This is a genomic window from Metallumcola ferriviriculae, from assembly GCF_035573695.1.
GTDB lineage: Bacteria > Bacillota > JADQBR01 > JADQBR01 > JADQBR01 > Metallumcola > Metallumcola ferriviriculae.
Genome location: NZ_CP121694.1, coordinates 3,343,014 through 3,720,236 on the forward strand (window position 1 = coordinate 3,343,014; position 377,223 = coordinate 3,720,236).

Annotated in this window: 373 protein-coding genes, 11 pseudogenes and 4 riboswitches; of the genes and pseudogenes, 74 read left to right on the forward strand and 310 right to left on the reverse strand. The window is 42.5% G+C overall.

What is annotated here, in order from left to right:
• Positions 1-29: 29 nt before the first annotated feature.
• Positions 30-1,463, forward strand: a complete 1,434-nt coding sequence (locus tag MFMK1_RS16545) for a transposase (protein WP_428846297.1) — start codon at positions 30-32, stop codon at positions 1,461-1,463.
• A gap of 233 nt (positions 1,464-1,696) precedes the next feature.
• Here MFMK1_RS16545 and MFMK1_RS16550 read toward each other — a convergent pair whose 3' ends face one another.
• The 8 genes and pseudogenes from MFMK1_RS16550 to MFMK1_RS16585 form a co-directional block, all read right to left on the reverse strand.
• On the reverse strand, positions 1,697-2,806 hold the full coding sequence (locus MFMK1_RS16550) for a HigA family addiction module antitoxin (RefSeq protein WP_366922787.1): 1,110 nt from the start codon (positions 2,804-2,806) through the stop codon (positions 1,697-1,699).
• Positions 2,775-3,122 carry a hypothetical protein gene (locus MFMK1_RS16555; protein WP_366922788.1) on the reverse strand — a complete coding sequence of 116 codons (348 nt, stop codon included), beginning with the start codon at positions 3,120-3,122 and terminating at the stop codon, positions 2,775-2,777. Before MFMK1_RS16555 ends, MFMK1_RS16550 begins: the two co-directional genes overlap by 32 nt.
• A gap of 168 nt (positions 3,123-3,290) precedes the next feature.
• Positions 3,291-3,806 (reverse strand): annotated as a pseudogene (locus MFMK1_RS16560) (recombinase family protein); the annotation flags it as partial.
• 377 nt (positions 3,807-4,183) lie between these two features.
• Positions 4,184-4,435: a hypothetical protein gene (locus MFMK1_RS16565; RefSeq protein WP_366922789.1), complete on the reverse strand. Its 252-nt coding sequence runs from the start codon at positions 4,433-4,435 to the stop codon at positions 4,184-4,186.
• Complete coding sequence (locus MFMK1_RS16570) at positions 4,420-5,889, reverse strand: RHS repeat domain-containing protein (protein WP_366922790.1); 1,470 nt, start codon at positions 5,887-5,889, stop codon at positions 4,420-4,422. The genes MFMK1_RS16565 and MFMK1_RS16570 overlap by 16 nt, the downstream gene beginning before the upstream one ends.
• A gap of 818 nt (positions 5,890-6,707) precedes the next feature.
• Positions 6,708-6,968, reverse strand: coding sequence for a hypothetical protein (locus MFMK1_RS16575; RefSeq protein ID WP_366922791.1), 261 nt, complete (start codon positions 6,966-6,968; stop codon positions 6,708-6,710).
• Positions 6,965-12,790 (reverse strand): DUF6531 domain-containing protein, encoded by a 5,826-nt coding sequence (locus tag MFMK1_RS16580; RefSeq protein WP_366922792.1) that lies wholly within the window; start codon positions 12,788-12,790, stop codon positions 6,965-6,967. The genes MFMK1_RS16575 and MFMK1_RS16580 overlap by 4 nt, the downstream gene beginning before the upstream one ends.
• A gap of 13 nt (positions 12,791-12,803) precedes the next feature.
• Complete coding sequence (locus MFMK1_RS16585) at positions 12,804-14,741, reverse strand: S-layer homology domain-containing protein (protein WP_366922793.1); 1,938 nt, start codon at positions 14,739-14,741, stop codon at positions 12,804-12,806.
• 90 nt (positions 14,742-14,831) lie between these two features.
• Positions 14,832-14,921, reverse strand: a riboswitch (cyclic di-GMP riboswitch).
• 672 nt (positions 14,922-15,593) lie between these two features.
• On the opposite strand from MFMK1_RS16585, the pseudogene MFMK1_RS16590 reads away from it, so the two are divergent.
• A pseudogene (locus MFMK1_RS16590) lies at positions 15,594-15,908 on the forward strand (recombinase family protein); the annotation flags it as partial.
• Positions 15,909-15,995: 87 nt separating this feature from the next.
• On the opposite strand, the gene MFMK1_RS16595 reads toward MFMK1_RS16590, so the two are convergent.
• The 6 genes and pseudogenes from MFMK1_RS16595 to MFMK1_RS16620 all read right to left on the reverse strand — a co-directional run bounded on the left by MFMK1_RS16595 (position 15,996) and on the right by MFMK1_RS16620 (position 19,875).
• Complete coding sequence (locus MFMK1_RS16595) at positions 15,996-16,910, reverse strand: bacteriophage abortive infection AbiH family protein (RefSeq protein WP_366922794.1); 915 nt, start codon at positions 16,908-16,910, stop codon at positions 15,996-15,998.
• 82 nt (positions 16,911-16,992) lie between these two features.
• Positions 16,993-17,426 (reverse strand): annotated as a pseudogene (gene arr / locus MFMK1_RS16600) (NAD(+)--rifampin ADP-ribosyltransferase).
• A 243-nt stretch (positions 17,427-17,669) separates the two neighbouring features.
• The gene (locus MFMK1_RS16605) at positions 17,670-17,852 is read right to left on the reverse strand and encodes a hypothetical protein (RefSeq protein WP_366922795.1); all 183 of its coding nucleotides are present in this window, start codon (positions 17,850-17,852) and stop codon (positions 17,670-17,672) included.
• Between the two features lie 55 nt (positions 17,853-17,907).
• Positions 17,908-18,435 (reverse strand): putative immunity protein, encoded by a 528-nt coding sequence (locus MFMK1_RS16610; protein WP_366924968.1) that lies wholly within the window; start codon positions 18,433-18,435, stop codon positions 17,908-17,910.
• Positions 18,436-18,550: 115 nt separating this feature from the next.
• On the reverse strand, positions 18,551-19,222 hold the full coding sequence (locus tag MFMK1_RS16615; protein WP_366922796.1) for an RCC1 domain-containing protein: 672 nt from the start codon (positions 19,220-19,222) through the stop codon (positions 18,551-18,553).
• 317 nt (positions 19,223-19,539) lie between these two features.
• Positions 19,540-19,875 carry an MBL fold metallo-hydrolase gene (locus MFMK1_RS16620; RefSeq protein WP_366922797.1) on the reverse strand — a complete coding sequence of 112 codons (336 nt, stop codon included), beginning with the start codon at positions 19,873-19,875 and terminating at the stop codon, positions 19,540-19,542.
• A 463-nt stretch (positions 19,876-20,338) separates the two neighbouring features.
• Between MFMK1_RS16620 and MFMK1_RS16625 the strand changes: the two genes are divergently transcribed.
• A protein-coding gene (locus tag MFMK1_RS16625) for an IS3 family transposase (RefSeq protein ID WP_366922798.1) occupies positions 20,339-21,482 on the forward strand; the annotation gives its coding sequence in 2 pieces (ribosomal slippage) (positions 20,339-20,613 and positions 20,612-21,482; 1,146 coding nt in all).
• 293 nt (positions 21,483-21,775) lie between these two features.
• On the opposite strand, the gene MFMK1_RS16630 is transcribed toward MFMK1_RS16625, so the two are convergent.
• The 11 genes from MFMK1_RS16630 to MFMK1_RS16680 all read right to left on the reverse strand — a co-directional run bounded on the left by MFMK1_RS16630 (position 21,776) and on the right by MFMK1_RS16680 (position 33,203).
• Complete coding sequence (locus MFMK1_RS16630; RefSeq protein ID WP_366922799.1) at positions 21,776-26,473, reverse strand: ATP-binding protein; 4,698 nt, start codon at positions 26,471-26,473, stop codon at positions 21,776-21,778.
• 43 nt (positions 26,474-26,516) lie between these two features.
• Complete coding sequence (locus MFMK1_RS16635; RefSeq protein WP_366922800.1) at positions 26,517-27,092, reverse strand: iron-sulfur cluster loop; 576 nt, start codon at positions 27,090-27,092, stop codon at positions 26,517-26,519.
• Positions 27,093-27,112: 20 nt separating this feature from the next.
• A complete protein-coding gene (locus tag MFMK1_RS16640) occupies positions 27,113-27,241 on the reverse strand; it encodes a hypothetical protein (RefSeq protein ID WP_366922801.1) in 129 nt (42 codons plus the stop codon).
• Positions 27,242-27,271: 30 nt separating this feature from the next.
• Complete coding sequence (locus MFMK1_RS16645; protein ID WP_366922802.1) at positions 27,272-27,577, reverse strand: hypothetical protein; 306 nt, start codon at positions 27,575-27,577, stop codon at positions 27,272-27,274.
• Between the two features lie 36 nt (positions 27,578-27,613).
• On the reverse strand, positions 27,614-28,018 hold the full coding sequence (locus MFMK1_RS16650; protein WP_366922803.1) for a hypothetical protein: 405 nt from the start codon (positions 28,016-28,018) through the stop codon (positions 27,614-27,616).
• Between the two features lie 143 nt (positions 28,019-28,161).
• Entirely contained in the window at positions 28,162-28,461 is a 300-nt protein-coding gene (locus MFMK1_RS16655; protein ID WP_366922804.1) for a hypothetical protein, read from the reverse strand.
• Between the two features lie 42 nt (positions 28,462-28,503).
• Positions 28,504-28,914 (reverse strand): recombinase zinc ribbon domain-containing protein, encoded by a 411-nt coding sequence (locus MFMK1_RS16660; RefSeq protein ID WP_366922805.1) that lies wholly within the window; start codon positions 28,912-28,914, stop codon positions 28,504-28,506.
• A 28-nt stretch (positions 28,915-28,942) separates the two neighbouring features.
• Positions 28,943-29,074, reverse strand: a complete 132-nt coding sequence (locus tag MFMK1_RS16665; RefSeq protein WP_366922806.1) for a hypothetical protein — start codon at positions 29,072-29,074, stop codon at positions 28,943-28,945.
• A gap of 981 nt (positions 29,075-30,055) precedes the next feature.
• On the reverse strand, positions 30,056-31,345 hold the full coding sequence (gene rlmD, locus MFMK1_RS16670) for a 23S rRNA (uracil(1939)-C(5))-methyltransferase RlmD (protein ID WP_366922807.1): 1,290 nt from the start codon (positions 31,343-31,345) through the stop codon (positions 30,056-30,058).
• On the reverse strand, positions 31,338-32,138 hold the full coding sequence (locus tag MFMK1_RS16675) for a mechanosensitive ion channel family protein (protein WP_366922808.1): 801 nt from the start codon (positions 32,136-32,138) through the stop codon (positions 31,338-31,340). The genes rlmD and MFMK1_RS16675 overlap by 8 nt, the downstream gene beginning before the upstream one ends.
• Positions 32,139-32,150: 12 nt before the next feature.
• Positions 32,151-33,203 (reverse strand): hypothetical protein, encoded by a 1,053-nt coding sequence (locus MFMK1_RS16680; RefSeq protein WP_366922809.1) that lies wholly within the window; start codon positions 33,201-33,203, stop codon positions 32,151-32,153.
• A gap of 101 nt (positions 33,204-33,304) precedes the next feature.
• Between MFMK1_RS16680 and MFMK1_RS16685 the strand changes: the two genes are divergently transcribed.
• A complete protein-coding gene (locus MFMK1_RS16685) occupies positions 33,305-33,916 on the forward strand; it encodes a hypothetical protein (RefSeq protein ID WP_366922810.1) in 612 nt (203 codons plus the stop codon).
• A gap of 9 nt (positions 33,917-33,925) precedes the next feature.
• A complete protein-coding gene (locus MFMK1_RS16690) occupies positions 33,926-35,041 on the forward strand; it encodes a hypothetical protein (RefSeq protein WP_366922811.1) in 1,116 nt (371 codons plus the stop codon).
• Position 35,042: 1 nt separating this feature from the next.
• Here MFMK1_RS16690 and MFMK1_RS16695 read toward each other — a convergent pair whose 3' ends face one another.
• The 3 genes from MFMK1_RS16695 to MFMK1_RS16705 form a co-directional block, all read right to left on the reverse strand.
• Positions 35,043-35,522: a CPBP family intramembrane glutamic endopeptidase gene (locus MFMK1_RS16695; protein ID WP_366922812.1), complete on the reverse strand. Its 480-nt coding sequence runs from the start codon at positions 35,520-35,522 to the stop codon at positions 35,043-35,045.
• Between the two features lie 216 nt (positions 35,523-35,738).
• Complete coding sequence (locus MFMK1_RS16700) at positions 35,739-36,428, reverse strand: CPBP family intramembrane glutamic endopeptidase (RefSeq protein ID WP_366922813.1); 690 nt, start codon at positions 36,426-36,428, stop codon at positions 35,739-35,741.
• 242 nt (positions 36,429-36,670) lie between these two features.
• Positions 36,671-38,641 (reverse strand): glycoside hydrolase family 15 protein, encoded by a 1,971-nt coding sequence (locus tag MFMK1_RS16705; protein ID WP_366922814.1) that lies wholly within the window; start codon positions 38,639-38,641, stop codon positions 36,671-36,673.
• A 143-nt stretch (positions 38,642-38,784) separates the two neighbouring features.
• On the opposite strand from MFMK1_RS16705, the gene MFMK1_RS16710 reads away from it, so the two are divergent.
• Both MFMK1_RS16710 and MFMK1_RS16715 read left to right on the forward strand, forming a co-directional pair.
• Entirely contained in the window at positions 38,785-39,312 is a 528-nt protein-coding gene (locus tag MFMK1_RS16710) for a DUF4912 domain-containing protein (RefSeq protein WP_366922815.1), read from the forward strand.
• On the forward strand, positions 39,313-40,887 hold the full coding sequence (locus MFMK1_RS16715; protein ID WP_366922816.1) for a glycoside hydrolase family 57 protein: 1,575 nt from the start codon (positions 39,313-39,315) through the stop codon (positions 40,885-40,887). It begins immediately after the preceding gene.
• Between the two features lie 108 nt (positions 40,888-40,995).
• Here MFMK1_RS16715 and MFMK1_RS16720 read toward each other — a convergent pair whose 3' ends face one another.
• The 3 genes from MFMK1_RS16720 to MFMK1_RS16730 all read right to left on the reverse strand — a co-directional run bounded on the left by MFMK1_RS16720 (position 40,996) and on the right by MFMK1_RS16730 (position 45,111).
• On the reverse strand, positions 40,996-43,380 hold the full coding sequence (locus tag MFMK1_RS16720; protein ID WP_366922817.1) for a sugar phosphate nucleotidyltransferase: 2,385 nt from the start codon (positions 43,378-43,380) through the stop codon (positions 40,996-40,998).
• A complete protein-coding gene (locus MFMK1_RS16725) occupies positions 43,381-44,655 on the reverse strand; it encodes a glycosyltransferase family 4 protein (protein ID WP_366922818.1) in 1,275 nt (424 codons plus the stop codon).
• An 81-nt stretch (positions 44,656-44,736) separates the two neighbouring features.
• Positions 44,737-45,111: a carbohydrate-binding protein gene (locus MFMK1_RS16730; RefSeq protein WP_366922819.1), complete on the reverse strand. Its 375-nt coding sequence runs from the start codon at positions 45,109-45,111 to the stop codon at positions 44,737-44,739.
• A 123-nt stretch (positions 45,112-45,234) separates the two neighbouring features.
• Here MFMK1_RS16730 and MFMK1_RS16735 point away from each other — a divergent pair, with 123 nt between their 5' ends.
• Positions 45,235-45,360 (forward strand): hypothetical protein, encoded by a 126-nt coding sequence (locus MFMK1_RS16735; RefSeq protein WP_366922820.1) that lies wholly within the window; start codon positions 45,235-45,237, stop codon positions 45,358-45,360.
• 132 nt (positions 45,361-45,492) lie between these two features.
• On the opposite strand, the gene nifV is transcribed toward MFMK1_RS16735, so the two are convergent.
• The 28 genes from nifV to MFMK1_RS16875 form a co-directional block, all read right to left on the reverse strand.
• Positions 45,493-46,638 (reverse strand): homocitrate synthase, encoded by a 1,146-nt coding sequence (nifV, locus tag MFMK1_RS16740; protein WP_366922821.1) that lies wholly within the window; start codon positions 46,636-46,638, stop codon positions 45,493-45,495.
• Positions 46,639-47,140: 502 nt separating this feature from the next.
• On the reverse strand, positions 47,141-48,583 hold the full coding sequence (gene gatB, locus MFMK1_RS16745; RefSeq protein WP_366922822.1) for an Asp-tRNA(Asn)/Glu-tRNA(Gln) amidotransferase subunit GatB: 1,443 nt from the start codon (positions 48,581-48,583) through the stop codon (positions 47,141-47,143).
• Positions 48,584-50,050 carry an Asp-tRNA(Asn)/Glu-tRNA(Gln) amidotransferase subunit GatA gene (gene gatA / locus MFMK1_RS16750; RefSeq protein WP_366922823.1) on the reverse strand — a complete coding sequence of 489 codons (1,467 nt, stop codon included), beginning with the start codon at positions 50,048-50,050 and terminating at the stop codon, positions 48,584-48,586.
• Positions 50,051-50,127: 77 nt separating this feature from the next.
• Positions 50,128-50,415 carry an Asp-tRNA(Asn)/Glu-tRNA(Gln) amidotransferase subunit GatC gene (gene gatC, locus MFMK1_RS16755; RefSeq protein WP_366922824.1) on the reverse strand — a complete coding sequence of 96 codons (288 nt, stop codon included), beginning with the start codon at positions 50,413-50,415 and terminating at the stop codon, positions 50,128-50,130.
• Between the two features lie 146 nt (positions 50,416-50,561).
• A complete protein-coding gene (gene ligA / locus MFMK1_RS16760; protein WP_428846277.1) occupies positions 50,562-52,562 on the reverse strand; it encodes an NAD-dependent DNA ligase LigA in 2,001 nt (666 codons plus the stop codon).
• Positions 52,563-52,614: 52 nt separating this feature from the next.
• The gene (gene pcrA, locus MFMK1_RS16765; protein ID WP_366922826.1) at positions 52,615-54,765 is read right to left on the reverse strand and encodes a DNA helicase PcrA; all 2,151 of its coding nucleotides are present in this window, start codon (positions 54,763-54,765) and stop codon (positions 52,615-52,617) included.
• Between the two features lie 219 nt (positions 54,766-54,984).
• Positions 54,985-55,602: a response regulator gene (locus tag MFMK1_RS16770; RefSeq protein ID WP_366922827.1), complete on the reverse strand. Its 618-nt coding sequence runs from the start codon at positions 55,600-55,602 to the stop codon at positions 54,985-54,987.
• Positions 55,595-56,950 carry a sensor histidine kinase gene (locus tag MFMK1_RS16775; protein WP_366922828.1) on the reverse strand — a complete coding sequence of 452 codons (1,356 nt, stop codon included), beginning with the start codon at positions 56,948-56,950 and terminating at the stop codon, positions 55,595-55,597. The genes MFMK1_RS16770 and MFMK1_RS16775 overlap by 8 nt, the downstream gene beginning before the upstream one ends.
• Positions 56,951-56,965: 15 nt before the next feature.
• On the reverse strand, positions 56,966-57,544 hold the full coding sequence (locus MFMK1_RS16780; protein WP_366922829.1) for a DUF6305 family protein: 579 nt from the start codon (positions 57,542-57,544) through the stop codon (positions 56,966-56,968).
• Between the two features lie 276 nt (positions 57,545-57,820).
• Positions 57,821-58,450 (reverse strand): cyclodeaminase/cyclohydrolase family protein, encoded by a 630-nt coding sequence (locus MFMK1_RS16785; RefSeq protein ID WP_366922830.1) that lies wholly within the window; start codon positions 58,448-58,450, stop codon positions 57,821-57,823.
• A 16-nt stretch (positions 58,451-58,466) separates the two neighbouring features.
• A complete protein-coding gene (locus tag MFMK1_RS16790; protein ID WP_366922831.1) occupies positions 58,467-59,315 on the reverse strand; it encodes a bifunctional 5,10-methylenetetrahydrofolate dehydrogenase/5,10-methenyltetrahydrofolate cyclohydrolase in 849 nt (282 codons plus the stop codon).
• 121 nt (positions 59,316-59,436) lie between these two features.
• Entirely contained in the window at positions 59,437-59,844 is a 408-nt protein-coding gene (locus tag MFMK1_RS16795) for an acyl-CoA thioesterase (protein WP_366922832.1), read from the reverse strand.
• A gap of 3 nt (positions 59,845-59,847) precedes the next feature.
• Positions 59,848-60,744: a YegS/Rv2252/BmrU family lipid kinase gene (locus MFMK1_RS16800; RefSeq protein WP_366922833.1), complete on the reverse strand. Its 897-nt coding sequence runs from the start codon at positions 60,742-60,744 to the stop codon at positions 59,848-59,850.
• Positions 60,745-60,927: 183 nt separating this feature from the next.
• Complete coding sequence (gene nikC, locus MFMK1_RS16805; RefSeq protein WP_428846278.1) at positions 60,928-61,818, reverse strand: nickel transporter permease; 891 nt, start codon at positions 61,816-61,818, stop codon at positions 60,928-60,930.
• 11 nt (positions 61,819-61,829) lie between these two features.
• Positions 61,830-62,834, reverse strand: coding sequence for an ABC transporter permease (locus MFMK1_RS16810; protein WP_366922835.1), 1,005 nt, complete (start codon positions 62,832-62,834; stop codon positions 61,830-61,832).
• A 183-nt stretch (positions 62,835-63,017) separates the two neighbouring features.
• The gene (locus tag MFMK1_RS16815) at positions 63,018-64,652 is read right to left on the reverse strand and encodes an ABC transporter substrate-binding protein (RefSeq protein ID WP_366922836.1); all 1,635 of its coding nucleotides are present in this window, start codon (positions 64,650-64,652) and stop codon (positions 63,018-63,020) included.
• An 82-nt stretch (positions 64,653-64,734) separates the two neighbouring features.
• The gene (locus MFMK1_RS16820; protein WP_366922837.1) at positions 64,735-65,718 is read right to left on the reverse strand and encodes an ABC transporter ATP-binding protein; all 984 of its coding nucleotides are present in this window, start codon (positions 65,716-65,718) and stop codon (positions 64,735-64,737) included.
• 65 nt (positions 65,719-65,783) lie between these two features.
• Positions 65,784-66,752: an ABC transporter ATP-binding protein gene (locus MFMK1_RS16825; RefSeq protein ID WP_366922838.1), complete on the reverse strand. Its 969-nt coding sequence runs from the start codon at positions 66,750-66,752 to the stop codon at positions 65,784-65,786.
• Positions 66,753-66,980: 228 nt separating this feature from the next.
• A complete protein-coding gene (locus MFMK1_RS16830; protein WP_366922839.1) occupies positions 66,981-67,274 on the reverse strand; it encodes a hypothetical protein in 294 nt (97 codons plus the stop codon).
• Between the two features lie 71 nt (positions 67,275-67,345).
• Entirely contained in the window at positions 67,346-67,981 is a 636-nt protein-coding gene (gene hisIE, locus MFMK1_RS16835) for a bifunctional phosphoribosyl-AMP cyclohydrolase/phosphoribosyl-ATP diphosphatase HisIE (protein ID WP_366922840.1), read from the reverse strand.
• Positions 67,978-68,736, reverse strand: coding sequence for an imidazole glycerol phosphate synthase subunit HisF (hisF, locus tag MFMK1_RS16840; protein WP_366922841.1), 759 nt, complete (start codon positions 68,734-68,736; stop codon positions 67,978-67,980). Before hisF ends, hisIE begins: the two co-directional genes overlap by 4 nt.
• Before the next feature lie 2 nt (positions 68,737-68,738).
• Positions 68,739-69,464: a 1-(5-phosphoribosyl)-5-[(5-phosphoribosylamino)methylideneamino]imidazole-4-carboxamide isomerase gene (gene hisA / locus MFMK1_RS16845; RefSeq protein ID WP_366922842.1), complete on the reverse strand. Its 726-nt coding sequence runs from the start codon at positions 69,462-69,464 to the stop codon at positions 68,739-68,741.
• Complete coding sequence (gene hisH / locus MFMK1_RS16850; protein WP_366924969.1) at positions 69,458-70,045, reverse strand: imidazole glycerol phosphate synthase subunit HisH; 588 nt, start codon at positions 70,043-70,045, stop codon at positions 69,458-69,460. The genes hisA and hisH overlap by 7 nt, the downstream gene beginning before the upstream one ends.
• A gap of 31 nt (positions 70,046-70,076) precedes the next feature.
• On the reverse strand, positions 70,077-70,661 hold the full coding sequence (gene hisB, locus MFMK1_RS16855) for an imidazoleglycerol-phosphate dehydratase HisB (protein ID WP_366922843.1): 585 nt from the start codon (positions 70,659-70,661) through the stop codon (positions 70,077-70,079).
• The gene (gene hisD / locus MFMK1_RS16860; protein WP_366922844.1) at positions 70,662-71,942 is read right to left on the reverse strand and encodes a histidinol dehydrogenase; all 1,281 of its coding nucleotides are present in this window, start codon (positions 71,940-71,942) and stop codon (positions 70,662-70,664) included.
• The gene (hisG, locus tag MFMK1_RS16865) at positions 71,935-72,609 is read right to left on the reverse strand and encodes an ATP phosphoribosyltransferase (protein ID WP_366922845.1); all 675 of its coding nucleotides are present in this window, start codon (positions 72,607-72,609) and stop codon (positions 71,935-71,937) included. Before hisG ends, hisD begins: the two co-directional genes overlap by 8 nt.
• Complete coding sequence (gene hisZ / locus MFMK1_RS16870; protein ID WP_366922846.1) at positions 72,609-73,760, reverse strand: ATP phosphoribosyltransferase regulatory subunit; 1,152 nt, start codon at positions 73,758-73,760, stop codon at positions 72,609-72,611. Before hisZ ends, hisG begins: the two co-directional genes overlap by 1 nt.
• A gap of 133 nt (positions 73,761-73,893) precedes the next feature.
• Positions 73,894-74,202 carry a YerC/YecD family TrpR-related protein gene (locus tag MFMK1_RS16875; protein ID WP_366922847.1) on the reverse strand — a complete coding sequence of 103 codons (309 nt, stop codon included), beginning with the start codon at positions 74,200-74,202 and terminating at the stop codon, positions 73,894-73,896.
• A 154-nt stretch (positions 74,203-74,356) separates the two neighbouring features.
• Positions 74,357-74,466, forward strand: a riboswitch (SAM riboswitch).
• Positions 74,467-74,532: 66 nt separating this feature from the next.
• On the opposite strand from MFMK1_RS16875, the gene MFMK1_RS16880 reads away from it, so the two are divergent.
• The 3 genes from MFMK1_RS16880 to MFMK1_RS16890 are packed head-to-tail and all read left to right on the forward strand — an operon-like array spanning position 74,533 to position 77,104.
• Positions 74,533-75,567, forward strand: a complete 1,035-nt coding sequence (locus MFMK1_RS16880) for a methionine ABC transporter ATP-binding protein (protein WP_366922848.1) — start codon at positions 74,533-74,535, stop codon at positions 75,565-75,567.
• Entirely contained in the window at positions 75,560-76,228 is a 669-nt protein-coding gene (locus MFMK1_RS16885; RefSeq protein ID WP_366922849.1) for a methionine ABC transporter permease, read from the forward strand. The genes MFMK1_RS16880 and MFMK1_RS16885 overlap by 8 nt, the downstream gene beginning before the upstream one ends.
• Positions 76,229-76,249: 21 nt before the next feature.
• Positions 76,250-77,104: a MetQ/NlpA family ABC transporter substrate-binding protein gene (locus MFMK1_RS16890; protein ID WP_487250593.1), complete on the forward strand. Its 855-nt coding sequence runs from the start codon at positions 76,250-76,252 to the stop codon at positions 77,102-77,104.
• 51 nt (positions 77,105-77,155) lie between these two features.
• Here MFMK1_RS16890 and MFMK1_RS16895 read toward each other — a convergent pair whose 3' ends face one another.
• From MFMK1_RS16895 to MFMK1_RS16980, 18 genes are all read right to left on the reverse strand, one after another.
• Positions 77,156-77,392 carry a hypothetical protein gene (locus MFMK1_RS16895; protein WP_366922851.1) on the reverse strand — a complete coding sequence of 79 codons (237 nt, stop codon included), beginning with the start codon at positions 77,390-77,392 and terminating at the stop codon, positions 77,156-77,158.
• A 12-nt stretch (positions 77,393-77,404) separates the two neighbouring features.
• Positions 77,405-78,586: a Ger(x)C family spore germination protein gene (locus MFMK1_RS16900; protein ID WP_366922852.1), complete on the reverse strand. Its 1,182-nt coding sequence runs from the start codon at positions 78,584-78,586 to the stop codon at positions 77,405-77,407.
• On the reverse strand, positions 78,573-79,682 hold the full coding sequence (locus MFMK1_RS16905; protein WP_366922853.1) for a GerAB/ArcD/ProY family transporter: 1,110 nt from the start codon (positions 79,680-79,682) through the stop codon (positions 78,573-78,575). Before MFMK1_RS16905 ends, MFMK1_RS16900 begins: the two co-directional genes overlap by 14 nt.
• A complete protein-coding gene (locus MFMK1_RS16910) occupies positions 79,675-81,282 on the reverse strand; it encodes a spore germination protein (protein ID WP_428846313.1) in 1,608 nt (535 codons plus the stop codon). Before MFMK1_RS16910 ends, MFMK1_RS16905 begins: the two co-directional genes overlap by 8 nt.
• A gap of 231 nt (positions 81,283-81,513) precedes the next feature.
• On the reverse strand, positions 81,514-82,785 hold the full coding sequence (purD, locus tag MFMK1_RS16915; protein ID WP_366922855.1) for a phosphoribosylamine--glycine ligase: 1,272 nt from the start codon (positions 82,783-82,785) through the stop codon (positions 81,514-81,516).
• A 13-nt stretch (positions 82,786-82,798) separates the two neighbouring features.
• A complete protein-coding gene (gene purH / locus MFMK1_RS16920; protein ID WP_366922856.1) occupies positions 82,799-84,328 on the reverse strand; it encodes a bifunctional phosphoribosylaminoimidazolecarboxamide formyltransferase/IMP cyclohydrolase in 1,530 nt (509 codons plus the stop codon).
• A gap of 14 nt (positions 84,329-84,342) precedes the next feature.
• A complete protein-coding gene (gene purN / locus MFMK1_RS16925; protein WP_366922857.1) occupies positions 84,343-84,948 on the reverse strand; it encodes a phosphoribosylglycinamide formyltransferase in 606 nt (201 codons plus the stop codon).
• 26 nt (positions 84,949-84,974) lie between these two features.
• The gene (gene purM, locus MFMK1_RS16930) at positions 84,975-85,976 is read right to left on the reverse strand and encodes a phosphoribosylformylglycinamidine cyclo-ligase (RefSeq protein WP_366922858.1); all 1,002 of its coding nucleotides are present in this window, start codon (positions 85,974-85,976) and stop codon (positions 84,975-84,977) included.
• Positions 85,969-87,393: an amidophosphoribosyltransferase gene (gene purF / locus MFMK1_RS16935; RefSeq protein ID WP_366922859.1), complete on the reverse strand. Its 1,425-nt coding sequence runs from the start codon at positions 87,391-87,393 to the stop codon at positions 85,969-85,971. Before purF ends, purM begins: the two co-directional genes overlap by 8 nt.
• Positions 87,378-89,576: a phosphoribosylformylglycinamidine synthase subunit PurL gene (purL, locus tag MFMK1_RS16940; protein WP_366922860.1), complete on the reverse strand. Its 2,199-nt coding sequence runs from the start codon at positions 89,574-89,576 to the stop codon at positions 87,378-87,380. The genes purF and purL overlap by 16 nt, the downstream gene beginning before the upstream one ends.
• Positions 89,569-90,276: a phosphoribosylformylglycinamidine synthase subunit PurQ gene (gene purQ / locus MFMK1_RS16945; RefSeq protein ID WP_366922861.1), complete on the reverse strand. Its 708-nt coding sequence runs from the start codon at positions 90,274-90,276 to the stop codon at positions 89,569-89,571. Before purQ ends, purL begins: the two co-directional genes overlap by 8 nt.
• Entirely contained in the window at positions 90,273-90,527 is a 255-nt protein-coding gene (purS, locus tag MFMK1_RS16950; RefSeq protein WP_366922862.1) for a phosphoribosylformylglycinamidine synthase subunit PurS, read from the reverse strand. Before purS ends, purQ begins: the two co-directional genes overlap by 4 nt.
• Complete coding sequence (gene purC, locus MFMK1_RS16955) at positions 90,527-91,240, reverse strand: phosphoribosylaminoimidazolesuccinocarboxamide synthase (protein WP_366922863.1); 714 nt, start codon at positions 91,238-91,240, stop codon at positions 90,527-90,529. Before purC ends, purS begins: the two co-directional genes overlap by 1 nt.
• 65 nt (positions 91,241-91,305) lie before the next feature.
• Complete coding sequence (gene purB, locus MFMK1_RS16960; RefSeq protein ID WP_366922864.1) at positions 91,306-92,601, reverse strand: adenylosuccinate lyase; 1,296 nt, start codon at positions 92,599-92,601, stop codon at positions 91,306-91,308.
• A gap of 109 nt (positions 92,602-92,710) precedes the next feature.
• A complete protein-coding gene (gene purE / locus MFMK1_RS16965; RefSeq protein WP_366924970.1) occupies positions 92,711-93,208 on the reverse strand; it encodes a 5-(carboxyamino)imidazole ribonucleotide mutase in 498 nt (165 codons plus the stop codon).
• 68 nt (positions 93,209-93,276) lie between these two features.
• Positions 93,277-94,566: an NCS2 family permease gene (locus MFMK1_RS16970; RefSeq protein WP_366924971.1), complete on the reverse strand. Its 1,290-nt coding sequence runs from the start codon at positions 94,564-94,566 to the stop codon at positions 93,277-93,279.
• Positions 94,567-94,835: 269 nt separating this feature from the next.
• Positions 94,836-94,938, reverse strand: a riboswitch (purine riboswitch).
• A gap of 118 nt (positions 94,939-95,056) precedes the next feature.
• Positions 95,057-96,268, reverse strand: a complete 1,212-nt coding sequence (locus tag MFMK1_RS16975) for a transposase (RefSeq protein WP_366922865.1) — start codon at positions 96,266-96,268, stop codon at positions 95,057-95,059.
• 348 nt (positions 96,269-96,616) lie between these two features.
• Positions 96,617-97,384 (reverse strand): type II toxin-antitoxin system prevent-host-death family antitoxin, encoded by a 768-nt coding sequence (locus MFMK1_RS16980; RefSeq protein ID WP_366922866.1) that lies wholly within the window; start codon positions 97,382-97,384, stop codon positions 96,617-96,619.
• Positions 97,385-97,520: 136 nt separating this feature from the next.
• Here MFMK1_RS16980 and MFMK1_RS16985 point away from each other — a divergent pair, with 136 nt between their 5' ends.
• A complete protein-coding gene (locus MFMK1_RS16985; protein ID WP_366922867.1) occupies positions 97,521-97,688 on the forward strand; it encodes a hypothetical protein in 168 nt (55 codons plus the stop codon).
• 132 nt (positions 97,689-97,820) lie between these two features.
• On the opposite strand, the gene MFMK1_RS16990 is transcribed toward MFMK1_RS16985, so the two are convergent.
• The 7 genes and pseudogenes from MFMK1_RS16990 to MFMK1_RS17020 form a co-directional block, all read right to left on the reverse strand.
• Positions 97,821-97,952 (reverse strand): hypothetical protein, encoded by a 132-nt coding sequence (locus MFMK1_RS16990; RefSeq protein ID WP_366922868.1) that lies wholly within the window; start codon positions 97,950-97,952, stop codon positions 97,821-97,823.
• 51 nt (positions 97,953-98,003) lie between these two features.
• Entirely contained in the window at positions 98,004-99,041 is a 1,038-nt protein-coding gene (locus tag MFMK1_RS16995) for a virulence RhuM family protein (RefSeq protein WP_366922869.1), read from the reverse strand.
• Complete coding sequence (locus MFMK1_RS17000; RefSeq protein ID WP_366922870.1) at positions 99,042-99,143, reverse strand: helix-turn-helix domain-containing protein; 102 nt, start codon at positions 99,141-99,143, stop codon at positions 99,042-99,044.
• Positions 99,118-99,261, reverse strand: a pseudogene (locus MFMK1_RS17005) (DNA damage-inducible protein D); the annotation flags it as partial. The gene MFMK1_RS17000 and the pseudogene MFMK1_RS17005, both read right to left, overlap by 26 nt.
• A gap of 141 nt (positions 99,262-99,402) precedes the next feature.
• A complete protein-coding gene (locus MFMK1_RS17010; protein WP_366922871.1) occupies positions 99,403-99,756 on the reverse strand; it encodes a hypothetical protein in 354 nt (117 codons plus the stop codon).
• A 1,302-nt stretch (positions 99,757-101,058) separates the two neighbouring features.
• Positions 101,059-101,436, reverse strand: a complete 378-nt coding sequence (locus tag MFMK1_RS17015) for a hypothetical protein (protein WP_366922872.1) — start codon at positions 101,434-101,436, stop codon at positions 101,059-101,061.
• A gap of 223 nt (positions 101,437-101,659) precedes the next feature.
• Positions 101,660-102,664: a hypothetical protein gene (locus tag MFMK1_RS17020; protein WP_366922873.1), complete on the reverse strand. Its 1,005-nt coding sequence runs from the start codon at positions 102,662-102,664 to the stop codon at positions 101,660-101,662.
• Between the two features lie 161 nt (positions 102,665-102,825).
• Here MFMK1_RS17020 and MFMK1_RS17025 point away from each other — a divergent pair, with 161 nt between their 5' ends.
• The 4 genes from MFMK1_RS17025 to MFMK1_RS17040 all read left to right on the forward strand — a co-directional run bounded on the left by MFMK1_RS17025 (position 102,826) and on the right by MFMK1_RS17040 (position 106,093).
• Positions 102,826-104,259, forward strand: coding sequence for a transposase (locus MFMK1_RS17025; protein ID WP_428846297.1), 1,434 nt, complete (start codon positions 102,826-102,828; stop codon positions 104,257-104,259).
• Between the two features lie 719 nt (positions 104,260-104,978).
• Positions 104,979-105,389, forward strand: a complete 411-nt coding sequence (locus MFMK1_RS17030) for an RNA polymerase sigma factor (RefSeq protein ID WP_366922874.1) — start codon at positions 104,979-104,981, stop codon at positions 105,387-105,389.
• Positions 105,390-105,450: 61 nt separating this feature from the next.
• Positions 105,451-105,588: a DUF4367 domain-containing protein gene (locus MFMK1_RS17035; RefSeq protein WP_366922875.1), complete on the forward strand. Its 138-nt coding sequence runs from the start codon at positions 105,451-105,453 to the stop codon at positions 105,586-105,588.
• Positions 105,589-105,643: 55 nt separating this feature from the next.
• A complete protein-coding gene (locus tag MFMK1_RS17040; RefSeq protein WP_366922876.1) occupies positions 105,644-106,093 on the forward strand; it encodes a hypothetical protein in 450 nt (149 codons plus the stop codon).
• Positions 106,094-106,302: 209 nt separating this feature from the next.
• Here the strand turns inward: MFMK1_RS17040 and MFMK1_RS17045 are convergent.
• Positions 106,303-106,530: pseudogene (locus tag MFMK1_RS17045) on the reverse strand (GMP synthase (glutamine-hydrolyzing)); the annotation flags it as partial.
• A gap of 318 nt (positions 106,531-106,848) precedes the next feature.
• On the opposite strand from MFMK1_RS17045, the pseudogene MFMK1_RS17050 reads away from it, so the two are divergent.
• A pseudogene (locus MFMK1_RS17050) lies at positions 106,849-107,313 on the forward strand (IS4 family transposase); the annotation flags it as partial.
• A gap of 155 nt (positions 107,314-107,468) precedes the next feature.
• On the opposite strand, the gene MFMK1_RS17055 reads toward MFMK1_RS17050, so the two are convergent.
• Complete coding sequence (locus MFMK1_RS17055) at positions 107,469-108,026, reverse strand: hypothetical protein (RefSeq protein WP_366922877.1); 558 nt, start codon at positions 108,024-108,026, stop codon at positions 107,469-107,471.
• Between the two features lie 19 nt (positions 108,027-108,045).
• Positions 108,046-108,804, reverse strand: a complete 759-nt coding sequence (locus MFMK1_RS17060) for a hypothetical protein (protein WP_366922878.1) — start codon at positions 108,802-108,804, stop codon at positions 108,046-108,048.
• Between the two features lie 543 nt (positions 108,805-109,347).
• On the opposite strand from MFMK1_RS17060, the pseudogene MFMK1_RS17065 reads away from it, so the two are divergent.
• A pseudogene (locus MFMK1_RS17065) lies at positions 109,348-110,383 on the forward strand (IS1634 family transposase); the annotation flags it as partial.
• Positions 110,384-111,135: 752 nt separating this feature from the next.
• Here MFMK1_RS17065 and guaA read toward each other — a convergent pair.
• The 20 genes from guaA to MFMK1_RS17165 all read right to left on the reverse strand — a co-directional run bounded on the left by guaA (position 111,136) and on the right by MFMK1_RS17165 (position 131,394).
• The gene (guaA, locus tag MFMK1_RS17070) at positions 111,136-112,683 is read right to left on the reverse strand and encodes a glutamine-hydrolyzing GMP synthase (protein WP_366922880.1); all 1,548 of its coding nucleotides are present in this window, start codon (positions 112,681-112,683) and stop codon (positions 111,136-111,138) included.
• A 14-nt stretch (positions 112,684-112,697) separates the two neighbouring features.
• Positions 112,698-113,246 carry a hypoxanthine phosphoribosyltransferase gene (gene hpt, locus MFMK1_RS17075; protein WP_428846314.1) on the reverse strand — a complete coding sequence of 183 codons (549 nt, stop codon included), beginning with the start codon at positions 113,244-113,246 and terminating at the stop codon, positions 112,698-112,700.
• Between the two features lie 99 nt (positions 113,247-113,345).
• Complete coding sequence (locus tag MFMK1_RS17080) at positions 113,346-115,145, reverse strand: transglutaminase TgpA family protein (protein WP_366922882.1); 1,800 nt, start codon at positions 115,143-115,145, stop codon at positions 113,346-113,348.
• Positions 115,132-116,070, reverse strand: coding sequence for a DUF58 domain-containing protein (locus tag MFMK1_RS17085; protein WP_366922883.1), 939 nt, complete (start codon positions 116,068-116,070; stop codon positions 115,132-115,134). Before MFMK1_RS17085 ends, MFMK1_RS17080 begins: the two co-directional genes overlap by 14 nt.
• 2 nt (positions 116,071-116,072) lie before the next feature.
• Entirely contained in the window at positions 116,073-117,014 is a 942-nt protein-coding gene (locus MFMK1_RS17090) for an AAA family ATPase (RefSeq protein ID WP_366922884.1), read from the reverse strand.
• A gap of 172 nt (positions 117,015-117,186) precedes the next feature.
• Positions 117,187-117,840: a hypothetical protein gene (locus MFMK1_RS17095; protein ID WP_366922885.1), complete on the reverse strand. Its 654-nt coding sequence runs from the start codon at positions 117,838-117,840 to the stop codon at positions 117,187-117,189.
• Positions 117,841-118,051: 211 nt separating this feature from the next.
• Positions 118,052-119,863, reverse strand: a complete 1,812-nt coding sequence (locus MFMK1_RS17100; protein ID WP_366922886.1) for a sigma-54 interaction domain-containing protein — start codon at positions 119,861-119,863, stop codon at positions 118,052-118,054.
• Positions 119,864-120,004: 141 nt separating this feature from the next.
• On the reverse strand, positions 120,005-120,580 hold the full coding sequence (locus MFMK1_RS17105; protein ID WP_366922887.1) for a 2-oxoacid:acceptor oxidoreductase family protein: 576 nt from the start codon (positions 120,578-120,580) through the stop codon (positions 120,005-120,007).
• Between the two features lie 49 nt (positions 120,581-120,629).
• Entirely contained in the window at positions 120,630-121,448 is an 819-nt protein-coding gene (locus tag MFMK1_RS17110; protein WP_366922888.1) for a 2-oxoacid:ferredoxin oxidoreductase subunit beta, read from the reverse strand.
• A 1-nt stretch (position 121,449) separates the two neighbouring features.
• On the reverse strand, positions 121,450-122,592 hold the full coding sequence (locus MFMK1_RS17115) for a 2-oxoacid:acceptor oxidoreductase subunit alpha (protein ID WP_366922889.1): 1,143 nt from the start codon (positions 122,590-122,592) through the stop codon (positions 121,450-121,452).
• Entirely contained in the window at positions 122,585-122,809 is a 225-nt protein-coding gene (locus MFMK1_RS17120; protein ID WP_366922890.1) for a 4Fe-4S binding protein, read from the reverse strand. Before MFMK1_RS17120 ends, MFMK1_RS17115 begins: the two co-directional genes overlap by 8 nt.
• A 542-nt stretch (positions 122,810-123,351) precedes the next feature.
• On the reverse strand, positions 123,352-124,977 hold the full coding sequence (groL, locus tag MFMK1_RS17125) for a chaperonin GroEL (RefSeq protein WP_366922891.1): 1,626 nt from the start codon (positions 124,975-124,977) through the stop codon (positions 123,352-123,354).
• 34 nt (positions 124,978-125,011) lie between these two features.
• The gene (groES, locus tag MFMK1_RS17130) at positions 125,012-125,299 is read right to left on the reverse strand and encodes a co-chaperone GroES (protein WP_366922892.1); all 288 of its coding nucleotides are present in this window, start codon (positions 125,297-125,299) and stop codon (positions 125,012-125,014) included.
• A gap of 357 nt (positions 125,300-125,656) precedes the next feature.
• Positions 125,657-126,151 (reverse strand): MogA/MoaB family molybdenum cofactor biosynthesis protein, encoded by a 495-nt coding sequence (locus MFMK1_RS17135; RefSeq protein ID WP_366922893.1) that lies wholly within the window; start codon positions 126,149-126,151, stop codon positions 125,657-125,659.
• Positions 126,144-126,584, reverse strand: a complete 441-nt coding sequence (locus MFMK1_RS17140; protein WP_366922894.1) for an MOSC domain-containing protein — start codon at positions 126,582-126,584, stop codon at positions 126,144-126,146. Before MFMK1_RS17140 ends, MFMK1_RS17135 begins: the two co-directional genes overlap by 8 nt.
• Positions 126,572-127,066, reverse strand: coding sequence for a cyclic pyranopterin monophosphate synthase MoaC (moaC, locus tag MFMK1_RS17145; RefSeq protein ID WP_366922895.1), 495 nt, complete (start codon positions 127,064-127,066; stop codon positions 126,572-126,574). Before moaC ends, MFMK1_RS17140 begins: the two co-directional genes overlap by 13 nt.
• Positions 127,067-127,069: 3 nt before the next feature.
• A complete protein-coding gene (gene moaA, locus MFMK1_RS17150; protein ID WP_366922896.1) occupies positions 127,070-128,035 on the reverse strand; it encodes a GTP 3',8-cyclase MoaA in 966 nt (321 codons plus the stop codon).
• The gene (locus MFMK1_RS17155) at positions 128,028-129,965 is read right to left on the reverse strand and encodes a molybdopterin biosynthesis protein (RefSeq protein ID WP_366922897.1); all 1,938 of its coding nucleotides are present in this window, start codon (positions 129,963-129,965) and stop codon (positions 128,028-128,030) included. The genes moaA and MFMK1_RS17155 overlap by 8 nt, the downstream gene beginning before the upstream one ends.
• A gap of 3 nt (positions 129,966-129,968) precedes the next feature.
• Positions 129,969-131,219: a molybdopterin molybdotransferase MoeA gene (locus tag MFMK1_RS17160; protein ID WP_366922898.1), complete on the reverse strand. Its 1,251-nt coding sequence runs from the start codon at positions 131,217-131,219 to the stop codon at positions 129,969-129,971.
• Position 131,220: 1 nt separating this feature from the next.
• Complete coding sequence (locus tag MFMK1_RS17165) at positions 131,221-131,394, reverse strand: hypothetical protein (RefSeq protein ID WP_366922899.1); 174 nt, start codon at positions 131,392-131,394, stop codon at positions 131,221-131,223.
• A gap of 39 nt (positions 131,395-131,433) precedes the next feature.
• Positions 131,434-131,563, reverse strand: a riboswitch (molybdenum cofactor riboswitch).
• Positions 131,564-131,699: 136 nt separating this feature from the next.
• On the opposite strand from MFMK1_RS17165, the gene MFMK1_RS17170 reads away from it, so the two are divergent.
• Positions 131,700-132,566: a patatin-like phospholipase family protein gene (locus MFMK1_RS17170; protein WP_366922900.1), complete on the forward strand. Its 867-nt coding sequence runs from the start codon at positions 131,700-131,702 to the stop codon at positions 132,564-132,566.
• A 94-nt stretch (positions 132,567-132,660) separates the two neighbouring features.
• Here MFMK1_RS17170 and MFMK1_RS17175 read toward each other — a convergent pair whose 3' ends face one another.
• The 3 genes from MFMK1_RS17175 to MFMK1_RS17185 all read right to left on the reverse strand — a co-directional run bounded on the left by MFMK1_RS17175 (position 132,661) and on the right by MFMK1_RS17185 (position 135,232).
• Entirely contained in the window at positions 132,661-133,182 is a 522-nt protein-coding gene (locus MFMK1_RS17175) for a ferredoxin domain-containing protein (RefSeq protein WP_366922901.1), read from the reverse strand.
• Positions 133,183-133,347: 165 nt separating this feature from the next.
• The gene (locus MFMK1_RS17180; RefSeq protein ID WP_366922902.1) at positions 133,348-133,785 is read right to left on the reverse strand and encodes a MarR family winged helix-turn-helix transcriptional regulator; all 438 of its coding nucleotides are present in this window, start codon (positions 133,783-133,785) and stop codon (positions 133,348-133,350) included.
• 67 nt (positions 133,786-133,852) lie between these two features.
• Complete coding sequence (locus MFMK1_RS17185; RefSeq protein WP_366922903.1) at positions 133,853-135,232, reverse strand: MATE family efflux transporter; 1,380 nt, start codon at positions 135,230-135,232, stop codon at positions 133,853-133,855.
• Positions 135,233-135,376: 144 nt separating this feature from the next.
• Here MFMK1_RS17185 and MFMK1_RS17190 point away from each other — a divergent pair, with 144 nt between their 5' ends.
• Positions 135,377-136,849, forward strand: a complete 1,473-nt coding sequence (locus MFMK1_RS17190) for an MFS transporter (protein ID WP_366922904.1) — start codon at positions 135,377-135,379, stop codon at positions 136,847-136,849.
• Positions 136,850-136,987: 138 nt separating this feature from the next.
• Entirely contained in the window at positions 136,988-137,179 is a 192-nt protein-coding gene (locus MFMK1_RS17195; RefSeq protein WP_366922905.1) for a hypothetical protein, read from the forward strand.
• Between the two features lie 442 nt (positions 137,180-137,621).
• Here the strand turns inward: MFMK1_RS17195 and fdhF are convergent, their stop codons facing one another.
• The 17 genes from fdhF to MFMK1_RS17280 form a co-directional block, all read right to left on the reverse strand.
• The gene (gene fdhF / locus MFMK1_RS17200) at positions 137,622-140,309 is read right to left on the reverse strand and encodes a formate dehydrogenase subunit alpha (protein ID WP_366922906.1); all 2,688 of its coding nucleotides are present in this window, start codon (positions 140,307-140,309) and stop codon (positions 137,622-137,624) included.
• A gap of 18 nt (positions 140,310-140,327) precedes the next feature.
• Entirely contained in the window at positions 140,328-142,277 is a 1,950-nt protein-coding gene (gene nuoF, locus MFMK1_RS17205; protein ID WP_366922907.1) for an NADH-quinone oxidoreductase subunit NuoF, read from the reverse strand.
• Between the two features lie 15 nt (positions 142,278-142,292).
• Positions 142,293-142,784, reverse strand: coding sequence for an NADH-quinone oxidoreductase subunit NuoE (gene nuoE / locus MFMK1_RS17210; RefSeq protein ID WP_366922908.1), 492 nt, complete (start codon positions 142,782-142,784; stop codon positions 142,293-142,295).
• Positions 142,785-142,811: 27 nt separating this feature from the next.
• A complete protein-coding gene (locus tag MFMK1_RS17215) occupies positions 142,812-143,381 on the reverse strand; it encodes a 5-formyltetrahydrofolate cyclo-ligase (protein ID WP_366922909.1) in 570 nt (189 codons plus the stop codon).
• A gap of 90 nt (positions 143,382-143,471) precedes the next feature.
• Positions 143,472-144,782 carry a DUF512 domain-containing protein gene (locus MFMK1_RS17220; protein ID WP_366922910.1) on the reverse strand — a complete coding sequence of 437 codons (1,311 nt, stop codon included), beginning with the start codon at positions 144,780-144,782 and terminating at the stop codon, positions 143,472-143,474.
• 9 nt (positions 144,783-144,791) lie between these two features.
• A complete protein-coding gene (locus MFMK1_RS17225; protein ID WP_366922911.1) occupies positions 144,792-145,001 on the reverse strand; it encodes a TlpA family protein disulfide reductase in 210 nt (69 codons plus the stop codon).
• A gap of 30 nt (positions 145,002-145,031) precedes the next feature.
• A complete protein-coding gene (locus MFMK1_RS17230) occupies positions 145,032-145,220 on the reverse strand; it encodes a hypothetical protein (RefSeq protein ID WP_366922912.1) in 189 nt (62 codons plus the stop codon).
• Between the two features lie 349 nt (positions 145,221-145,569).
• Positions 145,570-146,589 carry a tRNA (adenosine(37)-N6)-threonylcarbamoyltransferase complex transferase subunit TsaD gene (gene tsaD / locus MFMK1_RS17235; protein ID WP_366922913.1) on the reverse strand — a complete coding sequence of 340 codons (1,020 nt, stop codon included), beginning with the start codon at positions 146,587-146,589 and terminating at the stop codon, positions 145,570-145,572.
• Entirely contained in the window at positions 146,586-147,071 is a 486-nt protein-coding gene (gene rimI / locus MFMK1_RS17240; protein WP_366922914.1) for a ribosomal protein S18-alanine N-acetyltransferase, read from the reverse strand. The genes tsaD and rimI overlap by 4 nt, the downstream gene beginning before the upstream one ends.
• Before the next feature lie 4 nt (positions 147,072-147,075).
• A complete protein-coding gene (gene tsaB / locus MFMK1_RS17245) occupies positions 147,076-147,780 on the reverse strand; it encodes a tRNA (adenosine(37)-N6)-threonylcarbamoyltransferase complex dimerization subunit type 1 TsaB (RefSeq protein WP_366922915.1) in 705 nt (234 codons plus the stop codon).
• Complete coding sequence (gene tsaE, locus MFMK1_RS17250) at positions 147,777-148,235, reverse strand: tRNA (adenosine(37)-N6)-threonylcarbamoyltransferase complex ATPase subunit type 1 TsaE (protein ID WP_366922916.1); 459 nt, start codon at positions 148,233-148,235, stop codon at positions 147,777-147,779. The genes tsaB and tsaE overlap by 4 nt, the downstream gene beginning before the upstream one ends.
• A gap of 382 nt (positions 148,236-148,617) precedes the next feature.
• On the reverse strand, positions 148,618-149,001 hold the full coding sequence (locus tag MFMK1_RS17255; protein ID WP_366922917.1) for a response regulator: 384 nt from the start codon (positions 148,999-149,001) through the stop codon (positions 148,618-148,620).
• A gap of 114 nt (positions 149,002-149,115) precedes the next feature.
• A complete protein-coding gene (locus MFMK1_RS17260) occupies positions 149,116-149,814 on the reverse strand; it encodes a gamma-glutamyl-gamma-aminobutyrate hydrolase family protein (protein WP_366922918.1) in 699 nt (232 codons plus the stop codon).
• Between the two features lie 174 nt (positions 149,815-149,988).
• Positions 149,989-150,339, reverse strand: coding sequence for a type II toxin-antitoxin system PemK/MazF family toxin (locus MFMK1_RS17265; RefSeq protein ID WP_366922919.1), 351 nt, complete (start codon positions 150,337-150,339; stop codon positions 149,989-149,991).
• A gap of 2 nt (positions 150,340-150,341) precedes the next feature.
• The gene (locus MFMK1_RS17270; protein ID WP_366922920.1) at positions 150,342-150,617 is read right to left on the reverse strand and encodes a CopG family ribbon-helix-helix protein; all 276 of its coding nucleotides are present in this window, start codon (positions 150,615-150,617) and stop codon (positions 150,342-150,344) included.
• 133 nt (positions 150,618-150,750) lie between these two features.
• Positions 150,751-151,872 (reverse strand): alanine racemase, encoded by a 1,122-nt coding sequence (gene alr, locus MFMK1_RS17275; RefSeq protein ID WP_366922921.1) that lies wholly within the window; start codon positions 151,870-151,872, stop codon positions 150,751-150,753.
• Between the two features lie 51 nt (positions 151,873-151,923).
• On the reverse strand, positions 151,924-153,471 hold the full coding sequence (locus MFMK1_RS17280; protein ID WP_366922922.1) for an NAD(P)H-hydrate dehydratase: 1,548 nt from the start codon (positions 153,469-153,471) through the stop codon (positions 151,924-151,926).
• A gap of 613 nt (positions 153,472-154,084) precedes the next feature.
• Between MFMK1_RS17280 and MFMK1_RS17285 the strand changes: the two are divergent.
• A pseudogene (locus MFMK1_RS17285) lies at positions 154,085-155,262 on the forward strand (IS110 family RNA-guided transposase).
• A gap of 184 nt (positions 155,263-155,446) precedes the next feature.
• On the opposite strand, the gene acpS reads toward MFMK1_RS17285, so the two are convergent.
• On the reverse strand, positions 155,447-155,821 hold the full coding sequence (gene acpS / locus MFMK1_RS17290) for a holo-ACP synthase (protein WP_366922923.1): 375 nt from the start codon (positions 155,819-155,821) through the stop codon (positions 155,447-155,449).
• A 416-nt stretch (positions 155,822-156,237) separates the two neighbouring features.
• Here acpS and MFMK1_RS17295 point away from each other — a divergent pair, with 416 nt between their 5' ends.
• The 8 genes from MFMK1_RS17295 (at position 156,238) to MFMK1_RS17330 (ending at position 166,349) form a co-directional block, all read left to right on the forward strand.
• On the forward strand, positions 156,238-156,969 hold the full coding sequence (locus MFMK1_RS17295; protein WP_366922924.1) for a 3'-5' exonuclease: 732 nt from the start codon (positions 156,238-156,240) through the stop codon (positions 156,967-156,969).
• Positions 156,970-157,064: 95 nt separating this feature from the next.
• The gene (locus MFMK1_RS17300; protein ID WP_366922925.1) at positions 157,065-157,367 is read left to right on the forward strand and encodes a DUF4212 domain-containing protein; all 303 of its coding nucleotides are present in this window, start codon (positions 157,065-157,067) and stop codon (positions 157,365-157,367) included.
• Positions 157,364-159,052, forward strand: coding sequence for a sodium:solute symporter family protein (locus tag MFMK1_RS17305; RefSeq protein ID WP_366922926.1), 1,689 nt, complete (start codon positions 157,364-157,366; stop codon positions 159,050-159,052). The genes MFMK1_RS17300 and MFMK1_RS17305 overlap by 4 nt, the downstream gene beginning before the upstream one ends.
• Before the next feature lie 240 nt (positions 159,053-159,292).
• Positions 159,293-159,712, forward strand: a complete 420-nt coding sequence (locus MFMK1_RS17310) for a hypothetical protein (protein ID WP_366922927.1) — start codon at positions 159,293-159,295, stop codon at positions 159,710-159,712.
• A 124-nt stretch (positions 159,713-159,836) separates the two neighbouring features.
• A complete protein-coding gene (locus MFMK1_RS17315) occupies positions 159,837-161,765 on the forward strand; it encodes a DUF294 nucleotidyltransferase-like domain-containing protein (RefSeq protein WP_366922928.1) in 1,929 nt (642 codons plus the stop codon).
• A gap of 246 nt (positions 161,766-162,011) precedes the next feature.
• The gene (gene acs, locus MFMK1_RS17320) at positions 162,012-163,955 is read left to right on the forward strand and encodes an acetate--CoA ligase (RefSeq protein ID WP_366922929.1); all 1,944 of its coding nucleotides are present in this window, start codon (positions 162,012-162,014) and stop codon (positions 163,953-163,955) included.
• A 320-nt stretch (positions 163,956-164,275) separates the two neighbouring features.
• Positions 164,276-165,622: a histidine kinase gene (locus MFMK1_RS17325; protein WP_366922930.1), complete on the forward strand. Its 1,347-nt coding sequence runs from the start codon at positions 164,276-164,278 to the stop codon at positions 165,620-165,622.
• Entirely contained in the window at positions 165,597-166,349 is a 753-nt protein-coding gene (locus MFMK1_RS17330) for a LytR/AlgR family response regulator transcription factor (protein ID WP_366922931.1), read from the forward strand. Before MFMK1_RS17325 ends, MFMK1_RS17330 begins: the two co-directional genes overlap by 26 nt.
• 58 nt (positions 166,350-166,407) lie before the next feature.
• Here the strand turns inward: MFMK1_RS17330 and MFMK1_RS17335 are convergent, their stop codons facing one another.
• A complete protein-coding gene (locus MFMK1_RS17335; RefSeq protein WP_366922932.1) occupies positions 166,408-167,595 on the reverse strand; it encodes an FprA family A-type flavoprotein in 1,188 nt (395 codons plus the stop codon).
• A 275-nt stretch (positions 167,596-167,870) separates the two neighbouring features.
• On the opposite strand from MFMK1_RS17335, the gene dmpI reads away from it, so the two are divergent.
• Positions 167,871-168,062, forward strand: coding sequence for a 4-oxalocrotonate tautomerase DmpI (gene dmpI / locus MFMK1_RS17340; protein ID WP_366922933.1), 192 nt, complete (start codon positions 167,871-167,873; stop codon positions 168,060-168,062).
• A 163-nt stretch (positions 168,063-168,225) separates the two neighbouring features.
• Positions 168,226-169,029 (forward strand): protease complex subunit PrcB family protein, encoded by an 804-nt coding sequence (locus tag MFMK1_RS17345; RefSeq protein ID WP_366922934.1) that lies wholly within the window; start codon positions 168,226-168,228, stop codon positions 169,027-169,029.
• 81 nt (positions 169,030-169,110) lie between these two features.
• On the opposite strand, the gene MFMK1_RS17350 is transcribed toward MFMK1_RS17345, so the two are convergent.
• The 5 genes and pseudogenes from MFMK1_RS17350 to MFMK1_RS17370 form a co-directional block, all read right to left on the reverse strand.
• Positions 169,111-170,628, reverse strand: coding sequence for a site-specific DNA-methyltransferase (locus MFMK1_RS17350; RefSeq protein WP_366922935.1), 1,518 nt, complete (start codon positions 170,626-170,628; stop codon positions 169,111-169,113).
• A 126-nt stretch (positions 170,629-170,754) separates the two neighbouring features.
• Positions 170,755-171,267, reverse strand: coding sequence for a hypothetical protein (locus MFMK1_RS17355; RefSeq protein WP_366922936.1), 513 nt, complete (start codon positions 171,265-171,267; stop codon positions 170,755-170,757).
• 119 nt (positions 171,268-171,386) lie between these two features.
• Positions 171,387-172,967 carry a phosphoenolpyruvate carboxykinase (ATP) gene (pckA, locus tag MFMK1_RS17360; RefSeq protein ID WP_366922937.1) on the reverse strand — a complete coding sequence of 527 codons (1,581 nt, stop codon included), beginning with the start codon at positions 172,965-172,967 and terminating at the stop codon, positions 171,387-171,389.
• Between the two features lie 538 nt (positions 172,968-173,505).
• Positions 173,506-174,201, reverse strand: coding sequence for a phosphatase PAP2 family protein (locus MFMK1_RS17365; RefSeq protein WP_366922938.1), 696 nt, complete (start codon positions 174,199-174,201; stop codon positions 173,506-173,508).
• A 93-nt stretch (positions 174,202-174,294) separates the two neighbouring features.
• A pseudogene (locus MFMK1_RS17370) lies at positions 174,295-174,935 on the reverse strand (FMN-dependent NADH-azoreductase).
• A 144-nt stretch (positions 174,936-175,079) separates the two neighbouring features.
• Here MFMK1_RS17370 and MFMK1_RS17375 point away from each other — a divergent pair.
• Complete coding sequence (locus MFMK1_RS17375; RefSeq protein ID WP_366922939.1) at positions 175,080-175,427, forward strand: cupin domain-containing protein; 348 nt, start codon at positions 175,080-175,082, stop codon at positions 175,425-175,427.
• Between the two features lie 114 nt (positions 175,428-175,541).
• On the opposite strand, the gene MFMK1_RS17380 is transcribed toward MFMK1_RS17375, so the two are convergent.
• The 5 genes from MFMK1_RS17380 to MFMK1_RS17400 all read right to left on the reverse strand — a co-directional run bounded on the left by MFMK1_RS17380 (position 175,542) and on the right by MFMK1_RS17400 (position 181,568).
• Positions 175,542-176,267 (reverse strand): 3'-5' exonuclease, encoded by a 726-nt coding sequence (locus MFMK1_RS17380; protein WP_366922940.1) that lies wholly within the window; start codon positions 176,265-176,267, stop codon positions 175,542-175,544.
• A gap of 12 nt (positions 176,268-176,279) precedes the next feature.
• Positions 176,280-178,181, reverse strand: a complete 1,902-nt coding sequence (locus MFMK1_RS17385; protein WP_366922941.1) for a DUF294 nucleotidyltransferase-like domain-containing protein — start codon at positions 178,179-178,181, stop codon at positions 176,280-176,282.
• A 184-nt stretch (positions 178,182-178,365) separates the two neighbouring features.
• Positions 178,366-180,636, reverse strand: coding sequence for a tetratricopeptide repeat protein (locus MFMK1_RS17390; RefSeq protein WP_366922942.1), 2,271 nt, complete (start codon positions 180,634-180,636; stop codon positions 178,366-178,368).
• A 1-nt stretch (position 180,637) separates the two neighbouring features.
• Positions 180,638-181,012: a hypothetical protein gene (locus MFMK1_RS17395; protein ID WP_366922943.1), complete on the reverse strand. Its 375-nt coding sequence runs from the start codon at positions 181,010-181,012 to the stop codon at positions 180,638-180,640.
• Entirely contained in the window at positions 181,005-181,568 is a 564-nt protein-coding gene (locus MFMK1_RS17400; RefSeq protein WP_366922944.1) for an RNA polymerase sigma factor, read from the reverse strand. The genes MFMK1_RS17395 and MFMK1_RS17400 overlap by 8 nt, the downstream gene beginning before the upstream one ends.
• 232 nt (positions 181,569-181,800) lie before the next feature.
• Between MFMK1_RS17400 and MFMK1_RS17405 the strand changes: the two genes are divergently transcribed.
• From MFMK1_RS17405 to MFMK1_RS17420, 4 genes are all read left to right on the forward strand, one after another.
• Positions 181,801-182,727 carry an ABC transporter ATP-binding protein gene (locus MFMK1_RS17405; protein WP_366922945.1) on the forward strand — a complete coding sequence of 309 codons (927 nt, stop codon included), beginning with the start codon at positions 181,801-181,803 and terminating at the stop codon, positions 182,725-182,727.
• Positions 182,720-183,490, forward strand: coding sequence for an ABC transporter permease (locus tag MFMK1_RS17410; RefSeq protein WP_366922946.1), 771 nt, complete (start codon positions 182,720-182,722; stop codon positions 183,488-183,490). The genes MFMK1_RS17405 and MFMK1_RS17410 overlap by 8 nt, the downstream gene beginning before the upstream one ends.
• A gap of 77 nt (positions 183,491-183,567) precedes the next feature.
• The gene (locus tag MFMK1_RS17415; protein WP_366922947.1) at positions 183,568-184,269 is read left to right on the forward strand and encodes a response regulator transcription factor; all 702 of its coding nucleotides are present in this window, start codon (positions 183,568-183,570) and stop codon (positions 184,267-184,269) included.
• Positions 184,266-185,738, forward strand: a complete 1,473-nt coding sequence (locus tag MFMK1_RS17420) for a sensor histidine kinase (RefSeq protein ID WP_366922948.1) — start codon at positions 184,266-184,268, stop codon at positions 185,736-185,738. The genes MFMK1_RS17415 and MFMK1_RS17420 overlap by 4 nt, the downstream gene beginning before the upstream one ends.
• Positions 185,739-186,332: 594 nt before the next feature.
• Here MFMK1_RS17420 and MFMK1_RS17425 read toward each other — a convergent pair.
• Entirely contained in the window at positions 186,333-187,595 is a 1,263-nt protein-coding gene (locus tag MFMK1_RS17425) for a hemolysin family protein (RefSeq protein WP_366924972.1), read from the reverse strand.
• A 244-nt stretch (positions 187,596-187,839) separates the two neighbouring features.
• Here MFMK1_RS17425 and MFMK1_RS17430 point away from each other — a divergent pair, with 244 nt between their 5' ends.
• Both MFMK1_RS17430 and MFMK1_RS17435 read left to right on the forward strand, forming a co-directional pair.
• The gene (locus MFMK1_RS17430; protein WP_366922949.1) at positions 187,840-188,352 is read left to right on the forward strand and encodes a DUF6125 family protein; all 513 of its coding nucleotides are present in this window, start codon (positions 187,840-187,842) and stop codon (positions 188,350-188,352) included.
• Positions 188,353-189,123: 771 nt separating this feature from the next.
• Complete coding sequence (locus MFMK1_RS17435; RefSeq protein ID WP_366922950.1) at positions 189,124-189,435, forward strand: hypothetical protein; 312 nt, start codon at positions 189,124-189,126, stop codon at positions 189,433-189,435.
• 164 nt (positions 189,436-189,599) lie between these two features.
• On the opposite strand, the gene gbsB is transcribed toward MFMK1_RS17435, so the two are convergent.
• The 3 genes from gbsB to MFMK1_RS17450 are packed head-to-tail and all read right to left on the reverse strand — an operon-like array spanning position 189,600 to position 193,025.
• Complete coding sequence (gbsB, locus tag MFMK1_RS17440) at positions 189,600-190,775, reverse strand: choline dehydrogenase (RefSeq protein ID WP_366922951.1); 1,176 nt, start codon at positions 190,773-190,775, stop codon at positions 189,600-189,602.
• Positions 190,775-192,616, reverse strand: coding sequence for an aldehyde ferredoxin oxidoreductase family protein (locus MFMK1_RS17445; RefSeq protein WP_366922952.1), 1,842 nt, complete (start codon positions 192,614-192,616; stop codon positions 190,775-190,777). The genes gbsB and MFMK1_RS17445 overlap by 1 nt, the downstream gene beginning before the upstream one ends.
• Complete coding sequence (locus tag MFMK1_RS17450) at positions 192,609-193,025, reverse strand: 4Fe-4S dicluster domain-containing protein (protein WP_366922953.1); 417 nt, start codon at positions 193,023-193,025, stop codon at positions 192,609-192,611. Before MFMK1_RS17450 ends, MFMK1_RS17445 begins: the two co-directional genes overlap by 8 nt.
• Positions 193,026-193,157: 132 nt before the next feature.
• On the opposite strand from MFMK1_RS17450, the gene MFMK1_RS17455 reads away from it, so the two are divergent.
• The 3 genes from MFMK1_RS17455 to MFMK1_RS17465 all read left to right on the forward strand — a co-directional run bounded on the left by MFMK1_RS17455 (position 193,158) and on the right by MFMK1_RS17465 (position 195,714).
• Positions 193,158-193,712, forward strand: coding sequence for a GbsR/MarR family transcriptional regulator (locus tag MFMK1_RS17455; protein ID WP_366922954.1), 555 nt, complete (start codon positions 193,158-193,160; stop codon positions 193,710-193,712).
• 93 nt (positions 193,713-193,805) lie between these two features.
• The gene (locus MFMK1_RS17460) at positions 193,806-194,807 is read left to right on the forward strand and encodes an ABC transporter substrate-binding protein (protein WP_366922955.1); all 1,002 of its coding nucleotides are present in this window, start codon (positions 193,806-193,808) and stop codon (positions 194,805-194,807) included.
• Positions 194,808-194,886: 79 nt separating this feature from the next.
• Positions 194,887-195,714, forward strand: a complete 828-nt coding sequence (locus MFMK1_RS17465) for an ABC transporter permease (RefSeq protein WP_366922956.1) — start codon at positions 194,887-194,889, stop codon at positions 195,712-195,714.
• Positions 195,715-195,789: 75 nt separating this feature from the next.
• Here the strand turns inward: MFMK1_RS17465 and MFMK1_RS17470 are convergent, their stop codons facing one another.
• Entirely contained in the window at positions 195,790-196,149 is a 360-nt protein-coding gene (locus tag MFMK1_RS17470) for an ArsR/SmtB family transcription factor (RefSeq protein ID WP_366922957.1), read from the reverse strand.
• A gap of 320 nt (positions 196,150-196,469) precedes the next feature.
• Here MFMK1_RS17470 and MFMK1_RS17475 point away from each other — a divergent pair, with 320 nt between their 5' ends.
• Positions 196,470-196,688, forward strand: coding sequence for a hypothetical protein (locus MFMK1_RS17475; protein WP_366922958.1), 219 nt, complete (start codon positions 196,470-196,472; stop codon positions 196,686-196,688).
• Positions 196,689-196,854: 166 nt separating this feature from the next.
• Here the strand turns inward: MFMK1_RS17475 and MFMK1_RS17480 are convergent, their stop codons facing one another.
• From MFMK1_RS17480 to MFMK1_RS17540, 13 genes are all read right to left on the reverse strand, one after another.
• Positions 196,855-197,574: a YetF domain-containing protein gene (locus MFMK1_RS17480; RefSeq protein ID WP_366922959.1), complete on the reverse strand. Its 720-nt coding sequence runs from the start codon at positions 197,572-197,574 to the stop codon at positions 196,855-196,857.
• A gap of 329 nt (positions 197,575-197,903) precedes the next feature.
• Positions 197,904-200,006, reverse strand: a complete 2,103-nt coding sequence (locus MFMK1_RS17485; RefSeq protein WP_366922960.1) for a stalk domain-containing protein — start codon at positions 200,004-200,006, stop codon at positions 197,904-197,906.
• 297 nt (positions 200,007-200,303) lie between these two features.
• Entirely contained in the window at positions 200,304-201,926 is a 1,623-nt protein-coding gene (locus MFMK1_RS17490; protein ID WP_366922961.1) for a methyl-accepting chemotaxis protein, read from the reverse strand.
• A 125-nt stretch (positions 201,927-202,051) separates the two neighbouring features.
• Positions 202,052-204,037: a methyl-accepting chemotaxis protein gene (locus MFMK1_RS17495; protein ID WP_366924973.1), complete on the reverse strand. Its 1,986-nt coding sequence runs from the start codon at positions 204,035-204,037 to the stop codon at positions 202,052-202,054.
• Complete coding sequence (locus tag MFMK1_RS17500; protein WP_366922962.1) at positions 204,037-205,107, reverse strand: ammonia-forming cytochrome c nitrite reductase subunit c552; 1,071 nt, start codon at positions 205,105-205,107, stop codon at positions 204,037-204,039. Before MFMK1_RS17500 ends, MFMK1_RS17495 begins: the two co-directional genes overlap by 1 nt.
• 198 nt (positions 205,108-205,305) lie before the next feature.
• Positions 205,306-206,571: a group II intron reverse transcriptase/maturase gene (gene ltrA, locus MFMK1_RS17505; RefSeq protein ID WP_366922498.1), complete on the reverse strand. Its 1,266-nt coding sequence runs from the start codon at positions 206,569-206,571 to the stop codon at positions 205,306-205,308.
• A gap of 820 nt (positions 206,572-207,391) precedes the next feature.
• Positions 207,392-208,693 carry a methyl-accepting chemotaxis protein gene (locus MFMK1_RS17510; RefSeq protein WP_366922963.1) on the reverse strand — a complete coding sequence of 434 codons (1,302 nt, stop codon included), beginning with the start codon at positions 208,691-208,693 and terminating at the stop codon, positions 207,392-207,394.
• 24 nt (positions 208,694-208,717) lie between these two features.
• Positions 208,718-209,797 (reverse strand): flagellar motor switch phosphatase FliY, encoded by a 1,080-nt coding sequence (gene fliY, locus MFMK1_RS17515; protein ID WP_366922964.1) that lies wholly within the window; start codon positions 209,795-209,797, stop codon positions 208,718-208,720.
• Positions 209,790-210,785: a flagellar motor switch protein FliM gene (gene fliM / locus MFMK1_RS17520; protein ID WP_366922965.1), complete on the reverse strand. Its 996-nt coding sequence runs from the start codon at positions 210,783-210,785 to the stop codon at positions 209,790-209,792. Before fliM ends, fliY begins: the two co-directional genes overlap by 8 nt.
• Positions 210,786-210,813: 28 nt before the next feature.
• Positions 210,814-211,176, reverse strand: coding sequence for a response regulator (locus tag MFMK1_RS17525; RefSeq protein ID WP_366922966.1), 363 nt, complete (start codon positions 211,174-211,176; stop codon positions 210,814-210,816).
• 28 nt (positions 211,177-211,204) lie between these two features.
• On the reverse strand, positions 211,205-211,792 hold the full coding sequence (locus tag MFMK1_RS17530; protein WP_366922967.1) for a chemotaxis protein CheC: 588 nt from the start codon (positions 211,790-211,792) through the stop codon (positions 211,205-211,207).
• 68 nt (positions 211,793-211,860) lie between these two features.
• On the reverse strand, positions 211,861-212,625 hold the full coding sequence (locus MFMK1_RS17535; protein WP_366922968.1) for a CheR family methyltransferase: 765 nt from the start codon (positions 212,623-212,625) through the stop codon (positions 211,861-211,863).
• On the reverse strand, positions 212,595-213,134 hold the full coding sequence (locus MFMK1_RS17540; protein ID WP_366922969.1) for a chemotaxis protein CheD: 540 nt from the start codon (positions 213,132-213,134) through the stop codon (positions 212,595-212,597). Before MFMK1_RS17540 ends, MFMK1_RS17535 begins: the two co-directional genes overlap by 31 nt.
• A 185-nt stretch (positions 213,135-213,319) precedes the next feature.
• Here MFMK1_RS17540 and MFMK1_RS17545 point away from each other — a divergent pair, with 185 nt between their 5' ends.
• Positions 213,320-213,700 carry a tetratricopeptide repeat protein gene (locus tag MFMK1_RS17545; protein WP_366922970.1) on the forward strand — a complete coding sequence of 127 codons (381 nt, stop codon included), beginning with the start codon at positions 213,320-213,322 and terminating at the stop codon, positions 213,698-213,700.
• Here the strand turns inward: MFMK1_RS17545 and flgG are convergent.
• The 64 genes from flgG to MFMK1_RS17865 all read right to left on the reverse strand — a co-directional run bounded on the left by flgG (position 213,697) and on the right by MFMK1_RS17865 (position 272,538).
• Positions 213,697-214,470, reverse strand: coding sequence for a flagellar basal-body rod protein FlgG (gene flgG, locus MFMK1_RS17550; protein ID WP_366922971.1), 774 nt, complete (start codon positions 214,468-214,470; stop codon positions 213,697-213,699). The genes MFMK1_RS17545 and flgG overlap by 4 nt on opposite strands.
• A 15-nt stretch (positions 214,471-214,485) precedes the next feature.
• A complete protein-coding gene (gene flgF, locus MFMK1_RS17555) occupies positions 214,486-215,232 on the reverse strand; it encodes a flagellar basal-body rod protein FlgF (protein WP_366922972.1) in 747 nt (248 codons plus the stop codon).
• Between the two features lie 12 nt (positions 215,233-215,244).
• On the reverse strand, positions 215,245-215,775 hold the full coding sequence (locus MFMK1_RS17560) for a hypothetical protein (RefSeq protein ID WP_366922973.1): 531 nt from the start codon (positions 215,773-215,775) through the stop codon (positions 215,245-215,247).
• A 2-nt stretch (positions 215,776-215,777) separates the two neighbouring features.
• The gene (locus MFMK1_RS17565) at positions 215,778-216,221 is read right to left on the reverse strand and encodes a hypothetical protein (RefSeq protein ID WP_366922974.1); all 444 of its coding nucleotides are present in this window, start codon (positions 216,219-216,221) and stop codon (positions 215,778-215,780) included.
• A complete protein-coding gene (locus MFMK1_RS17570) occupies positions 216,218-216,964 on the reverse strand; it encodes a sigma-70 family RNA polymerase sigma factor (protein WP_366922975.1) in 747 nt (248 codons plus the stop codon). Before MFMK1_RS17570 ends, MFMK1_RS17565 begins: the two co-directional genes overlap by 4 nt.
• Positions 216,965-216,966: 2 nt before the next feature.
• The gene (locus MFMK1_RS17575) at positions 216,967-217,653 is read right to left on the reverse strand and encodes a flagellar brake protein (RefSeq protein ID WP_366922976.1); all 687 of its coding nucleotides are present in this window, start codon (positions 217,651-217,653) and stop codon (positions 216,967-216,969) included.
• Positions 217,654-217,682: 29 nt separating this feature from the next.
• A complete protein-coding gene (locus tag MFMK1_RS17580; protein WP_366922977.1) occupies positions 217,683-218,567 on the reverse strand; it encodes a MinD/ParA family protein in 885 nt (294 codons plus the stop codon).
• Entirely contained in the window at positions 218,560-219,627 is a 1,068-nt protein-coding gene (gene flhF / locus MFMK1_RS17585; protein ID WP_366922978.1) for a flagellar biosynthesis GTPase FlhF, read from the reverse strand. The genes MFMK1_RS17580 and flhF overlap by 8 nt, the downstream gene beginning before the upstream one ends.
• On the reverse strand, positions 219,617-221,701 hold the full coding sequence (flhA, locus tag MFMK1_RS17590) for a flagellar biosynthesis protein FlhA (RefSeq protein ID WP_366922979.1): 2,085 nt from the start codon (positions 221,699-221,701) through the stop codon (positions 219,617-219,619). Before flhA ends, flhF begins: the two co-directional genes overlap by 11 nt.
• 26 nt (positions 221,702-221,727) lie before the next feature.
• Positions 221,728-222,831: a flagellar biosynthesis protein FlhB gene (gene flhB, locus MFMK1_RS17595; RefSeq protein WP_366922980.1), complete on the reverse strand. Its 1,104-nt coding sequence runs from the start codon at positions 222,829-222,831 to the stop codon at positions 221,728-221,730.
• Complete coding sequence (gene fliR / locus MFMK1_RS17600) at positions 222,828-223,589, reverse strand: flagellar biosynthetic protein FliR (protein WP_366922981.1); 762 nt, start codon at positions 223,587-223,589, stop codon at positions 222,828-222,830. Before fliR ends, flhB begins: the two co-directional genes overlap by 4 nt.
• An 11-nt stretch (positions 223,590-223,600) precedes the next feature.
• Entirely contained in the window at positions 223,601-223,870 is a 270-nt protein-coding gene (fliQ, locus tag MFMK1_RS17605) for a flagellar biosynthesis protein FliQ (RefSeq protein WP_366922982.1), read from the reverse strand.
• Between the two features lie 16 nt (positions 223,871-223,886).
• On the reverse strand, positions 223,887-224,642 hold the full coding sequence (fliP, locus tag MFMK1_RS17610; RefSeq protein ID WP_366922983.1) for a flagellar type III secretion system pore protein FliP: 756 nt from the start codon (positions 224,640-224,642) through the stop codon (positions 223,887-223,889).
• Positions 224,632-224,979 (reverse strand): FliO/MopB family protein, encoded by a 348-nt coding sequence (locus MFMK1_RS17615; RefSeq protein WP_366922984.1) that lies wholly within the window; start codon positions 224,977-224,979, stop codon positions 224,632-224,634. Before MFMK1_RS17615 ends, fliP begins: the two co-directional genes overlap by 11 nt.
• Entirely contained in the window at positions 224,972-225,343 is a 372-nt protein-coding gene (locus MFMK1_RS17620) for a FliM/FliN family flagellar motor switch protein (RefSeq protein WP_366922985.1), read from the reverse strand. Before MFMK1_RS17620 ends, MFMK1_RS17615 begins: the two co-directional genes overlap by 8 nt.
• 33 nt (positions 225,344-225,376) lie before the next feature.
• Entirely contained in the window at positions 225,377-225,853 is a 477-nt protein-coding gene (locus MFMK1_RS17625) for a flagellar basal body-associated FliL family protein (RefSeq protein WP_366922986.1), read from the reverse strand.
• Positions 225,850-226,587 carry a flagellar motor protein MotB gene (locus MFMK1_RS17630; RefSeq protein WP_366922987.1) on the reverse strand — a complete coding sequence of 246 codons (738 nt, stop codon included), beginning with the start codon at positions 226,585-226,587 and terminating at the stop codon, positions 225,850-225,852. Before MFMK1_RS17630 ends, MFMK1_RS17625 begins: the two co-directional genes overlap by 4 nt.
• Positions 226,574-227,377, reverse strand: a complete 804-nt coding sequence (locus tag MFMK1_RS17635; protein ID WP_366922988.1) for a motility protein A — start codon at positions 227,375-227,377, stop codon at positions 226,574-226,576. Before MFMK1_RS17635 ends, MFMK1_RS17630 begins: the two co-directional genes overlap by 14 nt.
• Positions 227,378-227,490: 113 nt before the next feature.
• Complete coding sequence (locus MFMK1_RS17640; protein WP_366922989.1) at positions 227,491-229,818, reverse strand: flagellar hook-basal body complex protein; 2,328 nt, start codon at positions 229,816-229,818, stop codon at positions 227,491-227,493.
• 96 nt (positions 229,819-229,914) lie between these two features.
• A complete protein-coding gene (locus tag MFMK1_RS17645; RefSeq protein ID WP_366922990.1) occupies positions 229,915-230,307 on the reverse strand; it encodes a TIGR02530 family flagellar biosynthesis protein in 393 nt (130 codons plus the stop codon).
• Positions 230,234-230,809: a flagellar hook capping FlgD N-terminal domain-containing protein gene (locus tag MFMK1_RS17650; protein ID WP_366922991.1), complete on the reverse strand. Its 576-nt coding sequence runs from the start codon at positions 230,807-230,809 to the stop codon at positions 230,234-230,236. The genes MFMK1_RS17645 and MFMK1_RS17650 overlap by 74 nt, the downstream gene beginning before the upstream one ends.
• A 15-nt stretch (positions 230,810-230,824) precedes the next feature.
• Positions 230,825-232,312 (reverse strand): flagellar hook-length control protein FliK, encoded by a 1,488-nt coding sequence (locus MFMK1_RS17655; RefSeq protein WP_366922992.1) that lies wholly within the window; start codon positions 232,310-232,312, stop codon positions 230,825-230,827.
• A gap of 29 nt (positions 232,313-232,341) precedes the next feature.
• Entirely contained in the window at positions 232,342-232,770 is a 429-nt protein-coding gene (gene fliJ / locus MFMK1_RS17660) for a flagellar export protein FliJ (RefSeq protein ID WP_366922993.1), read from the reverse strand.
• A gap of 13 nt (positions 232,771-232,783) precedes the next feature.
• Positions 232,784-234,103: a flagellar protein export ATPase FliI gene (fliI, locus tag MFMK1_RS17665; RefSeq protein ID WP_366922994.1), complete on the reverse strand. Its 1,320-nt coding sequence runs from the start codon at positions 234,101-234,103 to the stop codon at positions 232,784-232,786.
• Positions 234,093-234,800 carry a FliH/SctL family protein gene (locus MFMK1_RS17670; RefSeq protein ID WP_366924974.1) on the reverse strand — a complete coding sequence of 236 codons (708 nt, stop codon included), beginning with the start codon at positions 234,798-234,800 and terminating at the stop codon, positions 234,093-234,095. The genes fliI and MFMK1_RS17670 overlap by 11 nt, the downstream gene beginning before the upstream one ends.
• 1 nt (position 234,801) lies before the next feature.
• Positions 234,802-235,764: a flagellar motor switch protein FliG gene (fliG, locus tag MFMK1_RS17675; RefSeq protein WP_366924975.1), complete on the reverse strand. Its 963-nt coding sequence runs from the start codon at positions 235,762-235,764 to the stop codon at positions 234,802-234,804.
• Positions 235,765-235,826: 62 nt separating this feature from the next.
• On the reverse strand, positions 235,827-237,377 hold the full coding sequence (fliF, locus tag MFMK1_RS17680) for a flagellar basal-body MS-ring/collar protein FliF (RefSeq protein ID WP_366922995.1): 1,551 nt from the start codon (positions 237,375-237,377) through the stop codon (positions 235,827-235,829).
• 22 nt (positions 237,378-237,399) lie between these two features.
• Entirely contained in the window at positions 237,400-237,705 is a 306-nt protein-coding gene (gene fliE / locus MFMK1_RS17685; RefSeq protein WP_366922996.1) for a flagellar hook-basal body complex protein FliE, read from the reverse strand.
• A 12-nt stretch (positions 237,706-237,717) separates the two neighbouring features.
• Positions 237,718-238,134: a flagellar basal body rod protein FlgC gene (gene flgC, locus MFMK1_RS17690; RefSeq protein ID WP_366922997.1), complete on the reverse strand. Its 417-nt coding sequence runs from the start codon at positions 238,132-238,134 to the stop codon at positions 237,718-237,720.
• Positions 238,135-238,138: 4 nt separating this feature from the next.
• Positions 238,139-238,516 (reverse strand): flagellar basal body rod protein FlgB, encoded by a 378-nt coding sequence (gene flgB / locus MFMK1_RS17695; protein WP_366922998.1) that lies wholly within the window; start codon positions 238,514-238,516, stop codon positions 238,139-238,141.
• Between the two features lie 326 nt (positions 238,517-238,842).
• A complete protein-coding gene (locus MFMK1_RS17700; protein WP_366922999.1) occupies positions 238,843-239,931 on the reverse strand; it encodes a methyltransferase domain-containing protein in 1,089 nt (362 codons plus the stop codon).
• Positions 239,932-239,956: 25 nt separating this feature from the next.
• Positions 239,957-240,496: an acyltransferase gene (locus MFMK1_RS17705; RefSeq protein ID WP_366923000.1), complete on the reverse strand. Its 540-nt coding sequence runs from the start codon at positions 240,494-240,496 to the stop codon at positions 239,957-239,959.
• A gap of 70 nt (positions 240,497-240,566) precedes the next feature.
• Positions 240,567-241,667: a DegT/DnrJ/EryC1/StrS family aminotransferase gene (locus tag MFMK1_RS17710; RefSeq protein ID WP_366923001.1), complete on the reverse strand. Its 1,101-nt coding sequence runs from the start codon at positions 241,665-241,667 to the stop codon at positions 240,567-240,569.
• Positions 241,664-245,719 (reverse strand): glycosyltransferase, encoded by a 4,056-nt coding sequence (locus MFMK1_RS17715; RefSeq protein WP_366923002.1) that lies wholly within the window; start codon positions 245,717-245,719, stop codon positions 241,664-241,666. Before MFMK1_RS17715 ends, MFMK1_RS17710 begins: the two co-directional genes overlap by 4 nt.
• Positions 245,720-245,750: 31 nt before the next feature.
• On the reverse strand, positions 245,751-247,697 hold the full coding sequence (locus MFMK1_RS17720) for a tetratricopeptide repeat-containing glycosyltransferase family 2 protein (protein WP_366923003.1): 1,947 nt from the start codon (positions 247,695-247,697) through the stop codon (positions 245,751-245,753).
• 83 nt (positions 247,698-247,780) lie between these two features.
• The gene (locus MFMK1_RS17725) at positions 247,781-249,382 is read right to left on the reverse strand and encodes a flagellin N-terminal helical domain-containing protein (protein ID WP_366923004.1); all 1,602 of its coding nucleotides are present in this window, start codon (positions 249,380-249,382) and stop codon (positions 247,781-247,783) included.
• A 163-nt stretch (positions 249,383-249,545) separates the two neighbouring features.
• Entirely contained in the window at positions 249,546-249,962 is a 417-nt protein-coding gene (gene fliS / locus MFMK1_RS17730) for a flagellar export chaperone FliS (protein ID WP_366923005.1), read from the reverse strand.
• 23 nt (positions 249,963-249,985) lie between these two features.
• Positions 249,986-250,369, reverse strand: coding sequence for a flagellar protein FlaG (locus MFMK1_RS17735; RefSeq protein ID WP_366923006.1), 384 nt, complete (start codon positions 250,367-250,369; stop codon positions 249,986-249,988).
• A 21-nt stretch (positions 250,370-250,390) separates the two neighbouring features.
• Positions 250,391-250,801 (reverse strand): hypothetical protein, encoded by a 411-nt coding sequence (locus MFMK1_RS17740; RefSeq protein WP_366923007.1) that lies wholly within the window; start codon positions 250,799-250,801, stop codon positions 250,391-250,393.
• A gap of 14 nt (positions 250,802-250,815) precedes the next feature.
• A complete protein-coding gene (gene fliD, locus MFMK1_RS17745) occupies positions 250,816-252,345 on the reverse strand; it encodes a flagellar filament capping protein FliD (RefSeq protein WP_366923008.1) in 1,530 nt (509 codons plus the stop codon).
• A 12-nt stretch (positions 252,346-252,357) separates the two neighbouring features.
• A complete protein-coding gene (locus tag MFMK1_RS17750; RefSeq protein ID WP_366923009.1) occupies positions 252,358-252,732 on the reverse strand; it encodes a flagellar protein FlaG in 375 nt (124 codons plus the stop codon).
• A gap of 14 nt (positions 252,733-252,746) precedes the next feature.
• On the reverse strand, positions 252,747-252,977 hold the full coding sequence (locus tag MFMK1_RS17755; protein WP_366923010.1) for a carbon storage regulator: 231 nt from the start codon (positions 252,975-252,977) through the stop codon (positions 252,747-252,749).
• Between the two features lie 3 nt (positions 252,978-252,980).
• On the reverse strand, positions 252,981-253,451 hold the full coding sequence (gene fliW / locus MFMK1_RS17760; RefSeq protein WP_366923011.1) for a flagellar assembly protein FliW: 471 nt from the start codon (positions 253,449-253,451) through the stop codon (positions 252,981-252,983).
• Positions 253,452-253,485: 34 nt separating this feature from the next.
• Positions 253,486-254,373: a flagellar hook-associated protein FlgL gene (flgL, locus tag MFMK1_RS17765; RefSeq protein WP_366923012.1), complete on the reverse strand. Its 888-nt coding sequence runs from the start codon at positions 254,371-254,373 to the stop codon at positions 253,486-253,488.
• 15 nt (positions 254,374-254,388) lie between these two features.
• Positions 254,389-255,795: a flagellar hook-associated protein FlgK gene (flgK, locus tag MFMK1_RS17770; protein WP_366923013.1), complete on the reverse strand. Its 1,407-nt coding sequence runs from the start codon at positions 255,793-255,795 to the stop codon at positions 254,389-254,391.
• Between the two features lie 11 nt (positions 255,796-255,806).
• Entirely contained in the window at positions 255,807-256,298 is a 492-nt protein-coding gene (locus tag MFMK1_RS17775) for a flagellar protein FlgN (RefSeq protein ID WP_366923014.1), read from the reverse strand.
• On the reverse strand, positions 256,298-256,591 hold the full coding sequence (gene flgM, locus MFMK1_RS17780; protein ID WP_366923015.1) for a flagellar biosynthesis anti-sigma factor FlgM: 294 nt from the start codon (positions 256,589-256,591) through the stop codon (positions 256,298-256,300). Before flgM ends, MFMK1_RS17775 begins: the two co-directional genes overlap by 1 nt.
• A gap of 70 nt (positions 256,592-256,661) precedes the next feature.
• Complete coding sequence (locus MFMK1_RS17785) at positions 256,662-257,705, reverse strand: protein-glutamate methylesterase/protein-glutamine glutaminase (protein ID WP_366923016.1); 1,044 nt, start codon at positions 257,703-257,705, stop codon at positions 256,662-256,664.
• Positions 257,689-259,767 carry a chemotaxis protein CheA gene (locus MFMK1_RS17790; protein WP_366923017.1) on the reverse strand — a complete coding sequence of 693 codons (2,079 nt, stop codon included), beginning with the start codon at positions 259,765-259,767 and terminating at the stop codon, positions 257,689-257,691. Before MFMK1_RS17790 ends, MFMK1_RS17785 begins: the two co-directional genes overlap by 17 nt.
• 45 nt (positions 259,768-259,812) lie before the next feature.
• On the reverse strand, positions 259,813-260,310 hold the full coding sequence (locus tag MFMK1_RS17795; protein WP_366923018.1) for a chemotaxis protein CheW: 498 nt from the start codon (positions 260,308-260,310) through the stop codon (positions 259,813-259,815).
• A 159-nt stretch (positions 260,311-260,469) separates the two neighbouring features.
• Positions 260,470-261,855, reverse strand: coding sequence for a M1 family aminopeptidase (locus MFMK1_RS17800; RefSeq protein ID WP_366923019.1), 1,386 nt, complete (start codon positions 261,853-261,855; stop codon positions 260,470-260,472).
• 204 nt (positions 261,856-262,059) lie between these two features.
• Positions 262,060-263,004 (reverse strand): methyl-accepting chemotaxis protein, encoded by a 945-nt coding sequence (locus MFMK1_RS17805; RefSeq protein WP_366923020.1) that lies wholly within the window; start codon positions 263,002-263,004, stop codon positions 262,060-262,062.
• A gap of 46 nt (positions 263,005-263,050) precedes the next feature.
• Positions 263,051-263,407 (reverse strand): DUF192 domain-containing protein, encoded by a 357-nt coding sequence (locus MFMK1_RS17810; protein ID WP_366923021.1) that lies wholly within the window; start codon positions 263,405-263,407, stop codon positions 263,051-263,053.
• Positions 263,404-264,294: a type II secretion system F family protein gene (locus MFMK1_RS17815; protein ID WP_366923022.1), complete on the reverse strand. Its 891-nt coding sequence runs from the start codon at positions 264,292-264,294 to the stop codon at positions 263,404-263,406. Before MFMK1_RS17815 ends, MFMK1_RS17810 begins: the two co-directional genes overlap by 4 nt.
• A gap of 15 nt (positions 264,295-264,309) precedes the next feature.
• Positions 264,310-265,233: a type II secretion system F family protein gene (locus MFMK1_RS17820; protein ID WP_366923023.1), complete on the reverse strand. Its 924-nt coding sequence runs from the start codon at positions 265,231-265,233 to the stop codon at positions 264,310-264,312.
• 5 nt (positions 265,234-265,238) lie between these two features.
• Positions 265,239-266,546, reverse strand: coding sequence for a TadA family conjugal transfer-associated ATPase (locus MFMK1_RS17825; RefSeq protein WP_366923024.1), 1,308 nt, complete (start codon positions 266,544-266,546; stop codon positions 265,239-265,241).
• A gap of 11 nt (positions 266,547-266,557) precedes the next feature.
• Positions 266,558-267,748, reverse strand: coding sequence for a CpaE/TadZ family protein (locus tag MFMK1_RS17830; protein WP_366923025.1), 1,191 nt, complete (start codon positions 267,746-267,748; stop codon positions 266,558-266,560).
• Positions 267,720-268,472, reverse strand: a complete 753-nt coding sequence (gene cpaB / locus MFMK1_RS17835) for a Flp pilus assembly protein CpaB (protein WP_366923026.1) — start codon at positions 268,470-268,472, stop codon at positions 267,720-267,722. The genes MFMK1_RS17830 and cpaB overlap by 29 nt, the downstream gene beginning before the upstream one ends.
• Positions 268,472-269,428, reverse strand: a complete 957-nt coding sequence (locus MFMK1_RS17840; protein WP_366923027.1) for a TadE/TadG family type IV pilus assembly protein — start codon at positions 269,426-269,428, stop codon at positions 268,472-268,474. The genes cpaB and MFMK1_RS17840 overlap by 1 nt, the downstream gene beginning before the upstream one ends.
• Before the next feature lie 10 nt (positions 269,429-269,438).
• Positions 269,439-269,834: a TadE family protein gene (locus tag MFMK1_RS17845; RefSeq protein ID WP_366923028.1), complete on the reverse strand. Its 396-nt coding sequence runs from the start codon at positions 269,832-269,834 to the stop codon at positions 269,439-269,441.
• 2 nt (positions 269,835-269,836) lie between these two features.
• Positions 269,837-270,349: an A24 family peptidase gene (locus MFMK1_RS17850; protein WP_366923029.1), complete on the reverse strand. Its 513-nt coding sequence runs from the start codon at positions 270,347-270,349 to the stop codon at positions 269,837-269,839.
• A 66-nt stretch (positions 270,350-270,415) separates the two neighbouring features.
• Positions 270,416-270,598 carry a Flp family type IVb pilin gene (locus MFMK1_RS17855; protein ID WP_366923030.1) on the reverse strand — a complete coding sequence of 61 codons (183 nt, stop codon included), beginning with the start codon at positions 270,596-270,598 and terminating at the stop codon, positions 270,416-270,418.
• A gap of 153 nt (positions 270,599-270,751) precedes the next feature.
• Positions 270,752-271,399: a response regulator gene (locus MFMK1_RS17860; RefSeq protein WP_366923031.1), complete on the reverse strand. Its 648-nt coding sequence runs from the start codon at positions 271,397-271,399 to the stop codon at positions 270,752-270,754.
• Between the two features lie 5 nt (positions 271,400-271,404).
• Positions 271,405-272,538 (reverse strand): sensor histidine kinase, encoded by a 1,134-nt coding sequence (locus MFMK1_RS17865; protein ID WP_366923032.1) that lies wholly within the window; start codon positions 272,536-272,538, stop codon positions 271,405-271,407.
• A 269-nt stretch (positions 272,539-272,807) separates the two neighbouring features.
• Between MFMK1_RS17865 and MFMK1_RS17870 the strand changes: the two genes are divergently transcribed.
• Positions 272,808-273,632 carry a methyl-accepting chemotaxis protein gene (locus tag MFMK1_RS17870; protein ID WP_366923033.1) on the forward strand — a complete coding sequence of 275 codons (825 nt, stop codon included), beginning with the start codon at positions 272,808-272,810 and terminating at the stop codon, positions 273,630-273,632.
• Positions 273,633-273,706: 74 nt separating this feature from the next.
• Here the strand turns inward: MFMK1_RS17870 and MFMK1_RS17875 are convergent, their stop codons facing one another.
• The 3 genes from MFMK1_RS17875 to MFMK1_RS17885 all read right to left on the reverse strand — a co-directional run bounded on the left by MFMK1_RS17875 (position 273,707) and on the right by MFMK1_RS17885 (position 278,049).
• Positions 273,707-273,973, reverse strand: coding sequence for a GIY-YIG nuclease family protein (locus tag MFMK1_RS17875; protein ID WP_366923034.1), 267 nt, complete (start codon positions 273,971-273,973; stop codon positions 273,707-273,709).
• A gap of 69 nt (positions 273,974-274,042) precedes the next feature.
• Complete coding sequence (locus MFMK1_RS17880; RefSeq protein ID WP_366923035.1) at positions 274,043-275,335, reverse strand: uracil-xanthine permease family protein; 1,293 nt, start codon at positions 275,333-275,335, stop codon at positions 274,043-274,045.
• 104 nt (positions 275,336-275,439) lie between these two features.
• Entirely contained in the window at positions 275,440-278,049 is a 2,610-nt protein-coding gene (locus MFMK1_RS17885; RefSeq protein WP_366923036.1) for an RCC1 domain-containing protein, read from the reverse strand.
• A gap of 294 nt (positions 278,050-278,343) precedes the next feature.
• Between MFMK1_RS17885 and MFMK1_RS17890 the strand changes: the two genes are divergently transcribed.
• From MFMK1_RS17890 to MFMK1_RS17905, 4 genes are all read left to right on the forward strand, one after another.
• Positions 278,344-278,964, forward strand: coding sequence for a hypothetical protein (locus MFMK1_RS17890; protein WP_366923037.1), 621 nt, complete (start codon positions 278,344-278,346; stop codon positions 278,962-278,964).
• Between the two features lie 169 nt (positions 278,965-279,133).
• Entirely contained in the window at positions 279,134-280,186 is a 1,053-nt protein-coding gene (locus MFMK1_RS17895) for a KamA family radical SAM protein (RefSeq protein WP_366924976.1), read from the forward strand.
• 236 nt (positions 280,187-280,422) lie between these two features.
• Positions 280,423-281,142, forward strand: a complete 720-nt coding sequence (gene pxpB / locus MFMK1_RS17900; protein WP_366923038.1) for a 5-oxoprolinase subunit PxpB — start codon at positions 280,423-280,425, stop codon at positions 281,140-281,142.
• Positions 281,143-281,157: 15 nt separating this feature from the next.
• Positions 281,158-282,186 carry a 5-oxoprolinase subunit C family protein gene (locus MFMK1_RS17905; RefSeq protein WP_366923039.1) on the forward strand — a complete coding sequence of 343 codons (1,029 nt, stop codon included), beginning with the start codon at positions 281,158-281,160 and terminating at the stop codon, positions 282,184-282,186.
• 58 nt (positions 282,187-282,244) lie between these two features.
• Here MFMK1_RS17905 and MFMK1_RS17910 read toward each other — a convergent pair whose 3' ends face one another.
• The 6 genes from MFMK1_RS17910 to MFMK1_RS17935 all read right to left on the reverse strand — a co-directional run bounded on the left by MFMK1_RS17910 (position 282,245) and on the right by MFMK1_RS17935 (position 289,678).
• Positions 282,245-283,009 carry a LamB/YcsF family protein gene (locus MFMK1_RS17910; protein WP_366923040.1) on the reverse strand — a complete coding sequence of 255 codons (765 nt, stop codon included), beginning with the start codon at positions 283,007-283,009 and terminating at the stop codon, positions 282,245-282,247.
• A gap of 66 nt (positions 283,010-283,075) precedes the next feature.
• Positions 283,076-284,377, reverse strand: a complete 1,302-nt coding sequence (locus MFMK1_RS17915; protein ID WP_366923041.1) for a TRAP transporter large permease — start codon at positions 284,375-284,377, stop codon at positions 283,076-283,078.
• 38 nt (positions 284,378-284,415) lie between these two features.
• The gene (locus tag MFMK1_RS17920) at positions 284,416-284,949 is read right to left on the reverse strand and encodes a TRAP transporter small permease subunit (protein WP_366923042.1); all 534 of its coding nucleotides are present in this window, start codon (positions 284,947-284,949) and stop codon (positions 284,416-284,418) included.
• 97 nt (positions 284,950-285,046) lie between these two features.
• A complete protein-coding gene (locus tag MFMK1_RS17925; protein ID WP_366923043.1) occupies positions 285,047-286,096 on the reverse strand; it encodes a TRAP transporter substrate-binding protein in 1,050 nt (349 codons plus the stop codon).
• A 421-nt stretch (positions 286,097-286,517) separates the two neighbouring features.
• Positions 286,518-287,951: a transposase gene (locus MFMK1_RS17930; protein WP_428846297.1), complete on the reverse strand. Its 1,434-nt coding sequence runs from the start codon at positions 287,949-287,951 to the stop codon at positions 286,518-286,520.
• 293 nt (positions 287,952-288,244) lie between these two features.
• Positions 288,245-289,678: a transposase gene (locus MFMK1_RS17935; protein ID WP_428846297.1), complete on the reverse strand. Its 1,434-nt coding sequence runs from the start codon at positions 289,676-289,678 to the stop codon at positions 288,245-288,247.
• 162 nt (positions 289,679-289,840) lie between these two features.
• Between MFMK1_RS17935 and MFMK1_RS17940 the strand changes: the two genes are divergently transcribed.
• The gene (locus MFMK1_RS17940; protein WP_366923044.1) at positions 289,841-290,305 is read left to right on the forward strand and encodes a pyruvoyl-dependent arginine decarboxylase; all 465 of its coding nucleotides are present in this window, start codon (positions 289,841-289,843) and stop codon (positions 290,303-290,305) included.
• Positions 290,306-290,308: 3 nt separating this feature from the next.
• Here the strand turns inward: MFMK1_RS17940 and MFMK1_RS17945 are convergent, their stop codons facing one another.
• On the reverse strand, positions 290,309-290,686 hold the full coding sequence (locus MFMK1_RS17945) for an EamA family transporter (protein WP_366923045.1): 378 nt from the start codon (positions 290,684-290,686) through the stop codon (positions 290,309-290,311).
• 75 nt (positions 290,687-290,761) lie between these two features.
• Positions 290,762-291,661, reverse strand: coding sequence for a VanW family protein (locus MFMK1_RS17950; RefSeq protein ID WP_366923046.1), 900 nt, complete (start codon positions 291,659-291,661; stop codon positions 290,762-290,764).
• Between the two features lie 133 nt (positions 291,662-291,794).
• Between MFMK1_RS17950 and MFMK1_RS17955 the strand changes: the two genes are divergently transcribed.
• Together MFMK1_RS17955 and MFMK1_RS17960 are read left to right on the forward strand one after the other, a co-directional pair.
• Entirely contained in the window at positions 291,795-292,370 is a 576-nt protein-coding gene (locus MFMK1_RS17955; RefSeq protein ID WP_366923047.1) for a L,D-transpeptidase, read from the forward strand.
• 138 nt (positions 292,371-292,508) lie between these two features.
• Entirely contained in the window at positions 292,509-292,742 is a 234-nt protein-coding gene (locus tag MFMK1_RS17960) for a hypothetical protein (protein WP_366923048.1), read from the forward strand.
• A gap of 164 nt (positions 292,743-292,906) precedes the next feature.
• Here MFMK1_RS17960 and MFMK1_RS17965 read toward each other — a convergent pair whose 3' ends face one another.
• The 8 genes from MFMK1_RS17965 to MFMK1_RS18000 form a co-directional block, all read right to left on the reverse strand.
• Positions 292,907-295,048, reverse strand: a complete 2,142-nt coding sequence (locus MFMK1_RS17965; protein WP_366923049.1) for an acetate--CoA ligase family protein — start codon at positions 295,046-295,048, stop codon at positions 292,907-292,909.
• Between the two features lie 140 nt (positions 295,049-295,188).
• Positions 295,189-296,712 carry a diguanylate cyclase domain-containing protein gene (locus MFMK1_RS17970; protein WP_366923050.1) on the reverse strand — a complete coding sequence of 508 codons (1,524 nt, stop codon included), beginning with the start codon at positions 296,710-296,712 and terminating at the stop codon, positions 295,189-295,191.
• Positions 296,713-297,096: 384 nt separating this feature from the next.
• On the reverse strand, positions 297,097-297,801 hold the full coding sequence (locus MFMK1_RS17975; protein WP_366923051.1) for an ABC transporter ATP-binding protein: 705 nt from the start codon (positions 297,799-297,801) through the stop codon (positions 297,097-297,099).
• Positions 297,794-298,513 (reverse strand): ABC transporter ATP-binding protein, encoded by a 720-nt coding sequence (locus tag MFMK1_RS17980; RefSeq protein WP_366923052.1) that lies wholly within the window; start codon positions 298,511-298,513, stop codon positions 297,794-297,796. The genes MFMK1_RS17975 and MFMK1_RS17980 overlap by 8 nt, the downstream gene beginning before the upstream one ends.
• Positions 298,494-299,471 (reverse strand): branched-chain amino acid ABC transporter permease, encoded by a 978-nt coding sequence (locus MFMK1_RS17985; RefSeq protein ID WP_366923053.1) that lies wholly within the window; start codon positions 299,469-299,471, stop codon positions 298,494-298,496. Before MFMK1_RS17985 ends, MFMK1_RS17980 begins: the two co-directional genes overlap by 20 nt.
• Positions 299,468-300,352, reverse strand: coding sequence for a branched-chain amino acid ABC transporter permease (locus MFMK1_RS17990; protein WP_366923054.1), 885 nt, complete (start codon positions 300,350-300,352; stop codon positions 299,468-299,470). The genes MFMK1_RS17985 and MFMK1_RS17990 overlap by 4 nt, the downstream gene beginning before the upstream one ends.
• Before the next feature lie 59 nt (positions 300,353-300,411).
• Positions 300,412-301,701, reverse strand: a complete 1,290-nt coding sequence (locus MFMK1_RS17995) for an ABC transporter substrate-binding protein (RefSeq protein WP_366923055.1) — start codon at positions 301,699-301,701, stop codon at positions 300,412-300,414.
• Between the two features lie 405 nt (positions 301,702-302,106).
• Positions 302,107-303,159 carry a cytochrome c3 family protein gene (locus MFMK1_RS18000; RefSeq protein ID WP_366923056.1) on the reverse strand — a complete coding sequence of 351 codons (1,053 nt, stop codon included), beginning with the start codon at positions 303,157-303,159 and terminating at the stop codon, positions 302,107-302,109.
• Between the two features lie 276 nt (positions 303,160-303,435).
• On the opposite strand from MFMK1_RS18000, the gene MFMK1_RS18005 reads away from it, so the two are divergent.
• The 6 genes from MFMK1_RS18005 to MFMK1_RS18030 all read left to right on the forward strand — a co-directional run bounded on the left by MFMK1_RS18005 (position 303,436) and on the right by MFMK1_RS18030 (position 309,623).
• Positions 303,436-304,872, forward strand: a complete 1,437-nt coding sequence (locus tag MFMK1_RS18005) for a sensor histidine kinase (RefSeq protein WP_366923057.1) — start codon at positions 303,436-303,438, stop codon at positions 304,870-304,872.
• Positions 304,865-305,521, forward strand: a complete 657-nt coding sequence (locus MFMK1_RS18010; RefSeq protein ID WP_366923058.1) for a response regulator — start codon at positions 304,865-304,867, stop codon at positions 305,519-305,521. Before MFMK1_RS18005 ends, MFMK1_RS18010 begins: the two co-directional genes overlap by 8 nt.
• A gap of 60 nt (positions 305,522-305,581) precedes the next feature.
• Positions 305,582-306,445, forward strand: coding sequence for an amidohydrolase family protein (locus MFMK1_RS18015; RefSeq protein WP_366923059.1), 864 nt, complete (start codon positions 305,582-305,584; stop codon positions 306,443-306,445).
• Positions 306,446-306,633: 188 nt separating this feature from the next.
• Positions 306,634-307,614: a DUF3231 family protein gene (locus tag MFMK1_RS18020; protein WP_366923060.1), complete on the forward strand. Its 981-nt coding sequence runs from the start codon at positions 306,634-306,636 to the stop codon at positions 307,612-307,614.
• A 73-nt stretch (positions 307,615-307,687) separates the two neighbouring features.
• Positions 307,688-308,143 (forward strand): ferritin-like domain-containing protein, encoded by a 456-nt coding sequence (locus tag MFMK1_RS18025; protein ID WP_366923061.1) that lies wholly within the window; start codon positions 307,688-307,690, stop codon positions 308,141-308,143.
• A gap of 256 nt (positions 308,144-308,399) precedes the next feature.
• Positions 308,400-309,623 carry a D-alanyl-D-alanine carboxypeptidase family protein gene (locus MFMK1_RS18030; RefSeq protein WP_428846279.1) on the forward strand — a complete coding sequence of 408 codons (1,224 nt, stop codon included), beginning with the start codon at positions 308,400-308,402 and terminating at the stop codon, positions 309,621-309,623.
• Positions 309,624-309,803: 180 nt separating this feature from the next.
• On the opposite strand, the gene MFMK1_RS18035 is transcribed toward MFMK1_RS18030, so the two are convergent.
• The gene (locus MFMK1_RS18035) at positions 309,804-311,792 is read right to left on the reverse strand and encodes an HD domain-containing phosphohydrolase (protein ID WP_366923063.1); all 1,989 of its coding nucleotides are present in this window, start codon (positions 311,790-311,792) and stop codon (positions 309,804-309,806) included.
• A gap of 1,005 nt (positions 311,793-312,797) precedes the next feature.
• Between MFMK1_RS18035 and MFMK1_RS18040 the strand changes: the two genes are divergently transcribed.
• Together MFMK1_RS18040 and MFMK1_RS18045 are read left to right on the forward strand one after the other, a co-directional pair.
• Complete coding sequence (locus MFMK1_RS18040) at positions 312,798-314,015, forward strand: MFS transporter (protein WP_366923064.1); 1,218 nt, start codon at positions 312,798-312,800, stop codon at positions 314,013-314,015.
• 105 nt (positions 314,016-314,120) lie between these two features.
• A complete protein-coding gene (locus MFMK1_RS18045) occupies positions 314,121-314,792 on the forward strand; it encodes a GGDEF domain-containing protein (protein WP_366923065.1) in 672 nt (223 codons plus the stop codon).
• A gap of 241 nt (positions 314,793-315,033) precedes the next feature.
• Here the strand turns inward: MFMK1_RS18045 and MFMK1_RS18050 are convergent, their stop codons facing one another.
• The 5 genes and pseudogenes from MFMK1_RS18050 to MFMK1_RS18070 all read right to left on the reverse strand — a co-directional run bounded on the left by MFMK1_RS18050 (position 315,034) and on the right by MFMK1_RS18070 (position 319,315).
• Entirely contained in the window at positions 315,034-316,050 is a 1,017-nt protein-coding gene (locus MFMK1_RS18050; RefSeq protein WP_366923066.1) for a glycosyltransferase family 4 protein, read from the reverse strand.
• 507 nt (positions 316,051-316,557) lie between these two features.
• Positions 316,558-316,782 carry a hypothetical protein gene (locus tag MFMK1_RS18055; protein ID WP_366923067.1) on the reverse strand — a complete coding sequence of 75 codons (225 nt, stop codon included), beginning with the start codon at positions 316,780-316,782 and terminating at the stop codon, positions 316,558-316,560.
• 59 nt (positions 316,783-316,841) lie between these two features.
• Positions 316,842-317,466 (reverse strand): annotated as a pseudogene (locus MFMK1_RS18060) (fumarylacetoacetate hydrolase family protein).
• Between the two features lie 188 nt (positions 317,467-317,654).
• Positions 317,655-318,564, reverse strand: a pseudogene (locus MFMK1_RS18065) (TIGR01777 family oxidoreductase).
• A gap of 583 nt (positions 318,565-319,147) precedes the next feature.
• On the reverse strand, positions 319,148-319,315 hold the full coding sequence (locus MFMK1_RS18070) for a hypothetical protein (protein ID WP_366923068.1): 168 nt from the start codon (positions 319,313-319,315) through the stop codon (positions 319,148-319,150).
• A gap of 1,216 nt (positions 319,316-320,531) precedes the next feature.
• Between MFMK1_RS18070 and MFMK1_RS18075 the strand changes: the two genes are divergently transcribed.
• The 4 genes from MFMK1_RS18075 to MFMK1_RS18090 all read left to right on the forward strand — a co-directional run bounded on the left by MFMK1_RS18075 (position 320,532) and on the right by MFMK1_RS18090 (position 323,904).
• Positions 320,532-321,218 (forward strand): tyrosine-type recombinase/integrase, encoded by a 687-nt coding sequence (locus MFMK1_RS18075; RefSeq protein WP_366923069.1) that lies wholly within the window; start codon positions 320,532-320,534, stop codon positions 321,216-321,218.
• Positions 321,219-321,362: 144 nt separating this feature from the next.
• The gene (locus MFMK1_RS18080; RefSeq protein ID WP_366923070.1) at positions 321,363-321,842 is read left to right on the forward strand and encodes a hypothetical protein; all 480 of its coding nucleotides are present in this window, start codon (positions 321,363-321,365) and stop codon (positions 321,840-321,842) included.
• Between the two features lie 46 nt (positions 321,843-321,888).
• Positions 321,889-322,866, forward strand: a complete 978-nt coding sequence (locus MFMK1_RS18085; RefSeq protein ID WP_366923071.1) for a DUF3231 family protein — start codon at positions 321,889-321,891, stop codon at positions 322,864-322,866.
• A gap of 144 nt (positions 322,867-323,010) precedes the next feature.
• Complete coding sequence (locus tag MFMK1_RS18090; protein WP_366923072.1) at positions 323,011-323,904, forward strand: DUF3231 family protein; 894 nt, start codon at positions 323,011-323,013, stop codon at positions 323,902-323,904.
• A gap of 108 nt (positions 323,905-324,012) precedes the next feature.
• Here MFMK1_RS18090 and MFMK1_RS18095 read toward each other — a convergent pair whose 3' ends face one another.
• The 4 genes from MFMK1_RS18095 to MFMK1_RS18110 form a co-directional block, all read right to left on the reverse strand.
• The gene (locus tag MFMK1_RS18095; RefSeq protein WP_366923073.1) at positions 324,013-324,999 is read right to left on the reverse strand and encodes a DUF3231 family protein; all 987 of its coding nucleotides are present in this window, start codon (positions 324,997-324,999) and stop codon (positions 324,013-324,015) included.
• 26 nt (positions 325,000-325,025) lie between these two features.
• Positions 325,026-325,526, reverse strand: coding sequence for a hypothetical protein (locus MFMK1_RS18100; RefSeq protein WP_366923074.1), 501 nt, complete (start codon positions 325,524-325,526; stop codon positions 325,026-325,028).
• A 250-nt stretch (positions 325,527-325,776) separates the two neighbouring features.
• The gene (locus tag MFMK1_RS18105; protein WP_366923075.1) at positions 325,777-325,923 is read right to left on the reverse strand and encodes a Spo0E family sporulation regulatory protein-aspartic acid phosphatase; all 147 of its coding nucleotides are present in this window, start codon (positions 325,921-325,923) and stop codon (positions 325,777-325,779) included.
• A gap of 429 nt (positions 325,924-326,352) precedes the next feature.
• The gene (locus tag MFMK1_RS18110; RefSeq protein ID WP_366923076.1) at positions 326,353-326,553 is read right to left on the reverse strand and encodes a hypothetical protein; all 201 of its coding nucleotides are present in this window, start codon (positions 326,551-326,553) and stop codon (positions 326,353-326,355) included.
• A 337-nt stretch (positions 326,554-326,890) separates the two neighbouring features.
• On the opposite strand from MFMK1_RS18110, the gene MFMK1_RS18115 reads away from it, so the two are divergent.
• Together MFMK1_RS18115 and MFMK1_RS18120 are read left to right on the forward strand one after the other, a co-directional pair.
• Positions 326,891-327,169, forward strand: a complete 279-nt coding sequence (locus MFMK1_RS18115; RefSeq protein ID WP_366923077.1) for a hypothetical protein — start codon at positions 326,891-326,893, stop codon at positions 327,167-327,169.
• Positions 327,170-327,478: 309 nt separating this feature from the next.
• Entirely contained in the window at positions 327,479-327,616 is a 138-nt protein-coding gene (locus MFMK1_RS18120; RefSeq protein WP_366923079.1) for a hypothetical protein, read from the forward strand.
• A gap of 197 nt (positions 327,617-327,813) precedes the next feature.
• Here the strand turns inward: MFMK1_RS18120 and MFMK1_RS18125 are convergent, their stop codons facing one another.
• From MFMK1_RS18125 to MFMK1_RS18170, 10 genes are all read right to left on the reverse strand, one after another.
• Positions 327,814-328,092 (reverse strand): VOC family protein, encoded by a 279-nt coding sequence (locus MFMK1_RS18125; RefSeq protein ID WP_366923080.1) that lies wholly within the window; start codon positions 328,090-328,092, stop codon positions 327,814-327,816.
• A gap of 12 nt (positions 328,093-328,104) precedes the next feature.
• Positions 328,105-328,431: a cupin domain-containing protein gene (locus MFMK1_RS18130; RefSeq protein ID WP_366923081.1), complete on the reverse strand. Its 327-nt coding sequence runs from the start codon at positions 328,429-328,431 to the stop codon at positions 328,105-328,107.
• A 362-nt stretch (positions 328,432-328,793) separates the two neighbouring features.
• Positions 328,794-330,731, reverse strand: coding sequence for a PAS domain-containing protein (locus MFMK1_RS18135; RefSeq protein WP_366923082.1), 1,938 nt, complete (start codon positions 330,729-330,731; stop codon positions 328,794-328,796).
• A gap of 48 nt (positions 330,732-330,779) precedes the next feature.
• A complete protein-coding gene (locus MFMK1_RS18140) occupies positions 330,780-331,097 on the reverse strand; it encodes a hypothetical protein (protein WP_366923083.1) in 318 nt (105 codons plus the stop codon).
• A 314-nt stretch (positions 331,098-331,411) separates the two neighbouring features.
• Positions 331,412-331,900 carry a pyridoxamine 5'-phosphate oxidase family protein gene (locus MFMK1_RS18145; protein WP_366923084.1) on the reverse strand — a complete coding sequence of 163 codons (489 nt, stop codon included), beginning with the start codon at positions 331,898-331,900 and terminating at the stop codon, positions 331,412-331,414.
• 1,223 nt (positions 331,901-333,123) lie between these two features.
• On the reverse strand, positions 333,124-333,321 hold the full coding sequence (locus MFMK1_RS18150; RefSeq protein ID WP_366923085.1) for a hypothetical protein: 198 nt from the start codon (positions 333,319-333,321) through the stop codon (positions 333,124-333,126).
• A gap of 54 nt (positions 333,322-333,375) precedes the next feature.
• Positions 333,376-333,954: a VanZ family protein gene (locus MFMK1_RS18155; RefSeq protein WP_366923086.1), complete on the reverse strand. Its 579-nt coding sequence runs from the start codon at positions 333,952-333,954 to the stop codon at positions 333,376-333,378.
• A 26-nt stretch (positions 333,955-333,980) separates the two neighbouring features.
• A complete protein-coding gene (locus MFMK1_RS18160) occupies positions 333,981-334,511 on the reverse strand; it encodes a hypothetical protein (RefSeq protein WP_366923087.1) in 531 nt (176 codons plus the stop codon).
• Complete coding sequence (locus MFMK1_RS18165) at positions 334,504-335,211, reverse strand: permease prefix domain 1-containing protein (RefSeq protein WP_366923088.1); 708 nt, start codon at positions 335,209-335,211, stop codon at positions 334,504-334,506. Before MFMK1_RS18165 ends, MFMK1_RS18160 begins: the two co-directional genes overlap by 8 nt.
• Positions 335,198-335,542 carry a PadR family transcriptional regulator gene (locus MFMK1_RS18170; protein ID WP_366923089.1) on the reverse strand — a complete coding sequence of 115 codons (345 nt, stop codon included), beginning with the start codon at positions 335,540-335,542 and terminating at the stop codon, positions 335,198-335,200. The genes MFMK1_RS18165 and MFMK1_RS18170 overlap by 14 nt, the downstream gene beginning before the upstream one ends.
• Positions 335,543-335,837: 295 nt before the next feature.
• Between MFMK1_RS18170 and MFMK1_RS18175 the strand changes: the two genes are divergently transcribed.
• The 3 genes from MFMK1_RS18175 (at position 335,838) to MFMK1_RS18185 (ending at position 337,609) form a co-directional block, all read left to right on the forward strand.
• Positions 335,838-335,984, forward strand: coding sequence for a hypothetical protein (locus tag MFMK1_RS18175; protein ID WP_366923090.1), 147 nt, complete (start codon positions 335,838-335,840; stop codon positions 335,982-335,984).
• A gap of 274 nt (positions 335,985-336,258) precedes the next feature.
• Positions 336,259-336,615, forward strand: a complete 357-nt coding sequence (locus MFMK1_RS18180; RefSeq protein WP_366923091.1) for a ferritin family protein — start codon at positions 336,259-336,261, stop codon at positions 336,613-336,615.
• Between the two features lie 520 nt (positions 336,616-337,135).
• Entirely contained in the window at positions 337,136-337,609 is a 474-nt protein-coding gene (locus tag MFMK1_RS18185) for a GNAT family N-acetyltransferase (protein ID WP_366923092.1), read from the forward strand.
• Between the two features lie 49 nt (positions 337,610-337,658).
• Here the strand turns inward: MFMK1_RS18185 and MFMK1_RS18190 are convergent, their stop codons facing one another.
• The 14 genes from MFMK1_RS18190 to MFMK1_RS18255 form a co-directional block, all read right to left on the reverse strand.
• Positions 337,659-338,111, reverse strand: a complete 453-nt coding sequence (locus MFMK1_RS18190) for a hypothetical protein (protein WP_366923093.1) — start codon at positions 338,109-338,111, stop codon at positions 337,659-337,661.
• A 773-nt stretch (positions 338,112-338,884) separates the two neighbouring features.
• A complete protein-coding gene (locus MFMK1_RS18195) occupies positions 338,885-339,106 on the reverse strand; it encodes a hypothetical protein (protein ID WP_366923094.1) in 222 nt (73 codons plus the stop codon).
• 22 nt (positions 339,107-339,128) lie between these two features.
• On the reverse strand, positions 339,129-339,290 hold the full coding sequence (locus MFMK1_RS18200; protein WP_366923095.1) for a hypothetical protein: 162 nt from the start codon (positions 339,288-339,290) through the stop codon (positions 339,129-339,131).
• 12 nt (positions 339,291-339,302) lie between these two features.
• Complete coding sequence (locus tag MFMK1_RS18205; RefSeq protein ID WP_366923096.1) at positions 339,303-340,274, reverse strand: hypothetical protein; 972 nt, start codon at positions 340,272-340,274, stop codon at positions 339,303-339,305.
• Between the two features lie 180 nt (positions 340,275-340,454).
• Positions 340,455-340,877: a hypothetical protein gene (locus tag MFMK1_RS18210; protein WP_366923097.1), complete on the reverse strand. Its 423-nt coding sequence runs from the start codon at positions 340,875-340,877 to the stop codon at positions 340,455-340,457.
• A gap of 123 nt (positions 340,878-341,000) precedes the next feature.
• A complete protein-coding gene (locus MFMK1_RS18215; protein WP_366923098.1) occupies positions 341,001-341,891 on the reverse strand; it encodes a hypothetical protein in 891 nt (296 codons plus the stop codon).
• Positions 341,892-341,980: 89 nt separating this feature from the next.
• Complete coding sequence (locus MFMK1_RS18220) at positions 341,981-342,295, reverse strand: hypothetical protein (RefSeq protein ID WP_366923099.1); 315 nt, start codon at positions 342,293-342,295, stop codon at positions 341,981-341,983.
• An 80-nt stretch (positions 342,296-342,375) separates the two neighbouring features.
• The gene (locus MFMK1_RS18225) at positions 342,376-342,702 is read right to left on the reverse strand and encodes a hypothetical protein (RefSeq protein WP_366923100.1); all 327 of its coding nucleotides are present in this window, start codon (positions 342,700-342,702) and stop codon (positions 342,376-342,378) included.
• 3 nt (positions 342,703-342,705) lie between these two features.
• Complete coding sequence (locus MFMK1_RS18230) at positions 342,706-343,248, reverse strand: hypothetical protein (RefSeq protein WP_366923101.1); 543 nt, start codon at positions 343,246-343,248, stop codon at positions 342,706-342,708.
• A 145-nt stretch (positions 343,249-343,393) separates the two neighbouring features.
• The gene (locus MFMK1_RS18235) at positions 343,394-343,822 is read right to left on the reverse strand and encodes a CGGC domain-containing protein (RefSeq protein WP_366923102.1); all 429 of its coding nucleotides are present in this window, start codon (positions 343,820-343,822) and stop codon (positions 343,394-343,396) included.
• A 12-nt stretch (positions 343,823-343,834) separates the two neighbouring features.
• Positions 343,835-344,419: an RNA polymerase sigma factor gene (locus MFMK1_RS18240; protein ID WP_366923103.1), complete on the reverse strand. Its 585-nt coding sequence runs from the start codon at positions 344,417-344,419 to the stop codon at positions 343,835-343,837.
• A 156-nt stretch (positions 344,420-344,575) separates the two neighbouring features.
• A complete protein-coding gene (locus MFMK1_RS18245; RefSeq protein WP_366923104.1) occupies positions 344,576-344,806 on the reverse strand; it encodes a hypothetical protein in 231 nt (76 codons plus the stop codon).
• Positions 344,807-344,907: 101 nt separating this feature from the next.
• A complete protein-coding gene (locus MFMK1_RS18250; protein ID WP_366923105.1) occupies positions 344,908-345,669 on the reverse strand; it encodes a VanZ family protein in 762 nt (253 codons plus the stop codon).
• Between the two features lies 1 nt (position 345,670).
• Entirely contained in the window at positions 345,671-345,997 is a 327-nt protein-coding gene (locus MFMK1_RS18255) for a PadR family transcriptional regulator (protein WP_366923106.1), read from the reverse strand.
• A 209-nt stretch (positions 345,998-346,206) separates the two neighbouring features.
• Here MFMK1_RS18255 and MFMK1_RS18260 point away from each other — a divergent pair, with 209 nt between their 5' ends.
• Positions 346,207-347,022 (forward strand): VanW family protein, encoded by an 816-nt coding sequence (locus tag MFMK1_RS18260; protein WP_366923107.1) that lies wholly within the window; start codon positions 346,207-346,209, stop codon positions 347,020-347,022.
• A gap of 949 nt (positions 347,023-347,971) precedes the next feature.
• On the opposite strand, the gene MFMK1_RS18265 is transcribed toward MFMK1_RS18260, so the two are convergent.
• From MFMK1_RS18265 to MFMK1_RS18325, 13 genes are all read right to left on the reverse strand, one after another.
• The gene (locus MFMK1_RS18265) at positions 347,972-348,376 is read right to left on the reverse strand and encodes a hypothetical protein (protein WP_366923108.1); all 405 of its coding nucleotides are present in this window, start codon (positions 348,374-348,376) and stop codon (positions 347,972-347,974) included.
• 82 nt (positions 348,377-348,458) lie between these two features.
• The gene (locus MFMK1_RS18270) at positions 348,459-348,944 is read right to left on the reverse strand and encodes a hypothetical protein (protein WP_366923109.1); all 486 of its coding nucleotides are present in this window, start codon (positions 348,942-348,944) and stop codon (positions 348,459-348,461) included.
• Positions 348,945-349,253: 309 nt separating this feature from the next.
• Positions 349,254-350,363, reverse strand: coding sequence for a copper amine oxidase N-terminal domain-containing protein (locus MFMK1_RS18275; protein ID WP_366923110.1), 1,110 nt, complete (start codon positions 350,361-350,363; stop codon positions 349,254-349,256).
• A 126-nt stretch (positions 350,364-350,489) separates the two neighbouring features.
• Positions 350,490-350,858: a hypothetical protein gene (locus tag MFMK1_RS18280; protein WP_366923111.1), complete on the reverse strand. Its 369-nt coding sequence runs from the start codon at positions 350,856-350,858 to the stop codon at positions 350,490-350,492.
• Positions 350,859-350,874: 16 nt separating this feature from the next.
• Positions 350,875-351,621 (reverse strand): copper amine oxidase N-terminal domain-containing protein, encoded by a 747-nt coding sequence (locus MFMK1_RS18285; protein WP_366923112.1) that lies wholly within the window; start codon positions 351,619-351,621, stop codon positions 350,875-350,877.
• Positions 351,622-351,718: 97 nt separating this feature from the next.
• Positions 351,719-351,895, reverse strand: a complete 177-nt coding sequence (locus tag MFMK1_RS18290) for a hypothetical protein (RefSeq protein WP_366923113.1) — start codon at positions 351,893-351,895, stop codon at positions 351,719-351,721.
• Positions 351,896-352,105: 210 nt separating this feature from the next.
• A complete protein-coding gene (locus MFMK1_RS18295; RefSeq protein ID WP_366923114.1) occupies positions 352,106-352,537 on the reverse strand; it encodes a hypothetical protein in 432 nt (143 codons plus the stop codon).
• A gap of 34 nt (positions 352,538-352,571) precedes the next feature.
• Entirely contained in the window at positions 352,572-352,715 is a 144-nt protein-coding gene (locus MFMK1_RS18300) for a hypothetical protein (RefSeq protein WP_366923115.1), read from the reverse strand.
• Positions 352,716-352,744: 29 nt separating this feature from the next.
• Positions 352,745-353,140, reverse strand: a complete 396-nt coding sequence (locus MFMK1_RS18305) for a MerR family transcriptional regulator (protein ID WP_366923116.1) — start codon at positions 353,138-353,140, stop codon at positions 352,745-352,747.
• Between the two features lie 140 nt (positions 353,141-353,280).
• On the reverse strand, positions 353,281-353,598 hold the full coding sequence (locus tag MFMK1_RS18310) for a hypothetical protein (RefSeq protein WP_366923117.1): 318 nt from the start codon (positions 353,596-353,598) through the stop codon (positions 353,281-353,283).
• Positions 353,576-353,740, reverse strand: coding sequence for a hypothetical protein (locus tag MFMK1_RS18315; RefSeq protein WP_366923118.1), 165 nt, complete (start codon positions 353,738-353,740; stop codon positions 353,576-353,578). The genes MFMK1_RS18310 and MFMK1_RS18315 overlap by 23 nt, the downstream gene beginning before the upstream one ends.
• Entirely contained in the window at positions 353,737-354,240 is a 504-nt protein-coding gene (locus MFMK1_RS18320; RefSeq protein WP_366923119.1) for a hypothetical protein, read from the reverse strand. Before MFMK1_RS18320 ends, MFMK1_RS18315 begins: the two co-directional genes overlap by 4 nt.
• Positions 354,241-354,259: 19 nt before the next feature.
• Positions 354,260-354,547, reverse strand: a complete 288-nt coding sequence (locus MFMK1_RS18325; RefSeq protein ID WP_366923120.1) for a DUF5316 domain-containing protein — start codon at positions 354,545-354,547, stop codon at positions 354,260-354,262.
• A gap of 356 nt (positions 354,548-354,903) precedes the next feature.
• Between MFMK1_RS18325 and MFMK1_RS18330 the strand changes: the two genes are divergently transcribed.
• Complete coding sequence (locus MFMK1_RS18330; RefSeq protein WP_366923121.1) at positions 354,904-355,269, forward strand: hypothetical protein; 366 nt, start codon at positions 354,904-354,906, stop codon at positions 355,267-355,269.
• Positions 355,270-355,362: 93 nt separating this feature from the next.
• On the opposite strand, the gene MFMK1_RS18335 is transcribed toward MFMK1_RS18330, so the two are convergent.
• The 12 genes from MFMK1_RS18335 to MFMK1_RS18390 all read right to left on the reverse strand — a co-directional run bounded on the left by MFMK1_RS18335 (position 355,363) and on the right by MFMK1_RS18390 (position 364,715).
• Positions 355,363-355,866 carry a hypothetical protein gene (locus tag MFMK1_RS18335; protein WP_366923122.1) on the reverse strand — a complete coding sequence of 168 codons (504 nt, stop codon included), beginning with the start codon at positions 355,864-355,866 and terminating at the stop codon, positions 355,363-355,365.
• Between the two features lie 495 nt (positions 355,867-356,361).
• Positions 356,362-356,742, reverse strand: coding sequence for a hypothetical protein (locus MFMK1_RS18340; RefSeq protein ID WP_366923123.1), 381 nt, complete (start codon positions 356,740-356,742; stop codon positions 356,362-356,364).
• Positions 356,743-356,767: 25 nt separating this feature from the next.
• Positions 356,768-357,199 carry a hypothetical protein gene (locus MFMK1_RS18345; protein ID WP_366923124.1) on the reverse strand — a complete coding sequence of 144 codons (432 nt, stop codon included), beginning with the start codon at positions 357,197-357,199 and terminating at the stop codon, positions 356,768-356,770.
• Positions 357,200-357,303: 104 nt separating this feature from the next.
• Positions 357,304-358,017, reverse strand: a complete 714-nt coding sequence (locus tag MFMK1_RS18350) for a SurA N-terminal domain-containing protein (RefSeq protein ID WP_366923125.1) — start codon at positions 358,015-358,017, stop codon at positions 357,304-357,306.
• A 52-nt stretch (positions 358,018-358,069) separates the two neighbouring features.
• Positions 358,070-360,916, reverse strand: coding sequence for a TolB-like translocation protein (locus tag MFMK1_RS18355; RefSeq protein ID WP_366923126.1), 2,847 nt, complete (start codon positions 360,914-360,916; stop codon positions 358,070-358,072).
• 214 nt (positions 360,917-361,130) lie between these two features.
• Positions 361,131-361,466 (reverse strand): hypothetical protein, encoded by a 336-nt coding sequence (locus MFMK1_RS18360; RefSeq protein WP_366923127.1) that lies wholly within the window; start codon positions 361,464-361,466, stop codon positions 361,131-361,133.
• A gap of 39 nt (positions 361,467-361,505) precedes the next feature.
• Entirely contained in the window at positions 361,506-361,820 is a 315-nt protein-coding gene (locus MFMK1_RS18365) for a hypothetical protein (RefSeq protein ID WP_366923128.1), read from the reverse strand.
• A 17-nt stretch (positions 361,821-361,837) separates the two neighbouring features.
• Positions 361,838-362,194 carry a DUF4870 domain-containing protein gene (locus MFMK1_RS18370; protein WP_366923129.1) on the reverse strand — a complete coding sequence of 119 codons (357 nt, stop codon included), beginning with the start codon at positions 362,192-362,194 and terminating at the stop codon, positions 361,838-361,840.
• Positions 362,195-362,256: 62 nt separating this feature from the next.
• Positions 362,257-362,661, reverse strand: coding sequence for a hypothetical protein (locus MFMK1_RS18375; RefSeq protein WP_366923130.1), 405 nt, complete (start codon positions 362,659-362,661; stop codon positions 362,257-362,259).
• Positions 362,662-363,051: 390 nt separating this feature from the next.
• Complete coding sequence (locus MFMK1_RS18380; RefSeq protein WP_366923131.1) at positions 363,052-363,621, reverse strand: RNA polymerase sigma factor; 570 nt, start codon at positions 363,619-363,621, stop codon at positions 363,052-363,054.
• A 263-nt stretch (positions 363,622-363,884) separates the two neighbouring features.
• The gene (locus tag MFMK1_RS18385) at positions 363,885-364,346 is read right to left on the reverse strand and encodes a hypothetical protein (protein WP_366923132.1); all 462 of its coding nucleotides are present in this window, start codon (positions 364,344-364,346) and stop codon (positions 363,885-363,887) included.
• Positions 364,347-364,580: 234 nt separating this feature from the next.
• Positions 364,581-364,715: a hypothetical protein gene (locus tag MFMK1_RS18390; protein ID WP_366923133.1), complete on the reverse strand. Its 135-nt coding sequence runs from the start codon at positions 364,713-364,715 to the stop codon at positions 364,581-364,583.
• Positions 364,716-365,025: 310 nt separating this feature from the next.
• Between MFMK1_RS18390 and MFMK1_RS18395 the strand changes: the two genes are divergently transcribed.
• The 3 genes from MFMK1_RS18395 to MFMK1_RS18405 all read left to right on the forward strand — a co-directional run bounded on the left by MFMK1_RS18395 (position 365,026) and on the right by MFMK1_RS18405 (position 365,781).
• Positions 365,026-365,223: a helix-turn-helix transcriptional regulator gene (locus tag MFMK1_RS18395; protein WP_366923134.1), complete on the forward strand. Its 198-nt coding sequence runs from the start codon at positions 365,026-365,028 to the stop codon at positions 365,221-365,223.
• Positions 365,224-365,225: 2 nt separating this feature from the next.
• A complete protein-coding gene (locus MFMK1_RS18400; protein ID WP_366923135.1) occupies positions 365,226-365,543 on the forward strand; it encodes a hypothetical protein in 318 nt (105 codons plus the stop codon).
• Positions 365,544-365,655: 112 nt separating this feature from the next.
• Positions 365,656-365,781, forward strand: a complete 126-nt coding sequence (locus MFMK1_RS18405) for a hypothetical protein (RefSeq protein WP_366923136.1) — start codon at positions 365,656-365,658, stop codon at positions 365,779-365,781.
• Here MFMK1_RS18405 and MFMK1_RS18410 read toward each other — a convergent pair.
• From MFMK1_RS18410 to MFMK1_RS18460, 11 genes are all read right to left on the reverse strand, one after another.
• Positions 365,778-366,302: a DUF4190 domain-containing protein gene (locus tag MFMK1_RS18410; protein ID WP_366923137.1), complete on the reverse strand. Its 525-nt coding sequence runs from the start codon at positions 366,300-366,302 to the stop codon at positions 365,778-365,780. The genes MFMK1_RS18405 and MFMK1_RS18410 overlap by 4 nt on opposite strands.
• On the reverse strand, positions 366,286-366,639 hold the full coding sequence (locus tag MFMK1_RS18415) for a PadR family transcriptional regulator (RefSeq protein ID WP_366923138.1): 354 nt from the start codon (positions 366,637-366,639) through the stop codon (positions 366,286-366,288). Before MFMK1_RS18415 ends, MFMK1_RS18410 begins: the two co-directional genes overlap by 17 nt.
• 528 nt (positions 366,640-367,167) lie before the next feature.
• The gene (locus MFMK1_RS18420; RefSeq protein WP_366923139.1) at positions 367,168-367,395 is read right to left on the reverse strand and encodes a hypothetical protein; all 228 of its coding nucleotides are present in this window, start codon (positions 367,393-367,395) and stop codon (positions 367,168-367,170) included.
• A 28-nt stretch (positions 367,396-367,423) separates the two neighbouring features.
• Positions 367,424-368,245, reverse strand: a complete 822-nt coding sequence (locus MFMK1_RS18425; protein WP_366923140.1) for a metallophosphoesterase — start codon at positions 368,243-368,245, stop codon at positions 367,424-367,426.
• A gap of 501 nt (positions 368,246-368,746) precedes the next feature.
• Positions 368,747-369,604 (reverse strand): DUF6544 family protein, encoded by an 858-nt coding sequence (locus MFMK1_RS18430; protein WP_366923141.1) that lies wholly within the window; start codon positions 369,602-369,604, stop codon positions 368,747-368,749.
• A 341-nt stretch (positions 369,605-369,945) separates the two neighbouring features.
• Complete coding sequence (locus MFMK1_RS18435) at positions 369,946-370,344, reverse strand: hypothetical protein (RefSeq protein ID WP_366923142.1); 399 nt, start codon at positions 370,342-370,344, stop codon at positions 369,946-369,948.
• A 181-nt stretch (positions 370,345-370,525) separates the two neighbouring features.
• Entirely contained in the window at positions 370,526-372,118 is a 1,593-nt protein-coding gene (locus tag MFMK1_RS18440) for a ParB N-terminal domain-containing protein (RefSeq protein ID WP_366923143.1), read from the reverse strand.
• 1 nt (position 372,119) lies between these two features.
• A complete protein-coding gene (locus tag MFMK1_RS18445) occupies positions 372,120-373,484 on the reverse strand; it encodes a restriction endonuclease subunit S (RefSeq protein WP_366923144.1) in 1,365 nt (454 codons plus the stop codon).
• Positions 373,484-375,682, reverse strand: coding sequence for a type I restriction-modification system subunit M (locus MFMK1_RS18450; protein ID WP_366923145.1), 2,199 nt, complete (start codon positions 375,680-375,682; stop codon positions 373,484-373,486). Before MFMK1_RS18450 ends, MFMK1_RS18445 begins: the two co-directional genes overlap by 1 nt.
• 461 nt (positions 375,683-376,143) lie before the next feature.
• On the reverse strand, positions 376,144-376,617 hold the full coding sequence (locus MFMK1_RS18455) for a tyrosine-type recombinase/integrase (RefSeq protein ID WP_366923146.1): 474 nt from the start codon (positions 376,615-376,617) through the stop codon (positions 376,144-376,146).
• A gap of 149 nt (positions 376,618-376,766) precedes the next feature.
• Positions 376,767-377,204 carry an ATP-binding protein gene (locus tag MFMK1_RS18460; protein ID WP_366924977.1) on the reverse strand — a complete coding sequence of 146 codons (438 nt, stop codon included), beginning with the start codon at positions 377,202-377,204 and terminating at the stop codon, positions 376,767-376,769.
• Between the last annotated feature and the right edge of the window lie 19 nt (positions 377,205-377,223).

The following is a 377,223-nucleotide window of genomic DNA, read 5'->3' on the forward strand; positions in this document are numbered from 1 at the left end:
GGCAATATCTACATTCAACAAGAAAGGAGATCTATTCTGTGAAATTTAAACAATTATCCCTATCTGATATTTATGACGGTTGTCTTGATTTCGTTGATAAGGATAAACCTCGGTTTCTAGCGCTTCTTGAAGAGCATATTCAACTTTCAGAGTATATTTCGCTGAGTTTCTATCAGGCTTTTTACAAGCACTTTGGTCGCAAACGAAAATTTAAGCTTGAGTCTTTTCTTTATGCACTCATCATTCAGAGAATCTTTTCTATTCCTACAGATGCGCTTCTGATTATTTTTTTGAATTTTTCCAAGGAAATCCGTGAATTCTGTGGTTTTTCTAAAGTACCTGATGCATCAAAATTTACACGATTTAAGCAAGATTTTTCTAAACATCTTCAAACACTTTTTGATAACCTTGTTGATCAAACTGAACCTATTTGTGAGCAAATTAACTCAGAACTTGCTTCATATCTCGTCTTTGATACCTCTGGCGTTGAAGCTTACGTTACTGAGAATAATCCTAAGTTTATCAATCGCTTAATCAAGCAGCTTAAGTCTCAATACAAAGGCAACTCTTCTGTTGACCCATACAAAATGGCATACGGCATTATGCCTTCCTGCGCATCATCAAATCCAAATGTCAAACAGCTTTACATCAATGGCCATTTTTGCTATGTCTATAAATTTGGTATGCTCACAAATGGCCTTGGTATAGTCAGAAATATTTCCTTTTTTGATGAAGACTTTATAAATGCACACCCTGAAATCCCAATAGAGAAAAAGTCTGATTCCCCTGATGAAGATAAATCCTTATCCGATTCTAAAGCACTTAAACCTGTTCTGCGCGACTTTTTTAAAACACATACTCATTTTAAACCCAGCACGTTTATTGGCGATGCTGCTTTTGATACAAACGATTCCTATAACTTTTTATTGAAGGATTGTCACTTTTTAAAAACAGTCATTCCTCTGAACGAACGAGGTTCTAAGAACCTCCCTGAACCCGGGTTCAACGAATCTGGACAACCTCTGTGTCCGTTAGATTCTTCTTTACCCATGAAATATGAAGGTAAAGCGCCCTTAAGGAGTGGCGTTGTTAGAGATAAATGGGTTTGCCCAAAAATGAAGTGGAAAGGTTCTAAACGCATTACTTTATGTGAACATCCTTGCTCCGACTCTCCTTCTGGTAGAATGTTTTATACCTATCCTGAAAAAGACTTAAGACTTTATCCTGGCATTATTAGAGACACCCCTGAATGGATTGATATCTACAAAAATCGTTGCGTTATTGAGCAAACCATTCAACACTTTAAATCCAATTTTGGCGTCGCCAACAGAAAAACTACAAATGCTTTAACCATTAAGGCTGACTTACTCCTTGCAGGAATTACTCAACTGCTTACCGTTATTCTTGCAGACAAACTCCATAAACACGAACTCATCAGAAGCCTTAAACCTCTTTTGGCTTAGCAAATCCTTTATACTTGCTCTTTCAACCCGCAAAATACTTGCGGTTATTTGTGCCGAATTTTTTCTGTCCAACCTCTGCTTAAAATTTTCTGTCCTCTTTATTAAACTTTCTGATTAGCTGCCTACGTTAAATTTTGAATTTCGCAATTACCTAGTTCATTTATATTGGTGTGAAAAGTCAAGCACTTTATCTTTTTAGTTTTTGGGCAAATTATTTATTAAACCACTTTGGGTTACTGCATTACCCTCTCAGCTTCGTCCAACTCATACCTGATTTTCTCCCTTGAATAATCATGATATTTAAGGTGTTCGTCTTTCTGTAATCTTCCGATTAAAATAAAGCTGGGAATATTCTGCTCAGCACAAAACTGACTAATATGCATTAATGAGAAATCCCCGGATTCTACAAATGAGTTATATCGGTCTGAATTAATCAAAACATTTGCAGCAAACTCATCGGCTCTATTCTCTGCTTCATTTTTTGTAAACTCATAATCAATCAATTTATCTTCAATATCTTCGTTAAGAATATGCCCAATTTCGTGAAAAAGAGTAAACCAAAAGACATCTGCAAACTTGTACCTTACGGTCATGATCAAACTAAGGCTTCCATCATTGTTTCTTTTAATAACACCTTGAACAGGTGCCCCAGTGAAATGCTTGACAATAGTAAATTTAATTCCACATTCAGCAAAGTAATCTTTAAGTTTTAAACGTATAGTTTCAACATCTTCTTCAAAGGTAAGCTTTCGAATTAAAGGTAATTTTTTTTTCAGTTTATTAATATTAAGCTCTTGATTTAGTTGTTGATTATTTGTTATCAAATCGCAAATTCTAAGCCAAGTAAAAAGAATATAAGGATCTACATTATCCGTTACGGCTAAGCGATAAGCCCCGGCCTGTGATATTTCAGGTATTCGCGACAAGCTGCTGACGTTTAACCGCTTTCGCCACTCAATGACAAGCATCGAACCTTGGGCATCAGGGTTGAGTAGACGGATATCCTGAGCGTACTCGGTGATGCTTTTTAATTTTTGAAGAATCGCCAATTCTTCACTTGAAATCTGGTTAATCTCTTCAAAATCAGCAAGTTCCTTTTCGTAGTTTGCCTGGAGATTGATCCAAAAGCTTGCATCTACCCCCAACGCATACTCCAATTTCTTAGCAAAAGAAACAGAGATTGGTTTTTGACAATTCACGATACCACTAATGTGTGGCTCTTTCACATCTGTTCTCATTGCTAATTCACGTTGTTTCATATCCCTATCTTGCAGCATTTCTTTTAAAGTTTCTCCCGGATGAATAATAAACTCACGGGATAAGCCATTCATTTTTTCTGCCATGATAATCCATCACCCCCTTAATAATCACAGTATCGCATTCTTTCAAAGCTTCTGGTTCCAAGCTTACGGCATCAGGCTTCACAATAAGTCTCACGTTTCCAGTAATGGTTATTCCATAATAACCCTTTAGGTTTTTATACAATGGGTGCGGTTTTCCAAGCCCTGTCGTCAAATAGATGCTAAAATTTATCGCTGCCTTCAATTGATCGAGTCTCTTCTTTGTTGCTCTAGCTCTATCCTTTCCAATCTCTTTCTTCATCAAGTCAAAGTCATTGAAAATTTCACGAACTAAATCTTTTTCGTATTCAATAAGCACCTTTTGCGACCACCACCCACTTAACCTTTTAGTTAACTTAACTTATTGGTTAAGTTTATTATAGCCCAAATATCGTTTTTTTACAAGCTGATTTAAAAAAATGATGGATACTTTGCACTAATCTCGAACGGCGTTAAGGACCCTTTGGATACATTGGAGATTACAAGTCTTATAACCGAAGGCAACACCACCAGCATAACCGCCTTGCTCGGCTTTTTTGCGTCTGCCTCTTCCCAGCCCCAATGCAATTTCCAAGCGTTGATACTGGTCGAGCAATTCCAGAGCATGCCGTTGACAAGGAAATCATTCCGATCATGTGCAAATATGTCGTAATTGGGTTGCTCGATGGGCTTTACATCCACTTGATTTCGCTTCAATTCCCTTTGAATCAAGACTTTCGCCCATCTGATCGCCATAGTCGTGAAGTATTGAGGACAACAACGGACTGAATATCCGATTGTGATATGACAGCAAGCGTATTCTGCAAAACCTTCACGTTCAACGGTTAATCCTTTCCTCATCAACTTTGGCTCCACTAATTCCCCGATCTTCATAGATTTGGACAAGATTAATGCTGCTTTCTTGGCTGAATCCCTGTATTTCATCCACTTGGTGTTACAAGCTGTATCCGTCTCTTGCTTGTCCTTGTGTGGATACTCGGGCATAACCAACGACATTTTGCATGGTTCTCCCCCTCTCGGTTACAGCATTTGGAGTTGCTGTAACCACAGATTCTTTTCCAATGATCTGCTTCCGTCAGATTCTAAGAGATCTTGCTGATGGCTGACAAGAGGGGCTTCCAAATTACTTGCATTAAGTCTGTTTTTGAGAAACGCCAAAATACTTACATGAGGAGTCTGAATTTGAAATCCAATAAACGTACATGAGGTAGCGTTTTTGAATCTCGATACTTGCTTGAGGAGTAAATTCTTAGATCGTGTTTTAGCGCATGAGTTTCGATTTTAGGACGTTCTAACAGCATTTGAATAGGAGAATATAGGGGAAAGAAAAACCTTGATTGAGCGACGAGCACTCAAGCAACGTTTTCTGATGTTAATTTGCTATTTCACTTTATTCCATAATCCCTTAAAAGGGAAATCCGGATGTACCAATCTCCAAATCTGATGGCATTCCTTACATTGATACCATTGTTCTGGAAATCCAGCATATGGCTTTCGGACATTCACCTCAGTTAGGTCACCCGCTGATACCAAATCATCAATATATTTTTGAAATCGTTCAAACTCTGAGATAGAACGAAAGTCCTCAATTTCTTCCAATACATCACATACACATTTTACTTTACTAACCAAGATGGATCCACCTTCTCAATAAAAATTTGATTACCTCCACCAACCAAGCCCCGCTGTTCGGCTGCTGCACCCTCAAATATTGTTGTGCCTTTTGGAACTTTGATTGTCGAAACTTGTGTTGCTATATTTCCCCAATTTTGATCTAATGCACTATCAATCGTTGTCTGTAATGGTCCCTGCGGCTTTGTCTTTGTCCAGTAACTTCCAAGCTCCCCTGCTTTACCCCCATATGCTCGGTAAAGAGTTATTTCTTCTTGGGTTACTATCTTGGTATAGGTTGCGCTTCTAAAAGTTTTCGCAATATTTTCAGGCAATGGCCCAGGATTCATAGAGCCGTATTTGATATTACTCGAACCCTTAGAGCGAAATAACTGTTTCAGTTTCTGTAACAAGCTTTTACCAGCTTTTTTAATTACGTTCTTACTTAAATTTTCTACACCAAGGACAGGAATCATGTTGAGCATTTTGTTAAATTCTTCTTCAGTATACCTTGATTCTCCATTCTCATTTACAACTAGTTGTGGGTGTTGATTTAAACGCCATCTCAAATATTTTTCAAATAGGTTATGGTTATCCTTAACCACTAATTCTATTGGTGTTACTGTAGGTCCATTTTGGTTTGGAGTACTAATTCCTGCTGTTTCACCCTGCCATTGGGCTTTTGCCGCTGCTTTTCCTAGTCCACTGGTTGACCCTGAATTTGACTGCATGAATTGAGGCCAGTCTAATGGCCTTAACCCTAACGGATCTACATATTTCATCGGGTTGTTAAGTACATACGGATACTTATTTAACGTATTAGGATTAAACAGGCTGCCGTTCCACGGGTCTTCTGAAATAAACCGGCCTATTTCCGGCATGTAGTACCTGGCATTGGCGTAATACAGCCCGGCGTAATGGTCATAGTCATAGCCGGTGTAGCCTAAGGTATTATCCGGTCCGGGCCAGTTGGGATCAAATTTTACTGCTCCCAGGGGTCTGCCGAATTCGTCGTAATTGTAATGGGCGCTCTTTTTGCCGTTTGCTCCCACTACTTTCATGATGCTGCCCAGTTCATCCTGGAGGTAGTAGAGTGTCTCCCATTCGCCGGAATAGGTTGTTTCGTCGCCTTCGGGTACCCAGCCGTTGTCGTGGTCATCCAAGCTCTGGAAATGCATGCTTAGTACTTCTAGGCTGTAGGTAAAGCGCTGGGTTTGTACTTGATCGCCGTAGCTCAGCAGGATATTCTGAGTTGGGGACAGCATATCCAGAGCATAGGTTGTCTCCATCCTATCCCGATAACCGCCTGCGACTGTTCCGGCTGCCGATCCTACACACCGGGCATGGTAGTGAGTTTGATAATCAAAAGATTTCAGCATTTTCTCGATCTCAGTATCAATTTGAGCTAATTCCACTGCCTGATGCTCTAAATCTCGGACAAGGCTTTGAGTGATAAAATCTCTTGATTCCTGCATCCACTTCAAGCTCCCGGCACCGGCAACCTCAGATGATAGCGTTAGTCTTTTCAGACCCGCAAGGGCGCGACAGCCTATCTACCGCAAGACTTACAGTTTCAAACAGGTTATTTTCACTATTGCTGTGTGATGTTAACTCTGTTTGAAATGGATTACAAGTCATTTCTACATTTGTATTAGAACTGTCATATGCAGAAAAAGGAAAAGGAAGGGCTTGAGTTACCCCCTTAAACCCCCTCCTGGCGCAAATTTTACCACAGAAAGATTTCCTGTAAATCCATGGTTCACTATGAACCATGGGGTACATCCGATTTATATGTTCGTTACCGGTAATTCACAGAAGCTAATCGTTACATTTTCATAAATATACTCGTTATCCGACTTCAAATACTTAACCCCGTGAGCCACTGTGTGCCCCTGTGTTGCGTTTTAGTTACTTCCATAAGGTGTTTGCCCCTTCGGCAATAATGAAACCGGATTTGGCGGCTTCTGCGAAAAAACCTTTCCCTTCAAAATGCAGCCCCAAAATGTGCCTTCATCCCCTCAATCACAGGGTGAACCATGGGGTCGAAAATGATGCAGGTTAAAGGCGGGTGCACCTTTGGGCGCACCTGCCGGTTCACAGCGGTCGGCAATGCCGACCGCTAAGAGGTTTTTGCAACCGATCAAAGGTTCTTTTAGGTGGCTGTGAATTGGTCAAGGTACATCTTTCAGGTGGCTGTGAACACGGTAAAACGGCCAAATCCCAAACTTTTGAAGATGCCTGTAAATGTTCATAGATGCCAAGGATTTCATAGGGGTCATTGCTGACCTCTCAATTATTCAATATAGAAAATGTCAATTAATTCTTCCAACATTTTACCGTATTTTGTCAATTTATAATGTTCATCAAATCCGATTATTTGAAGCATCTCCGAGCATAAATCTCGCATCTCATCTGCTACACTATTGGAGATATCGACTTGCCATTTACCCTGAATAAGCCATCCTTTCATAATTTCATTTATCAATTCCATTCTATCTTGTAATACCTTCTTTGTTAAAAAATCTTTCTGTATCTGAGTGATTTTTATAATCATTTCAATCCCTCCAATTCTCTAAGAAGTTTTGCTGCTTTACTTGAAGATGTAGGGTTTACCGAAATGATTTTACCTGTATCAGGATTTATAACTACTTCTGCTGTTTTCCCTATAAACCTTTGGCTATTACGTCCTAAACTATCTGTAACGACATTATTAGTCTTTAGGGGATTTTTTAATGCATCTAAAATGCTATCTGGCTTTACACCTGCACGTTTAAATCCATCTCCTATTGCTCTATCTACGCCATGACCTGTGAAGCCTTCAATTTTTATTCCGTTCTTTGTTACTATTCCTCCGGAGTTGCCCGCGCCCTTAGAGCTAAATAACTGTTTCAGTTTCTGTAATAACCCTTTACCAGCTTTTTTAATTACGTTCTTACTTAAATTTTCTACACCAAGGACAGGAATCATGTTAAGCATTTTGTCAAATTCTTCTTCAGTATACCTTAATTCTCCATTCTCATTTACAACTAGTTGTGGGTGTTGATTTAAACGCCATCTTAAATATTTTTCAAATAGGTTATGGTTATCCTTAACCACTAATTCTATTGGTGTTACTGTAGGTCCATTTTGGTTTGGAGTACTAATTCCTGCTGTTTCACCCTGCCATTGGGCTTTTGCCGCTGCTTTTCCTAGTCCACTGGTTGACCCTGAATTTGACTGCATGAATTGAGGCCAGTCTAATGGCCTTAACCCTAACGGATCTACATATTTCATCGGGTTGTTAAGTACATACGGATACTTATTTAACGTATTAGGATTAAACAGGCTGCCGTTCCACGGGTCTTCTGAAATAAACCGGCCTATTTCCGGCATGTAGTACCTGGCATTGGCGTAGTACAGCCCTGCATAATGGTCATAGTCATAGCCGGTGTAGCCTAAGGTATTATCCGGTCCGGGCCAGTTGGGATCAAATTTTACTGCTCCCAGGGGTCTGCCGAATTCGTCGTAATTGTAATGGGCGCTCTTTTTGCCGTTTGCTCCCACTACTTTCATGATGCTGCCCAGTTCATCCTGGAGGTAGTAGAGTGTCTCCCATTCGCCGGAATAGGTTGTTTCGTCGCCTTCGGGTACCCAGCCGTTATCGTGGTCATTCAAGCTCTGGAAATGCATACTCAGTACTTCTAGGCCGTAGGTAAAGCGCTGGGTTTGTACTTGATCGCCGTAGCTCAGCAGGATATTCTGAGTTGGGGACAGCATATCCAGAGCATAGGTTGTCTCCATCCTATCCCGTTTGTGCTGCTGGTCAAAGCCAGGCTTGGCCTGCTGCTGAGCATCTGTTATTTCCTTATCCTTAGATAATCTGCCGCCTTTATTTTTATCTAATTCTATTAATGTCTTTACTCTTTGCCCTAAGCCGTTATAGGTGTAGCTGGTCTTTTCTTTATGCTTGTTTACTACTTGTGCCAGGCGGTTTGTGCTGTCAAAGATGTATTCATTAAATACGTTACCACCGCTTTGTATTTTGTTAAGATTGCCTCGCTTATCATAGCTTAAATCCTTGGTATCTCCGTCTTCATCTGTTATCTGGGTTAATTGGTTTAGCTGGTTGTAGCGGTAGAATACTGAGTCCTGTGTTTCTCCGCTGCTGCTTTCCAGCATTGCCGTACGGTTCCCTATGGAGTCGTATAGGTATTCTCTTCTGCTGCCGTTGGCATCGGTAACGGTACGCAGTTGATCCAGGGCATCGTAGGTAAAGCTTAAGCTTTCGTCTTCTTCCGGGTCTGCCGTTGCTTCCTCAAAGTGTTGTTTCGTTATCTTTTTCTTATTACCTGCTTTGTCATACTCGATTTGGTACATATCGGTAATTTTTCCCTCTGGGTCTAAATGACTGAGCTGTTTTACCTGGCTTAAGGGAACATAGTCTATTATTGTTTTGGTGCCGTTGGGTAATATTCTTTCAGTGATGTTTCCAACTGCATCGTAACCATATGTGGTTTTCTTGCCAAGCCCGTCGGTTACTCCTGTTAATTGGCCTAGTCTGTTATATTCGTAATCAACCTCACTGCCATCGGGATAAATGATCTTATCCCGTTGACCCAGTGGTGTATATAAATACCTGGTGGTATGGTTTAGAGCATCAATGACCTTATTTATTCTCCCCACGGGGTCATATTCAAAGGTGTAGCTGCCCAGCCAGTCGGTCATATTGTTCATCTGACCCAGGTTATTATAGCTGAAAGATACCTTTCGACCATCGGCATACTCTATTCCGGTGGGCCTATTGGCCAGGTCATAACTGTAGCTGGTGCTGTAGCCGTCACGATCTGTAATTACCTCCACGTTGCCATTGGCATCATAATCATAGTAGGTGATATTCCCCAAAGCGTCTTCTATCTCTCTTAACTGGTAGCGTTTGTCATAGCGGTATTCGGTTTTCTGAATCTTTTCTGAATCAAACCAACTATAGACTTCATTTAGAAAGCTATTATCCAGGTCACCAGCCAACGGATCCGAATCACCCGACGTATCATAGGCACTTTCATAAACACTTTCATAGACAGTTTCTATAATGTTCTGAGTATCCTCTCCTTGGCTGACCGTACCGACACCCAGGTCCAGGGTTAATCGCGCATAAACAGCTTCTTTTACCGTTTCAGGCTGTTCCTGAACTTTAGACACTTCCTTTAGATTGCCAACCTTGTCATACTGGTAGCTGGTGGTATATCCCAATGCATCGGTTACTTTCTTCAGCCGTCCTAAAGCGTCATAGCTGTACCAGGTGCTATTATCCTTTTCATTTATCACTCTCTCCAGCAACCCGGTGGCGGAATAATGAAACTGCCGCACGTTGTCCTTGGCATCTGTGATGGTTTTAACTCTGTTTAACGAATCATAATCATACTCGGTAGCATTGCCCAGTTCGTCAACTGCCTTTTTCACGTTGCCATTGGCATCATACTGCCAACTGATTTGATTGCCTGCCGGGTCAATGACACTTTCTAAATTACCCAAGAGGTTGTAATTATATTGGTATTCGGCTCCATTAGGCTGGATAACCTTCTCAACCTGATTAAGGTCATTATATTCGTATTTTGTAGCATTGCCCAAAGAATCCGCAACGGATTTCAGCCTGCCTATTTCATCATATTCATAAACGGTTTTGTTACCTGCTACATCTTGTACTTGTTTCAACTGACCCATTTCATTATAGCTATAGTGGGTTACCACTCCTTCAGGATCTACTTGCTTTATCATTTGGTTGGCTGCATCGTACTCATATACGGTGGTCCCGCCTCTGGGGTTGATCACCTGCTTAACGTTACCGTTAGCGTCATATTTAAATTCTGTTAGGTACCCTGCCGCATCCTCTATATTTTTTACCCTGCTTAGTCCGTCATAAGTGTAGTTTATAGTGTTGCCTTCAGCATCGGTAACAGCCGTAATATTGCCAAGCAGGTCATACTCAAAGGTCGTTGTGCCATTTAGCGGATCAACTTCCTCTTTCAAGCGGTCAGCAGTGTCATAATAGTAGCGCGTAACATCATTTTCTTGATCAATATATTTTATTGGTTTGCCGTTGGCGTTATATTCAATGGTAATGGTGTTACCTAACGGGTCCGTGCTGGTCACCAGCCGTCCGTTATCATCATAAGTAAATGAATATTCATTTCCTTTAGGGTCAATAAAAGCTTTTAGGCGGTTCGCCGCATCATAATTTAGCTGGGTGATGTGGCCCAGTGCATCCTCGATGGTATCAAGGTTACCGTTATCTTGATAGTTAAATTTGCTGATACCACCGTTTGGCTGCACCATATTTTCCACTAAGCCGGTGATATTATAGTTCAGGCTTACCTGCTTACCGTAAGGGTTAAGTATTTCTGTAAGGTTACCCTGGCCGTCATAATTAAAGTTGTAGGTCTGGTTGTTGGCAAGATAGACTGCCTTTAAGTTGTTATCAGCATCATATTCGTACGTGGTCACCTGGCCCAGGGCATTAACCACCTTTTTTAAGTTTCCATTTCCGTCATACTCAAAGCTGGTACTATTACCTTTCTTATCCATATACAGCTTAATCTCATCATTTTCCGTATATTGATAAGACTCTTCATAACCAAAAGGGTCAATTTTCTTTACTAACCGCAGCCGGCCATCATGCCGGTAGGTTGTTACGTAGCCTTTGGCATCTGTAACAGTAGTTGTCCCCCCTTGGTAATTAAAATAGGTAATGCCGCCGTTAGGAGCCACCTGTCTTATTACCTGTCCTTGGTCATTGTATATATTCTCAATAGTTCCTTTTTTGTTTGGGCTGATTACTTTCCTCATCCGATGATCGCGGTCATACTGATACTGAATAGTATTACCTTCCGGGTCCGTAAAGTCGGTAAGATTATAGTCACTATCATAATCATAGCTTACACTTCGCCCAGCCTGGTCTACAACCTGTCTTAACCGGCCCAGGCGGTCGTATTGGAACAGCATATGCCCGCTGTCATTGCGGACTTCGCGAAGCAGTAGATTGTCATAAAGCAAATCAGTCTTATTGCCGTTGGGATCCTGAATAGCTGCTAATCGTCCTCCCTGACTGAAATGGTACTTCCATTTATTGCGGTAAGATAAAGTAAAAGTTTCATCACCGTTTTTCCGCAGTTTCTTGTGGGACCCTGCAGGCGGCTTGTAGTTTGGACTGTCATCAAGGGTAAAAACTTCTCTATGCCCGTCTGCAAAAACTGCTTCTACGCTGCTGTCAGATAAAATGTTTAAATGAATGTCAAAACTGTTATGCCAATTAATACCCAAAATTCCATGATGATTACCCTGAGATAGATAAATGCGAGAAAACTTTATCGGGAAAGTGCCGGAAATAGCTAAGTCCTGATGTTGGTAAAAATAATTACCCGTAGCTAGGTTTACAGGGTCTGCAGATTGACCTGCCTGGGTATTGGCGCCCCCCAGCTGCGCCTGCAATGGTTCCTGCGGGTTTTCCGGCCGGATCAGATCCCCTTCCTGTTCCGGGTCTAGAATAATCAACTTCTGGCCTGGAAAAATGTTATTTGGATCAGGGATGTTATTCAATTCAGCAATTTGCGGGTAAAGACGGCTGTTATTATAAAAGTGTCCGGCGATGGCGCCTAAAGTATCATCCTTCTTAACTTGATACTCTAAGGCAACCAGTTCGCCAACATATTTTTCCTCTTCTTCAATTTCGATATATGTGTTGCCTTCTGCATCGGTTTTCTCTACTTCTTTCTCAATTGTTTTTGTCACGCGAAATCGGCGTGTTTCATTTTCGTAAAGCTCAACGGTAGTCATCCACATGCTGTCGTCAGTATCCGCACTCCTATTGTACTTTCCATCAATTTCTATCTCTACTGCCACTTCATCATCTTCAGGATAAAAAGACCCATACAGTATGTAACTGCCCTCTCCATCAGGAGCAATATTGATATCCTGCTCCGGAGAAGAAGTTACTATCAAACTGGCTTCCCTGGCAAACATGTTCCATTCTTCTTCCAAGGGACGGGCTGCCACCCGGTAAATCCCATTTGGCACCGCATCTCCATTGTCATCTTTCCCGTCCCATTCGAGGGTGTTCTCCACATACCCACCTGAAAAAAACTCATTTTCCGCTAAAACCCGGATAGGATCAGCCTCATTACCGTTAATTGGATAAATGACCACCCTCGTTTGGTGATCCTTCTCAAAGGTCCATTTAATGGTAACCTTTCCTTCATTAGGGTTGTACACTGCCGGGTCAAACCGCATGTACAGCTCCTGCCCGCCGGCGTTTCCGGCTGCAGCTACCAACCCCGATGGAACTAGGGAAAATAGAAAGGTAAAAATCAACAAAACTGATAAAGTTCTTTTAAAACGCTTCATATTACATAACCTCCTAAAAACGCCCGGTCATATCCAAATACCGGTAGAATAACGCAGCTGCCTCTGCCCTAGTTGTTGCTCCATGGGGATCAAGTAATTTGTTATAACCACTTATCAAATCTTGTTCGACTGCTCTGGCAAAATAGGGTTTAGCCCATTGGCTAATCTGATTATGGTCCTTATATTGGGCCAGCTTATCTGTAATTTCACTTTCGCTATCCGCAGCACGCATCAGCATGGTTACCATTTCCTCTCTACTAATTGAGGCCGCGGGGCTAAACTTGTTATTATAACCCTTAACCCAGCCTCTCTGGGCAGCAGTTTCTATAAACAAGTAAGCCCAATGTTTTTTAGAGACATCCTGGAAATTTCCTGCTTGATTGCCAACAACCTCTACACCCATAATTGTTACCAACAGTTTGGTAAATTCCGCTCTGGTAATTGGTTTATTCGGTGCAAAGCCACCATTGGGATAACCGTTTATTGCCTTGTGGGCAGCAACAACTTCAATAGCGTCTTGGCCCCAATGCCCGTTTAAATCATTGAATGTCTGTTGATAGCTCATTAGTGCAATTGGCGCAAGGCTGTTAATTTCTGCTTTGATGGTCTTTTCCTCCACGTTATGCGTCATAGGAATATAGACCCAAGCACCTTCTGTGTTTCGCTGGTAAAGGCCAATTTTTTGCATATCGGTGTGGATATTATTAAGAGAATAATTCAGCGTCACATTAATGGCGGTAGAAGGTTCTATAGCCCCTGCCACTACTTCAAACTGATATTGCGGCCCGATAGTGGTATACATTCCCCCAGTGGGATTGTTTGTTTCTTTAATCTGCATGGCAAAATTGCTGCTTAATCTGTTTTTCCCAATTGTAAGGCTGAGTTTGTTATCAGGTGACTCTAGCTTAATTACGCTGGGCGTTTGTTGATCCTGAGACTTGAGGGAGCCGCTAGTGTCTGAGTGGTCATCCGCCCCATCTTCCGGCGTTTCTTTACGCTCTAAGGCATCACTAACAGGCTCTTGGTCTAGATTGCTGCCGGTAATGTATGTAACCTGACCGTTTTCAAGAATTATTTGATTTGCTGAACCGGTTTTTAAACCAACGGGCTGCTGTACTGAAACAGTAGGATTCTGATTCAAGAAAAGTTTGCCGTCTTCTTCAAGCAAAAGTTTTTCTCCATCAAAGGCAATCGGTTGATGGTCTTCATCTCCGGCCGTCACCCGGCGATAAATATCGTCATCAGGATTGTAGCTGTAAATCTGATTAGTGTTATTATGTTCTTCCGTCCAAACAACTGTACCGCCACCGACCAGCGGCGACATTTCATCCTTGTCTGAATATGTTAATCTGATTTCCTCCTGTTCTATTAAGTCATAGGCATAAATATCTGCGTCTCCGTTGCGAAAATCAGTCCAGGCAATAATTTGCCCGTCAAATTTTACTCCAAAAGCGGTTGTCCCCTGATAAATTGTTTTTTGACTATTGGTTTCCAAGTCATATAAGACAATGTCCGTCCTGCCATCCTTATGATTAGTCCATACGATGTTATTTTCAGCAATGATAGGATGCTGGTGGTTACCCTCCGTTTGGGAAACCTGTTTGGTTTCACCGGTTTGGAAATTATACAGGTAAATAGCATAAACTCCGCTAGGATCATCTGCATGATTCCTGTTGTCCTGCCAGACAACATAATCAGACCAAACATCCGGGTAAGCCTGGTGTGCAGGATGGTCCGTCAAATTACCCGTTGTACCCGTATCCAGGTTAAGGTAATAAACATCCCAGTTATCATCTAGGAATGACATCCAAGTAACATAATCCCCGTCTTTTTTCACCTCTCCTCCCGGTGCGGGTTTTAGTGCTGTCTGTCCAAAGGCTAATACGGTCACTGATAAAACTAAAACACCGGTTAAAAAAAGCACTTTCCTCCAAAACCTAACCACCATCATCCTCATCCCCAATCTTCATTATTTTCATTGCTGCCAAAGTAAATAAAAAAACTTGCCCATGGAAGGAGCAAGCTACACAATTAAATCTCCTTCGGTAGCCCGGCGATCATAGCTGCATGGTTCAGCTTTAGACCCGTGGCTTTGCGTCCACCGTTTTCACGGAGTTTGCCATTTCGGTAGATTGAAATATCTCACTTTTTTGACTTTAGTTTTATAATTTGAGATAATTTGACAATTTCCTTCTTTTTACATGGGTTTTTTTGTAAATATCTTAAGAAAACCTTCCTTTCTTCTGTTACTTAGTTTTAGTCCCGCTATCCGTAAACCTTGGGGCAGCATGTCCGGTGATAAAACAGCATAAAAATAACAGCCAGCTTCCCTTGCTGGGAAACCCGCTGTGCGTTTATTATCGAACTGATATTTTACCTTTTTGCGCTATTCCCTTTAGGGCTATCCCCTAGTGTTATAATTGCACTTTCTAAACAATCATAATTATCGATAAGTATTGCCTGGTCAAATTTATTTTTATACCAGTTCAACGCAGACAGCCAATTTTCGGTTTGCATATAAAATAGAATTGCTAACGGGTTACATGTCACGTCATAATTTTGCCGTAGCGCTTTGTAGCAATCGAGTTCGCGTATCACTTTGTAGTATGTTGATGCAAATGTTCTATAAGCATATAAGAAAAAAGTGTATTTATTAAGGGTTATAGCGCGTTAGTCAATTGGATAAAACATTTTGTCGTGAGTCTGACAAAAGCAATAGAATTTAGTTGCCTTTACCTCAATGCCCATTCGTTCCATTTTAAATTTATTTGTTGCTCCATGAACAACAGGCATCAGTTTAACCGACATTCATAACCGGCTGGAGGAACTGCAAACACAGCTTTTAAAGCTGGCCAGCTCCAAGGCAGACTACGATGATGTCGCCGATGAGATTTACCACCTGCGCGAATAGAAGCAGAAGGCTCAGGTGGAAAATGCAGGCCGCGATGAGATTCGAAAACGGATAGCTGATATGAGCGCGTTTCTGAAGGAACAGCCCACCGCTATTACTGAATATGACGAGCAACTGGTCAGGCGGCTGATTGAAAAGGTCACTGTCTACGAGGACAGGTTCACCGTGGAATTTAAGTCCGGCGTAACGGTGGATTTGGAAGGATAGCGATAAAAATAAGTAAGGCACTCTACGAGCTTATTAAGCGTAGGGTGCCTTTTTTATTGCTCTACCAACCATTATGAATGCTTGTAATTATAAATCATAAAATTTGTCTGACGGTTGTAATTCAATTCTCTTACTATCTATTCCACAAGAAACCAAACTGTCAAACATTATCTGTCGCTCTTTATCTCTATGATAATAAACCTTCCATATAGCCTGTTGATGCGTGAATAAATCAATATTCTTGAAGTATGGAATGTCCACCCCGGCAAGCGAATGGCCTATAACCATTATTTCATTTACATCTTTTTTAATCAAATCAAATAATTTATACATATATCTATTTATGTCCTTATATGTTTGCGAATAGTAATCTTCCACAACTTTACATATACTGACTCTTTTTTCATCGAATTCTCTTTCGGCATCCTGAAGTTTTTCTTTGATTTTTTCAATCCTAGCTTTGTTTCCATGTCCTAAAATAGGTGCACCATCTCGTTGTCGCAAGGAACCATGAATATGAATAATTTTTCCTTCGCTTATCTTGTAAACTGTTTCTAAAACTGCGGTATAATTAAATGTTATGTATATTGCATCCTCAATTTCGTTTATTAACGTAGTACGTCTTTCTACATCACGTATTCGTATTGTTCTTGCCCACTGTTTTAGGCATTTTGCCAAAAATTGTATGTATTTGTATTTATCGGCTAAATACTCATACAATGTATCTTCTATACCAACATCTCCACTTTCCAAGCCCATATCTATACTGACAGCTTGCTCAATAATCACATCTTCATCGATGTTTGCAAGGTTGGTCTCTAATTCATTCCATAACAATTCCTTCTTAGTATTTTCTTCCATTGATGGATAAATACAATAATGTTCCTCGAAAGTATATAAAAAATCAGAATACAGGTTTTTTAAATATGTTCTGAAATCCCAATATGTAGTTGCTAATCCATGTCCTTTATCAAAGCCATTTCCGATTATGAATAATTTCACTTTTTCCTCCTTTACATATCAGATATCAACATTAATGTCATTGCAAAATTTTAGCGCTTTGGAATTTGCAAACTGTATGCATTCAGTCGTTAATTGCCTCGATGCCAAGCCGTTTAAGCTCTTCAAGGTGATCCCGCATTTTCTGAAGATCGTCTGGGGAGTGCCCCCCCAGTCCAAGACTTCGCCAACTACTCGCATTGAGTGTTGAGTTCGGTAGGACCTCGTTGGGTTCCCCGGAAACTTCTTGTCCGTCAGATTGGGGTCATCCTCGATGATGCCGGTGGGCTCCACACGATAGATCCGACCAGGTTCGTCGCCCACCGCAAGTTCAGCTCCCCATATAGCCGCATCTAGTGTCGCGGTGAGATAGACATAATTGGCCTTCTTTCGCTCGCTATAATTAGAGCCATGGCCGGGTTCCAACAAGTCCCCTTGCTTCAACTCGGCTTTAGTGCCGTGGTAGAAAGGCCCGGGGTCCAATAATCTAGATGGTGTCTGTTCGTTCTTAATATTCAATTCTAATCCCTTCCCTTCATGAGGAACTTGCTGTTCCAACATTCCTTCCATGGGGTTTGATAATAATATTTTAGCGGAAGGGAACAAAAATAAACAGTCTAAATCTTCCATTAAATGTATGCTATAATTAAAGTAGGGAGAGAGTTCTGCTTAGTCGTTAATTGGGCTTCTCTTTTATTTGATAACCTTTTCATGTACTTTTTTGACCGTAAAGCATAATTTAGCAAATGCGTTGGAATTTATCTATTCTTCCAATGCCTTTTTTATCAATGACGATGCTATATGGAGCGCTTTTATCCTGCGTATGAGCAGCGTGTGCTGAGAAGTACCTTGTTTTAGTTTTGGCAATACTTTCTCACACTTGCTAATCGTTGAAGCTATAGCTCGAAGCGCTTCTTCCAATTCCTCCTTTGTGTAACTGTCCATTAACCTCACCCCTGATCATTCAAAGTTATATGTCCCGCCCTCCGATGGGTCATAATCAGCATTTCCAGTCAATTTTCGCCGGATTTGGCTCATCCTCCACGGCAACAGCGCGAAGTGCGGCTTCCATACGTCCGCACTCTTCGGCGGCACATTGCTCGATTTGTTCCCATGGTGCGTCAGTCCCGAGCCGGTCATAAGCGACCGCCAGTGCTCCATAAAAGGCAAGCCCGATGCAATGCCGTGCCGAATGGATGGTCGATGTGCATTGACCAATTGCCCTCGCCGCCGCCTGCGCAACAGGATTTCCGTTTGCTTCGCGGGCGGCCGCATGACACTCGAGGATTTTCGATTTTGCCTGCGGCAATTTAATTATACCTGACAGCCACTCGCGGGCGGCATTTAAAGCATTTTGCGGGCGCACATCATTCAGATAGTACTTGCGCCACAGAGGTAATATTACCTGCTCGGAATAATCAACTGCCCAAATCGCAAGGGTTGCCTTGCTCTGCGTTTCAATTAATTTCATAAGCGATTGAATATACGGTGTATTCCAGTCACTTAACATCTTTCTTGCTTTTGGCATAATCACTCTCCTGTTTTTCATCATTAATTCCACGCCACTTTTGACTATCATTTGTTCACAGTATAATAATAATTAGACTCAATCCCATGAAATTATATGTATTTTATATTGAAAACTAATTGTCGGGTAGTTGGATGCCACACCAACCGCCTACATCGCATTGACCAGATTCATTATCACCTACAGCTACCACCGTGCCGTCCAATTTAAGGCCGATAGTATGAGCGCACCCCGCCGCTACTGCTACAATATCGTACCAGTCACTTACATTGCATTGACCATACTCATTCCAGCCAACAGCCATCACAGTACCATCCGATTTAAGGCCGATTGTATGACTACTACCCACCGCTATCGCCACAATATCACGCCAGCGACTCACGTCGCATTGCCCTGCCTTATTTTCGCTTACATTGCATTGGTTTTCATTATTTCGCCCAACAGCAACCACCGTGCCATCAGATTTAGCGCCAATGGTACGACGCCAACCCGCCGCAACCGCAACAATATCGTGCCAGTCGTTTACATCGCATTGGCCATGCTTATTCCAACCCATAGCCACTACAGTACCGTCAGATTTAAGTCCGATTGTATGAGCATTACCCGTGTTCGTCGCCATATGAACCTTCCCAGCCGCGACTGCCACAATATCGCACCACCCGCTTACATCACATTGGCCATAATTATTATCACCCACAACCGTCACCGTTCCGTCAGTTTTAAGACCAACGGTATGACGACGGCCTGCCGCTAATGTACCATAATGTACTCTTGTATATTTGCCCATAGTATTTCACCCCAAATCCTGATTTGTTGCTGGACACGGACGTTAGTCAATCTTCCGGTTATGCTCTCATTAATTATACATCCAACCTATACGCGTCCCCGTGAGCGGGGTATATTACTTTCGCACCTTTCTGCTTTAAATCATACCAGCTTTGCTTGCTTTTACAGTCGTCTTCCATTACTAAATCCGGGGAATATAAGTCGCCGATAAAAGCAACACCATCTTGAAATACCACTGAAATACTATCATCAGAATGGCCGGTCGTTTTTATCACCTGTGCGGGAACGTGATGTTCTTTAAAAAATAGCTCTGATTCATCAATGCTCAGGACAAGATTTGAATTCATGTCTAAGTTGATAGGATCGGTACTTCCTGATCATTTTTTCCATAACCTGAATATAAGGTATTTGATGCTTAAACAAAATTAAACGAGTTCCGGATTTTTTAATATTTTCTACCAGGCCTGCATGATCAGGGTGAAAGTGTGTTACGATTAGATATTTTATTTTCTGCGGGTTAATATTAAGAGTTTTTAATTTTCCCACATATTCATGGATGCAGCCTGGCCAACCTGCATCTATTGCAAGGTAAAAATCATCTATTTTTACCAAAAAACATTTTGTATGTTTAATAGGAATATTATAAGTCCGCATAGGCTGTACCCTCTATTTATAATAATCAATTCCAAATGATCGCAGAAATTCCTGTGCCTAATACTTATTTCTAGATAGTCATAAATTAAGATCGGTTTATTGCTTAAAAAGTAGCCTTTATTATGCCAACATCCAATCTGACCACACGCAAGCGACTGACATCTAATCTGCTCTGTCACCAAGCACTGGCATCTAACCTGACCACTTAACTTCAAATCCACTTTCTTGGACATATTCCCACAGAGCAACAAAATCACGATTTTAAAGCTCAGGCTTTCAATCTTGAAATCCCACAAATGGCTTATTTGCTGGGCTTTTCGCACACTCACTTCTCCACCCTTGACATCAACACCACACACTCAACGTATAATGTACCCATGAATTCAGACAAAATTTTCGACAAACTAAGTGAACCTGATATAATAAACGGCAGGAAAACTGTCAGAAAGAAGGTTCATACAAAATGGGAAGACGAAAATTTACAGCCGAATTCAAAACTAAAATCGTACTGGAGCTACTCAAAGAAGAAAAACAGATAGGCGAACTTGCAGCCGAACATGAGTTAAGCCCCAATCAACTGCGCAACTGGAAAAAAGAGTTTTTAGAGAATGCACCACAGGTGTTCTCACAAAGCAAACAAGAAAAAGAGCTTCGTGCCCAAGAAAAAGCACTGGACGAAGAAAGAACCGAATTAATGGCAAAAGTCGGTCAACTCACTATTGAGAATGACTGGCTCAAAAAAAAATCTAAAGAAGTTCTTGGGGTCGACTGGGAGACTAAGTCTGGTTTCAAAAAATAACAAACTGCCGGTTAATCGGCAATGCCAGTTACTTGAGATCAATAGAACCAGTTTTTATTACACACCTAAAGAACCTGACAGAGAGCGCGAAAATATGATTAAAAACAGGCTTGATTACTGGCATACCAAGATGCCATATCTAGGGGTTAGGAAGCTTCGCAAAAAGCTACAGAATGAAGACCACATTAAGGTTGGCCGTAAGTTAATTAAACGCTATATGGACGAAATGGGAATATATGCGGTCTATCCTAAACCCAACCTGTCAAAGCGTAATAAGCAGCACAAAATCTATCCTTACCTGTTAAGAAACCTAGATATTAATCGGGCAAACCAGGTTTGGGCCATTGACATTACCTACATTAAGATGGGCAGAAGTCATATGTATCTAACAGCCGTCATCGACTGGTATAGTCGTTACATAGTAGGCTGGGAACTATCAGATACTTTGGACACCGCACCGGTGTTAGCAGCAGTTAAAGAAGCTATCAACAGATACGGCACGCCGGAAATTATCAACAGCGATCAGGGGTCTCAGTTCACAAGCGCTGATTACACAGAATATTTAAAGAGCGTGAACATCAGACAAAGCATGGACGGCAAGGCCCGTTGGATTGATAATGTTATCATAGAGCGATGGTTTAGAAGTCTAAAAACCGAACAAATCTACACACATGAATATCTAACACCTAGAGACCTAAGGATCGGTATTAGAGAATATATCCAGGAATATAATACAGAACGGCCGCATCAAACCCATGACTACCTAACCCCTCAAGAAGTCTATCAGGGGATAAGCAAAGCAGCCTAATAATAGCAAGACATATATCAAAGTCAAGTAGTCTGATGGATAGTGCCGCCATGTGGACAACCCTCCGCTACGCTCCAGGTTGACGCACAAGGCTTGGACAACAAAAACCGTGTTGTCCACACTCTCCACAGCCTCGGCGACTGGTCTAAAGTTTACGATGACGATAAAATCATTTAAATGGGAATATCTGGTTCACTTAGAAAATTAAAATTTCTGTCTTGACAAGGGGGACACTTTAACGTGCCTTGGAGTATCTGTATCACTTGATAGAAAACACATGGCACGGACAGCTTTTATAGTTGTTCATTAATCCTAGCAATAAATTTTATACAAAAATCTTTCCACGTAAAATTTTCACTTTCCTCATTCATTTTAATATACGTTATTGGGAATTTAATATTGCCGTATCCTGTGATCCAGTTTGAGTGCATCTCTAATATTCTATTTAAGCCTTCAACTTTCTCTTCCTGTGATAATTTACTGTAAAAATTAAAAGAGAAATGATTCAAATCATTATGTAAAGCATACAATTTTGAGTCCTCACTATATATGTTATTTTCAAAATAATGATCAATAATATCATTCAGTAAAGCTTTAGTCTGGTCTTGCGTTAAATAAGGAAATATAATTTCGAAAAGTCTATCAGCACCATCATATTCCCAGTCAGGAGCTTTTCTTTCATGAACTAAAAGATCAATTATCTCTTGAACATAATCAAGTATATTTTCCGTAGATGTCAGTTCTACCTTTTTAATTAATCCAATTGCGAAATCCCATCTAAATGTGTTCTTTTCATTAACGCACTTCCATTTTAGTAATTCAAGAGCTTCACTACACGTTTTTTCTCCTACTTCATCGATAAATTTTGCTGCGGTAGTATTTACATCAGACTTACTATACCATCTCTCTGGAATAATAAGTGCAGTATAAGATATATCACTTCTTTCTTGTGAATACTCTAGTTCTGCTATTTCTTTCATTTTCTCCCCAATATCTACATAACCTAGTCTACTAGCAGCTAATTCGATTGTCCTCCTTACATCAGAAATATACGCACATCTTATTTCATTCTCGGAATCATAAGGCTTAGGGCTCTTAGAAACGTAAAATACATCAGTTGCAATTGACCATAAAGACAGGAGTTCCTCTTCTGAGAAGTTATCATGCTCAAGGCTAGCTATTATTCCATCAAAAACCGTTTGTACCCAACCCCTATCCCAATACTGATTCGAAAGAGCAAATTCCCAAAGGGATTTTGCACCAAAATGTCCAGCAGAAGCTGCTACCGCTGCATAAATATATACCGCTGCTCTATTATCACCGGTTTTCGATGCATAATCAGAAATATTTAAAAGTTTTAAGCCTATCGTTTCCCAGTATGGTTTATTTGCAACGTCAAGGCCGTTATACCATTTTAAAGGTGTGTACAAAGAGTATTCTTTTCGACCAACATATCCAACCAATTTTGTTTCAAGCATACTCTTTATAACATTTGCTTCTTCGGTCCACCCCATGTCTAATGCCTTCGGTATAAATATTGAAGAAATCCAATGCAATTCATATAATTCTTGATTCCATATTAAACCTTGTTCGCCCATCCAGTGATTAAAAACGTCCTTCAAAGCCTCTTCTTGATTATTAACTTTTAGATAATTCCACCAGATATCAATGTTTTTTAGTGTTTCAATGACTCTAACATTTCGTATGATCAAATTTACTAACTCTTTTTTTAATGAACTGGTTAATAGATGGTCAATAGAAATAATACCCTTTAGTAGAAACTCCTGAGCAGCGGGTCCACCTATTTCGATGTTGCCTACTGGCTCCTTTCTATCAAATATTTGATCTACAAATGCTCTAAAATCATCCTGACCAATAATTCCTTCCTTATTATCAAAAATTGTAGATACCAAAAATCCAAAGAATCTGCTTGATTCTAATAAGTTAAATGCAGAATAGTATCCTCTATCTTTGTAGGTTAATTTACCTTCACGGAACGATATAATCCCCTCATTAACAGTTTTATGCTCTGCCTGTCCATAATAACTTAAAATAAAAGTTATTCTTGCGAAGCTCTCAAATATTTTTTCATTATAACGTTCACTTTCTTCTATTACTAAGAATTTGAATCTTTGCTCTAATACTTTTCTAATACATTTCTCCGCCATTTTTTCTTTTTTATGTAAAATGGCCCACGAAGAAAGCTTTACCTGAACATGGCACGACATTTTTTCAATTGGATGCTTTTCCAATATGTTTTCAATGGCCTCAATCTTGTCATTCTCAATCAATTCAATGAAAAATTCATCAAAGTCTGCTTTAAAATAAACCTCTATATTTTTAAGAGTGTACTCAATTTGGTCATCCGATAAGTATTTTCTACCTTCGTTAAGCCATCCGCTTGTAAATATAGCTCTGTATTTCCCCGAATTCTCTGTTGCTTCACTTTTGTCAAGTCCAGCAAAATTAATACCAGTTACTCTTGATATCTCACCCCACATCTTCAATATTTGTTCAATATCCTTATTTCGTTGTGCCTGAATTGGCACACCATCTTCTGGTTTTTCAGTATTATTGTTATTCAATAGCAGAACTAGCTCATCTGGCGTAAGGTTACCAAACCAGCGAAACAACATACTTTTAGCTCTTTCAACTTCTTTAAATTGAATTAGTGTCTTAGCCTCCAAAAGCACATTGGTAACGATACTTGTATTAAATAACTTCCTATTTAATACTTTCTTTTCATTTCGTAAAGCGACTGGTAACTCCGAATCGTCCTCATGTATCTTGTCTTCCCACTGAAGTGAGGCTTGATATTGAAATAAAGTATCTACAGCACAACTTAACGAAAGTACAGTTTTAAAGTCCCTCAATTCTCTCATCGATAACAGCGTAATTTTAAGCTGTTCAAATAATTCAGTCATAGGCCTTTTATATTTTATTGCCTCAACAATATAATTTTCGTCGTAGAATTTAATGAAATCACTTTCTCTTTTTGCGTACTGCAAAAGTTGAAACCCAATCTCATGTTTCAACTTAATATCGTCACCCCGGGTTAGAAAATAGTCTGCCAGACGGCTAGAAATAGTTACAAAATTATCAGGATCTCTTTTAATATAATTATCGAGATATATCCTTACATCGTTATGAAATACTCTATATTCATTATTTTCTCTTATAACAATAGGGTAAAGACGATTTAAAACTGCTTTCCAAGCTAACTCAGGAATATTTTCATCTTTAAATATATCTGTTAATAATATTGGAGTTATCTTCTTATTTATAAGAGCAAGTGTTCCTGCTAATAGGGTATCAATATAAAAAATTTCTCCTGGTAACTGTGTTTTAGTTTCTTTCCAAATGTACTCATAATAAGATTGTATGCCACTGGATATTCCTGATTCATTAAGTTTAGTTTCTAACTCATCTAAATTTGAGCAATGTGCTACTTCATAAACTGCAAATACCGCCGATAGCGTATTGCCAGATACAGCCTTATTAATGATTTTGACTGCAAAATCTATTCCTTCTGGTGGGAAGTTTTGGTTAACGTTTAGGAAGAGTTGTTTTATATCATTTTCATTAATTGGAGGCACTTCTATATGTAAAACTGTGTCTTTATTTGAAAGCCAATCAGGGTAGGCATCATATTGCATAATAGGTTGTCCAGATATCAAAAAGGTTACGTTTTCAGGAACTCCATTTGGCGGAACCAGCGTCGTTAAAAATGTATTCGTATTGCCTGAACGGGCAGCATGGTCGATGCCATCAATAGCAATTACAGTGGTATTACCAGTTTCATCTGCAAGAATTTGAGAAAGCCTTAAGACTTCATTTCTTAAGTCGTCAATACTTTCTAAAAGCTCGTTCGTAACAGGTACATTGTACTTTGAGAGTTTACCGGTGAATAAATTTCTAAGTTCAACTAAAAAATTGCCCCATAAAGCTCTTGGATCACTTATTCCTTTATCAGCTGATAAATATAAATCATCTGCAGATAATGGTTTGAAGGCATGAAACCTTAAGGTGATTACAGAATCACTTTTATTGGCCAAGTGACTTACTATATTTGTTTTTCCTGAACCAGGATCACCATACAAAAAAATAACCGGGGCTTCTCTATCAACTAACTTGCGCTCTAATTCATTCGTAAAATCAATTCTTGAAGAAAAAAATGGTTCACAAGTCTTTAAGTCATGTTCACCTTGTATTTTATCACCATATAGCGACAACGCTTCAAATAAATCTTCTCGTGTTATCTCTTGTTTGTCGCGAACAGTTGTCGTCCACTTACGCAAGGCGGCACAAAGTTTTTGATCTAACTGTTTTGCAACCCTTATATGTACCTTAAAATATTTAGATAATTTGTCTGAAATCTTATCTATAATTTCATCAAGCTCATCTTGGTTAGTCTTGATATCGAGCGTCCTTAAAAAATTTAATTTTTTGTCATCAGTATTAAGCGAGTTTATTTCTTCTTTCCAAATTTTCCACGCCGTCTCCCATCTAGCTGGAACTTCTATTTCTGACAAAGTGGTTATATCTGTCAACTGAGTATTAATTAATTCCAAGAACCCTTTTAATGGTGGTCTCTCATACTTTACGTTTTCATTATCAACTCCGCTACTCTTATATACTCCTATTTTTCTATTAGTATATAAAATCGCTTTGCAGCTAACATACCCTTTTTCTTGTGCATTTTGCCAATCACTACACATTGAATTTAAGAGAGACTTTTTGCTTTCAGTTTTATAAACCATATCTCCAAATGTGATCGAATCTGATTCTCGTGTATGTTTAATTTGTATGCAACTTGCATCATCGTTGTTGTAGACCACAACAACATCATCTAATCCTTGCAGATCATTTGCTTGGAGAATTACATGTTTAATATTATTATCAGGATTTAACATGTCAAGTGCATGTAATAATCCAATAGACCATTCGTACCAATACGGATCTCCGATACCTGCAGTTGAGTTAGTAGCCATATATGATCCCTCCTCCTTAATTATAGGATTCATCTTACTTGCTCTATAAAATCTTTTTACAGTCATTACAAATAATACATTCTTCACAATTTGAATGATTAGGCCTACACCACGTTCTTCCAATTTCCCAACAGGAGAAATCGATAATCCCTGGAAACTCCGGATTCAGCTCCCTTGCCCTATAAATAACTGAATCAAGATCAGCATCGTAACTCACCAGGCCTGTCCGCCTCATTACCCTTAAAATATGTACATCGGGAGATATGTCTATTGAATAGTAATCAGAAAAAGGGACCTTAAACTGCCGGGCCAGAATATTTGCAGCCATAGTAGCAATTTTCTTCCCGCTACCTTTAAACTGTAGAAAATCGTAGGCGACCTTTGCACTACTTGAATTGTTGCTCCAAATACGGGATGCATCCCCATTATACTTTGCTTTTATATCATGAACAGCCTCGTAAAAGACAGAGGCCATTGTGTCATTGAATCTATGCAGCGTATTGTTATTAAATATTTCTTTATAACTATCCAAAGAAACGGATGCTAAATCATCTATATCAAAGCTACCAATTATGCTTTTTATTCTATATGGGATTGACCATGCACGTTCCGCTTTCATCTGTCTGTCCATTAAGCAGGCTAAAACATATGCATGTGGAATACATTAAGAAAATCATTTTGTACTTTATCATCCACCAAATGGACTGAATGCCTTTCCGGGTCTTTAAAACGCTCTTTTCCAATGGTCACCAGTAGATGTTCTCCCACCATATCCCTCCTCTCAATAAAACTACACCATCAAATTTCATAGCCGAATTCTCTAAGTCTCTTTATACAAATATCCCTCTCAGCATTTGTAAACAGCTCTGCAAACTCATCCTTTAAAACAAGAGCTTCCACGGATAAGTCCAATCTTTTATTTTCCCACAAAACCTCAAAACCGTATGTTCCACCTTCTTTTGAAATCAGTTGTTTTGCAGCTAGAAGTCCACCCTTTTGTGCTACCAGTTGCATAAATCTTGCCGCATTATACCCGAGTTCCTTCTTGGCGGTAAAATATATGTTTTTCATTTCTTCATTGAATTTGTTCTCCAAAAGTGTCATGACTAGCCCTCCCCTTTTTTGAAATCTAACTTAACTCTAAACCATTTTCAATTTAATCATGTTCCCCGGCAAGGCTTCAAACATCTCCGGATAATGACCGCATCTTGCCCGGATCTGGTTATATTGTGCTTTTCCTCCATTTTTCTGTCTGTATAGCCCTCTATTAAAAATCTCATCTGCCAGGGCAGCAGCATGCATTGTACTATCCACCGCTTCTAAAAGCACAATTTTCATCGCTTCTTGCAATGTATATTTTGGTGTCTCTATATTAGCTTCTTGTTCAATCGCGCCCATATTAGCATCGTATTTCAGGATAATGTAAACCGGTTGGTTGTCCTTAAGTAGAACCACCTTCCCGTTCTTTTCAACTGTCTGAAATACAGAATCAGCATCCACTTTGATTCGGTCAAAAGCTACAAGGCTATCTAGCTTAATTTCCATAATTTATCACCTCGAATAAAGAGTATCAATTGTAAAACAATTTGTCAATACAATTGTATGAACAAAATAGTTATTTGTATGAACAAAAGCACCGATGAGTCTTACTTCAAGGCTCTACCGGTGCTTTAATGTTCTTATATTGCTCACCCTAATATCTCTTTCAGCTCAATTCCACTTCTAAAAATAAAGGTTGCTTCAACCAATGAATGAATCACTACCTTTTCAACCAGTCGTCTAAATAAAGCTGCATCAAATTTTGTGATCGGAGTTTCGCCCGAGTTTAGGAATTCCTCCATCTCATCAATTCTTTTCTGTCTCATGACTTCTGAAAGCTCTGCTTCCTCTATCGCAGCCTTACGCTCTCGGATTTTATCCATTTCTTCTGATACCCTTATATATTCAGCTTCATAAGCTGCAGTCCCGGTTCCAGCTCGTGCATTCAACCTTACTAGTCACCTCCTGCCCCAATTCTTCTAGCCGGTCATTTAACTCCCAATCGTAAACTCCTGCTCCACCTGCTCTATCCCAGTTTTAATATTTTCAAGCAATTGCTGCAGGAATGCCCGCTCCCCACCAATAGCTCTGTTCATGGCTCGAATAAAAGCCTTTTCAAGGTCTTTTTCCTTTACATCCTTTGCCGAGCAAGCATCCAATCCGTTCAAAGCCTTATTGGTGCATTTCCAAATGTAGCTTTTAGTTTTACCAGTTCCCCAGCAAGAACGCTGGAGTTTTGCACCGCAGTTGTAGCAAAATAGCATCCCGGAAAAAGGATACTTGCAGCCATATTGATTTTTACCAGTGCTAGAATAGCCTCGAATGAAAGACCTTCTTCTAAACTCAGCCTGGACAGCCGCAAAATCATCGCTTGATGATCGGTTCATGGCTTTCAGATACATAATAGTTTTGAACAATCCCGTTTATTTCTTACACGCTTTTTGGTAAGGAAATCAACAGTATAGTCTTTTGAAGCCTTGCATCTCCCTTATATTTTTCATTTTTAAGAATCTTTATGATGTTACTTTCATGCCATTTGGTATCCCCTGCACCATTTCCCAAACCATCAAGGGTCAGCCCTTTAGCGATTTACCTGGTGCTTTTCCCCTCTAAAAACTCCCTGTATATTCGCTTCACAATTTCAGCCTGCTCCGGAACAATAACAAGATCTCCATTTTCATTCTTTGTATATCCCAAAAATCTCTTGTGATTCACAAACACTTTTCCACTCTGAAATCTATGCACTATGCCCACCTAGTATTATGACTGAGGGCGAAAGACTCCTCTTGAATAATATTTTAGGATAGAGCCACTAGTGTACTCAAACAGAGCCACCTTGGTCATGGTGGGAGCCATCGTCTCAACCAATGGTTTTGCACTTTGGAGCCGCATTTATTCCACGGTCCTCTTGACAACGAGCCTCTGCCGGCATGGCGTGAGGCATCAACGGCATCACCCCTTTGGGGTCGGGCTACGGGGGCGGGTGATGCCTGGCCTTCAGCCTAGCATGCCGGCCCTCATTATCAAGAGGCTTTCGCGGCATAAACGCTCAAGTTCATCGGGTGCGTATGCATCGGGCACGGAACAATAATGTTTGAGTGGCTCTCATAGAAGAACAGACTGGCTCTGTTAGATGCACATGGTGGCTCTAAAACATCGCACTGCTGGCTCTATCGGATGGCAATAAACACCTCTTGGGTGAGTGATGAAATGATTACTAAAAGGACTTCCCCTTTTGCATCCAGAGTATTAATATTCTCCTTCTCAAAGATAACACCAATACTAAACGAGTCCCCAGGATTAATTTAGATAATCTTGTAAACGTTTCTAGGCTGGTAGTTCATACACTTCTGCAAAGTGGGTCTCCTTCCCTTACTTACTTCCTAAACCTTTGCGCGGAACTCTATTTATTTGCGCATATTTGTATATTTCCGCGTAAAGGTACAACCCCCTAAATAGCAATATTCCCCAAACCATCAGTCTGAGGGAACATAGCTATACTTATCAAATTAGTCCCAAGCGCTTAAACCCTTTACCGCCAACCTATTTCTTCTCTATCAACACGACGCACTCCACGTGCCCCGTCTGCGGAAACATATCCACCGGCTGGACCTTTTTTATCTGATATGCATCGGATAGTGTCTTCAAGTCACGGGCCAGGGTTGCTGGGTTACAGGATATGTAGATAATTTTTTCTGGTCCCAGTTCTAGTAGCTGGTGCAGCAGTCTTTGGTCACAGCCCTGACGGGGCGGGTCTAGGATAACCACGTTGGCGTCATCGGCCTGCCAAAGATCCTTTAATCTTTCTTCCGCTTTACCGTGGCGGAAGCTGGCATTTTTAACACCGTTTAAGCGGGCATTTAGTTTGGCGTCCTGCACCGCTGCCTTGTTCAGTTCGATACCCACCAGTCTACGGCACTTTTCTGACATAAAGATGCCGACGGTTCCGGTACCACAGTATAAATCCCAGAGGGTCTCTTGCCCCGTAAGATTGGCCCAGTTTCGGGCAGTTTCATAAAGCACCTCGGCCTGGACAGTGTTTACCTGAAAAAAGGCCCGGGGCGAGAGAACAAAATCATATTTGCCAATCTGTTCTTTTAACCTCGGCTTACCCACTACGGACATTTTAGCGTTGCTATCATTAATGACCGCGACAGTTACTAATGGATCATGATGCTTAAGTAAAGCTTCTGCTTCGGTAAAGGGTTCCCCATTAGTAAACACCACTGCCATTATTTCGCCGTTAGCAAAACTCTTTCTGAGCCATACCTGTTTCATGGGAATACCTTTATCCAACAATAGATTAAAATTCTTCACCAGCCCGGAAAATTCTTCCGGCAAAAGGTGGCATGTCTCCACGGGCACCAATTGATGGCTGCCCGGGGCGTATAGGCCCAGTCTCTTATTGCCGTCTACCAAGCCGACCTGAAACTGTACCTTATTCCGATACTGCCATGGTTGTTGCATACCCAGCACCGGCAAGACCTCAGTCTCTATTTTACCAATGCGGCTTAGTGCATTTTCAACCACCGATTGCTTCCAGGCTAACTGCTGAGGATACTGAAAATGCTGCAAGGTGCAGCCGCCGCAATATTCAAAATGGTTACAGCGTGGAGCGATACGCTGCTCTGAAGCGGTTAGTACTTCCAACAGCTTTGCCCGACTGTATTTCTTTTTCACCTCTGTTATTTGCGCAATAACTTCTTCGCCTGGCAGTGCATCACCGACAAAAACCGCCAGTCCATGATACCGACCGACGCCGTTACCTTCTGAAGTAAGGTCCTCAATGTTTAATTGTACTGTTTGACCCTGTCTAACAGGAAAATCAGCCATTATTATCCCCCCAAAGTACCGGGTAATCTGGGTAAATCCCTTGGTAATTTTGTAGTTCTTTTTTTGCGTTGGTTGTGACGTCCGCTCTGAACTGTTGGCCTCTCCGCACATCAGCAGTGTATGCCTTGACAGAGAAATGCGTCAGCCACCTTTCCTCTTCCACAAGAATTACCACTCTTTCCCCAGGGTAAAAATATTTGGAGGTTACTGTTGCTTCCCACAACACCTTCCTCGCCAACTCCAAGTCTACCTTATGGTGGAAGTAAAAGTCAATTACTACCATCGCGGGCACTTTGCCGGCGTTTTCACTACGTACCCCTTCCCGAATCATGGTACTATTGGGTACGGTAATGAAGCTGTCTTCCAAGGTTTTTAACCGAGTGCTGCGTAAATTAATACCCACTACATCGCCGTAGTAATGCCCTACTTTGATACGGTCGCCTACATAAATTGGTCTTTCAAACAGCAGAATAATTCCTGCAATAATATTCTCCAGGAAATTCTTGGCCCCAAAACCGATAGCAACCGCAGTACCGCCAGCCATTGCCAGTACTGCTTCTCGGGACGGACTAAAGATCACAACTACTATAATATAAAGAGTTACCGCATAAATAAAAAATTTGGCCAGCACTGCGGTTTTTTCCCAAAAATGACCGCGCCTGCCCCAATGTTCTGCCGCGTAATCACGTAAAAGGCCCACAAACTTTGCCAAGATGCTAGCAACAACAAGGGCCACCGCGCTATAAGCAAAATTACTAACTGTAAGTATATCCAATAAGAACTTGCCGTCCACTGATAATCACCTCTAAATAGGTAGATATAAAAAACGCTGCTGTTCCAAAAAGTTAAGCATTTGGGGTAACAGCGCGGCATTTAATTGGTAAATTCGATCCTGATTTAGACATAACCCCAGACGGTTAAGCTTAGCCAATACCTGCTCGCTAATAATCTCGCTCTCATTGATAACCAGCGCCATCTGCGATGCTGTGAGACAGTCGTTTTGTAGCAATCCGGCCAAGGCATATATTTCTCGTTCATTGAGTTTCGTTAAACCTTCTACCTGAAAATCAGGCAGCTCTAAGGTTATTTCATTTTGTCCGGATAAAAATGCGCCCTCCAATAACCAGTAGCCGGCGGCGGTTATCAAACCACGTGTTTCCTTGATAAGTTGGGGGAAATATTCATCGGCAAATTGTATGTCATAAGCGTTATCCTCCCCAAAAGAAATGAGCATGTCTCGCATTTCTTTTGACTCAACCGGTTTTAAGTATACTATTGAGGTAAAAAACTTTCCTAATTTCATAATTTGGTCTAAATATAACCACGAGGTCCTTTCCCAAGCGGTAACCCAAAATATCCTGTCCCAGGTCTTACTCATCAGTCTTAAAAAGGAGTTGAGAGCAGTAAAGCCATCAACATTACGCAAGAAAAGATTCTGACAGTCATCCACCACAACTATCCGTCGCCCGACTTCCAACCTGTCAACCTTTAATTCAGGATAAAGTTGGGCGAACATTTGATTTAAATCTTGTTCGCTGGTAATTTTAGGCCAACAGCGAACAGATAGTACATCTCTGTCAGCTATCAGCCGCTCTAGCGCCAAGCTTTTACCCTGTCCTTTGAAGGCAACAAGGGCGAGGCTGCTTTGTCTTGCTGACTGCCAGTTATTGAAAGCGACATCATATGCCTTGATAACATCCTTAATATGCATATCCACCCAGATGCTTTTAAGCTCTGATATATCCATGCCTCGAATCACTTGCTGCGGAAGGCTTTTTCTGATATCTTCCCTTTCCTCCAATTTTTCCTGGGGTTGGGGCTGCCCCATTATTTTCTGTAATAAATTAAGAAAGTTCATAATCATACACCTGCCTAACATTATCATGCCTTAGATTAATGCTGGGTATAACTTACGCTTGAGCAGGAAAACTAAAAACTGTTACATAGGAAGGTGATATAATGACTCCTTTGGCTGAATTGATACTGCAAATAAGGTCCATCATGGACCTTGATCCGGACAATCTGACCGACCCCTATGATAAATATCTGGACCTGGGTAAAATTGAAAGGGTTGATAGGGAGACCTTGGAAACGCATCGCCAACTCCCCGAACACGACCCTTTTCTTGAACTGTCCTCATTGCTCCAACAGTATATACGTCTTCACCGTTTAGAGCACCTGTATGTAGGATTAAATGAGTTATTTAAAATCTATCTTCTTTTAATAACTCCGCGCAATCAGGAGTACCTGACCCGACAGGTCTGGCAGGTTATTGAAACTTTAGTCCATTATTCATTAAAGACGGAATATCCTTATACCGCCAGGTTTTGGAATTACTTAAGCAACTGTGCGGAACCGGTGCTGGTATTCATCATAGACCAATCTTACCTCAAGGCTGCAAAAAACACTTTAAAGTGTCTCATGGAACTCAGCCACATGGCAGTTCGGGCAGGATTACACACCAGTAAACTACAGCACACACTGCGGGTGGTAGAATTAAAATGCAGCGAGTATTCCCATTCTGAGCTGCTGGCAATCGCTGAAGAATATAGACAGAATATGGAGGTCTGACAATCAAAAATGTTTACTCATACTTCTTATATTTTTATCCTCTTAAGCATAACGGCCGGTCTGCTGACACTCCTGAGTTCAGTGGGTATTTTTGTTTCTTTAATCATTCAAAGAAGGGTGGAAAGGCTGCAGGATATTTTAGAGGAACTCACTGACCAATCCTACCAGGAAGACTTAAACCTTTCCGGTAAAATATACAACCTGATCGAAAAATATCAAATGCAGTACCTTCTACCAGACAAGCCAAGTAAAACTATAGTTAACTATATGGATTTAACTATCAGCGTCGTCATCACTTTCTGGGCAGCCACATTAGTATTATCTTACCAACCGCCCTGGCACTGGCAATCGCTGGTCTCTCTATTTCCTATGATTGTCGCGTTTGTGTTAATGTTTTTCTTTCGCCAGCTGCTAAAGAATGCCATAAATCCGCTAAATAATCAGCTGTTAAACGCTATCATTCCGCCCCCGGTCAAGCTGCGCAGCGTTTCGTTCTTGTCCCATTATGTCAATGTTTCGGTAAAATCCATTCTCAAGCAGGCACGGCTAAATTTAGTGGTACGAAAACAATCATCTCTGAAAGCGGATTGTGATACCTTAGGAGCAGTGGTACTAAAAGAAGAGCTGTCCTTTGACGATTTTCTATACTACTGCCGCCTTCATACCGGTAACCACAATCTCTTCCTTGGCTTTGGGCAGATAGCAATTACCTTTCCCAAAGATGACATCACCAATAAACCGGTACCAATCCAAAGAAATGTTAATATCCCTTTGGGAAGAACCTACTGGCATATACTGCCGCATAAAGATTTTCTTTCGGTACAATTACTAGTTTTTCCGCGGGGTGAAAAATACCCAATTGAATATAATTTTGACCTACGGGAAGAGAATGACTACTTTGTATCGTGGGAAGAGCCTATGGCCCGGATAAACCGCAGTATAATTTACCAGGTCACGGAACAGGGAAAGGTTATTCTTCGGGATGGACTAGATGAAGCTCCATATTTGAAACACATTCAAGATAGTCTCGCTTTTGATGGGAAACGCCGTTTTGTGGTTAATCCGGGGGCAGAGTTGGAGCCCGATGAAGTAAAACACTGTGACGAAACTGTTTTTGTCCATTAAGCTAATAGCTAAAATAGACCATTAGTAATCTCATTCCGTTTACCACGGCGTGTGCAATCACACCCGGTATCAATGAGCCGGTAAATTCATAAATTAGCGCCAAAGCTACGGCGACTAAGACGATCTCCGTCACCCAGACGGCATTAAAATGAAAAACAGCAAAAAATAGCCCATGTATTATTAATCCTACAATTAGACCCCAGTGTTTCTTGAATACCGGGTAAGCCAAACCGCGGTAGTAAAGTTCTTCAGATACCGGAACAAGTACAGCACCAATAAAGAATGGGACTAAGAATTCCCGAAAAGACTTTGCCTGGGCTGTAAGACTCACCAATGGGTGCGTAGAACTGTCTGATGCAAAAAAGAAACCGAGCAACCTTTCAAGTCCCTGCGAAAACGCAAACAATGCCGCTCCTGCTGCCAAACCAATCACAGAAAGACGCAGCAGCCTGCTAAAATTTAATTTTATAGGATAGGACATAAATGAACCGCTTACTACCACAACTAAAAATATTAACCAGAGCCGGTCAAAAATATTTACCCAGTTTGAAGAAATCCCCAAGCTTCCGGACAACTTGTTGAAAATGAAAACCCCGGCAAACCTGGCAATCAATACGCCAAAAACGGTGCCTAATGTCCAGGACGGAATTTTTACTTTAATAAAAGATCCCTCCGTTCCAAGTAAATAATATCAATGTCAAGCGCTGTTGGCAGTTGCAAAGAGCATCATCACCATCACGCCGTTCCACAGTCCATGAGCCAAAATTGGCGCATAAATAGTCTCAGCCTTTTCATATAACCAAATCAAACCCATCCCCCCCAAAGCAAGCGGTAGAAACCTCACTATATCAAAGTGCATTAAGCCGAAGATTGACCCCGCGACTATAACTCCGGGCAAGAGACCGATTTTTTGTTTAAGCGCCGGATATAAAAACCCCCGGAAAAACGCTTCTTCACCCAACGGCGCCACTATCACTGCCAAAAAAAGAGGCAGCAACAAATCCCAGCCATTATCCGCTTCCAACACCAACTTGGCAAATGGCTGCAGCTGAGGCTGCCCCGGCAGAAAATGGTCTATCACTGTACCTGACACTATAACAACCAAAAAGATTCCAATCCCCCAACTCATAGCTCTCAATATAGTGCTAAAGAATGGCCTGGTGCGAAAACCAATATTTTGAAAGGTTACACGGTGTTTTAGGTTTAAATAGTAGTACAACACCACAAAAATAAACACCGTCTGTAAAGTGCCGGCAAGCAAAAACTGGGTCCCAGTGTCAGTTAAAAATGGCAGAACTAAGCTGCCAACTAAAAAACTCAACACTGATATTATCATCAAGGCCAGCAGTGCCTCCCCTACAGACCAAGGTACATTTGTCTCCTTCATAATAAACAGCCTCCCCCCATCAGTATATCCTATTGCGAGGCAAGAACAAAAGCATTTCATGCCTTCCGGCACTTAAAGGTAATGCTTTTGTTCTTACCCAGGGAACCCCTGGTTCCCTAGGTCGCTTCGCTATGACCCTCCTAAAATTAATATAAGGGGGCACACCCCCTTAATAACCCCCATGTATAGGAAATTATCCACAACCCATAATTTCCTATACATTAAAAAAGATTACGAAGCAATCAACAGCGTTTCGTAAATTCATTGAATTTCTCTAAATAGCGATTCACCGTGAGTATATATGTAGAGTGAGACCATGTTAGTGGTGCCACGGATTGTGGGTCACCTTTAAAGGGGTGCAATTGTTCCGACAGCATTCCAGCTTTCATAGAATAATCCACCGCCCATGATATCAGAGTTTTCGCCGGTTCCAAATCTTCCATCGATCCCGCCTTGGAAATATACCACTCCGCTAACCATAATGTGCAGATAAACCACGGATTACCGGGAACTTTATCAATATCATCACTGTTGCGAAAATAGTAGTCATTACGATAACGCGCAATACCGCCCACATCTGTTTTCACCCAGAGATGCTCCCGTATTTGCTCCATGGTGCTAATTACTCGTGTATCATCGGCTGGTAATACTCCAAAGGCATAGACCCCATAGACACTGCTTTCAGGCGTATCATCAGGTCTATAATTGTTATCTTGGTCGACATAAACCCCGCGGAGAAAGCGCCCCAAGTCTTCACTGTAAAGGTGTTTGATGATGCCTGCCTTTACTTCATCGGCAGCCTTCTGGTAGCGTTCCACTAGGTATTGGTCCCCATAAAGATTGGCGATAGAGGCCGCGGCCATCAAACCGCCATAAACAGAGGAAGCGGTAAAGGTAAAGACACCCCTTCGTTCCTCCCATAAGTCATAACTTGGCAGGGGAAGTCCGGTTGCCTCATCCCTATATTCGACCATAAAATTCGCAGCTTTTCTGATTAGTGGTTTATATAAGGATTCAACAAATTCAAAGTCTTTTTCCTTCAAATAATGATGCCAAAGTGCAAAGAGTACCAAGGCAGTTTCATCTTCCTGAATAGGCAGCTGAGTTACCCCGTTAGCAACCCATGGGTGCCAACTAGAACCTACAGACCCATCAGGGTTGTATTTATGCAGTAAATATCCCGATTTAGTAAGCACCCGTTCACACAGTTTGAAAAAATTCCGGGTCAGTTCGGGGTAACCTGCCTCATCTAAGCTCAATGCCACTAAAGCCCCATCCCGGGGCCACATATAACTATAATGATCTCTCGCATAATGCAGAATATCGGTGTCGTTTGCCGCGATAATGGCTCCACCGTCATCCACTTGAGTGCGGGTCACCAATAAGCTTAACTTATAAATTTTTTGTACTGCTTCCGATAAATCGCCAAAATCTCGCTGATGTTTATTAACCCATGTGTGCCAATAACTCCCTGTCTTTCTCAGCAGTAACTGTGGTGTATTCTTCAATACATACTGATTACCACTGCGAACCGTCTCATAGCTATGACCGACTGCAATCCAATAGTACAAATCTTCCTCTTGACGAGGTGCCAATATAACCCGAAAACTCACGGTGCTGTCCACAGACCCCTGGGCGATAGGGTTTTGTTCCAGTACACCGTCTTCTGCGTCACGCCAAGTCCCTTCAGCACCTCCAAAACGCTTTGTGCCGATAGCAAATTGATATAAACCCTGCTGGCCCACCTGCCCGTTAACCAGGAAATAGCGATTGCGTTTATAGTGGTAGACAGCCTGTAGTGTAGGGTCATATAGCGCCGTATCACCCACTTCACTTCCATCAATGGAAAAATCATGTGTATAAAATACTCTCACCTCTTTTTCCTTATCAGTGGGATTTATTAGACGCATACGCTGTAAGAAAATATTGTTACGGAAATGCACTGCGGAATTTAGGCTAAACTTTAGACCCAGTCTTTCATTGACTCCGTGGCAGTCCGTAACCAAAGTTTCCGGCAGATAACCTAAGGTAAGGTTCCAGCCATCATCGTCAATCCAAGAAAACTTCCCATCTACCCAAAAACCAATGGCATTTTTATGGCCAGATATATGATTTTCCCAGCCAACATGAGGATAATACAGATCACGCATAATTAAATCTTTATCGAAATTTACCAGCATACCGCCGTTTCCCAAGACTATTTCTCGTGGCAATAGTTTCACTCCCATATCTAATAATTGTTTTTTGGAAATGCTGTCAGAAATCATATATCGGCTCAATCTGGTTATAATAAACATTAGACATTATTCCATAAAGCAGTCGGTTTTATTAAAAGTAAAAGGAGAGTTGAACGATAATGATATTGTTTTGGACTATAGTCGGCGTCTTGTTTTTGATATTACTTTTTGGCTATTTAGCTTATTATGTAAGGACCCAGCCTCAGCTAAAACCCGGCTTAGGAAAAGAAGCATCCCGCGAACACCTGACCGTCATGGCCAGAGACCCACATTGGCTTTATGCCTACTGGGATTTACCCGAAAATGTTTTGGAGCAAAGCGTGGAACAATTGATTCTTCGGGTTTATCATCTTACTGATACTTCCCAGTTTGACCCGAAACACACCTCTTTCGACGACATCAGGTTGAGACGGGAAACGGATAACTATCATATCAAAGATCTTCAGGCAGGCGAAAGTTACGTATTAGAAATTGGTACACTTAGTCCTGATGGTACATTCCAAGCTTTGGCTCGTTCAAGACGAGTCTCCACTCCCCATGCAGGGAAAGGATATATGGACCCTCAATGGCAGCCCATTGACGAAGCTTGGCAGACTGACGGATCTTTTGGAAAAGCCTCAGAGTATATGCAGGAAAGGAATGATTAAATGCCCGCTGGTTACTTAAGCCTGGTGCTTCATGCTCATTTACCCTTTTTGAGGCATCGGGAGAAAAAATACTTTTTGCAGGAGCGCTGGTTTTTTGAGGCCCTTACCGAATGCTACATCCCGTTGATCAAGATGATGGATCAGTTGGACGGTGACGGGCTCTTTTTCCGTTTCACCTTATCCATCAGTCCCCCGTTGCTCCATATGTTTAAGGACCCCTTATTGAGCGAAAGATACTTAGGCTATTTGCTGAATCTGCAGAAGCTTGCCGAAGAAGAAGTTAAACGTACTAAAGGCGACCAAACCTTTAATCGGTTGGCCCGGATGTACCGTGATCGTTTTCAGGAAACGGAAATAATTTATGAATACTATGACCGGGACCCGGCAATGGCCTTTAAGAGGTTTAAGGATGCCGGCAAGCTAGAGTTAATTACCTCGGGCGCGACCCATGGTTATCTACCCCTTTTGGCCGAGCAGCCCCAAGCCGTTAAAGCACAAATAAAGTACGCCGTGGAATGTTACCGAGAAGCCTTTGGCGAAACCCCGCCTGGGTTTTGGCTGCCGGAGTGTGGCTATTACCCTGGTGTGGACCAATACCTGGCGGATGAAGGGATAAAATATTTCTTTGTAGACAGTCATGGTCTGTTATTCGCTCGTCCCCAACCCCGCTTCGGTACTTATGCGCCAATAACCACGTCTCGAGGGGTAAATGCTTTTGCCCGTGATGAGGAAACATCCAAACAGGTTTGGAGCGCCGAGGAAGGGTATCCGGGAGACTTTGATTACCGAGAGTATTATCGGGACATTGGTTATGATCTAGAATGGAATTATATTAAAAATTACATCCCACATCATGATAAGACCCATACGGGTATTAAATATTATCGAATTACCGGGAAAGGCCAATATAAAGAACCCTATAATCCTGACTGGGCGCGGGAAAAAGCCGCAATTCACGCCGGCAACTTTATCTTTAACCGCTCGCTCCAAGCCAAGCACCTTATCGGTCATATGGAGCGGCCGCCAATGATGATAGCGCCGTATGATGCCGAGCTGTTCGGGCACTGGTGGTATGAAGGCCCCCAATGGTTGGAATACCTGCTGCGAAAAGTGGCCTGTGACCAGGAAGATTTAGCAATGATTACCCCCAGTGACTACCTTGATTTATTTGCCGACAATCAGCCCGCAGAACCCTGTCAATCAAGCTGGGGAAATGAGGGATACAGTGCTGTCTGGTTGGAAAGCAGCAATGATTGGATATACCGGCATCTTCACCGAGCAGCGAGAATGATGTCAGAGATGGCCAATGCCCTTCCCAACGCCCGGGGAATAAAAAAACGGGCTCTGGAACAAGCAGCACGGGAACTGCTGTTAGCCCAAAGCAGCGATTGGGCTTTCATAATGAAAACAGGCACCCTGGTAGATTACGCACGGGAGCGTACTAATAAGCATCTGGAGCGCTTTAACCGCATCTATCAAAGCCTGGCATCGGGAAAAATCGATAAGCGCTGGCTCTTTGAAATAGCTGCAGAGGATAATATTTTCCCTCGCATCGATTACCGAGTTTATCAGTGAAGTAGGCTAAAATGCGCCAGAGGCTATCAACCTGGCGGTTACGGTGTCGGCTCGGTTATGCTGAACGCCGGAAAATTATAAAGACCGTGTGCCCGATGCACACGGTCTTTAACTACCCTGAGATAGTATGTAGCTAATTTTTTCTTTTAATTCCCCGGTAAGTGTACGTGCTGCTTCCATATCGTCCCCTTCACCCACTATTCTGTATTCCGCCCGGGTAACATGAGGAATGGCCAATGCCCAGCCTTGGGGATAATTCACCTTGACTCCGTCAGTAGTATCAGTCACGTGAGAAGGATACAGCTCCAAAAGGCGCCGAAACACCTGTCCCCTAGCCTCCCATGGACATGGTAACATCTTCTCGTCCACAGGTCTTGCCGGAAGCTGTCTGATGAGCTCCACCGCAGTCATTCCCGTTTTACTAAGATAATCACAGATATATAACAGTTGAGTATATGCGTCCTCCCAAAGATAGTACTGTTTCAAATTGGGCTGCCTGTCAGTAATATCCTGCGCCATCAGACGATGCCAATATGATGCTGGGCTGGCCTTTGTCTGGACCACCTCGGCACCTCGCCTTGCAGCCATCTTTTCCGTGTTATTAGCGATCTCTACCGGCACCGCTACGACACCGCCATCATTATATTCAATCATGATTTTACTGAGCAGCAGCTGCAGTAGGCGCATTTTTATCGGCTCCGCATTATCACTGATAAATAACGTAATGTTCTCCCCATTAAGAGAAACTTCAGCCCCAATTTCTGCGTCCCCTGCTGCCAGTGCCTCATTTGCTCCTGCCACAGTCTCCCGAAAAACTATTCGATGTCCTAACTCGCTAAAGCGCTGCTGCCAATAGGGAAGCTGCAAACCTGCCACTGCTATAGTTTTACCCTCTTTATAAATTCCACAAAAATCGCTAACTTTTTCCAGATAAGAATTCACCCCCGGGGCCTTAATTTCTATTGCGGGCCACATATTAACCGGGAAAAGGACAAACTCTTGGCGTTGGAGCAATTGATTTAATTTGCGCTGCCTATTGTTGCCCATTAGTGCACCATCAGCTTCAAAATAAATTGGTTCCGGCTCTGCATTGCTTCCTAAAGCCAGATGGCATCCCGGTATACCTTGCTGCTTAATATTAAAACGTGCCAGAGGTACAGTGATATTATCGGTCTTGAATACCATAATTCCCGAAGCTTGCAGTCCTGCCGCCACAGCATTTGCTAACATCTGAAAGTAAGGGAGATCTGAGCCGGTAGACAAATACAGCGCATCAGTATCCGAGTGCCACAAACCAGCTAAGGCCCTTCCCAGGGCCACGCCCTGCTCCGGTGTCCCCAAGTCACTCCTGGTCACGGGATTCCCCCACACCATATTTACACTTATCGTTTGTTCTTCCATCACTTCCTTGCCCGGCCAAATCAGCACCCCGGGTTTCACTGTGCTTCTAGCACCCACCCGGGCCTCATTACCTACCGCAGCTCCTTCAAAAACCCTGGCACCGGGCATTATTTCCGCGCCCCTGCCTATAACTGCCCCACGAATGGCAGCCCCCCCCTTGACCACTGTTTCCGGCCAGATTATTGAGTGTTTCACGGATGCGCTGCCATCGATGTTGGTGCGGCTGCCAATCACCGTCAAAGGTCCGATCTCAGCACCGGCGGAGATAAACACATCATCACCAATAACCACTGGGGGTATTAATTTGGCTTGGGGGTCAATGCGGCTATTTCTTCCCATAATTACCCCAGGAGACTGCTGGCTACCCTTGCCTATTGCCCACTTGGTATCGCCTGATAATAAGCGATATTGGGCTTCCCGATACTGATTTAAATCGCCAATATCACACCAATAGCCGTCTAGGCTAAAGCCGTACATACCCAAACCGTTTTCCAACAACATGGGAAACAAGTCCTTACTAAAATCAAAGAATTTTTCTTTTGGTATGTAACTCAATACTTCCGGTTCTAAAATATAAATACCTGTATTGATATTATCACTAAAGACATCACTCCAGCCGGGCTTTTCATAAAATTTTCTTACACGCCCTTTATTATCCGTAATTACGACCCCATACTCCAGGGGAACTGATACTCGAGTTAATACAAGTGTGGCCAATGCTTTCTTCTCTCGGTGAAATCTTATGGCCGGCCGCAGGTCAAAGTCTGTCAGAGCGTCACCACTGATTACAACAAATGTATCCTGCAAAAAATCTTCAGCGTTTTTCACACTTCCTGCCGTACCAAGGGGAGTTTCCTCAACAAAATAATGCATGTTTAATCCTAGTCCATCACCGCTGCCATAATAGTATCTAATCTTATCGGGCAGGTATTGTAAAGTCACTCCCACGTCTTTAATACCCAGCTCCCTCAACAAATCCAGCGCGTAACTCATTACCGGCCGGTTGACCAGGGGGACCAAAGGCTTGGGTAAGTCACAGGTCAGCGGTCTTAATCGGCTGCCCGCCCCTCCGGCCATAACTATTCCCTGCAATTATCCTTCCCCCTTTCGAAAATTTAGACGTTGTGCCATCAAGGAACTGCGCAATTGATAAGCACCTGCTTTATCAGTATCTCCGTCCGGAAGATGTGCTGCTATCTTTGATGGAAGTCTATCATTCTGGACACTCAAAATCTGCCGGTAGACAGCCGCTGTATCTCGGGCAATTACCCGCCAATCATATCTTTCCCGGATTAGTCGGGATGCATTGTCAACTAATTTTTCGGCCAAGTCCCGATTATTTAGCAGCATAACTATATTTGCGGCCAAAGAATCTGGATTACCCGGCAGCGCCTTGAGGCCATTGACGCCGTGGATGACAATCTCGCCAAGCCCGCCTGTATCACTTACCACCACCGGAGTCTCCCCAGCCATTCCTTCCAAAGCGACGATGCCAAAAGGCTCGTAAAGACTGGGAAAGACCGCAGCTGCCGCTTGACGGTAAAAACGGTTACGGGTTTCGTCATCAATAAAACCGGGAAAATCCACTTTATCTGCTAGGCCCATTTGATAAGCACGAGACACCAATTCATCCCGCATGGGCCCTTTACCAGCTATAACCAGCCGTGCACCAGGAACTTCCGTTAATATTTGGGGCATAGCCTCCAACAAAATTTGCGAGCCCTTCTCTCGTACTAGACGCCCCACAAAAAAGATTAAGGCTTCGTCAGTATTTGTCACATCTCCCTGTGCGGTAAGTTGAAATCCCGTCGCGTCAATACCGTTAGGAATAATATTAATCTTATCCTCGGGCAGCTGGAATTGGTTTTTCACTTCATGGAACATATGATTACTGCAGACAATTACCCGCCATGCTTCATAAGTCAGCCACCATTCCACGCTATTGATGTAATGCTGCAAATCATTATGTAATCCCTGATTTCTACCCGCTTCAGTGGCATGAATCGTTGCCACCAACGGTAAACTTTTGACCACTTTAACCATTCTTGCGGCATAGGCTACCAGCCAGTCATGCGCATGAATAATGGAGTAACTTCGCTGGCCCGCTAAGTCAATAGCTTTCTCAGCCAGCGCCATATTTAACTGCATCACCCAGGTGGCAAAATCCGGCATCCGAATCGGATATTCAGTTGCTCTATAGATGGTAACGCGGCCGTCCTGTTCTTTAGCAGGTGCTTTTCCGTTTCCGATAGTAACTATGTCAATATCTATATCTTGGCTAAGGAATTTACTTAGGCAGTAGACATGGTTGCCCAAGCCTCCCACACTCACCGGCGGATATTCCCAAGTCAGCATCAATACTCTCACGCATTCTCAGCCCCTAGTCAGAATTACTCCCTTACAGTTAAAAAAAGGCCCCTCATGTGAAATAAAGGGCCCTTACCAGCCCTACGGCAGGTCACCGCGATGTATCTCAACACTCCAATCCAGTCCCTTGTTATTATCCCAGTTATTATTTTCGTCACGAAAGCAAAAATTAAGACGGCTGGGATCACTTAGTTGTAAATTTTTAACCCAGCCACGGTCAGTTCGCTCCATCCTCATATCAGTGACCTTCTGCCAGGAGTCACTTTTACCATAACCACAGTGCAAAAACATTTGGTTGGCTCTGTCTGACATGGTGCCGTAGTATAATACCGTCACCTCATCCCCAGAAGTAACCGGGATTGGGTCAACCGCCACACCATCAGGGTTATTTGCCTGCCGCATTGATTTAAGTTTCATTTCCTTGTCGCCATAGCGCGAATCCTTATTACCGCTCATTATTTGCCCTCCTTGCATTTTTGTCTTTAATATTATGAGGCAATAGCGGTATTTCTATGTAAATAAAAAACATCACGCTGGGAAAAATGATAATGATAACTAACCAAAATGAGGTGACTAGCTTTGGAATCTAAAACTACTGATTGGAGTACTGCCTTTAAATACGGCGCGTACATCATCGGTTTGATTGCTGTGCTCTATTTCCTGGCAAAGTATATTGTACCTTTGATGTGGCATTTGGCAGGATGAGGAATAACTTGACAAAAAGGTGCCTGACACCATTTTGTCAAGTTATTGAAAATAATGAAAGGACAGGATCTAAACCCTGCCCTAACCCTTATGTTCTTATTTAGTGTGTCTGGATTTTTCTGTTGGTATTACCTATAGGGCTTTTTTCTCTAGATGTGCTACATAATCCTCATAAATATAGACCACTTCTTTGTCAAACAAGGAACGCTTCAGGTCCACAGCGGCCGCCCGCACCCGTGCCAATATCTCGGCAGCCTCTTGTTCATCCAACTGAATGCCATATTCGCGGAACTTAGCGATAATGGACTTACCTCCGGAGTGTTTGCCAATGACAATCTGGCGCTCCAGACCTACTTCTTCGGGAGTGAATACCTCGTAGGTGAGCGGATTTTTCATAGCACCGTCGACATGAATTCCGGATTCATGGGCAAACATATTGGTGCCTACAATGGCTTTCCAAGCAGGTAATTCCCGACCGGAAGCCCTAGATACATACTCAGCCAGCTCCCGGAAACGATGGGTGTTAAATTCTAAATCTGTGTCATCAAGATATTTTAGAGCCATCACTACTTCCTCCATTGCCGCATTACCTGCACGCTCACCCAAACCAACAACCGTCACGCCTGCATGAGTAGCACCGGCCTGGATGCCGGCAAAAGTGTTTGCGGTAGCCATACCGAAGTCGTTATGCATGTGCATCTCCAGGTCTATTTGTACTTGCTCAATAATATGCTTAACTCGCTGATAAGTTTCAAACGGTGTCATGATACCTACTGTATCACAATAGCGCAGTCTATCAGCACCGGCTTCTTTTGCCTCCCTAGCGAAACGCAGCAAAAAATCCATGTTGCTTCGAGAAGCATCTTCAGCGTTCACTGACACATATAATCCCTTTTTCTTGGCAAATTCCGTCGCTGCCACCATGCTTTTTAGTACAGCTTCTTTGGTGCTTTGTAGTTTATGCTGAATATGAATGTCTGATGTAGAGATAGATACGGCGACAGCATCTACACCACAATCCACCGAATGTTTAACATCAGTAACTACAGCCCGATTCCAGCCCATGATACTTGCATCGAGACCCAACCCAACTATCTTTTTAATAACGTCCTTTTCATCGCCGCCCATCACCGGAATACCGGCCTCAATCTGATGTACTCCAATTTCATCCATCAGCTTGGCAATGCGCAGTTTTTCTTTGTTGGCAAACACCACTCCTGCAGTCTGTTCCCCATCACGAAGCGTTGTATCAACTATTACAACATGTTTACGTTCCATTATTTTCTACCTCCTTAATTATTTTTATATTTATACACAGATAACTTGTGCCTGCAAATCGTAAAAGCTCTCTTTTAAGTAATCGCTAATTTGGAAAAACATAAAAAAACACCTCCGCACGGAAAGGAAGTCTCCTTTAACCGGCAGCAATGTCTTCACTGGACAAAACCTGGATAAAATTTTCCGGCTTAACCGCGGATTGCCTCCTAAAAGGTGGAACTTCCTCCTGCTCTATTTTAATACTATTCAGCATGCCTTTTAAAAATTCCTGCTAATTAGGCCAAATTTAATTAAATTTTTCTACCTGCCATAATTCCAAATAAACTATCCTTGGAATCTTGTCACATCGTTGTATATCTCACTTTTTCTTATCATATCTAAAAAAACTTATAACCAGGTTGCATCATTTTAACATAATTTTACATATTTTCTTTAAGCGAAGTACCGTTTTTAGCCATTAAAAAACGCCGGTTTTCACCGGCGTTACCATCAGTTTATCTTTTTAAAGTTTCTTTTGCAGTAGTTCATTAACCAATTTGGGATTTGCCTTACCTCTGGTGGCCTTCATTACCTGCCCCACCATAAAACCTGCTGCCTGTTTCTTTCCACCACGATAATCCGCCACACTTTGGGGGTTATCTGTTATGACCTTTTCAACTATTTTCTCCAGTTCACTCTGGTCACTGATTTGTTCTAAACCCTTTGCCGCTACGATTTCCGCTGCACTCTTACCGGTGTTAAACATTTCTTCAAATACCTGTTTGGCTATTGTACCGCTGATTGTGCCTTTATCCATTAATTTCAACAGTTCAGCCATTTCTTTAGGCTCAACGGGCGCCTCGGCTGGTTCCATATTACTGTTATTTAGTAAGCGCAATAGCTCACCCATAATCCAATTACTCACCTTTTTGGCATCAGGGTAGTATTCCAAGCAGCGGTCTAAGTAATCAGCCAAGTCCTTTGAACCGGTTATTACCGCTGCGTCATACTCAGGCAGCCCCAATTCGTTCACTAGGCGTTGCTTCCGGTCGTCGGGAAGTTCCGGTAGTGTGGCACGGATGCGCTCTACCCATTGTTTATCGATTACCAGCGGTACAAGGTCCGGCTCAGGGAAGTAACGGTAGTCATGGGCTTCCTCTTTACTGCGCAAGCTGACAGAAATACCTTTATTTTCATCCCAGGAGCGAGTCTCCTGCACCACTTTTTCACCATCTTCAATCAGTTCAATTTGTCTGGCTATCTCATATTCAATTGCTTTTTGCAATGCCTTGAAAGAGTTCATGTTTTTTAATTCTGCTTTTGTGCCCAGCTTCTCAGTACCTTTGGGCCGAACAGAAATATTTGCGTCGCAGCGTAAAGACCCCTCCTGCATCTTACAGTCGGATACTTCTGTATACTGCAAGATGGCTTTTACCTTTTCCAAATAAGCTTTTGCCTCTTCGGCGGAACGCATATCCGGCTCTGATACAATCTCCACTAGTGGTACGCCGGTACGATTATAGTCAACTAGAGAAGAATTGGACTCCACAATAGCGGTTCCCTGATGCACCAGCTTTCCGGCATCTTCTTCCATATGTAGACGGGTAATACCAATACGTTTAGTCTTCCCATCCACCTCTATATCCAGGTAACCATGTTCGCAGATAGGTAAATCGTATTGGCTTACCTGATAAGCTTTCGGTAGATCAGGATAGAAATAGTTTTTACGGTCAAATTTGCTATACTCTGCTATCTGGCAATTTAAAGCCAGTCCCGCTTTGAGAGCATAATCTACTACTTCTTTATTCAATACCGGCAGCACCCCGGGTAAGCCAAGACACACCGGGCAAACATGGGTGTTAGGATCACCACCAAATTCAGTGGAACAAGCGCAGAATATCTTAGAATTGGTTTTAAGCTCAGCATGTACCTCCAAACCGATTACTGCTTCATACTCTATAATCATTTATTCCACCTCCAGCTGTGGCCGCTGCTGATGATAAGGCGTACTTTGTTCGTAGTTATACGCTAGCTTTAATACTGTGGACTCATCAAATGGCTTGCCGATAATCTGCATCCCTACCGGCATCCCTTGGTCAAATCCGCAGGGAATGGAAATGGCCGGCAGTCCTGCCATATTCACCGGAATGGTAAACAAGTCAGATAGGTACATGGAAAGCGGATCATCGGATTTCTCACCAATTTTAAAAGCAACCGTAGGCGATGTAGGTGCCACAATGGCATCATACCGTTCGAATGCCCGGTCAAAATCATGGCGAATTAAGGTGCGCACCCTTAACGCCTTTAGATAATACGCGTCATAATATCCAGAACTCAATGCATAGGTTCCCAGCATTATTCTGCGTTTTACTTCGGTACCAAATCCTTCACTACGTGTCTTCTTAAACATTGAGATGACGTCTTCAGCTTCCTCCGCCCGATAACCATAGCGCACTCCGTCGTACCTGGCAAGATTCGAGCTCGCTTCCGCCGTCGCCACCAGATAGTAGGCAGGTAAAGCATACTCCGTATGGGGTAAAGACATCTCCTCGCAAACCGCACCCAAGCTTTCCAATTGCTTGATGGCTGCATCCACAGCCGCTTTAACTCCTTGCTCCAAACCCGAAGCAAAATATTCTTTCGGGATACCCAAACGCATCCCTTTAATGTCTTGTTTAAGCGACTGTCTATAATCGGGAACTTCAACAGCCGCCGAAGTAGAGTCTTTCTCATCATGTCCGGCAATCGCTTGCAGTACCATGGCAGAGTCCTCTACATTCTTTGTTACGGGACCAATTTGGTCTAAGGATGACGCAAAGGCAATAAGCCCATAGCGGGATACCCTTCCATAAGTGGGTTTCAATCCTACAACTCCGCAGAAGGAAGCCGGTTGGCGGATGGAGCCACCTGTATCACTTCCTAAGGTAAATAATGCTTCGTCTGCCGCAACGGAAGCTGTAGCCCCACCGCTGGAACCACCTGGTGCCCGAGCCAAATCCCAGGGATTACGCACCGGGTAGTAAGCTGAGTTTTCGTTGGAAGAGCCCATAGCGAATTCATCCATGTTCAGTTTTCCGAGCAGCACAGTCCCTTCCCGGTCTAACTTTTCGGCAACTGTGGCACTGTACGGTGGTATAAAGTTATGCAAAATCTTTGATGCACAGGTAGTTTTTATCCCTTCGGTACACATATTATCCTTAAGCGCCATGGGGATTCCGGTCAGCGGCTTTAATTCCTCGCCGGCGGCAATTCTCTTATCTACCTCATTAGCTTTTTCCAAGGCTTCCTCACCGGTGACAGTTAGAAAGGCCTGAACTTTAGGATCTACCTTCTTAACATTGGCCAACATAGCTTCAGTCAGTTCCAAGGCGCTGATTTCTTTTGCTTTCAGTTTATCATGCAGTTGATGTATAGTTAGTGTATGAATTGACATTGTTACCCCCCCTTATCAACAAACCAAGATAGTGCCGGATTGCGTCGTTGCCCGACGCCTACAGACGCTTAGAAACATTAAACTATCTTAGGAACCTTGAACATACCGTCTTCTTTATCCGGGGCATTTTTCAAGGCCGTCTTGTTATCAAAATACTTCCGGGTAATATCTTCACGCATAACATTATCTATCCCCAGCACATGGGCAGTAGGTTCTACACCACTGATGTCAAGCTGATTTAACTTGTCCATATAGCCTAAGATATCATTTAACTGTTTAGTGAATTCCTCTACTTCCTCGGCAGAAAACTCTAACCGAGCCAGCATGGCCACGTGTTCTACATCTTTCCCGCTAACATTACTCACTGTTACACCTCCAATAATATGTATCTTTTACTCTTAAAAGAAATTATTAGAACTCTCATTTAAAACTGAGCTAATTATAGCAAATATTGTCTTAATATGGCAAACTGCGCCAATAACTTGACAAAAAGGTGCCTGGCACCATTTTGTCAAGTTATTCCGTTCAGTGTTTTTAGCAAATCTTCAACTTGCAATACCGGCACGCCCAAAGTTCGGGCTTTTTCTGCTTTTAAACCTGGATCTTCGCCGGCTAGTACATAATCGGTTTTGCGGCTAACTGCGGCGGCAGCTTTTCCGCCACGGGATTCTATTAGGTCCTGGACGTCTTTTCGGCTGTAGCCGGGAATGCTGCCTGTGATAACGAAGGTCAATCCTTCAAGCTCTCCCCCTTGTGTACCTTGGTCAGCCTGGGTATTTACCCCGGCGGTTTTTAGTCGTCCAATAACGTCTTGGTTTCTCTCTTCTTGGAAAAAATCGACAATGCTTTCTGCCATTTTCGGGCCGATATCGCTAACGGCGGTGAGTTCCTCTACCCCGGCCTGAGCCAAATTGTCCAGCGAATGGAATTGTTTGGACAATACCTTTGCAGCACCCAGTCCCACATGCCGGATGCCCAAAGCAAATATTAATTGATGTAGTGGGTTATCCTTACTTTTTTCAATAGCATCAAGGAGGTTTTGGGCTGATTTGTTTCCTACGCGTTGAAGCTCCAGCAGTTCTTCCAGCCTAAGATAATATAGGTCGGCAATGTTCTTTATCAGACCGGCATCAAGGAGCTGTTCCACCATCTTCGATCCTAACCCTTCAATGTCCATGGCATTACGAGAGGTGAAGTGAATTATTCCTTCCCTGACCTGAGCACCACAGGCCAAACCTCCCTGACAGCGAATCGCCGCTTCATTATCCGCCCGTTTTAAGTGCGCGCCACATTCAGGGCAGTACTGGGGAAACTTAAATTCACCCTCACTTCCTTTTCGCCTCTCAGGTAATACCTGTACTACTTCGGGAATTATATCCCCGGCTTTCCTCACTATTACCGCGTCACCAATGCGAATATCCTTATCACGAATAAAGTCTTCATTATGAAGGGTTGCCTTGGTAACGGTAGTGCCTGCCAATTGTACCGGCGCCAGTAAGGCAGTGGGTGTCACCACCCCGGTGCGGCCTATTCTCAGAAAAACATCCTGTACCATACTTTCCTTCTGTTCAGCAGGGAACTTGTAGGCAATTGCCCAACGTGGATTTTTAGCGGTACGCCCTATTGCTTCATGAAGCTCTAACTGATTAACCTTTACCACCAAACCATCAATATCATATGGAAGCTGCTCCCGCTTCTCTGTCCATTCCAGACAGTAACGGTAGACCTCTTCAATAGTGTGACAGAGTTTATGATGGGAATTAACAACAAAACCTAATTCCTGCAAGAGAGCAAGTGCCTGGTCATGGGTAGTCAGTTCTTCCCCGTCCACTGCTAAAATGTCGTAGACAAATACCTGCAGATTTCGCTGAGCAGCCACCTTGGGGTCCAGCTGCCTTAAGGACCCGGCGGCTGCATTACGGGGATTGGCGAATAACGCCTCATCTGCCTCCTGCCGCTTTTTGTTAAGCTTGATAAATGCCGGTCTGGGCATATATGCTTCGCCACGAACCAATAAGCGCTGCACCTGCCGTCGCAATTTCAGCGGTACAGACTGTATTGTCTTGATGTTGGCCGTAATATCTTCCCCTATTTCGCCATCGCCTCTGGTAGCACCGACAACTAATCTGCCATCATCATAAGTGAGGGCCACAGAGAGACCGTCAATTTTAAGCTCTACTATATACGTAACAGCTTCTCCGGCTAACTTCTCTACTCGCCGGTGCCATTGGTACAATTCCTCTTCCCCAAAGGCATTGTCTAAGCTAAGCAAAGGTATTGGATGATTTACCGTGGTAAATCCTTCCCTAGGAGCGCCCCCAACTCGCTGGGTGGGCGAATGCGGGTCCTGGGACTCGGGATGTTCTTCCTCTAATTGCTGCAGTTCCCTCAGTTTGTCATCATATTCTCGGTCCGTAATTGTCGGTTGGTCCAATACATAGTATTGGTAATTATGATCCTCCAACTCATCACGTAATTGCTTAATTTTATTTTCTATGCTTGCACTACTCAAAGTGACAACCCCTTTCATGCATTCGATACCTAGAAAAAGGCATCCCTTCCATTCACTTACTGACCTTACGTAGCGGTGCATAGGCCAGAGCCAGTACTTTAATGCCCTGGTCAGGAAAAGCAACCGTAACCTTGACATCACTGCCGCTGCCTACCACCTTTACCACCGAACCCTCACCAAACTTGACGTGGTAAACTTTATCACCCAGGTTGAATATCTGTCGGCCCTCACTGTCAGCTTCACTTTGTGTCACATTATTATTTGCCGCCGCAATCTTTGGAGCTGCATCGCCACCGAAAAACTGATGTGGTATTTCATTTAGAAACCGCGATGGGCTGTTATATTGGGTATTGCCATACATATGGCGTCTCCAGGCGTAGGTTAGGTAAAGCTGCTGCTGGGCCCGGGTCATACCCACATAGCAAATGCGTCTTTCTTCTTCCATCTGCTCCGCTTCAAGCAGCGACCGATTACTGGGAAACACTCCATCTTCCAGCCCAACTAAAAATACCACCGGAAACTCCAAACCCTTGGCAGTGTGTAAAGTCATCATGGGCACCTTATCCTCGCCCTCATAATTATCTATATCGCTCACCAAAGAAACCTCCGCTAAAAATCCTTCCAAGTCTTTTTCTTCGCTGTTACGGTCATATTCCTGGGTAACAGTGATAAATTCACGGATGTTCTCCCGCCGGGTCTGCCCTTCAGGGGTCTTGTCCTGTTCCATCTGTTCCCAATAGCCGCTTTCCTGAAGTATCGTTTCTACTAGTTGGGTAACGGGAAGCTTCACCTTGGCATCCATCAGCTTCTTTAGCAAAACGGCAAAACCATTTACGGCGTTTTGGGCTCGCCCCCCCAGATCAACAGTTTTAATGTCCGTCAATATCAACTGGGCCACAGACTGATTCTGGTTAGCTGCAGCTGCAGCTAACTTTTCCCAAGTAGCCTGCCCAACACCTCGCCGTGGTTCATTGATTGCCCGGGCCAGGCTGATATCATCCGCCGGGTTAGCCAGCACCCGCAGGTAAGCTAAAATATTTTTTATCTCTTTGCGATCATAAAATCGCACCCCCCCCAGTACCTCGTAAGGAATATTACCCTTAAGGAGCCAATCTTCTAAAGCCCTCGACTGCGCGTGTACCCGATAGAGGATGGCACAATCCCCCAATTTAAAACCCTCTTGGTGTAGACGAAAAATTTCTTCCGCCACAAACCGTGCTTCAGCCCGCTCGTCCTCACCCTGGTACTTGATGATTTTCCGGCCCTCTTCATTTTCTGTCCAAAGATTCTTAGGCTTCCGGCCCATATTTTGCTTAATAACTTCGTTCGCAGCCCCGAGAATATTGCGGGTGGACCGATAGTTTTGTTCCAAACGAATTACCTTTGCACTGCTATAATCATGTTCAAAATCAAGGATATTCTGGATATCCGCACCCCGCCAGCCGTAGATTGACTGGTCCGGGTCTCCCACAACACAGATATTTTCGTGTTGCTGAGCCAGGAGTTTAACCAGTATGTACTGGGCATGGTTTGTATCCTGATACTCATCTACTAAAATGTATTGAAACCGATTTTGATAATATGCAAGTACTTCCGGCTTACGGCTAAACATCAGTACAGTCTGCATAATTAAATCATCAAAATCCATGGCATTATACTTAAATAACTTTTCCTGGTATAAAGTATAAACCTTGGCCACCTGCTCATCAAAAAAGTCATCAGCCTTCTGCCTAAACTTCTCCGGAGTATATAGCTGGTTTTTGGCATTAGATATTTTAGCCGCTATTACTCGAGGAGTATAACGTTTTTCATCCAGCCCCAGTTCCTTGACACAGCTTCCAAGTAATGTCCGCTGATCCGCAGCATCATAGATGACAAAGTTTCGGCCATAAGGCAGGTGGTCCGTTTCCCGGCGTAAAATACGCACGCAAGCCGAATGGAAGGTACTGACCCACATACCGGACACCGGATAAGAGAGCAGTTTTTCCAAACGCTCTTTCATCTCATTTGCCGCCTTATTGGTAAAGGTGATTGCCAATATCCTCCCGGGGTCTACATCCATTTCGTCTAATAAATACGCAATACGGTGCGTGATAACCCGAGTCTTACCCGAACCAGCACCGGCAATTATCAAAAGCGGACCTGATACTGAGGTTACCGCTTCTTTTTGTTCAGTGTTTAAATGCTCTAATAAACGGCTCAAAACTTTTCCCCCTTATTTACTACTATTCCCCTATTATTTCGAAACAGTCACAATCGTTTCCTGCCGCTTAAAGAAGAAAAGCTGCTTCATTTCTTAAAATCCAGACGGGGCTAAATACCCCCACCCTCGTAAAGGGTCAAATTCTTAACTAAACCCTTATTACAACAGGAGCTCCGTTTACTTGACTAAGAAAAAGTATTCCCCGGAATGGGGAATACTTCACTTATTATAGTATCGGTTTTTCGGCCTTCCTACCTTCCCATAATCTGCTTGGACCAATATATCCCCCCGGTCCACAAGATACATTAAATATCTGTGCACCGTAGGATACGCCAAACAAACCCCATCAGTTATTTCCTCAATTGAGGCACCGTTACTGCAGGTCTTAAGATAATCCACAACCAGCTTCAATGTAGCTTTACTAATTCCCTTAACAGTATAAACATCATCATCTTCCACTTGTCCCTGGGTACTTTTAAGGATACTTAGATGCACCTTTAACCTGCTGATAAGATCAGGCGCCTTGATCGGCTTTAAAGCAAAATCGCTGGCCCCGGCATCGAGGAATGTATCGGCAACCTGCTGCCGTTCATCCACAGTTAAGACAATTATAGGCACCTCCGTGGATAATTTGCGCAGCGCCTTAACGGTAGCCAGTCCGTCTAATTCAGGCATATGGTAATCCACTAATACCAAATCCGGCCGTTCTTTTTTAAACAGCTTCAGGCCCATGTTGCCGTTAACCGCCTCACAAGTATTCCAACCGGAAAGAGAACATATCTCCTTAAGGGTATAGCGAATGTCTTCCTCGTCATCGATAATCAAAATCTTAGTCATGCCCATCACCCCTGCCATCGGGAATTGTAATCCGTACCACAGTGCCCTTATCCGGTTGACTGTCAATCTCTATACTACCGCCATGGTTCTCTACCACTTTACGAACAAATGTCAGCCCCAGACCGGATGAATTTCGCGAACTGTAGCCGGGCTGCCAAATCATATCAAGCTCTTTCTCCGACATGCCATCACCGTTATCCTTGATGCTGAATTCCACCCCACCGTTATTTCTTACCGCTAAGATATCCACTCTGCCGGCAACATTCTGACGGGTGGCCCTGACGGCATTATCAATCACGTTAACCAATGCCCTAGCCAATCGTACTTTATTAACGCTAATTTTAGGCATATCCTGCCCCACATCAAAGTGAAAGCGCTGCTCCAATTCTTCAGGGATAATCTGTGCCCGGACATAGTTTATCAATGAATGTATAGTAATGGGTTCCCGTACATCCTCATATAATATTTCCGAAATCATTCCATTCATGTTTTCGGCAGCTATTTCAATCCTACCGGCATATTCTGCCTGTTTATCATTGGCTGCGGTCATTTCTATCAATGAATTCAGCCCCCTGATAGTGGTTAGGGGCGTTTTTAAATCATGTACCAAGGCATGCATTTCTTGGAGTACCCTCGCTTCAGCAGCAGCCAGCTGTACCCGCTGCATTTGATTTTCCCTCTTTTTACGTTCATTAATCTGTTGAATTATTTTTTGATAATTGTCAATCAGTCCTGTAGTTACTATGGCGATAGTTATCAGCGGTAGAAAGAAGGCAACACTGACAAAGTTCAACGTACTCTCAGCATTTAAAAACTGTCCCGCCAACTTAATCCCTGTCGACAATTCCCCCGCTCCAAAGCCAACGGGCGTTAGCACCGGGGCAATAGCTAACCAATAAGAACCCAATAAAAGCTGACCAATGATAATCACCTTATGCCAAAATTTTAGCACTCCACGGCCCCATAGCAGAAATAGACCTGAAGCACCAAGAAAAACTGCCAGAGGCACACCCCATTCCCACTGCCCCTGCTCCAGCAAATACAGTAAAGTAAAGGTTAGAGAAATAATGCTCCCGGCTACCAGTATGGCCATTGGTTTCTGCTTGCTGTCTACGCCTTCAACAGCCCTAAAAGCACCTACATACACAGGCAGAGCACGCAGAGCATTAAGCCCCACCATGAAAGATGCAGCTATAATTAGACGTCCGCTGTCTCCCCTAGTGATGCTTTCATCTAGTTTGGTAAGTACCTGCCAATAGGGCTGCTCCAGGAAGCGCTGCAGCAGGATGGCAAACCCCGCAATCAAAATACCTTGAATTAGTTTGTCCCTATCCACCAATGTGGTCACAATAATCACGCCCCGCTAACGGAAAATAGAGTTTATCGGGGTTTTGGCCCTGTCAAAGTCCTTCACCACGGTAATGGGCACTCCCCCAGCGGCAGCTAACCTGCTAAAAAAATTATCATGGTTTGCATCGCCAATAATTAAATAGTAGTCTATGAATGGGGCAATGGCCTTGGCTATTTCATCCGTCCCCTGATACCGCCGCTGCCTGCTCATGCTTACTACCACAACCGCCATGCCCCTTTTTTGAGCATCAGCGGCCAAAGAAACCAGCCGTTCTTTTTCTTCCGGCAGAGTGACACCCAATCGGTCCATACCACGGTGGGACATTCCTAAGCTAATGATAATGCAGTCATAGCGGTCACTTAAGTCCTGACCTCGCACCTTACGCCAAAATCGGTTGCTAATATAAAGTTTTGAAGCCAGTTCGGAAATGATTAAACCTTCGGATCCCTGCCCCGCCGGGGTAATAATTGCCCTCTCGTGTGCAATTGGCTGGGGCAAATGCGGCATCAAAAAAGGCTTTTCGACAGATTTACCGCAACCGCTTATGAGCAGAGCCATAATAAGTAGTATCATAAAAGTAGTTTTTCTCATTTTTATCCCTCGCACTTGTACCACTTATTCGCCATTAAATCACTAAAGTCCTACAAATATTTATACCCAGCTTCCTTTTCTTTAACAAGGCACCTCGTAAAACACGAAAAGCGATTTCGTTGCCACCCATAATTTCCAGTCCTGAAAATACCCATTTTCATTTAATTGATGGTGCCGCACCAGCGGCATGGAAGTCTATACATTAAAAAAGCTAACGCCGGTGGTGTAAGACATCACCGGCGTTAACTTATTGGCGCACTTCTTATATTTTAAAGATTACATTCTCTCTTGGACTACTTTGATTGTTTTTTCCCTTAACGTCTCCGCCTCAGAGATAAGCATTTCCTTCTCTTTCACGGCCTTAGCAGTATAATCCTGGTCTTTTATACCAGGGAGATTAATATCCACACTTAACAATACACTTTTCAATGCTGCCTCACCTACATAGGCAGCTACCCCGACATCACTGATAGCGCCCTTATTGCCAATGGGGGAAAGTTTGTCAGCCAGTTTTAGTGCTTCCAGGCAGGTCTTAGCGATTTCCAATGGCGTATCCGTGGCATAAATATATGCCTTTTGCATTTCTGCAGAGCGAATTTTTTTCTCTTCATCGTTTCCCTTAGGCATTTTCAAGACCCGCATGAATTCGCCGAAGGCGGCAATGTCCTTGGTAACAAGTTCTTCAAGTTTTTCCAGCAATTGATAGGTTTCATCCTTGATTTCCTTAACCTCATCTTGAACGTCGGCGTACTTTTCTTTTCCCACTGTTAAATTACTAACCATAGCTACCATAGCTGTTCCGAGACTAGCCACCAGGGCGGAGACACTGCCGCCGCCTGGGGTTGGCGCATCTGATGCTGATTCGTCAATTAGCTTACGAAAGGTCCACTGATAAACTTCACTCATTTTTACCCCTCCCTTTTTATCCCTGCTGCTTTTTTATAGCTTTCAGCACATTCTTTAAAATCAGTGCGGTGGTCATCGAACCTACTCCGCCGGGAACAGGTGTAATCTTACCTGCCACTTCTTTAGCACTGTCAAAATCCACATCGCCGCAAAGGCCGCCGTCTTCAGCTTGATTAATTCCCGCATCAATCACAACAGCGCCGGGCTTAAGCATATCGCCGGTAATCATCTTGGCACGTCCCACTGCAGCAATAACTATGTCAGCTTGCTTGGTAAAACTTGCTAGATCTTTGGTTCTTGAATGGCAGACAGTCATGGTAGGGTTATGCTTGAGCAGCATGAAGAACAAAGGCTTGCCCACTGTTTCACCACGCCCGACAAGTACAGCATGTTTGCCCTGCAGCTCTACACCGCTTCTTAACAGTATCTCAACACAGGATTGAGGCGTAGCCGGGAAAAGACCTTCCTGTCCACTCATTATGTACCCACGGTTGATAGGATGCACACCGTCAACATCCTTATTGGGGTCAACTGCTTCCATAACCTTTTCTTTATCGATATGCTTCGGCAGGGGTAATTCTACCAAGATACCATGTACCGTTTCATCCCCGTTAAGGCGTTCTATTAGCTGCAATACATCCGCTTCAGGAGTGTCCGTCGGCAATGTGTGTAGTTCATAGGCCACCCCTAACTTATCGCTTACTTTACCCTTTGAGCGAGCGTAAGATATTGAAGCAGGGTCATCCCCAACCAAGACAACATCAAGTTTAGGGGTTATTCCCTGCTGTTTATACTGTTCAACCTCGGCTTTAACCTCTTCCTTAATTTCGTTAGCGATCGCTCTGCCATCAATAATTTCACCCATGCATAGTCACTCCTTATTATTTTTAAATATTTTGTTCCCTTTAACATATTCATGATACCAAATATTTACCAAAATGTCTTGACTTACCTGTTAATTTTCCCCGAAGAGGGACGGCCGCTGCTCAGATTTCCAGTTTTTGCAGGCGTTCCCACCATTGAGGCGCCTTTTTCTTGATGTTTAGTGGACTACCCCCTTCATTGGCAAAGGCATGATATGTTGCGGCCTCAGCCAGCAGAGAACCATCCTCTTTTCTGATAATCTGGTAGTGGAAGTCTAACCTAACCCCGGTAATCCTCACAATCGATGCTTTGACAATGACTTCATCATCATAGACTGCAGGAAATTTATAACGGCAGTTTGCCTCCACAACAGGCAGATAAATTCCGTCTTCTTCCATGGCCCTGTAGGTCATGCCGGTACCGCGCAGCAGCTCGGTTCTGGCCATTTCACACCATATCAGGTAATTGGTGTGATATACCACTCCCATTTGGTCCGTCTCTTGATAACGGACTCTTAATTCTACTGTCATAAGTCACCTCCCTTTTGGAACAAAAATCTGCAATGCTTTTGGCATACTCTTCACCGACAAAGGTAAGCTTGGCCCCAATTCCCCGTCTAAATCAGTATGCACAGTCTGGCTGCTTTCTATGGTTAATTCCTTTGTTTGGAAGAAGACCACATGCGGACTATTAAGATGCTGCCCGCGCAGGATGCGTAAAAAAAGCGGCAGCAGCTCAGCAAACGGGCACTCTTTAATTAACAAAACGTCCAACAGCCCGTCCTGAATAGATGCTTTTGGCGCCAGACGCTTAAAACCCCCGGCAGAAGTACTGTTTAGCACTAAAAAGAGCAGAAACTTGTCATCCCATCTGCCGTGTTGTGCCATAACTCGAAGAGGTATTGGGCGAAACTTGGGCAGGCTTTCCAAACCCTTGGCATAATAAGCTAAACGACCCAGCATATTCTTTAAGCGTGCCGGTGTATTATGCGGTACATCGGTCAATAATCCACCGCTGGCCACATTAAGAAAGTATCTATCGTTTATGTGCCCGGCATCAATATCCGTCAGGTTTTCTTGAAGAATAACCCGACAGCACTCGCCAATACCATCGGGAATACCTAGAAAAGTAGCTAAATCATTAACCGTCCCTACCGGAAGTATCCCTAAAGGTAAGTTTATATTATGCTTAAGCATCGCGTTTACCGTCTGATGCAGCGTTCCATCTCCACCGGCCGCAAAAATGGCATCAAACTTATCTTCGTCAGCCCCAGTAAACATCGCTTCCACAGGTACATCCGGCAGCGTACGCAAAAGCGACAGCTGCCAACCACCTGTCTGAAATTCTCTTATGACATTATCCAAATTACGAGCAAAGCTGCCCTCCCCGGAAACAGGATTGTACACCAACTTGGCATATTTCTTCCCCACAACTCTCCTACCCCCCTGAATGAACAACTAACCGCCTTAATAAAAAAAACCCTACAAAGAATGTTATACCCGGACAAGGAATTTTCCTTCTTTAAGTACAAAAAACACGCTGTTTCATACAGCGTGCTCAACCACAAGTCTTAAATTGGAAATTCTCTCTCTGATGTTTTAAAAATACCTTCATTATTCTTTCAGGCGTGGATCTAAAGCATCCCTAAGTCCATCACCTAACAGGTTAAAGCCCAACACTACCAAAAGAATAGCCAATCCCGGAAACATCACAGTCCACGGAGCGGTCTGCAACGAATCTTTTCCCTGATTGAGCATCAGGCCCCATTCCGGCTTAGGCGGTTTTGCTCCTAAACCCAAAAAGCTTAGGCCGGCAGCGTCTAGGATTGCAGTCCCTACGCCCAGTGTGGCCTGCACAATTATAGGCGCAATACAATTGGGCAGTACGTGCCGCCAAATTATCCGCCCATCAGAACACCCGGCTGCTCTAGCTGCTTCCACATACTCTTGTTCCTTCACTGACAAAACAGCACCTCTGACCACCCTGGCATAAATAGGTATGCCTACAATACCAATAGCAATCATTGCATTGACCAGACTAGGCCCAAGCACTGCGGTAATGGCGATTGCCAACAAAATATATGGGAAAGCCATCATCATGTCTATAAAGCGCATTACCAACATATCTAAAACACCGCCATAATAACCGGAAACAGCCCCCAAAAAAGTACCTATTACCAGAGAAATACCCACAGTAATCATTCCTACTTGAATAGAAATGCGTGAACCGAAAATAACTCTGCTGAGAATATCCCTTCCTTGAGCATCAGTACCCAGCCAGTTTGCCCCCGATGGTGCTTGCAGCCGCTGTACCAGTTCGCCCTTTTCCGGATTATACGGCGCAATGGCAGGCGCAAAAAGTGCTGCTAAAATCAATACCAAAACGATAATCAACCCTACCACGGCGGACTTCTGTCGGAGGAGCCGAGCAAAAGCGTCTCCCCAAATGCCTCGGGACTGACGTTCTTCAAGTTCTACTTCCTTTGCTGCTAATTGAGTGCTCATCATATCCCTCCCTAATCGAAGCGTATCCTGGGGTCGACTAACGTGTATAACACGTCCACCAGTAGGTTAACAATCACAAATACTGTCGCTATCAGCAAGATTCCTCCCTGTACGATGGGGAAGTCCCGTGCGCCAATAGCCAAGAAAATCCAACGCCCAATCCCCGGCCAGGAGAAAATCCATTCAGTCATTACCGCACCACCGAGGAGATAGCCGAATTGAAGCCCTATTACCGTCAGTACAGGTAAAAATGCATTTTTCAGGGCATGCCTTAGAATGATTATTTTTTCAGCCAAACCTTTGGCTCGGGCAGTACGGATATAATCCTGCCGCATAACTTCCAGCATACTGGATCTGGTCATCCTGGCGATCATAGCCATGGGAATAGTACCTAATGCCACAGCCGGCATTACCAAGTGCAGCAGAGCGTCTTTAAAAGCTACCCAGTTACCAGTAATGATAGCGTCCAGTACATAAAAATTCGTGACCCGTTCCAAGGTAATGGCTACGTCCAACCGCCCTGACGGCGGCAGTATCTTCAATTGCACTCCAAATAAATAAATCATCATCAATCCTAGCCAAAATATGGGCATGGAAACGCCTACCAACGCCGTTCCCATGGAAATATGGTCGAAAATAGAATTGGGTTTTACGGCGGAAATGATACCCGCTCCCATACCCACCACTACAGCAACAAACATGGCCGCCATAGTTAATTCTATAGTAGCGGGAAAACGTACTCCCATCTCCCATAGCACTGAGCTATTGGAATGTATAGAACGCCCGAAGTCACCATGTAATATTCGCCCCATGAATCGACCGTACTGAACATAAATAGGATCATTTAACCCTAATGCTTCTTCCAGGTGTGCGATTTGCTCCGGCGTTGCTCGTTCGCCCAACATAGCTACAGCCGGGTTGCCGGGGATAAGATGAATTAATAAAAAGGCCAGGATAGACACACCCACCAGTACGGGGATAATCATAACCAGTCTTCTGATAATGTATTTAATCATTTACTGTCACCTCAAGTTTAAGGGGCTAGTCATTTAGAAAAACTTGGCTTGCGCCATGCCTTTGACGCAGCCGGAAGGCTACTTGCACTTATACAGTCAGAAAGTTATACTTTCTGACGTAGATAAATAAAGGGCAGCGCAGTATCTCAAACACTGCCCTTTACAACTAGTAACTATTCCTTATTAATTCTTATCAACAGTAACAAGACTCTCTACACCGGTAGGATGAGGTACATAACCGGAAACACCTTTTTTGGCCGCGATAGGCGGTGTTGAGTGGCTCATGGGAACCCATGGAGCGTCATCGTGAATGATCTCTTGTGCCTGCTTATAGAGATCAGCACGTACTTCCTGATCCATTTCCTGCTGAGCTTTAATTAACAGATCATGGACTTCGTCGTTCTTATAAAAAGCAATATTTCCTGCACTGCCTTTTACAGCATTGTCTTTGTCTAACAGGACATACAGGAAGTTATCCGGGTCACCGTTATCACCTGTCCAACCCAGCATAGCCATATCATGTTCGCCACTCTCGGTCTTTTTGAGGTAGGTAGTCCAGTCGTGGCTCACGATTTCTGCATCAATACCCACTTCTATCAGGTCTGCCTGCATAGCCTCAGCAATTTTCTGGGGCTGCGGGAAGTAAGGGCGCGGCACAGGCATAGCCCAAAGGGTTGTCTTGAAACCGTTTGGATATCCTGCTTCAGCTAATAAAGCTTTTGCCTGCTCGGCATTATATTCATAGTCTTCAACTGCATCATTGTAGCCCCACAGAGAAGGCGGCAGTGGGTTTTTAGCCGGTTTAGCCAGCCCGGCAAAGAAGGCATCAATAATGGGCTTCTTGTTGATAGCCATATTTACTGCCCGGCGTACTTTCACATCATCAAAGGGTTCTTTCTCTACATTCATAGCCAAGTAGCCAACATTCATACTTGGTCTCAGTATCAACTGAAATTGGTCATCGCTCTTAATAGTTGCTACATCATCAGGTGTAATTCCGTCCATTATATCAATGCTTCCTGCCTGTAATTCCATCAAACGAGCGGAGTTATCCGGGATAGAACGGAAAACAAGCTTGTCAACCTTAGCTGAATCTCCCCAATAACCATCAAATTTCTTCAGTACAATCTTACTATCGGGTACCCATTCAACGAATTCAAACGGACCGGTACCTACCGGATTTTTGAAGTAATCTTCGCCGAATTCTTTAACGGCCTCAGGGCTGGCAATACCAAACGGGAACATAGCCACATTAGCCAAGAAAGTAGCCATGGGCTTGTTCAGAGTAAACTCAACAGTATATTGGTCTGTTGCTTTTACTGATTCAACAACCCCGGGATAACCGCCAAACATATATCCCCAATATTCAAATTCTCCACCGATATGATACTCGTGACCTTCATTCATCCAACGTTCAAAATTAAATACTACGTCCTCGGCATCGAAATCAGTGCCGTCGTGGAATTTAACGCCTTCACGCAGGAAGAAGCTCCAAGTCTTACCGTCTTCGGAAACTTTCCAATCTTTTGCTAACGCAGGAATAACTTCAGTGCTGTCCTGCTTATAAGCAACCAGACCTTCATACATATTGATAGTTACCTTTGCCGACTCACCGTCAGTAACATTAGACGGATCAAGTCCGGAAGCATCTCCACCGCGACCCCATACCAATACCTTTTCTTTGGCAGCTTGCGGTTGGTCGTTTCCTGCTTGGTCTTGGTCAGGAGCGGCACCATTGCCACCACAACCGGCAACCGCTAGACTCATGGCCAGCAGCAGCGCTAGTAAAAGAATAAGCTTGCTATTAATTTTTTTCATTTCTAAAAACCTCCTTATATTTTCTTTGGTCAAACTTCCCTAATTATACCGACTGGTGCACCACCTCCTTGGGAACCAATAGTTAGGCACTTTTAACTGCACTGGTCAAATGACAGGCCGAAAAATGTCCATTCTCGCAATCTCTTAGCACAGGTATCTCTTGACGGCATTTTTCCTTAGCATGACAGCACCGGTTATGAAAATGGCACCCCCTAGGCGGGTTGCCCGGACTGGGTACATCGCCGCTTAAAATGATACGCTCCTTCTTGTGCTTAGGATCAGGTACAGGAATTGCTGATAGTAATGCTTGCGTATACGGGTGCATGGGCATTTTATAGAGTTTCTCCCATTCCGCCAGCTCAACTATTCTACCTAAATACATCACTGCCACACGATCACTGATGTGTTTCACAACACTTAAATCGTGAGCGATAAAGATAAAAGTCAAGCCGAATTCCTTTTGCAAATCTTCCATCAGATTAATAACCTGCGCCTGAATCGATACATCAAGCGCGGAGACAGGTTCGTCAAAAATAATCATACGGGGATTAACAGCCAGAGCTCTAGCAATACCAATCCTTTGACGCTGCCCGCCGCTGAACTCGTGAGGATATCGACGAGCATGGTACCCTGCTAACCCCACCACGTCTAATAATTCATGAATCTTTTTGCTGCGGCTTTTCTTGTTACCAAGTCCATGTACCAGCATCGGTTCGGAAATAATCTCTTCAACGGTCATTCGCGGGTTTAACGATGCATAAGGATCTTGGAATACCATTTGTATTTCCCGGCGAATGGGTCGAAGTTCTTTTGCATTCAAATGAGTAATGTCTTTACCTTGAAAAATAATTTTTCCCGCAGTCGGCTCAAGCAGCCGAAGAATGGTACGGCCGGTGGTAGACTTGCCGCAGCCACTTTCTCCTACCAACCCTAGTGTTTCCCCTTCCCTGACAGTAAAAGAAACACCGTCAACGGCTTTTATTGCTCCTACCTGCCGAGACACAATACCGGCGTGAATGGGAAAGTATTTTTTTAAATAATGAACTTCCAAGATATTTCCTGCCATGATAACACTCCTTGAAATGCGTGTTCTATAAGCTCTTAAAATAAGTGTTCGAATAACCTTTAATCTTATAAACAGTGACAACTAACCCAATGACCCGGTTCCACCTCTTTTACCCGGGGCTCAGATTTAAGACAAATCTCCTCCGCCCGATCACACCTCGGTGCGAAGTTACAGCCATCGGGCAGGGAACTTAAGTTAGGTGGGTTTCCTTCAATAGGCCTTAACCTTTCCCTTTGTTCTTCACCCAACTTCGGTAAAGAATGTAATAATCCCAAAGTATATGGATGCCTAGGCTTTTCAAAGATACTTTCCACATCCGCTTTCTCTACCGGATTACCGGCGTACATTACCAGCACTTGGTGACAGCTTTCCGCTACTACACCTAAGTCGTGGGTAATCAGCAAAATTGAAGTACCTAAATCCGACTGCAGCTTTTGCATCAGTTCCAATATCTGCGCCTGGATGGTAACATCCAGAGCCGTTGTCGGTTCATCAGCGATTAGCAGTTCGGGATTGCAGGCCAAGGCCATAGCAATCATAGCGCGCTGTCGCATACCGCCGCTAAATTGGTGTGGGTAGTCATCCACCCGTTGGCTTGGTTCCGGTATCCCCACTAGGCCTAACGCCTCAATAGCCTTTTTCCGGGCCTTTTTCTTAGTAACCTTTTGATGATAGGTCACGGCCTCGATAATCTGTTGACCCACTGTCATCACAGGGTTTAAGGAAGTCATCGGGTCTTGGAAAATCATTGATATTTCATTTCCTCGAATTTTCCGCATCTGTTTCTCTGTCTTTTTTAGCAAATCCTCCCCTTTAAACAGCACTTCCCCGTCAACAATCTTACCCGGAGGCTGCGGGATTAACCTTAATAAAGACATTACCGTAATTGTCTTGCCCGAACCGGATTCCCCAACAATACCAAGGGTCTGACCTTTTTCCACATCGAAGTCTACTCCGTCTACAGCCTTGACTACGCCCTCTTTCGTAAAGAAATGCGTTTTTAAGTTCTTAACCTGCAGTAATTTTTCTGCCAAAACCAAACCCTCCAGGGAAAAAATATAATATTCTGTGAAATATGCCGTGTGAAACATTCTCTCATCGATACAAATTACCCACATAACTTGGGGTATTCCCCTAAGGTTACGACAACCATACCTTGCTCACCTATTTATTCTCTTTTTTATCTGAAATTTATCTAAAAAAACAATTTGCCGGCTTAAAAAAGGTCAAAAAAAATTCCCTTGCGGGAATGATTAAAGTGCTTATTTCTTTTTACCTTGATAATCCACATCGATATCTGCCAGTCTTTTCAAGTTCGGGACAAAATCTTGGTCTTTTTCAGTGAGCAATGTCTTTTGCCGGTCATGTTTCGGCTTTAATTCTTTCGCGGTTTCCATATCATGCTTTTTGTCCAGAGGACGGTTATCGGGCCCGAAGATCTTCACTTCTTGGTCTTTGCCGCTTTTATCTTGACGGCTGCCGCTAGATTCCTCATGGAGTTTGCTGGGAAAACTTTCTGCAGTATCCCGCAGACTTTTGTTGGATTTTTCCGTCATATTTGCACCTCCGTATTATTAGTATTAAATTTACGGAGATTTATATGCGCTTTGGCTTTCCCATAATTTTTTTACCTTCTTGAAGCCAATTCTTGTTGTATGCTGCTCAATTTAACCTTTTTTTCTTCGAGCAGAACAAGCAAATGATAGATCAAGTCCGATGTTTCGTAAATAATTTCGTCATTGTTCGGGTTCTTAGCGGCTATAATGACTTCTGCCGTTTCCTCACCGACTTTTTTTAAAATTTTGTCAAGCCCTTTATCAAATAAATACGTCGTATAAGAACCTTCCGGCCGTTCTTTTTTACGCTGCTTAATTACTGCCGCCAGTTCATCCAGTATTCCACCGCCTGCTGATTGCTCATCACCATCAATAGTGCGGTAAAAGCAGCTCATCTTACCAGTATGACACGCAGGTCCCCGGGGCACCACCTGCAACAGCAGCGTATCCCCATCACAATCATAAAATATTTCTTTCACTTCCTGGGTATTTCCTGAGGTTTCCCCCTTATGCCACAGACTGCGGCGACTGCGACTGTAAAAGTGAGCCTCGCCTTTATTGATAGTAAGTTTTAATGCCTCCCGATTCATATATGCTACCATCAGTACCTGTCCGGAATTAAAATCTTGGACAACTGCCGGAATTAAACCCTGATCGTCAAATTTAAGAAGATTGTCAGTTTCTCGAGATATGGCCGTCTTTGTCATATCCTTACCGCCACTCCTTCCCGCCGAAGATATTCCTTGGCCTCATTGATAGAGTATTGTTTAAAATGAAAGATGGACGCAGCCAGGACGGCATCTGCCTTCCCTTTTAATGCTCCCTCTGCTAAATGTTCTAAATTACCGGCACCACCGGAAGCAATCACCGGAATAGCCACCGCTTCACTGACCGCCCGGGTCAATGCTAGATCATAGCCGTCCTTGGTACCATCCCGATCCATACTGGTAAGCAGTATCTCTCCCGCGCCTAATTCCTCCACCTGCTTCACCCAGGTCAATACATCCTTCCCCGTGGATGTCCTACCGCCATGAACGTATACTTCCCACTGCCCCGGGCCCGTCTGGCGTGCATCTATCGCTACCACTGTACATTGACTGCCGAAACGCCGGGCACTTTGAAATACCAATTCAGGGTTTTGCACCGCTGCGGTGTTAAGTGATATTTTATCGGCTCCCGCCGCCAGCATCCTGCGAATATCCTCCAGCGAACGCAAACCACCGCCCACTGTAAAAGGAATAAATACCTCTTCGGCGGTACGCCGGGCCACATCAAGCATGATATCTCTTTTTTCATGAGACGCGGTTATATCTAAGAAAATAAGTTCATCAGCGCCGGCCTTATCGTATAAACTGGCAAGTTCCACCGGGTCACCGGCATCTCTCAGGTTTATAAAATTAGTCCCCTTTACCACTCTACCCCCGTCTACATCCAGACAAGGTATAATACGTTTGCAAAGCACCCTTATCCCTCCGCTTCCGCCAGCGCTTCCGGCAAAGTTATCGCCCCGCTGTAAAGAGCTTTACCCAGAATAACACCTTCAATATCCACGCCGGTGTTTTTTAGATTTTTGATATCAGCGGCTGAGGCAACTCCCCCTGAAGCAATCACTTTTAAGCCTGTTTTCTGCGCTAGGTCAGCGGTGGCCTTTACGTCAACACCGGACAAAGTCCCATCCAAGCTGGTATTGGTATAAACCACCCTGGTGATGCCTTTCTTTTGGATTTCATGAGCCAAAGTTAATGCTTCCTTCTCCACAGTAGTGGCCCATCCTTCCACCGCAACCAGCCCATCTTTACTATCAATACCCACTACGATTCTTTCGCTGCCGAATTGACGACACGCATCCGCAACCATGTCAGGGTTATTAATGGCCGCAGTACCAAAGATCACCCGGTCAACTCCCAGCTTTAGCAGCCGTTCCACGGTTGACAGCGTTCGAATACCGCCGCCCAATTGTACGGGGATGTTTATCGCTTCAATAATTCTTTGAACAGTTTCCATGTTTTTTGGTTCGCCGGCAAAAGCGCCATCCAAATCTACCAGGTGAAGGTATTTAGCCCCTTGTTCCTGCCAGGTCAATGCCACTTCAGCAGGATCGTGGGAATATGTAGTTTCCTGGTCCAGTTTCCCTTGAAATAATCGAACACAGCGGCCTTCCCGTAAATCAATCGCCGGTATCACTAACATTGATTCACCATCTCCCCAAAATTCTTTAATATTTGTAAACCCAGGTTGCTGCTCTTTTCCGGATGAAACTGGATGCCCATGAGATTGTCCCGCCCAACCAGCGCGGGGAATTCAAAACCATAATCACTGGCAGCTATAATCACATCATCGTCTTCCGGTTGAACATAATAGGAATGTACAAAGTAAAAATAATCACCGTCGTTAACACCTTTTAGCATCGGTTCTTCCTTACGAATAACCAATTGATTCCAGCCCATATGCGGCACCTTTAACCCTGGGGGCAGTCGTTTGACAGTACCGGGCAGCAAGTTCAAACCCTGATGCAAACCATTTTCCTCGCTTGTGCTAAAAAGAAGCTGCATGCCCAGGCAAATCCCCAAGAACGGGGTGCCCTTAGCTACCACTTCTCTGATAATAGGTATAAGCCCGGTCCTGGTAAGGTTAGCCATCGCATCCTCAAAGGCACCAACACCCGGTAATATTACTGCCGGTGCCGTGGAAATTATCTTTTCATTGCTGGTGACTTCCCCCGCTAGTCCAACGCTTTCCAACGCTTTTTGCACACTGCGCAAGTTACCCATGCCATAATCAATTATAGCCAATGTCTTCACGCTAAAGCACCCCTTTGGATGAAGGTATCCCACCTTCTCTTGGGTCCGCAGCCACTGCTTCAGCAAGAGCACGAGCACAGGCCTTAAACATCGCTTCAACCTTATGATGATTGTTGCCGCCATAACAAAGCTTTAGATGTAAGGTTAACCGCGCTTCCTGGGTAAATGCACGAAAGAATTCCGATACAAGCTCTAGATCAAATTCGCCCAATCTGCTGCCGGTAAGTAAGGCATCATAAAGAAAATAGGCCCGTCCACTGATATCCGCTACTGCCCGGGCTAAAGATTCATCCATAGGCACAAACGCACTGCCGAAACGATAAATACCTCTCTTGTCTCCTAATGCCTCGAAAAATGCTTGGCCCAAACAAAGACCCACATCCTCCACTGTATGGTGCCCATCCACTTCTAAATCGCCGTGTACGTTTAAATCCACATCGAACTTACTGTGTCTGCACCATGCGGTCAGCATATGGTCGAAAAAACCAATACCGCTGGTTCCCCGGAAATTTCCCATTCCATCCAATATTAATGTCAGGGTTATATCGGTCTCTGCGGTTTTACGCTTGATTACAGCGGTACGCATCTAATCTTCCTCCAAACGCGCCTGTACCGCTCGGGCATGTGCATCTAAACCTTCCACCCGAGCCAGGCTAATAATATTCTCCGCCTCTTTGACAAGGTCTTTCTTTGAAAAAGAAATAACACTGCTCTTTTTGATAAAAGTATCAACATTTAAAGGGGAATAAAATCTTGCTGTGCCTCCCGTAGGCAATACATGATTAGGACCGGCCACATAATCGCCCACCGGTTCCGGTGAATATGGCCCTAAAAACACCGCCCCGGCATGGCGAACTCTGCCAAGCATCTTCATTGGATTAACTACAAGAAGTTCTAGGTGTTCCGGCGCAATAGCATTTACCAGCTGCCAAATATTTTCCCAATCATTTTCAACAAAAATCACACCATGGTTATCAATGGACTGACGGGCAATATCCTGTCGTGAAAGTCTCTTCAGCTGCCGCTCTATTTCTTCTCGAACCGCCGCCGCTAAAATAGCACTATCAGTAACCATTAAAGGTCTCGCTAATACATCGTGCTCTGCCTGAGAAAGTAAATCTGCAGCAGCAAAGCGAGCATTAGCATTACCGTCAGCCACCACCAATATTTCACTGGGCCCTGCCAGCATGTCGATACCCACCTGACCATAAACCTGCTTTTTGGCTAAAGTAACATAAGCATTTCCGGGGCCGGTAATTTTGTCCACCGGTTTTATGCTTCTGGTCCCGTATGCCAAAGCCGCTATAGCATGAGCACCACCAACACGGTAAATTTCTGTGATCCCTACTTCAGCAGCAGCCACCAAAGTTGGAGCCGGAACATTACCATCCCTATCCGGTGGAGTAACCATGGCAATTTCTTTGACACCCGCTACCCGGGCGGGAATTGCATTCATCAGCACCGAGGAAGGATAAGTCGCTGTACCTCCGGGCACATATATTCCTACCCGGTCAATAGGGCGGATTAATTGACCTAGGGACGGGCCTGATTCTTCGGTTGAAAACCAGGTTTTCCTCTCCTGCTTACGATGAAAACGATAGATGTTTTCCTTAGCCTGCTGTAAAGCTCGCCGAAAGGAGTCATCGACCATTTGATATGCCTGATTGATTTCCTCCGCCTGTACCCTCAATGGCCGAGCAGATGGTACTCCATCAAATCTCTGCCTTAATTCCAGCAGTCCATCTTCTCCTTCTTCACGAACTTTATTTATAATGGAACGAACAGCTCTTTCCACTTCAACTAAACCTGTTTGTGAAGATTGAATATACTTATTAAAGTCACTGGAATTGGTAACAATTTTAATCATTTACTACACCTCTCTTTTCAAGCACTCGGCGTAGTTCTTCCATAATATCTTTTACCCGTTGATACTGCATCCGATAGCTGACCCTATTGGCAATCAGCCGTGCTGTGGCGTAAAAGATATCTCCTACCGCTGCCAACTGGTTTTCCTTTAAAGTGCGCCCGGTAGAAACAATATCAACAATGGCATCTGCCAAGCCAACTCTGGGCGCCAATTCAATATTCCCATGGAGCTTAATGACCTCTACCTGTAGGCCCTGGCGGTGAAAATATTGTTGAGCCACATTGGGAAATTTACTTGCCACTCTGCCGTGATTTAGTGAGCTCAGGTCAAAATTACCTTGGGCATCTAATTTTTCCTCCGGTACGGCAACTACAAATTTGCAGCCGCCAAAGCGCAAATCCACAAGTTCAAATACATTGGCACCCGCCTCTACCAAAGTATCCTTTCCCACAATACCCATATCGGCAGCACCGTAATCCACATATACGGGGATATCCGTCGGTCTAGAGATAATGAAGCGAATGCGCTGGTCCGGGAATTCCCAAAGCAATTTGCGGGAATCCAACTTGATATCATTGGTAGGTAGCCCGGTATCGTTTGTCAATGCCAATGCTTCTTCACCCAGCTTACCCTTAGGCAGGGCGACTGTCAGCCAATTTTCCTTCACTATTCCCCACCCCCGTATATCAAAGTTAAGCCCTTTTCTTTGGCCATTGTTTCAGCTTCCTTCCTGGACAGTTCCTCAAATGCAGTTACCACTCTTTTCCCTTCCGCCCGCAGTTCCCGAGCCCGGGTCAACACTTGGGGGTATGGCGCCACCAGCAAGTAGCCAGCGACCTCTTTGGTGTCATTATTGTTTAATGCTAGCATTATTCTTTCTAAACCCAACGCAAAACCGGTAGCGGCAGCTGGATGACCAAAGTTACCCAACAGATTGTCGTAACGACCACCGCCGCATACCGGAAAACCTAACTGGGGTACATAACCTTCAAAAACTATCCCAGTGTAGTAATCAAAATCACGGAAAATACCTAAGTCAAAAAATATCTTATCGGCAAAACCTTGATACTCCAACAGGCGAAATACTTCTACCAGTTCCGTTAAGGCATTGTGCGCCGTTTCCTCTTCAATCAGCTCCAATAATCTTTCCATATCTTTTAGGCCGCCTTGAGACATGGTCACCTCAAGCAGCACATCTCGTTGGCGACCTGGAATGTTATGACCCTTTAGCAGAGACTCCAACTCCACCATATCTTTCCTGGCCATGGCCTGTCGCACACTAGCTGCAGCTTCAGGATTTAGCTGACCCAATAATGCTTTCGTTACTTCCACCTGACCGATGCCTATGCGAAAATTATCCAGCTGCATCGCCTCCAGCGCAGAAATTGCCAAGCTCAATACCTCAACATCAGCCTTTGCACCTGTTGCGCCGATTAGTTCCACCCCTGCTTGGAAAAATTCCCGCTGCCTGCCGGCATGGGTTTTCTCGTAGCGAAAGACATTTGCTGTATAAAACAATCTTAGAGGCTGCAGGTAATCGGTCATTCTGCCCGATACCAGCCGGGCAATCGGCGTTGTCATATCCGGGCGCAAAACAAGGATTTTGCCCTCGCGGTCAATGAATTTATATAACAGATCTTCATCAAGACCTTCACCCTGGGTGGTTAGCGCCTGATAATATTCAAAGGTGGGCGTAACCACCTCATCATAACCCCAATAAGAAAAAATGTGCGCTAGCTTCTCTTCTGTCTCCCTTTTCCAGCGTGATTGCCGAGGCAGCAAATCCTTCACCCCAGGCGGTATTCTAAAAACAGACACTGGTTTCACCTCTTTTACTTTAATACGTTAATGCGTTACCGTAATATTAACATAAAGTGTATTGTTGGTCAATAAGTTTTTAAAAATGGAAAAACCCTCGCCACCAGTTTCTCTGGGCGGGGCTTCTTAAACTTTATTTTTCCCGTTCCCGACCATCCATACGGTCTAAGACTATTTTGTAACCGTCCGCTCCGTAGTTAAGGCTTCGCTTCACTCTGCTGATGGTAGCCGTGCTGGCACCGGTTTGCTCTGCGATATCGGTATAAGTTCGGTTACCCTGCAGCATCTTTGCCACTGCTAACCGCTGGGCAATAGCTTTTAATTCGGCGATAGTGCAGATATCCTCAAAAAAGCGGTAGCAGTCTTCTTCAGTTTTTAATGTAAGAATAGCTCGAAAAAGCTCGTCTACAAATGGGTCTTTCAGCTTGCTATCATATGCCATATTATCCCACCTCCACTCATAAGCAATTTCGCCATATATCTAAACAATCCTTTTTTTGCGGCCTGATAATCCCTCCGGCTGCAGGCGGGTTTAAAAAATCCTTGACCAAACATTTAGCGTTATGTTAGTATTATTGCAAATCAATCGAATATTACTCTTATCCAGAGCAGGTGGAGGGACTGGCCCGATGAAACCCGGCAACCGGCCTTATTTTTTAGGTAGCGGTGCCAATTCCTGTAGATGTACGCATCTTACAGATGAGAGTCTAGGCCTTATTCTCTCTGTCTGTGCGTGGAGAGAATTTTTTATTGCAGAAAGGAACCTGCTATTATGATTACACTTAAGAACATCCATAAAGTCTTTGACACCGGGAAAGCCAAAATTGAGGCATTAAAAGGTGTCGACCTCACTATAGATGCCGGTGAAGTATACGGCATTATCGGTCTCAGCGGCGCCGGTAAGAGTACCTTGGTTCGCTGCATCAATATGCTGGAACAACCTACCACCGGAGAGGTCATTGTAGACGAGCAGGATTTCACTAAACTAGACGCTAAAGAACTGCGTATGGCCCGTCGAAAAATCGGTATGATTTTTCAACACTTTAACTTGCTCTGGTCCAGGACGGTGTATGGTAACATCGCTTTCCCGCTGGAAATAGCCGGTGTACCCAATGACAAGATTAGACCTAAAGTTCTGGAACTGCTGCGTTTAGTCGCTCTTGAAGATAAGGTAGACAGCTATCCCGCCCAACTGAGCGGCGGTCAAAAACAGCGGGTAGGAATAGCCCGGGCTCTAGCAAATGACCCCACGGTGCTGCTGTGTGATGAAGCCACCTCTGCCTTGGATCCGGATACCACCGCTGCCATTCTTCGGCTGTTGCAGGACATTAATCAGAAATTAAACCTTACTATCGTTGTCATCACCCACGAGATGCATGTAATTAAGCAAATCTGCGACCGGGTGGCGGTGATCGATGATGGCAAGGTGATAGAGGAAGGCCCGGTCATTGATATTTTTACCAATCCCGTTTCGGCTGTTACTAGGCGTTTCATCAACAGTGTCGTCAAAACAGAGGTACCTCAAGTTATCAAAGACCGCCAAATAGAACTACAATCTTCCGGCGACCCAGCAAAAATAATACGTATCTCCTTTATCGGTCAGGCGGCGGGAGAGCCGGTAATTTCCCAGCTCGTTAAAGACTTTCACGTTAGAGCAAACGTCCTTTATGGTAATATTGACCACATTAAAGAAACCATTTACGGAACTCTGACCCTTGAATTAACGGGGGAAAGCGAAGCTTTGGAACAGGCCCTTAGCTTTCTCCAGCAGCAAAACTTACAAACCGAGGTGCTGCATCATGTTTAGCGGAGAAGAACTACAACAAACAATCAAGCTGCTTTCTGAGGGACTCCTGGACACCACTTACATGGTGGGCCTGTCGGTATTTTTGTCCCACTTTCTTGGTATTCCTTTGGGCATAATTCTGGTTACCACCGAAGAGGGGCATGTCTGGGAAAATCACCTAATCAACATGGTGCTTGGGGCGATAGTGAATGCCACCCGTTCGATACCTTTTATCATTTTATTGGTGTTTATTATGCCTTTTACCGATAAAGTAGCGGGAACCACCATTGGCCCTACAGCAGCTGCAGTACCGCTGACAGTGGGGGCCATCCCGTTTGTAGCGCGGATGGTAGAAACAGCCTTTAAGGAAATTGAATGGGGAATTATTGAAGCGGCGCTGGCTATGGGCGCTAGTCCCGGGCAGATAGTACGCAAGGTACTGATACGTGAAGCGCTTCCCTCCATAATTCTAGGCGCGGCTATTACTACCATCACCTTGGTCAGTTTCTCAGCTATGGCCGGTGTTGTGGGGGGAGGTGGTCTGGGCGACTTGGCCGTTCGCTACGGATACTATCGGTACGAAAAGCCACTGATGTTTATCATAGTCGTACTGTTAATCATCATCGTTCAATTAATACAAATGACGGGAGATGTTGTCTCAGCCCGGCTCAACAAAAAATAAGGAGGAATTTTTAAAATGCAAATTAAAAAAGTACTTATCTTATTGTTAGTTTTAGGCTTGACTACAGGTCTTGCCGTCGGTTGTGGCGGACAGGACAACGAAAAAACTCCAGGAGAGGACCAGCAGGGCGCTGCCAAAGAAGAAGTGACAAAATTACTAGTAGGCGCCACCCCTGTACCCCATGCGGAAATACTTCAGGAAGCTAAAAAACTGCTGGTAGATAAGGGTATCGAGCTGGAAATCATTGAATTCACCGATTATGTCACGCCCAACAAGGCTTTGGCCAACGGAGACCTGGATGCAAACTACTTCCAGCATGTACCATACCTGGATGATTTCAAGGAGAAGAATAATTTAGACCTGACACATACCGTAGCAGTGCATTTTGAACCCATGGGAATATATTCGCAAAGCATTGATAGCCTTGACAACTTGAAAGACGGTGATAAGGTGGCAGTACCCAATGACCCCACTAATGAAGCTAGGGCATTACTATTGCTGCAGGATAACGGCCTCATTACCCTGAAAGAAGGCGTCGGGATGGAAGCGACCAAACAAGATATCGAGAGTAAGAAAATAGATGTGGAGATAGTCGAACTGGAAGCGGCACAAATCCCCCGTTCCTTAGGCGATGTAGGTGCTGCAGTGATTAACGGTAACTACGCCATTGATGCCGGCCTTAACCCCGCCACTGATGCCATTACCGCTGAAACCAAAGATTCTCTCGCAGCCCAGACCTATGGTAACGTGGTAGCGATTCGTACCGGTGAAGAAAACCGGGAAGAAATCAAAGCATTAGATGAAGTGCTCACTTCACCGGAAATTAAGCAGTTCATTGAAGATAAATATCGAGGCGCCGTAGTACCGATGTTCTAATGACGGATAGCTGAAAATTATAAGAAGCCCGTAAACTTTATCACGGGCTTCTTACTTTAACATAGTTTGCATAATTTTCACTACCGGTTCGAATATCAAGCCAATCACATGAGTAGGGTTGGGCACCGGCAAATCAAAAATTTGAATCAAAGACACAGCCATTCCCAGCATGGTAATCAGGCCAACCACTGTTAGCTCGCGATACATTTGAAAGCGGAAAAGCGGCATGCCCACCAGTAGAGCTATCACCCCCACTACCACAAAAATGGCCATGATTGCCAATATCATCAATATCCCTCCCTAATGCTTCTTTAAACTGTTGGTAGTCAGACCCGTGCGCCGCAGATTAATTTCAGTGACTATTTTTAGCGGCACTTCAGGAAAAACTTGCGTACTCCATTTATCCTTCACATCATCCCAATAATCCGGCAGTTGATTCTTTACCACCATACCAAAGTTAAAGGGGTCCACTTGTAAATCTTTTGCTTCCTTCAAAGCCCGACGGGCACGCAGGGTAACTTTATCTGCCACCTGTTTTTCAACGTCTTTTATAAAATTTGAATTCGCTAATTGTGTGGGACAGTCTGCCTCTTCCAAATCCACATCGCCAATGAGTTTAACTTCAATTTGTAACCGCTCCTCCCCCACCAGCACTTTTACTTCCCGGCTGTTATCCCTCACTCTCATGGAAATAAAACTACCCGGATGCCCGGGACACTCAAAGGTTATCACGCCGCTGCTAACATCCTCACCCCGCAGCCACATCAAGCCCCGGGTTGCACTTTCCTCCATCCAGCCTACCAGCTTGCTTTGTTCATTGAACAGCGCCGCACCATTGAGACGCAGCTTTTTTTGCTTACCCTTTTGTGCCATCGGATCGGTAAAAGACTCGATTCTGGGCAGTACCACAGGTGTTACACCTTTAGCGGCCAGCATATCCAGAAAAGTAAACAACTTTACTTCCAGGGATATTCTATTGCGGTTCATCGCGGCTAGCTGCTCGCTAATTGTTTTTTCTAGCTCCGATTCTACACTGAGCAGGTCCTGGGCCCGGCCGCCGGTAACCATCACCCAGCTGGTTAACCGAGTTTGACGCTCCCGAGACAAAAAATCAAGCATAACTACACCGGATTTGGCCAGATCTTCACCGATAAGTATCAAGCGGTTGTGGGACCAAAAAATTCTCCGGGATAAGGTTTTGGTAATATTACGGGTTGCCTCGGAAATTGTCTTCCCTGTTGCTGTGACCAGAATGGTTGGATTTTCTTCACCACCGCCGCCACCGGATTGGCCGCCGGCCAAAGCCGACGGTTTTATAATCAATACGCTCAATTGAATATCGTTATTGGGCGTAGTATCCAATGCCGCAGCGGTAACTATAGCCAGTTCCTCAATTTCCTGACGTGACCAACAGCCGCCATTAAACAAGAGCGCTGCCGTCAGCAGTACCAGTATGCCGATTTTTAACTTACGCTTGAGCATTATCTCCCCTCACCTTCCGTCTCACTAATGCTATTAGCAGTACGATAACAGGAATACCCAATTCAAAAATACCAATGGAATATACCGGCCAGGTAGTACCGATAAAGGAAATAAACTCCATAAAGTTATTAAACAACCAAAAAGACAATGCTATCTGAACAAATCCATAAGGAATTATCAGCGGTTTATAGGACCTGAGTGCAAAAGTCTCTCCGGTTACCAACACCAGCATGTAAAACCAAATAGCAATCTTTAAAAATACTCCCGCCACCCAAATGGCCATCACCAGTGACTCCACCCGCTCAATAATATTGCCGATAGAGATAATGCGGGCAAGACTATAGGTGGGAAAAAGCAGGTGACGGGTATTTTGAAAACCAAATACCATGGTGGCGTTCATGGTAATCACAGCCAAAAAAAGCCCCACCACTATTACACCAGCCACCACCCACAGAATACTTCTCCGCTGTTGGTAAACATACGGAGTGATGAGGGCAACCAGCACAACCTCGCCCATCCAACTGGCGGGCACCATTGAGCCGGCTAATATCCCCTTCACATTTTGGTGGGCCACCGGCAGCAGCCTCATGGGCTCGGCATCGCGGAACACCAACACCACCACCACTAATGTGGCAGGCATGACTAGGGGAAAAATAAATTCCGCCATTCTTCCTATCGGTTCCAGACCCTGGTAGACTGCCCAGGCCGCCAAGATAACTACAGAAATGTTAAATACTGATAAAGGTGTCCGCGGCATCACCGCAGTGGTTAGAAATTCCCCGAATTCCCTGATAATGATGGAGTTGGCATGAAGAATAAACCAAATGTAGCCAATGCCTACCAATTTACCCAGCCATCGGCCCAAGGCAATTTCCCCGACGCCAACCAAGCTTTGTTGTGGAAAATATTTGTAATACATCCCAATTACTACCGCCATGGTTGTCCCCGCCGCCGTTGCCAATAATACGGCAATCCAACCGTCCTGCTTTGCCAATACCGTGGTCACGCCGGGAACGGATAAAATCGCAGTGGGGAGGATAATAAAAAGCACTATTAAGAACAACTGCCAATTACCAATCCGGCCCTTTTCAATCATCTGCCTGTTCCTCCTCATCCTTATTCTGGCTGGGTTCAGGCATCAGTCCTTCGGCCTGACGCTTCAAATCCCTGGCCTCAATGGATCGAGGGCGGTAGTCCATGGCCCACCAAGGCGCCCTAACCAGGACATCCCGCCATTCGCTGAATCTGAACGGTGCCACCGGTGCCAAATATGGAACCCCAAAAGAACGCAGACCGGTTAGGTGAATTAATATCGCCAGTAGTGCCACCATAATACCGTAAAATCCCAATGTACCGGCTAAAATAATAATGGGAAAACGCAGCATTCTCAAAGTGATTGCCATGTTAAACGCGGGCAGCGAAAATGAAGCTAAAGCAGTTACTGCTACCACTATCACCATCGCCGGTGAAACAATGCCGGCAGTTACCGCGGCATCACCAATAACCAGGGCGCCGACGATACTTACCGCTTGGCCCACTGCTCTAGGCAGTCGTACCCCGGCTTCCCGTAGCAGCTCAAAGGTCAGTTCCATTATCAACGCCTCCACCAAAGCCGGAAAGGGCACACCCTCCCGTTGACTGGCGATACTTATTAACAGCGGTGTGGGTATCATTTCCTGGTGAAATGTAGTGGACGCCACATAAACAGATGGCAGCAGCAGCGCAATATTCAGTGCCAAAAAGCGACCAATACGAAAAAAAGAAGAGAGAAAAAAGCGCTGATAATAATCTTCCGGTGATTGAATAAATTGAGAGAACACGGTGGGAACCATCAAGACAAAAGGAGTTCCATCTACCATGATGGCCACCCGCCCTTCCAACAAATTGGCAGCTACCACATCAGGGCGTTCCGTGTACTCCATCTGCGGGAAAGGAGACCACGGTTCATCTTCAATCAATTCTTCAATATAAGAACTTTCTAAAATACCGTCAATGTCAATCCGCTCCAGCCGCTGAAACACCTCATGGATTACCCCTTGATTGGCAAGACCGGAAATATAGCATACCGCTACATCAGTTTTGGTGAATTTCCCTTTAACCTTTACTTCAATCTTGAGGTCCGGACTTTTAATCTTGCGCCTTAGCATCGCCGTATTAAACCGTAATGTCTCAGTTAAACCCTCCCGCGGCCCCCGTACCACTGTTTCAGTAGTGGGTTCGGTTATGCCCCGGCTCTGCCAGCCGCGCACAGAAAGAGAGAGCCCTTCCGTATGCCCGTCCACCATAAAAATACATTCTCCCACTAGCACTTTGTCCACTGCCTCTTCGATTGTTTTTACCACAGATACCTCACCGATACTAATGACAGAGTCTTTCAGCAGTTGAAAGGCATTCTTTTTGGTCAATTCATCTGCCTTATCACCCATCATCAGCATTACCGAGCGCATAAGAAAATTATTGATTGTATCTTTATCAATTAGTCCATCGGTATAAACCAGCATCGCATCTAAGCCATCCTTACCGCCAACAGTGAACGGCCTGTTTACAATGTCACTGCATTTGCGAAAGATAGTCTCGAAATTTTGTTGATTTTTCTTAATGTCCTGCTCAAGAAAAAACTGCCCTAAATCCACGGCAATTTCCACCGGCTTGACAGCCTTTTCCTGGCGTTTTTCCTTCCACTGATTCATATCCATTGGTCTGATGAAACGACGCAAGCAGCACCACTCCATAATATTCCTTAAAGTCTAGCTTAGCTTTACCTGTAAACAACCAATATATACAAAGATTGGGGGCAGCATCTAAGCTGCCCCCAATTCGTTTTCAATTATTAATTTAACCAAGTGAAGCATGGGGACGGTTCGAGCGTCCCCGTAGCGAAGCGAAAGAATGAAGGGAAGACGATGGAACCGTCCCCGTGCTTCGCGCTAATCTCTCTTTTTTGCCAAGGCCTTTTGCCCAATATCCTTTCGATACTGCATTCCGGTAAAATCAATTTTTTCAACCGCTGCGTAAGCCGTTCGAATAGCTTCACCGATACTTTTCCCCAAAGCGGTGACACCTAACACCCTGCCCCCATTAGTGGTAATTTCCCCGCCATCAAACCGAGTACCGGCATGAAAAACTTCCGCTTCGGTAACTTGATCAATTCCCATGATTACCTCACCCTTTTCATAGTTTCCAGGATATCCGCCGGAAGCAATTACAATACAGACACTGGCATTATTCGACCAAACAATCTCCTGCTCATGGAGTCGCCTGTCAACCACCGCTTCCATAATTTCCACCAAATCGCTCTCCAATCTCATTAAAACCGGCTGGGTCTCGGGGTCGCCAAAACGGCAATTGAACTCCAACACTTTAGGACCGTCCCTTGTAATCATCATTCCTGCATAAATAACACCCTGATAAGCAATACCTGCATCGGCCAAACCATTTATTACTGCATCTAAAACCTGCTTCTCTACCTGTTCCTGCACCTTTGCGGTATACACCGGCGCCGGTGAATAGGCACCCATTCCACCGGTGTTAGGCCCCTGGTCATCGTCGAATATACGCTTGTGGTCCTGGGAAGATACCATGGGAACTACCGTCTTACCGTCAGTAAAAGCAAGAACACTTACTTCTTCTCCCTCAAGAAATTCTTCCACAATCAACTTATTCCCCGCTGTTCCAAATGCTTTTTCTGTCATAATTGTATCCACAGCAGCCAACGCCTCGGCCAAACTGATAGCAATAATAACGCCCTTGCCTGCGGCCAAGCCGTCAGCTTTAATGACGCAGGGCACGCCATGCTCTTGAATATAGTCTTTTGCCGCCTGCGCTTCTTCAAACTCAGCATACTTAGCTGTGGGCACTTGACATCTTACCATCACTTCCTTGGCAAAAGCCTTGCTTCCCTCTAACTGGGCGGCGGCTTTTCGCGGACCAAATATCCTTAAATCGTGGTTTTGAAAGACATCCACAATACCCTCCACCAGAGGTGCTTCCGGACCCACCACGGTCAAGTCAATCTTATGCTCATGGGCAAAGGTGAGCAGGCCAGTAATGTCCTCGGCCTTTATATCCAAGCATTCTGCGTACTGGGAAATTCCGGCATTCCCCGGTGCGCAGTAAATTTTATCTACCTTGGGACTTTGGGCAAGTTTCCAGACCAAGGCATGTTCTCTGCCGCCCCCGCCGATCACCAAAATCTTCATTACTGACTACCTCCTAGTGTTTGAAGTGCCGTGCGCCGGTAAATACCATGGCTATACCATGTTTATCCGCTTCCTCAATAGACTCTTCATCCCGCATTGAGCCACCGGGTTGGATAATGGCGGTAACACCGGCTTTGACAGCCATGGCTACAGTATCCTTAAACGGAAAAAATGCATCTGAAGCCAGCACTGCCCCCCGAGCCTTTTCTCCTGCCTGACGTAAAGCAATATTGGCCGCGCCTACCCTGTTCATCTGCCCGGCACCCACTCCCAAGGTAGTTTTATCCTTAGTCACCACTATGGCATTAGATTTAACATGCTTCACCACTTTCCAGGCAAACAAAAGCTCTGCTAATTCTTTATCAGTAGGCTTAACCTTAGTAACAACATTTAATTGCTGCGATTCTACCATCGCCAAATCAATATCCTGCACCAAAAAACCACCGTTAACCGTCTTCACCTGCTCACCGGCCGTCCGCGAACTTATTTCTCCTACGGCCAATACCCGCAGGTTTGGTTTTTCCGCTAAAATTTTCAATGCTTCATCACTATAAGCAGGCGCAATTACCGCTTCCAGAAAAGTCTCTACCATTGCCCGAGCGGTTTTTTCATCAACTTGCCGATTTAAGCCGACTATTCCCCCAAAAGCTGAGACAGGGTCTGCCTCATAAGCGCTTAAGTACGCATCAACCTGCTGTGCTGCTTGAGCAGTTCCGCAAGGATTGGTATGCTTAATCACCACCGCCGCTGTATCCTTAAATTCCCTGACCAATTCCAATGCCGCGTCTACATCAATAATATTGTTATACGAAAGTTCTTTCCCCTGGAGTTGACGGGCAGAAGCCACACAATCCCCGCCGGCTTCTTCCATGCGGTAAAAGGCTGCTTTTTGATGAGGGTTTTCCCCATAACGCAGCTGCTGCATCTTCTGTCCGGCAAGTACGTAATTAATGGGAAAGCCGCTGTTGTCCTCTTTGTTAGTTAGATAACCGCTGATAGTCTGATCATAATCTGCCGTATGAGCAAAAGCCTCCACAGCCAATTCCAGACGAAACTCCCTTTCCACGTTATCGGTCTCCAACTGCTGCAGCACTTCTTCATATCGGCCGGGATTTACCACTATTAGTACACTATCATAATTTTTTGCCGCCGCTCTAACCATGGTGGGGCCGCCGATATCTATGTTTTCGATGGCCTCTGCCAAAGTAACGTTAGGCTTCTTAATTGTCTCCTTAAAAGGATAAAGATTAACTGCCACCACATCAATGGGTACAATACCGTGTTCACCAAGCTGGGCCAAATGTTCGGGATTACGCTTAGCAAGAATTCCGCCGTGAACATAGGGATGCAGCGTCTTAACCCTGCCCTGTAGAATTTCCGGAAATCCGGTAATATCACTGACATTCGTTACCGGGATGCCTGCTTCACGCAGTACTTTTGCTGTCCCACCCGTGGACACCACCTCATAACCTAACGCCACCAAACCTTTGGCAAACTCCTTCACACCTGTCTTATCCGACACACTCACCAACGCTCGTTTCATCTGGTTCACCTTCCTTAACTTCTTTTTATCGTAACTTTTCGTCCGTCCGTCTCAATCAATCCTTTACCCAAAAGCGCTAACACCGCCGCGTAAAGCCTATGTTCTTCCTGCAATATTCTTGCACTGAGGGTCTCTGTCGTATCACCTTCAATTACCGGTACGCACTTTTGGGCAATTATCGGTCCGGTATCCATCCCTTCATCCACAAAGTGTACCGTACATCCTGACACCTTAGCCCCGTATTCCACTGCCTGTTTTTGGGCATCAAGACCGGGAAAAGCCGGCAGCAAAGAAGGGTGAATATTAATAATACGGTTAGGGAATTTGCTAATAAAGTCATTTCCCAGTAAACGCATAAAGCCGGCCAACACCACCAAATCAGCATTTAACCCGGTTATTAACTGCGCCAAAGCCCGGTCATACTCTGCCCTGGTTGTATAATTCTCAGCAGGAAGTATTCTGGTGGGAATGTTATTTTTCACCGCCCGTTCCAGCGCCTGGGCACTGCCTTTGTCACTAACCACTGCCCCTATCTCTACCTCCAGTGCGCCTTTTTTTACAGAATCTATTATGGCCTGCAGGTTAGAACCCCTTCCGGAAGCCAACACAACTATCCTCATAATACCCTCCATGTCTTTATCCGCATCTATTCTACCACAGTACCGATTTTGTAGGATTCTCCGCTTACAGCGTTCATCACCGCTTCCGCCTCTTTCGGCGAAACCACTAAAACAAAACCGATGCCCATGTTAAATGTCCTGTACATTTCCGTTTCAGCAACATTTCCCCGCTCCTGAATAAGTTTAAAAACAGGATGCACCGGCCAGCTGTTGTAGTTAAATTCAGCCTGAAGACCTATAGGCAGTGTACGTGGTACATTTTCCAGCAGGCCGCCGCCGGTAATATGGGCCATCCCTTTAATATCAAACTGCTCCAAAAGCGGCATCACCTGGGAAACATAAATGCGGGTAGGCTCAAGTAATTCATCGGCGAGAGTACGTCCCAAGCCTTCTTCGTTATCGGTCAATCTGCTTATATCGTCATCCAGCAGCACCTTACGAGCAAGGGAATAGCCATTACTGTGTAAGCCAGAACTGGGCAGTCCAATTAAAATGTCGCCCGCTTTAATTCTCTTACCATCCACTATCTGCTCCCGGTCCACCATCCCTACAGCGAAGCCGGCAATGTCATACTCTCCATCACCATAGAAACCGGGCATTTCTGCAGTTTCACCACCAATTAGAGCACATCCTGCCAGACGGCACCCTTCCGCTACACCGGTAACAATCTCGTTCACTTTATCTGGCAGCAGCTTGCCTACAGCCAAATAATCCAAAAAGAATAAAGGTTCAGCACCTTGCACCAAAATATCATTGACACACATGGCCACTGCATCTATGCCGATAGTATCATGTCTGTCTGCACCAAAGGCTACCCGTAATTTGGTACCCACACCGTCCGTACCGGAAACCAACACCGGTTGTTTGTACTTTTTCATGTTAGGAGCAAACAGTCCGCCAAAACCGCCCAAATCAGTAAGCACCTCGGGTCGCCAGGTCTTCTTTACCACACTTTTTATCAGCTCCACAGAACGGTTACCGGCGTCAATGTCCACTCCCGCATCTTTATAAGAAACACCTTTAGGCATAATTACCACCCGTTTCCATGACATACTTACTCATATGTTCAAAATCCGGTATTTCAATTGGATACTTGCCGCTAAAGCATGCATTGCAAAAGAATCCCGGCTCCTGCCCGGCTGACTTGAGCATTCCTTCCAGGCTGAGATAATGTAAGCTGTCGGCACCGATATGCTCTCTTATTTCATCTAAATCATATTGGGCAGCAATTAATTCTGCCCTGGCAGAGGTATCAATCCCATAGTAGCAGGGATGAAGAATGGGTGAGGAACTGACCAGCATGTGTACTTCTTTAACCCCTGCCTTGCGAAGCATTTGTACAATTTTTCTGCTGGTTGTACCACGCACGATGGAATCATCTACCATTATCACCCGTTTTCCCTCGAGGACACTTCTAACGGGATTTAATTTAAGGCGAACAGCCAGGTCCCGCATTTCCTGGGACGGCTGGATAAAGGTTCTGCCTACATAACGGTTCTTCATTAGTCCTTCTTCAAAAGGTATGCCGGATTCCTCTGCATAACCTACCGCTGCGGCCGTACCGGAATCCGGTACCGGAATGACAATGTCCGCATCAATTTTACATTCTTTGGCCAACTGACGACCAAATTGCCGCCGGGTCACTACCACATTTTGACCGTCAATATTGCTGTCCGGCCGTGCTAGATAAACAAACTCAAATATGCACAATGCCCGGCGGGCACCCCGTAAATTATTTATGGAATTAATGCCGTTTTTATCGATAATTACTATTTCGCCAGGCTCTACATCCCGCAAAAAATCAGCTCCGACAGTATCAAGAGCACATGTCTCCGATGCCAGTACATATCCCCCATCAACTTTACCAATGCATAAAGGTCGTACCCCATAAGGGTCTCTAACACCAATCAGCTTATCCTCTGTCATTACCAACAGGGAGTATGCTCCTTTAATATCAATCATGCATTTCATCAGTGCTTCTTCGATGGGGTTTTGCCCATAACGAGCTATCAAGTTTACAATTACTTCACTGTCGGTAGTAGACTGGAATACCGACCCGGTAGCCCCCAGGCTGTTTCGCAATTCATTGGCATTGGTCAAATTACCATTGTGGGCCAATGCTACCTTGCCGCGGCTGTACCGAAAGGAGAGCGGCTGAGCATTAATGAGCAGGCTGGAACCGGTAGTGGAATAGCGAACATGACCAATGGCAATATCGCCATGCAGTTTACTCAGACTATCCTCAGTAAAAACCTCTGTCACCAAGCCCATGTTTTTATGCAGCTGGATGTCGCTGCCATTGGTGGTGGCAATACCGGCACTTTCCTGACCCCGGTGCTGTAAGGCATACAAACCATAATAGGTCAGTTTGGCTACATCTTGGTGTGGGGCGAAAATGCCAAATACGCCGCATTCATCTTTAACCTTATCTAGTTCAGCATACATTCAATCGCCTCCCGCCAGGTATTAGCTGCCTTTTCCAAGGGCATAGCAATAACAGACTTTCCACTAATGGCAATACGCAGTTTATCTCCCCGCACCTGTCCTAATTTGTTGCAGGATACACCATGTTTTTCTGCCGAAGCCAGCAGTTGTTTTTCCTGTTCGGGAGAGACAGATATTATGATTCTCGACTGACTTTCGGAAAACAGTACCGCCCTGACTGGCATATCCGCCGCTGCTACATCGGCGTCAAGTCCTTTGCCTCCACTGATACAACTTTCGGCGAGAGTAACCGCAAGGCCACCTTCAGCACAGTCATGGGCCGAACGCACAATGCCTGCGTTAATGGCCTCTAGACAACATCTCTGAACCCGGCCCTCTAAATCCAGGTCCAACTCCGGAACCCGACCGGTATCCAGACTATGAATAATGGATAGGTATTGGGACCCGCCCAGTTCCGCCTTAGTCTCGCCTAATAAATATACCACATCACCATCGTCCTTAAATCCTATCGTACATCGTTTATCAATATCATCCAACAGCCCGACCATTCCCACTACCGGCGTGGGATAGACAGCCTGACCATTAGTCTCATTGTAAAAGCTGACGTTACCGCTCACTACCGGGGTAGATAAGGCCTCACAGGCCTTACCCATCCCATCTACCGCTTGTTTGAACTGCCAAAATATTTCCGGCTTTTCCGGGTTGCCGAAGTTCAAACAATCGGTAACAGCTAACGGTTTTGCACCGGTACATACCAGGTTTCTTGCCGCTTCTGCTACCGCAATTGCGCCACCGGCAAATGGATCTAAATAGCAGTAAAGTGAATTACAATCAGTGGTCACTGCCACACCTTTACTCGTTCCCTTAATACGCAGCACCGCGGCGTCCGATCCCGGCCCCACCACCGTATTAGTACGCACCATATAATCATATTGACGAAATACCCATTCTTTGCTGGCTATGGTAGGACTACCCAGCAGCCTCAAAAGTACTTGGTTGTAATCTGCCGCTTCCGGCAGGCTTTCTACAGCAAACTGTTTTACACGACTCAGGTATTCCGGTTCCTTGCTTTCCGGTTGATAAACGGGACATGCTTCAGTCAACGCCGCGGCAGGAACTACCGCAACCGTTTCTTCACCATCCATTACCGTTAAATTTCCATCGTCCGTAACCTGTCCGATTATGGCTGCTTCCAAGCCCCATTTGGCGAAAATTTCTTCAACCACCTTTTCCTTACCTTTTTGGGGGATAACCAACATTCGCTCCTGGGATTCTGAAAGCAATACCTCGTAGGGCTGCATTCCTTCCTCGCGGCGGGGAACCTTAGCCACATCAAAAACCATACCGCTGCCTCCGCGGGTGGCCATCTCACAGGAAGAACTAGTGAGGCCGGCTGCCCCCATATCCTGCATACCGACCACGGCGCCGGACTTTATTAACTCCAAGCAGGCCTCCAACAACAGTTTTTCCATAAATGGGTCACCAACCTGAACGGAAGGTCGTTTATCTTCAGATTTATCACCCAATTCCTCCGAGGCAAAAGTCGCGCCGTGAATTCCATCCCTGCCGGTTCGAGTACCTACAGCCATCACCGGGTTACCAACTCCCGAGGCCGTCCCCAGCTTGATATCCTTGTGTTCTAATACACCTACGCACATAGCATTGACTAAGGGATTGCCTCCATAAGATTCATTAAAATATACTTCACCGCCAACAGTAGGAATGCCGATACAATTGCCATACCAGGCGATACCGGAAACCACGCCGCCAAACAAGTATTTCACCCGATCATTTTCTAAAGATCCGAAGCGCAGAGAATTCAATAAAGCAATGGGGCGTGCGCCCATGGTGAAAATATCCCTAATAATACCACCAACACCGGTAGCGGCACCCTGAAAAGGTTCGATGGCCGACGGGTGATTATGGCTTTCAATTTTAAACGCAATCCCCAGGCCGTCCCCAATATCCACAATACCGGCATTCTCTCCCGGTCCCTGCAGTACCTGAGGCCCTTCCGTAGGGAAGTTCTTCAATACTGGGCGGGAGTTCTTATAGCTGCAGTGCTCAGACCACATTACTGAAAACATCGATAACTCTGTATAATTTGGTTCCCGACCCAAGATGTTTACTATGGTATCGTATTCTGTGTCTGTTAGACCCAAATCCTGCCAAATTTTAGCCACGCCTTGCTCCCCCCTCAAACCAGTTCAAAATAGAATCAAATATCATCTTTCCATCCTCACCGCCCAAAAGTGCTTCCGCACAGCGTTCCGGGTGCGGCATCATACCTAAAATATTACCTGCCTTATTGACAATACCGGCGATATTAGCCGTGGAACCATTGGGGTTTACATCAGGGATAACCTCTCCGGCGGCAGTAGCATATTGAAATACTATCTGGTCGTTGGCCTTAAGCTCTGCCAGGGTATCCGCATCAGCGAAATAATTCCCTTCTCCATGGGCAATAGGAATGCTAACCACCTGACCAGCAGACATCTGATTGGTATAGGGAGTGTCTGCGTTATTAACTCGAAGAAAAGCATCCTCACAGCGAAATTGCAAACAGTCGTTCACTTTCATTGCGCCGGGAAGCAGGCCTGCCTCCAATAGTATCTGAAAACCATTACAGATGCCTAATACCAATCCCCCCTGCAGGGCAAAGTCTTCTACTGCTTTCATTATCGGTGAAAAACGAGCAATTGAGCCGGTACGAAGATAATCTCCGAAAGAAAAACCGCCGGGAAGGACCAAGCAGTCATACCCGGATAAGTCCTGGGTACCATGCCAAATATAATCTACCGGCTGCTCTATCACATGTTCTATCGCATGCTTTACATCGGTATCACAGTTAGAACCGGGAAATACTACTACACCAAATTTCATGATTTTGCCTCCGCCAAATCGAAAGTAAACTCCTCAATTACCGGATTGGCCAAAAGTCTTTGACACATCTCTTTAACTTGCTGCTCTGCGCTTTCCCGGTTATCCGCTGCCACAGTCAGTTCCATATATTTACCGATGCGTACATCGGTAACATTGGTATATTCCATCGCATGTAGTGATTTCTCCACTGTATTACCCTGAGGGTCCAAAACACCCTTTTTCAAAGTAACTCTTATCCTAGCTCGATACATTAATTTCCCTCCCCCTTTAAACGACGGTAAATTTCCTGGTATGCATCTTCTACACCGCCCATATCCCTGCGAAAGCGGTCTTTGTCCAGCTTCTCTTTAGTTTCTGCGTCCCAAAAGCGACAGGTATCCGGGGAAATCTCATCGCCCAAAATCACCTTGCCCTTATGCAGCCCAAACTCCAGTTTAAAGTCTACCAGTAAAATGCCCAATTCCTTAAAGCGCTTAGTTAGCAGTTGGTTAATCTCCCATGCTTGCTTTTTAATTCCCTGCATCTGCTCAGCAGTTGCCAAGTCTAAAGCAGCAATATGGTAATCATTGATCATGGGGTCATCCAATTCGTCTGATTTATAGCAGAATTCCAGCACCGGACGTGATAATTCAGTCCCTTCTTCCAATCCAAGCCGCTTAGCCAGACTGCCGGCAGCTATGTTGCGCGCGATCACTTCCACCGGAATAATTTTTAAGGCTTTTACCAACATCTCCCGGTCACTGAGCAGCTTGACAAAATGATTTTCAATGCCCCTTTCTTCCAGCCATTGAAATAATATTGCGGAAATCTGGTTGTTGTAGTAACCTTTGTCCTGAATGGTGCCTTTCTTTTTGCCGTTAAACGCCGTAGCATCATCCTTAAACTCAGTCCAATAAAGATCTGGTTCGCCCGTTGCATAAACCTTTTTGGCTTTGCCTTCGTAAAGAAGTTTACCTTTTTCCACTGATAATCTCTCCTTTTTTCGCTAAGATAAAGTCCGCCTTGGGGTGTCACTTTAGCCGGGATACCTTATTCAATCCCTGCCCGTTTTAAGATATAATCTATATTTTTCAAATGGTAATCGTAATCAAATAAATCCTTTATTTCCTGCGGGGAAAGGTAAGTGCAAATTTCTTCATCAGCCATTAGCAAATCAATAAATTTAACTTTTTCCTGCCATGCCTGCATAGCATTTCGCTGCACCCATTGATAGGCTGTTTCTCGAAGTACCCCTTTATCAACTAGAGCGAGCATTACCCGCTGGGAAAAAACTAAGCCTAGAGTCTTCTCCACATTTGCTTTCATGTTATCTTCGTAAACTACTAAATTCTGCATCACATCAATGAATTTGTGAAGCATATAATAAAGCGCAATGGTGCTGTCAGGAATTATTACCCTCTCCACGGAAGAATGGGTAATATCCCGCTCATGCCATAACGCTACATTTTCTAACCCTGCCAATGCATTACCCCTAAGCACGCGGGCCAAACCAGCCACCCTTTCAGCAGTGATGGGGTTTTTCTTATGAGGCATTGCCGAGGAACCTTTTTGCCCCTTGGCAAACCGTTCCTCTACCTCCAGAATATCGGTGCGTTGTAGGTTTCTAATTTCGGTGGCAAACTTATCCAGTGAACTTGCTACCACTGCTAGAGTGGTAAGATAGTGTGCATGTCTGTCCCGTTGAATAATCTGGGTGGAAACGAGGGCGGGCTTAAGCGCCAGCTTCTTACAGACATATTCTTCTACCTGTGGGTCCACATTAGCAAAAGTTCCTACCGCCCCGGAAATTTGCCCGACGCTGATCGTGTCAATTGCATCCTTTAACCGTTCAATATTCCGCTCGGTCTCCACCACCCACAAGGCCATTTTCAGGCCGAAAGTCACCGGTTCCGCATGAATGCCATGGCTTCTGCCAATCATCAATGTATTTTTATACTTCTTAGCCAAATCCACTAACACTGCTTTCAATTCTATCAATTTATCAAGGATCTTAGTCCCTGCTTCTTTCATCATTATGGCTAACGCCGTATCTAAAATGTCTGAGGAAGTCATACCCATATGAATATATTTGGAAGCATCCCCCACCTTTTCTGCCACAGCGGTAAGAAATGCCAGTACATCGTGTCGAGTAACCTCTTCAATCTCGTTGATTCTGTCAATCTCAAAATCCGCCTTCTCCTGAATTTCCTTTAGTGCATCAGTTGGAATTTTACCCAATTCGGCCCATGCCTCACAGGCATAAACTTCAATCAGCAGCCATTTACGAAATTTATTCTCTTCAGACCAAATTTCTTTCATTTCCGGCAGCGTATACCGTTCAATCATACCAATCACCTCTAGATAGTTTTATTGTTATAATTGCCAGTCAGCAAAAAATCCCCAGGCAAGGAGAAATCTCAATTATCTTCACCTAGTACCTGGGAATTTTCACCGACTACTTGTTCATCTGCTCAAGGTAAGCTGTCACACCCAATTCTTGTAGTTTTTTATCTTTTTCTGCAACAGCCCCCGCCAGTTCCTGCTTAAAGCTGCGAACTTTTTCCCGAACCGCCGGATCCTTTACTCCTATGATTTGGGCTGCCAAAATTCCGGCATTCTTTGCGCCATTAATAGCCACGGTGGCGACAGGAATTCCTCGGGGCATCTGTACAATCGAATAAAGAGAATCCACGCCCCCTAAGGTTGAGGTTTTGATGGGAACACCAATTACCGGCAAACAAGTCAGGGCAGCAATTACTCCGGGCAAGTGGGCAGCTCCGCCGGCTGCAGCAATAATTACCTCGATGCGTCTTTCCTCGGCGCTCTGCGCATATTGAGCAGTTTTCTCCGGTACCCGATGGGCTGAAGATATTACTATCTCATACTCCACACCCAGCTGTTCCAATACCTCAGTCGTATCCCTCATCACCGGCAAATCTGAATCGCTTCCCATTACAATTCCTACTTTTGGTTGTGTCAACAGCTAAACCTCCTAAGCAACTGGTATATTTATGCTGCGCCTTAAACGATAAAAAACCTCAGAACAAAGATACCAGTGAGAATCCACATTGTCAGACTGACGTCTTTTATTCTGCCAGTCAAGGCGTGCAAGAAAGTATAAGCCAATACTCCGGCTACAATACCTTCGGCAATACTAAAAGAAAATGGCATTATAACGATGGTAAGGAATGCAGGAATTGCTTCTAGCATATCACTAAAATTAATTTTCATTACCGATTCCATCATAAAAATGCCAACGATGATCAGAATCGGCGCGGTAGCTGCACCGGGAATAATAGCCACCAACGGAGAGAAAAAGATGGACAAAAAGAAAAGAATGGCTGTGGTTAAGGATGTCAGGCCTGTCCGCCCGCCTTCGGCAACACCGGAAGCACTCTCAACATAAGTGGTTACGGTACTGGTCCCCATAACAGAACCAAAGATGGTACCAACTGAATCGGCAAGCAGTGCCTTATTGGCTCTTGGCAGGTGCCCTTTTTCATCTAACATATCCGCCTTACTGGCCACGCCAACCAAAGTGCCAATGGTATCAAATAAATCAACAAAAGCAAAGGTAAAGATTACTGTCAGCCAGCCGACACTGGCTAGTTCATTGAAGTTCATCTTGAAGAAAATCTCACCAATGCTCGGGGGCATACTTACTATTTGGAAATTGCTAATGTTGGTAACTCCCATAGGGATACCAATGATGGTGGTAAGTAATATTCCATAAAGCAAAGCGCCTTTAGTTCTCCGGACTACTAAGAAACCAGTAACTAACAATCCGATAATTGATAGCAAGACACTTTGTGGGGTAATGAAATTTGCCTTAAAGTATTCAGCATAGTTAGGATCTTGGAATAAATGCGGATTAACAATCTTTAAGAAAGTGGCTGGGTCGCTGACAATAATACCTGCATTTTTAAAGCCGATGAAAGCAATAAAAAGACCAATACCAGCACCAACAGCCAGCTTCAGTGACATAGGAATTGCGTTTACAATGGCCTCGCGAGCCTTGGTTAGTGTTAACAGCAGAAAGAGAACACCGGAAACAAACACGGCAGCCAGAGCAGCCTGCCAAGAAAGTCCCATTCCAAGAACAACTGTATAGGTAAAGAATGCATTTAAACCCATACCAGGAGCCAAAGCAAACGGGTAGTTAGCAAGAACAGACATCAGTAGGGTAGCAAAAGCTGCAGATAATGCTGTCGCCACCATCACAGCACCAAAAGGCATGCCGGTCGCACTTAAAATAGAAGGATTGACAAAAATAATGTATGCCATGGTCATAAACGTGGTAACGCCGGCCATAACTTCAGTGCGAACATTAGTATTATGTTCTTTTAATTTAAAAAAGCTTTCTAACACACTCGTTCACTCCCCTTTGAAATAGTTTGTCCCGTAAAATCATGCCTATCCACCGTTTCGGAACGCTTTCACCTCCTGTTAAACTAAATAAGCCCAAACGGGTAGATAACTGCGTAGCAGAAACCTACCCGTCTGGGCTTTTATCCCTCCGGTGTAGCGCTTGATAGGCACCTGCACCACTTGATCCAGCCATGCCCATGAGCATGCGGAACTCTAGGTGCACTTTCCACTGTAGCCAGGGTAATTTACGGTTACCCGGTAGAGACTTGCGAGCCATATTCTCACAATTATACAGCTGAGGAAATTGCATAATTAACTTTTTGCAACTTCTCAAAAATAGTTCAAAAAATGCAATAAATACTAAACCCACTTTTAATCTGTGGATAACTAAAATATTTTCTTTTTTAAAGTACTGAATTATCCACAGGTAGTGCTAAGCAACTTTTAGTTTGCTTTGGCCTGAGTTTGCTGCTATTGTCCCAGCAACTAAAGCAATTGAGTTTAAGAGGCAGTGGGTTAGAGCTTTTTTAATCCCTTTAGCCCTGATATTTCCTAGATTGAGATATTCTTTAAGTCTACTGTTACATCGTTCAACTGCTGTTCTTTGATTGTAGATGCTTTGCCATTTTTCTGTACCTCTGAACGGATAGCTATAAAACCTGGGTTCCTTTTTATAGTTGACCTTTCTAACATAACCGTAGTTAGAGTTGGAACACCAGTTAGATCCGTGGACACAATCGACTTTCCCGCATACATGAGGACATCTTAGTTTGATATAGTCACCATCTGTACCCCAGTAAACCATCTTATAGCCTGCGGAACAAATGGGTTGCAAATCATTATCTAACCCTTCGGGGGCGCTTTTGCTTCCTCGTGGATTATAAGCTATAACTGGTTTAGCCTGATAGTCATTTACTATAGCATCATAGATGTAATTAAAGTCATATCCAGAGTCCATGGCATAGTATCGGGGTTTAAAGAGGTCTCCAAAACTCTCAAATAATTTTTCAATCAGCGGCAAGGCAACAGTTCCGTCATATACGTTTGCCGGAGTAACGGATATTTCTAGTGGCAGCTCACTTTTGGTATCACTCAGGATATGAAGTTTCCAGCCAAACCATTTTACTTGATTGCCGTTTGTATCTCGCTTGGCGCCCCAGTTAGGCGTTAAACCGTTATCCGTAAGTTTACTATGAGGTTTAGGGCTCTCAAAAGCATCCATTTTGGTTGAATCAATGGCTACAGTTTCACCGTCGATAATATTCAGTTCCTTTGCGCGGATAACTAATTTATGAAATAGCTTTTGCAGATCCTCACTTTCTGAAATCTTAGTTAGAAACCGGCTGAATGTGGCCTCTGAAGGTACCTGGCCACATACTTCAAAACAGCAGCAGTAACGAAAAACAGGGTCTTGCTTTAACCTTTGCACTAAAGCTTTAACAGTTCTTATTTGCTCTAGCTGCGCAGCAATTAAAGCATATAGCATTGGTGTTGGGTCATAGCCTTTGGGACCAAACCTACTTCTCTTAAAGGCTATTTCAAAATCACTTAGGTCAATTTGTGACAAAACCAATTCCAACTTTGTTTGGGGCTGAAGATTTAAAATTTCTTCAAAGGATAATAAGCATTCTTGGCGAATATACATTAGTGATTTCACCTACCTTGTGGATAATTTTGGTTTGGTCACTAAAGATATTCAACAAGGATGGGGTGAAATCTTTTTTATTGCACGAATTTTTACTGATATACCAATGGTTTAGAGTTATGAAATTTACTCAGCTATAAAACTTTGTTTTTACAAGCACAATAATAGCAAATGTCGCAAAAAATGTCAATAGATTGCCGAACAATTTGCCTGAGGATTCTAATAATATTCGTTGTTCACCCACATTTCACCTTAAAAGCTAGGTGTCTCAGTCCTTTTTTGGCTAAAACTCTGGCTCCCGCACTTTTTCCCGGCAAATGCAGGCACACCAAGACTCTATCCTTTCACTTATATCAATTCATTAAACAAATCATCAACATCTGCTGATAAGCCGCTAAATACAATTGATTGGGCAATATATCCCTTTTCATAAACCTTATACCTATCAATTTCATATTTATCAAAACTATACACCATAATATTTTCTTGTTTTTGATCAATGAGCCAGTATTCCTTTACTCCTGATAACATGAAAGTATTTAACTTGTCTATCATATCTTTATTTCTAGTGCTGTCAGATAGAATTTCAATAACTAAAGTTGGAGTACCCATATACCGTCCTTTTTCCGTAACATTACCTTCTAAATCACAGGCTACTGATACATCTGGCTGCATGACATCAGGTTCTTTAAAATCCTTCTTATTAAAATGGACATCAAAAGGGGCTAAAAATACCCTGCATTTCTTGTCCTTGAAATATTCGCTGAATATCAAGTGCAGCCTTCCAAGTATCTCCTGATGCCCAATGTTTGGAGATCCTAATAAGTAGATTTCACCATTGATAAATTCCATTCTCGGAGTGCTTTTTTCAGAAATCTCCATAAACTCTTCATAAGAAACCTTTTTCCCACCATATTGATAGTCCAACGCCTTTTCTCTCACTGTAAAATATTGTTCGATATCAGTTACATAAGGAGTTAACCTGGCAATTTTACTACCATTTTTCGTGACAACCACATCGTTTTGCTGTTCAACGTAATCCAAATATTTTCCTAAATTCTGTTTAAGTTCAGTTGCAGTTATTACAACCCCTTCTTTATAATTGACCGATTTCATACAAGCACCTCCAGTAAAATCATACCATTACAGACGATTCAATACAACTTCTTTGTACCATATTTACAAATTATTAGTACTATTTCATTATAGTTATCGTACAATGCAGACTGAGGCAGCAGACAGAGGGATTCTGATGCCATTATTAAATGAGTATAGAAGGTGCATATGGTGGCGGCTGCCGGAAAATGAATTTGAACGGCAATGTGGAGAAAGTAACAAGAATGCGATGAAGGAAATTGTTAATTCGGGAAAGGCAAGTGGTATCATTGCATATATTGGTGACGAGCCGGTTGGATTGTAGTAAGTTGGCAAACAAAAAATGGCGGTTAAGACTTCACCAAAAACAGGCGAAAATCAAAACCACCACTTTTAATAATTCAGAACCCTAAACCTCAAGTAAAAATCATCCCACCCTTTATCAGAGAAGGTAAGATTACTCATTTGCCATTTCCTCTAATTCTTCCATAGTTTTCACAACAACTTTACCCTGATTTATTTGCTCCATGCTTCTATCAATCATATCTAGATATTCCGAATTACGGGCAGCTCTCATTATATCATTCAAATTTTTCAAAAACAGCAAAGTTGTCTATTGTCCTAATTTTCTTTATCATCTTTATTTCGACCTCTCTTCCAACTCCATAAACCTGTCAAAATCACTCTCAAACAACCTGTCCTGCATAATGCGGTACTTTTCAAACTCAGTTTCAGCGTGAAGCTTCGCCTGCTCATGAGATATTTTTCCAGCGCCTATCAAAATTTCGTTACCATTGAACTCCAAAAAGCCGTCAAGCCTTTTTGCCCAGTCCTCCATAGACATGGGTATCTTGCGCTCAGCTTGCAACTCCGCATAGTCCAGATATATGGATACAATACGTTCAAGATAGTCCATCTCTTTTTCGTTCAGATAATTCTTTGCAACAGAAACATCAGCTTTGATGATTTTTCCGTGAGGCGCGGCCTCCCATGTGGTCAGTCCCATACGCTCTTTTTCTGCGTTGGCCCGCCCAACAATCAACTCGGCTGCCGTATGTCTGTGAACCGCCCAGTGCATTTTATTTTGAACCAACTTAAAGAACTCACGCGTAGTTTTGGCATCCTTGTCGTAGTCAAAAGCGTTGGCATAAATGTCGGTCACTTTCTGATAAAATTTGCGCTCCGACAAACGAATTTCCCGAATATATTGCACTTGGCGGTCAAAATATTCATCTGTGAACATATGGCCTTTTTTCAGCCGGTCAACGTCCATTGTCCACCCTTGTATAGTGTAATCCTTAACGATTTGACTTGCCCATTTCCGAAAACGGACTGCGCGCTCATTATTAACCTTGAACCCTACGGCAATGATCATTTGAAGATTATAATGGTTGGTATTATAGGTCTTTCCGTCAGACGCAGTTATCCGGAATTTCCGGATAACTGTTTCCTCGTCCAATTCTTTGTCCGAAAAGACCTTCATTATATGTTCATTGATGGTGCGAACATTAACATCATACAACCCCGCCATTAATTTTTGCGTTAACCAAATATTCTCATCCTCATAGCGGATTTCAACACCACCCTCGCCGCTTGCGGCAACGAAGGTTAAATACTCGGCGGCACTGCTACGAATGGTTATTTCATTTTTCTTTTTTCCATCCTTCTTGCTTGCCATTTAGGATTCCTCCCGTTCGTCGAGTTTAATTTCCATAATATCGGAAACATCGCATTTTAACGTTTTGCAGATTTTAATCAGGATCGGTAAGTACTCCGGCATTATGCGCTGCTTCAGCAAGAAGCTGATTCCACTGTTTGACGTTTCCACGAACAACTAATCGTTTATTATTTTCATCAAGCTGATTAAAGGCATCTTGAACTTCCTGGCGACGTGTCCCTTCGTGAAAATTATCTTGATTTCGTTATATCATACCGCATGTGTTGTTTTCCCTTTTATCATAGGCATTATCTATATATTTCCTTAACAATTTCCTAGGAAAATTGTGGTATTTATTTACTCAGGCACTGTCATGTTCATGCTATAACGAAGCTTTCATATCATCTACATCGATATAGTCGGCAATGTACTCCTTACGTAGAATTTCCGGAGGGGTATATTCATTAAATTTACCCTGCATAAGAGGCCTTCGTGAAATGCCTTTTATTGGTTCAACATAAATGTTTTGCCTATCATTATCTACTTCAACGACCTGCCATGTTAGACCTGCCAGAGCGAAGCGAAAACCGACGGGGAAAGCAGCGCTAACTGATCCGATTTCCTGTGATTTATATCTTACAGAATACTCAATGGAAGATGCAAACACGGCATAGAAATCAAAGTGATTTGTAAGTTTTTCGCCCTCCAGCCCGATCAATATATCGCCGTTCTCCATTCGCTCCAATTGATGCTTTTCGAGCATATAGCGCAGGTTATATCTCAATTACCATAAGATAGCTTAAGCAATGGATAAGTAGAATTCCGCCTAAAAGTATACCTTATACTATCCGTACTAAACATATAGTCACGATAGATCCCATCTTCCCATTCAGAATTTTGTTGAGTTACAACAGTACTTCCGCTACTATTTTGAAGCTCGACCTTGATTAGTTTAGCCTTTCCATTGCCTACTTCTGGAGGCCAAATAACCCACTTATCATCTCGATAAATAAAGAAATCTTGTTTTTCAACTGCCTGAAATGAAGAACCAAATGGGTCGGTGCCTTCCCATTCATCTCCATAATAAGAAAGGGTAAAATACTGCCTTTTACTTCCATAATCAGGAGACCAAGGATCATAATAAAAAGTTTGTCCAGCTGAGACAGTAGTTAGTGCGAGTGCTACCTACTATTAACAGTAGGAAAGACAGTATTAACATCAATGATACCCGCTTAACATTTTTCATACAGGGAACCTAAGTAAGCCTGTCCTTATCTAAGTATAGTAAAAAAATTTAAACGTGCAATACATCATAGGGGCATTCTGTGGGGTTACTATTCTCGCCACAGTATTTGACTGAGCATTTCATCCCTCTTTTTTATGGTTCGACTTTATATTCTGATGTTCCTTATTGCAAATAACGTCAGGATGTTCTTCTTTGTAAAAGCTATCCGAGAGAAAAAAGCCGAGACCAATACCGCTAATAATTAAGATGATCTTCCAGTTCGAGTAAAATAGAATATTATACACGTATCCAATAGGGCTCCATGAATTACCCAGAGGGGAATAAAAAAATAAAAGGATATTCAATGTTATAAACCCTAAGGGTATGGCTACGCACATCAACTGAATCCAGTTTGCTTTCCAGGTGCCCTGCGACTTGATTTTTTTTATTAAAGTCGGCAACGATAAATAGACACCTACAAGAACCGAAAACGATATTAAGAGGGTTATTTCTTCTAACATTACCATGCTGGTCTCTAATTTAACAATAAATTTATTAAGTAAATATAGAAAGAAGATATAAAGTAAAGTATATGAAGTGCTGAGTAATATTCTTATAAGCACAAAAATCCCTCCTTAAGATAGAGCAGGAAGAATAGACCGAAGCAAAGTACTTTGCTCCGGTCCAGCAGACTGTAAAACTAACACCTAACTTAACGGTGAGTTGAGAATTCTAATATACCATGTGTTATCAGGGTCGCCTCTCATAATTCGAACAAACGAAGCACCATTAAGTGATAGCAAATAATACCCATCACTTATGAGCCTTAATATCTTTGGAAAATGGTTTCAAAATCTTAACGTTTGTAATTACCCATTCTCCTTTGTTTATTGTTAGAATTATCGAAAGATAGCCGTAGAAAATGTCGGCAATATCGCCATTTGGATGGTACTTTATGGATTCGATCCTTATTATATATGCGTTTGCTGCGTTACGAGTAACCAAAACATCAAAAGAATCTATACCGTAGATATCTAGACGATTTTTAAAATTGGCTATTTTAATCTCATCCTCTGTTTTTATTTCTACATTAGAATTGTTTCCAAGTAGCATATTTTCAACAGCTACTTTAACTATAGTGCTAGGTGGGGTAGCCATAGTATCGAATATCTTGATTGCAAATAAAACCAATAAAAAAGCAACGCCTAAAATTAATTTCCTATTGGATTGAATACCGAACACTCCCTTTTTTACTAGTAGTGCGTGTTCGAAAAGTCCATCGTAGCAGGCGCAAGAAGTTCAAGGCCGCGAAGACTTTGAGACGCGGAGCGTACTGGAGCGTACGTGAGCAGTCTCAAAGTCTAAGAAACGCAGAAATTCGCCGCTCACCTGCGGTGGACTTTTCGAACAACCTCTAGTAATTAACGGTCCCCAGCGCTTTCCAGTTAGTACTATAGTAGCTGGCCTCATATCCTGTCGCATGGATGGGAGTCGACAGGTTAGGTTCTTTGCTGTACCAATATTGTGTTACATCTAAAATTTCCTGGTTGTCGTCAAAATAATGCATCCATTGCCATTCAATTGGCTTGTAACCATTGTTAGGTGTAAAATAAGTAGTTTTTATATTTTTCACCTGACCATTAGAGTAATAACTGATTTCCTCTTGATCCCAGTAAACTTCATCTTGTTTAGTCTCAAAGTAAGTTTTCCAAGCACCACTATGGTATGCTTGACCATACTTATAAACTTCTCTCTGCTTAGACGTACCATCACCTTTCCCCTTGTACCCATCTATAATATCATCAAACACCACAGATAAAAACAGATTTAAAACTGGGTTTGAAGTAAAGGTGCCCGATAAGAATTCAAGTCCTTTAGTATAGCTTACTTTTTCAAGGGTTTCCTTATATCCAGTCTCTGTATCGAATAGACCCGTGTTACTGAGGGCTTTGTAGCTAACAACAACCCGCAAATCCCCTTCTAATGCGTAACCCAAAAGAGAAATATCGCTGTTTAAATTGGAGTCCATGGCTACTACAGTAGTACCTAATTGCTGTTGCTCAGAAATTACGTTTTTAACGTTGTTTGCCTCAGGTGTATTTTTATATGTTGCTCGATAGTATTTTATTTCCGTTAGAAGTTTTCCAGTGTCATCAAAATCCTTTTCAACCTTGTATAAATTATAATCAGCAATTTTACCAATAAAAGAATCATTAAATCTGATCATTTTTGATTTATCCAAACCAAACCGTTCAAAACTTCGTTCTTGTTCCTCTTTTGTCGGGATAACTTTATATGTGTATGGGCCAACTTTAGAAGCCCTGTCTTTTGCAATACCTACAGCACCCGTGCTAGCAAAAGCAAGTGAGCTAAAACAAAAAGAAATCAATAAAAGTATACTTACCAACTTTTTATTCATTTACTTAATCCTCCTCGTATAATATGTTTTGACTAGGCGTTTGCAAAACGCCGCAACCCTTGCAAATTCTATCTTTTTTCTTGCTTAGTTATATAGAACTCCTCACTTGTCTTGTGTAAAATATAGTTAACAGGCAATATCTACATTCAACAAGAAAGGAGATCTATTCTGTGAAATTTAAACAATTATCCCTATCTGATATTTATGACGGTTGTCTTGATTTCGTTGATAAGGATAAACCTCGGTTTCTAGCGCTTCTTGAAGAGCATATTCAACTTTCAGAGTATATTTCGCTGAGTTTCTATCAGGCTTTTTACAAGCACTTTGGTCGCAAACGAAAATTTAAGCTTGAGTCTTTTCTTTATGCACTCATCATTCAGAGAATCTTTTCTATTCCTACAGATGCGCTTCTGATTATTTTTTTGAATTTTTCCAAGGAAATCCGTGAATTCTGTGGTTTTTCTAAAGTACCTGATGCATCAAAATTTACACGATTTAAGCAAGATTTTTCTAAACATCTTCAAACACTTTTTGATAACCTTGTTGATCAAACTGAACCTATTTGTGAGCAAATTAACTCAGAACTTGCTTCATATCTCGTCTTTGATACCTCTGGCGTTGAAGCTTACGTTACTGAGAATAATCCTAAGTTTATCAATCGCTTAATCAAGCAGCTTAAGTCTCAATACAAAGGCAACTCTTCTGTTGACCCATACAAAATGGCATACGGCATTATGCCTTCCTGCGCATCATCAAATCCAAATGTCAAACAGCTTTACATCAATGGCCATTTTTGCTATGTCTATAAATTTGGTATGCTCACAAATGGCCTTGGTATAGTCAGAAATATTTCCTTTTTTGATGAAGACTTTATAAATGCACACCCTGAAATCCCAATAGAGAAAAAGTCTGATTCCCCTGATGAAGATAAATCCTTATCCGATTCTAAAGCACTTAAACCTGTTCTGCGCGACTTTTTTAAAACACATACTCATTTTAAACCCAGCACGTTTATTGGCGATGCTGCTTTTGATACAAACGATTCCTATAACTTTTTATTGAAGGATTGTCACTTTTTAAAAACAGTCATTCCTCTGAACGAACGAGGTTCTAAGAACCTCCCTGAACCCGGGTTCAACGAATCTGGACAACCTCTGTGTCCGTTAGATTCTTCTTTACCCATGAAATATGAAGGTAAAGCGCCCTTAAGGAGTGGCGTTGTTAGAGATAAATGGGTTTGCCCAAAAATGAAGTGGAAAGGTTCTAAACGCATTACTTTATGTGAACATCCTTGCTCCGACTCTCCTTCTGGTAGAATGTTTTATACCTATCCTGAAAAAGACTTAAGACTTTATCCTGGCATTATTAGAGACACCCCTGAATGGATTGATATCTACAAAAATCGTTGCGTTATTGAGCAAACCATTCAACACTTTAAATCCAATTTTGGCGTCGCCAACAGAAAAACTACAAATGCTTTAACCATTAAGGCTGACTTACTCCTTGCAGGAATTACTCAACTGCTTACCGTTATTCTTGCAGACAAACTCCATAAACACGAACTCATCAGAAGCCTTAAACCTCTTTTGGCTTAGCAAATCCTTTATACTTGCTCTTTCAACCCGCAAAATACTTGCGGTTATTTGTGCCGAATTTTTTCTGTCCAACCTCTGCTTAAAATTTTCTGTCCTCTTTATTAAACTTTCTGATTAGCTGCCTACGTTAAATTTTGAATTTCGCAATTACCTATATGTTTTGACAAACCAAATATCATCAAATTTCCAGTTAAGTTTTGTTCTTTGAAAACTTAAAACTGACTCGTTTGTATTGCCCAGCCCATTCACTTTACCCTTAATGGTGGGTGGGCCGCATGATAGTCTCGTTGGCTGCACAGCCGCCTCCCTTATAGGGGAGGGCTCTCAGGCTGTGTCAACCATGGGCCAAAGGTTCACGGTCAATTACGGGTGTCTTAAGAAACATAACATTTTGCCATATTTCTTAATGAGTATGAGTGTCTTAGAAAACGCCAGGCTAAGATTTACTTAATCCATCGGAAATCCCCCCCTTCCGCTCAGTCATGAAAATGAACAACATGCCATCTACCCCTATGATAAAAGCTTGGTGCAGTACACTTCAGGTGGACCAGCCAAGGTGTTCATTCGACCTAGTGCTAATTCCTTATAAAAGGCAAATTACCAGACCTAGAAGAAAAGGCCTTTATATATAAGATAAAAAGAAACCATTCGGGTTCCCTTAATTTTGGATTTTTTCAAAAAATGCTATAATTAACTGTGCAAGGGGGAGGGGTTGCTTGATGTTGAAAGAGAAAAGGGCCAACACTAGATTAACATTGGAAACCAACCAACTGATTTACGAGAGCCATTTTGAAACGGTATATAGATTAGCCCTATATCTGACTCGAAATCAAGAAATGGCCGAAGAAGTAACCCAAGAGGCTTTTACCATTGCCTTCGAGAAATACCATCAACTCAGAGACCCTGCCAAAATAGCGGCATGGATTAAAGCCATTACCCTAAATACGGCCCGACAGCACTTATATAAAGCAAAAAAAGTATTACCCCTCGATAAAGATCGGATTGATTACATACAAAAGGGATTTGCCAAGGACCAAGTAAATGATGCTGTCATCCAAAAAGAACGGGAAGAGAAATTGCTGGTAAGATTGCTGTTGCTGACACTAAATGGGAATATCTGGTTTACTTAAAAATTTAAAATTTTTGTCTTTTACTGTAGAAGGGGCATACTTGATGTTCTAAGGAACAACCATGTTAATAAATAACAAAGGGGGAAAGAAAACCTTGTACTGGCATGAGCAGGGTATTATCTACAGCATAGTAGGTTACTACCCCGCAGAAGAGATGATAAAAATTGCAGAAAGTTTTTCATATAGGGAACCTAAGTAAGCCTCTCTTTATCTAAGTATAGGAAAACCAAAACTATACTTAGGGGGAATGTAAAATGGTCAAAAAGTTGCTTGTAAAACTACTAGCTACCTTCATTTTTGTGGGGATGGTTACTAATCCTGCCCTGGCGGCAAAGACTCCACCACCGCCGGACGATGATTTTAGTATAGGGGTACAGTCACTTGACCTAATTTCCAGTGGTGATTGTACTATTAATGATAATGGAGACCGTACTATTTCATCGAGAGGACGTAGTTTCACTCAGTATGTGGTTGACTCTGTTGGGGTAAAACTATTTCTCCAAAAGTGGAATGGGTCGTCATGGACAGATATAGCTTCTTCCGTAACATTTACAGAGTATAACTCTGATTATGCAGATGGGTATTATAAATTCTCAGATGTCCAGCCGGGTTATTATTATCGCATAAAGGCCCAGCATAGTGCAGAAGATGGGGGCACCAAGGAGCAGACGGAATCATTTTCACCATATAAATACATTAATTAATCCAGCAGCTAGACATGGGGGTGATTTCCCGGTGTCTAGCTTTTTTATGTTTTCTTTTGGCATGTTCTAAATTATCATAGGCAGGTAGGTTGGCATCAAAAAAACGATGGTTAAGACTTCACCAAAAACAGGCGAAAATCAAAACCACCACTTTTAATAATTCAGAACCCTAAACCTCAAGTAAAACCAGTGTTTTCAATCCTTCTACCCTATTCCCACTCAATCGTCCCCGGCGGTTTGGAGGTAATATCATAGACCACCCGGTTTATCTCTTCTACTTCATTGACAATCCTGTTGGATATTCTTTCAAGCAAATCATAGGGCATACGCGCCCAGTCGGCGGTCATGGCGTCATCGCTGGTCACCGCCCGCACTACTGCGGTGTAGGAATAGGTGCGCTCATCGCCCATGACGCCCACAGAGCGCATGGAGGGTAAGTGGCTATGATTTTTGACAACTGTCTTTTTATTTTTATATAGCTAAATAGTGAAACATGGCTTTCTTCCGCGAACCCGTAGGCCGGTACCGTTACAACACCTCTAGTATTAGCTTTCTAAATTTCCTCCTTTAAATTATTGAAAAGTTATTAACTCAACTTTCGCACCAAGAAAAATATAATTTATTCAACAGCAGTGGTGCTGATGCCCGTTAAAGTATAGTACTTGATTTTAAAAAAAGCATGAAAAACACCTCAACGTTTGGTATAGTAGGTTTGTCAAGAACCACAATTACCATACAGAAGAGGTGTCTCCTATATGATAACGGATAACAGCCAAAACAAGCAACTACCAAATGAACTAAACCTTATATTTAAAGAGCTAAAAATACTAAAACATTTGAGGAAAGCTGGCATTACCAAGGCTTTCGGTTTCTCCTGTGCTTACATTTTTCAGTTGATTTTTTGTTTAATCTTTGAGCACAAGAACTGGTTTCAAACCCTTGAAAGCAAGAAATCTACCGATTTTCCAGCTAAGGACGCAGTCTATCGTTTCTTAAATCAACCTACTTTTGCTTGGCGAAGGTTTTTACTGTTTCTTAGTACATACACAATTGGGAAAGCCACAAGACTTACAAATCATAATCGCCCAAAAGTATTGATTTTAGATGATTCTTCCTATGAACGAAACCGCAGCAAGTCAGTAGAATTATTAGCTCGCTGCTTTGACCATGCTTCTCAAAAAATGCGTTTTTACAAGGGGTTTCGCATGCTTACCCTTGGCTGTTTCAGTCTGCGAAAGTTGAGTTATTAATTCACAACATAATTATCTTAACTGGCACCGTAATGAAACGGTGCCAGTTTTGCAAAACCTTTTCTTTTATATCTCAATTACCATAAGATAGCTTAAGCAATGGATAAGTATTTGCTTAGTAGCTTTTAAAAATAACTTGTAGTTATAGATTTCTCCCAAAAATCTGGAAACCATGAACCTGTAGGCATATAGTGCATTCCCGTAGCCTTAATCCTATATGACCCAGAGGGTTCATTTGATATCATAGAATTCCGCCTAAAAGTATACCTTATACTATCCGTACTAAACATATAGTCACGATAGGTCCCATCTTCCCATTCAGAATTTTGTTGAGTTACAACAGTACTTCCGCTACTATTTTGAAGCTCGACCTTGATTAGTTTAGCCTTTCCATTGCCTACTTCTGGAGGCCAAATAACCCACTTATCATCTCGATAAATAAAGAAATCTTGTTTTTCAACTGCCTGAAATGAAGAACCAAATGGGTCGGTGCCTTCCCATTCATCTCCATAATAAGAAAGGGTAAAATACTGCCTTTTACTTCCATAATCAGGAGACCAAGGATCATAATAAAAAGTTTGTCCAGCTGAGACAGTAGTTAGTGCGAGTGCTACAGTGCTACCTACTATTAACAGTAGGAAAGACAGTATTAACATCAATGATACCCGCTTAACATTTATCATTAAAATCTCCTCCTTTTTTTTATAAGAATAACTTTTCTAAATCAAGTTCTAAGTTAAGACCCTTGTCATCAAGCATTTTAACTTCCGCTTTTGCTTTAAGACTTTTCTTGTGGTTGTTCCAGTAAGTCTCGTATTGTTTTATCATCTCCTCTGTAATTCCATTTTCCCCAGAAGGAAGTTTCCCTTGTTTTTGACCATTTTTGATTACAAATTTATAAGTGTTATCAAATGCTAATAGACGGAATGCGTTATACCACTCATAGGTAGTCCAATATTCATTCAAAGTCATATTACTCGCACGCAATATTGCATCTACTGTTTCTTTGTACTGCCCATTAGAGTCTTGATACCACCCTTTTTCCCTTTCAATAAGTTCTTGAATTTGTTCCTTGGATGGTAAGATTCCGTTCTTGAGTGAATAGTCTATAATTATTTTTTCTTCAACTAACACATTAAAAACATCCGTATATTCCGAAGAACCCAAACCAGATATGTCGCGTAACCCTCTTCTAAATTCTAATTCCCCCATTGTGATAGGCCAAGCATTTACACGTGCAATTATTTCCTCTACTTTTAGGTTGTCTGCCCTTAGTGACGATATCGATTGAGATAAGTAATTTTTGTTTTCTTTCATGAAGCTACCTATCGGAGTAAAAAATTCTTTTATCGTCTGCTCTTTCTGCTTTTGTAGTGCATAAGTATTCTGTACGTGAATTCCAGACCCTACTATTATCATAAGAGCAACGGTTATCAGTATCGCAATAAATTTTCGAGTCATACTGTTTTATCCTCCTCACTTATAATAATCTAGAATTTTTCCTGTACATAAAACATTTAAAGGCTAAAATATAAATAACTACCTTACCTACTTTTAATGTAGGTAATAGTGCTCCCTGCTAATGGTCAGTTACGAGTTGTTCATTAGCAGGGATATTATTTTTTCAAACCATATGACCACCTCCTTTAATCCGCCTCAAAAGAAGCTCTCCCGAATCTTAAGCATAATCGCTAAGTTGATAAATTTTAACTTTTTGATCAAACAAAGCATCCCATATTGTACATCCTATGTAAATGCGGTAGCCTCATTTACCCTTTAATAAAGCCTATTCAACCTTATACCTGCTGCTTCTAACCACTTCGGTTTACAGTAGAACCCTAGCCCAAGTTTCGGCAGGTCATCGCAGGAATTGCCCGAAAACGGCATTTTGAGGTTCAAAAACCCTTGATTTTACTGTGTTGTTCCTCGGAATTCAAATGTAGTGTCCTAATCAGATATTGTTTCAAAAAGTTGTTTATTTTTCCATGATTTCTTGGTATCCTTATCCTATGTACATACGTGAAACGTTTACCAAAAACTGAAAAAAAGAAATATAGCAAGCATCAGCTGATTGAATCCGTTCGAACCGAGAAAGGACCCAGGCAGCGTATTGTGATGGAGCTGAACGTTGACCTTACCCAAGTCCCGATGGCCTAAGTTGGCGGCTCTTTTAGAAACCAGGTTAGCCGGGCAATTCTCCTTGTTTGAAGATGAGGCGGAACTTCCAAAGGCGGCCAATCAGGCGATGGAACACTATGATTTTCTTCAAACGAAACAAAAGGACAAAATCCGTCGACAAGATCAACGCGAACTGGTCAACATTGATATGAATGGCATTGAGATCGCATTATCCCGTTCGCTAGGGCCTGAGCTGGTTGCTCATACGATGTGGGAACATCTGGATTTGGATTCCATATTACAGGCTTGTGGTTTTACCCTTACGGAGCAAGCATTGGCTAAAGCTGTGCTTATCGCTCGATTGATTGAGGCGTCCAGTGATCTGGCTGCTTGGGAGTGGTTGCGAAACCGTACGGCGCTGTTGGAATTGCTCCCGGTGAATCTGTCGGACATTGGCAAAGACGCCGTCTACGAGATTGCCGATAAGCTTTGGATTCATAAATCATCATTGGAAAAAACGCTGCGAAGCCGTGAGCAGGGATTATTCGTGAGTGAACCGACGCTCTTTCTATACGATCTCACGAACACCTGCTTCGAAGGACGCTGCATAAACAATGAATTGGCGAAACGCGCGAAATCCAAAGAAAAGCGAAATGACTGCCCTCTGGTTACGTTGGCGCTGGTCGTGGACGAGCGCGGATTCCCTCTGTTCAGCCAAATTTACGAAGGAAATCAATCCGAACCGGAGACCCTCTCCGCCATCTTGAATCGTCTGTACGAGCCGGATTTATTCCAACATCTGAAACCTACGATTGTCATGGATCGCGGCATTGCCACCAAAGACAATTTGGCTCTGTTAAAAGAAAAGAAGTATCCTTTCATCGTGATAGAACGGCGAGCTGTTGCAGAGCGGCGTATTAAACCGCATTACCGTTCCTGAACATTACCATCTAATTTTTGAAAAACATCCGTCATAGTCGTCATACCTTTCGTGATGATGCCGGACCATTTCTATTACATCCACTATTCTTCCTCCCAGGGGTGTTAACATTTCAACAGCCCACCGGGGATGCTGCTTAATCAAGCGCCATTCTTCATCAAGACAGTCTTTCCATTCAACAAGGGATAAGTATCATTTCCTCCGAAAGAGGGTTGGAATCGTTGGGAATTAATTATGTCATACTGAGACCGTACTATTTCATCTAGAGGACGTAGTTTCACTCAGTATGTGGTTGACTCTGTTGGGGTAAAACTATTTCTCCAAAAGTGGAATGGGTCGTCATGGACAGATATAGCTTCTTCGGTAACATTTACAGAGTATAACTCTGATTATGCAGATGGGTATTATAAATTCTCAGATGTCCAGCCGGGTTATTATTATCGCATAAAGGCCCAGCATAGTGCAGAAGATGGGGGCACCAAGGAGCAGACGGAATCATTTTCACCATATAAATACATTAATTAATCCAGCAGCTAGACATGGGGGTGATTTCCCGGTGTCTAGCTTTTTTATGTTTTCTTTTGGCATGTTCTAAATTATCATAGGCAGGTAGGTTGGCATCAAAAAAACGATGGTTAAGACTTCACCAAAAACAGGCGAAAATCAAAACCACCACTCTTAATAGTTGAAAACCCTAAACCTCAAGTAAAACCAGTGTTATCACGGCTTCTACCCTACTCCCACTCAATCGTCCCCGGGGGTTTTGAGGTAATATCATATACCACCCGGTTTATCTCTTCTACTTCATTGACAATCCTGTTGGAAATTCTTTCGAGCAAATCATAGGGCATACGTGCCCAGTCGGCGGTCATGGCGTCGTCGCTGGTCACTGCCCGCACTACTGCGGTGTAGGAATAGGTGCGCTCATCGCCCATGACGCCCACGGAGCGCATTGAAGGGAGGACAGCAAATGCCTGCCAAATGTCCCGGTAAAGATTGGCTCTTTTGATTTCATCTATCACGATGTTATCCGCATCTCTAAGGGTCGCCAATTTTTCCTCGGTGATTTCTCCTAGGATTCTAATGGCCAAACCCGGCCCCGGGAAAGGCTGACGCCAGACAATATCCGCTGGCAAGCCCAACTCTTCTCCTACCAAACGCACTTCATCTTTAAATAGACTGCGCAGCGGTTCAATTAGCGATAAATTCATCTCTTCGGGCAAGCCGCCTACATTGTGGTGACTCTTGATGGTAGCGGCAGTTTCTGTACCACTTTCCACTACGTCAGAATACAGCGTTCCCTGCACCAGGTAGTCTATCTCACCTAACTGTTCTGCTTCTTCCTCGAAAACGCGAATGAACTCTTCACCGATAATTTTTCTTTTTTGTTCGGGGTCTGTAACACCCGCCAGTTTTTTAAGAAATCTTTCTTTTGCATCAACGGCGATAAAATTCAGGTTAAACTTGCCGCCAAACGTATCCTTGACCTGCTGTGCTTCACCTTTGCGCAGCAGACCGTGATCTACAAAAATGCAGGTCAGCTGCTCACCAATGGCCTTGCTTACCAGCACCGATGATACCGCGGAATCCACGCCGCCGCTCAAAGCAGAAATCACTTTCTTATTGCCCACCAGTTCTCGAATACGCACCACTTCTTCATCGACGAAAGAAGCCATGTTCCATTCACCGGCACAACCGCACACTTCATATAAAAATGCCTCCAACATATCCTGCCCCCGGGGCGTGTGCTTCACTTCGGGGTGGAACTGAATGCCGTAGTGCCTTCTTGCTTCATTTGACATAGCGGCAATCGGCGTACTGGCAGTAACTGCAGTAATTTTAAACTGCGGTGGTGGCTGCGTAATATAATCCCCATGGCTCATCCAGCAGTCTGTCTGCATTTCGATGCCACGAAAGATTTTATCTTCTTCAGTTATCTTCAGAGTCGCTTTACCATACTCTCTCGACTTTGCTCGTTCCACTTTGCCACCCAGGTCGTGGGTCATTAACTGCATGCCATAACAGATTCCCAAAATAGGAATACCACTTTCATAAATTCGACGGTCAATACGGGGGGCCCTTTCCCCATAAACACTAGACGGTCCACCGGAAAAGATAATGCCTTTTGGCTCTTTGGCAAGAATGTCCTCCACCGGAGTTGTATAAGGCAGCATTTCGCAGTAGACATTGGCTTCTCTTACCCGACGGGCAATCAATTGATTATACTGGCCGCCGAAATCCAGTACTATTACTAACTGGTGCTTCTCGCTAAAATCCTTCACCCTGTTACCTCCCCTTACTCGTACGCCTTGGGTTTCAATACCCCTATGTACGGCAGATTGCGATACCTTTCCGCGTAATCCAGTCCATAGCCCACCACAAATCGGTCCGGGATATTAAACCCATTATAGTCAACCTTCACTCCGACTGTACGCCGCTCCGGTTTATCCAACAAAGTGCATGTCTTAACACTTTTCGGACTGCGGGATTTTAAATTCTCCAGTAAGTATTTTAGCGTCAGACCGGTATCCACAATATCCTCCACAATCAAAACATGCTTATCTTCAATATCCACCTCTAGGTCCTTAAGAATTCGAACGGCCCCAGAACTATGTATGTTTGTACCATAACTAGAAACTGCCATAAAATCCAAATTTATGGGGATAGTAATTTCCCTAACCAAATCAGATAGAAAAATAATGGCCCCCTTTAGTATGCCTACCACTATCAAATTCTCGGCGTCACCATAGTCACCACTGATTCGTTTTCCTAATTCCTTCACTTTTTCTTGAATTTCCGCTTCGGAAATAAGCTTTTCCTGTATATCATTTCCTACTGCCACTATGCATTCTCCTTTCACCGATTCCGTCAATAATTATTTTTTCCCACTGAGGCAAATTTACCCACTAGAGTTCTCTACTAAATAATGAATTCCTTCCCAATCCTATTTTTTTGGTGAATTTTGTCGCAAATTATCCCATTCACGCCGCAGCTGTTGCTCGTTTTGGCAGTCGATATCTTTAGTTTCCTTATTACCGTAACGCTTCGCACTAAATTGTTCGGCAGCTGAGGCCAATACATTCTTAAATCCAGGTCTAATGCTACCTGCCCGGCCGGCATATTCCCTAGGCGTTTCATGGCTTTTAGGTGCCAGCCCTCGACCGGCTAGCCAAACAACCATTTCTCCATATAGCCCGGTCCGCTTATATTGCCGCAGGGTTGGGCCAGAGCTGTTCCTACGTTTTCGAAGCGCATTTTGATAAATTCTAAAAATAAATAATGTTAACACAAGGATAACTACCACAATCACAGTTAAATAAATGCCATTTCCCAGGTTATAATTATTTACAGTTTCTTCAACTGGAGTTAACCCTGGCATAGCGAACCCCGGGGTAGCTTCCACGGGTAGCCACCCGCTGCCGGACACAAACACTTCCGCCCATGTATGGGCATTACGACCGTAGACAAAATATGCCTGCTGTTCCTTATCAAAAATACCTGGTGTAAAACCCAAGACCCAACGCGCAGGAATACCCACGCTACGGGCCATTATAACGAAGCTTGACGCATATTGCACGCAATAACCCTCTTTTTTTGAAAAAAGAAACTCCCCGATCAAATCTTCCTCACTAAACTTAGCCTGGGTGTTATAGCGAAAGTTTTCTGTTAGATAATTACTAATCAACATCGCCTTTTCCCAGCGGTCAGCACCATCTTTGCTTACCTTTTCTGCCAGGATCCCTATCTCGGGAGAAATTCCCTCAGGAATCTGAAGAAATTTTTCCTTTGTCATGGTAAAACTATCATCCTTCAGGTTTCCCGGCAATGACGGTACTGTGGACACTGCGCGATAAGTAAAGGGCGCTTCAATATCCTTAATCACTGACCCAGCGCTGTCAATAGCCGCTCCGGGTACCTCTAAACTATTAACTTGATAAGCTGCCGGTAAAAATTTTGCATTCGCAAAAAGTGTTATTTCCTGCTCCACTGTATCAGCTGCCAGCTGATTGGCAAATTGTGGCTGAATGGCCTCTCTAATGTCTAACGTTGATGTCCAGCTACCACCGTCAAAATAGTCAAATACCTTCCCCCGCCAGTACGCAGGTGAGCTGCTCTTCACCATAAATAATGGCTGCTCAAGCTCCTGGCGGCTGTCCGAGATAGGATTTTTTTCACTGCCATCATATTTAACCACCTGATCCAAGGCTACCGGCGGCACCACTTCATCATTCCGAGGCAGCCATAGAAGTAGTAACAAAGGTAACGATATTAAAATAGCGAAACTCAAAGCAATCAGGGCAGTATTATGTTTTCTTAAACTCTGGGCTAGCAGTAATAAAAAAACAAAAAGTACCACAACAAACCAGAGATTCACCGAAAATACTGCTTGTTCCAATAATAACACAGTAGTGCCGGTCATAACCACCGCCCAAAAATCCCCTTTATGGAACTGAGCAGCCATAAGATAAGACAAACCCCAACAGAAAGCAACCGCGAAACTAACCGTGTCAGTAATTCCCAACACCATAACACGGTAAACTAAAAAAAGCCACCCTAGCGAAGTAATACTGAGGAATATCCGCACCCTGGATGTAAGAGTGTATACTGCGAAAATATAATAACAGGTACTGAACAATGCAAATATCAACCAGGATAATCCCGTAAAAGGTTTAAAAGCGCCGGCTAAAAAAACAACCAGCGCTGCAATTAACGCGATGTGGGTAATAATTTTATTTGTGCGCATATTTACTCCCTACCTTTAACTGCGAAAACCTGCCACTGAATTTCTTGGGAATTTCACCCGCCACTATCACTTGGTCATCAGTTTGAATGGTCCCCATCACTTTAGCAAGACCCGTGTATTGATAAGGCCCTTTTGCCCGGGCTAAAATCTTTAACATCCTGTTGGGCGAGTTTGGGGCCATATTGACTAGGTGCACATCCGCGGCGGCCACTATTGCACTATAACGTAAGCCGCCCTTCCTGAAGGCCTGCCACCAGGAAGCAGCCTCATCGGCGATTTGACTGTCTTTTTCCTCATCTCCGGAAAATATCACCAGCATCTTTATTTCTGCTTGATGCCGTGGTTGGCGTATCATCAATTTTCCCGTTGCCGCAGTGGCACGCCAATGTATCCGCCGCCTGTCTGCCACACCGGTACCCTCAATTAAAATCTCATCTCCCCCAGAGTAAAACTGCCTTATGTTGACCTGTTGGATGCGGGGGTAAACCCACATGGAGTCTGCCAATATTAATTTTCTTCTCCACTTAAAAAAACCCAACGGGTCCTGCCAATGTAATTTTATCCTAGGAGCATCATAAAAGCCTCGACGGTTAACTATTAACTGTAATTCATTACTCCCAATTTGCTTGATTACCATTTTGCCGGTCTTCGCTTCGCCTTCCATGGAAAAATTATGGGGAACGAACCTCAGCAAACGTAACTGCTTGACCTTTACAGCAGTCGATGCCATTCTCACCGCTTCCAACATACCTAATGGGCAAACCTGTACCATTATACCGGCTAGGTATGCGACTAATATATCCATAGTAATAACTAATGCCACAGCCCCTACAAATGGCAACGCCTGCTGACCCATACCCAGTCTCGACAACAGTAAGCTGACTATCGCAAGCCATAGTAGGGTAACCGGCAGTTTCAGTCTCATAATTAACCTACCACCGGTACAGTTATCAAGGTAAGTGCCTCTTCCACCAAATACTTAGCCTGAACCCCGCCAAATGCCAACTCATCTTTTAAGAATAAGCGGTGGGAGAGCGCCTCTGATGCAACTGCTTTAACATCATCCGGCAGGGTATAGCTGCGCCCATGAAGCAGGGCCCAAGCCCGAGAAAGTTGGTAAACATCCAATGTGGCCCGCGGGCTGAGTCCTACCCTCAATTGATTATCGTGTCTCAATTTTTGGACCAGTTTCACCATATACTCCTTAACACTTTGTTCCACATATATTTTCGTGACCGCCTCTTGTGCCGCAATAACCTCTTTGGCATCTATCACCTGTTCTACTTCGTCCAAGGGATTACTGCCTTGCCATAAATCCAGCATATTCAGTTCCTGTGAAATATCAGGGTAACCCAGCGAAACTGTCACCATAAACCTGTCCAACAATCCTTCAGCAAGAGGAAATGTACCTGCCAGATCTAATGGGTTTTGGGTAGCAATAACGCAAAATGGCTCGTTCAATTGATAACTTTCTTCACCTACCGTCACCTGTTTTTCTTCCATGGCTTCCAGCAACCCGGACTGGGCTCGGGGATTACCGCGATTAATCTCATCCACCAGTACCAAATTAGACATAATTGGCCCGGGTACAAACTTAAATTCACCCTCCTGGGTGTAAATATCTACGCCGGTAATATCACCGGGCAAAATATCTGCATTGAATTGGATACGGGAAAACTTGCATCCTATCGACCGGGACAACGCCTTGGCGAGCATGGTTTTTCCCACACCTGGCTTGTCCTCCAACAAGACATGACCGCGAGCCACAACTGCTGCCAAGACCATTTTGGCAGCATCATTTCTGCCCACAAGCACCTTGTTTATATTTTTTAATACCGCTTCTAATTTTGTATGCAATTCGTTATCCATAGTTTTCACCTCAAATCCTCATACAATTATTCGACAATGGTATCACTAATCCTGCGCTGAATTAGAAAAAGGATAATGATGTCAGCCTTCAGAGCAAATCCTTGGTATCATTATAAGCAATACTGCTGCCGAAAAAATAAAAGAAGGCCGTGTCCCGACCTTCATACAATCCCTAATCACTTTCCGGTGGTTTAATGGTAAACTTTTTATTAAAATCCTTTAAATCTACCTCAATGCGCATGGTATCTTTGGGGTCTCTAAGACTTACGGCACTTATTTGGGCTTTAACTACTCTTTCGCTATGTCTATCAATCCAGAGGCGATAACTAAAATCCTGCCAATATTTTTCCAAGAAACCGTTGTTAACCACAGGGTTGCAGGTAATTATATGCAGCTTCTGGTGGTTATTCTTCTCAACCCCCTGGTACTGGATATTATTTACCTGAGTAAATCGGAAATTAGACATTGGGTTTATTTCCGTCATGAAAAGTTCTGGTTGAAATAACTCGCTTCCCGGAGTGACCATCCACTGTTGTGTTTTTGGATTTAATGAATAAGTAATATCGTCCACTTGGTACACTTCCACCTGCTGCCCCAGCATCGTTCCTTTGATATGAAAATTGTTCTTTTGTTTTTCCCCATTGATATCACTGAGTGCCCTCTTGTCTGTACCATCCAGTTCTAAGGATGCACTAACCTGGTAGCGGTAATTTCCCACTGCCAATGTGTTTTCCAAGGAGCTCGCCACCAACTCCTCTGGAATCACCCTTACTTCCTTAATATAGTATAAGTAACCACCCGAGACCACCGCTGCAACTAATAACACACCCCCTAGGATCAGCCAAAGTCGCTTAAGCCTAATTACCACGGCATCACATCCTTCCTCTTTCTTCCTAAATAAGTACGGTTGTGATTGTGTAATTATGAAGGTAATAAATACCAGCTGAAGTCCCAAATGGGAAAGAGGTAAAAGCAATAACTTGACAAAATGGTGCCTGACACCATTTTGTCAAGTTATTAGGCACGGCGCGGCAAACTTAGAATTCACTGTTATTTCCATTTAGGTGATACTTCTGTATCTTTCGATAAATTGTTGCCCGAGAAATACCCAATGCATCGGCCGCCTGCTGCTTACCTTCTTCCGTCCAACCGTATTCTTCTAAAGCACGTACAATGGCTTCCCGTTCCAATTCAGCCAAGGTCGGTACTTTGTTTTCCCCATGGGCACTCTTCTTGAAAACTTCTCGTTTGTTGGTATCTTCCCGCATCCGCGGCGGTAAACTCTCAGGAGTAATATGAGTTCCCTCCTCCAGGTTTATCGCGTATTCTATGGCATTTATCAGTTCTCGAACATTCCCCGGCCAAGGATACTTAAGACAAATCTCCTGCGCTGAATGGGTCAATCCTCTTATCTTCTTATCCATTAATTTACTGTATCGACGAGAAAAATAGTCTAAGAGCAGCAGGATGTCATCCTTTCTCTCTCGCAGCGGCGGTATTTCCAACGGTATGACATTAAGTCGATAATACAAATCCTCCCGGAACTGCCCCTTCTCCACCATGCTGCGTAAATCACTGTTAGTAGCAGCGATAATACGAATGTCCACGGGAATAACTTTTGTTCCGCCTACCCGTTCAATCTGTTTTTCCTGTAGTACCCGCAGCAACTTTGCTTGAAGGTAAAGAGACATATTGCCTATTTCATCTAAAAACAGAGTGCCGCCGCTAGCCAGCTCAATTTTCCCAGGCTTTCCGCCACGCCTTGCTCCGGTGAAGGCACCTTCATCATAACCAAAAAGTTCACTTTCTAGCAGCGGTTCCGGAATAGCGCCGCAGTTGATGGCAATAAATGGTTTATGACTGTGTGGACTGGCAGTATGAATTGCCCGGGCAAACACTTCTTTCCCCGTACCACTTTCCCCAACTATCAGCACCGTAGAATTGCTGCCGGCAATTTTCTTTGCTTTTTCCTTGACCTGTTGGATGGACTTACCCTGCCCGATTATACTATTGAAACCGATGCTGTTTTGCCGGTTTACGATTTGGTATGCAAGTTGTTGAGTTTCGCTAAAATCTCTAAAAGATGCCACCACACCTACTATCCGCTTATCCTCTGCCTTAATCGGCCTAGCGGTGCTAACAAAATGCAGCTGCTTATTTTGGAAGTTAAAATATATTTCCCTGGAAGAAAAGCCCTTACCCCCATGCATAACATCCAATAATGGCACGGACGGAATGAGATGCTGCAAATTCTTGCCAATAACTTCTTTCTTTTTGATACCAAACATTTTTTCTGCTGATTTGTTGAAGTGGGTAATTACCCCCTCCTGGTCCAACGCTAAAACACCCTCGTGCACCGAATCCACCAGGGCTTGCAGTTGGTTAGCCATAACAATTTTTTCAGCTACCATTTCCCGTTCCGCTACTTTACTGCCAATCAGGTCAGCCATCCGACCGATGAATTCCAAATGATTATTGGGCGCGGAACAAAGTGTTCGCTTCTGTTCCTCATCAAAAGCGATCAGGCTCATGGCGCCGATGACCTCAGCATTATTTACCTTGATAGGGTACACGATAGAGGCCATATAATAACAGTCCCCTTCAAGCGGACAGGAATTACAGATACTATGATGCCCGGCGTCCTTGATAAATACCGGTTTACTGGTTTTAATTACATGTTTATTAATAAGCCCCCTGCGCAGACGAGACCCTACATCGTTTCTAATTTTCCCAGTCCCCGCTACCCTTACCAAGTCTAGGTCCACAATTTCCACATCTACCTTCAAGACCGTGGCAATGGCTTCAGCCACCTTTTGTCCGTTTTCTTTAACCTGCTGTAACCTAGACATCGAACTAGCTGCTCCCCCTTTTGTAACATACTATTAACGTGAACACTAATAAGTCACCTTTTTATTCACCACAAAATGCTATTATCCTGCAGTATTTTTTGGGGATTAAAAAAAATATGGGGAAGGAGTACTCCTTCCCCATTATCCAGCTACAACTTTTCTAACTGCAGTTTTTTCGATTGCTCTGGCAGCATGCTCAAATCCGAGCGCCAGGGCTTTTTTATTCAGTTCTTCAGTCCCTTTGGGAACCCGGGCCAATACCGCCTCAGTTACCGCTTCCCTGGTTACTACACCTGTAATACCTACGACAGCGCCTAAAGCGATAATATTAGCAACTAGGGTTTTACCCATCTCTTCCTTTGCTAATTTGGTGATAGGCAGAGAATAAACCTTTGCCCCGGTTTCCGGGATACGCTCCACAAAAGTGCTATCTATTATTAATAATCCCTCTTTTCTCAAAGTTGATATATATTTATCGCATGCTTCCTGGGTCATAGCCAGCATAACTCCCGGCTCAGTAACTTTAGGGTAATCAATATCACCCTGGCAAATAATTACCTCAGCCTTACTGGCACCACCTCGTGCTTCGGGACCATAGCTTTGGGTCTGGACAGTATTCAAACCATCCTTAATTGCTGCCTCAGCTAAAATAATCCCTCCTAGAATTAAACCTTGACCCCCAGAACCGCTTAATCTTATTTCTTGAGCATTTTGCATGATATAACCTCCCCCAGTTATACATTAACAAGATTCTATTTTCTCCAATTTAAGCTTTTGCCTGAGCTCGCCGGATAACTTGCTCATAAGTTTCGGTGTATTCCGGCGCTGGTGTATCATGCAATACACCGATGGTAAACTTACCCTGCATTTGCTCCTCGGTTAACCTGGCAGCCGCACTTACTTTAACGGCCTGCTGCTTCTGCAGTTTAATCATCTCCGCCGGGTCGCCCGGCTTATTTTTTCTACCATAAGATGTTGGACATTGACTGATTGCCTCGACTACGGAAAAGCCCTTGTTTCTAGCTCCTTTAGCAATCAATTGCGTGAGCAGTTTAGCATGATAAGCCGTACCCCGGCCAACAAAAGTAGCTCCGGATGCAATGGCTAGTTGAGACAAATCAAAAGACCGCTCAATAGTACCATATGGTGCAGTGGTTGCCTTTTTAGCTTGCGGTGTCATGGGCGAATATTGCCCACCGGTCATACCATAGATGTTATTGTTAAAGACAATTGCCGTTAAGTCAATATTTCTCCTAGCGGCATGTATGAAATGGTTGCCGCCGATAGCGGTGCAATCGCCGTCCCCCATCACCACAAATACCTTCAACTCGGGTCTGGCCATCTTAATTCCCGTTGAAAAAGCAAGTGCACGCCCATGGGTCGTATGCAGAGTATTAAAATCCAAATATCCCGAAGCCCGTGATGAGCAGCCGATACCGGAAACCACTACGGTCTTATTCTGATCGTAACCCAATTCCTTAATCGCCCGGGTCATAGCACCTAATATGATACCGTGTCCACAACCGGGACACCAGATATGAGGCAGTTTTTCTAAACGATAGTATTCCTCAATTTGGGAAAACATCTTATAACACCTCCTGCACTTTAGCTACTATCTCTGCGGGTGTAATCAGTTCTCCATCATAACGGTTCAAAGGAATTACCGGTACTTTGCCGGCGGCTACCCTTTCAACTTCGCCCACCAACTGGCCCATGTTCATCTCAGGGACAACCAATGCTTTCACTCCGCCCAAGCGCTGTTTTAACCGTTCTACAGGAAAAGGCCAAATGGTAATGGGTCTGAATAAACCAGCCTTAATTCCCTTTTTCCTTAATTCCTTCACCGCTTTTTTAGCGGACCGGCCGACACTGCCGTAAGCAAATATTACTATTTCTGCGTCTTCCATCTCTGTTTCATCCACCATTATAATCTCGTCAGCATTATCAGCAAGTTTATTATGCAATCGATCCAAAAATTTCTTAATTCGTTCAGGGTTGTTACTGGGGAAACCGGTTTCATCGTGGACCAAGCCGGTAACATGATAACGGTAGCCATCCCCGAAGTTAGCCATGGGCGGCACGCCAGTTTCATCATCTTTATAAGCATAATAGCTTTCAGGGCCTACATCGGGTTTTTTGCGTTCAACAACTTCTATCTCTTCTGCCCGCGGCAGCTGCACCCGCTCCCGCATATGGCCAATCACCTCATCCATTAACAGGATTACCGGAATGCGGAATTTTTCCGATAAATTAAATGCTTTTACTGTAGCTTCAAAAGTTTCCTTTACCGATGCCGGAGCTAGAGTAATGATGGGGTGGTCACCGTGTGTACCCCAACGAGCCTGCATCACATCGCCCTGAGCCGGCGCAGTCGGTACCCCTGTGCTGGGTCCACCCCGCTGCACATTCAATACCACGCATGGCACTTCTGTCATGATGGCAAATCCTAAATTTTCCTGCTTTAAAGAAAAGCCCGGGCCGCTGGTAGCGGTGATAGATTTAAGTCCCGCCAGCGAAGCACCAATTACTGCTGCCATACCGGCGATTTCATCTTCCATTTGAATAAATTTACCACCAACCTTAGGTAATTCGGCGGCTAAGATTTCGGCTACTTCAGTAGATGGAGTGATCGGGTAGCCGGCAAAGAACTTTGCCCCAGCTGCCAATGCCCCTGCGGCACAAGCTTCATTTCCTTGCATCAATACGCCCAAGTCTTTTACCTCAGTCATTGCTGCCCACCTCCACGCTGATAGCATAATCGGGACAATGGGTTTCACAAATCCCACAGCCGATACATTTTTCCGGATAGGAAACCACTACCTTGCCCCGTTCATCAGCCTTTAACACTTGCTGGGGGCAAAGGGCTATGCAGATGCCGCATGCCTTACACCAATTTTTTTTCACCTTTATTTCAGTTGGTTCTAATGGGGATATTGTTCTTGCCATAAGATACCACCTCTAATTCTAGTAATTTTACTGTTTCTATAAATTCTTAGACCAACCTTTAAGCAGCTCTTCAGATACTCATCACCCTTGCATTTGGATACTTTAGCTTTCACTACTATCTCTAAGCAATATCTATGCCAAAGGTAACATATTCTAAAAATTTATACAATAAGCACTCTCCCTCACCTAAGGAGCAGCGGGCCCAAAGGCCGCAGCGTCAGCATTCCCGCGCGACTTATCGAAGAAATAAACTAACTAGTAGCCTACTGTGAATAACAGGGTTTTATGGCATCAATACACAATTAGCACTTTTTAAAAAAATTGTATCCCTGTATGTAAGCTCGCAAAATGAGACGAATTACTGAAAACCCTTGATTTTAATGATTTCTCATTTTGATACGAATATCATTTTGAGAGCCAATTACGTAGCTGAATTTTTTCCATGCCTTTTTCTTCCGCATAAATATACAAATTTTTCCTATAATTATAAAAAAATAAAACCCCATCCCGAAAAAGGATAGGGTTTAGAAGTAAATCTTATCTTACATCATTGGTGGCATTCCGCCGCCGGGCATTCCGCCCATAGCATTATCGTTTTCATCCGGAATGTCCGCAATTAAAGTTTCAGTCGTCAGCAGCATGGATGCGATACTTGCTGCGTGCTGCAGTGCAGAACGGGTAACCTTGGCAGGGTCAACAATTCCGGCAACAATCATATCTTCATATTGGCCGGTCATAGCGTTAAAACCAACACCCCTGTCGCCAGCCTTGACTTTTTCTACAATCACAGATCCTTCGGCACCAGCGTTAGCTGCAATTTGACGTATCGGCTCTTCCAAAGCTTTCTTAATAATGTTTACGCCGGTCATCTCGTCACCTTCAAGTACAATGCCATCCAAGGAAGGTAAGATATCAATAAAAGCTGTGCCACCGCCGGACACGATACCTTCTTCTACTGCGGCACGAGTAGCGGCTAAAGCGTCCTCAATACGCAGCTTCTTCTCTTTCATTTCAGTCTCTGTGGCGGCACCAACACCGATAACAGCTACCCCGCCCGCCAATTTCGCAAGACGCTCCTGCAGTTTCTCCTTGTCGAACTCCGAAGTAGACTCTTCATGCTGACGGCGAATTTGAGCAATACGCTTTTCAATTTCATCGCCAGAACCGCGGCCTTCCACGATGGTAGTATCTTCTTTACTGATAGTTATCTGACGAGCACGGCCCAGCATCTCTAAAGTAGTGTTTTCTAGCTTCAAGCCAAGTTCTTCGGAAATCACTTCACCACCGGTTAACACGGCGATATCCTGCAGCATTGCTTTTCTGCGATCACCGAAACCGGGAGCCTTCACGGCCACGGCAGTAAAGGTGCCTCTCAGCTTGTTAACTACCAAAGTAGGCAATGCTTCGCCGTCTACGTCTTCAGCAATAATAACCAATGCCTTACCGGATTGAACAACTTTCTCCAGTACCGGCAAGATATCGTTAACAGCAGAAATCTTCTTATCGGTAATCAAAACATACGGTTCTTCAAGCACAGCTTCCATTTTTTCAGTATCAGTTGCCATATAAGGAGATATGTAACCCCGGTCAAACTGCATACCTTCAACCACATCTAATGAAGTACCAATACTCTGGGATTCTTCAACAGTAATAACTCCGTCTTTTCCTACTTTTTCCATCGCTTCAGCAATCAAATGACCGATTTCAGCATCATTTGCGGAAATGGATGCTACTTGACCGATAGCTTCCTTGCTTTCAATAGGTTTGCTGACGGATTTCAATTCCTCGACTGCTTTTTCTACAGCTTTCTGGATACCTTTTTTCAAGACCATCGGGTTTGCACCGGCAGCCACATTCTTCAGACCTTCTCTGATAATAGCCTGCGCCAATAAAGTAGCAGTAGTAGTACCGTCACCGGCAACATCATTAGTTTTAGTAGCAACTTCTTTGACAAGCTGCGCTCCCATATTCTCTAAGGGATCCTCTAGTTCAATCTCCCGAGCAATAGTGACACCATCATTAGTGATAGTGGGAGAACCGAATTTCTTTTCTAAAACAACATTTCTACCCTTGGGACCAAGAGTAACCTTTACTGCTTCTGCAAGTGCATTTACGCCCCGCTCTAAGGCGTGACGAGCTTCCTCACGGAAAACAATCTGTTTAGCCAAATTAATTCCCTCCTTAAATTAAACCTTCTCTTTTTTATTGAACTTTTGCTAATATGTGTTCTCCAGCCAAAATTAAGTATTCCTTGCCATCCAGCTTTACCTCAGTGCCCGTATACTTGGAGTAGATTACCTTGTCGCCTTCTTTAACCTCCAAGGCTACCTTTTCACCATTTTCCAGCACACGACCGCTGCCTACTGCAACAACTTCGCCTTCCTGAGGCTTTTCCTTGGCAGTATCCGGCAAAACGATACCACTGACCGTTTTCTCCTCAGATTCTAACACCTTAATCACTACTTTGTCACCTAATGGCTTGATGTTCATTACAACAAACCCTCCTTCTATTATATGATATTTATTATTAGCACTCACCGCTAGTGAGTGCTAACATCCAACAATACTAATAATAATCAAGCTTTGGCTTCTATGCAAGTATTGTCTATGGCCATTTCACGAAACTATTGCCCGTTTACAGTCTATTTCCTCTTATTTCCTTGTTAAATCTATGCAAATCTTTATTTATCTTACATTAGCTGGGATTTTGACTAAAAAAACACTGAACGGCATTATTTATTGTTACCACCTCATGAAAAAATATTACCAATTAAGGTAAGTTTTATACAATCATCTCAAAAATTTCATCCCAAGTCCCATTTAGTGGCGCGTTGAGCAGTTCATTTGTTATATATTACTACCACATTCTCCAGTGTCACCTCGCAGAATCTCTATTCCATGTTTTAACGGCGGTAGAATCACATCCAAACATTCCTTTACCGCTTTGGGACTCCCCGGCAGATTAATAATCAATGTCTCGGCGCGGATGCCCGCAACCGCTCTAGAAAGCATAGCCCTGTCGGTAACCGCCAAACTACGCATACGCATCGCTTCCGGGATCCCCGGTACTAACCTTTCAACTATACTCATGGTTGCTTCGGGGGTTATGTCCCGAGGGCTCATACCGGTGCCCCCGGTGGTAAAAACCAAATCAAGCTTAAGTACATCAGCGCAATACTTCATTGACCTTACCAATTCAGTCTGCTCATCAGGGACAATAACGTAATGAATTACTTCCCCGCCTATCTGTCTGGCCATATCTTTAATTACCGGCGCGCTCTTATCTTCTCTTTCCCCCCGGGAACCCTTGTCACTTGCGGTAATGATGCCAACCTTAATCATCCTTCACCACCACCAATCCATCGCCTACCCTGACTTTCCCATCTTCAAGCACTTTGACAAATATCCCCTCTTTAGGCATAACACAGTCACCCGCCTGATAATAAATAGCGCAGCGGTCATGGCAGACCTTGCCTATTTGGGTCACCTCACAGAGCACTTCATCTCCTAATCTCACCTTGGTCCCCACCGGCAATTTTGCTACTTTTATGCCTTCGGTAGTGATGTTTTCCGCAAAATCCCCAGGGCCTACATCCAATCCCTTGTCCTGCATCTTTTTAATACTTTCCACAGCCAAAAGGCTTACCTGCCTATGCCAATCGCCGGCGTGGGCATCCCCCACTATGCCGTGATTAACCTGAAAAGCCGCTTCCCCTACATTTTTCTTACGTTCACCTTTCTTTTCACTGGTACACACCGCTATTATTTTCCCCACTCTTCTTCACCCTCTCGCTTAAAATGCCCGCTTTTACCGCCGCTTTTTTCCACTAACCGGACCGCCTCAATTATCATGGCTTTATCAACAGCCTTACACATATCATAAATAGTTAGTCCAGCAACCGACACCGCCGTTAGTGCTTCCATCTCCACCCCGGTTTTACCGGTGGTCCCCACCCGGGCCTCTATCTCCACCTTGGTTTCTTGTGAATTAATTTTGAAATCAACTTCGATAGAAGTGAGCATTAATGGATGACACATAGGTATAAGCTCCCCGGTTTTCTTGGCAGCCATAATCCCTGCCACCCGAGCTACCCCTAATACATCTCCTTTGGCTACTTGTCCCCGGGCAATGCGTTCTAAAGTTGCCTTCTTCATCATTACACTACCCCGCGCTACCGCAACCCGCCTGGTATCCCCCTTTTCAGAGACATCCACCATCCTTGCCCGTCCTTGCTCGTCAAAATGAGTAAGCTCCATCCTTTACCCCCCTATGGTATTCATCAACGAATTTTTATTCCATTCGCTGCTGCGGTATCCGGCAGGTTTATGCATTACCGCCTGTCCGAACAGTTCTACTAGTTCCGCTTCGGCAGCACCGTTTCGCAGCGGGCCTTTAATATCCAGGCTCTGTTCTTGCTGCAGACAATAGCGCAGCCGCCCGTCGGCAGTTAACCGCAGCCGATTACACCGAGCGCAGAAGTGTCTGCTGATAGCATGGATAAATCCTACAGTGCCGTGATACCCCTCCACTTTGAAGTAATCCGCCGGGCCGCCCCCGGCCAATTCGCCTTTCACCAATGAGTAGTCCTCACTAACTATTTTTTTAATCTCTTCAGCGGAAACAAACTCATCACTCAACCCGCCACCACATCCCATGGGCATAATTTCGATAAACCGCACGTGGATTGGCGCACTTTCAGTGAAACGAATAAAATCCCGCACCTCATCCAGGTTGAAATCCCGCTGAACCACCACATTTATCTTAACAGGAGTCAACCCCAAAGCTAGGGCCTTCTCAATCCCCACCAACACTCGGCCCAAGCTACCGCGTCGAGTAATTTCTTTGTACTTATGTTCCATCAAAGTATCCAAACTGATATTGACCCGCTTCAGGCCGGCCTCCTTTAGCTCTTCGGCCAGGTCAGCCAGTAAAATAGCATTGGTGGTAAGCGAAATGTCTTTTATCCCAGGCATCAAGCTTACTTTTTTTATCAACGTACTAACATCGCGTCTCACCAATGGTTCGCCACCGGTAATTCGCACCCTCCGAATACCAGCATTGCTGCCGGCTCGTATTATTCGTTCTAACTCTTCCAAGCTGAGAATTTCATCCCGGGAAAGCTGCTCAACCCCTTCTTCGGGCATACAATAACAGCAGCGTAGGTTGCAGCGGTCTGTGACACTTACCCGCAAATAATCAATATTACGGCCAAATTTATCAAGCATCCTGATCCTCCTCTCCCGGCAGCCAGATAATACTGCCGCTATTAGAAGCATCATAACCGCCAAGAGCTTTGGCCCGCCGTCGAAACTCTTCACTTCGGATTATTTCCAACATCTTTGCGATTAATGGAGTGTCCATCAGTTGCCGGGGAATACAGATATCATAACGTTCTCGGTCCACCGGAACGAAATCAAGACCTAAGGCCTTTGCCGCCGCCCGTATTCCTAACGCCGCATCCGCGGCACCATTGGCCACTGCTGCCGCCGCAGAAAGGTGAGTATATTCTTCACGCCGATAGCCTTGTATTTGTCTGGGATCTATCCCCTCTTCCTTCAACCTGAAATCCAGCAGCACCCGAGTGCCGGACCCTTTCTGCCGATTGATGAATACAATATCCTCTTGCGCTAAGCTTCTTAAATTTTTTATCCCTTTGGGATTTCCCGGAGCCACCATCAACCCTTGTTCCCTGTAGGTTAAGTGAACCAATAGCGCTTTGTCCTGTAAATGCTGTTTGACATAAGTTATATTATACTCCCCACTTGCCGGGTCCAACAGGTGGGTACCGGCACAATGTGCCTCCACATCCCTTAGTCCTACTAAACCGCCTAGACTACCCACGTGAGCAGAGGCCACGGAATAACCCAGGTAACGCTCTCGCATTATGCTGTCTATAATATCCAAAGTCATGTCATGGCTGCCGCTGATCATCAGTGTACGCCTAATCTCCGCCTGATCGCGGAAAAGCTCCACCATTATTGTCTCCCCGGCTAGCCGGCCCTCGCTAAGCCTATCCAGCACCAGCATCCCATCCGCTTTCACCAGAGAAGTAATCACCCCAGCTCCCCGGCCCAAAGGAGCGGCAATTAACTTTTCACCAACCTGACCCAGACGTACCCGCACAAACTCCTCCATACCTAAAGTAGAATGTAGAGACCGACTGAGCAGTGCTTTCACCCGTTCCCCTTCTGCCGTTCCTTGGCCTCTTAAAGCTCTTACCAGCGGGTAAACAAAAAGCTTCGCCGTCAAAGCCGCTGACACCGGATAGCCGGGCACACCGATAACAGGGGTCTTATCAATATAACCCAGTATCACCGGTTTTCCTGGTTTAATGGCCACACCGTGAGTCACCACGTTACCCAATTCAGCTAAAGCTGCCGCGGTAAAGTCTTCCCGCCCCGCTGACGAACCGGCATTGACGATAACTATATCGTTTTCCGATACTGCCTTGGCCATGGCATCACGAATTAATTCATATTTATCCTTTATTATTGGAAATGTAGTTACTAGAGCACCCCACTGGGTAAATAAGCCGCCCAGCATAGTACTATTGAACTCCACAATCTCACCCCGTGCCGGAGTTTCCCCCGGGGGTACCAATTCTGACCCGGTAGGAATAACAGCTACCTTGGGCTGTCTCCGTACTTCTATGTCCTTAATGCCGCCTGCAATCACCGCCCCTAAATCAGGAGCCGTCAGGGTGTGGTTGCTGGGGATAATAACTTCTCCTTTAATCATATCCTCACCGATAGCTCTCACGTGCTGCCACGGAGATGCAGCAGCGATAATTTCTACTTTACCGTTATCAATGAACTGTACCTCTTCTACCATAATCACCGCATTGAACTGAGAAGGCAGCGGATCTCCGGTGTCCACTTCAACAGCATCCTCGTCCAGGGTTAAGACCACTGGGTTAGTTTCTCGGGCCTGATAGGTGTCTTCAGCTCGAACCGCTATTCCATCCATTGCTGAAGCATGGTAATGGGGTACAGAACTCTTTGATACTACAGCTTCTGCTGTAACCATTCCTAATGAATCTCGTATGGGCATTAACTTCCCCGCCAACGGCTCCAACGCCCCCAGTTGCTCTAATTGGGCCACGAATTCACTGCGTGCACCTTGATATTCTTTATTTTCCAGGTAAACTCTCCGCATAGATTACAACTCCTTAAACAATTTCACTGCTACTTCAGAACCCGCTGCCAGCCCTTGGGCTTCTAACGATACAGTTACAACCCCGTGAGCCGCCGTAAGGGAAGTAAGCATTCCTGATTTGCCAAAAACCGGTTCTACCAGTACTTGTTCCCCCTGGCTGATTAGACGAACCCGTACATGTTCCTCCCGACCAGCCTGGGATGGGATGTTTTTGGTAAGTCTACCGTAAACACATGCCGGCGGAAGCAATTCCCTTAAATGCCCCTTTAACAGCGGTTCCACCAATCTTCTAAATGTGATAAAAGCAGATACCGGGTGACCCGGCAGACCTATCACCAGGGTATTTGTACCGGAACTGTCTTTGACAACGGTAGCAAGGGTCGGCTTTCCGGGCTTTACTGCAATGCCATGAAACAGTAGTTCTCCCAATTGATTAAGTATCTTTAAGGTTAAGTCCCGTGTACCTACCGAAGAGCCCCCGGATACTAACACCACTTGGTTTTCTTCTACGGCCTTCAGTATCGTTGCGCGGAATTCTTCTTCCTGATCAGGTACCAAGCGATATAAATGCGGCTGCCCGCCGGCATCTTTTACCGCTCCATACAAGGTATATGAATTACTATCCCTGATTTGTCCCGGAGAAGGTGTTTTTTCCGGTTCGACCAATTCATTACCGGTAGAAATGATCCCCACATTGGGAAGGCAAAAGACTTCCACTTCAGTTATCCCCAAGCTGGCCAGCACTCCCATTTCCTGTCCCCGTACCAGGGTGCCCCGTCTCAGCACCACCTGGTTGGCACCAACATCCTCCCCTTTTTCTAAGATATTTTCCCCCGGTGCCACTGGTCGAAAAACGGCTATTGTTCGGTCGTCTATTTTTGCTGTTCTTTCTATCATCACCACAGCATTTGCCCCCTGCGGCAACATACTTCCCGTAGCCACAGCCATAGTTTCGTCCATATCAATTACTTGTTCCGGCTTAACCCCCATTGGTACCTCGCCACGTAAGGTCAGGTAAGCCGGTAAAGATTCGCTGGCGCCAAAGGTATCTTCGGCATTAACCGCGTAACCATCCATAGTTGAACGAGAAAAACCGGGTACATCTTCCGGCGCCACCACATCTTCTGACAATATCCGATTCCAAGTATCTCTTAGACCTACTCGCTCCAACCGGGCAGGCAGCTGCCAATGAGAAAGTATCTTCTCACTCGCTTGATCCGCGGTAATTACTTCAAACATTAACTCCCGGGGCATTTTAAAAACACCCCAGCTGACAGGCAAATAGCTTAATATTCAACCGATCTGCGGCAGCACCGACTTCCTTAAGGGAAATCTTGTGTTCTTTAGCTAATTCGTGGGCTTTACTGCATGATAATTTGTTGTTGTCCGCAGCCTTAATAACTATCTCATCAATCTGTTTTCTATCCACTGAAATCGCCTCCTAAATAAAAAAACCGGCACAGAAGGGCCGGATGGTTTACTGGCTCCTTTCCAAATGCGGGAGGCCTTGGCGTTTCCACCAAAACCCTCTCTGCTCAGCAGACGGCTGTATTACCATAGACTTCCTTAGGTAAGGCAGCTCGGAGCGGTACTTGTATATTATTATAACTATTCTATCTCTTTTACAGCATTTCTGCAACTTCTTCAACATATTAATACAAATAAAATTTGTTTCTTAGACATCACAGTTTGAACAACTAAGAAGTAATTTTGTTTTAAGGAGGCTAAATAATAATGTTTGGATTGGTTTTAAGCGGCGGCGGGCTGCGCGGTGCGGTTCATGCAGGCTTTCTGTCAGTGCTTGATGGTGAGAGTATTTTCCCGGATATGATTGTCGGCAGCAGCGCGGGCAGCATTGTCGCCGCACTTTACGCATCAGGATTATCACCTGCGAGTATCCAAAAAATCGTCATTAATCAAGCACCTTTTAGCTTGCACCCGGACTGGCGTCTGTTATTCTTACCATTTGGTTTTTTAAGAAATACTTTAGGCGCCTTTTTTGGAGTACCTATGGGAATCTTTTCTGGAAAACAGTTGGAATGGGCACTGGCAAAAGTAATTGGGGAAAAGGGGTTTAAAGACATGCATCCCCCCATCGCCGTAGTTTCATGCAGTATCAGTGACGCCCATACTGTAGTATTTACTTCTCTTGAACCCTCCCAATCCCTGCCAAAGATAGAATTTACCGATAAAGCCAGTGTCGCTCAAGCAGTCACTGCCAGCAGCAGTATACCCGGTATATTTTCACCTAAGCAAATCAATGACCGTATGCTTGTAGACGGAGGGGTAATAAATAACTGCCCGGCGGACATAGCCAAAATGCTGGGAGCTACCAATATCATCGCCATTGATCTGGGCTTTACAGTAAAGGACGAACTGCAGCCTTCTAATGGTGTTGAAGTAATGCTGCAAGCGGTGGATATCATGGGACAGCGTAGCTCTAACTTAATAACGTCCCAATACGCGGACCTTACCTTGAAGCCGGCAACAGGTAATGTCAGTCTTGTGGACTGGGATGAGATACCTAGATTATTTGAATTAGGCCGCAGCCTAGCAATGGATAACCTTAGCAGAATAAAAGATGTTTTAAAAATGAGCTAAGTCTTTCTGCCATCATATTATACCTTTAGGAAAATGAAAAACCACATTGACGCCAATCAATATGGTTTCTTTTTTTAGATGATATCACTTCTTATTAACGATCAAAATATATACTTTTGCCACTGGCAGAAATGGGCACCCCCACTACTACTTCACCGGCAATTAAGCCCAACCGTTTGGCAGAGACACCTATGCGATACATGATACGATTATCAGCATTATGTGTACTGGCAGTTTTAACAGCAGAGCCTAAGGCGATGCCCAGATCGATTAACCGCCAGGCGCACCATGGTCCGTCAAATTCCGGTCCCACAAAGGAACCCGAATTCAAATCGCTGCAATTCTCTACCCCGCAAGCACCGCAGTTCAATCCTGTGACTTTAGCATCGTTCAATGAGACAAGTAGCACAGAATCAGACTCTTTAACATTGGCACTGTCGCGGTCAAAATTTCCTCGGCCGGTTTCTTTACCGTATTTTTCCATATCTGCGGCAAGTTTATTGATTTCTCTACCTTTCAACACCCGAACTTCGAGAAAATCCTTACCCCCGGCTTTAGGTGCCGTACGGGCTGATAGAGCCATTAAACCGGCAACGGTTTCCATAATTTCCTTCATCCTATGACCCCCTTACATTTTTAAACTCCCCCCAGACTTAGCCAGGGTTTACCATTTCTATACATTATATCAAACTGATAACAAGGTGGAAAGTAATGGCAGCAGAAGGTTTTATCACCATAGCAAAAGTTCACCTAATCGATAAAAACGCTTGTTTGCCAAAGTCTAATCTTTTACAACTGAAGCAGCATTGATAGATAGTCTTTTCATCAAATCTATCACCATTTTCTTTTCTTCTTCTGTAAAACCGCTGGTCACCATATCAGTCCATTTATCGGATATTTCCTCCAGCACCGGTTGAATATTTACTGCCTTATTGGTGACGTACACCACTCGCGCCCGTTTATCCCTGGGGTCAGTCGTACGCCTCACATAGCCTGCCGCCTCCAGTTTTTTGACTGCTCTGGCAGTAGTGGCCTTATCAATGTTAAGCACCCTGGAAAGTTCCTCCTGCCTCATTCCGTCCCTTTTTAAAAGGATTATTAGAAAAATATACTGTCCACTGCTAATACTATACATCTTTAATTCGCGGTCCAAAAAGCTCTGACCGTAACGATATAGTACCGACACCCAGCGTCCAATGGAATTTCCCGTAGTGGCCATAGTCACACCTCCAACTAAAGACTTTTACCCCAATGCGTTCTAACCTGAAATGGTTCGGTGAGTTAACCTAACTTTCGTTCATGCGCCGACGCATCTGTGTCTCTTCATGTTTAACACCAAGACTGCGCAGCTCCGCCGTCAGCCATATTCCCGTCAACAGAGCAGACCCGACATCCGCTATCGGCCCCGCATAAAGAACCCCATCTAACCCATAGAATCGGGGCAAAATCAACAGCAAAGGAATTAATAATAACACCTGCCTGGATAACGTCAAAATCATAGATTGTCTGGGCTTACCCACTGCCTGGAAATAATTGGCCCCCACAATTTGAAAGCCGATAACGGGCAGTGCAGCCAAAAAGACCACCAATGTTCGGGACCCAAATTCCATCAACTGGGTATCCTCTTTATTGAACAGTGCTATAAATGCTTCCGGCCAAATACGAGTAACTGTATATCCTAACACTACAATAATTGTAGCCGCGATAATTGCTTGCTTCAAAGCTTCTTTAACCCGATCAAAGTTATGGGCACCATAGTTGAAACCAATAATTGGCTGGGCACCTTGAGTAATACCGATAACCGGCATAAACATTAAAGTCATAATACTAAAAACTACGCCCATACCTGCAATGGCCACATCGCCCCCATATATTCTTAAGCTGTTATTAAGTACCACTTGAAGGACACTGTTAGCCAATTGCATAGCAAAAGGTGCTGCACCGATCGCCAATATCTGTGTCAACACCGGCAGCTGCAATTTAAAGTTAGCAGCATGTATTTTTAGCACACTCTTGCCCCTGGCGTAATAGTACACTATCCAAGCGCTTGAAATGGTACGTGCTAACACCGTAGCCACTGCAGCACCCCTGATCCCCCATCCAAATGTAAAAATAAAAATAGGATTTAAGATGATGTTTAAAATGGCTCCAATCAACATAGTGTACATGGCCACCATTGGATTGCCTTCGGCCCTGATAAAGTTACTCATGCCAAAACCGGTGGACATAAAGACAGTGCCGATCAGGATAATTTCCATATACTGCCGCGCGTAGGGAAGAACATCCTTGCTGGCTCCGAAAAGTGTTAATAACGGGGTTAAAAAGAGAAGGCCGATCACTGAAATTATTAACGAAATCAGCACCAACAGGATTATGCCATTGCCGAGAATTAGCTCGGCCTCTTCCTGGTTATCCTCGCCAAGTTTGATGGAAAGAAGAGAAGTAGCACCAATCCCGATTAGCATGGAAAAAGCCATCACCACCAGCATTACAGGAAAGCCTATAGTTACTCCCGCGATACCCAACGAACCTACCCCGTGACCGATAAAAATTCTATCTACAACATTGTAAATTGCATTTACTAACATTCCTACAATTGCAGGCAGGGAAAATCTAAACAGCAATTTAGAAATTTTTTCATTGCCTAATTGTGCCGAACGATTCAATATTTTTGTCCTCCTTAGGTCAAGTAAAAAGTATTGTCTTCGCAACTATTATAATGTAGAATAGTTGCAGATGCAATCTTTAAGAAAAGAACTTCCACGTATTCAGGATTCCTTAAGAAAATTATATTTAATGGAGGCATTTATATGAGCGAGGCAACGCGAGCAAAACATAGGCAACCGCTATTCGAACAGTTAACTTTGGCACAGCGACGCTGGATTTTATTTGCAGTGGCAGTGGGTACTTTTATGGGACCCTTGGACAGCAGTGTAGTCAATATTGCCCTGCCCAGCATAAGCGCATTTTACAACGTTACACTTTCCACCGTTGAATGGGTTGTAATGTCTTATCTCCTTGTTATAAGCAGTTTGCTCCTAACCTATGGTCGCATGGGCGATTTATACGGCCATAGGAAAATTTATATCTCCGGTTTTGCCATTTTTACTATCGGTTCATTATTATGCGCAGTGTCTCCCACCATTGCCTGGTTAATCATCTTCCGTGCACTTCAAGCCATTGGCGCCGGGATGATGATGTCGATGGGGCCGGCAATTATTACCGATATTACTCCTCCCCGGGAACGAGGTAAGTCCCTGGGGGTAGTTGCGGTTTCCGTTTCCGTAGCCCTAACTGCCGGGCCGGTGTTAGGCGGATTCCTCACCAATACCTTTGGGTGGGAGAGCGTTTTCCTTATTAACATACCCATCGGTATCTTAGCTATCATTCTCGCACTAAAAGTAATACCGCCTACCGGCGGTGATGAGGCCCAACCTTTCGATATAGCCGGCTCAACTTTACTGTTTCTTGCACTGATAAGCATCTTATATTCCTTGAGCAACGGCCAAAGTATGGGCTGGACAAACCCGTTGGTCATCGGTCTATTGGCCGCAGGTATTGTTATAATGATTAGTTTTCTTTTCTTGGAAAATAAGGTTAAATATCCGATGCTGGATCTTTCTTTATTTAAAAATAAATTGTATTCCATGGGTAATACGTCTGCAATGATCAGCTATATTGCTATGTTTTCTGTGGTTTTAATTATGCCGTTTTACCTGCAAGATTTATTAGGATATTCGCCTTCAAAGGCCGGTTTCTTTATGATACCAATGCCATTGGTCACTATGATCATAGCACCCATAGCCGGCACCGTCTCAGACCGTGTTGATACCCGGTATGTCAGTTCTTTAGGACTAGCTATCAATGCTTTGGCCTTATGGCTGCTGGCTAACCTTGACCCTAGCTCAAGCATCATCTCCATTACCCTGGCGTTGGCTGTGATGGGATTAGGTTCCGGCCTGTTTCAGACACCCAATAACAGCGCTGTACTGGGTACGGTTCCACCTTATCGGAGGGGTATTGCCTCCAGTATGCTGGCTATAATGCGTAACATTGGTATGGTGCTTGGTGTTGCCATTTCTGGAGCAATATTTAGCAGTCGTTTGGACCATCTGAAAGAATCCCTGGCCGCCTCCGGTTTGGCAGGGACGGCCCTACAACACCAGGCCTTTACCGGTGCTTTGCACACTACCTTCATAGTTGCAGCGGCAATTGCCGTCATCGGTGTTTTTGCCTCTTTGGTACGGGGCCCGCTGCATGAAGCTAATAAAATTACCGATTAGAGTTCTTAAAAGTACGCCCCCTTCGCTTACGGGTGCTTTGCCACGTAGGCTATTCCTACAAATTATTTCGTATTATAAGGCTCCTTATGGTAAAATATTTAGGAAAGATGTCATTACAAATGCCCGAGGATGGTTTGCATGTATGAGTATACAGCTGTGATAGATTATTTCGACAAAGACAAGGCGCAGCGAACAGTACGTATAACTGTTCAAGCCAAAAATAAAAAAGAAGCTATCGCCAACTTCAATCGTTTAGGGCAGATTAAAAAAATCATCTGGGAAAGCGTCCCCATTGATAACATGGACGATAACCAATTAGAATTGTTTTAACGTGAACAAAAGCATTTCATGCCTTTCGGCACTTAAAGGTAATGCTTTTGCACCCAAGGGCATTAAGATCGACTAGGCAACAAGTTGCCAAGTCTCTCTATATTCTTACCCAGGGAAACCGTGGGTGCTACGCACCCGGCCGCCTCACCGACTCGGCGGCGCTCGTACCTTGGCGTCACTTATCCGTGACGCCACTCGCCCTAGGTCGCTTCGCTGTTGCAAAACTCTTAGCAACTTGTTGCTGTAGAGTTTTGGCATGCCCCTTGCGGGTAGACCCTCCTGCATTTAACATAAGGGGGCAAGCCCCCTTAACAACCCCCATGTATAGGAAATTATCCACAACCCATAATTTCCTATACATCAGAATATAAATAACCAGGGTAGGAATCCAATCCTTACCCTGGTTATTTGTTATTTGGCTTATTATTCTTCTACGTTCCCATTAGCTTATCTTGTCTACCTTAACCGCACAAACCTTAAACTCCGGTATCTTTGCCTTTGGATCTCGGGCATCGTTGGTGAGTTTATTAACATTAGTTTCACGGAAGTGGAAAGATGCAAACACTAGTCCTGGTTGTACCACTTCGGTAACTTTTACCGGTATTTCTATCTCGCCACGGCGGGAGGCTACGCGTACTTTCTCGCCGGTCTCCACCCCTAATTTTTCCGCATCCTTAGGGTTTATCTCCAGATACTCTTCGGGGTAAATCTCCGTTAAAGCGTCCACTCTACGAGACATGGTTCCAGTATGATAATGGAATAAACGTCGGCCGGTTGTCAATACCATTGGATATTCATCATTAGGCATTTCGTCAGGATCTACATAACTGACAGCATGGAACTTGCCCTTACCCCGGGCAAACCCACCTTGATGCAGCAGCTTTGTGCCCGGGTGTTTTGTATCGGGACAGGGCCATTGAAGACCCTTTTGCTGCAATCTGCGATAGGTGATGCCGCCATACTGCGGTGTCAACTCATTGATTTCCGCCATAATATCAGCCGCACTCCTGTAGTCCATTTCGTAACCCATGGCCTTGGCCAGCATTTGGGTGATCTCCCAATCCGCCTTACTGTCGCCGATAGGATCAACCGCCTTGCGTACCCGCTGTACACGGCGTTCAGTATTAGTGAAAGTGCCGTCTTTCTCCGCAAAACTGGCGGCAGGCAGTACTACATCTGCCAGTTCCGCAGTTTCGGTAAAGAATATATCTTGAACAACCAAGAATTCTACGTTCTTTAGACCCTTAGCAACGTGGTTGCTGTCCGGGTCACTGATAACCGGGTTCTCACCGATCACCATAAGGGATTTTAGTTTCCCTGCCAAGGCATTGTCCATCATTTCACCAACGGTAAGACCTACCTTAGAAGAAAGTTTGACTCCCCAAGCTTTTTCAAATTTGGCCTGAATTTCCTCATCATTAACCTTCTGATAGCCTGGATAAACATTAGGTAGTGCACCCATATCACAGGCACCCTGCACATTGTTCTGGCCCCTCAATGGGTTTACACCGGTGTTTTCCCGACCGATATGTCCAGTGAGTAACGCGAGGTTGGCAATAGCCAATACATTATCGGTACCGCAGATGTGTTGGGTAATGCCCATAGTATAAAGGATGGTTCCTTTTTCTGCTGCCGCGTAGGCCCTGGCTACCTGACGGATGGTATCCGCAGGAGTATTGGTGATTTTTTCTGCCCATTCCGGAGTACAATCTCTTACCGCTTCCTTGACAGCATCAAAATCTTCAGTTTTATCAGTAACGAATTTTTTATCCCATAGCTCTTCATCAATTATTACCTTAGCCATGGCGTTTAACAGCGCCAAATCTGATCCGGCTTTATGCTGTACATGGATATCTGCAATATCCGCCAGTTCGATTTTTCTTGGGTCTGCCACCACCAGCTTAGATCCTTCTTTCACCGCTTTTCTGATTTGCAAGCTTAGCACAGGATGGGTCTCGGTGGTGTTGGTGCCGATAGCCAGAATAAAGTCCGCACCGGCTATCTCATGAATAGAATTAGTCATTGCTCCGCTGCCAAATGCTGCCGCCAGACCGGCGACGGTAGCGGAGTGTCAGAGACGGGCACAATGGTCAATATTATTTGTACCCAACACCGCCCTTGTAAATTTATTAATAACGTAGTTTTCCTCGTTAGTACAGCGCGCCGAACTGAACACAGCCAGAGCGTCACTGCCTTCTTCATTCTTAATCTGGGAGAATTTTTCCGCCACATAACCGATGGCTTCCTCCCAAGATGCTTCTTGAAACTCTCCGTCTTTCTTAATTAACGGAGTAGTCAATCGATCGGGATGATGAACAAACTTATAGCCAAATCGCCCCTTGACACATAACGCCCGACCGTTAACTTCAGACTCAGCGTTAGAAGTCACACCAACAATTTTATCATCCTTTACATTAAGGTCAAAGTTACAGCCTACCCCGCAATAAGGACAGGTGGTACGCACCTTTTTTAGCTCCCAAGACCGACCTACACCATGCATCATCTTTTCTGTGAGCGCACCCGTGGGGCAAACTGATACACAGCTGCCGCAGAACACACACTCAGATTCAGCCAATGGAGTATCCATCGCCGGTGCGGGGATTGTATCAAAGCCGCGGTAAGCAAAGGAGTAAATACTTCTTCCCTGTACCTCGTCACAGACTCTTACACATTTACCACATTTGATACACTTATTTAGATCCCTTACGATGAATGGGTTACTATCATCTATAGGATACTCTTTTCTTTCGCCGCCGAAAGTATCACCGCGTACACCATAATGGTAGGCATATTCCTGGAGACGGCACTGTCCTGTACGTTCACAAGTCAGACAATCTTCGGGATGATTTGCTAGTAATAATTCAATAATGGTTTTACGGGCATCAATTACATCGGGACTGATAGTACTTACCACCATCCCATCGCCAGCAGTAGTCACGCAGGAAGCAGGCAAATTACGCATACCCTCAATCTCCACCACGCACATGCGGCAAGCACCTGGACTTGTTAGTTCCGGGTCATGACAAAATGTGGGTATTTCAATCCCAACTTTACGGGCCGCCTGAAGTACCGTCGTACCGGCAGGTACCGTAACCTTCTGCCCGTCAATAGTTAGAGTTACTTTGGACACTTATTCTCACTCCTTTCCTTACCCTTTATAAATAGCCTCTTTACGGCAATTTTCAATGCAGGTACCACAGTTAGTGCAAATTTCCGGGTCTATCTCATGAACCTGCTTTACTTCGCCCGTTATGGCCTCAACCGGGCAATTCCGTGCACAACGGGTACAACCATTACATTTCTCCGGGTCGATTTTAAGCACCGTCAATGCTTTACACTCGCCTGCGGGACACCATTTTTTATTAATATGGGCCTCATACTCGTTGCGGAAATAACGCAGCGTACTTAGCACCGGATTGGGTGCCGTTTGACCTAGGCCGCACAAAGAAGTATTCTTAATGGATTTAGCCAAACGCTCAAGGGTCTCGATATCACCCTCTTGACCGTCACCTTCGGTAATACGAGTTAAGATTTCCAGCATACGTTTGGTACCTTCTCTGCAGGGAACACATTTACCACATGATTCATTTTGGGTAAAGGTTAGGAAATATCGGGCTAAGTCCACCATGCAGGTAGTTTCATCCATGACAACCAGCCCACCGGAACCCATCATAGCCCCAGCGCTTATTAAAGAATCATAATCTATCGGTAGATCTAGTTGTTCCTCAGGCAGACAACCGCCGGAGGGGCCGCCAATTTGAACGGCTTTATACTTTTTACCGTCTTTAATTCCGCCACCGATATCGAAAATAATTTCTCTTAAGGTAATACCCATAGGTACTTCCGCCAGACCGGTGTTATTTATCTTACCGGTAAGCGCGAACACCTTTGTACCCTTGCTCTTTTCGGTACCCCGGGAAGCATACCAGTCGCCGCCCTTTTCCATAATGATGGGTATATTTGCGTATGTTTCCACATTATTGAGCAAGGTGGGCTTGTACCAAAGCCCCTCGTTAGCGGGGAAAGGCGGGCGTACCCGCGGCATACCGCGTTCACCCTGGATAGAATTTAACAGGGCAGTCTCCTCACCGCAGACAAAAGCGCCGGCTCCGGCTTTGATTTTTAATTTAAAAGAAAACCCGGAACCTAAAACATTGCCGCCCAATATCCCATACTCTTCTGCTTGGGCAATAGCTCTTTCCAGCCTCTTAATGGCCAAGGGATATTCGGCCCGAACATAGACATAACCTTCAGTGGCACCCACCGCATATCCGGCAATCATCATGCCCTCAATTACTGCATGAGGATTACCTTCGAGAATGCTCCTGTCCATGAAGGCACCGGGGTCCCCTTCATCAGCGTTACAAACTACATATTTTACATCACCCTGAGCTTGGGCAGTAAACTGCCATTTCAAACCCGTGGGAAAACCGCCGCCGCCTCGGCCGCGTAAGCCTGAGGTTTTAACTTCTTCCACCACTTTTTGGGAGGTGAAATCCGTGAAAGTCTTAATCAGGCCGGAGTAACCGCCGGTTACTATATATTCATCAATCTTTTCCGGGTTAATATGACCGCAGTTTTTTAATACCATTCGTTCCTGCTTTTTATAAAACATAATATCCCGATAATATTTATCTTTATCGCCGCTATTTGGCTCGGTAAAGAACAATCTTTCTACCAGTTCGCCATTCTTGAGATGTTTTTCCACTATTTCCTCTACGTCATCGGCACTGACCCCACCGTAAAATACTCCTTCCGGCTCCACAATGACAATGGGACCTTGTTCGCAGAAGCCGTGACAACCGGTAATGCTTACCTCACAGTCCGTAATTCCAGCATCCTTTACCGCCTGAAGCATAACCTGTTGTACATCCCGTGAACCGGAGGCAACGCAACCAGTACCAGCACAGATAAGTACCCGGCGATTTGATTTTTCAGCGGACAAATGAACTTTATCAATAAGTGCTTGCCGTTTGGCCCGGCATTCTTCTGAATCGTGACATATGGGTCCTTCAGTGCGACAAAGCAGATAATCCTTACATGGATCTGACTGATCATGTGTACATTTACTACAACACGCTGACATTAAATTTTCCATGGGTGCACCTCCTTTTTACTTATATTTATCAATAATTTCCGGAATCTTGTCCGGAGTCAAGCGGCCATGTGTATCGTCATTAACCATCATTACCGGAGCCAATCCGCATGCGCCGATACAGGCCACTGATTCTAACGTAAATTTTAAGTCTTCAGTGGTTTCGCCGTCTTCAACACCCAACACTTCTTTCACTTTGCCAAATATCCCCGCTCCTCCGCGTACATGGCACGCGGTACCTAAGCAGACACGAATAATATTTTCCCCACGCGGGTCAAGATGAAACTGAGAATAAAAAGTAGCTACCCCAAACACTTTGCTAAAAGGCAATTTCAGCTCCCGGGCAATTCTTTCCATGGCTTCTTTGGGCAAATAGCCATAAACATCCTGTGCCGCCTGTAAGACTGGGATAAGTGCTCCATTCATACCACGGTACTTTTCAAATACCGCGTCCAACTGCTTATCCTTATCGGACTGATCTTTGCTCCCATTACAACACTGACAAGCCAACTGAGTTTCCCCCTTCCTTTATATAACTTATTTAGCTTTGATTACCTGTTCTTCGGTGATTACCCAATGGACAGGTTGATCATGCTCTTGATGGTAAACATTGTCTTTAATTTGCAGTTCAAAGGCAATGGCCACAAACCGGGATGTCTTTGGCAGCTTACCCAAGAAACGGTCGTAAAACCCGCCCCCATAGCCAAGACGATTTCCATTCTTATCAAATGCAACTCCCGGCACTACTACCATGTCAATTTCACTGGGGCTTACCGGTCGAAAACACTCCGGCTTGGGCTCTAAAATACCCCATGTGCCCGGCTGAAGATCTCCGGGAAAATGAAAGACTTCTGACGGTATCAGTTCCCTATCCTTTTTGACGGTAACTGGTACCAGTACTCTCTTCCGCTGAGAAAGACTATATTTAATTAAACCTTTAGTCTCTACCTCCTGGTTGAAAGCTACATAAGTCATGATAGTACCCGCCTCCTGATAAGCGGGTAATGAAATTAACTTTTGAATTATTGTTTCACTTTTTTCAGCTGCAGCTTCCGGTGAAAGGTCGAGTCGTGCTTGAATAATTTGCCTGCGCAATTCCTTTTTCATATAAACACACCCTTCTACCTAAAAACATATATTTTAAAATAGTTTGACATTTACCCCAAGAATCCTGCCGCCCACACTATTTTTAAGACATTATAGCACCACTACTTTCTGGGTAAATGCCGAAGTATTGGCAAATAAGTCCCGTTGTCGGGAATCAAACATTATTCCCGGAACGGTGATCAGATCAAAAACAGCAGCATTTGCTTCAATAATTGGATATAGGTCCTCCAGGGTAAGTAAGCCGGCACAACCAATGGAACCACCAAAAGTCACATTCTCCACCACCTGCACTGTCACCCCTGAAAGTTCCTCTTTTTCCACCGCATTTTGGATTATTGGGTAAGCAAACGCAGAGGTCAGAGCCAATACCTTCTCCGCCTGGTAACGATGGATTGTATCAATAAACCGCTGCCAATCGACGGGGTCTAAATCGTAATTAAAGACTGCGCCTGACTTATCTCCCAGCCCTTTTTTCAATTGCAGTACAGTGGTTTGCCAACCCCGGCGGCAACGCAGATTCGGGTCGGAACTCCTATTTAAACGCATAAAAGCGTCTACCCTGCTAAATATGGGTTCACCATCTACCTGGAGAATAACATCCCCTTTTTTGAGACCTGCTTTCTCTGCGGGAGAACCGTGGATAATCCCCTCCACTACGGCATCCAACCCTGATAACGAAGGAGGTTCCACCAATACAGGAACATCCGTCTCATTTTTTACCATATCTATCCATCGATAAAACCCCGGAATTGTCTCCTCTATATCAAAACGCGTCTCATCCTGAGCGTAACGGGTAAACCCTGGTATCATTACACGTACGGTCATTGCCCCATTATGGGTAAGGAAGTCAATTGTTTCACGAATGTCATTCCACCCGGTTAACCAGGGCATGGCAACAATACTGCCGTGGTAAGGAATACCGTGCCTATCCAGCAAAGTTACCGCTTCCTCGGCCTGTACCCCCTTACACCCCATCAAAGTTTCTCTGGCATCAATATTAATACTATTCAACGATAAAGTAATCTCAATATTAGTTAGTTGTTTCAAAAAATGGCAGCCATCTGCGTCCAGCAGCGTGCCGTTGCTGGTAACTCCCATAGCGGTATTTGGATAAAGTTCCCTTAAATATATTAAAATGTCCCGCCACTGAGGATGGGTAAAAGTCTCCCCCTCTTTTATTCTGGTTGCCGACTCTCCAATGATAATTTTTTTCTCTTTGTCCAGAAATTGCGCTACCTCCTTTAAGTCAGAAAGGGCAAGGGGAGCTAAATTGAAGCTTTCCACACCGGGAGGATTTTGCCTATGACTGCAAAAAACACAGGCAATATTGCAACGGGAAGTAATCGGTATAACATTGCTACCGATTGACTGTAATAACTGCTGCCAAAGTTGGTCATTCATCTAATCACCTTAGTCAATAATTTTTTTGATATTGCTCTCAAGTTTATCCTTGGTAGTATCGCCCACTATCATTTCTTCGACCCTATTTTGTGAGTCAATAAAGAAAATTGCCGGGATATACTGGACCTTAAACATTTGAACCAATTGTGCACTCTGCGGGCTTTGGACATCCACAACGATAAACTGAACCTGTTCATTATATTTCTCGTGAAGAGCCATAATCACGGGCTCTAATTTCACACAAGTAGGTCAGGTCTCACTGTAAAATTCTAAAAAAATTGGCCGCCCTTCTTTGGTAGCAGCTTCAAAAACGCCCTGATAATCGGTGATTTGTTTATGTAACGGTACCTGCTGCTGGTCAAACATTGGCTTAAACAGTATATAACCGGCAATCAAAACGACAATTAATACTAAAACTATCTTCGCTTTTTGTGACAATGTCTTTCCCCCCATTCGTTTAAGACAATTAACATGTTTTTCCACAACGTAAACCTTATTACTGCAATGCTTTAAGTGATTTTTCCACATTTTCCACATTTTATTAGCAAGCTTGGACGCTGATTATTTTCCACATAGACAAACCCCGATTTTATAAGTTATTAACAGGGTTATCCACATTATCCACAGGCTGTTAGTCCACAAAAACAGATGTTCTTTTTCACAAGCGCACAAGCTCAATTAAAAAATTTTCTGTCCGGCAGCACCCGTCGTTTTTTGATAACTATAAAATTGCTCCCAAAGTTTATTTTATTAAGTCAATGCTACGTTTTCTTTTTGCACAAAAAAACTACAGGTAGTTTAAAGGTAAGTTGGGTACTGCATTTAGATCCAGTCCCGCGTCCTGCCCACCTTTAAGGGCATGATAACCGGCACATGCAATCATGGCTCCATTATCAGTGCAAAGTATTGGGGAGGGATTAAATATTTCGGCGCCCTCTACTACAGCTCTTTTTCTTAGGGCGCTGGTCAAACTACCGTTTGCAGCCACCCCGCCGACAACTGCCAATTGGTTAAGTCCGGTATCCTTTAAAGCAGCAAATGCTTTTCCCACCAGCACATCAATCACCGCCTGTTGGAAAGATGCTGCCACGTCCTCTTGAATCACTTCTTCGCCTTTTTGCCCAGCCCGGTTAATATAATTAAGCACAGCAGACTTAAGTCCGCTGAAACTAAAATCTAAACTACCGCCTTCCAGCCATGCGCGTGGAAATTGAATAGCACCGGCGTTACCCTCTCTCGCTATTCTTTCTATTTCCGGTCCCCCGGGATAGGATAACCCAAGAGCCCTGGCAACCTTATCAAAGGCTTCACCTGCCGCATCATCTCTCGTCTGACCTAAAAGCCGCATCCTTCCGTACCCTTCAAGAACTAATAAGCTGGTATGTCCCCCGGAAACCACAAGACAGAGCAAGGGTAACTTTATCCCCTTATTTTCTAAGAACACTGCATAAATATGACCCATTAAGTGATGGATCCCCAGCAAGGGTTTTTTGAGACTATATGCTATTGCCTTGGCTGTAGACACTCCTACCAGCAGGGCGCCCACCAAACCCGGGCCCTGAGTAACAGCCACAGCATTAATATCTTCCCATGATAAAGCCGCTTCTGTCAACGCTTGCTCCACAACAACAGCTATATTTTCTACATGCTTACGCGAAGCAATTTCCGGCACGACACCGCCATATCGCTTGTGGGTTTTAATCTGTGATGAAATAATATTAGCGAGGATTTCTTCCCCCCCCGCAACCACTGCTACCGAAGTTTCATCACAGCTTGTTTCTATGCCCAGTACCTTTTCACCACTCATCCTTTCACCTCGTCATCGATGCCTTCAATATCCATCAATAAATGTTTCCACATAATTATGGCATCTTCGTTATTGTCAGTATAATAGCCTTTTCTGACTCCTGCTTCGGCAAAACCCATCCCTTTATACAACTCCCGGGCAGTAAGGTTGGATGGACGCACCTCTAATGTCATCTTATCTGCTCCGTGCAGAAGTGTCTGCTGCATTAGAAACAATAACATTCGTTTGCCAAAGTCCAAACCGCGAAATTCCCGAGCTACCGCTATGTTAGTAATATGCGCCTCATCTAAAATCAACCACATACCGGCGTAACCAGCCACCTTTTTTTCAAGCAGGCAGACATAATAATGGGCGAATCTATTATGGCGGATTTCCCCCTCAAAAGCTCTTTTTGACCACGGAGTAGGAAAAGAATGCTTTTCTATTTCCAGAACCTGAGGCAAATGCCTGAGCTCCATGGGTGCAAAAGCGGGTTCCTTCACTAGTCTAGACCTCCTTGCCAGTGCCATGTTTAGACTCCCAACTCACCTCTGCTTCGGAGCGGCGAATATAGAATGGTGCTAGATTATAAATATCGTCCACCTCACCGCGTTGTAACCGCTGCCAAGCCAATTGAGCAACCTGGGCCGCACGGGGCCAGCGGTTTCCCTGGGCCGCCTTCCTTAAAAAAGGTTCTTTAAATACTTCAGGATAGGCATCCACTGCATCGCCCAAAATGGTAACCGGTTGATCATATTTAGCAAGCTGCTCCATTAGTTCACTTGGTGCCACGGCCATATAGTCCGTCAAACGACACAGTTCATTATCCTGGGTATTGTAAACAGCGGTATAGACCTCACTTTTACGAGCATCCAACAATGGACATATTAGACCCTGTGCTCCCGAAACATTCATGGCCAAGCCATCAAGAGTAGACACCCCGATAGCAGGCTTGTTTAGTGCTATACACATCCCTTTCACCGTAGCCAATCCTATACGTAAACCGGTAAAAGAACCCGGTCCGATGGCCAAGGCAAATGCTGCTACTTCTTCAATGTCCTTGGCGACAAACCGTAATAAACTATCTACCAACGGCATTAATGATTGAGAGTGGTTCTTTGAAGTATTGGTAAAAAACTCTCCTATCAGCTTGCCTTTATCAATAACCGCGACACTGGCTACTGCGGTAGCTGTTTCTAAAGCAAGAATCACGTCCAATTCTCCTCCAATTCCTTTAGCAATTTAGTATACGCTGAGCCGTATGGAATTATTTCCACAGCCCGGCCATCTTCCACGCGGCTTATCTTAATCGCCAAGCGTTCTTGGGGCAGTAATCCGGCAATGTTATCCGGCCACTCCACCACTGTCACACAGTCTCCCGGAAGATATTCCTCCAAGCCTGCATCAAAACCCTCCTGGGCATTGTTGAGACGATAAGCATCGATGTGGGCTATATCATACCTGCCATTATATATATTCAATAAAGAAAAAGTGGGGCTGGTTACCGGTTCCCCAACCCCTAAAGCCGCTGCAATGCCTTTTGTAAGTGTGGTCTTACCAGCTCCTAAATCCCCACTGAGTACCAATACGTTACCAGGCCCAATCAATTCACCAATACTATTTCCTAATTTTAGAGTATCTTCTTCCTTGGCTAGAAATAAGTACATCCGCTAATCCTCCATTACTCCAATACTTAAAAGAAATTATCTAGTATTATAACCTGAAACCCAGCTGAACAATCAAAAGGTATCCAGTGCCGCTAAGACAACAACTTTTACCTATCCCTAATTTGTTTACGAGCTTCCCGCACGCCATTTGCCTCATCCCTTAATAATGCCGCCGGCTGGAATGGGGCATTATCCCCAGCTAAATAGTTTTTCTGTATAACCTGGGAAAATCCTGCAATGTACCATTGCAGGATTGCACCCTCCCAATTCCCCTTGTTGGTGCCACTAAGCTAATACTATCAAACAAAAAACAATAGCTGAAGTTAGCTATCGCTTTAATATTTATCCGATTTTAACAAAAGATTTACCTATCTTGTCTAAACTAGGCAAGAGATTGCTTTCTGATATGGATGAATTCTCGTAATTTTTGGCGGACAACGTCAATATCAAAAGGTTTAAACCAGATGTCTGTGGCACCTATTGCTTCAGCTTTGTCCAGTTTATCTTGCGCCGAATAGGCAGTCATTAAAATTACGGGTATTTGTGGGTGTTTTTCGTTAATCCATTCTAATGCCTGTACTCCATCCATGATCGGCATACGGATATCCATCACTACAACCAAAGGAAGCTGTTCTTTTATTTGATTAATTGCTTCGAGACCGTTTCCTGCAGTGCGCACGTCCATTCCCTCTTCCTGACACAGCAGACTCAGCAGGGTACGTACCCCTACCTGGTCGTCAACCACCAAAGCTACCGCTTTACTCATAAGTTTGCCTCCCATCCTACAACACCTAATTCTACAGAGCGGAACAAAAACCTGCCATAATTTACAAAATTTCTTAGTTTAACCCTAAATTAATTGTGTAATATTGAAATTGTTTCATTTATAGCACGCTTCAACAAAAGCCGCAAACAACCTCCGGGAGTTTTCGTCATTTTGCCACATACATTCAGGATGCCATTGAACTCCTACAACGAAGGTGTTTTTTTCAGATTCAATGGCCTCAACAATGCCGTCACCCGCCTGGGCACAAATGGTAAATTGGGGCGCAATCTTCCTCACCGCTTGATGATGAAAGCTGTTTACCCTTATTTTGTCTGCGAGGATTATATCCTTTAGGATAGTATCAGGACTAATCGTTACAGCATGACTGGGGAAATGACGTGCTGCGCGCTGACTATGCTGGATCGCATCACTATATTGACTGTATATGTCTTGAAATATGTTGCCGCCGGCTGCAATGTTTAACACCTGTATTCCCCGGCACACAGCTAATAGCGGCTTATCGAGCAGTAAGAATTCCTTCGTCAAGCTTATCTCAAAACTATCACGTCGGGGCGTCATTTCACCCATTCCGGGCAGCGGCTCTTCGCCGAAAAAGACAGGGTCTACATCAACTCCGCCGGAGAGTAGTAAACCGTCAAGCAAATGGACAAAGGAATTAACCGACTTTCCCGCTGATGGCAGGAGCAGCGGCGTCCCACCTGCATGCTCCACAGCCAAGACATAATGGTAACTTAGGTAGTATCTCCCGAGTTCATCCTCTTCACTGCACGTAATACCTATTATTGGCTTCATGGCTACACCCCCTGCTCTCAATATATTCAGCGAAAGTAAATTAAGCATAAAAATAACTTGACAAAATGGTGCCTGGCACCATTTTGTCAAGTTATTTGCTCAAGGTCAAAACTCAATAGTATTTTATATTTTTCTAATACTAAAAAAAAGCACCTTTTCAGGTACTTCTACCGTTCAAACCTTTACCAATCCCATGCTAATTTCCAATGCCTTGTTGACCTGTTCCATATGACCTTCATCCAGCACTGTCACTTTCTGACGCAACCTGCTTTTATCGATGGTCCTGACTTGCTCTGCAAGAATGACTGACGCCCTCTCCAATCCGCTTTTTTGGGCTGGCATCTCTACGTGGGTCGGTAGTTTCGCTTTTGAAATCTGTGAAGTAATAGCAACTACAATAGTAGTGGGACTGTACTGGTTACCAATATCATTTTGTATCACAAGAACAGGGCGTGTCCCCCCCTGTTCAGAACCAACTACCGGATTTAATTCTGCGTAAAAAATATCCCCACGTTTAACATGCATACTTACTTACACTCCGCAAGTTTGGTATCGTAAAAATTTTGCACTTCTGCCTCTACCTCGTAGTTCTCCACGGCCAGGGAAAGATTAATATCCGCCATTTCCTGGTAGCCTTTTTTCATCTGTTCTCTTAATGTCTTCCTCTTTCTCTCGGATATATATAATTTCATAGCTTCTCTGATAAACTCACTCCTATTGCGTTTTTCTAGGGAAGCAAAGCCATCCACTTCTTCTAACAAGTTTTCGGGAAGACTAATCATAATCCTTCTAACACCTGGCACAACGGCACCTCCACTAACGACAGGATAGTGAAAACAAACACGAAAATCTATACTATATTATATCTATTCCTATATACCAATGCAAACATAATCCCGTTAAAATCGCCAATAATAGCTAGCAATTACTGGTAAATTACCGATAAATTCTGGGTACCCGATAACTAATCATACAAACCACTTCATAACTAATCGTGCCAATTTGGTCTGCCAACTCCTCTACAGAGATGAATTCATCCCCCTGCCCACCTATCAGAACCGCTTCATCGCCCATAGATACCGCAGATTTAATATCAGTTACGTCTACCATACATTGGTCCATACACACCCTGCCCACCATTGGAACCCGTCGTCCTTGTATCAACACTTCTGCTCTATTAGACAACAAACGTGTATACCCATCAGCATACCCCAATGGCAAAGATGCTATAACAGCATCATCTTTAGTAATATAAGTACATCCATAACTAATGGCTGTCCCAGCGCCCACCTTCTTGACATACGATAATTCCGCTTTTAACGCCATGGCCTGTCTTAAATCTATCCGTTCCCGTTTAACCTCTTTAGACGGATATAAACCATAAATTATTAAACCGGGACGAACCAAATCGAAATGTGCCTCAGGCAGGTCTATAACCGCTGCACTGTTCGCTGCATGCCGCAGGAGAAATTCCAGCCCCAGCTGCTTTAATCGGTCTAAGAACCAGGAAAACCACTGTAGCTGCTTTGCTGTATAACGCTTATCCGCTGCATCCGCAACAGCAAAATGAGTGTAAATGCCCTCTAGTTCCAATCCCGGCAATCTAGCCATTTCCAAGATGGTCTTTAAAGATACCTCCTCCGGCAAGAGCCCTATTCTACCCATACCGGTATCTAACTTCACATGTGCCTTTGCTTTTTTGCCGCGCGAAAGCGCCGCAGTGGATAGTGACTTAGCCTGTTCCAGTGAATAAATGGTTTGGCGCAAATCCCAGTCAACTACCGCCGGCAGTTGGGTGAGAGGCGTATATCCCAATATAAGAATTGGCGCATCAATTCCAGTGTTGCGTAGTTGTATCGCTTCCTGCAGCAAAGCCACCCCCAGCCATTGGGCACCATTCTTTAAGGCTACCTCACTGACTTCATTGGCCCCATGACCGTATGCATTAGCCTTAACTACAGCCATCACTTGGGCCTGCGGGCTGGTAATACGGCGAATTTCCCGAATATTATTTTTAATCGCTCCCAAATCTATCTCTGCCCAAACCGGACGCAGCATAATATCACCTAACTTAGAATAATTTAATTTTCGTCCCCTATTTATATAACATTATCGACCTAATCTTCGCAGCACCCTGGGCAGCATTTCTGGCAAATCACCAGCAACTAACCCCATTTGCCCTTGCACCGATGCTGCTTCATCGCCGGCCAATCCGTGCAGGTATGCACCGGCTGCCGCCGCCTTTTCGGTAGCTAAGCCTTGGGCAAGTAGAGCGCCGATAATACCTGCCAAGACATCGCCACTTCCCCCGGTAGCCATGCCCGGATTACCCGTAGTATTAACATAAACAAACTGTTCCGATGTCGCCGTTAAAGAGCGCGCTCCTTTAAGTAGTACCGTGGTCCCATATTTTTTCACAGCTTCCGTTACCGCCTCTAAGCGGCTGCTCTGCACCTGCCCAACACTTTGGCCTAACAAACGTGCCATTTCGCCGGGGTGTGGGGTAAGTACCGTACTGCGGAGAAAACGCATCCCTTCCAAGCCAGCAATGATATTTAACGCATCAGCATCAATCACTAGAGGTTTATGGATTTTAGGTAGCAAAGCAGCTAGAAAGACTCCTACTTCGTCTCCTTGGGACATGCCGGGCCCGATAACCACTGCCGTCGCCGTGGATATCAATGGTTGTAGTTGTGCAGCCGCTTCTGCTGCTGCAAAAGTGCCGGAAGCAGTTTCCGCCACACCACAGGTCAGTATCTCAGTGATTTGAGCAGCAGTAATTTGCTGTATCGACCTTGGTACCGCCAATGTTACCAGGCCTGCCCCCGCCTTCAATGCCGCCTTTGCAGCAAGAATCGGTGCTCCCGACATCCCCATGCTTCCACCAATGACCAGCACATGCCCGTATGTCCCTTTGTGTCCCGTAGACTCCCTTGGGGGAATTGCTTGAATACACCAATCTAAATCCACCATTTCAGTCCTTGACCCGGTACTATCCAGCAAACTCTGTGGAATAGAAATATCCGCGACAACTAACTTTCCCACCGCGCCGACCCCCGGCTCAACTAATAATCCTAATTTAGGAAGGGCAAAGGTAACTGTGATATCAGCCCGAACACAGACACCCTTAATCTTACCGCTGCTCGCATCCAGACCCGAAGGGACATCCACTGCCAATACAGGCACGCCGGATTCGTTAACTGTTTCCATTACTTGAGCTGTCAATCCTCTTGGCGAACCCCGGAAGCCAGTGCCAAAAATTGCATCTACCACCATATCTGTATAAAGCAACGTTACATTTAGCCTAGTAAGGTCATTTTCATCCTCCAGCCGAAAAACGGGTATACCCATCTGCTCAACAATACGCATATTCGTTGCCGCATCCCCGGAGTATTCCGTTGGGTCACTGGTTAGAAAAATTTTCACTTTGACTTTGCTGTTAGATAAATGCCTGGCAATAACTAGACCATCTCCGCCGTTATTGCCCTTACCTACAACTATCGTGACCTGCTTATCGGCCAATTGACCACCAAAGTAATTCTGAATACTTTCAACTACCTTAAAACCGGCATTTTCCATCAAAATAACTCCAGGTATTCCGAGTTTTATCGCTTTCTGATCTAGTTGCTGCATTTCGTCACTGGTTACTACCTTCACAACATGCCCCTCCCTCGTATAATATGTTTTGACAAATCAAATCACTAAATTTCCAGTTAATTTTTGTTCTTTGAAAACTTAAAACTATCACATTTGTATAACCTAAGCCCGTTCACTTTACCCTTTACGGTGAGTGGGCCGCATGGTAGGCTCGTTGGCTGCACAGCCACTTCCCTTTAGGGGGTGGCTCCCAGGCTGTGTTAACCATGCGGCCAGAGGCTCACCGTCAAGGGCGGGCGTCTTCAAAAACGTAATATTTGGGGTTGGACTTTTCGTGATGTTCCTAGATAATTATCTATGAGGATAATTTGGGGAAATGCTTTCCCTCCCTGTAGCTTTGACTACTTTTTAAAGTCTGCATCCCCAGCTCTCGTTTGTACTTCTAACCCGCAGGCTGTTCCCTCCGGCAACCCATGCTGGAATGTAGCAGTTTCCAGGCAGCCCATGGACCGGAGTGAGTTCTCATACGCGAGGCTGATTGATCTTACGAGTGCGCTGGGGGCATCCCGAAAAGTCCATTTCCTCATTATGCTAAATGAATTGGAGGTGATCCCCATTGTACAAACTTTTTATCGGTATTGACGTTAGTTCTGAAGATTTAAAAGTGTGTATTATGAACCAGGATGGCGATGTCTTGAAGTCTTTCACTGTTAACAATAACCTTCCTGGCGCAAAATTTCTGCGTGACCAGATTGTTAGCTTTTCGGACAAGTATTCTTCCCAGGAAATTCAAATCGGCATGGAATCTACTTCCGTCTACAGCTGGCATCCTGCTATGTTTCTTAATGAGGATAAGGAACTTCGTAAACGCCAGGCTAAGGTCTACACTATTAATGCTAGGCTTATCAAAAGGTTTAAAGATGCTTATGTCGACCTTGATAAGACTGATGATATTGATGCCTGGATTATTGCTGACCGCTTGCGCTTCGGCCGGCTCCCTCTGTCCATGATTATGCAGGAACAGTATGTTGCCCTACAAAGACTAACAAGGTCACGCTATCACTTGGTCAAAAGTCTGACTCGTGAAAAACAGCATTTCTTACAGCACTTATTCTTTAAATGCAATGCTTTTAGGTCTGAGGTTGAATCCTCTGTATTTGGTAACGCCATGATGGATCTCTTCCTTGAAAAATATAGCCTTGATGAAATTGCTGCTATGGATATTGCTGTACTTGCTGATTTTCTCAAAGAAAAAAGTAAAAATCGCTTTAAGGACCCCGAAGGGGTTGCCAAATGCATACAGAAAGCTGTGCTAATTCCTCTTACAGGCTTTCTAAGTGCGTTGAAGACTCAATCGATATTCTCATGGCAACATCCATTGAGACTATTCACAGTATCAAATCGCAAATCAAACAGCTTGATAAAGCGATTGAACGGCTTTTGGCCGGTATTCCTAATACCTTAAAGTCCATTCCCGGTATTGGCCCTGTTTACTGTGCCGGTATCCTGGCTGAAATCGGTGATATTCACCGGTTTAAGGACCAAGCATCTTTAGCTAAATATGCCGGCCTTACGTGGAGCAAGCACCAGTCGGGAAAGTTTAAGGCTGATGAAACTAACATGATACGCTCTGGTAATCGTTATCTCCGTTTTTACCTGGTTGAGGCTGCCAACTCGGTTAAAAACTATGAACCGGAGTTTCGCGATTACTACTACAAAAAGTATCATGAGGTGCCTAAGCACCGGCATAAAAGAGCCCTCGTCTTAACCGCAAGAAAACTTGTGCGTCTGGTCGATGCGCTGCTACGTAACGACCAAATCTACTCGCCTCGAAGGAAGGTGAATCGATGAGGTAAACACCTCCTCAATATCCTTCGGTAATATCCAGTTTCTGTAATTTTAACTGGGCTTCTTAAATGATGTCTTTTTTGAGAAATAGTAGCTAATTTATTTCCAATTTTCTTTTTTAGGTACTTGACATATTACCGCAGGACTTTACCGCACACAATCTAATCTTAACATTTAACAAAGGCCATCAATTGCCCACAGCTAATACCATGGCCACCGCATGGGATTTGGAATGAGAAAGAGATATCTGCCATCTCACTAAACCCATGGAATGGGCTATTTCTTCTGCCTTTTCGTGTAATTTCAGCTCCGGTTTGCCGCTGGGATGGCTAATCACTTCTATATCCTTTAACTTACAGGCACCCAAACCGAGCCCCATAGCCTTAAGTACCGCTTCTTTAGCGGCAAACCGGGCCGCCAAAGATGGGGCGGGAAATTTCTTTGTAAAACAATAAGACAGCTCTTCAGTGGTAAAAATACGCTTGGTGAATTTGCCCGACCATTTATCCACCAAAACCGCTATTCGTTTTATCTCAATTATATCCACGCCTATAGTCTCCATAGATCTCACCTCGCGCCTGACCTTTAATATCCTTTCTTCAAAAAGAGTGGAATGTCCTTGTCCCATCAGTTTTTAACAGGAATATATCTGCCGAAAGGCCGTTAAAAACCGTTAAAAGGTTTTCAGCAGAAATCAACGGTCAATAAACCCGTTGGGGATTATTTCCAGAACATTCTACCATATAAGGTGGCTATCTTTACGTTTAAGCTGACGTTTTTCCCGTTCACCGATTTTTGCTTTTCGACATCCTTTTGTCATCCTATAATAAGAGCAACATTACATTTGTTACTACTGGGTTATGCTTTCAGCGTTCCCAAATGTGCGTTGCGACAAACCCTAAGAATTTAACTGTCAAGTTTGTTTTCTGAATATTCCGTTTTTTAATACATTATAATACATTATTTGGAGGAATCCTTATGAATGCATTGACTATGTTTGTCAAGTCTCTGGACGCAGCGACAGGATTTCATCTCAACGCAGAACAGCGCGTCTTAAAAAAATTGACTCAACTTGCCCCGCTGGCAGATGAACAATTGCGACTGCGGGACCAGCGCTTCGTAGTGCTAGATACTGAAACAACCGGGTTGAGGCCGGGCAAGGGAGACAGAGTAACTTCCTTGGGGGCTGTGGTTGTAGAAAACGGAATGGTTAACGAATCAAAAACCTTCTATGAGTTAGTTGACCCGGGACGGAACATTCCTGAAGAGATTTCACAGTTGACCGGCATAACCAACGACATGGTGGCGGGTAAACCCAATCTTACCGAAGTATTAAATCGCTTTTTACCTTGGGCGGGAAAAAGCGTCCTCGCGGGGCATGTAATGCAGTTCGACTTAGCGTTTATCAATAGGCATTTATTAACATCGTGCGGCAGGAAACTGGTGCACACCAGTTTGGATACAAAACAGTTAGCTGAATATGCTTTCCCCGATACCGCTCACTATACTTTAGAAGATATCTGTTCCTTCTTAGCTATTCCATGTGCACCAAGACACCATGCTCTCAATGATGCATTATCCGCAGCACGACTATTGGAAGCAACACTGTCAGTACTTGACCAACAGGGGGTAAATTCCCTTATTGAGTTAAAGCGCTTTATGCGCTGTCGGCGGATGCTGGCACCAGTGGTATCACCGATGGAATGCTGATTTTTTCAATTCTAATCTACAAGGAGGTGGATCAAAAAAGTTTCGCTGCTCACTTGTTATGATCTCATAACTATCAGTTTATGGAGGTGTCCTTAATGGTAGAAAAAAAGCTTACTGAAAAGCAACAAGAATATTGGAAAAAAAATATCGGTTTGATTCGTATTCTTTTGATTATTTGGGCATTGGTTTCCTATGTAGGTGGAATCATCTTGGCCGTACCTTTTAGCAGAATCCCATTTTTCGGGGTTAATTTAGCATTCTGGCTGGCTCAACAAGGCTCGATTCTCGTTTTTATCGCTCTTATCGTCATCTACGCCGTTCGTATGGATAAACTGGATAAAGAGTATGATTTCCATGAGATTAAGATAACTGACCAGAAGAAGGGGGTTTCCGCATGAGCGTTGAACTTTTAACCTTAATCATAATTGCTATTACCTTTGCTTTTTACCTCTACATCGGCTGGTGGGCCCGGGTTCGGGACACCAAGGGTTTTTATGTAGCCGGCGGTGAAATCCCCGCAGTGGCAAACGGTGCGGCTATTGCCGCTGACTGGATGTCTGGTGCTTCCTTCATCTCTATGGCCGGCCTTATCTCCTTTATGGGTTTTGACGGCACAGTATACCTGATGGGTTGGACCGGCGGCTATGTGCTGTTAACACTGCTATTGGCTCCTTACCTCCGGAAATATGGCAAGTACACCGTCCCCGACTTTATCGGTGACCGTTACTACTCCAATACCACCCGAGCGGTTGCTGCTCTCGCTACCATATTTATTTCGATGACATATGTTGCGGGCCAGATGCGTGGTGTAGGTATCGTCTTCAGTCGGTTCCTGCAGGTAGATATTACAATCGGCGTTTTCATCGGTATGGGCATCGTCGCCTTCTTCGCCATTCTGGGCGGCATGAAAGGTATTACCTGGACTCAGGTGGCTCAGTACTCGGTATTGATTATCGCCTATATGATTACAGCCGGTGCCATTGCCGGCATGTTGACTGGTATTCCAATCCCGCAGGTAGCCTTGACTTTTTCAGGGTTCGCCCAAAAGCTCACCAACTTGCAGGTGGAGTTGGGATTAATGGAATATATTAAACCTTTCCAATCTATGTCAGCGCTGAATGTGTTTGCTGTGACCCTGGCGTTAATGATTGGTACCGCCGGCCTACCCCATGTTATCGTCCGGTTCTACACCGTTAAAACTGTTCGGGCAGCGCGTTGGTCGGGCGTTTGGGCAATAATCTTTATCGCCCTATTATACACTACCGCCCCGGCACTAGGCGTATTTGCAAAGTATAACTTGATTAACAGCCTTAATAACAAAACCGTAGAAGAAGTACAGCAGATTGAATGGGCATCCAAATGGGCTGAAACAGGCCTGTTCCAATTTAACGACAAGAATGGTGACGGTATCCTTAATATGACCAATGACGATACTAATGAAATCGTTATTGACCGGGATACCATTGTTCTCTCCACTCCCGAAGTAGCGCAGTTGTCGCCCTTTGTAATCGCGCTGGTAGCAGCGGGTGGTCTAGCCGCAGCTCTCTCCACTGCGGCAGGTCTCTTAATGGCCATGTCCAGTGCAGCAGCCCATGATATTTATTACCGCATTTTAAGACCTGAAGCTACTGAACAGCAGCGCCTGAAAGTAGCCCGTTGGTCCATCCTGGGAGCAGTTTTGATCGCAGGTTGGTTTGGTATTCATCCGCCGGGGTTTGTGGGAGAGGTGGTGGCCTTCGCCTTCGGCTTAGCTGCAGCGAGTCTCTTCCCCGCCATCTTACTGGGTATCTTTGATAAACGGATGAACCGTCAGGGAGCAACCTGGGGCATTGGGGTTGGGCTGGCATTCACCTTTATCATGATCCTGTTGATGCGTTCACCACAAATTTTCGGTACCGCCAAACCGATAATTTCTAGTTTCTTCGGTATTAACGCCCAAGGAGTCGGCTCAGTGGGAGCTATACTTAACTTCGCAATATCCTACTTTGTATCGCGTAACACCGAGGCACCGCCGCAAGAAATACAAGACTTGGTTGAAGAAATTCGTATCCCCAGAGGTGTTGGCCAGGCACACACTCATTAGTTGGTAAAGTACACAGGCCGGGAAGGGGTTCCTCCTTCCCGGCTTTTAATTACTATCATTCCCATCCTTAAGCCCTTTTGAACAGCAATTTCCTCCTTTGGGAAGAACACAGTAGATTTGCAGGAAAGTTATAGACAATAACGAATATTCTTATATTAAGGTTTTTTTGACAGGTAGTATCTCCTTATGCCGATGCAGACATTGTTTTTCACAACTGTAAAATCCTTTGGAGGTGTAAAAATGATTTGGACAATTGTATTTGCATTAGTGCTGGTGATGCTTTACTGGCTCCATCCGTACCTTAGCGCCTTGGTAATTCGTAAGGCAGTGGGCATCGCCCTATTCCTGGAGGTGTTTTACGTTATTGGCTCCCTTCTATCTGAGAGCTGGCCCTTCCCCACCCCTCTCGCCACCATCCAAATTTTAATTGCTGTCGGTCTAGGCGTGGCCTTGGGTGTAGTTTTTTCACGAGTATGGCCTCTGGCCAAGAAACCAGGTTTTGAGCGCATCGTACGTACCCTTCTTATTTTTATCCCTTCACTAGGTTTGGGAATAGGATTACAAATGGCCCTTCAGGGAAGACAACCAACCCAAGCTATCTATTTGATCTTTGCCTTGTCTACTTGGCTGGGCTCCGGGCATTTTATCCGTAAGGATTAGAAGGAACCGTAATACCTTCGTACCGTTATTCTTTGCGCAGAAAAAACTAACTAAGAGGCCCATCCAGGTACGTTGCGTAGGTTCAAAAAAGGTCTTTCCCGATTAATAGAAAGGAGGGGTTACTTTGTCCGGTGAACACCAGCAGTTGAGCAATAATCAAATACGCAACTTTCTCCAAACGGTTCATCCTTTCTCCCTGTTACCATTGAAGGCCCTGGAACAACTTGTACCATTAATTATCCAGAAGGTATTCCCTGCCGATAGCTTTGCCTTTCGGCAAGATGAAGAATCTAAACAAGTGTTATTTATTATAATTACCGGCCTTGCGGAAATACGGGTGCGAAACGAGCAGGGGCACGAAACCGTTCCTGGCTACCGAAGGGAGGGGGACTTCTTTGGGGAGACAGTTGTACTTTCGGATAAGACTTATCCGGCATCGGTAAAAGCTATTAATGATTTAGATTGTCTCTTGGTTTCCCGCGAGGATTTTGAGAAGCTGCTTGAACATAATGCGCTGTTCGCCAGTTTTTTTGGCCAGCTGGTAGTCGACCGCTTCCGCAGCTTATTCCGTGAGGTTGCCATGGAACCCGGTCCTTTAGTAACGTATGAAAGCCATGCAGCATTGAAACGAGCCAGTGAACTGATGAGTACACCCGTGATTACCTCATCGCCGACCCAAAAAACCAATGAAATAGCCAGAATAATGTCCTTAAATCATATCAGTGCCGTAGTATTGACAGGTAGCGATGGTAAAGTCAGCGGTTTAATCACCGAAAGAGACTTGGTAGAAAAAGTAGTTGCCAAAAGCCGTACACCGGACAACATGCCAGCTAATACAGTGTCCAGCGGTCAACCGGTTTGTGTGCCGGCCGACGCCTATTATTATCAAGTTCTATTAGCAATGATCAGAGGACATGCCAAACACGCCATAGTAACAGAAGGCGAGAAACCGGTTGGTATAATTACCATCCGTGACCTGATTCGTTCGCGTAATACCGGCGTAATCAGTGTTGTGGACCGCTTGGAATCCCAATTAAGCCTAGAGAACTTATCCCGGGCCGCGACAGAAATAGACCAGATTCTCATTGGCCTAGTCACGGAAAATGCCCCTATCCCGGAAATACTGGATATCATCACTGAGTTTTACGATCGTATCACCCGACAAGTAATTGAAATAGCCATTGAAACAATGGTAGCGGAGTACGGCCCTCCGCCTGCACGTTTTTGTTGGTTGACCATGGGCAGCGGCGGTCGAAGAGAACAATTTATGCGCACTGACCAGGATAATGCACTAATCTATCAGCAACTGGAAGACCCAGACCAAAAACAAAATGCGGAAGAATATTTCTCTAAACTGGCCGAATTAGTAGTTGAAGGCCTTACTATATGCGGTTTCGCCCCCTGCCCCGGAAATGTAATGGCTATAAATCCTTTCTGGCGGGGAAATACTGGTTATTGGAATTCTTTGACTGCCAAATGGTTACAGGGAACCCAAAGTGAAGATATTCGAATGTTGACTATTTTCCTTGATTTTCGGCCGGTATACGGGCACTACCCCTTGGCCGAAGATTTGCGCCAGTTTCTAAGTAAAAGCTTTAGCAAGCAGCCGCTAATTTTATCCTTTCTGGCGGAAGATGCGAGCCGTGGACGGCTTCCCGTAGGATTTCTCGGTAATCCCGTCGGTGAAAGGACCGGTAAGCATCGGGCAGAAATAAATCTGAAAAAATCGGTATCGGTCTATCTAATCGATTGTATCAGACTGCTGGCATTAAAAGAAGGAGCAGCCACAACGAATACGCTGGAGCGAATTCAATATCTGCGACAGAAAAAAACACTATCCAAAAACCTGCTTGACCTATTGGAAACTTCGTTCGAAACCATTATGCTATTTCGTCTGCGGGCCAACTTAGAGCAAATAAAAAATGATGGTAAGCCAGATAATTACCTACAGTTAAAGACCCTGCACGCTCGGGAAAAGGCACTCCTAAAAGATGCCCTAAAAGCAATTGATAAATTGATGACAATTACCAGGGAAGGAAACCTCATTTTCTAAACCTATGAATTACCAGTGAGATAGATTAAAAGCCGTCACCTACCATTCACCGGCTATTTTCATTAGTTCAGCCGCCAAAAACGCCTATTCGCAGAATATTCTTTTAATTTATTTAGCTGCACTGTTATGATGTTAATAGGAACCTACCATTTAGAGGAGGTGTTTTGAGGCCCTTAGCCCTAATCCTCAGCTATTGTTAAATAAATCAGAATCTTTAATCCATTAAACCTGTTGGAGGTGTTTTTTTTGAAGGACAAATCTAAAGCTTTAGAAGCGCTGTTACAAGAAAACCGGGTGTTCGCTCCGCCACAAGATTTTGTGGCCCAGGCCAATGCCAACGATGCCGCCATCTACGATCAGGCTTCGGCTGACCGCTTAGGATTTTGGGCACGTCAGGCTGAAAGTATTGATTTCTTTGAACCTTACAACGAGGTCCTTGAATGGGATGCACCGTTTGCTAAATGGTTTGTAAATGGCAAACTCAATGTAGCTTACAATTGTATCGACCGGCATCTAAAAACCGACCGCCGAAATAAAGCAGCAATAATATGGGAAGGTGAACCGGGTGATACCGTCACTTTAACCTATCAAGACCTTTACCGCGAAGTAAATAAATTTGCCAATGTGATGAGGAAACTTGGTGTCAAAAAAGGCGACAGGGTTACTATCTACCTACCTATGATTCCTGAACTGGCCATCGCCATGCTGGCCTGTGCCCGCATCGGTGCACCACACAGTATCGTCTTTGGGGGCTTCAGTGCAGATTCTTTAAGAGATCGGATAGATGATGCTCAATCAACACTGCTCATCACCGCAGACGGCGGCTGGCGGCGGGGCTCTGTAGTGCCGTTGAAGGGAAATGCTGACCAAGCTGTAGAAGGCGATTCCCCGGTAAAAAATGTTGTGGTAGTAGAACGCGTCGGCTTGGCAAAATCCAACGCCAACATGGTTGAAGGTCGAGATCTTCTTTGGCACGAACTGATGAAGGAGTCTTCTCATATCTGCGAACCGGAATCGATGGACTCGGAAGATATGTTGTTTATTCTTTATACGAGCGGCACCACCGGCAAACCCAAGGGGGTAGTTCACACCACCGGCGGTTACCTCGTAGGTACGGCCAGCACACACCGCTATATTTTCGATTTGAAGGAAAATGATGTGTACTGGTGTACCGCTGACATTGGCTGGATTACTGGACACAGTTATATAATCTACGGCCCCCTGGCTAACGGAGCTACTACGGTAATGTACGAGGGCGGTCCTGATTACCCAAACAAAGATCGTTTTTGGGAAATCGTTGAGAAGTATGGAGTAAACATTTTCTATACAGCTCCCACTGCAATTCGCGCCTTTATGAAATGGGGCACCCAGTGGCCGGAAAGCAGAGACTTATCCTCCTTAAGGTTATTGGGAACTGTAGGCGAACCCATCAATCCTGAAGCGTGGATGTGGTATCACAAATTTATCGGCGGCGAGCGCTGCCCCATTGTAGATACTTGGTGGCAAACAGAGACCGGGCAAATTATGATTTCGCCGCTACCGGGACTGACCAAAACAACTCCCGGAACGGCTACCGTACCCTTCCCAGGCATCGAGGTGGATGTGGTTGATGAACAAGGAAACAGTAGTGATGCAGGCTACCTGATAGTAAAATCGCCTTGGCCCGCTATGCTTAGAACGGTTTATGGCGACCCCGAAAGATATAAGAGTACCTACTGGAGCAGATTTGATGATTATTACTTTACCGGTGACGGTGCCAAGCGCGACGAGCTTGGTAATATATGGGTGATGGGCAGGGTTGACGATGTGCTCAACGTCTCCGGACACCGCATTGGCACGATGGAAGTAGAAAGCGCATTGGTGGACCATCAAAGTGTAGCTGAAGCCGCCGTTATTGGTAAAACCCATGAACTTAAGGGTCAGGCAGTAGCAGCCTTTGTTACTCTTAAGGACGGCTTCGAAGGTACCGATGATCTAATGGCGGAATTAAAAGCCCATGTAGCTAAAAAAATTGGGGCTATTGCCCGCCCGGAAGACATCTTCTTCTCTGCAGAACTACCAAAAACCCGTAGTGGCAAAATCATGCGCCGCCTGCTTCGGGATATTGCCGAAGGCCGAAAGCTAGGCGATACGACAACCCTGGCTGACCCTTCAGTAGTGCAAAAACTTATGAGCCAAAATGACGAATAACTTAAGTAAATACTAAAATGCCGGGGTCCTTTACGGGACCCCGGGTTAACTTAATATCAAAACTTGTCCCTGCCAATAAGCATTTACCAGGTGTGTAGTCTATCCATCAACCCATTTGACACTACCAAACCATCTCCTGTACAGGGTTCATGTACTGACCCCTTTCCTTTACCTTATCTGCCGTGAATTTATACAGCTTTACTGCACTATCTGCATAGACTAATCGTAGCAACATTTGCCAGACATGGTACTGCAGGAATAACTATTACCATTGTCGAAATATTATTAATATTTATTATTAGAGGGGGCAGGTATACTTGATGTACCTTAGATTGGTAATTATAGCCGGGTTATTAAGCGGATTGCAAATGATACTTTTCATACAGTTATTTGTGCTCGACTCATGGAAAGTTATTGCTTCACTTCTCTTAATAAATTTTATTACGCTTACTATTACATCCGGATGGTTGAAACAAGCATCTGTTGACGAACAGGAAGAAAATAATGAACATCTGGCTTCTTATGACCCGACCTTAAAAATTGCAAATGAAACGCTGCCAATCCTTCGGGGTGGTCTCACCGAACAGTCTGCCCATAAAACCGCAGAAATTATTCAAAAGATTGCCGATGTGCCCGCAGTGGCAGTGACCAATAAAGAACAGGTCTTGAGCTATCTGGGCGCAGGGTGTGAAATGCACCAACCTGGTGATAAAATTTTAACCGAGGCTACCAAAGAGGTTATTAAATCAGGACAGCATAAAGTAGTACAAACAGCCAAACAGCTAAATTGCCCTGTAGAGAACTGCGATTGCCCTCTGGCTGCCGCTGTAATAGTTCCTTTAAAAAACAAAGGTGAAGTAGTCGGCACCTTAAAACTTTATCAAACTCAGGATGGACAGCTGCCGCCACATACAATTCGTCTAGCCATTGGAATTGGGCAACTGTTAAGCATGCAAATCGAGCTTTCAGAACTTGACCGTCAGACCCAACTATTAACTATGGCAAAGCTTGATGCCCTGCATGCACAGATAAACCCGCACTTTTTCTTCAATACGCTTAACACTATTATCATGTACAGTCGAACCAATCCCGACCGAGCCCGAAGATTACTCATTCGACTGGCGGAATTTTTCAGACAAACCTTAAAACGCCATGGGCATTTCATTACACTGCGGGAAGAGTTGGAATGTGTCAATACTTACTTGGTTCTGGAAAAAGCTCGTTTCGGTGATAAGCTCCAAATAATTGAGGAAGTTGACGAAAGTTTAATGAACTACAAGCTCCCCGTGCTCAGTATTCAACCGCTGATAGAAAACGCAGTTAAACATGGTGTTACCCCTAAGGTTGGTACCGGAGCAGTCAAAGTCACTGCCCGCAAAGAAATCAACGAATTGGTACTAAGTGTAGTGGATGATGGCGTTGGTATCCCAGCAGACAAATTACAGCAGGTACTGCAGCCAGGGGTTGGCTCAGGCAATGGGGTAGGTATGAGCAATGTCCATGAAAGAATTAAAACTCTCTTCGGTGAAGACTACGGTTTGAAGATTGTCAGTTACCCTGACCAGGGAACTTCCATTGAAATGCGCATTCCTCTTCTCATCAATGAAGAAGAGACTGTGGAACGAGGAGGCCTAAACTATTATGAAGCTGAAAGCGCTCATCGTTGATGATGAATATCCAGCCCGCAAAGAGCTCCGCTTTTTACTAGACCAATTTGAAAATGTGGAAGTGGTCGGCGAAGCCACAAACGCTCGAGAGGCATTAAAGCTCATTTCGGCTTTGAATTATTCCGTTTTATTTTTGGATGTAGAAATGCCGGGGATGACCGGCCTAGAATTAAGCTCCATTATCCAGGAACTCCCCAAACGACCTTATATAATCTTTGTCACAGCATATGAAGAATATGCTGTAAAGGCTTTTGAAGTCAATGCAGTTGACTACTTATTAAAACCATTTGATGAAAAGCGTTTACACCAAGCCATGCAAAAACTTTTTAAGCTGGTAGAAAAAAATAAAGAAAAAGAAAAAGCCGTACACGGTAGTGGGGAAGAGCACACTAAGCTGGACCGCCTACCCGTGGAGAAGGATGGAAAAACTCTGCTCATTCCAGAAACAGAAATCATTTATGCATATACGCAGGACGATAGTGTCTTCTTAAAAACTACCAAAGACCTATATGTTTCCAAATATACACTTAAAGAACTTGAAAGTCGGTTAAATAGCACTGTCTTTTTCCGCACCCACCGCTGTTACATTGTCAACCTTGGCAAAGTACAGGAGATTATTCCCTTTTTCAATGGCACATACAATCTTGTTGTTAATGACGACCATCGCAGCAAGGTACCTGTAAGTCGAAACCAAGCTAAAAACTTAAAAAAGTTCTTAGGTATGTAAATATAAACCGCACGGTAAGTTCCCGTGCGGTTTATATTTACAAATTATTGTTCAACGGTCAGGCTAACCGCTCGGCTATTTTTTGGCCCCAGGCATAACATTCTTCCAGCTTTTCCGGGGTGGGTACATACTTCGCTTCCAAGCCCTCATTCATCACTTCTACTCCAGCAGCATTTAGGGTTTCGGTAATAGATTTTACTGCTCCACCGCGCCAACCATAAGAACCAAAAGCTGCACCCATTTTCTTACGCGGCTTTAGCCCTTTTAAATCTTCTAAAATTGCCGCCAGCGACGGAAGATAATCATTGTTTATGGTAGACGAACCTACCAGTAAGCACTTGGCGGTTAGAAGTTCAGCTATTATATCATTTCTGTCAGTTTTATGCGCCTGGAACAGCTTTGCCTCCACCCCGCCGGCTTTAATCCCGTCAATGATTGCCCTAGCCATCTTCTCCGTACTGCTCCACATGGTATCAAAAACAATCACCACTTTATTTTCACCTTCGCCCTCTGCCCACTTGGCATAAGCATTGATAATCTTGCCAGGGTCCTTACGCCAGATGATACCATGGCTGGGAGCGATAGTTTTAATTTCGATACCCATCTTTTGCACTTCAGCAAGCTTTTTCAGCACCAATTTGCTGAAGGGGGTAAGAATATTGGCATAGTATTTTGCTGCTTCAGTCATCAACTGATGCTCATCTACCAAGTCATCAAACATTCCGGTAGTCGCAATATGCTGGCCAAAGGCATCGTTGGGCAGCAGCAGTGCATCCTCGGGAACATAAGTAAACATGCTATCCGGCCAATGCAGCATTGGTGCTTCAACGAAAGTCAGTGTCTTACTCCCTAAACTAACCTTATCGCCGGTCTTCACCACTTGGACATTATATTCGCCGTGGTATTGTTCCATTAATCCTTCTTTTCCTTTGGCGGTGCAGAGCACAGTGGCATTAGGCGCCAACTTTATCAATTCCGGAAATGCACCGGAATGATCCGGTTCGGTGTGGTTTACCACTATGTAGTCAATATTCGTAGGGTCTATATATTCTTTGATATTTTCAATGAAACTTTCGGTGAAAGGCCTGTAAACAGTATCCACCACCGCAACCTTCTCATCTTTAATCAGGTACGAATTATATGTGGTGCCACGATGGGTGGTGTACGCGGGTCCATGAAACAGCCGAATATTCCAATCCACTGCCCCTATCCAGTAAACTCCTTCAATAACACGAAAAGTACGCATCTTTTCATTCCTCCTCTTTTTAAATGACAGGCATCAAAGTATTAACGTTTCAGAGATGATTTCTCATCCGCAATGCAACAAAAGAGCAAAGGACATGGATCTTCTACATTGATCAACGGCGAAACTATCGGTTGATATTATTGTTACCCTAAAAGCCCTTATTATTTACTTTCTGTTTGAACCCATTAATTGCTTGCCACCAAAAGGGATATAATCCCAAGTGAAGAAGGATATATTAGAATAAAGAATATATCACATGAAGGGAGGCTTTGAAAATGCCTATTATTACTATTGACGCTGGTAAGATGGAAAAAAAGCAGAAAGAAACATTGATTGAAGGTTTTACAAAAACCGCCAGCACAACTTTAAACATCCCTGAACAGGCTTTCGTTGTACTGATAAAGGAAAACGACCCCGATAATGTCGGCACTGGCGGCGTAATGCTATCTAAAAAACAGGCCGATTAACGATTGGCATCCATTGCGCTTTTCGAACCTCTTTAATAACTTCGGCCATGCCGGAGTTATTACTTAATGTATAGGAAAATTTTTTAAAGCTCCTGGTTGAAACATTCTTCTTCCCAGCATCGTCTAATAGTATTGAATTTAAGGAAAGTGAGGTTCGAAAAGCGTGAAAAAAATCCATTTAGCACTGATGTTAATGTTGATGTTGTCCCTATTGGTGACGGGATGTTTGGGAACTAACGGCAAAACTGATCAAAATCAGCCTTCTCAACAACCATCGGAAACCAATGATGGAGGCCAGAAAGATAATTCCCAAGGGACCTATCCTGATGAGATTGCTGCTTGGCTGGAAACTTTTAAACCTATTTTTGTCGCCGATTCCAAGGTAATCGGTAACGAGACCTTCCTTATGGTAAGTTGGGGAGAGAAATCCACCGGGGGATACGATGTCAATATTAAGGAAATCAAGGAAACCGCTGAAAAAATCACAGTTCTAGTAGAATTTACTGAACCGGAACCAGGCGCTATGGTTACCCAGGCATTAACCTATCCAAATGCCGTGGAAGTATTGGATAAGGCCACGGATAAAGATATTGAATTCACGGCAACCGACCCCAATATCTTTATTCCACACTTATACGGTTACGATGCCGTAACCGGCGGCTTTGAAAAAAGAAATGATTATATTGCGGTGACAGAATTCAAGGCTACCCCGGAGCAGCTGCACGTCAGCGGTATAGCCCGCGCCTTTGAAGGAGGCATTAGCTATGCCCTCCTGGATTCCGAAGGCGAAACACTAGATACCGGCCACATTATGACTGCTGCAGGTGCACCAAATTGGGGCGGCTTTAATTTGGATTACCCTGCTCCTCCCCTGGGTCAGGGAGATAAGTTGCAGCTTTTTGAAGCCAGCGCCAAAGATGGTAGTAAAACCCATATACTGGAATTTAACTTGACACCGGCTAAGTAAATATAATGAATCTTAACAATGGACGCTTATTTTTATCAACCTGATGGTTGGCCGAGGAGCACTGCAAATTTGCAGTGCTCCTTAAATTTTATTTAGTGTAAAGTAGCCAAATCCGCCGCCACCATGCCAACCCACCTGCTTGCTAATACCTGAAGCGTCTTCACCGCTAACCACCCTCTTTAATCTAGGCAGGCAGATGGTTTCCGCATGATCTCCCACCTCAATAGCAACCCAGCGTCTTCCTAATTTATGAGCCACAGCAGCGGTTGTACCAGAACCCAAAAAACAGTCCATTACCCAGTCTCCTTCTTCGGTAGCAAATTCTATCACACGCTTCAATAGACTTTCAGGCTTCTTTGAACGCTTAAAAACACAACCTCCTTCTCTGGCTGTACCGGTTACATTTATTTCTTCATGCTTCCACACATCATTGATATCTACCCGCCGATAAACATGGCCGTCCACCAACTGAGAGTAATCTTTAAGGAATAGTAGTTTACGCCCGTTTAAGAAATAATCACAAACCTGCTCTCCCCGCCTCTTTCCTTTGCTGGGAGTATATTCAGCCCGATATAAGACATCTTTAGCGCCCATTTCCAATAAAAGCCGCTGTTGAAATGTTGACTCTTTTTGAATACTGACTGATTGAACCATCTGCGAAAAATTTTCCGTTAGAAATACACGCTTGGCCTGCTGCGTAAGGTTATCAAAGGACAGAGATTGGTTGAGGGCCTTTGTTAGTAAACTCTGCTCTGCCTCACCGCATTCAATCCTACTAATGGCATCACTGTGGCGCTGCAACCATTGGTTCGCCGCCGCACGAAGTTTACGCACTTTAAACCGCGTAAGACTATACTGACCGTAACGGTAAATACGGATTATGTTTCCCCGGCGATCCGTATTCTCTGCCACAAGCCGCGCCGGGGAATGTATTTGTAACACTTGATTATACTGCCTTAGTACCTGGTCAGTGGCCAGAACGACCTTTTTATCCTCATAAACCTTAACCTTGTCGATATCCTTGGCGTAGACCAAGAGATATTCGCTGGTGTGCGGAATTACCGAAGAGCCCTGACCCAATACCGTTCTCCCGTCCGGAGCCCGCTGCCAGGTTATCTCCGACACAAAATTATCTCTGCCAAAGATCTCATCGGCAAGCACCTTTAAATAACTTTTCTCTTCGTAACCAATATGAATAAAGATAGTGCCTGACGGTTTTAAAAAGCGTTTTACCATTGCCAAACGTGTCTGCATCATTGACAGCCATATTCCATGGTCAAACTCATCCATATAGCCCATGGTACCGTTAGCTGCATTAAAAGGCGGGTCTATATAGATACATTGAATTTTACCTGTGAAATCCTTTTCCAGCGCTTTCAGTACGTACAGATTATCTCCCTTAATGAGTAAATTCCCATCCAAAAAAGTGCCCGACAAGCGAGACATGTTTCCTATGTATTGGCAGTTGTTTAAGGGATATCCTGTCAGGTCTTCTTCCTCTCCCCAAATAGGCAGTCCCTGCTCATCCAAAGCTAGCAGCCACTTATCTTTGCCATCCCAATTAAGCCGTATCTTGCCCAATACCCTCACCACTTTCATTCTGCCCTTCATGTTTCTAACACAGATTCTGCAATTAGGCTAAATTATCCTGCCATAAGCAGCTGCACAATGATTCACTCAGCCGGACGCGCTTAGAATTTAAAAAGAGCCAGAACAACTGGCTCCCTAGAAATATTCTTCATCTGTTGATGGGTCACGAAAAAAGCCCATTTGCTTAAGCGAATACGCTGTAATCATGCTGTATATTATTAAACTTACCAGCATAGAAAGCACATCGCCCATACTCCATTTAATATCGGCCGGGTAATGAAATGCCTTGGATATCAAGCCGAAGTTAAATAGCCAAATAGCAACCCCTAATCCGGCAGCTTTAAATAAATAGCTTTCTTCTGTGAATATATAGGAATACATAAAAGCAATAATAACTCCAAAAAAAGCGCCAATTATCATGGCAGCTAAAAAACCGAACAGCCAAAAAGCCAGATTATGCTCATATCCTTTCATAACCACGGTTATGGCCGTGGCGTTGTTATCATATTTAGCGATGTTCAGTACCTGCATTAATTCGTTAAAGATGTATTTGGCAATTGCACCAATTATACCGGCCCAGGTGCCTCTGACGAATTCATGACGCTGCTCTAATTTGAAGATAATTTTTGCCTCCCGCTTAGCCGTCACTTTCTTTATTTTTGCCCAGATTAAGTGATGTTAATTCCATTAAGTAAAAAGAAACCGCACCAAAGGGATGGTGGGTTTCCTTTTTAGAAATATTAAAAAGTATACACATGTATTTTACATTATTCAATCTTTGGTCCTGCCGTAGTAAGTTTATCCGGTACACCGCTAAACTTTTTGAAATTATCAGCAAATCTCCGGGCTAATCCTTTGGCGGCGCGGTCGTATTCCTCTTTATTACTCCAGGTTGCCCGGGGCTCAAGTATCTCAGTGGGCACACCGGGACAACTAACCGGCAGAGAGATGTCAAATACCGGGTCAGAGCGATATGCCACATCGTCCAATTGGCCGTTCAATGCCGCAGTAACCATAGCTCGGGTGTAGTTGAGGTTCATTCTATTACCCACTCCGTAAGGACCACCGGACCAACCGGTATTTATTAAGAATACCCGAGTGTTATGCTTAGCGATTCTATCTCCGAGCATCGCTGCGTAAACCATCGGCCTTAACGGTAAAAAAGGCGCACCAAAGCATGTCGAAAATGTTGCCTGCGGCTCTTTAATACCCCGTTCCGTTCCTGCCAGTTTACTGGTGTAGCCAGAAAGGAAATAATACATGGCTTGCTCTGCATTTAATTTAGCAATAGGCGGCATAACGCCAAATGCATCGGCAGTAAGAAATATTACCGTCTCAGGGTGATCACCGGCACCGGACTGTACCACACCGGGTATAAAATCAATAGGATATCCTGCCCGAGTGTTTTCCGTATGTTTGTCACTGTCGTAGTCTGCCGCCCGGGTAAGCGGGTCAATTGCTACATTTTCTATTACTGTACCAAAACGAATCGCTTCCCATATCTGCGGTTCCTTCTCCTTACTGAGATTGATGCATTTTGCATAGCATCCGCCTTCGAAATTAAATACGCCTGAATCCGACCAACCATGCTCATCATCACCAATTAAATACCTGTCCGGGTCCGCAGAAAGAGTAGTCTTCCCGGTGCCGGAAAGGCCAAAAAATAACGCAGCATCACCATTCTTGCCGACATTAGCAGAACAATGCATGGGAAATACATCCCGCTTCGGCAGCAGGTAATTCATAACGCCAAAAATGGATTTCTTCATCTCACCAGCATAATGAGTACCGCCAATAATTACAACCTTTTCATCGTAATTAACCACCACAAAGGCCTCGGAGTTAGTTCCATCCACCTCAGGGTCAGCTTTAAAACCCGGTGCCCCGATTAAAGTGAACTCTGGTTGATAACTATTCAATTCATCTTTGGTAGGCCGAATAAAAAGCTGGTGAACAAAAAGATTTTGCCATGCAAATTCGTTAATAAATCGAACCGGAAGACGATATTCTTGGTCCGCTCCGGCATAACCGTCAAATATAAATACGTCCCGGTTTTGCAAATACGCCAATAAACGTTGGTATAACAGCTCAAATTTTTCTTGGGACATAGGCCTGTTTACCGTACCCCAGTCAATGTCGCCATTCAGACCTGGAGTATCGACAGTAAACTTATCGTCAGGAGAACGCCCGGTATATTTACCCGTAAGAAGCGATAGTGCTCCATTAGACGCCATTGTACCTTCACCGCGTGCTAACGCCTTTTCCACCAATTGCGCAACCGAAAGATTGCGATACACTTTTCCGGAAGTATTATTACTTAGCAGCTGTCCATCAATTTGTGGCTTCATACTTCTCTCCTCTGTCGCTGATTTAGTATTGAGTCTACACGTCTTAGCAATTTCGATATTTATCGCCTTTTTCCTGCTACTTACTACAAATATTTCATACAAATATTTCATTATCCAGAAATAGTATGACACATTTAATACATCCCCGCTTTATTCCATTACATGCTGCTTTAACCCTTCATCTGGTCTTAATCCCGTAGCCGCAAGTTATCGGGTAACGGTACAGGACTGAGGTAAGTTTTCCTATTACGTACGGTACAAAACTGTGCTCATGTAAGAATTGATGTGAAAGGTCCGCCCTAGACTTAGGACGATAGGGAAAGGCTATAAAACGAAGTCGCTCAAAAAACAAAATTATATGGGGGTACCTGACGGCATCCCCCAAACTTTTATTCAGCCATTAAATTCACTAATAGTTTCTCAACAATTTCTTTGCCCTTGGCTAAAGCTGGCGCTACTTTTGAAACACCAGTTCTCCGGTTATGTCAACACCTTTTTGACTTTAGATCTTCGGGGCCAAACTCTTCGGGCCGTATAGCTACGTTCCTTCATTACCATCATGCACTCGCTTACCTTTATAATACCTGATTCCGTTTAATGCTGTAATACAGGCGGCAAGCCATGCCCCTCCGGCGGCAAAACCAGCAATCACATCACTGGGAAAATGAACACCAAGGTAAATGCGGCTAATACCAATGGCGGTAATTAAAACCGCCGTCAGCAGTAAAATCACCCAAGCATAGGTTGTCCGTTCTTTTAAATTTAACCAAATTATATAACCCAGCATGCCGTAAAATGCTGCGGAAACCATAGCATGGCCGCTGGGGAAACTGTAACCCCCTGCTTCTACCAGATGTTTTATTCCCGGGCGGCTGCGGTGAAAGGCCGCCTTTAGAGCTTCATTAAGCAGCCATCCTCCTGCTAAAGCAACCGCCAAAATAACCGTTTCCCAAGTATGCTTGATTCTAAATGCTAAATAAGCGGCCGCCATCAAAAACAGGGGTATCTCTATGGTAGCTGAACCCAAGTCCGTCACAAAAATGATGGACCGGGTAACCCTTGTGTCGGAGAAACTGCGAATAAAGTCCCCCCATACATTGTCAAAATTCATTAGTGAATTCATCAACACCCCTTGGGCCATCTCTGCAAACACTTTGATAAGAAAAATTCCCGCTAACAATCCAATAATTAGCTGAATAACCAATCTTCCTAAGGGCGTTTTCCAGTAGTGCATTTCATCACCCCATTAAAATAAAAATAATAAAAGGCTGCGGGTACCATACCTTTAAGGGGTCCGCCGCCGGCCTAGCCTTGCTGCTTATTAAATCTACTTGGCAAACTCCTTACCCGCCTGTTTCGCCCGTTCCATCGCCTGGGACTTGATGTCATCAACCTTATCCGGCATTGCAGCATCCCTTCAGCAATGACAGATGCTGCAGTCTCTACCCCAAGGAAACTCAATATCCCCCGTATGTAACGATCGCCAAATTCTAAGTCTTTAGCCGGCCCTTCGGAATACATCCCGCCTCGGGCTTGAATGTGGATGCCTTTCTTCCCGTTCATCAATCCTACCGGGCCCTGCTCGGTATATTTGAAAGTTTTGCCGACAATACAAATTGTGTCTATATAGGCCTTCATTTTTGGCGGCACAGAGAGATTCCATAATGGAGTTACAAAGACATATTTGTCTGCAGCCGTAAACTGGTCCACCATTTGGTTCATCTGGCCAACCTTGTTTTTTTCTGCATCACTCAATGCATCAAAATCCGTACCCTGCTGCAGTTTATCCCATGCACTAAGAACATACTTATCTACAAAAGGTATGTCCGTCTCGTAGAGGTCTATTTCTGTTATTTCATCATTAGGACTTTCCTGGCGATAGGCCTCCAAAAATGCTTGTGCCATAGACAAACTATACGAATACTCCACAGGCTTAGGATTAGCGGTTATGTTCAACACTTTTGCCACTTATAATTCCCCTTTCTGAATATTGATTTTTTATACCATCAATTAACATAACCAAAATACCCAAAAGTATAATTTAACAACCTGAGACAGCAGGAAAAAGCAAAAATAAATGGAATTGCTCATTAAAAGAAGGGAGGACAACTTATGTATGTAAGTAATGTCAAGGACATTAAGTCTACAACAGTAAACGCCCCTGGTGTGAAAAACGCTTTGAAGCAGGTATTAATCGGTCCCGAGCAGGGATGGGAAGGCTGGGTTATGCGCCACTTTACTTTGGGGGCATCTGGCAATTCCCCTAAGCACTCCCATCCTTGGCCTCATATCAATTATATCGTCAGTGGCGAAGGGATACTGTTTCTTGACGGAAATGAGCACAACTTAGGTCCGGGCAGCGTTGCATATGTCCCCGGGGGAACGGAACACCAGTTCAGAAATAATGGCACAGCGGACTTTGCATTTATCTGCATCGTCCCGGAAGAAGGAGACGTATAAGCATACTTACTAGATTACGAATGTCATTTCACCGCCATATTGGCATAAAAGTAAGATTAAACAAGCCGGACCCAGTTAATAACCGGGTCCGGCTTTCTTTGCGGTAAAGTATCCTCAAAACATCGCCCGCCAATGTAAGAAATAATATAACTGTGCCAGGGTGTTTAAATTCCTGGATTGAGCAGCTTCCCTCAATAATATTACCAGAAGCTTTGCGGTCACCAATGCGTCTCCCGGCGCAGTATGTCGACCCGCAGCATCAATGTCGTATTTGCGTACCAACTGGTCCAAGGTAAAATCTGATGCTTCTGGGTGTAGAGCGCGGTATAATACTGCTACATCCAACACATGGTGGTTGAGCTTCGTTTTACAGCAGCGACGCAATTTTAAATTAATGAATCTAAAATCAAAGTCTAATCTATATCCCACCAATACCCGGTTAAATGCTAAGGTAAGGAATTGTTCCAAAACGGTATATATTGTCGGTGCACCGGCTAATTGTTCCGGACGCACTCCGGTTAATTCCTGAATTTCCAAGGGTAATTCAACCTGAGGATTAACCAAGTTATCGTACATTTTGTTTTCTTCGATAGTTAGACCCGACATGGGTACGGCTGCGAACCAGATAATCTCATCACCTGCCATTGGGTGAAGCCCAGTGGTTTCTGTATCGATAACTAAAAAGGGCACATCCCACAGCGGCAGTTTCATCAAATTATCCTGTTCACAACCTGCAGCAAGGTGGGAAATTATCTTTGCTTTCATACCTACCATATCCTGGTCAAGCCGCTGCCTATTCAATATGCTGTTATATAAAAACTTTAGTATCGGTACTGTCATACATCTCCCTCCCTACTTCCTTACCTGCAGCGCTTGGCCTGTAAGATGCTGCAGCTTTTTCACTGCCCAAAAGGCATCCTTTAGAACCGTCCGTTCCCTTTTACTCAATGACACTGGATTGACATAGTTATCAGGCACCAAACCCTTGTTTGCTTTGGTGAGATTTCCTTTTAAGCGCAACATTAACAGAGACTGATAGGCAGTATTAAAGATTTCGCTATCGTCGCTGGATAGAACCCCTTTGTCAGCAAGCTGGGTTATCCTCTCAAATGTTGAATTCTCGTCTATATTCTCACGGAGCGCAAAGATACGCACACAATCCACTAAATGGACACTAGCAGCCGTTTTCAAATTCAACTGCCCCCGATGTTTTCGGGACTTCTCCGTGATAACATTGCCGAGCCAACTGATAGGTACGCCATGCTCTAAATCATCCCTAGCCAGATACTTTAATACCACGGGCATTTGGTTGAATTTCTGAAAAATGTACCGCCTCAGTTCGTACGCCATGTCCTGCAAACCATAGACAGGGCGGAAATCCAGGAAGATTGTTAAGTCTCTAAGTTTTTGCCCCTCCGGTTCCAATACCCATTTATCCATATCCTTTTTCCAAGCAGAAACAGATTTGCACCACTTAGGGCTATTTGCCATAACACCCCCATTACAGCGAGAAAAGCCACATCTTTCTAAGCCAGAGACAATTTTTTCACCTAAATTAAGAAAATATTTTTCTAAACTTGCTGTTTGTTTAGAGCTGCTATCTGCATAGATTATTCCGTTATCCTGGTCAGTACGAAATAATTGCTCCTTCCTACCGCCGCTGCCCATGACAATATGGCAGTACGATACCGGCGGCGTCCCCCAGCCTTCCTGTTCCATTTCTTTCTCAGCAAGGACGATAATCTTCCGCGTGAGACGATCATTAAGCTCCGTAATCACTTCACAAATTTCCGGGATGGGAGCCTTCTCGTAGAATAGTGCCGTTAAGACATGGTCCGCCTCGCGGCGGGCAGCAACCAATGCATCCAGGTTGTCTTCTGTCTCAATTCTGTCTACAATAGTCAGTGCACCACTGGAACGGGCCTTGACCAAATCCCTAAGGCTTACCACCCCGGAAATGTCTTCCCCATCCGTGACAACCACATGCTTAACTCGATTTCTGACCATCGCAAGCAGTGCCTGGTAGAAAAAAGCATCCGGCGGCAGTGTCACTACTTCTGTATCCATTACCGCTGAAACACCCAGTTCCCGTGGTTTCTGATCAGCAGCCACCACCTTGGTAACCAAGTCCTTCTCAGTGATAATACCCACCAGCTTATCTCCTGCAAGGACCAAAAGAGAACCAATATTATGCTTTGCCATAATCTCCCCCGCTTCAGCAGCATTATGGCTTGTATCGCAAGACACGGCTTCCTTAGTCATCAGTTCCGATACTTTTTTCCGAAATGGTCGGCTGTCCAAACCTGTGGCTAAGTGAGAATGCTCTAAATATAATTCTTCATACAGACCTCTGGCTCGTTGTGTCAATATCTTGCTGAAGAAATTGGCAAAGTTCAAATCATTTGCCAACAAATATTCAAAATCAGTATTCTTTAAGGTCATGCAAACCAGCGAGCTGACTACTTTAATAGACCCGGCATATTCCTTCTGGGACAGAATCCCGGTCTCTCCAAAAAAGTCACCGGGCTTCCTGGTTCCTACTACATATTCATTGCCTGTGTCATTCTCTACCAGTACTTCGGCCAATCCTTCTACTACAAAAAACAGCTTTTCCAAAGACTTCTGTCCATGGTGAAAAACATACTCTTCCGCTTTAAACCTTTCCACTTCCATATGTTCTATGACCCACTCAAATGTCTGCGGGTCCAAGTCACTAAATGGTGCACTAGATCTGACTACCCGATTGTTTTTCACAGGCATCCCTCCCCATGATGAACCCCTTAGTACATTTTACGCAGCAGTATCTATCTTAATAATATTTTCTAACAATTCTGTAAATTACCTTTATTTTGGTGTTGATATATTATTAAAAAAAAGATAGACCCGCACAGAATGCGAGTCATAACAAGCGAAAACATTTTATTCTATTAGAAAGCTGTTACCAAGCCAGTTTTTCAAAAAATGCAGCTAATGTGTCATCGTTAATCTCAGCAATACTTTCCTCTAACAATTCCCGGGGGTAATTACGTGCCGTGGCCCTAATAAGCAGTCCCTTGATAAATTGGTCATGCGCACTATCCCCCAGCGATTCAAGGGCTGGGTCATAATGCCCTGCTGCAATCGCTTTCTCTGAATCAGTTTTTACTGCATAGCCCTTTTGAATATATTGCTTCAGTAGCTGCAAGTACTCTGAGCCATCATCTACCTGTTCCGCAAACCACAGGGCCTGCTCATTTTTATTAAGCAGCAAGGCTAAAATAACCGGAAACTCACGGACATACTCTCCATTTTCCATCGCAACAACATTCTTCAAATTAGCCAGCGCCTTAGCCGGCTCACCCAGATGAAATTGCAGCCGGGCAATTCGATAATGGACATACCATTGTTCTTCACCGGTGCCCAATAATGTTTCAAAAATGTCCATTGCCTCTTGGTTCATTCCCGCATTGTAATAAGCATCGGCTAACGCCTTACGCACCTCGGGGGTATCTTCCACCGCTAACACTCTGCGGTAATATTTAGCGGCCTCAGCAGGGTTCTTTTGGTCATGTTCTATCCCCAGGTCATATAAACGAGCCAAAACCAACAACGCATGAACGTCTTTGGAGTTCTCCTGCAGCCGCTTTTGATATTGGGCAACGGCCTCTTCATACTTTCGCTCTAACAACAACCGGTCCGCATCGGTCAAACCGGTGTCCTCTATCTTAAACATCGGTAAGTCCTTCTCCCGAGCAAAAAAACCATATCCAGTACTGTCGCTGATTCGTTCACCCGCTTCATCGTAGGCAACAACACCCCATGTATATTCACCGCCATAGTACAGCGGCCCTAAGACGGATAAGGGGTCTACCTTGCCGCCGGAATATGATATGCTGCGGCTAAACCTAGATTTCTTTATTTCATCCTGGATGTCTACCGTTAGTTCATTATCCCTAATATCATGACGAAAACTACCGGTATACGTACCATTGATATTACCTTCAGCATCACGATTTACCACACCCAGCATTATATCGTAATAAGCCGCGCCAGCAACTTTCTGCCAAGCAAACTGAATAATATCCTCTTTTACGGTACCCGCCAAAGGCGACTTAAGCTCAATCACCGGAATAAAATCACGGTCCATTATAGCAGCTTGTGCCGGGGCAAGTGTTATTCTCTCCTCCCGCGTTCTTAGTGTATATCCCCGAATATCTTCTGCCATAAGCGTTAATCCCAAAGCGTATTCTCCGGCGGTTAAATTTTCGAATTGATAACGCCCTTTTTGGTCAGTCACATCAAAGGGGATACCTTCAGTGTTTGAAGAATAATGGCTGTCGTCATAATCCTGAAGTAAATACACTTTGACATCTGCCATAGGTTCACCATTCTTTGTTATCCGGCCTCTGATAACACCGGTGTTTTCCCCTTCTTCAAGTCCGGTCAATTGGCTTAAATAGCGCTGAGAAATTTCCTGCCAATGATCAATATTCATACGAACAGTCTCCTGTCCCTCATCTTGTAGCAGCTCCGTCAAATCTCTTTCCGCTTTTATAGGAATCCCTTCAAAAATTTGTCGTGCCTGGTCAAAACGCTTCAGAGCCATTAACGCTTCACCCTTAAGCCGCATCATTTCTAAAGGATTAGCAGTAGGTTTTTGCGCCAAACTTTTATTTACCAGCTCCAATGCCTTCTCATTTTGCTCCTGCTCAAGATAGATTTTCGTCAACAGTTCCGTGCTGCTGGAATCGCCCATACCGCTTTCTTCCAACGACTGCATCAGATAATATTCAGCGTTTTTATAATCGGACAGCGCGTAATATGCTTCACCTAATTCCCTATAGGAGTGCCGGGCCCAGGGGGATTGAGGATAGCGCTCTATGACAGCGCTAAATTTACCTATGGCTTTTTCTATGGATTCTTTTGGGCCAAAGCCATCGCCGGTACCAATAGATCTGGGGAAAATATTAATCGCACCAGGTACACCATTGCCGCGTATATCCTGCTGTGCAGAGAAATACAATGCCCTGGCGGCTTTCGCGGAATATGGAAAGTACTTAGCCACTGTTTCGTAATAAGCAGTTGCTTTTTTGGTCTCCCCCCGGGAAGAAAAATCTTGGGCCCTGGTAAAAATTAAGCCGGGCGCGGTTAAATACGCCGCCGCCAGTAAAAATAGGCCCGTTAGTCCCAGCCTCACCAATTGTCTTCCCGTCAATCTCACTTTAAACATACTATTTTACCTCCCCAGTCATCGGTACATATACTATCTGCATGCTTCCATCCGGCGCAGATGTTATTTGGCGGGCATAATACACCGGTTGGTCATTCTGTCCCTTTTTAGTGTTGTCACTGCTTAGAAAATTAATATTTACGGCCAGGGCCGCAATTAGAAACAGCCCGATTACAGGGGTTAAAGATATTTCATAGGTAGTTTCCAAGAATAATTCATAGCGATATTTTAATTTCTGCCAAAGGCCCACAGGACGCCGGCTCAATTCCTCTGACATGATCCCAACCATCTTTACTTTTTGTTCTGGGCTGAAGCTAGCACCATCCACTCCCCCCTTAATCAGTATTTCCTTAATCTTTCTATCCTCGTTATTCACTGAAAACCACCTCCTTTTTAGTCAAATTCTCTTTCAAGAGTATTCTAGCGCGGGATAATTTGCTTTTTACCGTGCCTTCCGGCTGCTGCAATATCGCACTTATCTCTCTAATATTTAGCTCCTCCAGATAATAAAGGACCAACACTTCCCGGTATTTAAGCGGAAAACCTTTTAAGGTACTTATCACTGCCTCCCGCTCTTCATCCCTTAAAATAATACTCTCCGGTTGTTCTCCAGGCGGGGCCGCGGCAAAATCAAAATCCCCGGCATTAAAAGCCATCACCTGCCGAAACCAGCCGCCGCGAATACGGTTTTTTGCCAGGTTGACTGTGATACGATAAATCCAAGTCTCTAAGGAGGACTGCCCCTTAAAAGAGCCAATCCTCCGACATACTTGAAGGAAGGTATCCTGGACCACCTCTTCCGCTAACTGCCGGTCTCCGATAATAGCTAAAGCCGTTCGCAGTAGCCGGTCAGCAAGCCGTTCAACCAACTGCTCTACCGCTTCTTCCTCGGCATTTTTTAATTGTTCCACCAGTTCTTTTTCCGTCAACATATACCATCCTCCGGCTCTGTCTAATAATTAGACACCACAAATTCGAAAATGGTTGCATTTATTAAGGATTATTCTACCGCCCTTTTTAGCTGTAATCCTGCTATTACTTCCACGCTTTCACCGGTCATCCTTTGTTCGTTAATAAATTCTTAATATCTTCATAAGACTAATGTAAGCTTTACCTGACAGAATAAGGGTGTAGTCAAAGAACGGTAAAAAGGAAGTGACCGAAATGACGAAAAAAGCAGTCCTTGAAGTAATTAATCTATCCAAGAGCTTCGGTGCCAAGAGAGTGGTAAATGACATTTCGCTAGATGTGTCCGAGGGCGATATTTATGGTTTTCTAGGACCTAATGGCGCCGGCAAAACTACCACTATACGCATGCTTCTGGGACTTGTCCACCCTGATGCAGGCACTGTAAACATTAACGGCCATAACCTGATGCACAATTTCAACGATGCAATTAATAGTGTCGGCGCCCTAGTTGAAACTCCAGCATTCCACCTATCGTTATCCGGGCACCAAAATCTAGCTTTGATAAAAAATTTACATCCTCAAATACCCGAAAAACGTATTCACGAAGTGCTGGAAATGGTGAGACTTGATAATAAGGCAAATGACCAAGTCAAAACCTATTCCCTGGGTATGAAGCAACGGTTGGGAATTGCCCGAACACTGCTGCACTACCCAAAACTAGTCATTTTGGACGAACCAACTAATGGTCTTGATCCCCAAGGTATGAAGGAAGTGCGGGAAATGATATGCCAATTGTCATTGGAGCAGGACATTACCTTCTTTATTTCCACCCATCTGCTGCATGAGGTAGAGCAAACTTGTAACAAAGTGGCTATCTTACAAGAGGGCGATTTAATTGCTCAAGGTTCCGTGAAACAACTGTTGGCTCACAATAATGAAGTAGTGGAAATAATTACAGATGAAACAGACCTGGCCATAGACATTCTGCGCTCCGCCCCTTTCATCAAATCCATCGGTAAAACCTCTCAGGGATTAAGTGTGGAGTTAGATAGAGGTTTTTCGGCCAGTACTAACAAAATGCTAGTATCCCGGGGTATTGCTGTAAACTATGTCATCCCTAAACAGCAGTCCTTTGAGCAATATTTCTTAGACTTAACCCAAGGAGGCGAAAGCCATGTATAACCTAATAAAAAACGAAGTAATAAAGATATTTGCTGGTAAAAGAATGCTTGTCTTCATGATAATCACCCTGGTATTCAGTCTCCTGCCAAAGCTGGAAGCTGTACTTGGTGAAATTCCTCTTGAGATAACTGGTCAAAATATGCCCCTTTATATGCTTAACTCTATGACTAATCTCATTCTGCCCATCTTCTTGATCATTACCGTGGCAGATATGATTACCGGAGAATATGCTGGGGGCACCTTAAAACTGTCGCTGCTTCATCCGGTATCCCGTACTAAACTATTGACGGCGAAATTAATCTCATTAGTAATACCGATGGTTTTTCTACTGGCCTTTGCGCAAATGACCGGGCACTTACTTGGCACAATATTTTTTGGTTGGGGCGAACAGCTGACATTCCATGATGTGTCGTTATCCACCGGCAAGGGACTGCTGGTCACTGCCGGGGCCCACTTGGTATCCATTATACCCTTGCTGACCTTTTCAGCAGTGATTTTGCTGCTAGCATTGCAATTTACCAATACCGGTGCGGCAGTGGGAATATCCATCGGGCTGTTGATGACCCTAAGTGTATTAGGACAACTAGCGGTAAATCTCCGCCCTTATCTGCTGATTAGCTATTTTGAAGCAGTCCCAAAACTTTTTGTTACTGCTTCCGGCCATCGTGAATTTTTAACGGCCGCTGTTGTGATGGCCATTTACGGAGGTACGTCATATCTAATTAGCATTTATCAATTTAGTAAGAAGGATATTTTGTTTTAAAGGCAAAGTCTCTTATGTGGCTAACAAGTAGGTTCGTTCCATAACTACCGGTCCGGGCCTGAAAGTAGGTGAAATTCTTGTCCCAAGAAAAAATTCTTATAGTAGAGGACGAAAAGGAAATTGCTCTGCTAATTCGGGACTATTTAGTTAAAGAAGGATTTGAAGTTATTATTGCATCTGATGGTGAAGAAGGCCTGGCGCTTTATCGCAGAGAACGACCGTTATTGGTTGTTCTTGATATAATGCTGCCGAAACTGGATGGAATGGAAGTCTGCAGAATAATCCGCAGTAACTCTACAATCCCCATTCTGATGCTCAGCGCCAAAAAATCCGATGTCGATAAGATCCTCGGCTTGGGGTTGGGCGCAGATGACTACATGACAAAACCCTTTAGTCCCGGGGAATTGGTAGCAAGAGTTAAGGCACAAATACGGCGTTATACCACACTTTCAGCCCCGGAAAATACAAGACAAACATTAAAATTCCCCAACCTGGAAATAGATGGCGCCGGATATAACGTTCAGTTGGACGGTAAAACAATTGAACTCTCCGCAAAAGAATTTGAGATCCTTTACTGCTTGGCCCAGCACCCAGGGCAGGTATTTACCAGGGAACAGATCTTCGATCACGTGTGGGGTTATGATGATTACGGGGATATTAATACGGTCACGGTACATATCCGCAGAATCCGCGAGAAAATGGAACAGAACCCATCAAAACCCGTATTTCTTAAAACAGTCTGGGGAGTGGGCTACAAATTTGACGGAGCAAGCCTATGAAAACAGGTATTAAAGCTCGCTTGATTACCGCTTTTATTATTATCGTTACCGTACCTGTCGCTATTACCCTGGTTGCACTCAGTGTGACATTATCGCGTGCTCAAAGCGCTGACCAAATCAATGAAGAAGGTCTAAACAAACTAATCCAAGCTAACGACCGTGTCATAAAAGAGGTCCAAAATAATTACCCGTTGCTTAACCAAGACCGTGATACCTTCTCTCGTAAAATAAAGCCTTTGTTGCTAAAGTATAAATTGACTCTCTTATTGACAAATGAAAGCGGCAAGGAGATCTATAATTCTCGGGAAGATAGTAATGATATTCAAAACCATAAAAATAAAGTTGCTAGCCTTGCTGCGCTAAGCAGTAAATTATTTAAATTCACCACACCTATTTTTATAGATGGACAAGTAGCTGCAAAAGCAATTATCCAGGTTGACCCATCGGGACAGCCATTACGGGGTTTTTCCAACATCATAGTATCTGTTATTAGTAGTTTTTCCCTTGGCTTTTTATCGCTGTTGATACTTATGGTTATATTTACCTGGTACATTTCCCGTAGTATTTTAACTCCTTTATCAGAGTTGAACAATGCTGCACAAAATATATCCCAAGGTAATCTGGAATTTGAAATTATCAATAAAAGAGACGATGAATTGGGTAAATTCGCCCGGGCCTTTGATAACATGAGGCATCGGCTCAAAGAATCTTTGGATAAACAGGCGGCATATCAACGCGCACGAAAGGAAATGATTGCGGGCATCTCTCACGATTTGCGCACGCCCATTGCCTCCATTAAGGGTTATGTTGAGGGTCTTCAGGATGGAGTCGCCTCCAATAAGGAAATGTTTGACCGCTACTTAGCCGTGATTAAAAACAAAACTGAACAGCTCGACCGACTAATTGACGATTTATCCCAGTTTTCCCAACTGGAATTAGGCAAAGTGACATTAACCCTGACCACAGAAAATAGCGCGGCGCTTTTAAACGATATAATTAAAAACTGGGAGTTGGAGTTTAGTAACGAACCCATCGATTTTAAAGTAATTAGACCGTTTCCCTCGGTCTCTCTTGAAGTTGACCGTTATAGGCTAATTCAAGTGATAGACAATTTGGTTGAAAATGCCCGCCGGCATGTATCCAAAGATGGGGAAATCACAATTAGCGCCGTGCAGGAAAATCAACTTATTATCATCTCGGTATCTGATAATGGTACCGGCATTAGCGGTGAGGATTTACCCCATATTTTTGAACTCTTCTATAGAGGAGAAAGATCCCGTTCACGTGCTTACGGTGGGTCAGGTCTGGGTTTAGCTATCTGCAAACACATAGTTGAAGCTCATGGCGGTATCATCTGGGCCGAAAGCAAGTACGGACAGGGCAGTGTATTTAAGTTTACCTTACCTGCCGGCGATCTATTGGAGCGTCGTAAAACCCCCAAATTGCTTAATAGTAAATATTTAAGTTAATCCAATTGGGGACAAATGTATTCCGTGCCATTCGGCATTTAGAGGTAATGCTTTTGCACCAAAGGCATCAAGGGGGGCTACGGCACAAGTTACCAATTCTCCTATACTCTTACCCAGGAACCCCCCCTGGGTGCTTCGCACCCAACCACCGCCATCAGCTTCCTTCAGACCCTTTCGCCGCAGAAAACGCTCTTGTTACAGCTTGTCTTCCCATTAAGCTAGGTGACAGGTTTTCTTTCAAACCATTGGCTCGGCAACATGCCTCGCAAACAAAGTAAAGGGATGGCCACAGAAATTTCGTAACCCGCATTTTACCGGTCCATTTCCTTTGAAGATAGATTGGTTTAGCCAAGTTGAAATTTACCTGCACAGGCGCCCTCCTTTCCGATGTAACCTAGTGCACTAGTTAACTAGTGCACTATTGGTATATTTCACCCGTCAGGGTAATGTCAACCCCAGAAAGTGATATATTTAAAAAAAATACTGACCCATTAAGGTCAGCCATTCGCCGATATTCAGATGTCCGCACCTGATAACTTATTCTTGAATTTAAAGCTTTCTTTCTCAAGTAAGATAGAGCTATAGCAGTAGACTTTAGCCGCGCTTTACCGCCAATACCTTCGTAATGCGTATCCCGCTTATCTCCAGAACCTGAAAACAATATCCCCCAGCGAAAATTTCATCTCCTGCAGTTGGCCTTCTTCCTAATTTGCTAAAAACAAATCCCCCGATGGTTGCAACATTTTTTTCATCCAATCTAACGTCTAGGATGTCGGAAACCTCCTCCAAAAGCACCCGGCCGTTTATTTCGTAGTCCTGCTCTCCAACCTTTTTTATAGACGGTTGATCTGTATCGAATTCGTCGTAGATTTCACCTACCAATTCCTCCACCAAATCCTCTATGGTTACCAGTCCCGCAGTTCCCCCGAACTCGTCCACTACCACCGCCATGTGGTTCCGTTCACTGCGCATTTTTTGTACCAAGTGAGAAATTGGCATATTTTCCGGTGCCACAATAATTTCCCGCTTAAACTGCGTAATATTACCCGTTGATGCATTATCACCCAGGTCAAATAGGTCCCGCATATGAATTAAGCCGATGACATTATCCTTTTCCCCTTCACAAAGGGGAAAACGGGTATGCCCGTATTGCTTAACTACCTCCATAATGTTAGCAAATGATTGACCGGCGAAAATACAAATCATATCCTGCCGCGGTACCATTACTTCACTGACCACCCGATCGGAGAATTCAAAAACATTGTCCAACAGCTTACCTTCCATCTTATCTAAATGACCGTGACGCTGACTGACTTCTACCAGCATCCTCAGCTCCTTTTCAGTGTGACCCAAGTCACCCTCGTTCCCTTGACGCACGCCGCCTAGATGTAAAAGCAAATTAGCAATGGCATTTAATGCCCATATTGCAGGATAAAAAATGCGGTAAAACAGCTTTAACAACCCTGCTGTGCTCAAAGCAATGCTTTCAGGTTTCTGGATAGCAAGAGATTTAGGCACCAATTCTCCTAACACTATATGCAAAAATGTGATAATTACAAACGCAATAATTATAGAAATAGAATGAGTATATACTTCGGTCCATCCGGTTATCCCTTTGAATAACGGATCCAACAACCCCGCTATTGCCGGTTCACCTAACCAGCCAAGCCCCAATGAAGCAAGGGTAATGCCCAACTGGCAGGCCGAAAGATATTCGTTAAGAGAGGATGTAACACCCAAAGCAGTATCAGCAGTCTTTGAACCCTTTTCTGCAAGCTCAACTAATCTGGTTTTCCGTACCTTAACAAAAGAAAATTCGGCACCTACGAAAAATGCATTTAATAACACCAGAAATATAGCGGCAAAAATCTTAAAGATGCTCCAGATTACTTCCGACAATCTAGCACCTCCTAGTAACGAGTTATATTTTTATGTTGTCCAAACCCACTCTGATATAATTAATCTATGTCTATTTCGATGGCTAGGAAGCAAATTTGTGCAAAGATATGTATAAAATATTCAATTTTCATAATATTTGTTGAATATGTGGTAATTCTTGGTTTATACTTAGTGTTAGATTATTCAGGGGAGGGGAAAAAAATTGCGTGATTTTAAAGATTTGTCTAAAGAGGAACTGCTGGCGTACGTTACTGATGCAGCAAAAAACTGGCTCGCCCACGATGGGTTGTGGTTCCAGGAGGTAGAAAAGGCTTACGGTATAGAAAAAGCCAATGAATTTAATAGAAATGCCTGGGAGAAGCTCACTGTAATTGAAGCAAAAAGGATTATGAAAAGCTTTGGGATCGAATCTGGTGGAGGTTTAGATGCCTTAGAACAGGCACTCCGTTTTCGCATGTACGCTGTAATTAATGTATGGAAAGTAGAGCGGCCCGATGATAAAACGCTCAGATACCTGATGGTTGATTGCCGTGTCCAATCGGCCAGACACCGCAAGAATATGACACCGCATCCTTGTAAGCCAGTAGGCTTAGTTGAATATGGTGATTTCGCCAAAACAATTGACCCGCGTATTAAAACAAGCTGTCTCAGCTGCCCGCCGGAACGTACTACGGAAGATTACTGGTGCGGCTGGGAATTTACCATTACCGATTAAATTTTATTTCCATTTGATGAAAACAGTAGCAGCGATTTAATGCTGTTACTGTTTTTTTCTGTAACGAATATCTTTCTACCATATAGATGTCTAAAACTAAGTTAATTGTTGTCAATTATTTTTCGGAACATTTAAGTTAAATACTCGTCCTAAATAGTAAAACTTCCTTTAGGAGGGGTATTATTCTTACGAAAAGACATTTGCGGTTGACTAAGCAAAAACTTACTTTTTTAGCAACTGTTACTTTGTTCTTGGGGCTTCTACTCTCAGGATGCACAAGCCCCCAGCCGGCAGACCAAAATGAGCAGTCCGTAAATAGGCCAATTCATCTCGCCACGCCAAAAGAACCACCGGCCAATAACAGTGAATCACCCGGAGATCAGCTGACCAAACACTCCACATCCGATGAAGATTTTTATCAGGATGTAGCGGGGACGCTCATTTCCTTTCCGGCTAAAAATTCCATACAAGTCCGTCTCGTTAGCAATCATCCATTTGGCACTAGCGGCTCTAAAGCTTTCTTATTGTCTGACAGGGTACAAAAACAACTTAATGATAACGCCCGGTTAGAAAAAGGCACTCAGTTGCTTTTTAGCATCAGTAAAAACAATGATTCCAAGTGGACCATTGTAGATTTAAATATAAAGCCGGGTACGACGAACCACCGGTTTGATGCGAGAGACGTAATAGTTGGGGATTGGGTAACAGGTTTGAAAATAGATTCAACTAGCATTCTCCACCACCCCCGGCATCGACGGCTACTCGGCAGAAGTGCAGTTCAGAGGCGAAGTAACTATTAGCGGCACATATACCCATTACGACGATAGTGCTATGCTTGGCCATCAGGTTGTTTTTGAGGTGGACAGTCTTGACCGGGACAGTATTACCGCCCTGCCAGTATTGAAACAAGATAATCGTAACAATTGGTTTGTGATGAAAAACCACGACTTTGCAAGGGAAGAATTAGGGCCGAAGGGATCTTCCAGCAGAATCACGCTAACCATTAAGGAATTTCACATTAACTATGAACCGGGAACCGATGTCTGGAATACAGCGAAACTGGTTTCAGTACAAAGTAAGTAACCTCTTCGCCATAGCGCTCAAATACCACTTCCAGGCGGTGAATCCTGCCCCCTACCACGTCCTTCTTGGTTTGAACCTAGTAAGGAAATAGTGAGATTTGGTTGCTGAAAATAAAAAAAGGTCCGAGAGAGCTTCCCCCCCCTCGGACCTTTGCCCAATTCTTCTTAGAAACAGCTGCGATAAATTTTCTCATAACCCTTGGCATTAATATCTCTGGGATTACCAACGGTTTGTGGGTCCTTTTCCGCTTCCTTGGCAAGGCGGGGAATCATATCTTCAGGAACACCTAGGTCTCCCAAAGTAGGAATATCGATGTCTTCTGCCAATTGCCGTACTGCCTCAACGGATGCGCACGCGGCATCATTAATATCCATCGCGTAAGTATCAACACCCATGGCCTGAGCGATACGAGCAAATTTTTCCGGGTCGCCGACCCAATTATATTCCATTACCGGCGCGAGAGTAGCCGCTACAGCAAGTCCGTGGGGTACTGGAATAATTCCACCTAATGTCTGGGTCATGGCATGTACCGCGCCTGCGCTTTCACTGCCGTAAGCAAGACCGGCTAACATTGCTGACATTGCCATCCCATAACGAGCTTCAATATCTTGCCCATTAGCTGCAGCTCGACGGAGGTACTTTGCTGCATATTCAATAGCCAAAAGGGCCACCGCATCAGTCTGGGGCTGAGCATAGTGACAGGTATAACACTCAATGGCGTGACAAAGGGCATCCATACCTGTGCCGGCAGTAACCGCTGGCGGCATAGTCACATGCAGCTCCGGGTCAATCAAAGTCAAGTGTGCAGCAATTAACGGACCACCGGTATTAAACTTAAACTCCCTAGCCGGGTCGGTGATTACCGCCCAAAGAGTAACTTCACTGCCGGTACCTGCAGTAGTCGGTATCGTTACCAATGAAGGAATTCTCTTTGTCAATTCCTTTTTACCTTCTGCACATTCATATTCCAACACCGATTCACCATGAGCGACTTCCACGCCGATGGCCTTAGCAGTATCCATGGAACTACCGCCGCCAACAGCAACCAAACCATCACAGCCTTGTTCTTTATATAACATTGTCCCTTTGGCCACAACTTCCAAAGGAGGGTTAGCAACAACCCCATCATAAATTACATAAGGAACTGCCGCTGCCTTCAAGCTTTTTTCTACCGGCTCCAGCAACCCGGCATTTTTTACACCCTGGTCAGTAACAATCAGAGGCTTGGTGACTCCTAATGCTTGTACTTCTTCCCCCAACGCCTTAATTGCACCAATACCGTGCTTCATTACCGTGGGAACTTCGAAGACACTTAGTTTCTGCATTTGCTCAATTCTCATTAAATAACCTCCTTAGAAATGTTTAATTGATTTAATTTATCTTCTCTAGGCCGGCCACTCTCGTCCCAACCTCGAAGAGCATAATATTCCTGAAGCATTACCTGTTGATCTTCTTGTGTGAACCTGTGCCCCTTGGCCGGTCCATCCGGCAGTGGCTCAAAAAACCTTTTAGGTAATCTCTCTTGGGTCATATCCAACCCCTGTCGAAGGTTAAACAATCTAGTGGTATTCCATATTCGCTCACCCATAATCATTAATTCCGATTCACTCATTTCCACACCTGTTGCTGCAGCCAACATTTCCAAATACGTGGCTGCAGTAATGCCAAATGAGCCGAAGTCACATTTAACCAGGGTATCCAGACCGGCAGAATAGTTCTGGTCATGGATGACCATTGCCGCTTTTCCCGTAACTGCCAGCCGATCTACTATTTTACCGTCCCAAGGTACACCACCTACTTCATAATTGATGGGAAAAGCTCTCTGATGACAAGCGCCGCGATCAGCAGTAAGATAGGCAAGCCCCATACCCGGCACCCCTCTAGGACCCCAAGCGGGAATATCCATCCCCTTGACATGACATGCCTGCAACTGTGCATCTTTACCCAGCTGCTGGCTTGCTTTGGCGGTTCCCATGCTCAGAAGTTCACCCAAGGGGCCACGTCGATTAGCAATGTCGGTGAGCAGCTTCGCTATATTCTCAGCGGACCCAAACTCGACAGTATATTGGTGAGCAGCTTCGCTGAATATACCTTTTTCAAAACATTCCATGGCAAAACCGACGACGCTGCCTGCGGACATACCATCCAGACCCAGGGCATCACAGAGGTAGACCAAATAAGCTACCTCGCGAATATCAGTTAATCCCAGATTTGCACCCATTAATGCCGCTGTTTCATACTCCACGATGTCTGACACAGTGCCCTTTCGCTTTCCTTTTCTGATTACACCCACTTTACTACACCTAATTGGGCATGAAGCGCATCCCACATCTCTAAGCCAAATTTCCTTTTTCTGGGCGTCTTCTGCCAGTCCTTCAGGGTTGAAGGTACCTTTACGATAGTTCTCTACAGGAAGTAGACCTTGCTCATCAGCAAACCATAAGGAAGATGCCGTGCCGGCTCTGGTTAATTCCTGCACCGTCTCATCCCCGGCTAATTCTTCCCGGGCAAGGGCAGCAGCTTTCGCAAAACGCTGATTATCATTGATGGATACTATTCCCGTACCCTTGACGGCAATCCCTTTTAACTTCTTACTGCCCATGACGGCGCCAACACCGCCACGTCCTGCCTGGCGATTATATTCACAAGATACTAACGCAAATGGTACTTGGTTTTCCCCGGCAGGGCCGATGGAAGCCACTTTCACTGTTTGGTCAGCCAGCTGCTCTTTTATTTTTTTATTCGCTTCAAAGGTGTCCGTCCCCCACAGATGGCCTGCCGGCTTAACTTGAACCTCTTCGTCTTCGATATAAAGGTAAACAGGCTCTTCTGCCTGACCAGCAACCACTAAGGCATCAATGCCGGCATACTTCAATTCTTGAGCAAAGTGACCGCCGTAATAGGAATCAACAAATCCCCCGGTCAGTGGGGAGCAGGTCACAACAACACCCCGGGTAGCCGGTGCATTGGTGCCCGTAAGCGGCCCGGCAGCAAAAATCAAAAGATTCTCCTTCCCCAAAGAGTCAATTTTTCCGGAAGTTTCATTATTTAAGATATAGGCTGCTAACCCCTTGCCGCCTACATAGTCCCCCAGTACTTGCTTGGGAATTTCCCTGATTTCATGGGTTTCGGCAGTCAAATCAATGTAAAGAAGTCGGCCATGGTATCCGGTATTATTCACAACAATCACCCCCGTTAAATAACTGCAATGCACCCGTAGGACACTGCTCTACACACCGAGGTGAACCACCACAAAGGTCGCACTTTAAAGCTTTCTTCTTAAGAATAACTATTACCCCGTTAGGACAATATTCACTACAGCTGCCGCAGCCGTTACAATCCTGTTCATTTACCACCAGTACCCCCTGTTCATTTCGTTTAATCGCCCCAGTTGGGCAAACCTGCTGGCAAAAGGCATTTTTACATTGATTGCACACTACAGGCCGGCTGACTAAGCCATCTCTTTCATTAAGCACCTTCATTCGGGCCAATCTAGGATTAAAACCACCCACAGCAGCATTGCTACACGCTAGCAGACAGATAGCACATCCAGTACAAATACTAAAATCCGTTACTAGTTTGTTTCCCATACTCCTCCCCCTTACGAACTACATGCATTGTATTGTCTATACTGTTTGTACAGTAGAAACTGTACTTGATTAATATTTAGATACATTATATACTGTTTATACGGAAAAAATCAAACGAAAAAGGTGAGTTGGTTGAAATTGAACTGTCCTTCAGATATGGATAAATTAGAAATAGCTAGAAGGCGTATTAGCACCGTTATGGCAAAAACCATGGATTTATACGGCACACCTCCTTCAATTGGCATGCTTTACGCCACATTATACTTCAGCGAGGATCCTTTGACGCTGGATGAGCTAAAAGAGTCTATGGGTATGAGCAAAACCAGCATGAGTACCGGTGTAAGGAAGTTGGAGGAAAACCATTTCGTCAATAAAGTCTGGCAAAAAGGTGTACGCAAAGACCTCTACGAAGCCCAAAAAGACTTCTACGAAAGCTTCATTGGTTTCTACTGTAACATGTGGCACAGGGAACTTGAGCTGAACATGGAGGCTATCAGAAAAGCAGAACCGGAATTAAAAGCACTGCTTAAAAGCAGTGACGAAGAAGTGAGACGTCTAGCTGAAAGAGATCTAGCGCAGTTGGAGAATGGCCAGAATTATTACAAATGGCTTGAAAAGCTGGTTAAAAGTCTTGAAAGCGGCAAAATCTTTGACTTCATTCCAAAATTGGAAAAGGAGGTGGACTAGGTCTTTAGTGTACGCTTTCATTAGAACTTTGTTCATAAATAAGAGGAGGTAATAACCATTAAATATTTAAAAATGGGGAAAGTACGTTTAGTTATGATATTATGTCTGGTTTTGCTGGTGGCTGCGGGAGCAGTTGTTTCAGGGTGTACTAACCAAACCCAGCAGCAAGATACGGCAGGCAAAAACGAGGATGCCCAGAAAGATGACGCTGACACACCTAAAGAGGGTGATACCAAAGTACAGGTTGGCGATAAGAATATAAATCTGGGCATGGTTGAATGGCCTGGAGTCACCCAGAAGACTTACATCCTTAAAGAAGTACTGGACAAGTTAGGCTATGATGTCGAAATTAACACTTATACAGTACCTTTAGTGATACAGGGATTATCTACAGGTGACATTGACGCTTTCGCAGGTACTTGGTTTGAAACCTTTGGCGAAGCACTGCAGAAAAAAATTGATAATGGCAGTATTAAGGTCACAAGCATTCAATTAGAAGATGCTTTGTATAAACCTGCGGTACCCACTTATGTGTTTGAGGCCGGAGTCAAGTCTATGGCTGACTTGAATAAATACGCCGATAAGTTCAATCACAAATACTATGGTATTGAGCCTGGAAACGATGGAAATCAAATTATGATTGATGCAGTAAATAACGACACCTACAATTTAGGCGACTGGGAAGTTGTAGAGAGCAGTACATCAGGTATGCTGCTTCAAGCTAAAAAATTAACCGATAAAAAAGAGTGGATCGTGTTTAGTGCGTGGAAACCTCACTGGATGAACGTTGTCTACGATATCAAATATTTAGACGACCCTGAAGGCCTCTGGGGTGAAGCCGCTAAAGTAGGTACAATTAGTTCTGCGGACTTCCCTGAGGAACATCCTAATGTAAACAAATTCTTGGAGCAATTTACTATCACCAGTGACATCCAAAGTGCATGGATTTTGGAATATGCTAAAAATGAACGTGACCCCAAAGAAGTGGCCACGGAATGGGTTTCAAATAACCTCGACCTGGTCAGTCAGTGGCTTGACGGTGTAGTAACCGTAGACGGAAAAGATGCACAAAACGTTATTAAAGAGTCCTACTAAGGAGAAAGGCGGGAAATTCCCGCCTTCTCTATACTCATTACTCTCACATGATTATGGACTTCATTAGGAGGATTACACAATGTTTACTTTTCATGTAGGACCCATCTTTGAAGGTGCAGTTGACTGGCTTAATGTCAATTTCGCGCCTTTTTTCGACCTAATAAAATCATTTTTGCTAGCTCTGATTTCAAACTTAGAAATGCTATTACTAGCCGTTCCCAGCCTCATACTAATTGCGTTTATTGCCCTGATTGCCTGGAAAACAGCTGGTAAAGGCGTCGCGCTGTTTGCTTTTCTAGGGTTGCTCTTTGTGAATGGTATGGAACTATGGCCGGAAACTATGGCAACACTTTCCCTGGTGCTTTCTGCTGCGTTGATGGCTTTGGTAGTAGGAATACCATTAGGCATACTTTCGGCAAGAAATAGCACTGTGGATTATATTATCCGACCTTTGTTGGACTTAATGCAGACCATGCCCGCCTTTGTCTATCTAATTCCTGCGGTGCTGTTCTTTGAACTAGGTGATGTTCCCGGTGCAGTAGCTACTATCATATTCTCTATGCCTCCGGCAGTAAGACTGACCACTTTGGGCATTCGACAGGTACCTGAAGAGGTTGTTGAGGCCGCCATGGCATTCGGTTCCACCCCTAAACAACTGCTGTTCAAAGTGCAAGTACCCCTAGCCATACCTACCATTCTTGCCGGGGTTAACCAAACAATCATGCTCGCCCTGTCTATGGTGGTAATCGCTGCCATGATCGGCGCCGGCGGTCTAGGTATAGTCGTACTACGTGGCATCACTCAATTGAAATTTGGCATGGGTTTTGAAGGCGGTCTAGCAGTGGTAATCCTTGCTATGGTGCTGGACAGAATCACTCAATCTCTCGGCCGAGGAGCTGCAAAATAATATTTCCAAAATGCGAGAAGCCAGGTTTAAAGTACGACCCATTGCGTACTTTGAACCTGGCCTTCTCGCCATTTATCACCCATGACGCACATGCTCTAGTGCTTGAACAAAAAAAGCGGCTACATGAGCATCATCGATGGAATAGTAGATATTCTTCCCTTCCCTGCGATTCTTCACTAACCTCGCTTGCCTGAGTACCCGAAGTTGATGAGAAACAGCAGAGGGAGTCATTTCCAAAGCAGCAGAAATGTCACAAACACAAAGCTCTTTCTGCATCAATGCCTGTAAGATGCTTATCCTTGTTTTATCCCCAAGCACTTTAAAAATTTCAGCCATATGGCCCACTTCCACTTCGGCCAACATTTTACTCTTTACCTGACTAACCGCCTCAGGGCTAACACAAAACTCATCGCATACCTCACGCTTATCTGTCATAAAAAAGCCACTCCATACTTAGAGGTTTATTTTTCCATATTATATCATGCGATTAATTGAGCAGCAATAGTTCGGTTTATGGCTCACTTAATTTATTCCAAACCAGTAATATAATGCTTACCCGAAACATCCCTGCAGCACAATAAACACGGCAATCATGCTATACCTCACCCCAAGCTGCCCATCGTACAAAATTCCTTTTTTTCCACTGAATACAATTATGTAAAAGCTTCCGCCTTTTCCTAAAGTTAACCGGTTTAATTGTCACCTCAGGCAGAAAATAAAGGAGAAATCAAATAAATCAACGAGGAGTTTTGATTATGAAAAAGAAAATGATGTTAACCTTTCCAGCATCAGATACAATGCCCGGACCAGCTACTTATCAGGCCTTGGTGGATTGGGATGAATATGAGGATAGCTTTGATATTATCAGCACAGAAGACATTGATGAGCAGTTTGGCAATGGTACAGCACAGGACGTTTCATCCACATCCCAAGTACCGCTTACATTTGGCCATGCTAATGATGATGCCGATTAATAAAGAATATTTTTCATAAAAATCCGGTACCAAAATCAGTCCGGGCGGCAAGACTTTGAGGGCATTCGCTCAATATCAGACATTGTTTAACACCATATTCCGGACTGATAGATACCGGTTAGGCTTACTGTTACCACTCTTTACTTAATTAGCATTCCTTTTACCTCTATTGGTCATCGTCTACTTCCTGAACGTAGTCGAGCTTATCATTTTTAAGGTCAAAATATAAGATGCCGTCGGTTGACAGCGAAGCTAAAAATACATCATTAAGGTCCCTAACACCTTTTGCTAACAGTTGATTATAAAGCCACTGGTGCGTTAAATTGTTTTGGCGTAGATTTTGTTCGACGATTTTTCCGTCTCTAATGATTTCTGATGACATACCCTTATATTTTGTCTCAATGTTAACATCACTGGGAGTTAACGGTAAGTTTTGACTTTTTTTCAAGACACTAAGTTTACCGGAAGGTTCCAGCACAGCGAATTCTACCTCAGATAGCTCAAACACCTTTTTTTCCCTAAGCATCATCATAAGATTGTCAATGTTTAAGCGCATTTTCCCCAAGTTTTTTTCCAGGATTTTGCCATTCTGAATTGCTATTACAGGTTCGCCTTCAATGAATTTCCGAGCTGGAACACTTTTTAGTGAAATGAAGCCGGTAGTTATTACTGCAATTGCAAAAACCACCGGTGATAATAATAGATAGGCACCTTTGACTTCAGCGGTAATAAAAGACCCAGAAATTGTGCCAATGGTAATTGCGGTAATGAAATCAAAAAAAGTTAATTGAGCAATAAACTTTTTTCCCATCAACCTGCTAAGCACTAGTAGAAGCACATAGATAATTAGCGAATAAAATATTGCTTGATAAAAATCTGTGGTCATTAAATCACCCTCCGCAGCAATTTATAATAATAAGTATTCCCAAAAACACGGTCATTAATTTTAGCGAACATCTAAAGCCACTGGCTGAAAAAATGTCCCAATGCTGGAAGCATCACACGTCGGTACCTTGCGTAACCCCATTTCCCTGGTTATTATGACCAGCACATTGCCCTGCTTTGGTAGGGATATTACCATGGACCTGCTAAAAACGGAACATCAAGTGAAAATTAATGCTCTAGACCTATGTTCTACAATATTTACTGGGCAGACGCTGATACCGCAACTATTGGTAATAAAAAGAGCACCCCTTTAGGGGTGCCCGTTTAAACTTAAATTCCTTCCTCATCTAAGAGATGCAAATCATACAGTTTAATAATTCTCATCAGCTTGAGAGGGTACTGAGAATCAGTTGCATAACCTGCCCGTTTTAACGCCCAGGCACCTAAGGTGCCGTCATACATAACCTCTCTAAACGGTTGGTATCTGCTGGCACTTAACAATAACTTCTTATGGTCAGTCCAGCTTTGTCCAGCATTGGCATAAGCACGGAAAGCAGCATCAACCCGGAATTTGTTCCCGTTATATTCTTCCCATGTATTGGAAATAACCGACCCGGCTGACCCTTTACCCTTGATGCCAAAGAGATTGTAAGACATCTGGCCGGTATATTTATCCACCGGTGTATACTGCCCCCAACCCGTTTCCAATATTGCTTGTGCTGTCTGCAATGCTGCCGACATACCCGTCTTTTCGCGAGACTCTTTGGCTAAATTAGCAGCGAAATCTAGGAATTTGCTTTTTTCAATCACCGGCCGAGATTGGTAGGTCTTACCCAAATACACCCGAATCGGCACAGCTTCAGTAATAAGCTTTTTCCCTTCAGCAGTAACCGCCTCCGCTTGAATCCGCCATTGTCCCTCATCTTCCTCCTGAGGAGTCCAGGAATATTCAGCAGTGACATCATTACCGCTAGCGATGACTCGCTTGGCCCCCGTTTGGGAATCTATCAGGTAGTAGGTGATATCGTTCAAGGGTACATTAGTTTCACATTTTAGCTTTGTCGTCCCCGTTAAGACTTCTTCAGGACCTACTGTTTTAAGAAGTAACAAAGGGGTTCCGGGTACCTTTACCTTTATGGAATTACTGGTGAAAACATTTCCTGCATCATCCTTAACACGCGCTGTTAACTCCCATGTTCCAACCTGCTGGGGTACGGGGAACCAACGATAACTGGCATAACCTTTCTGTGAAGCTAGAATTTCTTCTTTACCCGTCTCCACATTCTTGACCAAATAATCTACCTGACTTATAGCAAAGTTACGGCTGAGATATAAGGTATCGGGACGCTCCACCGATGCCCCGGGGGCTATTCCTCTTAGGGTCAATTGGCGCTTTACGTTAACGTTAATGGCAACTGGTTCACTCTCATGGGCATTTCCGTACCGGTCGTAAGCAAATGCTCTGACAATGGTTTTTCCGTTATCCGTAAGTTGGGGCGTCCAGCTGTATGCTCCCTGAGGGTCTGCCTCACCGGTAGTAATTACGTTACCGGTCACCTGATTAGTTATCTCGTATCTTACATATTCGGCTACAAAATTCAAATCAGCTTTAAAAGATACACTATCAACTATATCCTGCCCTGACTGTAACCCTGTCAGCGCTACCCAAGGCGATACCGCTACCTGCACAGGTACCACGCTCCCGGCTAAAAACCGGCCGTTTTTATCGTTAATTACAGCGGCCAGCACTCTAGAACCGCTGTGCAGTTGGTCCGGAAGCCATTGATAAGCGGCGTTTATATCATCCCCTCGAGCTATCACCGGGCCGCGACCTGTTTCCGGGTCAAGGAGCAAATACTTAACTTCGGCTGCACCGCTCGGATCATCATTCTTGAAAATTACCGCCAGTTGGGTGATACCAGGTATTGTTTGCCCCGGCTGCACCGTTTGGATATCCATCTCAAAAAACGGAGTAATTGCTGCAACACCGTCCGAATCAACGAATACAGTACGACTATCGTTATCCCACTCCACCGCTACTCCTAAAGCATTGCTTACCAACCTAAGCGGTACAAAGGTGCGGCCGTTAAAAATTTCCGGTGACACATCAGTTACACCAAACTCGTTACCTCTGTCATAGTCCACTAGACGGTTATCAATACGCAGCTTCACATCCTTATCAGCCTTAACAATTGTGACAGTCTTATCCTCTTTATGCCAATCCACCTGGGCACCTAATGTCTCGGAAACCAGACGAACAGGCACCAGGGTGCGACCTTTTTGAATAAATGGAGCAGGTGATGAATTAATTGGTTGGCCATCCACCACTATTCTTATCGTATCAGCTCCTGCTGCCGCTTGCGCTGCTCCCACCAACATTACCGTTGTTAGAATAAGTACAGTTAACACTCTGCCGAAGTAATTAAAAGCCAAAAATCCGTTCCCCTCTCTCATGCAATTCACCTATTTCCTTACTCCTTACTCCTTACTCCTTACTCCTTACTCCTTACTCCTTACTCCTTACTCCTTACTCCTTACTCCTTACTCCTTAGACGGTTAGTGGCCCTAATAAGTTCCCTGGGCCGCCGTATTAAATCGGTTTATTTTAAACAAAAAACCCACCTTTGTTGAAAAAGGTGAGTAGCTGCATCTATCATTAAACTATCAATTTGAGTGTGTTGTGTTTTAGATTCGTTCTATTCGTACAATATTAAATTTATTTTAACGTTATCACTTCTTTTCCACTTTAAAGCGTTTGACAATCTTGTCCATTTCTGTCGTTGTGTTAAACAGTTCTGCCGCGTTGGAATTTATCTCCTCGCCCATTGCGGCTTGTTCCTCTAATAAACTGGCTATGGATTGGGTGGATGATGCGGTATTCTGTGAAACAGTCAATGCGTCGGTTATTTTTCCCATTAGCTGCTGCGTACCATTATTGAGCTCTTCCGCCAATTTGGAATTAGCGTTTATTTGTTTTGCTGCTTGACCCACCGTTCCCTTAATCACGTCAATTACTTCTCCGGCTTTTTTGATAACCTCTGTGCCGAGAGTCACCTGCTTCTCACCATCATCCATGGCTACCACAGCTTCCTTTGTTTTAGTCTGTGTGTGTTTTATTATCTCCATTATTTCATTAGCGGATTTTGATGATTCCTCAGCTAACTTACGCACCTCCTCTGCCACTACAGCAAATCCGCGGCCATTTTCCCCGGCCCGCGCAGCTTCAATGGCAGCATTTAATGCTAATAAATTCGTTTGATTGGCAATGTCAGTAATAGCATTGCTAATATTACCTATTTGCTGCGAATTCACTTCTAATTCCGAAATTATTTCGCCAGATACACTTACGGCTTGGTTAATTTGCGACATTTGTTCAATGGATTTTTGAATTGTTTCTGTTCCCTGCTGTACTGCTTTAAGTATATCCTCACCTAACTCAACCGTTTGTCTGCTATTTATTGCCATATTCTCCATGGTAGCCGTGATTTCCTGTGAAATACTTACTGCACCATGCATATCATCGGACTGAGCCTGGGCCCCGCTTGCTACCTGATTCATAGTTTCCGCGATTTGTTCACTGGCTTTACTCACTTGCTCGGTAGCCCTTAATTGGTCTTGGCCGGCCATATATACCTGGGAGCTCATTTTTGCCAATTCCCGCACCAGTTTATCTAAACCAAGACGTACTTTATTCATTTCGTAAGCAACCGCGCCTAATCTATCGCGAGAAGTGGGCCGAGAAGCTCTGGTAAGATCACCAATGGCCAAGGCCTCGGACGACAATTTGATCTCTTTTAAAGTTCGACTGATTAAATTGTTTAACCACCATATTCCAAGCATCCCCAGCGCAGTAGCCGAGATGGGCCACCAGATCAACTCCCCATCTGTATTACCCATTAAATATACCAATATGCTGGGTAAGATAACAGGTGTAATAACAGCTGCGACTATTTTGGGTAAAACGGAGGACTGTCCAATTATAAGGCCAACCCGTACAGTAGCCGCTCTATTTCCATTAACAATAATTGGCTCGGCCGCATCCAACAAAGTTTCTCCAGTATTACGGTGATATACTTGAACTAATGTCTCTTTGGTTTGAGCCGCTTTAAGACCCACTTCATCATTAAACAAAACCCCTTCACGTAAGCGGTTAGTATGTACCAAAGCCAAACCAGTTTCGTCCACCAATACTAAGTACTCAAAATTACCTAGTTGATTGTCGAAGACATCTCTAATGTGACTCATGACCTCGTCATTTTTGTCAAATCTGCCGAATAAACTTGCGCATTGTTGAGCAATGTCTACAATCTTGGAACTGACCTTCCGGGATTGGCGTTTATTGACCTTAGACATTTCGAATAGACCCTCCCTTATTAAATAAATAATTCAAAAGCACAACTTACAGAATTTTCTTTGTTTTTTTGGCAGTAGCCCTTCCGGGCGCGGTCTTAAAACCTAGCCATTGTTATACATTCTTTTTAAACAGTAAACTTATTTACTATTGAAGTCAATTGTTGCGAAAGCGTATTTAAGCTTTGTACCGATGCAGCAATTTCTTCCATAGATGCATTTTGTTGTTGGGCAGCACCTGATACTTCTTCAGAACCTTTAGCCGTTTGCTCAGCAATTATATTTATATCTTCGATATTAGTGACCAATACATTGCTTTGGTTATTCATTTGTTGAGTAGCACCGAACACTTCTTTTATTTGGTCGCTTATCTTATTAACCGCAGTGGCAATCTCGCTTAACGCTTCGTCAGCATGTTCGACCGCCCCCATACCTTCGTCCAGCAATACATTGTTTTCCGAAACTAGTAATGAGGTATTTTCCATTTCCTGTTGAATTTGTTTAATCATCTGGGCAATTTGATCCGCCGATTGAGCAGATTGTTCAGCAAGCTTTCGCACTTCTTCAGCCACCACCGCAAAGCCCCTGCCATGTTCCCCGGCACGTGCAGCCTCTATCGCAGCATTTAACGCCAGCAAGTTTGTCTGATCGGCAATACTGGTGATAACATCAACAATATTGCCAATTTCCTGGGCCCGCCCGCCCAAACTTCGAACTGTACTGACTGTCTTTTTAAAAGCAGCGCGAGTCGTATCCATTTTTCTAACCGAACTACTGGCGGCCTCTTTTCCTTTAATAGCAAAATCTGATGCTTCCAGCGCTGATTTCGTTACCACTTCAGACCTTTGCGCAATAACAGTCATTCTTTCTGCCATTGTTTGTACCATTCCGACGGTTTCCTTAACACTACTAGATTGGCTTTCTGCCCCGGCTGCCAATTCCTGCATTGTTGCGGCAACACTTTGGGTAGCACCAGTGTTTTCCTCAGTGACTTTGTTTAAGTCGTCACCCGCGTCTTTCAGCTGCTTTGCCGCATGACTTAACTGACCGATAATTTTCCGCCAGCTTTCAACCATTTCGTTATAGGCTACGGCTAAATCACCAAGCTCATCTTTGGTCTGCACCGTAATCTTCTTAGATAACTGTCCTGCCGCTAAGCTCTTGGTCCCCTCCACCAATGCTTTCACAGGAAGCAGAATTTTTCGCGAAACAAATAAAGCCGTTAGTCCTGCCAAAATAATTGCTAAAAAACCATATAATAAAAACTTGCCAATTAGTTGCCGCTGAACATCTATTATGCCTTGACGCGACCTTGCGACCATAAGCATCCCTACACTGCCCCCACTGGGATTAACAATCGGGGAGAAACTCATTGCAAAAGGGCTATTGTTTAAATTAGTCACCCCGGTAAAAGTATCGCCATTTGTTAATACCGTGTCGCTAATTTCCCTATTATCTAACTGATAATTTACCAGACGTTTACTATCTTCATCTTTTAAGGTAGACGCGATGGCTCTGGTTCCTTGAAAAAAGGTGATTTCAGCCCCGGTTGCTTCCTTAATTTGGTCCACGACCTCATTATCTATTATATACCCTGCAACAATTGCGCCCACAATATTTCCGAGGCTATCTCTAACAGGTCCGGAAGTTAGATGCAGCATTCCCTGTTTACCCATCCGAGTACCGCTTCCCGCCTCACCTGATAAAGCTTCCCTAATTATTGACCATTCTTTTATATCTTCACCGAATCGCCGCAGGTCGTGTCCCGCTACAAAAACTTTTCCATCACTATCGGTCAGCATTAAATAATCCAACCCGTCATCCTTTGCATGGCGAAAAAACCGGGCCACTGTTTGGACCGCTTGGCCGCGGTTGTTATCCACGAGACTACGCGATATCCGTTCATCAGTATCGATTAGGTTAGCATATGCCCCTGCCTGCTTAGCCAAATTGTTAAAGGTAACCTTCACCGTATCCATGGTGTGGCTAATTTCGTCCTCCTGCTTATCGAGCAATACAGAATTGAGCTCATTGATAGCCAATGAAGTGCCTCCTATAAGTGATGCAGCCACTATCAACAAAAAGGCCGTCAGAATTTTAGTCTGCAGCTTCATCACTTACTCCCCCCCTTGAAGAAAGATCTTTCACTGGCCGTTAATTTTTTGTCTGCCACCTGAAGCAGTTTTTGAGCGTACTCATAATTGTGAAAACCATTACTGCCATCAGCAGATACTATTTGAAAATTAAGCTTGGCCTCAAAGTATAATCGTTCGCCCTCACTCCACTGCTCTTCAGTCGGCAGTTTATCACCGTACGTCTGCTCTAATTGCTCCGTTATAGCATTTATTCTCGCTTCTAATTCTGCGAGTTTTGTAGCAATACTACTTTGTCTTGATTCCACCTGCTCCTGAAAGTTCTTAATACTTTCGTTTGGATGACACGCTTTACACGAGTTACCTTCCTCTTCATCATACTGCACCGCAAAGTCATGACTGGCTAATCTAGTAACATCCTTGGCAAGATAATTTCCGTTTTCTAAAGTGACTGACCCTTTTTCTAAAAAGCGATTCAATAACTCCGGCCATTTCTCTTTGGCAATAGAAGCATTCACCTGAGCTTCCGGTTCAGAAGAAAGCAACGGCATATGACAATCCGAACAAGAAATGCCAATCTGATATTTTTTGCTCGGACTTTCAACCAGACCAACTCCCCCATATCCCATAAACATCTCTTTTTGGGAATGATGAACGTCGCTCCCTAGCTTAGGCCCTTCAGCATTGTGACAGCTAATACACAACTCCTGCTTGGGAAGCCTCAAAAGAAATCCTTCTCTACCCTTATGCGGCAAATGACAAACCACACAGGTTATGCCATGCTTTACATTCTTTAAAGTAACTTCCTCCCCCGGAGAGGCCAGTACTCCTTTGGCTGTCATATGTTCCGTGCAGCGATCCTGAGCATAAGATATTTTGGACAGAGTCTCCAGGCTTTTAGCATGAGCATTCTCCTGCCACTGTTTATATTGGTTCTCGTGACAATCGGAACAACGGTCAGCACCAAAACTAGTGGTAATTAGGGGATCTTCAACTACTGATACCGAGTTTTTATCAGCACCTATCAGCGAGCATCCAACTACAGTAAACATAAAAATAGTCAGTATAGCAAAAAATACTTTTTTGACCATGCTATCACCCCATTGATTAGCCCGATATTTGGAAATCATTTCTATAAACTTGGTGAAAAATCCTTTATTTTGTCAGAAATCGCTATGACCCTCCTAAAATCGAGTAGCTAGAAAACAGGATAATTAGTCCTGTTTTCTTTGCTCTCACAGAACCGGACTTACGTTTGCCGTATCCGGCTCCTGAAATTTCTCACCGAATTAATAATGATTCGACAACAACCCAACTTCGTATTGGTGCATATCGATAAGACCTAGATTCTCAAAGTATTGATTTGGCAGTATCTGATGTATGATGTGAACATTAGAATTTTTCCATTTTGTCACAGCCATTTTTAATCCATTTCCTTTGATACCTAGCTTTCTCATCTCTTTATCCATTGCCTTGCAGGTTTTCCATTGCTTCATTTTCACCATTCTTAATCTTCTGCGTAGCCAACCCATAAAGTTTCGTGTAAATTCCTTAATGTTCGCTACTCGATAGTAATTCATCCATCCTCTTAACACTGGATTTAGCTCTTTGATTATGTTTTCAAGCTTTCTCCCTGAATTTCTCCTTGTAATTCTTCTCACTTTATCTTTGAAGCGTTTTATCCTTTTCGGATTGACTCCAAGTGTTTTCCTCCGAATTACAAATCCTAAAAATTCAACACCTTCATGCACGCTTGTAAGTTTGGTTTTCTCTTTGTTTATCTTTAGCTTCAGTTCTTCTTCTAAGACTTTTGTGGCATAGGCTCTATAGTCACCTGCTGTTTTCTTATCTTTTGCAAAGATAAGAATATCGTCAGCGTAACGTACTATCCTTATGCCCTTTTTCATCATCTTTTGGTCAAACTGATTGAGGTAGATATTACTAAGTAATGGTGAACAGACGCCGCCTTGCGGGCTTCCGACTTCTGTCTTTGAGAAGTTATCACTGTGCATTACGCCTGATTTTAGAAAGTTTCTAATCAGGTCTAATACTTGCCCGTCACTTATTTGTTCTGATACTGCTTTTATCATGATTTCATGGTCAAGGGTATCAAAACATTTACTTAGGTCCATATCTACCACATGCTCTAAACCATACTTATTCATAAAGCGTTCTGCTTTGGCTACTGCTTGGTGTTGTGAATGATTAGGTCGATATCCATAGCTTGATGGATGAAATGTTTTATCAAAGATTGGCTCTATAATATTTACAATGGCCTGCTGCACCACCCTGTCCTTTACGGTAGGAATGCCTAGTAATCTTACGCCACCTTCTGGCTTCTCGATTTCTACTCTCCTAACTGGACTGGGTTCGAAGCTTTTGGTTTTCAGTCTTTCATGAAGAAACTCAATATTTAGCTCTAGTTTAGCCGCAAAATCAGAAACGGTTTCCCCATCTATCCCAGGGGCTCCTTTGTTTCTCTTTACGTGCTTAAAGGCTAGTTCTAAATTTTCTTTTCGATATATTTTATCGATAAGGCTGTACCATTTCTTCATGACTTTCCTCCATTGTTGCTGTATCTTTCAGCATCTTTTGTTTGAGCTATATGTTCTTCATTAGGGTTACTTGACGTCTCTAGCTCTATGGCAATCTTATCTTCGTTCCCCTAATTATTCATATCCGTGTGGTCGAGGTAGTTCGCAAGTTTTCTTATGCCAACTATTCGTACCTTCTAGCGTTTCAGCTTTCTTTTAACTCCTTCACTCTTACAAAAGACCTTTCGGATACACTTTGAAATCTCTTCTGCCCTTCGCATCTGTCATAGGCTTTTGACCTAAAACAGTCACATCAACTTTGTGATGTGTCACTTAAGTTTTCTCCTCCTTGCGATTACTCGCTTTCATTGGCTTAAGTTTAATCACTACTACGGCTTCATCTGCATACTGCACCCTAATTTCACTTCTTGCTTTCGCTTGAAGTAAAGCCTACAGCTACGAGTACAGTACTTCCAAGGTTAAGTTGCTCTGCCTGTCGTTAAAACGACCATCATAACACATGTAGCTAAGCTAATTTTTGGGACGTTCCCACTTAATGGAGGGTTATCCGCTACATATGCCAACGTTGGTTCACTGACGTTCCGTTCCAACCACCGCCATCAGCTTCCTTCAGACCCTTTCGTCGCCGAAAACGCCCTTGCTTACAGCTTGTCTTCCCTTTAGCTAGGTGACAGGTTTTCTTTCAAACCATTGGCTCGGCAACATGCCTCGCAAACATTAACATAAGGGGGCACACCCCCTTAATAACCCCCATGTATAGGAAATTATCCACAACCCATAATTTCCTATAAATTAAGAAAACAGGGGTACCCCGTGTTAACTAAACCTTGAAATTCTTAATAAGCTCCTTCAGGTCTTTTGCTACCACAGACAACCTTTGGGCAGCATTACCCAAATCCTCTATTATAGCCGCTTCTTGTTGGGTTGAAGCAGCTACTTGTTGGGCACTGGAAGTAGTTTCGAGGGCAATTGATGATACCTCTTCAACTGCAACCGCAGCACTTCCCGCAGCTTCGGCCATTTTCTTACTGGCTTGGGACACTCTTTGCACCTCATCACTGACACTATTAATAACATTGGAAATGTTTTCAAATGCTTCCCCTGCCTTATGAACCAAACCTATCCCGGTACTCACCTCGTTAGTACCATTTCTCATTGCCTCTACTGCATTCATTGTCTCCTGTTGAATATGCTTGATCAAATCATCAATTTGTTTAGTAGATACTGCTGATTGCTCTGCCAGTTTTCTAACTTCTTCTGCAACAACAGCAAACCCTCTGCCATGCTCTCCTGCCCGCGCCGCTTCAATTGCAGCATTTAGCGCCAAAAGGTCCGTTTGCCCCGCAATGGCCGAGATGGCCTCTACTATTTGACCTATTTCTTTTGAACGTCGACCCAACAGTTCAACTGTCTCAGCAGAATCATTTACAGTACCGTTTATTATATCCATCTGCCTAACGGCCTCCGTTATAGCTTTGGTTCCTCCCTTGATAACCTTATTTGCTTGTCCCGCCTGCTGCTCCACAGTGGCGACACTACCGACAACGTCTTGCACAGTTGTTGACATGTCTTCTAAATTAGACGAGGTCATTTTCAAATTTGCTGCTTGGTGATCAGTACCACGAGCAACTTGCTGAATGGTCGTGGCAATTTGCTGTGTCGCATCTACAACTTCTCTGCTATTATCATCCAATGTAGATACCGCATCAAAAACCTGTTCAGCAGCTAAAGCCACCTTGTTAATCAGTTTGGCCATTTGTTTCATCATACTGTTATAACTGCTGGCCAACGATTCAACTTGATCACCGGTTGTGACTATTATTTTGCCGGTTAAATCCCCTCTAGCAGCCCTTTCCATCCCTTTCACCATCTTCTCTAGCGGCTTGATCAAACGCCCGGCGAAGAACCACGCAACTATCAAGGATACTATTGTGCCGCTTATACCGGCAAATAATATATTCCTTTGAAATTCCCAAAAAAGTGCTTCATACGCCTGCCCTTGAGCGGCAAGACTTAGTCTAGCTTCCACCGCAGGGAAAGTGTATGTTATCGTTGCTGTCCAAAGCGCCACGCTAATCACGGAAAATGCAATCATAAATTTGCCCCTCAAGCCAAAGCGCATAATTTATCCCCCCTAAACTTTTTCTTAAGCTTCCATCAGATTGTTTAATCTCTCCCGAGTACTGATAATGTGGGTCAGCCTCACACCAAAATTTTCATTGATTACCACCACTTCGCCATGAGCAATTAAAGTTCCGTTTACCAGAATGTCCACCGGTTCATTGGAAATCTTTTCCAGTTCAACCACTGACCCTGGGGTAAGATTAAGTACTTCTTTAATCGGTTTTTTGGTTTTACCCAATACAACCGAAATTCTTAATGGTACATCTAAGATTAAATCTAAGTTTCTCGGTTGCTCATCATCCTGCTCCGCTGCAGGCATCCCTTTCGGCGGCGCGGAAATCTCCTCGTCATTACCCTTAGGGACCTCCTCAATTAACTGATATTCATCCGTTCCTTCATCTTCCGAACTAACATCAGTGTTTTCGTCTCCGCCCGTAGAAGTACCAAGTAAAAATTCTGCTTGCTCTCTGGCTACACCTATGGGTATTACTTGCATTATCTCACTATCCACCAATTCACCGATGGTTAAATTAAAGGAGATTACCACCAATTGAATGTCTTCAGGATATTGAAAAGGGTTTCCAACCTCTTCGGAAAAGTCTACAGGGGTTATCTCAGGAGGGGAAATGACTACTCTCTGATTGAACATTGTTGACATAGATGTTGCCGAAGAACCCATCATTTGATTCATAGCTTCCGCCACAGCACTAATCGAAAACTCCGACAACTCATCTGTAATTTCTTTGCCCTCTCCCCCCATCATCAGGTCAGCAATTACAGCGGAATCCCTTGACTGCATCACTAAAATATTATCACCCTTAACCCCGTCGGTGAAATTAATTTTGATTAATAAATATGGTATATTGAATGTTTCCGATAATATCTTAGAATTTGTTAAAGAAATTTTGGGAGTTGTAATAGTTACCTTTTGATTAATCAACTGAGACAGAGCTGTGGCAGCGGACCCCATGGAAATATTTCCTATCTCACCCAGTGCGTCCTGTTCTTCAGCCATTAATTCTTGCTTAGCAGAAGCTTCACCCGCCTCTTCTTGACGCAGTAAGGCATCTATCTCTTCTTGGGACAAAAAACTGTCACTCATCTACAACATCTCCCTCATTCACAATTGTGGTAATCTGAGCAGCCAGGGTATTGCCTTTCACACCAGGTTGGAATTTTAGTTTGGTGTGTCCTTCAACCAACATATCCATATCCGAATCCACCGAGCGGTCTAAAATTAAACAATCTCCCGTTTCCAGTTGCAAAAATTCTCTTACCGTCAGTTGGGTTTCACCACATAGAGCTGTTAATGTCACGGGCGCCTTACCCAAAAACTTACTCATTGCTTTATAATAAGTATCCCGGTCTTTCTGGTCAGAACCCGAGAACCAGTAATGGGCAGAAAGTTTAGAGATTACTGTTTCCAGTGTTATATAAGGTAAACATAAGTTGATATAACCCTGAGTATTTCCAATTTGGCTGCTAAGTGTGACCAACGCAATGGTCTCATTCGGTGAAATAACTTGGTTATATTGCGGGTTAGTCTCCATAGACTCAATTTGTGGTGAAATGTCGAATAAATCCGCCCACGCCGTGACCAAGTTATCCAACATCCGAGCGTTAATTTTACGTAGGACACTCATTTCAATCTCGGTTAACTCCCGCACTTCTTCTGTCATCTTCCCAGTGCCGCCAAATAGCAAATCAATCATGGGAAAAACAAAAGCCGAGTTTGTCTCTAATACACCCGTTCCTTTCAACGGCGGTAGTGAAAAAACAGTCATTAATGTTGGAGTGGGTACTGAGTTGATAAAATCTTCATACGTCAGCTGATCTACAGACATTATTTTAATCTGAGCACTAGTTCGTAAATAGGCAGATAAAAAGTTAGATAATAGCCGCGCAAAATTATCATGTATCATGTGCAGCGTACGCAGCTGGTCCTTAGAAAATTTGTTTGGCCTGCGAAAATCATAACTACGTACCTTTTCCTGTGTATTTTCCTCTTTTAATTGTTTCGTGTCTAACTCGCCTGTGGAAATAGCATTTAGCAATAAGTCAATTTCTGATTGTGATAAGACTTCTTCCATAGCACCACCTTCCTTCTTAAGGCTGCTCTTAACCCAAGGCCTTTTGCAGTGCCTGCAGTACTCTATCCTGTTGGAACGGCTTCACAATGAAATCCTTGGCCCCTGCCTGAATTGCTTCCATCACCATCATCTGCTGTCCCATGGCACTACACATAATGATTCTTGCAGATGAATCGATATCTAAAATTTGCTTTACTGCAGCTATGCCATCCATTTCAGGCATGGTTATATCCATAGTGACCACGTCTGGTTCCATTTCTTTGTATAATTCTACTGCTACAGCACCATTAGTTGCCTCGCCAACAACCTCATAACCATTTTTGAGAAGAATGTCCTTAATCATCATACGCATAAACGCTGCATCATCAACAATCAATACTTTTTTTCCCATGTTCACTCCCCCTAATATTTTAATATTATTAAAGCCCTAATGCTGTCAAAATCCTCTTTAAAGACTCCTCCGTAGGAATTAAAAAGAAGTGCCCTCTGAGAATGCTGTCTTCAATAAAAAATTGGGTTTCAATAATTAAAATTTCTTCCGACAAATGCCCGCCTTCTAAAAAAGCAGCGTTAAGAACCGCACCCAGCATATCAAAAGACAGCGCTGGAACAGAACGGGAAATATTTAACCTCGTAAACTGACTTAGGGCAGTAAGAAAATTTCCTGTAAGAATATTACCGATCTCATGGAGAGTGGATTCCACCAAACTCTCATCCCGTACGTTTCCAAGAAGCATGCTTAACAACCTATTGGCACTGGACTCATTTAATAAAAAGAAAATGTTTCCTGCCACATCTCCACTCATTATAAAATTCACGCAAGAGACAATGTCTTCCTCTTTTCCCACCAGCTTAAATGTTTCCTCTAAGGGAACTATCCCAGATCTGGGCACTGTCATTTGAACTTTACGGTTTAACATCTTTCCCAGGGCAGTAGCGGCATTTCCCGCGCCAATATTGCCAATTTCCTGTAAAGCGCTTAAATGTATTTCCAGCAGCTCGTCCATAATTACCTTCTCCTTCCCCTAATAGATCTGTTTTAAATAAAGGCTTATAATTTACCTAGAATAGTTAGTTAAGCCTCTTTGCGGTAAAACCAAGACGAACTTTTTACTAGCCCTAATTCTCGATAATTGAGAATGCTTTCCGTAGCACCAATAAAGAGAATGCCTCCCTCCACCAATGCGTCAACGAACTTTTGGTATAATTCCCACTGTGCTTCTTTGGTAAAATAAATAGTAACATTGCGACAAACAATCAAATGGTATCCTTTACCATATCTATCCTTCAGCAAGTCATGGCGCCGAAATGTCACGTGATCCTTTATCGTGCTGCTTAGATGATATATACCAGCCGACTCTGTGAAATATTGTCTTAATCTATTTTCAGAAACATTTTTAACTAAGTTTGCCGCATACTTACCGCCTTTGGCAGTTAAGAGCACCTTTTCATCCATATCAGTAGCATCAATTGTATGTCTCCCGCCAAACTCATGCAGTATCATTGCCAGTGAATATGGTTCAGCTCCATTAGAACAAGCTGCGCTCCAAACCTTAAGCGTTTTAAACTGTCTATATAACGCAGGGAGAATTTCTCTTTCAGCATGAGCAAAAATGTCCGGATTACGAAAAAATTCTGACACGTTTATGGTTAATTTATCCATAAATTCAGCCCAAAGACCTTTGTTCCGCTTCAAGGCTTCGAAGTAAGTAGCGTAATCACTAAAGCCCTTTTGCCGCATGAGGCTTTCTATTCTTCTTTTTAACTGTTTTTCTTTATAACCATTAAGATTTACGTTGAAGTGTTGGTCTATCGTACCCTTGAATTGGCTAAAGTCCATGGTTCCTCCCGAAGTTCCCTTGGTGTTTTTCCTGCTGAACGAATAAATACTTTCCCGGTTTCTGAATGAAAAATCATTGTACGACCAATGTTCCCGCCTACTTCTGCAGCGGTTAAAGCAATCTGCATATCCTTTAACACCTCTTTTACTTTAGCTATGTTTCTTTCTCCAATGTTCAAAGTAGTACTGTCCGCAAAGGAAAACATTTGCGCACCGCCGGCGATTTTAGCCCGAAACCTTGATTTCCCTCCACCCATTGAAATAAGTTTTTCCAAGAGTTGGGGAATAGCCAAATCAGCAAACTTTAACGGGTTGGTGACTCTATTAAATTGCCTACTGTCCGGCAGCATAATATGAGACATCCCCCCTATTTTAAGCTTATAGTCATATATAACGATACCCACGCAAGAACCTAACCCCAGCGTAATTAATGTATCGGGACTATATGCGACTTTGTAATCGGCGATGCCAACCCTAATTTCCTGGTTAACTAAACTTGAATTTTTCACATTTTTCCTCCAGAACCCTTAGTAGGAATAATTTTCCACTACAAGGGAATATACTATATTAGCCCTTTATTACAGCGAGGTGTATGGATATGTTATGTCCCAATTGTCTCGAGTTTGCCCATGACAGTCTCCGCTTCTGTCCGCAGTGCGGTACAGTGATAAGTATTAAAGAGGAGCTGCTGTTAATGTCCTGGCATGAGTTGTATAATCATGGCTGCAGCTCTTACAGGCATAATAACTACATAGAAGCGGAACAATGTTTCGTGGAATCCATCCAGCTTAACCCCGCCCATTCGTTATCCTGGTACAACTTGGGAACACTCAAATTAAAGATGAAGCAGCCACAAGAAGCATCAAAATGTCTCTTAGTTGCCAAACAATACAATCCTCAACATATCAATACACGAATGAACCTAGCTTCCGCCTACTGTCTAATAGGAAAATCCAAACTGGCGATAAAGGAGCTTCAGCTAATCCTTGGCATTTATCCCAATTGCCATCAGGCGAAAGAATTATTAATCAAATTAGAAAGCGTTAAAAACCCCGAAAAAAGGCACCAAGATTAGCGCCTGATGTTATTGGCGATCCCCCACATTTCGTCAGCGGTTTTAACTGTGCGTGAGCTTATCTCATAGGCCCGTTGGGCGGAAATCATGTTAACCATTTCTTCCGCCAAATCCACATTGGAGCTTTCTAGGAAACCTTGCCTTAAATAACCTACTTCCTCTCCGGGACTCGCTTCTTCGGCTGCACCGCTAGCTTCAGTAGTCTGGTAAAGGTTACGTCCTACCGCCTTCAATCCGGCGAGGTTTTTCACTTTATATAAGTTCATATTGCCTATTTCCTCTTCATTACCTTGATTATCAATAGCAGAAACAATTCCTTGGGGTGTTATTCGTAGCTTTGCAGCATCTTCAGGAACTTCGATGTCATCATTAAGGTAAAGCCCAAAATTATTAACCAATCTTCCATCACTGTCTACATTAAACGAGCCATCACGAGTATAGCCCATCTCACCGCCGGGAAGTTTAACCGCAAAGAAACCTTTTCCTTCTATGGCTAAGTCCAAACTCCTGCCGGTTTCATTAAGGTTACCCTGTAAAAAAACCTTGGTGACGGAACTAACCTTTACTCCCGATCCATAGCTGGGCACCAGACGGGCATAACTAACAGGCATATTGGTTTCGTCTTTCTGCTGGTATACCAAATCGGCAAAAGAAACATTGCCCTTTTTATATCCGTTGGTATTTACATTGGCTAGGTTATCAGCGATGTTATCCATCTTATGCATTTGTGCATTCATCCCACTGGCACCGGTCCATAAACTCTTCAACATCTAATCGCCCCCCGTTTAATCAATCCTACCAATTTCAGAAGCACTTTTACCCAGCATCTGGTCATACGCCTGAATTATTCGCTGGTTTGATTCGAAAGCACGGATCCCTGACATCAGGTTTACCATTTCTTTGACCAAATTAACATTTGATTTTTCCAACATCTTTTGCCTAACCAAATAACGCACATCATCATCAATAATGGTAGCCTCAGTGGGTCTAAACAAGACATCCTTCTCTTTTAGAAGGCTGTTGGGGTTGTGAAATGTTGTTACCCTTAAGCGTGCCTCCTGATTGCCGTCAATCATCAAATTACCTTGATCGTCTACAGCGAACTCTTTAGAATCCAACTTAATTCTGCCGTCTTCCCCCAACACATCATAGCCTTCTTCCGTTACCAAGTATCCGTCATTATTCAGCTGGAAATGCCCGTTCTTGGTGTATCTTAAACCGGACGGAGTGTCAACTGTAAAATACCCGTTCCCCACTATGGCCAAATCCAAATTACGGCCGGTCTCCTCCAACGCACCCGGTTGCTGAATGGTAACCCTTTCGTCAACTAAAGCACCCTGGGTAATGGTACCAATTTTGTCTGCATGCCCTTTGCCAACCTCGGCCAACATTACCTCAGGAAAGGCTTTTAAGACCGTATCATCCCGTTTGTATCCGGGGGTATTGGCATTAACCAAATTATTTGAGATGCCTTCCTGCTTAATTTGCTGAGTAACCATCCCGGTAGTGGCGGCATAAAGTCCTCTGAACAACAGAATCCCTCCTTATTGTGTGGTTAACAAGTCAATTATTGTATCAACATCACTGCCTTTAACCAAATTATAAGTACCGGCAATTATTTTTTGACTGACTTTCCTTTTGTCTGCCCGCTCAAGAAACTTTGCTGATGTAATTGCGCCTGCATCTTCTAAAATATCTGCAACTTCTGTCAAATTACTGCCGCGTGGAATGGTTACCCTCACAACATCTTCCGCCTTCGTTACCTTCTCAGACTGCTTTTCACTACTCTGATCACTTTCATTTTCAGGTAAAATAGCACCGTCATTTTTGCTTCCTTCATTTTTTGCTGATTTCATTTGGCTGGTGCCCTTTTCATCTACTGTCAAAACTTCTGACTTATTTGGTTCTTTATAGATCACTACTTCGTCCTTAAATACCATTCCTAGGTTCCTTGCAGCAGCGATTACCTCCATTTCTGTAGGCTCAGAGCCCGGAAATAGCATCACTAATGTGCCGCTTAAAACTAACCCAATACCTATACCGAATAAAATTTGAATATTTTGTTTCAGAGCCATTTTTATTTTCTTAGAGAGAGAATTAATTCTATCTCCCCCTTTCCCCGCTTATATTCCCTTGCAATTTCAGTAATACTTTTGCCCTGGTCATAATCTATATAGATATCGTCAAACAAAGTCAATTGGTTCATATCATTCATGACTTGCTCAAATGATAACTCTTTGCTGTTTGCTAGTTTTTTAATGGTCTCATCGAATTGGTCGAACCTTTGCTGCATGAGATTTAAATTATGGGTCAACAAAGCTAAACTATTATGTATTTCATCGTAGTCGCTATCCTGTCGCAATCGGTATTCTAAGCTTTCTTTTTCCTGTAGCGCCAGCTGAAATTTATCCTGTAATTCAACAACATCGGTATTTTGGTTGGTTTGGTGGTCCTTAACTATTTCCGGTATCGAAAAAGCTATAATTACGCCGCCAAGTAAAATAAAAAGCCATCCCATCATAAACCATCCTCCACAATCACTGAACGAAGCTTCGAAATTGCCCGGGAATGAAGCTGAGATATCCTGGATTCACTTACCTCCAACACTAGCCCTATCTCTTTCAAAGTCAGTTCCTCGTAATAATACAGCGATAGCACCAATTTTTCCCGCTCTGGTAATTTCCTTAATGCCTCGCTTAACATCTCTAATTGTATTTTATTTTCTATTAACTGCTCCGGTGCTGAAGCAGGATCAGGAATTATATCCTTCAACTCTTGATTCCCTTCGTCAAAAAGCATTTCTTCCAAATGGGTTAACGAAAGATAATTTATTTGTGCAGTAATTCGGTAGATTTCACCAGCGGACATGCCCAATTCCAATGCTACTTCTTCTTCGCTGACTTCTCTTTTGAGTTTCTGCTCCAATACTGCTGCGGTCTTTTGGATCTTATCAATTTTTTCCATTACCGAACGAGGCACCCAGTAGTTTTTTCTTATTTCATCAATAATCGATCCGCGGATTCTATGAGCTGCATAAGCTTCAAAGTTTATGCCACGGGAAGGATCAAACTTGTCCATGGCATCCATTAGACCCAAAACACCAAAGCCAGTTAAATCTTGTTCATCCATAATTTTAGGGATGGCTACTTGCAGACGTCCAACCACCTTTTTAACCAAAGGTAAGTAAGTCTCAATCAATTTTCCGCGTAAATCTTTTTCACCCTGAAAATACGCATCCCACAGCTTGGCATGAGGGTATCCCATCTCTATTTCCTCCGATCAGGTACGAGTTGGCGCCTTTTTAAATCCTTCCTAAAAATATAGCTGATAAGCATATCCCTGTCCCGCTCGTTTATTTGTTCAAAAGAAGCACCCACTATCCATTCCCCGCGTTGAATTTCGGATTGCGCCACTCGTAAAACTTTGGCCAGCGCCTTGATGCATTTCTCTTTTTTACTCCAATCAGATACCTTTATCTCTATTGACACTAAGCTATGTTTCTGCAATTTTTCCTTGCTAATAAACTTAATTCCACCACCACTCAAGTCAAGGGTAGAAGCCCGTCGTACAGGGCCATCCTCTATAATATCACCGCCATTTTTTTCAGCCACCAGCTTTTGGTATTTTATTTCCGTGATTATGTCCACCCGCACGAAATTTCTTTTTTGCACCCGCTGCATTTGATCGGGTATTTGCAGGCGGTATAAGGGAACGTTATCTTCACGGGATCGGCCAACAATTACACTGTCGAAAAAGTAACGGCCTTCTTGGTCAAAGTAAGATACTTTGACATTATCGCCCCGGCGAAGAAACAAAGTTCTACCCATCTTAGTAGGAGTTTGGATACTAAAAGTTCTATCCCCTACCCCCTGAACAAGGCTTTTATATATATTACCTTCTTCATTATATATACTTATCTCAATCTGCTGGTTTACTTTAATAATGAGGCTCACCCCCTTCTACTGAACAGGTGTCACATGCCCTAACCAAATAAACGCCTTAACTTATTAATAAACCCATCTACACCCTTAGCTTGAACATAGTTTCTCCCAAGCAGCCTTTGACTGATTGCTTCGATATTAATCGAAGCCTTAGCATGAGGGTACAGTGTAATAAACGGTTGTTGTTTTCTTACTGCTTTTCCCACAGCCGGGTCTTCTGCTATGTAGCCCAGTTGTTTTACTTTGATTTTTAAGAATTCTGATGCAACTTTTTTAATTCTTTCTGTTGTGAAGTCAGCTTCACTTGCTCCAGATGCACGATTGATAATCAGCTCGACTTCCTGGTGCAGACCGTATTTGGAAAGGATCTTGATTACACCATACGCATCAGTGATAGCCGTCGGTTCCGGATTCAGAACAACAAGCACTTTATCCGCGGCACTAACGAAACTTAGTACATTCCGGGAGATGCCTGCTCCCGTATCAATAATTAAGTAATCTGTATCAACCGCAAATGAACGCAGGCCGGTTATAAGCCTTTCGCGTTGATAGTAATCCAGATCAGCCAGTTCCTGGATACCCGAGCCACCCGGAATTATCCTGATATCATGAGGTCCCGTCAAAACGACCTCTTCCAATTCTTTCTCACCCCGGACAACTTCATATAAAGTATGTTTCGGAATTAACCCCATAAGGACATCTATATTAGCCAGTCCTAAATCAGCATCGAAAATAACTACTTTCTTACCAGTTTTAGCTAGGCTAATGGCCGTATTTACTACAACATTGGTTTTACCCACTCCGCCTTTGCCGCTGGTAACAGCGATAACCCGAAAACCACTGTTGGTTACATTTGTTTTTTCTGCCCGTTTCTTGATGATCTTGCTGCTGGCTAATTTCCTGAGATTATATGCTTGGTCACGCATCTTTTACAGCCTCCAAAATTAATCTTGCCAACCTTTGCGGTTCTACCGCTTCAATATCATCAGGAACATTTTGACCATTAGCTATGTATCTTACGGGTAGGTCGGTGTGCTGGACAATATTTAAAATTGAACCCAGGGTTTCGGTTTCATCCACTTTAGTAAATATTAAGCTTGTATAATCAACCTGTCTAAAATCCTCCACAATTCGTAATAAATCCTTAGCCCTGGTTGTACAGCTTAATACCAGACAAACTTCCGCAGGTTTTATCTGTTCAAGAAAGTTGCGTAATTCCATAACCTGCATAGTATTTTTAGAAGAGCGCCCGGCAGTATCCACCAGGATAACGTCTTTATCACTATGATTGGTAATTATTTTCTTGAGTTCGTGAGGAGTCATCGCTACTTCAATGGGTATCCCAATTATCTCACTATAAGTTTTAAGCTGCTCGACAGCGCCAATGCGATATGTGTCAATAGTTGCCAAGGCCACCTTCTGGCCATGGTGGAGGACATATTGGGCCGCCAATTTTGCAATGGTAGTGGTCTTCCCTACTCCGGTAGGCCCCACAAATGCAATTATCTTATTGTTAATTTCTTTCTTCTTATCCAGCATCGGCGTAATTTGCGCCAGAAGCTGCTCGATCATATCGTCGGCAGTTTCCCCATTGGCCTGTTTTAGTTTTTCTGCCAACTGCGCCGCTAAGTGCGGCTCTATCTCCAAGGATAATAAGATTTCTTCCCATTTATCCTGGCGTACTGAAACGCTGCTATTAGTGGCAGCCAAGTTGACAAGCATTTGTTTCATTTCCGCCAGTTCCGTCTCCAATCTATCTTGTTTCTGTGACATGACACGCTCTTCTTTTTCTTGGCTCTGCTCAACCTGCTCAGTTTGTTTAGTAATCGCTGCTGTTACTTCCAACTTCTTTGGTCTAAATAGCCCTAATAGACCCTCATCTCTAACCTTTTTGCTGCTAATTATAATTGCATCAGGCCCTAAATCCTGGCGAATCACTGAAAACCCTTCATGCATATTACGCACGATATATCGTTTAATTTTCATTAAGCTCAATCACCCCCACCGCTATTACGTCCAAGTTTGGCGTGAGTTCGTTAAGAGAAAGCACCACCAAGTTTGGCATATATCTTTCTATCAAACGGCGAAAAGCCAGTCGGCTGCGAGCCGAACATAATACAATCGGTGGATTATCGCCAAAGTTTACCTGTTGGAATTTTGTTGATAAGTTATCAAAAATACGTTGTGTCGTCTGTGGGTCTACTATCGGATACATTCCTTCTTGGGTCTGCTGGATTGAATTCACTAGCAATTCCTCCAAAGAATGGTCTAAAGTTAATACATTTAGTTTACCGTTATGGGTATATAACTGGGAAATTACCCTGCTCAAGGATTGGCGAACTACTTCTGTCAAATAATCAATATCCTTGCTGCGTCCCGCATGATCAGCTATACATTCGAGAATTCCCACCATATCACGCACAGGTATTTGTTCTTTTAATAAATTTTGCAGTACTTTCTGTATTTCTCCATGATTTATCAAATCAGGTACCAAATCTTCTATCAACGCCGGGGTACTTTCTTTAACCATATCCAGAAGTTCCTTAACTTCCTGCCTCCCCATCAGTTCGTGCGCATGAGATTTAATAAATTCCGTCAAGTGGGTGATCAATACGGTATCGGCATCAACCACGGTATACCCTTTTATTTCTGCTTCCTCCTTCTTTTGCTCTGTTATCCACCATGCAGCAAGTCCAAATGTTGGTTCTGTAGTCTCAATTCCCTCTATCTTAACGTCATCATTCCCTGGATTCATTGCTAAGTGGTAGCCAGGCATTACATCCCCTTGGGCTACCTCCACACCCCTGATTTTAAGGACATATTGATTTGGGGTTAGTTGCAAGTTGTCTCGAATGCGAATAGGCCGAACCAGAATTCCTAGTTCCATAGCACACTGCCGTCTCACTGCTGCCAGGCGGTCCAAAAGGTCCCCACCTTGTTTTTCATCAGTAAGTGGTATCAATTGATAACCAATCTCCACCTCTAACGGGTCAACCTGCAGTAGGGAAACTACATTCTCTGGCTGGCGAGCAATTTTTTTGGCGTCAATCATTTCCTTTTCCTTTCCTATTTCCTCCAGCTGCCTTTCCTCTGAAAATAATAGGTAAGCTGCATAACCCGCCCCAACAGCAAGGATAACGAAAGGCATCGTAGGCAGTCCGGGAATTAAACCAAGCACTAAAAGCAGTGCCGCAACCAATGCAATAACCTTAGGAAAGCCCGTCAACTGGGAGGCTAAATCACTGCCAAAACTTTGGTCGCTTCCCGCCCTAGTAACTAAAATACCGGTGCCGGTGGAAATCAAAAGTGCAGGAATTTGAGAAACTAAGCCATCACCTACTGTCAAAATTGTGTATGTTTGTAATGCTTCAATCAATGTTAAATTCAACTGCCACGCACCAATAACAAAACCACCTAGAATATTGACTAAGGCAATTACAATACCTGCAATTGCATCCCCTTTCACGAATTTACTGGCACCATCCATGGCGCCGAAAAAGTCCGCTTCTCGCTGTAATCTTTTACGCTGGTCTTTTGCCTCTTGCTCAGTAATCAGTCCAGCATTTAAATCTGCATCTATACTCATCTGCTTACCGGGCATAGCATCTAATGTAAAGCGCGCTGCCACTTCAGCTACACGCCCTGCACCATTAGTAATAACAACGAATTGAATAACTGTGATAATAATGAATACAATAAACCCTACCACATAATTCCCGCCTACTACGAAGTCACCGAAAGCCTTAATAACGTCTCCGGCCCGAGCATAGTTCAATATCAATTTGGTAGAACTTATATTCAATGACAGCCTGAATAGGGTCATTACCAGTAACAGTGACGGGAAAACCGAAAACTGCAGTGGTTGAGTTGTGAACATAGTAGTTAACATAATTACCAAACTAATGGTCAGATTAATCACCAGTAGGATGTCTAATAAAGCAGGCGGAATGGGCAACACAATAATAATCACTATCGCGATTACCATGGCGGCAATGAGGACATCGTTATTCGCAGCTATTTGCTTGAAAACCATATTCGAACGGCTATGAGGTGTTGCCATTAAAATTCTCCTTTATACTAAAATGATTAGAGTTTACCTTTTTCTTTTAGACGGTATAGCATTACCAGAATTTCGGCTACTGCTTGATACAAATCCGCAGGTACCTCACCGCCGATCTCCACATTCTCATATAACATCCAGGCGACCTCTTTATTCTCAATTATGGGAATATCGTGCTCTGCAGCCACCTCGCGAATTTTTTGAGCAATTAGGTCCGCTCCTTTGGCTACCACTCTGGGTGCATCCATTTGCTCGACCTCGTACTTTAATGCTATTGCCAAGTGAGTAGGGTTAGTAATAATCACCGTACTATCGGGAATATCCTGCATCATACGCTTGGTCGCCAACTCCCGCTGTTTTTCTTTGATCTTGGACTTTAATTGAGGATCACCTTCAGTTTGTTTGAATTCTTCTTTGACGTCTTGCTTTGACATACGTAATTGTTTATTGAATTCGTGTCTTTGGAAAATATAATCCAAGACCGCTATCACTGAAAAAATTACCACAGCTGTAATAGCCACTTTAAAAATGATTGAAAGGACGATAAAGTAAACTCCCCGGGCATTTGCTTCAATAGTAAGCAGCAGCTCCGTAAAATTACCTCTTACCATGTAGTAGGAGGTAAATCCTACAATCGAAACTTTAAGCAAAGACTTAACCAATTCAACCAAAGATTTAATTGAGAAAATCTTTTTAAATCCTTTTAGTGGACTTATGTTCTCCAGCTTTGGTTTGATTGCCTCAGGGGCCACCAGAAAACCCACTTGACTGAAATTACTGATACTTGCTGCTACGACAGCAACTACTAGAATTGGTCCGAGAAGTTTGGCAATAGCAAAAATGCTTTCCTGCACAATAACTTTGAAATTTTCCTCAGATAAGTTCCAACCAACTCCACCGTCAATAAAAAAGACTATTAACCTGCTAAACTCATCCAGATAAAAATTCTTTAACCAATATAATGTTACTATAATTACCAGCATGATAACTGCTGCGTTGACGTCAGCGCTTTTAGCCACCTGGCCCTTTTCTCTGGCTTCCCTCTTACGTTTTGGTGTTGCATCTTCTGTTTTTTCCTGATTGAAAAGCTGTAAATCAAATTCCCTCTTCAAACCGGCTAGTTCACTCACGAGAGACTCTCCATTACTATAAGCAAATCCTTTTCAATTTGAGTCATTAAGTCCGTCACTATCCCGGCAAGCAGCGGCAGCAGCAATGCCACCACCAGCATACCTAATGCCGCTTTAATAGGGAAACCTAACATAAACACATTCAGTTGGGGCACAGTTCTCGCCACCAGTCCCAGCGATATGTCACTTATTATTAACACTGCAATAACCGGTGCCGCAATTTTAAAAGCTACTGCAAACATCCCAAGAAAAATACTTATGAAATGCTGGGCCAATATGCCCGAGAGCATTGCTGACCCGAGCGGGACAAGTTGGAAACTCCTGACTATGGCCAAAATCAAGCTATGATGTCCATTCAAGACCAAGTAGAGTAATATGGCATAATAGTACTGAAACTGACCGATCAAGGTGACCCTTGTATTGCTGATTGGATCAAATAAACTGGCCATTGCAAAACCCATCTGTATGTCTATTAACTCACCACCAATCTTTATTGCTTGGAAAATCAAACCAGCAGTAAAGCCAAGTAGTAAGCCAACAACTACTTCCTTAGCAATCAGAAATACCAAACCGAGCATACTTACAGGTATAATATCCATCGGGACGAAAGGGCCGATAATAACCGTCAATAAAACTGCTAAACCAATTTTAACCAGAGAAGGTATGCCCTTAATAGAGAAAAATGGGGCAGTAACGACAAAAGCACTTAGTCGCGTGAAAACCAACAGCCAGCCAATCAATTCTTGGAAGTCAACCATATGCTCCCCCTCTATCGAACAAGCGTGCTCAAATCATTGAAAATATTCTGGGTAAATACGACAAGTATATTTAACATCCAAGACCCAAAGACCAATATTGTAAGCATTACCACAACGATTTTCGGCACAAAGGTAAGGGTTTGTTCCTGAATTTGCGTAGTGGCCTGTAGAACGCTGATTATTAAACCTACCAGCATACCAAATAACAAGGCCGGTGCTGCCAATAATAATGTGGTGGTCAATGTTTCTCTCGCCAGATGTATCACAAATTCTTGGCTCAAAAAGTTTCCCTCCCCGTCAAAAACTGTTCAATAACGCTTTTACTACTAAATACCATCCGTCCACCATCACAAACAACAACAACTTAAAAGGCAGCGAGATCATTACCGGTGGCAGCATAAACATCCCCATGGACATTAAAATGCTGGCAACCACCATATCAATAACTAAGAACGGTATAAAAATCATAAATCCCATTTGGAAAGCGGTTTTTAATTCACTAATCACGAATGCCGGTATCAGGGCAGATAACTGCACCCCATCTTTGTTCAACGGCCTTTCCTGCTTAGAAACACTTAAAAATAACGCTAAGTCCTTCTCCCTGGTTTGTTTTAACATAAACTCCCTAAGAGGTTTACCTGCAGCCTCCAAAGCCTGTTCCTGCGGTATTTCCTCAGCCAAATACGGTTCAATCGCATTTGCGTTAATATCCTGGTAAACCGGCATCATGGTAAAAAATGTTAGAAACAGGGCTAACCCGACCAACACTTGATTTGGCGGTGTTTGCTGGGTAGCAAGAGCATTTCGAACAAAAGATAATACTATTACAATGCGCGTAAAGGAAGTCATCATAACCAAGATGGCGGGGACCAGGGCTAGAACTGTTAATAAAACTAAAATACGAAGGCTGTCTACTACCTGCTGCGGGTCAGTGCTTTGGCCAATGTTAAGGTTGATATCAGGTATTGGCACCGGTGCTGCAAACGCGGGATTTTGTGAAAAAAGCAACAGCAGCATTGTCATCAGAGAGAATGAAAACGCCTTAACTTTCATCCCTATCCCCTCCCTGCCACTGACGATATTTATTCAAGATCTTATCTAAATAAGCAGGGTGTTGACCAGCAACTGGCTCTACCACAGGATACTCGGAAAATTCTTTTAAAACTTTAATATCACTCTCGCTTACTGCCAGGAGCATAAAACTTTCTTTGGCTCTAACTACCACTAAACGTGATTTTGCGCCGACTAATATTTGGTCCACAACCTGCAGAGAACCTGACGCAGACCTATTCCTTTTACCCATGCCAAATTTTAAAAAAAGATAGATTAAACCTAAAACCAACGGTAATGCGACAATTAGACGGACCAGTGCTACCCAAAAATCAATCATGGTCAGGCTCCGAATTCTTTAGCGAATTTATGCGTACTGCCAATACATCATTTATAACCACCACTTCACCGCGGGCAAAACTAATACCGCCGAGGCTAATTTCTACATGTTCTCCAGCTAAGCGGTTCAGTGATAAGATTGAGCCGCTTTGCATATTTAAGATATCCCGAACAGTTTTAGTGACTTCTCCCAGTTCCACTGACATTTCCATGTTTATGTCCCAAAGAAAACCGATATCCAATGGGCGTTGTCGCGGTGGAGTTTCTTTTAGCGGAAGAAACTTAGCTTTTTTAACTGCCAAGCCCCCTCCACCGCTGTCCTCTAATATTACCCGGATGTCGTCTTCAGTAATGTTTCTTGACATGATTTATCACCCCTAAATTTAGCGCCCAGGAATCTACTGGATGATGAAATCCTGAAAATAGATGCCTTTAATGTCATTATTCAACAAGCTGTTTATAGCAGAGGTTAATTCTTCTCGTAAAGTAGCAACCTTATCTGAATTATTTAGGGATGCTATATCTTTACTTTGAAGAATGGTAATAATTTGGTCCCGAATACGGTGGCCCTTTTCTTCGAGTTCTTTCCCGGTATCCTTGGATGTGTATTCCACCGTTATGGTGGCTCTAAGAAAGCGGCGGAAATTTAAATCATGTAAGTTAACCGTAAATGGTTCTAATTCGTATTTCATAAGCTCTTCGGTCACTTTACTAGGCTTTCCGTCTGAATTCGAATTCTGACGCGAAGTAATATAGTAAGTTTGGGCAGCCATAGCAGCAAAAATAAATGCCAACAACAATACTCCCAGCACAATTCGTTTCAATGTAAATATCTTACCGTTAGCTTCAGTTTCTTCCTTGCCTTTTTGACTCACTTTTCAGCCCCCCCACTGGCATAAATATCTTGGGAATTGATAACAATTAGTACCCTTCTATTTTTGGCTCGGCCTTCCTCATTCTTGTTTGAAGCTATGGGATTAAACTGACCGAAGCCAACTACCACAAATTTATGTGCATCCATACCGTGTCTCTCGACAAAAAAGCGTACAACTCGTGCTGAGCGTGCCGCAGATAACTCCCAGTTAGATGGAAACTGCAGTGTAGTAATAGGACGGTTATCTGTATGCCCTTCCACGGTAATTTGATTGGGCAGGTCGTCAAGAAGTGTGGCAAGTTGCGCCAAAATAACCTCCGCTCCAGGCTTCAAATCAGCTTTACCTGAGTCAAAAAGAACCTTTTCCTTGATATCAAGGGTTACTCCCTGCTCCTCATAACTGGCCGCTATAAACTCTTCCAAACCATTTTCCGTAAGAAAAGTTTCGATAACCGAATATACTTCCAGGAGCTTCGCTCCTTTACTGATATCACCTATTTCATGTTCTATTTCCATACTTTCATTCTGATTTGGACTATTATTATCCAACGGCTGTGCCCCTGTATCTAGGATGCCGACACCCTGAAAGGAAGCCATAAAAGCCTTGAATTTCTGAACATCGACGATGGAAAAAGAATAGATTAGTACGAAAAACACCAACAGCAATGTCATCAAGTCGGAATAAGTAACCATCCATGCGGGCGCACCTTCATCCTTTTTTTTATCCCGCGGCATTTATGGCCGGCCCTCCTTCCTGAGTTCCTTCAGCATTCCGCGCATCCGGCGGCAGAAACGCCTTCAACTTCTCATCTAATATCCTAGGATTCATTCCCGACTGAATTCCTATTATTCCTTCAATGATTATTTTTTTGCCCAACAGTTCCTCGTCACTCTTAAGTCCTAACTTGCCGACGATAGGGATGAAAATAAGGTTGGCCAAAAGCGCACCATAAAAAGTTGTCAACAAGGCAACTGCCATGCTGGGCCCCAATGCACTGGGATCGTCTAATTTTGACAGCATCTGGATAAGTCCAATCAATGTACCAATCATGCCGAAAGCAGGTGCTAGCAGCGCCCAGGTATTAAATACATCCTGCCCCAATTCATGCCTTCTTTGGGTTTGGCTGATATCTGTTTCAAGTATTTCTCTGATCAGTTCGGGCTCCATGGCGTCCACCATCATTTGCATTCCCTTAGCAAAAAACAGATCTTCTTCCTCATTAATCTCATCCTCCAAAGCCAGCAAACCTTCTCTTCTTGCCTTTTTTGCCAGCCAAGAAAACCGCTCTACAAGCTCAGTGCGTTCTGTTGGAGACGTGGTAAATGCCATTTTCGTTGTGACAAGAACCTTTTTGATTTGATCAAAATTAAACTTTATCAGCAGAGCCGTAAAAGAACCGCATACAGTAATTAAGACAGATGGAAGGTTCCAAAACAACATCAAGCTGCCGCTGGTGGCAATACCCGCAATAACCACAGCCATTCCCGCCAAAATCCCTACTACTGTCATTAAATCCAATCGCATCCGTTCCCCAACCTCCTGTCTTCTGTGACACAATCGAGAAAAACTCTCCCCATGGGGGAGAAGAAGCCGTATAGCGGCTCCTTCTTACCAGTTCTTACTATAATGCTTCATCTCTACCGCTTGAGATTAACCAATTCCTGAAGCAATTCATCAGATGTTGTAATGGTTCTGGAATTAGCCTGAAAACCTCTCTGAGTGGTAATCATATTAGTGAATTCTTCTGCTAGGTCCACGTTGGACATTTCTAAAGCATTGGACATTACTGATCCTCTACCTAATGTCTGAGCCCCGCCTACATCCGGGTCACCAGAGTTGCCGCTGGCAGCGTACAGCCCTCCACCAATACTGTCTAAGCCAGCCGGGTTTGTAAAACCCGCCATGGCAACTTTACCTAAAACTTTACGGTATCCGCCGACAAAATCACCAATGATAGTCCCATCCTTTTCTACCGTGAGGTCATTAATCGTGCTGGCAGGGTTACCATCCTGTCCCCGTGCCACTACAGTAAATTCGGAAGAAAACTGAGTCAATGCCGAAAAATCCGGGGTAATAGTTACCGGTCCGGCATCGGGATTGATGGGATCAAAGCTAAAACTTTTTGCTAAGTTATCACTTCCGGCTAAATTTGCCCGGCTGGTAGCCGCCTCGTCTATCTGACCAGCAGTATCAAAAATCAAGCTTCCTGTTCTGGGACTATTTATTGAATTAGTTCCGCCCACTAAATTAGTAGCGCCCACAGTAGAAGCCGGGTTACCGCTTACCGCAGGGTCTACATAAGCATCAACCAAAATCGCTGTATCAGGGTTGCTGTTTAACGCGTTGACCACATCGGCTAACGTATTATTCGCAGTACCTAGAGTAACCATGATTTCTTTACCATTTGTCGTGGCAGTAGTATCAGCGGTTGTACCCGGAACGATCTCAATCGAAATATCGTTACCGCCAACGCCAGGAAAGTCTGCCTTAATTTCCAACCCCTGAGGGAAACCTCCCTGCAGCTGGGTTTCCCCTACCTTCCCTGCCAAGTATTGATTGTAACTTTGGTCAATACTTGTTTCCACCATCGTTGAAGCAGTAGGGTCACCATTGATGGCAGAAACGACCTCCTGCAAAGTACTTATGGTTCTGCCATTCCCATCTGTCTCTAAACTAACCATTATTTGATCACCAGTAACCGTAACAGTTAATGGCTGGCTGGGAGTGGTAACTTCTTTCATTATTACTGAGTAATTATTGGCCGGCAGACCGGCGTCTACGGCAGTTACGTTTAGAGGTACAGATTCTGCCCCGCCTTTAAGATATGTGGGTGCCACAATAGAAGGAGCAGTCCCACCCGCTCCGGCAGCGGCCTGAGCAGAAATCAATGCCGATGCTGGACTAAGCGCAATTCTGTTAACTATTTCATCGATGGTGATGCTGGGATCAAGCGCGCCGCTGGCATCAGTCCCTAAGTGCACTACCACATTATTTCCCTTTACCTCAACGGAGGTATTTGCATCATTTCCATCAGCTTTAACGAACTCCATCGAAATATCATCGCCTAGAGGACCTCCGTCAACCGCAGTAACAATCAGATCCCCTCCCATGATTTTTTCTGATGCCTGCGCCGGTGGAACATCAAGGGTGGCTCTGGCCTTACCGATATACGCAGTGGTGGCATCTGGCTCAAAGGTATTCACCTGTGCTGCCTCAATGGCAATCTGCTGCGCCTCGGTAGAAAGAGTATCGAAGTTAGGATAATACTGACCAAGATACTTTTGCACTAAGGGGTCATCTTTTGCTAAGCCCACGGTATAGCGCCACTCGTTGTCGGCCACCTTTGTATAGGTCATGTCTATTTTATGGGCCTGTCCTTCAGAATCATATACCGCTTTTGTAACTGTCCTCGACGTACCAACAGCTGCTGAACTGTCTAGATTATTCACATAGTTTAGTTCTGTTGTGGACTTGGGGTCTAGATAAAGGTCCCTGGGAATTACAATATCCCCCAAAGTCTTACTGATGGTACCCGTAGCAGGATCCGCCACATATCCCTGTACCTTTAACCCATCTGAATTGACAAATGTACCAGTGGCATCAAAGTCAAATGCCCCCAGCCGCGAGAAAACTTCGTCACCATTAGCATTGGTCAGGACGAAAAAACCTTCACCATCTATGGCTAAGTCCGTTGACTTTCCAGTGGGCTGCAAATTACCCTGTTCCATGATTTTATCGATGCTGCCGACGCTTGTTCCCAACCCTACCTGTAAAGGATTAGAGCCGCCCTGGTCATCATTGGGGCGAGATGCACCACGTAAAGTCTGGCTAAATAAGTCCTGAAATGTCACCCTGCTTTTTTTAAAACCTAATGTATTAACATTGGCAATATTGTTACCAATCACGTCCATACGCACCTGATGCGCCTTTAGACCGGAGATTCCTGAATACAAAGACCTTAACATAAAAATTAACCTCCTTTTGCACCCATAAGTATTTTTACTGCTCTTGGCTGTATCTATCGGTCAACAGCCGGGGCTTCCTCTCAGAGGTCCAGCCCATTAAATTATCACCGCACTATCAATATTGGTGAAAACATTCTCTTTTACGTTGTGTCCATCCACCGCCGTCACTACGGTACGATTCTTTACACTGACGATAAACGCTACATCATTCATCAAGACCAGTGATTCTTTGGCTCCTTTTTGTGCCGCTTTTTCCACCGCCTGGTTTAACTGTGCTAATTGCTGCGGACTGAGATCAATACTTCTCCGTGTTAAACGTTGCTGTGCATGCTGCGAAAACTGCACTCCGCCCGTATCAATATTACGCTGCAGTACTTCCGAAAACGAAGGGCCGTTAGGTTGCTGTTGGGCCTTGCTACTTTGTGCTGTCTGCTTGCCCGGTTGTATCGGAGTTGTCAGCGGCTGCTGCAGATTGACCTTGCCCGTCAACGGTTTCACCTCCATTACCCTGATCCGGCTCAATTGCATCCTCGTCCGGCGGGAGCATGATTTCAAAGATATTTTGCCAGTGCATGCTTGCATCACCAACGTATACTTTAGGTTCGCCATTATTTATGGACACGCCCGTGACGATACCGGTCAGCAATTCCCCCGAATTATCAATCCCGGTTACTTCCTTACCCAACAAGTTAACTGCATTGGCATATGCACTGCTTTGGTCACTGCTTTCCCTTTGCACAAATTGGGTCAAGACACTATTCAATTGTTCAAAACCCTGGCCAATATTTTTCATTTGCTCAAGAGAGCTAAACTGTGCCATCTGCGCGATAAATTCCTTATCCTTCATCGGTTCCATCGGGTCCTGCGCCTTGAGCTGCGCCACCAGTAGTTGTAGAAATTCATCTTTTCCCATGTTGTTATCTTGTTTGTTAGCGCTGCTGCTTTGGCTATTCGTGTTCGATGCATCCGTTACTGTATTTCTCACTTCCATGCTTTACACCACCTTTCAAGCCAGATAATCAACCCTACTGGTAACCAAGTTAGACGCTAGAGTTTCTTGTCCCTCTGTTTCGTCCTTTAGGTAGGACGCGTCAGGGTAACTGGATTGCCCAGCATAGCGAAATTGCTGTCTTCCCCCATTAAACTGAAACTGAGCTCCTTGACCACTGCCGCCGAGGTATACCTCCGCTTGGTCCACCTTGATACCCTGCTGTTGCATGGCATCCTTTAATTGGGGCAAATTCTGCTGGATGATATGCTTCACTGCTTGATTTTCCACCATAATTTTGGCTGATATCCCGTTATTCGTCAGCTCCACCTTTAGTGACACCTTCCCTAAAAGTTCAGGCTTTAACTGCACTTTCACTTCAGACTTTCCGGCAGTTCCATCTGCCTTAAGCTTCTGTACCAACTGCTGAATTACATCGGCACCGTTCTTACTGCCGGCAACCTCCAACGATGCCCCGGTGCTAAGACCTGCTGCCGCGTTCACATCCACCCGGCTATTAATCTGTGCAGTTGCCGCCCTGTCGGAGAAATTGCCGCCTTTGCCCTCATCATTATGATTAGTACTCTCACCTTGTCGGCCACGGGCATCTAGCTGGATATCTCTCTGCCCTAACCAGTCCCTAGGAGTAGTGACATCCCGGGCCTGCGTAGCTGCTTCTTCATTGTGCCGGGCCATGCTAGTTTGCTGTGAATTCGCACCAGTTTCGTTAGCGTGCTCAGCAACTGCGCTAAATTCGTTAACTTGCTTGGGAACGACGTTAGTTTCCTCAAGGCGTTGTTGGACTTTATCAATTAAAACCTGTAACCCCTGGTGTTTAGCCTGACTTCCTGCCTTTGACTGCTGTAGCGAAATTAAAAATTCGTTTATTTCTTGGGTAGTAAAACCCAGTGTGTCAAATGCTTGATTAACTTTTGCCATAAGCTGTTCTTGCTTGCCATTCGACTTAGTGTTGGAGAATAACCCCTGAAACTTTGCTTCATTTCCATCAAGCTCGGATGTTAGACGCAGATACTGTTGTTCCGTAAACCCGCGAGGATATCCGGCATTATTTATTTCAGGCTTGACATCCCTTTGTTTTATTTCGCCCACCTGGGTAGCAGCTAAATTAATTAGTACCAAGACTGCGGCCAACATTTCTCCATCAACACCTTTTTTGCTAAGTTCAGAGGGCACTTCTGTTTTGGCAGTCAGCATGCGTAAAAATTGTTGTTGGTCGGTTGTTAACAGTTGCTGCAGTTGCTGATTACCCCCAGTTAAAAGTTCCTGTAGCTGCTGTTTAATTGCTGCGGTATCCATACCTAGCTGCCCTATTTCTGGGGAAACCCCGGAACCACCCGATGCCAAGCGCATCGCCAGCAGAGCCAAAATCCCTTCAAAGTTAGCCGTCTGGCCATTTCCCGGCCCGCCATTTCCGGTCAAGCCAAAGCCTTGCGGAGATACACCCTGAAACTGGTTTGTCTGCCCCATCAAGAGGCCAATATTCATTATCTCACCCCCTTTCCATGATATTTATATCAACCCTTCCTTCTCACGAAAGAAGCCGTTGCTACCTCATCCATAAGCTTTAATTCCCTGAGGTTCTGCTCGTACTCGTACTGTTCCCGTCGACGTTCCTTGATTTTATCAAATACTTTTCTTTCTCTAACCGCATCCGCTAATTCAGTCTGTTTCTGCCTGATCGCATCTTCAGCCTGCAGCAAATTCTGGTATTGATGCTTAATTCGCTCATCCATCACAGCCAAAAACCGATGCCGTTGGCTTAAAGCTGCTATATCAATGCTCCCATGAGTGTTTATCTGATTTGACCTTTTTTCCTGTTTAAAGCCTTCGAGTTTCTCTTCTTCCTGTAGGCGCATCTGGTTCGCCTCACCTAATCGCAGTTTTTTTTCGTCTTCTACGAAACTCTTATAATCTAACACCTTCTGCAACCTAAAATGAAACATAAAATTTCACCACCTAAACCACTGCTTCCTGTAGGATTTTTAATGTCTCCTCCGCAGAATAACTTTGATTCATCTCCTGCCTGAGAAAATCATTAATGCGGTCATAGTATTTTATTGATTCATCCACATTAGGATTAGAGCCTTTTTGGTAAGCACCCACGCTGATTAAGTCCTCGGACTGTTTATAAGTGGCCAACAAGTTCTTCAGTCTACCAGCTAACCTTTTATGTTCTTCATCGCAAATGTCATTCATCAACCTGCTGACACTTTCCAAGATATCTATCGCCGGGAAATGGTTTTTTGCCGCTATACTACGTGACAAGACAATATGTCCATCCAGTATCCCCCGGGTCGCATCGGCAATAGGCTCGTTCATATCATCAGCGTCCACCAGTACGGTGTACAGGCCTGTAATTGACCCTACAGCCGAATTTCCTGACCGCTCCAACAATTTAGGTAATAAGGCAAAAACCGAAGGAGTATAGCCCCTGCTAGCCGGTGGTTCCCCAATAGCCAGACCGACTTCCCGCTGGGCCATAGCAAAACGGGTAACCGAATCCATCATTAACATTACCTGTTTTCCCTGATCCCGAAAATATTCAGCTATAGCCGTGGCAACCATTGCCCCTTTTATTCTAATCAGCGCCGGTTGATCCGAAGTGGCCACAACTACCACCGAACGTTTTAATCCTTCTTCACCCAGATCCTTTTCCAGAAAGTCAAGAACCTCTCTCCCCCGCTCGCCAATTAAGCCAATAACATTAATGTCGGCACTACTTTCACGGGCAATCATTCCCAACAGCGTACTCTTTCCCACACCGCTTCCGGAGAAAATACCAATTCTTTGGCCGGAGCCGCAGGTAAGCAGCCCGTCTATTGCTTTCACACCAGTTTCCAGCTTTCGGTCAATTCGCCGTCTAGTCAGAGGATTTGGCGGGTTATTATCTACAGGGTAAAGAGAACCGCCCTGTCCACCTTGCAATGCCTTGCCCTCCAAGGGTTGACCCAACCCATCTACGACTTGGCCTAATAAATGCGGGCCTACATCGATTGTTAGTGGTTGCCCGGTTGGTATCACCAGACATCCGGGTGCTACCCCTCCTAACTGACCTAAGGGCATCATCAAGGTGGCATTCTCCTTGAAACCAACCACTTCAGCCCTTACCGCGCCATTACCCGGCGGATACATATTACAAATCTCCCCAATGCAGGCCTTCAGGCCTTTTGCCTCCACTGTAAGACCTACCACCTTGGAAACTTTTCCTCTTATTTCCCCCAGTACCGCTGTTTCCACTTGTCGAATTAAACGTTCCCATGCTATTTCAACTGCCATAGTGCTCTCCACTTAACATCCTGCTTAATCTATCCAACTGCCCTTCAATGGTAACCTCCACTTGGCCTTTATCAGTATCAAGCAGACACCCACCAGGGGTGATGGATTGATCCGCCAATATACGAAGCGAGACATTTTCCGGAAGCTCTTGCATGAGAGAATCCTTCTTGGATCTTAACATTTCCGTATCTTGAGGGTTTGCAAATATCAGATAGGTACTGCTCTCTTTAATACTGCTTATCGCTTCCTGCGCAACAGATACTATGTGTTCCGGAAAGGTCTGCATTTCCCCTCGCACTAGCTTAGACGCAATGCCTGTAGCAAGCTCAATAATCTTGGTCTCACTTTCCTGGATTAATTCAGCATACCAATTCCTGGCTTGTGCTAATAATTCTTCTGCCTCGGACCTCAGTCTCTGCCCTTCGGCGCGCCCGGCAGATACACCCTTCTGAAACCCTTCTTCATAACCCTGCTGCTGCGCCTCACGGCATATCTCTTCCCGCTTTGCATCAGCATCACTAATAATCTGCTGCGCCTGGGCTTTTGCTTCCTTTATCAATACTTCCATTTCGGCCATTGAATTGGCCTTTTGCTGCTCCGCACTGTCTTCTAAATCCTCTATGGTTTCCGCTTGTTCAAAGTCACGGCGCAGATTGATTTCCTGCCTTTGCTTGTCCAAAGGCATTTTTCTCAGCACTTTAGACAACTACAGCATCCTCCCCGCCTCTTGATATAATAATTTCCCCTGCTTCATCCAACTGCCGGATGCTTTTAACAACTCGCTGCTGAGCTTCCTCAACATCTCTTAAACGCACCGGTCCCATGAAGTCAAGGTCTTCCTTCAGCATTTCACCGGCACGTTTGGAAAGATTGCGGAAAATCCTGTCAGCGACTTCGTCACTGGAACCCTTCAATGCCAAGGTAAGATCCTTGACATCAATTTCCCGCAAAACTCGCCTGATGGATACATCATCCAAATTAATGATGTCTTCAAAGACAAACATCCGCTTACGGATTTCATCTGCCAGTTCGTGATCCTGAGCTTCAAGATCCTCTAAAATCACCTTTTCGGTCCCTCTATCTACACGGTTTAAAATTTCCACCAGTGTGGCTATGCCGCCGGCAACAGTGAAATCCTGCTGTACCAACGACGCTAATTTCTTTTCCAATACTCCTTCAATTTCCTTAATAACTTCCGGCGAGGTCCTTTCCATCACCGCAACCCGCCTGGCAATCTCCGTCTGGCTTTCTTCAGGCAATCCCCCAAGGACCACCGATGCTTGGTCCGGTTCTAAATGCGATAGAATAAGCGCAATAGTTTGGGGGTGCTCATTTCTGATAAAACTAACCAATTGCTTAGGATCGGTTTTACGGATCATGGAAAATGGTCTTATTTTCGAATTAGCCATGAGTTTTTTTATGATATCACTGGCCTTTTGCGGGCCTAGCGCCTTTTCCAGCATTTCTCGGGCATACTTGATGCCCCCATTCATGATATATTCCTTTGCCTCATATAATTGAAAAAACTCCTCCAAAACCTTCTGCTGGGAATTAACGTCAACCCTGCCAATGTTGGTGATTTCATAAGTAACTTCTTCAATCATAGGTTCAGGTAAGTTTTTTAAGATTTTCGAGGACAACTCCGGACCAAGGGTAATCATTAAAACTGCTGCCTTTTGTAATCCGGTATATTCTTTAGGCTGCCGCACACTACCCACACTCCTTAATTATCTTCAAGCCATGCCTTGACTAAATCCACTGCTTCGTCTGGTTTCTCTTCAACAATACGACGAAGTTTTTGCTTCTGGTCTTTACCCTCCGTCTGCTGCTGCTCAACCCGATCTGTGCTCAAATCCTGAATAGGCACTATTTCCTCTATTGTTGCATCCAGTTCATCCCCTGCACGCCGCCGACGAAGTATAACTATGATAATAATAAATGCTAAAATCAACGCCAGTGCCGCCAAACCGATGGTAGTGTACTGCTTGATCTGGTTCTGCTGCGCTTCTTTTGCGGCTTGCTCTGCCATTTCCTGTTGGGCTGCTTCCGCTAGGCTGTTATCGAAGGCCATACTGGTCACGGTAATCTGGTCACCCCTATCCGGATAGTAACCGATGGCAGTGGTTACCAGCTCTTTTATTTGCGCCTCCTGCTGTGCAGTCAAAGGCCCGTCCACCGTCACTGCCGTGGACAATCTCTGCAACGCCCCAGGTGCATTTACTACTGTTTCCTGCTCTTGGTCAATCTCATATTGACGGGTAACATCCGATTTAATAGACTCGGTCGTATTGCTTTGATTATTTTCAATAGCTGGATAGGTACTGACATTAGAGTCACTTCCAGGTACACCACCGGCAGAAGTGTTGGTAGATGTCGTCTCTTCGTCTACTAGATGCTCATTTCTCACGGTACCATCGTCGCCATAGCTGATTCTGGTAACCTGGCGCTGATCAAAATCCAAATCCGCGCTGATCATGGCCACCGCTTTCCCTGGACCGAAAATACGCTCCAGCATCTTTTCAACGCGGTCTTCCAGGTCATCTTCAAATTGCCGCTTCAGTTCTTGCTGTTCCATTCGACCGGGAACACTTGACTGATCATCGCCCAGGGCAATCTCGTCTGACAAAATTCGGCCAGTCATATCGATAACATGGACATCTTCCGGTTTAAGATTTTCAACACTATAGGCTACCAGCATGACGATTCCCTTAATCTGCCCTGGTGTCATCTTAGCCAATGGCTGCAATTTAATGACTACTGAAGCAGAAGCATTCTCCTGGTCTTCTACAAAAACACTCTGTTCCGGGAGCACCAAATGCACCCTTGCCTGCTCCACTTCCTCCATAGCTGTGATGGTGCGGCGCAATTCTTCCTGAAGTGCTCTCTGGAAATTCAGTTGACGTTCAAAATCCGTCATACCCAATTTATTTTGGTCAAATAATTCAAAGCCGACTCCTTCGGTAGGCAATATTCCTTCACTGGCCATTTGTAAACGGAGTTCATATACTCGGGGCTCAGGAACAAGAATAGTGCCGCCTTGGTCGGCCAATTGATAGTTAACTCCTGCTTCCTTTAACTTTTCTACTACTGCCGAAGCATCTTGGGGGTTAAGCTGGGTAAATAAAGGTGTGTATTGGGTTTGCCCCACACCACGGAAAAGAAATATAAGAGCCAAAACAACGGCCACCCCAATGACTGCTGCTGCCGATTTCTTCGCTGCTGTTAAAGATGACCATTTTTCTAATGCTTGCGAACTTGCACCATTTAAGTTCATGTGCCAATTCCCCCCGAAAGACCTATACCTGCATACGGGCTATTTCCTGGTATGCTTCAACGATTTTATTTCGAACTTGTACTGTTAGTTGTAATGCGAGGTTGGCCTGTTCAGTCGCTACGGTAACTTGGTGGATATCTTCCACCTTTCCGGCAACGAACTGCTCGGTTATTTTGTCAGCCCTTACTTGCATATCGTTAACCTCATAGAAAGCTTTCTTTAACTGGTCAGCAAAAGAAGGGCCCTCATTGGTCTCACCAATTTTGGAATTACCTGCCGCCTTAAAGGCGGTCTGTAAGGGATTTACTGTTTGCAAATCGACTTTCATCAATTACCCCTCCTACCTGCCTATGGTTAACGCTTTAGTCGCTATAGTTTTAGCTGCGTTTAATACAGTTACATTAGCCTCATAAGTTCTAGTGGCAGTAACCAGATCCACCATTTCTTTAACAACATTAATATTGGGCATAGCCACATAACCCTCATCATTAGCATCAGGATGCTCCGGATCAAAAATCATTTTCGGCGGAGAGCCATCTTCCCTTATTGCAGACACCTTTACTCCTTGACCAACCGTCTCCCCCTCCATGTTCTGCTGCAGTACTTCCGCAAATATCGGCACCTTACGGCGATAAGGGCCGCCCTCAGCGGTACGAGTGGTATTAATATTGGCAATATTACTGGAAATAAGGTCCATCCGCAGTCGTTCGGCTGTCAGCGCGCTAACACTGGTCGCCATGGATTGAAATAACTTCATAATTCTATCCCCTTCCCTCAGTAATCACATAACGCAGCATGGCAAATTTCTTATTAAGCTGCCGCGCCGCCGTGCTGTAGTTAATGGAGTTCATGGCCAAATTGGCCATCTCTTTATCCATGTCTACATTATTTCCGTCCTGGCGCATGGAGCTGCTTTCGTCCTGAATTATCTCCGGTTTGACCCCTACCTGCTTGTTTGCAAAACCTTCAGTTCGAGCTAGTGCTTCCTGCAGTTGGTCTTCAAAGGTAACAAAGGAGCGTTTGAATCCGGGCGTGTTGATATTAGCAATGTTATTACTGATAACACGCTGCCTGATAGCACCCACATTCAAAGCCTTGGTCAACAGTTGAGAAGTCACATCATTTAGTAGACCGTTCATCTAACTCCCCCTATATAGATAGGTTTGTGACTGTAATTACAAGCCTTTTCCTCAATATGGCATTTTTTCTTGTTAAGGAAGATATTTCAACAAAAAGCCTTTAATTCCTTCAAATTACAACCTTTTTTTAATATGTCCTTGGATGTTTTTTCTAAGTAATGTATTTACAGAGTTGAGAATACACCTATATTGTTGAAAAATTAGCTAAAAAAACAATAACCCCGGCACGGTTATTGTGGAATATAACTAATATTGTTTTTTGTTGGTTAAGCAAGATTGTAAACCTGGGTATAAGAAATATCGTATTGTGTACACCCCTGAAGTCGTTATTTTTGCACTAATATCAGATCTTCTTTTTCATTAAATCCATAATGAAAAGCATCTTCTTTTGTAAATAAGCTACTATTTTGGATAATAGCCACTTCAAAACCCGCGGCCTTAAGTCTTTCAAAAAAATCTAAGCCATATATTCTCACGTGGTCTGCTTGTCCGAATTTTTCCAATCTATTTTGCTCAGCAACAATTGTTTCATCTTCATACGAAACTTTGATCTTGGCTGAGTATGGCGTTTGTAGCACCGCCTTCCCTCCAGGTTTTAGCACCCGGTAAAGCTCCTTTATTGCCTTTTGGTCGTCTACAATATGTTCCAAAACATGATTACAAATAATAAAATCAAAGTGATTATTTTCATAGTTAATGTTAGTAATATTAATTCTTTTGACATCATTACTAGTTGGGTACAAATCACCACGGACATACTCAACTGTACCTAAAAGGTCGATTATTTTTTTAATATGCTTTTCTGGTGCCATATGCAGAACGCGCCTACCAATTATGTTCTCTTGCCAAAAATCAAGCGTATCAAAGAAAAGCACCATATGCCTTTCCCTATCGTGAGCCCGACAACGAGGGCAAGAAAAATTTTCTATATCGCTGCCTATTATTTGATATTCACTCACCGCTGGAGATATGTAGCCTCCCCAAGGCAAAAACCTATTTACTTCAGAGGAACAAATATTACATCTATGGTTTGCTCTTTTTACACTAGGGTCACTTGAATCTATTTTGCTAATTAAATCCCTCACCTCAGTAATTAAGTTTTCATCATTTGACAGTGTTTGGATTTTCTCGCAAAGGTATCCGGCATATATGATGTCACCACGTAAAAATTGCAGAAATGCTAAATTGAACAATAAATCTAGGTTTATAGCATTAATTCGAAGGCCTTGCTCCAATATCACTTGGGCTGATGGATATTGGCCGCCGTGAATATGTATTACCGCCATGGTACTGCAGTATGCCTCATCCATACCATACTGAGTGTAATAATGCGATAGTAATTCTTTGGCACGGCGCAAATTTCCCTTGTTAATATTACATTCAATTGCTATTAAAATGTTTTGCTTTATTGCCATCTTTAAAATTCAGTCCCTTTCTCCTCTACTTTTTCCCCTGCAATCTTGACAAATAATCCTTTTCTAATCTTTTAAATTGTTTTTCATCTTTATGGCGGATCTTTTTTATTGGATTTCCAACGTACAGGCAATATGGCTCAGTCAAACCCTTTACCAGACTGTTAGCACCAATGCTAACACCTTCTTCTATAATACTTCCTGGCAAAATTACCGAATTAGCACCAACAAGGGAATACTTCTTTATAACAACGGGTGCGGAAAACACATTCTTATATTTATCTGGTACTGTGGGGTTAGACAGGTAGGCTCCAGAATAATCATCAGTACTTGTGAAGATGCGGCATCCAGATGAAATCGCACTGAAATCCTCAGCGATAAATTCTTCGTTCCCCGTGATACTAGTGAAGCTGGCAATATGAACATTGTTGCCAATAACTATTCTTTTTTTGGCAACTATCAAAACAAAGTCATCGATAATCACGTTGCTTCCCAGTTCTATATTCTCAGGATAAACAATTTTTGCTCTGTCAAAAATATTTATGTTTTTACCTTGACATTTAAACATTCCCCACACCTCATTTTATTGCATTTGCATACATATCGTAAAAGTGGTAGCTTTTCAAGACCTTCTGTCACTAGAAAGCATCCGTGGATAGATTCCCTACTAAAATGCTGATAATCTTATCTTGCTCTGGCCGTGTTAATGTGGCAAATAAAGGCAGGCATAATATCCGCCGCGATATGTCATCGGCAATAGGTACATTACCTGAACCTTTAATATATGGCAATTTTTCTAATGACGGATAGAAATACCTTCGAGGATAAATATTATCCTGTTCAAACAGCATTTTAATTTTTAATAACTCTCGCTCGCTGCTAAAAATTATCGGGAAGTAATTGTAGTTAGAGGTAAATAATTTATTTGGTTGAGGAATCTGTAAAGAATGTATTTCTGAAAGTGCTTCTAAATAATATTTATAGACACTTTTACGTTTTTTCGTGATTTCATCAATATCGTCCAAGACGCAGAGGCCCATGGCAGCTTGAAATTCATTCATCTTTGCATTTATGCCAAGTTCGGTGATCATGTCCGGCCCATCAATACCAAAGTTTATCATTAGTTTAGCTTTTTCATATAACTTGTTATCATTAAAAATCAATGCGCCCCCCTCTATGGAGTGAAAGGCTTTGGTTGCATGAAAGCTAAGCACAGATATGTCTCCAAAGTCAAAGATACTCTTATCCTTAAATTTAACCCCAAAAGCATGTGCAGCATCATAAATAACTTTTAAACCATACTTGCTTGCTATATTGTGTATCTTTTTAACATGGCACCCGTTGCCGAAAACATGAACGGGCAAAATACAAGAGGTTTCTTCAGTAATTGCATCCTCTAATTTGGTCCAGTCCAAATTCAGCGTTTGTGGATGTATATCCACAAATATAGGGTTTAGACCTTCCCATACCAAACTGCTCGTGGTAGCCACAAAGGAAAATGGGGTGGTTATAACGTCTCCCGTAATACCTAGCAATTTATATGCAACCTGAAGTGCTAATGTTCCGTTGCTAACCAACACTAAATTCTCTACCTGTAAATAGTCTTTTAACCTTTGTTCCAGTTCCTGCATGACCTGCCCATTATTAGTAACCCAGCCGGACGCAAATATTCTGTCAACATAGTGTTTATATTTTTCAACATTAGGTAAATATGTTTTGGTTACATTTATCATAGTCAACCCACCTGATTTTCTTCAAACAATGTTAAACCTAATGCTTCGTTAAATATATTATATAATTCTGCTTTGGTTTCCTGGCTAAGAGTATGATCTACTTCCTTTAATACGCTAGCATGGCTAACAAACCAGTGTTTAATTGTTTGAAGGTACTCTGTTCTGTCTAACAGCCCGACTTTAAACGAGTCCTGGACCAGTCTATACCATTCGATAATTCCCATAACATGGAGAGATGTATTCTTCTGGTTTTGGTCTTCATGTTGGCGAAAGTAACTTAATCCTTCCGATATATATACTGCATCTCCTTTATTCAATAACGTTAGCCATGAAGCTACGTCTATCAGGTTACAATACTCCTTGCCCGTATAAAGTCCAAAGTCTTCCCCCAAGTATTCTTTTTTTATTAACACCGTCGTCGGTTCGCCGATAACATTTATCAAATTTTTGATGATAAACCTTCCAAGATCTTTTCCTTTCACTACTGTTGTTTCATTAAATAATTTTTTTGTTGCAGGTAAAGGAGAAAGTATTTCCCCTTTCTCGTCGATAAGGTGTCGGTAGGAAGTTACTAAAGTAACATTATTATTAGCTTGATAGTGACTAATCATCTTTTCTATCTTTTGGGGGTGAAACATGTCATCATGCATCAAGAAATTGATATACTCACCACAACTTTTCTCCAAACATCTTTTTACATTTGTCAGCCCAAAATCCTTAACGGGTGGCAAATTCCTAAAGTATTTGATATTGTCATACTTCTTTAAATAAGAACTAACCCTTTTTTCAACCTTATTATTGGTGCTATCGTCGCCGATGATAATTTCAATATTGGGATAAGTTTGATTTAATGAACTATTTAAAGCAGCTTCCAAATAGTCAGGTTTGTTATAAGCTGGGATTAATATACTAACTAAAGGGGCCGCCGCAGTTATTTCAATATCTCTAGATTCCATATATGTCTTCTGCTTCAAGTTGAGCAACTTTTGCTGGAAATTTTGGAGTTCGCTTACATCTGTTTGATTATAATTTTTTTCCTTTAAGTCATTCAACACATAGGTTATATAATTCTGACAGTTTAAAATTGTTTCATTAAAATCTTTCTCTTTTACTAAGAAACCTTTCTCCCGTGCGGTTAAGACTTCGTGTGCATAGTCCATAGCCCCCAATAACTTCATCTTAAGGGAACTCAATTGTTGTTCATCATGAATTCTAAAATAACTTAACGTTTCAGCAATGTAAACCGCCTTGCCTTGGCTTAATAAGTTTAACCAAGTTGCAATATCAACATTACACCCATACTTTCGCCCGTTGAAACAGCCAAAGGGTTCAATTAAATCTTTTTTTCGAAATAGAACTGTCGTAGGTTCTCCAATACAGTTGAAATTTTGCCTTAACATTAAGTCTCCGAATTCTATACCTTTCAACACCGTATCTTCCTTAAACAACTGTTGCGTTACACCTTTTTTAGGCAGCTTCATACCTTTTTTGTTAATCATCTGTCTGTGTGATGTTACTAATTTTATCTCTTCATTCATGTCCTGAAGGTAATATCGCATCATCTTTTCTATTTTTTCAACTTCAAAAACATCATCATCCATTAGAAAGTTGATATATTCGCCTTCTGCTAATCCCAATAGCCTTAAATCATTATCAAACTGCCCCAGGTTTGTTTCGTTACGATAGTAGCGAATATTACTATGCCCGGTCAAGTACTTTTGAATCATATTTCCCACATCGTCAGTAGTGCTGTCATCACAAATTACTATCTCAATTTTCTCATAGGTCTGTGCCAAGACACTGTTAAGCGCTATTTCCAAATAATCAGGCCGGTTGAAGGCAGGAATGAGAATGCTCACTAATGGTAATTTAGCCTGCATATGTCCAATTTTCAGACAAGCTAATAGACCCCTTTCGGTGTTAATTGTTTTTAATGAATAGTTCTGGAAAAGTTTCTTTAGTTGTCTGCCAAATTGTTTATTTTCCACGTCCAATTCCGATGGTATAGACGCAATAACGATTACCGCTTCTTCTAAGTATTCTGCAAGCGTTGCCAAAGTGTCCCTAAAATGCTTAAGGTTTCTTACCTGCGAGGTAATAATAATACAGTCGAAACGTTGGCCGTCAAAGCTTTTCAGGTTTGATCTAATAGTAGCAAACTTACAGACATCCGGTAGGGCAACATTTATATCCTCAACCCCAAAAAGCTCTGCTTGGGGAAACTCTCTGCCGATATCTAGCAAAGTCCCTCCACCGGTACAACCTACTTGAAGAATATTTTTGCAACCCCCAACGTTCTCTTTAATGACGTCGGTTATATCTTTCCTAATTTCAATAAAATGGTAGGGGTCTACCCCCCACTTTGCCTGAAATTTTTTACTATTAGTACGCAATAACTGGTTATAGGCTTCAGACCTCTTGCCAAAGGATGCACTACCAAAGTGATGAATAAAAGTATCCTTACATAGTAGCAATCGGTAGCCTGCTTGCCTTACCCGCAAAGAGTAATCATCGTCCTCAAAGTTCCCTGGTGTAAATTGTTCATCAAGTAATCCTACCTTATCCACTACTTCTTTCCTAATTAACATGCAAAAACCAACTAGCCTAAGACGTTCTTCCCATTTGTTAGCATCACTGACATTGTACTTATTTGCAAACCGAAACATTTCTTCAAGATTTGTGTACTGTGCAGGAACAACTTGATAGTTTGAGCAAGAATTAGTAACAGCACCCACAGCCCCAATATCTTTACTGCTATCTAAGGCTGCCTTCAGATTATCCAACCAGTTAGGGGTAACAACAGTATCATTATTTAACAAGAGAATACTGTCTCCTGCAGCAATCTGTATTCCTTGATTGCACCCTTTAGGAAAACCGTAGTTTTCTTTATTAAAAATACACCTAATGTCTCTTTGCTCTTTTAGCCATTGAACAGTGCCATCCGCGGAGTGGTTGTCCACCACAATCAGTTCATAAGAATCTATTGCCGTATATTTTCTAATGCTGTCAATACAAAGTTTGCTATATTCCAAATTGTTATAAGTCAAAATTACAATGCTGGTTAGGGGAGTTCCAGAACTACCCTTCCCTTGGCCTATTTGGTTGATAAATCCTGTTATCTCATCCTTTAGTTCTTTTGAAGGCACATAAGGCAGTGCCCGTTGGTATGTATTACTGGCTTGTTTTTTCAGCCCTTTCACTGTATAAAGGTATCCTAAGTTATATAGCAAGTCGAAGTTATTGGGCTCTAAGTCTAAGCCCTTTTTAAGATAAATTTCCGCCTCGTTTAAGCTTTTTTTCATAATAGCGATAATTGCTTTCATAGAATATAGATCTATATCATTAGAAACGACCGCTTCGTATTCTGTTAATATTTCTTTGGCGTCCTCGAAATAGCCTTCAGTAATCAACGCTTCTACTTTCGATTTGACTTGCTGCTGGTGTTGTCTTAATTCTTCCTCTACGTCATTGGTTTGATCAAACTTGCAATCCTGAAATATTTCCTCAATTTTCGTAACTACTTCTTTAAATCCGTCCTCCAAATCAGCCACTTTATTTATAATAACTCCTGCTGTTAATTGGTCAATATCTATCAATAATTCTTTTAATTTAAGTTTACTAAAATAATCTGAAATCTCGTCATTGTAGTTTAATTGCAAGACGGGTTGCAGTAATGCTAGTGATAGCGTATTGACTACTGGTGCCAAATTAATACTAAAATAACATTGGTTTAATACCGTCAACGCCCCTTGGTGATTAATAGTGTAGTCTAACGAACGGACATCTTGGTGCTGATATCTGCAAGCAAATTTTTCACACATCTCTATATCCATGTCTTCGAAAGGACAGATGCTTATTTTATATCCCTTGTTAACAAGTATTTGCAGTGCTATTTCCAGATGGTCTTCCAACCGCTGAGCCATCTTAGTATAAACAACAAATACTTCCTTAGACTGCAAACGACCCCTAGTATCCTCAATGACTAAACTATCTTCATTAGAAAAATTGAGCCCTTCAATTATGGTGTTTAGATAGGAAAGTCGCTTTTTAAAAGTCATATAGTTATGCTCCTTACTTATCAAAGTTTTTTCACTGCAGCTTACTTTTTAAGTAATTAGAATCGGGGAAGTATTCTATCCCTGTTTTTACCCACTGATTTAGCTTACCATAATCACTTAGCAACTCGGAAAAAAGTATTCCTACGCGATATACTCTGTAATCTTTTGGGGACAACTGTAAGGCTTTTTCCAATTTCACCGAAGCTTCCTTTGCTCCATCTACTCCGTAAATTCTGTACAAGCATTCTGCTTGTTTAATCAGAATATCTGAATAAATACTATCTAAAAAAGTTTCCCCACTCATTTCAGTTGCGAAAAACTCCTCATAACACATTAATGCCACTGCATATTCTTCATAAAGATATAAAGTTTCTGCAACTTCCCATAGCAAATTATTATTCCTAAGTAAGCTGATCCGGTCTTTTACAAAATGAAATTCTTGTACTTTAATAGCAACTTCAAACACTTGGGCAATATCCATTCTATCTTCAGGTAAAAATAAAATATCTTGATTCAATTCCCGATCGGCCAACCTTTTCAGCGAAGGCTTTACCAGTTGTGAAACATCTCTGATAAGCTGTTCTTCTCTGCTTAAAATGGCTGAAGATATCATCTTAACTGCTAAAACATTATCAAACTTCTCTAAATAAAGCTTCTGAAAATCCTTGGCGGCACTGGGAAAATCCCGGCGTAATAGTTTTAGTTGGGCTGCTTCTTGCTCTAGATTAACCTTTTCGCCTGCCAGTTTATCTAAACAAAACTCCACAATATTAGGTTCTCCGGCAGCCGAAGCCGCTTTAAGCAGCATCAGCACATCTTTGGGTGCCTGGTAGTCATATATCTTTGCAAATAAGCCAATAATGTCTTTTGTTTGCTCGAATTTGATAAGCACTCGCATCAAACTGTCTAATGCTTTATAATAATATCGATCGGCTTTCAAAACTTCAATTAGGAGTTTTACCGCCTCATGATAATTTTCCACTTTAATGTTAAGATTTCCTACGGCAAAAAGCACTTCCTTAAAATCATGAAGTATTCCTGACTGAGAACCTAATCCCTGTTCCATCAAATTTAACCCTTTATCATAAGCCAATATGGCATCGGTTATCCGGTACCGCTGTTCTAATAGCGCCCCATGGTAAAAATAAAAATCAGGAAAATCAGGATACTCATCAATTGCCTGTTGAATAATTTGGTTAATATTCTCTGCAGGATGCTTTTCATGAATTAAACATTTAAGCATATTTAAGTAATTCTTTTTATAGATGTCTAATTTGCTGTTCTGCCTATAATCCAGCGATTTCTCGGCATATTCCAAGGCCTCTTTGCTATGCCCTTTAGCCAAAAACGCTTCCGAGAGATAAAAGCAAAGCAGGCTGTCTTGGGGTTTATTCTCTAATTCTTTCAATAGTATTTCTATATTCCTGTCCGCTTTGTTTTTTCTTTCCATCTCAGAACGGGAATATCCTGTATGCATAATCGTTAGGAATTTGGTAGCGTCTAGCTTTTTGGAATGCTGTTTCTTAGAAACCAGTTTTTCATGGATAGCACCCTCATATCTAATGAAAGGAGAATTTCGGAAAATTCGGGTTTGGTTAAAAGAATTTATCATAGATTTAGTACCCGTATCATAGTTAGCTAACAGCGCATCAATGAAATCTGCTTTTTCTTTCTCAGCTAGTTTTAGCACCATGGACAACTTTTCAGCAGTTTGCTCGGTAAGGTATTCATCTGCGTCTAAAAATATTATCCAATCACCGGTTGCTTTGGCTATAGCCGCGTTTTTAGCATTGGAGAAGTTATTATCCCACTGATAATAAGAGACCTTTGCGCCCAATTCCTTGGCCACGTTAACAGTATTATCCGACGAGCCTGTATCCACCACGATCATTTCTGAAACAACTGATGCAATACTCCCTAAACAAGCAGGCAGATTTTCTTGCTCATTTTTTGTTATTACACACGCAGATATTTTCATTTCCATAATCCTTTCGGATGAGAGTTTAAAAAGAGAGAGCAAGGTAAGCTTGCTCTCTCTCTCTTTTAACTTGGGAATTTAACCTAACGTAATAACTGCAGCACCTGCTGCGGTAGTTGGTTCGCCTGAGCCAACATGGAAGTGGCAGCCTGGCTGAGAATATTACTCTTTGTAAACTTCATCATTTCGGTAGCCATATCCACGTCGCGGATACGGGATTCTGCAGCATTCATGTTCTGGGTGGAAGTGTTCAGGTTGTTAATGGTATGTTCCAACCGGTTTTGAACGGCACCCATTTTACTGCGCTGCAGTGAAACGTTCTTAATGGCACCATCAATGGAATCTAATGCTTGAGATGCGCCCGCCGCTGTTGAAACATCCAAATTACCAATACCCAGTGCGATAGTACGCATATCTTGAATTCCAAACGAAATAGTTTGGCCGCGGTTCGCCCCTATTTGGAAAGTCATGCCGCCATTGCTGGTCGCTTCTGTCTGAGCTTGACTGAGACCAAGGTCTGATACCGCAGTTTGACCGGCGCGGTCCTGTAATTGTACGGAACCGCTTTCACTGTTAACGCTAAACGCGCCGTTGTCACCTACAGTTACTGTTACATGCTCAATAAAGCCCTCTTCACCTGCTAGTTTGCCGCTAACAGTATTATAGTTATCTATCGAGGTATTAACAGCAGTTTCGATGGTAGTGGCGGAGTTGCTCATCGAGTCGCCATTGGTTATGTCAGAACCAAAGGTTACTTCCATTAGAACGCCATTTATTTCAAGATCCGCGGATGCAACACTGCTGACAGTAGCACCATTATAAACACTCGTCCCGGCGTCAGTAGCTGAAGCACCGAATACATCTGCTAACACACCACTAGCCCCGGCGGTCAAGTTAGAATCAGTGCCTGTGCTGCCGCTTTCCATAGTCAAATCACCGGTGCCAGCATCAACGTAGCCGCTCACGTGGTCAATGTTCTTACCAGAGGCATCTATGGCATTGTTAATGGTACTAATAATTAGATCCTTAGCTGCTGTCTTAGCGGTGTAGCTGGAACCAGTCGCCATACCGCCGTCAATCACGGCTTGTTGTTCGCTGGTAAGGTTCTGCCAGTCAACAGTGATGTCGGTACCGTCAACATTGATAGTTTCTGCTGTATAAGTACCAGGGCTACCAGTAGACATATTCGCACTTAGAGAAGCGGAATCAAGCTTGGCTACAACTGCCCCGTTTGTGCTGCTGGAACCGGTAATGGCTCCCCCCTGCAGGTTACCGTTTAACAACTTTTGAGTGTTAAATTCAGTTGTGTTACCAATGCGGTCAATCTCATCTTTTAATGCTTGAACCTCATCCTGGATAGCCTTACGGTCTTCAGCAGTGTTAGTGCCGTTGGCAGACTGGTCGGATAGTTCTCTCATTCTCTGCAAGATGGAGTGGACCTCGTTTAGGCCACCCTCAGCAGTTTGAATTAAGGAAATACCATTTTGCGCGTTCCTGGATGCCTGCTCTAAACCGCGAATCTGACCACGCATCTTTTCTGAAATTGCTAGACCTGCTGCGTCATCACCGGCACGGTTGATGCGTAGACCGGACGACAGCTTTTCCAAAGACTTGGACGTGTTGATGTTGGCGTTACTTAATTGACGATAAGCATTTAAAGCCGCAATGTTAGTGTTAATTCTCATGTTGTTTTAAACCTCCCTGTTTTTGTTTAGAAGCGACCTCCATGTCGCCTGATTTTATGACAACTTCCCCGGGGCCCCTTGGGGAAAAGTTATCCATTGAAACCCCTACAATACATATATCGACTTATTTTTAGAAAACTTTAGTCTTAAATTAAAAAACTTTTTAGCCGCTGATACTTAAATTTCTTTTCTGAGTGCTATAATCCTTAGTTCCCTGAGCTTCACCCAGCATTTGTGACCAAACATCCCTCAACTCTCGTGCCATCCCACAGACTTCCACCGCAATCTGCTTATCTTTTTTAATATTTGCCTGCATTAAAGAATGGTGCATATACTCATATATCGTATAAAAGCTTTGGGCCAACTCTCCTGTTTCCCAGTTAATGCCGGACATCAACTCCAGAATAATGTCTTGGCAGCGAATAAAGTTTTCATTTGCCCTGCTAATATCTTTATCATCCAAGGCTTCAATGGCATTTAAAGTAAATTTAACTGCCCCATCGTAAAGCATCAGCACCAGTTTTTCCTGGGAAATTGTCTGCACCTGGTTCTTTTTATAAGCATTTAAAGCCGAATTCATAATCTCCCCTCCAAACCTTTCTTTCACACGGTTTCATCTATCACTGCCCCGGTTGATTTTTCAACTGCCGTCAGCATTTCCATTACCTTTTCTGGAGACACATTAACATGTAATACCTTCTGCTTCGAAGTATCGATTATCCTTATATGCCAACGGCTCTTTTCTTCAACCATTTCAAAGGCCAGCGGCGTGTTCTTTTCTGCCAGTAATTCATTAAGGTCGCGTATCGCCTTCTCCATGTCTTCCTTATTGTAGTGCCGCTTTTTCCTTTGCTTATTTTGTTTATTTTCCTGGGATTTATCTTCGGCTATCTTCGTTTTCTCCGACTGAAAGACAACCTGTTTGCTGGTTCTTTCTTTAATACGGTTGACGACCAGGTTATCAATCCCTGGTATCTTAAAAAACATCCCACTCACTCCTTGAAAAGGTTAGCCTTTTCTGTCCAGCAGTGTTCCCTCAATGGAAAGATGGTCCCCTCTGTACAAGGAGTGCATTCTTCTTCTGATTTTGGTATGTTTAATCTTTTCTAAGGTGTCACGCTTCATCGTTTCCAGTAATTTATTATTATCCCTGTCAATAGATAATGTCTCAGCAATTATTTCCTGAATTTCCTTGTTTATTTCCTGATTTGTGTGGGTAAAACTAATGCGCTCTCGGTTGCTAAGTCTCTTGTCAATAGCATCTATCTGCTCTATTAAATCCTGTTTTATATTACTTAACTCCCCGAGTTGAGCGTAGGCCTCATCTGACATACATTCCGACTGTTCCCGGGTTAGACGCAGAAAGCGACTAAGAAGTTCTTTTTTATCTGCCAGCAGCTTATCTTTACCTTTCAGCACCCTATCATCATCCTTTAAGCACCACCGCTGTTAAACTGCTGGGCCAGCCACGCGCTCTGGGCGTTCATTTGCTGAATAGCCTGTTCCATCCTGGAGAAATCCTTCCAATACCGGTCCTCTACATCCAGCAGCCTATCCTCCCATTTATCAATTCTATCATCTAAGCTGCTTAGTTTTTTACCGATATAGCTGTTATCTACGGTAGTAAACCCGGTTTGGCTGCCGGCCTTATCGATCAGACGCTTAGTGGCATTAATAATCGCATCATAAAGCTTGATACCAATACCTTGTTCATTATCTACCGCACTATCGTTGGTAAATAAATCCTTAACACCTTGCACATCATCGTTAAGTGCTTTTTGCAGCTTACCTTCATCAAGGTGAAGCTTCCCCAACTCATACCAAGACCCGGTAGTAATGCCTATTTCAGTCATGTTGGTGTAACTGCCACCGATGTTTTCTACAATATCAGATATCCCTTTACGTAAGTCCGACACAACTTTATTGAGAATAGGGTCATTTTGTAACAGACCGCTCTTGGCTTTTTCCTCCCAGAGCTCTATCTCTTTGTCGGACATTCCTTCCTTTTGACTTTCAGTAAGTGGTGGGAAGTCCCTGTACCTTTTTTCTTGTAATTCAGTATTAATGTCTTCCATAGTTTCGTTATAAAGCTCTACAAAGTCTTTAATGCTGTTAAAAACAGCCTCGGTATCTGCACTGACCATAACAGTAGATGGAACTGGATTTCCGCCTGCATCCTGATTGCTGATACCTTTTAAGTTAAAGGTAACTGCATTAATGGTAAATTGGTTAGAAGACTTAGAGAGCGCTGTCCCGTTTAAGGTAAATTGAGCATCTTCGCCTACAGCTATCTGGGATTTGTCGATGTGCAGTGCAAATCCCATTAAAGTGTTTCCATTAACAGCAACCGTATCTTTCACATCTATTTGCTGACCGGCGCCGGTGTTATCGCTCATCAAGAAAAATCTTTTCAAGTCGGCATCATAGGAAGCCGTCACTCCCAAACCATTCCCGGTAGCATCCTTATACTCATTTATCGTCTTTACAACCGTGTAAACACTGTCTTGAGTCGCATCAAAAGAAAACTCCGTGCCATTAATGGTGAAAGCCAGCGTCTTATCAGCAGCGGTGGCGCCGAAACCAAATTGCTGCTCTAATGTTGCCCCAGTAGTATAAGCAGCAGTCTCAACGGTGCTGGTCTTATAAGCCGCCTTCGCAAGGTTGGATACGGAAATCTCGTAAGTACCTGCTACTGCTGCAGCATTGGCGGAAACCTCCGCAACACTCGAATTACCCGATGTGGCAGTCTTAGCATCGAAAGTGGAAGGCAGTCTAAGAGAAAACACCTCGTCTCTCAAAGCATATAATGATTTGTTGATATCACGATATTCGTCCTGCTTCCATTGCAGTGTTTGCTGCTCTTGTTTCAACCTATCTAGAGGGATTCGCTCAGCCTTCATCAAGTCCTTCACGATGCTGTCAATATCCATACCGCTTGCCAACCCGCCTATTCTTAAAGGCATCTAACTCACCCCTTAAACTTTTTCATCTACCATAATTCCAGCAAGCTCCCACATTTTAGCAACCATATCTAAAATTTTCTCCGGCGGGATCTCACGGATGACCTCGTCTGTCTCAGTATTAACAACCTTTACCATAATTTCCTTTGTAGCTTCATGAATGGAAAACTCAAACCTAGTCTTATAAGATTTTAAAGACTTATTGGCGGTTTCAATAGCCGCAATAAACTCATTGTCCTTAATACCAGGTTGTCTCGCTTGTCTTGGTTGCCCTTCTTTATTTTGGGTTTCCGATTTTTTATGCTTATCCTTTTGAACTTCCTGGGTCCCCTGAATTTTTCTTTTTTCAGGCAATCTTGGTTGACCAACAGCAGCACTGCTGATGTCCATACTCCTTTACCTCCTTAATCCTGTTGGGGTTTGAAAGCTGAAAAATCTATTTCAACGGCACCAATATCGTTGGCCGCTTTATTTTCACCTTTAACCGCTTCCATCAGTTCGCTTCTAATAATAGATACTTCCTTGGGCGCTTTAATCCCTAGCTTAACCTTGTTTCCCTCTATGGCTGCGACAAACACTTCAATTCCGCCGTTAATAACAACTCCTTGGTCTTTCTTTCTGGTTAAAATAAGCATAATTTAACCTCCACATTGGGCTGCCTGAGAAGTGGCGGGCTTATTTCTTGGGTTAAACAGCGGTTGTCTCACATGAAGATTCTCGTCTTCAAGCACTATTTGTTTCCCTTGTTTTCGCTGCCAGTTAATAAGCAACGGCCCTATCAGATTAGTGGTGGCATTTATAAAGCCCCCTGCAGGTATGGTGACAATGGTGTATATCAATACCTGCTCTTTGTTTTCAATTTCCAGTTCCTTAAGAAAAGTATCGTCAAGTTTTACCGAATAGTCCTTTTTAATCACGAAAGGATCCACCAATAAAAATGTTACCTCAGCACTATCCACCGATTGCAGCCATTTAAACAACGGATTTTCGGGAACATCCAGCAGCACGAACTGCTTTGCAGAATTAAACCCCAGCAGTCCTTCCTCGAAATTAATTACTGCGTTCTGATCGACTTCTAATTCTCCAAAACGTTTCGAAATCACTTTCATAATCGCCACACACCTTTGGAAGGTATTTAAAAGTTTATCTTAAGAAGTTAATCAAACTGGGCTGAATGGTTTTAGCCATTGCCGACAAAGCCGTTTGATAGATGTTTTGCTGCATTTGCAATTCAACAGCAATTTCCGCCACATCAATATCCTGAAACTGAGAAAGCAAGTTCTTGAAATTTATTTCATCCCTTGATATTCTTTCCTTAGCTAATTCCATCCGCCGAGATTTTGCGCCCATTTCAGACCTGCCCGTTAAAACCTTATCCAGCGAATCCTCAAGTTGTCCAATTACATCGGATGTAATCTTATCGGTGTCGGCATTATTTAAAGCATCCTTTAGTTCCGTTAATGTATCAAAAATACCGCTGTCCATAAATACTTCTTTACCGGTAACATTAACGGCCATTTCCACACCGGGAGAAATCTCTCTTCTTATCTTGCCGCTATCACCATTGTAACTAACAGTATCGCCAGTTCTTTGGAATGGGTTGTCCCCTTTGGTTTTAAAACCGGCAAATATGTATCTACCACCTAAGGATGAATTGCCTATTGAAACCAGCTGCTCAATTAATTGGTCTACTTCCGCCGCAATCGCATCCCGTGAACCTTCTGCCAGTGCATCACTGGCACCTTCAACAGCTAATTCCTTAGATCTATGGATAATATTTGTTACATCATTTAAAGAAGAATCCGTAAAATCAAGCCAAGAAATGTTATCATCCACATTTTTTGTGTATTGAGTGATCTCCGCTAAAGTCCCGTTTAAATCCATCGCCCGGGTGGCCAGAATAGGATCATCAGACGGCCTGGAGATATTTTTACCCGAACCAAGTTGGTCCTGCAACCTGCTAAGCTTGTTGAGGTTTTGCTGAAGACTGTCCAAGGAATTCATCTTAATCATCTTATTCGTAACACGCATATTTACCTCTCCTTACTAACCCATCCGGTTAATGAGTACGTTAAGCATCTCATCAATGGCAGATACCACCTTGGCCGCTGCAGAAAAAGCATGCTGATACTGCATTAAGTTAGTCATTTCTTCATCTAAGGAGACCCCGGCCACCGCCTCCTGTCGCACCTGCAGCTGCTGCTTCATTGCATCAATATTTTCCACCATACGATTGGCCTCTTGAGCATTGACGCCTAAACGTGAAATATCATCCGTATAGAATTCATCAAATGTTGCAGTATCGCCATTCAATACTGCTGCCTGCTTAAGTTGGGCAATTTCTAAGGCAATACTGCCATCTCCGGCACTGTCAGCTAAAGATGCCGCAGCTAATTTCCCAGGGTCATTTAATATCTGATCACTCACCTTAATATTGGCAGCCGCCGAATAATTATCAGGTGTCGGTGAAGGCAATGACTCGAAGAAATTATTGCCCGTATTGTCAACATCATCGGTTAAGTCAAACCCGGAACGATGCAGCGTGTTAACTTTATCAATTAGGACAGCCGCCAAAGTATCAAGATTATTCAAATAGGTATCTTTAATTTCCTGGCGTACATCCAGCAGACCCTTAAGCTTCCCACCGCTGATAGTAAGATCTTCAGTTGGGGCACCTGCCCATTTCACCTCTATGCCGGCATCATTTCTGTCTAATGTCAGTCCCTGAAAGTCGGTCCCGGATACTAATGGCCGCCCGCCCACATAGATGTCCACCATGCCACTTTCTGTGGGCTGTACCTGGATTCCCACCAATTGGGAAAGCTGATCTATCAGCAATGTCCGCTTATCCAGCAGGTCATTAGGCGCCTGATTACCCGTCTGGCTGCTGCGGATTTGTCCGTTCAATTGGGCAATTTGATCTAGTTTAGTATTTATGTCCTGCACAGTTTTTCCTGCCGAATCTTCAATGCTCTCAACAATATTTGTTAAGTCGGAATGTACTTTATTGATTCCGCTTGCCAAAGCATTGGCATTTTGAACCAAACTGACCCTCACTGCGGAATTCTCTGGGTTTTTGCTCAGCTCCTGCCATCCATCCCAGAATTGCGTCATCATATTGGCAAGACCATTGTCAGATGGTTCCATATATGTTAGCTCCACCTGACCCAGCATATCTTGTTTAGCTTCCCAAAAGCCCAACTGAGTATTATTCGATTGGCTCTGAGCATCCAAAAAATCATCCCGCATGCGTCTTACGGTCGCCACATCCACTCCGGTGCCGAGACGCAAATCCCCGATCTCAATGGAACGGTCCTGAACCAGAACTGCCTGCTGTCGAGAATAGCCCTCCGTATTGGCGTTGGCAATGTTATGACCGGTCACTTCCATTCCTTTTTGCTGGGCTTGCAGCCCTTTAAGTGCGATATTCAAACCAAAAAAAGAAGAACTCATCATTTCACCGCCTAAACAGTTTGGTCAAGTCTAGATGCATTGTTAGCTAACTTAACGGCACCACTTTCCTGATAAGTAGTTTTCCGTTGGGGTAATATCACTGATAACATCTTATTGGCATAGCCAAGAGACTGCTTAATAAGTAATTTATTAGTTTCATTTAAGGCACCCAGTTGGTAATAACGCTTTTTCATGCCTTCCGCCAAAAACTGAAGTCCCGCAGGTACGCTTACACCGGCTGCTTTAATCAGTTCAGTTAAGCGAACATTTTCGTCTTCAAAAGAAAGTTCCCCCGCCAATCTCTTTTCCAAAACCAGCCGTTCCTTTTCTAAATTTGCCAATTTATTACCTGCCTGCTGCTGTGTATTTACCAGCTGCATCAATCCTTGAACATCAGAGTTAATAAGCAATTGGGTTTCAGTTTCTGCCAACTCAACCAGCTCGTCAATAATTTCTCGTTCCTTTTTTAATGCTCCCATTAATTCTTCAAAGGTCTGCTCCATCAGGAATCACCCTTCTTTGCGTTAATATTCTGCAGCATCTTGGCCGCTAGAGCTTCCACCGGAACCTGGTAAACACCCTTCTGCACACTATCTTTTAAACTTGCAACTTTCTCCTGCCGCACTTCCGGAAGTTCCATCACTTTTTTTGTCAAACCCAGTAATTCCTTGGCGGCTTGTGATATTTCCACCCTATCTGCCTCTTCGTGCATTGTTTTTTGTGGGTTATGCCGTTCTTGCGCCTTTTGTTGATAAATTTTTGCCAGCTTCAAATGTGACTGATCATAAATTTTCATGCTTATCACCCCGCCTAAAACGTCCTCTAATAAAATAATCGGCATAGTTTAGAAAAACTTTAGCCGATTTTTACACTAACCTAATAACTTCTTGAGAAATTTTTACTAAGGGAAATACGGCATTTGTCTGGCCTGCTTCAAAAACAGCTCTAGGCATCCCGTATACCACGCAGCTTTCTTCGTCTTGGGCAATCACTGTACCGCCTTTTTCCTTAATCAATGTGGCACCCTGCGTTCCGTCATTCCCCATTCCAGTTAAAATGACACCCAAAGTTCGTGATTGAAAAGTATTGGCTGCAGATGTCATTGTTACATCCACTGACGGCTTAAATAAAGTTTGATAGTTAACGTTATCCTTCAATAAAATTTTGACAGTGCCAGCATTTTTTTCAAGCAAAAGCTGTTTTCCCGCTGGGGCGACCAAAACAGTGCCGCGCATTACCTCATCCCCGTTGGCTGCCTCTTTAACCTTTAATTCACTGCTCTTATCAAGTCTTTCTGCTAAAGGACCCGTGAATCCCGGCGGCATATGCTGCACCACTATGATAGGCACAGAGAACGTTCGCGGGAATTTAGGTATGACCTGTTGCAGCGCTGAAGGCCCGCCTGTAGAGGTACCTATGATCACAACCGAAAAAAGGCCTGTCTGGGAGTATGAGCGTACAGGTATCACATCCTGTCTACCACCTGATGTACATTTCTGTACGGCGGCGGATGCTGCTCCTTTTACCTTAGTAGTTAAGGTACTCGCTAAATCTTCCACACCGGCCCCTGGTGCCGGTTTAGTGATAAAGTCTACTGCACCAGCTTCCAAAGCTTCTATCGTTTCCCGTGTCCCTCTTGCTGTTAGTCCGCTCAACATAATAACAGGCACGGGATTAACGGCCATTATTTTTTTTACCGCAGTTAATCCATCCATTACCGGCATTTCTACATCCATTGTGACTACGTCTGGACTTAACCGGCTCAACTTTTGCAGCGCATCTTGGCCGTTGCGAGCAATACCCACTACCCTAATGGCCGCATCGTCATTTAAAATCTGTGTTAGAATGTTTCTCATTACCGCAGAGTCGTCCACTACCAAAACCTTGATTGGTTCAGTTCGCTTTACCATAGTTGTTAATCGCTCCCGTTTGCTCAACCAAACCCCGTATGTCGAGAATTAATGCCACCTTACCGTCTCCCATAATAGTAGTTCCTGCCAACCCCGGTACCTGTCCGATATATTCACCTAGAGACTTAATTACTATTTCCTGTTCTCCCAACAAACCATCTACTACAAAACCAACCTTTTTCTCCGAAATTCCCGCTACTACCACCTGGAGTTTAGAACTTTCCTTAGCTTTGCTTTTCGTTTCCCAGCCAAGCACCTTTGCGAGACTAAATAACGGCAAAACATGCCCCCGTACCAAAGTAACTTGGCGTTTTTGCATTGAATATATTTTTTCCTGTTCTACATTTATAATTTCTACCACATTGACCAAGGGAAATGCCAAAACGCTATCACAAACCTGAACCAATAGCGAACGGTTGATGGCTAATGTTAAGGGTAAGGTAATATTAAAAGTAGTACCCTTACCAACACTAGTATCAATGGAAATACGTCCGTTAATTCTCTCTATATGCGCCCTAACGATATCCATACCCACACCCCGCCCGGAAACATCACTAACCTCACTGGCCGTGGAAAAACCGGGATAAAAAATCAAATTTATCACTTCCTGATCCGGCATGCGTGCGGCGACATCTACATCAATTATCCCTATGGCTATGGCTTTTTGACGCACCTTTTCGGGATCAATCCCTCCACCGTCATCACTAACGGTAATAACTATCTGATTCTCCTCATGAAACGCATTCAGCTTGACAATCCCCTGCGCCGGCTTACCAGTTTTTATTCTTTTTTCATGATTCTCGATACCATGGTCGACACAGTTCCTCAAGAGATGAATTAACGGGTCAGTAATTTCTTCTATCACCGTTCGGTCAAGTTCCGTCTCCTGACCTTCAACCACGAAATTTATCTCCTTACCTGCCTTCTTAGCCAAATCCCGAACCATTCGGGGAAAACGATTGAACACTCGCTCTATAGGCAGCATCCGCGCTTTCATAATCTCTTCCTGCAGGTCGGTAGTAATCCTGCCAATATGGGTAGATATCTCTTCCATGTTTTCAGCCAAATGCCCACCAAGATGTTCTTTAATACTGATACCTACATCCGCCAGTCTAGTGCGGTCAATTACCAATTCACCAACCAGGTTCATAAGACTTTCCAACCGCTTTACATCTACCCGCACCGTTTGACTAACCTTACGGTTTGCTGCAGCTGCAGCAGCAGCTTTAGTTTGCTGTGCCTTTGATTCGTTCTCAATCCCACTCTTTTCCTTTAGGCCTTTTGCCTCATTTTCGCTTACGTCGTAGTTATCCAAATGAATTGGTTGAACCGTGACATTTTCAATTTCCGAAATGGAGTTAATCATATCTCGAATTTGAGCAGCGTTAGCCTGAGAAATAAAGACCAGCTCAAAAGAGTAGTCAAATTTTTCGTCTTCAATCTCTTCAGTGGACGGAATTGTTTTTATGACCTCTCCTAACTCCTCCAGATTATTGAATACTAGGTACGCTCTAACGGATTTCATCTGACAATCGCTAGCTAGTTCCACCTTAATGTTAAAAGTGTTAAAGTCGCTTTTTCTTGCGGAATTGAGGAGGTTTCGCTCAACTTCATCATAGTCATTTGTGAAATTTGAGTCATCTGAAGATGGGGTAGAGTTTGCACCCGCAATCTCACCATCAAACCTTTGCAGCTTAGCCACCAAGTCATCAATCTCTATCTGGCGGTCGTCACCATCACTAATTTCTGATTTTAGCAGTTCCAAAGTATCCAAGCATTCCAACAAGGTATCTACCAGTTCCCGATTAAAATCCATTTCTCCACTGCGCACTCTATCCAGCAGGTTCTCCATTTCATGGGTTAGGTGCGCCATCTTATCAAAACCCATGGATGCCGAGGCCCCTTTTATCGTATGAGCAGCCCGAAAAACCTGGTTTAACAGTGTCTGGTCCGAACCACTTTGTTCAAGTTTAACAAGTCCTTCGCTCATCATTTGCAGCTGTTCTTCCGCCTCATCCAAAAAAACACCTAGGTATTGAGACATATCATCAAAAGAACTCATATTCCTATCCTCCCCGTGTTTCCAGGTTGTCCATCCGGGCCTAGCTTACTCCTGGGCAGCAGCCACTTCCTGGAAACTTTCTTCACTTATTTGTGCCTTCTCCTCCTGCCTTAATACCCTGTTCAAGTCAAGAAGGATAATAATTTGGTCGTCTAATTTTCCTACCCCTTGCAGATACTCAAGGTCTACGCTGGAAATCACAGCCGGTGGCGGCTCAATGCTATCTACCGGTAAACGCAGCACTTCAGACACTGAATCTACTATCATCCCTACCGTCATGTCGTCCACTTCCACAACGATAATGCGGGTGTTATTTGTTTTTTCAACCAAATCTAAGCCAAAACGTTTTCTCAAATCTATTACAGGAACAATTCTACCCCGAAGGTTAATGACCCCTTCCACAAATTCTGGCGTTCTGGGAACTTCCGTGATGCCCTGAATACGAATAATTTCATGAACAGCAGAAATATCAATACCATATGTTTCGGTACTTAAATTAAATACGACTAATTGTCTTTCCACAATCGAATTACCTTTTGTCATTGAAAGAACCTCCTACCATGCTTTTTTATAGTTTTGATAGAATTAATTCCATCAAACCTGATAAAATCCCTCTTTTTTGGCATCTTTTGTTAATAATACGACAAAGTATTTTTCAAAAAAAACGAGACTGCTTTAAATAGCCCCGCGGTTCAAAATATATTAAAAATCATAATCGATTTCCTGCTCTTTAAATTTTGGTTTTATTTCGCCAAATAAAGCCTCTGTACTAATGCGTCGAAAATGATACTTATCTTGAATGCTCTTTAAAAGAGATACTACCCTTTCTTTCCCGCCATAGTTTCTAAGTTCATCCCAGAGCATAATAGGTTTCTCATAAACCGCTTCACGATATGCAAATTTGGAAGGGTATTCCTGCAACGAGAGTAAGCTGGATGATCCAATGTTCTTACGTTTAATCTTATTTATTTCTTCTTGATAGGTTTTGAACCCATACTTATTTTCCAAAAATAGAATTGCTGAATAGTTAGCTAAGCTTTCATCAATCCATGCCTCATTTATTTGATCTGAACCAACCAGGCCATACCAGTATTGGTGTGCAACCTCGTGAGCTAAAGTTTTCTCCCCGATATTCCTATATCGGGTGCTTAAGAAAAACATCCCCGAAAATTCCATGCCCATTAATCTCTGCAACGGAACATCGGCAACGACCAGTCTTTCGTAGGGATAACGGCCGTAAATCTCGTTATAAAACTGCAAAGATTCGGCGGCTGCATCCAAAAAATTGCGCTTTTTATGATAAAAGTATTGTACGATTGTATCATCAACTTTCTTTTGCATCATACTAAAGTTTTCGCCATAAACGAGGGTTAGATCTCTAATCGGCAGCTTGCTGTCAAACCAAATAGTTCTCTCAGCACTCTCTGTTGCTGGGAAAAAAGGAGATATGACCTGAAGATTATTAGAAGAACGAATATGACCTTTGAAAAAAGCGCTGTCAAAAAAATAAGGGTCCCCGAAATCACTGGGGTGGAATTCCATCCATTCTTTTTCCTTGATATCATAAGGTGCAATAACCGGATACCAGTTAGACAGCATTCCCACACCTAGATAATAGCCGAATCTTTCCCCTTGAATAGGGACCTCGGTATTGAAATCCATAGTAATGCTGATTTTTTCACCCGGAGCTAGCCTTTCGGGCAGTTTTACCATGGCATGCCCCGTATCTAGCTTGTACACAGCTGGCTTATTTTGAATTTTTATTTCGTTAACGCGTATATATGGTTCATTGTATAAAATGTTGGCGGGAAGCAGTAACTTAACCACTTCCAGGCCATAATTAAGATTATTGGTATAGTCTATCGCCATCTTCGCTGTGACTCTGTTTTCTTTCGAAATAAACGCTTCTATTATATATGTAGGAAAGACCTCTTCTTCAATCAAAGGGGCAATCTCATCTACCGTATTTTTCTCAACACTATCTTTCTTGCTGCTGATCTGCTCGTTGCCGGCGCTATAATTTAGATTAGCCGCGTATAAAAGTAACATTATAATTAAAATTGTAATACCCATGATTTTTCTCAACATATTCTGCCACGCACCTTAATCTAGTAGTTCTTTACATTTTTTCAATTTCACCTTCACAGGAGGTTTCTATTAATGTTACATTTTATTTCGGCATATTTCCTGCTAAAAAGCAAAAAAACCGCTAAATTAATTTACCGGATTCAAGCTGCTTCTAACTGTCCCTTTACATTAGAAAAAAATTATAGGGAGGTTTCCCTCCCTTGGTCAATTTGCTAAACCACTATTTCTTTGCTGATAGATATTTTCTAAGTTCCCAACCGCATGAAACAGACGGTCAGCATCACCACGCAGCGAAATACCCTCCAATGGCTCAACACATTCATAAGCTCTGGATGTAAAGCGCATCATATCCTCCAAATCCTGCTTTAGCTTCGCCACCGTCTCGTTGGTTTGCCGTATGGCTAGTAAATAACTATTGCATATATCCCTGCCAATCCCGTAATGTTCTCGATCTTCCGTCAATACTGTCATCAAACCCCTCATGGGTGCAAAATCAGACCTATTATATTGCTTTAGCTGATTTGCCATTTCTTCATTTTTGCCCATTTCTAACAATCGCGTAAGGGCCTGGCAGCAATCAGCAATGGTTTCTTCCGACTCTGATACATTGACGTATTTTGCTTCCCAATTATTGATATCCGTTGTGATAGACTGAAGTTTTTTATTTATATCCTGAATGCTGTCATTGATTTCAGACAAACCTTGGTCGGCTTTGCCGGCACTATTCATCAAATTTAACACTGCACTTTTAAAATAAGCCGTTCGCTCCTGCATCAGTCTAAAAGTATTATCTAAATAATTTAACAGAACGCCTACCTGTTCTCCTGCGAGGGCTACTTCATCCTGCCCATTGATAACATCGTCTTTGTCTAAATTCAGTTCGCCTCCGACACAGGCATCCAAGTAGTTGAGCAGCGACTGAATTCTTCTTCCCAATACCTTGGTATAAAAAAACCTAAACATCAGAGCAAAAACTAACCCCTGAATTATGAGGCCTGGCATTATCTCCCGAAAGTAAATCTGTTCCGCTTCGGCACTTAAAGGAATAATCCGCATTTTAAAGTAAATTGCCCAGAGAATTATAAAAAAGGTAATGCTTCCTACTGAAAGTAAGAATATTTTATTTACCAAAGGCCTATTTTTTTTCATATCAAACCCTCCGCATTACAGGTTACCCCTATCTGCCCTGTAGGGGTTAGGTTAAACTAATTCTGTCTCCGGTGGAGATGGATGTGTTATCTATTGTTCCCTGAGGAAGCTCAACTGCCATCACAGAACTAAGTCCGCCTGAAACAATCCTCCCGGGCTTTACTCCGTAATACATTTTGCTGATCCTGCCCTGTTTATCGACAAAGATTACGTCAATAGGGAATTTCATGCCAAACGTATGAATGGTGGAACATGACTTGATAATCAATGCACTCCCTGGGGAAAACTGCTTCATCCCCAGCAGCCCCTTTAAACGGCTGAAAAAGCGCTCTGCCAAAGCAGTCTGGGAGGATATTGTCACCCCTCTGAACGGGACTGTAATTGCCACAGGATGAAAAATCATTGGCTCATCACCCTTATTATTTGGATTAGTGCCGGTCCTAATAACACAACGAACATGGTCGGGAAAATGAACAATACCAGCGGCAGCAACATCTTTACCGGTGCTTTCATAGCCTTCTCCTCAACCTTCTGGCGATGTTTAGTACGCACCTGCATACTCTGCGACCGCAATACTTGCGCCAATCCCACTCCCAACTGTTCTGCCTGTATGACGGCGGAAACGAAATTAGCCACGCTCTCCGTACCAACCCGACTGGCCACATTGCGCCAGGCTTTTTTCCTTGACTGTCCCATTTGGAGTTCCCGCAGCAAATAGGCAAACTCTTTAGCTAATACTCCCCTCCCTTTTTCTACTACCTTTGCCAATGCGGCGTCAAGGCCTAAACCGGCTTCCACACTGATGGTAAGTAAATCCAAGCAATCCGGAAGCTCTTTATCGCATTTTTGTTTTCGCAGAACTATGCGCTGCCCGATTACTAGTTCCGGCACCAAATATCCTATCGTTCCCGCTGGTACTATTGCCTTTATTACAGTGAAAACATTAAAGCCACCGTCTCCCAAAACCAGCAATAATAATACAATCCCTGCAGCAACGGTACTTCCCAGCAATTTTGCCGCAGCCAAATCACTGGGGACAGCAGTCAAAAAACCCGCCTGCCACAAGCGCTTCTGCCATGCTTCTTTTTTTTCTTTTGGAAGCATAAAGGATACTTTCTTTACCAATCGTTGCCGCAAAGGATGCAAAATCCTTTGTGTGAACGGCTCATGCAGCTTTGTATCTCCTGGAGCGCTAGTATTTAAACGCTGTTCTATGGAATTTACCGCCGGACTTGCCAAACTCAACCCAATAAATAACACTGCAAAAGAAACTAGTAATGCCGGTATCAATCCCATTCGCCTCCTTCATATACCCAAAGAAACTATTTTTCTAATCATTAACGCCCCCATTATTTGCGAAATAACACCGTAAATAATGAGTATCGGTCCCACTGGATCAGTAATTAAAACTTTAATATATTCCGGATTAATTAACATTAATATAAACGCTAATACCAGTGGCAGCGAACCAATAATCATCCCGGAAATTCGACCCTGCGCCGTTAAAGTTTTAATTTCTCCTTTAATACGAACCCGCTCAGTAATAGTTTCAGAAATTTTGTCAAGTACTTCAGCAAGATTACCGCCGACCTGCCTTTGAATCAGTACCGCAGTAACCATCATTTCCAAATCCTCACTGGCAACCCTTTGTAAAACACCGCTTAGCGCACGCTCAGTGGGCATACCCAATTGAATTTCTTTTAATATCCCAGAAAATTCCCCACCCAACGGCATCGGTGCCTCTTTAGCAATCAGATCCATCGCCTGAAAAAAACTAAAACCCGCCCGCATTGAATTGGCCATTAACACCATTGCCTCTCCTAACTGACCGTCAAATTTACGTATTCTTTTGCCGCGTACGCTCGCTAACCATAACGAAGGTAAAAACATCAATACAATGGTTAATGCCAAAGCTTCTATGAAAAGGCCGGCTACTATCAAGTAACCTAACAGCAAAAAAACTGCTCCGCCAATTAACAAAGCTTCTTCAAGCCGTAAGGGTACCCCGGCCTGGAGAAGATAGTTAACCAAGCGCTGGCCCATGCTTAATTTTTTTGCTAATTCAAGCAGGCTATTCTTCTCAGTTTTTTGCGCCCCCGGATATTCACTGTTAAACCCTGTCTCCTGCAGTAGGCGGTCCAAACGCTTCCTTTCTTCAAAAACGGTAAATAAACCCAAGAGTACCACTAAAGTCCAGGCAAATATCAAGCCGCTAATTATTACAGTCATTTTAATCACCTAGTCATGTTAAAAAATAAATTTTGCGGTAATTCTATATTTTCTGCCGCCATCCGGCTAATAAATTTCGGCCGTATCCCCGTGGGTCTGAACCCGCCCTGAAAGCCTTCCTGATTATAGCGAAATATATCCTGCAGCACGATTATATCCCCCTCCATGCCCAAGACTTCCGTAATGTAAGTAATACGCCGCTTTCCATCACTCATCCTGGACTGCTGTATAATTACATCAATTGCAGAAGCAATTTGTTCCCTAATGGCACGCACGGGCAAATCCATCCCGGCCATTAATACCATAGTTTCTAGTCTGGATAAGAGGTCCCTGGGGGAATTTGCATGACCCGTGGTCAAGGACCCGTCATGACCCGTATTCATCGCTTGAAGCATATCCAACGCCTCACCACTTCGTACTTCACCCACAACAATTCTATCCGGCCTCATCCTCAACGCATTACGTACCAACTCCCTAATGGTCACTTCCCCCCGCCCTTCAATATTTGATGGCCTTGTTTCTAAAGGCACTACATGTTCCTGCATTAACTGCAGTTCGGCCGCATCTTCAATGGTAACGATGCGTTCATTTCCCGGGATAAAGGAGGATAGTACGTTTAACGTAGTAGTTTTACCTGACCCTGTGCCGCCTGAAATGATGATATTTAAACGTGCCTTGACACAGGCCTCTACAAGTGTGGCCATTTCCTCAGAGAGTGTCCCTAATTCCACTAAGTTATTAATCTCCAATGGCTTCTTCGAGAACTTTCTTATCGTCAGGATAGGGCCTTTTAGGGAAAGCGGCGGAATAATTGCATTAACCCGCGAACCATCCTTTAACCGGGCATCTACCATGGGCATACTTTCGTCGATTCGCCGACCTAAGGGGGCCACGATTCTTTCAATCAAACTAGTAAGCTGCTCACTATTTTCAAACTTCACTTCAGTTTTTTCTAGACGGCCACTACATTCGACAAACACCTGGTCAATTCCATTAACCATAATTTCAGACACTTTTTCATCGTGGAGCAGTTCCTGGATTGGGCCATAGCCAACTGCACCGTTGATAATCTCTCTAATCAACTGCTCTTGCGCTGCCTGGGACAAGCCACTCTCTTCCTTGAGTACTTTCTCCGCTATTTCTCTTATTTGGTGTTCCAATTCCCCCTCGTTGGAGCCCCACGCCGCCGTTTCCGATTTTCCCAGTTCGCCAATCACCATTTCATGCACTTTTCTTTTCAGCCCATCCTTTTCCACCGTTACCGATTGAAAGGTGCGGTTTTGACTTTTTTCCAAACGTTCTAATAATGTCATGCTACACCCTCCTAAAAGCTAAATATCTTTTTAAACAAACCCGGTCCCTCTGCAACCGCAGCTGCACTTCCGCCGACAATACCACTAAGCTTTTTGAAGGAATCATTCATCCCCTCAGGGGCTCGGCCCAATAACGGCGGCATGCCCTTATTCACCGCATTTAAGATTTCCTTCTCACCCCACGGAATAGATACCCCTAAACCCGTCTTCAGGTTTTGTTCTATTACCGATGATTTCAACCCGCCACTAATTCCAGCAAAATTTTCTAACAAATGTACCTTATTTAAAAAACCCAGACTATCGAAAACCGAGCGGGCCGATATAGCAGATTTTAAGGCTGGAATATCGGGGGTAACCACCTGGAAAATTAAATCTGCCTTATCAATAGCCATCAGGTTTAGCTCATTAAATCCGGTAGCCATATCTAAAATAATAAAATCAAAGCGGTCCTTTATAACATTGATAATGTTTTCGATAAAACCGCGATTGATTTTCTCACTGCTGCCTACATTACCGACACTGGGCAGCACCTGCACCCCGGACAAATGGGGCAACAGATAACTTTGTAGGACCTCCCAATCCATTCTGTCTTCCTCCAGAAGCTGTTCTAAAGTACGCTTGGGGCTTAACCCCAACATAATCGCTACATCGCCAAACTGGGTATCCAAATCCAATATGGCTACCTTAGCCGTTTTGGCTAAGACTACGCCAAGATTAACTGCTATAAAGCTTTTTCCTGAACCGCCCTTACCGGAAAAAATGCTGATTACCTTTCCCCGACGCATTTTGGATAGGGATTGTCCTTCTGTGCCCGCCCCCGCACGACGCTTAGTTAATTGGTTGACCTGGCGAATGGTGTTGGCCAATTCATCGCCGCTAAAAGGTTTAGTGAGATATTCACGTGCACCGGCCATCATAGCTTTTTTTAAGTATTCTTGTTCCCCCTGAATGGATATCATGATAATGGCCACATTGGGATAACGTGATGTGATTTCTTCAGTAGCTTTAATGCCATCCAAACCCGGCATATTGATGTCCATCAAGACGACATCCGGGCTGCTGCTTTCCACAATTTCTATGGCCTCATTACCGTTAGCTGCTTCCCCAATTACCGCAACGTCTTTTTCAAAATATAATAAACGCGATATATCTTGTCTTGTTTGAGCAATGTCATCAACTATTACTACCGTTATTTGCTCCATTGCTAGGTCCCCCCCCTCCAAAGAAAGTATTGCTACCCAGTGGTTTAAACTTAAGCATTTGGTTATCCTCAGGGTGCCTAAGCACGAGATGCATTCTGCCCAACTGTGATGCCAATATAACGGCCTGGGATTGTTTGGACTCTACTTCGATGCTCACATTAGCCATCTTCACCACATCTTCACCGCGATTAAGTAGTTGGTTTACTGCCAAAAGACGCACATTCTCCACTACCAACACCGCCTTAATCCCCCCTCCATTAGACTGCTGCATATTTTGTTGAGGCTCTATGGTAGCATAGACGTCCACTCTGTCTCCTGGTTTTATCAGCCCTGACAACCCCTGCACATCATCTATAGCTATACTTACTGCTCTTTTTCCCGGTGTTATTTTAAAGCTAAGCCCTGCCACCGCCTGATCTGGAAATAAAAGTTTCTGAGCCACTATTTGTTCTCCGGGGTAAATCGGCACCTTGGCTACAGCATCTTTCAAACCCGTAAGTTGTTTTACTGCACCAGGCAAAAGCTGGTTATTCGTAATCTCTCTGACAGTTACATCCGCCGGCGTTATCCTCTGAAGCGATGATATTTCCTTTACCACCACCAATGTCTTGGTCGTCTCAGCCTTACTGTCGGTTTTCGCCTCTAAACCATCGAAAAAAAAGTATGTCGCAACACCTGCCGCCACTGCAAATATTATAGAAAGAATCACTAGTTTCTTACGCATTATTGGTTATCCCCTTTCACAAGCCTTACGGTCTTAAGGCCAAAGTCAGGTACATCTACCCCTGTAGTCCCGGCCGCAAAGGATTTTACAAAATAGCCAATTATTTGATTATTTACACCCGTTCCCGAAACCTCTGAAATAAAAAAAGATGCAAACCCAACAACTTCAACCTGTTTAATCTGCCCCGAAAGGATTTCTACTTCTTTATAGACCGGAACTAAAAGTATTCTAGGACAACCCGGTTTAAAACTACTATATGTACACGCCGGGTCATGGTCACATTGCTGGAGCAAGAAATCAACCCCTCGCCGGGTTGCTCCGGATATGTTTCCTGTTTCCGTAGCTACTACATCACCCACGGCCAATAATTGCCTAAACCCATACTTGAGATTCTCTTCATACTTTGATGCCCCGCCACCCCCTAGTGATAGAGCGCCAAAATTTCCTGCACCTAAATAAGTCTCAAAAGAAAAGCCGTTTGGCGACTGCTTCAGTATATAAGGGTCATCATAATCAAAATTATGCTGCTCAATGGCTAAAGGCGCAGCCCCGATAACAGAGGAAACAGCGCCGATTTCAGCGACAGAAACTCCGGATACAGTGCCACTACTGAATCCCAGCAACGGTGCAAAAAAGAAATGAAGGTCTTTTTCTCCCCATAGTTTTAGACCAGCTTTTGTCGGTCTATTATTGATACTGTAGCTATCCAACCCAGGAACATTATTTAAAAGATATTCTTGCGCAACAGCGAAAGCGTTAGCAGGCTGGTCGTACAGTTCCATCGTACCTGCCAATGCCCCGGCATCAAGGCCTTGCTGCAGCTTTTCCTTCGCCACCATAGTCAGTGCAACATCCACAACTATGGCTCCTGCTGCCATGAACAAAAGCATCAAAAGAGCCACAAATACCACGGCCTGTCCTTTATCATTTTTTAGGTGCTTAATCAATTCAATCATCCTAACCACCTCATTCGATACGCATCGTTGTCTCAGCTTGAACAATAAATGGATTGGGTAAGAATCCATTCAATACTGGAGCATAAATGCTTAGGGGATAATCTATTTGTACCGTTACACTTCTCCCCGGCTGCCGTTCCACCTCACTGGGAAGGACATGTACAGCCGCAGTTTCCGCCCCCAAAGAGAACAGCTCTCCCTTTACCTTAGTAACTATTTCCAGGTCATCAGCCCTCAGGGAAGCAATTCTTGCGCCCTCCCGAGCAGCTTGACCCACAATTAAATAAGTATGGATTACTCGCCCAGCTTCCAATACGCCTAAAGATAATATTATTAACAACGGCAGCGCCAATGCTATTTCCACCAATGCTTGTCCTTTATTGCATCGAATACTCTTTAGAAACATCTTCAAACCCCCAACAGAAAGACCACTAATGCACCGATACTTAATAAGAGACCGTACGGAATAGTTGCTGCTGCAGTACCGTCCTTTTCCCCCACAAAAGTGTTAATCTGAAAGCCGGACATGACAAATATACTTAATTCCATTATCGAACCCTTGGTAATCGCCAGCAGCTTTTTTTGTTTTGACAAAATTGCTGCAGCATAAATACCACCTAGAATTGCCGCGATTAAAAATGATTGTACTGCACGGTAAGGACCGAGAAACGCGCCAATCGCACCCAGTAATTTAACATCACCTGCACCGATACCGCCCATTGAATAAGGTATAATAAGAACTATAATTCCAGTAACCCAGCCGATAAATGCGATGCTTAGACCCCGTGTGCCTAAATAATAGTAATTCGTAATAAAACCAAGCAAAGCCCCGCCTAACGTAGCCCAGTTGTACAGCTTTCTTGTGCGCAGGTCAGTGTAACAGCATATAAGTAATATTGTGATAAGCAATATTTTAGCCAATACTAATCCCCCCTGGTTGTGTAAAGCCCTACTCAATAAGTAGGGCTTTACATGATTACATATTCATTAGGGTGTTGGCGCTTGTCCCTGGAGACCGGTAACCACCTTTTCGAACATGGTCACCAGCTCGTCTTTGAGCAGTAATAAGGTGCCAATAAGGAGAACCGCAATAAGCGCCAAGATCAATCCATATTCCGTCATCGCCTGTCCTTTTTCATCAAACAAAAACTCAGTCAGCAAGTTAAACATTAAATGCACCTCCATTTGTTTTGTTTCACTTAAAGTTTATCAATTTCGACAGCTGCATTTAATCCACCGTAGGTCTCATTTAATATAGGAAAATAGTCCTAGAAAGCAAAAAAGACCCCCAACGGGTCCTAATCTGAAACTCTTGAATCTGTCTTAATCTTTTATTATATTGTGCTTTAAAGCAAAGACTGCCGCTTGAGTACGGTCGCTGACATTTAACTTGCGAAATATATTAGTGATATGGTTTTTTACAGTCTTATCACTGATAAACAGCCTATCACCTATCTCTTTGTTCGACAAACCCATAGTTATGGCAGTAAGCACTTCCATCTCACGCGGAGTCAAAGGAGATGCCTCTTCTTTTTCGCCTTTGGACATTTGTTGAAACTTGTCTAGAATTTTCGTAGTGATTGATGGGTGAATAATTGACTTACCTTGAACTACATCTTTAACCGCCTCGACAAGAATTTCCGCATCTATATCCTTTAAAACATAGCCGGAAACACCGGCATTAACCATTTCAAATACATACTCCTCATCGTCATGTATAGTCAAAGCAATTATTTCCGTAAGAGGAAACTCCCCTTTAATTATTCGAGTCGCTTCTAGCCCATTCATTCCCGGCATATTAATATCCATCAGCACCACATCGGGTCGGAATTCCCGTGTCATGTCCACAGCCTTTGTACCATTAGCCGCCTCAGCGACCACTTCCAATTGGGGTTCCATGGATAATATTTTCCCTAATCCTTGACGAATTAAAGCATGGTCATCGGCAATTAAAATCCTAATTACATTCATTCTGCCTACTCCTTAATGGGAATCTGTAATTTGATCTCTGTTCCCTTCCCCGGCAAGCTTGAAATTTTAAAAGTTCCCTCCAGTAATTCTACTCTTTCACGCATCCCAATAAGTCCATAACCCTTGGCCTCCGGACCCAATTTTTCTTCCACATTAAAACCGACACCTTCATCAGTAATCTTACAGTTTACAAACTCCGGCTTCATCTCTAGGCGCACATTCACCGTCTCTGTCTGGGCATGCTTGTAACTGTTATTAATTGCTTCCTGAATCACCCTGAAAATTGCCACTTCCATCGCGGATGAAACTCGCTTATCTTTCCCCATGGTTACAAGGTCCACCAATAATCCGGTTCGTTCCTGGAACTCGGCAAAATACCTTTTCAGTGTCGGTATTAGTCCCAAATCATCCAGCACCATCGGGCGTAGGTCGAAAATGATCTTGCGAACATCCTGCAGTGTAGATTTAACTCCCTCTTTTAGTGCCTGCAATTCGCCGGGCACTTGTGCAGGATTCTTTTCCAGCAGGCGCTCACAGATTTCCGCCCTTAAGATAACACTGGCCATAGATTGCGCCGGTCCGTCATGGATGTCCCTGGCAACCCGGCGGCGTTCCTCTTCCTGAGCTTTAATGACCTGCAGTCCTAAGTTCTGGCGTTGCTGCAGTTCTTCAAGTTTTTCAGTAATACCCTGTAAATTGCCCGTCAGCAGACGAAGTGCTCCCCCCACGTTAGTTATTAATTTTTCTGCTTTATTTTCTGTGTCCAAAAGCTTACGTAATCTTAATTCGACCTCTGTGCGGCGCTGCCTCAACTGGCTCTCCCGTTCCCGAAAAAGACCTAGCTTGACCTGATATTCCCGGGCATTGTCATACGCCTCTTTTATGTCTTGCTCCGTGTAACGACTAAAATTCCTACTCACTTCCATCAGTCGATACCTGGCTGTTTTTTCTGCCTTTTCTAACTGATCAACTTCATGGATGGTTTTGGCAGTATTAATTTGCACTCGTTCCAGTTCCTTTTGCAGATTATCTCTTTCTACTCGCGCGTTTTCAGCAATATCATATATCTGTTCCTTCCCTTTTTCCACCGACTTAACAGTTTCCTTAATGATGCGGTCTAAGCTGTTAATGTCGAACACAATCTCACTCCTGACATAATCTCTAATAGTTTTCGACAATATCTCCCCGTTTTTGGGGGTGGTCTACATTTAATTTAGCTAACAATGAGAAAAAACCCTTTTATTGTGTAAAAGGAAAATTATAAATACATAGAGGTTTTTATTATTTTTTGACGAAATATTAGCAATTATATAAAACTTCCGGTTAAAACTACTGGGTTAAACAGGTGCTAGCAGGCCCTAAATACTACCTATTACTATCACTAAGAAACTTAAGGAGGAATATTATTATGAGTATAGTTGATAAAGTTGTAGATTCAGCACCATTTATTAAGGCCCTATTAGGAGACAAGTTTACTTTAATCGTTTCCGACCTGGACAAATACGTTGTTTGTGAAATAGGCGCAGTTGATTTCGGGGTTACCATTGGAGACAAAATCATTGACGGCTCTACCGTAGCCAAAACATTGAAGGCAGAACAAGCAATAGTAACAAAGGTAAGTTCTGAGCAATCAAAGTTTGGCTTCCCTTACATTGCCAACACCGTCCTATTAACCGAAGACAACGAAATTAAAGGTACGCTAGCTTTTTTCCAAAGTACAAAAACGGAAGAACAGATTACTAATATGTCTCGGGAGCTTTCCATGACAAGCCAGCAGCTAAGCGGCGTCTCGGAAAACCTAACCGGGGGTGCACAAGAACTTGCGACAATAACACAAACTATCTCCCAAGAAGCTGGTAAGATTGGTCAACAAATTCGCCAAACCGACGGTATTATGAAACTAATTCAGGAAATATCAGACTCCACACACATGCTCGGCTTGAACGCCGCTATCGAAGCTGCCAGAGCAGGCGATATGGGAAGAGGTTTTTCAGTTGTTGCGGAAGAAATAAGAAAACTGGCCGGAAACTCCAAGGCCTCTGCCAAAGAAATAAAGGAAAACTTAAATGAGATGACCAAAATGATTTCACTGCTAACTGGTGAAATTGAAAAAATTGCTGCCTTAAGTGAAGAGCAGGCAGCATCCACAGAACAGACCAATGCATCAATTCAACAGCTACAGGCGGTGGCGCAAGAATTAGAGCAAATTGCGGCCAATCTCGTCGGAAAATAAGCTTCTATCAAGCCGGGTACCGGCTTGATAGAAGCTTTTCCATTCAAAGAGCTGGCTCTTACTTACTTCGTTGGTCATACCGTCTCTTGTTTTTTGGCCTTATACACCAAACTTTCCTTTTGCAGCCGGGTCAGTTTTTTTAGTTGATACTCTCTTTTAGACGCCTCACTGCGGTCACTGCATTCTTCAAAATAATAGAGTTCCACCGGCACACGGCCCCGTGTATATTTAGCTCCCTTACCTCGATTGTGGGCATCTATTCTTCCATCAAGATTATTTGTTATGCCCACATAATATGTATTATCACTGCATTTTAAAATATACACGAAGTAATTGCTCATGTTTTAACCTCTAATCCGCAGTTCAATCAAGCATTTCTACCTGTCAAGTTTAACCGTACCCGTATTCAATTACGGCCTGCCTTTTATAATCAGATGTTCCATCACCAATACGGCCACCACACCTACTACAAAACCATTGCCTAATATCGGTCTTAATGTCGGCGGAAAACCTGCCGTAACGGCGCCGGGAAGGAATGATATAATTACCCCCAGCATTAAAGGTAACCCCACAGTCAAACCGTTATCAAAGCTAAAATCCCCTGAGCCATAGGCCATTATTAAGCCGGCGGAAATTTGTGAACACATAATGTAAACCAAGACACTGCCGATGACAGCGGACGGAATGGTTCCGGCGAATGATATAACCGCCGGTAAAAAAGAAAGTACCAATAAGCCAATCCCGGTAGGAATTAATGTAAACCTGGATGCGCAGCGGCTGGTAGCAATAACCCCGGGACTCATTGAAAAATCCACTGGACCGATAACTCCCATCAAACCCGATAAAATATTGCCCAAACCAGTGACGAATGTCCCCCGGCTGATTCTTTTCTCCATGCCGTCTGGCTTTATCATCTCGCCAACAGACTGTATCGACCCCAAATCGTTGATGGACAAAGCCAAAAAACTGATCAGAAACGCCAATATGACACCCCAATCTACGGATAGAGAGATGCCGGAAAAAAGAAATTGATAGCCTACGGCGGCACTATCAAAACTCATAGTACCTGCGTAGGCGGGAAAAAACAATTTATAAACCAGCGTCCCGGCAATAATTGCCCACACTATCAGGGTGGCTTTCCAAATTCCTTTTAAATACCTTGCAGCAATAAAAAGCACTAACACAAATACCAAAGAAAATATTAGATTCGCCTGGGCAGCCACCCCGGCATTAGAAGCAGTGACAAGGCCCATAATAGTTGGTGTCAGCGTCAGGGCAATTAACAACAATATTGACGCTACCACCCTCGGAGTAAAGATGCCCAGCAACCGCCCAAAAATACCGGTAATACCCGTTAAGGCTAATACAGCACCGCCAATGGCAATAGCTGTATAAATAGAATCAACATTGCTTCCACTGCTTGCAGCAATACTCACCAATAATACTGCAGCCGGACCCAGTATTAACGGCAGTCGGTGACCCCATAATATCTGAACCAATAGCACTATTCCGGTAACAAAAAATGCTTTTTGAATATAGGCCACCTGCGCCAACGGTTCAGTGGTTTCTATTCCCGCCACTACTCGGCCAATAATGATTATTGTAGGTATCGATATGGCTAACCATTGCAAACCATACAATATCAGCTCCCACAAAGGCGGGCTATCATCCAAAGCGTATTGGAGCTTGATATCTTGCTTCATAACTCTCACCCTTTCTGACTACTTTTGCTGTTCCATAATACTTCTATAATGTTAGCACTTTTTCTACAAAAGTAAAAGATGAGGTTTTTTCACCAGCTAATATATTAAAGCCCCCCATTACTAAGCTTAATATTAAAGACATCCTGAGAATAATAACTTTCAGTGTTCACCAGTTCAGCATTATGCTGCTCCGCATGGCACTTCCAGCAAACTGCCATGTTCACATACCGTTTGATGGCTGACGATGGGTTGACATCGGCACTATCTGCCTGCGTATCATCGGCGTTACGCATAATCTGCATTGTGGTGCCATGGGCATAGTGACAGGATAGACAGGTTAAAACATCCTGTGCTGCCCCCTCATATATGCCATACTCATAAACAAACAGCTGCTCGGCGGGGCTAGCCTTATTTGGCAGCATTTCACGGTTGATAGTATGTCGGTAAGCAGTGGTATATTTCCCCTCCAATCCGCCCTCTTCTGTCTTGAACTTATCCGCGTAGTAATCTGTATGACATGCGGCACAAAACCAGGTAATGCCGTTTAGACCACCGTTTTCAGTTTCATTTGCTCCCTTCCAGCGGGTTATTGACCCGTCTAATCCCTGGATGTATTGGTTTGCTGCCGGAGTTTGGTCGTCTGTTTCATCTACTGTATAAACCCCGGCGGCTGCTAAATCATTATCCCCCTGGAATTTGCCCCTGTCTACTATCACTACCATAGCGGGAACGATGGCTATCTTTAGCGGCTCGCTGGGGTAATATCCATCTCTTATCTCAGCGACACCTTCGGCATAATTGATGGCAAACTGTTTGTTTAAATGGCTGCTTTCAGGCAAGATGTAACCTGCTTCTGCTTGGCTTTTATTTGGATCTATCACCATAGGTGTAACATTAGTGTCTATATTATAGATTGCTTCAAATACTACGGTTTGGGTCATACCTTTACCGTATTGTTCTCCGTAGACCCAGGGACCCGGGATTAATGCTCCGTTGTAAACTGCTCCCCATACTTCATTACCTATTGTGTCATCTATCACCTGCCAGTCGGCTATGGTTACGGCCTGGCGTTCTATATTTGCCGGGTTTGGCACTAATAACCGGTCACTATATGTCCCGTGAGGCTGATGGCAGGATGAACATGTGAATTCCCCTAACCAGGATTCAGTTTCGATATCATTGATGCCATCAGCATTTAGATCGGCGTCTAATGCCCGGTTACCTCCAGGAGCGGCTGTTAATGTTAAATAGCCGGTAGGTCGGTGCATAGATGCATTTTCCGCTTTGTCCAGCATCCCGCCAAAGGTACCGCCACCGATATTTGCAAAGTTCGCCGCTTCTACTTGGGCATCATATGGGGGTATATCGAAGACATTAAGTTTACCGATGGTACCGTCATGGCAGGCGGTACAGGTGTTATAGATGCCGTTTTGAATGAGCAGCATTTCGCCTGCGGCAATATGGGTCATATGACAGGATGCGCAGGCGTTGGTATTCTTCTTAAATTGACCATGGACGAAGTTGTTGCCCTCTGCCCGCCTTACCTTGTAATCTTGACTCATATTATAGCCTTCGACTATATCTGTACCTAAGTTGCTTCTATTGGCATTGGTACCGAGATAGCTTACTTCAGGTCCGGTCTTGCCGGCACCGGGAAGGAGTTGTTCCCCTGTTGTTCCCGCCTCCGCATCCTGGACTATACCAGTAGTAAACTCCATTTCTGTCGCTACAACAGAAGCGTTTATCTCGCCCCAAAGCCAGACCTTCCCATCCTTGGTAATAGCAGCGGAGTTGTTTCGTCCGGCAGCTATTGCCGCTACATCGCTAAGCCCGTTCACCCGAACCGGGACAAGGCTATTTGCCTTACTACCATTTCCCAGCTGCCCATTTTCGTTAGTTCCCCATGCCCACACCGTACCATCGGTTAACAAAGCCAAAGAATGACCTAAACCGGTTTCCACTTTTGTTACGCTCTCCAGCCCATTTACCTTTACCGGTGTTTGTTGGTGACTACCTGAACCATCCCCTAATTGTCCTTCGCTATTTATGCCCCATCCCATGATAGTGCCATCTGCCATTAACGTTAACCAGTAACCGGAACCGGCGGCCACATCCGTCACACTACTAAGACCGGTAACTTTTCTTGGCTGATATTCGCTATTACCCCATTTCCAAACCGTACCATCTGACCCTAAAGCCAAAGAACTTTTCCAACCACCGGATATTTCCACCATGTTGGTTAATCCGGGAATCTTTAACGGTTCGGTCACTTTAACCCCTCCAGCCCCCACCTGCCCACTGGAGTTATCTCCCCAGGCGTACACTGTCCCATCTTTCATCAGGGCCAGAGAGTGGTTTTCACCGGTGGAAATCCTCGTAGCACTTGTAATACCCTTGGTTTGAACCGCCGCCTTCCAACTGGTAGTACCATCACCCAATTGCCCATAATTGTTATTTCCCCCAGCCCACACCGTGCCGTTTGACTGAAGAAATAAGTAATGGGAAGTACTACCGGATACTGCCACAATATCTGAAAGCCCTTGTAAAACTCTTGGTTCCGAGCTTAAGTCCCAAACCCTGCCATCCTGCTCCGCAAGGAGCACCTGAAAACCGCTGTCCCAACGGTCCCCTATATCAGCAGCTGCTGCCTCCGCCAGCTGCATTGAAGTAAAGATCAACGCGATAGTTATCCAACTCAACCCTCTTTTCCCCACGAAAACCTACCTCCCACAATATGGATATTTTTTGATAATTTTACCACAAAAGATGGCATTATGTCGAAGAAGTGTTACATGGCTTTTTTTCTGGTCCGCGTCTTAGTTTAAAACAGCGATTAAATAATTATATAATCTCTCATATATGTTAATCAGATACTATACTGGAAAAAAGGTGATAAACACCGAAACGGATTAAACTCATTTATAGAGAAATAATAAATAAGAAGTCTTTGTATGGCATCAGGTGGATATATACTGAAAGGAAAAAATTTTCGGGAGGCGGGCGAAAGAATGTTTCATGACAAATTTATCACAGGTGTACTAATTGGTGTTCTTGCAGATGCTGTCAAGTTAATTTTCAATTATATTGCCTTTAGCATGGGCTTTACCAACGTAGTTTTCTGGCAGATTACCGCTGCCCGCTTTCTGGGCAAGGCCGACCTATTTAAGCCTTCTGCATACTTGATTGGCGGAATTGCCGACTTGACTGTAACCGCAGCTTTAGGAGTAGTCTTTCTTTTCACAATTTATTATCTTATTGGTACGGATTACTTATGGGTCAAAAGCATCGGTTTCGGCATGGCCGTCTGGGTTGGCCTTTTTGGCACACTGCTTGGCGAATCAGTCCAAGGTAAGCTGCCCCAAAGCCCTTCTGGAATTATGGTCACTATTGGCGCACATCTGTTTTTCGGTTTAGGCCTGGGCTTTTTTACAATGCTTTTCTATAGGGAAGTTGAAGGGGCTGACGGAGGAAAAAAAGGAGCGTTCTACCGCCACTTTACACCCCTTCCCACGGCAAAAATCATTGAATCAGATTCAGCCGATGATCATGACAGCGACACAAAAGCTGAGGTTAAGAATACTACTAAGCTCAGCAGTTTACGGAGAATAATAAAAATTAAGAAAAACTAATAGCCGGCTGATATTGGAAATTTAAAATAATTTAAGATATTTAATATTGACACGCTGAGATAGCAAGAATAATATAGAAGAAAACGTCTGAAAAGGGGTGTTTATTATCAAAGAAAATACACGCAAATCATTAACAGTTGCACCAAAAATAGAAGAATGGCAGGAACAGATGCGAAATATGGTTGATACCATTGACAAACTAGAAAAATACATCAATGTTACCGACGAAGAAAGAGAAGCTATCAAAACAACTTCCGCCCGCTGGGGCACCACCCCATATTTTGCATCATTAATGGGCCGTGATAATGCCGATGACCCAATCCGTAAACAGGTTGTCCCTTCCAAAAAGGAACAAGAAAATTTCTATGGGATTGAGAACTACTTAATTCATAAGGAGAACCGGTCAGGAGAAGAAAATAGACCGGATAGCATCGCTAGACAGTATCGAGATAGAATCGCCTTTACTGTGGTAAACATATGCGGCAATTACTGCCGACATTGTTTCCGCAAGGAGTTGGTCGTAGATGAGTCCTTAGAGCTGCGGTTGGATGTAGACGAAGGGCTGGACTGGATTAGAGAGCATACAGAATTAAGGGACATCCTGGTAACAGGTGGAGATCCCCTACTGCTTCCCGACGAACAAATTGAATATATCATAAGAAAACTGCGGGAAATCCCACATATTGAAATGATTCGCTTTGGCAGCCGCCTGCCCATTGTCCTGCCCCATAGGATAACTAAAGGACTGCAGAAAGTGTTGGGCGGATACCACCGAGTTCCCATCTGGCTTAATACTCAATGTAACCACCCTAATGAAATCACCGAAAGAACGGCTGAAGCGGTATGGGATCTGCTGACCTGCGGGGTGAATGTAGGTAATCAGGCAGTACTCATGAAAGGTATTAACGATGATGTTGAGACCTTTCGTGAGTTACATCAAAAACTGCTGGCTATCAGAATAAGACCTTACTATGTCTTCTATTTGGAGCCTGCTCCGGGTATTGACCATTTCCGTACACCGGTAGAGAAAGGCGCAGAATTAATTCGGGATGCCCTTCGCGGCCATACTTCCGGTTTGGCCCAGCCCATGTATGTAGTGGCAACCAACATCGGTAAAATACCATTAATGCCCGACTACTACATCCAAGAAAAAAATGAGCAGGAATATGTGCTTAAAAACTACAAGGGTGAAACAACCACTTTGCCAAACATTCCGGAGTAAGGTTCGTTATTTTTCAAGCCCTCAAATGCCCGACTCCTTGGCAAGGAGTCGGGCATATTTATAATAATTAACAGTGCGCTTTACCATAGCAAGCCTTAGGTTACGGGCGGCATGCCTCCCCTACGAAATGGGCTAATAATCTTGATAATTATTAAGAGAATAAAGGACTTGATTAAAAGTCTAAAGAAACGTAAAGAGACGCATCTAACTATTCCGTGAATATAAGGAGGATATTAGTGGCAGTAAAATACAAAGCGGCAGGGGATATTAGCTTACTTATTGAGTTCGAAAATGAAATTTCCGAAAAAGTAAATGCAAAAGTTAGAAATTTATACTTGGCAATTGAAAAAAACTGTCTTGTAGGAGTCGAAGAGGTGATTCCCACCTACAGGTCCCTCTTAATCAATTATAATCCCCTTGAAGTTAAAGGGACTACCTTAATTGAAAAGTTAAAAGACATTGAAAGCCGTCTCGAAGAAATGGATATACCTAAACAAAAAGTTGTTGAGATTCCCACGCTTTATGGCGGAGAGTTTGGGCCTGATTTGCAATTCGTAGCAGACTATAACAAGATGAGTGCTGAAAATGTAATAAAAATCCATTCCCAGGGAAAGTACCTCATTTATATGCTGGGTTTTACGCCAGGCTTTCCTTACTTAGGTGGTATGTCAGAACGAATTGCTACACCTAGGCTGAACAACCCACGCATTCGCATTACCGCGGGCAGTGTCGGTATTGCCGGCACTCAAACGGGAATTTACCCCATTGAAAGCCCCGGGGGCTGGCGGTTAATAGGGCGCACCCCGATAAAACTCTTTAATCCCGACCGCCATCCGTATTTTCTGTTACAATCGGGAGATTATCTGCAGTTTACCGCAATTAATGAAACAGAATATAACCTTATCAATGAGCAAGTAGACAAAAATCAATTTCAAGTAAATACAACATTACTGTAGAGGGGGCCGTAAGTAATGGATGCAGTAAAAATTATCGAACCAGGTCCCTTAACAACAATTCAAGATACGGGCAGAAAAGGTTATCAAAGATACGGCATGCCCGTCGCCGGGGCTATGGATCTTTTTTCTTACAGAGTCGCAAACTTATTAGCAGGTAACGATGATAACGCCGCAGCTCTTGAATTTACGCTGCAGGGACCAAAAATGGAGTTTTTACACAATGCGGTAATTGCAATCACAGGAGCCGAAACGATACCGATAATAGACAACAAACCGGCGCCCCTATGGCAGACCATATTTGTTAAAAAAGGCAGTGTCCTTAGCTTCAATGGGATTAAATCCGGCCTGCGGGGCTATGTGGCTATAAGAGGCGGCGTAGAAGTCCCCAATGTTCTTGAAAGCGGGTCAACTTATCTGCGGGCAAATATTGGTGGAATTGAAGGGCGCAAACTTACTTCCAAGGATATTATCCCTATGGGAGATTCAATTGAGGGATACCCCGGAAACCCGCAGCCTTATATTCTGCCAAAGGATTTCATCCCAAGATTTAATGATACTGAAGAAATCAGGGTCATTCTTGGACCACAAGAAGATTTGTTTAAAAAAGAAAGTATTAAAACCTTTTTAAACTCAGAATACACAGTTACCACCCAATCAGACAGAATGGGCTACAGATTAGAGGGACCGACTATTAGGCACAAAGAAAGTCCCGACATTATTTCTGACGGTATCCCTTTGGGCGGAATACAGGTGCCTGGCCACGGCCAGCCCATTATTATGTTGGCGGATAGGCAAACGACAGGCGGTTATACAAAAATAGCAACGGTTATTTCCACAGATTTAAATAAAATTGCTCAGTTAGCACCGGGGAAAAAGATAAAATTTAAATCAGTTACCCTTGAAGAAGCACATGATGCCCTTCGCATCCAGGAAAGCATTGTTAACAGCATCGAGAAACTACCTGAAGCCCCTAGTAGCAAAAAAATATTAAAACTTAAAATTTCTGGAGAAGAATTCTTAGTTACTATTGAACCAATTGATTAATGTAACGACAAACCAGAGGGTAATCCCCTCTGGTTTGTCGTTACATTTTCAGGATATTTTATTTACGATTTAATGCCGTCACTTTGACGCCTGCATCTTGGAAAACTTTTTTAATGTGTTCAACCAATGCTACGGCTTCCTGATTATCTCCGTGAACACAGATGCTATCGGCTTTGATATCGATGGTTTTACCATCCAATGTAGTTACCTTCCCTGCTTGAATCATCCTTAATACTCTTGAAGCAGCAACTGTTTTGTTATGGATCACTGCGCCCTCAGTTCCTCGGGGCACCAGAGTTCCTTCCGCGGTATATGCTCGATCCGCGAACACTTCACTTGCAGTTTGCAGACCTACCTCTTGTCCCGCCTTAATAAGCTGAGAACCCGATAGTCCCATTAAAATTAGCTCACAGTCCACCAAATAGACACCCTCAGCTATAGCTCTGGCTAGAGTATAATCCCTGGCCGCCATATTATAAAGTGCCCCATGCGGTTTGACATGCTGCAGCTTGCCACCATAAGCTCTGACAAATCCATTAAGAGCACCTACTTGATATATAATATATGCTTTTGCTTCTTCTGGACTAATAACCATATTGCGCCTGCCGAAACCCATTAGGTCAGGAAAACCGGGATGGGCACCCACAGCCACATTATTCTCCAGCGCCTTTTTGACGGTAAATTCCATTACCTGGGGGTCCCCGGCATGAAAACCACAAGCAATATTTACAGAAGTCACATAGCGAAGCACCACTTCGTCATTGCCGATTTTATAATTACCGAAACTCTCGCCAATGTCACTATTTAAATCAACCCGATTCATATGCTTACCTCCTTTCCAGAATAAACATACGGGGGCGCCCCCCTAAAACGTACCCTTTTTCGTCCCTTATCTGACCATCAAGTTTGGCAAAATGAGTACCAGCTTGGGATATACAGTAACAAGAGCTACCACCGCTAGCAAAATTACAAAGGAAGGCAGTGCATAAAGTGCTATTTTAAAAATATCTTCGTCAACAAGACCATTAATGACAAATAGGTTAAACCCAACCGGAGGCGTTATCTGAGCAACCTCAATCATGATTACCAAATAGATACCAAACCAAAGGGGATCAAATCCCGCTGCCTGAATTAACGGTAACGCTAACGGCAAACTCATAACAATCATAGAAAAGCCATCCAGCAGACAGCCCAAAATTAAATACATTATAGATAAGATAATCATTAGTTGGTAGTTGGAAAGATCAAGTGTTCCTATAAATGCCGTCAGTTTTGAAGGAATACCCAAGTAACCTACTGCAACAGATAGATATGAAGCACCTACTACGATCAGCATAATCATGGCACTTGTCTTAACAGCACCCAGAACCGCTTCCCAAAATGTCTCCTTATCCATACTGCGTGAAATTCCCGCAAAAAACAAAGCACCAAGAACTCCGACAGAAGCCGCTTCAGTGGGGGTGGCCCAACCTGCATAAATACTGCCTAACACCATACCGATTAAGGTAATTACCGGAAATAATAAGGGCAGTGTCCTAAATCGTTCACTCCAAGTCGATCTTGTATCGCCGAGCGGCGCCAGGTCGGGGTTAATAGCACAACGCACCATAGTGTAGCCCCCGAAAGCAATAGCAATAATGATACCAGGAATGATCCCGGCAATAAATAATTTGCCGATACTAACCTCTGCAACAATACCGTAAACCAGCATCACCATACTAGGTGGTATCAGAAACCCTAAGGTGCCGGCTCCGGCCAAGGACCCGATAACAAGAGACTTATCATATTTACGCTTGTAAAGTTCCGGCAAGGTAATTCTTCCCACAGTGGCTGTAGTAGCAGCGGATGATCCACTGACAGCCGCAAACAAGGTACAAGCCACGATATTTACATGAATTAAGCGTCCCGGTAAAAAATCCATCCAAGGGGATAACCCCTTAAACAGGTTTTCAGATATCTTACTACGAAACAAAATTTCACCCATTAAGATAAACAACGGCAGTGCCATCATTGTCGAACTGCTGGTATTATTCCACAAGATATTCGATAGGATAGAAAAAGGCGGGGCCGTGGTAAAAAGAGAAAAACCCGCTATACCTACTAGGAATAGCGATACACCAACCCACACAGAACTGCCCAAAAATATAACAAGAAGAGCTAATAAAGTCCAAGAAACAGTAAATGAACTCAAGGCAAACATCCCCCCAAATGATAACTATTAAAACTTATTCAACGACCTAATGCCTCTGATTCCACTTCTTCCACCTCTATTTCACCAGTTTTAAGTTTAATTATTGACCTTAATATTTCAGCTATAAATTGAAGTGCAACCAGAAAAGAACCTAAAGGCATGACTGCTTGTGGAATGGCAAGATATGTTTCTGAAATCTGCATCGAACGACTGCCTGAAACCACGGAATCCCAAAAGAAACTGCCGCTGGTATAAGTGATAATGGCAAACACGGTTAATCCTATTATAAATGCGTAAAGCTCGAGGAGAATCTTTGCCTTACCTTTAAGTGATTTATGCAGAAAAACCATACGGATGTGGCCTTTTTCTTTTAAAGTATAGGCCAGGCCGAGAAAGGTAATGGCTACCATCAGGTACCCGGTATATTCTTCAGTAACATAAAGGGTTTTATCGAAAAAGGTACGAATAACAACCTCTGATAGCACCAAAGCTACACCGATTAACATCATAATGCCTGCGATTCTGCCAAATATTTCGGAAATGCGGTCAATTAGTCGGACAAGTTTTTCCATGCTTCCCTCCCCTTCCGAGATAAATGAAAACTTGATAAAAAGAAAGCAACCGACAAAAATTATAAGCTGCCGGTTGCATCTTTACCTGAATTATTCTTTAGCGGCCAACCTCTTCTTTGAACTTAGCCACGATTTCTTGCGCCTCCGGCGGGGCATCCTTTAACCAATCTTGGCGAATTTGCTCTGTCACTGTGGACAATTCATCCAAGAACTCCTGGCTGGGCTTAAGCGTGGTGATACCCTTTTCGTTAACTAACGCTTCTTTTTCTGCATCAAGTTTAGCAACATCTTCCCATGCTTTAGCTTCCATTTCCTTACCAGCGTTAATTAACTTTTCTTGAGTTTCAGCATCGAGCTTATTGAACTCATCCAAGTTAACTGTTACAAGGTCAGTAGCCTGGGTAACACTTACAGGTACATAATAATCAAGAACTTCCCAGAACTTAGCATCTACTGCAGTAGGAGTAGATGTCAAAACTGAGTCAATCACACCGGTAGCCAGAGAGGAGTATACCTCACTAAAGGGCAGTGGGTACGGGGTACCGTCTGCTGCTTCAACCACAAGAGCACCGTTCTTATCATATGTCCGCATTTTCAGACCTTCCATGTCCGCCAAAGATTTTACTTCATTTTTTGTCCAAAATCCTGCTGCCGGCCATGGAGAAACATAAAGAATTTTTTGTCCCCACTTCTCTTCGGCAACTTTATCAAAATATGGGCGTGCAATCTCATTTAACAACTTTGCTTCTTCATGGTTCTGTACCAAGAATGGCAGGGTTACTACACCAAACAGCGGTTCATCACCTGCAACACCACTGGTAAGCATATCAGAAACCGGCACCAGTCCGTCACGAACAACTTTTAATAATTCCGGACCTTTGTAGCCTAGTGCTCCACCAGTCTTAACTGATAAGGTCACCTGTCCGTCAGTAGCTTCTTTTACCTTATCCGCAAATGCCTGCAGAGCAACGCTTTGATGGTTATTAGGCGGCCATACGGAATTAGCTACCCACTCAACAGGTTTTGCCTTTTGTCCATCATCTGCGGGTTTTTCACCTTCAGCCTGCTTGCCGTCGCTGGCACAACCAGCTAAAGCTAAGGAAAGAGCCAACAATAATACAGTTAAAACAATTAATGATTTTTTCACTTCTTAAAACCCTCCTTTAAATTGTGATATTTTTATATCCTTTATACCCAATTTCATTGAGTATAAGAATAACCTGCCTTTTAAAAAATTCTGCTTCACTAACAGAACCTCTAGTTCAATTCGCGAAAAAGAATAATATCCCTCTTTTATTGGTAGATAATCATCCAGGAAATTTCTGTCTGATTAATGGAAAAAACATTTAATTCCAAGGGTTTGGGTAATCACATCTCCTCAGCAACTGCATATTTTATTTCTGAAATGAATCAATAGGTAATTGCGAAATTCAAAATTTAACGTAGGCAGCTAATCAGAAAGTTTAATAAAGAGGACAGAAAATTTTAAGCAGAGGTTGGACAGAAAAAATTCGGCACAAATAACCGCAAGTATTTTGCGGGTTGAAAGAGCAAGTATAAAGGATTTGCTAAGCCAAAAGAGGTTTAAGGCTTCTGATGAGTTCGTGTTTATGGAGTTTGTCTGCAAGAATAACGGTAAGCAGTTGAGTAATTCCTGCAAGGAGTAAGTCAGCCTTAATGGTTAAAGCATTTGTAGTTTTTCTGTTGGCGACGCCAAAATTGGATTTAAAGTGTTGAATGGTTTGCTCAATAACGCAACGATTTTTGTAGATATCAATCCATTCAGGGGTGTCTCTAATAATGCCAGGATAAAGTCTTAAGTCTTTTTCAGGATAGGTATAAAACATTCTACCAGAAGGAGAGTCGGAGCAAGGATGTTCACATAAAGTAATGCGTTTAGAACCTTTCCACTTCATTTTTGGGCAAACCCATTTATCTCTAACAACGCCACTCCTTAAGGGCGCTTTACCTTCATATTTCATGGGTAAAGAAGAATCTAACGGACACAGAGGTTGTCCAGATTCGTTGAACCCGGGTTCAGGGAGGTTCTTAGAACCTCGTTCGTTCAGAGGAATGACTGTTTTTAAAAAGTGACAATCCTTCAATAAAAAGTTATAGGAATCGTTTGTATCAAAAGCAGCATCGCCAATAAACGTGCTGGGTTTAAAATGAGTATGTGTTTTAAAAAAGTCGCGCAGAACAGGTTTAAGTGCTTTAGAATCGGATAAGGATTTATCTTCATCAGGGGAATCAGACTTTTTCTCTATTGGGATTTCAGGGTGTGCATTTATAAAGTCTTCATCAAAAAAGGAAATATTTCTGACTATACCAAGGCCATTTGTGAGCATACCAAATTTATAGACATAGCAAAAATGGCCATTGATGTAAAGCTGTTTGACATTTGGATTTGATGATGCGCAGGAAGGCATAATGCCGTATGCCATTTTGTATGGGTCAACAGAAGAGTTGCCTTTGTATTGAGACTTAAGCTGCTTGATTAAGCGATTGATAAACTTAGGATTATTCTCAGTAACGTAAGCTTCAACGCCAGAGGTATCAAAGACGAGATATGAAGCAAGTTCTGAGTTAATTTGCTCACAAATAGGTTCAGTTTGATCAACAAGGTTATCAAAAAGTGTTTGAAGATGTTTAGAAAAATCTTGCTTAAATCGTGTAAATTTTGATGCATCAGGTACTTTAGAAAAACCACAGAATTCACGGATTTCCTTGGAAAAATTCAAAAAAATAATCAGAAGCGCATCTGTAGGAATAGAAAAGATTCTCTGAATGATGAGTGCATAAAGAAAAGACTCAAGCTTAAATTTTCGTTTGCGACCAAAGTGCTTGTAAAAAGCCTGATAGAAACTCAGCGAAATATACTCTGAAAGTTGAATATGCTCTTCAAGAAGCGCTAGAAACCGAGGTTTATCCTTATCAACGAAATCAAGACAACCGTCATAAATATCAGATAGGGATAATTGTTTAAATTTCACAGAATAGATCTCCTTTCTTGTTGAATGTAGATATTGCCTGTTAACTATATTTTACACAAGACAAGTGAGGAGTTCTATATAACTAAGCAAGAAAAAAGATAGAATTTGCAAGGGTTGCGGCGTTTTGCAAACGCCTAAAATGAATCAATAGGTAATTGCGAAATTCAAAATTTAACGTAGGCAGCTAATCAGAAAGTTTAATAAAGAGGACAGAAAATTTTAAGCAGAGGTTGGACAGAAAAAATTCGGCACAAATAACCGCAAGTATTTTGCGGGTTGAAAGAGCAAGTATAAAGGATTTGCTAAGCCAAAAGAGGTTTAAGGCTTCTGATGAGTTCGTGTTTATGGAGTTTGTCTGCAAGAATAACGGTAAGCAGTTGAGTAATTCCTGCAAGGAGTAAGTCAGCCTTAATGGTTAAAGCATTTGTAGTTTTTCTGTTGGCGACGCCAAAATTGGATTTAAAGTGTTGAATGGTTTGCTCAATAACGCAACGATTTTTGTAGATATCAATCCATTCAGGGGTGTCTCTAATAATGCCAGGATAAAGTCTTAAGTCTTTTTCAGGATAGGTATAAAACATTCTACCAGAAGGAGAGTCGGAGCAAGGATGTTCACATAAAGTAATGCGTTTAGAACCTTTCCACTTCATTTTTGGGCAAACCCATTTATCTCTAACAACGCCACTCCTTAAGGGCGCTTTACCTTCATATTTCATGGGTAAAGAAGAATCTAACGGACACAGAGGTTGTCCAGATTCGTTGAACCCGGGTTCAGGGAGGTTCTTAGAACCTCGTTCGTTCAGAGGAATGACTGTTTTTAAAAAGTGACAATCCTTCAATAAAAAGTTATAGGAATCGTTTGTATCAAAAGCAGCATCGCCAATAAACGTGCTGGGTTTAAAATGAGTATGTGTTTTAAAAAAGTCGCGCAGAACAGGTTTAAGTGCTTTAGAATCGGATAAGGATTTATCTTCATCAGGGGAATCAGACTTTTTCTCTATTGGGATTTCAGGGTGTGCATTTATAAAGTCTTCATCAAAAAAGGAAATATTTCTGACTATACCAAGGCCATTTGTGAGCATACCAAATTTATAGACATAGCAAAAATGGCCATTGATGTAAAGCTGTTTGACATTTGGATTTGATGATGCGCAGGAAGGCATAATGCCGTATGCCATTTTGTATGGGTCAACAGAAGAGTTGCCTTTGTATTGAGACTTAAGCTGCTTGATTAAGCGATTGATAAACTTAGGATTATTCTCAGTAACGTAAGCTTCAACGCCAGAGGTATCAAAGACGAGATATGAAGCAAGTTCTGAGTTAATTTGCTCACAAATAGGTTCAGTTTGATCAACAAGGTTATCAAAAAGTGTTTGAAGATGTTTAGAAAAATCTTGCTTAAATCGTGTAAATTTTGATGCATCAGGTACTTTAGAAAAACCACAGAATTCACGGATTTCCTTGGAAAAATTCAAAAAAATAATCAGAAGCGCATCTGTAGGAATAGAAAAGATTCTCTGAATGATGAGTGCATAAAGAAAAGACTCAAGCTTAAATTTTCGTTTGCGACCAAAGTGCTTGTAAAAAGCCTGATAGAAACTCAGCGAAATATACTCTGAAAGTTGAATATGCTCTTCAAGAAGCGCTAGAAACCGAGGTTTATCCTTATCAACGAAATCAAGACAACCGTCATAAATATCAGATAGGGATAATTGTTTAAATTTCACAGAATAGATCTCCTTTCTTGTTGAATGTAGATATTGCCTGTTAACTATATTTTACACAAGACAAGTGAGGAGTTCTATATAACTAAGCAAGAAAAAAGATAGAATTTGCAAGGGTTGCGGCGTTTTGCAAACGCCTAAAAATGAATCAAATGTGCGAGGAGGATTTTTTATATGCTACCAACACCAACAAAGTTTACCCTAGTTGCAGGGGAGGGTACAGGAATGTCTGCTTTGACTGCATTTGATGCCGCGCTATTAAATGCCGGTGCAGGCAATCTTAATCTATTAAAGGTATCAAGTATACTTCCCCCAACTACCGACTACCATGAGGACTTATACATCCCCCCCGGTTCCCTTGTCCCAATAGCTTACGGTACCTATACCAGTGCGAACAAGGGTGAAACCATTTCAGCTGCAGTAGCCGTAGGACTTCCGGAGGGGAATACTTTTGGAGTCATTATGGAATGTTCCGGTACTTGTACAAAGGAAGAAATTACGGAACATATTAAAGGAATGGTTAAAGAGGCCTTTGAAAAAAGAGAAATTCTATTGAAGGAGATTAAAGTCGCAGCTGTCCAGCATAATGTAACCTGCAATTACGGCAGTGCTTTTGCAGGTGCAATTCTTTGGTATTAGGATTTATGTGGTAGAAGCCACGCCAATCAGGATTACCCCGACTATTAAAAACCCCGCTCCTAACAGCTTAAGTGCAGATAGCGTCTCACCCATAAACTGCCAGCCCATCCAAAGAGTTATTAGCGGCGAGGCAGACAGCACCAATACCGTTGGTCCTACCTGTCCCGATTTTATTGCTGCATAATATGCTAAATCGCCGGCGAAGGTAGCAAAAAAAGCTTCAGCCGCCAAAAAAAGCCAACCCCGGAGGGGCACTGACGTTATTCGCGCGGCAGTACCATGGGATAAAGCCCAGCCCCCCACTAAAATCACCGTAACAACGGTCCTTGCTGCCAGCCCATCCAGGGGATGAATACCTTTTAATCCTACTTTCCCAAACATCGGGGCTATTCCCCAACATATGGCTCCCAGTATGGCTAAAATAAACGCATACACTTCTGATCAATCCCTAAAAGTTTATTGTGGGGGGGCCTTTTTCACCACTTTTGCCATGGGCCGGTAATAATCCACACCCAATGCTTTTTCTTCCACAGTGTGGTCGGGGTAGATAATTTTTAACCATGACTTTACCGCCAGACCGTCTGCGCCGGGTATGACCACTTCTTCCTGGCTCGGTGCCAATGTGCTGTCATAACGGTAGACCGTCTGCTTTTCCTGCCTATTGATTACCTTATGATGCCAAGTTACTTGAGGAGGTTTAATTCGTCCGTATAATGCAATATAGAGCGTATTTCCATTGGTATCAGCCCATATTACAATTGGCTGCTCAGTATGATTTTTGAATTTCAGGTCCTTGCTTCCGAAGGAAACAGTAGCATCTTGCCCAGGCGGAACGTAGGGTACCTGCATGCCGTGGGAGTGACGCTCGATGATCTTTAAATTAGCCAGGATGGCAACATTATAGAGAGTGGATGCAATTTTACACACCCCGCCGCCAACTGTTTTTGTCACTTGGCTTCCCACATATGCCGGTCCATCCTGAAAACCCCGCTGCCTGGAATAGGGGCCTAGCGCCAGGTTCATAGAGAAAACCTTTCCGGGTGAAAGTATTGTCCCGGCCAATAGGTCGGCCGCATGAGCCACATTAGCCTCTTCCCCTGGTAACGGATCTGGAAGGGTAGTTTCAAAAGCTGCCATCCTGACATGAGTATCATACTTATCAAGCAGCTGTTGAAATTTTAGACGGTTTTCCCACACTAATTCTCCTTTGACTTGATTGCCGTAAGGATGTGCCTTAACAGATATGTTATCAGACCCATGTTTTTTTAATATAAAGTTGAATGAACCCATAACCATGAGAAATGCCAGCACTAGCAAAACCGCAGGCATCCTTCTGTTATTAATAAAGTTTATCATTCATAACCTCCATAAAAATAAGCTCATTAGAATATTATTCTTTTTGTGATTTTAAATGCTGAAAAATTGCATGATATATGCTAACTTCTGTATATATTATTAAAAACAGGCTGTCACCTTGGAGGGCCGGTCCATGAGAATATATCTATTTAAAGTGCCAAGTATACTTAGAATAATCAGTTTTCTCCTAGCTACATCTCTGCTTCTTTTTATCCTATCACTTTATCCGGGCCGATTTAGCCATGTAGTGGCGCCGGATTGTAATATTACTTCCCCCTCTGGAGATAAAACAATTATCTCAGCTTTAGCTGAAATCGAAATGCCCAAGCCGCTTAAGGAGCCTATGCTTATAATATCAATGCTTCAAAATACCCTTACTTTATCTGATGGAAATATTGCAATTAAAACCTTTAAGGCTAATTTTGAAACGCAGCTGCGTCAAGGGGAATATTACATAAAGGAAAAAACAATAACACTTCCAATTATCAACCGAAATTTAGGTTCTCGTATCCTGTTTGTGCGGCGCCGCGATAGAACCACGGCAAAAGCATTGGTCGCCAAACCCAGCAATTTTCTAATTCATGGAGAATCAACACTTGGCAAAAAAGTAAGTAGAGACTCAAAGGGTATCATCCTTAGAAATCGCGATATTGAGGAGATATATGACTACATTCCAGTAGGAACAAAAGTGATGGTGACAAGCAACTAGACAAATGATGCCTTTTAAATTTCATATTACCATAATTTTTAAAAACATCCTAAAGTTCCCTCTTATAAAAGGTACCTTGCCAACAAAAGCTATCTAATGTAGCAAGAAATAAAAAGGCAAATGGAGGAGGTGTCCGTCGTGGATAAAATTAAAAAAGCCAACCAGCAGGTTCAAAATGCGTTGCAGCAGAGCCAGCAATATATGCAAGAAATAGGACAATTGGCCAGCCAGCAACAGGGTCAGCAAGGTCAACAGGGTCAACAGCAGCTTCAGCAAAAGTTACAGCAAGCCCAACAACAGCTGCAGCAAGCAAACACACAATTACAGCAGCAGGCGCAGCAAATCCAGCAGGCCCAACAAAAATTGCAGTAAGGTAGAAATAAACAAGGTGTTGTCCACTAAAGTAAGACAGCACCTTGTTAATTAATTTAGGTTCATACCAAGTACCGATCCAAGCCAGATAATCCCTTTCGATTGGTTCTCTCCCCGTCCGAAGATGTCCCGTTTGTAGTAACTGCGACTTCATTATCACCCTACTAATTTCTAATTATTAAAGCGTCCACAATTTTTGCCCCTTTATCGGTAACTATCAGCGGGTTAATGTCAAGCTCCTTGATATCATATTCAATTACGAACCGGGAAATCTTTAAAATTACATCAGTAATTGCCTCGAGGTTAGCTGCTGGTCTACCTCTTAACCCTTCGAGTACAGCGTAACCTTTGATTTCTTTAATCATCTCTTCAACATCCACTCTCGTAATAGGCGCAATTCTTAGAGCAACATCTTTTAAAGCTTCAACAAAGATACCACCTAAACCAAAAATAATCGCATTGCCAAATACGGGATCTCTACTGCTGCCCACAATTACTTCAACCCCACCGCCGACCATTTCTTGTACCAGCACTCCGTGGATCTCCGCTTGGGGGTCATAATTTTTCGCATTGCTAATTATGTCATGGTAAGCGTCTTTAACTTCCTTGGCAGATGCTAAATTTAGTTTAATACCTTTAGCTTCTGTTTTGTGGAGAATTTCCGGTGACTGTATCTTCATCACCACTGGATAACCAATATCCGCCGCTATACCGATAGCCATTTCAGCCGAGGTAGCCAATCCTTCCTGGGTTATGGGCAGTCCGTACGCTTTCAGAAGCTGTTTGCATTGGTATTCTGTCAGGTTTTTGCTATTTTTTAGCAGTTGTTTCGTTTTCACGGGAAGCTGTGCCTCGCTGCTTTTGTCAACCTGTTTATCTTTTTGGACAATTTTTGCTGCCCTTTCCTGATACCACACTAGCTTTTCCATGGCATCCACCGCATGGTATCCTTCAAACATCAGAGGAATCCCTGTATTTTGGATTTTATTAACTAACTTCTCACTTTCAGGATCCTCTGTAGTATCGGTGGTGACAAAGACGATGGGTTTATCGGAAGCATTGTACTGTTCAATCATCCCTTCAACCATCACGTCAGCCCCTTCATGATTTAAGCCAACATTTAAAATTACCATATCAATGTTATCGTCCTTAAGTATTACCTCCATGCACTTAGCCATCAACGTGGGCTCTGTAAGTATCTGCCCGGTAGGGTCAATGGGATTCCTTGCGGAACCAAACGAAGGTAGTACTTGCTCTAAGCGACACTTAGTATCCCCTGTTAGTTCCGGTACATTCAACCCAACGCCTTCACACTTATCCGCCAATACTACTCCACCGCCGCCGGAAGCAGAAAGAATCGCAACATTTCTACCCGCGGCTTTTCTGGCGCTGCGGTGCAGAATTGCAAAGGATGTTAATTCATCCAGGGTCTCGATACGAATAATTCCCATCTGCCTAAAGAAGGCCTCATAAACTAAATCATCACCGGCCAACGAACCTGTATGGGATGAAGCAGCCCTGGAGCCCGCACTACTACGTCCCACTTTTATCAATAGTATGGGCTTTTGCAGTTCTGCTGCCCTTTCAGCAACTTTTCTCAGCTTACTTCCATTTTTGGCGCCTTCCATATAGCCACCAATTAGCTTGGTATTTGGGTCTTCCAATAGATAACCGATGAAGTCCGAGAACTCAAGATCGGCTTCATTACCAACACTGACAAAGCTGCTAAAACCAACCCCCTGCTGCAGGGCACGGGCGTAAACCATCACTCCATAAGCACCACTTTGGGTAACAAACCCCAGCGAAGTAGGTAAAACAGGGTCTAAATTTACTATGGTACCGAAGGAAGCCATCACGGAACCAGGAATATTGATTATCCCCAAGCAATTGGGCCCCAATACCCTGATACTATGCTGTCTAGCCAGATCCGTTATTTCCTGCTGCAATCTATTTCCTTCTTCACCCGTTTCCGCAAAGCCAGAACTAAAGATAATTACCGCCTTCACTTTCTTTTTGACACAATCGCGAAACATATCCAAAACTAGTTTTGCTGGAACACTAATAATGGCCAGGTCCACTGGTTCGGATATATCAATCACGGAAGGATAGCATTTAAGACCTGCAATTCTTTCGTAGCGAGGATTTACGGGGAATATTTTACCTGCATATCCTTTAGTGAGAAGGCCTTCTATCGGTCTGCCACCAGGTTTCTTTGCATCGCCAGAAGCCCCAATAATGGCAATAGACTGCGGCTTGAAGAAAAAATCCAAGTCAGTTTGAGCAGTTTCGTAATATTTATTTGTCATTTAACTTCGCCTCCTAGGATTATTAATTATGCAAAACTAATGCCAATACCAATTGCTGCTATTCATAGCAGCAATATCTTCCGTAAAAAAAGAACAGCTAAGTGGCAACTTAACTGTTTGAATCAGTATTCCTTTTTAACCTACCTCTTTAACTGATCATAGTACATTGAATATTCCAGTTGTTGACTCTTGGCATGATACATAGCCATGTCAGCTTTCTTCATTAAGCTTTCCGATTTATCACCGTCTTTAGGATAACAACTTATTCCAATGCTAAACTCTATCTGAAATTCATGGTTATCGCCCGTTTTTATTGGAGCTTGGAAAAGACTATTTATTTTGTTGGCTACTTCGATAGAATTGTCCTCGGACTTGATATCAGAGAGCAAGATGGTAAATTCATCCCCGCCCAATCTTGATACGATATCACTTTCCCTTAAATTCGTCCTTAACCTTGAAGTAACTTCCTTTAGTACGCTGTCCCCTACCTCGTGACCATATGTGTCATTAATTTTCTTAAAATTGTCAAGGTCAAGAAACAACACGGCTAATTTAAGCTTGTTTTTTTCAGCATCCACTATTGCCTGGTTTATAGACCTTTCAAATAACTTTCTATTCGGTAGGTTGGTAAGCGGATCATGGTATGCCATATGTTCGGATTTAAGAAGCAAGTAAAGTATTAAAAGAGCAAATGTCAAATAAACCAGCGTTACCAGTCCTATATTCTTCCAAAAGACAGTCTTCTGATTATTCAGCTCATTAAAACCCAGATTGTTATAAACTACTTCAATAACATAAGAGTTCCACCAACTGTACTCCCCATCTCTTGTATTCACAACATATGGAATGTACTTATGAGTAAATGAATTCCCCGATGACTTATCTATTAGATTATCTAACTGGACCTCGTCAGATTTTAGGGCCTTTTGAATTTGTGCCAACTTATTATTATCCATAACTACGTTGTAGTAAGGCTTAGATTTTGATATTTTTAAGATGCTCTTTCTCCCAAAGTTAGTTTTATAAATGGCAACGTTTTCTACAGACGGGTATTGCATCGTTGACTGCTCTGCCACTGCAAAAATGTCTGCATTGGTTAAAACTGGAAATCTTTCTTCTATATTAATGCTTAATTCCAAAATGTACTTGTGATCTGGTGTAGGAGTATAGCTATATTTCATTAATTTGCCCGTGTTAGTGGAAATATCCAGCCGGTCCGCTACAAAAGAGTTACCCTGTAATCGGCTATCGAGAAGTTTGGAAAAAGTAGGAAATTCTTTGAAGTCTAATCCCAGGTCATCTGCAAATGTCGTCCTGACTACTTTAAGATCTTCATTAATAATGTAAATGTCACAGTCAGGAATTTCATTTTTCAACGCCTGTAAATCCCAGGTCATTACATCTGGTTCTTCAGAATATTTATTTAAAAGAATCAGAGACTTCTTTTGCATTTCAACGTTTAGTTGCTGTTCAGTTATTCCAAGAATTGTATCAGCATATTTAATGGTATTATATACACTCTCCTCCACCAGCTTATGCTTTGCACCATACTCGGATTCAATGATCTCAACCGTGTTTTCGTAATTGTTATAAAAAAAAGTTAGTAAAATTATGTAGACAATAATTATAATGCTAAGTGCAAATATATACCGAATATTTTTCATAATTTCTACCACACCCTTATTAAGTAAAACTAGATATATAAAATAGCAGCGTTAATTAACCATCTCTAGCCTAATTGCAACCTGAACCTCTATCCACTAAAGTCATAGATACTTTCGACAATATTTGCCAAAATCCTTTGTTGTTACTCTCACATTTGGAATTTTAAGAAACTGGTCTCTCCAACATTGCATTTGTATTAATGATGGTACAAGTAAAAAACCGCTTCTGACCTTGCGGCCTAAAGCGATTCTTTTACGGAGTAAACGTTATTTATAGCGATTGTGCAGTAATCACGACATTTAGCCCCCGTGACCATGTCTACGATCATAATATGTCTTGCTCTAAAATATGCTTGTTCACGCCAGGCTGCTGCATGCTTCTTATCATATACCCATATACGCAGATTTAACATGCTCATCATGAAGCAGTTCATTACCAGTTCCCTTCATGACCACCCGTCCATTTTCCAGAACATATGCCCTGTTGCAGTGCTGAAGAGTATGAGCCACATTCTGCTCGACCAATAAGATTGTAACTCCCTTTTTATTAATATCTCTGGCAATCTCAAAAACCTGGTCTACAATAACAGGTGCCAGTCCCAGCGAAGGTTCGTCCAGCATCAGCAGTTTAGGAAGAGCCATTAAACCCCTGCCAATAGCCAGCATCTGCTGCTCCCCACCACTCAAGCTGCCTGCTTCTTGTTTATGACGCTCCTTCAAGCGAGGAAACAACTGGTACACTTCTTCCATTGTCTGCTTTCTTTTCTTTTTGGCCTCCTTGGACAATGAGCCAATCTCCAAGTTTTCCCGTACCGTCATTTCAGGAAATAGTCGCCTGCCTTCAGGTACATGAGCTATTCCCAAATCTGCCGTTCGGTAACCGGGTATGGAGGATATCTCCTCCCCCGTGAACTCAATACTCCCCTGCATCGGATGAAGTAAGCCGGAAATTGTGTTGAGAATGGTGGTTTTGCCAGCACCATTAGCCCCAAGTAAGGCGACGAACTCGCCCTCTTTCACCTCAAGGCTCACATCCCAAAGAACCTGAAGATCCCCGTAAGCGACATTGATATTCTTTACTTTAAGCATAAGCATCACCTAAATAGGCCCTAATTACTTCGGGGTTGTTGCTTATTTCTTCAGGGTTGCCGCAGGCAATCTCCTTACCGAAATTAATAGCCACAATACGGTCAGCTAAACCCATAATAACTTTCATAACGTGTTCCACAATAATGATTGTAACACCGGTTTCTCGAACCTTACCGATTATCTCCATCGCGGCTTCGGTTTCCCGGGGGTTCAGACCGGCTGCAGTTTCATCCAGGAGCAGCAATGAAGGTTCAGTTGCCAGTATCCTAGCAATCTCCAAACGCTTACGGTCAGCAATAGTAAGGCTCTTGGCCAATACATCCTGACGGTGCATCAGCCCTGTAAATTCCAATATCTCCAACGCCTTTTCCCGGGCACTCTTTTTTTCAGGATAACGCAGGAATGCCCCCGTCATTACGTTTCCCAATACTGTCAACCTACCCAGCGGTTTAACAACTTGAAAAGTGCGTCCAATTCCCAATTCACATATCTTATGTGTTGGTAAACGGTCAATACGTTGGTCCTGAAAATATATTTCACCACTGGTGAGGGAGTGGTAATTGCTTATAAGGTTGAAAAGGGTAGTTTTTCCCGAACCGTTAGGCCCGATCAAACCCAAAATCTCTCCCTCTTTTACCTCCAAAGAAATATTATTAACCGCTACCAGGCCTCCAAATTGCTTGGTAACACCCTTAGTCTCGAAGAACTTCACCCTTTTCACCTCCAGAATACGTCCCGCCGCTTCTTCCCTTAAACAATCCGCGGAGACGGTGGGTTTCCCCCATAATTCCGTTTGGTAAAAACATTATTACCAAACATACCAAAACACCAAATGCCAGCACACTAGCCGTACCCCATTGGGCCCTGAATAATTCACTGAGTATGACATAAATTGCAGCTCCAACGGCCGGCCCCCATGTTGTGGCTACACCGCCCAGCATGACCACCAGAATGACCATCACTGAAATTTCCGACAGGGAAAAAACTACATGAGGGTCTATAAAGGCTAAATAATTCATGTAAAAAGCCCCCGCCAAACCAGTTAAAAAGGCACTAGGCAGCAGTGAGTACATCTTGAACCTCGAAGTTGGAATTCCCAGTGCTTCCGCCGAGTCCTGATCCTCTCTAATGGCTAAAAAATAATACCCATAACGAGAGTTCATTATAAAGTAAACCACCATGATAGCGAGACCAAGCATAAATAATGCCATATAATAATAAGGTAATTTGCTGGTAATTGAAGGCATCAGCAGGATACCTCTTGCACCATTAGTGAAGGATACCCAATTAGTAAATACAAGACGGAAAATTTCACCGGTAGCCAGCATGGCTAAAGCAAAATACGGACCCCTTAGGCGAAAGCAAATTAGGCCAATGGGAATACTGATAAGCATAGCCACCACTGGCCCTAGCAGTATTCCCCACCATGAAGAGAGTTCTAAGTGATGAGTTAGTAAACCTGCTGCATAGGCTCCCAGTCCAAAGAAGGCCGCGTGCCCGAAGGAAACCTGCCCCGTATATCCACCCAATAGGTTCCAAGCAGTGCCAAGAGTAGCCCAAATCAACGCCATTATCAGGATGTGCTGATAGTAGCGCGCCTTTATCACCAGGGGCAATAGGATAGCTATCATTATCCCCAACAATAGGAAAGCGACATCCTTTTTCTTCATTTTGCCCACCTCTTGGTAATACTGCTAAAACCGCCCGGCAGGAAGAGCAAAACCAACAGGAAGATGACCAGACCTACTACATCCTTATAACCCATAGAAATATAAGTAGCACCCAGTGATTCTGCTATCCCTAGCGTCAGTCCGCCAAACAAAGCACCCATGGTGCTGCCCATCCCCCCTAAAATAGTGATAATAAAAGATTTGGCAGTAAAAAGGTGCCCTATATCCGGCCAAAGGTAAAATATAGGCAGCAGCAAGGACCCACCGGCAGCAGCAAGTGCTGCTCCAAGTCCAAAAGTTATAATGGTCACTCGTTGTGAGTTGATACCCATATAAATTGCTGCCTCTCTGTCCTGAGCAGTGGCCCTGATGGACCGCCCCAGGTCGCTTCTCGTCAAGAAAAGATGTAACCCATAAGTCATAGCCATAGCAATAACAAATCCCACAGCCATAGGTAGATTAATGGAGATATCTCCTAAATAGATTGCGGAGCTGGAATAAGGCGTCGCTACTGAACGATAATCCGACTTAAATATCAGCCTGATAATCTCAGTAAGTACCAGCATTATTCCCACCGTTAACAGCACCTGGTTTTCGGGGAGAATACTGTCCACGTCTACCAGGCGGTTAATCATATATTTTTGAATTAAGCAGCCGATAAGGAAAAGCACTGGCATGGAAATAAACATCCCCAGATAGGGATCAAGACCCAATGCCTGATGACAAACGAATGTAATGTACATCCCTACCATTACCAGCGCACCATGGGCCAAGTTTATTATCTTCATGACACCCATTATCAGTGTCATCCCGATGGCAATTAGCGCATACATTCCGCCAAGTAAAAAACCACTTATGACAGCTTGACCAAATAACGTCATTTTTGTAAACACCCCCTCATTACAACAAGAGGGGGGGAGTTACCTCCCCCCTTTTGTCTTTACCTTTCACTCCACTTGGGCACAGGGAAGACATAGTCTGCAGACTTAGCCTCTTCAGGCCATACTACTTCCAACTGGCCATCTATCCACTGCACCACATAGGTTGTTGGCCGGTCCTGGTTGGTGTAACCTTCCCAGTCCTCAAACTTGACGGATCCCATAATGGTATCCAAGTCTGTTTCCTCCAGTGCTTTCTTAATACCCTCACGAGTATACTCTTCAGCTCTGTTGAGAACATCAGCGATCACGTACATACTAGCGTAGGCCTGAGCACCGTGATAATCAGGCTGCTTATCATATTTTTCCTGATAATTTTTGAAATAATCGGCTGCTCCCTTCCAGGCAACGTTAGGCACCCACAGTGTGGTCGAAGCTACATATTGAGATGCATCCCCGGCATTTTCCACAAATTCGGGCATGGTGTACCCGGCACCGCCGCCGACAAACAGGTCTACACTGAAATTCAGTTCTTTCATCTGTTTTGTAATAAGGGCCGCGTCCATCACATACGATACGGCAAAAATAATATCCGGTTCTTCAGCCTGCATTTTGGCCAACATTGGTTTAAAATCCAACGCCCCAGCCTCATAGGATTGATCGAACACTACCTCTATACCATGCTCTGTAGCAGCTTCTTTAAATCCTTCAGCAGAACTAATGCCAAAATCCGTATTTTCATAAATAACCCCGGCGGTCTTAGCTTTAATTACTTCATCCATCATTTTCCAGAATGAAGCGGTGTACTTACTGGCCGGCGAAGCACTGCCGCGGAATATCCACTCCCAGCCCTGCTGAGTTATTTTATCTGCCGAACCGGTAACAATCATAAAAGGAATTTGGTTAGACTGGGCAGTCCCTGCAATAACATTAGTCACTGCACTGCTGTAACCACCGCTTAACATATTGACGTTATTCTGGTTAATCAACTTTTCCGCTGCAGCCTTTCCTACATCCTGCTTACTCTGGTCATCTTCAAAGATAAGCTCAATCCTTCTACCGTTGACAGTAGTTTTTCCTTGTGCCTCCAGTTCGGCATAAGCCATCTCAAAAGAATTCTTTTCCATTTGACCGAACATAGCCTGGGTACCGGTCAAGGGTAAGATGAGACCCACCTTAATCGGCTCACTAGAAGTTTCTTCACCCTGAGGCGTCTGCCCTTGGTCTTGGGGACCCTGTTCTTCGGCTGGGGGTTTTTGACCGCACCCCGCAACCATCACCAATGCAAACACCATCATCAGCATCAGGATTACCCACTTGGATTTGACTAAAAATTTAACTTTACCCGACAAAACAATTACCTCCCCATACATTATTTGGTGTAGCTGTAAAATATTGTAATTATATTTTATGTCATTATTCATAATATTTCAATCATTATGTCAATACCAATATGACCAAAATTAGGCTGGCCTGAACAAAACCCTTTTCCGCTTCTCCCGCCTAAACAAGCATTCTATAAATCTTATTTACCCGCAAGTGAAAATATAACAAATCACTCAACGGTGAATACGGTAAAAGCAATTACAATGACTCTAAAATCAGAAGAGTAGCCCATAACCATTAAAATATGGTTACTGGGCTACTCTTCGTCTCCGAAACAACAGTACTAAGCAAAAAATGTTTGATATAACTAGGCCATTTTGTACTGTTTTCAAGAAGTTTTACTATTCACTTTGGTTTAATTATCTTGTCCATTACGGTTTTCTAAATGTGTGCGTAGTGATGTCGTTAGGAGTTGCACTCTTGGCCCTCTTAGGCATAAACTTGCGTAGGTCAAACGGCTTGCCTAAATCCTCTTCGCTGTGGCAGCTGAAACAAAGTTTCTCTGGAGTATCTTTTAATTGCCCTGTCGCGGCACCTTGGCTGTGAGGATCATGGCAGGTAATACAGCTTAGACCGGCCTCATAGTGCTTACTTTGTATAAAGTCATTGTACTGCTGGTGGTGAGATTTAGAATCACCATTTTCATAGAAGCGTTTTTCATCTTCACCTTTTGGTACTAACGCATCATAGTGGTCGTTTAAATCATCACCCGGCATAAACCCTAGCGCATCGTCCCGCTTACCGTCCGCATTTTTTCCGCGCACGTGGCAGGAACCACACACATCAACCTGTCTCTCTGGGGAAAGGTCTGCAACATTTACAGGTTTAACCTTGGCAGGATTTTCAACGTGTAAGCTGGCAGGGCCGTGACAAGCTTCACAACCAACGCCGGCTTCAACAAATTCCTCTGTTTCAACGTTGTATCCTGTAGTATGGCAGCGGATACATTTGTCTTCATAAACTCTTTCTTCCCACTCGTCGGCGTGATACTCAGTCCATTCTTCAGTCTTAACTATCCATTGCTTCGGTAAGATTTTTAAGTTACCATCTTGTTCAACGACATAGCGCTGCTTCCACTTACTGCCGATAGTAAACTTAATGTCCTCCTTAGCTAACCCGGTAACTTCAAGCGGGTTTCCTGCTTTGGCTAAATCACCAATGATAGTTTCGTCGCTGGCATCCTGCAGCATTTTGGTATGCATAGTTTGTTCCAAACTCTGCGCGATGTCAGCGTGGCAGCCAGCACAGGTTTCAGAACCTACATATTCAGCAACTTTTTCAACCGGTTGTTCTTGTGGTTGTTCAGTTTGTTCAGCCGGTTGTTCTTGGTTGCCGTTTGACGGTTCTTCAGCTGGTTGGCCACATCCTACTGCCAATGCCAGCACTAACAGCATTAGCAATGTCAATAAAGCCCCCTTTTTCATTTCTAGCACCTCCTAAGATTTTTTTGTCAAGAGAGACACTATGAGTATACGACAAATCATTACCCAATCCTATATCCCAAGTGAAAATGAGCACAAGGTCAGGGCCAAAGGTCCCGAAAAGTAAAGGTCCTTGGTACTCTTGGCGTAAGAGTGGTTATTAAGCTATCTATGCGCTGGATAATAAGGCATATATTGGGGGCGAAATGCTAAAGGAATAAGTCGTAATATTGTAGAAATTGTTATATAACAGTTCCTAATTGAAATGAGGCTTGTGAAATGTGGTTCAATTTAGTAGATATTTACGAGCAGCATAGTGAATTGATCTTTTTCGTATATGGCCTGGTATATGTCTTAACTGGATTTGCAATTCTTGTCAAAAACGTAGAAGCAAGTCAATTTAAACTGGCAAAATACATTCGCTTATTTGCATTATTCGGTATTCTTCATGGACTGGCAGACTGGGCCCCAGCATTTTTACCGTTGAATGAACGTAGCTTGACACCTCAAGTTTACGATTTCCTTAGGGTGTCTGCCTACCTTCTACTATCCATATCTTATGTTTTTTTATTTGTGTTTGGCTTGAAAGTGATACTGCCTGAAAAGGATAAAAGGGCTTTGACGCCTTTTGCTGTCTTTTTTATATGGCTACTTCTTATTTCTGCCCTTAAGGCGCGAATACCGGACTTTAGTGCATGGTTGGCCCTGTCCAATACGATGGCCAGATACTTTTTAGGTTTTCCGGCCGCTATCACGGCATCTTATGCGTTTTTTAAACAGACTAAAGTGTTTCGGCTCCTTGATATGCCTCGGCTAATTGATCACATGTGGTGGGGTGCGTTTTTTATAGCTGTCTATGGCTTTTTCACGGGTTTAGTTGGGTCTAGGTTGGAATTCTTTCCTGCAAACTTATTAAACTATGAATCCTTTATTGCCGTCACAGGTGTTCCAGTACAGATCTTACGTTTTGCAGCAGGGGTCGGCATAGGCATAAACATAGTAAAAAGCCTAGAACTCTTTGACGTTGAACAGAAAAAGCGAGTGGAAGAAGCGGAAAGAAAACATGCCATATTGCAGGAAAGAGGCCGTATTTCCAGAGAAATGCATGATGGAACTATTCAGTCTTTGTATGGAATTGGGTTAACACTGGAGCAAAGCCGCCGTCTGATGAAGGATGTCCCTAATCATCCTGCGGCAGAATTGTTGGCATTTTCCATTACGAAGCTAGATGAAACAATCAAGGATGTTAGGTCCTACATTATGGACCTGCAGCAGCTACAATTTCAAGATATGAAGCTTCATCAGAGTATTCTGGAGCTGCTTAACGAGTTCACTGTTACGTCTGAAATTAACCCTATTTTTAATTACAAGGAAAACGGGACACAATCGCTTACACCTGACCAACGGGCCCATATTTATCACATCCTTAAAGAAGCTCTTAACAACATTCGGCGCCATGCACAAGCAAAAATAGTAGAATTAAATGTCTTTCTGCAAAAGGAGTTTATTGAGATAACCGTTTGCGATGATGGACGAGGTTTTGACCAAGCTAAAATTATATCCCGGCTAGAAGATTCCTCTGGAGACCATCGAGGTTTGAAGAATATGAAAGAACGGATGAATGCAATGGGGGGAGAAATGGCCATTGTTTCTGGTTATGAGCATGGAACTAGAATTGAACTTTTAATTCCATATAGAGGTGAAATAAATGGATAAAATTAAAATTGTCATTGTAGATGACCATGAAATGGTTCGGGTTGGGCTGGGGCATATTTTACGAGGCGAGTCTATGTTTGAGCTAGTTGGCCAAGCAGACACTCCAGATAAGGGCGTGGAGGCAGTTAAATCTGCTTGTCCTGATGTGGTTCTAATGGATGTCCGCTTTCCCTCCGGTAACGGTATTGAGGCTTGCCGGGAAATAAAGAGTGCCTGCCCCGAATTAAAAGTATTGATGCTCACTTCATACTCAGACGACGATGCCATAATGTCATCAATCATGGCAGGCGCTAATGGCTACTTATTGAAACAAATAGCGGGTGATGAGTTGATAGAATCCATTAAGAAGGTCGCCCAGGGGCAGTCACTGCTTGCCCCGGAAATAACCGGAAAGGTTATGGATTTAGTAAAGAGTTACCCGAAAGAACGGGTGGACGTAGAAACAAATATTCTAACACCCAAGGAAAAGCATATTTTGCTATTAATAGCCAAAGGTAAAACAAATAATGAGATCGCCCAGGAATTGTACCTCAGTCCCAAAACTATTAAGAATTATGTCAGTATCATTTTGAGTAAATTAGGCCTAAGTAACCGGGCAAATGCCGCGGCATACGCGGTTGAGCATCGATTTGATTTGAAAAAGTATTAAAAGAAAATTCTTGAAACTATGCCAAAAAATATTATAATAGGCCATGTAGGCTTGAATGACATGAATGACTTGAATGAAAGGATAGATGTAATGGATCATAAAATTTGGGACTGTCATGTCCATTTGTTTCCTAACAGATTGTTCAAAGCAATCTTTCGCTGGTTTGATGCCCATAACTGGATAATTCCTTATAATAGCTGGTCTTATCGAGAACTTCAAAACTATTTAGAATCATTAGGAGTAGAACGGGCCTTTTTGCTCACTTATGCTCATAAAGCTGACATATCCATGACGCTAAATCAATGGGTTCGCGACTTTTGCCGGGACAACCCTATGTTTATCCCCTTTGCCTGTATCCATCCCGATGATCATCACCTAGAAAGAAACATTGAGACAGTTCTAGACGAATGGGATTTTGTCGGCTTCAAACTTCAACTGGCTGTGCAAGGTTTTTCTGCCGCCGATCCACGACTAAAGCCCATTTACCACGCGGCTGAAAAAAGAGGAAAACCCGTAATCATACATACTGGTACGGCCCCTTATCAAGCCAAGGATTATCCCCTGTTGGGGATAGATTATCTCCTGCCGGTACTTAAAGAGTTTCCGGAACTAAAAGTCTTGGTTCCCCACTTTGGGCTTTTTGAAATGGAAAAGACATTTGCGTTATTGGCTGATTTCCCAAATTTGTACCTTGACACATCCTGGGCCATGGGCAATCCAACCCAGCATTTGGACCAAGGCAGGCTCCAGGAAATTATGCAACTTTATCCCCAACGTTTTCTTTACGGCAGCGACTTCCCAATCATGGAACATGACCCCAAAAATGCCATAGATGAACTGATGAACTTAGGACTTTCTCACCCGGTTTTAGGTAACGTATTGAAGGATAACGCCATGCGATTAATTAAAACAGTCGATAAATAAACTAGGAGGGGATAATTTTCCCCTCTAGTTTTGCGCTGCCGTCTATCATCAAACAGCGAATCTTTATTGCCTAAGCTACCATCCTCCAATGAAAGGCGAAACCTCCTCGAAATATGGCCTATTAAATAAATTCTCCTTCCAAAGTTAATACTACTTTTAAGAAACTAAAATTCTGGGAGGGCTTAGTTTTGGTAAATATCTCAGTATTTAAAAGTTCTAACAGTAAGAGTGAACAGCTTAGCACAATAGAGGCCTTTAATATTTGGAATATATTGCGCTCAAGGTATATAAGTATTGAAACCTACCAATTCTTAAGGAATTTCATCCATGACCGTGATTTTATACTTATAGCCAATAATCATTTAGACGATTTTCAAAGCCAGGTAGCCACCCTGGAGGCGCTAGGTAAGCATTTTAAACTGCAGGTACCGACAAGGCCCCCGGCACAAATTAAGATTTCTACCCAGCTAGAAGCAATAACTGACAAATTTGTTCATAGAAAATTCTTCAGCGATTTGATATCTGAATTAAAGATATTGTCTGATGCCCTTACTACCTCAACAACAAACGATAGGCTGCGTAAACATTTATCCTCCTTTGTGTTAGATCATTTGAAAAACTACGAAGAACTATACAAATTCGGTAAATTAAAGGGGTGGACCGATATAGAACCTGCTTTTACATCTGGTAAACCTACGAAAAAGGAACCAATCGCCGTCAGTGAAGCATATCATCTCTGGGAGCACTTAAACTATCGTTATGACCAGCTGGAACTAACTAATCTATATCTTAACTTTGTGCATGATGCAGATTTTAGAGCAATATTACAAGGGGGCTTATCCTCTTTAAATAGTCAAATTAAAATCCTTGAAAAAGAATCAACCAAATTTGAAGTACCTTTACCAGAGAGGCCCCCGGCTTCAATGTCAGTTACTATTGACCCTGAAATAATGACCGATAAATCTGCGTATAGAACCATCTTCACAGGAATGCAGTCAGCTACTAGCTTACATACTAGAGCAGTTATAGACACTATCAGAAATGACCCTTTACGAACGGTATTTTTTGATTTTCTAAAAGAAGAGCTTAATTTTTATGATAAACTTGTAAAGTATGGAAAAGTGAAAGGCTGGCTTCATATCGTTCCGACTTTTAGAAATATGGCTTGATTGTTTGATTAAGGAGATAAATGGGATATACTGTTGCTTGTTGGGAATTAAAATACATCAATTGGAGGCCCTAATGCTTTCACGGGAAGAAGTAATTACCAAACTTAATTGGTTTTACAGTTTAGAACTAAACCAAGTAGGTCTTTATAATGCTCAAAGTAAAACAATCGATGATATATACATTAAAAGAACCCTTGAAAGAGTCGCTAGCATTGAACAGCAACATGTCGATAATGTTGCAGACAAAATTAAAGAATTAGGCGGCAGGCCCACTTCAATCGGTGCAGTGATTGCTCCTTTTACTGGGAAAACTGCTGGCAACATAACTGGTTGGTCAGGTGTCATCAATCTTCTCAAGGCTAATATCAAGTTAGAGCAAAAGGCCATGGCTGATTATAAAGACTTTATTCTTAAGGCTGCATCTGATCAAAGTTTGTTTGACCTATTATGGTCAAACTTGATTGATGAGGATTTGCATTCAGCTTGGTTTACTAATAAGGTTGCCGAATTAGAAAATATAAAGACTTAGCCCATCTACCTAAGTTAGCACCTTTAGAAGCCCCCGTAATGTCCCAAGGAAAGAGAGACTAATGATCAATAGTAGAAGGTATGTCCTCACATTAGAGAAATACATATAAGGGGAATATCCCAATCTATTATGCTCTAGAAAGTAATTTTTCGCTAAACTAATACTCATATTATAATTCCATTATATAATATTGCGATGCCATGTTTAACAAGGCGTTGTGCCTAGCTTCAATAACTGAACTAAGAATGGGGGAATAATGGTGAAAAAATTGGTCAGCTTACTATTGGTTTTATTAGTTTTTACAGGAACTGCCTCGGCCGCTGATTTAAGCCCAGATGTTCGTTCAGCAATATTAGTGGATGCTGCTAGTGGAAAAATTCTTTACCAGGAAAATATAGATACTCCGATGCCCCCCGCTAGTATGACAAAGATGATGACAGAATACTTAGTGTTAGAGGCAATTAAAGATAAAACTATAACCTGGGATGATATTGTGACAACTTCTGATTATGGTTTCTTCTTAGGGAGATACGGTGGTTCCCGGGTATTTTTGAATGAAAAGGAAAGAAGAACGGTCAGGGAGCTTTATGAGGCTATGGCCATCTATTCCGCCAATGATGCCACTGCAATGCTCGCCGAGCATATCGCTAGCACAGAAACCGCATTCGTAGAACTAATGAATGAAAAAGGTCAAGAACTGGGAATGAAAGATTCTAACTTTATTACCAGTACCGGTCTTCCACGAAACATTCTTTCTGATTATGCCCCACCGATTTCCTTAGGTGAGCAGGTGATGTCAGCAAGGGATGCAGCTATCCTGGCCCGCGAGTTAATAAATACTTTTCCGGAAGCCTTAAAGATTGCCTCAACTCCTAAGGCTGTTTTTAGACAAGGGGAAGATGATCAGGTGGAAATGATTAATTGGAACTGGATGCTGCCCGGCCTTTGGTATGAATTAGAAGGCGTGGATGGCTTAAAAACAGGATATACGGAAGCTGCCGGCAACTGCTTCACCGGCACCGCTAAAAGGGGAAATATACGCCTTATTAGTGTTGTTATGGGTGCAAAGTCGAAAGAACATCGTTTTAAGGCAACTAAGGAGCTTTTAGAATACGGTTTTGAAGCCTTCACTGTAGAAAAAATAGCAAAGAAAGGTGACACTATTAAAGGGTACGAGAAAACAAAGGTACTAAAAGGGAAAAAGCTAGAGGTACCGGTGGAAGTTGCAGAAGATATTTCCTTAATGGTAAAGCGGGACAGCAAAATTGAAAAAGTAGTATCTCTAACAACAGTAGAAGCACCCGTCAAAAAGGGGCAGGTCATTGGTTCCGTAGCCTTTGATTCTGAAAGCGATTATCTTAGGGAAAAGGATAAACAAGATACAGAAATAAATATGGTGGCAGTTGAAGAGATAGAAAAGGCTTCGTTAATAATAAGACTTTTTCGAGGCATTAAAAACTTCTTTTTAGGGCTATTTTAGTGTTCATCACGTCGTGATTCCATAAGATGATCGATAGCACTGCCTCAAAATCTCCCAGCATACTTTAGCTAATCAAGATATCCACCATGCAGCCATATGATTTCTGCTTTAGAGTTACCGTCACTCTACTGTTTATTTGCTATTAGAATTATAGCTGGAACTAAAAAATATCGTTTCCCCTCAGTTAGCTTTTTTGTGTTCCTTTTCAAAGAACACTGCCAAACAGGCATCTACGATTTCAGAATCGTAAAGAATACCTTTATTTCTCAAGATATCTTTCTTTGCCATTTCCTTATTTAAGGCAGGTCTATATGGCCTGTGTGAACACATGGCCTCAACTACATCTGCTACTGCAACTATTTTTGCTTCTAAAAGTATCTCCTCGCCCTTCAATCCTTCAGGGTAACCAGACCCATCAATTCTTTCATGATGCTGTAAAACAATTTGGGCTACAGGCCACGGAAAATCTGCCCTTTTAAGGGTTTCATGACCCATTGTTGCGTGGTCCTTTATTAGGTTGAATTCGTTTTGTGTGAGCTTGCTGGGTTTACTTAAAATACTCGCTGGAACATGAAGTTTTCCTATATCATGAAGTAAAGCGGCAACCTTAATTCCCTCAAGACTATCTTCAGATACTTCCAAATGCCTTGCAATGTTGCAAGCGATGTCCGCTACACGATGTTGGTGGTCTGCTGTATACGAATCAACCATTCCAATTGTAGAGGATAATAAATTAACAGTGTCCTCCAAAAGTTTCTGAAGCTTCGTGTTGCTATCCTTCAATTCTTGTCTGGACAAATCCCGTTCTAAAGCATTTCCGATAATTTCTGAAAAGAGCCGCACTACCGTAAAATCTTCTTCTGACCATTTGTTTATTTCATCTACTTCGTGTAGTGCGATAAAGCCAATTATCTCTCTCTTAACAGCTAGTGGTAAAGCAATAAGTGACTTTACATCCTGCCTTCCTAATGTAGTTTTTTCCCTGCTAGCTTCAACAGGCAGTTTGGATACATCGTCAATAAGGATATTCTGATTGTTTTTTATCTTTGCTACCCACCACGGAACATCGTCACAGGATAAATTTTTATGATTTTCTATCTGAGGGGTTACCCCTTGGGCACACCATTCATGGGTATTGTCCATAACAGTACCATTGTTCTTAAAAAGGAAAATGCATGTACGGCTTGCCTGACAAATGTTACCCAAATCATTTAAAGCATCAGCGATAGCACTTTCAATGTCTAATGTTTTAATAAACCTTGACGAAATTTTAAGTAGGGCTTTTTCAAATTCATATCGCTTTCTTAATAAAAGTTCCGTTTTAGTTCTTTCCATTATTTCATTCTCAAGTGTATCGTTTAGTTGTTTAAGCGCTTTGGTCCTTTCAGCTACCTTCTGTTCTAGGGTTTCATGGGATTGACGCAGTTCATTTTCCACCTGCTTTATTTCAGTGATGTCCCTTCCCTCGGCCTGATATTCCATAGCTCTTCCCTTATCGTCAAATATCAATTTACAAACCCATTGAATGCGTAGGTTATTTATGCTTGTTTCCAAAAACCCAACGGGTGTCTGGAAATTCAGTTTAGATATTAAGTTAATTAAAGATTCTGTCCTATCGGCAGGGACAATATCTAACATACTTTTACCTATCATATCATCGGGGTTTTTACCATAAATATTCGCATATATTTTGTTCACAAAAGTATACTTCATTTCAGGGGAGATCCGAAATATTAAGTCATTTTGACTCTCAATAATATTCTTAAGCTGCTTATGAACTATATACAATTCACCCTTTAAATTGGTATTTTCGGTCACATCCTCGGCTTTGCATAAGATATATTCAACCATACCTTTATCATTTTTAAAAGGCTCTTTAGTTATTGATAATAACCGCTTTTCACCATCTTTGTTCTTTACCCATTCTTTACTCTTAACCCGTTTCTCTTTCTCAAATACCGTCTTATTACTCAATGAGCATTGCTTTCGCTCTTCTTCACTAAGCACTTTGCATATTTTAAAGTTGTGACATTGGTCTTGTGTGAGCCCCATAAATTCGGCATGCGCCTTATTGGCCCAATAGTAAGTATCCATGTCCTGAACCCATGCCTGGTAATCCATTATATTTAACAAACTTACCAATTTATCATCCAACGAAATAAACCCCATATTCCGACCCCCCTAGCCTGTTCAGTCAGACCCCCAGTATCTCTATTTATGGCTATCGTTTTAGTGTCAGAAACAGTTTTCTTGCTATATATTTAAACCACCCTTGTCTATCACTATCATAAGAAAAACTGTTATTTGAAAGGAGTATGTAAAAAGATTTTCTTTCTTCATGGGTCATTTCCAATAAATCTTTACCCAAAATCCACACTCTCCTTTCGAACTTGATTAACTTCGTATGCCGCATTATCCACGGCTTAGTACTAGATTAATTTCCACCTAAACATTTGTTAAACCTTCTTTAGAGACCTTATTAATATTTGTATGCTGCTTCTTTGTTCCACCGTTCTAAAAATGCGTTGTCAATTTTTTAAACGCCGCAAGTAGATAGGTCAATTACCATATCACAATCCTAATAACTATCGAATGCAGAGTTGTCCATATTTTAGCAGCTCACCTTGTATTCAATGTTGTGTATTCACTGTTTGTTCCCTCAGCCCTTGTGATATTTGTCACATTTTTTTACTCCCTTGTCACAATTTGTATAAGTATGTCATTAAATGCACTGAATTGTTCCATAGAAGAATTTTCTGGAATTTACCATTAAGTTCTTAACATCGCTTATTAAAGTCATAACAATTATTTCTGGGCGATTAAATATTCGCTGGTAAAGCGGTGGGCTTGCATTATTCGTAGGAATTGATGCGGGTTGCTTTAGGTGGACACGGGGTGGTTATTCTAGAATAATGGCAGGCGCAGTGTTGATGTGGCAGGAATATAGAGGAAATTAATCGAACTATAACAAACAAATGTATTATAATTGAATCAAACTAGCCTACCTCATACTAGCTAAGTTCCTAATTTAAATTATTAAACTCAACCAAGTAGATTCTTTCTAAACTACACCAGCTATGATTTAATAGCCTATCCGGAACAGACCGTCCCGATACCAGGGGCTAATTATCTAAATATTATGTCAACTGCAAGTAATTAAAAGGAGTATCTCTTATGAAAATTAGCCGCTGGACTGCGCTCGCTTGGATTGCTATATCTGAATTATTTGCTTTAAGTTTATGGTTTAGCGCCTCCGCAATATTACCTGAACTAACTAAAGTTTGGAATCTTAACTCCTCTATGCAAGCTTGGGTGACAGCTTCCGTTCAAATCGGGTTTATTACCGGCGCATTATCTAGCTCTCTTTTCGGTATTGCAGATCGATTTAATGCTCGAAAAATATTTGCTGTTTCGGCACTTACAGGGGCGGTCGTAAATGGATTATTGGTTTGGGTGGATAGTGCTTGGCTTGGCATAACACTACGTTTTATAACGGGAATAAGCATGGCGGGTGTTTACCCTATCGCTGTAAAGCTGCTATCCCAATGGTTTCCCACAAAGCGCGGAGTAGCTATTGGCATTTTAGTTGCTGCGCTTACTTTAGGGTCCTCTTTACCCCATTTCATTGTGTTGTTTTTATCTTCGGTTCATTGGCAGCTAGTCATCGCCACCAGTTCTATTTTGGCACTAATTTCTACTGTGATTATCACTTGGGTTCTACCAGATACTCCCGTCGCTTCAAAAAAGAATCCTGTTTCTTTTAAATTATTAAAAAAGGTTGTTACAAATAAACCCGTCATGCTTGCTAATTACGGCTATTTCGGACATCAGTGGGAATTATACGCGATGTGGACATGGCTCCCGGCTTTTTTAGCCGCCAGCTTAATAACATATTCCCCACAAATAAACCCGCTATGGAGCAAGTTATTTTCATTTTTGTCCATCGGAGTTGCGGGAGCTTTTGGATGTATAATCGGTGGATACTGCGCGGAAAAAATAGGTAAGTCTAATCTTACTATCATTGCCATGTCCATAAGTGCACTTTGTTCGATTATAATCGGTTTTACATTTGGCAGCTCTATTTGGCTGACCCTGATAGTGTCCCTGATTTGGGGTATGACAGTCGTTGCGGACTCAGCGCAGTTTTCAGCAGCGGTCACGGATTTCTCAAATGCTGACTATGTGGGGACAGCCCTAACCTTTCAAATGTCCATTGGGTTCCTCATAACCGTCTTCTCTATCAACCTGGTTCCGGTTATTCAAGCACAGATTGGATGGGAATGGGTATTTGCCATATTAAGTATTGGGCCAATCCTTGGTATAATTTCCATGAGCCATTTAAAATACTACGAAACATCAGGGAAAAAAGAACCTTATACTCTTTGGTTTTAAATTACGCCTCTGAAAAGGTAAATTGTGCTAAATATAAAGGATTTTGTCAAAATCTGGAGAACTAAAAGTTTGATTGTATTTTTACCAAGATAGGAGAGAGCATATATGAATTTGCTTTTCACCGAAAAAACATCTCTTAAAATGGGCCTCTTAGGTTTTGTTTTTAGCGTCATCGGTTATCTCCTTGAAGAATACATAGCTTTACCACGTTTATGGGTTTGGATATTATCAGCAGTAGTTTTAACCTTTGCAGGTTGTCTTTTTGGTAGGTTAATTGAACATCTACATCGCGGGGCTTACACTGACTCTTTAAGCGGCTTGCGAAACAGAAGATTTCTTTATAATAAGTTAACAGTAGAAATGGAAAGAGTTAATAGAAATAAGACTTGTCTTTCGATGTTAATGATTGACATCGACAATTTTAAGGAAATCAATGACAACTATGGCCATTTAAAAGGAGATAAAATCATTAGAATGCTCGCAAAAGCAATGAAGAGCAATAAACGAGCAACTGATACAGTTGCTCGTTTGGGTGGGGATGAGTTTATTATCGTTCTGCCAGAAACGGACTTCAATGGGGCAAGGTCTGTCGTCAGTAGATTATTAAAATCCATTGCCCAAATGAAATCGTCTCCCAAATTTTCGGTAAGCATTGGAATTACCTCGACCCTTGACAAAATTGAAGTTCGTAAGTTTATCAAGCAAGCAGACAGTGATCTCTACAAAGAAAAAGCTAGAAAAAAAGATTTGGGGACCGACTATTCTTCTGCCATTTAACTTATGCTTGCCTGGGACCAGTTCTGCCCCCGGCCATCACCCGTAATAATTAACTTTGCAATTGGCAACGCCTGGAATCCTTATTCCAGGCATACAAGTAACTTTCAGACCTTACTGCGAATTATAAGACACCCTTCCAGGTCTAGGGAGGTGTCTTAAAGGTAAGTGCTAAATTAAGGCAAACTACTCCCCAGTAGTGAAATTACCCATATGATATGCGCCGCAACTGCAATGCACATTTTTAATTATGCAAGCTTAAATCACTAGTAGTATCCGCTACCAGAAGTTTATGAAAAATAGTAAAAACAACGGTATTAACCAGAATTATTATGAAGATAAGCAAACGCCAATTAGCCGCAGTCAAATAATAAATAACCGCTAGTAAGGCACATACCAATTGCAGTAAATAGCAGGCCATGACCGCTTCCATATGGCCAAATCCTTTTTGGTCCATTAAAATGTTGTAAAACTGACTGCGGCCTGGCGCGAAAACCGGCTTGGAATTAATTATTTGGCGTGTGAATGTTACTAACACATTAAAAATTGGGATACCTACTAATATTAATACACCCATCAAAGATTGAAACATTGAAAAATGCTTAAACGTATAAAACCCTGTGACAGCTAAAAAAGCGCCCAGCATTAGACGTCCGGCACTGCCTAAATAAATTTCTGCAGGATAAGACTCGTACTTCAAGAATGCACCTAAAGTCGATATCATAACCCCGACAATTAGTAGAAGATAACTATTACCGGTAAACATAGCCGGGACTACAGCACCAACACCAAACACCACAGTGATACCTGATGCCAGACCATCTAAGCCGTCTATTGAATTAACGGCACTCTGACAAATTACAACAAGTAAACAAAGGTAAACAGCCGGCAAAAAACTACCGCCGAAAATTACATATGTAATTCCAGCTGATGCGCCTACGCCAAAATAACCGGCAATTTTGACACCCAGCGACATTTTCCTAAGATCATCAATAAAACCTAGCACTACTGCCACAGTAAGAGTAACCATATAAACAAAAAATATTTGAGAAAAAAATTTACTATTGATTATAGCCAAAGCGGTCATTCCTACCGACCAGCCAAGAAATATCGGTAAGCCCCCTGAGCTAGGCATGGTTTTTCCATGATTTTTCCACTGGTTAGGCATATCCAATATTTGTGTCTTTTTAACCAAAAGCGCAGTTAATAAGGTTATTATAAAAGGTAGGATGGAAACCACCGCAATTTGTATTCCGTTCATCTTCTCACCTCTGAATTACCAAATATACCTCAATCTGTTAAACAATTCGACGGTATTACTGGTATTCCTTTAGACGGTGTGGAGAAAATATACCGGGAAAGGCCATTATCAGCAACTGCCGCACAAAACGACTATCGCAAAGTTAACGATAATTTTTGAAACTCCTTTCTACTTTTAGTCGTTTAATAAACTTCTTGTTCCAGTAACAAAAACAGTGCAGCTGCCCCGAATCCTTATCGGTACTTCCTGCACTGTTTTAATCATTTAAACGCGACACTCTGAGAAAAGTAGTTATACCGCCGCTTTTATTCGTAAAAACTTTTGATACCGTTCCCCCCAGTTGAGTATATAAGCAATGATAATACTATAAAGCAAGATTCCAGCAAACCTCGTGAATCTATTCATTTCGAATCCCCCCGTTAACATTACTATTCTTTAGCGCTGGTGAAGAACCTTCAATTATTTACCAAAGATATGGGTTGTGTTGTTAAGGAGAATGTAACTGGTTTACTTATTACCATTGACAATTTCTATAGCTGCTTTACCTGTCATATGTTCGGTTTTGACTTCAATTAAACATACTCTATCCCAGTCTTTTTTAATTTCTTGCTGCCCTTCTTTAATATAGTCAGGTGAATATTTTTCAACTAAACATTCAAGGGCATATCGCCTATCGGAATCAGCTGTAAGAATCCTTGCTCTACCAAAGATGGGAAACACTCCTCTAAACATAATTACACCTCTAATTCTTCCGTTATTTTTAGGTTCTTATCTAAAGACCTGAAAGTTTCTTAAAACAAGTTGATTATACATTCTCCTAGTACTTGTTCACCTAATAATAAAGACAACCGGTCGCCATCTGATACCGGTCCCACCCCTTCCGGAGTCCCAGTAAATATTATGTCACCTTTTCCTAGACCAAAATGCTCTGCCGCAAAATCTATAATCGTCTGTAAGTTAAAAACCATATCTTGAATATTGCCCAACTGAACCTGTTGCCCGTTTCTTAAAAGAGCAAAATCTACTTTTTCACATCCTCAATCCCCGGGAACTCTATAAACTTACTTATTACCGCTGAATTAGGAAAGCCTTTGGCCATTGACCATGGGTATCCTTTTCTCTTCAATTCGTCTTGAACATCCCTCAAAGTAAAGTCAATTCCTAGAGCCATGCCGCTAAGAAGTTTATCCACCCCTAAGCCTTCGTATATGGCCTATCTATTCGAATGACCAATTCAACCTCAAAATGAACAGTTCCACGGCCCCCGGGAAGACTAATCTCCTGTCCATTGGCCTCCACCAATGCATGAGTAGGCTTGTTAAAGAAAAGTGGCGAAGAAGGGACAGCATTTTTTAGTTCTTTTGCATGGGAAACATAATTTCTGCCGACACAATAAATGTTTCTAATCGAATTCATAACAGTCGTCCTCTCATCTTTGGTAGCATTAAACGCAAGCAAAAATATATACACTCTACATCGTCAGCCTCGACCAGTTAAACAATATAATTCAGCCAAATTCTAAAACTAGGTTACTTCTGTTTCGTCATAAGTTTAGGAAACAATTTTGTTACATATATCAAAGGAACTGTATAAACTTTTAATAGTTATTTGCTTTTCGTAAGCAAATTTTCTAAAGCTAATTCAAGTGTAGGAAATAAAAATCCAAATCTTTCCTCCATTAATACTTTAGGCATAACCTGTTGACCTTCGAGAATAAGTTTACTTTTTTTGCCCAAGTGCCAATTTCATAATAAAGGAAGGCACAGGAAGCCAATGCGGTCGTTTTAATACGGACCCAATTATTTTGCCGAAACTTTTCATTCTTAAAGGTGCTGGTGAGGTTACATTAACAGGTCCATACAAATTATCATTTTCAATAGCAAATACGATAGCTCGTACGGCATCTAGGAAATGAACCCAAGAAACCCACTGTTCACCTGCACCAACCGTACCACCAGCAAACAATTTATATGGCAAAGCCATAAGGGGGAGGGCACCACCTTCGTTACCAAGCACAACACCAAATCTCATAAAGACAGTGCGCACCCCATATTCATTAGCTTTTTTAGCTTTGCTTTCCCAATCATTCACAGTTCTACCTAGAAAATCGTCTGCTGTCTCTTTTGAATCTTCCGTATAAACCGCATCAAGCGATACTGGATAAATACCAATGGCACTGGCATTAATCAATACAGCAGGTTTTCGAGGTGATGCTGCAATTATTCTTAGTAACTCCTCTGTTGCTATCATCCGACTGTCATATATTTGTTTTTGGTGCTTCATAGTCCATCTACCCTGGTTTATTGAAACACCTGCCAAATTAACAAGCACATCAACATTTCCTAGTTCTTTTTCAGGATTATTACCTTCCTTGAGCCAATTAACATATAATACATCCTTCGATGAAATTTTGTCATTTCTAGTTAAGATGATAATTTCATGACCTTCCTCGATAAGTAAGTCAGCTAATTTTCTCCCGATAAACCCAGAACCACCAGCAATAACGATTTTCATATCTTCACCTCATCGGACAAATTATTGTCAGGACAGTCTTTCAGTAGGTAACTGCGGTACAAGAATCTTCCGTCCACATCAAAAATTCCAACGAAAGCTATTAACTGAATATCTTCTATTATCAAACTGGCTAAGGCTGAAAATCGTAAATCCTAAGCCCTTGTCGGTGGACTTGACGGCGGCTAAATCATATTCGTTCCATCTGGACTACAACAAACGAAATTTCCTGTCACAAGCGCAAAACTAATATTCTCCTAACAGGAAACGGTTCCTTAAGTGTCCAAGTACAACCCCGCTTAGCACTAGGGGTAAGTCGCTGTAATATCGAGGAAATGTCGGAGAATATATATACATGCCAGGTATGGTAGGTAAAATCAGAGATGGATAGCAATATACAGTGCTGGCAGTCCAACAGCTAGTAGTTTTATCCAGTCAATTTTCCATTTGCCTTGTTTTCTAAATGCACTAATAAAACTTGGCTATTCCTCCAAATAAGCTATTTTCACTGGTATATGTGATATTCCTCCTACTTCAAATTCCGCATCCACTCATCCAGCCATATTAAACTTGACAGGGCCTTTCATTACCTCTCCCGAACAAGTGCCTTGCCAATTAAAATACCAAAAAGAATACCTACTAGCGGAAACGCCAACATAGCAGTTCCCCAAAGCTTTAAATCTACGCCAAATATTTTGGTAGCATAAGGGCTAACAAACAATATCCCTACACCCATCACTAAAACCGTAAGCAACAGTTGTCCCCAAGCAGGATTAAGCCCCTTATTAAACGGTGCTAACTCCAAAAGTAAGCCCGTGAGTACAAGAACCAACTACTGGAAAAGCACTTGTCATCACTTCATAGTTTAATGTAAATGTAGCTTTTCGGTACGGTATATAGTAGTAGATATACGCACTGCTTCCTAATGCCACGATTATTAACCTCACTAGGTTTCCTGCGGCGTTACTGGAATTTGAGGTCCTCTGCCAAAAGCAAAATATTTAATCCTCTCATCCTCAATTATACCGCCAATGATAAATTGTTCTTTACCCTTTTCATTGCTACTAAATATTCCTGCAACATTAAACGGCTGGTATTCTTCGACGGGGTAACCGTATGAACTACTTCCAGCATGCCAAAAACCCCCCAGCTTCCTTTTTAACCCTGTAACGCCGAAAGTACTTTTTTCTGTTCATATTTTCCATATTGATCCTTTAATAAAACATTTCAAAGAAGCAATATCAATTAACCTTGATAATACAGAAAAGTTAATTTTAAAAAAGTTGGTAGAAAGGCTTAGACACTCAAGAAAATTCTTTAGAAAAGAGATACAAGAATATTCTATGTTGTCTAATAAAATACTGTATTTAAGTATTCTCCGTGATTTGACAAAAGAAGAATAAACAACCTCAGGGAACCAAGCATTTGACTTCTTTAAAGCTTCTGACTGTTCCGCCCCTCTGTGCTTCGTTCTTTAGCATTTTCCCAGCCCCAAATTTTTTGGGGCCCTAACTATGTAAAACGAAAAAAAAGTCTTTCCACGCCCATCCCCCGAAACCCCCGCCACTAAAGCATCCCATCTTTTACCAGTAAATAAAGTTTTTCCATGAATGGACTGTATCTGAAAACCACCACAACTCTTTTCACAATTTTTTCCCACCAAACACCACGAAAATGAAAAAAAAGTCTTTCCAAAACTGTTTTCTCAAATTTCTTCTATACAAAACTCCCCAAAAAGCCTGATACTACTGGCTTTAAGCCTTCCCCCTACTACCCATACAGTAAAAAATAAGGGTCAAAGTGAGTCTAAAGCTAAATCACTCTGGGCCCTTATTTGTCAAGGTTTATGGTGTGTTTGGCGCTGCCGTATGAAGTTTTCACTATTACCTTCCCAATGGAAACACTTTATTTGCTTTGGAAAAACTTTATTTGCTTATGGAAAGGGTTTTTTTTCGGTGGAAAGGGTTTATTTGAATTTTACATCTTACATGAAGACTGTTAAGAATTATCAGCCCCGCAGCTTTAATGCGAAGCTGGCTGCCTTAATCAAGCTGAATGAATTTCTAGTATCACAGGGCATCCAGACTGATACAGTCGTTTCCCAGAAAGATAAGATTAAACTACATGATCAGGTGAGTCCCACTGAAGTCATAAAGAAAGATGTGGATCAATTCAGGCAGGTGCTTCTTGAGAAAGAGGGGCGAAAGTTTTATACAATAGCCACGCTTCTGGCCTACTGCGGCCTAAGAGTTTCCGAATGCCTCAACATCAAAAAAGCAGATCTCGATTTCAAGACCAGGGAGCTGGTAGTGAGCGGCAAAGGAGAAAAACGGCGGGTGATTTATATGGGCGATAAAATAACTGCTGCATTAAGAGAATATCGGGCAGCAGTTGAAATTGCCGAAAATGACTATATTTTTAAAGGTGATAGAAATAGCAAAAGGATGAATAGAAGTTATATCAGCCGTATTTTCTCAAAGCATTCAGATACAATTACCCCACACCAACTGCGACATTTCTTTTGCTCACATGCTCTAGAAAATGTGTTTCAAATTTCCGAGGTAGCGGCGATTGCTGGCCATAGCAATATTGCAACTACATCAACATACCTGCACTGGACAAAGAAACAGGTTCGGGAGAAGATGAATTCTTTATGATTTGGGGTCAACTTAGTCTTTTAAAGCTAAATTTTCTTATGCCGTTCCATGTGATAAATGCGACATAGCAGCGCAAATAAATTCATCCCTATCTTGCTGATTAATAAATTATTAAAATGGAACAATATCTCTAGAGGTGATTTTATGTTCCAACCAGCGCTAGTATCTTTTTATAAAGCTGTATTATTCGGTATCGCTACTATATTATTAATACCGAAAGAGAAGTATAAAAAGTTCCTTATATATGGCTTTTTGCTTGGAGCAGTCGGGGATGTCTTAATAGTTACATTAGTTGGGGGACTATTGGGTCTTATTAAATATCAGAATACAGGTCCCTTTAATATTTTAGGATTATTTTCTTTCTGGACACCGCTAGCCTGGATGTTTACATTAATGCTATTTTTATATTTCTTACCAGTTAGAATAGTTTTTTATCATGTATACATTGTTGGGTTTGCACTCTTTGGTTTTATGGTCGGTTTAGTCCTGCAGCACCTTGGAACTTTTCAATATGTGGGGAATTATATTTATTTTGCTCCGATTACTTTTATAACCTGGTTTTTCCTTTCTGCATGGCTGTATCGTAGGAGCGAAAATATTGCTCTGCTAAACAAAATTAAATAACTTGTGAACCTATAAAGCTAAAAAACACAAAGAAAGGAGACATAACATGGTACTTGGCATAAAGCAAACAAAATCTAAAACACAGGCAATGATTAATGTTGCTGAGGCAAACAACCTCTGGGACCTGACAATAACAAAACACAAGGGAATTGACAGAGCTTTAATCTGGTTAACATATGCTAAAGACCCAGATTTAAGAGTAATAATCCAGCAAGCTATAAATAAATCTAAAAAGCAAGTAAAATCCCTAGAAAACGAACTAAACAAGTTCTCCATTTTAGGCCCTAAACAAAGCAGGGTTAAAATGAATGTCTCCGCTAACTCCGAATTACTCTTAGACCAGGATATAGGAGGTTATTTGCTGCTTGCAATACAAGAAGAAATTGAACTTTTATTTAGAGCTTTTCGTACTTCAACTACCAACGATGCAATTAGGGCGTTATTTGTGAAATTTCTAACAGAAGCGATTTCCGATTTGGATAATACAGTTAAATACCTTAAGCTTAAAGGATGGGTTGAATCTTCACCTTTATATCCTAATATCCCTAATGAAACCACAGAACAGATTAATGCTGCTGAAACATTTCATTTATGGGATCACTTAACTTTTCGTTACGATAACATCTACCAGACCCAATTTTGGTACGAGCTTGCTAAGGACTCTGATTTAAAGTTACTTTTACAAAAAGGACTGCAAGATAACTTAAAAAAACAAGCAAAGAAACTGGAAGACGAACTTGTCAAGTTTGGTATCCCTATACCCAAACGGCCGCCTGATGCTATCCCTACTCCACCGAGGCAGTCCATTACAGATGACTATATTTTCAGGTCACTTTTTTCGGGCATAATAGGGGCAGCCTGGTTGCATGCCCTTGCACTAAAACAATGTACAACCAATGATAGAATAAGGCAGATCTTTAAAGATCTGCTGGTGCAGGAAATCAATATATTAAATAAGATGATCTTATACGGTAAAACAAAGGGGTTTTTTGAAGTAGTGCCGCAGTTCTCACCAACCCTTTAAAGGTTTTAATAACAATTACTTACCAGGAAAAACTACAGTACTACTGTTTTTAAAGGAGTTGAAAACCAGATGGGCATTTCAATATTCAAAACTTCTAGAGGTGTATAACAAATAAATACTGCAGAAGCGTTCAGTGTCTGGAATTTGTTGCGGGAAAGATATATTAGTCTTCAAGCAAACCAGGTGATGAGTAATTTTATCCATGACCGTGATTTATTAATTTTATTAGATAGTAATCTAAACGACTTTAAGAAGCAAATTAAGGTTATGGAGAATATGGCAAAGAAATTTAAACTTAAAGTGCCGTCCCGACCTCCAAGCGATTTTAAAATATCGCAAAAGATTAATGAAATATCGGACAAAATGATCTATAAAATTATGTATAATGATTTTTTAGCCCAAATGCAGGGACTAATTCGTGCCATTCGTACCTCTACAACAAATGATGATTTGAGAAATGTCTTTATGAAATTTTACTTAGGTCATCTTGAAAACTTCGTGGATTGGTTTAAATTTGGAAAACTTAAAGGATGGGCTGACATAGCACCTGCTTTTATAACTTTTAAGGCGGTGGAAGCAGAGAAACTTTCCGTTAATGAAGCAGACCATCTCTGGAACCATATTACTCAAAGGTATGACAATCTGCAGCAGACCCAGTTTTACCTGACATTTATACATGACCCAGATTTTAAGGTTATAGTTCAGCAGGGACAAATGGTGTTACAACAGCAAATCGAAAGGTTAGAAAAAGAAGCTAACCATTTTGAGGTTCCGTTACCCGAAAGACCGCCCGCTATAATGGAGTCCCCCGTTGACCCAGAAATTGTTGAGGACAGATATATGTATAGAATTGTTTTAAAAGGTATGCAGGCAGCTATTGAACTACACTCTACAGCAGCGGTGGAAACTACTCGTAATGACAAGCTAAGAGGTTTATTTGTGGGTTTACTTAAGAAAGAATTAACCTCATTTGACAAGTTTCTTAAATTCGGTAAAGCAAAAGGATGGACTAAAGTTGAGCCGATGTATAAGTTCTAACCCCATACCCAATGGTCTAATCTCGTATCTAAAAGTCAAACGCAGTAACCGTTACGGTAGCTGCGTTTTTCATTGGGTTAATGTGTTTTACAAATCTATTATAGAAAATTATTGAGATGTCCCGTATTTAGGTGCTTTGTTTATCCACCCCTTGAGCTTGCCAAACTTGACAAAGTCATCAAATAAATTCACTTCTTTAAGAAGTAATTGTGAAAATAGTTTTCTTAACCTGTCGTTAGTTACAGACTGTTTCAATGCTAGGGCATGAAAAGTTTGTGCTCCTTGAATACCCATCAGAACCTCTCTGTACATAAAGTCATCTTCCAGGATTTCCGTGTTTTGAGTTGGTGGTCTAACTTGAGGAGGTTTTACGGGTAGGGGAAGACCATACCGCCTCACTTCATTTTCCAGCATATTGACTTGGCCATTTAGCTCCTTCATGCCTCTATCAAGAATAACCTTGAATTCAGCATCATGGGCAAAAGTAAGAAACTTATATGTTTTCCGAACCGTATCATACCTAAAGGTGAGGTGGTCCCATAGGTGATAGGCTTCCGCAGTGTCTATTTCTTCCGTACCCTGCGGCACACCGTTATACAACGGAGGTGTGGAAATCCACCCTTTCAGCTTTACATATTTTGCAGTCTTATCAATCTTAGGAATATCCTTTTTTAAAAGCATCAAAAGCGTGTCATAAACCAAGTCGTTAGTTGTACTGGTTCTCATTGCTCTTAAAAGCATTTCAACGAACTCCTGCCATAGTGCAAACATCTGCATCCCAATAAACTGATCCGACTGAATTTCGGAATTTGCGCCAGAACGAATATCAATTACATGATTATCTGGACCCTTGATACCAAACTGCTCTAATCTATGTTCCATCAGTTTAATATCACTTTCAAAGTCTTCTATAGTAATTTTAAGCTGAGCTTTAAGGTCTAAATCATGGGCAAGACTGTCCCACATCTGCAACCGCTGGTGTGCTAGATATTTAGCTGTTAAAATGCTCCATAGACTGAAAGCTTCAGAAATATCAATTTCGGAACGCTTTGCATTTGTTTTAGGGTTTTTAGATAGTATTTCTTTAATCTTCATCTACAATATCCTCCCTTTACATCTATCTATAATGCTGCCTCTTTTCTCTTACCTTCCAACCAGTAAAGTGTTTGAGCTACAACTATTCCCCAGATTATTGAAGTTATACGGTGTGAAATTGCTGTATTAGTAGATAACTCTTTGAGATAAGGCAATTGAAAAAATATCGGTGCGGCAGTTATAAAAAAACAGGCAATAAAGCCATATACCGCCCCTTTAAATAAAAGATATTTAGAACCTCTGTAAGGTACGACAAACGCAAAAATTACTCCTAAGAACCCAGCCCATCCTAACTGGTTTATCAATGAAAATATATACTCTGTTAAGTTTAAAGGTCTATGACCATAAGTTACGATTGATGCCCAGTCCAGCAGGAGAAGATTGCTGAACTGGAATATGTAATATGAGGCAAAATCCAGTACATTCATTACGATGCCTCCTGCTATTCCCGCCATTAAACCTCTAATAAGTCTATCCAACAACACTACCTCCCTGCCACCGAGCAGTAATCTATCTCTAAATTTCACGAATACCCTCCATAGACTTTTTTATTAGCTTACCCACCAAATTTAAAAAGGACACTCCGACTGGAGTGCCAATAATTGTGTTACTTTGTTGTTATTCCCATAGATTTTTTTCCGATTGGAAGTTGTATATAACAGATAGTTTTATAGTGTCGTTTTAATAAACTTATATAAAAGGGTATTCCGACTGGAAAGCCCTCATTGATTCGTTTGCTTTTTGCGTAATTTTTCATACATGTAATAGAACTTTAGTTTATCGTAAACCATTTATAGTTTTAGTCCTTTCTAATATCAGTTTGTCCAACTTCTGGCTTAAATGAACCACTTCTTTTGAAGAAAGTTCCATCCCCTTAGAAATTAATGAATAAATCATCTGTTTTACCCTTTGTTCTTCACTCATGACTTAAGCCCCTTTGCAACCGCTCTCGGTTTCCTATTTTAGCAAATTATGCCACTATATGACAGGGACTTTCGTAACATCTTGCAAAGTGTCGACAATTCAAGGAAATACCTAAACCCTACTAATCTCCGTACACTAGTGGGGTTCTTCCTTCTTCACTTTTCACCTTGTTATCTGGGAATAAAGAGTCATCCCCTAAATATGTAGCTATCGTTGCAGAAGTAGCTCCAAATACCAAGTGGTCAAAAAGACTAAGTAAATGCGAATAAGGGCGTTTACTTTTTTGCAGGCATTCCTAATTTTGTTGATAAACCATAGAGACCGAACCAGTAAAGACCCCCGATTGCCATCCCTTTTAAAACTGCATAATCCCGCCCCGTTGCTGAAAGGGTATATGTAGTTGCAACTCCTGTTGTAGTGGTTGACATTTCATTTAACAATGGAACCCAGAAGCTGTCCCTCTTTGGTGTTTACTTTACTTTTTTCAGTGAAAAGGCTCGAAACCATTTGCCCGTATTTTACATCTACAAGCCCCGCATGATATTCTGCAGTATTTAACAGTCTTCCTGGTATCGCTGCTATAAGACCGCTTACTACTCCTAGGAGAAACCTGTCTTTTATTTTCTTCATTATAGCCACACCTCTTTCCAAAACTCTACTTATATTATTGGTAGGGCTAACCAGTGATACACTGGTGAATTATACCTTCAAAGTTTATCTACTGTCGTTATTTAAACTTTTAAATCAAATAATAAAAGAATGCAGTCCACGAAATTGTCTTCGATAGTTGCTGCACTGTTTGTCATTAACGACATTTCGAGTAAGTGGTTTACTGCCGCTATCAAGGGAAATAGCGACAAAAATATGTGCTTTGCAGTTCGTGTAAATACTTGGAAGGTCATTGAAAATCTCCAGACGAATAACATGTAAGAAGGGTTAATAATTCTTATACATAGGGGGGATGTAATTGCTAAAGAAGTTTGTGTTTTATACTCTTACCATAATCATCCTGCTGCTAACTCTGGAATTCCTCGGAGTTTTAAATTTCATCCCTAATGCAAGGTATCATTCAACGGTTACATCAGGCTTGGTTATAAATAAATATTCAAACAAACAGGGAGATTACTATATTCAACTAGGAATTCTTGGTGAACAAAATAGTGAGCTAGAGAAAGTGAAAGTGTCTGTTCCGTCAGAGAACTTATGGAATTTAATTGAAGTTAATAGAACATTTTGTAGTCTATGAATGGCAGAATAAAGAAGTACCCACGCTATTGCAGATAGAGATAAACGATAATTATAAAGACAAATTGATAAAGAACAAAGCAGAAACCGCAATAACAGTGCTGCCGTTTTGTCAGTTCACCATTATTTTTACGCAACGGAACAGTAAAGGGATGGAACGATAAAAGTAACAGAAGGTATAGAGGTCTATTCAAGGAATTGTTGAATATAAGATTATAAATGCGTAACAGGAAAATTACAAGTGGTTTTTTGCTAAACTAACGGGCATGTTAATACAAATTGCTTTAATTAAAATAGGGGGATAAACGTAATGGATGTTATGGGAATTATAGCTTTTTCAACAGCACTTCCATTAGCTGGAAGTGCATTATTTTTTGCAATTATTGCCCAGTCGAAGTTTTCAAGAAATACTAGAACAGCAAAGACTTTACCCCAAAACAGTAAGTAACTTATAGGCTCCGTTTAAACCCGTTGTATGGTAACAGAAATGGCAAAGACAGTAGGGTATACTGGCTCTGCCCTTTATTTGCAGCAATAGAATTTAATTTAACCCCGTATCTCAATCATTTCCCCATCTAGCCCTTTAAAAACCGCCCTCTGCCACCCCTTTTCGTTTTCTGTCCTCGGCTCAGTCGGATGAGGGGCTTAAGCAAGTCTGACTCCTTGCTCTTTTAACTTTTGAAAATCTTCTTCAAAGTTATCGGTCATAAGGCAAAAATGGTACCCACTGTTGGATTCGCCTTGGGGCATATGCACCAGTTCTAAAACAGTATCTCCAAGCCGCAGATAAACAATCTTCTCTAATTCTTCCCTCGGCACATCATGTTCAAAGTAGGTTTTAAACCCAAAATTCTTCTCATAAAACTCAATAGATTTCTTGCGGTCCTTCACAACAAAAGCTACATGATCAATTCGCTGAAACATAGGGAATCCTCCTTAAACATTTTGGGGACGCTTATTTTTCACAAAAAGCAAGGATAGCTGTGAGGAACTGTCGTTGTTAATCCCATGAGTAGTACCGCTGGGAGCTAGTATTATATCTTTTTCTTTTACCGAAACTTTTTCTCCATTAATAACCATGCTTCCCTCTCCAGAAACTACATAGAAGATTTCATCCTGATGCTTATGTGCGTGTTCGGGACTGCTTTGCCCAGGTTCATAGAATATTAGATCAACTTCAATCTTGCCTTCTTTAGACAAAGTCTTGCGGACCCGTTTATCTGCCGAAAATTCTTGAAGGTCATTTACATTAAATTTTTGCATTCCATTTACCCCCTTATGACTGTTTCATTCATTATTCAGATCTACTCTTTCCCCTTTATTATTACTTAATTAATAGAATTCAATGAATTAAGTTACACCAAAGGTATTAACAACTTTCCTCTGGTCGCTTTAAATAATAAACTACAAGGGCATTATGGGCTGGAGTAGCCCTAATAGCCGCATTTTTTTGCTCGGCAAACGCAGGCATTAAACCTTTTCCCTGCTTTCACAGAATCAAAGATGTATTTGTCAGCCTTTGCTAGCCAAATATTATAATTTGTGAAGATCTATCAAATTTTAAAAAAAGGAGACCGAATTAAATTACTATTCGGTCTCTATCTATATATAAATATTCATCTCATCTAAGCACTTTTTATAAGAGGAAATCCTACCATAAAAGTTACCCCGTCACCCAAGTTAGACTGTGCATATATTTCGCCACCCATGGCAGCGATACTAATTCGGGTTAAAGCCAACCCCAGTCCCATACCCCTCCCAGGTTCCTTTGTTGTAAAAAACGGGTCAAAAACCTTTTCTTTTACCTTTTCATTAATACCTGGGCCATTATCACTCACTTCCAGAATAACTTTATCTTTATCTATTTTAGTCCTGATAAAGATCATTTTATTATCTATGTTAGTTTCTTCAAGAGCATGGACAGCATTTTCCACAAGGTTAGTAATTACTCTGTATATCCCTTTGAGGTCAACAACTACTGGTGGAAGTTGTTCGAATTCTGTAATTAGCCGAATCTTATTCTTAAAACAGTAATCTTCAATGAAGGGTAGCTTCTCTTTTAAAACCTGGTTAAGGTCATAAGTGCGTAGTTCTAGTTCCTGCTCATTACTAACTAAGGAACGCATATACTGAACGATTCCACTAATACGATTTCCTTGTTCTGAAATATCTTGCAACTCAGAAATAATCGTATCTCTATCAAGCTCTCTATTTTTCTCTAGCCAGTAAAGCATACCATCTACATTAACTTTAAGTGCATTAAGCGGTTGGTTAATCTCATGAGCAACTCCCGCACCCATTACACCTATCGATGCTAACTTTTCAGCATTTTTCAATCTATCTTCTGCTTTTTTTCGGTCTGTAATATCTTTTGCCATACTTATTAATACTTCCTTATCATCGTATGTAATAAGTTGTGTTACTGCTTCGATATATCTAACTTCATCATCAGTGGCCTTAATTTTATGAAAATAAGGATTCATTACTCTTCCTTTTTTAGCCTCTTCCATTCTATGAAACACAAATTCTCGATTTTCAGCATCAAAAAAGTCTAAAAGTGGTCTGTGTAGAAGTTCCTCTGTTGAATTTGCCCTCAAAAGTTTTGCTGCAGAAGGGTTTGCAAGCAATATTTTCCCTTCCTTATGAATCATTATAGCATCAGGGGATAACTCAAATAACTGCCGATAACGCCTTTCACTTTCTTTAAGCTGTTCGTCAGTTAATTTCTGTTTAGTTACATCAACACATAATCCATTTCGACCAATAACATTACCGTCTCTATCAAATACTGGTACTCCTCTGTCATTTATCCAGCGGATCTCACCATCAGGCCGTACTATTCTGAAAATACGGCTACATGCCCTCCCATTATTCAACTCATTATCAAGTTCCTCTGCTATCCATCGGTCTTCTGGATGGACCCTTTCTTTCCAGAGGGCAGGGTTATTTTCGAACTTCTCTCGTGGGCGGTCAAACAGTTCTTCAACAGCTGATGAAACTAAATAGATATTTTTTTGTGTATCTAATGCGTATAAAGTTGCGTCCACTGTATCAAAAATGTCCTTTAGTGCATCTCTACTTTTTCTTACTTCCTCTTCTGCATGCACACGCTCAGTTACATCTCTAAAGATAACTTGTCTTGCTGGTTCACCATTATAAGTTATCGGTGCTGCTGACATTTCAACATATAGCAGACGCCCATGCAAATTATATAGTTGTTTAGGTTTTTTCTTCTTTTTATGTTGAATGAATTCTTCTAGTTGTGACTGAACCTTGTTCTTTGTTCGGGGGGGAGCAAAGTCCCAAACATACTTCCCCATAATTTCCTCTTTACCTGATGCACCAAGCATTTTTACCCCTGCTTCATTGATATACAGAAACTTCCCCTCTTTATGAATAACTATCATATCAGGACTTAGTTCAACCAAATCCCGATAAAGTTTTTCTGCTTCTTTACGGTCTGAAATATCACGAACTGTAGTTAAAAAGAACTTATTCCCGCTTAATTCTACGAGGCGACTATTAACATCCGCTACTATGAGGGCTCCGCTTTTAGTAACCATTATTGTTTCATTGCTAACTGTTCCAGTCTTATGAAACTTGCTAAGTTTCTATTCGAAAATCTTCTCATCTTGCATACTCTTCTCTATCAAGTGCAGAGGAGTTAACTCTAAAAGCTCTTCTTTTGAGTAACCAAGTTTTTCAACAGCTTTGTTATTCACTTTTTTAAAGCAGCCTGGTTCCCCGTTACTATTTACCTCGCTTAAAAATAACATTTCGTCAATGTTATTAATAATTTCTTCAATCTTAAATTCGTCATCGTGGGAAGATTTCTCTACCTTCAGCTGTTCATTTTCCATTTCTAGCTCAATAATTCTCTTTTCCAAATGGTATATTTTTTCTTTAAGTTCATGTATATCGTTTATCATATAACCCCTCCATGGTCATTAATTACTTATTTACCAATAGTTACTATTCAATAAATGCATATATTGTCCTTTGGAAAACATTAACATATGGACATTGAAATGCAATGTTCGATTCGTATCACGGTTTTCTGCATTGTCGTTATATAAACTTGGAAAAGACATTAACAAAAGCACCTTCCCTTTGATATTTGGGAGGGTGCTTTAATCGTTACACAAGAACGCCTGTTTGCTGATAACTTAATTTTTACTGCACTGACTGGCAACCTTATTGTGGTGTACAGTTTATGCCGTAGTTAAGAAGAACACAAACTGGTTTACTTTTTACCATTAACAATTTCTATAGCTGCTTTACCAGTCATATGTTCGATTTTGACTTCAATTAAACATACTCTATCCCAGTCTTTTTTAATTTCTTGCTGCCCTTCTTTAATATAGTCAGGTGAATATTTTTCAACTAAACATTCAAGGGCATATCGCCTTTCGGAATCGTCTGCAAGAATCCTTGCTCTACCAAAGATAGAAATACTTCGAAAATGGGTAGTAAAAGTTTTTTGAACTACTTCATCTTTTTCTATCACACAAAATGTTACTTTATCATTCCTTTTTATGCTGTCGATCTTATGGCCTTGTTTTGCAGTATGTATAAATAGTTTGCCGTCTTTAAAAGCATAACTTACTGGAACAGTATACGGATAATTATCATCACCAGCTACACCTAAAACTCCAGATGTAGCTGTCTTTAGAATTTCGATTGTCTCCTCTCTGGATAATAATTGTTTCTTTCTCCTCATATCCCTAAACATAATTACACCTCTAATTCTCTCGTGATTTTAGTCCTTATTATTGCAGTTAGTGATTAAATATTATATTAGACTGATAAAATTTTTTCAATCACTACTATCGTTCCCCCATGTTTTAGCTAATCGCAATACACTGAAAACCAGGCCGCTATGGATGCATAAGCCTTTCTGGTAGAAGGGTATAGCTATGCCCCGTAATAAAAAGAAAGTCTATAATTGTGGAAGGGTTTGATTATAAGATTCAAAACCCCCTGGATACTGCTTATTATAGAGAGTCCAAATTCAGAAATAACTGTAACCATTAAGCAACCCCTGGCTAATGGCTATCTATAATCTACTAGGGCTTATTAATAACTGAAACAAGCAATGCTGAACCAACCACAGCCAAATTTTCTTTAACGGTCAATGCCATAATTTCTCTTGGGGAATCAATGTTTCAGTTAATATTCCCTTGCTTTTCGAACCCTGCTGATGTAGCTCAATGAAAGAGGAACTTAACAGATGGTTCGGTTATTTATTCCCTGCTGTCCAGCTTATCTGTTGCGTTCTGCTGTTTGGCTGTTTAACTTGCTGCTGAAACTGATGAAAGAATAACCTGAAACAAGCAACAGGTTACAGACATCACAACGCCAAACTCCCCCGATTTTAGGCAACATCCCTAATCCCATTTTAAATGAAGGTCAGGAATTCTTTTTCTAACTGCAGTCCCGAAACTGTCAGTAAGCACTACTCCCTTTTTTGTGTTAAATGACGGTTTCGGTTATTTATTTCTTGCTTATCTAGTTAGTTAGGGGATTGGCTGTCGGTTTGGCTGTTCCAGTTATTTTCCTGACTACTTGGTTCCAGTTATTTTCGTATGGCTGGTTGCGGTTATTTATCTCTGTCAGCATTGTCCAGCGGCTTTACCCCTCAGTGGCTCTTGCTTGGTACTTCTCCTCAAATGCTGTAGCCAGTCTAAGAATGGTTACGGTTATTCATCAGCCGCTTTCCGTGAACGGCTGCCCGCAACCTCCTATAGTTGGTTTCAGTTATTTCATCAGTCATAATATATATGTACATCTGGTACCCAAAAACTAAAGCTATTTCCAAACTTTTTTTGGATTTTTACAAAAAAAATCCCCCAAGTGCCGTTTGTAGGTCGGAAGATGGCTACAGATGAAATTACGAAGTTCTTTATTTCGTGAGAATATTAGTAAGTCACCAGCTTACCACATAGAAAAAATGTATTAATTCTTAAGCTTAAGATAGCGATAAAGCAAATAACTGATTAGCCCTATCGGAAATAATACAACGGTTAATATAGTCCAAACCCAGTGGTTCATCCCAATCTTCCGTGCATTGAACCAAACATAGATACCAGATATGACTGCTAGTAATAGCATTAAGGCATTAAATATTTGAACCGCTATTACCGCTGCACTCATATAGCCCTTCCCCCAGGCCTTCCCACAAGAAAATATAATGCTCCCAAAACCAGACTAATTACCTGTTATCTTACCTCGTTCTCCGACACTCCCTTTGACAAATCGTTTTACTAATTCAGTGAAAAGGTAGCCAGTAACCCCACCCAATGTATTAAGTATCAAATCATCCACATTAAATGTGCGTCCCATAACGAAACCAAGATAACCCAATACGAGCTGCGATGTTTCAATCGTAAAGCTGGCTAGGAATACAACTGATATGGCTTTAGAAAGCCTCTTAACTTTGAATAACCACGATAGGTAAATTCCTAAAGGTATAAGCATAATAACATTGTAAATCGATAATTTGACGGAATTCCAGAAGAACCAGTCAAAACCGCTTCTATAGTACAGATTAAACCAGTCCCCGATAAAGTAAAACGGCACTAACTGCAGCCCTGGAGTAAAATCATTTTGTGGAGGAAAGACAATTCCTCTGGTTGTGATTTGAGCGACATTCAATAAGTAGAAGATAAAGGTATACATGATCAGCCTTGATAAGATGTTCTTAGTTTTATTTCTAAAGAAATCAGTGAGAATGTATATTACGAGAAGTAATGTTCCTATCGCTGCGACATTGTAAAATGAATACATCTCTGCCCTCCAGTTTGTGCCCGTCTTTAATGCTTCTCTTCAAAAATCACCTTGTTTTCAGAGTCATAACCTCTGATACTCTTAAAATACATATTCTCGTTACCCTTAGACTGCCAGGTAAACAAAAACAAATCATCGTAAAAATCTTTTTGTGCAAAAGACTCTCCACTGTTTAGGATAATTTCAACTTTCTTCACTTTATCGTCATTAACGATACCATAAAGCTTATAGTTCTCATAGGAACTGCTCCATGTATAATCTACCGCCTTACTTTTATCATTTTCAAAGCCGATTGGCTGACTTCCAAATCTCCAGAAGAAAAACAGGGTTCTATTCACTGTATTAGCAGAGACCCATTTGTCATATTTGCCAAGAATATATTTCCCGCCATCGAAATCTTCGATATGTACTACTTCTGACGGACCATAATGAATACTCCGTTCGGAATGTTCATGGGCTGATAGTGGGGTCAAGTATAAACCTGAGCGGTTTAAAAATATAACAAAAAGAATGCCTAAAATGATAAAATTCCTTATTACTTTTTTCCGCCTACTCATTGCTGTCACCCGTCTTCAATGGAATTTCTACTCTATATGTTCGATTATATCTATCATAACTTATAATCAATGTGCCTGCTTTCTTTGAGAAATTTTCTAGCGTTCTTCGGACTTTGGTTTTTATTCCCCCTCTGCCATAGCTTGAGCCTTCATAATACTCGTTTCCTAAATTATCTGTTACATTACCTATTCCACCAAAGCTCCATCCAGTCCCCCATAGTTTGGAGTCATAATACTCATAGGAAATATTCATATCCCCGTTTTTTTCATAAATGACATCGGTAAAATTAATAACTGTATCATCCAGTTTAACTCTTTTATCCACATCAATTTTATACACGACATCAGACTTGGGAATACCATTAACGGGGCTGCTAAATAAATTACTCACAAGTGGACCTCCGAGAATATAGAGATTCCATGCTGCAAACAAAACCATCATTACAGTTGTTATGGCCCATACCCACCCTAGAAATGAATTGTGCTGCTTGTTAAGTTCAGTACCAATTTCCTTAGCATCTCCCATGTCGCTTATAGCCAACTGCTCTGCTTTTTCCTCATCATATCCCTGTTCATTATAGTAATTCATTTTATCTGATAGGTGGCATTCAAGCTCTGATTTAATCTCTTCTCTGTCAAAGGGAAATTTAACATAGCATAAAACCTCTTCTAAAAACTTATCTCTTTTAGATGAAGGCATGTGTTTCCCCGCCTATAACTTTATTTACAGATACTGAAAACAACTCCCATTTTTTCTTTTCCTCTGCAAGCTGATTTTTCCCGTTACCAGTTATCTGATAGTATAGTCGCTCTTTACCCGTATCCCCTTTGGCCTTATAAGACTTTACATAGCCTTTGTTTTCAAGCCTATGTAAGACAGGATATAGTGTACCTTCTTTAAACTGAAAAGTTTTGTCTGAACGCAGCTCCAGTTCCTTTATTATTTCGTACCCGTACCTGTCTCCTTCTTTCAGCAAAGACAGAACTAACAAAACCGTGCTGCCACCCAACAACCCTTTATCAATTTTCATAATGCACCCTCCAGCACTTACCTTGATTGTCTAGGTATAATTATACTTAGATGCTCAAGGTATGTCAATTAGACGAAAGGATTTTTATATAATAATAAAAGAACATTGCTAGGTTAAAAGGTGCCAGTGCCAAGCACATAGCCAAAGGCAAGGGTGTCCACCGTGAGGCGGAATCTAAAGGAGGCCGGAGGTAAACTTCTGGCCTGACGAACAGAAACCACATCAGGCATATGTAGGCTGGGTAAGGTTGTCATATAAACCAACGCCCCAAACTATCCGGAAGCCTACGGTGTAAATGTGGCAAGTAGATGGAAGGAAAGACTGCGTTCTTACCCGGGATAAACTTATTGCCCAGTTAAACGAAAGCGTAGTACCATCAATAATGAATGATTACGCTGTTTGTCATTGTGACGACATTAGCCTCCCCACATTAAATATCTAAAGCAGGTAACACTATGGAAAAGTACCAACAAGGATGAGACCAATATGAAGTCTGCTGTCTAACCGTAACAATTTTGACAGAACTTTATTCAGAGCTATATTTTAGGTTCAGACCAACAAAGGCAAAATTACAGGAGGTTCCCATGGATAACAAACAACTCTTATCAGAAATTAATAAAATTCTCTTCCTAGAACATGCACATTTGGGGCTATAAAAGTCAGCTGCACCTTGTGAAAGAAAAGATATAAAGCGTGCTTTTACAAGGTTCGTGGAGTTGGAGGCAGAGCATATTAACAGATTACGAGACATAATAATTACACTTGGCGGTAAACCTGCCACCTTTAGCGAAGTAGGTGACTTCGGTGGGAAAGTTCTAGGGGTGACAGTGGATTTAACTGGAACTCAAACAATGTTAAAGTCCAATTATCTCATCGAACAAAAGTCATTTGCAGGTTATACTAAACTAATTAGTAAAATATCAGACAAAAAAGTTGCCGATTTGATTGCGGTTAATTCGTTAGAATCGCATCTGATGGAACTCTGGCATGGGGAAAGAATCGAAATGATACAAGCTGTTAAAAACCAACCCAAAAGCAGGAAAAAAACAACATCAAATGCACCCTTGGGATAAGTTAAGGGCTATTTCCTGGTTGGTTAAAATTAAAGATAACTATACTTGAGCAGCCATCAACGGCTGCTCTTTTGTTCTCGTAACTCGATGCCCATATTCTGGTTAGAAGCGGTGACAACCATTGAAAATGTTCGCTAAAGGATAAAATGCTAAATTGTAGAAAATAGTATGTCACAAAATATATACACTTCCGGAGGATTATACTGATATGGCTACCTTACAATTAAGTACTGCTTCTACACATTTAGAACTCATCGAAAAGCTTCGACCTTATTTTTTATGCCGTTTAAGTCATTGGTAGTCGTTTCCCTTAAAGTAGCAAGCAACAAACTAATATCCGCTTTCATAAAGTTATATAATAATCTTTGGCGGCACATCTAACACCATTTCCTTAGAATTTATAAGTGCAGCCTTATTATCAATACCTAAGCTTATCTGCTATAAGAGTAATCATATATAAAACCAGCAAAGAGATTGTTGAATAATGGTAATATTTACAAAGCCGTAAGGAGTGTTGCTAATGACAGTCACTTATAGAGAGATGTCCTCTTTGGATGTACCTGAAGTCTCAAAATTACATAACGACTTACTACTCTTTCTAAAAAATGAAATTCACGATGACTACTTAAGTTGCATTGAGCTTGAAACACAGGATTTAAGTGAAAAACTAAACCTTTTCATTGAGAATGCAACTAAAAAAATCTACATTGCCGTACATAAAGAAAAAATAGTCGGCTTCATCGCTGGAGAAATAATGGATTGTTTTTTGCCAATATCCCAAAAGGTTGGTTACTTATCAGGGGCCTTTGTACTGCCTGGTTTTAGAGGAATGGGTATAATGAAACGGCTTGAATACCTCTTGGTATCTTATTTTCAAGACAATGGTCTCAAATTTGTCGAGTTAAATGTATTATCAAGAAACCTTTTAGGGAAAAGAAGCTGGGAAAAGCTTGGGTATGAAATCTTTAGAGAACAGATGAGGAAAAAGATATAAGTCCGAATTTCCCCTGGCCCTCCCACGAAGTTTATTGATTCAGTAATCTTTATTCAGATCTCCGTTTGTGATAAGCCCCTAATATCAAATAACCAAAAATAACTCCACTAACAATATGAAGCACACTAAAGTCCATAATTCTGCTATGGAAACCTGGGAGAACAGCATCAAGTTTAGGAAACAATTGTGTTACATATATCAAAGGAATCATTGTTATATAAGCCATCGGGATGCCGATGGCTAAGAACTTAGCCCAGTCATAACCTCTCCTGCCTGGTTTTCTTAATTCTCTAATGAATCCTGGTGCCGCTAATAGCAGGCCTATTATCACGGGATGAAAAATGCGAAAAAGTATATTCAAATAGATTCTATCCAACGCAGGTTTGGCACCGACAGCCATTCTTAATTCTCTTTGAATACCCATTCCCCAGTACATTAGAAAGATTATCAGGAGAGTATAAGTCAAATATCCAGTAAATCTTTTTAAACTGTCAGAAGTCATAGGAAATACCCCCTCCCCCTAAATATTCAATAGTGGCCGTAGCCCTCCTTCAATATTTTTCCATGACATTGCATAAGTAATGAAAGAAAGCAGGATGTATCTTACATAAAGTGGAAGATAGTAGTTAGGCTTATGAATATCTCTTAAAAGGAGCATTTAACCTATGTACATTTTCTTCGCTATCTTTTTATGTATTATCAGCATTAGCCTGTGGCTTACTATTAAAATGGAAACTGATTGGAAGGTCATTTATCAAGCTACTGGTCGCACTGAAAAAGCCCACTCCAGGTGCGCATACCTAAAAAGTCGCGGTATTCGCTGCAGGGTAAGTCCCTTAAACACAGGTTACAAAAACACCCCAGGTACGATGGATACTTTACGGGTACTGGTACATAAGAAGGACCTGCATAAGGCTCATCAGGTTTTAGCGAACTATAAAGGAATTTAAAAAACAGTTGTAGGAGGAGTGCTGAAAATGCAGTACAACATCACTATCTTTCAAATAATAAACTTTGCCCAAGTCCTATTGGTTCTACTGGTTGTACTTTATATCCTAATTAAATTACCCAGGGACATCTCCCAAATAAAAAATCGGCTAATAAACATTGAAAATACATTAAAAGAGGACAAAAGCTCCGAGCAAAAGCACCGCCTTTGAAACACTTGTGCAAACACCCCTTTAGAATTCCGAATTCCGTAGTAACACCTTGTATCCGTTACTTGTTCCTTGAGTTTCGTATAAGGATAATACCTATTGACTCATTATTCACGACTTAGTCAATACCAACTATCTTCCACCCATCTTGGAACTTTTGCAAAACAAACATCCCGCCGTTCACATTGCCATCTGGCCTAATCCACGAAACACCTGTAATAACCTCAGGCCGACCAACATCTCTTTCTCCCATAAAACCAATCTCTTTCAAATTCTTAGCTTCTTCATTCCAGTTAAGTAATTTTTTGACCTGGGGAAGAAATTTTTTGATAGTAACCACTTCCTTTAATTAACCAAAAACTTCAACTAACCGCTTTTTTACTGTCTTGTTGAGTGGGTGTTTTGCTATCCTTATTACCTGACGAGGTTTCGCCCACTTTTAGTTTACTTCCACTAGAAGAACAGCCAAATAAAGTCAGAGAGACTGCCACAATGATAAGAGCAACCAAAAGATGTCGTTTCATCCTCCCCACTCCTTACCCCTTTAATCGTTCATCCAGCCATTTAAAAAGCTCGGGATACTGTTCGGCAGTTAAATAACTAATGGTTCTTTTATCGCTATACATAGTGGTTACATCACTAACCAACACTGTCCCATCCTCCCATACCTTAAATAAAGAGCCTGTTTTTCCTCGTTTCTCCCCTTCGGCATAAAGTTCAACAGAAATATGCACCTCTGAAAGCCTGCCGTTATCTATTAAAAACTCTTTTTCTTCCTCAGATGTAAGTTTCCTAACACGGATTTTTTGAATCTTATTAAGCAAAGTTTTAATTTCCTCAAAGGAAATTTGTACTGCAGCAGTATTGATACTCGCAGATCCTTCAATTCTGTCTTTGGACACTAAAGCACTGTCAATTTTGCCTTCATTAAGTACCAGGTCGGCTATTCTGACCATTTGCTGTTTGGCAGAGACGCTTTCTTCCTTTTCAATAAGGTTGGTGGTTCCATGAAGCTTATCCGAGGTAACTTTGAAGTATGTTCCCAGTTTTCTACTTGGCCCAACTTCCATAGTATACCTGAACCCTTTATAAACCAGGTCTATTTGCGGCCTGTTATCATCCCCTATTACGCCGCTTTCAGAAAATCTATCTGCACCCAAACCTTTATAGAAATCAATTATTTCTTCTGGAGATAATCTGGTAAAATAGCCAACGGCCTCATAAGACGAACGGTAGTTAAAGGCAGTGCCAGGCGGCAAAGGCAAATCTGGATGCTTATTATCGCCCCAGGTTTCATGGTATTCTTTAGGGTTTACGAACGAATCAATATAGGTCCTTAAGTAGGAGTTTGTGGATTGAATGGTTATATACGAGGCAGCTATTGCAAGAAATATTGTAAAGGCCGCCGCAAGCAACAACTTAGCCCTCTTATTTTTCACGATAAGGATGATGCCGCCATATATTGTCGCTATTAAGATAATCAATATCACCAAGATAGCCAGGCTCATTAAAGTTTCTTTCCTCCGTATATATACTTACTACACCATTTCAATTTAGAGCATCCAACTGTTGAGTACTGGACTCGGCTCTTTTTTCTTTAGAAAGCCATATCGAGACTATTGATTCCTACTAATCTAGCCTCAGACTCTGGAAATTTATCAGTTATGAATAAGTTCTACCGCTGCTGATTAATGACCTTTAGAAATTTTTCTGAGGTAAACAAGGATTAGAACCAACAATACTAAGATTACGAATGGAAAAGAAATAAAAAGTATACTAAACAGTCCTGAATAAACCGTCCACCATGGGGGCGCTGGTGCCTTACTAACGCTTGTTTCTACTCCGTTATCCCGCAGCAGACTGATAATATCCGTATCCCGAGGTACCTCTGCAGCAAACCGCTGCCCATCTTTTGTAACAGCATTAATACGGTAAGATCCCTTTTCGGCTATTATATCTGCCTTTTCAACCTGCCCCGCCCGAATAGCTTCCACAGCTTGCGCAGGACTGAAAACATTTGCTTCTTGTATGGAAGAAGTCCCACCCATCGTCAGTACGGCCATAGCCATCAATAGTAATAATAAAGTTAGTTTCATCAAGTGGTTTTTCATAATTACCTCCTACTTGAAAATATTCCGAGCGATATTCGTTAATGTGCCTCCCCATAAGATTATTCATGGTGTTCTAAAAGTACATCTTGAACAACGCTATTAAATTTTCTACCCTACCCCTAATCAGGGAGTAGCCTGAAGTTTGAAGACATCGTCTTGACCATTCCACTCTACTGTTACGCTATAAGTATCTTCCGCTGATGGTCTTGCACCGTTCCCACTTCCACTGGATTTAATAATTCCGTCTTTATCGAGTTTTCCGACTGTTCCACTTGAAGAACCAAGTTCCGTTTCAAATTTGTATTTTACACTTCCTACACCGTCGGAATCCTGCCCCGTATATTTCAACTGCCCATTTTGAAAATGATAAGATTCATGCTGAATAACGCCTGCCTTATCCTTCCAGAAATGTTCGTAATATTTTACCGACATAAGGCCTTTCCAGTGAGTTCCCTCACCTTTAAAAACTATTTCTTTTCCTTCATTAAGCTTCCAGAACAATGCTCTTGAGAATTTTTTAAAAACTGAACCGCTTTCGCTGGTATATTCTTCGGGTCGCTCTAAATAATAAACTACAAGGGCATTCTTCGCTGGAAAAGCCCTAACAACTGCACTTTTGCGCTTGGCGAATTCTGGCCTCTTATCTCGGCCCCAAATTACTCCCCATCCACTATAAGCCTTTTCTCTACTTTCAAAAGAGTCGAAGATGTATATAAAGATTTCATCTCGAAGCTCTTCCGCAACAGTGTACACAGTGGGTGTCTGTCCACTCCACACCAAATTGGAATGATTGTTTCCATCATTACTTTTACTTAACGCTATCCCCTCTTCCTCCAAAGCAGCAACAACATCTTCTAGGGATAGGATTTTACCATCCTTTTGGATCATAGAGACATTCTTCTCTTCCCTTTGTATCTCTGTGCCCTTATCTACAGGGTTTGAAGTAGTTCCACAGCCATAAAGTGTAACCGTTAGCAACATCAACATAACTACGACAATTTTTTTAAATATCATAAAGCACCCCTCTTTATAAACAGGAACAATATAACCGTCGCCAATATTTTTTGTCCCAGAACATTCTGTGAATTACTCGCACAGCTTGTTCAGAAAATTACAGGCCATAACCGCAGAACAATGTATGACAGCAACCCAGCAAATGATACCATTAAGAATGCCCTTCTCTGTAGCCGCCAGTAATAAGCCACCGCTATAACAAAGAATATTCCTATGACAATGTCCCAGGTAATCTTTTTGGAAATTACTATTCCAAAGCCAAAACTGGAGTTTAAACTGGTTAAAACCATGGCAGCCAGGAGAACAATTTGCACCATACTGAGCAGAATAACTACGAAGTTGAATACCCAGTCAAAATATCTTCTTGAGTTGTCTTGGGTATCAGGTGGTAATGTACCACTCATTCTTTTACACCTCCGCTCTAAATTTTTCTAATGAAGTACCCAATTCTCAAAGTCTAGCAACTCCTTTCTTATCAAGGATTTTAGCTAACTTCGTCATAGACTCGTATAGTTTTATAATAATATTTATTAGTCCGATCAGTTACCGTTTTAAGTTGTTTTCTTACCTGCACTACACCACTAATGATAACCGTATAATCGTCTTTCTTTCGAACTGAAATACGGTAGTCAACAATCTTATATTCATTTAAGTTATTAGCTGATAGCATCAGATGTTCTGTCCCATCGGGAACCTCTATAATTCTATCGTGAAAACGATATACTTCGAAGTCAATAGCGCCCAGCTTGAACTTGTAAATCCCCGTTTGATGTAGCCTCTTTTTTAAAAGTGAGTACCTCAGGCGTAACACCGCTTACCTTTTCCACCCAAACTCTACAAAAAAGTCAAAGTCTACAGGCCCGTTTATTACCTTATAGTTCTTGCCGTTAATATCAATATAGTGTTTATTAATAATAAGTATCCTTAAAGGATGGCTCTTAGCAGTAAAAGGGCCTAAATTAATGGATAAAAATCCAAAGGGTACTTTATTAAGCTTAAACCTATTTTTAAAATAACTTCTTCTATATTCGTATCTAGCCATGAAGTCCAGCAGTTGTTTTATTTTTGCAGTATCCTTCGTTGTAGCATCAATTGAGTCATCACCTGGAGTTGTATTTACTGGATGTGCACTAATGTATAACTCTGAATAGTTTTGACCTGGATTAGTCTTTTCGAGAATGCTTGAGAAACTATGGCTGGAGTAGGCTGTCATTATTAACGCTATTACAGCCGCTGTGAACAGAACATCAAAACGGCTCACAGAGAATTTCTTTCTGTTAACTATCCAGCTCCCCAGTTGTACTGCCCAGAATGCCGCTAGGACAAAAACGATAATAAGTGCTAGATATTTAAGCAAACTACCCCCTCCTACCGTTACACCACTTTCCAAACATCTTTTACCAAAATCATTCACCACTCGACACAAGTCTCCTGCAAATAATTCCCATTAATAGTACATTCTGCTTTGATGAAATACGCTTTAAAAAGCCCTTTGAGAGAGCTTAGTGTCCTTTTATTATGTCAGTCATATTAAACTTTCCAACGCACAGAGCTTCTTTAATCTCTTTTTGAAACTCTTTGGGGTCCCTGGGAGTATGAGTACCCATCACTAATTCTATATCTGGGTAAGTTTCCGTAATAGCTTCAACATACTTTTGCTTAAACGGACATACTGCTATCATACAGTAGGAAAAGTGGATTGCATCAACCCTAAATTCTGCAATGGATCTAACCTTCCGCAGAATCTTTTTGTGTGCGCCAATCGTCGGGCAGCCTGCACAGTTAATTATCCCTATTAAATCCAGTTTCTCCTCTGCAGGATACTTTTCAAAAAAACCTCTTCTTTTCCGCAAATCCCCCAGACAAACCACAGATGCACAGTCTAAATCCTGGGTGCAGTTTGAACAGGTAAGTATTCCGATGCGTGCCATAGTTCTCCCCCTTTAAGATTCACTCCGTTTGACTGCTCCATCACAATAACAGGTATAATCCTTAACCAGTTTCACACACCCTGATTTCAAGAGATGGTCTCTATAAGCCTTCCTTGCTCGGTGTATGCGGGATTTAACCGTAGTGACTGGAACTTCTAACATGCTGGATATTTCCTTATAGCTAAATTCATTTAAATCCCTCAACACCAATACCACCTTGTAAGGCTTAGGCATATGCTGCTCTAAAATGTGGTGAATGCACCACTGGAATTCTCTCCGTACTATCACCCGTTCAGGGTCAGCAGAAGAATCTTCGGGTGTTATGTATCCAAAGGAAACCGACTTGTGTTCTCCCTTTTTCCGTTTCTTTGCTAAAAAAATATTTACGGCAATCTTACTAATCCAGGTCCTTAAACTAGCGTCTCCCCGAAACCTATCCAAGTGCTGAAACACCCTGATAAATGTTTCCTGGGTCAGGTCTTCTGCATCATGCTTGTTATTACATAGTTGATATGCAAGGTTGTAGATATATGTGTGGTGGGCAGCAACAATTTCTTCATAGGTCTGTAGATTTGTTTGTGGAAATGAATTTTGCATAGAAATATCCCTGTTTTTCCCTTCTCTATATAAAGATGCATAAGTATGGAAAAAAGTTTCACTTTTAAAGAAAAAAGGCCTCATAACATTTATGTCATGTGCCTGGTCGATAGATAGCTCATTAGTATTTAACTGTAAAGGATGGCCGCCAAACAATTACTCCATTCCTGCTCTTTTTTCTCCGAGAACCTTTTTATAAGTATCGTGAAATTTTCCTAGCCCATCAACTCGTACTGAGAATATATATTCTGGATGCCCTGCTGGGTGCACCCTTGCCCAGTAAGTGCCGTGAAAGTAATCTAAATCCACTTCTTTTACTATCATATTCTCTTTATATTTGGTTCCAAGGTACTGCAGGACATTCTGTTCAAATTCTTGCCCACCCAATTCCAGGCTTATACTGCCTATAACAATGAATAAAAGTACTTTACCCTTGCATGGTTCTAGAAAATAAGCCCCTAACTTTATAAGCCAGGAGTTAGGATATACTATATGGAAGTTTCCTTAAAAGATTGTTTTAGTACATTAACTCCTTTTGCAGCCAGTTTAAACATGTAGTAACCCAATACAGCCCCTAACAGATTTAAAATTATATCATCCACATCAAAAATTCCAACGAAAGCTACTAACTGTAATATCTCAATTGTCAAACTGGCTAAAGCTGAAATTTTCACAACAGTTCTTAACTTCATGTCGCCAAGTTTTCCAGAAATAAGCGGTAGCATAAAGCCCAGCGGCAAAAACAAAATGATATTTCCGAACAGGTTATAAAACCAAATATCAAAATTCATGTGATTGTATCTTATGATAAAATCATAAATTGTTCTAAAAGGGACCAAATTGAAAGGAGGATATTCGCTAATCCCTAGCGTAATTGTTCTTCTGCCCCCGTGCAGAGTTGGGTCAATACCTTTAATTTTACTTAATATAGTGTTAGCTGCGATGATAGGATTTATCAGAATCTGAATTACAACAAGTGAATATAATCCGAACGAAATGTTTACCAGTATCTTAATTGTCCTAGTAAGGGGATGTACAGCATCTTTTAATTCTTCCTTTAAGAAATCCTTATTACCAAAGTCCTTTATTGCCAGGTCCACAGCCTCCTTTTCATCATAGCCCTTTTTTAAATATTCCTCTTTAAGAAGCATTAAGTGGTCAAAAAGTTCGGCTTTTAAATCCTCCTTCTCTTCCTTGGGACAGGAAACATTATTTAATATTTCTTCTATATACTCTCTAAACTCAGGCACCTTACCTTCCCCCTTCGAGACAAAGTTTCACCAAATTGCTGGCCTTGTTCCAGTCTTCTAACTTTTTACTCAGTTCTTTAATACCATTTTTTGTAATCCTGTAATATTTCCTCCTGGCACCCATTTCTGAGTTTCCCCAGTAAGCTTCTAATAATTTTTTGGTCTCCAGCCGTTTTAATGCTGGGTATAGTGTGCCTTCGCCCATCTCATACAGACCATCGCTTTTTTCCTTTATGGCCTTGGCAATTTCATATCCATACATATCTCCCGTTTTTATTAAAGATAAAATGAGTATGTCAATACTACCTTTCATAATTTCTTTGTCCATGTGGTTACCCCTTTCAGTTTCTCCTTTAATACATACTATCACTACCTACCACGCATTACAAGGTATTGTTGAAAAATAACTTATCACTACAATAGCTCCAAAAAATACATTCAGGTTGATATTCTAGTTTCTGAGCATATAGAGGAATTATTATCCATATAGAGAAACTAAAAAGACATAACTTTCCTACACAGCAAAGGGGAAACACAATGCAGCCAAAAAAGCGTTCTGAGTTGCGCATTATGCTGGGCAAAAGGTACTATACCTATCGGCGTTATCTTAACTGGTATTTCGGCAGTAAAAACTATGCTCAAAAAAGAGAAACCGACTTACTGCCTCTAACCGTCTTTACTCATCAAACGCCTTTAATTCGTAAACTCAGAAATGTAGATATGCAGCTCCAGTATAATAAGATTAAAAATCTGAAGTTAGCGGTAAGTAACATTAACGGCATTATTATTGAGCCTGGTGAAGCTTTCTCTTACTGGAGACTGATTGGAAAACCAACTAGAGCGAAGGGTTATTTAGAAGGAATGGTGCTATTTTACGGTACATTTACGCCTGGTGTCGGCGGCGGGCTTTGTCAGCTTTCAAATTTAATATACTGGATGACCCTACACACACCTCTTACAATAACGGAAAGACATCGGCACAGCTTTGATGTTTTTCCTGATGTAAACAGAAGTCAGCCCTTTGGTAGCGGCGCTACCTGTTTTTATAACTACCTTGATTTACAGATACGCAATGATACGGAACAGTCATATCAGCTGCGAGTATACCTTACCGACAAACTACTTGTAGGCGAGTGGTGTACACAAAAGCAACCCCTATCTAAGTATGAAGTTTACGAAAAAGACCACTGGATTTCACATGAATACTGGGGTGGTTACCTCAGGCACAATACTATTTACCGCAAAGTGTCTAATCTGAACGGGGATTTGCTGGATGATGAATTTATAACTGAGAACCATGCTATTATGATGTATGAGCCGTTTCTGGCAGAAGGGTATAGTAATGCCCCGTAACGAAGGAAGTCTACAACTGAATAGAACTGCTTGTTTATAAGATGCAACCATGGGTACCGCTTATTATGGAAACTCCAGATTCAGAAATAACTGTAACCATCAAGCAACCCCTGGCTTACGGCTATTCTATAATCTACTAGGGCTTATTAATAACTGAAACAAGCAATGCTGAACCAACCACAGCCAAATTTTCTTTAACGGTCAATGCCATAATTTCTCTTGGGGAATCAATGTTTCAGTTAATATTCCCTTGCTTTTCGAACCCTGCTGATGTAGCTCAATGAAAGAGGAACTTAACAGATGGTTCGGTTATTTATTCCCTGCTGTCCAGCTTATCTGTTGCGTTCTGCTGTTTGGCTGTTTAACTTGCTGCTGAAACTGATGAAAGAATAACCTGAAACAAGCAACAGGTTACAGACATCACAACGCCAAACTCCCCCGATTTTAGGCAACATCCCTAATCCCATTTTAAATGAAGGTCAGGAATTCTTTTTCTAACTGCAGTCCCGAAACTGTCAGTAAGCACTACTCCCTTTTTTGTGTTAAATGACGGTTTCGGTTATTTATTTCTTGCTTATCTAGCTAGTTAGGGTATTGGCTGGAGTTTGGCTGTTCCAGTTATTTTCTATAACTGCTTGCTCTGGTTATTTATTACTGGCTGGTTGCAGTTATTTATCTCTGTCAGCACTGTTCAGCGGCTTTACCCCTCAGTAGTTATTGCTTGATACTTATCCTTAACTGCTGTAGCCAGGCCTAAGTATGGTTACGGTTTATTCATCCGCCGCTTTCCGTGAACGGCTGCCCGCAACCTTCAACAATTGGTTCCAGTTATTTTAGTCTTCATCATATATATGTACATCTAACAAGCTAAAACTAAAGCAAATTGTGAAATTTTTTAAGATTTTTGCAAAAAACCAGGCATCTAAGGGCATAATTTAAATCCGTTTTTTTATTTGCTATCATTCTGCTTATTCATACTAATACCTGAGATTTTCCATTCCCCATCCCAGTTCTCGAAAGATATATCCAGTATTACAGTTTCCGTTTTTCCTTCAACTTTTACTCGGCTTATATAGGTATCATCTGTTTTAGTTACATCAAGCGGCTCAATGTTAACGACATCTGTACCCTTACTAGCTAAAAGCCCTACGCCTTGATCAGGTACTATTAACTTGTTAGCCGTTTCGTTATCTCCGTTGACGGAAGCTTGGATGAATCGGACAGATAAATCACTTAAATGTTTTTCTACTGGCTCAGCTTCGCTGTTTGGGTCACTCTTACTTGAGCATGCGATACCCAAGATAAGAATAATACAAAGCAACATAATAAATGAGATAATCCGAATCTTCTTCATGTTATTCCACCTCCTTCCTCAATAAGCTATTAAACAGGCAAATGAGATGCACACTTAGCTCAAACTGCTGCACTTTACAATCTTAACTACACAAGGAATTTTTGTTATTAGCCTTCTTTAATAAAAAGGTTGCCAGAAAACTTTGAATAAAAAATGTCACAGGAACCCCAAACATAACAGCAAGCCAGTTAAATGGGTCTTTACTTATTATTACAAGTGCTGAACCAACAAAGTAAAAGATAACTGTCATAAAAATTCCATAAATCCAACCTGAGAATTTTGTACCCCTTTTACTTATTAATTTAAAAGCCACAAAACCGAAGATCAGGCTTAATAATATAAATGCCGCTTTATTTACAAGGACTATTGAGTAAGAGTATCCCCCTGTTAACTTAGGCAACATGTGTTCAGGCATAAGTCCTAGTTGAATACGAACTTTATCAGTCAGCCTAGCCAGACGATAAAGTACAGCCGTTGATAAAGCAACCTCGAAAACAATTATCGTTAATACAGTTGCTACTGAGCAAATTACCAAGTTCTTTATTTCGTTAACAATATTAGTAGTCACTGGCTTACCTCCACTTATAAAAAGCTAACTACCTTTTAGTTTCAGATAACGATAAAGCAAATAACTGATTAGCCCTATCGGAAATAAAGCAACCGTTAATATCGTCCAAACCCAGTGGTTCATCCCAATCTTCCTTGCATTAACCCACACATATATGCCAGAGATAACTCTTAGCCCCAGCATTAAAGAATTAAATATTTGAACCGCTATTACCGCTGCACTCACACAACCCCTCAAAAATAGGAATAAATAGCCAGTTTAAATGGCCCTAAAAAGTTACTGTAAAATACGACAAGTTATTGGAGATGGTTACTTTAATACATATTGATAATTATCTGTTTCTTTATCTCCAATAAACCTTCTGTTCTCAAAATATAAAGTTTGGTCCTTTTTACCAGTAAAACGCAAATAATCCCCATGATACGGCACATCATTATTTTCAACAAATTCTTTTTCAACTTCGTTCAGTAGTTCTTGGTATAGTAAGACCTTGCTTTCAGCCACAAGGTTTATAAGCGTTAGAAAACCCGCACTATTATGCCTAATTAATATAAAATTTTCACCTATCCCTTCTATAAAATAATTCCCTTTACTTTCCCCCAGTTCTTGCAAGTCATAAACTTCAAGTACCTCTCCTGTAATATCAGAAATTAAATACGCTTTTTTACCATCTGTAATAACCACTTTGTCTTCGAACAATGTTACATTTTTTTCAAACCTATTAAAATATCTTGCTGTTGCCCGATGTTTTACTTTATTTTTGTATAGGTACAGACTGTGTACCTTATTAATTATACTGGGTTCTCCATAAGTATTAACAATTGTAGCTATCTTATTTCCGTTCGGCGTTTGCTGTACCTCCATTTTTAGAAACCCATCAGTTAAACCTAAAGCAGAAATTTTTGTGAAGCTTTTATCCTTATCTGCGTAGTAAAGAAGACCATTATCAGGATTTAAAATATAACCCTCTCCATTCTCTAAGCTGCTCAATACATATTGATTGTTTATCCAGACGATTTGAGAGTTTTCATCCCAATATACATCTGCTCCTAATGCCTCGGCGACAAATCGCAATGGAACTAATGTTCTTCCGTCTGTTATCCTGGCGGGAACATCCAAGGCAATACTATTTCCATTTATGTACGCTTTAAGCTTACCTATCATTAAATGTACATTATTTTCTATATTAGTTATAGTTACAGTCTTTTTACTGTTATCCCATTTCACCTTTGCTCCCAATGATTCAGAAACTACCCTTAGAGGAATAAATATTCTATTTTCCTCCTTTAAAGGAGGTACATCAGAATTTAATTTCTCTTCATCTACCATGATTTCAATAGACTGGTTAGCCCATAATACTGAAGGGAAAAAGGCCATTGATATAAATACGCCAATACAAATGGAATATATTAGTTTCATAATCCTGTCCACCCACCTTTCAAATTTAAGATACTTATATATATATAATTTTCCACTCAACACCTTATCAAAAAAATACTAACCTAGACAATCCATTCTTGTATAAAACGCTCTTCACTTTGCTAATTAGCACCTAAAAGGCAATATGGGAATAACAATAAACCATAATATCAGAAAGAGCGGTACCAAAAACGCCGCCAACCTTTCCTGCTTTACTCCTACTAACCACATTATGCTGGCAAATACCGCACCAATAAAGGCATCGGTTATAACCGTAGTAACCAAAAACACTGCTCCTGGTGTATGAGGCGAGATAGCCCCCTCCCAGATTGCATTTACAACAAACCCAGGTAGGATATGAACTAAGTCCATGGGTGCTGCCGATTTATTTAAAACCACTATCGCATAGAGATTAAACAGAAAGGATAAAGAGCCGAAAATAAGAACGCCCTTTTTAACAGCCTGATTGAAGTTTGAATAGTTCCTGGTCTCCATTGTTTCATACCCCCCGTTACATCAATGGTATTGCAACTTCCGCCAGTACCCCATTCGTAAATTTAAGAACCATCCTTAATCCCGAATCCGTTTCAGGAATAAATGCAGTAGTATAAATAAGATTACCGTTACCATTTTCATCAATACTGCTTCTAAGTGGAACACCATACTGCCTTTGAACATTTTCTACTGTATCACCAAGCTTGATATTCCTTCGAGTCTCGCTATTTTGTTTCAGCACATATACAGGCGGCTCATAAGGATCTGACTGTTTCTTTATGAAGTTATCATTGGGAACCTTCACATCTTCATCATCCAGTAAATCATATTCTGTAATATATATCATTGGGGTATAGTTGTTGAGCTTTGTGTAGTGGACATTCCGACCCAACGCTTCAGACACGAACCTCAGTGGAACCAGAGTTCTTCCTGATATAATCTTTGGCGGTACATCTAACTCCATTTTTTTTGAATTTATAAGTGCAATCTTTTTGTCAATGCCTAGGCTTATATCTACTGAATCCTTCCAGATGTGTATTGTTTGGGTTGAAGTTTCCCAGTGAACCTTAAAATCCAGTTCTTCTGCAATAGCCCGCAAAGGAACCAATGTCCTGCCGTTTTCAATTCTAGGTTTAACATCCGTATTGAGAAAATGCGTATCAACTACAATATGTACGGAGTTATCCATGCCTGCATATGCAGGGGAAATGAAAGTAAGCAGAGCAAAAATCATTACATTAACAAAAACGAAATGCTTACGCATTGTACCCCTCCCCATAATTAGAGTCATAATCCCTTGCTAATCAAGATAGCCACCATACAACCTTATAATTTCTACTTTAGAGCTTTCGCTAACGCTACTATTCATCATCTGCTCCTTTTACCAAAAACCAGCCTATATTTTTTCCATCACTGTTATCGCCCTCAAATCCCTCATATTCCGAACGGAACCTTTCCAGTACCTCTTTTGCACTATCCCCTACCCTCACCCCTAAATCGGTTTTAATTTCGGGACTAAAGACAGAAACGATATACACTCTGCTGGTTTCTTTTCCACAACCACCTCAGCGCCTTTACTATACTCCATGTGTTCAAGCGGTTCTCCGTAATAACCTATAATATCCTCAACAACTCTAGTACTGTAATCATTGCCCAGTGATTTAATTACATCTTTCTTTGAATCTCCTATATGAATACCCGCCAGGCTAACCTCTTTGGGCACCCGAACATTCCTAAACTCTAAGGGCTCACTCCTGTTCTTTCTTGCCAATTACACTTAAAGTTAAGTATCCAAGTACAACCCCGCTTAGCACTAAGGGTAAGTCGCTGTAATATCGAGGAAATGTCGGAGAGTATATATACATACCAAGTGTTGTAGGTAAAATCAAAGGATGGATAGCAATATACAGTGCTGGCAGTCCAACAGCTAGTAGTTTTATCCAGTCAATTTTCCATTTGCCTTGTTTTCTAAATGCACTAATGAAACTGGGCAAACTGATTAATAAGCCTAACGCATAAGGGATAACTACAGATGAGATGAAATGATATAATCTTATATCTGAAACGGAAATATCAAATTTTGGCGCTGCCCGATAGTATTCAGCTTGTAATACAATATATAGAAAAAATACCGCATAAACGAAGATACATATAAACTTGAGTAACTTATTCGACTTCATGATTGCCCCCTTTCATACTATTTTAATGGCAACTCTATTCTGTCTTTCCCTCATCTTGCTTTAACTCTATCAAAGCCTCTAATATGGCCTCTCTTACTGCATACTTAATGACGAAGAACAATACAAAAGATAATAGCAGTAGAATGACAAGGTAATACGGTAACTGCTCAAAAGACACTCCTATTCCTCCCTTCAATTAAGCTATTTTCACTGGTATATGTGATATTCCTCCTGTTTCAAATTCCGCATCCACTCATCCAGTGCTTCTTTATAAAATATATAAATACCATCCTGCTCAATATAAGGGATGTCGATTTTACCTTGCTGAAGCAGTAACTCCAATCCGTTCTGGGGAAGCCCTAGATAATCAGCCGCACCTTTAAGATACATATAGCTATCTTCTGACTCAGCCTTACTCAGATCTTTACGGAGATTCTTTATTTCCGAGGCCACTTCCTGTAACCCCATATCATCCCTCGGTTCCCTGGATGGACTAAGGCTATTTGCCACCTGTTCAAGACCCTTTGAAATCCAGAAGGACCCGACTAGAAAGGAAACTGCCAAGATTATAATTGTTATCATAAGTCCTTTTTCTTTGCTCATTTACACCCTCCTCAATAAATATAATAGCTAAGTAGTTCTTTAATCCATTCCTTAAATTCCTAGGAAGAGCCATTCCAGGTGAACGCTGGTTACCAGAATTCTATAAGCCATACCCTCTCTTTCGTCGGTGTTTCCATTCACTAAAATACTTCCTGTACAAATATCGGAAGTATAAAAAACACGATGTAAAGACAAGGAAGTAAGAGCAACTTTAGTGCAGTAGTTACTTCTTTCTTGTTCACCTTATGTATTAGTACCAACAGGATAAAGGCAATTACTGCATACATTGGATACCCTATAAGCGATACCTTAATAGCCCAGTCAACGGTATCGGCTGCTCGATAAGCAAAGAGTGCTGCATATACATAAGGACTCACCCATTGAAATATAAGAAATGCTACTAATGAAAAACCAAACCATAAAGGTAATGGGTAGTTATTCCTTTTCTTTGAGTGCATCAAAAATATCCCCCAGTTTCTTCTCAATGCGTTCTATACCAGTTTTCAAGTTCCAGGCAATTACACCTAATATAATTGCTATTACCCATAACCCCATACCACTGCCTCCCGCACAATTAATTTCAGCCTCTAACCCGTTCACTCCTTAAACTCCAATACTTGACCTAAATAGTAATCCTGACTAAATCTGCTCCCATCCTTATTTCGCCAACCGATTGATATTTGCAAAGGAATTAACATTACCCTTAATTCTTCTTCAGATAGCCCTCTGGCATAAATAAATGCATGATATTCGGCTAGAGAAACTTTTTCCCCATCAGCATTCCGATACGAAGAGCCCCCAGACCAGGCTCGATGAGTATCTTTGTCCAATGCCGCCTGGAAATCTTGCACTGTAGGCACTTCCAGTTCTTTATCGGTCACATGCGACGAATTACTAATCTTTACTTGAAACTCCAGTTTCCGAAAATCATTTATAGATGGGTTATCTATACCAGCAGTTCCGACACTCTCAAATTCCTCCTGAGTTAACCTGCTCACTCTAGCAGTTATGTTGATTCTAGGGGTGGTGAATAAATCAAATCGGCCACAGCCTGAAACGATAAGCACCATTAGTAGTAAGCCTAATAAGTATCTTTTCATTAATTCTCCTCCCAGTGAACTACTTAGTGATTAAGTAAATTGCAACTGCAACCAAAATCCCTGGAATCCCAGCATAGAAACAGGCAAGAGTTAATGATTGTCTTTCTTTCCTGTCCTCTTTAGTTTCAGTACTAAAATTTGCTCGGTTTTGATGGCCACTGACAAACGCACCTGAAAAAACACCAGATAGTAGCCAGCATCCCAGCCCGAAATAAGTAGCATACCTATTAATTAAGGTTATGTCTCTAGTCGCAATAGCAATAAATAAGACGACACCAATTCCTACTGCTAAACCCTTGATAAACATTAAAACCCTCCCCCAAAAATTCAGTAGCGGCAGTAGACCTCCTTCAATATTTTTCCATATAATATTACTAAATAGCAGGATACAAGCCTATATAAGCGGAAGTAAGAAGGAAATGCGAAAGTGAATTCTGAAAGGAGTTCTGAAATGATGTTCAATGTCTGGACTACTATCTTTCAAATAATAAACTTTGCCCTAGTTCTAATGGTTCTACTGGCTGTACTCTATATCCTAATTAAATTACCAAGAGACATTTCCCGAATAAAAAATCGATTGATAAGCATTGAACGAGCTCTAAAAGAGGATAAAAAATCTGATTAAAAATAGTTCTGAAACCATTGAGCCACGGAGGGATAACCATGAATAATGTGCTAAAACCGTCATCTAAAAGCACCATAGAAGGTATCATCATAGTAATATCTGCAATATTGATTGGCTTCATTATGAGTTACCTTCGAACCATTCCTGGTATTCTTTACCTGCAACAGCTCGCTTTTTCAGCTTTCGTTACATACTGGTTATCCGTAGTTCTTCGGCGATATATTGGGTCGGCAACGCTGGTCATAATTGTCTCCATTATTGCAAACTATAGTATCGCTGTATCGTTTGATCACTTAGGACCAGGCCAAGTTTTCTACCGCTTTACTGGTATAAGTTCCAAAATAGGCGGGCCAAGTATATTGGTCGGGTCTATTCTGGGCTATGCAATCTGGAAACATATATAGGCAAAGGTAGATTAGTTATTAAATTAAGTTATAGCGCTGTCACTGGGGCGTTTTGTCTTAATTTTATTCGTTAGATTTCATATGAGGATAAAATTAGTCAATCATAACTATCTCCCACCCATCTTGGAACTTCTGCAAAACGAACATCCTGCCGTTCACATTGCCATCTGGCCTAACCCACGAAACACCAGTAATAACCTCAGGCCGACCAACATCTCTTTCTCCCATAAAACCAATCTCTTTCAAATTCTCGACTTCTTCATTCCAGTTAAGTAATTTTTTGACCTGGGGGAAATAATCTGAACTTACCGCCGACTTGATTTTATCATCGTCATTCTCTTTAATACCCTCGAAATACTTTAAGATTACCTCTAATACATCTAGATTGAGCCTTGTATCAATTATCAACTGGTCTTCTGTTAATTCAAGCCTATCTATCTTTTTTTCTAGCTTGGTAATTTGACGGCTATATTGTACAGTTTCATCATATAACTTCCAGTTTGCTTTCTCTAAATCAGCTACTTTCTGGGTCAGTTCCTCTTTTTCTTCTATGATTTTATCGACTTCATTTTGACTAGCGCACCCGCTCGCCAACAATAAGACTAACCCGATTAAAAGAAATTTTTTGATAGTAACCACTTCCTTTAATTAACCAAAAACTTCAACTAACCGCTTTTTTACTCAACTCCAAAACAGAATGTCCCATTATTGTCCCAAGAACCACTTCAAAGTTGCCTATAAAATGGGAATACATGCTGTCTAAGTTATTTAAATATGATTGCAAAGGGATTCCCATATGGCTTAAGATACTAATTGCACCAAGGTTAATAACTAATAAAGCTAACAAGAGCAGGATTATTTGAGGAAACATATTTGCGCAAAATTTTTGATAGTATATATGCCAAAAATGCCGTAAATGCTAGAACGGGAATGTACTGTAAAGAATATCTAATGGCCTCATTCACGGTAATACCGCCAGGGATTATCTTTATGTAACCCACAGCTATCGTAAAGATTATTATAAAAGGTATGCCAATATCCTTTGGTTGCTTGCCTTTACTTGAAGCAGACAAAGAGCCCCACCTCATTTCCTTACTCCTCCCAAATAAGTGCCTTACCAACTAAAATACCAAAAAGAATGCCTACTAACGGAAACGCCAGCATAGCAGTCCCCCACAGTTTTAAATCTAAGCCAAGTATTTTGGTACCATAAGGGCTAACAAGCAATATCCCCGCACCCATAACAAGAATCGTAAGAAGCAGTTGCCCCCAAGCAAGGTTAAGCCCTTTATTAAACGGTACTAACTCCAGCAGTAAGCCTGTGAGTATAAGAACCAGAGTAACTACTGGAAAAGTACTTGTCATCTGTTCATAGTTCAATGTGAATACAGCTTTTCGGTACGGTATATAGTAGTAGGTATACGCACCACATCCCAGTGCCACGATTATTAGCCTTAATAATAAAACTCGCATAAAACCTCTCCTCCTCCTATTCCCTTCACGCTTCTGCCTGTTTGTATGGTGAGGTTAAGAATATATATCCAAATACTACACCACTTAAAATTAAAATTGGTTGATTTCTACCCAATAGAAGTATTAGCAGGTAAAAGTACTTAGAAATAGGAGAGTAAGCTACCAGCGGTATTAGAGCAACTATAAAAGTAGGTAACCCTACGCCCAAAAACTTAACCCAATTCCAGCGCCATCTACCTGACTTCTTTAATTCGCTGACCAGCTCAGGTATTCCGAGTAACAGTCCGATTAGTATCGGAAATAGGCCGTTAAAAATAATAGCAGGATACATGTTAAAAGTAGCAGCAGATATTGACTGCAACTCTTTTCCGTAAGCTTCTCCTTTGTAAATAACAAACCCGACTAGTATTACATATAAAAACAGGCCTACGGTTTTCCAAACAGCTTTCCAATTCATAAATGATTCCCTCCTTACTTTCCATATATACTACTTATCTCCCGCAGTTACCTGCAAATATTTTCCATGCAAAACCCAGCGCAGTTAACTGGGTTTAGAAATGTCTATTTGCTGGCTACATTGAACTCCTCCAAGTAATCAAGTGCCCTTTCTTTTTCAAGACCTTCCAATTCTGGGTCTATAACCTTAACATCTGTTTCTTTTATGAGGTCAAAACGGTATTCATCCCAACCTTCCTTTCCTTTTTCAGATGTAATTTTATTTCTGAGTTCTGCACGGGCCAATGCTCTTTCGTAACCTCTGGGCAGGTATGTTTCCCAGTAATACTTTTCACCAACTGTGTCAATGTAATTTTGAATATCTTCGGGCAGCTCATCAATTCTTTCTCTGGTAGCCTCAACTTGTTTATTAATTTTTTCCTGCGATACCGATATGCCAAGTTTTTTAGCAGCAGCGTATTGAGTATAATCCGACAGCAAAGATGCATAGGCTATCAGTTTCGGGGCGTAGCTTTTCATTACTTCTAATTGCTTTGTGACTTTGGCCTTGGTATCTTCCGAGGGCCAGTCTTCTGGGAATTCTTCCATCCTGGCCATATTATCTTTTATGGTCTGTATCTTACTTTCGAATTCCCTGCGAGTCACCTGCTGCCCCTCAATTTCCATAATAATAGTTTCACCGATTTCATTTCGCACCTCTTGGTCCTTTACCTCTTTTGGCTTACTGGGTGTACAACCAATGATAATTAAACCCAAAACCAATATAGCCATCAGTATAATTTTGCTTAAATGTTTATCCGATCTTCGTTTAAAAAACATTTCTTACACGCCTCCGTTATGCGTATGGGCTTCTCCCTCTCAGCAATCTTCATTACTTATACTCCATAAAAAATAGGGAATCCTCATCTTCGTTCAAACCAAAATAATTAGTACCTCTAGGACCGTAAATTATTTCTTCTATTGTGTCTTCACCAATATTCCATATAATTACTCCATTTCTGTCCACCCTGTTACCTACAATAAAACTTGCATTGATGAATAACCGTTTTCCTTTTTCACCCCACTCCATTTCCCCAATACGCACATCGCCCAGGTTAAAATCACTTTCAGATAGCAGATTACCTTTCAAGTCATATATCTGTATCGTTTTGTAGTAAGACCTCGGCTCGCTTTGTATCTGTAAAACCGCAAGTTTATTGTCCTTGAATAATGCAGGATTATGAGCACTATCAATTATTTTTTCGGCCTGTTCTGTATCAGTATCAAATAAATAAATGTCACTTAGATATTCCTGCTGCCGCCAGCATTCCATTACTATCCTTTTATTGTCACTTAACCAGTAGAAATTGACGGGTAAAGGACCAAAGCCATCATCGCTGATTTTAGGGTATAGCTTTGTAGCAATTTCTTTTATCTTCTGGCCTTGGCCATCAAATAGCAAGAATTTTAAAGGGCTGCCTTCCCCCTGACAAGTGAACATGGCAATTTTTGCGCCATCGGCTGACGGCTTCGCTCCTAAATTATAATTATTACCGTTATACTCTAATTCAGCTGTCTCCCAGTTCTCAGTATCTAATATCCTTTCGCCGTCCAGCAACAATGTTTTCGAATTATCAGCCCAGGCTGAGGTCCAAATGAACATTGGCACCTTAGAGCCTATGTGTTTTAATTGGCCAGTGTGAATATCGTAAACCACAGGAAAACCACTAGCAGACTCACCCATACTTTCCGTTACTCTAATCATAGAAATTTTACTTTTATCAGGAGAAATCTGAGGCGCCTGGTAAAGACCATGTTCAAAGGTGGCTACCAAATTCTTGACACCACCTTTTCCAACCAGCCAAATTGATTGCGAACCTTCGTCAAACTCCTTAAAGACCTCATCTTTGGGTACTGCTGGTACTATATCGTACAAGTTTTCAGTAATAGTACGCACTTCTTCTTCCTGTGTACCGTCTTGGTATTGCGTTGAATAATAACCCTTGATACTGTGCAGTCTGTTTCCTTCCCATTTCTTTGGCATATAGTAATAGTCACTGTCTCCTTGGGCTAAGATATGCAGTTTCCTGTCTTTAGGGTTAAATAAACCCAAGTCAACCGTGTTTTCAGGCTCTACCACTGCATTCGCCCTTATATCACTTAATACCCCTAATGCCAACCACTCAGTATCTGGAGACCAAACAGCATTTCCAACAGTTGTAGTTGATAAAACCTGTTTCTGTGTATCGGCTTTTAACACTACCCCTTGCCCCTGCATGGAAGTTCCCAAACTTATCCAGACATACTTACTGTTTGGAGACCAACTGATTGCAGACGGACCTTTCATATCCAGACGGGTAGGTTGCTGTTGTCCAATTTTCCAGAGATATATTGGCATTTCTTCCCATGGGTCATTATTCAAACTAAAAATAACTGCACTCTTATCTGGTGACCAGTCTGCTTTACGAAGGTCTTCTTTCTGTTTTAAACGGGCACTTATTTCTTGAAAAGTACCATTTTGAACCTGGAGTTGGCCTTCACGGGAAGAATTCAGCCCGTTTGATACGGTAAGAATAATAATTTGTTGGTCAGTTAAGATAATAACCTCATTGCCAGTAGGACTCCACGCTGCACCACGAACTATATCTTTAATCATGGGAGTAATAGGGTATTCCTCTGAAGCATCCGCTAAATAAAACTGACTTGGCTCGTCATACATATTACCTGCCGCTTTATAGAAAAACCTTTCTTCCGTAGGGCTAGGTGAAGAATATTCTGGACTTGTTTCTTTGGTATATTCAAACTCACTTGTTGCTAAGTCTAAAACATAGATTTTGGATGCTCCCATAACCTGCTCTACAAATATCTTTTGATCATTAAATAGCCATGCTGCTCTATTTGGACCAAACATTTCGCTTTTGATAATTTGTTTGCTGGAACCATCAATGCTAACAATTTCGATTCCCTCAGAGCTTTCATAATTAGCGATAATATAAAGAATTTTAGTGCCATCATGTGACCATCTTGGCTGCGCAGGCCGCTTTAACCAAGTGCCGTAGAATTCATCATTTGTGGTGCGCTTAATCCCTTTGACAAGCAATTGGGGATTGGAAAAATCAATATCTGATACATAAAGGTCACCTTCCCTACTATAAGCTATTTTTTTACCATCATAGGATATGTCATATGACCATATATCCTCTGTCAGTTGAACCTCATTTAAGACTTCCAACTTATCCCTATACAAAAACAAAGCCCTATCACTAATCTGGAGTACAAGCCTTTTTCCGTCATTTAACAGTTTGAAGCCAGAATGGAAACCTACAGAGCCTGTCCCTTTGTAAATTTCTTTTTTCGAAGCAGTCTTTAGGTTGTAGGTAATTAATGAAAACTTTGAAACATTTCGGCTTCTAAGCCCAATAAGCAGATTGGTTCCTACCTTATTTACAAAGCTAATAGTATAGTCTTCCTCAGGATATTCAGGAAGCACCGTTTTTATAGCAATACCGTTATAAGTATCTTGAGCTACAGATTTGATGCTAAAACTGGTCAACAATTCCTGGTCTTCATTATCAGTAATACTTTGTTCTGCCTCACTGTCTTGTTGAGTGGGTGTTTTGCTATCCTCATCACCTGACGAGGTTTCGCCCACCTTTAGTTTACTTCCACTAGAAGAACAGCCAAATAAAGTCAGAGAGACTGCCACAATGATAAGGGCAACCAAAAGATGTCGTTTCATCCTCCCACTCCTTACCCCTTTAATCGTTCATCCATCCATTTAAAAAGCTCAGGATACTGTTCGGCAGCTAGATAACTAATGGTTCTTTTATCGCTATACATACCAGTAACATCTATAACCATAACCGTGCCATCTTCCATACCAATTGAGTATGATATTGGTATATAGCCAAAAATACTTACCAGAGTTAGTCCAAGCGTCTAAGGAAAGGGAATTAACTTAACCCAAACACTTTAAAAATAAATGCAGCTGGTAGAAAAAGTATGGAATCATCCGTTATTAATATACTTACTCTCCAGATTACAATAGCAGAAATAACCGTTATAAGAAACTTTCTAAAACTTGTTATCCATTTCATTGCATAGGCTAAGGCGAGGGCTAGAATTACAAAGGAGATGCTTAAGGCATAAACTGAAGAAATCATGTAACTAAAGAAATACATAGACAACCCGCCTACCCAATACAGCCATGTAATCCCTTCAGCGGCGAGTAAAACGGACAGGCCAGTTATTACCAATGCCCCAAAAGTTAACATTAAAGAATCATACATTCTAAGTATTCATCCCCCTTAGTAAAACATATAAGAAACCTATGTGATGATAGGCCATAACCGCAGAACAATGTACGACAGCAACCCAACAAATGATACCATTAAGAATACCTTTCTCTGTAGCCGCCAGTAATAAGCCACCGCTATAACAAAGAATATTCCTATAACAATGTCCCAGGTAATCTTTTTGGAAATTACTAATCCAAAACCAAGACTGGTGTTTAAACTGGTTAAAACCATGGCAGCCAGGAGAACAGCTTGCACCATACTGAGCAGAATAACTACGAAGTTGAATACCCAGTCAAAATATCTTCTTGAGTTGTCTTGGGTATCAGGTGGTAATGTACCACTCATTCTTTTACACCTCCGCTTTAAATTCTTCTAATGAAGTCGCCAATAACAGCATACTCAAACCCTTTCCCCGTGAATGCCTTAATAGCAGCATAAATTGCATATAGAGTTAGTCCCCAAAAAATCAGCAACCACCCTGGAACGGGTGAAACATGTCCTCCCCAACCCAGTGTCCTAAACCCAAACAATGCAGGAATGTAAAAGAGAATGGCTAAAGTGATTTGATAACCCAAAGCTTGCTTAGCATGTTCTGCGGCAAAATTTGATTTATCCTTTTGTATCACATAAATTATTAGAGCGACTGTTATCCCACTGGTTCTAAATAGAATGCCAAGATGGGCTATTCCTGCAAGTATCTTCTCTTCAGATGTTCTCAAGTTGTAGGTCTCCTTTCGCCTTCATCAATGAATTGCACAAAAAATCTAACGGATCCACCCTTTCACAACCTTTCATATTCCTCAGCCAATCCGATAAACCATTCTTTATCTTCTTCCTTACTTGTTATTAGAAACTTATAGCTTTCCTTGTTAGATGATCTCCACCGTAAAATGTATTCTTCATCATTGGCTATCCATTTTATATCCTTAATATCCTGATGCTCAATAACTTCAGCTGGATACTCCTCAAACCAACCTGAGGCTATCATAAAAACAACTTCTTGGGCTTGGTTGCGATAAAATACCTTTGTTACTGGATGGGTAAAACCATCATTATCATAAGTAACTCTGGTAATGCGATAATCGGACGACAACTTGGGAATTCTTATCGTACCTATTTCTTTCTCTGCTTCACTTAGCGTTTGAAATGTTATATGGGTTTCAGTTATGAAATAGTTATACGACATAAATGACATCCCTAATAACAACGGAAGTGCTACAACAGTAAGAATAATCCGTTTTTTCATCTCTGGAACAACCTTTCCCTTAGGAAATTCACCTTTTAGTGCGCAAAAAGCAGTGTGTAAGACATAAAGAAATTACCAGCTCACACTTTTTTGTGGGGGGCTTATTGCTGCTAGTATCTTTTCACTTCCATGAAGGCTCCCCCATAAGGAATTTCCAAATTGCTGTCTAAGTTAACTAATCTTTTCGGACTGACCCCCTAATTTTGGACAGTAAGCCTTAAATGCTAATGCATTCATAAAATTTCAGCCCGTTCATTGCCAAACCATTATAGCCAATCCGTCCATTCCGTCAAGGGTAAAGGCATACGCCCTCGCTGCGCTCGCCCTTGACTACATTCCCGCCTTGGCTGTTAAGTAATTAGCAATGAACGGTCCAGAAAATTTATAGTTTAATTTCTTTGGTAGTAATAGCTTCCTTGCTCGGTGTAAGCGGGATTTTACTGTAGTGACAGGAACTTCTAACATGCTGGATATTTCTTTATAGCTAAACTCATTTAAGTCCCTCAACACCAATACCACCTTGTAATGCTTAGGCATATGCTGCTCTAAAATATGGTGTATGCACCACTGGAATTCCCTCCGTACTATCACCCGTTCAGGGTCGATAGAAGAATCTTCGGGCGTTATGTATCCAAGAGAAATTGACATGTGTTCTCCCTTTTTTCGTTTCTTAGCTAAAAATGTATTCACGGCAATCTTACTGATCCATGTCTTTAAACTAGCATCTCCCCGAAACCTATTCATGTGCTGGAATACCTTTATAAATGTTTCCTGGGTCAGATCTTCTGCATCATGCTTGTTATTACACAGCTGGTATGCAAGATTATAGATATAGCTCTGGTGCTTGGTAACAATTTGTTCGTAGGTTTCCAGATTTGTTTGTGGAAATGAATTTTGCATAGACTGTTTTTTCCTTCTCTATATAAAGATGCACGAGACTGTAAAAAAGTTTCGCTTTTAAAGAGAAAAGGCCTAACATTTCTGTCATAGGCCTAGTTGATAGATAGCTCATTTGTATTTAACTGTAAAAGGATGTTGCCAAATTATCTCTAGATATTTCCTGAACTACCATCTGCGTCAATAGCAATATCAGCATACTTTAACCCGAAGAATGTAATAGGCTTTACATTAAAGGCATCCGATAACTTATCTGCCCTAAACGGCTATTTCCCGACAAAGGCATGTTCTGTCCTTCTTGACCTTTTATTAGCCAAATCATATTCGTACAGCATATGCCCTCTGAAGAATTCCACCCTAACTTTAACCCTACCGTTAAAGACTATATCCTTGTATTTTCCCTCTGGTATTTTCATTACTTGAAAATCGTTCCTTGGATTGGCGTTTAGGGCATCCGTATGAATTACTATCTCTTTATCAACAGCATCAATTTTATAACTCTTCAATAAGCTGTACATAGTAAGCTCGTGTGGGCCATTATTAATAATATAAAGCGTGCCCTTAGCATCGTGATTTAGAGCCAGCCCGCTGTCGTCAAAATCAAGGATAGCTTCTTTAAGAGGTAACGGCACTGCCTTTGTTTCTTGAATAGCAATATTAACATATGTGTAGTAGGGCACCCCTATAGCAGCCATGAGAACTAAAATAATCTTTGGACCTTTTTTCATCAATACTCCCCCAGCTCAAGTGTCATCCCGTTCTTATCCAAAACCCCAACCAACAGGGAATATCTCTATCCCAGTAATGACACTTGACTCATTTAACTCCTCTGTATCTATCTTAAATTCAATATAATAGTTATTTTGCAGTTTTACGGAGTTCTTTGGCAAAAATACTTGTCCAAATCCCCTTTTTCACTAAATAGAAAAATCCTAAGAACCAACTATGTAAACTTTTGATAGTTATTTACTTTTAGTAAGTAAATTCTCCAAAGCTAATTCAAGTGTAGGAAATAGAAATTCAAATCCTTCCTCGATAAGTAAGTCAGCTAATTTTCTCCCGATAAACCCAGAACCACCAGCAATAACGATTTTCATATCTTCACCTCATCGGACAAATTATTGCTAGGACAGTCTTTCGGTAGATAACTAAGGTACAAAAGAATCTTCTTCCTATTTCACAAAGAGTCCTCCACTATCTATGTATTCGGCACCTCCCTTAGTTCACCTGCAAATTTTTACCAGCAACTACTGCCGCTGTACTAAATGATAAGTGCTAAATATTGAAACCTCCTCAGGAAAACACAGCCGCAAAACCAATGGAAAGTTTACTTGACATCCTTATCCAGACCTGCTACATTATAGATGTAAAGCATGCTTTCCATAACATTTTGAAAGGGATGTAGTTTTGAAAAATCGGTTGGAAGAAATACGAAAACAGAGAGGAATTAAGCAAGAAGAACTGGCAGCCGCTTTGGAAGTATCAAGGCAGACAATTGGCTCGCTGGAAAACGAAAGATATAACCCATCAATCATTTTAGCATTTAAAGTTGCTAGGTACTTTAACATGTCTATTGAGGACATTTTTATCTTTGAGGAGGAATAGATTTGTTTAAGAAAACTTCTTTTCACTTCTTTATACTCGTATTGGGAGTTGGCTTGGTGGCCCTTGCTTTTACATTGAATGGGCAGGAAGTTAAGGCAGTATCAGGTGTTATGCTTGGTATCGGTGCGGGGTTATTTGGAATGAGTATTTCAAATCTTTTTACCCAACTCTATGAAGAAAAACACCCCTATGTTAAAAAACAAAAGGAAATTGAATTCAACGATGAGCGCAACGAGATGATTAGGAATAAGGCAAAGGCTAAATCTGGTGATTACGCAATGGTTTATTATTGGCATTGCTTATTTAATGATTCTAATTGATGCACCGTTGTGGGCAACTGTGGCAGCAGTAGCTGTTTATGCTCTGTACAATGTATTGTCACTTTATTTAACGGGCAAGTATCAAAAAGAAATGTAGAAAGGGTGTTTTAATATGGAATTTTTAGCATTTTTAGCTCCGGTGGCGTTTGTCTTTGCACTATCGGCTACTTCACAGGTAAGTTCACTCAAAAAAGAAGTTGCGCATTTAAAGAATGAAATAGACCAGTTAAAAAACTAGCTCATGTAAATTGCATAAGCGATAAAAGCCAGAATTGGAGGAGCCATTAGCACGACTATCCCACAAACTATGCCCGTAATAGCAAACTTTCTCCCTTGTTCCTTGGTGCGCTTTATTTCTATAAATCCTAACACACCGAGTATAAACGCAGCAATCCCAAGAAGAACCCCCAAAAATGGTATGATAACCATAAGTATTATTGACGATATTCCCAGCATCGAAGAAATCCTAGCTTTCGTGTTAGTTTTATCTTCAGTCTGAAGGGAACTTTTAACATCCACATCTTCGCTGATAATCTTTTCCGCCAACTCCTTTGGCGGTAAAAACTCTACCAGTGTCTCATTTATGGCTTTATCGTCGTCTTTACCCTGTTCTTTTTTCTTTTGAAGCATCGAAAGAAGATGCCCTTCTATCTCTAAGACATGTTGTTCTCTTTCCTCTTCTGGGATAGAAACAAGCTCTCCCGATAAATCTTGCAGAAATCTCTGGATGAGGGGATGAACCTTACTCTGATTCCGCATATTTTCCCTCCTTTAAGGATTCTAAAGCTTCATAAAGCTTCTTATGATAATTCAACCGCTGTTGAACAATCTTTTCTCCTTCTTCCGTAATTTGATAATACTTTCTTCTTGGTCCATTCTCCGACTCTTGCCAGTATGATGTAACCCAATTATTCTTACCCATTCTTTTAAGGATTGGATAAATAGAACCGTCAGCCAGGGTAAACAAGGAATACTGGTTTAATTGACTTGTTAATTCGTATCCATACATGGCTTTTTTTCTAACTAGCAAAAGTATCGCCAGTTCAAATACGCCTTTTTTAAGTTGAGTAGTCCATGAGTCATTTTGTATATTCATATGCTTACTATATATCAATGACACCTAGGTGTCAATCGCATATAGTTAAGAAATTTGCTGCCTACCATTTAAGAAACAATAATTCCTTTCGGGGTTCGGGAAAGATTAATAGTAGCCAAAGAAATACCATGTATTTAGCAGTAAGCCCATTTATATTCAAACCACAGCCAAACCCAATCGGTGTAATTGCAACCTTAGATAATTTCAGTAAAGAACTCCCCTATTGTTTATCTTCTTGCTTATATATAAAAATGACGAGTTGCCCCACCAAAAAAGAAACTATATAAATAGCAACATCCTTAATTTTTTCTACGGCAGGTTCTTGTTGGTCAAATAAATATTTGATTATTACAAAAAGAATGGTGCCACAAAAAGCCCTAATATGTTTTGTTTAATGTTCAATTTATTGCCCTTCATATTCCATCTAACACCTCCTTGGCAGTTCGATAGATGTAAGCTTTTGAAGCAAAGAACCTCACCATCCGCAAAGTACTCTTACCAAAATTTCCCGAACAGGTTTCCTCTGTATTAATCAAACCGCTTATCATTCATTATGAAATATAGCAGAACCATACCAAAAATACCTCCTATCAGAAACGGTATTATGTGATACAAATACCCTCGTAAGGTAACTGTTTCCTCAGTTAAAGCCATGACTATAAAAGTTCCCGCCATCCCTCCAAGCATCATAAGTACAAACTGCCGTACCAAATACTTAGGAGACTTCATCCTCTTCTTAATTTCTTTATAATCCATTCGCACAGCTCCCATCTCAGCAGCAGCTTTAAACATCTCTTCTTAAAGTTACAACTATTATCTCTGGTCGATTAAATATTCGCTGCGGAATAATGCTGTTTCCCAATCCCCTGCTAACAATCATTGCAGAAGAACCGTTTACATATTTACCAGAAGTATACTCTGGAAAGAATCCCTGATCAGGAGCAACAACGCCGCCAAAAAAAGGTATTCTTACCTGCCCACCATGTGCATGGCCTGAAAAAATCAAATCAACTTTATTCTTGCTATAAAAAGAGAATAATTCGGGTCTATGTGACAATAGTATTTTAAAGCCTTTTAAGTTGCCTGTTTCTTTTAACACCGAATTGGTTTGACCTGCAGTCATTCCGCTGTCGGGGTCATCTACCCCAACAATAAAAATTCTGTCTTCGCCTCTAGTTAGGCTTTCACTGGTGTTCCTCATAACTTTAACCCCAAGTTTACTTAACTTCTTTTCTAAAGAGTTAAACTTACCAGACCACCATTCATGATTACCCGTAACAAAGTATACTGGAGCTATCGAAGCTATTTTCTTCATTAGCTCCAGACTTGCCGCCTCATTGTAATGCTTACTATCTACCAGGTCACCCGTAAATACTATCAGGTCAGGTTTTGCTTTGCTGATTTTTTCAACTAGAGGTTTCTGGTTTTCCCCAAAAGTCTTACTATGTAAGTCCGATAAATGCACCACCCTGTAACCATCAAAACCATGCGGCAGTTTAGCAGAACTCACAGTAATTCTTGTAGTGGTAATTGAGTTATTCTCAAAGTATAGAAATGCTGCCATACCCAGTAGGAACAGCAACGCTAATAGTAATCTCTTTCCCATTATTTCCGATTTCCCTTCGCCGTTTCTCTTCTATAGGCAGTTGTAAAAATCAATGCTTCTTAATCCTAATCTGATTGTATAAAAAACCTGCCGTAAAAACCACTGTTAATAAAACATATGCAATAATAACATATCGGTTATCAACCATAAATCCTGGCGTTACGAGAAACCAGATCTTTGCACTAATAGTGAGTACAGGGATTGCATATAGCTGTGAAACTGTAGCTAAAAGAAAATTCCTACTTTCATCTGATACAAAGAAAAAGGACCATATGTATAAGGCCTGTATTCGAGCCGATGCAATAACCGATGCGCATAAATAGCATTATCTTGATTACACCCCCTACGGGGCTCTTTTTATCTATATACTTTTTTCGGGGAAGATTGGGGAACATACAAAGCCGTGAAGGCTTACAGGATTGCTCCTGCATACACCCCACGGGTTATCACCTATCTTTATTTTTATTCTGCAGAGTTTATTTTACATATACACAACATTGATTATTGAAATGTTGTAGGATTATACTGAATTTCTTTAATATTAAACTTTGCATATGTAAAATCTTCTTCTGGAAAATTCCATACTCCTTCACCATAAGTCGGAAGGTTATAACCATTAATATTTTTATAATTAGAGACAGGTGTTGACCATCTTACCTTTTCATATGTCTTGCCCGTCGGTGAATAGAACCTATCATCCGAAACAAAACTAATCAACTGGCCTTCCTCATTAAAGTATAATGTTGCAGATACCTTGATCCCCTCATTATTAAATACAGCCTTTGCCGTTAATGAATCTATAGGCTTCCACTCAATTCTTTCATCAATAAGAGTTGCTGGTGCCAGTAGACACATATCATTGAAAACAGTAACTGTTTCGCCTTGATTCATCTCTTCACCCTTACCATCAACTACTGGGATTAAACCTGCTAATTTAATAAGCATTGTTGCCTTTGCATCTGTATATGAATGCAGGCCAATAACCGGTATACCTGACATATTCATTTTTATAAAGAATAAGCGAGTAATTTTATCAATAAAACTATATTGCCTTACATCCACTTTTGCCCAGTCCCTTTTTCCGTCTGTTTTCATACTTCCATCAATAATAACTTTAAAACTTTTTACTTTCTCCTTGCCCACTACACCCACATACCTAAGATATTTTTGAACAGGTTCCGGTAGATGTGCGATATCTGTTTCCTTTAAAATTTCATTTTCCAGTATTCTGGTTCTTTCTAATCCCTCAAGAGCCTCCGACTTAAATTGCCTGTACAGGTGCTGTGAATAATAAAAACATAATAGTATAACTAAAACCACCAGAATTGTTATTGTCCATTTAATATTCATACTTCTCATTGTATCCCCCTAACATATCTTATTCTATTCAAATTTTTATAATAGCAAACTCATTTGTATCTGTCAAAACAAACTAAATGTGGATATAGCGTAGATGTTAATTCATACTAAAGTCTGATAACACTATGCTGTTAGTGCTACCCCAACATGTCATGAGTTAATTCCTCCTTTTTCCTCACCTCACTACTAAATGTATTATTAGTTTGCAAAAGCCCCAATCAAATAATTGATTAAGGCTGGCTGACAGTACTTTTAGTTGTGTCACTGTAATCAAAAAATGTGTAACATAACAAAACCATTGTTAGAATTACACCCCTTACAATAAAAATAATACAGTTGCATTATATATTTTGGAAAATATATTTGATTAAGACTGGTGGGTTTTTGAGGTTAAAAGCGTTTATTGCCCCATGGGTAATATTAACTTTGTACTCTGGGGACGGAGGCGGAGGAAATGAATAAGTGATTAGTACTTTTTCTTTACCATTTTTAAACGTCAAATGAAATGAGCCATCTCTTACGAGCTCCCAGCCATACTGAGGCATTTTGCTCTTATAGTAACTCCTAAAAGAGGTCAGGCTTACAACAGTTTTAAATACGGTTTCCTCCTCTTGTTCACTAATGAGCTTTGCATTGGGGGGCATGGGAATGTCTTCTCTATACATTTCAGTTTTGGAACAACCTGCCGTCAAGCTTAGAAACAATATTATCAGGACTACTAAAAGCCGAAACTGTTTCACTTTAGCCCTCCTCGATCAGTATACTATCTATTACATTCTCTTGAAATTTATTATTGTCCTTTTACTAAGGTCGCTTTTTCCCTTTTCACCAACCTGTCTGACATCCTAAAAATAAAAGGGGAGTGCTCCTTTTATTGCTTATAGGGCACTTCTAGCGAATGATTAATTTCTGTGTATCTTTTTAATCTCCTCCTACAAGGCCAGCACCCGAACTTCTCAAGATCTCTTCTATTTCGGGCTTTAATTTGCTTGGGATTTCGGCAGCCTGACTTATCTGTATATACTTAAATGTTGTCAGATCAAAGGGCACCCTATCATCGGCTTCGCCTGGTTCAAAAATAAATAAAAGACGGTTCTTTTCATGGTGCTGAAGAGCAAAACCCGCCTCGACATAAACATTTGGTCGATGACCAGTAAGATCGCAGATGATAATATCTGAAGAGGAGATTGCCTCGTACATACGGTTATGAATGGGGAAGGTTCCTCCTTCGTGTGTACCCATATCGATTAATTCAAGGCAAATACCATGCAGTTGCTGAATATCCTCCAGAGTCCGATGAAGTTGTTCAAGTCGTAGTTGTGCTTTGTTGTATGCATCATTGGGAGTATCCATTTTTGGATACCAGCGTGCTAGAAAAACCCTTTTTGGAATGTGGAGTTGAGACGCTTTAAAAGTTTCCAGCAATTGCTGTGCAGGAGATAGTGGGTTCAATAAATTGGTTATTCCTTGGCTCCCAAGCCAATAACCAATACGATCTAAATAGCCAACAACCCAACTAACTTTAGCTTCGTGGTCGTCACCCTTTGCCTCACGCCAGACACGAGCCGCTAGCTCAAAAAAACTATAGGTACTGCACATAGATGGGTGATTTGCAGATAAGCGAGTGGCTATATCAGTAAGTCCGGCAAACAGTTGATCGGCAAAGACTGTTAAGCTTTGGCGGGTTTCTGCTATAGAGGGGTCCATTTTTATTAATTGGCGAGATGAATCCCATAATGTCGCTAATGGACGCTCACCAAAGCGCTCTTTAGCCGGATCCGGCAGACCGCTTAGATGGTCTGCTAGTAGGCGTGTCAAATGTAATTCTGGGCTGTGAGAAAATTCGTTGTCTGGCGTCATCGCATATTCAGGGTTTTGTCCCAGAAGCAAACGCAAACCGTGCTCTGATTCCAAGGGCAAAGCTGTGCTGTTGATGGTGTGAAATATTAATGATTCAGCATAATCATCCGCATCATTTTCCGGGGTGCCAAGCAACACCATACAAAACGGGGCTAAGTATTTGTCCTGAAGGTTCATATCATCCTGCAATCTTTCAGCAAAAGCCAACCGGTGATTGCCGTCAATTCGGCGGATAAACTTGCTCGACTTGACATCCGTTAGTCGGCTACGTCGGACTCTCACTTTTTGGATGCGTTGATTTTTACTAGAAAAGCGCCGTTCCATGTAAATTGGCCCATCTTCTAGAGTTCTTACCCCCACCGTCTCGGTTTCTATAATAATAGGCTCTACCTCGTAACGTACAGCAAGAATCACCTCAGGAATAAACCTGTTATCACTGCGTTCTAAGTACTTCTTGATATCTTCTGCATGTTTTGGGTCCAACTCTCGTTGATGTCCAACGACGTGATTTGGTTGATTTCCATTTATCATTATATAGGGAACAGAAACCTCCGCTAGATCGCGCAAGTCGGCAAATCCCCGGATAATACGAAAAATGCCCAGAACTCTTTCAGCAAAAACACCCTCGAACTCTATGTATTTACTACGGGACACGTTATTTAACCTCCCCAGAATGGGTACTAAGTATCATTTGTTCAACGGTTTTTACCGCATTTTGCATTATTGTGAAAGCTTGATTTTTTAGCCTAGCTATCTCAGCCTTTACTTCAATGATTTTTCTAATCAGGATTACTTGCTCACAGATCGGCGGTAACGGAAACTTGATATTAAAAACATCTTCGTTTCCAATAGCATAATTACCAACAGCAGTTCTTACACCAGCCTCAATTTGCGGGCGCACCATACTCGTAGATAAAATATATTCCAAATACTCTGGCTTAATGTTATCCTTGCAACGAATGCGCATCAACTTGTCTGGAAAAATTACATCCAGATAATCTTGGTTAATTATTGCAACTCGCCCAACGTAATCGAGAGTTCCGTTCGTGCGACACATTAGAACATCGCCCTTCTTTAGGCCAAATTTTTCTCGATATTGTTTTTTATTGGCGATGTATTTCGTTTCATGGGGTAAGAAACTTCCGCTTGTTACCGCGCTCAGCTTAAGCACCTTTAAAGAGGTAGGCTTGCTGCTTGGACTAGAGGAGCAACCGTGTTTAACTTCTGATATACAGTTTCTTCCGTTAACAACCGGATACTTACCTTTTGTCAAATCCGGGATCTGTGTTAATAAGTATGTTGCACGTTGGTTCCATTTGGTTAGTTTTGACCATGAAGTAATCATAATTGTCGGTTGTTGATTTGTTCTTTTTGTCATTAACCCAAGCTGTGATAGTATAGACGTTTCTAGTTCCTCGTGCAACTGGTTTGCGTAAGTTTCTAGCTTACGAGATTTTGTGACTGAAGCTTTCCAATAAGCCACAATCTTTTTCTGTATAGAAAGTGGCGGAACAGGCATCTTTAGGGTTTTAAGTAGCGGATAGGTAAGATTCATCCTCACGGATCCCGCTGTAGCTGCTCGCAGGCTTTTATTGAAAAAATGGGACTTCATTATAAGTAAAAATACTTCTGGAAGAATTACCCTCTTGTCAACTGAAAAAACTACATAAGCCGGGCTTATATACGCACCATCGTATTTTGGTTGAACTAAACCAATCGAGCCAACATTAATTCGATATGGGTTATACGCAAAATCACCAGTATTTACTTTTTTGTAAGGTTGTTTAATGTCCTGACCTAGTGCATCATAAGAATGAAATATCCCATCATAATTATTCACACCGAGAATAGTAAAATTTTTGTCGGGCGAATCAGAAAGACGTACTTTTTCATTATGCTCCATAACAAATTCAGCTAATGGAATTAACGGATATTGAGATTTAATAAGCCCTGCATAGAATTTTACATCCCAACGCTTCAGTTGCTCGAAGCTTACAATGTGAAATGTAGAAGTCTCCATCAGTCATCCCCTCCAGCAAAAGCCTTGGGATCTGCCAAAAACTCTCTATACAACTCCAGACAGGTTTTTTCTACATTTTGCGGTTGATTTGGGTTAGGATAGAGTTCGTTTTGGTCCTCTTCACCAGTAGCGGAAATGCCAACTTTTTCGGCCTCGTACATAAAAATATAGTAGTTAAAGCGCTCTTTTAGCAATTTCCGGGCTTCAGCAGCCTTCTGTACCTCTATCTCCTTTAGGTAATCGCTAAATTCTTTTTGCATAGCCTTACGTTGGCCAATATCCTTTTCCAACCTTGACTGTTCCATGGCCGTTTTCAATCGCCTTGTTTCTGCGGCATGCTCATCGGCATATCGCGCTTCGACATCTGCCTTTGCCTTTGAGTAGATATCCTCAAAACGTTGCTGTTCCTCCTCGGTAAACTTTTGTAGAAATAAAAGCGAGCATTTAACATTAGCACCAGAGCTGATAAAGGTCTCCTGTGGCAAACTGACTATTGCACGGATAAAAGCACGGTCCTCGGTGAACTCACGTACATAGGCAAGTGAAGGATTGTTAAATACCCCTTCTGGTAAAACTATACCAAGTCGACCACCAGGTTTTAGTAAGTCTAGACAACGCTCTATGAAGAGCAACTCAGTTTTTATTTTAGCTTTATCGCTTTTGGGGAGGTTAAAGAGTCTAGCAATTGGTTTGTTAAGAGCTGCCTTCACCCTCGCTTGGGCTTGGGAGTAGAGGTCGCCATATTCACGCAAATATCGCTTTTCAACCTCTGGATTTACATAAGTATCTACTTCTAACACCTTATCGGTAGGTTCGACATTCGCACCGAAGGGGGGATTAGTGAGGATAATATCAAACCGGCCCTCGAAAATACCGTTAACATTGAGAAAGCCGTCATGGTGATGTACTCCACCATGACCATCACCATGCATAATCATGTTCATCTTGCTAGTACGTGCCATGCGATCATTGGCGTCTGTACCGTAGATACAGCGATTCGCTAATTTCCACAGACGTGATCCTTCACAGCGCTGATCAATGACGTTTTGAATTTCAGTGAACTTAGTCTTCAGTTTTTTAGCCCTATTTTCCTCAGATAATTTTTCGTTCATTAGTGCGGTCTTGAAGGCATTATACTCGCGGTCTACGTCAGCCAAAATCTTTTCCCTCACAATTTCAAATACCCGAATTAGAAATCCCCCAGAACCGCTAGCCGGGTCACAAACAACATCCCCCTCTTGAGGGTCAACCATGTGTACCATAAATTCAACAATAGAACGTGGTGTGAAAAATTGACCGATCTCACCCCTAAAAGTACGCCCGAGGAAACGTTCAAAAGCAACACCTTTTACATCTTCACTAGTATCAGAAAGATTGTACTTTTCGAGCTGACGGACGATCTCTTCACCAGTTGCTGGTTTTAAGTTGATGCTCTCGTCATCCTCAAAAATCTTATCACTGGAGAAAGCTTGCTTAGTCTCCTGAAATAGATTATCAAGGGGATTTTCGGCGATTTGTGCATTAAGCACTTTGACGGTAAAAAGATTTTCTTTACTTTGTCGTGTAAGCAGTTGCCGTTCAACGTATACTTTAACGAACAAAACCTTGGCAATTTCATCGAAAGCCGCAGCTGGGTCCTTCTTTTCCCGGTTTCGGATGATGTTATGGCATTTGTGTAATAAGTCGGCGAACTCCTTCTCTTTGAAAACACGAAGTTTGGAGAGTAATTCCTCAATCTCGCTATCCGTAGCATCAGCGGCCGGTATGTTCTCTATTTCTTCAATATATCCCGGTACCTTATCTTTTTTTACTCTCCAATACTTGGTTTCGCGGGAATTATGAGTAACGAAAAATGGGGCATCACAAATACGCGCATAGTTTTCACCCTGGTGATAATCTTGTTGCTTGATAGTGACATTATCCGATTTGCATTCTACGATAATGAAGAGAGAATTGTCTTGACTCTTGTCTCTGGCTGTACGCCAGATTGCAAAATCAGCGCGGGCGCTAGCACTACCTCGACCGGTAAGGTCAATTTCTTCAGCAATTTGATCAAGTGAAAAACCATAATCATTTACAAGTACAAGTAGATACTCTTGACGGACCCTCTCTTCAGGCGTTTCTATCAGCCATTTACTACGCACATGACTCCATATCTTGCCTTTTTTTTCGTCCCGTTTTATGTTTAGAGTACTCATTTTAGCCATGCCTCCTTAAAATGCCTTGTAACCCAAAACAAAGATATAAGAGTTATATTATAGCAATTTCTAAGCATTATGTTCAAACAAGGAAATAAGCCCATACGTACAATTCCTTTAATGCCAAATATTTATATACTCATATATTCCCTTTTGCCAAAAAAATTCCTCCCCTTGTTCTTACAAAAGGTCGATATTGTAGCTTAAACGTATAAACCCATAACTTTACCAGCCTTAGAACCATAAGTTTGCCATAAATATAATTAAAATCCCCTGTTTTTATAGGGGGATTAATTCTTATAAAGTATGCATTTTGATCAGCTGTCATTTCATTAATCAAGAGTAATTTGGGGATAGCTTTTTATGGAGGCAACCAATATGCAGTAACACTTAGGCATATTGATATGAACAGCAAAACAACAGTTAAGAATGTTAACCACAGAAAGGTCATTAGTGGCGAGTTACAAATTCAAATTTATATAAACCTCATTAATCTCTTCCTGAGTTATTCCTATATACCGAAGCGTAATCGCTGGTGAACTATGATTAAATATCCGCATCAGCAGCGTGATATCAATACCCTGCTTATACGCCCAGTACCCAAAGGTTTTCCTGAGCGTATGCGTACCAATGGATCCTTTAATTTTTGCAATCCTGCATGCTTCATTAATAACTCTATAGGCTTGCACCCTGGAAATAGCCTTATTATCACCCTTCCGGCTGCTGAAAAAAAACTTTTCCGGCCAGTGATCAATTTCTTTCATATACTCATTTACTGCTCTCTTCACACTCTTATTAATAGAAAACGTCTTCGTCTTCCCGGTCTTAGCTTCCTTAATTCTAATTACATCCAAGACATTACCCCTATCATCAACCAAATCTTTAAACTTCAATTTAAGCAAGTCACTGATCCGTAGGCCAACAATAATCCCCATTACAAACAGTAAATAATCCCTAAGATTATTCTTCCAGAGAAAATTTTTTCACTTTCTCTATCTGATTTTTATCCTTAATTGCCCCAACCTCATTCATCTAACCCCACCCCCTCTGCTACCTATCAACCTAAGTATGCAAACGCTACTAGTTATTGCAATACTGTCGGCTCCCGTTCAAGCAGGTCAACATTCGTATCGCAAATCCTAAATAAGAAACATCGGCTTTCTTTTCCATAAAAGTATAGCTCTGCTATACCGTCCGGGTTGTTATTAGTCCCGGCCTTTCTTAATAATGTTTGCTGAAGACGGTAAGATTCATCAACATTCATGTTTAATATATGAGACCGAAACGTTAGCCTGTCAATTAAAGCAGCAACCATCATTTCATTTTCGAACAAATCTGTCCAGCTTGAGAACTCAAGATTGGTGGTAACAATGATACTTGCCCTTTCATATCGTTCCGCTACTACCTGGAACAGCATCTCGGATTGGTATCGGTTAAAAGTAAGATAGCTAAGATCGTCAATTATCAGTAGGTCAATTTTTGCCAGCTTTTTTTCAAGCTTGGATAGCTGATGGCATTGAATGGCCTAGACCTGATAGAAA

Bases quoted from the DNA above. Each gene is read 5' to 3' on its own strand.
- MFMK1_RS17295 (WP_366922924.1), top strand. From the start codon at position 156,238: ATGAATGCATTGACTATGTTTGTCAAGTCTCTGGACGCAGCGACAGGA.
- MFMK1_RS17790 (WP_366923017.1), bottom strand. From the start codon at position 259,767: ATGAGTTCTTTTGATGATATGTCTCAATACCTAGGTGTTTTTTTGGAT.
- MFMK1_RS17725 (WP_366923004.1), bottom strand. From the start codon at position 249,382: ATGAGAATTAACACTAACATTGCGGCTTTAAATGCTTATCGTCAATTA.
- MFMK1_RS18240 (WP_366923103.1), bottom strand. From the start codon at position 344,419: ATGCAAAATTCATTTCCACAAACAAATCTACAGACCTATGAAGAAATT.
- cpaB (WP_366923026.1), bottom strand. From the start codon at position 268,472: ATGCGTAAGAAACTAGTGATTCTTTCTATAATATTTGCAGTGGCGGCA.
- MFMK1_RS18295 (WP_366923114.1), bottom strand. From the start codon at position 352,537: ATGAAGTCGAATAAGTTACTCAAGTTTATATGTATCTTCGTTTATGCG.
- MFMK1_RS17470 (WP_366922957.1), bottom strand. From the start codon at position 196,149: ATGACAGATAAGCGTGAGGTATGCGATGAGTTTTGTGTTAGCCCTGAG.
- MFMK1_RS17090 (WP_366922884.1), bottom strand. From the start codon at position 117,014: ATGGATAACGAATTGCATACAAAATTAGAAGCGGTATTAAAAAATATA.
- MFMK1_RS16715 (WP_366922816.1), top strand. From the start codon at position 39,313: ATGCCCGCTGGTTACTTAAGCCTGGTGCTTCATGCTCATTTACCCTTT.
- purD (WP_366922855.1), bottom strand. From the start codon at position 82,785: ATGAAGATTTTGGTGATCGGCGGGGGCGGCAGAGAACATGCCTTGGTC.
- MFMK1_RS17495 (WP_366924973.1), bottom strand. From the start codon at position 204,037: ATGAAGCTGCAGACTAAAATTCTGACGGCCTTTTTGTTGATAGTGGCT.
- MFMK1_RS17910 (WP_366923040.1), bottom strand. From the start codon at position 283,009: ATGAATCGGGTTGATTTAAATAGTGACATTGGCGAGAGTTTCGGTAAT.
- gatB (WP_366922822.1), bottom strand. From the start codon at position 48,583: ATGATTATAGAGTATGAAGCAGTAATCGGTTTGGAGGTACATGCTGAG.
- MFMK1_RS18310 (WP_366923117.1), bottom strand. From the start codon at position 353,598: ATGCACTCAAAGAAAAGGAATAACTACCCATTACCTTTATGGTTTGGT.
- MFMK1_RS18380 (WP_366923131.1), bottom strand. From the start codon at position 363,621: ATGCAAAATTCATTTCCACAAACAAATCTGGAAACCTACGAACAAATT.
- fliY (WP_366922964.1), bottom strand. From the start codon at position 209,797: ATGAGTGACAGTTTTTTGTCCCAAGAAGAGATAGATGCCTTACTGCGT.
- MFMK1_RS16685 (WP_366922810.1), top strand. From the start codon at position 33,305: ATGACTCCTTTGGCTGAATTGATACTGCAAATAAGGTCCATCATGGAC.
- MFMK1_RS18055 (WP_366923067.1), bottom strand. From the start codon at position 316,782: ATGTTTAGAGGAGTGTTTCCCATCTTTGGTAGAGCAAGGATTCTTACA.
- MFMK1_RS16785 (WP_366922830.1), bottom strand. From the start codon at position 58,450: ATGAGTGAAGTTTATCAGTGGACCTTTCGTAAGCTAATTGACGAATCA.
- MFMK1_RS18255 (WP_366923106.1), bottom strand. From the start codon at position 345,997: ATGGACAAAGAAATTATGAAAGGTAGTATTGACATACTCATTTTATCT.
- fliR (WP_366922981.1), bottom strand. From the start codon at position 223,589: ATGGTTGACTTCCAAGAATTGATTGGCTGGCTGTTGGTTTTCACGCGA.
- MFMK1_RS17565 (WP_366922974.1), bottom strand. From the start codon at position 216,221: ATGATGGGATGGCTTTTTATTTTACTTGGCGGCGTAATTATAGCTTTT.
- MFMK1_RS17530 (WP_366922967.1), bottom strand. From the start codon at position 211,792: ATGGACGAGCTGCTGGAAATACATTTAAGCGCTTTACAGGAAATTGGC.
- MFMK1_RS18145 (WP_366923084.1), bottom strand. From the start codon at position 331,900: ATGTTTAGGGATATGAGGAGAAAGAAACAATTATTATCCAGAGAGGAG.
- MFMK1_RS18355 (WP_366923126.1), bottom strand. From the start codon at position 360,916: ATGAAACGACATCTTTTGGTTGCCCTTATCATTGTGGCAGTCTCTCTG.
- MFMK1_RS18305 (WP_366923116.1), bottom strand. From the start codon at position 353,140: ATGAGCAAAGAAAAAGGACTTATGATAACAATTATAATCTTGGCAGTT.
- MFMK1_RS17620 (WP_366922985.1), bottom strand. From the start codon at position 225,343: ATGTCAAGAAACATTACTGAAGACGACATCCGGGTAATATTAGAGGAC.
- MFMK1_RS18120 (WP_366923079.1), top strand. From the start codon at position 327,479: ATGGATGTTATGGGAATTATAGCTTTTTCAACAGCACTTCCATTAGCT.
- fliE (WP_366922996.1), bottom strand. From the start codon at position 237,705: ATGAAAGTCGATTTGCAAACAGTAAATCCCTTACAGACCGCCTTTAAG.
- MFMK1_RS18265 (WP_366923108.1), bottom strand. From the start codon at position 348,376: ATGAAGAAGATTCGGATTATCTCATTTATTATGTTGCTTTGTATTATT.
- MFMK1_RS17465 (WP_366922956.1), top strand. From the start codon at position 194,887: ATGTTTACTTTTCATGTAGGACCCATCTTTGAAGGTGCAGTTGACTGG.
- MFMK1_RS18165 (WP_366923088.1), bottom strand. From the start codon at position 335,211: ATGCCTTCATCTAAAAGAGATAAGTTTTTAGAAGAGGTTTTATGCTAT.
- MFMK1_RS17255 (WP_366922917.1), bottom strand. From the start codon at position 149,001: ATGAGTAAAGCGGTAGCTTTGGTGGTTGACGACCAGGTAGGGGTACGT.
- MFMK1_RS18430 (WP_366923141.1), bottom strand. From the start codon at position 369,604: ATGAGAAGTATGAATATTAAATGGACAATAACAATTCTGGTGGTTTTA.
- flhA (WP_366922979.1), bottom strand. From the start codon at position 221,701: ATGGCAACACCTCATAGCCGTTCGAATATGGTTTTCAAGCAAATAGCT.
- MFMK1_RS17800 (WP_366923019.1), bottom strand. From the start codon at position 261,855: ATGTTGAGAAAAATCATGGGTATTACAATTTTAATTATAATGTTACTT.
- fliF (WP_366922995.1), bottom strand. From the start codon at position 237,377: ATGAACTTAAATGGTGCAAGTTCGCAAGCATTAGAAAAATGGTCATCT.
- MFMK1_RS18415 (WP_366923138.1), bottom strand. From the start codon at position 366,639: ATGAATATACAAAATGACTCATGGACTACTCAACTTAAAAAAGGCGTA.
- MFMK1_RS17500 (WP_366922962.1), bottom strand. From the start codon at position 205,107: ATGGTCAAAAAAGTATTTTTTGCTATACTGACTATTTTTATGTTTACT.
- MFMK1_RS16830 (WP_366922839.1), bottom strand. From the start codon at position 67,274: ATGACGGAAAAATCCAACAAAAGTCTGCGGGATACTGCAGAAAGTTTT.
- MFMK1_RS17920 (WP_366923042.1), bottom strand. From the start codon at position 284,949: ATGGAAAAACTTGTCCGACTAATTGACCGCATTTCCGAAATATTTGGC.
- MFMK1_RS16795 (WP_366922832.1), bottom strand. From the start codon at position 59,844: ATGACAGTAGAATTAAGAGTCCGTTATCAAGAGACGGACCAAATGGGA.
- flgL (WP_366923012.1), bottom strand. From the start codon at position 254,373: ATGCGTGTTACGAATAAGATGATTAAGATGAATTCCTTGGACAGTCTT.
- MFMK1_RS18210 (WP_366923097.1), bottom strand. From the start codon at position 340,877: ATGAAAAACCACTTGATGAAACTAACTTTATTATTACTATTGATGGCT.
- MFMK1_RS17840 (WP_366923027.1), bottom strand. From the start codon at position 269,428: ATGATTGAATTGATTAAGCACCTAAAAAATGATAAAGGACAGGCCGTG.
- MFMK1_RS18325 (WP_366923120.1), bottom strand. From the start codon at position 354,547: ATGTTTATCAAGGGTTTAGCAGTAGGAATTGGTGTCGTCTTATTTATT.
- hisB (WP_366922843.1), bottom strand. From the start codon at position 70,661: ATGCGTACCGCTGTAATCAAGCGTAAAACCGCAGAGACCGATATAACC.
- MFMK1_RS18170 (WP_366923089.1), bottom strand. From the start codon at position 335,542: ATGAAAATTGATAAAGGGTTGTTGGGTGGCAGCACGGTTTTGTTAGTT.
- MFMK1_RS16820 (WP_366922837.1), bottom strand. From the start codon at position 65,718: ATGGCAGGAAATATCTTGGAAGTTCATTATTTAAAAAAATACTTTCCC.
- fliI (WP_366922994.1), bottom strand. From the start codon at position 234,103: ATGGCAGTTGAAATAGCATGGGAACGTTTAATTCGACAAGTGGAAACA.
- purB (WP_366922864.1), bottom strand. From the start codon at position 92,601: ATGATTGAACGGTATACGCTGCCGGAAATGAAAGAAATTTGGTCTGAA.
- MFMK1_RS16570 (WP_366922790.1), bottom strand. From the start codon at position 5,889: ATGCAGGAATCAAGAGATTTTATCACTCAAAGCCTTGTCCGAGATTTA.
- ltrA (WP_366922498.1), bottom strand. From the start codon at position 206,571: ATGAAGAAATGGTACAGCCTTATCGATAAAATATATCGAAAAGAAAAT.
- MFMK1_RS16550 (WP_366922787.1), bottom strand. From the start codon at position 2,806: ATGGCAGAAAAAATGAATGGCTTATCCCGTGAGTTTATTATTCATCCG.
- MFMK1_RS17060 (WP_366922878.1), bottom strand. From the start codon at position 108,804: ATGACTCGAAAATTTATTGCGATACTGATAACCGTTGCTCTTATGATA.
- MFMK1_RS17970 (WP_366923050.1), bottom strand. From the start codon at position 296,712: ATGAAAAATATTCGGTATATATTTGCACTTAGCATTATAATTATTGTC.
- MFMK1_RS17775 (WP_366923014.1), bottom strand. From the start codon at position 256,298: ATGGAGCAGACCTTTGAAGAATTAATGGGAGCATTAAAAAAGGAACGA.
- MFMK1_RS18455 (WP_366923146.1), bottom strand. From the start codon at position 376,617: ATGGGGATTATTGTTGGCCTACGGATCAGTGACTTGCTTAAATTGAAG.
- MFMK1_RS17825 (WP_366923024.1), bottom strand. From the start codon at position 266,546: ATGACATTATTAGAACGTTTGGAAAAAAGTCAAAACCGCACCTTTCAA.
- MFMK1_RS17305 (WP_366922926.1), top strand. From the start codon at position 157,364: ATGAGCGTTGAACTTTTAACCTTAATCATAATTGCTATTACCTTTGCT.
- MFMK1_RS17350 (WP_366922935.1), bottom strand. From the start codon at position 170,628: ATGAAAGTGGTGAGGGTATTGGGCAAGATACGGCTTAATTGGGATGGC.
- alr (WP_366922921.1), bottom strand. From the start codon at position 151,872: ATGCTGCGTCCGGTTTGGGCAGAGATAGATTTGGGAGCGATTAAAAAT.
- MFMK1_RS18340 (WP_366923123.1), bottom strand. From the start codon at position 356,742: ATGCGAGTTTTATTATTAAGGCTAATAATCGTGGCACTGGGATGTGGT.
- acpS (WP_366922923.1), bottom strand. From the start codon at position 155,821: ATGGAGACTATAGGCGTGGATATAATTGAGATAAAACGAATAGCGGTT.
- MFMK1_RS17715 (WP_366923002.1), bottom strand. From the start codon at position 245,719: ATGACTTTTAAAAAGCGACTTTCCTATCTAAACACCATAATTGAAGGG.
- gbsB (WP_366922951.1), bottom strand. From the start codon at position 190,775: ATGAGAATTGAGCAAATGCAGAAACTAAGTGTCTTCGAAGTTCCCACG.
- MFMK1_RS18085 (WP_366923071.1), top strand. From the start codon at position 321,889: ATGGTACTTGGCATAAAGCAAACAAAATCTAAAACACAGGCAATGATT.
- MFMK1_RS16645 (WP_366922802.1), bottom strand. From the start codon at position 27,577: ATGACACTTTTGGAGAACAAATTCAATGAAGAAATGAAAAACATATAT.
- MFMK1_RS16680 (WP_366922809.1), bottom strand. From the start codon at position 33,203: ATGAACTTTCTTAATTTATTACAGAAAATAATGGGGCAGCCCCAACCC.
- nifV (WP_366922821.1), bottom strand. From the start codon at position 46,638: ATGGAACGTAAACATGTTGTAATAGTTGATACAACGCTTCGTGATGGG.
- MFMK1_RS17300 (WP_366922925.1), top strand. From the start codon at position 157,065: ATGGTAGAAAAAAAGCTTACTGAAAAGCAACAAGAATATTGGAAAAAA.
- MFMK1_RS17390 (WP_366922942.1), bottom strand. From the start codon at position 180,636: ATGTTTAAAGTGAGATTGACGGGAAGACAATTGGTGAGGCTGGGACTA.
- MFMK1_RS17110 (WP_366922888.1), bottom strand. From the start codon at position 121,448: ATGTTTTCCCAAATTGAGGAATACTATCGTTTAGAAAAACTGCCTCAT.
- MFMK1_RS18215 (WP_366923098.1), bottom strand. From the start codon at position 341,891: ATGATATTTAAAAAAATTGTCGTAGTTATGTTGATGTTGCTAACGGTT.
- MFMK1_RS17215 (WP_366922909.1), bottom strand. From the start codon at position 143,381: ATGAAAAAGGAATTGCGCAGGCAAATTATTCAAGCACGACTCGACCTT.
- MFMK1_RS17975 (WP_366923051.1), bottom strand. From the start codon at position 297,801: ATGCTTAAAGTAAAGAATATCAATGTCGCTTACGGGGATCTTCAGGTT.
- MFMK1_RS17375 (WP_366922939.1), top strand. From the start codon at position 175,080: ATGTATGTAAGTAATGTCAAGGACATTAAGTCTACAACAGTAAACGCC.
- MFMK1_RS17820 (WP_366923023.1), bottom strand. From the start codon at position 265,233: ATGACTGTAATAATTAGCGGCTTGATATTTGCCTGGACTTTAGTGGTA.
- MFMK1_RS17810 (WP_366923021.1), bottom strand. From the start codon at position 263,407: ATGATTTTTCATCCTGTGGCAATTACAGTCCCGTTCAGAGGGGTGACA.
- purE (WP_366924970.1), bottom strand. From the start codon at position 93,208: ATGGGAAGCGATTCAGATTTGCCGGTGATGAGGGATACGACTGAGGTA.
- MFMK1_RS17160 (WP_366922898.1), bottom strand. From the start codon at position 131,219: ATGCCCCGGGAGTTAATGTTTGAAGTAATTACCGCGGATCAAGCGAGT.
- MFMK1_RS17080 (WP_366922882.1), bottom strand. From the start codon at position 115,145: ATGCGCACAAATAAAATTATTACCCACATCGCGTTAATTGCAGCGCTG.
- MFMK1_RS16585 (WP_366922793.1), bottom strand. From the start codon at position 14,741: ATGATGGTGGTTAGGTTTTGGAGGAAAGTGCTTTTTTTAACCGGTGTT.
- flgM (WP_366923015.1), bottom strand. From the start codon at position 256,591: ATGAAAATTTATGATCAGTCACATTTGAAGCTGGCAAAAATTTATCAA.
- MFMK1_RS17735 (WP_366923006.1), bottom strand. From the start codon at position 250,369: ATGTTTTTTAAGATACCAGGGATTGATAACCTGGTCGTCAACCGTATT.
- MFMK1_RS18105 (WP_366923075.1), bottom strand. From the start codon at position 325,923: ATGAGTGAAGAACAAAGGGTAAAACAGATGATTTATTCATTAATTTCT.
- MFMK1_RS17035 (WP_366922875.1), top strand. From the start codon at position 105,451: ATGTTAATAAATAACAAAGGGGGAAAGAAAACCTTGTACTGGCATGAG.
- MFMK1_RS17325 (WP_366922930.1), top strand. From the start codon at position 164,276: ATGTACCTTAGATTGGTAATTATAGCCGGGTTATTAAGCGGATTGCAA.
- MFMK1_RS17490 (WP_366922961.1), bottom strand. From the start codon at position 201,926: ATGTCTAAGGTCAATAAACGCCAATCCCGGAAGGTCAGTTCCAAGATT.
- MFMK1_RS18140 (WP_366923083.1), bottom strand. From the start codon at position 331,097: ATGATAAACGATATACATGAACTTAAAGAAAAAATATACCATTTGGAA.
- fliJ (WP_366922993.1), bottom strand. From the start codon at position 232,770: ATGTTTCATTTTAGGTTGCAGAAGGTGTTAGATTATAAGAGTTTCGTA.
- nikC (WP_428846278.1), bottom strand. From the start codon at position 61,818: ATGAGCACTCAATTAGCAGCAAAGGAAGTAGAACTTGAAGAACGTCAG.
- MFMK1_RS17405 (WP_366922945.1), top strand. From the start codon at position 181,801: ATGACGAAAAAAGCAGTCCTTGAAGTAATTAATCTATCCAAGAGCTTC.
- MFMK1_RS16700 (WP_366922813.1), bottom strand. From the start codon at position 36,428: ATGAAGGAGACAAATGTACCTTGGTCTGTAGGGGAGGCACTGCTGGCC.
- MFMK1_RS17330 (WP_366922931.1), top strand. From the start codon at position 165,597: ATGAAGCTGAAAGCGCTCATCGTTGATGATGAATATCCAGCCCGCAAA.
- MFMK1_RS17535 (WP_366922968.1), bottom strand. From the start codon at position 212,625: ATGGACTTTAGCCAATTCAAGGGTACGATAGACCAACACTTCAACGTA.
- MFMK1_RS18015 (WP_366923059.1), top strand. From the start codon at position 305,582: ATGAATGACTTGAATGAAAGGATAGATGTAATGGATCATAAAATTTGG.
- flgK (WP_366923013.1), bottom strand. From the start codon at position 255,795: ATGAGTTCTTCTTTTTTTGGTTTGAATATCGCACTTAAAGGGCTGCAA.
- MFMK1_RS16895 (WP_366922851.1), bottom strand. From the start codon at position 77,392: ATGATATTGGCAATCATGGCCATTTTTGTGGTAGTGGGGGTGATAGCT.
- MFMK1_RS17700 (WP_366922999.1), bottom strand. From the start codon at position 239,931: ATGGCAATAAAGCAAAACATTTTAATAGCAATTGAATGTAATATTAAC.
- MFMK1_RS18175 (WP_366923090.1), top strand. From the start codon at position 335,838: ATGTGGCAAGTAGATGGAAGGAAAGACTGCGTTCTTACCCGGGATAAA.
- MFMK1_RS16905 (WP_366922853.1), bottom strand. From the start codon at position 79,682: ATGATTGAAAAGGGCCGGATTGGTAATTGGCAGTTGTTCTTAATAGTG.
- MFMK1_RS16985 (WP_366922867.1), top strand. From the start codon at position 97,521: ATGCCATTATTAAATGAGTATAGAAGGTGCATATGGTGGCGGCTGCCG.
- MFMK1_RS17265 (WP_366922919.1), bottom strand. From the start codon at position 150,339: ATGCATGTTAAACGTGGGGATATTTTTTACGCAGAATTAAATCCGGTA.
- hisIE (WP_366922840.1), bottom strand. From the start codon at position 67,981: ATGACAAAGACGGCCATATCTCGAGAAACTGACAATCTTCTTAAATTT.
- MFMK1_RS17525 (WP_366922966.1), bottom strand. From the start codon at position 211,176: ATGGGAAAAAAAGTATTGATTGTTGATGATGCAGCGTTTATGCGTATG.
- tsaE (WP_366922916.1), bottom strand. From the start codon at position 148,235: ATGTACTTATTTCTAGCCAAGGAAGAAGATACTCTAAAATTAGGAAAT.
- MFMK1_RS17365 (WP_366922938.1), bottom strand. From the start codon at position 174,201: ATGCACTACTGGAAAACGCCCTTAGGAAGATTGGTTATTCAGCTAATT.
- MFMK1_RS17650 (WP_366922991.1), bottom strand. From the start codon at position 230,809: ATGGAAGTGAGAAATACAGTAACGGATGCATCGAACACGAATAGCCAA.
- MFMK1_RS17120 (WP_366922890.1), bottom strand. From the start codon at position 122,809: ATGGCAAGAACAATATCCCCATTAGAACCAACTGAAATAAAGGTGAAA.
- MFMK1_RS16810 (WP_366922835.1), bottom strand. From the start codon at position 62,834: ATGATTAAATACATTATCAGAAGACTGGTTATGATTATCCCCGTACTG.
- MFMK1_RS17175 (WP_366922901.1), bottom strand. From the start codon at position 133,182: ATGAAGGAAATTATGGAAACCGTTGCCGGTTTAATGGCTCTATCAGCC.
- MFMK1_RS17335 (WP_366922932.1), bottom strand. From the start codon at position 167,595: ATGCGTACTTTTCGTGTTATTGAAGGAGTTTACTGGATAGGGGCAGTG.
- MFMK1_RS18345 (WP_366923124.1), bottom strand. From the start codon at position 357,199: ATGAATTGGAAAGCTGTTTGGAAAACCGTAGGCCTGTTTTTATATGTA.
- MFMK1_RS16995 (WP_366922869.1), bottom strand. From the start codon at position 99,041: ATGGCAAGCAAGAAGGATGGAAAAAAGAAAAATGAAATAACCATTCGT.
- dmpI (WP_366922933.1), top strand. From the start codon at position 167,871: ATGCCTATTATTACTATTGACGCTGGTAAGATGGAAAAAAAGCAGAAA.
- MFMK1_RS17475 (WP_366922958.1), top strand. From the start codon at position 196,470: ATGAAAAAGAAAATGATGTTAACCTTTCCAGCATCAGATACAATGCCC.
- MFMK1_RS17460 (WP_366922955.1), top strand. From the start codon at position 193,806: ATGATATTATGTCTGGTTTTGCTGGTGGCTGCGGGAGCAGTTGTTTCA.
- gatA (WP_366922823.1), bottom strand. From the start codon at position 50,050: ATGTCAATTCATACACTAACTATACATCAACTGCATGATAAACTGAAA.
- MFMK1_RS17040 (WP_366922876.1), top strand. From the start codon at position 105,644: ATGGTCAAAAAGTTGCTTGTAAAACTACTAGCTACCTTCATTTTTGTG.
- MFMK1_RS17655 (WP_366922992.1), bottom strand. From the start codon at position 232,312: ATGAATATTGGCCTCTTGATGGGGCAGACAAACCAGTTTCAGGGTGTA.
- MFMK1_RS17580 (WP_366922977.1), bottom strand. From the start codon at position 218,567: ATGCGTGACCAAGCATATAATCTCAGGAAATTAGCCAGCAGCAAGATC.
- MFMK1_RS18190 (WP_366923093.1), bottom strand. From the start codon at position 338,111: ATGACTTCTGACAGTTTAAAAAGATTTACTGGATATTTGACTTATACT.
- MFMK1_RS17510 (WP_366922963.1), bottom strand. From the start codon at position 208,693: ATGCGCTTTGGCTTGAGGGGCAAATTTATGATTGCATTTTCCGTGATT.
- MFMK1_RS17855 (WP_366923030.1), bottom strand. From the start codon at position 270,598: ATGTTTAACTTGCTGACTGAGTTTTTGTTTGATGAAAAAGGACAGGCG.
- MFMK1_RS18050 (WP_366923066.1), bottom strand. From the start codon at position 316,050: ATGAACGGAATACAAATTGCGGTGGTTTCCATCCTACCTTTTATAATA.
- MFMK1_RS17870 (WP_366923033.1), top strand. From the start codon at position 272,808: ATGAGTATAGTTGATAAAGTTGTAGATTCAGCACCATTTATTAAGGCC.
- MFMK1_RS18385 (WP_366923132.1), bottom strand. From the start codon at position 364,346: ATGAAAAAAGGTCCAAAGATTATTTTAGTTCTCATGGCTGCTATAGGG.
- MFMK1_RS17420 (WP_366922948.1), top strand. From the start codon at position 184,266: ATGAAAACAGGTATTAAAGCTCGCTTGATTACCGCTTTTATTATTATC.
- MFMK1_RS16970 (WP_366924971.1), bottom strand. From the start codon at position 94,566: ATGGCCGGCGTTACCACGTTTATGACCATGGCATACATTATTTTTGTC.
- MFMK1_RS16780 (WP_366922829.1), bottom strand. From the start codon at position 57,544: ATGAGAAAAACTACTTTTATGATACTACTTATTATGGCTCTGCTCATA.
- fliP (WP_366922983.1), bottom strand. From the start codon at position 224,642: ATGAAAGTTAAGGCGTTTTCATTCTCTCTGATGACAATGCTGCTGTTG.
- MFMK1_RS17805 (WP_366923020.1), bottom strand. From the start codon at position 263,004: ATGAAAAAAAATAGGCCTTTGGTAAATAAAATATTCTTACTTTCAGTA.
- MFMK1_RS16690 (WP_366922811.1), top strand. From the start codon at position 33,926: ATGTTTACTCATACTTCTTATATTTTTATCCTCTTAAGCATAACGGCC.
- MFMK1_RS18130 (WP_366923081.1), bottom strand. From the start codon at position 328,431: ATGCAAAAATTTAATGTAAATGACCTTCAAGAATTTTCGGCAGATAAA.
- MFMK1_RS17860 (WP_366923031.1), bottom strand. From the start codon at position 271,399: ATGAATGTAATTAGGATTTTAATTGCCGATGACCATGCTTTAATTCGT.
- MFMK1_RS16885 (WP_366922849.1), top strand. From the start codon at position 75,560: ATGTTTAGCGGAGAAGAACTACAACAAACAATCAAGCTGCTTTCTGAG.
- MFMK1_RS18320 (WP_366923119.1), bottom strand. From the start codon at position 354,240: ATGAAAAGATACTTATTAGGCTTACTACTAATGGTGCTTATCGTTTCA.
- MFMK1_RS18280 (WP_366923111.1), bottom strand. From the start codon at position 350,858: ATGGAGACCAGGAACTATTCAAACTTCAATCAGGCTGTTAAAAAGGGC.
- MFMK1_RS17940 (WP_366923044.1), top strand. From the start codon at position 289,841: ATGCTACCAACACCAACAAAGTTTACCCTAGTTGCAGGGGAGGGTACA.
- MFMK1_RS18205 (WP_366923096.1), bottom strand. From the start codon at position 340,274: ATGAGCCTGGCTATCTTGGTGATATTGATTATCTTAATAGCGACAATA.
- MFMK1_RS17795 (WP_366923018.1), bottom strand. From the start codon at position 260,310: ATGACAAAAGGTAATTCGATTGTGGAAAGACAATTAGTCGTATTTAAT.
- MFMK1_RS17950 (WP_366923046.1), bottom strand. From the start codon at position 291,661: ATGATAAACTTTATTAATAACAGAAGGATGCCTGCGGTTTTGCTAGTG.
- MFMK1_RS18235 (WP_366923102.1), bottom strand. From the start codon at position 343,822: ATGGCACGCATCGGAATACTTACCTGTTCAAACTGCACCCAGGATTTA.
- MFMK1_RS18030 (WP_428846279.1), top strand. From the start codon at position 308,400: ATGGTGAAAAAATTGGTCAGCTTACTATTGGTTTTATTAGTTTTTACA.
- MFMK1_RS16610 (WP_366924968.1), bottom strand. From the start codon at position 18,435: ATGCCAAAAGCAAGAAAGATGTTAAGTGACTGGAATACACCGTATATT.
- MFMK1_RS17105 (WP_366922887.1), bottom strand. From the start codon at position 120,580: ATGCAAAATGCTCAAGAAATAAGATTAAGCGGTTCTGGGGGTCAAGGT.
- MFMK1_RS18155 (WP_366923086.1), bottom strand. From the start codon at position 333,954: ATGTATTCATTTTACAATGTCGCAGCGATAGGAACATTACTTCTCGTA.
- MFMK1_RS16875 (WP_366922847.1), bottom strand. From the start codon at position 74,202: ATGGCATATGATAGCAAGCTGAAAGACCCATTTGTAGACGAGCTTTTT.
- pckA (WP_366922937.1), bottom strand. From the start codon at position 172,967: ATGAAGCCACAAATTGATGGACAGCTGCTAAGTAATAATACTTCCGGA.
- fliS (WP_366923005.1), bottom strand. From the start codon at position 249,962: ATGAATTCGGCTTTAAATGCTTATAAAAAGAACCAGGTGCAGACAATT.
- MFMK1_RS16615 (WP_366922796.1), bottom strand. From the start codon at position 19,222: ATGGGCAAATATACAAGAGTACATTATGGTACATTAGCGGCAGGCCGT.
- MFMK1_RS18390 (WP_366923133.1), bottom strand. From the start codon at position 364,715: ATGAAAATCGTTATTGCTGGTGGTTCTGGGTTTATCGGGAGAAAATTA.
- MFMK1_RS18005 (WP_366923057.1), top strand. From the start codon at position 303,436: ATGTGGTTCAATTTAGTAGATATTTACGAGCAGCATAGTGAATTGATC.
- MFMK1_RS18150 (WP_366923085.1), bottom strand. From the start codon at position 333,321: ATGAGTGCAGCGGTAATAGCGGTTCAAATATTTAATGCCTTAATGCTA.
- MFMK1_RS17170 (WP_366922900.1), top strand. From the start codon at position 131,700: ATGTTTGGATTGGTTTTAAGCGGCGGCGGGCTGCGCGGTGCGGTTCAT.
- MFMK1_RS17055 (WP_366922877.1), bottom strand. From the start codon at position 108,026: ATGATAAATGTTAAGCGGGTATCATTGATGTTAATACTGTCTTTCCTA.
- fliD (WP_366923008.1), bottom strand. From the start codon at position 252,345: ATGCCTTTAAGAATAGGCGGGTTGGCAAGCGGTATGGATATTGACAGC.
- MFMK1_RS18275 (WP_366923110.1), bottom strand. From the start codon at position 350,363: ATGAAACTAATATATTCCATTTGTATTGGCGTATTTATATCAATGGCC.
- MFMK1_RS17905 (WP_366923039.1), top strand. From the start codon at position 281,158: ATGGATGCAGTAAAAATTATCGAACCAGGTCCCTTAACAACAATTCAA.
- MFMK1_RS18185 (WP_366923092.1), top strand. From the start codon at position 337,136: ATGACAGTCACTTATAGAGAGATGTCCTCTTTGGATGTACCTGAAGTC.
- MFMK1_RS18350 (WP_366923125.1), bottom strand. From the start codon at position 358,017: ATGTTTTTTAAACGAAGATCGGATAAACATTTAAGCAAAATTATACTG.
- hisD (WP_366922844.1), bottom strand. From the start codon at position 71,942: ATGATTAAAATTGTTACCAATTCCAGTGACTTTAATAAGTATATTCAA.
- MFMK1_RS18375 (WP_366923130.1), bottom strand. From the start codon at position 362,661: ATGTCGTATAACTATTTCATAACTGAAACCCATATAACATTTCAAACG.
- MFMK1_RS17030 (WP_366922874.1), top strand. From the start codon at position 104,979: ATGTTGAAAGAGAAAAGGGCCAACACTAGATTAACATTGGAAACCAAC.
- MFMK1_RS17155 (WP_366922897.1), bottom strand. From the start codon at position 129,965: ATGCGGAGAGTTTACCTGGAAAATAAAGAATATCAAGGTGCACGCAGT.
- MFMK1_RS17560 (WP_366922973.1), bottom strand. From the start codon at position 215,775: ATGGCTCTGAAACAAAATATTCAAATTTTATTCGGTATAGGTATTGGG.
- purH (WP_366922856.1), bottom strand. From the start codon at position 84,328: ATGAAACGAGCGTTGGTGAGTGTGTCGGATAAGACAGGTGTGAAGGAG.
- MFMK1_RS17570 (WP_366922975.1), bottom strand. From the start codon at position 216,964: ATGGGATACCCTCATGCCAAGCTGTGGGATGCGTATTTTCAGGGTGAA.
- MFMK1_RS18410 (WP_366923137.1), bottom strand. From the start codon at position 366,302: ATGCGGAATCAGAGTAAGGTTCATCCCCTCATCCAGAGATTTCTGCAA.
- MFMK1_RS18000 (WP_366923056.1), bottom strand. From the start codon at position 303,159: ATGAAAAAGGGGGCTTTATTGACATTGCTAATGCTGTTAGTGCTGGCA.
- MFMK1_RS17705 (WP_366923000.1), bottom strand. From the start codon at position 240,496: ATGTTTAAATGTCAAGGTAAAAACATAAATATTTTTGACAGAGCAAAA.
- MFMK1_RS18095 (WP_366923073.1), bottom strand. From the start codon at position 324,999: ATGAAGATTAAAGAAATACTATCTAAAAACCCTAAAACAAATGCAAAG.
- hisH (WP_366924969.1), bottom strand. From the start codon at position 70,045: ATGGGTAACTTGCGCAGTGTGCAAAAAGCGTTGGAAAGCGTTGGACTA.
- MFMK1_RS16980 (WP_366922866.1), bottom strand. From the start codon at position 97,384: ATGAAATCGGTCAATTATAAAGAAGGGGTTGTAATAACTGCAACTGAA.
- MFMK1_RS17410 (WP_366922946.1), top strand. From the start codon at position 182,720: ATGTATAACCTAATAAAAAACGAAGTAATAAAGATATTTGCTGGTAAA.
- MFMK1_RS17020 (WP_366922873.1), bottom strand. From the start codon at position 102,664: ATGAATAAAAAGTTGGTAAGTATACTTTTATTGATTTCTTTTTGTTTT.
- MFMK1_RS17880 (WP_366923035.1), bottom strand. From the start codon at position 275,335: ATGAAGCAAGATATCAAGCTCCAATACGCTTTGGATGATAGCCCGCCT.
- MFMK1_RS16880 (WP_366922848.1), top strand. From the start codon at position 74,533: ATGATTACACTTAAGAACATCCATAAAGTCTTTGACACCGGGAAAGCC.
- MFMK1_RS18160 (WP_366923087.1), bottom strand. From the start codon at position 334,511: ATGAGTAGGCGGAAAAAAGTAATAAGGAATTTTATCATTTTAGGCATT.
- fliW (WP_366923011.1), bottom strand. From the start codon at position 253,451: ATGAAAGTGATTTCGAAACGTTTTGGAGAATTAGAAGTCGATCAGAAC.
- MFMK1_RS17010 (WP_366922871.1), bottom strand. From the start codon at position 99,756: ATGGAGAACGGCGATATATTGATCGGGCTGGAGGGCGAAAAACTTACA.
- MFMK1_RS18365 (WP_366923128.1), bottom strand. From the start codon at position 361,820: ATGAGTGGTACATTACCACCTGATACCCAAGACAACTCAAGAAGATAT.
- MFMK1_RS17615 (WP_366922984.1), bottom strand. From the start codon at position 224,979: ATGATTGATTTTTGGGTAGCACTGGTCCGTCTAATTGTCGCATTACCG.
- MFMK1_RS17750 (WP_366923009.1), bottom strand. From the start codon at position 252,732: ATGGACATCAGCAGTGCTGCTGTTGGTCAACCAAGATTGCCTGAAAAA.
- MFMK1_RS17220 (WP_366922910.1), bottom strand. From the start codon at position 144,782: ATGAATGACCAACTTTGGCAGCAGTTATTACAGTCAATCGGTAGCAAT.
- MFMK1_RS17630 (WP_366922987.1), bottom strand. From the start codon at position 226,587: ATGCCGCGGGATAAAAAAAAGGATGAAGGTGCGCCCGCATGGATGGTT.
- MFMK1_RS17545 (WP_366922970.1), top strand. From the start codon at position 213,320: ATGTCCTGGCATGAGTTGTATAATCATGGCTGCAGCTCTTACAGGCAT.
- MFMK1_RS16900 (WP_366922852.1), bottom strand. From the start codon at position 78,586: ATGCTCAAGCGTAAGTTAAAAATCGGCATACTGGTACTGCTGACGGCA.
- MFMK1_RS18135 (WP_366923082.1), bottom strand. From the start codon at position 330,731: ATGGTTACTAAAAGCGGAGCCCTCATAGTAGCGGATGTTAATAGTCGC.
- MFMK1_RS17720 (WP_366923003.1), bottom strand. From the start codon at position 247,697: ATGAAAATATCTGCGTGTGTAATAACAAAAAATGAGCAAGAAAATCTG.
- MFMK1_RS17450 (WP_366922953.1), bottom strand. From the start codon at position 193,025: ATGGGAAACAAACTAGTAACGGATTTTAGTATTTGTACTGGATGTGCT.
- MFMK1_RS16580 (WP_366922792.1), bottom strand. From the start codon at position 12,790: ATGAAGCGTTTTAAAAGAACTTTATCAGTTTTGTTGATTTTTACCTTT.
- MFMK1_RS16730 (WP_366922819.1), bottom strand. From the start codon at position 45,111: ATGAGCGGTAATAAGGATTCGCGCTATGGCGACAAGGAAATGAAACTT.
- MFMK1_RS17380 (WP_366922940.1), bottom strand. From the start codon at position 176,267: ATGACAGTACCGATACTAAAGTTTTTATATAACAGCATATTGAATAGG.
- MFMK1_RS17085 (WP_366922883.1), bottom strand. From the start codon at position 116,070: ATGAGACTGAAACTGCCGGTTACCCTACTATGGCTTGCGATAGTCAGC.
- MFMK1_RS17955 (WP_366923047.1), top strand. From the start codon at position 291,795: ATGAGAATATATCTATTTAAAGTGCCAAGTATACTTAGAATAATCAGT.
- MFMK1_RS16660 (WP_366922805.1), bottom strand. From the start codon at position 28,914: ATGTATCTGAAAGCCATGAACCGATCATCAAGCGATGATTTTGCGGCT.
- MFMK1_RS18010 (WP_366923058.1), top strand. From the start codon at position 304,865: ATGGATAAAATTAAAATTGTCATTGTAGATGACCATGAAATGGTTCGG.
- flgG (WP_366922971.1), bottom strand. From the start codon at position 214,470: ATGTTGAAGAGTTTATGGACCGGTGCCAGTGGGATGAATGCACAAATG.
- purF (WP_366922859.1), bottom strand. From the start codon at position 87,393: ATGTATGCTGAACTAGATAAGGTTAAAGATGAATGCGGCGTATTTGGC.
- MFMK1_RS17990 (WP_366923054.1), bottom strand. From the start codon at position 300,352: ATGACGTTATTTGGTCAAGCTGTCATAAGTGGTTTTTTACTTGGCGGA.
- MFMK1_RS18450 (WP_366923145.1), bottom strand. From the start codon at position 375,682: ATGAGTACTCTAAACATAAAACGGGACGAAAAAAAAGGCAAGATATGG.
- MFMK1_RS17225 (WP_366922911.1), bottom strand. From the start codon at position 145,001: ATGGCTCTTCACGAGAAATATAATGAACAGGTTCAGTTTATCGTTGTG.
- MFMK1_RS16605 (WP_366922795.1), bottom strand. From the start codon at position 17,852: ATGGACAGTTACACAAAGGAGGAATTGGAAGAAGCGCTTCGAGCTATA.
- MFMK1_RS18080 (WP_366923070.1), top strand. From the start codon at position 321,363: ATGTTCCAACCAGCGCTAGTATCTTTTTATAAAGCTGTATTATTCGGT.
- MFMK1_RS17830 (WP_366923025.1), bottom strand. From the start codon at position 267,748: ATGGAGCAAATAACGGTAGTAATAGTTGATGACATTGCTCAAACAAGA.
- MFMK1_RS18285 (WP_366923112.1), bottom strand. From the start codon at position 351,621: ATGCGTAAGCATTTCGTTTTTGTTAATGTAATGATTTTTGCTCTGCTT.
- moaC (WP_366922895.1), bottom strand. From the start codon at position 127,066: ATGGAGCTTACTCATTTTGACGAGCAAGGACGGGCAAGGATGGTGGAT.
- MFMK1_RS17890 (WP_366923037.1), top strand. From the start codon at position 278,344: ATGTTTCATGACAAATTTATCACAGGTGTACTAATTGGTGTTCTTGCA.
- MFMK1_RS18445 (WP_366923144.1), bottom strand. From the start codon at position 373,484: ATGGAGACTTCTACATTTCACATTGTAAGCTTCGAGCAACTGAAGCGT.
- MFMK1_RS16815 (WP_366922836.1), bottom strand. From the start codon at position 64,652: ATGAAAAAAATTAATAGCAAGCTTATTCTTTTACTAGCGCTGCTGCTG.
- flgC (WP_366922997.1), bottom strand. From the start codon at position 238,134: ATGAAGTTATTTCAATCCATGGCGACCAGTGTTAGCGCGCTGACAGCC.
- tsaD (WP_366922913.1), bottom strand. From the start codon at position 146,589: ATGAGTGGTGAAAAGGTACTGGGCATAGAAACAAGCTGTGATGAAACT.
- purS (WP_366922862.1), bottom strand. From the start codon at position 90,527: ATGTATCGAGCTAGGATAAGAGTTACTTTGAAAAAGGGTGTTTTGGAC.
- purM (WP_366922858.1), bottom strand. From the start codon at position 85,976: ATGCCTAAAGGTGTTTCTTATAAAGATGCGGGAGTGGACATTGACGCC.
- MFMK1_RS17115 (WP_366922889.1), bottom strand. From the start codon at position 122,592: ATGACTGAGGTAAAAGACTTGGGCGTATTGATGCAAGGAAATGAAGCT.
- MFMK1_RS16650 (WP_366922803.1), bottom strand. From the start codon at position 28,018: ATGGAAATTAAGCTAGATAGCCTTGTAGCTTTTGACCGAATCAAAGTG.
- MFMK1_RS17480 (WP_366922959.1), bottom strand. From the start codon at position 197,574: ATGACCACAGATTTTTATCAAGCAATATTTTATTCGCTAATTATCTAT.
- MFMK1_RS18025 (WP_366923061.1), top strand. From the start codon at position 307,688: ATGCTTTCACGGGAAGAAGTAATTACCAAACTTAATTGGTTTTACAGT.
- groES (WP_366922892.1), bottom strand. From the start codon at position 125,299: ATGAACATCAAGCCATTAGGTGACAAAGTAGTGATTAAGGTGTTAGAA.
- fliG (WP_366924975.1), bottom strand. From the start codon at position 235,764: ATGATTACCCTTGGTCCGGAGTTGTCCTCGAAAATCTTAAAAAACTTA.
- MFMK1_RS16910 (WP_428846313.1), bottom strand. From the start codon at position 81,282: ATGGATATGAATCAGTGGAAGGAAAAACGCCAGGAAAAGGCTGTCAAG.
- flhF (WP_366922978.1), bottom strand. From the start codon at position 219,627: ATGAAAATTAAACGATATATCGTGCGTAATATGCATGAAGGGTTTTCA.
- MFMK1_RS16770 (WP_366922827.1), bottom strand. From the start codon at position 55,602: ATGACTAAGATTTTGATTATCGATGACGAGGAAGACATTCGCTATACC.
- flgB (WP_366922998.1), bottom strand. From the start codon at position 238,516: ATGAACGGTCTACTAAATGATGTGACTTCTCAACTGTTGACCAAGGCT.
- rlmD (WP_366922807.1), bottom strand. From the start codon at position 31,345: ATGGCTGATTTTCCTGTTAGACAGGGTCAAACAGTACAATTAAACATT.
- MFMK1_RS17260 (WP_366922918.1), bottom strand. From the start codon at position 149,814: ATGAAGCCAATAATAGGTATTACGTGCAGTGAAGAGGATGAACTCGGG.
- MFMK1_RS16790 (WP_366922831.1), bottom strand. From the start codon at position 59,315: ATGGGTGAAATTATTGATGGCAGAGCGATCGCTAACGAAATTAAGGAA.
- MFMK1_RS18045 (WP_366923065.1), top strand. From the start codon at position 314,121: ATGAATTTGCTTTTCACCGAAAAAACATCTCTTAAAATGGGCCTCTTA.
- MFMK1_RS16710 (WP_366922815.1), top strand. From the start codon at position 38,785: ATGATATTGTTTTGGACTATAGTCGGCGTCTTGTTTTTGATATTACTT.
- MFMK1_RS17965 (WP_366923049.1), bottom strand. From the start codon at position 295,048: ATGACAAATAAATATTACGAAACTGCTCAAACTGACTTGGATTTTTTC.
- MFMK1_RS18405 (WP_366923136.1), top strand. From the start codon at position 365,656: ATGGAATTTTTAGCATTTTTAGCTCCGGTGGCGTTTGTCTTTGCACTA.
- MFMK1_RS18420 (WP_366923139.1), bottom strand. From the start codon at position 367,395: ATGGATTATAAAGAAATTAAGAAGAGGATGAAGTCTCCTAAGTATTTG.
- MFMK1_RS16620 (WP_366922797.1), bottom strand. From the start codon at position 19,875: ATGCGGACTTATAATATTCCTATTAAACATACAAAATGTTTTTTGGTA.
- MFMK1_RS17640 (WP_366922989.1), bottom strand. From the start codon at position 229,818: ATGTTAAGGTCTTTGTATTCAGGAATCTCCGGTCTAAAGGCGCATCAG.
- MFMK1_RS18360 (WP_366923127.1), bottom strand. From the start codon at position 361,466: ATGTATGATTCTTTAATGTTAACTTTTGGGGCATTGGTAATAACTGGC.
- MFMK1_RS17895 (WP_366924976.1), top strand. From the start codon at position 279,134: ATGCGAAATATGGTTGATACCATTGACAAACTAGAAAAATACATCAAT.
- MFMK1_RS18330 (WP_366923121.1), top strand. From the start codon at position 354,904: ATGAATAATGTGCTAAAACCGTCATCTAAAAGCACCATAGAAGGTATC.
- MFMK1_RS17845 (WP_366923028.1), bottom strand. From the start codon at position 269,834: ATGTTTCTAAAGAGTATTCGATGCAATAAAGGACAAGCATTGGTGGAA.
- MFMK1_RS17635 (WP_366922988.1), bottom strand. From the start codon at position 227,377: ATGCGATTGGATTTAATGACAGTAGTAGGGATTTTGGCGGGAATGGCT.
- fliM (WP_366922965.1), bottom strand. From the start codon at position 210,785: ATGGAAGAAGTCTTATCACAATCAGAAATTGACTTATTGCTAAATGCT.
- MFMK1_RS18040 (WP_366923064.1), top strand. From the start codon at position 312,798: ATGAAAATTAGCCGCTGGACTGCGCTCGCTTGGATTGCTATATCTGAA.
- MFMK1_RS16975 (WP_366922865.1), bottom strand. From the start codon at position 96,268: ATGTATATTCGCCAAGAATGCTTATTATCCTTTGAAGAAATTTTAAAT.
- MFMK1_RS17310 (WP_366922927.1), top strand. From the start codon at position 159,293: ATGATTTGGACAATTGTATTTGCATTAGTGCTGGTGATGCTTTACTGG.
- MFMK1_RS17400 (WP_366922944.1), bottom strand. From the start codon at position 181,568: ATGTTGACGGAAAAAGAACTGGTGGAACAATTAAAAAATGCCGAGGAA.
- MFMK1_RS17785 (WP_366923016.1), bottom strand. From the start codon at position 257,705: ATGGTAAAGCGAACTGAACCAATCAAGGTTTTGGTAGTGGACGACTCT.
- MFMK1_RS17945 (WP_366923045.1), bottom strand. From the start codon at position 290,686: ATGTTTGGGAAAGTAGGATTAAAAGGTATTCATCCCCTGGATGGGCTG.
- hisA (WP_366922842.1), bottom strand. From the start codon at position 69,464: ATGTTAGTGATACCGGCGATTGATTTACGGGAAGGCCGCTGTGTTCGA.
- MFMK1_RS18200 (WP_366923095.1), bottom strand. From the start codon at position 339,290: ATGAAACGACATCTTTTGGTTGCTCTTATCATTGTGGCAGTCTCTCTG.
- MFMK1_RS17000 (WP_366922870.1), bottom strand. From the start codon at position 99,143: ATGCCGGAGTACTTACCGATCCTGATTAAAATCTGCAAAACGTTAAAA.
- MFMK1_RS17985 (WP_366923053.1), bottom strand. From the start codon at position 299,471: ATGAAGAAAAAGGATGTCGCTTTCCTATTGTTGGGGATAATGATAGCT.
- MFMK1_RS18220 (WP_366923099.1), bottom strand. From the start codon at position 342,295: ATGAGTGGTACATTACCACCTGATACCCAAGACAACTCAAGAAGATAT.
- MFMK1_RS18110 (WP_366923076.1), bottom strand. From the start codon at position 326,553: ATGAAGAAAATAAAAGACAGGTTTCTCCTAGGAGTAGTAAGCGGTCTT.
- moaA (WP_366922896.1), bottom strand. From the start codon at position 128,035: ATGCTTGATAAATTTGGCCGTAATATTGATTATTTGCGGGTAAGTGTC.
- MFMK1_RS17135 (WP_366922893.1), bottom strand. From the start codon at position 126,151: ATGATTAAGGTTGGCATCATTACCGCAAGTGACAAGGGTTCCCGGGGG.
- MFMK1_RS16630 (WP_366922799.1), bottom strand. From the start codon at position 26,473: ATGGCTACTAACTCAACTGCAGGTATCGGAGATCCGTATTGGTACGAA.
- MFMK1_RS17100 (WP_366922886.1), bottom strand. From the start codon at position 119,863: ATGTCTAGGTTACAGCAGGTTAAAGAAAACGGACAAAAGGTGGCTGAA.
- MFMK1_RS16695 (WP_366922812.1), bottom strand. From the start codon at position 35,522: ATGTCCTATCCTATAAAATTAAATTTTAGCAGGCTGCTGCGTCTTTCT.
- MFMK1_RS16575 (WP_366922791.1), bottom strand. From the start codon at position 6,968: ATGATTATAAAAATCACTCAGATACAGAAAGATTTTTTAACAAAGAAG.
- purN (WP_366922857.1), bottom strand. From the start codon at position 84,948: ATGAGGATAGTTGTGTTGGCTTCCGGAAGGGGTTCTAACCTGCAGGCC.
- MFMK1_RS17190 (WP_366922904.1), top strand. From the start codon at position 135,377: ATGAGCGAGGCAACGCGAGCAAAACATAGGCAACCGCTATTCGAACAG.
- MFMK1_RS17180 (WP_366922902.1), bottom strand. From the start codon at position 133,785: ATGGCCACTACGGGAAATTCCATTGGACGCTGGGTGTCGGTACTATAT.
- MFMK1_RS17875 (WP_366923034.1), bottom strand. From the start codon at position 273,973: ATGAGCAATTACTTCGTGTATATTTTAAAATGCAGTGATAATACATAT.
- MFMK1_RS16635 (WP_366922800.1), bottom strand. From the start codon at position 27,092: ATGAAAGCGGAACGTGCATGGTCAATCCCATATAGAATAAAAAGCATA.
- nuoF (WP_366922907.1), bottom strand. From the start codon at position 142,277: ATGGAAAATTTAATGTCAGCGTGTTGTAGTAAATGTACACATGATCAG.
- MFMK1_RS17755 (WP_366923010.1), bottom strand. From the start codon at position 252,977: ATGCTTATTTTAACCAGAAAGAAAGACCAAGGAGTTGTTATTAACGGC.
- MFMK1_RS18035 (WP_366923063.1), bottom strand. From the start codon at position 311,792: ATGGGGTTTATTTCGTTGGATGATAAATTGGTAAGTTTGTTAAATATA.
- purQ (WP_366922861.1), bottom strand. From the start codon at position 90,276: ATGAAATTTGGTGTAGTAGTATTTCCCGGTTCTAACTGTGATACCGAT.
- MFMK1_RS18425 (WP_366923140.1), bottom strand. From the start codon at position 368,245: ATGGGAAAGAGATTACTATTAGCGTTGCTGTTCCTACTGGGTATGGCA.
- MFMK1_RS17195 (WP_366922905.1), top strand. From the start codon at position 136,988: ATGTATGAGTATACAGCTGTGATAGATTATTTCGACAAAGACAAGGCG.
- MFMK1_RS18125 (WP_366923080.1), bottom strand. From the start codon at position 328,092: ATGTTTCAGCGAATTGATCATGTAGCTTTTGTTGTGAAGGACCGCAAG.
- MFMK1_RS18260 (WP_366923107.1), top strand. From the start codon at position 346,207: ATGCAGCCAAAAAAGCGTTCTGAGTTGCGCATTATGCTGGGCAAAAGG.